At 68.9% G+C, this 448,922-nt stretch carries 432 protein-coding genes, 10 tRNA genes, 1 rRNA gene and 1 pseudogene (1 of these 444 running past the window's edge); 300 read left to right on the forward strand and 144 right to left on the reverse strand.

Annotation, left to right across the window (positions count from 1 at the left end; all coding sequences use genetic code 11):
* The 21 genes from rrf to ACFVDO_RS00105 form a co-directional block, all read left to right on the forward strand.
* Window positions 1–91 (forward strand): 5S ribosomal RNA (gene rrf, locus ACFVDO_RS00005); the annotation flags it as partial.
* A 72-nt stretch (window positions 92–163) separates the two neighbouring features.
* Window positions 164–2,281 (forward strand): primosomal protein, encoded by a 2,118-nt coding sequence (locus tag ACFVDO_RS00010; protein ID WP_378886818.1) that lies wholly within the window; start codon window positions 164–166, stop codon window positions 2,279–2,281.
* Window positions 2,281–3,321: an HAD-IIA family hydrolase gene (locus ACFVDO_RS00015; protein ID WP_378858101.1), complete on the forward strand. Its 1,041-nt coding sequence runs from the start codon at window positions 2,281–2,283 to the stop codon at window positions 3,319–3,321. The genes ACFVDO_RS00010 and ACFVDO_RS00015 overlap by 1 nt, the downstream gene beginning before the upstream one ends.
* A 59-nt stretch (window positions 3,322–3,380) precedes the next feature.
* Window positions 3,381–3,572, forward strand: a complete 192-nt coding sequence (locus tag ACFVDO_RS00020) for a hypothetical protein (protein ID WP_378858100.1) — start codon at window positions 3,381–3,383, stop codon at window positions 3,570–3,572.
* A complete protein-coding gene (locus tag ACFVDO_RS00025; protein WP_378858099.1) occupies window positions 3,569–4,363 on the forward strand; it encodes a TlyA family RNA methyltransferase in 795 nt (264 codons plus the stop codon). Before ACFVDO_RS00020 ends, ACFVDO_RS00025 begins: the two co-directional genes overlap by 4 nt.
* Window positions 4,360–5,268, forward strand: coding sequence for an NAD kinase (locus ACFVDO_RS00030; protein ID WP_378858098.1), 909 nt, complete (start codon window positions 4,360–4,362; stop codon window positions 5,266–5,268). The genes ACFVDO_RS00025 and ACFVDO_RS00030 overlap by 4 nt, the downstream gene beginning before the upstream one ends.
* The gene (gene recN / locus ACFVDO_RS00035; protein WP_378858097.1) at window positions 5,265–6,953 is read left to right on the forward strand and encodes a DNA repair protein RecN; all 1,689 of its coding nucleotides are present in this window, start codon (window positions 5,265–5,267) and stop codon (window positions 6,951–6,953) included. The genes ACFVDO_RS00030 and recN overlap by 4 nt, the downstream gene beginning before the upstream one ends.
* 17 nt (window positions 6,954–6,970) lie before the next feature.
* Complete coding sequence (locus ACFVDO_RS00040) at window positions 6,971–8,668, forward strand: CTP synthase (RefSeq protein ID WP_378858096.1); 1,698 nt, start codon at window positions 6,971–6,973, stop codon at window positions 8,666–8,668.
* The gene (locus tag ACFVDO_RS00045; RefSeq protein ID WP_378858095.1) at window positions 8,655–9,443 is read left to right on the forward strand and encodes an NUDIX domain-containing protein; all 789 of its coding nucleotides are present in this window, start codon (window positions 8,655–8,657) and stop codon (window positions 9,441–9,443) included. The genes ACFVDO_RS00040 and ACFVDO_RS00045 overlap by 14 nt, the downstream gene beginning before the upstream one ends.
* Window positions 9,444–9,445: 2 nt before the next feature.
* Window positions 9,446–10,348: a site-specific tyrosine recombinase XerD gene (gene xerD / locus ACFVDO_RS00050; RefSeq protein ID WP_378858094.1), complete on the forward strand. Its 903-nt coding sequence runs from the start codon at window positions 9,446–9,448 to the stop codon at window positions 10,346–10,348.
* A gap of 117 nt (window positions 10,349–10,465) precedes the next feature.
* Complete coding sequence (locus ACFVDO_RS00055) at window positions 10,466–11,299, forward strand: ParA family protein (protein ID WP_378858107.1); 834 nt, start codon at window positions 10,466–10,468, stop codon at window positions 11,297–11,299.
* Window positions 11,283–12,107 (forward strand): segregation and condensation protein A, encoded by an 825-nt coding sequence (locus tag ACFVDO_RS00060; protein WP_378858093.1) that lies wholly within the window; start codon window positions 11,283–11,285, stop codon window positions 12,105–12,107. Before ACFVDO_RS00055 ends, ACFVDO_RS00060 begins: the two co-directional genes overlap by 17 nt.
* The gene (gene scpB / locus ACFVDO_RS00065; RefSeq protein ID WP_378858092.1) at window positions 12,097–12,708 is read left to right on the forward strand and encodes an SMC-Scp complex subunit ScpB; all 612 of its coding nucleotides are present in this window, start codon (window positions 12,097–12,099) and stop codon (window positions 12,706–12,708) included. Before ACFVDO_RS00060 ends, scpB begins: the two co-directional genes overlap by 11 nt.
* Window positions 12,705–13,499: a pseudouridine synthase gene (locus ACFVDO_RS00070; protein WP_378858091.1), complete on the forward strand. Its 795-nt coding sequence runs from the start codon at window positions 12,705–12,707 to the stop codon at window positions 13,497–13,499. The genes scpB and ACFVDO_RS00070 overlap by 4 nt, the downstream gene beginning before the upstream one ends.
* Window positions 13,496–14,614, forward strand: coding sequence for a prephenate dehydrogenase (locus ACFVDO_RS00075; protein ID WP_378858090.1), 1,119 nt, complete (start codon window positions 13,496–13,498; stop codon window positions 14,612–14,614). The genes ACFVDO_RS00070 and ACFVDO_RS00075 overlap by 4 nt, the downstream gene beginning before the upstream one ends.
* A complete protein-coding gene (cmk, locus tag ACFVDO_RS00080) occupies window positions 14,607–15,308 on the forward strand; it encodes a (d)CMP kinase (protein ID WP_378858089.1) in 702 nt (233 codons plus the stop codon). The genes ACFVDO_RS00075 and cmk overlap by 8 nt, the downstream gene beginning before the upstream one ends.
* Before the next feature lie 61 nt (window positions 15,309–15,369).
* Complete coding sequence (gene der / locus ACFVDO_RS00085) at window positions 15,370–16,842, forward strand: ribosome biogenesis GTPase Der (protein ID WP_378858106.1); 1,473 nt, start codon at window positions 15,370–15,372, stop codon at window positions 16,840–16,842.
* A 2-nt stretch (window positions 16,843–16,844) separates the two neighbouring features.
* Window positions 16,845–17,282, forward strand: a complete 438-nt coding sequence (locus ACFVDO_RS00090) for an HIT family protein (protein WP_378858088.1) — start codon at window positions 16,845–16,847, stop codon at window positions 17,280–17,282.
* A gap of 85 nt (window positions 17,283–17,367) precedes the next feature.
* The gene (locus tag ACFVDO_RS00095; RefSeq protein WP_378858087.1) at window positions 17,368–18,429 is read left to right on the forward strand and encodes a Glu/Leu/Phe/Val dehydrogenase dimerization domain-containing protein; all 1,062 of its coding nucleotides are present in this window, start codon (window positions 17,368–17,370) and stop codon (window positions 18,427–18,429) included.
* A gap of 1 nt (window position 18,430) precedes the next feature.
* Window positions 18,431–18,901, forward strand: coding sequence for a GNAT family N-acetyltransferase (locus tag ACFVDO_RS00100; RefSeq protein WP_378858086.1), 471 nt, complete (start codon window positions 18,431–18,433; stop codon window positions 18,899–18,901).
* A 44-nt stretch (window positions 18,902–18,945) separates the two neighbouring features.
* A complete protein-coding gene (locus tag ACFVDO_RS00105) occupies window positions 18,946–19,854 on the forward strand; it encodes an NUDIX domain-containing protein (RefSeq protein WP_378858085.1) in 909 nt (302 codons plus the stop codon).
* Between the two features lie 223 nt (window positions 19,855–20,077).
* On the opposite strand, the gene ACFVDO_RS00110 is transcribed toward ACFVDO_RS00105, so the two are convergent.
* The 5 genes from ACFVDO_RS00110 to ACFVDO_RS00130 form a co-directional block, all read right to left on the reverse strand.
* Window positions 20,078–20,707 (reverse strand): hypothetical protein, encoded by a 630-nt coding sequence (locus ACFVDO_RS00110; RefSeq protein ID WP_378858084.1) that lies wholly within the window; start codon window positions 20,705–20,707, stop codon window positions 20,078–20,080.
* Window positions 20,708–20,904: 197 nt separating this feature from the next.
* Window positions 20,905–21,438, reverse strand: coding sequence for a hypothetical protein (locus tag ACFVDO_RS00115; RefSeq protein WP_378858083.1), 534 nt, complete (start codon window positions 21,436–21,438; stop codon window positions 20,905–20,907).
* Between the two features lie 56 nt (window positions 21,439–21,494).
* Window positions 21,495–21,857, reverse strand: coding sequence for an RNA-binding S4 domain-containing protein (locus ACFVDO_RS00120; protein ID WP_378858082.1), 363 nt, complete (start codon window positions 21,855–21,857; stop codon window positions 21,495–21,497).
* Window positions 21,854–22,519 carry a lysoplasmalogenase family protein gene (locus ACFVDO_RS00125; RefSeq protein ID WP_378858081.1) on the reverse strand — a complete coding sequence of 222 codons (666 nt, stop codon included), beginning with the start codon at window positions 22,517–22,519 and terminating at the stop codon, window positions 21,854–21,856. Before ACFVDO_RS00125 ends, ACFVDO_RS00120 begins: the two co-directional genes overlap by 4 nt.
* A 23-nt stretch (window positions 22,520–22,542) precedes the next feature.
* Window positions 22,543–23,127 (reverse strand): GNAT family N-acetyltransferase, encoded by a 585-nt coding sequence (locus ACFVDO_RS00130; RefSeq protein WP_378858080.1) that lies wholly within the window; start codon window positions 23,125–23,127, stop codon window positions 22,543–22,545.
* Window positions 23,128–23,245: 118 nt separating this feature from the next.
* On the opposite strand from ACFVDO_RS00130, the gene ACFVDO_RS00135 reads away from it, so the two are divergent.
* Window positions 23,246–23,319 (forward strand) — tRNA-Pro (locus ACFVDO_RS00135).
* A gap of 119 nt (window positions 23,320–23,438) precedes the next feature.
* Here the strand turns inward: ACFVDO_RS00135 and ACFVDO_RS00140 are convergent.
* From ACFVDO_RS00140 to ACFVDO_RS00155, 4 genes are all read right to left on the reverse strand, one after another.
* Window positions 23,439–24,431 carry an integrase core domain-containing protein gene (locus ACFVDO_RS00140; RefSeq protein ID WP_378858079.1) on the reverse strand — a complete coding sequence of 331 codons (993 nt, stop codon included), beginning with the start codon at window positions 24,429–24,431 and terminating at the stop codon, window positions 23,439–23,441.
* Between the two features lie 446 nt (window positions 24,432–24,877).
* The gene (locus ACFVDO_RS00145) at window positions 24,878–25,993 is read right to left on the reverse strand and encodes a hypothetical protein (protein ID WP_378858078.1); all 1,116 of its coding nucleotides are present in this window, start codon (window positions 25,991–25,993) and stop codon (window positions 24,878–24,880) included.
* Window positions 25,994–26,253: 260 nt separating this feature from the next.
* The gene (locus tag ACFVDO_RS00150; protein ID WP_378858077.1) at window positions 26,254–27,375 is read right to left on the reverse strand and encodes a DUF5677 domain-containing protein; all 1,122 of its coding nucleotides are present in this window, start codon (window positions 27,373–27,375) and stop codon (window positions 26,254–26,256) included.
* A gap of 167 nt (window positions 27,376–27,542) precedes the next feature.
* Window positions 27,543–27,797 carry a DUF3892 domain-containing protein gene (locus ACFVDO_RS00155; protein WP_378858076.1) on the reverse strand — a complete coding sequence of 85 codons (255 nt, stop codon included), beginning with the start codon at window positions 27,795–27,797 and terminating at the stop codon, window positions 27,543–27,545.
* Between the two features lie 779 nt (window positions 27,798–28,576).
* On the opposite strand from ACFVDO_RS00155, the gene ACFVDO_RS00160 reads away from it, so the two are divergent.
* The 4 genes from ACFVDO_RS00160 (at window position 28,577) to ACFVDO_RS00175 (ending at window position 31,744) form a co-directional block, all read left to right on the forward strand.
* A complete protein-coding gene (locus tag ACFVDO_RS00160; RefSeq protein WP_378858075.1) occupies window positions 28,577–29,173 on the forward strand; it encodes an RNA polymerase sigma factor in 597 nt (198 codons plus the stop codon).
* Window positions 29,161–30,246, forward strand: coding sequence for a hypothetical protein (locus ACFVDO_RS00165; protein ID WP_378858074.1), 1,086 nt, complete (start codon window positions 29,161–29,163; stop codon window positions 30,244–30,246). The genes ACFVDO_RS00160 and ACFVDO_RS00165 overlap by 13 nt, the downstream gene beginning before the upstream one ends.
* 149 nt (window positions 30,247–30,395) lie before the next feature.
* Window positions 30,396–31,304: a phosphotriesterase gene (locus ACFVDO_RS00170; protein WP_378858073.1), complete on the forward strand. Its 909-nt coding sequence runs from the start codon at window positions 30,396–30,398 to the stop codon at window positions 31,302–31,304.
* Window positions 31,305–31,330: 26 nt separating this feature from the next.
* Window positions 31,331–31,744: a GNAT family N-acetyltransferase gene (locus tag ACFVDO_RS00175; RefSeq protein WP_378858072.1), complete on the forward strand. Its 414-nt coding sequence runs from the start codon at window positions 31,331–31,333 to the stop codon at window positions 31,742–31,744.
* Here ACFVDO_RS00175 and ACFVDO_RS00180 read toward each other — a convergent pair.
* Genes ACFVDO_RS00180 through ACFVDO_RS00200 form a run of 5 tightly spaced genes read right to left on the reverse strand, consistent with a single transcriptional unit; the run spans window position 31,741 to window position 36,579 of the window.
* The gene (locus tag ACFVDO_RS00180) at window positions 31,741–32,598 is read right to left on the reverse strand and encodes a transposase (protein WP_378858071.1); all 858 of its coding nucleotides are present in this window, start codon (window positions 32,596–32,598) and stop codon (window positions 31,741–31,743) included. The genes ACFVDO_RS00175 and ACFVDO_RS00180 overlap by 4 nt on opposite strands.
* Window positions 32,599–32,640: 42 nt before the next feature.
* The gene (locus ACFVDO_RS00185) at window positions 32,641–33,447 is read right to left on the reverse strand and encodes an ABC transporter ATP-binding protein (protein ID WP_378858070.1); all 807 of its coding nucleotides are present in this window, start codon (window positions 33,445–33,447) and stop codon (window positions 32,641–32,643) included.
* Complete coding sequence (locus ACFVDO_RS00190; protein WP_378858069.1) at window positions 33,444–34,502, reverse strand: FecCD family ABC transporter permease; 1,059 nt, start codon at window positions 34,500–34,502, stop codon at window positions 33,444–33,446. Before ACFVDO_RS00190 ends, ACFVDO_RS00185 begins: the two co-directional genes overlap by 4 nt.
* Window positions 34,499–35,548 carry a FecCD family ABC transporter permease gene (locus ACFVDO_RS00195; RefSeq protein ID WP_378858068.1) on the reverse strand — a complete coding sequence of 350 codons (1,050 nt, stop codon included), beginning with the start codon at window positions 35,546–35,548 and terminating at the stop codon, window positions 34,499–34,501. Before ACFVDO_RS00195 ends, ACFVDO_RS00190 begins: the two co-directional genes overlap by 4 nt.
* Window positions 35,545–36,579, reverse strand: a complete 1,035-nt coding sequence (locus tag ACFVDO_RS00200) for an iron-siderophore ABC transporter substrate-binding protein (protein WP_378858067.1) — start codon at window positions 36,577–36,579, stop codon at window positions 35,545–35,547. The genes ACFVDO_RS00195 and ACFVDO_RS00200 overlap by 4 nt, the downstream gene beginning before the upstream one ends.
* A 247-nt stretch (window positions 36,580–36,826) precedes the next feature.
* Here ACFVDO_RS00200 and ACFVDO_RS00205 point away from each other — a divergent pair, with 247 nt between their 5' ends.
* Complete coding sequence (locus ACFVDO_RS00205; RefSeq protein ID WP_378858066.1) at window positions 36,827–37,516, forward strand: hypothetical protein; 690 nt, start codon at window positions 36,827–36,829, stop codon at window positions 37,514–37,516.
* A 66-nt stretch (window positions 37,517–37,582) separates the two neighbouring features.
* On the forward strand, window positions 37,583–38,167 hold the full coding sequence (locus tag ACFVDO_RS00210; RefSeq protein WP_378858065.1) for a hypothetical protein: 585 nt from the start codon (window positions 37,583–37,585) through the stop codon (window positions 38,165–38,167).
* 10 nt (window positions 38,168–38,177) lie between these two features.
* On the opposite strand, the gene kdpC is transcribed toward ACFVDO_RS00210, so the two are convergent.
* From kdpC to ACFVDO_RS00230, 4 genes are read right to left on the reverse strand one after another with little or no spacing between them, the layout of a single operon-like run.
* The gene (gene kdpC, locus ACFVDO_RS00215; RefSeq protein WP_378858064.1) at window positions 38,178–38,780 is read right to left on the reverse strand and encodes a potassium-transporting ATPase subunit KdpC; all 603 of its coding nucleotides are present in this window, start codon (window positions 38,778–38,780) and stop codon (window positions 38,178–38,180) included.
* 10 nt (window positions 38,781–38,790) lie between these two features.
* A complete protein-coding gene (gene kdpB / locus ACFVDO_RS00220) occupies window positions 38,791–40,926 on the reverse strand; it encodes a potassium-transporting ATPase subunit KdpB (protein WP_378858063.1) in 2,136 nt (711 codons plus the stop codon).
* Entirely contained in the window at window positions 40,923–42,596 is a 1,674-nt protein-coding gene (kdpA, locus tag ACFVDO_RS00225) for a potassium-transporting ATPase subunit KdpA (RefSeq protein WP_378858062.1), read from the reverse strand. Before kdpA ends, kdpB begins: the two co-directional genes overlap by 4 nt.
* Window positions 42,596–42,685, reverse strand: coding sequence for a potassium-transporting ATPase subunit F (locus ACFVDO_RS00230; RefSeq protein WP_378858061.1), 90 nt, complete (start codon window positions 42,683–42,685; stop codon window positions 42,596–42,598). Before ACFVDO_RS00230 ends, kdpA begins: the two co-directional genes overlap by 1 nt.
* A gap of 201 nt (window positions 42,686–42,886) precedes the next feature.
* Here ACFVDO_RS00230 and ACFVDO_RS00235 point away from each other — a divergent pair, with 201 nt between their 5' ends.
* The 3 genes from ACFVDO_RS00235 to ACFVDO_RS00245 are packed head-to-tail and all read left to right on the forward strand — an operon-like array spanning window position 42,887 to window position 46,247.
* Complete coding sequence (locus ACFVDO_RS00235; RefSeq protein ID WP_378858060.1) at window positions 42,887–43,768, forward strand: DUF998 domain-containing protein; 882 nt, start codon at window positions 42,887–42,889, stop codon at window positions 43,766–43,768.
* The gene (glsA, locus tag ACFVDO_RS00240) at window positions 43,654–44,607 is read left to right on the forward strand and encodes a glutaminase A (RefSeq protein ID WP_378858105.1); all 954 of its coding nucleotides are present in this window, start codon (window positions 43,654–43,656) and stop codon (window positions 44,605–44,607) included. Before ACFVDO_RS00235 ends, glsA begins: the two co-directional genes overlap by 115 nt.
* Window positions 44,604–46,247, forward strand: a complete 1,644-nt coding sequence (locus ACFVDO_RS00245) for an MFS transporter (protein WP_378858059.1) — start codon at window positions 44,604–44,606, stop codon at window positions 46,245–46,247. The genes glsA and ACFVDO_RS00245 overlap by 4 nt, the downstream gene beginning before the upstream one ends.
* 9 nt (window positions 46,248–46,256) lie before the next feature.
* Here the strand turns inward: ACFVDO_RS00245 and ACFVDO_RS00250 are convergent, their stop codons facing one another.
* From ACFVDO_RS00250 to ACFVDO_RS00265, 4 genes are all read right to left on the reverse strand, one after another.
* Window positions 46,257–47,084 (reverse strand): mechanosensitive ion channel domain-containing protein, encoded by an 828-nt coding sequence (locus ACFVDO_RS00250; protein WP_378858058.1) that lies wholly within the window; start codon window positions 47,082–47,084, stop codon window positions 46,257–46,259.
* Between the two features lie 126 nt (window positions 47,085–47,210).
* Entirely contained in the window at window positions 47,211–47,573 is a 363-nt protein-coding gene (locus ACFVDO_RS00255) for an SHOCT domain-containing protein (RefSeq protein WP_378858057.1), read from the reverse strand.
* Between the two features lies 1 nt (window position 47,574).
* Window positions 47,575–48,009, reverse strand: a complete 435-nt coding sequence (locus ACFVDO_RS00260; protein ID WP_378858056.1) for a DUF6325 family protein — start codon at window positions 48,007–48,009, stop codon at window positions 47,575–47,577.
* Between the two features lie 80 nt (window positions 48,010–48,089).
* Window positions 48,090–48,464 carry an SHOCT domain-containing protein gene (locus tag ACFVDO_RS00265; protein WP_378858055.1) on the reverse strand — a complete coding sequence of 125 codons (375 nt, stop codon included), beginning with the start codon at window positions 48,462–48,464 and terminating at the stop codon, window positions 48,090–48,092.
* 122 nt (window positions 48,465–48,586) lie between these two features.
* On the opposite strand from ACFVDO_RS00265, the gene ACFVDO_RS00270 reads away from it, so the two are divergent.
* The 3 genes from ACFVDO_RS00270 (at window position 48,587) to ACFVDO_RS00280 (ending at window position 51,027) form a co-directional block, all read left to right on the forward strand.
* Complete coding sequence (locus tag ACFVDO_RS00270; RefSeq protein ID WP_378858054.1) at window positions 48,587–48,745, forward strand: hypothetical protein; 159 nt, start codon at window positions 48,587–48,589, stop codon at window positions 48,743–48,745.
* A 126-nt stretch (window positions 48,746–48,871) separates the two neighbouring features.
* The gene (locus ACFVDO_RS00275) at window positions 48,872–50,101 is read left to right on the forward strand and encodes an ankyrin repeat domain-containing protein (protein ID WP_378858053.1); all 1,230 of its coding nucleotides are present in this window, start codon (window positions 48,872–48,874) and stop codon (window positions 50,099–50,101) included.
* Window positions 50,102–50,187: 86 nt separating this feature from the next.
* Entirely contained in the window at window positions 50,188–51,027 is an 840-nt protein-coding gene (locus ACFVDO_RS00280) for an SDR family NAD(P)-dependent oxidoreductase (protein ID WP_378858052.1), read from the forward strand.
* A gap of 44 nt (window positions 51,028–51,071) precedes the next feature.
* Here the strand turns inward: ACFVDO_RS00280 and ACFVDO_RS00285 are convergent, their stop codons facing one another.
* Entirely contained in the window at window positions 51,072–52,484 is a 1,413-nt protein-coding gene (locus tag ACFVDO_RS00285) for a 2-isopropylmalate synthase (protein ID WP_378886819.1), read from the reverse strand.
* Between the two features lie 158 nt (window positions 52,485–52,642).
* Between ACFVDO_RS00285 and ACFVDO_RS00290 the strand changes: the two genes are divergently transcribed.
* Window positions 52,643–53,338 (forward strand): FadR/GntR family transcriptional regulator, encoded by a 696-nt coding sequence (locus tag ACFVDO_RS00290; RefSeq protein ID WP_378858050.1) that lies wholly within the window; start codon window positions 52,643–52,645, stop codon window positions 53,336–53,338.
* On the forward strand, window positions 53,335–54,126 hold the full coding sequence (locus tag ACFVDO_RS00295; RefSeq protein ID WP_378858049.1) for an ABC transporter ATP-binding protein: 792 nt from the start codon (window positions 53,335–53,337) through the stop codon (window positions 54,124–54,126). Before ACFVDO_RS00290 ends, ACFVDO_RS00295 begins: the two co-directional genes overlap by 4 nt.
* A gap of 9 nt (window positions 54,127–54,135) precedes the next feature.
* Here the strand turns inward: ACFVDO_RS00295 and ACFVDO_RS00300 are convergent, their stop codons facing one another.
* Genes ACFVDO_RS00300 through ACFVDO_RS00310 form a run of 3 tightly spaced genes read right to left on the reverse strand, consistent with a single transcriptional unit; the run spans window position 54,136 to window position 59,880 of the window.
* On the reverse strand, window positions 54,136–57,579 hold the full coding sequence (locus ACFVDO_RS00300) for an error-prone DNA polymerase (RefSeq protein ID WP_378858104.1): 3,444 nt from the start codon (window positions 57,577–57,579) through the stop codon (window positions 54,136–54,138).
* A 34-nt stretch (window positions 57,580–57,613) separates the two neighbouring features.
* The gene (locus tag ACFVDO_RS00305; RefSeq protein WP_378858048.1) at window positions 57,614–59,164 is read right to left on the reverse strand and encodes a DNA polymerase Y family protein; all 1,551 of its coding nucleotides are present in this window, start codon (window positions 59,162–59,164) and stop codon (window positions 57,614–57,616) included.
* Window positions 59,161–59,880 (reverse strand): hypothetical protein, encoded by a 720-nt coding sequence (locus ACFVDO_RS00310; protein WP_378858047.1) that lies wholly within the window; start codon window positions 59,878–59,880, stop codon window positions 59,161–59,163. The genes ACFVDO_RS00305 and ACFVDO_RS00310 overlap by 4 nt, the downstream gene beginning before the upstream one ends.
* Window positions 59,881–59,982: 102 nt before the next feature.
* On the opposite strand from ACFVDO_RS00310, the gene ACFVDO_RS00315 reads away from it, so the two are divergent.
* The 4 genes from ACFVDO_RS00315 to ACFVDO_RS00330 are packed head-to-tail and all read left to right on the forward strand — an operon-like array spanning window position 59,983 to window position 61,654.
* Window positions 59,983–60,273 (forward strand): DUF1905 domain-containing protein, encoded by a 291-nt coding sequence (locus tag ACFVDO_RS00315; protein WP_378858046.1) that lies wholly within the window; start codon window positions 59,983–59,985, stop codon window positions 60,271–60,273.
* A gap of 53 nt (window positions 60,274–60,326) precedes the next feature.
* On the forward strand, window positions 60,327–60,800 hold the full coding sequence (locus tag ACFVDO_RS00320) for a prepilin peptidase (protein WP_378886820.1): 474 nt from the start codon (window positions 60,327–60,329) through the stop codon (window positions 60,798–60,800).
* A 25-nt stretch (window positions 60,801–60,825) separates the two neighbouring features.
* The gene (locus ACFVDO_RS00325) at window positions 60,826–61,041 is read left to right on the forward strand and encodes a response regulator (protein ID WP_378858044.1); all 216 of its coding nucleotides are present in this window, start codon (window positions 60,826–60,828) and stop codon (window positions 61,039–61,041) included.
* The gene (locus tag ACFVDO_RS00330; RefSeq protein ID WP_378858043.1) at window positions 61,034–61,654 is read left to right on the forward strand and encodes a CYTH domain-containing protein; all 621 of its coding nucleotides are present in this window, start codon (window positions 61,034–61,036) and stop codon (window positions 61,652–61,654) included. Before ACFVDO_RS00325 ends, ACFVDO_RS00330 begins: the two co-directional genes overlap by 8 nt.
* 14 nt (window positions 61,655–61,668) lie before the next feature.
* On the opposite strand, the gene ACFVDO_RS00335 is transcribed toward ACFVDO_RS00330, so the two are convergent.
* The 3 genes from ACFVDO_RS00335 to ACFVDO_RS00345 all read right to left on the reverse strand — a co-directional run bounded on the left by ACFVDO_RS00335 (window position 61,669) and on the right by ACFVDO_RS00345 (window position 65,231).
* Window positions 61,669–63,096, reverse strand: coding sequence for a serine hydrolase domain-containing protein (locus ACFVDO_RS00335; protein WP_378858042.1), 1,428 nt, complete (start codon window positions 63,094–63,096; stop codon window positions 61,669–61,671).
* 68 nt (window positions 63,097–63,164) lie between these two features.
* Entirely contained in the window at window positions 63,165–64,562 is a 1,398-nt protein-coding gene (lpdA, locus tag ACFVDO_RS00340; protein ID WP_378858041.1) for a dihydrolipoyl dehydrogenase, read from the reverse strand.
* A gap of 9 nt (window positions 64,563–64,571) precedes the next feature.
* A complete protein-coding gene (locus tag ACFVDO_RS00345; protein WP_378858040.1) occupies window positions 64,572–65,231 on the reverse strand; it encodes a copper resistance protein CopC in 660 nt (219 codons plus the stop codon).
* A gap of 88 nt (window positions 65,232–65,319) precedes the next feature.
* Here ACFVDO_RS00345 and ACFVDO_RS00350 point away from each other — a divergent pair, with 88 nt between their 5' ends.
* The 3 genes from ACFVDO_RS00350 to ACFVDO_RS00360 all read left to right on the forward strand — a co-directional run bounded on the left by ACFVDO_RS00350 (window position 65,320) and on the right by ACFVDO_RS00360 (window position 67,148).
* Window positions 65,320–65,802 carry an FHA domain-containing protein gene (locus ACFVDO_RS00350; RefSeq protein WP_378858039.1) on the forward strand — a complete coding sequence of 161 codons (483 nt, stop codon included), beginning with the start codon at window positions 65,320–65,322 and terminating at the stop codon, window positions 65,800–65,802.
* Window positions 65,802–66,482, forward strand: a complete 681-nt coding sequence (locus tag ACFVDO_RS00355; RefSeq protein ID WP_378858038.1) for a MerR family transcriptional regulator — start codon at window positions 65,802–65,804, stop codon at window positions 66,480–66,482. Before ACFVDO_RS00350 ends, ACFVDO_RS00355 begins: the two co-directional genes overlap by 1 nt.
* Window positions 66,483–66,602: 120 nt before the next feature.
* Complete coding sequence (locus ACFVDO_RS00360) at window positions 66,603–67,148, forward strand: MerR family transcriptional regulator (protein ID WP_378858037.1); 546 nt, start codon at window positions 66,603–66,605, stop codon at window positions 67,146–67,148.
* An 89-nt stretch (window positions 67,149–67,237) separates the two neighbouring features.
* Here ACFVDO_RS00360 and ACFVDO_RS00365 read toward each other — a convergent pair whose 3' ends face one another.
* A complete protein-coding gene (locus ACFVDO_RS00365; protein WP_378858036.1) occupies window positions 67,238–68,050 on the reverse strand; it encodes a ParA family protein in 813 nt (270 codons plus the stop codon).
* 85 nt (window positions 68,051–68,135) lie between these two features.
* Between ACFVDO_RS00365 and ACFVDO_RS00370 the strand changes: the two genes are divergently transcribed.
* The 3 genes from ACFVDO_RS00370 to ACFVDO_RS00380 are packed head-to-tail and all read left to right on the forward strand — an operon-like array spanning window position 68,136 to window position 74,428.
* Window positions 68,136–71,543 (forward strand): pyruvate carboxylase, encoded by a 3,408-nt coding sequence (locus ACFVDO_RS00370; RefSeq protein ID WP_378858035.1) that lies wholly within the window; start codon window positions 68,136–68,138, stop codon window positions 71,541–71,543.
* Window positions 71,544–71,585: 42 nt separating this feature from the next.
* Window positions 71,586–73,940: a MinD/ParA family protein gene (locus ACFVDO_RS00375; protein WP_378858034.1), complete on the forward strand. Its 2,355-nt coding sequence runs from the start codon at window positions 71,586–71,588 to the stop codon at window positions 73,938–73,940.
* Window positions 73,937–74,428 (forward strand): peptide deformylase, encoded by a 492-nt coding sequence (locus ACFVDO_RS00380; RefSeq protein ID WP_378858033.1) that lies wholly within the window; start codon window positions 73,937–73,939, stop codon window positions 74,426–74,428. The genes ACFVDO_RS00375 and ACFVDO_RS00380 overlap by 4 nt, the downstream gene beginning before the upstream one ends.
* Before the next feature lie 62 nt (window positions 74,429–74,490).
* Here ACFVDO_RS00380 and ACFVDO_RS00385 read toward each other — a convergent pair whose 3' ends face one another.
* A complete protein-coding gene (locus ACFVDO_RS00385) occupies window positions 74,491–76,320 on the reverse strand; it encodes an AMP-dependent synthetase/ligase (protein WP_378860134.1) in 1,830 nt (609 codons plus the stop codon).
* A gap of 138 nt (window positions 76,321–76,458) precedes the next feature.
* Between ACFVDO_RS00385 and ACFVDO_RS00390 the strand changes: the two genes are divergently transcribed.
* Together ACFVDO_RS00390 and ACFVDO_RS00395 are read left to right on the forward strand one after the other, a co-directional pair.
* Window positions 76,459–77,148, forward strand: coding sequence for a lysophospholipid acyltransferase family protein (locus tag ACFVDO_RS00390; RefSeq protein WP_378860133.1), 690 nt, complete (start codon window positions 76,459–76,461; stop codon window positions 77,146–77,148).
* Window positions 77,149–77,201: 53 nt separating this feature from the next.
* Complete coding sequence (locus ACFVDO_RS00395) at window positions 77,202–78,569, forward strand: class II 3-deoxy-7-phosphoheptulonate synthase (protein ID WP_378860132.1); 1,368 nt, start codon at window positions 77,202–77,204, stop codon at window positions 78,567–78,569.
* Between the two features lie 82 nt (window positions 78,570–78,651).
* Here the strand turns inward: ACFVDO_RS00395 and pknB are convergent, their stop codons facing one another.
* Both pknB and ACFVDO_RS00405 read right to left on the reverse strand, forming a co-directional pair.
* Entirely contained in the window at window positions 78,652–80,589 is a 1,938-nt protein-coding gene (gene pknB / locus ACFVDO_RS00400) for a Stk1 family PASTA domain-containing Ser/Thr kinase (protein ID WP_378859803.1), read from the reverse strand.
* A 63-nt stretch (window positions 80,590–80,652) separates the two neighbouring features.
* Complete coding sequence (locus ACFVDO_RS00405; protein ID WP_378859819.1) at window positions 80,653–82,026, reverse strand: LysM peptidoglycan-binding domain-containing protein; 1,374 nt, start codon at window positions 82,024–82,026, stop codon at window positions 80,653–80,655.
* Window positions 82,027–82,174: 148 nt separating this feature from the next.
* Here ACFVDO_RS00405 and ACFVDO_RS00410 point away from each other — a divergent pair, with 148 nt between their 5' ends.
* Window positions 82,175–82,519, forward strand: a complete 345-nt coding sequence (locus tag ACFVDO_RS00410) for an Rv2175c family DNA-binding protein (protein WP_378859804.1) — start codon at window positions 82,175–82,177, stop codon at window positions 82,517–82,519.
* Window positions 82,520–82,522: 3 nt separating this feature from the next.
* Here the strand turns inward: ACFVDO_RS00410 and ACFVDO_RS00415 are convergent, their stop codons facing one another.
* Window positions 82,523–83,611 (reverse strand): polyprenyl synthetase family protein, encoded by a 1,089-nt coding sequence (locus tag ACFVDO_RS00415; RefSeq protein ID WP_378859805.1) that lies wholly within the window; start codon window positions 83,609–83,611, stop codon window positions 82,523–82,525.
* 116 nt (window positions 83,612–83,727) lie between these two features.
* Between ACFVDO_RS00415 and ACFVDO_RS00420 the strand changes: the two genes are divergently transcribed.
* The 19 genes from ACFVDO_RS00420 (at window position 83,728) to ACFVDO_RS00510 (ending at window position 102,035) form a co-directional block, all read left to right on the forward strand.
* Complete coding sequence (locus ACFVDO_RS00420; protein ID WP_378859806.1) at window positions 83,728–84,111, forward strand: DUF3040 domain-containing protein; 384 nt, start codon at window positions 83,728–83,730, stop codon at window positions 84,109–84,111.
* Window positions 84,112–84,301: 190 nt separating this feature from the next.
* A complete protein-coding gene (gene mraZ / locus ACFVDO_RS00425; RefSeq protein ID WP_378859807.1) occupies window positions 84,302–84,733 on the forward strand; it encodes a division/cell wall cluster transcriptional repressor MraZ in 432 nt (143 codons plus the stop codon).
* Between the two features lie 110 nt (window positions 84,734–84,843).
* Window positions 84,844–85,782 carry a 16S rRNA (cytosine(1402)-N(4))-methyltransferase RsmH gene (gene rsmH / locus ACFVDO_RS00430; protein WP_378859808.1) on the forward strand — a complete coding sequence of 313 codons (939 nt, stop codon included), beginning with the start codon at window positions 84,844–84,846 and terminating at the stop codon, window positions 85,780–85,782.
* Complete coding sequence (locus ACFVDO_RS00435; RefSeq protein ID WP_378859809.1) at window positions 85,779–86,375, forward strand: hypothetical protein; 597 nt, start codon at window positions 85,779–85,781, stop codon at window positions 86,373–86,375. The genes rsmH and ACFVDO_RS00435 overlap by 4 nt, the downstream gene beginning before the upstream one ends.
* A gap of 25 nt (window positions 86,376–86,400) precedes the next feature.
* Window positions 86,401–88,179, forward strand: a complete 1,779-nt coding sequence (locus ACFVDO_RS00440) for a peptidoglycan D,D-transpeptidase FtsI family protein (RefSeq protein ID WP_378859810.1) — start codon at window positions 86,401–86,403, stop codon at window positions 88,177–88,179.
* Window positions 88,180–88,213: 34 nt separating this feature from the next.
* The gene (gene murF, locus ACFVDO_RS00445) at window positions 88,214–89,626 is read left to right on the forward strand and encodes a UDP-N-acetylmuramoyl-tripeptide--D-alanyl-D-alanine ligase (RefSeq protein WP_378859811.1); all 1,413 of its coding nucleotides are present in this window, start codon (window positions 88,214–88,216) and stop codon (window positions 89,624–89,626) included.
* On the forward strand, window positions 89,623–90,738 hold the full coding sequence (gene mraY, locus ACFVDO_RS00450) for a phospho-N-acetylmuramoyl-pentapeptide-transferase (RefSeq protein WP_378859812.1): 1,116 nt from the start codon (window positions 89,623–89,625) through the stop codon (window positions 90,736–90,738). Before murF ends, mraY begins: the two co-directional genes overlap by 4 nt.
* Window positions 90,735–92,267, forward strand: coding sequence for a UDP-N-acetylmuramoyl-L-alanine--D-glutamate ligase (murD, locus tag ACFVDO_RS00455; RefSeq protein WP_378859813.1), 1,533 nt, complete (start codon window positions 90,735–90,737; stop codon window positions 92,265–92,267). Before mraY ends, murD begins: the two co-directional genes overlap by 4 nt.
* Complete coding sequence (gene ftsW / locus ACFVDO_RS00460; protein WP_378859814.1) at window positions 92,236–93,501, forward strand: putative lipid II flippase FtsW; 1,266 nt, start codon at window positions 92,236–92,238, stop codon at window positions 93,499–93,501. Before murD ends, ftsW begins: the two co-directional genes overlap by 32 nt.
* Window positions 93,498–94,583, forward strand: a complete 1,086-nt coding sequence (locus ACFVDO_RS00465) for a glycosyltransferase (RefSeq protein WP_378859815.1) — start codon at window positions 93,498–93,500, stop codon at window positions 94,581–94,583. The genes ftsW and ACFVDO_RS00465 overlap by 4 nt, the downstream gene beginning before the upstream one ends.
* 38 nt (window positions 94,584–94,621) lie before the next feature.
* Complete coding sequence (murC, locus tag ACFVDO_RS00470; protein WP_378859816.1) at window positions 94,622–96,022, forward strand: UDP-N-acetylmuramate--L-alanine ligase; 1,401 nt, start codon at window positions 94,622–94,624, stop codon at window positions 96,020–96,022.
* Window position 96,023: 1 nt separating this feature from the next.
* Window positions 96,024–96,950, forward strand: coding sequence for an FtsQ-type POTRA domain-containing protein (locus tag ACFVDO_RS00475; RefSeq protein ID WP_378859817.1), 927 nt, complete (start codon window positions 96,024–96,026; stop codon window positions 96,948–96,950).
* Window positions 96,951–97,135: 185 nt separating this feature from the next.
* Entirely contained in the window at window positions 97,136–98,266 is a 1,131-nt protein-coding gene (ftsZ, locus tag ACFVDO_RS00480; protein WP_378859818.1) for a cell division protein FtsZ, read from the forward strand.
* Between the two features lie 137 nt (window positions 98,267–98,403).
* Window positions 98,404–98,877: a cell division protein SepF gene (locus tag ACFVDO_RS00485; protein WP_378858395.1), complete on the forward strand. Its 474-nt coding sequence runs from the start codon at window positions 98,404–98,406 to the stop codon at window positions 98,875–98,877.
* Window positions 98,878–98,889: 12 nt separating this feature from the next.
* The gene (locus ACFVDO_RS00490; protein WP_378858396.1) at window positions 98,890–99,189 is read left to right on the forward strand and encodes a YggT family protein; all 300 of its coding nucleotides are present in this window, start codon (window positions 98,890–98,892) and stop codon (window positions 99,187–99,189) included.
* Window positions 99,190–99,322: 133 nt separating this feature from the next.
* A complete protein-coding gene (locus ACFVDO_RS00495; RefSeq protein WP_378858397.1) occupies window positions 99,323–99,892 on the forward strand; it encodes a DivIVA domain-containing protein in 570 nt (189 codons plus the stop codon).
* Between the two features lie 4 nt (window positions 99,893–99,896).
* A complete protein-coding gene (lspA, locus tag ACFVDO_RS00500; protein ID WP_378858398.1) occupies window positions 99,897–100,511 on the forward strand; it encodes a signal peptidase II in 615 nt (204 codons plus the stop codon).
* A 2-nt stretch (window positions 100,512–100,513) separates the two neighbouring features.
* The gene (locus ACFVDO_RS00505; RefSeq protein WP_378858399.1) at window positions 100,514–101,434 is read left to right on the forward strand and encodes an RluA family pseudouridine synthase; all 921 of its coding nucleotides are present in this window, start codon (window positions 100,514–100,516) and stop codon (window positions 101,432–101,434) included.
* Window positions 101,435–101,462: 28 nt separating this feature from the next.
* Window positions 101,463–102,035, forward strand: a complete 573-nt coding sequence (locus tag ACFVDO_RS00510) for a GNAT family N-acetyltransferase (protein WP_378858400.1) — start codon at window positions 101,463–101,465, stop codon at window positions 102,033–102,035.
* Window positions 102,036–102,038: 3 nt separating this feature from the next.
* Here ACFVDO_RS00510 and ACFVDO_RS00515 read toward each other — a convergent pair whose 3' ends face one another.
* A complete protein-coding gene (locus ACFVDO_RS00515) occupies window positions 102,039–102,638 on the reverse strand; it encodes a TetR/AcrR family transcriptional regulator (RefSeq protein ID WP_378858401.1) in 600 nt (199 codons plus the stop codon).
* Window positions 102,639–102,746: 108 nt separating this feature from the next.
* Here ACFVDO_RS00515 and ACFVDO_RS00520 point away from each other — a divergent pair, with 108 nt between their 5' ends.
* The 8 genes from ACFVDO_RS00520 (at window position 102,747) to ACFVDO_RS00555 (ending at window position 112,114) form a co-directional block, all read left to right on the forward strand.
* On the forward strand, window positions 102,747–103,343 hold the full coding sequence (locus ACFVDO_RS00520; RefSeq protein WP_378858457.1) for a DUF6230 family protein: 597 nt from the start codon (window positions 102,747–102,749) through the stop codon (window positions 103,341–103,343).
* A gap of 14 nt (window positions 103,344–103,357) precedes the next feature.
* On the forward strand, window positions 103,358–103,903 hold the full coding sequence (locus ACFVDO_RS00525) for a DUF6114 domain-containing protein (RefSeq protein WP_378858402.1): 546 nt from the start codon (window positions 103,358–103,360) through the stop codon (window positions 103,901–103,903).
* Window positions 103,900–104,613: a hypothetical protein gene (locus ACFVDO_RS00530; protein WP_378858403.1), complete on the forward strand. Its 714-nt coding sequence runs from the start codon at window positions 103,900–103,902 to the stop codon at window positions 104,611–104,613. The genes ACFVDO_RS00525 and ACFVDO_RS00530 overlap by 4 nt, the downstream gene beginning before the upstream one ends.
* A gap of 57 nt (window positions 104,614–104,670) precedes the next feature.
* Window positions 104,671–108,186: a DNA polymerase III subunit alpha gene (dnaE, locus tag ACFVDO_RS00535; RefSeq protein ID WP_378858404.1), complete on the forward strand. Its 3,516-nt coding sequence runs from the start codon at window positions 104,671–104,673 to the stop codon at window positions 108,184–108,186.
* Between the two features lie 114 nt (window positions 108,187–108,300).
* Window positions 108,301–109,263, forward strand: coding sequence for a hypothetical protein (locus ACFVDO_RS00540; protein WP_378858405.1), 963 nt, complete (start codon window positions 108,301–108,303; stop codon window positions 109,261–109,263).
* Window positions 109,264–109,270: 7 nt separating this feature from the next.
* Window positions 109,271–110,581 carry a histidinol dehydrogenase gene (hisD, locus tag ACFVDO_RS00545; protein ID WP_378858406.1) on the forward strand — a complete coding sequence of 437 codons (1,311 nt, stop codon included), beginning with the start codon at window positions 109,271–109,273 and terminating at the stop codon, window positions 110,579–110,581.
* Window positions 110,582–110,604: 23 nt separating this feature from the next.
* The gene (gene nrdR / locus ACFVDO_RS00550) at window positions 110,605–111,075 is read left to right on the forward strand and encodes a transcriptional regulator NrdR (RefSeq protein ID WP_378858407.1); all 471 of its coding nucleotides are present in this window, start codon (window positions 110,605–110,607) and stop codon (window positions 111,073–111,075) included.
* 10 nt (window positions 111,076–111,085) lie between these two features.
* A complete protein-coding gene (locus tag ACFVDO_RS00555) occupies window positions 111,086–112,114 on the forward strand; it encodes a quinone-dependent dihydroorotate dehydrogenase (protein ID WP_378858408.1) in 1,029 nt (342 codons plus the stop codon).
* A 43-nt stretch (window positions 112,115–112,157) separates the two neighbouring features.
* On the opposite strand, the gene ACFVDO_RS00560 is transcribed toward ACFVDO_RS00555, so the two are convergent.
* Complete coding sequence (locus tag ACFVDO_RS00560; RefSeq protein ID WP_378858409.1) at window positions 112,158–112,733, reverse strand: DUF3043 domain-containing protein; 576 nt, start codon at window positions 112,731–112,733, stop codon at window positions 112,158–112,160.
* Between the two features lie 34 nt (window positions 112,734–112,767).
* On the opposite strand from ACFVDO_RS00560, the gene ACFVDO_RS00565 reads away from it, so the two are divergent.
* The 5 genes from ACFVDO_RS00565 to ACFVDO_RS00585 all read left to right on the forward strand — a co-directional run bounded on the left by ACFVDO_RS00565 (window position 112,768) and on the right by ACFVDO_RS00585 (window position 117,764).
* The gene (locus ACFVDO_RS00565) at window positions 112,768–114,180 is read left to right on the forward strand and encodes a dipeptidase (protein WP_378858410.1); all 1,413 of its coding nucleotides are present in this window, start codon (window positions 112,768–112,770) and stop codon (window positions 114,178–114,180) included.
* 80 nt (window positions 114,181–114,260) lie between these two features.
* Window positions 114,261–114,623 (forward strand): iron-sulfur cluster insertion protein ErpA, encoded by a 363-nt coding sequence (erpA, locus tag ACFVDO_RS00570; protein ID WP_378858411.1) that lies wholly within the window; start codon window positions 114,261–114,263, stop codon window positions 114,621–114,623.
* Between the two features lie 90 nt (window positions 114,624–114,713).
* Window positions 114,714–115,613: a cytochrome c oxidase subunit II gene (gene coxB / locus ACFVDO_RS00575; RefSeq protein WP_378858412.1), complete on the forward strand. Its 900-nt coding sequence runs from the start codon at window positions 114,714–114,716 to the stop codon at window positions 115,611–115,613.
* A 3-nt stretch (window positions 115,614–115,616) separates the two neighbouring features.
* A complete protein-coding gene (ctaD, locus tag ACFVDO_RS00580) occupies window positions 115,617–117,344 on the forward strand; it encodes a cytochrome c oxidase subunit I (RefSeq protein WP_378858413.1) in 1,728 nt (575 codons plus the stop codon).
* Window positions 117,345–117,347: 3 nt separating this feature from the next.
* Window positions 117,348–117,764 (forward strand): cytochrome c oxidase subunit 4, encoded by a 417-nt coding sequence (locus ACFVDO_RS00585; protein ID WP_378858414.1) that lies wholly within the window; start codon window positions 117,348–117,350, stop codon window positions 117,762–117,764.
* A gap of 96 nt (window positions 117,765–117,860) precedes the next feature.
* Here the strand turns inward: ACFVDO_RS00585 and ACFVDO_RS00590 are convergent, their stop codons facing one another.
* From ACFVDO_RS00590 to ACFVDO_RS00620, 7 genes are all read right to left on the reverse strand, one after another.
* Window positions 117,861–118,277: a rhodanese-like domain-containing protein gene (locus ACFVDO_RS00590; RefSeq protein WP_378858415.1), complete on the reverse strand. Its 417-nt coding sequence runs from the start codon at window positions 118,275–118,277 to the stop codon at window positions 117,861–117,863.
* A gap of 9 nt (window positions 118,278–118,286) precedes the next feature.
* Window positions 118,287–119,513, reverse strand: a complete 1,227-nt coding sequence (gene thrS, locus ACFVDO_RS00595) for a threonine--tRNA ligase (protein WP_378858416.1) — start codon at window positions 119,511–119,513, stop codon at window positions 118,287–118,289.
* A 178-nt stretch (window positions 119,514–119,691) separates the two neighbouring features.
* A complete protein-coding gene (locus ACFVDO_RS00600) occupies window positions 119,692–120,189 on the reverse strand; it encodes a GNAT family N-acetyltransferase (RefSeq protein WP_378858417.1) in 498 nt (165 codons plus the stop codon).
* A 92-nt stretch (window positions 120,190–120,281) separates the two neighbouring features.
* Window positions 120,282–122,105, reverse strand: coding sequence for a cytochrome bc complex cytochrome b subunit (locus tag ACFVDO_RS00605; protein WP_378858418.1), 1,824 nt, complete (start codon window positions 122,103–122,105; stop codon window positions 120,282–120,284).
* Window positions 122,102–123,178 (reverse strand): Rieske 2Fe-2S domain-containing protein, encoded by a 1,077-nt coding sequence (locus ACFVDO_RS00610; RefSeq protein ID WP_378858419.1) that lies wholly within the window; start codon window positions 123,176–123,178, stop codon window positions 122,102–122,104. Before ACFVDO_RS00610 ends, ACFVDO_RS00605 begins: the two co-directional genes overlap by 4 nt.
* 36 nt (window positions 123,179–123,214) lie before the next feature.
* Entirely contained in the window at window positions 123,215–124,018 is an 804-nt protein-coding gene (locus ACFVDO_RS00615) for a c-type cytochrome (protein WP_378858420.1), read from the reverse strand.
* Window positions 124,019–124,038: 20 nt separating this feature from the next.
* Entirely contained in the window at window positions 124,039–124,734 is a 696-nt protein-coding gene (locus ACFVDO_RS00620; protein WP_378858421.1) for a heme-copper oxidase subunit III, read from the reverse strand.
* Between the two features lie 162 nt (window positions 124,735–124,896).
* Here ACFVDO_RS00620 and trpD point away from each other — a divergent pair, with 162 nt between their 5' ends.
* A complete protein-coding gene (gene trpD / locus ACFVDO_RS00625; RefSeq protein WP_378858422.1) occupies window positions 124,897–125,958 on the forward strand; it encodes an anthranilate phosphoribosyltransferase in 1,062 nt (353 codons plus the stop codon).
* 12 nt (window positions 125,959–125,970) lie between these two features.
* Entirely contained in the window at window positions 125,971–126,957 is a 987-nt protein-coding gene (locus tag ACFVDO_RS00630) for a PHP domain-containing protein (RefSeq protein WP_378858423.1), read from the forward strand.
* Window position 126,958: 1 nt separating this feature from the next.
* Here ACFVDO_RS00630 and ACFVDO_RS00635 read toward each other — a convergent pair whose 3' ends face one another.
* Window positions 126,959–127,885 (reverse strand): 5'-3' exonuclease H3TH domain-containing protein, encoded by a 927-nt coding sequence (locus ACFVDO_RS00635; protein ID WP_378858424.1) that lies wholly within the window; start codon window positions 127,883–127,885, stop codon window positions 126,959–126,961.
* A 198-nt stretch (window positions 127,886–128,083) separates the two neighbouring features.
* Between ACFVDO_RS00635 and rpsA the strand changes: the two genes are divergently transcribed.
* The 6 genes from rpsA to ACFVDO_RS00665 all read left to right on the forward strand — a co-directional run bounded on the left by rpsA (window position 128,084) and on the right by ACFVDO_RS00665 (window position 137,656).
* Window positions 128,084–129,538 (forward strand): 30S ribosomal protein S1, encoded by a 1,455-nt coding sequence (gene rpsA, locus ACFVDO_RS00640; protein ID WP_378858425.1) that lies wholly within the window; start codon window positions 128,084–128,086, stop codon window positions 129,536–129,538.
* Between the two features lie 86 nt (window positions 129,539–129,624).
* Window positions 129,625–130,257: a dephospho-CoA kinase gene (gene coaE, locus ACFVDO_RS00645; RefSeq protein WP_378858426.1), complete on the forward strand. Its 633-nt coding sequence runs from the start codon at window positions 129,625–129,627 to the stop codon at window positions 130,255–130,257.
* A gap of 158 nt (window positions 130,258–130,415) precedes the next feature.
* Window positions 130,416–130,958 (forward strand): hypothetical protein, encoded by a 543-nt coding sequence (locus ACFVDO_RS00650; RefSeq protein WP_378858427.1) that lies wholly within the window; start codon window positions 130,416–130,418, stop codon window positions 130,956–130,958.
* 182 nt (window positions 130,959–131,140) lie between these two features.
* Window positions 131,141–133,219, forward strand: coding sequence for an excinuclease ABC subunit UvrB (gene uvrB / locus ACFVDO_RS00655; protein WP_378858428.1), 2,079 nt, complete (start codon window positions 131,141–131,143; stop codon window positions 133,217–133,219).
* Window positions 133,219–133,545 (forward strand): TfoX/Sxy family protein, encoded by a 327-nt coding sequence (locus ACFVDO_RS00660; RefSeq protein ID WP_378858429.1) that lies wholly within the window; start codon window positions 133,219–133,221, stop codon window positions 133,543–133,545. Before uvrB ends, ACFVDO_RS00660 begins: the two co-directional genes overlap by 1 nt.
* 160 nt (window positions 133,546–133,705) lie before the next feature.
* Window positions 133,706–137,656 (forward strand): hypothetical protein, encoded by a 3,951-nt coding sequence (locus ACFVDO_RS00665; protein ID WP_378858430.1) that lies wholly within the window; start codon window positions 133,706–133,708, stop codon window positions 137,654–137,656.
* Window positions 137,657–137,674: 18 nt separating this feature from the next.
* Here ACFVDO_RS00665 and ACFVDO_RS00670 read toward each other — a convergent pair whose 3' ends face one another.
* On the reverse strand, window positions 137,675–137,917 hold the full coding sequence (locus ACFVDO_RS00670) for a hypothetical protein (protein WP_378858431.1): 243 nt from the start codon (window positions 137,915–137,917) through the stop codon (window positions 137,675–137,677).
* Between the two features lie 45 nt (window positions 137,918–137,962).
* On the opposite strand from ACFVDO_RS00670, the gene ACFVDO_RS00675 reads away from it, so the two are divergent.
* The 16 genes from ACFVDO_RS00675 (at window position 137,963) to ACFVDO_RS00750 (ending at window position 154,042) form a co-directional block, all read left to right on the forward strand.
* Window positions 137,963–138,406: a MarR family winged helix-turn-helix transcriptional regulator gene (locus tag ACFVDO_RS00675; protein WP_378858432.1), complete on the forward strand. Its 444-nt coding sequence runs from the start codon at window positions 137,963–137,965 to the stop codon at window positions 138,404–138,406.
* Between the two features lie 82 nt (window positions 138,407–138,488).
* Entirely contained in the window at window positions 138,489–139,187 is a 699-nt protein-coding gene (locus ACFVDO_RS00680; RefSeq protein ID WP_378886821.1) for a DUF4129 domain-containing protein, read from the forward strand.
* Window positions 139,184–139,672, forward strand: coding sequence for a hypothetical protein (locus tag ACFVDO_RS00685; protein WP_378858434.1), 489 nt, complete (start codon window positions 139,184–139,186; stop codon window positions 139,670–139,672). The genes ACFVDO_RS00680 and ACFVDO_RS00685 overlap by 4 nt, the downstream gene beginning before the upstream one ends.
* Window positions 139,673–140,674 carry an AAA family ATPase gene (locus tag ACFVDO_RS00690; RefSeq protein WP_378858435.1) on the forward strand — a complete coding sequence of 334 codons (1,002 nt, stop codon included), beginning with the start codon at window positions 139,673–139,675 and terminating at the stop codon, window positions 140,672–140,674.
* 7 nt (window positions 140,675–140,681) lie between these two features.
* Window positions 140,682–142,019, forward strand: a complete 1,338-nt coding sequence (locus ACFVDO_RS00695) for a DUF58 domain-containing protein (protein WP_378858436.1) — start codon at window positions 140,682–140,684, stop codon at window positions 142,017–142,019.
* On the forward strand, window positions 142,016–142,567 hold the full coding sequence (locus ACFVDO_RS00700) for a hypothetical protein (RefSeq protein WP_378858437.1): 552 nt from the start codon (window positions 142,016–142,018) through the stop codon (window positions 142,565–142,567). Before ACFVDO_RS00695 ends, ACFVDO_RS00700 begins: the two co-directional genes overlap by 4 nt.
* A 46-nt stretch (window positions 142,568–142,613) precedes the next feature.
* Window positions 142,614–145,502 (forward strand): excinuclease ABC subunit UvrA, encoded by a 2,889-nt coding sequence (uvrA, locus tag ACFVDO_RS00705; protein WP_378858438.1) that lies wholly within the window; start codon window positions 142,614–142,616, stop codon window positions 145,500–145,502.
* Window positions 145,502–147,397, forward strand: a complete 1,896-nt coding sequence (gene uvrC, locus ACFVDO_RS00710; protein WP_378858439.1) for an excinuclease ABC subunit UvrC — start codon at window positions 145,502–145,504, stop codon at window positions 147,395–147,397. The genes uvrA and uvrC overlap by 1 nt, the downstream gene beginning before the upstream one ends.
* Window positions 147,398–147,422: 25 nt before the next feature.
* A complete protein-coding gene (gene rapZ, locus ACFVDO_RS00715; RefSeq protein ID WP_378858440.1) occupies window positions 147,423–148,325 on the forward strand; it encodes an RNase adapter RapZ in 903 nt (300 codons plus the stop codon).
* A gap of 84 nt (window positions 148,326–148,409) precedes the next feature.
* Window positions 148,410–149,402, forward strand: a complete 993-nt coding sequence (gene whiA, locus ACFVDO_RS00720; RefSeq protein ID WP_378858441.1) for a DNA-binding protein WhiA — start codon at window positions 148,410–148,412, stop codon at window positions 149,400–149,402.
* A 199-nt stretch (window positions 149,403–149,601) separates the two neighbouring features.
* Window positions 149,602–150,228: a superoxide dismutase gene (locus ACFVDO_RS00725; protein WP_378858442.1), complete on the forward strand. Its 627-nt coding sequence runs from the start codon at window positions 149,602–149,604 to the stop codon at window positions 150,226–150,228.
* A gap of 101 nt (window positions 150,229–150,329) precedes the next feature.
* Window positions 150,330–151,340: a type I glyceraldehyde-3-phosphate dehydrogenase gene (gene gap / locus ACFVDO_RS00730; protein ID WP_378858443.1), complete on the forward strand. Its 1,011-nt coding sequence runs from the start codon at window positions 150,330–150,332 to the stop codon at window positions 151,338–151,340.
* A 10-nt stretch (window positions 151,341–151,350) separates the two neighbouring features.
* Entirely contained in the window at window positions 151,351–152,577 is a 1,227-nt protein-coding gene (locus ACFVDO_RS00735; RefSeq protein ID WP_378858444.1) for a phosphoglycerate kinase, read from the forward strand.
* Window positions 152,568–153,356 carry a triose-phosphate isomerase gene (gene tpiA, locus ACFVDO_RS00740; RefSeq protein WP_378858445.1) on the forward strand — a complete coding sequence of 263 codons (789 nt, stop codon included), beginning with the start codon at window positions 152,568–152,570 and terminating at the stop codon, window positions 153,354–153,356. The genes ACFVDO_RS00735 and tpiA overlap by 10 nt, the downstream gene beginning before the upstream one ends.
* An 84-nt stretch (window positions 153,357–153,440) precedes the next feature.
* The gene (gene secG / locus ACFVDO_RS00745) at window positions 153,441–153,689 is read left to right on the forward strand and encodes a preprotein translocase subunit SecG (RefSeq protein WP_378858446.1); all 249 of its coding nucleotides are present in this window, start codon (window positions 153,441–153,443) and stop codon (window positions 153,687–153,689) included.
* Complete coding sequence (locus ACFVDO_RS00750; protein WP_116242969.1) at window positions 153,689–154,042, forward strand: RNA polymerase-binding protein RbpA; 354 nt, start codon at window positions 153,689–153,691, stop codon at window positions 154,040–154,042. Before secG ends, ACFVDO_RS00750 begins: the two co-directional genes overlap by 1 nt.
* 63 nt (window positions 154,043–154,105) lie before the next feature.
* On the opposite strand, the gene ACFVDO_RS00755 is transcribed toward ACFVDO_RS00750, so the two are convergent.
* On the reverse strand, window positions 154,106–155,299 hold the full coding sequence (locus ACFVDO_RS00755) for a hypothetical protein (protein WP_378858447.1): 1,194 nt from the start codon (window positions 155,297–155,299) through the stop codon (window positions 154,106–154,108).
* A gap of 71 nt (window positions 155,300–155,370) precedes the next feature.
* Window positions 155,371–156,609, reverse strand: a complete 1,239-nt coding sequence (locus ACFVDO_RS00760) for a tyrosine-type recombinase/integrase (protein ID WP_378858448.1) — start codon at window positions 156,607–156,609, stop codon at window positions 155,371–155,373.
* Between the two features lie 727 nt (window positions 156,610–157,336).
* On the opposite strand from ACFVDO_RS00760, the gene ACFVDO_RS00765 reads away from it, so the two are divergent.
* Window positions 157,337–157,912 (forward strand): hypothetical protein, encoded by a 576-nt coding sequence (locus tag ACFVDO_RS00765; RefSeq protein ID WP_378858449.1) that lies wholly within the window; start codon window positions 157,337–157,339, stop codon window positions 157,910–157,912.
* A gap of 62 nt (window positions 157,913–157,974) precedes the next feature.
* Here the strand turns inward: ACFVDO_RS00765 and ACFVDO_RS00770 are convergent.
* Window positions 157,975–158,048 (reverse strand) — tRNA-Gly (locus ACFVDO_RS00770).
* A gap of 166 nt (window positions 158,049–158,214) precedes the next feature.
* Between ACFVDO_RS00770 and ACFVDO_RS00775 the strand changes: the two genes are divergently transcribed.
* From ACFVDO_RS00775 to ACFVDO_RS00810, 8 genes are all read left to right on the forward strand, one after another.
* Window positions 158,215–158,291: transfer RNA gene (locus ACFVDO_RS00775), tRNA-Pro, on the forward strand.
* Between the two features lie 60 nt (window positions 158,292–158,351).
* Entirely contained in the window at window positions 158,352–159,881 is a 1,530-nt protein-coding gene (gene tig / locus ACFVDO_RS00780) for a trigger factor (protein WP_378858450.1), read from the forward strand.
* Window positions 159,882–160,027: 146 nt separating this feature from the next.
* Window positions 160,028–160,627 carry an ATP-dependent Clp protease proteolytic subunit gene (locus ACFVDO_RS00785; protein WP_378858451.1) on the forward strand — a complete coding sequence of 200 codons (600 nt, stop codon included), beginning with the start codon at window positions 160,028–160,030 and terminating at the stop codon, window positions 160,625–160,627.
* A gap of 15 nt (window positions 160,628–160,642) precedes the next feature.
* On the forward strand, window positions 160,643–161,284 hold the full coding sequence (locus tag ACFVDO_RS00790) for an ATP-dependent Clp protease proteolytic subunit (protein WP_378858452.1): 642 nt from the start codon (window positions 160,643–160,645) through the stop codon (window positions 161,282–161,284).
* A 269-nt stretch (window positions 161,285–161,553) separates the two neighbouring features.
* On the forward strand, window positions 161,554–162,534 hold the full coding sequence (locus ACFVDO_RS00795) for a sugar-binding transcriptional regulator (RefSeq protein ID WP_378858453.1): 981 nt from the start codon (window positions 161,554–161,556) through the stop codon (window positions 162,532–162,534).
* Window positions 162,531–163,532 carry a deoxyribose-phosphate aldolase gene (gene deoC / locus ACFVDO_RS00800; protein WP_378858454.1) on the forward strand — a complete coding sequence of 334 codons (1,002 nt, stop codon included), beginning with the start codon at window positions 162,531–162,533 and terminating at the stop codon, window positions 163,530–163,532. The genes ACFVDO_RS00795 and deoC overlap by 4 nt, the downstream gene beginning before the upstream one ends.
* A gap of 14 nt (window positions 163,533–163,546) precedes the next feature.
* Window positions 163,547–164,989, forward strand: coding sequence for an aldehyde dehydrogenase family protein (locus ACFVDO_RS00805; protein ID WP_378858455.1), 1,443 nt, complete (start codon window positions 163,547–163,549; stop codon window positions 164,987–164,989).
* Entirely contained in the window at window positions 164,986–165,849 is an 864-nt protein-coding gene (locus ACFVDO_RS00810) for an aldehyde dehydrogenase family protein (RefSeq protein ID WP_378858456.1), read from the forward strand. Before ACFVDO_RS00805 ends, ACFVDO_RS00810 begins: the two co-directional genes overlap by 4 nt.
* A gap of 48 nt (window positions 165,850–165,897) precedes the next feature.
* Here the strand turns inward: ACFVDO_RS00810 and ACFVDO_RS00815 are convergent, their stop codons facing one another.
* Window positions 165,898–167,070: a PucR family transcriptional regulator gene (locus ACFVDO_RS00815; protein ID WP_378859390.1), complete on the reverse strand. Its 1,173-nt coding sequence runs from the start codon at window positions 167,068–167,070 to the stop codon at window positions 165,898–165,900.
* 133 nt (window positions 167,071–167,203) lie between these two features.
* Between ACFVDO_RS00815 and ACFVDO_RS00820 the strand changes: the two genes are divergently transcribed.
* From ACFVDO_RS00820 to ACFVDO_RS00835, 4 genes are all read left to right on the forward strand, one after another.
* Window positions 167,204–168,958 (forward strand): aldehyde dehydrogenase family protein, encoded by a 1,755-nt coding sequence (locus tag ACFVDO_RS00820; protein ID WP_378859389.1) that lies wholly within the window; start codon window positions 167,204–167,206, stop codon window positions 168,956–168,958.
* A gap of 33 nt (window positions 168,959–168,991) precedes the next feature.
* A complete protein-coding gene (locus ACFVDO_RS00825; RefSeq protein WP_378859388.1) occupies window positions 168,992–170,641 on the forward strand; it encodes a GMC family oxidoreductase in 1,650 nt (549 codons plus the stop codon).
* A 178-nt stretch (window positions 170,642–170,819) separates the two neighbouring features.
* Complete coding sequence (gene clpX, locus ACFVDO_RS00830; RefSeq protein WP_378859387.1) at window positions 170,820–172,088, forward strand: ATP-dependent Clp protease ATP-binding subunit ClpX; 1,269 nt, start codon at window positions 170,820–170,822, stop codon at window positions 172,086–172,088.
* A gap of 38 nt (window positions 172,089–172,126) precedes the next feature.
* The gene (locus tag ACFVDO_RS00835; protein WP_378859386.1) at window positions 172,127–173,245 is read left to right on the forward strand and encodes an epoxide hydrolase family protein; all 1,119 of its coding nucleotides are present in this window, start codon (window positions 172,127–172,129) and stop codon (window positions 173,243–173,245) included.
* Between the two features lie 21 nt (window positions 173,246–173,266).
* Here the strand turns inward: ACFVDO_RS00835 and ACFVDO_RS00840 are convergent, their stop codons facing one another.
* Genes ACFVDO_RS00840 through ACFVDO_RS00850 form a run of 3 tightly spaced genes read right to left on the reverse strand, consistent with a single transcriptional unit; the run spans window position 173,267 to window position 176,412 of the window.
* Entirely contained in the window at window positions 173,267–173,596 is a 330-nt protein-coding gene (locus ACFVDO_RS00840) for an MFS transporter (protein WP_378886847.1), read from the reverse strand.
* 49 nt (window positions 173,597–173,645) lie between these two features.
* On the reverse strand, window positions 173,646–174,371 hold the full coding sequence (locus ACFVDO_RS00845) for a class I SAM-dependent methyltransferase (protein ID WP_378859385.1): 726 nt from the start codon (window positions 174,369–174,371) through the stop codon (window positions 173,646–173,648).
* Window positions 174,364–176,412 carry a M3 family metallopeptidase gene (locus ACFVDO_RS00850; protein WP_378859384.1) on the reverse strand — a complete coding sequence of 683 codons (2,049 nt, stop codon included), beginning with the start codon at window positions 176,410–176,412 and terminating at the stop codon, window positions 174,364–174,366. The genes ACFVDO_RS00845 and ACFVDO_RS00850 overlap by 8 nt, the downstream gene beginning before the upstream one ends.
* Before the next feature lie 129 nt (window positions 176,413–176,541).
* Between ACFVDO_RS00850 and ACFVDO_RS00855 the strand changes: the two genes are divergently transcribed.
* From ACFVDO_RS00855 to ACFVDO_RS00880, 6 genes are all read left to right on the forward strand, one after another.
* Window positions 176,542–178,884 (forward strand): ROK family protein, encoded by a 2,343-nt coding sequence (locus ACFVDO_RS00855; protein WP_378859383.1) that lies wholly within the window; start codon window positions 176,542–176,544, stop codon window positions 178,882–178,884.
* A complete protein-coding gene (locus ACFVDO_RS00860; RefSeq protein ID WP_378859382.1) occupies window positions 178,884–179,813 on the forward strand; it encodes an ABC transporter permease in 930 nt (309 codons plus the stop codon). The genes ACFVDO_RS00855 and ACFVDO_RS00860 overlap by 1 nt, the downstream gene beginning before the upstream one ends.
* Window positions 179,814–179,989: 176 nt before the next feature.
* On the forward strand, window positions 179,990–180,694 hold the full coding sequence (locus ACFVDO_RS00865) for an ABC transporter permease (RefSeq protein ID WP_378886822.1): 705 nt from the start codon (window positions 179,990–179,992) through the stop codon (window positions 180,692–180,694).
* Entirely contained in the window at window positions 180,691–181,689 is a 999-nt protein-coding gene (locus ACFVDO_RS00870) for an ABC transporter ATP-binding protein (protein WP_378859380.1), read from the forward strand. The genes ACFVDO_RS00865 and ACFVDO_RS00870 overlap by 4 nt, the downstream gene beginning before the upstream one ends.
* Window positions 181,670–182,722, forward strand: a complete 1,053-nt coding sequence (locus tag ACFVDO_RS00875; RefSeq protein WP_378859379.1) for an ABC transporter ATP-binding protein — start codon at window positions 181,670–181,672, stop codon at window positions 182,720–182,722. Before ACFVDO_RS00870 ends, ACFVDO_RS00875 begins: the two co-directional genes overlap by 20 nt.
* A complete protein-coding gene (locus ACFVDO_RS00880; RefSeq protein ID WP_378859378.1) occupies window positions 182,722–184,311 on the forward strand; it encodes an ABC transporter substrate-binding protein in 1,590 nt (529 codons plus the stop codon). Before ACFVDO_RS00875 ends, ACFVDO_RS00880 begins: the two co-directional genes overlap by 1 nt.
* Before the next feature lie 66 nt (window positions 184,312–184,377).
* Here ACFVDO_RS00880 and ACFVDO_RS00885 read toward each other — a convergent pair whose 3' ends face one another.
* Window positions 184,378–185,286 (reverse strand): LysR family transcriptional regulator, encoded by a 909-nt coding sequence (locus ACFVDO_RS00885; RefSeq protein ID WP_378859377.1) that lies wholly within the window; start codon window positions 185,284–185,286, stop codon window positions 184,378–184,380.
* A gap of 87 nt (window positions 185,287–185,373) precedes the next feature.
* Between ACFVDO_RS00885 and tdh the strand changes: the two genes are divergently transcribed.
* The 6 genes from tdh to ACFVDO_RS00915 all read left to right on the forward strand — a co-directional run bounded on the left by tdh (window position 185,374) and on the right by ACFVDO_RS00915 (window position 190,766).
* Window positions 185,374–186,417, forward strand: a complete 1,044-nt coding sequence (tdh, locus tag ACFVDO_RS00890; RefSeq protein ID WP_378859376.1) for an L-threonine 3-dehydrogenase — start codon at window positions 185,374–185,376, stop codon at window positions 186,415–186,417.
* A 20-nt stretch (window positions 186,418–186,437) separates the two neighbouring features.
* Window positions 186,438–187,622 carry a glycine C-acetyltransferase gene (locus ACFVDO_RS00895; protein WP_378859375.1) on the forward strand — a complete coding sequence of 395 codons (1,185 nt, stop codon included), beginning with the start codon at window positions 186,438–186,440 and terminating at the stop codon, window positions 187,620–187,622.
* Window positions 187,623–187,670: 48 nt separating this feature from the next.
* A complete protein-coding gene (locus tag ACFVDO_RS00900; protein ID WP_378859374.1) occupies window positions 187,671–188,852 on the forward strand; it encodes a methyltransferase domain-containing protein in 1,182 nt (393 codons plus the stop codon).
* A 76-nt stretch (window positions 188,853–188,928) separates the two neighbouring features.
* The gene (locus ACFVDO_RS00905) at window positions 188,929–189,840 is read left to right on the forward strand and encodes a DMT family transporter (RefSeq protein ID WP_378859373.1); all 912 of its coding nucleotides are present in this window, start codon (window positions 188,929–188,931) and stop codon (window positions 189,838–189,840) included.
* A gap of 66 nt (window positions 189,841–189,906) precedes the next feature.
* On the forward strand, window positions 189,907–190,545 hold the full coding sequence (locus tag ACFVDO_RS00910; RefSeq protein ID WP_378859372.1) for a helix-turn-helix domain-containing protein: 639 nt from the start codon (window positions 189,907–189,909) through the stop codon (window positions 190,543–190,545).
* Between the two features lie 2 nt (window positions 190,546–190,547).
* A complete protein-coding gene (locus ACFVDO_RS00915; protein WP_378859371.1) occupies window positions 190,548–190,766 on the forward strand; it encodes a hypothetical protein in 219 nt (72 codons plus the stop codon).
* 57 nt (window positions 190,767–190,823) lie between these two features.
* On the opposite strand, the gene ACFVDO_RS00920 is transcribed toward ACFVDO_RS00915, so the two are convergent.
* Both ACFVDO_RS00920 and valS read right to left on the reverse strand, forming a co-directional pair.
* Window positions 190,824–191,057: a hypothetical protein gene (locus ACFVDO_RS00920; protein ID WP_378859370.1), complete on the reverse strand. Its 234-nt coding sequence runs from the start codon at window positions 191,055–191,057 to the stop codon at window positions 190,824–190,826.
* Entirely contained in the window at window positions 191,057–193,648 is a 2,592-nt protein-coding gene (gene valS / locus ACFVDO_RS00925; RefSeq protein WP_378859369.1) for a valine--tRNA ligase, read from the reverse strand. The genes ACFVDO_RS00920 and valS overlap by 1 nt, the downstream gene beginning before the upstream one ends.
* Before the next feature lie 163 nt (window positions 193,649–193,811).
* Between valS and ACFVDO_RS00930 the strand changes: the two genes are divergently transcribed.
* Genes ACFVDO_RS00930 through ACFVDO_RS00945 form a run of 4 tightly spaced genes read left to right on the forward strand, consistent with a single transcriptional unit; the run spans window position 193,812 to window position 198,690 of the window.
* The gene (locus ACFVDO_RS00930; protein WP_378859368.1) at window positions 193,812–195,434 is read left to right on the forward strand and encodes an ABC transporter substrate-binding protein; all 1,623 of its coding nucleotides are present in this window, start codon (window positions 193,812–193,814) and stop codon (window positions 195,432–195,434) included.
* A 15-nt stretch (window positions 195,435–195,449) separates the two neighbouring features.
* Entirely contained in the window at window positions 195,450–196,418 is a 969-nt protein-coding gene (locus tag ACFVDO_RS00935; RefSeq protein WP_378859367.1) for an ABC transporter permease, read from the forward strand.
* An 8-nt stretch (window positions 196,419–196,426) separates the two neighbouring features.
* Window positions 196,427–197,224, forward strand: coding sequence for an ABC transporter permease (locus ACFVDO_RS00940; RefSeq protein ID WP_378859366.1), 798 nt, complete (start codon window positions 196,427–196,429; stop codon window positions 197,222–197,224).
* Entirely contained in the window at window positions 197,221–198,690 is a 1,470-nt protein-coding gene (locus ACFVDO_RS00945) for an ATP-binding cassette domain-containing protein (RefSeq protein ID WP_378859365.1), read from the forward strand. Before ACFVDO_RS00940 ends, ACFVDO_RS00945 begins: the two co-directional genes overlap by 4 nt.
* A 6-nt stretch (window positions 198,691–198,696) precedes the next feature.
* Here ACFVDO_RS00945 and ACFVDO_RS00950 read toward each other — a convergent pair whose 3' ends face one another.
* Complete coding sequence (locus ACFVDO_RS00950; protein ID WP_378859364.1) at window positions 198,697–199,341, reverse strand: pentapeptide repeat-containing protein; 645 nt, start codon at window positions 199,339–199,341, stop codon at window positions 198,697–198,699.
* Window positions 199,342–199,650: 309 nt separating this feature from the next.
* Between ACFVDO_RS00950 and ileS the strand changes: the two genes are divergently transcribed.
* The 4 genes from ileS to ndk are packed head-to-tail and all read left to right on the forward strand — an operon-like array spanning window position 199,651 to window position 205,181.
* The gene (gene ileS / locus ACFVDO_RS00955) at window positions 199,651–203,031 is read left to right on the forward strand and encodes an isoleucine--tRNA ligase (protein ID WP_378859363.1); all 3,381 of its coding nucleotides are present in this window, start codon (window positions 199,651–199,653) and stop codon (window positions 203,029–203,031) included.
* On the forward strand, window positions 203,028–204,380 hold the full coding sequence (locus tag ACFVDO_RS00960; protein WP_378859362.1) for a bifunctional folylpolyglutamate synthase/dihydrofolate synthase: 1,353 nt from the start codon (window positions 203,028–203,030) through the stop codon (window positions 204,378–204,380). Before ileS ends, ACFVDO_RS00960 begins: the two co-directional genes overlap by 4 nt.
* Window positions 204,380–204,763, forward strand: a complete 384-nt coding sequence (locus tag ACFVDO_RS00965; protein WP_378859361.1) for a DUF4233 domain-containing protein — start codon at window positions 204,380–204,382, stop codon at window positions 204,761–204,763. Before ACFVDO_RS00960 ends, ACFVDO_RS00965 begins: the two co-directional genes overlap by 1 nt.
* A 1-nt stretch (window position 204,764) precedes the next feature.
* Complete coding sequence (ndk, locus tag ACFVDO_RS00970) at window positions 204,765–205,181, forward strand: nucleoside-diphosphate kinase (protein WP_378859360.1); 417 nt, start codon at window positions 204,765–204,767, stop codon at window positions 205,179–205,181.
* 63 nt (window positions 205,182–205,244) lie between these two features.
* Here the strand turns inward: ndk and ACFVDO_RS00975 are convergent, their stop codons facing one another.
* A complete protein-coding gene (locus tag ACFVDO_RS00975; protein WP_378859154.1) occupies window positions 205,245–205,853 on the reverse strand; it encodes a vitamin K epoxide reductase family protein in 609 nt (202 codons plus the stop codon).
* Window positions 205,854–206,105: 252 nt separating this feature from the next.
* Here ACFVDO_RS00975 and ACFVDO_RS00980 point away from each other — a divergent pair, with 252 nt between their 5' ends.
* On the forward strand, window positions 206,106–208,445 hold the full coding sequence (locus tag ACFVDO_RS00980; RefSeq protein WP_378859153.1) for an Rne/Rng family ribonuclease: 2,340 nt from the start codon (window positions 206,106–206,108) through the stop codon (window positions 208,443–208,445).
* Here the strand turns inward: ACFVDO_RS00980 and ACFVDO_RS00985 are convergent.
* A complete protein-coding gene (locus ACFVDO_RS00985; RefSeq protein WP_378859152.1) occupies window positions 208,410–208,676 on the reverse strand; it encodes a DUF4031 domain-containing protein in 267 nt (88 codons plus the stop codon). The two genes, ACFVDO_RS00980 and ACFVDO_RS00985, sit on opposite strands and share 36 nt — an antisense overlap.
* Before the next feature lie 235 nt (window positions 208,677–208,911).
* On the opposite strand from ACFVDO_RS00985, the gene rplU reads away from it, so the two are divergent.
* From rplU to ACFVDO_RS01065, 16 genes are all read left to right on the forward strand, one after another.
* On the forward strand, window positions 208,912–209,220 hold the full coding sequence (gene rplU / locus ACFVDO_RS00990) for a 50S ribosomal protein L21 (protein ID WP_378859151.1): 309 nt from the start codon (window positions 208,912–208,914) through the stop codon (window positions 209,218–209,220).
* A 20-nt stretch (window positions 209,221–209,240) separates the two neighbouring features.
* Window positions 209,241–209,498, forward strand: coding sequence for a 50S ribosomal protein L27 (gene rpmA, locus ACFVDO_RS00995; protein ID WP_116242932.1), 258 nt, complete (start codon window positions 209,241–209,243; stop codon window positions 209,496–209,498).
* 89 nt (window positions 209,499–209,587) lie between these two features.
* Entirely contained in the window at window positions 209,588–211,105 is a 1,518-nt protein-coding gene (gene obgE / locus ACFVDO_RS01000; RefSeq protein WP_378859150.1) for a GTPase ObgE, read from the forward strand.
* Entirely contained in the window at window positions 211,102–211,893 is a 792-nt protein-coding gene (proB, locus tag ACFVDO_RS01005; protein ID WP_378859149.1) for a glutamate 5-kinase, read from the forward strand. The genes obgE and proB overlap by 4 nt, the downstream gene beginning before the upstream one ends.
* 96 nt (window positions 211,894–211,989) lie before the next feature.
* On the forward strand, window positions 211,990–213,255 hold the full coding sequence (locus ACFVDO_RS01010; RefSeq protein WP_378859148.1) for a glutamate-5-semialdehyde dehydrogenase: 1,266 nt from the start codon (window positions 211,990–211,992) through the stop codon (window positions 213,253–213,255).
* 61 nt (window positions 213,256–213,316) lie between these two features.
* Window positions 213,317–213,541, forward strand: a complete 225-nt coding sequence (locus tag ACFVDO_RS01015; RefSeq protein WP_378859147.1) for a hypothetical protein — start codon at window positions 213,317–213,319, stop codon at window positions 213,539–213,541.
* 13 nt (window positions 213,542–213,554) lie between these two features.
* A complete protein-coding gene (nadD, locus tag ACFVDO_RS01020) occupies window positions 213,555–214,157 on the forward strand; it encodes a nicotinate-nucleotide adenylyltransferase (RefSeq protein WP_378859146.1) in 603 nt (200 codons plus the stop codon).
* Window positions 214,154–215,368, forward strand: a complete 1,215-nt coding sequence (locus tag ACFVDO_RS01025; RefSeq protein WP_378859145.1) for a hypothetical protein — start codon at window positions 214,154–214,156, stop codon at window positions 215,366–215,368. The genes nadD and ACFVDO_RS01025 overlap by 4 nt, the downstream gene beginning before the upstream one ends.
* Entirely contained in the window at window positions 215,368–215,745 is a 378-nt protein-coding gene (gene rsfS, locus ACFVDO_RS01030; RefSeq protein ID WP_378859144.1) for a ribosome silencing factor, read from the forward strand. Before ACFVDO_RS01025 ends, rsfS begins: the two co-directional genes overlap by 1 nt.
* 2 nt (window positions 215,746–215,747) lie before the next feature.
* Complete coding sequence (locus tag ACFVDO_RS01035) at window positions 215,748–216,437, forward strand: SDR family oxidoreductase (RefSeq protein ID WP_378859143.1); 690 nt, start codon at window positions 215,748–215,750, stop codon at window positions 216,435–216,437.
* Between the two features lie 94 nt (window positions 216,438–216,531).
* Window positions 216,532–216,607, forward strand: a tRNA-Ala gene (locus tag ACFVDO_RS01040).
* Window positions 216,608–216,663: 56 nt separating this feature from the next.
* Complete coding sequence (locus ACFVDO_RS01045) at window positions 216,664–217,314, forward strand: hypothetical protein (RefSeq protein WP_378859142.1); 651 nt, start codon at window positions 216,664–216,666, stop codon at window positions 217,312–217,314.
* 96 nt (window positions 217,315–217,410) lie between these two features.
* Entirely contained in the window at window positions 217,411–218,874 is a 1,464-nt protein-coding gene (locus ACFVDO_RS01050) for a DUF3375 domain-containing protein (RefSeq protein WP_378859141.1), read from the forward strand.
* The gene (locus tag ACFVDO_RS01055) at window positions 218,871–219,566 is read left to right on the forward strand and encodes a DUF4194 domain-containing protein (protein WP_378859140.1); all 696 of its coding nucleotides are present in this window, start codon (window positions 218,871–218,873) and stop codon (window positions 219,564–219,566) included. Before ACFVDO_RS01050 ends, ACFVDO_RS01055 begins: the two co-directional genes overlap by 4 nt.
* Window positions 219,563–222,937 (forward strand): ATP-binding protein, encoded by a 3,375-nt coding sequence (locus ACFVDO_RS01060; protein WP_378859139.1) that lies wholly within the window; start codon window positions 219,563–219,565, stop codon window positions 222,935–222,937. The genes ACFVDO_RS01055 and ACFVDO_RS01060 overlap by 4 nt, the downstream gene beginning before the upstream one ends.
* Window positions 222,938–222,942: 5 nt before the next feature.
* Window positions 222,943–224,466, forward strand: coding sequence for a SulP family inorganic anion transporter (locus ACFVDO_RS01065; protein ID WP_378859138.1), 1,524 nt, complete (start codon window positions 222,943–222,945; stop codon window positions 224,464–224,466).
* A 55-nt stretch (window positions 224,467–224,521) separates the two neighbouring features.
* Here ACFVDO_RS01065 and ACFVDO_RS01070 read toward each other — a convergent pair whose 3' ends face one another.
* Window positions 224,522–225,883, reverse strand: a complete 1,362-nt coding sequence (locus ACFVDO_RS01070) for an amidohydrolase (RefSeq protein WP_378859137.1) — start codon at window positions 225,881–225,883, stop codon at window positions 224,522–224,524.
* Between the two features lie 189 nt (window positions 225,884–226,072).
* Here ACFVDO_RS01070 and ACFVDO_RS01075 point away from each other — a divergent pair, with 189 nt between their 5' ends.
* The 4 genes from ACFVDO_RS01075 to ACFVDO_RS01090 are packed head-to-tail and all read left to right on the forward strand — an operon-like array spanning window position 226,073 to window position 232,738.
* Window positions 226,073–228,433 carry a hypothetical protein gene (locus ACFVDO_RS01075; RefSeq protein ID WP_378859136.1) on the forward strand — a complete coding sequence of 787 codons (2,361 nt, stop codon included), beginning with the start codon at window positions 226,073–226,075 and terminating at the stop codon, window positions 228,431–228,433.
* Complete coding sequence (locus ACFVDO_RS01080) at window positions 228,430–231,117, forward strand: ABC transporter permease (protein WP_378859135.1); 2,688 nt, start codon at window positions 228,430–228,432, stop codon at window positions 231,115–231,117. The genes ACFVDO_RS01075 and ACFVDO_RS01080 overlap by 4 nt, the downstream gene beginning before the upstream one ends.
* Window positions 231,118–231,137: 20 nt before the next feature.
* Complete coding sequence (locus ACFVDO_RS01085) at window positions 231,138–232,058, forward strand: ABC transporter ATP-binding protein (RefSeq protein WP_378859134.1); 921 nt, start codon at window positions 231,138–231,140, stop codon at window positions 232,056–232,058.
* Complete coding sequence (locus tag ACFVDO_RS01090; RefSeq protein ID WP_378859133.1) at window positions 232,058–232,738, forward strand: ABC transporter ATP-binding protein; 681 nt, start codon at window positions 232,058–232,060, stop codon at window positions 232,736–232,738. The genes ACFVDO_RS01085 and ACFVDO_RS01090 overlap by 1 nt, the downstream gene beginning before the upstream one ends.
* Window positions 232,739–232,744: 6 nt before the next feature.
* Here the strand turns inward: ACFVDO_RS01090 and ACFVDO_RS01095 are convergent, their stop codons facing one another.
* The 4 genes from ACFVDO_RS01095 to ACFVDO_RS01110 are packed head-to-tail and all read right to left on the reverse strand — an operon-like array spanning window position 232,745 to window position 234,614.
* Window positions 232,745–233,176, reverse strand: coding sequence for a VOC family protein (locus ACFVDO_RS01095; protein ID WP_378859132.1), 432 nt, complete (start codon window positions 233,174–233,176; stop codon window positions 232,745–232,747).
* Window positions 233,177–233,203: 27 nt separating this feature from the next.
* On the reverse strand, window positions 233,204–233,500 hold the full coding sequence (locus tag ACFVDO_RS01100) for a hypothetical protein (RefSeq protein ID WP_378859131.1): 297 nt from the start codon (window positions 233,498–233,500) through the stop codon (window positions 233,204–233,206).
* Window positions 233,493–233,972, reverse strand: coding sequence for a GNAT family N-acetyltransferase (locus ACFVDO_RS01105; RefSeq protein ID WP_378859130.1), 480 nt, complete (start codon window positions 233,970–233,972; stop codon window positions 233,493–233,495). Before ACFVDO_RS01105 ends, ACFVDO_RS01100 begins: the two co-directional genes overlap by 8 nt.
* A gap of 54 nt (window positions 233,973–234,026) precedes the next feature.
* On the reverse strand, window positions 234,027–234,614 hold the full coding sequence (locus tag ACFVDO_RS01110) for an isochorismatase family protein (RefSeq protein WP_378859129.1): 588 nt from the start codon (window positions 234,612–234,614) through the stop codon (window positions 234,027–234,029).
* Window positions 234,615–234,732: 118 nt separating this feature from the next.
* Between ACFVDO_RS01110 and ACFVDO_RS01115 the strand changes: the two genes are divergently transcribed.
* Window positions 234,733–235,725: a GlxA family transcriptional regulator gene (locus ACFVDO_RS01115; RefSeq protein WP_378859128.1), complete on the forward strand. Its 993-nt coding sequence runs from the start codon at window positions 234,733–234,735 to the stop codon at window positions 235,723–235,725.
* On the opposite strand, the gene ACFVDO_RS01120 is transcribed toward ACFVDO_RS01115, so the two are convergent.
* On the reverse strand, window positions 235,670–236,359 hold the full coding sequence (locus ACFVDO_RS01120; RefSeq protein WP_378859127.1) for a GNAT family N-acetyltransferase: 690 nt from the start codon (window positions 236,357–236,359) through the stop codon (window positions 235,670–235,672). The genes ACFVDO_RS01115 and ACFVDO_RS01120 overlap by 56 nt on opposite strands.
* A gap of 74 nt (window positions 236,360–236,433) precedes the next feature.
* Between ACFVDO_RS01120 and cydC the strand changes: the two genes are divergently transcribed.
* Complete coding sequence (cydC, locus tag ACFVDO_RS01125; protein ID WP_378859126.1) at window positions 236,434–239,760, forward strand: thiol reductant ABC exporter subunit CydC; 3,327 nt, start codon at window positions 236,434–236,436, stop codon at window positions 239,758–239,760.
* Here the strand turns inward: cydC and ACFVDO_RS01130 are convergent.
* Together ACFVDO_RS01130 and ACFVDO_RS01135 are read right to left on the reverse strand one after the other, a co-directional pair.
* A complete protein-coding gene (locus ACFVDO_RS01130; RefSeq protein ID WP_378859125.1) occupies window positions 239,719–240,531 on the reverse strand; it encodes a M56 family metallopeptidase in 813 nt (270 codons plus the stop codon). The genes cydC and ACFVDO_RS01130 overlap by 42 nt on opposite strands.
* A 17-nt stretch (window positions 240,532–240,548) precedes the next feature.
* Window positions 240,549–240,908, reverse strand: a complete 360-nt coding sequence (locus ACFVDO_RS01135; protein ID WP_378859124.1) for a BlaI/MecI/CopY family transcriptional regulator — start codon at window positions 240,906–240,908, stop codon at window positions 240,549–240,551.
* A 99-nt stretch (window positions 240,909–241,007) separates the two neighbouring features.
* On the opposite strand from ACFVDO_RS01135, the gene ACFVDO_RS01140 reads away from it, so the two are divergent.
* The 3 genes from ACFVDO_RS01140 to ACFVDO_RS01150 all read left to right on the forward strand — a co-directional run bounded on the left by ACFVDO_RS01140 (window position 241,008) and on the right by ACFVDO_RS01150 (window position 244,785).
* Window positions 241,008–242,588 (forward strand): cytochrome ubiquinol oxidase subunit I, encoded by a 1,581-nt coding sequence (locus ACFVDO_RS01140; RefSeq protein WP_378859123.1) that lies wholly within the window; start codon window positions 241,008–241,010, stop codon window positions 242,586–242,588.
* Between the two features lie 17 nt (window positions 242,589–242,605).
* Window positions 242,606–243,676 carry a cytochrome d ubiquinol oxidase subunit II gene (gene cydB / locus ACFVDO_RS01145; protein WP_378859122.1) on the forward strand — a complete coding sequence of 357 codons (1,071 nt, stop codon included), beginning with the start codon at window positions 242,606–242,608 and terminating at the stop codon, window positions 243,674–243,676.
* A 68-nt stretch (window positions 243,677–243,744) separates the two neighbouring features.
* Window positions 243,745–244,785, forward strand: a complete 1,041-nt coding sequence (locus ACFVDO_RS01150; RefSeq protein ID WP_378859121.1) for an alcohol dehydrogenase catalytic domain-containing protein — start codon at window positions 243,745–243,747, stop codon at window positions 244,783–244,785.
* A gap of 19 nt (window positions 244,786–244,804) precedes the next feature.
* Here ACFVDO_RS01150 and ACFVDO_RS01155 read toward each other — a convergent pair whose 3' ends face one another.
* Complete coding sequence (locus tag ACFVDO_RS01155) at window positions 244,805–245,929, reverse strand: calcium:proton antiporter (RefSeq protein WP_378859120.1); 1,125 nt, start codon at window positions 245,927–245,929, stop codon at window positions 244,805–244,807.
* A gap of 162 nt (window positions 245,930–246,091) precedes the next feature.
* Window positions 246,092–246,328 (reverse strand): hypothetical protein, encoded by a 237-nt coding sequence (locus ACFVDO_RS01160; RefSeq protein ID WP_378859119.1) that lies wholly within the window; start codon window positions 246,326–246,328, stop codon window positions 246,092–246,094.
* A 72-nt stretch (window positions 246,329–246,400) separates the two neighbouring features.
* On the opposite strand from ACFVDO_RS01160, the gene ACFVDO_RS01165 reads away from it, so the two are divergent.
* Complete coding sequence (locus ACFVDO_RS01165) at window positions 246,401–247,555, forward strand: NAD(P)-binding domain-containing protein (RefSeq protein WP_378859118.1); 1,155 nt, start codon at window positions 246,401–246,403, stop codon at window positions 247,553–247,555.
* Between the two features lie 78 nt (window positions 247,556–247,633).
* A complete protein-coding gene (locus ACFVDO_RS01170; RefSeq protein ID WP_378859117.1) occupies window positions 247,634–248,791 on the forward strand; it encodes a glycoside hydrolase family 3 N-terminal domain-containing protein in 1,158 nt (385 codons plus the stop codon).
* On the opposite strand, the gene ACFVDO_RS01175 is transcribed toward ACFVDO_RS01170, so the two are convergent.
* The 3 genes from ACFVDO_RS01175 to ACFVDO_RS01185 are packed head-to-tail and all read right to left on the reverse strand — an operon-like array spanning window position 248,792 to window position 251,361.
* Window positions 248,792–249,643 carry a 3-methyladenine DNA glycosylase gene (locus ACFVDO_RS01175; RefSeq protein ID WP_378859116.1) on the reverse strand — a complete coding sequence of 284 codons (852 nt, stop codon included), beginning with the start codon at window positions 249,641–249,643 and terminating at the stop codon, window positions 248,792–248,794.
* Complete coding sequence (locus ACFVDO_RS01180) at window positions 249,640–250,671, reverse strand: App1 family protein (RefSeq protein ID WP_378859115.1); 1,032 nt, start codon at window positions 250,669–250,671, stop codon at window positions 249,640–249,642. The genes ACFVDO_RS01175 and ACFVDO_RS01180 overlap by 4 nt, the downstream gene beginning before the upstream one ends.
* A gap of 33 nt (window positions 250,672–250,704) precedes the next feature.
* Entirely contained in the window at window positions 250,705–251,361 is a 657-nt protein-coding gene (locus ACFVDO_RS01185; RefSeq protein WP_378859114.1) for a DedA family protein, read from the reverse strand.
* Window positions 251,362–251,435: 74 nt separating this feature from the next.
* Here ACFVDO_RS01185 and pabB point away from each other — a divergent pair, with 74 nt between their 5' ends.
* The 4 genes from pabB to ACFVDO_RS01205 all read left to right on the forward strand — a co-directional run bounded on the left by pabB (window position 251,436) and on the right by ACFVDO_RS01205 (window position 256,419).
* On the forward strand, window positions 251,436–252,755 hold the full coding sequence (pabB, locus tag ACFVDO_RS01190) for an aminodeoxychorismate synthase component I (protein ID WP_378859155.1): 1,320 nt from the start codon (window positions 251,436–251,438) through the stop codon (window positions 252,753–252,755).
* Between the two features lie 116 nt (window positions 252,756–252,871).
* Complete coding sequence (gene leuS, locus ACFVDO_RS01195; RefSeq protein WP_378859113.1) at window positions 252,872–255,406, forward strand: leucine--tRNA ligase; 2,535 nt, start codon at window positions 252,872–252,874, stop codon at window positions 255,404–255,406.
* Window positions 255,407–255,507: 101 nt separating this feature from the next.
* The gene (locus ACFVDO_RS01200; RefSeq protein ID WP_378859112.1) at window positions 255,508–255,918 is read left to right on the forward strand and encodes a DUF4383 domain-containing protein; all 411 of its coding nucleotides are present in this window, start codon (window positions 255,508–255,510) and stop codon (window positions 255,916–255,918) included.
* Between the two features lie 3 nt (window positions 255,919–255,921).
* Window positions 255,922–256,419, forward strand: a complete 498-nt coding sequence (locus tag ACFVDO_RS01205) for a hypothetical protein (protein ID WP_378886823.1) — start codon at window positions 255,922–255,924, stop codon at window positions 256,417–256,419.
* A 51-nt stretch (window positions 256,420–256,470) separates the two neighbouring features.
* On the opposite strand, the gene ACFVDO_RS01210 is transcribed toward ACFVDO_RS01205, so the two are convergent.
* From ACFVDO_RS01210 to ACFVDO_RS01220, 3 genes are read right to left on the reverse strand one after another with little or no spacing between them, the layout of a single operon-like run.
* Entirely contained in the window at window positions 256,471–257,226 is a 756-nt protein-coding gene (locus tag ACFVDO_RS01210) for an anti-sigma factor domain-containing protein (RefSeq protein WP_378860079.1), read from the reverse strand.
* A gap of 4 nt (window positions 257,227–257,230) precedes the next feature.
* Complete coding sequence (gene sigK, locus ACFVDO_RS01215) at window positions 257,231–257,824, reverse strand: ECF RNA polymerase sigma factor SigK (RefSeq protein WP_378860078.1); 594 nt, start codon at window positions 257,822–257,824, stop codon at window positions 257,231–257,233.
* A gap of 28 nt (window positions 257,825–257,852) precedes the next feature.
* Window positions 257,853–259,568 (reverse strand): cytochrome c biogenesis protein DipZ, encoded by a 1,716-nt coding sequence (locus tag ACFVDO_RS01220; protein ID WP_378860077.1) that lies wholly within the window; start codon window positions 259,566–259,568, stop codon window positions 257,853–257,855.
* Window positions 259,569–259,708: 140 nt separating this feature from the next.
* Between ACFVDO_RS01220 and ACFVDO_RS01225 the strand changes: the two genes are divergently transcribed.
* Window positions 259,709–260,362, forward strand: coding sequence for a fasciclin domain-containing protein (locus ACFVDO_RS01225; protein ID WP_378860076.1), 654 nt, complete (start codon window positions 259,709–259,711; stop codon window positions 260,360–260,362).
* Window positions 260,363–260,446: 84 nt separating this feature from the next.
* Here ACFVDO_RS01225 and ACFVDO_RS01230 read toward each other — a convergent pair whose 3' ends face one another.
* Window positions 260,447–262,744: a ComEC/Rec2 family competence protein gene (locus ACFVDO_RS01230; protein WP_378860075.1), complete on the reverse strand. Its 2,298-nt coding sequence runs from the start codon at window positions 262,742–262,744 to the stop codon at window positions 260,447–260,449.
* A 1-nt stretch (window position 262,745) separates the two neighbouring features.
* The gene (locus tag ACFVDO_RS01235) at window positions 262,746–263,345 is read right to left on the reverse strand and encodes a helix-hairpin-helix domain-containing protein (RefSeq protein WP_378860074.1); all 600 of its coding nucleotides are present in this window, start codon (window positions 263,343–263,345) and stop codon (window positions 262,746–262,748) included.
* 135 nt (window positions 263,346–263,480) lie between these two features.
* Between ACFVDO_RS01235 and holA the strand changes: the two genes are divergently transcribed.
* Window positions 263,481–264,539, forward strand: coding sequence for a DNA polymerase III subunit delta (gene holA / locus ACFVDO_RS01240; RefSeq protein ID WP_378860073.1), 1,059 nt, complete (start codon window positions 263,481–263,483; stop codon window positions 264,537–264,539).
* Window positions 264,540–264,678: 139 nt separating this feature from the next.
* Here holA and rpsT read toward each other — a convergent pair whose 3' ends face one another.
* Window positions 264,679–264,939: a 30S ribosomal protein S20 gene (gene rpsT, locus ACFVDO_RS01245; RefSeq protein WP_378858252.1), complete on the reverse strand. Its 261-nt coding sequence runs from the start codon at window positions 264,937–264,939 to the stop codon at window positions 264,679–264,681.
* 248 nt (window positions 264,940–265,187) lie between these two features.
* Between rpsT and ACFVDO_RS01250 the strand changes: the two genes are divergently transcribed.
* Window positions 265,188–266,546: a GH1 family beta-glucosidase gene (locus ACFVDO_RS01250; protein WP_378858253.1), complete on the forward strand. Its 1,359-nt coding sequence runs from the start codon at window positions 265,188–265,190 to the stop codon at window positions 266,544–266,546.
* Window positions 266,543–267,790, forward strand: a complete 1,248-nt coding sequence (locus ACFVDO_RS01255) for an MFS transporter (protein ID WP_378858254.1) — start codon at window positions 266,543–266,545, stop codon at window positions 267,788–267,790. Before ACFVDO_RS01250 ends, ACFVDO_RS01255 begins: the two co-directional genes overlap by 4 nt.
* Here the strand turns inward: ACFVDO_RS01255 and ACFVDO_RS01260 are convergent.
* Together ACFVDO_RS01260 and lepA are read right to left on the reverse strand one after the other, a co-directional pair.
* Window positions 267,729–268,463: an alpha/beta fold hydrolase gene (locus tag ACFVDO_RS01260; protein WP_378858255.1), complete on the reverse strand. Its 735-nt coding sequence runs from the start codon at window positions 268,461–268,463 to the stop codon at window positions 267,729–267,731. The genes ACFVDO_RS01255 and ACFVDO_RS01260 overlap by 62 nt on opposite strands.
* A gap of 5 nt (window positions 268,464–268,468) precedes the next feature.
* The gene (gene lepA / locus ACFVDO_RS01265; RefSeq protein WP_378858256.1) at window positions 268,469–270,322 is read right to left on the reverse strand and encodes a translation elongation factor 4; all 1,854 of its coding nucleotides are present in this window, start codon (window positions 270,320–270,322) and stop codon (window positions 268,469–268,471) included.
* A gap of 239 nt (window positions 270,323–270,561) precedes the next feature.
* On the opposite strand from lepA, the gene ACFVDO_RS01270 reads away from it, so the two are divergent.
* From ACFVDO_RS01270 to hemW, 6 genes are all read left to right on the forward strand, one after another.
* Window positions 270,562–271,545, forward strand: coding sequence for an ABC transporter permease (locus ACFVDO_RS01270; protein ID WP_378858257.1), 984 nt, complete (start codon window positions 270,562–270,564; stop codon window positions 271,543–271,545).
* Window positions 271,545–272,477: an ABC transporter permease gene (locus ACFVDO_RS01275; protein ID WP_378858258.1), complete on the forward strand. Its 933-nt coding sequence runs from the start codon at window positions 271,545–271,547 to the stop codon at window positions 272,475–272,477. Before ACFVDO_RS01270 ends, ACFVDO_RS01275 begins: the two co-directional genes overlap by 1 nt.
* Window positions 272,474–274,417, forward strand: coding sequence for a dipeptide ABC transporter ATP-binding protein (locus ACFVDO_RS01280; protein ID WP_378858259.1), 1,944 nt, complete (start codon window positions 272,474–272,476; stop codon window positions 274,415–274,417). Before ACFVDO_RS01275 ends, ACFVDO_RS01280 begins: the two co-directional genes overlap by 4 nt.
* A gap of 139 nt (window positions 274,418–274,556) precedes the next feature.
* Window positions 274,557–276,275: an ABC transporter family substrate-binding protein gene (locus tag ACFVDO_RS01285; RefSeq protein ID WP_378858260.1), complete on the forward strand. Its 1,719-nt coding sequence runs from the start codon at window positions 274,557–274,559 to the stop codon at window positions 276,273–276,275.
* 115 nt (window positions 276,276–276,390) lie between these two features.
* Complete coding sequence (locus ACFVDO_RS01290) at window positions 276,391–277,044, forward strand: DUF1990 family protein (protein WP_378858261.1); 654 nt, start codon at window positions 276,391–276,393, stop codon at window positions 277,042–277,044.
* A complete protein-coding gene (gene hemW / locus ACFVDO_RS01295; RefSeq protein WP_378858262.1) occupies window positions 277,044–278,264 on the forward strand; it encodes a radical SAM family heme chaperone HemW in 1,221 nt (406 codons plus the stop codon). Before ACFVDO_RS01290 ends, hemW begins: the two co-directional genes overlap by 1 nt.
* Window positions 278,265–278,276: 12 nt before the next feature.
* Here hemW and ACFVDO_RS01300 read toward each other — a convergent pair whose 3' ends face one another.
* Window positions 278,277–279,695, reverse strand: coding sequence for a carboxylesterase/lipase family protein (locus ACFVDO_RS01300; RefSeq protein ID WP_378858263.1), 1,419 nt, complete (start codon window positions 279,693–279,695; stop codon window positions 278,277–278,279).
* A 115-nt stretch (window positions 279,696–279,810) separates the two neighbouring features.
* On the opposite strand from ACFVDO_RS01300, the gene hrcA reads away from it, so the two are divergent.
* From hrcA to era, 8 genes are read left to right on the forward strand one after another with little or no spacing between them, the layout of a single operon-like run.
* Complete coding sequence (gene hrcA, locus ACFVDO_RS01305; RefSeq protein ID WP_378858264.1) at window positions 279,811–280,842, forward strand: heat-inducible transcriptional repressor HrcA; 1,032 nt, start codon at window positions 279,811–279,813, stop codon at window positions 280,840–280,842.
* A 42-nt stretch (window positions 280,843–280,884) separates the two neighbouring features.
* On the forward strand, window positions 280,885–281,997 hold the full coding sequence (gene dnaJ, locus ACFVDO_RS01310; protein WP_378858323.1) for a molecular chaperone DnaJ: 1,113 nt from the start codon (window positions 280,885–280,887) through the stop codon (window positions 281,995–281,997).
* A gap of 2 nt (window positions 281,998–281,999) precedes the next feature.
* Window positions 282,000–282,728: a 16S rRNA (uracil(1498)-N(3))-methyltransferase gene (locus ACFVDO_RS01315; protein WP_378858265.1), complete on the forward strand. Its 729-nt coding sequence runs from the start codon at window positions 282,000–282,002 to the stop codon at window positions 282,726–282,728.
* A gap of 25 nt (window positions 282,729–282,753) precedes the next feature.
* Entirely contained in the window at window positions 282,754–283,101 is a 348-nt protein-coding gene (locus ACFVDO_RS01320) for an HIT domain-containing protein (protein WP_378858266.1), read from the forward strand.
* Between the two features lie 43 nt (window positions 283,102–283,144).
* Window positions 283,145–284,170 carry a PhoH family protein gene (locus tag ACFVDO_RS01325; RefSeq protein ID WP_378858324.1) on the forward strand — a complete coding sequence of 342 codons (1,026 nt, stop codon included), beginning with the start codon at window positions 283,145–283,147 and terminating at the stop codon, window positions 284,168–284,170.
* A 16-nt stretch (window positions 284,171–284,186) separates the two neighbouring features.
* Window positions 284,187–284,645, forward strand: coding sequence for an rRNA maturation RNase YbeY (gene ybeY / locus ACFVDO_RS01330; protein WP_378858267.1), 459 nt, complete (start codon window positions 284,187–284,189; stop codon window positions 284,643–284,645).
* Entirely contained in the window at window positions 284,642–285,913 is a 1,272-nt protein-coding gene (locus ACFVDO_RS01335) for a hemolysin family protein (RefSeq protein WP_378858268.1), read from the forward strand. Before ybeY ends, ACFVDO_RS01335 begins: the two co-directional genes overlap by 4 nt.
* Complete coding sequence (gene era, locus ACFVDO_RS01340) at window positions 285,906–286,802, forward strand: GTPase Era (protein ID WP_378858269.1); 897 nt, start codon at window positions 285,906–285,908, stop codon at window positions 286,800–286,802. Before ACFVDO_RS01335 ends, era begins: the two co-directional genes overlap by 8 nt.
* 7 nt (window positions 286,803–286,809) lie before the next feature.
* On the opposite strand, the gene ACFVDO_RS01345 is transcribed toward era, so the two are convergent.
* Window positions 286,810–287,301, reverse strand: coding sequence for a hypothetical protein (locus ACFVDO_RS01345; RefSeq protein WP_378858270.1), 492 nt, complete (start codon window positions 287,299–287,301; stop codon window positions 286,810–286,812).
* A gap of 58 nt (window positions 287,302–287,359) precedes the next feature.
* Between ACFVDO_RS01345 and ACFVDO_RS01350 the strand changes: the two genes are divergently transcribed.
* Window positions 287,360–287,656, forward strand: a complete 297-nt coding sequence (locus tag ACFVDO_RS01350; protein WP_378858271.1) for a hypothetical protein — start codon at window positions 287,360–287,362, stop codon at window positions 287,654–287,656.
* Window position 287,657: 1 nt separating this feature from the next.
* On the opposite strand, the gene ACFVDO_RS01355 is transcribed toward ACFVDO_RS01350, so the two are convergent.
* Window positions 287,658–289,442 (reverse strand): DUF2207 domain-containing protein, encoded by a 1,785-nt coding sequence (locus tag ACFVDO_RS01355; RefSeq protein ID WP_378858272.1) that lies wholly within the window; start codon window positions 289,440–289,442, stop codon window positions 287,658–287,660.
* 37 nt (window positions 289,443–289,479) lie between these two features.
* On the opposite strand from ACFVDO_RS01355, the gene ACFVDO_RS01360 reads away from it, so the two are divergent.
* Window positions 289,480–290,427 (forward strand): NADP-dependent oxidoreductase, encoded by a 948-nt coding sequence (locus ACFVDO_RS01360; RefSeq protein ID WP_378858273.1) that lies wholly within the window; start codon window positions 289,480–289,482, stop codon window positions 290,425–290,427.
* Between the two features lie 154 nt (window positions 290,428–290,581).
* Window positions 290,582–292,336, forward strand: coding sequence for a 2-isopropylmalate synthase (gene leuA, locus ACFVDO_RS01365; protein WP_378858274.1), 1,755 nt, complete (start codon window positions 290,582–290,584; stop codon window positions 292,334–292,336).
* Between the two features lie 123 nt (window positions 292,337–292,459).
* Here the strand turns inward: leuA and ACFVDO_RS01370 are convergent, their stop codons facing one another.
* Window positions 292,460–293,146: a trimeric intracellular cation channel family protein gene (locus tag ACFVDO_RS01370; protein ID WP_378858275.1), complete on the reverse strand. Its 687-nt coding sequence runs from the start codon at window positions 293,144–293,146 to the stop codon at window positions 292,460–292,462.
* Window positions 293,147–293,182: 36 nt separating this feature from the next.
* Between ACFVDO_RS01370 and recO the strand changes: the two genes are divergently transcribed.
* From recO to ACFVDO_RS01385, 3 genes are read left to right on the forward strand one after another with little or no spacing between them, the layout of a single operon-like run.
* Window positions 293,183–293,923, forward strand: a complete 741-nt coding sequence (recO, locus tag ACFVDO_RS01375; protein WP_378858276.1) for a DNA repair protein RecO — start codon at window positions 293,183–293,185, stop codon at window positions 293,921–293,923.
* Window positions 293,920–294,717 carry an isoprenyl transferase gene (locus ACFVDO_RS01380; protein ID WP_378858277.1) on the forward strand — a complete coding sequence of 266 codons (798 nt, stop codon included), beginning with the start codon at window positions 293,920–293,922 and terminating at the stop codon, window positions 294,715–294,717. Before recO ends, ACFVDO_RS01380 begins: the two co-directional genes overlap by 4 nt.
* Window positions 294,718–294,746: 29 nt before the next feature.
* Window positions 294,747–295,433, forward strand: a complete 687-nt coding sequence (locus ACFVDO_RS01385) for a DsbA family protein (RefSeq protein ID WP_378858278.1) — start codon at window positions 294,747–294,749, stop codon at window positions 295,431–295,433.
* Window positions 295,434–295,482: 49 nt separating this feature from the next.
* Here ACFVDO_RS01385 and ACFVDO_RS01390 read toward each other — a convergent pair whose 3' ends face one another.
* Together ACFVDO_RS01390 and ACFVDO_RS01395 are read right to left on the reverse strand one after the other, a co-directional pair.
* Complete coding sequence (locus tag ACFVDO_RS01390) at window positions 295,483–296,664, reverse strand: metallophosphoesterase family protein (RefSeq protein ID WP_378858279.1); 1,182 nt, start codon at window positions 296,662–296,664, stop codon at window positions 295,483–295,485.
* A gap of 113 nt (window positions 296,665–296,777) precedes the next feature.
* Window positions 296,778–297,281, reverse strand: coding sequence for a glutathione peroxidase (locus ACFVDO_RS01395; RefSeq protein WP_378858280.1), 504 nt, complete (start codon window positions 297,279–297,281; stop codon window positions 296,778–296,780).
* A gap of 60 nt (window positions 297,282–297,341) precedes the next feature.
* Between ACFVDO_RS01395 and dusB the strand changes: the two genes are divergently transcribed.
* The 5 genes from dusB to ACFVDO_RS01420 all read left to right on the forward strand — a co-directional run bounded on the left by dusB (window position 297,342) and on the right by ACFVDO_RS01420 (window position 302,694).
* Complete coding sequence (gene dusB / locus ACFVDO_RS01400) at window positions 297,342–298,493, forward strand: tRNA dihydrouridine synthase DusB (RefSeq protein ID WP_378858281.1); 1,152 nt, start codon at window positions 297,342–297,344, stop codon at window positions 298,491–298,493.
* Window positions 298,483–299,862: a deoxyguanosinetriphosphate triphosphohydrolase gene (locus ACFVDO_RS01405; RefSeq protein WP_378858282.1), complete on the forward strand. Its 1,380-nt coding sequence runs from the start codon at window positions 298,483–298,485 to the stop codon at window positions 299,860–299,862. Before dusB ends, ACFVDO_RS01405 begins: the two co-directional genes overlap by 11 nt.
* Window positions 299,862–301,718 (forward strand): DNA primase, encoded by a 1,857-nt coding sequence (gene dnaG / locus ACFVDO_RS01410; protein ID WP_378858283.1) that lies wholly within the window; start codon window positions 299,862–299,864, stop codon window positions 301,716–301,718. Before ACFVDO_RS01405 ends, dnaG begins: the two co-directional genes overlap by 1 nt.
* A gap of 35 nt (window positions 301,719–301,753) precedes the next feature.
* Window positions 301,754–302,524, forward strand: coding sequence for an ATP-binding cassette domain-containing protein (locus tag ACFVDO_RS01415; RefSeq protein ID WP_378858284.1), 771 nt, complete (start codon window positions 301,754–301,756; stop codon window positions 302,522–302,524).
* Between the two features lie 97 nt (window positions 302,525–302,621).
* A tRNA-Asn gene (locus ACFVDO_RS01420) sits at window positions 302,622–302,694 on the forward strand.
* Here ACFVDO_RS01420 and ACFVDO_RS01425 read toward each other — a convergent pair.
* Window positions 302,656–302,964: a helix-turn-helix domain-containing protein gene (locus tag ACFVDO_RS01425; RefSeq protein WP_378858325.1), complete on the reverse strand. Its 309-nt coding sequence runs from the start codon at window positions 302,962–302,964 to the stop codon at window positions 302,656–302,658. The genes ACFVDO_RS01420 and ACFVDO_RS01425 overlap by 39 nt on opposite strands.
* 85 nt (window positions 302,965–303,049) lie before the next feature.
* On the opposite strand from ACFVDO_RS01425, the gene ACFVDO_RS01430 reads away from it, so the two are divergent.
* The 22 genes from ACFVDO_RS01430 (at window position 303,050) to ACFVDO_RS01535 (ending at window position 318,714) form a co-directional block, all read left to right on the forward strand.
* Window positions 303,050–303,253, forward strand: a complete 204-nt coding sequence (locus ACFVDO_RS01430) for a helix-turn-helix domain-containing protein (protein WP_378858285.1) — start codon at window positions 303,050–303,052, stop codon at window positions 303,251–303,253.
* Complete coding sequence (locus tag ACFVDO_RS01435) at window positions 303,250–303,375, forward strand: hypothetical protein (RefSeq protein WP_378858286.1); 126 nt, start codon at window positions 303,250–303,252, stop codon at window positions 303,373–303,375. Before ACFVDO_RS01430 ends, ACFVDO_RS01435 begins: the two co-directional genes overlap by 4 nt.
* A 4-nt stretch (window positions 303,376–303,379) precedes the next feature.
* Window positions 303,380–303,637 carry a hypothetical protein gene (locus ACFVDO_RS01440; RefSeq protein ID WP_378858287.1) on the forward strand — a complete coding sequence of 86 codons (258 nt, stop codon included), beginning with the start codon at window positions 303,380–303,382 and terminating at the stop codon, window positions 303,635–303,637.
* The gene (locus tag ACFVDO_RS01445; protein WP_378858288.1) at window positions 303,607–303,978 is read left to right on the forward strand and encodes a hypothetical protein; all 372 of its coding nucleotides are present in this window, start codon (window positions 303,607–303,609) and stop codon (window positions 303,976–303,978) included. Before ACFVDO_RS01440 ends, ACFVDO_RS01445 begins: the two co-directional genes overlap by 31 nt.
* 101 nt (window positions 303,979–304,079) lie before the next feature.
* Window positions 304,080–304,922, forward strand: a complete 843-nt coding sequence (locus ACFVDO_RS01450; protein WP_378858289.1) for a hypothetical protein — start codon at window positions 304,080–304,082, stop codon at window positions 304,920–304,922.
* A 109-nt stretch (window positions 304,923–305,031) separates the two neighbouring features.
* Complete coding sequence (locus ACFVDO_RS01455) at window positions 305,032–306,336, forward strand: phage/plasmid primase, P4 family (RefSeq protein ID WP_378858290.1); 1,305 nt, start codon at window positions 305,032–305,034, stop codon at window positions 306,334–306,336.
* 282 nt (window positions 306,337–306,618) lie between these two features.
* The gene (locus tag ACFVDO_RS01460; protein WP_378858291.1) at window positions 306,619–306,939 is read left to right on the forward strand and encodes a hypothetical protein; all 321 of its coding nucleotides are present in this window, start codon (window positions 306,619–306,621) and stop codon (window positions 306,937–306,939) included.
* 88 nt (window positions 306,940–307,027) lie between these two features.
* Entirely contained in the window at window positions 307,028–308,680 is a 1,653-nt protein-coding gene (locus ACFVDO_RS01465; RefSeq protein WP_378858292.1) for a hypothetical protein, read from the forward strand.
* Window positions 308,681–308,691: 11 nt separating this feature from the next.
* On the forward strand, window positions 308,692–308,925 hold the full coding sequence (locus ACFVDO_RS01470) for a hypothetical protein (RefSeq protein WP_378858293.1): 234 nt from the start codon (window positions 308,692–308,694) through the stop codon (window positions 308,923–308,925).
* A 22-nt stretch (window positions 308,926–308,947) separates the two neighbouring features.
* The gene (locus ACFVDO_RS01475) at window positions 308,948–310,024 is read left to right on the forward strand and encodes a hypothetical protein (protein WP_378858294.1); all 1,077 of its coding nucleotides are present in this window, start codon (window positions 308,948–308,950) and stop codon (window positions 310,022–310,024) included.
* Between the two features lie 2 nt (window positions 310,025–310,026).
* A complete protein-coding gene (locus tag ACFVDO_RS01480) occupies window positions 310,027–311,730 on the forward strand; it encodes a hypothetical protein (RefSeq protein ID WP_378858295.1) in 1,704 nt (567 codons plus the stop codon).
* A gap of 20 nt (window positions 311,731–311,750) precedes the next feature.
* Window positions 311,751–312,095 (forward strand): hypothetical protein, encoded by a 345-nt coding sequence (locus ACFVDO_RS01485; protein ID WP_378858296.1) that lies wholly within the window; start codon window positions 311,751–311,753, stop codon window positions 312,093–312,095.
* Window positions 312,085–312,510, forward strand: coding sequence for a hypothetical protein (locus tag ACFVDO_RS01490; protein WP_378858297.1), 426 nt, complete (start codon window positions 312,085–312,087; stop codon window positions 312,508–312,510). Before ACFVDO_RS01485 ends, ACFVDO_RS01490 begins: the two co-directional genes overlap by 11 nt.
* A gap of 5 nt (window positions 312,511–312,515) precedes the next feature.
* Window positions 312,516–312,926, forward strand: a complete 411-nt coding sequence (locus ACFVDO_RS01495) for a hypothetical protein (protein ID WP_378858298.1) — start codon at window positions 312,516–312,518, stop codon at window positions 312,924–312,926.
* 16 nt (window positions 312,927–312,942) lie between these two features.
* Complete coding sequence (locus ACFVDO_RS01500) at window positions 312,943–313,446, forward strand: hypothetical protein (RefSeq protein WP_378858299.1); 504 nt, start codon at window positions 312,943–312,945, stop codon at window positions 313,444–313,446.
* Window positions 313,447–313,448: 2 nt separating this feature from the next.
* Window positions 313,449–314,780 (forward strand): hypothetical protein, encoded by a 1,332-nt coding sequence (locus ACFVDO_RS01505; RefSeq protein WP_378858300.1) that lies wholly within the window; start codon window positions 313,449–313,451, stop codon window positions 314,778–314,780.
* Window positions 314,777–315,142 (forward strand): hypothetical protein, encoded by a 366-nt coding sequence (locus tag ACFVDO_RS01510; RefSeq protein WP_378858301.1) that lies wholly within the window; start codon window positions 314,777–314,779, stop codon window positions 315,140–315,142. The genes ACFVDO_RS01505 and ACFVDO_RS01510 overlap by 4 nt, the downstream gene beginning before the upstream one ends.
* Window positions 315,139–316,821, forward strand: a complete 1,683-nt coding sequence (locus ACFVDO_RS01515; protein WP_378858302.1) for a hypothetical protein — start codon at window positions 315,139–315,141, stop codon at window positions 316,819–316,821. The genes ACFVDO_RS01510 and ACFVDO_RS01515 overlap by 4 nt, the downstream gene beginning before the upstream one ends.
* A 32-nt stretch (window positions 316,822–316,853) precedes the next feature.
* Window positions 316,854–317,612: a hypothetical protein gene (locus ACFVDO_RS01520; RefSeq protein ID WP_378858303.1), complete on the forward strand. Its 759-nt coding sequence runs from the start codon at window positions 316,854–316,856 to the stop codon at window positions 317,610–317,612.
* Window positions 317,609–318,208 carry a hypothetical protein gene (locus ACFVDO_RS01525; RefSeq protein ID WP_378858304.1) on the forward strand — a complete coding sequence of 200 codons (600 nt, stop codon included), beginning with the start codon at window positions 317,609–317,611 and terminating at the stop codon, window positions 318,206–318,208. Before ACFVDO_RS01520 ends, ACFVDO_RS01525 begins: the two co-directional genes overlap by 4 nt.
* A gap of 6 nt (window positions 318,209–318,214) precedes the next feature.
* Complete coding sequence (locus ACFVDO_RS01530; RefSeq protein ID WP_378858305.1) at window positions 318,215–318,388, forward strand: hypothetical protein; 174 nt, start codon at window positions 318,215–318,217, stop codon at window positions 318,386–318,388.
* An 8-nt stretch (window positions 318,389–318,396) separates the two neighbouring features.
* A complete protein-coding gene (locus ACFVDO_RS01535; protein WP_378858306.1) occupies window positions 318,397–318,714 on the forward strand; it encodes a hypothetical protein in 318 nt (105 codons plus the stop codon).
* On the opposite strand, the gene ACFVDO_RS01540 is transcribed toward ACFVDO_RS01535, so the two are convergent.
* The 4 genes from ACFVDO_RS01540 to def all read right to left on the reverse strand — a co-directional run bounded on the left by ACFVDO_RS01540 (window position 318,711) and on the right by def (window position 320,567).
* A complete protein-coding gene (locus ACFVDO_RS01540; RefSeq protein ID WP_378858307.1) occupies window positions 318,711–318,872 on the reverse strand; it encodes a DUF6019 family protein in 162 nt (53 codons plus the stop codon). The genes ACFVDO_RS01535 and ACFVDO_RS01540 overlap by 4 nt on opposite strands.
* Window positions 318,869–319,699, reverse strand: a complete 831-nt coding sequence (locus ACFVDO_RS01545) for a tyrosine-type recombinase/integrase (protein WP_378858308.1) — start codon at window positions 319,697–319,699, stop codon at window positions 318,869–318,871. The genes ACFVDO_RS01540 and ACFVDO_RS01545 overlap by 4 nt, the downstream gene beginning before the upstream one ends.
* Window positions 319,677–319,844: a hypothetical protein gene (locus ACFVDO_RS01550; protein ID WP_378858309.1), complete on the reverse strand. Its 168-nt coding sequence runs from the start codon at window positions 319,842–319,844 to the stop codon at window positions 319,677–319,679. Before ACFVDO_RS01550 ends, ACFVDO_RS01545 begins: the two co-directional genes overlap by 23 nt.
* A 156-nt stretch (window positions 319,845–320,000) precedes the next feature.
* Window positions 320,001–320,567 (reverse strand): peptide deformylase, encoded by a 567-nt coding sequence (gene def / locus ACFVDO_RS01555; protein WP_378858310.1) that lies wholly within the window; start codon window positions 320,565–320,567, stop codon window positions 320,001–320,003.
* Window positions 320,568–320,637: 70 nt separating this feature from the next.
* Between def and ACFVDO_RS01560 the strand changes: the two genes are divergently transcribed.
* Window positions 320,638–321,678 carry a DMT family transporter gene (locus tag ACFVDO_RS01560; RefSeq protein WP_378858311.1) on the forward strand — a complete coding sequence of 347 codons (1,041 nt, stop codon included), beginning with the start codon at window positions 320,638–320,640 and terminating at the stop codon, window positions 321,676–321,678.
* On the opposite strand, the gene pgl is transcribed toward ACFVDO_RS01560, so the two are convergent.
* From pgl to tkt, 6 genes are read right to left on the reverse strand one after another with little or no spacing between them, the layout of a single operon-like run.
* Window positions 321,672–322,448: a 6-phosphogluconolactonase gene (pgl, locus tag ACFVDO_RS01565; RefSeq protein WP_378858326.1), complete on the reverse strand. Its 777-nt coding sequence runs from the start codon at window positions 322,446–322,448 to the stop codon at window positions 321,672–321,674. The two genes, ACFVDO_RS01560 and pgl, sit on opposite strands and share 7 nt — an antisense overlap.
* A gap of 2 nt (window positions 322,449–322,450) precedes the next feature.
* Window positions 322,451–323,386 carry a glucose-6-phosphate dehydrogenase assembly protein OpcA gene (locus ACFVDO_RS01570; protein WP_378858312.1) on the reverse strand — a complete coding sequence of 312 codons (936 nt, stop codon included), beginning with the start codon at window positions 323,384–323,386 and terminating at the stop codon, window positions 322,451–322,453.
* Window positions 323,383–324,927 (reverse strand): glucose-6-phosphate dehydrogenase, encoded by a 1,545-nt coding sequence (gene zwf / locus ACFVDO_RS01575; RefSeq protein WP_378858313.1) that lies wholly within the window; start codon window positions 324,925–324,927, stop codon window positions 323,383–323,385. The genes ACFVDO_RS01570 and zwf overlap by 4 nt, the downstream gene beginning before the upstream one ends.
* 38 nt (window positions 324,928–324,965) lie before the next feature.
* The gene (locus tag ACFVDO_RS01580) at window positions 324,966–326,570 is read right to left on the reverse strand and encodes a glucose-6-phosphate isomerase (RefSeq protein WP_378858314.1); all 1,605 of its coding nucleotides are present in this window, start codon (window positions 326,568–326,570) and stop codon (window positions 324,966–324,968) included.
* Entirely contained in the window at window positions 326,567–327,679 is a 1,113-nt protein-coding gene (gene tal / locus ACFVDO_RS01585; protein ID WP_378858315.1) for a transaldolase, read from the reverse strand. The genes ACFVDO_RS01580 and tal overlap by 4 nt, the downstream gene beginning before the upstream one ends.
* Window positions 327,676–329,778: a transketolase gene (tkt, locus tag ACFVDO_RS01590; RefSeq protein WP_378858316.1), complete on the reverse strand. Its 2,103-nt coding sequence runs from the start codon at window positions 329,776–329,778 to the stop codon at window positions 327,676–327,678. Before tkt ends, tal begins: the two co-directional genes overlap by 4 nt.
* 204 nt (window positions 329,779–329,982) lie before the next feature.
* Here tkt and ACFVDO_RS01595 point away from each other — a divergent pair, with 204 nt between their 5' ends.
* A complete protein-coding gene (locus ACFVDO_RS01595) occupies window positions 329,983–330,915 on the forward strand; it encodes a heme o synthase (protein ID WP_378858327.1) in 933 nt (310 codons plus the stop codon).
* Between the two features lie 57 nt (window positions 330,916–330,972).
* Here the strand turns inward: ACFVDO_RS01595 and ACFVDO_RS01600 are convergent, their stop codons facing one another.
* On the reverse strand, window positions 330,973–331,386 hold the full coding sequence (locus ACFVDO_RS01600; protein ID WP_378858317.1) for a hypothetical protein: 414 nt from the start codon (window positions 331,384–331,386) through the stop codon (window positions 330,973–330,975).
* A 45-nt stretch (window positions 331,387–331,431) separates the two neighbouring features.
* Window positions 331,432–332,553 (reverse strand): heme A synthase, encoded by a 1,122-nt coding sequence (locus ACFVDO_RS01605; protein WP_378858318.1) that lies wholly within the window; start codon window positions 332,551–332,553, stop codon window positions 331,432–331,434.
* Between the two features lie 234 nt (window positions 332,554–332,787).
* On the opposite strand from ACFVDO_RS01605, the gene sufB reads away from it, so the two are divergent.
* From sufB to ACFVDO_RS01640, 7 genes are all read left to right on the forward strand, one after another.
* Complete coding sequence (gene sufB / locus ACFVDO_RS01610; RefSeq protein ID WP_378858319.1) at window positions 332,788–334,206, forward strand: Fe-S cluster assembly protein SufB; 1,419 nt, start codon at window positions 332,788–332,790, stop codon at window positions 334,204–334,206.
* Window positions 334,207–334,209: 3 nt separating this feature from the next.
* Window positions 334,210–335,361: a Fe-S cluster assembly protein SufD gene (gene sufD, locus ACFVDO_RS01615; RefSeq protein WP_378858320.1), complete on the forward strand. Its 1,152-nt coding sequence runs from the start codon at window positions 334,210–334,212 to the stop codon at window positions 335,359–335,361.
* Entirely contained in the window at window positions 335,358–335,684 is a 327-nt protein-coding gene (locus tag ACFVDO_RS01620; protein ID WP_378858321.1) for a non-heme iron oxygenase ferredoxin subunit, read from the forward strand. The genes sufD and ACFVDO_RS01620 overlap by 4 nt, the downstream gene beginning before the upstream one ends.
* A gap of 34 nt (window positions 335,685–335,718) precedes the next feature.
* Complete coding sequence (sufC, locus tag ACFVDO_RS01625) at window positions 335,719–336,489, forward strand: Fe-S cluster assembly ATPase SufC (protein WP_378858322.1); 771 nt, start codon at window positions 335,719–335,721, stop codon at window positions 336,487–336,489.
* A 9-nt stretch (window positions 336,490–336,498) separates the two neighbouring features.
* The gene (locus ACFVDO_RS01630; protein ID WP_285630448.1) at window positions 336,499–336,828 is read left to right on the forward strand and encodes a metal-sulfur cluster assembly factor; all 330 of its coding nucleotides are present in this window, start codon (window positions 336,499–336,501) and stop codon (window positions 336,826–336,828) included.
* A gap of 140 nt (window positions 336,829–336,968) precedes the next feature.
* On the forward strand, window positions 336,969–338,129 hold the full coding sequence (locus tag ACFVDO_RS01635; protein ID WP_378858911.1) for a MalY/PatB family protein: 1,161 nt from the start codon (window positions 336,969–336,971) through the stop codon (window positions 338,127–338,129).
* Window positions 338,126–339,550 carry an MFS transporter gene (locus ACFVDO_RS01640; RefSeq protein WP_378858912.1) on the forward strand — a complete coding sequence of 475 codons (1,425 nt, stop codon included), beginning with the start codon at window positions 338,126–338,128 and terminating at the stop codon, window positions 339,548–339,550. The genes ACFVDO_RS01635 and ACFVDO_RS01640 overlap by 4 nt, the downstream gene beginning before the upstream one ends.
* On the opposite strand, the gene ACFVDO_RS01645 is transcribed toward ACFVDO_RS01640, so the two are convergent.
* The gene (locus ACFVDO_RS01645; protein WP_378858913.1) at window positions 339,522–340,067 is read right to left on the reverse strand and encodes a TetR family transcriptional regulator; all 546 of its coding nucleotides are present in this window, start codon (window positions 340,065–340,067) and stop codon (window positions 339,522–339,524) included. The genes ACFVDO_RS01640 and ACFVDO_RS01645 overlap by 29 nt on opposite strands.
* A gap of 51 nt (window positions 340,068–340,118) precedes the next feature.
* Here ACFVDO_RS01645 and ACFVDO_RS01650 point away from each other — a divergent pair, with 51 nt between their 5' ends.
* From ACFVDO_RS01650 to ACFVDO_RS01665, 4 genes and pseudogenes are all read left to right on the forward strand, one after another.
* Entirely contained in the window at window positions 340,119–340,697 is a 579-nt protein-coding gene (locus tag ACFVDO_RS01650; protein ID WP_378858914.1) for a biotin transporter BioY, read from the forward strand.
* A 16-nt stretch (window positions 340,698–340,713) separates the two neighbouring features.
* A complete protein-coding gene (locus tag ACFVDO_RS01655; protein ID WP_378886824.1) occupies window positions 340,714–341,382 on the forward strand; it encodes an energy-coupling factor ABC transporter ATP-binding protein in 669 nt (222 codons plus the stop codon).
* Complete coding sequence (locus tag ACFVDO_RS01660) at window positions 341,379–341,975, forward strand: energy-coupling factor transporter transmembrane component T family protein (protein WP_378858916.1); 597 nt, start codon at window positions 341,379–341,381, stop codon at window positions 341,973–341,975. The genes ACFVDO_RS01655 and ACFVDO_RS01660 overlap by 4 nt, the downstream gene beginning before the upstream one ends.
* 89 nt (window positions 341,976–342,064) lie before the next feature.
* Window positions 342,065–342,154, forward strand: a pseudogene (locus tag ACFVDO_RS01665) (CHY zinc finger protein); the annotation flags it as partial.
* A 21-nt stretch (window positions 342,155–342,175) separates the two neighbouring features.
* Here the strand turns inward: ACFVDO_RS01665 and ACFVDO_RS01670 are convergent.
* The 4 genes from ACFVDO_RS01670 to ACFVDO_RS01685 form a co-directional block, all read right to left on the reverse strand.
* Window positions 342,176–343,534: an acyltransferase gene (locus ACFVDO_RS01670; RefSeq protein ID WP_378858917.1), complete on the reverse strand. Its 1,359-nt coding sequence runs from the start codon at window positions 343,532–343,534 to the stop codon at window positions 342,176–342,178.
* Window positions 343,535–343,629: 95 nt separating this feature from the next.
* Window positions 343,630–344,298, reverse strand: coding sequence for a response regulator (locus ACFVDO_RS01675; protein WP_378858918.1), 669 nt, complete (start codon window positions 344,296–344,298; stop codon window positions 343,630–343,632).
* Window positions 344,295–345,680 (reverse strand): sensor histidine kinase, encoded by a 1,386-nt coding sequence (locus ACFVDO_RS01680; protein WP_378858919.1) that lies wholly within the window; start codon window positions 345,678–345,680, stop codon window positions 344,295–344,297. The genes ACFVDO_RS01675 and ACFVDO_RS01680 overlap by 4 nt, the downstream gene beginning before the upstream one ends.
* A gap of 5 nt (window positions 345,681–345,685) precedes the next feature.
* Complete coding sequence (locus tag ACFVDO_RS01685) at window positions 345,686–346,357, reverse strand: DedA family protein (RefSeq protein WP_378858920.1); 672 nt, start codon at window positions 346,355–346,357, stop codon at window positions 345,686–345,688.
* 154 nt (window positions 346,358–346,511) lie between these two features.
* Between ACFVDO_RS01685 and ACFVDO_RS01690 the strand changes: the two genes are divergently transcribed.
* From ACFVDO_RS01690 to ACFVDO_RS01700, 3 genes are all read left to right on the forward strand, one after another.
* Window positions 346,512–348,110, forward strand: a complete 1,599-nt coding sequence (locus ACFVDO_RS01690; RefSeq protein ID WP_378858921.1) for an ABC-F family ATP-binding cassette domain-containing protein — start codon at window positions 346,512–346,514, stop codon at window positions 348,108–348,110.
* A 324-nt stretch (window positions 348,111–348,434) separates the two neighbouring features.
* Window positions 348,435–349,280, forward strand: coding sequence for an endonuclease domain-containing protein (locus tag ACFVDO_RS01695; protein ID WP_378858922.1), 846 nt, complete (start codon window positions 348,435–348,437; stop codon window positions 349,278–349,280).
* 136 nt (window positions 349,281–349,416) lie between these two features.
* Complete coding sequence (locus ACFVDO_RS01700; protein WP_378858923.1) at window positions 349,417–350,037, forward strand: HAD family hydrolase; 621 nt, start codon at window positions 349,417–349,419, stop codon at window positions 350,035–350,037.
* A gap of 289 nt (window positions 350,038–350,326) precedes the next feature.
* Here the strand turns inward: ACFVDO_RS01700 and ACFVDO_RS01705 are convergent, their stop codons facing one another.
* The 3 genes from ACFVDO_RS01705 to ACFVDO_RS01715 are packed head-to-tail and all read right to left on the reverse strand — an operon-like array spanning window position 350,327 to window position 351,677.
* A complete protein-coding gene (locus ACFVDO_RS01705; RefSeq protein ID WP_378858924.1) occupies window positions 350,327–351,139 on the reverse strand; it encodes an SURF1 family protein in 813 nt (270 codons plus the stop codon).
* The gene (locus ACFVDO_RS01710; RefSeq protein WP_378858925.1) at window positions 351,136–351,333 is read right to left on the reverse strand and encodes a hypothetical protein; all 198 of its coding nucleotides are present in this window, start codon (window positions 351,331–351,333) and stop codon (window positions 351,136–351,138) included. The genes ACFVDO_RS01705 and ACFVDO_RS01710 overlap by 4 nt, the downstream gene beginning before the upstream one ends.
* Complete coding sequence (locus tag ACFVDO_RS01715; RefSeq protein ID WP_378858926.1) at window positions 351,330–351,677, reverse strand: DUF3099 domain-containing protein; 348 nt, start codon at window positions 351,675–351,677, stop codon at window positions 351,330–351,332. The genes ACFVDO_RS01710 and ACFVDO_RS01715 overlap by 4 nt, the downstream gene beginning before the upstream one ends.
* A gap of 87 nt (window positions 351,678–351,764) precedes the next feature.
* On the opposite strand from ACFVDO_RS01715, the gene fabG reads away from it, so the two are divergent.
* Window positions 351,765–352,475: a 3-oxoacyl-ACP reductase FabG gene (gene fabG, locus ACFVDO_RS01720; RefSeq protein ID WP_378858927.1), complete on the forward strand. Its 711-nt coding sequence runs from the start codon at window positions 351,765–351,767 to the stop codon at window positions 352,473–352,475.
* Window positions 352,476–352,492: 17 nt separating this feature from the next.
* On the opposite strand, the gene ACFVDO_RS01725 is transcribed toward fabG, so the two are convergent.
* Genes ACFVDO_RS01725 through glgC form a run of 3 tightly spaced genes read right to left on the reverse strand, consistent with a single transcriptional unit; the run spans window position 352,493 to window position 355,114 of the window.
* Window positions 352,493–353,188 carry an alpha/beta fold hydrolase gene (locus tag ACFVDO_RS01725; RefSeq protein WP_378858928.1) on the reverse strand — a complete coding sequence of 232 codons (696 nt, stop codon included), beginning with the start codon at window positions 353,186–353,188 and terminating at the stop codon, window positions 352,493–352,495.
* A 32-nt stretch (window positions 353,189–353,220) separates the two neighbouring features.
* Complete coding sequence (gene serB, locus ACFVDO_RS01730; protein WP_378858929.1) at window positions 353,221–353,856, reverse strand: phosphoserine phosphatase SerB; 636 nt, start codon at window positions 353,854–353,856, stop codon at window positions 353,221–353,223.
* A gap of 16 nt (window positions 353,857–353,872) precedes the next feature.
* Complete coding sequence (gene glgC / locus ACFVDO_RS01735; protein WP_378858930.1) at window positions 353,873–355,114, reverse strand: glucose-1-phosphate adenylyltransferase; 1,242 nt, start codon at window positions 355,112–355,114, stop codon at window positions 353,873–353,875.
* A 47-nt stretch (window positions 355,115–355,161) separates the two neighbouring features.
* On the opposite strand from glgC, the gene glgA reads away from it, so the two are divergent.
* From glgA to ACFVDO_RS01750, 3 genes are all read left to right on the forward strand, one after another.
* Window positions 355,162–356,346: a glycogen synthase gene (gene glgA / locus ACFVDO_RS01740; protein WP_378858931.1), complete on the forward strand. Its 1,185-nt coding sequence runs from the start codon at window positions 355,162–355,164 to the stop codon at window positions 356,344–356,346.
* Between the two features lie 17 nt (window positions 356,347–356,363).
* Window positions 356,364–357,149, forward strand: coding sequence for an ABC transporter ATP-binding protein (locus ACFVDO_RS01745; RefSeq protein ID WP_378858932.1), 786 nt, complete (start codon window positions 356,364–356,366; stop codon window positions 357,147–357,149).
* Window positions 357,150–357,239: 90 nt separating this feature from the next.
* Window positions 357,240–357,497 carry a type B 50S ribosomal protein L31 gene (locus ACFVDO_RS01750; protein ID WP_378858933.1) on the forward strand — a complete coding sequence of 86 codons (258 nt, stop codon included), beginning with the start codon at window positions 357,240–357,242 and terminating at the stop codon, window positions 357,495–357,497.
* 63 nt (window positions 357,498–357,560) lie between these two features.
* On the opposite strand, the gene ACFVDO_RS01755 is transcribed toward ACFVDO_RS01750, so the two are convergent.
* Both ACFVDO_RS01755 and ACFVDO_RS01760 read right to left on the reverse strand, forming a co-directional pair.
* On the reverse strand, window positions 357,561–357,833 hold the full coding sequence (locus ACFVDO_RS01755; RefSeq protein ID WP_378858934.1) for a hypothetical protein: 273 nt from the start codon (window positions 357,831–357,833) through the stop codon (window positions 357,561–357,563).
* 65 nt (window positions 357,834–357,898) lie between these two features.
* Entirely contained in the window at window positions 357,899–358,630 is a 732-nt protein-coding gene (locus ACFVDO_RS01760) for a 3'-5' exonuclease (RefSeq protein WP_378858935.1), read from the reverse strand.
* Window positions 358,631–358,716: 86 nt separating this feature from the next.
* Here ACFVDO_RS01760 and ACFVDO_RS01765 point away from each other — a divergent pair, with 86 nt between their 5' ends.
* Entirely contained in the window at window positions 358,717–359,613 is an 897-nt protein-coding gene (locus tag ACFVDO_RS01765; RefSeq protein ID WP_378858936.1) for an alpha/beta fold hydrolase, read from the forward strand.
* Here ACFVDO_RS01765 and ACFVDO_RS01770 read toward each other — a convergent pair whose 3' ends face one another.
* Window positions 359,614–360,087, reverse strand: coding sequence for an Lrp/AsnC family transcriptional regulator (locus tag ACFVDO_RS01770; protein ID WP_378858937.1), 474 nt, complete (start codon window positions 360,085–360,087; stop codon window positions 359,614–359,616). It lies immediately after the preceding gene.
* A 168-nt stretch (window positions 360,088–360,255) separates the two neighbouring features.
* Here ACFVDO_RS01770 and pdhA point away from each other — a divergent pair, with 168 nt between their 5' ends.
* Genes pdhA through ACFVDO_RS01785 form a run of 3 tightly spaced genes read left to right on the forward strand, consistent with a single transcriptional unit; the run spans window position 360,256 to window position 363,723 of the window.
* The gene (gene pdhA, locus ACFVDO_RS01775; RefSeq protein WP_378858938.1) at window positions 360,256–361,362 is read left to right on the forward strand and encodes a pyruvate dehydrogenase (acetyl-transferring) E1 component subunit alpha; all 1,107 of its coding nucleotides are present in this window, start codon (window positions 360,256–360,258) and stop codon (window positions 361,360–361,362) included.
* Between the two features lies 1 nt (window position 361,363).
* Window positions 361,364–362,383 carry an alpha-ketoacid dehydrogenase subunit beta gene (locus ACFVDO_RS01780; protein WP_378858939.1) on the forward strand — a complete coding sequence of 340 codons (1,020 nt, stop codon included), beginning with the start codon at window positions 361,364–361,366 and terminating at the stop codon, window positions 362,381–362,383.
* Window positions 362,380–363,723 carry a dihydrolipoamide acetyltransferase family protein gene (locus ACFVDO_RS01785; RefSeq protein ID WP_378858940.1) on the forward strand — a complete coding sequence of 448 codons (1,344 nt, stop codon included), beginning with the start codon at window positions 362,380–362,382 and terminating at the stop codon, window positions 363,721–363,723. Before ACFVDO_RS01780 ends, ACFVDO_RS01785 begins: the two co-directional genes overlap by 4 nt.
* Window positions 363,724–363,732: 9 nt before the next feature.
* Here the strand turns inward: ACFVDO_RS01785 and ACFVDO_RS01790 are convergent, their stop codons facing one another.
* The 3 genes from ACFVDO_RS01790 to ACFVDO_RS01800 form a co-directional block, all read right to left on the reverse strand.
* Complete coding sequence (locus ACFVDO_RS01790) at window positions 363,733–364,335, reverse strand: TetR/AcrR family transcriptional regulator (protein WP_378858941.1); 603 nt, start codon at window positions 364,333–364,335, stop codon at window positions 363,733–363,735.
* Window positions 364,336–364,419: 84 nt separating this feature from the next.
* A complete protein-coding gene (locus ACFVDO_RS01795; RefSeq protein ID WP_378858942.1) occupies window positions 364,420–365,004 on the reverse strand; it encodes a histidine phosphatase family protein in 585 nt (194 codons plus the stop codon).
* Entirely contained in the window at window positions 365,001–365,834 is an 834-nt protein-coding gene (locus tag ACFVDO_RS01800; RefSeq protein ID WP_378858943.1) for a Sir2 family NAD-dependent protein deacetylase, read from the reverse strand. Before ACFVDO_RS01800 ends, ACFVDO_RS01795 begins: the two co-directional genes overlap by 4 nt.
* A gap of 44 nt (window positions 365,835–365,878) precedes the next feature.
* On the opposite strand from ACFVDO_RS01800, the gene ACFVDO_RS01805 reads away from it, so the two are divergent.
* From ACFVDO_RS01805 to ACFVDO_RS01815, 3 genes are all read left to right on the forward strand, one after another.
* A complete protein-coding gene (locus ACFVDO_RS01805) occupies window positions 365,879–366,682 on the forward strand; it encodes a TrmH family RNA methyltransferase (protein WP_378858944.1) in 804 nt (267 codons plus the stop codon).
* Window positions 366,683–366,818: 136 nt separating this feature from the next.
* Entirely contained in the window at window positions 366,819–367,640 is an 822-nt protein-coding gene (locus ACFVDO_RS01810; protein WP_378858945.1) for a TrmH family RNA methyltransferase, read from the forward strand.
* 206 nt (window positions 367,641–367,846) lie between these two features.
* A complete protein-coding gene (locus tag ACFVDO_RS01815; RefSeq protein ID WP_378858946.1) occupies window positions 367,847–368,350 on the forward strand; it encodes a GNAT family N-acetyltransferase in 504 nt (167 codons plus the stop codon).
* Here ACFVDO_RS01815 and ACFVDO_RS01820 read toward each other — a convergent pair.
* Window positions 368,345–369,268, reverse strand: a complete 924-nt coding sequence (locus tag ACFVDO_RS01820; protein ID WP_378858947.1) for an EamA family transporter — start codon at window positions 369,266–369,268, stop codon at window positions 368,345–368,347. The two genes, ACFVDO_RS01815 and ACFVDO_RS01820, sit on opposite strands and share 6 nt — an antisense overlap.
* A gap of 78 nt (window positions 369,269–369,346) precedes the next feature.
* On the opposite strand from ACFVDO_RS01820, the gene ACFVDO_RS01825 reads away from it, so the two are divergent.
* The 3 genes from ACFVDO_RS01825 to ACFVDO_RS01835 are packed head-to-tail and all read left to right on the forward strand — an operon-like array spanning window position 369,347 to window position 371,194.
* Window positions 369,347–370,207 (forward strand): LysR family transcriptional regulator, encoded by an 861-nt coding sequence (locus ACFVDO_RS01825; RefSeq protein WP_378858948.1) that lies wholly within the window; start codon window positions 369,347–369,349, stop codon window positions 370,205–370,207.
* Window positions 370,208–370,255: 48 nt separating this feature from the next.
* Window positions 370,256–370,825 carry a hypothetical protein gene (locus tag ACFVDO_RS01830; protein ID WP_378858949.1) on the forward strand — a complete coding sequence of 190 codons (570 nt, stop codon included), beginning with the start codon at window positions 370,256–370,258 and terminating at the stop codon, window positions 370,823–370,825.
* A 54-nt stretch (window positions 370,826–370,879) separates the two neighbouring features.
* The gene (locus ACFVDO_RS01835) at window positions 370,880–371,194 is read left to right on the forward strand and encodes a hypothetical protein (protein ID WP_378858950.1); all 315 of its coding nucleotides are present in this window, start codon (window positions 370,880–370,882) and stop codon (window positions 371,192–371,194) included.
* A 2-nt stretch (window positions 371,195–371,196) separates the two neighbouring features.
* On the opposite strand, the gene ACFVDO_RS01840 is transcribed toward ACFVDO_RS01835, so the two are convergent.
* The 7 genes from ACFVDO_RS01840 to ACFVDO_RS01870 all read right to left on the reverse strand — a co-directional run bounded on the left by ACFVDO_RS01840 (window position 371,197) and on the right by ACFVDO_RS01870 (window position 376,250).
* Window positions 371,197–371,730: a hypothetical protein gene (locus ACFVDO_RS01840; protein WP_378858951.1), complete on the reverse strand. Its 534-nt coding sequence runs from the start codon at window positions 371,728–371,730 to the stop codon at window positions 371,197–371,199.
* On the reverse strand, window positions 371,727–372,209 hold the full coding sequence (locus ACFVDO_RS01845) for a hypothetical protein (RefSeq protein WP_378858952.1): 483 nt from the start codon (window positions 372,207–372,209) through the stop codon (window positions 371,727–371,729). Before ACFVDO_RS01845 ends, ACFVDO_RS01840 begins: the two co-directional genes overlap by 4 nt.
* A 38-nt stretch (window positions 372,210–372,247) precedes the next feature.
* Window positions 372,248–372,730 (reverse strand): hypothetical protein, encoded by a 483-nt coding sequence (locus ACFVDO_RS01850; protein WP_378858953.1) that lies wholly within the window; start codon window positions 372,728–372,730, stop codon window positions 372,248–372,250.
* On the reverse strand, window positions 372,727–373,398 hold the full coding sequence (locus ACFVDO_RS01855) for a TetR/AcrR family transcriptional regulator (protein WP_378858954.1): 672 nt from the start codon (window positions 373,396–373,398) through the stop codon (window positions 372,727–372,729). Before ACFVDO_RS01855 ends, ACFVDO_RS01850 begins: the two co-directional genes overlap by 4 nt.
* A gap of 43 nt (window positions 373,399–373,441) precedes the next feature.
* Entirely contained in the window at window positions 373,442–374,122 is a 681-nt protein-coding gene (locus ACFVDO_RS01860; protein WP_378858955.1) for an SPFH domain-containing protein, read from the reverse strand.
* A 62-nt stretch (window positions 374,123–374,184) separates the two neighbouring features.
* Complete coding sequence (locus tag ACFVDO_RS01865; protein ID WP_378858956.1) at window positions 374,185–375,645, reverse strand: glycerol-3-phosphate dehydrogenase/oxidase; 1,461 nt, start codon at window positions 375,643–375,645, stop codon at window positions 374,185–374,187.
* Complete coding sequence (locus tag ACFVDO_RS01870) at window positions 375,642–376,250, reverse strand: TetR/AcrR family transcriptional regulator (RefSeq protein ID WP_378858957.1); 609 nt, start codon at window positions 376,248–376,250, stop codon at window positions 375,642–375,644. The genes ACFVDO_RS01865 and ACFVDO_RS01870 overlap by 4 nt, the downstream gene beginning before the upstream one ends.
* A 20-nt stretch (window positions 376,251–376,270) precedes the next feature.
* On the opposite strand from ACFVDO_RS01870, the gene ACFVDO_RS01875 reads away from it, so the two are divergent.
* From ACFVDO_RS01875 to ACFVDO_RS01885, 3 genes are read left to right on the forward strand one after another with little or no spacing between them, the layout of a single operon-like run.
* Entirely contained in the window at window positions 376,271–377,890 is a 1,620-nt protein-coding gene (locus tag ACFVDO_RS01875) for an FAD-binding oxidoreductase (RefSeq protein WP_378858958.1), read from the forward strand.
* A gap of 1 nt (window position 377,891) precedes the next feature.
* A complete protein-coding gene (locus ACFVDO_RS01880; RefSeq protein WP_378858959.1) occupies window positions 377,892–378,800 on the forward strand; it encodes a diacylglycerol/lipid kinase family protein in 909 nt (302 codons plus the stop codon).
* Complete coding sequence (locus ACFVDO_RS01885) at window positions 378,793–380,415, forward strand: GMC oxidoreductase (protein WP_378858960.1); 1,623 nt, start codon at window positions 378,793–378,795, stop codon at window positions 380,413–380,415. Before ACFVDO_RS01880 ends, ACFVDO_RS01885 begins: the two co-directional genes overlap by 8 nt.
* Window positions 380,416–380,475: 60 nt before the next feature.
* On the opposite strand, the gene ACFVDO_RS01890 is transcribed toward ACFVDO_RS01885, so the two are convergent.
* From ACFVDO_RS01890 to ACFVDO_RS01905, 4 genes are all read right to left on the reverse strand, one after another.
* On the reverse strand, window positions 380,476–382,614 hold the full coding sequence (locus tag ACFVDO_RS01890; RefSeq protein ID WP_378858961.1) for a 3-hydroxyacyl-CoA dehydrogenase NAD-binding domain-containing protein: 2,139 nt from the start codon (window positions 382,612–382,614) through the stop codon (window positions 380,476–380,478).
* Window positions 382,615–382,625: 11 nt separating this feature from the next.
* Complete coding sequence (locus ACFVDO_RS01895; RefSeq protein WP_378858962.1) at window positions 382,626–383,834, reverse strand: thiolase family protein; 1,209 nt, start codon at window positions 383,832–383,834, stop codon at window positions 382,626–382,628.
* Between the two features lie 73 nt (window positions 383,835–383,907).
* Window positions 383,908–385,107: a ribonuclease D gene (locus ACFVDO_RS01900; protein ID WP_378858963.1), complete on the reverse strand. Its 1,200-nt coding sequence runs from the start codon at window positions 385,105–385,107 to the stop codon at window positions 383,908–383,910.
* A complete protein-coding gene (locus tag ACFVDO_RS01905) occupies window positions 385,100–385,681 on the reverse strand; it encodes a DUF3000 domain-containing protein (RefSeq protein WP_378858964.1) in 582 nt (193 codons plus the stop codon). Before ACFVDO_RS01905 ends, ACFVDO_RS01900 begins: the two co-directional genes overlap by 8 nt.
* A 25-nt stretch (window positions 385,682–385,706) precedes the next feature.
* Between ACFVDO_RS01905 and ACFVDO_RS01910 the strand changes: the two genes are divergently transcribed.
* A complete protein-coding gene (locus ACFVDO_RS01910; RefSeq protein WP_378858965.1) occupies window positions 385,707–386,888 on the forward strand; it encodes an alpha/beta hydrolase family protein in 1,182 nt (393 codons plus the stop codon).
* A gap of 12 nt (window positions 386,889–386,900) precedes the next feature.
* Here the strand turns inward: ACFVDO_RS01910 and ACFVDO_RS01915 are convergent, their stop codons facing one another.
* Complete coding sequence (locus tag ACFVDO_RS01915; protein ID WP_378858966.1) at window positions 386,901–387,329, reverse strand: SufE family protein; 429 nt, start codon at window positions 387,327–387,329, stop codon at window positions 386,901–386,903.
* 19 nt (window positions 387,330–387,348) lie between these two features.
* Window positions 387,349–388,245 carry a sulfurtransferase gene (locus ACFVDO_RS01920; RefSeq protein WP_378858967.1) on the reverse strand — a complete coding sequence of 299 codons (897 nt, stop codon included), beginning with the start codon at window positions 388,243–388,245 and terminating at the stop codon, window positions 387,349–387,351.
* 124 nt (window positions 388,246–388,369) lie between these two features.
* On the opposite strand from ACFVDO_RS01920, the gene zapE reads away from it, so the two are divergent.
* Together zapE and ACFVDO_RS01930 are read left to right on the forward strand one after the other, a co-directional pair.
* Window positions 388,370–389,410 carry a cell division protein ZapE gene (gene zapE, locus ACFVDO_RS01925; protein WP_378858968.1) on the forward strand — a complete coding sequence of 347 codons (1,041 nt, stop codon included), beginning with the start codon at window positions 388,370–388,372 and terminating at the stop codon, window positions 389,408–389,410.
* Between the two features lie 117 nt (window positions 389,411–389,527).
* The gene (locus ACFVDO_RS01930) at window positions 389,528–390,778 is read left to right on the forward strand and encodes an ammonium transporter (protein WP_378858969.1); all 1,251 of its coding nucleotides are present in this window, start codon (window positions 389,528–389,530) and stop codon (window positions 390,776–390,778) included.
* 63 nt (window positions 390,779–390,841) lie between these two features.
* On the opposite strand, the gene ACFVDO_RS01935 is transcribed toward ACFVDO_RS01930, so the two are convergent.
* Window positions 390,842–391,495: a YceI family protein gene (locus ACFVDO_RS01935; RefSeq protein ID WP_378858970.1), complete on the reverse strand. Its 654-nt coding sequence runs from the start codon at window positions 391,493–391,495 to the stop codon at window positions 390,842–390,844.
* A 101-nt stretch (window positions 391,496–391,596) separates the two neighbouring features.
* Here ACFVDO_RS01935 and ACFVDO_RS01940 point away from each other — a divergent pair, with 101 nt between their 5' ends.
* Window positions 391,597–392,154: a type II toxin-antitoxin system PemK/MazF family toxin gene (locus ACFVDO_RS01940; RefSeq protein ID WP_378858971.1), complete on the forward strand. Its 558-nt coding sequence runs from the start codon at window positions 391,597–391,599 to the stop codon at window positions 392,152–392,154.
* Between the two features lie 56 nt (window positions 392,155–392,210).
* On the opposite strand, the gene ACFVDO_RS01945 is transcribed toward ACFVDO_RS01940, so the two are convergent.
* From ACFVDO_RS01945 to ACFVDO_RS01955, 3 genes are all read right to left on the reverse strand, one after another.
* Complete coding sequence (locus tag ACFVDO_RS01945; protein WP_378858972.1) at window positions 392,211–394,886, reverse strand: LamG domain-containing protein; 2,676 nt, start codon at window positions 394,884–394,886, stop codon at window positions 392,211–392,213.
* A gap of 285 nt (window positions 394,887–395,171) precedes the next feature.
* Window positions 395,172–395,247, reverse strand: a tRNA-Gly gene (locus tag ACFVDO_RS01950).
* 1 nt (window position 395,248) lies between these two features.
* Window positions 395,249–395,321, reverse strand: a tRNA-Val gene (locus ACFVDO_RS01955).
* Window positions 395,322–395,532: 211 nt separating this feature from the next.
* Here ACFVDO_RS01955 and ACFVDO_RS01960 point away from each other — a divergent pair.
* The 6 genes from ACFVDO_RS01960 to ACFVDO_RS01985 all read left to right on the forward strand — a co-directional run bounded on the left by ACFVDO_RS01960 (window position 395,533) and on the right by ACFVDO_RS01985 (window position 398,960).
* Window positions 395,533–395,605 (forward strand) — tRNA-Gly (locus ACFVDO_RS01960).
* 55 nt (window positions 395,606–395,660) lie between these two features.
* Window positions 395,661–395,731: transfer RNA gene (locus ACFVDO_RS01965), tRNA-Cys, on the forward strand.
* Window positions 395,732–395,756: 25 nt separating this feature from the next.
* Window positions 395,757–395,828 (forward strand) — tRNA-Val (locus ACFVDO_RS01970).
* Window positions 395,829–395,917: 89 nt separating this feature from the next.
* Entirely contained in the window at window positions 395,918–396,265 is a 348-nt protein-coding gene (locus ACFVDO_RS01975; protein ID WP_378857326.1) for a YnfA family protein, read from the forward strand.
* Window positions 396,266–396,413: 148 nt separating this feature from the next.
* Complete coding sequence (gene thrS / locus ACFVDO_RS01980) at window positions 396,414–398,351, forward strand: threonine--tRNA ligase (protein WP_378857346.1); 1,938 nt, start codon at window positions 396,414–396,416, stop codon at window positions 398,349–398,351.
* A gap of 69 nt (window positions 398,352–398,420) precedes the next feature.
* The gene (locus ACFVDO_RS01985) at window positions 398,421–398,960 is read left to right on the forward strand and encodes an HIT family protein (RefSeq protein WP_378857324.1); all 540 of its coding nucleotides are present in this window, start codon (window positions 398,421–398,423) and stop codon (window positions 398,958–398,960) included.
* 161 nt (window positions 398,961–399,121) lie between these two features.
* On the opposite strand, the gene ACFVDO_RS01990 is transcribed toward ACFVDO_RS01985, so the two are convergent.
* The 3 genes from ACFVDO_RS01990 to ACFVDO_RS02000 all read right to left on the reverse strand — a co-directional run bounded on the left by ACFVDO_RS01990 (window position 399,122) and on the right by ACFVDO_RS02000 (window position 404,268).
* Window positions 399,122–401,941 carry a Tat pathway signal sequence domain protein gene (locus ACFVDO_RS01990; protein WP_378857322.1) on the reverse strand — a complete coding sequence of 940 codons (2,820 nt, stop codon included), beginning with the start codon at window positions 401,939–401,941 and terminating at the stop codon, window positions 399,122–399,124.
* Between the two features lie 139 nt (window positions 401,942–402,080).
* Window positions 402,081–402,932, reverse strand: coding sequence for a pyridoxal kinase PdxY (gene pdxY / locus ACFVDO_RS01995; RefSeq protein ID WP_378857320.1), 852 nt, complete (start codon window positions 402,930–402,932; stop codon window positions 402,081–402,083).
* Between the two features lie 28 nt (window positions 402,933–402,960).
* The gene (locus ACFVDO_RS02000) at window positions 402,961–404,268 is read right to left on the reverse strand and encodes an aminotransferase class I/II-fold pyridoxal phosphate-dependent enzyme (protein WP_378857318.1); all 1,308 of its coding nucleotides are present in this window, start codon (window positions 404,266–404,268) and stop codon (window positions 402,961–402,963) included.
* A gap of 67 nt (window positions 404,269–404,335) precedes the next feature.
* Between ACFVDO_RS02000 and pdxS the strand changes: the two genes are divergently transcribed.
* Both pdxS and pdxT read left to right on the forward strand, forming a co-directional pair.
* Window positions 404,336–405,226 carry a pyridoxal 5'-phosphate synthase lyase subunit PdxS gene (gene pdxS / locus ACFVDO_RS02005; protein WP_378857316.1) on the forward strand — a complete coding sequence of 297 codons (891 nt, stop codon included), beginning with the start codon at window positions 404,336–404,338 and terminating at the stop codon, window positions 405,224–405,226.
* Window positions 405,220–405,816, forward strand: coding sequence for a pyridoxal 5'-phosphate synthase glutaminase subunit PdxT (gene pdxT, locus ACFVDO_RS02010; protein ID WP_378857344.1), 597 nt, complete (start codon window positions 405,220–405,222; stop codon window positions 405,814–405,816). The genes pdxS and pdxT overlap by 7 nt, the downstream gene beginning before the upstream one ends.
* Before the next feature lies 1 nt (window position 405,817).
* Here pdxT and ACFVDO_RS02015 read toward each other — a convergent pair whose 3' ends face one another.
* Window positions 405,818–406,741, reverse strand: coding sequence for a phosphotransferase family protein (locus ACFVDO_RS02015; RefSeq protein ID WP_378857314.1), 924 nt, complete (start codon window positions 406,739–406,741; stop codon window positions 405,818–405,820).
* A 32-nt stretch (window positions 406,742–406,773) separates the two neighbouring features.
* On the opposite strand from ACFVDO_RS02015, the gene ACFVDO_RS02020 reads away from it, so the two are divergent.
* The 9 genes from ACFVDO_RS02020 to ACFVDO_RS02060 all read left to right on the forward strand — a co-directional run bounded on the left by ACFVDO_RS02020 (window position 406,774) and on the right by ACFVDO_RS02060 (window position 416,380).
* Window positions 406,774–407,652 (forward strand): DUF402 domain-containing protein, encoded by an 879-nt coding sequence (locus tag ACFVDO_RS02020; RefSeq protein ID WP_378857312.1) that lies wholly within the window; start codon window positions 406,774–406,776, stop codon window positions 407,650–407,652.
* Between the two features lie 76 nt (window positions 407,653–407,728).
* Entirely contained in the window at window positions 407,729–408,490 is a 762-nt protein-coding gene (locus ACFVDO_RS02025) for a YebC/PmpR family DNA-binding transcriptional regulator (RefSeq protein ID WP_378857310.1), read from the forward strand.
* Between the two features lie 76 nt (window positions 408,491–408,566).
* Entirely contained in the window at window positions 408,567–409,145 is a 579-nt protein-coding gene (gene ruvC / locus ACFVDO_RS02030; protein WP_378857308.1) for a crossover junction endodeoxyribonuclease RuvC, read from the forward strand.
* Between the two features lie 9 nt (window positions 409,146–409,154).
* Window positions 409,155–409,763 carry a Holliday junction branch migration protein RuvA gene (ruvA, locus tag ACFVDO_RS02035; protein ID WP_378857306.1) on the forward strand — a complete coding sequence of 203 codons (609 nt, stop codon included), beginning with the start codon at window positions 409,155–409,157 and terminating at the stop codon, window positions 409,761–409,763.
* Window positions 409,756–410,784, forward strand: coding sequence for a Holliday junction branch migration DNA helicase RuvB (gene ruvB / locus ACFVDO_RS02040; protein WP_378857304.1), 1,029 nt, complete (start codon window positions 409,756–409,758; stop codon window positions 410,782–410,784). Before ruvA ends, ruvB begins: the two co-directional genes overlap by 8 nt.
* A gap of 75 nt (window positions 410,785–410,859) precedes the next feature.
* A complete protein-coding gene (yajC, locus tag ACFVDO_RS02045) occupies window positions 410,860–411,282 on the forward strand; it encodes a preprotein translocase subunit YajC (protein WP_378857302.1) in 423 nt (140 codons plus the stop codon).
* Between the two features lie 36 nt (window positions 411,283–411,318).
* A complete protein-coding gene (gene secD, locus ACFVDO_RS02050; RefSeq protein WP_378857300.1) occupies window positions 411,319–413,058 on the forward strand; it encodes a protein translocase subunit SecD in 1,740 nt (579 codons plus the stop codon).
* Window positions 413,058–414,047, forward strand: a complete 990-nt coding sequence (secF, locus tag ACFVDO_RS02055; protein WP_378857298.1) for a protein translocase subunit SecF — start codon at window positions 413,058–413,060, stop codon at window positions 414,045–414,047. The genes secD and secF overlap by 1 nt, the downstream gene beginning before the upstream one ends.
* Before the next feature lie 83 nt (window positions 414,048–414,130).
* Window positions 414,131–416,380 carry a RelA/SpoT family protein gene (locus tag ACFVDO_RS02060; protein ID WP_378857296.1) on the forward strand — a complete coding sequence of 750 codons (2,250 nt, stop codon included), beginning with the start codon at window positions 414,131–414,133 and terminating at the stop codon, window positions 416,378–416,380.
* Here ACFVDO_RS02060 and ACFVDO_RS02065 read toward each other — a convergent pair.
* A complete protein-coding gene (locus ACFVDO_RS02065; RefSeq protein ID WP_378857293.1) occupies window positions 416,359–416,919 on the reverse strand; it encodes a hypothetical protein in 561 nt (186 codons plus the stop codon). The genes ACFVDO_RS02060 and ACFVDO_RS02065 overlap by 22 nt on opposite strands.
* 71 nt (window positions 416,920–416,990) lie before the next feature.
* The gene (locus ACFVDO_RS02070) at window positions 416,991–418,277 is read right to left on the reverse strand and encodes a DUF349 domain-containing protein (protein ID WP_378857342.1); all 1,287 of its coding nucleotides are present in this window, start codon (window positions 418,275–418,277) and stop codon (window positions 416,991–416,993) included.
* Window positions 418,278–418,542: 265 nt separating this feature from the next.
* On the opposite strand from ACFVDO_RS02070, the gene nirB reads away from it, so the two are divergent.
* The 5 genes from nirB to ACFVDO_RS02095 are packed head-to-tail and all read left to right on the forward strand — an operon-like array spanning window position 418,543 to window position 423,356.
* Window positions 418,543–421,122: a nitrite reductase large subunit NirB gene (gene nirB, locus ACFVDO_RS02075; protein ID WP_378857291.1), complete on the forward strand. Its 2,580-nt coding sequence runs from the start codon at window positions 418,543–418,545 to the stop codon at window positions 421,120–421,122.
* Entirely contained in the window at window positions 421,119–421,481 is a 363-nt protein-coding gene (gene nirD / locus ACFVDO_RS02080; protein ID WP_378857289.1) for a nitrite reductase small subunit NirD, read from the forward strand. The genes nirB and nirD overlap by 4 nt, the downstream gene beginning before the upstream one ends.
* Window positions 421,478–422,236, forward strand: a complete 759-nt coding sequence (gene cobA, locus ACFVDO_RS02085) for a uroporphyrinogen-III C-methyltransferase (RefSeq protein ID WP_378857287.1) — start codon at window positions 421,478–421,480, stop codon at window positions 422,234–422,236. Before nirD ends, cobA begins: the two co-directional genes overlap by 4 nt.
* Window positions 422,233–422,838, forward strand: coding sequence for a uroporphyrinogen-III synthase (locus tag ACFVDO_RS02090; RefSeq protein WP_378857285.1), 606 nt, complete (start codon window positions 422,233–422,235; stop codon window positions 422,836–422,838). Before cobA ends, ACFVDO_RS02090 begins: the two co-directional genes overlap by 4 nt.
* The gene (locus ACFVDO_RS02095) at window positions 422,748–423,356 is read left to right on the forward strand and encodes a uroporphyrinogen-III synthase (RefSeq protein WP_378886848.1); all 609 of its coding nucleotides are present in this window, start codon (window positions 422,748–422,750) and stop codon (window positions 423,354–423,356) included. Before ACFVDO_RS02090 ends, ACFVDO_RS02095 begins: the two co-directional genes overlap by 91 nt.
* Before the next feature lie 75 nt (window positions 423,357–423,431).
* Here the strand turns inward: ACFVDO_RS02095 and ACFVDO_RS02100 are convergent, their stop codons facing one another.
* Together ACFVDO_RS02100 and ACFVDO_RS02105 are read right to left on the reverse strand one after the other, a co-directional pair.
* Entirely contained in the window at window positions 423,432–424,340 is a 909-nt protein-coding gene (locus ACFVDO_RS02100; RefSeq protein WP_378857283.1) for a formate/nitrite transporter family protein, read from the reverse strand.
* Between the two features lie 131 nt (window positions 424,341–424,471).
* Window positions 424,472–424,777 carry a hypothetical protein gene (locus ACFVDO_RS02105; protein ID WP_378857281.1) on the reverse strand — a complete coding sequence of 102 codons (306 nt, stop codon included), beginning with the start codon at window positions 424,775–424,777 and terminating at the stop codon, window positions 424,472–424,474.
* A 92-nt stretch (window positions 424,778–424,869) separates the two neighbouring features.
* Here ACFVDO_RS02105 and ACFVDO_RS02110 point away from each other — a divergent pair, with 92 nt between their 5' ends.
* The 14 genes from ACFVDO_RS02110 (at window position 424,870) to aroQ (ending at window position 439,352) form a co-directional block, all read left to right on the forward strand.
* Entirely contained in the window at window positions 424,870–426,201 is a 1,332-nt protein-coding gene (locus tag ACFVDO_RS02110) for a replication-associated recombination protein A (protein ID WP_378857279.1), read from the forward strand.
* 15 nt (window positions 426,202–426,216) lie between these two features.
* Window positions 426,217–427,530, forward strand: coding sequence for an acyltransferase (locus ACFVDO_RS02115; protein WP_378857277.1), 1,314 nt, complete (start codon window positions 426,217–426,219; stop codon window positions 427,528–427,530).
* Between the two features lie 151 nt (window positions 427,531–427,681).
* Window positions 427,682–428,482 (forward strand): hypothetical protein, encoded by an 801-nt coding sequence (locus ACFVDO_RS02120; protein ID WP_378857275.1) that lies wholly within the window; start codon window positions 427,682–427,684, stop codon window positions 428,480–428,482.
* 177 nt (window positions 428,483–428,659) lie between these two features.
* A complete protein-coding gene (gene rpsD / locus ACFVDO_RS02125; RefSeq protein WP_236124724.1) occupies window positions 428,660–429,289 on the forward strand; it encodes a 30S ribosomal protein S4 in 630 nt (209 codons plus the stop codon).
* Window positions 429,290–429,353: 64 nt separating this feature from the next.
* On the forward strand, window positions 429,354–429,545 hold the full coding sequence (locus ACFVDO_RS02130; RefSeq protein WP_116242083.1) for a hypothetical protein: 192 nt from the start codon (window positions 429,354–429,356) through the stop codon (window positions 429,543–429,545).
* A gap of 64 nt (window positions 429,546–429,609) precedes the next feature.
* Entirely contained in the window at window positions 429,610–432,270 is a 2,661-nt protein-coding gene (gene alaS, locus ACFVDO_RS02135) for an alanine--tRNA ligase (RefSeq protein WP_378857272.1), read from the forward strand.
* Complete coding sequence (ruvX, locus tag ACFVDO_RS02140; RefSeq protein WP_378857270.1) at window positions 432,267–432,734, forward strand: Holliday junction resolvase RuvX; 468 nt, start codon at window positions 432,267–432,269, stop codon at window positions 432,732–432,734. The genes alaS and ruvX overlap by 4 nt, the downstream gene beginning before the upstream one ends.
* Window positions 432,735–432,742: 8 nt before the next feature.
* The gene (mltG, locus tag ACFVDO_RS02145) at window positions 432,743–434,719 is read left to right on the forward strand and encodes an endolytic transglycosylase MltG (RefSeq protein ID WP_378857268.1); all 1,977 of its coding nucleotides are present in this window, start codon (window positions 432,743–432,745) and stop codon (window positions 434,717–434,719) included.
* Window positions 434,719–435,537 (forward strand): shikimate dehydrogenase, encoded by an 819-nt coding sequence (locus ACFVDO_RS02150; RefSeq protein ID WP_378857266.1) that lies wholly within the window; start codon window positions 434,719–434,721, stop codon window positions 435,535–435,537. The genes mltG and ACFVDO_RS02150 overlap by 1 nt, the downstream gene beginning before the upstream one ends.
* A gap of 20 nt (window positions 435,538–435,557) precedes the next feature.
* Complete coding sequence (gene aroC / locus ACFVDO_RS02155; RefSeq protein WP_378857264.1) at window positions 435,558–436,784, forward strand: chorismate synthase; 1,227 nt, start codon at window positions 435,558–435,560, stop codon at window positions 436,782–436,784.
* Between the two features lie 6 nt (window positions 436,785–436,790).
* Window positions 436,791–437,312 (forward strand): shikimate kinase, encoded by a 522-nt coding sequence (locus ACFVDO_RS02160; protein WP_378857262.1) that lies wholly within the window; start codon window positions 436,791–436,793, stop codon window positions 437,310–437,312.
* Window positions 437,309–438,388, forward strand: coding sequence for a 3-dehydroquinate synthase (aroB, locus tag ACFVDO_RS02165; RefSeq protein WP_378857260.1), 1,080 nt, complete (start codon window positions 437,309–437,311; stop codon window positions 438,386–438,388). Before ACFVDO_RS02160 ends, aroB begins: the two co-directional genes overlap by 4 nt.
* Window positions 438,385–438,909, forward strand: a complete 525-nt coding sequence (locus ACFVDO_RS02170; protein ID WP_378857258.1) for a GNAT family N-acetyltransferase — start codon at window positions 438,385–438,387, stop codon at window positions 438,907–438,909. The genes aroB and ACFVDO_RS02170 overlap by 4 nt, the downstream gene beginning before the upstream one ends.
* Complete coding sequence (gene aroQ / locus ACFVDO_RS02175) at window positions 438,906–439,352, forward strand: type II 3-dehydroquinate dehydratase (RefSeq protein ID WP_378857256.1); 447 nt, start codon at window positions 438,906–438,908, stop codon at window positions 439,350–439,352. Before ACFVDO_RS02170 ends, aroQ begins: the two co-directional genes overlap by 4 nt.
* Here the strand turns inward: aroQ and ACFVDO_RS02180 are convergent.
* Window positions 439,349–439,954 carry a GrpB family protein gene (locus ACFVDO_RS02180; RefSeq protein ID WP_378857254.1) on the reverse strand — a complete coding sequence of 202 codons (606 nt, stop codon included), beginning with the start codon at window positions 439,952–439,954 and terminating at the stop codon, window positions 439,349–439,351. The genes aroQ and ACFVDO_RS02180 overlap by 4 nt on opposite strands.
* A gap of 117 nt (window positions 439,955–440,071) precedes the next feature.
* Between ACFVDO_RS02180 and efp the strand changes: the two genes are divergently transcribed.
* A complete protein-coding gene (gene efp / locus ACFVDO_RS02185) occupies window positions 440,072–440,635 on the forward strand; it encodes an elongation factor P (protein ID WP_378857252.1) in 564 nt (187 codons plus the stop codon).
* A gap of 2 nt (window positions 440,636–440,637) precedes the next feature.
* Window positions 440,638–441,048, forward strand: coding sequence for a transcription antitermination factor NusB (gene nusB, locus ACFVDO_RS02190; RefSeq protein ID WP_378857250.1), 411 nt, complete (start codon window positions 440,638–440,640; stop codon window positions 441,046–441,048).
* A 27-nt stretch (window positions 441,049–441,075) separates the two neighbouring features.
* Here the strand turns inward: nusB and ACFVDO_RS02195 are convergent, their stop codons facing one another.
* Window positions 441,076–442,017, reverse strand: coding sequence for a DUF4349 domain-containing protein (locus ACFVDO_RS02195; protein WP_378857248.1), 942 nt, complete (start codon window positions 442,015–442,017; stop codon window positions 441,076–441,078).
* Window positions 442,018–442,132: 115 nt separating this feature from the next.
* Between ACFVDO_RS02195 and ACFVDO_RS02200 the strand changes: the two genes are divergently transcribed.
* The 4 genes from ACFVDO_RS02200 to ACFVDO_RS02215 all read left to right on the forward strand — a co-directional run bounded on the left by ACFVDO_RS02200 (window position 442,133) and on the right by ACFVDO_RS02215 (window position 448,660).
* Window positions 442,133–445,375, forward strand: coding sequence for an SNF2-related protein (locus ACFVDO_RS02200; protein WP_378857246.1), 3,243 nt, complete (start codon window positions 442,133–442,135; stop codon window positions 445,373–445,375).
* Between the two features lie 15 nt (window positions 445,376–445,390).
* Window positions 445,391–446,479: a DNA glycosylase AlkZ-like family protein gene (locus ACFVDO_RS02205; RefSeq protein ID WP_378857244.1), complete on the forward strand. Its 1,089-nt coding sequence runs from the start codon at window positions 445,391–445,393 to the stop codon at window positions 446,477–446,479.
* Window positions 446,480–446,558: 79 nt separating this feature from the next.
* The gene (locus tag ACFVDO_RS02210) at window positions 446,559–448,127 is read left to right on the forward strand and encodes a Rieske 2Fe-2S domain-containing protein (RefSeq protein WP_378857242.1); all 1,569 of its coding nucleotides are present in this window, start codon (window positions 446,559–446,561) and stop codon (window positions 448,125–448,127) included.
* Window positions 448,124–448,660: a GNAT family N-acetyltransferase gene (locus tag ACFVDO_RS02215; RefSeq protein WP_378857240.1), complete on the forward strand. Its 537-nt coding sequence runs from the start codon at window positions 448,124–448,126 to the stop codon at window positions 448,658–448,660. Before ACFVDO_RS02210 ends, ACFVDO_RS02215 begins: the two co-directional genes overlap by 4 nt.
* On the opposite strand, the gene ACFVDO_RS02220 is transcribed toward ACFVDO_RS02215, so the two are convergent.
* Window positions 448,641–448,922 carry the 3' portion of a histidine phosphatase family protein gene (locus tag ACFVDO_RS02220; RefSeq protein ID WP_378857238.1) on the reverse strand. 213 nt of this gene lie beyond the right edge of the window, so only the last 282 of its 495 coding nucleotides appear in the window; the start codon falls outside the window, past its right edge; it ends in the stop codon at window positions 448,641–448,643. The two genes, ACFVDO_RS02215 and ACFVDO_RS02220, sit on opposite strands and share 20 nt — an antisense overlap.

Below are 448,922 nucleotides of genomic sequence, written 5' to 3' on the forward strand. Positions count from 1 at the left end.
GCCCGGTCACATTCCGAACCCGGAAGCTAAGCCTCACAGCGCCGATGGTACTGCAGGGGGGACCCTGTGGGAGAGTAGGACACCGCCGAACTCCTCTTAGGTAAGATGGCCACCCATTGTTGGGTGGCCATCTTGCGTTAACAAGCCTCTACAGGGAGTCAGAATGTCGGAAGAACAGCACCACCGTCGCGAGGACGGGGATTCGTCGCGCTCTGGCTCCTCGAACGGCAAGAACCGCTCGTACTCCGACGCGGCCGGCCGTGCGCCACGCTCGGGCAGCGGCTCGAGCAGAGATGACCGCAACGGTTCTGGTGATCGGGGCTCTCGCGGTAGCGAGCGTTCACAGGGCGACCGTCCGTACCGGAGCGACCGGAGTGATCGGCCTCAGGGTGATCGCTCCTACCGGCGCGATGACTCGCGTGGCGGTGACCGTCCGTATCGGAACGACCGCGGGCAGGGCGGCGATCGTCCGTACCGCAGCAATGACCGTCCGCAGGGTGACCGTGCGTACAAGCGCGACGACTCCCGCGGCGGTGACCGTCCGTACCGGAACGACCGCGGGCAGGGCGGCGACCGTCCGTACCGCAGCAATGACCGTCCGCAGGGCGACCGATCTTACCGCAGCAATGACCGTCCGCAGGGTGACCGTCCGTACCGGAACGACCGCGGGCAGGGCGGCGACCGTCCTTACCGCTCCAACGACCGTCCGCAGGGTGACCGCCCCTACAAGCGCGACGAGTCCCGCGGCGGCGACCGCCCGTACCGGAACGATCGCGGGCAGGGCGGCGATCGTCCGTACCGTAGCAATGACCGTCCGCAGGGCGATCGTCCGTACCGTAGCAATGACCGTCCGCAGGGCGATCGTCCGTACCGTAGCAATGACCGTCCGCAGGGCGATCGTCCGTACCGCAGCAATGACCGTCCGCACGGCGATCGTCCGTACCGCAGCAATGACCGCCCGCAGGGCGACCGCCCCTACCGGAACGACCGCGGGCAGGGCGGCGACCGTCCTTACCGCTCCAACGACCGTCCGCAGGGCGATCGCCCCTACCGCTCCAATGATCGTCCGCAGGGCGACCGTCCGTACAAGCGCGACGACTCCCGCGGCGGCGACCGCCCCTATCGGAACGACCGCCCGCAGCGTGATGACCGCGGCCGTGACGGCGACCGCCGGTCGCACACCCCCCAGCGAGGCGGCGCCGAGCGCGAGTACAACCCGTATGCCCCGGTGCGTGAGCGTGTTCCCGAGCCGCAGCTTCCCGACGAGATCACGCCGCGCGACCTGCATCCCGCCGCGCGCAACGAGCTGAAGACCCTCAGCATGGAGAATGCCGAGCGGGTGGCGCGCCACCTCGCGATGTCGGCCCGGCTGATCGACGAGGACCCGCAGCTCGCCCACGAGCACGCCCTCGCCGCCTCGCGCCGCGCCGGTCGCATCCCGGTGGTGCGCGAGTCGGTCGCGATCACGGCATACGCCATCGGCGACTTCGCTCTGGCGCTCCGCGAGCTGCGCACCTACCGCCGCATCTCCGGCCGTGAGGACCAGATCGCACTGATCGTCGACAGCGAGCGCGGTGTCGGCCGTCCCGACCGGGCTCTGGAAGAGGGCCGCGGCGTCGACCGCTCCGCCCTTCCGACCGAGGTGCGCGTCGCTCTCGCAATCGCCATGTCGGGCGCCCGCATGGATCGTGGTGAGCTCGAACTCGCTCTCGGTGAGCTGGAGATTCCCGAACTCGATCCCGACCGCGCCTTCGAGTGGAGTCCTGCGCTGTTCGCGGCGCGCGCTGCCGTGCTCGAGGATCTGGGCCGGACAGATGAAGCGGAGTTCTGGGCCGAGCGCGCCGAGACCGCGGCTGACGCCATCAACGCGGCATCCGCGGAACACGACGAGATCATCGTCGAGGACGGGCTGATCGAGGACTTCGACGACGAGTACGACGAGGATGCTGCGGGCGAGACCGATGACGCGATCTCGGACGTCGAGGACGCCTCAGCCGAGTTCGACGACGCTGCCGCGCAGGTCGACGAAGCCGCACTGGCGACCGACGACGCTGACGCTGACGCTGACGCTGACGCTGACGCTGACGCTGACGCTGACGCTGACGCTGACGCTGACGCTGACGCTGACGCTGACGCTGACGCCGACGCCGACGCTGACGCCGACGGCGAGCTCGCCGACGCCGACGCCCCGGCGCCCAAGGCCGACGATGTCGCCGCGGAGGTCGCTGAGATCCTCGTCGAGGCCGGTGTTGACGAGCCCGCCGACGAGGGCAAGGCCTGATGGGCCTGTTCCGCAGGTCCGCTCCCGCATCCACTACTCCGCTCGACGGCCGTGATGCCGTGCTGGCTGACCTGGACGGCGTCGTGTATGCCGGGCCGGGCCCGCTTCCCCACGCCGTGGAGAGCCTGAACCGCGCGTCAGTCAGCGCCCGCCTCGGATACATCACCAACAACGCGTCCCGGACGGATGCGAATGTCGCGGCGCATCTGCGCGACCTCGGTCTCGATGTGCGTCCGGAAGACGTGGTCACGAGTCCTCAGGCCGCGATGCGGCTGCTCACGACCATGGTGCCGGCGCCCGCGACGATCTTGATCGTCGGCGGAGAGGGACTCGTCGTCGAAGCGGAGAAGGCCGGCTACACGGTCACCCGCAGCGCCGAGGACGCGCCGAGCGCCGTCGTGCAGGGCTTCGCCCCCGAGGTCGCCTGGACCGATCTCGCGGAGGCGGCGTTCGCGCTGAAGGTCCCGGAGGACGAGGGCGGCATCCCATGGATCTCGACCAACACCGACTGGACGATCCCGCGCGAGCGCGGCGTCGCCCCGGGCAACGGCACACTCGTCTCCGCAGTGCACACCGCGATCGGCCGTCTGTCGACGGTCGCCGGCAAGCCCGAGACCCCGATCTTCGAGGAGGCGCTCGCCCGCTTCGGTGCGAGCAGCGCACTGTTCCTCGGTGACCGTCTCGACACCGACATCCTCGGCGCGAACCGTGCAGGCATCGACTCGGCACTTGTGCTCACCGGCATCGACCGGCCGAAGCACGTGCTCGCGGCACCCGAGGGATCGCGGCCGACGTACATCCTCAGCGACCTGCGCGAATTGCACGAGCCGTATCCCGAGACCGTGCAGAAGGACGGTGCGTTCCATGTGAACGGCGCCGCAGTGCGGGTGGCGGGCGCGAATGTCGAGATCCTCGCCGAGGGCGAGCGACAGATCGACCTGCTGCGCGCCGGGGCTGCGGCGATCTGGGGGAGCGGCGCGGCGATCTACGTCTTCGAGGTGCCAGAGCGCCTGTACGCCGACCCGTTCCACCGTCCCTGACTCTGCACACTTCCGAGCGGCGCCGGTTCGGCGTCCGTCGCCCGCGTTAGGGTGGGGACATGCACGATCCCGCCGAGCAGCACCGGTCTGACGAGCCTGCCGACGCGCTCTGGAGCAGACTCCGTCTGATCGAGAGTCAACCGCTGAGTGATCGTGCCGACGCGTACTCCGCACTGCACGGCGAACTCATGAAGCGACTCGACAGCGCTCCGAAGTCCGAGCAGCGGCCGAGCCCCGCCGGGGAACGGTGACGCGCCTCGACGCGGCGCTGGCCGCACGAGGACTGGCGCGTTCACGCTCGCATGCCGCCACCTTGATCAGCGAGGGGCGAGTGCGCATCGACGGGCGTCCCGTCGTGAAGCCGTCCACCCCCGTCTCAGATGACGCCGAGCTCTCCGTCGACGGCGGGGATGAGTACGTGAGCCGCGGGGCGCACAAGCTCATCGCCGCACTCGACGGCTTCGGCATCCCGGTGGACGGCCGGCTCGCTCTCGACATGGGTGCCTCCACCGGAGGGTTCACCCAGGTGCTCCGCGAGCGGGGTGCACGTCGGGTGCTCGCCGTCGACGTCGGGCACGATCAGCTCGCGGCGCCCGTCGCCGCCGACCCCGGCGTGACCTCCGTCGAGGGGTTCAACGTGCGGTACATGACGCCGGAGAACCTTGCCGAGGCGACGGGCGAGACAGCAGCCCCCGATCTCGTGACTGGCGACCTGTCGTTCATCTCCCTCGGGCATGTCCTCCCCGCGGTCGCGCAGGTCGCGGCGCCCGGCGCCGACATCGTGCTGCTCGTCAAACCGCAGTTCGAGGTGGGGCGCACCGCCGTGCGCGGCGGGCTGGTCACCGACCCGACGACACGCGTCGACGCGGTCGAGCGCACCGCCTGGGATGCCTGGGACGCCGGGCTCGGCATCCGCGGCATCCTGCCCTCGCCGATCCTCGGCACGCACGGCAACGCGGAGTATCTCGTGCACCTCGGCGCGGGCGGCGACGATCCGACACAATGGACGAAGCGCATCGCGGAACTGGCAGGAGGACGATGAACGAGCGGAACATCCTGGTCGTCGCTCACGCGCACCGGGAGGACACTGTCGCCGCTGCCATGCGCGTGATCGAGGCGCTGCGCGACGCCGGTGCGCGTCCCGTGCTCGCCGCGGAGGACCACGAGGAGCTCATCGCCGTCGATCCGCGGTTCGCGGAGGTCGCCGCGATCGGAGCCGACATCGGCGTGAACGACCTCGAGCTCGCGATCGTGCTCGGTGGTGACGGCACCATCCTGCGGGCCGCGGAGCTGGTGCGCGGCTCGGATGCCCCGGTGCTCGGCATCAACATGGGCCACGTCGGCTTCCTCGCCGAGATCGAGCGCGACGACATGGACGACGCCGTGCGCCGTGTGATCGATCGCGACTACGAGGTCGAGGAGCGTCTCGCGCTGTCGGTGCGCGTGAAGGATGCCGCCGGCCAGGTCGTCTACGACACCTGGGCGCTGAACGAGGCGACCGTCGAGAAAGCCAGCCGCGAGCGCATGATCGAGGTCGTCGTCGAGATCGACGGACGCCCCCTCACCAGCTACGGATGCGACGGCATGGTGGTCTCCACACCCACCGGCTCCACGGCCTACAACTTCTCCGCGGGCGGCCCTGTGATCTGGCCCGGCGTCGAGGCGATCGCCGTCGTGCCGCTCTCCGCGCATGCGCTGTTCGCGCGGGCGCTCGTGGTCAGCCCGCAGGCATCCGTCGCGATCGAGATGCTGGAGTCGACCTCGGGAACCGGCATCCTGTGGTGCGACGGACGCCGATCGCACGAGCTGCCGCCGGGGGCACGCGTCGTCGTGCGCCGATCGTCCAGGCCGGTGCGCCTGGCGCGGCTGCATCCGATCCCGTTCACCGACCGGCTGGTGCGCAAGTTCCGGCTGCCGGTCGCCGGATGGCGGGGAGGCAGCCGATGATCGAGGAGATGCGCATCCGCGGCCTCGGCGTCATCGACGACGCCGTGCTGCCGCTCGGCCCCGGGTTCACCGCGATCACGGGCGAGACCGGCGCGGGCAAGACCATGGTCGTCACCGGCCTGGGGCTGCTGCTCGGGGCCAGGGCAGACTCCGGCGCGGTGCGTGCCGGAGCGGCGCAGGCCTCCGTCGCCGGCGTGTGGATCGTGCCGCCGGACGGTGCGGTCGCCGACATCGTCGCGGATGCCGGGGGAGATCTCGAACCGGCCGGCGACGCAGCCGAGCTGTATGTGTCGCGCAGCCTGAGCGCCGAGGGGCGCAGCCGCGCGAGCGTCGGAGGGCGTGCTGCACCGGCGGGCGTGCTGTCATCGCTCGCCGAGCAGCTCGTCGTCGTGCACGGCCAGTCCGACCAGCTGCGGCTGCGCTCAGCCGCCGCGCAGCGCGACGCCCTTGACCGCTTCGGCGGCGACGCGATCGCCGACGCCCTGAACACCTACGGCGCGGTGTTCGCGCGCTGGCGCGCGCTGGACGCGGAGATCACCGACCTGACGGAGAACCGCGCCCGCCGTGCCGAGGAGGCCGCCCGGCTGCGCGAGGACCTCGCACAGATCGATGCCCTCGACCCGCAGCCCGGCGAGGATCGTGAGCTGAACGAGCGTGCGGAGCGACTCGCGAACGCCGAGGAGCTGCGGGTAGCGGCATCCGTCGCCCGCGGAGCGATCTCGAGCGAAGAGGGCGAAGCGGATGTCTCCGCGCTGCTCTCCGAGGCACGACGCGCGCTCGAGCGTGTGACCGACCCGCAGCTCAGCGAGATCGGGGCGGCGCTCGAGGACCTCGGCTACCGCGCCGCGGACCTCGCCCTGCAACTGTCCGCTTACCTGGCAGACCTCGACGAGACCGGACCGCACGAGCTCGCCGCAGTCGAAGAGCGTCGTGCCGCTCTGGGCGCGCTGATCCGGCAGCACGGCTCTCTCGACGAGGCTCTCGCGCTGTGGGAGAGCGGCTCTGCTCGCCTGTCCGAGCTCGACGACGACGGCGACCGGATCGAGCGTCTGCAGGCCGAGGCGACACAGGCGCGCGCCGACGTGGACGCCGCGGCCGACGCCCTGACCGGACTGCGCACCGCAGCCGCCGAACGCCTCTCCGCCGCGGTCAGCGAGGAGCTGCACGCCCTGGCCATGCCCGACGCACGTCTGGTCGTCGAGGTCGCGCCCGGCACCGAGAGCACGCACGGCCGTGACGACGTGGCGATCCTGCTCGCCCCGCACCCCGGCGCCGATCCGCGCCCGGTGTCGAAGGGCGCGTCGGGCGGCGAGCTCTCCCGTGTCATGCTCGCGATCGAGGTCGTGATCGCCGGGGTCGACCCTGTGCCGACCTTCGTCTTCGACGAGGTGGATGCCGGAATCGGCGGCGCTGCCGCCATCGAGGTCGGCCGCCGCCTGGCTCGGCTCGCCGAGCGCGCACAGGTCATCGCGGTCACGCATCTGGCCCAGGTGGCCGCCTTCGCGTCGAACCACCTCACCGTCGTGAAGGCCTCGGGCGGCGCGGTCACCGCCTCCAGCGTCCGCCGCCTCGACGGTGCGGAGCGCGAGGGGGAGATGGCGCGACTGCTGTCCGGCCTGCCCGACTCCGACGCCGCGCTCACCCACGCTCGGGAACTTCTCGGTCTGAGCACCGCACCGAACTGATAGGATAAAAGCCCGTGATGCAGAACTCAGCCGCGCGGTCCGACGACACCTCTTTCACCACGAAGCACATCTTCGTGACGGGCGGTGTCGTTTCCTCATTGGGCAAGGGGCTGACCGCCGCCAGCCTGGGCAATCTCCTCACTGCGCGCGGTCTGCGCGTCGTGATGCAGAAGCTCGATCCCTATCTCAACGTCGACCCCGGCACGATGAACCCGTTCCAGCACGGCGAGGTCTTCGTGACCGACGACGGCGCCGAGACCGACCTCGACATCGGCCACTACGAGCGCTTCCTCGACATCAACCTGTCACAGGCCGCGAACGTGACCACCGGCCAGATCTACTCGCAGGTGATCGCGCGCGAGCGCCGTGGCGAGTACCTCGGCGACACCGTGCAGGTCATCCCGCACATCACAGACGAGATCAAGCGCCGCATGCGCCTGCAGGCCACTGAGGAGCCGCAGCCCGACGTGATCATCACCGAGGTGGGCGGCACCGTCGGCGACATCGAGTCGCAGCCGTTCCTCGAGGCGGCACGTCAACTGCGCCACGAGCTCGGCCGCGACAGCGTGTTCTTCGTGCACGTGTCGCTGGTGCCGTTCATGGGCGCCTCGGGCGAGCAGAAGACCAAGCCCACCCAGCACTCGGTCGCGGCCCTCCGCCAGGTCGGTATCCAGCCTGACGCACTGGTGCTGCGCAGCGATCGGCCGGTGAGCGAGAGCAACCTCGCCAAGATCGCGCTCATGTGCGACGTCGACGCCGAGGGCGTCGTGAACACCGTCGACCTGCCGAGCATCTACGACATCCCTTCGACGCTGAACGACCAGGGCCTCGACTCCTACATCGTGCGTCGGCTCGGCCTCGCGCAGAAGGCCGCCGACGTGGACTGGTCGCGCTGGCAGAAGGTGCTGCAGGCGGTGCACAACCCCAAGCACGAGGTCACGATCGGTCTTGTCGGCAAGTACATCGACCTGCCCGACGCGTACCTCTCGGTGACCGAGGCGCTGCGCGCCGGCGGCTTCGCCCACGAGGCGCACGTGAACATCCGCTGGATTCCCTCGGACTCGTGCGAGACGCCCGAGGGCGCTGCGAAGGCGCTCTCCGACCTCGACGGCATCTGCGTGCCCGGCGGCTTCGGCATCCGCGGCATCGAGGGCAAGCTGGGCGCGCTGAAGTTCGCCCGCGAGCAGGGCATCCCCACGCTCGGCCTGTGCCTCGGCCTGCAGTGCATGGTCATCGAGTACGCCCGCGACGTGGCCGGCATCGCCGGCGCGTCGTCGAGCGAGTTCGACCCCGAGACCGCCGAGCCCGTCATCGCGACGATGGCCGAGCAGGTCGAGATCCTCGACGGCGGCGACCTGGGCGGCACGATGCGCCTCGGCCTGTACAAGGCAGCCCTCGCCGACGGGTCGCTCGCTGCGGAGCTCTACGGCTCCGATGAGGCGTCCGAGCGGCACCGTCACCGTTACGAGGTCAACAACGCATACCGCGGCCGCCTGGCCGACGCCGGCCTGGTGTTCTCGGGTCTGAACCCCGAGCTCGACCTCGTCGAGTACGTCGAGCTGCCGCGTGACGTGCACCCGTTCTACATCGCCACCCAGGCGCACCCCGAGTTGCGCTCGCGCCCGACCTCGCCGCACCCGCTGTTCCGCGGTCTGATCGGCGCGGCCATCGAGCGCCACCGCTCGAGCGAGCTGTTCGGCGATGACGAGGCCTGATCCGTCCTCCCGTCTTTCCGCGGGTCCTGAGCGTCCTTCGTCTCGCTTCGCCCGCTCAGGATCCGAGGAGCTGGCGGACGGTGCCCGCTCAGGATCCGAGGAGCTGGCGGACGGTGCCCGCTCAGGATCCGAGGAGCTGGCGGACGGTGCCCGCTCAGGATCCGCGGACCTGGCGGACGGTGCCCGCTCAGGATCCGAGGAGCTGAGGGACGAGCCCTTCGCGCCCGAGGTGCTGCAGAGCGACCTCGTGTACGAGGGGCGCGTCTGGGACGTGCACTCCGATCGGGTGCGCTACGGCGACGGTGAGATCGTGCGGCAGTACGTCGCGCACACCGGCGCAGTGGCCGTCGTCGCGCTCGACGATGAGGACCGCGTGCTGCTGATCCAGCAGTACCGGCATCCGATCCGGCACCGTGACTGGGAGCTGCCCGCGGGCCTGCTCGACGTCGCGGGCGAGGAGCCGCTCGCGGCCGCGAAGCGCGAGCTCGCCGAAGAGGCCGACCTCACGGCTGAGAACTGGCAGCACCTGGTGTCGTCCTGGACGACGCCGGGCGGAAACGACGAGATGATCCACATCTTCCTCGCCACCGGGGTCGCGCGCGCCGCGCAGGCGCACGACCGCGAGGACGAGGAGGCCGACATCCGCGTCGCCTGGGTCCCGCTGTCGGATGCTGCAGACGCGGTGCTCGCCGGACAGATGCACAACGGCATCCTGCAGATCGGCGTGCTCGCGGCCGAGCGGATGCTGCGCCGGCAGGAATCCGCCGGGCAGTAGCCGTGCAGCTAGACCGCGCGATCGACACGTACCTGCGGCACGTCACGATCGAGCGCGGCCTGTCGGAGCACACGGTCGCCGCGTACCGGCGCGACCTCACGGGCTACCGGGAGTGGCTGGGCGCGCAGGGCGTCGGCGACACGGCCGAGATCACCCCCGCCGTCGTACAGGCGTTCGTCGCCGACCGCGCCGGGGCGGAGCCGCCGCCGGCCGCGACCAGCCTGGCCCGGCTGCAGTCCTCAGTGCGCAGCTGGCATCGCTTCCTCGCCCGTGAGGAGATCGAGCAGGACGACCCCACCGGTCGGATCCGACCGCCGAAGATGCCGCGCCGGCTGCCCAAGGCGCTCACGATCGATCAGGTCGAGCGCCTGCTGGGGGCGCCGAGCTCGGAGGAACCGCTCGGCATCAGGGACCGTGCGCTGCTGGAGCTGCTCTACGCCACCGGTGCCCGCATCTCCGAGGCAGTCTCCCTCGATGTCGACGACCTCGCCCACGGCGACGTGCTGCGCCTTCGCGGCAAGGGCGACAAGGAGCGGATCGTTCCGCTCGGCTCGTACGCGCGCTCCGCCGTGGACGCCTACCTGACCAGGGTGCGTCCTGAGCTGGCGGCCAAGGGTCGGGCGTCCGCTCGGCTGTTCCTCGGCGCGCGCGGCGCGCCGCTCTCGCGGCAGAGCGCCTGGCTGATCATCCGCTCGGCCGCCGAGCGGGCGCAGATCGCGGCTGAGGTGTCTCCGCACACCCTGCGGCACTCCTTCGCCACCCACCTCCTGCAGGGCGGCGCCGACGTGCGCGTCGTGCAGGAGCTGCTCGGCCACGCGTCGGTGGCGACGACGCAGATCTACACGCATGTCTCGGTCGACACCCTGCGCGACGTCTACGCGACCTCGCATCCGAGGGCGCGCTGAGGCCGTGCGCGCCGATCTGGGCGCGCCGGGATGAGCGGGTCGAGCCGTATCGATACAATCGACCGAGCACGACGAGCAGGAGACCCGGTGGCGAAGCAGACCAAGGACGACATCCCTATGGGACCGACCGGTCGTCCCTACCACGGCTTCGACATCCCGGCACCACTCGCCTCGCACGGTCCGGCGCGCATCATCGCGCTGTGCAACCAGAAGGGCGGCGTGGGCAAGACCACGACGTCGATCAACCTCGCGGCGGCACTGGCCGAGTACGGCCGCAAGGTGCTCGCGGTCGACTTCGACCCGCAGGGCGCGCTGTCGGCGGGCCTTGGTATCCCGACGCACGACATCCCCACGATCTACGACCTGCTCCTCGACACCAAGCGCGATGCGCACGAGGTGATCGTGCACTCCGACGTCGACAACCTCGACGTCCTGCCGGCCAACATCGACCTGTCCGCCGCCGAGGTGCACCTGGTCAACGAGGTCGCCCGCGAGACGATCCTCTCGCGGGTGCTGCGCCAGGTCGCCGGCGAGTACGACGTCATCCTCATCGACTGCCAGCCCTCGCTCGGCCTGCTCACCGTCAACGCGCTGACCGCCGCTCACGGCGTGCTCATCCCGCTCGAGTGCGAGTTCTTCGCGCTGCGCGGCGTCGCCCTGCTGATCGAGACCATCGACAAGGTGCGCGACCGGCTGAACCCGGCCATCGAGCTCGACGGCGTGCTCGCGACCATGTACGACCCGCGCACGCTGCACTCCCGCGAGGTGCTGGAGCGCGTCGTTGAGGCGTTCGGCGACGACGTGCTCGAGACCGTGATCGGCCGCACCGTGAAGTTCCCCGACGCATCGGTGTCGGGCGTCCCCATCACCGAGTTCGCGCCCGAGCATCCCGCCGCACAGGCGTACCTGCGACTGGCGCGGGAGCTTGTGTCCCGTGGTGCCGTCGCCTGAGGATCTTCAGAATCAGGATGCCGAGGGATCCGGCTTCCGGGTCTCGCTATCGAACTTCGACGGACCCTTCGACCTGCTGCTGAACCTGATCTCGCAGCATCAGCTCGACATCACCGAGGTCTCGCTGAGCAAGGTCACCGACGAGTTCATCTCGTACCTGAAGGATCTCGACGGCGATGACGAGCTCGATCAGGCATCCGAGTTCCTCGTCGTCGCGGCGACCCTGCTCGACATGAAAGTGGCAGGTCTGCTGCCGCAGGGCGAGCTGGTCGACGCCGAGTCCGTCGCGCTGCTCGAGGCGCGCGACCTGCTCTTCGCGCGCCTGCTGCAGTACCGGGCCTTCAAGGAGGTCTCGGCGTGGTTCTCGCGGTGCCTGCAGCGCGAGGAGCGTCGGCACATGCGCGCGGTGCCCATCGAGGAGAAGCACCGCAAGAAGACGCCTGAACTGGTGTGGACGCTCAGCAAGGACGACTTCGCCGCGCTCGCGCTGCTGGCGTTCGCCCCGAAGGAGATCCCGTCGGTGGGGCTCGACCACCTGCACGCGCCGCTGGTCAGCATCCGCGAGCAGGCGGCGATCGTGGTGACGCTGCTGCGCAGCGCCGAGGCACTGACGTTCCGCGAGTTGGTCGCGGGCTCCACCGAGCCGGGGGTCGTCGTGGCGCGGTTCATCTCGGTGCTCGAGCTGTACCGGCACGCCGCGCTGTCCTTCGAGCAGCTGGAGCCTCTGGGCGAGCTGACGCTGCGGTGGTCCGCCGAGAGCTGGTCCGACGAGATGCTGGCGACGTTGGGAGCCGACTATGACCGATGAAGTGCGCGAGACAGATGACATCTCCATGATCGAAGAGGTTCTGGAGACGCCGCTGACCGAGCGTCTGGAGGCGATCCTGCTGATCGTCGACCAGCCGATCGGGCTGGTCGCACTGGCGGCCGCCGTCGGTTCGCCGGTGCCGGCCGTGCGGCAGGCTCTCGAGACGCTCGTGGACGACTACGACGGTCGCGGCGCCGGACCCCGGCGCGGGTTCGAACTGCGCGAGGTCGGCGGCGGGTGGCGGATGTACGCGCGCGACGACCATGACGACCTGATCGCGGAGTTCATCGGCGGTCAGGCTCCGGCACGGCTGTCACAGGCTGCGCTGGAGACGCTCGCCGTCATCGCGTACAAGCAGCCGGTCACCCGCGGGCAGGTGGCGTCCATCCGTGCGGTGAACGTCGACTCCGTGGTGCGAACGCTGCTCGCGCGCGGCCTCATCACCGAGATGTTCGCCGACTCCGAGACCGGCGCCATCAACTACGGCACCACCGACCAGCTGCTGCAGAACCTCGGCATCAACTCGCTCGACGAGCTGCCGCCGATCTCACCGCTGCTCGACGACGGTGCAGACGGATTCGACGAAGGAATTGGCTCATGACTGACGAAGCACCTGAGGGCATCCGCCTGCAGAAGGCCCTGGCGAACGCGGGCGTCGCCTCGCGGCGTGTGGTCGAGCAGTACATCGTGGAGGGGCGCATCCGCGTGAACGGGCGCACGGTCACCGAGCTCGGCACGCGCATCGACCCCGAGAACGACCTCATCGACGTGGACGGCACCGCCGTGCAGCTCGACGTCTCGAAGCGCTACGTGATGCTGAACAAGCCCACCGGCGTCGTCAGCTCGATGAAGGACGAGAAGGGTCGCCCCGATCTGCGCCGCTTCACCGGCGAGTACGAGGAGCGGCTGTACAACGTCGGACGGCTGGACGCCGAGACCAGCGGCCTGCTGATCCTCACCAACGACGGCGAACTCGCTCACGTGCTCGCGCACCCGTCGTTCGGGGTCACGAAGGTGTACATCGCCAAGGTGGAGGGACTGGTCACGGCGCAGACCATCGCGAGACTCACCAAGGGGTTCGAGCTCGAGGACGGCTTCATCAAGGCCGACAAGGCACGGCTTCTGGACACCTCGCGCGCAGGCGGCGGCTCCAGCATGGTCGAGCTCACGCTGCACTCCGGACGCAACCGCATCGTCCGCAGGATGATGGCCGAGGTGGGGCATCCCGTCATCGACCTGGTGCGCCGGCAGTTCGGCCCGCTGCACCTGGGAACGCTCCCTGCCGGGAAGAGCCGCGAACTGAGTAAAATCGAACTCGGCGCGCTGTTGACTCTGTCGCGCGAGGGAAGCCCTGCGGATGCCACGCCGGGAGACGTGCAGGAGAAGCAGTGACCGAACCAGGCCATGGTGCCGCGACGCAGTCGCGCGTTTCGGGCACCGTGCGCATCGTCGGCTCAGGCCTGCTCGGTGCCAGCATCGGGCACGCGCTGCGTGCGAAGGGCGTCGACGTCGTCCTCGCCGACGCGTCGCCGGCACAGCTGCGCCTCGCCATCGACTACGGCGCAGGCCGCGCCGCATCCGCCGACGATCGGCCCGCACTGATCGTCGTCGCCGTGCCGCCGGACGTCACGGCCGACGTGATCGAGGCCGAGCTGGCGAGCTTCCCGGATGCTGTGGTGACGGATGTCGCCAGCGTCAAGCTCGAGCCGTACCGCACGCTGCGCGAGCGCGGAGTCGACCTGACCCGTTACATCGGCTCGCATCCGCTCGCCGGGCGCGAGCGCGGCGGCGCGATCTCGGCCAGGGCCGACCTGTTCATCGGACGTCCCTGGGTGGTGTGCCGCGATGAGGAGACCCGCGCGGCCGACCTGTCGCTCGTCGAGGCACTCGCCCTCGACGTGGGGGCGATGCCGCTGGAGATGACCCCCGAGGAGCACGATCGCTCGGTCGCACTGACCTCGCACGTGCCGCAGGTCGTCGCCAGCCTGTTGGCCGCGCGCCTCGCGGACGCCGAGGAGGGCGCGCTGCGCCTGGCCGGGCCCGGCGTGCGCGACACGACCCGCATCGCCGCATCCGCACCTGAGCTGTGGGTGCAGATCCTCGGCGCGAACGCTGCGCCCGTGGTCGACATCCTCGACGCACTCGCTGACGACCTGCGTCACGTCTCCGCCGCACTGCGCGAACCGGATGCCCCGGGCTCGCGCCGCACGATGGCCGACGCGATCCGGCACGGCAACGAGGGCGTCGAAAGACTGCCGGGCAAGCACGGCCAGAACCGCCGATTCGAGCAGCTCGTCGTCATGGTCGACGACACCGCCGGCCAGCTGGGCCGCCTGTTCGGCGAGCTCGGCGAGCTGGAGGTCAACGTGGAGGATCTGCGCCTGGAGCATTCGCCCGGCGCGCAGTTCGGCCTGGCCGAGATCAGTGTCGCTCCCGCGGCGCTGCGCGGCGCGATCGAGGGACTGGAAGCACGCGGATGGCGGATCGCAGGGAGCACGAATGACTGACACCACCCCTACGACGGATGCCGCGAAGTTCATCGCCATCGACGGGCCTGCGGGCTCGGGCAAGTCGAGCGTCTCGAAGGAGATCGCCCGACGCCAGGGCTACGGCTACCTCGACACCGGCGCCGCATACCGGGCGCTGGCCTGGCACGTGCTCGAGCGCGGTGCGGACACCGCCGACGAGCAGGCCGTGCTGGACGCAGCATCCGACTTCCCGCTGGCGCAAGGGCTCGACGCCGACGACCGCCGCGTGGCGGTCGGAGACGTCGACGTGACCGACGCGATCCGCGACCCTCGTGTGTCGGCCGCCGTGAGCGGCGTCGCGCGGGTGCCTGCGGTGCGCCAGCAGGTGAACGAGGTCTTCCGGCGCCTAGTCGCCGAGGCGCCGTATCCGGCCGTCGTCGTCGAGGGCCGTGACATCACGACCGTGGTCGCCCCGGATGCGCCGGTGCGCATCCTGCTGACCGCGGCACCCGAAGTGCGCGCCGCCCGGCGCGCCGCAGAGCTCGGCGGCGAGAACGCCGCCGCTGTCGCGGAGGCGCTGCACAAGCGCGACCGCAGCGACAGCGCGGTGGTGGACTTCCTCACCGCCGCACCCGGGGTGGACGTCGTCGACTCCACCGACCTGGACTACCAGCAGACCGTCGACGCCGTACTCGCGGTGATCGTCGAACGCCGAGGAGAACGAAATGGCTGACCCTACGAACGACTCAGGGCAGACGGAGTACGAGGGCGCGCCCGACCAGCTCGCCGAGAAGATGGCCGCTCTGGACGAGGAGCTCGCCGACCAGCGGGCCGAGGTGCTGCGCGCCTCGCTGTCCGACTACGAGCTGGAGGACGAGGACGACGCGCTGCTCGCCGGCGTCACGCTCGGCGAGGACGGCATCGAGTTCCTGCCTGCGCTGCCGGTGGTCGCGATCGTCGGACGGCCGAACGTCGGCAAGTCCGCGCTCGTGAACCGCATCCTCGGCCGCCGTGAGGCCGTCGTCGAGGACACCCCCGGTGTCACCCGCGACCGCGTCACGTACAAGGCCGAGTGGCTCGACCGCCGCTTCACCCTCGTCGACACCGGCGGGTGGGAGCCGGATGCTCGCGGCATCGACCGCTCCGTCGCCGCGCAGGCCGAGGTCGCGATCGATCTCTCCGACGTGGTGCTGTTCGTCGTCGACGCGATGGTGGGCGCCACCTCCACCGACGAGCACGTCGTCCGCCTGCTGCGCAAGAGCGGCAAGCCGGTGTTCCTCGTCGCGAACAAGATCGATGACGCACGCCAGGAGCCCGAGGCCGCTGCGCTGTGGAACCTCGGCCTGGGCGAGCCGCACCCGGTCTCCGCGATCCACGGACGCGGCGTGGCCGACCTGCTCGACGCGATCATGGAGAAGCTGCCCGACGTGTCGGCGGTGGCGAAGGCCGAGATCGGCGGACCGCGCCGCGTGGCCATCCTCGGACGGCCGAACGTGGGCAAGTCCTCGCTGCTGAACAAGGCGGCGGGGGAGGAGCGCGTGGTCGTGAACGACCTCGCCGGCACCACCCGTGACCCCGTGGACGAGGTCGTCGAGCTGGGCGGCAAGCTGTGGCGGCTGGTCGACACCGCCGGCATCCGCCGTCGGGTGCACCTGCAGCAGGGCGCGGACTTCTACGCGTCGCTGCGCACCTCGGCCGCGCTGGAGAAGGCCGAGGTCGCGGTGGTCGTCCTCGACGTGAGCCAGCCGATCAGCGTGCAGGATCTGAACATCATCGACATGGTGCTCGAGTCCGGCCGTGCGCTGGTGCTCGCGTTCAACAAGTGGGACCGCCTCTTCGACGACGACATGGAGAACATCGACCGTCGTCGCTACCTGGAGCGCGAGATCGAGCAGGACCTCGCGCACGTGGCGTGGGCTCCGCGCGTGAACATCTCGGCGAAGACCGGCCGCCACTTCGACAAGCTCGTGCCCGCGCTCGAGCTGGCCCTGGAGAACTGGGATCGCCGCATCCCGACCGGCAAGTTCAACGCGTTCATCACCGAGCTCGTCGCAGCGCACCCGCACCCGCTGCGGGGCGGCAAGCAGCCGCGCATCCTGTTCGGCACCCAGGCGTCGACCCGCCCGCCGACATTCGTGCTGTTCACGACCGGCTTCCTCGACCAGGGCTACCGCCGGTTCATTCAGCGCCGCCTGCGTGAGCTCTACGAGTTCGAGGGCACGCCGATCGTCATAAACATGCGCGTCAGGGAGCGCCGCCAGAGGTAGTCATGGCTGAAGGGACCTGTGTCTTCTGCGCGATCGTACGCGGACAGGAGGCGGCGAGCATCGTCTACGAGGACGAGACCGTCGTGGCGTTCATGGACAGGTACCCCGTCACGCGCGGCCACCTGCTGGTCGTCCCGCGTGCGCACGTCGTCGGCCTCGAGGACATCGATGCCGATGCGGGCGCGCGCGTCTGGGAGGTCGGGCAGATGCTCGCCCGAGCGCTGCGCCGCTCGGGCATTCCCTGCGACGGGATCAACCTGCTTCTGTGCGATGGGGAGGCGGCCTACCAGACGGTGTTCCACTTCCACCTGCACGTGATCCCGCGGTCGGCGGGTGACGGCTGGACCGAGCTGGGGCACCGCGCGCCGGAGCGCGAGCGGGCGCTGCTCGATGCTGACGCCGACGTGATCAGGCGCGCGCTCGCGATGGACCGCGGCTGACACGGACGCCTACGATGGCAGGTGGATGCCACCACTCCCGGCATCCGCTTGACTGCGCCCACGAGGCCCGCCGAAAGAGGATGCGATGACGCACACCCTGCCCCTGCCCGACTTCACCCACGAGCGCGTGGAGGTGATCACCGGGCCGCGGAGCGGGCTGATGATCACCGTCGCACTGCACTCCTCGGTGCTCGGCTCCGCCCTCGGCGGAGCCAGGCTGTGGACGTATCCGCACTGGAGCGACGCCCTCGGCGACGCGCTGCGGCTGTCCGCCGCGATGACGCTGAAGAACGCGGCGGCAGGGCTGGATGCCGGTGGCGGCAAGTCCGTCATCAGGCTCGAGCCCGGCGAGACGCTGGACGCGGACCGGCGGCGCGCGGCGTTCCTCGACCTCGGCGACGCGGTCGAGCTGCTGGGCGGTGCCTATCGCACCGCTGAGGATGTGGGCTCGACGACCGACGACATGCTGACAGTCAGCGAGCGCACCGCGCACGTGGTGGGACTGCCGCAGGCGACGGGTGGCTCTGGCGAGCCCGCCGGTCCGACGAGCCTCGGTGTGTACGCATCGCTGCGGGCGGTGCTGTCGAAGCTCACCGGTTCCGCTTCGGCATCGGGCCGTCGGGTGACGATCTCTGGCCTCGGGCAGGTCGGTGGGCGGCTCGCTCAGCGGCTCGCGGACGAGGGCGCCGTGCTGACGGTCACCGACATCAACCCCGCGCGGCGCGATTTCGCCGCGTCGATCGGCGCGACCTGGGCGGAGCCAGGCACCGAGCACCTGCTGCCCGGTGATGTGTTCGTGCCCGCGGGCATCGGCGGCATCCTCACAGACGACGTGATCGACGCACTCGACGTGAAGGCGGTCTGCGGACCGGCGAACAACCCGCTGGCCGAGCGGTCCGGCGCGGATCGGCTGGCGAGCCGCGGTATCCTCTACGCACCGGACTTCGTCGTGAACGCGGGTGGTGTGATCTACCTCGACCTCGAGGCCAAGCAGCTCGGCACCAGCGAGGAGATCATGGCTCGGGTGGCCGGCATCGGCGACACCGTGAGCAGGATCCTGGACGACGCCGAGGTGCGCGGCATCACGCCTTTGGCGGCGGCCGAGGAACTCGCGGCATCGCGTCTGCGCGCAGGGGTGACGGTCTGAGATGAGCGGCGCGGGTGTCGAGGTCGAGATCCTCACGACGATCGGTGATTCTGACGCGGAGGACCTCGCCGTGCTGCTCGCGCAGCTCTCCCGCACGGCGGTCTTCGATCGCGCGCGGTTCGACGCGATCGTCTCGCACGATGCGACGGATCTGATCGTCGCGCGCGCAGACGGCAGGATCGTCGGGATGGCGACGTTCGTCTCGCTGCCCCTGCCCTCGGGTCTTCGGGGGCACGTTGAGGACGTCGCGGTCGACGAGGCGATGCGAGGACGCGGGATCGCTCGGATGCTGCTCACCCGCATGACCTCGCTCGCTGAGGAGCGCGGACTGCGGACTCTCGATCTGACGTCGCGTCCGTCGCGAGAAGCGGCGCTGAGACTGTACGAATCGGTCGGATTCGTACAGCGGGAGACGAATCTGCTCAGGTACACGCCTGCGGAACGCATCGTGACGGCAGAAGAACGGGGATGACGGAGGGCACGCAGCAGGTGCGCCCGCTGTGAAAGGGTGGAGGGATGACGATCGTTCCTCCCGAGCCTGGCGAACCGCGACGTCCGCTGGGTCCCCGCGATCCGGGCGACGCCTGGGTTGTGGCGGAATCGGGTGAGAAGTACTGGGGGCGTTTCGGCGCCGCGGGCGTGCTCGCCGTCGATGCGGAGCGCGGCGTTCTGCTGCAGCATCGAGTCGGCTGGAGCCATTTCGGCGGCACCTGGGGGATCCCCGGTGGAGCGCGGCATCAGGGTGAATCGGCTCTGGACGGAGCGCTGCGCGAAGCCCGCGAGGAGGCCGGGATCCCGGACGGGGCGCTGCGCCCGAGGTTCGCGAACGTGCTGGATCTGGGGATCTGGACGTACACGACGGTGGTCGCGGATGTGCAGGAGCCGTTCGAACCGGTGATCAGCGACCCCGAGAGCGTGGCGCTGGAGTGGGTTCCCGTCTCGGAGGTGACGCAGCGCGAGCTGCATCCGGGATTCGCAGATTCGTGGGCGAGGCTGTCGACGTTGCTCTCTGCGCGTCCGGCGGTCGTCGTGGATGCCGCAAACGTCGTGGGCTCGGTGCCGGACGGTTGGTGGAAGGATCGGGCAGGTGCGGCCGAGCGGCTGCATGCTCGGGTGTCGGCGTGGGCGGCGGAGGGTGTTGCCGCGTCGGCGCTGGGACTGTCGGCGGATCGCTGGTATCCGTCAGTGTCGTTTGTGGTGGAGGGCCACGCGAAGGCGATGGTCGAGGGCGACGGCGGGGTCGCCGTCGTGCGGGCGCCTGCGAGCGGCGACGACGAGATCGTGGCCGAGACGTTGCGTCTGCGGGGCGAAGGCCTGGCTGTGATCGTCGTGACGAGTGATCGCGGGCTGTCGGAGCGCGTCGAGGCCGCCGGCGGTCGCGTCGAGTCCGCGGGATGGCTGCTGCGCCAGCTTCCGGAGGCTTGAGCGCGTCTGCGCCTCGCCGGGTCCCCGGGTCCTGAGCGAGCGAAGCGAGACGAAGGACGTCCTGTCTCCGTTCCCGGCTCCTGAGCGAGCGAAGCGAGACGAAGGACGTCCTGCTTCCGCTCCCGGCTCCTGAGCGAGCGAAGCGAGACGAAGGACGTGCTGCCTCCGCTCCCGGCTCCTGAGCGAGCGGAGCGAGACGAAGGACGTCGCTCGTCGTCGGTGGTCAGCAGCCCGGCGCTGTCGGGTCTTCGTTACACGTGCGCGCGACGAGCGCGGTGTGGGCTTCGTAGATGCGGATCTGCTGGTCTGCGCCGGTGGTGTTGAGCGTGCCGGTGATGGGGAACCAGCCGGTGCCGAGGTCGATCTCGGCGGTGTAGGCGACGTCGACGCGTGCAGTGTAGGTGCCGCGCTCTTTGTAGGTGTGACTGGTGTCCGTCGGCGTGAACTGCGCCTGCCGCAGGGCGTCCCAGGTGGCGCCTCCGGTACTGGCTTTGGTAGTCGTGTCGTCGCCGTTGACGAAGGTGTAGCCGGCGGGAGTGAAGCGGACGGCGATGGGGAAGTTGAAGAGGGTGCCGTTCTGGGTGTGCACGTCGGCGTCGGCGACCATGTTGGTGGGCAGGCCCGCGACGCCCAGATTGTCTGGTTCTCCGGTGAGGACCGCGCCTTTGGGGGCGAAGCCAGCGAGGTCGGTGATCGTGATGGCGGGGAAGCCGGGCGCGGAGGGCGGGGCGGGTGCTTTGTCGGACTTGGGTTGTTCGACAGGCTTGTAACAGAGCTTCACCTTCTCCCATGAATCGAGGCAGATATCCAATGCGGAGCGAGGCGGCGCTTTAGGCGGCACGTTATAGGACATATCAATGCTGATACCCCGCCGCTTAGAAGGCTTTCCTTTACCAGGGGTGGTCTTGGTGGACGTGATCGTGGCCTGGTTATGCGAGATATTGCCGACAGCGTTTCTTAGTTCTTGAGGGAGATCGTCATCCCGCGGAGAGTCTGCATGTGCGATGGACGGAACAAGCAACGCCGCGAGAAGCGCGATGGAAGCGGCGCCTAGGACTCGCATGCGCCTTCATCCCCCTCGGCCTCGGCAGAGATGACGAAGGAGCTCTTCACCCAGCGCATTTCAAGATCGGTTGAGATTACGTTCGCTCGGTCGACCGGAGTGATGTCGCGTCCGTCGGCATCGAACAGACGGTTCTTGGAGATGTCGAGGCACACAGTCGCGGAGAGCACAGTCCGACTCGAGTTCAATGACTTCGGGTCTGGCGTGAATGACCTAACGCTGACGGTCCCGCGAGGTTGAACGTTATTTTCCAGGAAGAACTTAATCGCCTTGTTGTCGTCCGTAAGAGCGGACCCACTCAGGAAGTCCTGCGGATTCGGAGTTTCGTTACCAGCTCGTCGAGCGTTGCTCGCATCGTTGTACTCCTCATACGTCTTCTTCGCCGCCGCGAACGCCTCCTCATCCGACGCGAACGCCGCCGTCTTCGTCGGCTTCGGTTCCGGCGTTGGCGCGCACCCGGCAAGCAGTCCGAGGGCGAGGCAGCCGGCGGTGAGAGCAGCGAGGGCGCGAGATGACGTCACCCGGCTACGGTAACCGAGATCCCAGAAGCCCCGCGGGAGTTATCCACAGGCGGGAGTCACTCTCGCCCGCGCAGCCGATCGATGTCGCGACGTTCCCGCTTCGTCGGCCGTCCGGCGCCCCGATCCCGGACGGCGTTCATCGCCATGGGCTCGCGCGGGGGAGTGCGGTCGTCGTAGGCGGCCGCCGCGAGCGGCGCTCCGACGCGCTTGGTGAGTGTCTGCCGCACGACGAGGATGCGATCGAACCCGCTGATCCGCACGCGCAGCTCGTCGCCGGGCTTCACGGACTGCGCGGCCTTGGCCTTGTCGCCGTTCACGCGGACATGGCCTGCGCGGCACGCGGTGGTCGCTGCCGAGCGGGTCTTGTAGATCCGGACCGCCCACAGCCAGCTGTCCACGCGCGCTGCTCCCTCACTCATGATGCCTCCCGAGAACGCGCGGCGATGAGCGAGCCCGCCACGATCAGACCCTGACCCAGCGTGTAGGTGAGCATGACGGCGGGGCTTGTCCACTGAGGCATGGCGTCGGGAAGGAACAGCCGGAACGCGAGGATCGAATCGCTCATCAGGAAGAACACCCCGCCGGTCGTGATCACGGGGTGGCAGCGCGCGGCCATCGTCGCGGTCCCGGCAAGCACCAGCCCATAGGCGGCGACGGCGAAGATGAGTGCTCCGATCGACGGGCCGAGGACGACCAGCATCCCGACCCACCAGATCGCGTAGACGAGCGTCCACCACGGGATGCGCCGCACCCGGAGATACTTCGCGAAGAGCACGATGTAGGCGATGTGTGCGATACCGAAGAACAGCAGCATCAGCGGCAGTTCAGGTCCCCACGAGAAGAAGGTTCCGGCCTCATCTCCGAACCAGGAGAACAGCAGCGCCGCGATCAGAAGCGCGAGCACCGCCCGCGGGCGCAGTCTCGGCGCCTCGAGCAGCACCGGCAGGACAAGAAGCGGCATCAGCGCCATCTTTGTCGGCGCGGCGAGGTCGCTCTCCGTCGCCAGCGCGATGACGTGGATGACGGAGAGGACGATGTAGGGCACCCAGATCAGCAGGCGGGCGGCGGTGCGACGCGGCATCCCTCCATCGTATTGCCGCGCGATCAGCGCGAGAGTTCGAGCGTGACCAGCGGCCTGCCGGGCTTCAGGTCGCCAGAATGCAGGAATCCCGCGGCCAGGAACGTCGTCAGCACTCCGTGGAAGAGGTCGTTGCTGCGCCCCTTCGCTCCGCCGGTGTCGATCGGATAGGCCTCCAGGATGCGGGCACCGGACTCCTCGGCGTATTCGACGGCCGCGTCCAGGAGCGCGGTGTTGACGCCCTTGCCGCGATGCTCGCGCCGCACGACGAAGCAGCTCACCGCCCAGACGCTGTCGTCGTCGAGCGGCTCGGATGTCGCCCCGACGATTGTCCTCGTGTTGACCAGGCGCACCTGCGCGGGGCGGGGGCCGACGCGGATCCACCCGGCCGCCTCTCCGTCGACGTACGCGACGATGCCCGGCGGCGGGCCGTCAGCGACTTCGTCGTGGAGCATCTCGCGGCGCTGATCGAGATTCGTCGCCTCCCAATCTTTGTTGCGCAGCATGGGCCAGATGCACTGGCAGGATGCTCCATCGCCGCCACCCGTGAGGGAGTGCTGCACATCGTCCCACCGCTCGACCGTCGCGCGTTCCGTGGTGATCGTGACCATGTCAGCACGCTACGCCGGGCCGCGGACATAGGCCACCACGCCCGGGCAGAGCGTGGTTCGCGATGCCCGTTCGCGTCGGCTAGGATAGGGGAGTTGCCCGCGCGAAAGCGCGTGTCAACGGGATGTGGCGCAGCTTGGTAGCGCACCTGACTGGGGGTCAGGGGGTCGCAGGTTCAAATCCTGTCATCCCGACCGATGTCCTGAGTCGCGACATAGTTTACGAACTAGTCGCGGCTCAGGACTTTTTTGTGGGTTCGTGGGGTTGACGCTGACGCGTTGCTGGTGAGTCGGGTCATCGTTGACGCGGCTGGTCAAGGCTTCTTGTGCTGATAGTCCCGGGTGGGGTCGATGGTGAACTCGGCGATGATTTCGCTGGTGTTCATGCTGCTGATGGTGACGTTGCGGTCGTGGATGAGCATGAGCACGGGGGTTCCGGTGTGGGCTCTGCCGATGCCGAGGTGGCGGATCTGTCCGGCGTAGCGGAGGGTGACTTTGCCGTTCTTGTCGACGATGTCGGTGCGGGATCGCCATTCGGTGGTGTCTGTGGTGCCGGTCGGGGCGGCTTTCGGCAGGGCGGTGTAGGCCTGCTCGGGGGTGCGGTGTCCGAGGGAGCGATGCGGGCGGGCGGTGTTGTACCAGGTCTGGAATTCGGTGAGCAGGTCGGCGAGGGCCTTGATCGTGTTCGGCAGTGGTCGGGCTTTCAGCCATCGTTTGAGGGTCTGGTGGAAGCGTTCGATCTTTCCCTGGGTCTGTGGGTGCCCGGGGCGGCCGTTCTTCTGAAGGATGCGGTGCGCGGCGAGGAGCTTCTCGAATCCGCCGCGGGCGCCTTTGTAGCGGGCCAGGCGGGCGGTGAACACGAGCCCGTTGTCAGTCAGTGTGGATGCGGGAGGTCCGTATCTGTCGATGAGTTCGGTCATGACGGTGACAACCATGGGGCCGGTGAACGCGGCGGCGGGGCGGATGTCCAGCAGGTAGCGGGCGTGGTCGTCGAGGAAGTCGAGGATCTCGACGCGGGTGCCGTCGGCGAGGAACCAGGCGATGGTGATCGGGCCGGCGTCAGCACCCGAGGACGTCAGCTCGCGCCGCAGCTGGATGATCCGGTCTCGGATGACGGGGCCGGTGGTCCCTGGGCGGGTCTTCGGCGCGCGTGAGCGCGGCGCGACCCCGTCGGGTCCCTCGTTCTCGTAGCGGGTGACGAGGGTGTGCACCCATTGGCGTGTCACCCCGTACCGGGCTGCAGCTTCGGCGCGTGTGAGGCCCTGCTCGTGCACGGCCCGGACGATGACGAGATTCTTCGATTTCACCCGTCAACGATGTCCCGACTCAGCAGCCAACGATCACCCGTGCCGGAACGTCAACGATGTCGCAGCCCACCCGTCAACGATCATCACCGACATCCGCGCGATCAGCCGTCAACGATGTCCTGCAATCCGACACTGTCATCCCGACCGAGAGGTCCCGGAAACTCAAGGGTTTCCGGGACTTTCTAGTTGGCGAGATGTGATCTGGTCATCAAAAATCCATCACTTTGGCGCCCTCGCGGCCAGTTGCCGCCGCAGCAAATGCCCATTCGTATTCAGGCGGTGCCGTTAGGGGAGCGTCAGCGGTCGAAGTGGATCTCATATCGGGCGCTGAACGCTCAGGGAGCGCCTCCGTCCCGAGGCGGGCATTGGCGACAGCGTTTCGGGTTCGTGGCTAACTGCGGATTCCGCCGGTTCCAAGTTGCCCTTCGCCTCAATGGTCAACCATTTCAGACGCGCACCTTGCGTAGCCGATCAAACATCGATTCACCGCCGCTGGCGGAGGCGCCCATCCAGAGGCCGAGTCCACGAGCCAGCGTTGCCAGCCCGTCATTCACTAGTCGAACGAATGGCTCAGTAGCTTGTTGGGTGTAGGCCTCAATAACGTTGAGCACATCTGGCTTGGCCGGGAGTTGAGCTTCTATGTCGCCTATTCCGAGGTGGAACCAACCGTTTCTGAGACGCCTGTATGGCAAGGTCGTAACAAGTTTCACGTCCGGTTCCGCCCAAAGCGCGTCCAAGTATTCAGCGGATCGTCCACCAATCTGGTTAGTCCGGGATTGCAACTGTTCGACTGATCGTGCGGCATGGTGCAGGACGACGAACCTATGCTTGAGTGCTGCAGCGGCGCACCATGGACAGCAGTCGGTCGACGTCCACTTGTATGCCGCCTGCACGGTCGAGTGGATCGTAATCAGCGATAGCGCGAGCTCCGTGCTCAGCTCGCCGGCGAAGGTAGTCGGAATCACCTCCGATAGCTTTCCGTCCCACCAAGTCACTGAAGTCTCGCTGTGGTTGCCATGACCGGCGAACTCCTCCAGTCGACGATCCGGGAATGCCAGCCCCGTGGCCTGTCCAACTCCCCGCATCAGCGTCAAGGCGTGCGGCCCCCACGCTGAAAAGTCGACGAGTTGGCTCGGCGGAAAGCCCAGCATGAATTGTCCGCCGACGCTCGTGAGCAGCACCTCATCACCGTCGGTAATGACGGATAGGTCGTCCCGAAGTCGGTCAAGCACCTTGAACCTGCGCGTAGCGGGAAAGAAGGTTTCTCGGTTTGCGGCGATGAGTGCCTCGAAGCTGCTCATGACGGCCGTGAGGTTCCGATCGCCCTTACCGTCGAAAAACTTGCCACCGTGTCGCGCCGCTTCCGCGATGACCGGATCCCACGAAAGCTTAGGACTCGCATCTCGGAGCGACTGCTGCAGTTCGTACGTAACCATCACGGCCCATTGGGACATTGGCCAGAGCCGCGGATGGCCTTTGGCGGAAATAATGCTGCCCGCCACGTATTGCAGATCGCAGGCCGCGATTGTCATTGACAGGCTTTCGTGCAGCTTCTGGCCCATGGAGGGATGCTACTTGCACACTGACCATGTCGACGACGAGTCGGCCGATCCCTTCGCCGGCAACTCCCGCTCCCGACGTACCTAACCGCTCGGTCGAATCCCTAACCGGGCAGCGCGTTAAGCGGACTGCACCCTGCAAGCCTTGTGCGATGTCGCCCACTCGTGCAGCAGTCCCGTTCAGTGCCCGCAGGTGTACGCGCAGGCAACGGGCCGGTGCCGGCGTCGATGCGCAAGCCGATGCCGCCGTCGGCACTGCGGGCCTATTGGTCGTGGTCTGTGGGGAAGATGTCGTCGAGAATCTCTTGACCGTGACTTAGCGAATCGCGGATCACGAAGGAGAGCTGGTCGAGCGCTTCGAGCCAGTAGTAGATGTCTTGATCATCCGTGAATTTCCCGCATGATCGCAGCAGAGATTCCGTCACGTCTTGCACGTCCCACATTGCCTGGAGGGCGGCTCTATCGAGGTCGTACGGTCGAGGTCCGAGGAGGGCGACACCTGGGTCGCTACTTCGCAGCGCGCTGATGTTGCCCAATCTGGTTGCGTGCACGTGACGGCTGGCGTAACGGTATCGTGCCCTGTCGCTCGGCTGCTTCACCTCATTCTCGAGCCGAGAAAATGGGATCCGACGCGGGTGCCGGGTCTGCGCACTTGTCCTGATGAATCGCGGTAGCGCCCACCCGTTCTCGATCAGCATGGACTCACCGTGCGTCGCAATGACCGCATTGAAGCGATTCTCGAGCTCGCGCTCAACCGCAAGCCATTGGCTGCTCCGGCGCGCGGCCCCACTCGGTCTCAGATCGTCGACTGACTTCCACATGTCGACGATGTGGCTCTCAAGGTAGCGTTCAGACAACTTTGCCTCGAAGCGGCGGAGGAACTTCGCGATTACCCGGACCTCGTGCAACGTCCGCGCTAAAGCGAGCGCGCCCGACGGGTAGCCCATCGTCGTGAGCACGAAGACCTCCTCAACCAAGATCAGTGATCGAGCGTGAAGCTGCGCGAGGGCCTGAACCTTCGGCGCTGTTCGATGGCTTTGTGGCATCCATTTCGACAGCGCGAGGTCGTTCATCTTGCCGGCCAACTGGATATAGCCAGCGAGCAGGTATCGAGTCGTCTCGAAAGCGTCGCCGATCACCTCCCCGAACGGCGCGAGGCCTCTGGCGCGAGCGACACCAAGCCCCAAGGCGTCGTTGACGAGGTCCCGGAGGTGGCGGTCCCAGAAGTACTCCGCGTCACTCACCAAGAACGCGCTGTGGAGGCGCTTTGGCGATGGGTTCGATCGAGCTCCTCGAATGCGACGCGACAGGCGTCTCAGAATCACGTCCTCGTGTTCCGTATCGACCACGGGATCGGGTGCCGCTGCGTCCTCACCGTTGTCCATAAGCACACATTAGGTCCGCAATCGTGCGGAAGCCGGTCTTCAGCGCGTCCGTTGCGCGACCAGCGGTGGGTCTGCCCAGGCATGCGGAGTGTATGAGGGCCTGCCGCTAAGCACTGTTGAGGCTGCCAATGGATGTGCGCACGCCGGTCCGCGCGGCCCGGTCCCCGCTACAGCGGTGGCAGGTTGTCCAGGTTGTTCTTCGTCGTCGTGTCCGCCGTCGTCTTGAGAAACTTTCGTCCAGTGGAAGTCTGGGCGACATAGACGTCGGCACGCTGCGGGCAGTTGACGTAGAACGTGTTGCTGCGCGATTCGATCGACGCGACGACCTGTGCAACGGGCCAATCCCATCGCCCCGTGACGCCGACATGCGTGATGTCACCGCTCCGGTCTTTCCGCACATTCTTGATCTCGGCATCTGCCACTACGTTCTCCGATCGTTCCGTCCCCGCTCGCTGCGAGGGGGCTTCAGCATGGCAGAAGCCTCCGACATCGCGGCAACGCGGCGGAGCCACCGACTCGTGCGCAAGTCGGCGGCTGAGCGTGCGTGGAATCGCGTCGTGAGTCCTTGGCTGTCATTGCGCGGGCAGGACGAGTCGTGCGTGGCGTCTAGTGCGCATATGCACCGCTCGATGCTTTGCGCGGTAGCGGCTCCCTACGCGCACGACCGCCGACGCTTTGTCAGGTCGAGGCGTTCCAAACGCGCTGAGCCGTCCCTCAACCTCCTGAACCCGAACGACTCCACGCAACTTGACATCGTGCGCGCTGGCCACCGATCAGTAATCCGCCACTCCATCCGGATCCCGCTCGAGCCGGTCAATTTTCTTGGCGCGAGTCCGAAGCCAGACCCATCAGAACCCATCTAATTCACCCGCCAAGACCCGCCACCAACCGGCTACACTCGGACCAAGCGAACCGCTCGCTTCCCTGTAAACACAAGGGAATCCGCGAGTTCCTGAGATGATCGGCGGAGACCGGAAATCGACCGGATCCTTCAAGGGGTCGCAGGTTCAAATCCTGTCAGCCCGACAGAGAAGCCCTAGTGAGATATCAGATCTCACCAGGGCCTCGTCCGTTCTCTGGACGGTATCGCGTCCCTTCGAGAACTGCGCACCGCTCGCCTTTCCCCGTTCTTCGTGGTGGGCTTTTACCGGCGACGTGACCGATCTTGGAACCGTACGAGCCGGGGGAAGCAATATCCAGTGTGAGCGAAGACAGCGAGTGCATTCAGGCGTCCATAGAGTCGCCTGCCCGATTCTCTGAGATCTTCGAGCGCCACGCGAAAGACGTGGAGGCGTTCATCTTGTCTCGGATTGGAGAGACTGCGAAAGACGATGTACTGAGTGAGACCTTCCTGGTCGCATTCCGGCAGCGCGCGAAGTTCGACCTCACGGTCGATTCGGCGAAGCCGTGGCTGCTCGGGATAGCGACCCGGCTGATCCATCGACACCGCGCCCAGGAGTCGGCCCATTGGCGCCGGCTCGTGGCTTCGGCGAAGGTCACAGAGTTCATCGCGCCGAACGAAGAGGCGAGGGCCTCTGAGCGGGCCGATGCGGCCGCCGCGATTCGCGCGTTGGGCCCGCAGATCGCCGCGCTCTCCCGGCGCGACCGCGACACTCTGCTGCTGTATGCGTGGGGCGACCTGACCTATGAGCAGGTTGCCGCCGCCCTGAAGGTGCCCGTGGGGACGGTGCGATCGCGGCTCAGTCGGATCCGTGCCCGATTGTCTGCGCCGCCACTGGCGGCGTCGGCAGTGAGGTCTTCAACCGAGAACGGAGGAACAATCGTATGGACAGCATGAACAAGGTGCGCGAGATGCGCCAGTCCGGTGCCAGTGACCTGTCGGTGGCGCGGGCGTCGCTGGAGGCCGCGATCGCTTCAGGTGGGGGAGACCGCCGTCGTTCCTCGCGAGGAATGGTGATCGGTGGCGGCGTGTTGGCGGCTGGTCTGGTCGTGGCGGGAACTCTGGTCGGAGGGCTGCTCCCACAGGCGGCCAGCGCGCAGGAGGTCCTCGAGAACGCGGCCGCGCTGCAGGTCGACCTCTACGACACCTCCCTCGAAGAGGGGCAGTTCCTGCGCACGAAGATCGTGCGTGAGAGCATCAGTTACCTCAACGAGGGCTGGCAGACCGATGCGGAGCCGTTCTCAGCGGTACCGGTCCACCCGGTCGCTGCCGTGCTGACCGGCTCGACGGACATCTCCTACCGGTCGGCCGACCGATCGGATGATGTCACTCAGGACACGAGCGGTTACTACGGGATCCAGGCGTATGGTGACACCGCAGCGGCAGATGCCGCCTGGGCTGAGTACTACGTCCCGGGCGGTACAGCGAAGATCGGCGAGCAGGCTCCCGGCGAGGTCTGGCGGACGGAAGGTCGCGCTCCTGGTTCGCGGTTCCTCGAAGGGAAGCTGCAGGGAAGGATTCCCGAGGATCCGCAGGCATTCCTCGATGCGTGGATCGCGAGCGCCGAGGGTGGGACTGCCACCGGTGAACCTGCCCTCGACCAGCTCTGGCGTGTGGTGGGGGATGCGGACTTCGCAAATGCGTCCGGCCGGGATCGAGCAACAGTGCTGAGGGCCTTGGCATTGACTGACGGAGCGGAGGTTGTATCGACCGATGGTGATCTCTCCGTCGTGCAGTACAAGGGCGAATGGGGCACATACCGGCTGACCATCGACACGGCGAAGGGGCAGATCATCGCGGTGCAGAGCGAGATTCATCGCGGTGCTGTCTACGTCGGTGACGGCAACAAGGAGCGGCTCGCCGACTTCGAGACCCCGGCGTTCGTCCCCGACGGGACTTTCTCCAGCACGGAGACGATCAGCGTGGACGTCGTGGACTCCGTTCCGCAGACTGACGCCTACGACGACTGACAGGAACTCCGCGAAGCGCCGGGTCGCCTCCTTCGGGCGCGACCCGGCGCTTTCCGCATATCACGGCAGCGCCGAACACTGCGCTACTCGTCAAGTCATCCGCACTGCACGCCCACGACCGCACCTCCCCGCCTCGATACCTTCGGATCATGGCGAGTGTTCAGGTGATGACGGTGCGCGGTCCGCTCGCGGTCGACGAGCTCGGGCAAACGATGCCGCACGAGCACATCCTGTGCAAGGAGCTCGGCATGGGTGAGGGGCCGCTCGACGACCTCGACGGAGCGATCGCCGACCTTTCGACGCTCAAGGAGGTCGGTGGCGGCGCAGTCGTCGACCTCACCAGCGGCGACCTGGGCCGGCGGCCGGCGCTCCTACGCCGGGCATCCGAGGAGTCCGGCGTCCACATCGTGATGGGCACCGGGTGGTACCGGGAGTCCTTCTACCCCGAGGACTTCAATCAGCTCTCGGTCGCTCAGCTCACCGAGCTTCTGCTGGCCGACATCGCGGAGGGGGAGGACGGCATTCGCCCGGGTGTGATCGGCGAGATCGGCGCCGACCACGCCTACCTGTCTGGAGTGGAGGAGCGCGTGCTGCGCGCCTGCGCTCGCGCCCAGCGCGAGACCGGGCTCGGCATCGTGCTGCACGCCGTCATGAGCGAGGTCGGCGCCTGGCAGCTGGACGTGCTCGAGGAGGAAGGCGTCGACCTGCGCCGCGTCGGCGTCGGGCACTGCGACCTCTACCCGGATGTCGATTACCACACGCGGCTCGCCGAGCGCGGGGCCTTCGTGATGTACGACACGCAGAGCTTTCCAGGCGCCGAGATCGCGGCAGCGCGCATCGCGAACGCCGTCGAGATGGTGCGGCGGAGCTTCGGCTCTCAGCTGCTGATCTCTCATGACGTGTGCACGCCGAGCGGTCGGATCGCGGGCGGAGGACCGGGATACTCCCGGACGATCACCGACACGACGCCGCAACTGATCTCGGCAGGCGTCCCCGCCGAGGTCACCGAGCAGATCATGACCGCGAACGTGTGGCGGCTGCTCACCGGCACGGACTGAAGCACTCGGAGGAGGAGAATGGCTCGGTGACCGACTGGCAGATCCTGAGCCGCATCCCGACCGCCGCCGAGCACCGCACTATCGCCGAGCAGGTGGGCTGGGATCATGCCTTCGACTGGGCGACGCTTGGCGACTCGCTCGCCGGCTCCTGCGTGGGCGTCACCGCTCTGCTCGACGGTTCGCCGGTCGGCATGGGCCGCGTCGTCGGTGACGGCGTGAAGTACTTCTACGTGCAGGATCTCGCCGTCGTCCCTGCGCAGCAGCGCACCGGCCTGGGCACTGCACTCCTGCAGAACCTGCTCGACCAGATCGCCGCAGCGGCGCCGTCCACGGCGTTCGTCGGTCTGTTCGCGACGCCCGAAGGCGGCGCACTGTATCGCGCGCACGGCTTCTCGACGGGGGACATGACCGGGATGTTCCGACTCGTCGAACCCCGCTAGCTCTTCCTCGCCAGCTCCTGGCGGGCGCGCTCCAGTGTCTTCCCCGCTGCACCGAATCGCTCCGCCGCTGCACTTTCCTTCGCAACCGCCGCGGCTATGAGCGCTCGCGCCCCGTCCGCCTCGCCCCGCACCCGCTCCAACTCGGATGCCAGCTCCACGGCCCTCGCTTCGAGTCGCTCTGCACGCTCTTCGGCATCCGTCCGCGCGGCCGCGACCCGTGCGACCTCCTTCTCCGCGCGCTCGTGCTCCTTCTCGGCCTCGCGTACCGCCCGCTCGGCGTCCTTGCGATCACGCCGAGCGCGCAGCTCGTCCTCGGGCATGGCCTTGACAGCGGCAGGCGCCGGAACCTCGCCGCCTACCACCGCAGCCAGGTCGACCGGCTCGCCGGACAGTTCGCGCACCAGACGACCGGATGCCACCGCTGCCGCCGCATCCGGGTCGAAGAAGGCCGCCGTGATGGTTCGCTGCACGGCATCCGACGTCGACGCCGTGACCCGCTCGCCGCGGTCGGATGCGAGCGCCACGGCCTCTCGGCCGAGCTGCGCGGTCAGCGCGCGCCGGTCGCGACCCAGCTTCGCGAGCGCCGCCGCGTCGAGATCGTCCTGCGCCTCGCGCAGCTCCGCGGCGAGCAGCAGCACCTGGGCGAGCCGGTCCGCCCGCTCCTGCGCGAACACGTTCACGACCCACGCAGCGACAGACGGCTTCGGCAGCGCGCGGATCCGTTTCGCCAGCGCAGGATCGGATGCCTCGGACGCCCGCGCGTTGCGCTCCGCGATGAACGCGGAGGGCGCGAGCGCATACAACTCGACGGCCGCCGTCGCCAGCAGCTGCTCGTCTGACGGAGCGTCGGTCATCGAGCCTCCATGGTCGTGAGCCTACGCCCTGGCGACCGCCGCTCAGCCGCGGTGCACGTCCACCGGCACGATCATCGGCGTGCCGGCGACAGGATCGGGGACGACAACAGCCTCGAGATCGAACACCTCGCGCAGCAGCTCCACCGTCACCACGTCGCCCGGTGCGCCCTCGGCGACGATCCGCCCCTCGCGCATCGCGATGAGATGGTCGGCGTATCGCGTCGCGAGGTTCAGTTCGTGCATGACCACGACGACCTGCGTTCCTCGTTCACGCGACAGGCGCACGAGCAGCTGCAGCAGCTCGACCTGGTGGGCGAGGTCGAGATACGTGGTCGGTTCGTCGAGCAGCAGGATGTCGGGCTCCTGAGCCAGTGCCATCGCCACCCAGGCGCGCTGGCGCTGACCACCGGAGAGCTCGTCGATCGGGCGGTCGGCGAAGGCGGCCATCCCGGTCACCTGCAGGGCGTCGGCGACGACCTCGTCGTCACGGCGATCGCGGCCGCCGAGCCAGCCCCGGTGCGGTGTACGTCCTCGGTCGACGAGATCGGCCACGCTGATCCCGTCCGGTGCCACCGGCGCCTGGGGGAGCAGCCCGACGACACGAGCCACCTCCTTCGTGGGCAGCCGGGCGATCGAGGCGCCGTCCAGAAGCACCGACCCGCTGCGCGGACGCAGCAGCCGGGCGAGCGAGCGCAGCAGCGTCGACTTGCCGCAGCCGTTGCCGCCGACGATCATCGTGATCCCGGAGCCGGGCAGGGCGAGGGAGAGGCCGTCGATCACCGGCTCGCCGTCGTACCCGACGACGAGATCGCGGGCCTCCAGCGAGTGCGACATGGTCTGATCCGTCATGCGCGAGTGCGTCCTCTCATCAGCAGCCACAACAGGAAGGGCGCCCCGATCGCCCCCGTGACCACCCCGACCGGCAGGTCTGTGGGGAAGGCGTGCTGGGCCACCGCATCGGCGCCGAGCACGACGATCGCGCCGATCAGGGCGGACGCCACCGGCAGAGCCGAGTCCCGACGAACCACGCGGAGCGCGATCGGCCCGGCCAGGAAGGCGACGAACGCGATCGGCCCGGTGAGCGAGGTCGCGACCGCGACGAGGAGCACCGCGCACAGGATCAGCAGCGTCCTGGTGCGCTGCGGCCGGGCGCCGAGAGCCGTCACCGAGTCATCCCCGAGGCGCAGCACCGGCAACCGCGTGGCGGCCACCAGCGAGCCGGCGAGCAGGACGATGAGCACCGGGGCGGTGGGGCCGAGCTGGTCCCAGAGGCTGCGGCTGAGCGAACCGGCCATCCACACCGTCGCCTGCTCCGCCGCGTTGATGTCGGAGCGGGTGAGCACGTAGCTGATCACGGCCTGCAGCGCCGCGGCGACGGCGATGCCCACCAGCACGAAGCGCAGCCCCGACAGCCCGCGGCGGTACGCGAGCACCCAGATCAGCAGCGCTGTCAGCAACCCGCCGGCGATCGCCGCGCCGGAGACCACCAGCCCGGATGCGCCGAAGAACGAGATCACGGTGATCGCGGCGACGCTCGACCCGGCACTGATGCCGATGACATCGGGACTCGCGAGTACGTTGCGCAGCAGCGTCTGGAACAGCATCCCGCCCAGACCGAAGGCCGCACCGACCAGCAGCGCTCCGATCGCACGGGGGAGGCGCAGCTCGATGACCGCGAAGCTCGCCCCCGGCACCGTCTGTCCGCCCAGGGCGCGCAGCACGTCGGGCAGGGGGATGGTCTTCGGTCCGAAGACGAGCGCGACCAGGAGCAGCGCGATCACCACGATGCCGAAGACACCGATCAGGATGCCGTCGCGCGTGGCGCTCCGGCGTCGTGCGACGCGCAGCAGGGTGGGGGCATCCGGCACCGGCGGGCCGGTGCGTCCGAGGTCGAGTGCGCTCACAGGCCGATCGCCTTCCTTCTGCGCAGCAGCGCGATGAAGACGGGGGCGCCGATCAGACCGGTGACGATGCCGACCTCGAGCACACCGGGGCGTGCGAGGATGCGCCCGATCACGTCGCAGATCAGCAGGAAGGCGGCGCCGGCCGCGGCCGACAGCGGCACGATCCAGCGGTAGTCCGCGCCGACCAGGAACCGCACGGCATGCGGGACGGCCAGGCCGACGAAGCCGATCGGCCCGGCGAGGGCCGTCGCCGTGCCGCACAGCAGCACGACGGCGATCACGGCGGTGACACGTGCGGTCCCGACCCGCACGCCGAGTCCGCGGGCGACGTCGTCGCCGAGCGCCAGGGCGTTCATCCGCCCGGAGCACGCGACGGCGAGTACGGCGCCGAGCGCGAGGAATCCGCCCAGCTGGGCGAGCGTCGAGAACGACGCCGCCGTGAGAGATCCGAGCTGCCAGAACCGGTAGCTGTTCAGGGTGGACTGGTCGACGATGAGGATGCCGGTGATCACCGACCCCGCGATCGCCGTCACCGCGGCGCCGGCGAGCGCGAGGGTGACCGGCGTCGCTCCGCCGGGGCTGGCGGCGGCGGCCCCGTAGCCGAGGACGACCGCGACCGCGGCACCCGCGAGGGCGCACCACACGATCGCGAGCGGCGCCTGCCAGCCGAGCAGCGACATGCCCAGCACGACGAAGAGCGCGGCGCCGGCGTTGACGCCCAGCAGCCCGGGATCTGCGAGCGGATTGCGCGCCATTCCCTGCATGAGCGCTCCTCCCATGCCGAGCGCTCCGCCGACGAGCAGACCGGTGACCGTCGTAGGGACGCGGGACAGCACCGCGACCTGGTCGATCGAGCCGTCAGGGCGGAAGAACGCGTCCCACACCGCATCCAGCGGCACTACCCGGGCGCCGAGTGCCAGTGAAAGGGCGGCAGCCGCGATCAGCACCCCCAGGCACACGACGACGGCCCATGCCGGGCTCAGGTGCGCGCCGCGGCGCTGACCCGAGCCCTGCGCGGGCGTCGTCGGTGCGGGGGCGATCGTCATCCGGCGTGTGCGGCAGCCTCGCCGAGCATCTTGGCGTAGGTCGGGAGCGCCCACGGGATCGACAGCACGGTCGGTGCGGAGATGGCCATCAGCAGGGCCTCGTCGTCGATCTGTGCGACGGCTCCGGACTTGACCGCGGGGATGCGGCTCAGCAAGGGGTCGTTCTGCAGAGTCGACAGGTCTCCGCCCTGCACATAGATGACCGCGACGTCGGCGTCGAGCTTGTCCGCCTCCTCGGCGGAGATCGTGGCGACGAAGCCCTTCTCATCTGCGGCGAGATCCTTGATCGACTGCGGTGTCGCGAAGCCGAGGTCGTTCAGGTACTGCACTCGGGTGTCCTGCGGCGTGTAGTACTGCACCTTGCCGAGGTCCTTGGCATCCACCCACATCACCATGCCGGTCTTGCCCTCGGCAGCCGGGTACTTCGCCATCTCGGTGCTGATGCTCTTCTCGGTGTCGGCGATCAGCTTCTCGGCCTCCGCCGACTTGCCCAGGGCGGTGCCCACCATCGTGGTGGAGTCGCGCCAGGAGGTGCCCCAGGCCGCGCCGGGGTAGGCGACGGTCGGCGCGATCTTGCTGAGAGTGTCGTACTCCTGCTGCGTCAGGCCGGAGTTCGTGCCGAGGATCAGATCGGGTGCAGTCGCATCGATCTCCTCGTAGGGGATGCCGTCGGTCTCGTCGTGCAGCGGAGGCAGGTCGGCCTTCGCCGCGGTGATCGCGTCGTGGGTCCACTCCAGATAGCCGTCGCCGTCGGCGTCGCCGAACGCCGAAGTCGGGATCGCCACCGGGATCGTGCCGAGGGCGATGGCCGCATCGAAGCTGCCCCAGCCGACGGTCGCGACGCTCTTCGGCGCGGTCTCGACGACCGTCTTGCCGTAGACGTGCTCGATGGTCGCGGGGAACGCGGAGCCGGAGTCGGCCGAGGCGTCGGTGTTCTCCGTTGTTCCGGAGGAGCACGCAGAGAGCGCGAGCATCCCTGCGGTCAGGAGACTGAGGACGGCGACGCCGTGACGCAGGCGGGGAGAAGGCATGGAGATCCTCGGGTAAGAGAGCGGGAATAAAGGTAAGCCTAACCTATCCAATTTGCGCGCCGTGAACCGGTGGCGCAGGACCTGTCACTCGGCGACGGGTGCCGGAGACTGGTGTGCCGACCCATGGCACGACGCGGTTCGCGAGGCCGCGGCGATCACCTTCGGTGGCGCGCTCCCGGGCAGCGGCCGCGTGGTCCAGGCCTGAAGGCGCACTTCCGCCCGCCGTCTCGCGGTGGGACGATGGAGCATGGCGACTGGGGACGACGCCGAACTCGCCCGCAGGCTGCAGATCCTCGCGACCGAGCACTGGGGTCTCCTCGCCGCGCGCAGCACGGCGCAGAGCGAGGTGCTGACCCGGATCTCGATCTACCTCACCCTGGTCTCCGCCGGTCTCGTGACGGTCGGTCTGCTCGGTCAGGCGACGCACTTCACGACCTGGTTCCCGGTCGCGGCGCTCGGCATCCTCGCCTTCCTCAGCGTGGTCGGCATCCTCACTCTCATCCGCGTCCTTGCAGTGTCGGAGGAGGACTTCATGTACGTCACGGCGATGAATCGCATCCGCGGTGCGTATGCAGAGATCGATCCGGCGGCATCCGATGCCTTCCTCGCATCGATCCACGACGACGAGCTCGGGATGCGGGTGACGTACTCGTTCCTGCGCGAGCGCGGATCGTTCGAGCAGGTGCTCGGGTCGTCGCTCATGCTCAGCGTGCTGGTCACCGCCTCGATGGGCGGCATGTTCGCAGGTGGTCTCTGCACAGTGCTCGGGGTGCCCGCCGGTGGCGCCGTCGCGGTCGGCGTGATCATCGGGCTCGGCATCACGGGCATCGCCATCGGCTATGGCGGCCGCCGCTATCTCACAGCCTGGAAGACCTACCGTCCGCGGCATCCGAGCGACGGACCGCCGGAGTACTGGCGAATGCGACGGCGTCGCTGAAGCCTGTCGGGACGATTCGGGTCGCCGCAGAACGCGCCGCCAACCCGATCGGATACCATTCCGGTCATGGAGCCTCGTCGCGTGCAGGCCATGGGTCTCGTCGCAGGTCCTGTGCTCTTCGCTCTGTCGCCGCTGTTCTGGGTCGACGGGCACTATGGAAGCGTCGGCGGGATGCTCATCGCCGTCTCGACGGTGCCGTGGATGTTCGGGCTCATCGGGGAGTATCAGAGGCTGCGTCGCCCCCTGCCGACCGCGTCGTGGCTGTGGCTGCTGCTCGTACTGATCGGTATGTTCGGGACCATCGCCTTCGGACTGCAGGGGTTCTTCGAGGACGTGCTCGGATCCACCGACAGCTCCGCGTTGGGTACCTTCAAGGACTACCCCGTTGCGGGCGCTGCCGTGCTGCTGATCGCCGGACCGATGTTTCCCACCGCCCTGATCATCCTCGGGATCTTCTACTGGCGCACTCGATCGGCGCCGCGGTGGACCGCGGCGCTCCTCTGCATCGCGGCCGCAGCGTTTCCACTGGCGAGAGTCGTGCGGGTGGACGCGGTCGCAGTCGGAGCCGATCTCCTCATGCTGTCGGCATTCGTCGGTGTCGCCTGGCACGTCTGGCAGCGAACGCAGGAGACTCGATCTCCTGCTGCGTGACGGAGGCCGGCTATGCGGCATCCAGCGCCAGATTCAGCTCCACGACGTTCACCCGGGGGTCACCGAGGTAGCCCAGGTCGCGGCTCGCGGTGAACCTGTCGACGAGTGCCGTCACCGCTTCCGCCGACATCCCGCGCGCAGTGGCGACCCGTCCGATCTGTATCCGCGCGTACTCCGGGCTGATGTGCGGATCGAGTCCCGAGGCCGAGGCGGTGAGGGCATCGGTCGGCACGGCATCGGCCGCGACGCCGTTGAATTCCGCGATCTGCGTGCGACGCTCCTCGATCTGCGCAATGAGCTTCTCGCTCTCCGGACCGAGGTTCGATCCGCCCGAGGCCTTCGCGTCGTAGTCCGCCGCGGACGGCCGGGACTGGAAGTACTGCGGCAGGGGGGCGCCCGCGGCATCCGTGAAGCTCTGCCCGATCAGCGACGACCCCGCGACCGTGCCGTCGGGCCGGTGCACCAGCGACCCGTTCGCCTGGTCGCGCAGCGCGGCCTGGCCGATGCCGGTGATCAGCAGCGGGTACGCGATGCCGAGCAGCACGGTGAGGATCAGGGTGATGCGCAGGGCGGTCCACAGCATCTTGAGCGACCGTGACGTGCGAGTGGCCATGACGTTCTCCTCAGAATCCCGGCAACAGGCTGACCACGAGGTCGATGACCTTGATGGCGATGATCGGCACCAGCACGCCGCTGAGTCCGTTGATGATGAGATTTCGGGTGAGCGAGGTGCGCAGTTCGGTGGTGCGGTACGGCACTCCGATCAGCGCGAGCGGGATCAGCACGCCCATCACGACCGTGCTGAAGATGACGGTGGACAGGATGGCGGATGCCGGGGTGTGCAGCCGCAGGATGTTCAGCGCGTCCAGTCCGGGGAAGACTCCCACGAACAGCGCCGGGAACAGGGTGAAGTAGCGCACCGCGTCGTTGGCGAAGTTGAAGGTGATGAGCGCGCCGCGGGTCGCCATCTGCCGACGACCGACCTCGATGATGTCGACGAGATGGCTCGGGTCGTCGTCGAGGATGATCATGTTGGCCGATTGCTTCGCCGCCGCCGTCGCCGTGTTCATCGCGATGCCGATGTCGGCGCGGGCGAGCGCAGGGGCGTCGTTGATCCCGTCGCCGCTCATCGCGACCAGGTGTCCCTGCTTCTGCTCCTTCTGGATGATCTCGAGCTTGTCCTCAGGGGTCGTGTCACCCACGAACTCGTCGATGCCGACCTCTTCGCTGATCGCCTTCGCCGTCAGCCGGTGGTCTCCGGACACCATCACGGTGCGCACGCCGAGTTCGTGCAGCCCGCTGATGCGCTCGCGCACGCCCTCCTTCACCACGTCCTGCAGGTGGATCAGGCCCAGCGCCCGGCCGCGGTCGCCCGGGACCTTGATCGCCACGGCCAGCGGCGTGCCGCCGGTCTCGGCGATCTCCTGCGCGCGCTGCTTCAGCTCGGCGATGATCTCGCGAGGGGGCTGCGTGCCCTGCTGCTTCAGCCACGCGACGACAGCCGAGACGGCACCCTTGCGGATGCCGGTGCCGTCGGGCAGATCCACGCCGGAGATCCGGGTGGCGGCGCTGAACGGCACGAAGACGCCCTGCTCCACGACGGCATGGTGCAGCTCGATGCCGGAGCGGGCCGCCAGCTGCACGGTCGACGCGCCCTCGGGCGTCGGGTCGTCCGCTGAGGCCTCCGCGGCCATGCGCATCAGCCGCTCCTGGCTGTTCCCTCCCACCGGCAGGAATGCCACGGCGGTGCGGTTGCCCTGGGTGACCGTTCCGGTCTTGTCGAGCAGCACCGTGGTGATGTCGCCGGCGGTCTCGAGCGCCTTCGCAGAGGTGACCAGCACGCCGTGTCGCAGCAGCTGGTACATCCCCGCGATGCCCGTCACCGACATGAGCGCGGCGATCTCGGTCGGGATCAGGCAGACCACGAGCGCGACCAGCACCGGGATCGACACCGGAGGCGCGACGGGGGACACCGCCGCGTTCAGCGTCAGCACCAGAAGCACGAACGACAGCGAGAACGACGCCAGCAGCGCGCTGAACGCGACCTCGATCGGGGACTTCTGGCGGCGGGAGCGGCTGGCCAGCCGGATGGTGCGCTCCACAGCTCCGGCATCCGGCGCGGCGTCGACCCGCACCACCAGCCGGTCGGACAGGTCGCGGGTGCCGCCGGTGACCGCCGTGCGGTCGCCGGCGGACTGACGGATCACCGCCCCCGGATGCCCGGTGAACTCCGACTCGTCGACCTCCGCCGCACCCCAGATCACTTCACCGTCGGCGGGGATCAGCTCGCCCGCCTCGACGACGACCACGTCGCCGGGGCGCAGCCCCCGCGAATCGACGCGCTCGATCGCGGCCTCGCGCGCAGCAGGGTCTTTCGCGCGGTCGTACTCGAGGACCCTGCGCGCGCTGGTGCCGGACCGCGACCGTCGCAGGTACTCGGTCTGCGCACGGCCGCGCCCCTCCGCGATCGACTCGGCGAGGGTCGCCGTGTACAGGCAGGCCCAGAAGCCGATCGCCAGCAGCCAGGTGAAGCCCGCGGGCATCTCCGTGCCGCCGGAGGGCATGGCCCCGCCGGCGAACGGCTCGGCGATCGCGATGAACGTCGTCAGCGCCGCGCCGATCTCGGTGAGCAGCAGCACCGGGTTGTGCCACAGGTACCGCGGGTCGAACTTGCGCAGAGCGTCCAGCAGCACGGTGCCGATCGTGCTGACGGCGATCACGCCGGCGGGCTCGTGCACCTGGGGCAGCTGCGCGGTCATCCGGCCAGCCCCTCTGCGAACGGACCGGCCAGCAGCACGGGGACGAAGATCGGCACGGTGATGAACACGATCAGGCTGACCAGCAGCACCACGAACTGCGGCCGGTGCAGCGGAAGCTCGGCGGCCGTGGCGGCCTTCCCCTGCGTGGCGAGAGAACCGGCGAGCGCCAGCACGAGGGCGATGGGGATGAAGCGCCCGAGCAAGATGATCACGCCGATCAGCACGTTCATCAGCGGATTGTTCGCGTTCAGGCCCGCGAAGGCGGAGCCGTTGTTGATCGCCGCCGAGATGAACGCGTAGATCACCTCGGACAGACCGTGGGAGCCGTCGTTGGTCATGCTCCGCAGCAGGTCGTCCCGCATCGTCGGCACGGCGAAGCTGATGGCCATGCCGCCCAGCGCCAGCACGGGCAGCACCAGGATCGCGATGCTGACGAGCTTGAGCTCCCGCACCCCGAGGCGCTTGCCGAGATAGACCGGCGAGCGGCCCAGCAGCAGAGCAGCGAGGAACACGGCGATCACCATGAGGATCATCAGCGCGTAGGTTCCCGACCCTGCGCCGCCGGGCGCGACCTCGCCCAGTGTCATGTCGAACATCAGCATCAGGCCGCCGAAGGCCGTGTACGAGTCGTGCATCGAGTTGACGGCGCCGCCGGTGGTCCCGGTCGTGGCGGTGGCGAACAGGGTCGACGCGACGACGCCGAAGCGCTGCTCCTTGCCCTCCATCCCGCCGCCGGCGAGTTGTGGAGCGGTGCCGGCCCCCTGCAGCTCGAACACCGTGAGCGGCACATACACGAAGACGAACAGCACGGACATGGTCAGCAGCAGGGCGTAGCCTGCACGCTGGTCGCCGACCATCGTGCCGAACGTGCGCGGCATCGAGAACGGGATGAGCAGCAGCAGGATCGTCTGCAGCACGTTGGTCCACGCCGTGGGATTCTCGAACGGATGCGCGGAGTTCGCGTTGAAGAACCCGCCGCCGTTGGTGCCGATCATCTTGATCGCCTCCTGCGAGGCGACGGGGCCACCGGGCAGGGACTGCGATCCGTCCGCGATGGTGCGGATGTCGGTGAAGTCGGAGAAGTTCTGGACGACGCCGCCCGCGAGCAGGATCACCGCCGTGATCACCGAGAGCGGCAGCAGGATCCGCAGATTCGCGCGCACCAGGTCGACCCAGAAGTTGCCCAGACCGCTGCGGCCTCGGCGCGAGGCGAAGCCGCGGATGAGCGCGACGGCGACGGCCATGCTCACGGCGGCAGACACGAAGTTCTGAACGGCGAGTCCGCCCATCTGCACTCCGTAGCCCACGGTCTGCTCGGGCACGTACGACTGCCAGTTCGTGTTGCCGACGAACGAAGCGGCGGTGTTGAAGGCGAGGTCTGCGCTCATCCCCGGCAGGCCGAGCGAGAGCGGCAGCACCGGCTGCAGACGCAGCATCGCGTAGAGGAGCACGAAACCGGCCAGCGAGAACGCGAGCACGGATGCCAGGTAGCGACGCCAGGACTGCTGACGGTCCGCATCGACGCCGGAGAGGCGATAGATCAGCCTTTCCACGCGCAGGTCACGGTCGGTGGTGAACACACGGGCCATGTAGTCGCCGAGCGGGCGATACAGCAGGCCGATGACGAGTGCGGCAGTGAGCAGGGCCGACGCCGCGAAGAACCACTCCATCAGACCCGATCGGGGTGGAGCAGCGCGTATGCCAGGTAGACGAGGGATCCGAGGCCGACGAGCGCGGCCACGGTTTCGATGATGCCCAAGGACCTCTCCCTCGAAAGAACTGCCCGTAGAGCATAATCCCGGCCGACCGGCATCCGCCATTCCACGCGCGGCAGGCGCTGAGCGTCTTCCGCGTCGGGCGAATGTGTCGACCATCGTTGTTCGTTCAGCGATTTGCGGTAATCATGGGTCATGCGCAGTTCTGCGTCGTACTGCCCGGACGACGAACCCGAACGACTGCCGTGATCCTCGTGACTGCGTCGATCCGGCGGTCATTGCAGCGCGCCCCGCGGCTGACCTGGGTGCTCGGGGCCGCCACGCTGCTGTGCGCCGCGATCGCGGTGTCGGCCGCGACGACGTCGGATCACGGCTGGTGGCGCCTCTACTTCAGCAGGCTCGGCATGACCGATGACCTGTCCAGCGGGTTCTTCAACGGCGGTCTCGTCCTCAGCGGTCTGATCATCGCGGCCTCCGCCGTGCCGCTGCGCGCGGCGCTGGGCACAGTCACCGCGCTGCGCGGCAGAGCCCCCGTGCTGCGCGGCAGAATCCCCGCGCTACTGTCGCTCGCCGTCGCCGGACTCGGCGCGAGCCTCAGCAGCATCGGTCTGTTCCCGTTGTCGGTCGACCCGCTCGCGCACGAGCGCGCGACGAACGGGGTGGTGCTCTCGTTCGCGGTGCTGCTGATCGCGCATCGCGTCGGTCTCTGGCGCCGCTCGCGGATGCTGCGGATCGCGACCCTTGTCGCGGCACCGGCGATGCTCGTCGGCATGGGGCTGCTGGTCGCCGGATGGATCTCTCTCACCGTGTTCGAGATCCTCGCCTTCGGCATGATCCTCACGTGGGTGCACCTCTTCGAGCGCGTCATGTGTCGGCGCGGCCACCGGATGCGGAAGACTCGGACTGTCCGCGACGGTTCGGGAGAGCCCGCGGCGGAGGAGGAACCGTGTTCGAGGCCGACGTCCAGGACATCACGCAGCGCTCTTCGACAGGAGACCTGCCCGCTGCCGGTCTGGTCGACGAGCTCCTGCGCACCGCGCATGACCGGTACGCCGGGCATGACCAGGGCACCGTCGCCGATTACATCCCTGCGCTGGCCAGGGCGAATCCGGAGTGGTTCGGTCTGAGCCTGGTCAGCGTGGCCGGCACGGTGCACGAGGTGGGCGACGCCGACGTCGCGTTCACCATCCAATCGATCTCGAAGGCGTTCGTCTTCGCCCTCGCCTGCGCCGCCGTCGGACACGAGCGGGTTCACGACCGAGTGGGAGTGAACAACACGGGTCTTGCCTTCAACTCCGTCGTCGCCGTCGAGCTCAACGGCGGCAGCCCGATGAACCCGATGGTGAACGCCGGCGCGATCGCCACGACCGCGCTGCTGCCGGGCCGGGATGCCGCAGAGCGCTGGGCCCATCTGCGGGACGGGCTGTCCCGCTTCGCGGGCCGATCGCTCGAGATCGACGACGAGGTGTACCGCTCCGAGTCCGAGACGAACCACCGCAACCGCGCGATCGCGCAGCTGCTGCAGAGCTACGACCGACTGGACGGCGACCCTGCCGAGACCGTCGACGTCTACACCCGCCAGTGCTCGCTGGCGGTGACGGCGCACGACCTCGCGGTGATGGGTGCGACGCTCGCCGACGGCGGCGTGAACCCGCTCACCGGCGAGCAGGTGGTCTCGGCGGAGGTCTGCCGTGACACACTCTCGGTGCTCGCCTCCTGCGGGCTGTACGAGCGGTCGGGGGAGTGGCTGTTCGAGATCGGCCTGCCGGCGAAGTCCGGTGTATCCGGGGGTATGGTCGCGATCTCGCCCGGAAAGGGCGCCGTCGGCGCTTTCTCCCCTCTGCTCGACGGGGCAGGCAACAGCATCCGCGCGCAGCGTGCCTGCGCCTACCTGTCCCGCGCACTCGGACTCAACCTGTTCGCCTCCGCCCGGTGGAGCGCGGCCCAGAACGGAGCAGCATCATGACCACGTCCGCAGAGCAAGCCCCCGCGACTTCGGAGCGCCAGTCCTGGGTGCCGATGATCGGCCTGTTCCTCGCCCAGGTGCTGATGTCGTTCAACGTGGCAGCGCTGCCGATCTCGCTCGGCGGCATGGTGCAGGACTTCGGGGTCCCGCCGACCGTCGCGAGCTCGACCATCGTGGTCTACGGCCTCGCCGTCGCCGCGCTCGTCATGACCGGCGCGAAGCTGGGTCAGCGCATCGGCTGGGTGCTCATCTTCCGTTCGGTGCTCGTGGTGTTCGCGGCATCCTCGCTGATCATGATCCTCGCGCCCACCATGGGGTGGGCGATCGCCGGCCAGGTGCTTGCGGGTGCCGCGGCGGCGATCATCGTGCCGGCGCTGGTCGCCCTGATCGCGGAGAACTACAAGGGCGACCAGCAGGCCACGGCTGTCGGTTCGCTCGGTTCGGCGCGCGCGATCTCGGGCGTCACCGCATTCTTCATCGGCGGCACGCTGGGCACTTTCGTCGGCTGGCGCCCGATCTTCATGATCACCCTGGGCATCGCGGTGGCGGTCTTCCTGCTCAGCTTCAAGCTCCGCTCCGACAAGGGCAATTCAGAGGTCAAGATCGATGTGGTCGCCTCGCTGCTGATCGGCGCGGCGATCGTGCTGCTCACCGTCGGGTTCAACAACCTGAACGGCTGGGGCATCCTGTTCGCCCGCGAGGGTGCGCCGTTCAGCATCGGCGGGATGTCGCCGGCGCCGATCCTGGTCGTGCTGGGCATCGTGTTCGGGCAGTGCTTCTTCCTGTGGACCAGGCGGCGGATGCGCCGCGGTCAGGTGCCGCTGGTCGATCTCGGCGTGCTGGGCCACAAGCGCGAGCGCGCCGCCGTGTACGCGATGTTCATCATCGTCGCGATGGAGGCGGCGGTGAACTTCACCGTGCCGACCTACATCCAGGTCGTGCAGGGGCGAACTCCGTTCGACACCTCGCTGGCCATGATGCCGTTCAACCTCACCGTGTTCGTCACCGCGACGCTCATCGTGCGGTTCTACAAGAAGTACACTCCGCGCACGATCGCCCTGTTCTCGTTCGCGCTGACCACGATCGCACTGGTGTGGCTGTCGTTCGTCGTGACGAACAACTGGGAGACTCTGCCGACGATCCTGGGCCTGATCGTGTTCGGCATCGGCCAGGGCGCGCTGGTCACCCTGGTGTTCAACGTGCTGGTCACCGCTGCCCCGAAGGAGCTCGCGGGCGATGTCGGGTCGATCCGCGGCACGACCCAGAACCTGGCTTCGGCCGTCGGCACCGCCGTCATGGGCGCCGTGCTGGTGACCACGCTGAGCTTCGGCATCGGCAGCGCCGTCGCCGAGCATCCGGAACTGCCGCCCGAGCTCGTGGCGCAGGTGCCGCTGGACAACGTGAACTTCATCAGCAACGACGATCTGCGCTCGGCGCTGGAGCGCACCGATGCCGATGACGCCCAGGTCGAGGCGGCGGTCCTCCTGAACGAGGAGCAGCGCCTGCGCACCCTGCGGTTCGGATTCCTCATCCTCGCGGGTATCAGCCTGCTCGCCGCGATCCCGGCATCCCGACTGCCGCGTTACCGTCCGGGCGAGATCCCCGCGCCGGACGAGCGCGACGAGCCGAAGGACGCCTGAGGGCGGTCCTCAGACCGAGTCGGGCGGGGTGAGCGGGGCGGGAGCCCCGGCACTGCTCACGGTGGCCTCGCGCTTCTCGGCGTGGAACGCGTCGCTGAGAGCCCGGACCACCTCGGACGTCGCAGAGACGCCATCGGTCGGAGGATGCCAGAACCGTACGGTCGCGATGACCCGTTCGGGAGAGACCGCCTGAACGGTGGCAGCAGGATCCGAGATCGACGGGGATGCGGTGCCTGCGACTCCGGTGAGCCGCGACAGCAGCGCGTCGACAGTGTCGTCTTCGCGCCGTTCGAGTCGCACCTGAACCTGGCTGCGCAGTCTGCCCTGCGACGAGAGGTTGACGACCGAGTCGGACAGCAGCTTGGCGTTCGGCACGTGCACGGTCGCACCGTCCGAACTCACCAGGATCACCGCGCGGGCGTTCAGCTCGGTGACGGTGCCGGTCATCGGGCCGTTCGGGGTGTCGACCTGCACGATGTCACCGACCTCGACGGTGCGCCTGGACTGGATCATGACGCTCGAGGCGAAGTTGTCGGCGGTCCCGCGCAGCACCAGCACGATGACGACGCCGACGAGGATGACCACGGCGAGCACCGGCTGGATGTTGGCGCCGAGGATCGCGAGCGCGAGGCCGATGCCGAAGGCGATGGTGAGGTACTCGGCGCCGCGGGACACCGGCTGCACGTAGCCCTCCGGCATGTTCGGCACCCTGTTCAGCAGGGCCGCCATGCCCTTGTGCACGAAATGGGCGGCGATCCATCCGAGGATGACGATGATCACCGCGACGACCAGCTGCCACCACTGGACACCGGCGAACTGTGCGGAGAGATCAGGCATGGGTCTTCCTGTGTCGAGTTCTAAGCGGCGAGCGGGCTGAGGACGACCCCAGGACGGTCGGGGATGAGCTGGACGATCAACTGGCCCATGACTGCATCGCTCTCCCGTCCCGGGGGACGTCATCGATCAGGCGAGCAGCTTCGCCTTCGCTGCTTCGAACTCCGCGTCGCTGAGCAGTCCCTGCTGCTTGAGCGCGCCGAGCTGCTGCAGTTCGGCGACGACATCGGTCGCACCGGCGGGCGCAGCGGGTGCGGCAGGTGCTGCGGGAACCGGGGCGGCATACTGTGCCGCGGCTGCCTGCGCGGCCGCATCGATCTGCGCCTGCTGCTGAGCGGCCGCGTACTGCTCCTGCTCGTACTGCTCCTGCGCCTTGCGCTGCTGGTGATTGGACATCGCACCGGTCACGGCACCGGCGGTGCCGGCCACGACGGCCGTGCGGGCGGCGAGGCCGACCAGGCCCGGGCGTCCGATTCTGCGGAACATGGGCATTTCAGGCTCCTTCGTTCTCGAGGTGGTCGATGAGGGCGTTGACCACGGGGGCGGGGACACGCTCGTGCCGCAGCACGACACCACCCGATGATGCGAAACGGCTCGCAAGCTCACGGGCGTAGGTCAGTTCCACCGCGATCAGGGCCGCCGATCCTCCCGGCGGAACCAGTTCGGCGAACTCGGCGATGTCCTCCTCGCCGGTGAGGCCCGATGCCGCAAGGGCGATGTCGCCGAGATCCAGTCCTTCGGGGTCGTCCTCGACCTCGACGACGGTCACGTCGCCGGCATCCGACTTGGAGATCAGCAGGAAATCGACCAGTCGCAGGTATCCGGTGGCGAGGATCTCGGCGAGCGCATCGACGACCCCCGCATCCGGTCGGTCGCCTTCGAATCCGACGAGCGTGTACTCGACGGGTCCATAACGGAATTCAGTCACGCGTTCTTCCTTTCGACAGAAGGGGGTGCCGGACGCTGTCCGACACCCCCTTCGGATGCACTGCTATCGGAGGATGCCGATCAGGCGAGGGCCTTGGCCTTCAGCTTCTCGTACTCCTCGGTGGTGATGGTGCCCGCGGCGAGCAGCTTGGCAGCATCCGCGATCTCGTCCGACGCGCTCTTGCCCGCAGCCTGACGGATGTACGAGTCGGTGGCGTCCTTCGCCTGCTGCGCCTGCTCAGCGCTGCGCTCGGCCATGCCCTGGCCACGGGCGATCAGGTAGACCAGCGCGGTGAGGAACGGCACGAAGATCAGGAAGATGATCCAGACCGCCTTCAGCCAGCCGTTGAGCTTACGGTCGCGGAAGATGTCTCCGATGATCGAGAACAGCACCATGAGGTAGGCGATGAAGAAGAACGCCCAGATCATGTACCAGAAGAAGTCCCAGAAACCCATTGTTGTATCTCCCTGTTTGAGGTCTTGGTGATGACGCTATCGTGCTGCGGCCCCCCGACACGAGCCATTCATTCTATTCGGGTGACGAGCCCGGTCCCGGTTACGGCGCTTACTCTGGATTCATGGAGATGAAGGACGAGCGGAGCGACGCGGATCGCGCGGCGGATGCCGAGGAGGCACTCCGCGAGGCCGATGCCGCCGTCGCCGCCGCGAAGGCGGAGGCGGAGCGCTGGGGAGGCACGGACAAGCGTCCCGCGGAGCCCCGCGACCGGCACTGGTGAGTCTTCGCGGGTGATGTCGCGCCGCAGCGCATCATCCGATCGGTCATGACGGCCTGGCCGGCCGGACGATGCCGCAGCAGCGGCGCGGCGGAAGACTTGAGGTCCCGTCCCCGTCTGGAGTCCGACATGCACCGCATCCCTCGCAGAGCCCTCGCCGTCACCGGCCTCGCCGTCGCCGCGGCATCCGTGCTCGTCGCCTGCGCGCCGGCCGCAGTCCCCGTGCCGTCGCGCTCGGCGGCGGCGCCGACCCCGAGTCCGCAGGACCGGCTGGACGCCGATCTGCGCGACGCCGCCTGGCAGGATGACGTCGCCGCGGCGTCCGAGCTGATCGCGCGGGGCGCCGACGTGAACTCCAAGGACGACACTGTGCAGTCCGCGTATCTGGTCGCGACCAGCGAGGGGTACCTCGACCTGCTGCGCCTCACCCTCACGCACGGCGCAGAGGTCGACGACAAGGACAGCTGGAACGGAACCGGACTGATCCGCGCCGCGGAGCGGGGCCACGGCTACATCGTCGGACAGCTGCTGCAGGCGGGCATCGACCGCGACCACGCGAACCGGATCGGCTACCAGGCCATCCACGAGGCCGTCATCTTCGGTCAGGACAGCGAGACCTATCAGCTGACCGTTCGCGCCCTCATCGCAGGAGGCGCGGAGTTCGACCGGCGCTCCGGCAGCGAGGGGAGCACTCCGCTGCAGATGGCCGAGCAACGGGGCTTCGACGGCACACGGTCGATCCTCGAGGCCGCCCGTGACGGCAGGGCTCCTTCGAACCCGGATGCCGCGCTGCTGGCCGCCGCGGATGCCGGAGACGCGGACGCGGCGATGCTGGCCATCCGCGCCGGCGCCGACCTCGAGACACGCGATGCGCATCTGCAGCGCACACCGCTCATGCACGCCGTCATGGCGGATCGCGTCGAGGTGGCCCAGCTGCTCGTCGCGCTCGCCGCCGACCCCGACGCGCTCGACTATCGCAAGGACACGCCGTGGGTGATGACCGGCGTCACCGGAAGCGTGCGGATGCTCGATGCACTGCTGCCGGGGCAGCCCGACCTCGCGATCCTGAACCGTCGCGGCGGGACGCCCGCGAACCCGGCCGCTGAGCGCGGTCACGCGGACTACATCGACCGGGTCGTGCAGCTGGGCATCGATCTGAACCATGTGAACACCAACGGCTGGACGGCGATCCAGGAGGCCGTCGTGTTCGGCGGCGGCGACGGGAACGCGCAGCGGATCGTGAAGACCCTGCTCGCCGCGGGTGCCGATCCCGGCATCACGGATGCACACGGCCGGACCGCCCTCGACAACGCCCGTCGGCTGGGTTTCGATGAGATCGTGACGATTCTCGGCGGCTAGTCTGGGCAGGACTGGATCGACGCTTATGGCATCCAATCGCATGGAAGTGAGTGCGGACGGAGAGCGCCCGCGGATGAGGAGAAGTCATGTCCGACACGTCGCAGTTCGAGAAGTTCGCAGGGAGGACCGTCGTCATCACGGGCGCCTCCGCGGGGATCGGCTCGGGGTTCGCCAGGCAGGCCGCTGAGGTGGGTATGAAGCTCGTCCTCGCCGACATCGCCGCCGAACGACTCGAGGCCTTCGCCGAGGAACTCCGCGCCGGTGGCGCCGAGGTCGAGGCCGTCGTCACCGATGTCTCCGACGATGCCTCGGTCGAGAACCTCGCCGATCGCGCGATCGCGCGCTTCGGTTCCGTCGACATGCTCATCAACAACGCGGGGATCATGGCGATGGGCTGGTCGTGGGAGATCCCCGCGGCACGGTGGGACGCGATGCTGCGCATCAACATCGGCGGCTACGTCAATGTGCTCCGTGCGTTCGTGCCGCGGATGCTCGCGCAGGGTACTCCTGGGTGGATCGTGCAGGTCTCTTCGATCGGCGGGATCTTCCCCAGCCCGTTGATGGCTCCGTACAGCGTCACGAAGTTCGGCACTCTGGCCCTCACCGAGTCGCTGCACTACGAGCTGCAGATGATGAAGGCGCCGATCCAGGTGTCGGTGGTGCTGCCCGACTCCGTGAAGAGCGACATCTTCGTGACCGCGAAGGAGGGCACCCTGCCCGAGGCGCAGGCCTTCAACGATGCACTGCAGCAGCGGGCCGACACCATCGGCATCACCGCGGAGGAGCACGCCCGGCGCGTGTTCGCGCAGGTCGCCGAGGGCCAGTACTGGGTGACGCCGCAGCCCGAGGCCGTGGACGCGGGTGTCGTGCCTCGCGCGGAGATGATCCGCGGCCGCGTCGTGCCGGTGCTCAACCCCGACATGTGAGCGGATGCGGGGCGACGGAACGAAGCCGCGTCGCCCCGCTCGGTTCAGCCGGCCAGCAGCAGCCGCCGCACCTCCTCGGCGGTGACTTCGCGGCCGGTCGCGTCGGTGTGCTGCTGCACGCGCTGGGCCAGCGCGATCTGCTCCTCGCGCGTCAGGGTGATTCCGTAGGCGCTCTCCAGCAGGTGTGCGATGCCGCCCTTGCCGGACTGCGAGTTGACTCGGATCACCTCCTCGTAACCGCGTCCGATGTCGGCGGGATCGATGGGCAGGTAGGGCACCCGCCAGGCGATCTCGCTCTCCGGGCGCCCCTCCGCAGCGGCACGGTCGCGGTGCTCGGCGAGCCCCTTCCGGATCGCGTCCTGGTGTGTGCCGCTGAACGCCGTGTGCACCAGGGAACCGGCATAGGGATGCCGCGGCTGGATCTCGATGCGATTGCAGTGCTCAACCGTGCGGCGAATCTCGTCGATGTCCGTGAAGTCGATCATGGGGTCGACTCCCTGAGCGTGCAGGTTCAGCGCAAGCGTGGCCAGATCGACGTTGCCAGTGCGCTCCCCGTTGCCGAAGACGCACCCCTCCACACGCTGCGCGCCGGCAAGGAGGGCCAGCTCGGCGCAGGCGACGCCCGTGCCCCTGTCGTTGTGCGGATGCACCGAGAGGATGACGGCCTCGCGACGTGCAAGGTGGCGGTGCATGTACTCGATCTGGTCGGCATAGACGTTCGGTGTCGCGATCTCGACGGTGGCGGGCAGATTGAGGATGACCGGTCGGTCGGTGGAGGCATCCCACAGCTCGGTCATGGCGTCGCAGATCTCCAGCGCGAAGTCCGGCTCGGTCTGGTTGAACACCTCCGGGGAGAACTCGAACCGCACGTTGGGCAGGTCGCCGGCCAGGCGCAGCACCTCGCGGCCGCCGGCCAGGATCAGCTCACGCAGGTCGTCCCGGTCGCGTCCGAGCACGACCTCCCGCCAGATCGGTGCGGTCGCCGTGTAGAGGTGGATGACGACGGGGTTGCGGATGCCGCGGATCGACGCGACCGTGCGCTCGATGAGGTCGCGCCGCGCAGGGGTGAACACCACGATCGTGACGTCATCGGGGGCGATGTCCGAGTCGGCGACCAGGCGGACGAAGTCGTAGTCGGTCTGCGAGGCGGAGGGGCAGCCGACCTCGATCTCCTTGTAGCCCATCGCGACGAGGAGCTCGAAGAATCGACGCTTTCTGGCCGGATCCATCGGCTCGGCGAGCGCCTGGTTGCCGTCGCGCAGGTCGACAGGCACCCAGAGTGGTGCGGTGCTCAGGCGGCGTGACGGCCAGCTCCTCTCGTGCAGGGGCACGTCGACACGGGAGAAGACGTCCCGATATCGGTGCGACGGCATCTGTGATGCGCGCTGGGGATTCCACGTCGGGGCGTTCGCAGGAACGGGGCCGGACGGAGTGGACAGTGTGGGGAACGGGGCCATGATCTCTTCTTCGGTCGATGCTGTCGACCGGCGTCGACGACCCCCACGGCGAGGGAGCCGGTCGTGTCAGGCCCCGCCGTGGCGGCGAAGAAGAAGAGAGCTATGGGGAAGCATGGCTAGACTGTAACACAACTCCTCAGACAAGCAGAGAGGTTGAGATGGCACAGGCGATGCGGGAGACGCTGGCGGACCGTGCGGCTCAGGTGCTGCTCGACCGGATCGGAGCCGGCGAGTGGGCGCTCGGCGAGAGACTGCCCGGCGAGACCACTCTGGCCCCGCAGCTCGGTGTCGGCCGGTCGACGGTGCGTGAGGCGATCCGGCAGCTCGCAGGAAGAGGCGTGCTTGTGACGCGTCAGGGTGCGGGTGTGTTCGTCGCGGCGCTCGAGGCCCGCGACGACTGGGACGAGGTGCTGCGCCGTGCGGACATCCTCGCGGTGATCGAGACGCGCGCCGCCATCGAGGGCGAGTGCACCGCCCTCGCGGCGCGGCGGCGCACACCTGCGGATGTGCGCGCGATGCGGCAGGCGCTCTTCGCCAGGGATGAGTCCCGACTCGAGAGTGGGGCGCGAGGCTCGCGCGCGCTGATCGAGGGACACGTGGATGCGGATCTGGCACTGCATCGCACCGTCGTCGCGGCGGCGCACAACCCGGTGCTCGCCGAGCTCTTCGACGCGCTCACGCCGCGCCTTCGCCTGGCGATGATCGACATGCTGCGGATGCGCTCCTCCTTCGGTGACGCAGAGGATCACGACATGCATGAGCGGCTCGTCGAAGCGGTCGCGGGCAGGGACGCGGATTCCGCCGCCGCACTCAGCCGTGCGCATCTCGCGGGACTGGCCGAGGCGCTGGCATGACGGCGCCGATGCTGGAACTGCGCGATGTGCACTTCCGCCGAGGCGGTCGCCCGATCCTCCGCGGCATCACGATCAGTGTGCGGGCCGGCGAGAGGTGGGCACTGCTCGGGCCGAACGGCGCGGGGAAGAGCACGATCCTGGGCTTCTGCGGCGCACTGACGCATCCGAGCGAGGGCACCGTCGACGTGCTCGGGCACCGCATCGGGCGCGTCGACCTGCAGGCGCTGCGACGGCGGATCGGGCATGTGAATCCGCGGCATCCACTGGACTCGCCCCTCTCGGCGACCCAGGTGGTGCTGACCGGACTGACCGGGACCGTCGAGACGCCGATGCGGTGGTCGCCGCAGGCCGATGAGGTGGAGCGCGCACAGGCGATGCTCGACGTCGTGGGTCTCGGCGATCGTCGAGAGGCGAACTGGTTCACGATGTCACAGGGGGAACGCGGCCGGGTGCTGATCGCCCGCGCACTGGTGATCCGGCCAGACCTGCTGCTGCTGGACGAGCCGACGACGGGGTTGGACGTCGCGGCCAGGGAGCAGTTCCTCGAGACGGTCGACGGGCTCGTGCAGCATGATCCGGGGATGACCAGCATCCTGGTCACGCACCATCTCGAGGAGTTGCCCGAGACGACCACGCACGCCCTGGTGATCTCGGATGGCGAGGTCGTCTCGGCCGGGCCCGTCGACGAGGTGCTCACCACCACGACGATCACGCACGCGTTCCGGTATCCGATCGAGGTCATGAAGCATCGCGGTCGCTGGTCGGCGAGGGCGGGGCGACACGGATGAGCCGTGCTCTCAGCGGAAGTCCCTGGAGCGGTGCTCCAGCCCGGTGCGCAGGTCCTCGAAGCCGTCGGCCAACAGGTTGGCCACACCCTCGGCGGAGCGTTCCAGGATGCCGCGGACGATGAGCGCGGGGGAGTCGCGGGCGATCCGGCGGTAGCGCCCCCACACCCCGGGTGAGCAGATCACGTTGACCAGGCCGCGCTCGTCCTCGAGGTTCAGGAAGGTGATGCCGCTCGCGGTCGCCGGCCGCTGCCGGTGCGTGACGATGCCGGCCACCTCGATGCGGCGCCCCTCCTCGTGGGTGCGCAGACGATCGGAGGTGAGCACCCCGCGCTCGCTCAGCGCGGCGCGGAAGTGCGCCATCGGATGGTCGTCGGTCGAGATCCCGGTCGCCCAGAGATCCGCCGCCAGCCGTTCGTATCCGGTCTGATCGGGGAACAGCGGCGGCTGCACCGCGATCGCCGTACCAGGCAGATAGCGGGCGCGGTCCTCGGCGGCGGTCCCGGCCGTCCAGATCGCCTCGCGCCTGCTCAGCCCGAGGCTCTCGAACGCCCCGGCCGTGGCCAGCGCCTCCAGCTGGGCGGCCGTGGCATCGGTGCGGCGCACCAGGTCGTGCAGGTCACGGAACGGGCCGCCCTGCTCGCGGGACGCCACGATCCGCTCGGCCAGCGGCGTGCCGATGCCCCGGACGCCGGACAGCCCGAGCCGCACGGCGAACCGCCCGTCCCGCCGATGCGCGGCCGACACGTCGGGGGCGGAGCGATCGAAGGGGGTGATAGGGGGCTGAGGGGTGGCGAGACAGGCATCAAGGCCGGTGGGGGCGGCACCGTCCTTGATCCGCTCCAGAGTCTCGGTCGCGCCGGAGAGATGCAGATCCGGCCGCAGCACTTTCACGCCGTGCCTGCGGGCGTCGGAGGTCAGGGTCGAGGCCGAGTAGAACCCCATCGGCTGCGACCGCAGCAGCCCCGCGAGGAATGCCGCCGGATAGTGCAGCTTCAGCCACGAGCTGGCGTAGACGAGCAGGGCGAACGAGAGCGAGTGCGACTCGGCGAAGCCGAAGTTCGAGAACGCCTGGATCTGCGCGTAGATGCGATCGGAGGTCTCCTTGCTCAACCCCCGTCGTGCCATTCCCGCGTACAGGGACTTTCTGATCTTCTCGATCTTCTCCATCCCGCGCTTGGAACCCATCGCGCGGCGCAGCAGGTCGGCCTCGTCGGCGGTGCAGTCGCCGAGCGTCGTGGCCATCTGGATCAGCTGCTCCTGGAACACCGGGATGCCCAGGGTGCGCTTGAGTACCGGCTCGAGATCCGGATGCGCATAGGGGATGCGCTGCTGCTCCAGGGGCTCCCCGCGGGCGGCGTGTTCCCGGTTCGCCCTGGCGATCCGGTCCTTCTCGACCTTGCGCTTGACGAAGGGGTGCACGGCGCCGCCCTGGATGGGGCCGGGCCTGATCAGGGCGATCTGCACGGCCAGCTCGTAGAACTCCCGCGGCTGCAGCCGCGGGAGCAGGCCCATCTGCGCCCGGGACTCCACCTGGAACACTCCGATCGAGTCGGCCCGGCAGAGCATGTCGTACACCGCCGGCTCCTCCTTGGGGAGCGAGGCGAGCGTCCAGACCTCTCCAGTGGCCTCCTCGACGAGATCGAAGCAGTGCCGCAGCGCGGCCAGCATCCCCAGCCCCAGCAGGTCGAACTTCACCAACCCCATCGAGGCGGCGTCGTCCTTGTCCCACTGGATGACGGTGCGGTCCTCCATCCGCGCGTGCTCGACCGGTACGACCTCGCCGACAGGCTGGGCTGTCAGCACCATTCCGCCGGAGTGGATGCCGAGATGCCGCGGCGCCTTCAGCAGCTCGCCCGCGTAGGCGAGCACGTCACCGGGGATGTCGGTGCCCTCGGGCACCTCGATGCCGTTGCTCCAGCCGTCGACCTGCTTCGACCAGGCATCCTGCTGGCCCGGGGAGTGCCCGAGGGCGCGAGCCATGTCGCGTACCGCGTTCTTCGGGCGGTACTGGATGACGTTGGCCACCTGCGCGGCACGGTCACGGCCGTACTCCCGGAACACCCACTGGATGATCTCCTCGCGCCGGCCGGAGTCGAAGTCCACGTCGATGTCCGGCTCCTCGGTGCGCGTGGTGGCGAGGAAGCGCTCGAAGGGGAGCCGGTACAGGATCGGATCGACGGCGGTGATGCCCAGCAGGTAGCAGACCGCGCTCGCCGCGGCCGAGCCCCGCCCCTGGCAGAGGATGCCGCGATTCCGTGCCTCCGCGACGATGCCGTGCACGATGAGGAAGTACCCGGGGAAGTCCTTCTCCTCGATGACGTTCAGCTCGCGCTCGATGCGCGAGCGGCCGTCCGCATCGAGGCGCGGATACCGCTCCGGCACGGCCGCCCACACCAGCTCGCGCAGATGCTGCATCGGAGGGATGCCGCCGGGGATGTCCAGCCGGGGCAGGTCGGGCTTCGCCTTGCGCAGCGGGAAGGCGCAGTCCGCCGCGATCCGCAGGCTCTGTTCGATCGTCCCGGGGTATCGGCGGAACCGTTCGGTCATCTCGAGGCCACTGCGCAGATGCGCCGAGCCGTGCGCAGGCAGCCAGCCGTCCAGGTCATCCATGCTGCGGGTGGCGCGCACGGACGCCACGGCCTCGGCGAGTCCGGCCTGTGCGGGGGCGGCATAGTGCACGTTGTTGGTCGCCACGGTGGGCAGATGCAGCTCGCCGGCCAGGGCGGCCAGGGTGTCGTTGCGCCCGGTGTCGCGAGGATCACCGTGGTCGATGAGTTCGACGACCACCTGGTCGCGGCCGAACAGATCCACCAGGCGTCGCAGCGGTGTCTGGGCATCTCCGTGCGCGAGCCCACGCCGCACCCCGCCCTTGCGGCATCCGGTGAGGATCGTCCAATGGCCCTCCGCGCTCGCCGCGAGCTCGTCCAGGTCGTAGACCGGGCGCCCTTTCTCGCCGCCGCGCAGCTGTGCCTGCGTGATCGCCCAGGACAGCCGGCGGTAGCCCTCCCGCCCGCGCGCGAGCACCAGCAGATGGTCGCCGACCGGATCGGGGATGCCGTTCTGCGGTGTGGGCAGGTCGAGTGAGAGCTCGGCGCCGAACACCGTCTGCACACCGGTCAGCTCGGCGACCTCGGCGAACCGGGCGGCGCCGTAGAACCCGTCGTGGTCGGTGATCGCGAGCGCCGTGAGCCCTAGCCGCTCGGCTTCGGCGAGCAGATCATCGGGGGAAGAGGCGCCGTCGAGGAAGGAGAACGACGAGTGCGCGTGCAGCTCCGCGTAGGGGACGGCATCGTCGGGGCGGATCACCGGCGGAGGGACAATGGGAGCCCGGTGCCGACTGAGCGGCCCAGGGTCGACGCGGGTGCCGAGGGGCTCGGCGGACGGTGGTGTGGTGGGTTCGCTGAGCGTGCGCTCCAACTCGGCCCAGGTGAGATCGGGGTTGTGGAAGCCCATCAGCGGTACCGCCCTCTGCTCATTGAAACCGTGCTCATCGGTACCGTCCTTCAGCCAGCCATCCGCCTTCGGAGAGGACGACCAGCCAGGCCCGCTGGCGTTCATCGACCAGCTGGAAGCGCTGTCCGATGCGGGCCCGGCCGGCATCCCAACGATGCTCCTGCACCGGCCACGGGCCCGCCCAGGAGGCCACGGCGGCGCCCTCGACATAGGCGGGAGCAGCGGAGAGCGCGCCGCGCTCGTCGACCTCGATGGCGGCGTCGCCGGCGGCACGCACCCGGATCGGTCGCGGTGGATCGAACACCTCGGCAGGATGCGGCCCCGGCAGGCTTCCCGGCCAGGGACGGGCGGGATCACGCGGCGCCATGGGGCGCTCGCCCCAGGGCGTGAGCACCTGCCGATCGGACAGCCAGCGGCCACCGGCCACAGCGGCGGTGACGACGCCGTTGTGCCCCACGATCGTCTGCACTCGGGAGAGTGCGTGATGCAGCCGCTCATCGCTCGCCTGGCCGAACAGCGCGGGCTGATGGTGCGCGGCGTCGTCGACGGCCACCGGTTCGATGCGCACTCCGACGATCCCGCGGAACGCGTGCGCGGCGTCGTGGTCGTCGCCGCGGGAGTCTCCCGCAAGCGCCTCGAGCTGCCAGCGCACCCGGTCGACGAGATCGGCTGCCTCGAAGCAGGTCGGATGCAGCCAGGTGCGCGAGTTCACTCTGCCGTCATCGTCGGTGAGATCGATGCGCACCTCGGTGCACACCACAGAGGCGTCGGCGAGCCCCAGCATCACGACATCCGCCGTCTGCCGCACGGCGAACGCGATCTGATCGGCCTGCCCGAGCGGCGTGTCGAAGGAGATCTCCCCGGCGAGCTCGGGGTCGGGCGGCCTGGCATCGACAGGGCGCGAGTCCGCACCCTGCGCGAGGGCGTGCAGCCTGGCTCCGTGCTCGCCGAACCGGTCGCGCACAGCGCTCTCACCCAGCGCGGCGAACTCGCCAAGGGTGTGCACGCCGAGGCGCGCCAGCAGACTCGCCAGCTCCTCGTCACCGAGCGAGCGCACGGGGACGGGGGCGAGGAAGTCGCGCGATCCGCCCGCAGGCACGATCGCCCGGCGCGTGGACTCGCCCTCGGCGCGCAGCGCCGCCAGTTCGGCGGTGAAGGCGCCGTCGGCGACGCCGATCATCGACTCGGGGTAACCCTCCGCTGCGAGCATCGCGAGCAGGGCGTCCGCGGCCTCCGCCTCGCCGCCGTGGAAGCGGGACACACCCCGGGAGCGCAGCGCTGCCATCCCCGGCCGCAGCAGCAGCACGCCCGGCGCATGCTGCTCGATCAGGCGCAGCACCGGCACGAAGGCCCGCTCGTCCTGGGCGGGATCGTGCGGCAGCATCCGCAGTGACGGCGCGCGCCCCTGCGCGAGCCGCCGGCGCTGGCCGACGCGCACGCCGAGCGCGCGGGCCGAGGCCGTGCACGCGACGACGGTGTTCTGCCGCACCAGGGCGACCGGCGGATGCGGCGGCGGCTCTCCCAGAACCGCGCGCAGCGGCCAGTCCGGGAAGCGCAGCACGTGCATCCTGTTCGCGGGGATCATCCTGCCGCCGCCCATCTCGTGTCGATGGGGATCGGCGCCGGTGCGGTCTGCTCGACCTGCTCCACGACGCCGAGCCGACCCGGCAGCCGCACCCGTATGCCCTGAGGGCGCGGGCGGGTGCGGGTCTGCGCGGTCACCGTCACCGTGCGGTCCTCGAGCAGCCCCCATCCCTCGCCGAGGCCCTCCCACTGCGGGTCGTGGAGGCTGATCAGTCCCTCGCTCTGGGGCCAGGGCGAGGTCGCGAGCACCGTGCAGCCGCGGTCGCGCAGCCGCGCGGCGAGGCGCGCAGCCTCCGCATCCTGCGGCGGGGACATCGGATGCACTGCGATGAGCGGGATGATCTCGACCAGTGCCGAGAGCACGGCCAGCCAGCGCGGACCAGGATCGGGGACGAGCACCAGACGCTCGAGGTCGATCCCCGCCGCGGCCGCAGCCTCGACGCCGAGGTCGGGCAGGCCGACCGCCGCGCACCACGATCCGCGCTGCGAAGAGGCGCTGAGCAGCGCGAAGATCAGGCTCAGCGAAGGTGAGACCGAATAGACGGTGCCGGCGGCGAGGCCGCCCCCGGGCAGGATCTGCTCCAGCGCGGGCGGCACCGGCAGCACCTTCTCATCGCTGCGGACCCGCTGCATCCGCCCGATCTCGCGACGCAGGCGCAGGACCTCGCCCGCCCGCTCGTCGGCGGGGGAGAGCGCCCGCAGAGTACTGATCCCCATACATCCATCCTCGAAGAGATATTCGAAAAGAACAAGTTCATCTCGGATCGTAATCAGAACATCGGACATCAGGTTTCGAAGGGGCTGAACTACTCTGAGGGCATGCGGATCGAGTACGAGAGTGACGTCATCCGATGGGACGCCAGGACCGAGGCGTGGTTCTTCGCGATCATGCCCGAGGAACTCTCCAGGGAGATCCGAGAGCTGCCCTCGCCGCCGCGCGGCTTCGGATCGCTGCGGGTGCGAGCACGGATCGGCGGCACGGAGTGGACCACATCGATCTTCCCGGGGAAGGGCGGGTACGTGCTGCCGCTGAAGAAGCAGGTGCGCGCCGCGGAGGGGATCGAGGAGGGCGGCACGGTGATCGTCGACCTCGAGATCCTCGACCTCTGAACGTGGTTGTCCACAGGGTGTCCCCGCCCGTCGCGCATCTCGCCTAACCTGCGATGGTGACACTCCACGACCTCATCGCCGTCCTCGCGCACGTCGCGCTGGCCGGCGTCGGCGCGTGGCTGCTCGTCATCGATGCCCGCACGCACCGGCTGCCGAACCGCATCGTGCTGCCGACGCTCGGAGCCCTGCTGCTGCTCGTCGGCATGGAGGCGCTGATCACCGGTGACACCGCGCGCCTGGTGGGATCGCTGCTCGGGATGCTGCTGCTGGCAGGCTTCTACGCGGCCATGCGGATGGTCAGCAGGCAGGGGATCGGCGGTGGCGATGTGAAGCTCGCCGCCGTGATCGGGCTCGTGCTGGGCTGGCACGGCTGGCAGGCGCTCGCGATCGGCGCAGCATCCGCCTTCGTGCTCGGTGCGCTCTACGCGCTCGTCCTCATGGCGCTGCGCAGAGCCGACCGCAGCACCCGCATCGCGTTCGGTCCGTGGATGATCGTCGGCGCGGTGCTCGGCATCGCGATCGGATGAGGGCGCCAGGCGCTATGGTGTGCTCATGGCACTCGCGCGACTTCACGGTGGCCCGCTGGACGGGCAGATCATCCCCATCGGTGACGATGCTGACGACAAGCTGATCGTCCCCTACAGCGAGACGCAGATCGTCTACAACCGTCGTGGCGAGCCGCAGAACACCGGCACGACCGACGGACCCACCGAGATCGACTTCTGGTACGACGAGTCCCTCGAGGACATCAATCCCGCCGATGTCTGATCCCGCGCCATCCCGGTCGGTCGAGGTCGAGCGCAAGTACGACGTCGATGCGGACACACCGCTCCCGGACTGGACGTCGGTCGACGGCGTGTCCTCGGCGTCTCCGGGGGAGCTGCGCGAGCTCGACGCGCAGTACCTCGACACCGCGGAGTTCGCCCTCGCGGCCTCAGGCCACGCTCTGCGTCGCCGCACCGGCGGTCCGGATGCCGGGTGGCATCTGAAGGGACCGCGCACCGGCGACGGCCGGGTCGAGCTCGGCTGGCCGCTGGGCGAAGAGGGTGTGGTCCCGGATGCCGTCGCCGACGCGATCGCGCCGGTGCAGGCCTCCGCTCTTCGGCCCATCGCTCGGATCGAGAACACCCGCACCGCCATCCGCCTTTCCGGGCCTGCCGGCGTGCTCGCCGAGTTCGTGGACGACCACGTGCGCGCCACCGACCTTCGCGACGGCTCCCGTCGCGAGTGGCGCGAGTGGGAGCTCGAGCTGGGCCCCGCGGCACCCGTAGACGAGGCGGGGCGCCAGGCGTTCTTCGCAGCGGCCGAGAAGGCGATCTTCGCCGCCGGCGCCCGCGACCCCTCCTCCGGGTCGAAGCTCGCCCGCGCGCTCGGGCGCTGAGCCCAGCGCTGTCCTCAGGCGACCTCGGGCCGCGTCATCAGCGGCGCCGTGAGGTGCAGGATCAGATCCGAAGTCGTCAGGGGCACCGTGGTCCAGACGGCGGTGGCCGATTGAGGCCTCGCGGTGAGACGCACCCGGTGCGGCGAGGCCGTCAGCTGCAGATCGGCGATGAAGGTATCGCCCCGCCAGCCTCCCGACGCGGACACCGGACGGCCGAGTGGGGCACTGTCGCGCCAGCGTGCACGTCCCACGGGGACCTCGAACAGGGAGCCGACGCGAACGGTCCAACCGTCGTCCGCCGGCTCCACGCGGATCGTGGTCCCGTGCGGCAGCGCTGAGTCCGGAACGGCTGCGTCGATCGCAGTGGTGAGGGAGCGCTCGGATCCTGCCTCGGAGTTCCGCAGCACCGGCAGCCGCAGATCACGCATCCGCTCCTCCAGTCCGTGGTCCTCGGCGGGGGTGGGGCGGTCCATGCCGGGAAGCAGGCAGTCCCACACGGCGTCGAGCACATCCTGGGCATGCTCCACCGTCGTCTGCGCCGAGGTGACGGTCACGACGAGCTCGTGCTCGGGGACGACGATGCAGTGCTGTCCGAACGCGCCGTTGCCATGGAATCCGTGCTGCGACATCCAGATCTGATAGCCGTAGCCGGACCGGAAGTCCGGAGCATGCGCGATCTCCGGGTGGTAACGGCTCTCGACATGCGATCGCGTCGCGAGGCTCACCCACTCCCGAGGCGCCAGCCGCTGCCCACCCCAGAGGCCTCCGCGCCGCAGGAGCTCGCCGAAGGCGGCGACGGCCTCGGTGCGCAGATGCAGGCCGTGGAAGCCGAACACGGCGCCGCTGCCGACGCGATCCCAGTCCGCGTCGGTGATCCCCATGGGCGCGAAGAGGCGCTCGTCCAGGAACTCGTCCAGCGGCCGGCCGGTCACTCGCTCCACCATGCGCGCCAGGATGAAGGTCGTCGCATTGTCGTAGGTGTGCAGGGTGCCTTCGGTGGCGATGGGCGGGATGCTCAGGAATCCCTTCACAAGATCCTGGGGCTCTCGCTCCCAGGCCCCGACGAGAGTGTCGGTCTCGTGCCCGGCGGTCATCGTCAGCAGATGGTGGACGGTGAGACGGAGGGCCTGCTTCGACGCATCCGACGGCACGTGGTCCGGCAGGACGTCGGCGACCCGGTCGTCGAGAGCCAGCAGGCCGTCTTCGACGGCGAGTCCGACCGCGATCGACGTGAACGACTTGGTCAGCGAATAGAGCAGATGCGGGCGCTCCGCCGAGTACGGCGCCCACCAGCCCTCGGCGATCACATGCCCACGCCGCACGACCATCAGGGAGTGGCACTCGATGCCCCTGGCCGCGAGCCGGTCGAGCATCGCCGCGACGGCGCGCGATGACACTCCCTGGACGGCGGGCGTGGAGCGCGGCAGCAGTTCGGTTGACATCGGCGCCTTTGCAGAATGAACGAGGGCGGTGCGAAGAATCGCACCGCCCTCGTTCCGATCGGGATCGATCAGAGGTTGATCATGTGACCCGCGAGGCCGTGGAAGGCCTCCTGCAGCGCCTCCGACAGGGTCGGGTGGGTGTGCACGTTGCGGGCGGCCTCGAGTGCGGTGAGGTCCCACTTCTGGGCCAGCGTCAGCTCGGGGAGGAGCTCGGACACGTCGGGGCCGATCAGGTGGCCGCCGATGAGCTCGAGGTGCTCGGCGTCGGCGATCAGCTTGACGAAGCCGATCGGCTCGCCCAGACCGTTGGCCTTGCCGTTCGCGCTGAACGGGAACTTCGCGACCTTGATCTCGCGACCCTCGGCACGCGCCTGCTCCTCGGTGAGGCCGAAGCTGGCGACCTGCGGCTGGCAGAACGTCGCACGAGGCATCATCCGGTAGTCGCCCAGCGTCATGGTCTCGGCCTTGCCGATGGTCTCGGCGGCGACGACGGCCTGCGCCTCGGCGACGTGCGCGAGCTGCAGCTTGGCGGTGACGTCGCCGATCGCGTAGATGCCCTCGACGTTGGTGCGCATGTGGTCGTCGATGTCGATCGCACCGCGCTCGGTGAGGGCGACGCCGGTGTTCTCCAGGCCGAAGCCGTTCACGTTCGGCGCGAAGCCGACCGACATGAGCACCTTGCCGGCGGTGATCTCGCCGGGCTGGCCGTCTCGGGTCTCGTAGGTGACGTGCACCGACGAGCCGTTGTCGGTGACGGTCTTCACCGCGGTCGAGGTGAGGATGTCGACGCCGAGCTTCTTGTACTGCTTCTGGATCTCCTTCGAGACCTCGACGTCCTCGTTGGGGAGGGCGCGGTCGAGGAACTCGATGATGGTGACCTTCACGCCGTAGTTGGTCAGCACGTAGGCGAACTCCATGCCGATCGCGCCGGCGCCGACGATGACGATCGACTCGGGCAGGTCGCGGGAGAGGATCTGCTCCTCGAAGGTGACGATGTTGTCGCTGAGCTGCACGCCCGGCAGCAGGCGCACCGTCGAGCCGGTGGCGATGATCACGTTGTCGAAGGTGACCTCTTCGGTCGTGCCGTCCGACTTCGCGACCGAGATCGCCTTCGGGCCGGTGAAGGTGCCGCGGCCGTCGTACTCGGTGACCTTGTTCTTCTTCATCAGGAAGTGGATGCCCTTGACGTGGGTGTCCGCGACCTTGCGGCTGCGGTCGAACGCCGCGCCGAAGTCGAAGCTCACGTCGCCGGAGATGCCGAAGAAGTCGGCCTTGTGGGTGAACGTGTGCGCGATCTCCGCGTTCTTCAGGAGCGACTTCGAGGGGATGCAGCCCACGTTGAGGCAGATCCCTCCCCAGTACTTCTCCTCGATGATGGCGGTGGACAGTCCGAGCTGTGCGCTGCGGACGGCGGCGACGTATCCGCCAGGGCCCGCGCCGAGGATGACGACATCGTAGTGTGGCATGTTCTCAGCCTATCGGTCAGAGGGATCGGTGGAGGCGGGGGAGTCATCGGATGACGCGGCATCCTCGCCGCCGGCGGGCCTGCGCCGAAGGCCGAGCCAGATCGCGATGCCGGCGACGACCAGGACCGCGACGATCAGAAGCACCCACAGCCACACCGCAGAGGCGGAGCCGGGAGCGGGTGCAGGGGTGGTCGTGACGGTCACGGTGGGGGCGGGGGCGGTCTCGGTCACGGTCGGCACCGGGGTCGGGGTCGGTGTGCTGACCTCGGTCCCGGTGGTCACCGTGAAGGCGTACTCGCCGGCGATCGGATGCCCGTCCGCCGAGACGACCTTCCACGCGACGTGATAGGCCCCGGCGGGGCCGCCCTCCGCGAGGGGCTGCGTGACGGTCGTGCCGTCCACGGTCGGCGCACCGTCGGTGACGGGGGCGCCGGAGGGATCGGTCACCTGGATCATCGTCGCGCCATCGGCGTCCAGCACGTCCCCGCTGAAGGTGAGCACGAGCTGAGCGGGAAGGGTCTCCGCGGTGGCATCCGCAGCGGGGGTCGCGGAGACGAGCTCGTCGTGCGCCGAGGCGGACAGCGGGCCGGCCAGCAGCAGGGCGGCGGTCAGCAGCGCTGCGAGCAGCGCGACGATCGGAGTTCTTCGAGAGGACCAGGTTGTCTGCACGACTCCAGCCTAGGTCGGCATCCTGTGCCCCGAGACCCTCCCGATGCGCTGCTCCGATCCGTTAGTCTTGACGAAAGGAGGGCGACCCGTGACTGACAGCCAGAGCCGATACGGCGACGACGCGATCCACCGCAGCGGCGAGCAGCGCCACGATGTGACGCAGACATTCGGACACGACTCCGATCTGTCGTTCGTGCCGTTCGGAGTCGAATTGACCGAAGCCGAGCAGTCGGCGATCTCCGCCCTGCCCTCGGGGTCCGCACTGCTGCTGGTGCGCTCCGGCGCACTGGCCGGCGCGCGATACCTGCTCGACGCGGACGTGACGACGATCGGTCGCCATCCCGAGGCGGACATCTTCTTCGATGATGTGACCGTGTCGCGTCGTCATGCCGAGATCACCCGCACCGGCACCTCGTTCGAGATCATCGATCAGCGCTCGCTGAACGGCACCTACGTGAACGGCGAACGCGCTGACCGCAGCCTGCTGCAGAACGGCTACGAGGTGCGCGTCGGCAAGTTCCGGCTCAACTTCTTCGCCTCTCCGGTCGACGTCGCGGCTGCGAACGCCTGATGGCGGCCGCGTCCCCAGCCCGCGAGCGCGCAGCGCCCACGGGCCTGCTGAGCATCGGTCAGGTGCTGTCGAGACTGACGCCGGACTTCCCCGAGATCACGGCCAGCAAGCTGCGCTTCCTCGAGGCGCGGGGGATCGTCACACCGTCACGCACCGAGTCCGGCTACCGGAAGTTCTCCGCGGCCGACGTCGAGCGGCTGCGCACCGCGCTCACCCTGCAGCGCGACCACTACATGCCGCTGGACGTCATCCGCGAACAGCTCGATGACGCCGCCAGCGGGCAGCCGGTCTCGCCTCCGCCGTCGATAACGCCTCCGACGCGCCGGTACCGTCGCGACGAGCTGCTGCGGGCGGCCGGCGCCGCGCCGCAGCTGTTGAACGATGCGGTCAGCACCGGCCTGATCGCCGCCGCAGACACCTACACCGACCAGACCGTCGCGCTGCTGCGCAGTCTGGTCGCCCTCGACCGTCACGGCATCGAGCCGCGCCATCTGCGCACACTGCGCCAGGGCGCGGAGCGCGAGGTGGCGCTGATCGAGTCGGCGCTGCAGCCCATGCTGCGCCGCACCGATGCCGCATCCCGCGGACGCGCCGGCGAGCTGGCTCCTGAGCTCGCCGCCCGCATCGATGAGGCGCGCGGCATCCTGGTGTCCGCGGCGCTGTCGCGGATGCTCTCATAACGAACAGGTTGCGACACACCTCCGGCGCGCACCGGATGTCGTTGCCCGACCACCACCCCTGCTCTACCGTGGAGATAGCTGCTCCGGGGGGAGTGGCACCCGTCTGAGGAGGAGACAATTATGAATGCGGATGAGCTCTCCGGAGACCCGCGCTTCGTGACCGAACTCCTCTTCACGGACGGACTTCCCGCGATGGACGACGAGGTCGGCTACCGTGGTGCGATCGCGGCACGAGCGGCGGGCATCACGTACCGCCAGCTGGACTACTGGGCGCGCACGGAACTGGTCGTCCCCACCGTGCGCGGCGCGAGCGGTTCCGGTTCCCAGCGCCTCTACGGCTTCCGCGACATCCTCGTCCTCAAGCTGGTCAAGCGCCTGCTCGACACCGGCATCTCGCTGCAGCAGATCCGCATCGCTGTCGAGCAGCTCCGCGCCGCCGGCATCCGTGACCTCGCCGGCACGACGCTGATGAGCGACGGCGCCTCCGTCTACCTGTGCACCTCCAACGACGAGGTGATCGACCTGGTCAGCCGCGGGCAGGGCGTGTTCGGCATCGCCGTCGGCAAGGTGCTCCGCGAGGTCGAGTCGACCCTTGTCGAGTTCGACCCGACCGCGCCCGACCCGGTCGACGAGCTCGCGCAGCGGCGCGCCAAGCGCACCGCCTGATCAGCACCCCAGACATACGAGAACGCCCGGCTGAAGCCGGGCGTTCTCTGCTTTCCTGAGCGAGCGCGGCGAGACGAAGGGTGGCCGCGTCAGGCCTGTGCGCCGGTCTCCGGCACAGGGACCCTGCCGGCGCGCACGATGCGGTCCAGCAGCTGGTCGAAGTCGGCGGCGAGCTCCTGCGCGGAGTCACCGGGCCAGATGTGCAGCGGCTTCGCGGCGCCCTGTGCCTGCTGCAGCGAGGTGCGCTCGGGAAGCTGCGGGGAGAGCACCAGCGGGCCGAACATGTCGCGCAGCTCCTTGATGCGGAACTGGTGCTCGATGGACTGCGGACGCACGCGGTTCACGACGATGCCGAGGGGCTGCAGACGAGGGGAGAGACCACGGCGGATCTCCTCGATCGCGCGCAGCGCGCGGTCGGCCGCGGCGACGGAGAACAGACCGGGCTCGGTCACGACCAAGACGCGGTCGCTCGCCGCCCATGCGGTGCGGGTGAGCGCGTTCAGCGAGGGGGCGCAGTCGATGAGCACGAGGTCGTACTCGCTCTCGACGGTCGCCAGCGCCTCCTCGAGCTTCCACACATCGCGCACACTGGGGTGCGGGCCGTCGAAGTTGATCGCGGAGGGGCTGCCGATCAGCACGTCGATGGTGCCCGGGTGCACCTTCGTCCACCCGCTGGTGGTGATCGCCTGACGGACCACTTTCTCCTTGGGGCTGGCCAGCACGTCGGCGATGTTCAGCCTGCCGGCGATCTGGATGTCCATGCCGGTCGAGACATCGGACTGCGGGTCGAGGTCGACCACGAGGGTACGGATGCCACGGGCGAAGGCGGCGCTGGCGAGACCGAGGGTCACGGTCGTCTTGCCTACGCCTCCTTTGAGGGAGCTGACGCTGAGTACGTGCACATCCTCCAACCTACAGTGCCCTAGTCTGAGTGAACACTCAGCCCCGCTCCTGTGTGCGTCCGCGTGCACTGATCCAGAGGTGTGCATGTTCCAGAAGATCCTGGTGGCCAACCGCGGCGAGATCGCGATCCGTGCGTTCCGGGCGGCCTTCGAAGTGGGGGCGCGCACCGTCGCGGTGTTCCCGTACGAGGACCGCGGTTCGATTCATCGTCTGAAGGCCGACGAGGCGTACGAGATCGGTGAGCGCGGGCATCCGGTGCGCGCCTATCTCGATGTGGACGAGATCGTCCGGGTCGCGGCGGAGTCGGGCGCTGACGCGATCTATCCGGGCTACGGATTCCTCTCGGAGAACCCCGAGCTCGCCGAGAAGGCGGCCGCCGCCGGCATCGCGTTCATCGGTCCGCCCTCGCGGGTGCTGGAGATGGCGGGGAACAAGGTCGAGGCGAAGCGGCATGCGATCGGTGCCGGAGTTCCGGTGCTGCGCTCGACAGAGGCGTCCGACGACGTGGACGTGTTGGTGGGCCAGGCCGACGCGATCGGATTCCCGCTGTTCGCGAAGGCCGTCGCCGGCGGCGGCGGCCGAGGGATGCGGCGCGTCGAGACGAAGGACGAACTCGCGGCCGCTCTGGCCGAGGCGATGCGCGAGGCGCAGAGCGCCTTCGGCGACCCGCGGATGTTCCTGGAGCAGGCCGTCCTGCGCCCCCGGCACATCGAGGTGCAGGTGCTGGCGGATGCCACGGGCGAGACCGTGCACCTCTTCGAGCGCGACTGCTCTGTGCAGCGTCGCCATCAGAAGGTCGTCGAGATCGCGCCGGCGCCGAACCTGGACGACGACGTGCGGCAGGAGCTGCACCGGCACGCGGTCGCGTTCGCCCGCTCCATCGGCTACGTGAACGCCGGCACGGTCGAGTTCCTGCTGGAGACGGCAGGGGAGCGCACCGGCGAGGTGGTGTTCATCGAGATGAACCCGCGCATCCAGGTGGAGCACACCGTCACCGAGGAGATCACCGACGTCGATCTGGTGCAGGCGCAGATCCGCATCGCATCCGGCGCCACCCTCGCCGAGCTCGGCCTCCAGCAGGAGGGCATCCGGCTGCGTGGCGCGGCGCTGCAGTGCAGGATCACGACGGAGGACCCGGCACAGGGCTTCCGCCCCGACACCGGCAAGATCACCACCTATCGTTCGCCCGGCGGCGCCGGCATCCGCCTCGACGGCGGCACCGTGCATCAGGGCGCGCAGATCAGCCCGCACTTCGACTCGATGCTCTCGAAGCTGACGTGTCGCGGTCGCGACTTCCCCGCAGCGGTCTCCCGGGCACGTCGCGCACTGGCGGAGTTCCGTATCCGCGGGGTGTCGACCAACATCCCGTTCCTGCAGGCGCTGCTCGACGACCCGGCCTTCGTCGCGGGCGACATCAGCACCTCCTTCATCGACGAGCGACCGGAGCTGCTGCAGGGCCGGGTCTCGAAGGACCGCGGCTCGAAGATCCTGAACTGGTTGGTCGACGTCACGGTCAACAAGCCGAACGGGCCCCACCCCGGCACTGCCGATCCGAGCGCGAAGCTTCCTGCGATCGACCTCAGCGCCGAGCCACCGGCGGGCTCCCGCCAGCGGCTCCTCGAACTCGGCCCCGAGGGATTCGCCCGGTCGCTGCGCGCGCAGACGGCGCTCGCGATCACCGACACGACGTTCCGTGATGCGCATCAGTCCCTGCTGGCGACCCGGGTGCGCACCCGCGACCTGGTGGCGGCTGCACCGCACCTCGCGCGGCTCACATCGGGTCTGCTCTCGGTCGAGGCCTGGGGCGGCGCGACCTATGACGTCGCACTCCGCTTCCTCGGTGAGGACCCGTGGGAGCGGCTGGACAAGCTCCGCACCGCGCTGCCGAACATCGCGATCCAGATGCTGCTGCGCGGTCGCAACACCGTCGGGTACACCCCCTATCCGACAGCGGTCACCGACGCGTTCGTGCAGGAGGCCGCGGCATCCGGCATCGACATCTTCCGCATCTTCGACGCGCTGAACGACGTCGCCCAGATGCGCCCGGCGATCGATGCGGTCCGGGCCACGGGCTCCGCGGTGGCGGAGGTGGCGCTCTGCTACACGGGCGACCTGCTCGACCCCGCGGAAGACCTCTACACACTGGACTACTACCTGCGGCTGGCCGAGCAGATCGCCGATGCCGGTGCGCATGTGCTGGCGATCAAGGACATGGCGGGCCTGCTGCGCCCTGCCGCGGCGACGAAGCTCGTCACCGCACTGCGCGAGCGGTTCGATCTGCCGGTGCACCTGCACACGCACGACACCGCGGGTGGCCAGCTCGCCACGCTGCTGGCAGCATCCGCCGCCGGCGTGGACGCGGTGGATGCGGCGTCCGCACCACTGTCCGGCACCACCAGCCAGCCCTCTCTCTCGGCGCTGGTCGCCGCACTCGCGCACACGGAGCGGGACAGCGGGATCGACCTGGCCGGCGTCTCGGATCTGGAGCCGTACTGGGAAGCGGTGCGCCGCCAGTACGCTCCGTTCGAATCCGGTCTGCCCGGCCCCACCGGACGTGTCTACCACCACGAGATCCCCGGTGGGCAGCTGTCGAATCTGCGCCAGCAGGCGAAGGCGCTGGGGCTCGCGGACGACTTCGAACTCATCGAGGACATGTACGCCGCGGCGAACGCGATCCTCGGGCGGGTGCCGAAGGTCACGCCGTCGTCGAAGGTCGTCGGTGACCTCGCGCTGCACCTCGCCGCTGTCAGGGCTGACCCCGCCGATTTCGCGCAGAACCCGCAGAACTACGACGTGCCGGAGTCCGTGATCGGCTTCATGGCCGGCGAACTCGGCGACCTGCCGGGCGGATGGCCCGAACCGTTCCGCACCAAGGTGCTCGCCGGGCGTGCGGTCCGCCCCACCGTCACGGACATCTCCGCCGACGACGAGCGGGTGCTCGCGGGTGACAGCGCCGGGCGACGCGCCAGGCTGAACGAGCTGCTCTTCCCCGCGCCGACGCGCGAACTGGAGCAGACTCGGGAGCGGTACGGCGACCTGTCCGTGCTCGAGACCGGCGACTACCTCTACGGGCTGGTGCCGGGGCAAGAGCATCTCATCGAGATCGATCGCGGCGTGCAGCTCTACGTGGGGCTCGAGGCGGTGGGTGATGCCGACGAGCGCGGCATGCGCACCGTGATGACGACGCTGAACGGCCAGCTCCGCCCGGTGTCGGTGCGCGACCGCTCCGTGTCCGTCGACGCTCACGAGGCCGAGAAGGCCGACTCCGCCCAGCCCGGTCAGGTGGCGGCGCCGTTCTCCGGCGTGGTGACGCTGCAGGTCGCTGTGGGTGACGCGGTGCGGGTCGGCCAGCCTGTGGCGTCCATCGAGGCGATGAAGATGGAGGCGGCGATCACCGCGACCGTCTCGGGCGCTGTGGAGCGGGTCGCGATCGGCTCCACACAGCAGGTGGACGCGGGTGATCTTTTGGTCGTGATCAGTCCCGGCCAGTAATCTTGGCGGGCGACGTGTTCGCACAAGCTTCCAGGGAGAACCGTGACGCCGAACAAGAACGATGACCCGAACGAGGGCGACGACCTCGGTGTCCTCGACGACTCCGCGTCGCTGGACGACGCCGGGATCGGGTTCCTCGGCGCCACCGCACAGGTGAGCGTCGTCATGCCGACCGGTGGCGACGACGAGGATCTGGATGCCGACGACGATGTCCTCGGCGACGAGATCTCCACCGTGGAGATCGTGTCCGACCTCGTCATCGACCGCTCAGGGGTGGCTGACGAGGAGACCGTCGAGCGGCTGGATCGCGACACCACCGAGATCATCATCGAGCTGCCCGCGGAGACGGAGCCGCCGGCGGTTGCCGACCTCGTGGAATCGGATGCCGATGACGCGCCGGCGCTCGGTGCGGACGAACCGGATGCGGTGACCGCGGAAGTGGTCATCGACGATGTCGTGCCGTCGGATGCCGGCGAAGCGACCGACGACGACGTGGACGATCCTGACGCCTCGGATGCCGGGAACGTCGCTGACGATGAGGACGCGGACGAACGACCCGACGAGGCCGAGTACGCCTCGGAGCCGGAGGACCGACTCGACGAGGTCTCCGATGCGGAGGACGACGCTGTCGACGCCGAGAACCGCCACGACGACGCCCGCGACCACGAGCACGAAGATCTCGAGGACGTCGAAGATTTCGGCGATGACGACTCCGCCGACGCAGCGGGGGAGCACGACGCCGAGGACGTCGGGGCAGGCATCAAGCCGGAGCTGATGAACCATCCCGAATCGGCCGACGTCGTCGAGTCTGCGGAGGAACCCGCCGGCGAGGGCGAAGAAGCCGATGAGGCTGAGCCGGCCGAGACGTCGGCCGAAGACGTCGAGTCGGCCGAAGCGTCCGCACTGACCGACGAGATACCGGCAGGCGAGGACGAAGCGGTCGTCGAGGATTCGCCCGTGGACGCCGAGCCTGCCGTTGACGCTGAGCTTGCCGACGAGGCCGAGTCCGCCGAGGAGCAGCCCGTCGCGGGTCGGCACACCGAGCCCGAGTCGACGGAGCAGTCATCATCCGAGGACGGTGCCGAACTCTCGTCGGCAACCAGTCCCGACCCGGTCGAGGCGAGCCCCGCCGAGAAGCAGGACATCGCAGAGGATCAGGCCGCCGAGGAGCCCGCAGCTGCGGAGCCCGGTACCGACGAGCACCTGGACGCCGAAGCCGCCGACGAGCAGGATCGTAAAGACGTGGTGACAGCCGAGGCGTCCGCCGCGGCAGCCGTCGCCGGCACGCTCACCGCTCCCGAGGAGGAGACGACTGTGGACACTGACGACAAGAGCGATCTGGCACCCCGTTCCGCGGCCGGTTCGCCCCGCACTCGTGCAGAGGCGCACCGCACGGCGGAGATCGCCCTGGCCTCCAAGCGGCTCGGCGACGCCTCCCGCGACTCGTCCCGTGAGAGTGCCGACCTGCTGACAGCCGAGCGGCTGCTCGACCCGAGCCGTATGGTCAAGCCCGAGCCGGAGGGTACCTGGAGCCATCTCGTGTACACGGTCTCCGGTCGCCGCATCAACCTCGGCGACAGCAAGAAGGCCCGCGCCCGCAAGGAGTTGTCCGGGCGCATCGCCGGCGCTCTCCAGGGCAATGCGCGGTTCGTGCCCGTGCTCTCGCGCAAGGGCGGCGTCGGCAAGACGACGGTGACGGCTCTGCTGGGGATGGCGCTGGCGGATGCTCGCGACGATCGTGTGATTGCGGTCGATGCGAACCCCGACCGCGGCACACTCGCCGATCGCATCGTCGGCGACACCTCGCATTCGGTGCGGGATCTCGTGCGTGCGAAGGATGAGGTACGGGGCTTCCACGACGTCTCGGCGCTCGTCGGCAGGGACCACACCCGCCTGGACGTGCTCGCCTCGGACGGCGATCCGCGCGTGGCAGAGGCTTTCAGCGATGCTGACTACCGGGACGTCGCCGGTGTCGCCGCGCACTACTACTCGCTGGTGCTCACCGACACCGGAACGGGCATCGTGCATGACGTCATGGGCGCGACGCTCGATCTCGCCGACCAGATCGTGATCGTCTCGGGCCTCAGTGTCGACGAGGCGCGACTCGCCTCCGAGACCCTCACCTGGCTGGAGACCAACGGCTACGCCGACAAGGCGCGCGACGCCGTCGTCGTGCTGAACCAGTCGACTCCGGGCACGCCGCTGGTGCGGCTGAACGAGCTCCAGGCGCACTTCTCGACGCGCGTCGGTCACGTCGTCCGCATCCCGTACGATGCGCAGATCGCGGGCGGCGGTGCGATCGTCTGGACGAGCCTGGCGCCGGAGACGCGCCTGGCGGCGCGTGAACTCGCCGCCGAGCTCGTCGAGGGTCTGCGCTCGCGGGTCCCCGTCCGATGAGCGTCCGCGAGATCCGGCTTTACGGCGATCCGGTGCTGCGCACCGTCTGCGCGCCGATCGAGGAGATCGACGACGGCGTGCGCGCTCTGGTCGACGACCTCGTCGACACTGTCGAGCTGCCCGGGCGTGCCGGTGTCGCCGCGCCGCAGATCGGCGTCGCCGTGCGCGCCTTCAGTTACAACATCGACGGCGACATCGGCTACGTGCTCAACCCCGTGCTCACCGAGGTCCGCGGCGACCCGCAGCCGACCGGGGAGGGCTGCCTGTCCGTCCCAGGGCTCTGGCACGACGCGCCGCGGTACCCGTGGGCCCGCGTGGAGGGCATCGACCTCGACGGAGCACCCGTCGTGCTCGAGGGTGAAGGGCTGCTGGCGCAGGCGCTGCAGCACGAGACCGACCACCTCGACGGGATGGTGTATCTCGGTCGCCTGGACCCCGAGACCCGAAAGATCGCGATGCGTCAGGTGCGCGAGAGCACCTGGTTCTGACTCCCTGACATACGCAGGAGGGGCTCGCACATCGTGCGAGCCCCTCCTGCGTATGTGATGCCTCAGCCGAGGGAGACGTTCGTGGTCTGAACGGGCTGGGCGGTGTAGATCTCCTCGATGTCGCCGGCGAAATCCTTCAGGATCACGTTGCGCTTGATCGACATCTTCGGTGTGAGGTGACCGCTGTCCTCGGTCCACTCCGTGGGCAGGATCGTGAACTTGCGGATCGACTCGGCGCGCGAGACCAGGGTGTTCGCGTGGTCGATCGCCCGCTGCACCTCGGCGCGGACGGCGTCGTTCTGCGCAGCATTCGCCAGCGACAGGTCTGACGGCAGGCCGTTGTTGGCGAGCCAGGTCGGCAGCATCTCGGTGTCGAGGGTGACCAGTGCGGCGATGAAGGGTTTCTGGTCGCCGACGACGACCACCTGTCCGACGATCGGGTTCGCGCGGATCGGGTCCTCGAGGACGGCCGGAGCGACGTTCTTGCCGCCGGCGGTCACGATGATCTCCTTCTTGCGTCCGGTGATCGTCAGGAAGCCGTCCTTGTCGAACGAACCGAGGTCACCGGTGCGGAACCAGCCGTCGTCGAACGCGGCCGCGGTCGCCTCGGGGTTGTTCCAGTACTCCTTGAACACGCAGATGCCGCGCACCTCGATCTCGCCGTCCTCGGCGAGCCGGATGCCGACGCCGGGGAGAACCGGACCGACGGTGCCGATCTTGAACCGGTCCTCGCGGTTCACGGTCGCCGGCGCGGTCGTCTCGGTGAGGCCGTAGCCCTCGAGGATCACGACGCCGAGGCTGCGGAAGAAGTGCCCGAGCCGGTCGCCGAGCGGCGCGGAGCCCGAGACGGCGTAGACGACCTTGCCGCCCATGGCCTCCCGCAGTTTCGAGAAGACGAGCTTGTCGAACATGGCGAAGCGCATGCGCAGGCCGAACGGGATCTTCTCGCCGCGTTCGAGCAGCTTCGAGTGCTCCACAGCGGCGGCGGCCGCCGCGCGGAAGATCTTGCCCTTGCCGCCGGCCTCCGCCTTCTGCTCCGCAGAGTTGTAGACCTTCTCGAACACGCGGGGGACTGCGAGCAGCAGCGACGGCTGGAACGAGCCGAGCGAGTCGATGAGCTGCCGTGTGTCCGGCTGGTGTCCGACGCGCACGCCCGCGTGGATGTACAGCATCGACATGAACCGCGCGAACACGTGCGCGAGCGTGATGAAGAGCACGGTCGAGGCGCCGGGGGTGTTCACGACATCCTTGAGCGACTCGGAGGCGTTGCGCGACAGCTCGACGAAGTTGCTGTGCGTCAGCACGCAGCCCTTCGGACGGCCGGTCGAGCCGGAGGTGTAGATGAGCGTCGCGATGTCGCTGCCGTTCGCGATCGAGCGGCGGCGCTCGATCTCCGCATCGTCGACGTTCGAGCCCTGGGCGGTGAGCGTGTCGACCGCGCCGAGGTGCAGCTGCCAGACCTCGCGGACGAGCGGCAGGTCGCCGCGGACCTCATCGATGCGGGTGAAGTGGTCGGGCGACTCGGCGATCAGCGCGATCGCGCCGGAGTCCTCCATGATCCACTGGATCTGCGCCGGCGAGCTCGTCTCGTAAATCGGCACCATGACCGCACCGGCGTAGAAGAGCGCGAAGTCGACCAGCGTCCACTCGTAGGTGGTGCGGGCGATGAAGCCGACCTTCTCACCTGGCTGGATGCCTGCGGCGACGAAGCCCTTGGCCAGTGCGATGACGGCGGTGCGGAAGTCCGCGGCGGAGATGTCACGCCACCCCGCACCTTCGGGGACGGAGAACAGCGCACGGTCGGGAGTTGCCTCCACGCGCTTCTCGAGAAGATCCGTGACGTTCGCTTCGGGGTCGGCGGGGACGATCGCGGGTGCTTCGAACTGAACCACGGCAGCTCCTTCGGTACCAGGCGGGCGGGTTTCTCCGAGTCTACGTCATGAGATTCAGTCGCGAGCAAGTTGAAACTCAGTCGCGCTGCTTCTCTGGGTTCCCGTGCCCCGACCGGGCACGCAGTAGACTGCGAGACGATGTTCTACTGGCTGATGAAGTACGTCGTGATCGGGCCGCTGGTCAAAGCGATCTTCCGACCCTGGATCGTCGGGCGTGACAACATCCCCACCACCGGCGCCGCCATCCTGGCCAGCAACCATCTCTCCTTCGCGGACTCGATCTTCCTGCCTCTCATGTTGGATCGGCGGATGTCGTTCCTGGCCAAGAGCGACTACTTCACCGGACGCGGGATCAAGGGCTGGGCGACGAAGTTCTTCATGAGCGCGACCGGCCAGCTGCCGATCGACCGCTCGGGAGGAAAGGCCTCCGAGGCATCCCTGAACACCGGCCTGCAAGTGCTCGGCAGGGGAGACCTGCTCGGCATCTATCCGGAGGGCACGCGCAGCCCCGACGGCCGTCTCTACCGCGGACGCACCGGCATCGCGCGCATGGCGCTCGAGGCCAGGGTGCCTGTCATCCCGGTCGTGATGATCGACACCGACACGGCGATGCCGATCGGCCGTCGGATGCCACGGGTGGTGCGCGTCGGCATAGTGATCGGCGAGCCGCTGGACTTCTCCCGCTACGCGGGCATGGAGAACGACCGCTACATCCTGCGCTCGGTGACGGACGAGATCATGGTCGCGCTGCAGCGCCTCGGCGCCCAGCGATACGACGACGTGTATGCGTCGTCCGTCAAGGATCGGATGCCCGCGCCGGTGCGCTGACGCGCGTCGTCATCGTCGTCCGGAGCGTCCTTCACCGCGACTAGGCTGAGGGGATGCCCCAGTCGCTGCCTGACGCCCCGTTCGCCGCGTTCGACACCCGAGTCCTCGACGAGTGGCGCGAGCTGCCGATCAAGCAGCAGCCGCAGTGGCCCGATGCGGGTCGCGTCGCCGAGGTCTCCACCCAGATCGCCGGTCTGCCCCCGCTGGTGTTCGCCGGTGAGGTGGACAATCTGCGTGAGCGTCTTGCACGTGCGGCCTCCGGTCGCGCGTTCCTACTGCAGGGCGGTGACTGCGCCGAGACGTTCGCCGGCGCCACTGCCGACCAGATCCGCAATCGCATCAAGACCGTGCTTCAGATGGCCGTCGTGCTCACCTACGGCGCGTCGATGCCTGTCGTGAAGATGGGCCGCATGGCGGGGCAGTTCGCCAAACCGCGCTCGAGCGACACCGAGACTCGCGGCGACGTCACGCTGCCCGCATATCGCGGCGACATCGTGAACGGCTACGACTTCACCGAGGGATCACGCACCGCAGACCCGTCACGGCTGCTCCAGGGCTACCACATGGCGGCATCCACGCTGAACCTCATCCGCGCGTTCACGCAGGGTGGTTTCGCGGACCTGCGCGAGGTGCACTCGTGGAACACCGGCTTCGCGAAGAACCCCGCCAACCAGCGATACGAGCGCATGGCCTCCGAGATCGATCGCGCGATCAAGTTCATGGAGGCGGCCGGCGCGGACTTCGACGAGCTCAAGCGCGTCGAGTTCTTCACGGGCCACGAGGGCCTGCTGATGGACTACGAGCGCCCGATGACCCGCATCGACTCGCGCACAGACACGCCCTACAACACCTCGGCGCACTTCCTCTGGATCGGGGAGCGCACCCGCGACCTCGACGGCGCGCACGTGGACTACTTCTCCAAGATCCGCAACCCCATCGGTGTGAAGCTCGGGCCGACCACCTCACCCGAGACCGCGCTGGAGCTGATCGACAAGCTCGACCCGAACCGCGAACCCGGACGCCTCACCTTCATCACCAGGATGGGTGCAGGCAAGATCCGCGAAGCGCTGCCGCCGCTGCTCGAAGCGGTGAAGGACTCCGGTGCGACGCCGCTGTGGGTCACCGATCCGATGCACGGCAACGGCATCACCACTCCGACGGGATACAAGACCCGTCGCTTCGACGACGTGGTCGACGAGGTGCGCGGCTTCTTCGAGGCGCATCGGGCGGTGGGCACGTTCCCCGGCGGCATCCATGTCGAGCTCACCGGCGACGACGTCACCGAATGCCTCGGCGGCTCCGAGCAGATCGATGAGGCGGCGCTGGCGACGCGCTACGAGTCGCTGTGCGACCCACGACTGAACCACATGCAGTCGCTCGAGCTCGCATTCCTCGTCGCCGAGGAGCTCGAGAAGCGCTGAGACGACCCCAGAAGGGCTCGACGACGCAACGCGTCGTCGAGCCCTTCCGCCGTCTGGGGGCTTCCGCTGTTCGGGTCGGGCGTCAGCTGACCGAGGCGCCTACTCGCACCTCGCTGCCGCGATCCACGGTCTTCCCCGCCTTCGGCGTGGTCTCGGTCGCGGTGAACAGGCCCCACAGTCCCTTCGGAACGGCCGTGGTCGGTTTCAGGCCGGCCTTGGTCAGTGCGTCCATGGCGTCGGAGAGACTCATGCCGTCGACCTCGGGCACCTCGACGGGCTGCGGGCCCTTCGACACCGTCAGAGTGATCACGTCACCGGGACGCCACAGGCCCCCGCCTTCGCGCGCGGAGTGCCGGATCACCGAGCCCTTCCTGACGTCGTCGCTCCACTCGCTCGGGCGCTCGTCGGACACGGTGAGGCCCGCGTCCGAGAGCGTCTTGACCGCCTTCTGCTCCGGCTGGCCGACGACGTCGGGCAGCGCGCCAAGCGACACCTGCACGGTCGCCTGATCGGCCTCGTGCACGGTGCATCCGGCTGCGCAGCCGAACGGCTTCGCACCGTCGCGCGGAGTGATGCGCACGTTGATGACCTTGTCGCGGGCGGCTTCCGGTGTGAAGTACTCCTCGGCCTGACCGTCGACGGCGAGATTCGCGTCGGCCAGGACTGCGCGCACCTCGGACTCGCTCTTGCCGCCGAGGGTGGGCAGTTCGCGCGACGCGGGGCCGCTCGACACGATGACGCGCACCTTCGCGCCCTGGTCGAGCCTCTCGCCCTTGCCCGGCTTGGTCTCGATCACGGTGCCGGCGGCGACGTCGACAGAGTTCTCGTCACGCTGGATCGGGACGAATCCGTCCGCCTTCAGCGCCGCCGCGGCATCCGCGTACTTCATGCCGGCCACCTGCGGTACCGCGACCAGCGAACCCGGCCCGGATCCGAACCACCAGCCGACTCCGCCTGCCAGTACTGCCAGCAGCAGGACGAGCGCCATCAGGAAAGCACCGCGGGCCTTCCGCTGCGAGACACGGCGCCGCAGCACGGCGGCGTTGTCCAGTGGGGCCGGGGGAGCGGTGATCGGCTCTGCGGCCGCCGTCGGCCCGGTGAGGATGCGGGTGACCGAGCCGGTGTCCGCGGAGGGACCCCGCGGGGCGACCAGGGCGGCCGTGACCATCGGCTTCACATCCAGCTCGCGCTCGATGTCTCGCAGTCGGTCGAGCATCTCCTGCGCGTCGACGGGACGTTCCTCGGGCGACTTCTCGGTCGCCCACAGCACGAGCTCATCGAGCTGCTCCGGCACGGAGGAGTTGCGGGCGCTGGGCCGCGGCACCTGCTCGGTGGCGTGCTGGAACGCGATCTGCATCGGCTGCTCGCCCTTGTAGGGCTGCTCGCCGACCAGCATCTCGTAGAGCATGATGCCGAGGGCGTAGATGTCGCTGCGGGCGTCGGCGGTGCCGCGGGTGACGAGCTCGGGAGCGAGGTACGCGATGGTGCCCAGCAGCTGGGCGCCGGTCGCGGTGTTCGCGGTCGTGGCGCGCGCCAGGCCGAAGTCGCCGATCTTGATGCGGCCGTCCTCGGCGAGCAGCACGTTCTCGGGCTTGACGTCGCGATGCACGATTCCGGCGCGGTGTGCCGCGGCGAGTCCGGAGAGCACGGCGTCCATGATCGTGACGGTCTGCGGAATGCTGAGCCGCTTCTGCTCCTTGAGCAGCTCCCGCAGCGTGATGCCGGGCAGGTACTCCATCACCAGATAGGCGAGCTCGCCGTCCTGGCCCTGATCGAACACGTTGACCACGTGCGGGTCAGCGAGCCGGGCCGCGGCGCGCGCCTCCTGGATGAATCGGCTCTGGAACGCCGAGTCGTCGCTGAGGTGCGCGTGCATGACCTTCAGGGCGATGCGTCGCTCGAGACGCAGGTCGGTGGCGACGTACACGGTGGCCATGCCACCACGGGCGATGCGTGCGCGGACCCGGTATCTGCCGTCGACAAGCCGCCCGATGAGAGGGTCGGCCTGCTGAGTGGTCACAGGGAAAGTCTAGGGATGGCTGCCTGTGTGACCCGGCAACGGCTCACCCCTGAGGCCGTCCTGTTATCCGAGGGCGGATAGCCAGCGGCCGGCCTGCTGCTCCCACTGCCCGTAACGGTGCGCGTAGTCCGAGATCTGCACGGTCTGCGCGGCGCTGCCGAAGCTCTTGCCCTGCCATCCGCGGACGTCGAGCAGGCCACGCGAGTTCTTGCCGTTCGGGTCGGACGGGCCACCGTAGAAGACTCGGATGCTGCGCTCGGCGTTCATGATCTGCGCCTTCGTGCCCCAGCCCTGGCTGGGACGCTGCTGGAACAGGCCGAGCGAGTCGCGGTCGCCGCCGCCGAGGTTTCGCATCGAGGATTCGACCATCGATGTCGCCAGCGCGATCTGGATGCCGCGCTCCGGCACCCCGAGTTGGCGGCCGACACGGATGATGAGACGGGCGTTCGCGGCCTGTTCGGCGTCCAGTCGCGCTGAGCGCTGGGTGTTGGCAGGCAGAGTCAGCTTCAGCTTCTGTCCGGGATAGATGATCGACGAGGCTCCCAGATCGTTGGCTTCGAGGATCACGGCGACGGTGGTGCCGTACTTCTTCGCGATCGCGTACATGCTGTCTCCGGCGGCCACGGTGTGCGTCTTGGGAGCAGCAGCGGGCTTCGCTGCCGGCTTCACGACGGAGGCGGGCGCAGGCTTCGCGGCTTGCAGCGCGAGCTTCTGCCCGGGGTAGATGATCGCCGACGCGCCGAGGCGGTTCGCGGCGAGAATCGCGGAGACCGAGGTGCCGTACTTGCGGGCGATGCTGTAGACGGTGTCGCCCTTGGCGACCGTGTGCGTCCTGGCCGAGGCGGATGCCGGCTTCGCTGTCGGCTTGGCAGCAGGTCCGGCAGGGGCCGCGCCCGAGACGATGAGCCTCTGACCGGGGTGGATGACGGCGGAAGCGCCGAGGCGGTTCGCGGCGAGGATCGCGGAGACCGACGTGCCGTACTTGCGGGCGATCCCATAGACGGTGTCGCCCTTGGCCACTGTATGCGTCTTCGGCGTCACCGCTGCGGGCGCAGCAGCCGCGGGTCGCGCGGCTGCGGCCGGCTTCTGCAGTTTCAGCTTCTGCCCCGGGTAGATCACGGAGCGCATCGTCATGCCGTTCCACGCGAGGATGTCTGCAGTGCGCAGGCCGTGCTTCTTCGCGATGGTCCAGACGGTGTCGCCGGCGCGTACGGTGTACGACGCGGGTGCGACAGCGGTCGGCACGACGCGAGCGTGCGTGGGCGCGGCCGACAGCGGGTGCGTCCCCGAATGCTGCGGGACCAGGCCCTGCCGCGCTCCCGCGGGCACGGTCTCTGCGGATGCAGGAGCGACGGTCAGCGTCGCGGCGAGTGCCCCGACGACGGCGGCGGAGACACCGACGCTCAGGCTGTGTTCACGTGCAGTGAAGGTGCGCATTGTCAAGGACCCCCCTTGGTTTCGGCTTCTGACACGCTGACACGGTTGGTAACGGTTGTCAACAGAAGTGAAAGGTGTGAAGGATGTGAAAACTGTCGTCCGCGAGCCCGCTTCGGCGCCGTGGCCGCGGGCGTGAGATAGTGGGCAGGTGTCCGAGAATTCCGCTGAGAGCACTGTCTGGCTGACCATCCCCGACCTCGCCGAGGCTCTCGACGAGACGCCGGGGCGGGTGCGGCGACTGCTCGATGACCACTACCTGATCGGTTCGCGTCGGAACGGTCCGGTGCAGGTTCCGGCGATCTTCATCGTCGACGGGCACCCGCTGCCCTCGTTGCGCGGCACGGTCATCGCGCTGCAGGATGCCGGATTCGGCGACGACGAGGCGATCGACTGGCTCCTCGCCGAGGAGGAGACGCTCGGACGCAGCCCGATCGCGGCGCTGCTGGCCGGTCACAAGAGTGAGGTGCGGCGCATCGCGCGCACACTCGCCTGAGTCCTAGCGGGTGCGGGTCGTCGCAGCTCTGGCCAGATCGCGGAGCTCGCCGACCGCGGCGTTGTCCAACGGTGCTCCCGCCAGTGCGCGATCCGCGCGTGCTGCGTGATCGGCGATCATCGCCTCGACGGAGCCCAGCGCGCCCGTGTCGGTGATCGTCGCCTGCAGCGACCCGATCTGCTCGTCGCTCAGGTCGGGGTCACCGAGCATCTCGTCGAACACCGCCCTGGCCGAGGTGGGCAGTGCGGCGCGGGTTCGGGCGACCAGTACGGTGCGCTTGCCCTCGCGCAGGTCATCGCCGGCGGGCTTGCCGGTGACGGCCGCATCGCCGAACACGCCGAGAACGTCGTCGCGCAGCTGGAACGCGATCCCGACGGGATGCCCGAAGGCGCGCAGCGCCGCGAGCTGCTCATCATCCGCCCCGGCGAACGCCGCGCCCAGCACGAGCGGCTGCTCGACGCTGTAGCGGGCCGACTTCAGTGAGGCCACGCGAAGCGCGCGGTCGGCGTGCTCTTCGGCGGGATGCACGCTCCATGCCGACTCCTCGGCGATGTCCAGCAGCTGTCCGACAGTGACGTCACGGCGCATTCGGGCGTACTCGGCCCGGACGAGCCTTGCTGAGGGGAGGCGGTCGATGGCCTGCTCGGCGAGGTCGTCGCTCCATGCCACCAGCAGATCGCCCAGCAGGATCGCTGCGGATCGCCCGTACGCCTCCGCGTCACCGCTCCAGCCCGCATCGCGGTGCGCGTTCTCGAGTGCGCGGTGCGCGGCCGGCATCCCTCGGCGCACGTCCGAGTTGTCGATGAGGTCGTCGTGCACGAGTGCCGCGGACTGGAAGATCTCGAGCGCCGCGCACAGGTCCCACAGCGCGTCGCTCTCTGTCGCGCGGGCGTCGGCGCGCCGTGCGACGGCGGCCCAGCCGGTGCGGCAGAAACTCGCGCGCAGTCGCTTGCCGCCCGCCAGAGTGGTCGCTGCCGCGTCGAGGAAGGCGGCGCCGTCGGGCCCGTACTCGGCGGCATCCGCCCGGCGTTCCGCGAGGAAGAGATCCAGGCGGGCGGCGACGAGTTCGGGAACGGCGGGGGAGGCGGGCACGTTCACAGCCTAAGGTGCATACAGACACAGTCGATACGCAGGTGGTTGTGGGTGAACGCTGGCCCGAGCACGCTGCGCAAGAGTAAGATGAGAAGACGAACCCGAGGGGGATGGAAATGCCTCTTTCCGAACAGGAGCAGCGTCTGCTCGACGAGATGGAACGCCATCTCCTCCAGAACGACGCCGATGTCGTCACCGCGCCCTCGGGAGACCGATCGCTCAGCTATCGCAACCTGATCTACGGCGCTCTGCTGCTGTTGGCCGGCATCGGCGGACTCATCGCCGCGGTCGCGCTCGGCGCACAGCTCGGCAGCGTGTTCAGCATCGTCGTCGGAGTCGTCGCGTTCCTCGCGATGCTCGCCGGCGTCATGCTCGCCTTCACGCCGGTGCGGCGCACCGGAACCCCCGCGAAAGAAGACCGGCCGTCGCGCGGCTCCGACTCGTCGTCCTTCATGGATCGCATGAACGACCGATGGGATCGCCGCCAGGAAGAGCGCTGATCCTCCACATTCACTCCACTCCACTCCACCGCCCCGGAATCCTTGAGATTCCGGGGTTTTTTCATGCTCAAGAGCCGCTGCCCGGCCGGTGCGGGCAAGTTTCTGAGTCGAATGTCGTAGGAAAGTGGAGACAAGTGGAGTAAAGTGGGGCGCACCTCGAGTTGGCCGGATTCAGAGGGGGTGAAGGCCGATGCTTCTGGGTACCCACACGCCGAAACTGGACGACAAGGGAAGGGTCATCCTTCCTGCGAAGTTCCGCGAGGATCTCGCCGGCGGCATCGTGGTCACCCGCGGACAGGAGCGCTGTCTCTATGTCTTCAGCACCGCCGAGTTCGAGGAGTTGCACGAGAAGATCCGTCAGGCTCCGCTCAGCAACAAGCAGGCCCGTGACTTCCTGCGCATGTTCCTCTCCGGCGCCAGCGCCGAGATGCCGGACAGCCAGAACCGCATCACCCTTCCTGCACACCTGCGGCAGTACGCCGGGCTCGGCAAGGAGCTCGTCGTCACCGGTGTCGGCGCCCACGCCGAGATCTGGGACGCCGCCGCGTGGAACGACTACCTCGCCTCCAACGAGGAGAGCTACGCAGACCTCGAACAGGAGGTGATTCCCGGCCTGTTCTGACCACGGCTGTGATGCCCCGCCGCTCCGCCCCGACACACTTCCCCGGTGCCGGGTCGAGCGGAGGGGAATCAGAGCCGGAGGTCACCTCACACGACAGGACCCGAAAGATCATGAGCCTCCGCGACATCCACATCCCCGTCATGCTCGACCGCTGCGTCGAGCTCCTCGCCCCCGCGCTCGAGCGCGACGGCGCGGTCCTCGTCGACGCGACCCTCGGCATGGGCGGCCACTCCGAGGCCTTCCTCGAGCGGTTCCCGAACATCCGCCTGATCGGCCTCGACCGCGACACCGACGCGCTGCGCATCGCGGGAGAGCGGCTCGCCCCGTTCGGTGACCGGGTCACCCTGGTGCACACCGTGTACGACGAGATCGGCCTGCACGCACAGGGCGCATCGGCGATGCTGTTCGACCTCGGCGTCTCATCCCTGCAGCTGGACGAGGCGGAGCGCGGCTTCGCCTATTCCAAGGATGCTCCGCTGGACATGCGGATGGACCAGTCCAAGGGCATCACAGCGGCTGAGGTGCTGGCCACCTACAGCGAGGGCAACCTGCGGCGCATCTTCGAGCGCTACGGCGAGGAGAAGCTCGCCGCGCGCTACGCGCGGTTCATCGTCTCCTCCCGCGACCAGCATCCGCTGATCCGGTCCGGCGAACTCGTCGACCTGCTGATCGAGGCGACGCCGGCGGCGGCACAGCGGGCTGGACATCCTGCGAAGCGGGTGTTCCAGGCGCTGCGGATCGAGGTCAATTCCGAGCTGAACGTGCTCGCGGACGCAATTCCGGCCGCGATGGACGCTCTGGCCGTCGGCGGACGCATCGCCGTCATGTCTTACCAATCGCTGGAGGACCGCCTGGTGAAGCAGGCATTCGCCGCCGCTGCGGCCTCCACAGCCCCCGCCGGGCTGCCGGTGGAGCTGCCCGAACACGCGCCGCGCTTCCGCATCCTCACCAAGGGGGCGGAGCAGGCCACCGATGAAGAACGCGCGCGCAACCCGCGCGCGATCCCCGTGCGTCTGCGCGCGGCCGAGAAGATCAGGGAGGCGACATGAGCCTGAACGCGCTCCGCGCCGAACCCCGCGAGAAGCCGGAATCCGCCTCCGAACGCCGACTGCACGCTCTGAGCGCGCCCGGTCGCCGGCGTCGTCCACGACTCGCCTACGCGCTGCTCGCGGTCGGAGGCGTCGCCCTGATCGGCATCGCGCAGATGGCGCTCTCGCTGGCATCGACGCAGGACTCCTTCGTCCTCGCCGACCTGAACGCCAAGCAGCACGCGCTCAGCCTGGAGAAGCAGGCGATGCAGGACGAACTCGTCGGGCTCAGCTCGCCGCAGTCGCTCGCCAGCAAAGCGGCGTCCCTCGGTCTGGTCGTCGCCGGCAGCGCGTCCTACCTGCGTCTCAGTGACGGCGCCGTGCTCGGCGTCAAGGACGGCGCGGGCTGGATCTCGACGGTCGATCCGAACGGGCCGACCAAGGTCGGCAACGCCCTGATCGACGCCCCTAAGGCGGATCCCTCGGCCAAGAGCGGCGCAGCATCCGGCGCCGCCGGCGCGGATGCCGCGGAGTCGGACGCCGCGGAGAAGAAGCCCGAGTCGAACCTGCCGCCGTCCCTGGACGACGGCCTGCCCATCCCGCAGACGCACTGAAGAAACAAACCGGACGGAGCCGCAGATGACCACCCGCGCAACCCGCAGCCCGCGTCGCCGCACGGTGGTCGCACTCGCCGTGGTGCTCGCCGTGCTCGGCGCCTTCGTCGTGCGCCTCGTCGACATCCAGGTGGTGCAGGCAGACGAGCACGTCGCGGACTCCCGGAGAACCGGTCTCGGCAGCACGCAGCCGATTGCGGGGAACCGCGGCGACATCGTGGACGAGAACGGCACGGTGCTGGCATCGAGCAAGCTCGTCTACGATGCACAGCTCTCGCCGATGCTGATTGCTCAGCTCGAGGACAACAGCAAAGCGCCGATGTCGTGGGCGAAGGCCAGCGGCAAGATCGCGGCCGTCATCGGAACATCTGCCGATGAGCTGCGCACCGCGGTGGCGGACAAGCTCGCGGCAGACTCGAACGCGCAGTACCTGGAGCTCAAGAATGGGCTGTCCACAGAGCAGTACCTCGAGCTCAGCGATCTCAAGTTGCCGTATCTGGCCATGAAGTCGCGCGCTGTCCGGGTGTATCCCAACGGCGCAGTCGGCGGCAACCTGGTCGGGTTCGTGAACAGCAATGGCGAGGGCTACGGCGTCGAGAAGATGGAGGCGCAGTGCCTCGCGCCGCGCAACGGCGAGCGCACCTACCTGCGCGGCAAGAACGGGGTGATCGTCCCCGGCAGCGACCGCGAGACCCCGGCCGTCGACGGCGGCACGGTGAAGCTCACGATCGACAGCGATCTGGAGTGGTACCTCTCGCAGATGATCGCCGAGGAGGCGAAGCAGCAGGGCGCCAAGTCCGCGACGGCGACCGTGGTCGAGGTGAAGACGGGCAAGATCCGTGCGGCGGCTCAGTACCCGGCCCTCGACCCGAACAACGTCGACGGCACAGCGATGAACTACTGGCGCTCGCAGATCTTCTCGCACACCTACGAGCCGGGCTCCACGTTCAAGCCGGTCACTGCGGCGACGCTGATCGAGGAGGGCGCGGCCACTCCGGGCAGCGTGGTCTCGGCGAAGAGTCGTGAGCGATTCCCGAACGGCGCGAACATCGGCGACGCCTTCCCTCATCCGCAGTACCAGTACACGCTCGCGGGGGCGCTGATCGACTCCTCCAACGTCGCGCTGTCGAAGTTCGGCACGAAGGTCTCGCCGCAGGTCCGCTACGACTACCTGAAGAAGTTCGGCGTCGGCACGCCGACTGCGATCGACTTCCCAGGGCAGGAGACCGGCGGCGTGCGCAACCCGAGCGTCAAGCCGTGGGACGCGCAGTCGCTGTACGCGACCACGTTCGGCCAGGCTTTCGAGGTGACCCCCATCCAGGTGGCCAGCGCCTACCAGACACTCGCGAACGGCGGGGAGCACATCGACCTGAGCCTGGTCGAGTCGTGCACCGACCAGGACGGCGTCCTGCACACCACCGACGTGAAGAAGAACAGGGTGGTCTCTGCCGACACCGCCGCGCAGGTGCGGCGCATGCTCGAGAACGTCGCGGTGCAGGGCGGTCTCGCCGAGCGGGTGAAGGTCCCCGGGTACCGGATCGGCATCAAGACGGGTACTGCGGAGGTCGCGAACGGCAAGGGCGGCTACAAGTCCGGGGTGTACTACACCTCGATCCTGGGCGTCGCTCCGATCGAAGATCCGCAGTACGTGGTCATGGTCACGATGGAGGAGCCGACTAGGATTACCTCGTCGGCAGCAACCGCGCCCGCTCTGCAGAAGGCGCTCACCCAGGTGCTGAAGACCTACCGCGTCGCCCCGTCGTCCAAGCCGATGGAGGCGCCCCTCCCCAAGTTCGGCGAATGACCCGCCGGACGCGCAGCCGGTACTGGAGTTCGTCATGATCGCCCTGTCCCTCGCCGAGATCGCCTCCGTCATCGGGGGTGAGCTGCGGCTGTACGGCTCTGACACACCCGACACGGTCGTGTCGGGTGTCGTCGACACCGATTCCCGCAAGATGGCCCCTGGTGCCGTCTTCGTCGCGAAGCCGGGGGAGGTCACCGACGGGCATCGCTTCGTCGGCTCGGCCGTCGCGGCCGGCGCCGTCCTGGCGATCGTCGAACACGCCGTCGACGAGCAGGTGACCCAGATCGTCGTCTCCGACGTGATCGAGGCGATCGCCGCTCTCGCGAAGGAGGTCGTGGCGCGCGTGCGCGCGAGGGGCGACCTGCGGATCGTCGGCATCACCGGCTCCAACGGCAAGACGACCACGAAGAACTTCATCGCCCGCATCCTGCAGGACGAGGGCGAGACCGTCGCTCCCATCAACTCGTACAACAACGAGGTCGGAGCTCCGGTCACGATGCTGCGGGTCACCGACTCGACGAAGTTCCTGGTGAGCGAGTTCGGCGCATCCGGCCCCGGCAGCATCGCCAGGCTTGCCGGGCTCGTCGAACCGGACGTCGTGGTCGTGCTGATGGTGGGCCTCGCGCACGCCGGAGGCTTCGGCGGCATCGAGCGGACCGCGCAGGCGAAGGCCGAGCTCATCGAGGCGGCCCGTTCCGACGGCACCGCCGTGCTCAACGTCGACGACTCGCGCGTGGCCGCGATGCGGCCGCTCGCCGACTCGCGCGGCATGAGCGTGATCGGCTTCGGCCGGACGGATGCCGCGGACCTGCGAGCATCCGACGTCGAGGTGTCCGCCACCGGGACGACCTGTGTCGTGCACGCCGGAGACGAGGCGCTGCCGCTGCGGATGCAGGTGCTCGGCGAGCACCACGTGTCCAACGCCCTCGCCGCGATCGCGGCGACGGGCGCGCTCGGCGTGCCGGCATCCACCGCCATCGCCCGTCTCGAGACCGTCGAGATCGCCGAGCGCTGGCGGATGCAGCCGATGGGCGGCGACCGGGTGCGGATCATCAACGACGCGTACAACGCGAGCCCCGACGCGATGGCGGCCGCCCTGCGGACGCTGGCGCAGATCGCCGCCCCCGGGCAGCGCACCGTCGCCGTGCTCGGCGCGATGAGCGAGCTGGGCGAGGCTGACGGCGAGGAGCACGACCGTATCGGCCTACTCGCCGTGCGGCTGAACATCCAGCGCATCGTCGTCGTCGGCGCCGAGGCGCGGCGGCTGTTCCTGGCCGCCGTCGGCGAGGGCTCCTGGGACGGCGAGGCCGTGCACCTGCCCGATCAGGACGCCGCATTCGACTACCTGTCCGGTGAGCTCCGCGACGGCGATCTGGTGCTCGTGAAATCATCCAACTCCGCGGGACTGAGGTTTCTCGGCGATCGTCTGGGAGAATCGTTCTCGTGAGGTCCCTGCTTATGGCGGCGGCGATATCGCTCGCCTTCTCGCTCTTCCTGACCCCCGTCTTCCTCCGTCTGTTCCGGAAGCTCGGCTGGGGGCAGGTGATCCGCACCCCTGAGGACATCGCGAACCCGAGTCACGGGCACAAGCGCGGCACGCCCAGTATGGGTGGACTGATATTCATCCTGGGAACCATCGTCGGGTACTTCGCCGGGGTCTACCTCGGCGGGAGCGAGCCCGCGCTGTCCGCGATCCTCGTGCTCTGGCTCATGGTCGGCTTCGGCGTCGTCGGCTTCATCGACGACTACATGAAGGTGCGCAGCCAGCGCAGCCTGGGCCTCTCCGGCTGGCGCAAGATCGTCGGGCAGCTCATCGTGCTCATCCCATTCGGCATCATCGCGCTCGCGCGGCCCTTCCAGAACAGTTACGGCCAGACACCGGCCAGCAGCTACGTCTCCCTGTTCCGCGACATCCCGTGGCTGAACCTGATGGCGTTCGGCGCCGTGCTGGGCTGGATCCTCTACCTGGTCTGGATCTCCTTGATCGGCGTCGCGACGTCGAACAGCGTGAACCTCACCGATGGGCTGGACGGTCTCGCCGCGGGCTCCGGAATCTTCGTGGTCGGCTCCTACGGACTGATCGCGTTCTGGCAGTTCAAACAGTCCTGCATCAGCGCCGCCGTCGTCGGCGCTGCCATCCCCGGATGCTATGAGGTGCGCGAGCCGCTCAACCTCGCCACCGTCGCGGCGGCCTTCACTGGCGGCCTGATCGGCTTCCTGTGGTGGAATGCGCCCAAGGCGAAGGTCTTCATGGGCGATGTCGGATCCATGGCGATCGGCGGGGTGGTAGCCGCGATGGCGATCCTGACCCGCACCGAGCTCCTGCTGCTGATCATCGCCGGCGTCTTCGTGCTCTCCAGCGGCTCGGTCATCGTGCAGCGGCTGTACTTCAAAATCACCCGCGGGAAGCGACTGTTCCTGATGAGCCCGTTCCATCATCACCTCGAAATGCGGGGCTGGCAGGAGGTCACGATCGTCGTGCGCCTCTGGATCATCGCAGGTCTGCTGGCAGCATCCGCCGTCGGCCTGTTCTACGTCGACTGGCTGACGCACGTATGAGCGCGCGTCTGGAAGGGCTGACCAGCTGGAACGCGGACTGGGCCGGCCTGCGGGTCGCCGTCCTCGGGCTGTCGACGACCGGGTTCTCGGTCGCGGACACGCTGACCGAGCTCGGAGCCGAGGTCCTCGTGCTCTCCGAGTCGGCATCCGAGGAATACCAGCGCCTGCTGCCGGTGATCGGCGCCCGGCTGGAACTCGGCTCGCTCGCCGAGACGCCTGCCTCGCTGATCGAGTTCGCCCCCGATGTGGTGATCGCATCGCCCGGGTTCCCACCCTCGCATCCGGTGATCCGCTGGACGCTGGATGCCGGGATCGCGCTGTGGGGCGATGTCGAGCTGGCCTGGCGAGTGCGCGACAAGGTCGTGCGCGAGGACGGCACGCCGGCGGACTGGGTGCTGATCACCGGAACGAACGGCAAGACCACGACCACGCAGATCACCGCGACGCTGCTCGCCGAGGGCGGGCTGCGTGCCGCGCCGTGCGGCAACATCGGCGTGCCGGTGCTCGACGCGGTCCGCGATCCGGGCGGATTCGACGTGCTCGTCGTCGAGCTCTCCAGCCACCAGCTCTGGTATCTGGGCCTGACTGCGCCCGAGGCGCAGCTCTCTCCGCACGCCGCGGTCTGCCTGAACCTCGCCGATGACCACCTCGTCTGGCACGGCAGCGCCCGGGCATACCGCGACGCGAAGGCGCTGGTCTACCGCAACACCCGCGTCGCCTGTGTCTACAACAAGGCCGATGAGGCGACCAGGCTGATGGTCGAGGAGGCCGATGTCGTCGACGGAGCCCGCGCCATCGGGTTCGACCTCGGTACGCCAGGTCCCAGCGACCTCGGTGTCGTCGACGGCATCGTCGTCGACCGTGCCTTCCTGGACGACCGGCGCAACAGCGCTCTGGAGCTCACCACGCTCGACGACCTGCGCCGCGTCGGTCTCTCGGCGCCGCACATCGTGCAGAACATCCTCGCGGCCTCGGCGCTGGCGCGCTCGTTGGGCATCGAGCCCGAGACGATCCACCGCGCGCTGCAGGCCTTCCGCCTGGACGCGCACCGGATCCAGGTGGTCGCGGAGCACGCGGGCATCACGTGGGTGGATGACTCCAAGGCGACCAACCCGCACGCCGCGGCATCCTCGCTTCGCGCTTATCCAGGCGCTGTCTGGGTGGTCGGCGGCGACCTCAAGGGCGTCGACATCTCTGAGCTCGTCGCCGAGGTGGGCGGCACCGCCGGCGCGGCGATCGTGATCGGTGTCGACCGCGACCCGGTGTTGACGGCATTCCGGCGACACGCGCCGAGCGTGCCGGTCTACGAGGTCATCCCCGCGGACACTGGAGAGGTCATGACCCGCGTCGTCGAACTGGCGACGGGGATCGCGGACCACGGGGGCACGGTTCTGCTCGCTCCCGCGGCGGCATCCTTCGACCAGTTCAGCAGCTATGCGGATCGAGGCCATCGCTTCGCCGAGGCGGTGCGGGAATGGATCGACCGGGGGAGCGCTGATGACGCAGACGCCTCACCCACGGCGCACTGATTCCGACCCGACGGCTTCCGGACGCAGCGGTCTCGCCGCGCGCGTCTCGCTCGGCAGGCTGTTCCAGCCGGTGCCGATGGAGTTCCTGCTGATCTCGTTCTCGGCGCTGCTGCTGACGGTGTTCGGGCTGGTCATGGTGCTCTCTGCCACCAGCGCGACGACCAAGGGGCCGCTGGACGAGGTCATGAAGCAGGGGATGTTCGCGGTGGTCGGCATCCCGCTGATGTTCCTCGTGAGCCGGGTGCCCGTGAGCACGCTCAAGAAGCTCGCCTGGCCTGGCCTGGTTCTCGCGATCCTGCTGCAGCTGCTGGTGTTCGTCCCCGGGCTCGGGGTCGAATCCGGTGGAAACCGCAACTGGGTCGGAATCGCCGGCTTCACCGTGCAGCCCTCGGAGTTCCTCAAGCTCGCCCTGGCGGTCTGGGTCGCGTTCGTACTGCTGCGCAAGCAGACCCGCCTGAACACCTGGCACCAGGTGTTCATCCCCGTCGTCCCCGTCACAGTGCTCGCCGTCGGCACCGTGGTCGCCGGCAACGATCTCGGCACCGCGATGGTGATGGTGCTCATCGTGCTCGGCTGCCTGTTCTTCTCCGGGGTCAGGCTGCGGCTGTTCATCCTTCCGATGCTGCTCGGCATCGTCGCGGTCCTCGGCTACGCGTTCACCAGCAAGAACCGGATGCAGCGCATCCTCGCGGCGTTCAACCCCGAGGACTGCGACATCAACGGGGCGTGCTACCAGGCCACCCACGGCATGTGGGGCATGGCCTCGGGCGGCATCTTCGGCGTCGGACTCGGCAACTCGCAGGAGAAGTACGGCTGGCTCCCCGCAGCGGCGAACGACTACATCTTCGCGATCGTGGGTGAGGAGCTCGGCCTGATCGGCTGCGTGCTCGTGCTCGGCCTGTTCACCGCTTTCGCCGTCGGCGCGTTCCACATCATCCGCAAGACGAACGACCCTTTCATCCGCGTCGCCGCGGGCGGCATCACGCTGTGGATCGTCGGACAGGCGCTGTTCAACATCGGCGTCGTCATCCGCATCTTCCCGGTGATGGGCGTGCCGCTGCCGTTCATGTCGCAGGGCGGCACCGCGCTGCTCTCGGTGCTGCTCGCGTGCGGAGTGCTGCTGTCGTTCGCACGCACGCTCCCGGCATCAGGTGCTGCCCAGCAGTCGCCTCCGGAGCGCGCACAGGGTACTCCGCGGCGGGCTCGGGCGCGCACGGGTACCATCGCTGGGTGACCACGTACCTACTCGCCGGCGGGGGCACCGCCGGCCACGTCAACCCGCTGCTCGCCGTCGCCGACCTGCTCCGCGAGCGCGACGCGGCGACGGTCCTGGTGCTGGGCACCAAGGAGGGACTCGAGTCCCGGCTCGTGCCCGAACGCGGCTACGAGCTTCTCATCGTCGACAAGGTGCCGTTCCCGCGCCGTCCGAACAAGCAGGCCGCGGCCTTCCCCGGTCGGTTCCGCAGGGCGGTCGCGCAGGTGCGTGCGCACATCCGTGAGCGCGGCGTGGACGTCGTCGTCGGTTTCGGTGGGTACGCCTCGGCTCCCGCCTACGTCGCGGCGCGGCGCGAGGGCGTGCCGTTCGTCGTGCACGAGGCCAATGCGAAGCCCGGCCTCGCGAACGTGCTCGGCGCACGCCGGGCGGCGGGCGTGGGTGTCGTCTTCGAGGGAACGCCACTCAAGCGCGGAGAGGTCGTCGGCATGCCGCTGCGTCGCGAGGTCGTCGAGCTCGACCGTGCGGCGGCGCGTTACGAGGCGGCCGAGCTCTTCGGTCTCGACCCCGCGAAGCCGGTGCTGCTCGTGTTCGGAGGTTCGCTCGGCGCACAGAGACTGAACGAGGCTCTGGCCGGTTCCTGGGCCGACGTGCTCGCTGCGGACTGGCAGCTGCTGCACGCGACGGGGGAGCGCGGCGAATGGATCGACCCCGAGGTGCCCGGCTACGCCATGCGCCGCTACCTCGACCGGATGGACCTCGCCTTCGCCCTCGCCGACGTCATCGTCTCGCGAGCGGGCGCTGCGACCGTGAGCGAGGTCTCCGCACTCGGCATCCCCGCCGTCTATGTTCCCTACGCCGTCGGGAACGGTGAGCAGCGTCTGAACGCGGCATCGGCCGTGGATGCCGGTGCCGCCATCCTGCTCGACGACGCGACGTTCGGCGCCGACACGGTGCGCGACCGCGTCATCCCGCTGCTGCGCGACCCCGCACGCATCTCGGCGATGGCGGCGGCTGCCGAGAAGGTCGGCACGCGCAGCGGGGCCGAGAACGTCGTGGCGATGATCGACCGCGCGCTCGACGACGACGGCGCGGGTCGCTGAGCCCACCCCGCGGACCGCAAAAGTAGACTGAGCAGGACATGATCAGACCCGACCTCTCCCTCCCGATCCCCGAGACCATCGAATCCGCGCACTTCATCGGAATCGGCGGCTCAGGCATGAGCGGGCTGGCCCGCATGTTCCTCGACGCCGGCATCCGCGTGTCCGGGTCCGACCGCGCCGACAGCGCCAACCTCCGCGCTCTCGCCGCTGCCGGCGCGACGGTGCACGTCGGTCATGATGCCGCCCATCTCGGCGACGCCGACACCGTGGTGCACACCGGCGCGATCTGGCCGGAGAACCCGGAATTCCTTCTGGCCAAGGAGCGCGGGCTGCACGTCATCCACCGCTCTCAGGCGCTGCACTGGCTGATCGGCTCACGCCGTCTTGTCTCGGTCGCCGGCGCCCACGGGAAGACGAGCTCGACCGGCATGATCGTCACGGCGCTGCAGGCGCTCGGTGCCGACCCGAACTTCGTCAACGGCGGGGTCATCGAGCAGCTCGGCATCTCCAGCTCTTCCGGGGCGGACGAGCTGTTCGTCATCGAGGCCGACGAGTCCGACGGAACCTTCCTGCTCTACGACACGGCGATCGCGCTGATCACGAACGTCGACCCCGACCACCTGGACTTCTTCGGCTCCGAGGACGCCTTTTACGACGCCTTCACGCGGTTCGGCAACGAGGCATCCGAAGCCGTCGTGATCTCCAGCGACGACGCCGGCGCGCTGCGCGTGCACGCCGGTCTCACGCATCCGAACATCATCACGTTCGGCGAGGCGGCCGACGCGGACGTGCGCGTCGTCGACATCGTCACCGACGGGCCCGTGGCGGCCACGATCGTGCACGGCGCAGACAGCGCTCGCATGCAGCTCGCGGTGCCCGGGGCACACAACGCGATCAACGCCGCGGGCGCGGTCGCGGTGCTGTTGACGCTCGGATACGGGCTGCCGGACGCCGTCAAGGCCGTCGAGGGCTTCGCCGGCACGGTTCGGCGACTGGAGCTGCACGGCACCGAGCGCGGCGTGCGGGTCTACGACGACTACTCGCACCACCCCACCGAGGTGCGGGCAGCTCTGCAGGCGATGCGCACGCTCACCGGCGGTGGCCGGCTGATCGCGATCCAGCAGCCGCACACGTACTCGCGCACGCAGCACATGTACCGCGAGTTCGCCGAGGTGTTGGAGAACTACGCCGACCACACCGTCATGCTCGACGTCTACGGCGCACGCGAGGATCCGGTGCCCGGAGTGACCGGCGAGCTGGTCTCCGGCGCGTTCGCCGATCCTGCGCACGTGCACTACGTCGCCGATTGGCAGGACGCCGCCGACTACACCGCGGGCTTCGCGCGCGACGGCGATGTCGTGGTGACCCTGGGCTGCGGCAACGTCTACCAGATCATCCCGCAGGTGCTCGACTCCCTCCGGCGGACTCCGGAGGTCTGACATGCGACGCCCGGCACCGATTCCGGCCTCGGAGGAGCAGGCGCGCCAGCCGGTTCCATCCGAGCCGGCGCGGCAGCCGGTACCCCTGCGCGGTCAAGCGCCCGAGCCCCGCGGCGACGACGAGACGGCGCCGATCGATCCGATCGCCCCTTCCGAGCCCGCTCCGGCGGTCGAGGTCACCGGAGCGGATGTCTGGCGCGCGGCGCGGGCGCGGCGCAGGGCGCTTCGGGCCGAGATCCGACGCTTCACGTCGCGGTCCCGCCGCCGCCGCACGATCTGGATCGCGTCGATCAGCCTGGTCGCACTGGTGGTGGTCGGCACGTTCGTCGCCGCCTACAGTCCGCTGTTCGCGGTCGAGGACATCTCCGTCGAGGGGGCGAGGACGCTCGATCCGCAGGCGGTCGAGCAGGCGCTGTCGGGCGAGATCGGGAAGCCGCTCGCCCTCGTCGACGACAGCGCGGTGAAGTCCGCGCTGATGGCGTTCCCGCTGATCGAGACCTATGCGCTCGAGGTGCATCCTCCGCACGGACTCACGGTGCGAATCGTCGAGCGCACACCGATCGGCGTGCTCCGGTCGGGGGCCGGGTACACGCTGGTCGACGCGGCGGGCGTCGCCCTCGCCACGACGGATACGCGTCCTGAGGGGCAGCCCCTCCTGGCCATCACCGGGGGTGCGGGCACGCCGGCGTTCGAGAGCGCCGGACTCGTGGTGCGCTCGCTTCCCGCCGAGGTCCGCGCCGTGCTCACCGATGTGCGTGCCGCGACGCCGGACAGCGTCACGCTCATTCTCAAGGGCGGCAAGACGATCCTGTGGGGGAGCGCGGAGGATTCCTCCGCGAAATCCGTCATTCTGTCGAAGCTGATGGCGAAGAATCCGAAATCGCGGACATTCGACGTGTCTTCCCCGACCGTCCCGGTGGTCGGTTGAGGCCTGAGAACGCCGCGATCCGCGATCTGCGCGGCCGATAGCGGCGAAACGCCGTGTCGCTTGCGGGCGCATCGATGCTCGCCGCTTACGTTCATTCCTGAGAACGCAATACCGGGAAATACTTTATACCTCTAGTTGAGGTTTAAGGTTCACATTCTTCAGGCTCTACATAACGGAGGCCGGCCATGAGCCAGAACCAGAACTACCTCGCCGTGATCAAGGTCGTCGGCGTCGGCGGTGGCGGTGTCAACGCCGTCAACCGCATGATCGAGCTCGGCCTTCGCGGTGTCGAGTTCATCGCCGTGAACACCGACGCGCAGGCGCTGCTGATGAGCGATGCCGACGTCAAGCTCGACGTCGGGCGCGAGCTCACCCGCGGTCTCGGCGCCGGAGCCGACCCCGAGGTGGGGCGTCGTGCCGCCGAGGACCACGCAGAGGAGATCGAACAGGCGCTCACCGGAGCCGACATGGTCTTCGTGACCGCGGGCGAGGGCGGCGGCACCGGAACCGGCGGCGCGCCGGTCGTGGCCCGGATCGCGAAGTCGATCGGCGCCCTGACCATCGGCGTCGTGACCAAGCCGTTCTCGTTCGAGGGTCGTCGCCGTCAGAGTCAGGCCGAGGCCGGCGTCTCGAAGCTGAAGGAAGAGGTCGACACCCTCATCGTGGTGCCGAACGACCGCCTCCTCGAGATCAGCGACCGCGGCATCTCGATGATCGAGGCCTTCGCGACGGCCGACCAGGTCCTCCTCGCCGGTGTGCAGGGCATCACCGACCTGATCACGACGCCCGGTCTGATCAACCTCGATTTCGCCGACGTCAAGTCGGTGATGCAGGGTGCGGGCTCCGCGCTGATGGGCATCGGCTCCGCACGTGGTGCGGACCGCGCCATCAAGGCTGCCGAGCTGGCCGTCGAGTCGCCGCTGCTGGAGGCGTCCATCGAGGGTGCACACGGCGTGCTGCTGTCGATCCAGGGCGGATCGAACCTGGGTATCTTCGAGATCCACGATGCCGCCGACCTCGTCAAGGAGGCCGCGCACCCCGAGGCGAACATCATCTTCGGCACGGTCATCGACGACACCCTCGGCGACGAGGTGCGCGTGACGGTGATCGCCGCCGGCTTCGACGGCGGCGAGCCCACTCAGCGCCTCGAGCCGATGGTCATCGAGCGCCCGGCGGCCCCGCTGCCCGAGGTCCAGGTCGAGAAGTCCGAGACCGTCGCCCCGGCGGAGGAGAAGAAGGTCGTCGTCCCGGCGATGAGCTTCGAGCCTTCCGTCGACGACGACAGCGACCTCGACATCCCTGAATTCCTGAAGTGACGACTCGTCGCGCGGTCGGGATCGCCCCGGCGATGCGACCGCGCGACACGCCCGGATGATCGGCGGGCGAATCACCGATCTGCACCCCGACCGGGGTTAACCTCGAACCAGGCCCAGACGATCAACCGGAGGACACGATGGGAAACCCGCTGAAGAAGACCATGGTGTATCTCGGCCTCGCCGATGAGGAAGAGGTCTACGAGGACGAGGCGCCGCAGCACGCCGCTCCCGCAGCGCGACCGCCGCGTGAGCGCGAGCGCGAGGAGCAGGCTCCCGCCCCGGTCACCCCTCTGCGTCGGCCCACGGCCGTCCGTCAGCCGGCTGGAGGCGCCGTGAACGAGATCCTGACCGTGCATCCGAAGCAGTACCGCGATGCCCAGCTGATCGCCGAGAACTTCCGCGACGGCATCCCCGTGATCATCAACCTCTCGCAGATGAGCGATGCTGACGCCCGCCGTCTGATCGACTTCGCGAGTGGACTGTCGCTGGGCCTGTACGGACGCATCGAGCGGGTCACCAGCAAGGTGTTCCTGCTCTCGCCCGAGAACATCGCGGTCTCCGGACACGGCGGCATCGCCCAGGCGGACTCCGCCGGGTTCGATCAGTCCTGACCGCGACCGGCCTTGGAGATCTTGGGCATCGTCGGCGGCATCCTCGACCTGCTTCTGCTGCTGTACATGCTGGTGCTGTTCGCCCGGCTGATCCTCGACTACATTCCGTTGTTCAACCGTGAGTGGCGCCCGAAGGGCGCCGGTCTGGTGGTCGCGGAGTTCATCTACACCATCACGGATCCGCCGATCCGCATGTTCCGACGGCTGATCCCGCCACTGCGCATCGGCACGCTCGCACTCGACTTCGGATGGACTCTCACTCTGCTGTGCGTGCTCATCCTGATGTCGATCGTGCGTGCCGTCTTCCCCTGAGTGACCGCCGTCACAGGTCACAGGCGGGGGGACTATGCTGGCACCCAGGCGCGCGCCCCGGGTACGCGCCAACGATATTCATCGCCAGTGCTCGACATCTGGCGCATCGCACTCATCGAAAGAGGAGCCACCCATGGCACTGTCCCCGGATGACGTCGTCCACAAGGAGTTCCAGCACGTTCGCTTCAAGGACGGATTCGACCCGGACGAGGTCGATGACTTCCTCGACGAGATCGTCATCGAGTGGCGCAAGGCCCTCGAGGAGAACGTCGAGCTGAAGGCCAAGCTGGCGGCTTACGAATCCGGTGAGCGTGCTGCAGCCCCCGCAGCGTCGGCTCCTGCCGCGGCTCCCATTTCGCACGAGGTCGCCGGTTCGGCGACCGCGACCGCCGGCATCATCGAGCTGGCGCAGCGCCTGCACGATGAGCACGTCGCAGAGGGCGAGGCCAAGCGCCAGCAGCTCATCGCCGACGCGCAGACCGAGGTCGAGCGCATCCGCCGCGACGCCGAGGCGAAGCAGCGTGAGCAGTCCGCGCGTCTCGAGCGCGAGCGCAACACGCTCGAGGGTCGCATCACCGAGCTCCGCGAGTTCGAGCGCGACTACCGCTCCAAGCTGCGCGGCCTGATCGAGGGTCAGCTCCGCGACCTCGACCAGCGTGCGGCGTCGAACGACTCGACCCCGGTCTCGGCCATCGGACTGTAAGTCGTTGGCACGTCGTCCCCTTCGTCGGTCGGCGGCCGGTGCGATCGTCGCGATTCTCGCGGCGGTGGTGCTGGCCGCCGATCAGTTTGTGAAGTACCTCACCATCACGTACCTGCCGTACGGTGAGCCGGTGCCCGTGCTGGGCGAATTCCTGCAGCTGATCTACGTGCGCAACCCCGGGGCGGCGTTCTCGATCGGCAAGGGTGCCACCTGGATCTTCACGATCGCGCTCGCGATCGTGGCGGTGGTGATCATCTGGAAGGCGTTCGGTCTGCGCGCGCGGCTCTGGGCGGTCGTCCTCGGATGCCTGTTGGGCGGTGTCCTCGGAAACCTGACGGACCGTGTGTTCCGTGATCCAGGATTCCCCGTCGGACATGTCGTCGACATGATCTCGATGCCGTGGATGATGCCCGCGATCTTCAACGTCGCCGACATCTTCATCGTGACCGGCATGATCTCGGTCGCGCTGCTGGTGCTCTTCGGGCTGCGGTTCGACGGCACGCGCGAGCGCGACCACGAGGCCGCCGAGAAGGCCGCCGCCGAGAAGGCCGCCGCTGCTGAGGACATCGCCGCCGCCGAGGGCCCGACGCCCGAGGCATCCGCCCCATCGGAGGGCTGAGCGTGGAATCGCGCACGCTGCCCGTTCCGGACGGGCTGGACGGCGCCAGGGTCGACGCGGCCCTGGCGAAGATGCTGGGCTTCTCCCGCACATTCGCGGCCGAGGTCGCCGAGGCCGGCGGTGTCGCCCTCGACGGTGTGACGCTCGGCAAGTCCGACCGTCTGCGCGGCGGGGGCTGGCTCGAGGTCAGCTGGCAGGCGAAGGAGGAGCCGCGCATCGTGCCGATCGCGGTTCCCGAACTGGGCATTGTCTACGACGACGATGACATCGTCGTCGTGGACAAGCCCACCGGCGTCGCCGCGCACCCGTCACTGGGCTGGGACGGGCCGACCGTGGTCGGAGCTCTCGCCGCGGCCGGATTCCGGATCGCCACGACCGGCGCTGCCGAGCGGCAGGGCGTCGTGCACCGACTCGACGTGGGCACCAGCGGGCTCATGGTCGTCGCGAAGAGTGAGGCCGCTTACACGGCCCTGAAGCGCGCCTTCAAGGAGCGCACGGTCGAGAAGATCTACCACGCCGTCGTGCAGGGGCACCCGGATCCTCTCGTCGGCACGATCGATGCGCCGATCGGGCGGCATCCGCATCACCAGTGGAAGTTCGCCGTCGTGCCGGACGGCAAGCCGTCCGTGACGCACTACGAGACGCTGGAGGCGTTCCCCGGTGCCTCGCTGCTGGAGATCCACCTCGAGACCGGTCGTACGCACCAGATTCGCGTGCACATGGCCGCGCACCGGCATCCGTGCGTCGGCGACCCGCTGTACGGGGCCGACCCGAAGATGGCCGAGCGGCTCGGCCTGACCCGCCAGTGGCTGCACGCCCACCAGCTGGCTTTCACGCACCCGACGACGGGGGAGTGGGTCGAGTTCGAGTCGCCGTACCCCGCGGACTTCCAGCACGCCCTCGACGTACTGCGCGGCGAATGATGTCTGAGGCCGGTGCGAGACTGCCTGCATGGACATCGAGGTTCGTCCCGCGACAGTCTTCGACGACGTCGCGCTCCTCGTCGGACCGAAGAAGCCGACGTCGCAGTCCTGCTTCTGCCTGAGCTACCGGCTCGGCAGCAAGGAGAGCCGTGCGCTGCAGGGGCGGGAGCGCGCCGACCGCGTGCGCGAGCTCTGTCATCAGGATCCGCCACCCGGCGTCATCGCCTATCAGGATTCTGAGCCTGTCGGCTGGGCCGCACTGCATCCCCGGCGTGACACGAGCTTCGCCGGCAACCGCCTGATCCCGCATGTCGACGAACTCGACGTGTGGTCGCTGTGGTGCTTCCGGGTGAGACCGGGGTTCCGCAAGCAGGGCGTCATGCACGCGCTGATCGACGGCGCGGTCGCCTACGCGCGGGAGCGCGGCGCGCCTGCGATCGAGGGATACCCGGTCGACAACGGCGGCGAGAAGGTCGACCTCACGATGGCATACGTGGGTACGCGCTCGCTGTTCGAGGCGGCCGGGTTCACGAAAGCGGCTGACACGGGCTCGGTGCTCGACGGGTACCCCCGCGTGCTGATGCGGCTCGACCTGAGGTGAACGTCAGAGCTGGGCGCCGCGCGCCGCGGTGACCGCGGCCTCGAGCGATCGCTCCAGGAACGCGACCACGGCGTCGCGATCGGCATCCTCATCCACGGCGAGGGTGACGAAGATCTCCTCGGCGAAGGACACCCAGGCGCGCAGTGTGATCCGCAGCGCTCGGGAGTCCGGCTCGCCGACCTCGACGAGTGCCTCCAGCAGGTGTGCGGCGTTCCGCTCTCGCGATTCGTCGACGACCGCGCGGACGGCGGGATCGCCACTGGCGACGCCGCGGACCAGGGAGAAGAACGTGCCCCGGTGCTCGCGCACGAACATCGCGATGCGCTCCAGCGTGTCGCGCACGCGCTCGCGCGGCGGCAGCTCGGGCCGCGGCTCGGTGGCGGTGAGCAAGGCGTCTCGCGCGGTGGTGACGACCGCGCGATGCATGCCCTGACGGGTTTCGAAGTAGTGGAATATCAGTGCACGGGAGACGCCTGCTCGCTCGGCGAGCTCGTCGATGGTCAACTCGTCCAGCGGATGGTCGCTGAGAAAGTTCACTCCGGTGGCGACGAGCTGGGCGCGGCGCTCATCCGGGGTGAGGCGGACACGACGCTCGACGGGCATGCCGAAATCCTATCGGCGGATGTTATTGACTATGAGTCAATGGGGGTTATGCTCGTAATCGCGTCAACGAGGATGCTCACCCCAGGAGGATCGATGAAGAAGCCCACCATGAAGTTCTCGAAGCTGACCACCACGCACGGCGGGCGCATCGCGCTGGCCGCCGTTCCGGTCGGGATCGCCGCTGCGGTTCTGATGGGGGGAGTGGCGCAGGGACAGGTCCCGGTCTCGTTCGCCGTGTCCGGGAGCCAGTTCCAGATCAGCGCGAGCCAGTTGGAGGGCACCGGGTTCTCTCAGTACGCCGGAGTCGCCACCGACTCCGAGGGCGGCAAGCACACCGTCGCGATCGCGAACATCAAGAGCGCGACCTTGGCGAACTTGTGCCAGGCCGTCGTCACCGAGACCCCGATGGGCAAGGTCGGCGTGCTGATCAAGGCCGGTGGCGGCGACGCCCCGGCATCCGCCACCGATCTTCAGATCGGCATGACCGGCCTGAAGGGCGACGCTTCGTTCGGCAACATCCGCATCGGCGTGGATGCCTCGACTGTCAGCACGAAGGCGAAGGGCACCGCAGGCGACTTCGCCCAGGATGCCGACACCGTCTCGATCAAGGGCCTTCAGCAGACGGCATGGAGCACGCAGGCGTCGGTTTTCACACTGACCGGCATGTCCCTGGAGCTGACGGACGGATCAAAGGGATGCTTCTGAGCGGAGCCCACCCGATGACCGACAGCGAGGACTTGGACGGCACGATGTCGTCGCGGCGCGACCGCCGGGCGGCTGCGCGCGCCGACGCGGATGATGCGGAACTCGACTCCCTGCTCGCGGATGCGGAGGTGGGAGAGGCCGAGCCGGATGTCGTCGACGCGGACGCGTCAGCACAGCCCGGCGCCTGGCAGCGCTTCCGTGCCTGGGCGAAGCGCCGGCCGTTCATCGGCGGGCTGCTCGTCGTGATCGCGGGCTTCGAGATGTTCTTCTCCGGTCAGCTCGACATCGGCCACCTGCACGTGCAGCTGGGCATCGAGGGCCTGCAGGCCACGATCATCCCGATCGCTCTGGTTCTGCTCGGGATCCTCGCGATCTTCATGCCCGTGCACCACGTGTTCTACGGTGTGCTGGCGCTGGCAGTCGCTCTGTACTCGCTGATCGGCGTGAATCTCGGCGGTTTCCTCGTGGGCATGATCCTCGCCTCGGTCGGCGGCGTGCTGGTGGTCGCCTGGATGCCGCGGAAGCATGCTGCGGAGGCCGATGAAGGGGCCGTCTCATGACCGCTGGCCGCATGAGGCTGGCGGCCGCCGTGCTTGCGGTCGGAGCACTGGTCATGCCGCTCACCGTCGGAGCCGCGGCGGCACCGGCCGCGACAGTCAGGCACACGGGGTTCTGCGACGTGTTCCCCTGGCTCTGCCCGAAGCCGGCCGATCCAGCGCCGACGGCGACTCCCACGCCGGCACCGAGCGACCCGGGCGCGGCGACTCCCGCGCCGGGGAAGCCGGTGCTCCCCGGGACGAAACCCGCTGCTCCCACGTCCTCGCCGACGCCCGTCGTCGCCGCGCCGGACACCGGAGCCCCGGTGTTCACGAGCTCTCCGGCTCAGATGGGCTCGAAGGGACTGTCGTTCAGCGGTCTGAAGTCGATCGGCATCGTGACGGTGCCGACGAAGAGCGGCAAGGATGTCCGCGTGCTGAAGATCAGCGCGGACGCCATCACCATCACCGGCTTCTCGCTGACGGTGCGCCCGCCGGACGGCCCGGGTCTGGTGACCAAGGCCGACAAGATGTCGCTTCGGGGCAACGTCACCGTCTACATCGGTTCGATCACCGCCCAGGGGCATGACGGCAAGGCGCTGACTCTCGGGCTGGACACGCCCCCGGCGCTCGACGACATCAGGCCCGGCCTGCTGCGCGTGACGATGGGCCTCGTCGGCACCCTCGCCGACTCGATCTCGTACACGAACACCGACCAGTACATCGTGGAGTGACCGGATCGCCCGCGGCATCCGTCTTCGAGGTCGGATGCCGCGGGTAGGCTCGAATCCATGGCATCCGACTCCTTCGTCCACCTCCATGTGCACAGCGAGTACTCGATGCTGGACGGCGCCGCGCGCGTCGGCCCGCTCGTGCAGGAGGCGGTGAAGCAGGGCATGCCCGCGGTCGCCGTGACCGACCACGGGAACACCTTCGCGGCGTTCGAGTTCTATCGCACGGCGCAGGCCGCGGGCATCAAGCCGATCATCGGCATCGAGGCCTATGTCACGCCCGGCACCCACCGCGGAGACCGCACCCGCGTGCAGTGGGGCTCGCCCGAGCAGCGCAGCGACGACGTCTCCGGTTCCGGTGCGTACACGCACATGACCCTGCTCTCCGAGACCACGGAGGGCATGCACAACCTGTTCCGCCTCTCGTCGAAGGCGAGCATCGAGGGGTACTACTTCAAGCCGCGTATGGACCGCGAGCTGCTGCAGAAGTATTCCAAGGGCCTGATCGCGACGACGGGCTGCCCCTCCGGCGAGATCCAGACCAGGCTGCGCCTGGGCCAGTACGACGCGGCCCGTGCAGCGGCCGCCGAGTTCCAGGACCTGTTCGGCAAGGAGAACTACTTCGCCGAGATCATGGATCACGGCCTCTCCATCGAGCGCCGCATCATGGACGACCTGCTCAAGATCGCGAAGGACCTCGGCATCCCGCTGGTCGGCACCAACGACCTGCACTACACGCATCAGCACGATGCGAAGAGCCACGAGGCGCTGCTGTGCGTGCAGTCCGGTTCCACGATGGACGACCCGAACCGGTTCAAGTTCGACGGTGACGGGTACTACGTCAAGTCCGCGGCCGAGATGCGGCAGCTGTTCCGCGACCACCCCGAGGCGTGCGACAACACCCTCCTGATCGCAGAGCGCTGCGACGTGTCTTTCAACACCAGCGCGAACTACATGCCGCGCTTCCCGGTGCCGCCGGGCGAGACCGAGGAGAGTTGGTTCATCAAGGAGGTCGAGACCGGCCTGCACGCGCGCTATCCCGGTGGCATCCCGGATGACGTGCGCAAGCGCGCCGCGTACGAGACCGACGTCATCACGCAGATGGGCTTCCCCGGCTACTTCCTCGTCGTCGCCGACTTCATCAACTGGGCCAAGAACAACGGCGTGCGCGTCGGACCTGGTCGAGGCTCCGGTGCGGGTTCGATGGCCGCCTACGCGATGAAGATCACCGATCTCGACCCGATCGAGCACGGCCTCATCTTCGAGCGCTTCCTCAACCCCGACCGCGTCTCGATGCCCGACTTCGACGTCGACTTCGACGACCGTCGCCGCGGCGAGGTCATCCAGTACGTCACGGAGAAGTACGGCGACGCGCGCGTGGCGCAGATCGTCACCTACGGCACGATCAAGGCCAAGCAGGCTCTGAAGGATGCCGGCCGAGTGCTGGGCTTCCCGTTCAGCATGGGCGAGCGCCTCACCAAGGCGATGCCGCCGCCCGTGATGGGCAAGGACATGCCCCTGACGGGCATGTTCGACAAGGATCACCCGCGTTTCAAGGAGGCCAGCGAGTTCCGCACGGTCATCGAGACCGACCCAGAGGCGAAGACGGTCTTCGACACCGCCGTCGGCATCGAGAACCTGAAGCGCCAGTGGGGCGTGCACGCCGCCGGTGTGATCATGTCGTCGCATCCGCTGATCGACATCATCCCGATCATGAAGCGCGAGCAGGACGGCCAGATCGTCACGCAGTTCGACTACCCGTCCTGCGAGTCGCTCGGCCTGATCAAGATGGACTTCCTCGGTCTGCGCAACCTGACGATCATCTCGGACGCGCTCGCGAACATCCGGATGAACCGTGGCGAGGAGCTCGTGCTCGAGGATCTCGCACTCGACGACCGGCCCTCCTACGACCTGCTCGCGCGCGGTGACTCGCTGGGCGTGTTCCAGCTGGACGGCGGACCGATGCGCTCGCTGATGCGCCTGATGAAGCCCGACAACTTCGGCGACATCTCGGCACTCATCGCGCTGTACCGTCCAGGCCCGATGGGCGCGAACTCGCACACCAACTACGCGCTGCGCAAGAACGGGCTGCAGGAGATCACACCGATCCATCCGGAGTTCGCGGAGTCGCTCGCCGACATCCTGGAGGAGTCCTACGGACTCATCATCTACCAGGAGCAGGTGATGGCGATCGCGCAGCGGGTGGCAGGCTTCTCGCTCGGTCAGGCGGACATCCTGCGCCGCGCGATGGGCAAGAAGAAGAAGTCCGAGCTGGACAAGCAGTTCGAGGGCTTCCAGGCCGGGATGCACTCGAACGGCTACACGGATGCCGCGGTGCAGGCGCTCTGGGAGATCCTGCTGCCGTTCTCGGACTACGCCTTCAACAAAGCGCACTCCGCCGCCTACGGCGTGATCTCGTACTGGACCGCGTACCTCAAGGCGCACTATCCCGCCGAGTACATGGCCGCGCTGCTCACGAGCGTCGGTGACTCCAAGGACAAGATGGCGCTGTACCTGAACGAGTGCCGGCGCATGGGCATCAAGGTGCTGCCGCCCGACGTCGGTGCATCCATCAACTTCTTCGCGGCAGTCGGCGACGACATCCGCTTCGGTCTGGGCGCCGTGCGCAACGTCGGCAGCAACGTCGTCGACGGCATCGTCGAGGCGCGGCAGAAGGAGCCCTTCACGTCGTTCCACGACTTCCTCAGCAAGGTGCCGCTGCACGTGGCCAACAAGCGCACGGTGGAGTCGCTGATCAAGGCGGGCGCCTTCGACACCATGGGGAACACCCGTCGAGGGCTGCTGGAGATCCACGAGGACGCCGTCGAGGCGGCTGTGGGCATCAAGCGCAACGAGGCCACAGGTGCGATCGGCTTCGACTTCGACAGCCTGTACGAGGCCGACGAGGTGCAGCCGCCGCAGGTGCCGGAGCGCCCGGAGTGGACCAAGAAGGACAAGCTCGCCTTCGAGCGCGAGATGCTCGGCCTGTACGTCTCGGATCATCCGCTCGCCGGGCTCGAGGTGCCGCTGGCCAAGCACGCGTCGATCTCGATCCACGACCTGCTCGCATCCGAGGACCTGCAGGACGGCGACCAGGTCACCGTCGCAGGTCTGGTCACCAGCGTGCAGCACCGCGTGGCGAAGGCCAGCGGCAACCCGTACGGCATGATCACCGTCGAGGACTTCAACGGCGAGGTGACCGTCATGTTCATGGGCAAGACGTACACCGAGTTCCAGCACGTGCTGCAGCAGGACGCGATCCTCGCGGTGCGCGGGCGCGTGTCCCGTCGTGATGACGGGCTCAACCTGCATGCGCAGTCGGCGTTCGCTCCCGACATCGGCTCCTTCGACGCGGCCGGCCCGCTGTCGCTGGTGGTCGCCGAGCAGCGCGCCACGGAGCGCGTCATGACCGATCTCGCCGAAGTGCTGCGACGGCACTCCGGCGAGACCGAGGTCGTGCTGCGCGTGCACAGGGGCGGGATGGCCAAGGTGTTCGAGGTGCCGATGCCGGTGTCGGTCTCAGCCGATCTCTTCGGCGATCTGAAGTCGCTGCTCGGGCCGTCCTGTCTGGGCTGAAACGCGTAGCGCGGCGACTCGCGCGGCGGTCGGGCGCCGTTCGCCGGTAGGATCGGATGCCGTACCCGGCGTCGCGACCTCCCCATCCGTGCGCCGCGACGAAAGGACGTATCGATGAGCACTGCGGCCCAGGACGAAGGCGTGCTGTACGAGGAGCAGGTCGAGCCGGAGCACGGCATCCTCGGGATGACCCTGCGTGAACTGCTGATCGTGGCACTGTGGGTGATCGGCTTCATCGTGTCGTTCTTCCCGGTCGGCGGGCCGGCGTCGTCGACGCTGTGGCAGAGCGGCCTGCACTGGCTCCTGCCGATCGCGGTGCCCACAGTCGCAGTGTTCCTCATCGTGCTGCGGAGGTTCTCGCCGGAGGGCATCCGCAGGATCGGCTCGCTCGGTGTCGACCAGTTCGCGTCTGTCGCGTTCTCGGTCTCGGCGGTGCTCTGGGTTCAGCTGCTCTGGGACCTCGGTGCTGTTTCGGGATCGGTCGGATGGTCTCCGATCGTGGAGACCATCGTGGCGCTCGCGCTCGTCGTGCTCACCGTGCTCGCGCCGCTGATCCCCGGCCTCCGTGAGGACTTCCATGGCCGGCTCGAGACTCTCGCGCACCGCAACGCGAATCCGGTCAGGCCGGTGATCGCACGCCCGAGCGCCGCGCCGGAACTGCTCGCCATCGAAGCGCCGGTCCATGAGGACGAGGCGGCCGAGTCGGCGGCCGAGGAGGAGGTGGACCTGCTGTTCGCCTCGAACACCGATGCCGTGACGGAGATCCTCTCGCCCCTCGACGAAGACGACGCCGAGGTCGAGGCAGCGGAGCCGAGCTACGACACGGCCGGGTACGACGTGCCGGACGACACGACCCACCCCGTGTCCACCCCGAAGGCCACGGATGCAGCGCAGCCGTTCTGGATCCTGACCCCCGACGCGCGCGAGGTGCTCGACGAGCACGGGCAGGAGCTGTTCACCATCGGACCCCACGCGTGGGCGCTGGTGATCGAGGATCGCGGCGGCGCCTATGTCGTCCGGCATGACGACGGCCGCATCGGCTACCTGCACGACATCACGAACGTCACGAAGGGCTGAACAGGGTTTGCGCACCATCGATCTCCGCGGACGGGAACTCTCCGCCGCGGCCATGCTCGCCGCCGTCCCACGCGCCGTCCAGGCACGCGCCGAGGCGCTCGACACCGCTGCCCGCATCGTCGACGACGTGCATCTCCGCGGTGAGGAGTCGCTGCGCGAACAGGCCGAGCGCTTCGACAGGGTGACGGGCCACGACATCCGCGTTCCCGCTGAGCACCTCGCCGAGGCGCTCGCCTCCGTCGACCCCCGCGTCCGCGCTGCTCTCGAGGCGGCCATCGACCGGGTGCGCCGCGGATCCGCCGCGCAGGTCCCGGCCACGCGGACCACCGAGATCGGACCCGGCGCGCGGATCGTGCAGCGCTGGCAGCCGGTCGACCGCGTCGGCGTGTACATCCCGGGCGGCAAGGCGGCCCTGGCATCCAGTGTCGTGATGAACGTCGTCCCCGCTCAGGTCGCCGGTGTCGCGCGCATCGCGCTCGCATCACCTGCGCAGAACGCGCACGGTGGGCGGATCGATCCGACCATCCTCGCCGCCGCTGCGCTGCTCGGCGTCGACGAGGTGTACGCGATGGGAGGCGCCGGCGCGATCGGCGCACTCGCCTGGGGCGTGGAGAGTCTCGGCCTCGACCCTGTCGACGTCGTCGCCGGCCCAGGCAACAACTACGTCGCTTCGGCCAAGCGCGCTGTCGCGGGCATCGTCGGCACGGATTCCGAGGCCGGGGCGACCGAGATCCTCATCGTCGCCGATGCCGATGCCGACCCTCGGCTCGTCGCGGCGGACCTGATCAGCCAGGCCGAGCATGACGAGCAGGCCTCGGCGGTGCTGGTCACGGACTCGCCCGAACTCGCGGAGCGTGTGGCAGGCGAGGTCGTCACGCTCGCCGCGCGCACGCGGCACAGCGAACGCGTCGCCATCTCGCTCGGCGGGCCGCAGTCCGCGATCGTGCTCGTCGACGACCGCGCCATGGCGGTCGCGTTCAGCAACGCCTACGCGCCGGAGCACCTCGAGCTGCACCTGGAGGATGCCGAGACCGCGTCCGCCGCATTCACCAGCGCCGGTGCCGTGTTCGTCGGCGACCAGACGCCGGTGAGTCTCGGCGACTACATGGCGGGCAGCAACCACGTACTGCCGACCGGGGGACAGGCGCGCTACGCGCCGGGTCTCGGTGCCTACACGTTCCTCCGTCCGCAGCAGGTGATCTCCTACGACCGCACCGCGCTCGCCCAGGCCAGGGAGGGCGTCGTCGCGCTCGCGGACGTCGAGGGACTGCCCGCGCACGGCGAGGCCGTCGAGGCGCGATTCGCCGACCGGGACTGACCCGGCGAGTACTCTGGAGCATCATGCACTGCCCCTTCTGCCGGCACCCGGACTCCCGCGTGATCGATTCGCGCACCAGCGACGACGGTCTGTCGATCCGCCGCAGACGTCAGTGCCCCGAATGCGGTGGTCGATTCACGACGACCGAGACCGCGAGCCTCGCGGTGATCAAGAGGTCGGGCGTGAGCGAGCCGTTCAGCCGTGACAAGGTCATCACCGGCGTGCGCAAGGCGTGCCAGGGACGGCCCGTGACCGAGGCCGACCTCGCCGTCCTCGCCCAGCGCGTCGAGGAGGCGGTCCGCCAGACGGGCGTCTCGCAGTTGGACACGAACGAGATCGGTCTGGCCATCCTCGGACCGCTCCGTGAGCTCGACGAGGTGGCCTTCCTGCGGTTCGCCAGCGTCTACCAGGCGTTCGACTCGCTCGAGGACTTCGAGTCCGCGATCGGCGACCTGCGCGCTGACCGCGAGAAAGCCGCCGCCGAAGACCGGTAATCTGGCAGGGATGTATCCGCTGCTCTTCCGCCTCGTCCTGTCGCGCTTCGATCCGGAGTTCGCGCACCACGCCGGCATGGCCGTGATCCGGGTGGCCGGTGTGCCGCCGTTCTCCTGGGCTGCCCGCGCGCTGACCAGGCCGCATCCGGAGCAGCGCGTGCAGGCGCTCGGGCTGTCATTCCCCTCGCCGTTCGGCGTCGCCGCCGGTTTCGACAAGAACGCCGTCGGTGTGCGCGGCCTCGCCGCGCTCGGTTTCGGGCACGTCGAGATCGGCACCGTTACCGCGATCCCGCAGGACGGCAACCCGAAGCCGCGACTGTTCCGGCTCGTCGCCGATCGCGCGGTCATCAATCGCATGGGGTTCAACAACGCGGGGGCGGATGCCGCGGCGAAGCGCCTCGTGAAGCTGCGCCGCCGCAGGCCGCAGACCGTCATCGGCGTGAACATCGGCAAGAGCCGGGTGGTCGACGTCGAGAACGCGACCGCGGACTATGTGGCATCCGCAACGCGGCTCGCGCCGCTCGCCGACTACCTGGCCGTGAACGTCTCCTCGCCGAACACTCCCGGCCTGCGTGGCCTGCAGGCCGTCGAGACGCTCACCCCGCTGCTGCGCGCGGTGAAGGATGCCGCGGGGAAGACGCCGCTGCTGGTGAAGATCGCCCCGGATCTGCCCGACGAGGAGATCGCAGCGATCGCGGCGATGGCAGTGTCGGAGGGACTCGCGGGCATCATCGCGCACAACACCACGATCGGCCGCGAGGGTCTGGTCACCGATCCGTCCGTCGTCGAGGCGGCGGGAGCGGGCGGGCTGTCCGGCGCGCCGTTGAAGCAGCGTTCGCTCGAAGTGCTCGCCGTCGTGCGTGCCGCCGTCCCGGCCGACTTCTGCGTGATCGCGGTCGGCGGAGTCGAGACCGCGGAGGACGTGCAGAGGCGACTGGATGCCGGTGCGACGCTGGTGCAGGGCTACACGGCGTTCCTGTACCGCGGACCGTTCTGGGCACGCCAGATCAACCGCGGCCTGCGCAGCGCCGCTCGCTGAGCGTTCTCCGTCTCGCTGCGCGCGCCCCGGCCGAGTTGCCGTGTCAGGCGGGGTACTGCCCGCGCTTGACCTGCGGCTTCGGAAGGCGCATGAAGCGCATCTGCAGGGAGCGCATGGCCGCGTACCAGCCGAGGCCGCGCTCGAGGCGCTCCTTGCCGAACTTGGCAGCCGCCTTGCGCTTGACCCGCCACGCCAGCAGGACCATGTCGAGCACGGCGAGCAGCATGAACACCCACAGGGCGATCATCGCGCTGTAGGCGATCGTCGTGATCGGCATCAGCGCCGCGATGATGACGACGATCATCATCGCCATCACCCACTCGCTGAGATGCCAGCCGGCGTCGACGTAGTCGCGCACCCAGCGGCGCTGCGGACCCTGGTCGCGCGCAGGAAGGTACTTGTCCTCGCCCCGCTCCATGCCCAGACGTGCGCGGTCGCGGCGCGCCTGCAGGTCGGCCTTCGCCGCGGCTCGGGCCTCCTTGGTGTCCGCCACGAGGGGACGGCGGCGAGCGGCCTCCTGCTCGGCACGAGTCGGGGTGGCGCGCCCCTTGCCGACGGCGGGCGTCTCGGGTGCGTCGTCGCTGGCGGGGGGAGTGGAAGCGGGCACAGCAGTCCTCATGTCTTGGAACGGGATGTTCCTTAAGATTACTCGCATGACCACCATCTCCTCCCCGTCGTCCGCCGAGCAGGACGCATCCGTCCTGGAAGTCGTCGCCACCGGCATCCCGGCCGCCCTGTCCGATCTCGGATCCCTGGTGCGGATTCCGGGCATCGCGTGGCCCGCGTTCGATCAGACCCAGCTGGAGCGCAGCGCCGACGCCGTCGCCGATCTCGCACGCGGAACGGGCGTCTTCGACGAGGTGCGCGTGCTCCGCGCCGCCATCCCCGGCACGGATGAGACGGGCCAGCCGGCCGTGCTGGCGACGAAGAAGGCGCGCAACGGGCGTCCGACGATCCTGCTCTACGCGCACCACGACGTGCAGCCGCACGGCGACGAGGCGCTCTGGGAGACCCCGCCGTTCGAGCCGACAGTGCGCGACGGCAGGCTCTACGGGCGCGGCGCGGCGGACGACAAGGCCGGAATCATGTCGCACATCGCCTCATTGCGCGCGGTGTCCGAGGTGCTGGGCGATGAGTTCGACCTCGGAGTCTCGATGTTCATCGAGGGCGAGGAGGAGTACGGCTCGCGGTCGTTCGCGCAGTTCCTCTCCGACAACGCCGATGCGCTGCGCGCAGACGCGATCGTCGTCGCGGACTCGGGAAACTGGGATCAGCGCACGCCGGGGCTGACGGTAACGCTGCGCGGGAACGCCCGCTTCACGCTCAAGATCCGCACGCTCGAGCACGCGTCGCACTCCGGCATGTTCGGGGGAGCGGTTCCGGACGCGATGATGGCGGCCGTCACCCTGCTGGCCACCCTGTGGGACGCCGACGGCGCCGTCGCCGTCGAGGGACTGCAGGCGAGGGATGCGGCGACGCCGGCCTACGGCGAGGACACGCTTCGCGAAGAGACCGGGCTGCTTCCCGGCGTGTCGCCGATCGGGCGTGACGAGATCCTGAGCCGAATCTGGAACAAGCCCTCCGTCACGATCACCGGAATCGACGCGACCAGCGTGGCGGCGGCGTCCAACACGCTGCTGCCGGAGGTGAGCGTCGTGATCAGCTCCCGTGTCGCGCCAGGGCAGCGGGCGAAGGACGCGTACGACGCACTCGAGGCGCACCTGCGTGCGCACGCGCCGTACGGCGCGGAGCTGACGTTCTCGGACGTGGACCTCGGCGACGGGTTCCTCGTCGACACCGCCGGCTGGGCGGTCGAGCTCACCCGCGGCGCGATGGCGGACGGCTACGGCGTCGCACCGGTCGACCTCGGCGTCGGCGGCTCGATCCCGTTCATCGCGGACCTGGTGCGTGAGTTCCCCGGCGCCCAGATCCTGGTCACCGGCGTCGAGGACCCGCACTCGCGCGCGCACAGTCCCAACGAGTCGCTGCATCTGGACACCTTCCGCAATGCGGTGCGTGCCGAAGCGCTGCTGCTGGCTCGGATGAACGGCACCACGCAGGGTTGAACGACCGGCCGTCGCGAGCCTTGCGGCGGTAGACTTCGAACAGGGCGGCGTCCGCGCCGCACGAGTACTCAAGGAGTGACATGAGCGACACCACGCTGACCGAGACGAGCACCCGCGCGCACGGCGTCGGCCTGACCGACGCCGCCGCACTGAAGGTGAAGAGCCTGCTCGAGCAGGAGGGCCGCGACGACCTGCGTCTGCGCGTCGCCGTCCAGCCGGGCGGATGCTCGGGCCTGATCTACCAGCTCTACTTCGATGAGCGGTACCTCGACGGCGACGAGACCGTCGATTTCGACGGGGTCGAGGTCATCGTCGACAACATGAGCGTTCCGTACCTCGACGGCGCTTCGATCGACTTCAAGGACACCATCTCGGAGCAGGGGTTCACCATCGACAACCCCAACGCCCAGGGCTCCTGCGCCTGCGGCGACAGCTTCCACTGACCGGTCGCCAACCTGCGTGGTTGGCATGAATCAGGTGTGAGGTTGCCCTAGACTTGGGGTTGCCCCTGTCCGAGATCTGAAAGGTGCACCGTGCCTTCGAAACGCCGCCTTCGTTGGGTAGCGATCCCCCTGGGAATCGCTACAGCTGTGGCTCTGGCGGGATGTTCTCCGCTTGAGACCCACGGCTTCCTCCCGGGCTTCGTAGAGGGCGGCACCGCCGCCACGAACCAGACCACGCGAGTCGAATCGTTGTGGGTGAACTCCTGGATCGTGCTGCTCGCCGTCGGCATCATCACGTGGGGTCTGATGGGCTGGGCGCTCGCGGTCTACCGCCGGCGCAAGGGCCAGACCGGCCTGCCCGTGCAGCTCCGCTACAACATGCCCATCGAGATCCTCTACACGGTGATCCCGCTGATCTTCATCATGGGCATGTTCTTCTTCACCGCTCGTGATCAGACCGAGATCGAGACGCAGTGGAAGAACCCCGACGTCGAGGTCACCGCGATCGCCAAGCAGTGGGCGTGGGACTTCCAGTACGACGGTGAGCAGAAGGACAACTCCGACGCCGTCTGGACCATGGGCGTTCAGGCCCAGGCCGATGCGAAGGGCGACATCGACCGCGACAAGCTGCCCACGCTGGTGCTCCCGGTCGACCAGAAGGTCAAGATCGACCTGCAGTCGCGCGACGTCATCCACTCCTTCTGGATCATCGACTTCCTGTACAAGAAGGACATGTACATCGGCAAGGACAACTCGTGGTCCTTCATCCCGACGCGCATCGGTGAGTACGACGGAAAGTGCGCCGAGCTGTGTGGTGAATACCACTCGATGATGCTGTTCAACGTCAAGGTCGTGTCCCAGGCCGACTACCAGGACTACCTCGACGAACTGCGTGAGAAGGGCAACACCGGTGACATCACCGATGCCTACGATCGTCTGTCCAACCTTCCGGGCACCGGATCGAACTCGGGCGCGAAGGAAGAGGAGTAAGCGATGACGACTACTGCAGAACCACAGACCGAGACGCCGCGGGGTCGTCCCACGACGATCCCGGCGCGCCAGGCAGCGCTGCTGTCCTCCACTCGCGTGGAGCAGAAGGGCAACATCGTCGTCAAGTGGCTGACCTCCACCGACCACAAGACGATCGGGTACATGTATCTGATCGCCTCGGTGCTGTTCTTCCTCCTCGGCGGCGTGATGGCACTGGTCATCCGTGCCGAGCTGTTCGCGCCCGGCATGCAGATCGTGCCGACCAAGGAGCAGTACAACCAGCTCTTCACGATGCACGGCACGATCATGCTGCTGATGTTCGCGACGCCGCTGTTCGCCGGTTTCGCGAACGCGATCCTGCCGCTGCAGATCGGTGCACCCGACGTCGCGTTCCCGCGTCTGAACGCCTTCGCGTTCTGGCTGTTCCTGTTCGGCTCGATCATCGCGGTCGCCGGCTTCCTCACCCCGCAGGGCGCGGCCTCCTTCGGATGGTTCGCGTATCAGCCGCTTGCCAGCGTGTCGTTCTCACCGGGTGCCGGAGGAAACCTCTGGATGGTCGGCCTCGGCATGTCCGGTTTCGGCACGATCCTCGGTGCGGTGAACTTCATCACGACCGTCATCACGATGCGCGCCCCGGGTATGACCATGTGGCGCATGCCGATCTTCTCCTGGAACACGCTGATCACCAGCCTGCTGATCCTGATGGCGTTCCCCGTGCTCGCCGCTGCGATGTTCGCCGCGGCAGCCGACCGCATCCTCGGTGCTCACATCTACGACCCGGCCAACGGCGGCGTCCTGCTCTGGCAGCACCTGTTCTGGTTCTTCGGCCACCCCGAGGTCTACATCATCGCGCTGCCGTTCTTCGGCATCGTCTCCGAGATCTTCCCGGTGTTCAGCCGCAAGCCGATCTTCGGATACAAGACCCTCGTCTACGCGACCATCTCGATCGCCGCGCTGTCGGTTGCCGTGTGGGCGCACCACATGTACGTCACCGGTGGCGTCCTGCTGCCGTTCTTCGCCCTGATGACGATGCTCATCGCGGTGCCGACGGGTGTGAAGATCTTCAACTGGATCGGCACGATGTGGCGAGGGTCGATCACGTTCGAGACGCCGATGGTGTTCGCGCTGGGCTTCCTGGTGTCGTTCGTCTTCGGTGGTCTGACCGGTGTCATCCTGGCGGCGCCGCCGCTGGACTTCCACCTCAGCGACTCGTACTTCGTCGTCGCGCACTTCCACTACGTCGTGTTCGGCACCGTCGTGTTCGCGATGTTCGCCGGCTTCTACTTCTGGTGGCCCAAGTGGACCGGACGCATGCTCAACGAGCGCCTCGGGTACATCCACTTCTGGATGCTGTTCATCGGCTTCCACATGACCTTCCTCGTGCAGCACTGGCTGGGCGTCGACGGCATGCCGCGTCGCTACGCCGACTACTCGGCCTACGACAACTGGGAGTGGCAGAACCAGGTCTCGACCATCGGTGCCATCATCCTGGGCGCTTCGATGCTGCCGTTCTTCCTGAACGTCTGGATCACAGCCCGCAAGGCACCGAAGGTCACGGTCAACGACCCGTGGGGCTACGGCGCATCGCTCGAGTGGGCGACCAGCTGCCCGCCGCCGCGTCACAACTTCACGTCGATCCCGCGCATCCGCAGCGAGCGTCCGGCATTCGACCTGAACCACCCCGAGGCTGCGGAGCACCCTGTTGCCGCCGCGGCAGGAGAGGCGAAGTAATCCATGCGCTCCAATGTCGTTCTCTGGTGGGTCCTCACCGTCTTCTTCATGATCACTGCCGGCGTGTACGTGGTCTGGAACCTGATCGTCGAAGGTCATGTCGAATGGGTGGGAGCCGTCGCGCTGCTCTTCGTCGCCTTCATGGGCGCGATGATCGCGCTCTACCTGCACCGTACCTACAGGGCGCAGGGCGGCGAGCTGCCCGAGGACATCCTCACGGCGGACATCGACGACGGTGACCCCGAGCTCGGTGAGTTCAGCCCGTGGTCCTGGTGGCCGATGGTGCTGGCCGGCTCCGCGGCGATCTTCCTGATCGGCATGGCGGTCGGGCAGTTCCTGCTCCCGATCGGACTGGCGATCTTCGTGGTCGCGATCGTCGGTTGGGTGTACGAGTACTACCGCGGACACTTCGCCCGCTGAGGACTCGCTCGACTGCCATCTCCATGAGGAAAGCCCCCGGCTCGTGCCGGGGGCTTTCTCGTGTGCAGGGCACTCGGTCGCTGGGACCGGCCTGGCTCACGCGTGGGTGCGGATGCGGGGGACACCCACGTTCGGGTCGATCGGACGGCGGTGCAGGCCCTCCGCGTTCTCGACCGGATATCCCTCGCGTACCCAGTACTCGAAGCCGCCGATCATCTCGCGCACCTCATAGCCCAGCTTGGCGAACTCGAGGGCGCCCTTGGCACCGGCGTTGCATCCGGGGCTCCAGCAGTACACGACGACGGCGCTGCCGGCGGGGATCTCCTTCGGCGCGCGTTCCGAGATCTCGCTGTAGTGCATGTGCACCGACCCTGCGACCCGCCCCTGCGCCCAGGCCTCATCGGACCGAACGTCGACGATCACTGCGGCTTCTCCGGCCTTCTGCGCCGCATACACATCGCTGGCATCGGTCTCGAAGGTGAGTTTGGCGGTGAAGTACTCGGTGCGGTCCATGGGGCCAGCCTACGCCGCGCCCAGCACCCCATCGCCGAGGATGACGGGCCGCTGAGCCCTGCTTTCGATGTCCTCCCGGATCGCGGCGATGAGTTCTGCGACGGGCACCGCACGCGCATCGACGGACAGGGTTCCGTCCGCCGCCTCGCGATCGCCGAGTACTGCGATGTACGGTGCCGCGAGCGCGTGTGCCCGTGCGATGCGGGAGCCCAGGCTGCCCCGGTCGAGCACACGGACCCGGATGCCGGTGGCCGACATGCGTGCCCGCACCAGCTCCGCCGCATCCGCATGCCGACGCGGATCCATGGGGACCAGCGCGACCTGCACGGGGGAGAGCCAGGTCGGAAAATGTCCCTGATACTGCTCGATCAGCAGCGCCACCAGACGCTCCATTGAGCTGAGCAGGCCGCGGTGGACCATCACCGGGCGGTGCTTGGCCCCGTCGGCGCCGATGTACGCGAGCCCGAACCGTTCCGGGAGCACCCGGTCGACCTGCACGGTGGAGAGGGTCTCCTCTCGCCCCGCGGCGTCGCGCACCTGTATGTCGATCTTCGGCCCGTAGAACGCGCCCTCGCCCGGCACGGGTACATACGGGATGCCGCACTGTTCGAGCGCCGCTTGGAGATCCGCCTCTGAGGCAGCCCACTCCTCGTCGCTGCCGACGGAGGAGTCGCCCCGACCGGAGAGTCGGTAGTGGTCGATCTCGATGCCGAGAACCCCGTAGGCGGTGGTGATCGCCTCGAGCGCGAGCACCACCTCGTCGACGACCTGATCCGGCATGCAGAACACGTGTGCGTCGTCCAGACTGATCTGGCGGACGCGGCTGAGACCGCCGAGGACACCGGACAGTTCGCTGCGGAACATCGATGCCGATTCGATCAGTCGCACGGGCAGGTCGCGCCAGCTGTGCGCATGTGCGGCATAGACCTGCACGTGACTGGGACAGTTCGCGGGCCGCAGGACGAGCTCCTCGTCGCCGACTCTCATCGCCGGGAACATGTCCTCGGCGAACTTGTCCCAGTGACCGCTCTGCTCGAACAGCGCACGCTTGGCGAGCACGGGGGTATGAATGCGCATGCAGCCGGTGCGCTCGGCGATCTCGGCCGCCATCCGCTCCAGCTCACCGCGGATGACGGCGCCGTCGGGCAGCCAGATCGGCAGTCCCGCCCCGATCACAGGGACGGTGTCGAACAGGCGCAGGCGGCGGCCGAGCGATCGATGGTCTTCGTTCTCCATGGTGTTCTCCTTCGGTGGGAGCCGAGGAAACACCGGAAGACGACGAGAGCCCGGGGTGTTCCCCGAGCTCTGGTGTGTGCGTGATCCGCTACAGGCAGCGCCGGAGAGAATCCGGCGTCGTGGTGACCTGAAGCATTCGCATGGAGAAGACGATAGCACTGCCTGGGCAGGCGATGCTTCAGAGCGCAGCGGTCATCTGGACGCGAGGGCCGTAGCGGGTCAGGCCGAGTGCATCCTCGACGGCGACGAGCCCGCGCTGGAAGTCCGTCGAAGGCTCCGATCGGCGGAACCCGCAGGATGCATAGAAGGGGGCGTTCCAGGGCACGTCCACGTATGTGCGCAGCGTGATCTCCTGGTGCCCGTGACCGGCCGCGACTCTGAGCGCCTCCTCCACCAGCCGTCGGCCGAAGCCACGACGTCCGAAGCGGGGGAGGACCGCCACCTGTTCGAGGTGCACCTTGCCGTCGGGCTCCAGCACATGCGCGAACCCCACCACCCGCCCATCGACCTCTCCGACGAGCAGGAAGCCGGGCTCTGCGGCTCGCTCTGCGGCAGGGTCCGGCGGCGGCCAGCCGACGGCTCCGAATCGCTCGACGAGGAGCCGGTCGGCGTCCGCCTCGATCTCCTCGATGAGTGGGAGGTCCTCGGTTCGTGCGCGACGGATGGTCAGTGGCATCCGATCAGCCTACTGAGCACGCGAGCGGATGAACGAAGGAGGGCCACGTCCGAAGACGTGGCCCTCCTTGATCCGCGGGGGAGCGGGCGGCGTTACTCGCCGGACTCCTCATCCTTGCGGGGCTTCCTCACCGGGTCGGTCGCGATGACCGAGCTCGGCGTGTTCGGGGTCTCACCGATCGGTGCGGCGGGTGCGTCGGCGATCGTGGACTCGTCGGTCACACCGGCACGCTCGTGCGCACCCGCGATCTCGGCGGCCTCGGTCTCGTCCATCTCGGCCAGCGCGTGGTGCTGGTGAGCGTCCGCGGCCGCGATCTCGGTCTGGGTGAGCGGCTGAAGGCGGTCCTCGAAGAACCAGCGCGACATCGCAGAGCGCAGGTTCTGCGTCCACGGGATACGACCCTTGGCGTTCGGGCGAACGACCAGAGGCTCGTAGGTCTCGTAGTCGATGAGCTTCCAGCGGTCGTACACGTCCACCGGCTCGTGCACCTCGATGAACTCGCCACCGGGGAGGCGGACGATGCGGCCCGACTCGTAGCCGTGCAGCACGATCTCGCGGTCCTTCTTCTGCAGCGCGATGCAGATGCGCTTCGTGACGAAGTAGCCGATGATCGGTCCGAGGAACAGCAGCGCCTGCAGGGTGTGGATGACACCTTCCATCGTGAGCATGAAGTGCGTCGCGATCAGGTCCGACGAGGCAGCGGCCCACAGCACGGCGTAGAAGATCACGCCGGCGACGCCGATGGCGGTGCGGGTGGCCGCGTTGCGCGGGCGGTCAGCGATGTGGTGCTCGCGCTTGTCGCCCGTCAGCCACGCCTCGATGAAGGGGTAGATCGCGACGAGCACGATGAACAGACCGAGCACGGCGACCGGGAGCAGGATGCCGAACGACCAGGTGTGGTCGAGGAAGACCACGTCGAGGTTGGACGGCGCCAGACGCAGCGCACCGTCGGCGAAGCCGATATACCAGTCCGGCTGCGTACCCGCAGACACGGGGGATGGGTCGTATGGTCCGTAGTTCCAGATCGGGTTGATCTGGAACAGCGAGGCGATCAGCACGATCGTGCCGAACACGATGAACAGGAAGCCGCCCATCTTCGACATGTAGACCGGCATCATCGGGTAGCCGACGACGTTCTCGTTCGTGCGGGCGGGGCCGGCGAACTGCGTGTGCTTGTTGATGACCATCAGCATCAGGTGCAGGCCGACGAATGCGATCACCAGCAGCGGCAGCAGCAGGATGTGCAGCGTGTACAGGCGGCCGACGATCTGGTCGCCGGGGAACTCGCCGCCGAAGAGGAGGAACGAGGTCCAGGTGCCGATCAGGGGGAGACCCTTGACCATGCCGTCGATGATGCGGAGGCCGTTGCCCGAGAGCAGGTCATCGGGGAGCGAGTAGCCGGTGAAGCCCTCGGCCATCGCCAGGATGAACAGCACGAAGCCGATCACCCAGTTCAGCTCGCGGGGCTTGCGGAACGCGCCGGTGAAGAACACGCGCAGCATGTGCACGCCGATGCCGGCGACGAAGACCAGTGCGGCCCAGTGGTGGATCTGGCGCACCAGCAGGCCACCGCGCAGATCGAAGGAGATCCGCAGGGTCGACTCGAGCGCCGCGGACATCTCGATGCCGCGCATCGGGGCGTAGGCGCCGGTGTAGTGCGTCGGCACCATCGAGGCCTGGAAGAAGAACGTCAGGAACGTGCCCGAGAGGAACACGACGACGAAGCTCCACAGCGCGATCTCACCCAGCATGAACGACCAGTGGTCGGGGAAGATCTTGCGTCCCAGCTCCTTGACGAAGCCCGACAGGCTGGTGCGCTCATCGAGATAGTTCGCGGTGGCGCCGAGGAAGCGGCCGCCGAGAGGCTTCTCAGCCTTCTCGGACGAGGGCTTTTCGGTAACGGTTGCGGTGCTCAATGACGCTCCCAGAAGCTCGGTCCGACGGGTTCGTGGAAATCGCTCTGCGCGACGAGGTAGCCCTCGTCATCGACCATGATCGGCAGCTGCGGCAGCGGCCGGGCTGCGGGTCCGAAGATGACCTTGGCGTGCTCGGTCACGTCGAACTGCGACTGGTGGCAGGGGCAGAGCAGGTGGTGGGTCTGCTGCTCGTACAGCGCCACGGGGCAGCCGACGTGCGTGCAGACCTTGGAGTACGCGACGATGCCGTCGTACGACCAGTCCTTGCGGTCGTCGGCCTCGATGAGCTGCTCGGGGCGCAGGCGCATGAGCAGCACGATCGCCTTGGCCTTCTCCTCGAGCATGCCGCCGTCGTGGCCGAGTTCCTTGAGGCCCTCGGGGATGACGTGCACGGCGGAGCCGAGCGTCACATCCGCTGCGCGGATCGGGGTGCCATCGGGGTCGCGAACCAGCTTGACGCCCTTGTCCCACATGGTCTGCTTGAGCAGCGCCACCGGGTCGCCCGCCTCAGGGTTGTCCGGGGTGTTGAACGGGGCGAGGCCGCGGAACAGCGTGACACCGGGGATGATCGATGCCACGACGGCGGCGATCATCGAGTTGCGGATCATCACGCGGCGGCCGAAACCGGACTCCTCGTTCGCGTCGGCGAACGCCTTGATGGATGCCTCACGGGTCGAGTCGCGGCCACGGGTGGGGTGGCGGTACTCGACGAACTCCTTGTCGCTCATCAGCGCCTTGGACCAGTGGATGGCTCCGAGACCGATGGCGAGCAGGGCCAGCGCGATGCCGAGACCGATGAACAGGTTGTTGTACCTGATGTCGATCAGCGCGCCGCTCTCGATCGGGAACAGCATGTAGGCGGCGACCGCCCAGATGCTGCCCGCGAGCGAGAGGTAGAAGAGGGTGTAGACGGTGCGGACCGCGGCCTTCTCGGCCTTCGGGTCCTTGTCCGTCAAGCGCTGACGATGCTCCGGAAGACCGGGGTTCTGCGCGGGATCGCTGACTGCGACGCCCAGCCCCGGCGAGGGCTGGTAGGCCCTGTCGAGAGCCTGCGTGTCGTCGTCGTGTGCCATGGTGCTCCTCGTACGTTCCTCTTCAGAAGAAATGCGTCAGTTCGACTTCGCCGTGATCCACACGGTCAGCGCGACGAGGGCGCCGATGCCGAAGATCCAGATGAACAGGCCCTCGGACACGGGACCGAGCGAGCCGAGCGTGAAACCGCCGATCTGCACGGCGTTCTGCTGGAACAGCAGGGCCGAGATGATGTCGCGCTTGTCGTCGTCCGAGAGGTTCATGTCGCCGAAGACGGGCATGTTCTGCGGACCGGTGACCATGGCCGCGTACATGTGCAGCGCGCTGGTGGAGGTCAGCGCGGGGGCGTACTTGCCCTCGGTGAGCGCACCACCCGCGGCAGCGACGTTGTGGCACATCGCGCAGTTGATGCGGAACAACTCAGCGCCGTGCGCGACATCGCCCTTGCCGTCGAGGATCTCGTCCTTCGGGAAGGTCGGTCCGGGGGCGACCGACTGCACATAGGCGGCGACCGCGCGGATCTGCTCCTCGGTGAACTGCGGGTGCTTCTGCGGCGCCTGCGGTCCCTGCATCTGCAGCGGCATGCGGCCGGTGGACATCTGGAACTCGACGGCCAGCTCGCCGACGCCGATCAGCGTCGGGCCGTCGCCGGTGCCCTCGAGGTTCATGCCGTGGCAGGTTGCGCAGTTGGCCTGGAACAGCTTCTGGCCGTCGTCGACCGTGAGCTCCGCGGATGCCTGGGTCTTCGCGTCGGTCGCGGCCATGGCCGCGGTCGCACCGGCGTACACGCCACCGGTGATCAGCAGACCGGCACCGATCAGCGCAATGGCTGCGAACGGGCTGCGACGGCCGCGTGAGCGGCGCTTCTTCTCTCGTACCATGTCGGGGATTCGCTCCGCTCTCACTTCAGGAAGTAGATGACGATGAACAGCACGATCCAGACGACGTCGACGAAGTGCCAGTAGTACGACACGACGATCGAGGAGGTCGCCTCCTTGTGCCCGAAGTTCTTGACCGCGTACGCACGTCCGATGACGAGCAGGAACGCGATGAGACCGCCGGTCACGTGCAGGGCGTGGAAACCGGTGGTGAGGTAGAACGCGGAACCGTAGGAGTCGGCCGAGATCGGCATGCCCTCCATGGTCAGCTGCGCGTACTCCCAGACCTGGCCCGAGACGAAGATCGCGCCGAGGATGAAGGTGACCCAGAACCACTCGACCATGCCCCAGCCGAACAGGCGGCGGCGGCCGGCTGCGTTGAGCTGGCCCTTGGGCAGCTTGTAGGGCTGCAGGTCCTCAGCCGCGAAGACGCCCATCTGGCAGGTGAACGAGGAGAACACCAGGATGAGTGTGTTCACGAACGCGTAGGGCACGTTCAGCATCTCGGTGCGCTCGCCCCACAGTTCGGGCGAGGTGCTGCGGATCGTGAAGTAGATCGCGAAGAGTCCCGCGAAGAACATGACTTCACTGCCGAGCCACACGATGGTGCCGACAGCTACCGGATTTGGCCGCTTGATGGTTCTTGCCGCCGGGGCATACGTCGCTGAGGTGGTCACGATTCCATTATGGCCGATCCGCGCCGCCGATTCTTGCACCATCGTCGCCCGTTTCGCCCTAATCGCACTTAGGGGAACCTAAGAACCACCTGCGAATCCACCCGGAATCCGCGCAATCGCGCGGTGACGGCTGGGGATGCATCGATACGGCATCATCCGTCATCTCGTCTGCTCTGCGGCACGCCTCTCTATAAGATCCTTGCTATGGCTGACTCCCTGACCTGGTCCGACCTGCTCACCACTCTGCTGGAACGGCGCGATCTGAGCGTCTGGGAGTCCACGTGGGCGATGCGCCAGGTGATGCAGGGAAAGATCTCCGAGGCGCAGCTCGCCGGCTTCCTGATCGCGCTGCGCGCGAAGGGAGAGACCATCGACGAGGTGGTCGGCTTCCGCGACGCGATCCTCGAGGCCGCCGTTCCACTGCCGGTGTCCTCCGATGTGCTCGACATCGTCGGCACCGGTGGAGACCGCATCGGCACCGTGAACGTCTCCACCACGGCGGCGATCATCATCGGCGCGCTGGGCATCCCGGTCGTCAAGCACGGCAACAAGGCCGCGAGTTCCGCATCCGGCTCCTCCGACGTGCTCGCCGCGCTCGGGCTCGACCTGACGCTCGCCCCGGATGCCGTCGCCGCGGTGCTCGATCGCACCGGGATCACCTTCGCGTGGGCCGGCGCTTTCCACCCCGGCTTCAAGAACGCCGGGCCGACGCGCGCCCAACTGGGTGTGCCCACCGTCTTCAACATGCTCGGTCCCCTCTGCAACCCGGCGCGCGCTGAGGCGAATGCCGTCGGCGTCGCACAGCTCGACCGCGTTCCGCTGATCACCGGTGTGTTCCGCACCCGAGGCGCGACGGCGCTGGTGTTCCGCGGCGACGACGGGCTGGACGAGCTCACCACCACCGGACACAGCCGCATCTGGGAGGTCGCCCGCGGCGACATCCACGAGCACGACCTGGATCCGCGCGACCTCGGCATTCCGCTCGCCGACCTCTCCGATCTGATCGGCGGGTCTCCGGAGCACAACGCCGCCGTGCTGCGCCGCACGCTGGACGGCGAGGCCGGGGCTGTACGCGACATCGTGCTGCTGAACGCCGCGGCGGGCGTCGTCGCGTACGAACTCTCGCATGACGCGAGCCTCACCCAGGTGCCGATCGTGCAGCGGCTGCGCGACGCGTATGAGCGCGCAGCGGCTGCGGTCGACGACGGCCGGGCGTCCGCGAAGCTGGACGAGTGGGTGCGGTCGACGCGCGAGCTGGCAGCCTGACCGGACCGTCCCATGGACGCCGTCGCCGCACTGCTCGAGATCGCTGCTCTGCTGGAGCGCGAACGGGCTTCGCGGTACCGCGCGAAGGCGTTCCGTCAGGCCGCCGCGACGCTGGCGGACATCCCTGACGATGTGCGTGCCGATCCCGCTCGTCTGCGTGCGGTGAAGGGGATCGGCGAATCGACGTTCGCCGTCATCCGGCAGGCGGATGCCGGGGAGGTACCCGACTACCTGGTGGAGCTGCGCGGCGTGGTCGAGCCCGAGAGACGCTCCGAGCTGCGGGCACTGCTTCGCGGCGATCTGCACTCGCACACCGACTGGTCCGACGGAACCACGCCTATCGAGTCGATGGTCGAGGCCGCCAGAGCCCTCGGGCATGAGTACTACGCGATCGCCGATCATTCGCCGCGGCTGCGCGTGGCGCGTGGGCTCTCGCCCGAGAGGCTGCGGGAGCAGATCCCGCTGGTGCGCGCACAGTCGGGGGGAGGGCTGACGGTGCTGGCGGGCATCGAGGTCGACATTCTCGATGACGGGTCGCTCGATCAGCAGCCCGAGCTCCTGGACGAGCTCGACATCGTCGTGGCATCCGTTCATTCCGGTCTGCGCATGGATGCGGCACCGATGACCAGGCGGATGGTCGCCGCCGTCTCGAATCCGCATGTGAACGTGCTGGGCCACTGCACCGGCCGCCTGGTGCAGGGGGAGCGGGGCACGCGTCCGCCGTCGACGTTCGATGCGCGCGCCGTGTTCGCGGCGTGCGCCGAGCACGGGGTCGCCGTCGAGATCAACTCACGCCCGGAGCGTCAGGACCCGCCGGACGAGCTGATCGCGGTCGCGCTCGAAGAGGGATGCCTGTTCTCGATCGACTCCGACGCGCACGCCCCGGGGCAGCTCTCGCTGCTTGACCACGGCGCGGAGCGCGCCGAACGCGCCGGAGTCCCGGCATCCCGCGTCGTCACGACCTGGGGACTGGACCGGCTGCGCGCCTGGGCGGACTGACTCAGGCCGTCTCGGCCAGCGCCGCGAGCGCACGCGTCATCGAAGTGCCCAGATTCCACTGCTCGGCGAGGGCGTTCGCCGCATCCTGCTCAGCGGGATCGAGCGGATGGAGCCGAGAGGCAGGAACCTCGAGGTCGAGGGACTTCGCCACCTCGACGACCGTCGGCGCGACATCGAGGTAGTCCGCGGCATCCCTGATCTTGGACGCGACCGAAGCGCTCATGCCCTCACCGGCATCCGCCGCGGAACGGATGCCCGCGAGATCACCGTGGTTCTGCAGCAGGGTGGCGGCGGTCTTCTCGCCGACGCCCTTCACGCCGGGGAGGCCGTCGGACGCATCCCCGCGCATCGTCGCGAAGTCGGCGTACTGCGCGGGGAGCACGCCGTACTTGGCGACCACCGACTCGTCGGTGAGGACCTCGAGGTTGCTCATGCCGCGCGCGGTGTAGATGATGCGGACCCCGGACGCGTCGTCGATGAGCTGGAACAGGTCGCGGTCTCCGGTGACGATGTCGACCGGCACGTCCGCACGCGTGGCGAGAGTGCCGATCACATCGTCGGCCTCGTGCTCGGCGGCGCCCACGATCGGGATGCCGAGCGCGGCGAGCGTCTCGCGGATGACGGGGATCTGCTGCTCGAGCGGGTCGGGCACCTCTTCCACGTCGGGTCCGCCGGCGACGACCTCGACGACTCGGTGCGTCTTGTAGCTGGGGATCAGGTCGACGCGCCACTGCGGGCGCCAGTCGTCGTCCCAGCACGCGACGAGCTGCGTCGGCCGGTAGGTGGAGACGAGCTTGGCGATCATGTCGAGCAGTCCGCGCGCGGCGTTGACCGACCGGCCGTCCGGGGCCTTGACGGTGTCCGGCACGCCGTAGAACGCCCGGAAGTAGAGCGAAGCGGTGTCGAGCAGCATGAGGCGTTCGGTCATCGGATCAGCATCCCACAGGAGAAGCGGAATGCGGATGGAGACGCACCCGCTGATCTGGTAACCTGAAGCGTCACTCGTGGCACGCGTCTGTGTGCCCTCGTGGCAGAAATCACCACTCATTCGCCTCTCAGCGACGAACCGGCCGTGCACGGCCGTGCTCCGAGGCCCGATCATCCATCAACAAGGACAACCCACTACATGACTAGCGCAACGACCGCCCCGGCCACCAAGCAGGTCGCGATCAACGACATCGGATCTGCCGAGGACTTCCTGGCCGCGGTCGAGAAGACTCTGAAGTTCTTCAACGACGGCGACATCATCGAGGGCACGATCGTCAAGATCGACCGCGATGAGGTTCTGCTCGACGTCGGCTACAAGACCGAGGGCGTCATCCCCTCCCGCGAGCTCTCCATCAAGCACGACGTCGACCCCAACGAGGTCGTCTCCGTCGGCGACAAGGTCGAGGCCCTCGTTCTCCAGAAGGAGGACAAGGAAGGCCGTCTGATCCTCTCCAAGAAGCGTGCGCAGTACGAGCGCGCCTGGGGCGACGTCGAGAAGATCAAGGAGAACGACGGCGTCGTCACCGGCACCGTCATCGAGGTCGTCAAGGGCGGCCTCATCGTCGACATCGGCCTGCGTGGCTTCCTCCCGGCGTCGCTCATCGAGCTGCGTCGCGTCCGTGACCTGACCCCGTACCTGGGCCAGGAGCTCGAGGCCAAGATCCTCGAGCTGGACAAGAACCGCAACAACGTCGTGCTCTCGCGCCGCGCCCTGCTCGAGCAGACGCAGTCCGAGTCGCGCACCACGTTCCTCAACAACCTGCACAAGGGTCAGGTCCGCAAGGGCGTCGTGTCGTCGATCGTCAACTTCGGTGCGTTCGTCGACCTCGGCGGTGTGGACGGCCTCGTGCACGTCTCCGAGCTGTCGTGGAAGCACATCGAGCACGCCTCCGAGGTCGTCGAGGTCGGCCAGGAGGTCACCGTTGAGATCCTCGAGGTCGACCTGGACCGCGAGCGCGTCTCGCTGTCGCTGAAGGCGACCCAGGAGGACCCGTGGCAGGTCTTCGCCCGTACCCACGCCATCGGCCAGGTCACCCCGGGCAAGGTCACCAAGCTCGTTCCGTTCGGTGCGTTCGTGCGCGTCGCGGACGGCATCGAGGGCCTCGTGCACATCTCGGAGCTGTCCAGCAAGCACGTCGAGCTGGCGGAGCAGGTCGTCTCGGTCGGCGAAGAGGTCTTCGTCAAGGTCATCGACATCGACCTCGAGCGTCGCCGCATCTCGCTGTCGCTGAAGCAGGCCAACGAGTCGGTCGACCCCTACGGCACCGAGTTCGACCCGGCCCTGTACGGCATGCTCGCCGAGTACGACGAGAACGGCGAGTACAAGTACCCCGAGGGCTTCGACGCCGAGACCGGTGCCTGGAAGGACGGCTTCGACGCCCAGCGCGAGGCATGGGAGCAGGAGTACGCCGCTGCCCAGGCTCGCTGGGAGGCGCACAAGGCTCAGGTCATCAAGGCCGCAGAGGCCGAGGCTGCAGCCGGCGAGGACTTCGGCGGTTCGGCCTTCTCGAGCGAGTCGGCCGGCGCCGGCACGCTCGCCGACGACGAGGCTCTCGCGGCTCTGCGCGAGAAGCTCTCCGGCGGCAACAGCTGATCACTGATCACAACGGAACGGGTCGTCACCTTCGGGTGGCGGCCCGTTCCGCTTTTCGCCATCGAGGGGATGGGAGGATGGGTGCCATGCCGCTCATCGCTCTGACCGGAGGCATCGCCTCGGGCAAGTCGACCATCGCCTCCCGTCTCGCCGAGCTCGGTGCCGTCGTCGTCGATGCTGATCAGATCGTGCGCGATGTCCAGACCGCGGGTTCGCCGGTGCTGGACGCGATCGCCGACGAGTTCGGCGGCGGGATGCTGCTGGCGGACGGTTCCCTCGACCGAGCGGCCCTGGGCGCGCGCGTCTTCGGCGACGCCACCGCGCTCGCGCGGCTGAACGGCATCGTGCATCCCGCTGTCAAGCAGGAATCGGCGCGCCGGTTCGCCGCTGCGTTCTCGGCCGATCCGGATGCGGTTGTCGTCTACGATGTGCCGCTGCTGGTCGAGGCGCGCGTCGACGACCTGTGGGACCTGATCATCGTCGCGGATGCCCCGGCCGAACTGCGCATCCGACGGCTGGTCGAGTTGCGTGGGATGAGCGAGGATGCAGCGCGGGCGCGCGTTGCCTCGCAGGTGTCCGATGCCGCGCGCAGGGAGATCGCGGACATCGTGATCGACACCTCCGGGACGCTGGAGCAGACGCTGCAGCAGATCGATCTGGCGTGGGAACGGGCCGTTCGGGCCTCCATTGAACCACGGTGCGACGACGCTGGCGCGTGAACCGTCGACCCCGAGACTGCCGTCATCGTGCATGAGGGCGAGCAGGCCGTGAACGGCCGACACCGGGGTCACCAAGGAGTGCACTGCTAGTCTGTTGGTCTGCACATCAACCCGAGTGTGCATGCCCACTGCCTTCTGATCGCCGAGGGGAGCGACTGATGACTGAGCCCAAAAGCGGACCGTCTCGCCGAACCATCTTGAAGGGTGCTGCGTGGTCGGTGCCGGTTATCGCCGTCGCGGCCGCCGTGCCGATGGCCGCCGCCAGCGCCGTTCCGAACGACGGGGCCAACTATTTCTGGGATGCGGAGGCTACAGGCACGTTTGCGTCCTTGGACGCTGCGGGTTCTGGTCTGAACGTCCGATTCTCGACGAGGATCTCCTATGACGGTGGTGACCCCTATCAGCAGCCTCCGGCAGACGGAATCCTCCAGCTCACGTTGGTGTTCGACGAGCCCATGACACTCACGCAGCCCAATTCCCAAGGATGGACGCAGATCACGCCGCCGAACGACGGCCTCGGTCCGTCCACGACCTTCGTCTTCCAGAAGGCGCCATCAAGCCAGGGCGGGGATCTCACTTTGAACATGGTCGGCGACCATGCCGGTCCGGTGAATGTCGCCGGCACGATGACTCTGATCAACGGGGGCACGACGACTTGGTCCTCCGACGTGGCCGACGCGTCGGCAGTGCTGGTTGCATGATCTTTTTCGCCGGCTGATCTTTGACAGCGCGGGCCGCCGGCTTCGGTGACGGCCCGCGCTGTCGCATCCGAGGACCGGTTCCGGGAGGTTCCGGCATTTGTTCGTGGTGCCTGCCGACCACCCGCATCCAGTCTTCACAGCCCGCCGACGCCGATGTCGGCGGCCCCTCGTAGGCTTGAGTCATGCAACCCACGCGATCGGTCCGCCCGTTCGAGGTCATCAGCGAGTACGCGCCCGCGGGCGATCAGCCCCAGGCGATCGCCGAGCTCGCCGCGCGCATCAACGCCGGCGAGACCGACGTCGTGCTGCTCGGCGCGACCGGTACCGGAAAGTCGGCGACCACGGCCTGGCTCATCGAGCAGGTGCAGCGTCCGACGCTGGTGATGGCGCACAACAAGACGCTCGCCGCGCAGCTGGCCAACGAGTTCCGCGAACTCATGCCGAACAACGCGATCGAGTACTTCGTCAGTTATTACGACTATTACCAGCCTGAGGCGTACGTCCCGCAGACGGACACCTTCATCGAGAAGGACTCCTCGATCAACGCCGAGGTCGAGCGGCTGCGGCATTCCACGACCAACTCGCTGCTCAGCAGGCGCGACGTGGTCGTGGTCTCGACGGTCTCCTGCATCTACGGCCTGGGCGCGCCGGAGGAGTATCTGCGCGCCATGGTGGCGCTGCAGGTGGGGGAGCGGTACGACCGCGACGCCCTCATCCGGCAGTTCATCTCGATGCAGTACAACCGCAACGATGTCGACTTCTCGCGCGGCAACTTCCGCGTCCGCGGAGACACGATCGAGATCATCCCGGTCTATGAGGAGCACGCGATCCGCATCGAGCTGTTCGGCGACGAGATCGAGGCGCTCTACTCTCTGCATCCGCTCACGGGCGAGGTGGTCGCCAAGCTCGACGCCGTGCCGATCTTCCCGGCTTCGCACTACGTGGCCGGCACCGACGTCGTGCAGCGCGCGATCGGCACCATCGAGGCCGAGCTCACCGAACGCCTCGCCGAGCTGGAGCGCCAGGGCAAGCTGCTCGAGGCGCAGCGTCTGCGCATGCGCACCACCTTCGATCTCGAGATGCTGCAGCAGCTCGGCTTCTGCAGCGGCATCGAGAACTACTCGCGACACCTCGACGGTCGCGAGGCCGGCGAGCCGCCGCACACCCTGCTCGACTTCTTCCCCGACGACTTCCTGCTCGTGATCGACGAGTCGCACGTCACCGTTCCGCAGATCGGCGCGATGTACGAGGGGGATGCCTCACGCAAGCGCACGCTCGTCGAGCACGGCTTCCGGCTGCCCAGCGCCATGGACAACAGACCGCTGCGCTTCGACGAGTTCAAGAACCGCATCGGCCAGACCGTCTACCTCTCGGCGACCCCCGGCAAATACGAGATGGGCATCGCCGACGGCGTGGTCGAGCAGATCATCCGCCCGACCGGCCTCGTCGACCCCGAGATCGTCGTCAAGCCGTCCAAGGGCCAGATCGACGACCTGCTCGAAGAGATCCGTATCCGGGTCGATCGCGACGAGCGCGTGCTCGTCACCACGCTGACCAAGAAGATGGCCGAGGAGCTCACCGACTTCCTCGGCGAGCACGGTGTGAAGGTGCGGTACCTGCACTCCGACGTCGACACGCTGCGTCGTGTCGAGCTGCTCACCGAGCTGCGCGCCGGCGTGTACGACGTGCTGGTCGGCATCAACCTGCTGCGCGAGGGCCTCGACCTGCCCGAGGTGTCGCTCGTCGCCATCCTCGACGCCGACAAGGAGGGCTTCCTGCGCTCCGGCACCTCGCTCATCCAGACCATCGGCCGCGCTGCCCGAAACGTGTCGGGCGAGGTGCACATGTACGCCGACAACATGACCGATTCGATGCGCAACGCCATCGAGGAGACCGACCGGCGCCGCGCGAAGCAGGTCGCCTACAACAAGGCCAACGGCATCGACCCCCAGCCGTTGCGCAAGCGCATCGCCGACATCACCGAGGTGCTCGCCCGCGAGGCCGCGGACACCGCCAGCATGAAGGCCGGTCGTGGCAAGGGGACCAAGAGCGGCAAGGGCAAGTCCCCGACGCCGAATCTGCGTCGGGAGGGCATCGCCGCCGAAGGCGCCGAACAGCTCGAGGCCACGATCGAAGACCTGTCCGGGCAGATGCTCGCTGCCGCCGAAGAGCTCAAGTTCGAGCTCGCCGCCCGGTTGCGCGACGAGGTGCAGGACCTCAAGAAAGAGCTCCGGGCCATGGAGCGCGCCGGGCACGCCTGATGGATGCCGCAGGCACCGAACTCGCCGACCGAATCCGCGCGCTGCTCGGGGCCGACGGCATCGAAGAACGCCGGATGTTCGGTAGCAGAGCCTTTCTGCAGGGCGGCAAGATCCTCGTCGGCGCCCGTAAAGGTGGCGTCATGTTGCTGCGCGTCGATGCGGAGCACGGCGCTGAACTGGTCCTGCGTCCAGGTGTGTCGCGGGCGCGGATGGGCGGACGCAGCATGAGCACGAACTGGCTCGACGTGGCACCCGAAGCGCTGGCCGACGACGCCGCACTGGTCGTCTGGCTCGACATCGCGCGCGAGGACCTGGCCGCGGACTGACCCGGCCGATGCCTGAGAAGAGGGGTGTCGGGCGGCCGAAGACTCCGATACCGTGAGCCTCGTGCGCATCCTGGGCAAAGGGAGACGGCTCGTACACGGTGCGGCGAGATCGCCGCGCCGTCGAGGACTGCGCGCGAAAGGTGCCGTCACCGTCGCTGCGGTGATTGCCGCGCTCATCGTGCCCCTCGGCTTCGCCGCTCCCGCGAGCGCTGCCACCCTCCAACCCTCAGGTCTCAAGACCGGCATGATCATCGACGGCACCTTCACGCCGGGGAATCCGCCTGAGACGTTCAACTGGGCGAACTTCATCACGGACATCCAGCCGAACGGCGACTTCACCTTCGTGCCGACCGGCGGTTACACGACGACACAGGGCGGACAGTCCACGGGCGTCTTTCAGGGCGCATTCGCCTGGGACAATGGCCAGTCCGACAAAGCCTGCAACGTCGGCGCCGAGGCCACCGGGGCCCCGCCCAGCCAGAACCCGAGCACGAACCCGTGGCTGCCCGGCACGGCGAAGCCGAACGGACAGGGCGACCTCTGCACCTCGACCTATGGCCTCGAGCTCGTCACTCAGCCGGACGGCAGCCGGCACTTCGTGCTCTACGGCGCCTGGACCCGGTACGACGGGGCCGGCCAGGTGAGCATCTTCCAACACCTCGAGGGCCCAGGACGTGGGCGATGCGACGATGTGCTGCTGGAGTTCGACTACGAGTCCGGCTCGCCGACGACCGCGCGCGTGCTGCGATGGCGGCCTGCGGCGAACGACGACTGCGCAAACGAGGTCGGACCCGGCAGCTGGATCGCCGGAGGCCCCGTCGTCGACTTCGACTGGGCCGTCGGCGTCCGCCCGAACACCGGCGGCTGGCCCGCCTACACGAACCAGACGGCGGAGACCTTCGGCGAGTTCGCGATCGACCTCAACAGCGCCGGGGTGTTCACGCCGACGGAGTGCATCTCATTCTCGGTCTCGGAGATGTTCACCCGCACCGGCAACTCGCAGCAGGCGAACATCCAGGACTTCGCCGACCACGGGGACGACCGGATGACGTTGGCGAACTGCGGAACCCTCAAAGTCACCAAGGCGACGGTTCCCAGCCAGATCACCCCCGACGATCAGTTCGGTTTCACGGTGAGACGCGACGGCGGCGCGGTGCTCCCCGGTCCGCCCGCGGTCGATACGATCGTCGACACACTCGAGGCGGAGCAGACCAAGACCTATACCGGGGTGCTCGCCAGCTCGTCGTACCACGTCGACGAGACATTGATTCCACCGCCGTGGGCCCTGCAGTCCCTGGTCTGCACGGTGATCCCGCTCGAGGGCGGGCCGGCGCAGAGGTTCGTGATCAGAGGGCCCGACGACACCTTCCCCGTATCTGCGCAGAACACCACCGAGTGCGTGATCACGAACGAGGCCGCCACTGTCACGATCGAGAAGCGCACGCTGCCTGCGGACTCCACCCAGACCTTCGCCTTCGACGTCACCGGACAGCAAGCGGTCTCGCTCGGTGACGGCGGTCGCCAGTCGTTCGCGGTTCCGGCGGGGCAGGCGACTACTCTCACCGAGGAGGTACCCGACGGGTGGCAGGTGCCTGAGATCACCTGCGACGCGGATGCCACGATCGAAGGACGCTCGGCCGTGGTGACACCGACCGCCGGTCAGAACATCACCTGCGTCTTCACCAACACACAGCTCGGCACCGTGGTGATCTCCAAGGAGGCCCACGGGGTCGACGGGCGGACGTTCTCGTTCACGAGCGACCTGCCCGGCGGCGACGCCTTCGACATCGCCGTCCCGAATGGCGATGGAACGCTCTACGAGAAGACGTTCACGAACGTCCCGCCCGGAGACTATACGGTCAACGAGACCTCGGACACCGGAGACCCGGCGACCCTGCTCGCCGACCTGTCATGCACCTACGGAGGCTCGGACCACACCGGCGACGCCGCGACGCGCAGCATCGGACTGACCGTGCAGCCGGGCGAGACCGTGAACTGCTTCTTCACGAACAGCACACCCGGTTCGATCGCCGTCATCAAGCGCACCATCCCCGTCGAGTACGACCAGACCTTCGACTTCCTGTTCACCCCGCCGACCGGTGCCGCAACCCCGTTCCATTTGAACGGCAACTCGACTCCGCCGAACGTCGCCCTCCGGTCCTTCACCGACCTCCTGCCGGGGAGCTACACGATCACCGAGCCGGAGGATGCCGCAGGGTGGGCGCTGTCCGACCTCGATTGCCAGGGCGCCGACTGGACGAGGAGTGACGACAGCCGCGGCGTGGTCCTCGACCTCGAGCTGACCGAGGCCGCGGTCTGCTTCTTCACGAACAGAGCTGAGCCGGCGGGCCTCGCAGTGACGAAGACCGTCACCGGAGCCGATCCCGGTCTCGCGTGGGCGTTCGACTTCGAGCTCGTCGCGCCTGACGGCAGCGCGGTGGCCCGCACCGCCACCGCCGCGGCGCCGACGGTTCGGTGGGGCGAGTTGGTTCCCGGTGCCACCTACACCGTGCGCGAGGCGGGGGATGTCGCGGCCGGCTGGATCAGGAGAGGCGTGGTGTGCGAGGGCCTGGAGGACGCGGACCCGCAGACCGACGGATTCCAGTTCATCGCCGCGCCAGGCCAGGACATCGCCTGCTCCGCGGAGAACTCCGCGGCGACATCCTCGGTCAGCATCGCCAAGGTCGCAGCCGGCATCGGTGCCGACTACGACTGGTCGTTCGACCTCAGCATCAGCCCGGCTCCCGCCGATCAGCCCGGCACGAAGACGGTGTCCGGAACCGGGCAGTCCGGTGAGACCGTGACCTGGACGGGGCTCGTTCCCGGCCGCGCATACTCGATCACCGAGGCCGTGATCGGCGGATGGACGGTCGGCATCTCCTGCGTCGGCATCGAGGATCAGGAGCCGAGCACTCCCGGACTGCAGTTCACCGCCCCGGTCGATGCCACGCTCGACTGCTCCTTCACAAACCGGGCCGCCGCGGGCACCGGCACGCTGACCAAGACCTCGATCGGTGGTGACGGCGGCTTCGAGTTCGTGCTCACCGATCTCGACCATGCGATCGACCCGATCTCGACGACGGTCGCGACCGAGAGCGGCACGGGTGTTGTGACGCTGCCGCCGATCATCCCCGGCGTCCGCTACTCGCTGGTCGAGACGGACGATCCGGACTGGATCGAGGGGCCGCTGACCTGCACGATCACGCCGGGTGACGGCAGTGCGGCATACGACATCGAGGACCTCAGCGACTTCTCCGTGAAACCGGGCGATGTCGGTGCCTGCAGGGCTGAGAACTCCGCCTACGGCAGCATCGTCATCGCAAAGGCGGTCGATGGTCCTGACGGCAGTTTCTCGTTCACCGGCGATTGGCTGGACTCTCAGGAGTTCTCGATCCAGACGACGGACGGCACCGGGGCAGAGGCATTCGACCATATCGAGCCCGGCGACTACACCGTCGCCGAAGTCGAGAATGCCGGCTACGACACCACTGATCTCCGATGCGTCGACAGCCTCCCGGGCGGCACACCGTCGACGGCGACGGATCTTGTCGGCTCGATCGCGCTCGATCCGGGCGAGACCGTGACCTGCACCTTCACGAACGTCGCCTGGGGCATGATCATCGTCGACAAGGCGACGATCCCGGCCGGATCCGACGAGAGGTTCGACTTCGACTGGGGCTCCGACGGCGGCCCGACTGAGCGCTTTGCTCTGGCGGACACGACGACCCCGTTCTCCACGGATCCGCTCGCACCCGGTGACTACCGCGTCACCGAGGCGGGGCGAGAGGGTTGGCAGCTCGATGGGATCGTGTGCACGGGTGCGGAGACGCCCGTGCAGATCGACGGCAGCAGCGCCCTGATCGCACTGGGCCTGGGGGAGACCGTGTTCTGCACGTTCACCAACGAGCAGACCGACCAGCCACAGCCGACGCCGAGCCCGACCCCGCCGCCGACCTCGCCACCGGATGCGGGCGATGATGGCGGCAACCTGCCCACGACCGGATACGTGGCGGGGCCGTTGGGCCTGATCGCGCTCGTGCTCATCGGCGTCGGCGGCATCCTGGTGTTCGTCCGTCGCCGGTCGAACCGCGATGGGCGCCCGGAACGCTGATTCCGCGAGGAAGCGTGCTCAGGGGCAGTGCATGAGCGGCTTCGGGCCGCTGCGGTCGATCTCGTGCTGGTTCATCGGCGCGCCGCACAGCGGGCATCCGCGCTCCGCGCGTTCGGCGGCGCTCGGCGGGGGAGTCGGTTCATAGGGGCCGACGGATGCGGGACCTGCGAGCTTGATCAGCCTGCCGTTGAACCATGCGTACAGGCCGCCCGCCTCCTTGATCCGGGTGCGCAGCGGGACGTGGTCGGAATCCTTCGTCATGTTGATTAGTGTACTAACTATTAGCGTGAAGTGTAGAGTCGAGGCATGTCCGAAACCGACGACCTGCTGCGCCTCGAGAACCAGCTCTGCTTCGCGCTGGTGACCGCCGCGCGCAATGTGGTCTCGGTGTATCGGCCCATCCTCGAGCCCCTCGGTCTGACGCATCCTCAGTATCTGGCGATGCTGGCGCTCTGGGAGCGCTCGCCCCGCTCGCTGCACGACCTCGCCGCCGACCTGGCTCTCGACCCGGCGACCGCGTCGCCCCTGGTGAAGCGGCTGGAGAAGGACGGGTTGGTGCGCAGGGAACGCAGCGCCGAGGACGAGCGCCGGCTCGACATCGTGCTCACCGAGGAGGGGAGGGCGCTTCGGGAGCGGGCGCTCGACGTGCCCCGCCAGGTCATGGCCCGCGTGGGCATGGATGTCGGGCAGGTCGTGGCGCTCCGTGATGGACTGGCGCCTTTCGCCGGGCGTCGCCCCGACGAGTTCTGAGTTCTTCACGGTGGTCGGGGCTTGGCCGCGTGGCCTCTAGGGTGGAGACATGCGCCGTGGCTCCCGTCCTCCTGAAGGACGCATGGGAGTGACACGAATCGTGATCGCCGGTGCGCTGGTCTCTGGGCTTGTGCTGATCATCATGCTGGTCGCCGGGCTCCAGGGGCTGCCGCGGTTCCGCGCGGTCGACTTCGGGACCGGCGACGCGGTCGAGCAGACTCCGGAGCCGGAGCCCACCGTCACGGACGGGCCGATCAAGCTGCCCGAGCGCGACGACCTGCTCGCGACGATCATCGCGAGCGTCGGGGCGGTCATCGTCTGCCTCGCGGTGCTCGCGCTCGTCGTTCTGCTGATCGTGCTGGTCGTCCGCAGGCTCCGGGAGCTGTGGCGGGACCGGCCGCTGCGGCGCAGGGGCGGGGCCGAGATCGACGACGAACCGGCGTCCGGCGCCGAAGCGACCGTCGCCGCTGCGGCGATCCGCCGTGGCATCGCCGCTGCGATCGACGTCATCGGAGAGTCCCGAGACCCCGGCGACGCGATCATCGCCGCCTGGGTGGGGCTGGAACAGACCGCCGCGGATTCGGGCGTCGCCCGCGCCGCCAGCGAGACGCCCCGCGAGTACACCCTGCGCATCATCGCCCGGCGCGCGGCCACAGAGAGCGACGTCGGCGCACTCGTGGATCTCTACGAGCAGGTGCGATACGGGGGCCACATCGCCGACGACGCAGACCGCCGGGCGGCCCGCGACCTGCTCGAGCGTCTCGAGGAGGAGTGGCGATGAACGGACGGATCGTTCTCGGCACGATCGGCGTGCTCATCGCCGCCGGCATCGTGCTGACGATCATGACCTGGCTCGGCAGCCCTGTCGAGTTCACGCTCGCCTGGCTGCTCATCGTCGGAGTGATCGTGCTGGCCTTCCAGCAGCCGTTCATCGACGAGGGAGGGATGTGGCCACCGGAGCAGCAGACCGTCCTTCAGCGCGGTTCGGACGTCTCTCGGCTGGCATGGTCGGTCAACCCGCGCACCGGCATCGCCGGTCACGTCATCGTCGCCCGGGTGCAGCAGGTGCTGCGTCGGCGCCTCGCCCGACACGGTCTCGACCTCGATGACCCGGCCGATTTCGAGCGGATCGACGCCCTGGTCGGTCGCGATGTCCGTGAGGTGTTCGGTCGCCGCGAGGTGCGTCGCCGAGACCTCGAACTGGTCCTGGACGCCGTCGACCGCATTCCCACGTCCAGCGCCGTCACGGCGAGTCAGGAGAGATAGATGGACACCGACGAGATCACCCGGATCGAGGACATCGGCCGCCGCGTGCTGGACAGCGTCCGTGGCGCGGTGGTGGGCATGGACGGCCCCCTCACGGTCGCCCTCGCCGCGATCCTGGCCGGCGGGCACGTGCTCTTCGAAGACGTCCCCGGTCTCGGCAAGACGCTCGCCGCACGCAGCATCGCCACCGCCCTCGGTCTGGACTTCCGCCGCCTGCAGTGCACGCCTGACATGCTCCCCGGCGATGTCACGGGGTCCTATGTCTACGCCCCGGCGACAGGGGAGTTCCGATTCCGTCCCGGACCGATCTTCACCGGCCTGCTGCTCGCCGACGAGATCAACCGCACGACGCCGAAGACCCAGTCCGCGATGCTCGAGGCCATGGCCGAACGGCAGGTCACCGTCGAGGGCGACAGGTACCCGCTGCCCGCGCCGTTCCACGTGATCGCCACCTCGAACCCGATCGAGTACGAGGGCACCTACGCGCTGCCGGAGGCGCAGCTGGACCGCTTCATGGTCCGGCTGTCGGTGGGGTACCCGAGTGCGGAGGGCGAGACGCGGATCATCCTCGATCGCGTGCAGAGGCAGACCCCGGATGCGCCGGTCGAGACCGTGATCGACGCGGAGGGCCTGCTCGCCCTGCAGGCCGCCGTCGAGCGCATCCACGTCGATCCCGACGTCGCGCGCTACTGCGTCGACGTGGTGCGCGCCACTCGTGCGGCGACGAACGTGGCCGTCGGCGCCTCGCCTCGCGGCTCGCAGGCGCTGGTGCTCGTCGGCCGCGCGCTCGCGGCCCTGGACGGGCGCTCGTACGTGCGTCCCGATGACATCAAGCGCATCGCCGAGCCGGTGCTCGCTCATCGCCTGACCCTCACGCCGCAGGCATGGGCGCAGGGGATCGATCCGGCCTCGATCGTGGCCAGCGTGGTCGCGCAGACTCCAGTGCCGCCGACCATCGCCGGGGCTCCGAGCGGGGCGTCGGCCGGAACGCCGGCGCGATGAGGCGCGCATGAGCAAGGAAGGCGCCGGGGGAGCGGCGGCCACCGGAGATCGCACCGACATGCACGTCGCGCTGACGTGGCACCGAACTCCTGTGGTCGCGGTGGCGCTCGCGGGGGCGGTGCTGCTGGCCGGGACCGGGCTCGCCACGTCCCGTCCCGACCTGGTGGCCGTCGGACTGCCGCTCGCGCTGGCGTTCGTCTGGGCACTGCTGCGCCGGCCCTCAGGGGGCGAAGCGACGGTGGGGCTCGAAGCCGCGGCAGGTGAGCGCGCCGGCGAGGTCACCGCGCGGGTCGACATCGCCGCGGACGCGGACTGGGTGCAGGTCGCCGTGGATCAGGCGGGGCGCCGGACAGGGATGGCCGACGTCGTCCCGACGATCGGTGCGCTCCGGACCCGCAGCCGGCTGCGTCATTCCGGGCCGATCGAGCTGCTCGAAGTGACAGCACGGTGCGTCGCCCTGGACGGCGCGTGGGTCTCGGCAGCGTCACCCACGGCGCGCCTGCGCTGGAACGCGGCGCCCGCCCTGCGCAGACTCCGTGAGATCCCCGTCGCACCGCGACTGACCGGACTGCACGGCGGCCACGAGGGCGCCCGACCCGGTCAGGGTGGCGACTTCCGCGACATCCACCCCTTCGCCCCGGGTGACGAGCTGCGGCGCGTGGACTGGCGCGCGACCGCGCGACTGGCGCGCATCCCTGGCGAGCTCTACGTCCGTCGGGTCAACACGCTGAGCGACAGCTCGGTGGTGATCGCAGTCGACACCGCCGACGACCTCGGACAGGTCGTCGCGACCTGGGGCACCGCCGACATCGAGCGCAGCGGCACGACCTCATTGGATCTCGCGAGGGAAGCCGCCCTCTCGATCGCGACCGCGGCGATCGAGACCGGTGACCGGGTGGCGTTCCACGAACTCGCGCCCGGCGGCCGCACGCTGCGCAGCGGCGCGGGTGCCCGGTATCTGGCCCGCCTGCGTGATGTGATCGCGGCCACCGGCGTCAGCGGCGACGGCTCGCGATACCGACGCACTCCTCCGGTGCCGCAGGGGTCGATCGTGTTCGTGCTCTCCACCTTCTTCGACGGCGCTGCGGCCGAGCTCGCGACGCGGTGGCGGGCGACGGGTCATGCGGTCGTCGCTGTCGACGTGCTGCCGGAGCCTGATGACTCCCGGCTGAGCCGCGAGCAGCGCCTGGCGATCCGCACCCTGCTCGCCGAGCAGGGCGACATCCTGAGCGAGTTGCGCCGCACCGGTGTCGAGGTGCTGAGGTGGCGCGAGGGCGACGCGGATGCCGTGCTGAGGATGCTCCAGCGCGGAGGCCGGTCCGCACCTATGGTGGTGCGACGATGACCGGGCTCTCGCTGCGCGGTCGTCCGCGGCCGCACACCTTCCGGGTGCCGGCTTCCGTACCTGGTGCGGTCGTGCGCCTCGCCCTCGTGGCGATGGCCGTCGCGGCCGCGTTCACGGTGATCCCACTGCCGATGTGGCAGTGGATCGCCATCGTGGCGGCCCTCGCGAGTGTCATCGTGCCGCGCACGATGTTGGGCTGGGTCGCCGCCGTCGGCGTCCCGGTCGGTCTGTTCGTGTCCGAGCCTTCGCCGGCGCACACCGCACTGGCGGTGCTGTTCGTGCACGCGATCCACGTGCTGGCCGGCATCGGCTTGACCATCTCGCTGCGCACGCGGGTCGCACTGCGGGCGCTGCTGCCGAGTGCGCGCCGGTTCGTGGTGATCCAGCTGATCGCGCAGCCGATCGCATTCGGTGGATCGCTGCTGGTCGCCGGTGCGGCGGGCACGGCGATCGCGTGGCTGGCGCCCCTGGGTGCCGTGATGCTGCTTGCAGGTGTCATGTTCGCTCTGCGCGCGCTGCGCAGAGCGGATGCCGGCGGCGCCGCCTGAGAGGGCGTCCGGGCCCGATGTCGGTGGCCCCTCCTAGACTTGTCTGGTGCCCATTGTTCCCGTCGCCAGCTCAGGAAAACTCAGTGTCCGCGGTGCCCGCGTGCATAATCTCAAGAACGTCGACATCGAGATCCCTCGCGACTCGCTGGTCGTCTTCACCGGCCTGTCTGGTTCCGGCAAGTCCAGCCTCGCGTTCGACACGATCTTCGCGGAGGGTCAGCGCCGCTACGTCGAGTCGCTGAGCGCCTACGCGCGCCAGTTCCTCGGCCAGGTCGACCGACCGGACGTCGACTTCATCGAGGGCCTCAGCCCCGCGGTGTCGATCGACCAGAAGTCGACCAACCGCAACCCGCGTTCGACCGTCGGCACGATCACCGAGATCTACGACTACATGCGCCTGCTCTGGGCGCGCATCGGCGTGCCGCACTGCCCCGAGTGCGGGGAGCGCATCCAGCGCCAGACGGTGCAGCAGATCGCCGACCAGCTCATGGAGCTGCCCGAGCGCACCCGCTACCAGATCGTCGCCCCCGTGGTCTCGCAGAAGAAGGGCGAGTTCGTCGACCTGTTCCGCGAGCTGGGCGCGAAGGGCTATTCGCGTGCGATCGTCGATGGCGACCTCATCCAGCTGGCCGAGCCGCCGAAGCTGAAGAAGAGCTACAAGCACGACATCGCCGTGGTCGTCGACCGCCTCGTCGCGGCCGGCGACATCCTCGGCCGCGTGACCGACTCGGTCGAGACCGCGCTGGGCCTTGCCGGTGGCGTCATGCAGGTCAACTTCGTCGACGAGGAGGGGGATGCCGCCTGGCAGTCCTTCTCCGAGAAGCTGGCCTGCCCGAACGGGCATCCGATCACCCTCACCGAGATCGAGCCGCGCACGTTCTCGTTCAACGCGCCGTTCGGCGCGTGCCCGGCGTGCTCGGGCCTCGGCACCCGGATGTCGGTCGACGTCGACCTCATGCTCGGCGACCAGGAGCTGTCGATCCGCGAGGGCGTCATCATCCCGTGGACCACGCAGGGGAAGGGGCTGTTCCAGTACTACGAGCGACTGCTCGAGGGGCTCTCGAACGACCTGGACTTCTCGCTCGACACGCCCTGGCACAAGCTGCACTCCGATGTGCGCGAGGCGGTGCTGCGCGGCGACAACTACAAGGTCACCGTCAAGTGGAAGAACCGGTACGGGCGCGAGATGCGCTACACCTCCGGATTCGAGGGCGTGGTGCCCTACATCGAGCGGCAGTACATGCAGGCCGAGTCCGACAGCCAGCGCCAGCGCTGGGCCGAGTACCTTCGCGAGGTGCCGTGCCCCGTCTGCAAGGGCGACCGTCTGCGTCCCGAAGTGCTGTCGGTGCTGGTGCACGGGCACTCGATCTCGGAGGTCTCGCACCTCAGCCTGGCCGATGCCCGCGATTTCATGGAGACCCTGGTGCTGTCGGACCGCGAGGCCAAGATCGCCGCGCAGGTGCTGCGCGAGATCCGGCTGCGGCTCGACTTCCTGCTGCAGGTCGGCCTGGCCTACCTCAACCTCAGCCGCTCGGCGGGTTCGCTGTCCGGCGGTGAGGCTCAGCGCATCCGCCTCGCGACACAGATCGGCTCCGGCCTGACCGGAGTGCTGTACGTGCTGGACGAGCCGTCGATCGGCCTGCACCAGCGCGACAACCGTCGCCTGATCGAGACGCTGGAGACGCTGCGCGACCTGGGCAACACCCTGATCGTGGTCGAGCACGACGAGGAGACCATCCAGGCCGCCGACTGGGTCGTGGACATCGGCCCCGGCGCAGGCGTCGGCGGGGGAGAGGTCGTGCACTCCGGGCCCTACTCCGCGCTGCTGGCCGACACCGACTCGATCACCGGCGACTATCTCGCCGGCCGTCGCGAGATCACGACGCCGGCCAAGCGCCGCCGCATCGACCGCAAACGGATGCTCGGAGTCGTCGGCGCTCGGGAGAACAACCTGAAGAACGTGTCAGCGGACTTCCCGCTGGGCGTGCTCACCGCCGTCACCGGCGTGAGCGGATCGGGCAAGTCGTCGCTGGTCAACGACATCCTCTACCAGGTGCTCGCCTCGAAGCTCAACGGCGCACGAACCGTGCCGGGCAAGCACACCAGGGTCACCGGTCTCGACAACCTCGACAAGGTCGTGCACGTCGATCAGGCGCCGATCGGCCGCACCCCGCGATCGAACCCGGCGACCTACACCGGTGTGTTCGACCGCATCCGCACGCTGTTCAGCGAGACGCCCGAGGCGAAGGTGCGCGGCTACCTTCCCGGCAGGTTCAGCTTCAACGTCAAGGGCGGCCGCTGCGACGCATGCTCCGGTGACGGCACGATCAAGATCGAGATGAACTTCCTGCCCGACGTGTACGTCGACTGCGAGGTGTGCCACGGCAAGAGGTACAACCGCGACACGCTCTCAGTGCACTACAAGGGCAAGAACATCGCCGAGGTGCTGGAGATGCCCATCGAGGAGGCCGCGTCCTTCTTCGAGGCGATCCCGGCCATCCACCGCTACATGAAGACCCTGGTCGACGTCGGGCTCGGCTACGTGCGGCTCGGGCAGTCGGCGACCACGCTCTCCGGCGGCGAGGCGCAGCGCGTCAAGCTCGCAACCGAGCTGCAGCGCCGCTCGAACGGCCGATCGATCTACGTGCTCGACGAACCGACCACCGGCCTGCACTTCGAAGACGTGCGCAAACTGCTCGAAGTGCTGAACGGTCTGGTCGACAAGGGCAACACCGTCATCGTCATCGAGCACAACCTCGACGTGATCAAGTCCGCCGACTGGGTGATCGACCTCGGCCCCGAGGGCGGTTCGGGCGGCGGCGAGATCATCGCGACCGGTACGCCCGAGCAGATCGCGCGCGCCGAGGGCAGCCACACCGGCCAGTTCCTCGCCGAGGTTCTCGGTCTCGGGGGCGCCGCGCGCAAGGCCGGCTGATGGCGGACGTCCTTCCGTACAAGCCGCGGACAGGGGAGATACCGACCGATCCCGGGGTCTACCGGTTCCGCGACGCGGACGGCCGGGTGCTCTACGTCGGCAAGGCGAAGAACCTGCGCCAGCGGCTGTCGAACTACTTCGCACCGCTGCGCACGCTGCACGAACGCACCAGGCGGATGGTCACGACCGCGTCATCCGTGGAATGGACCGTCGTCGCGACCGACGTCGACTCGCTCCAGCTGGAGTACATGTGGATCAAGGAGTTCGATCCGCCGTTCAACGTGCGCTACAAGGACGACAAGTCCTACCCGTTCATGGCGATCACCCTCGCCGACGAGGCGCCACGCGTGATCGTGACCCGCAACCGTCGCATCCCGGGGGCGAAGTACTTCGGTCCGTTCCCGAAGGTGTGGGCGGTGCACGACACGATCGAGCTGATGATCAGGGCGTTCCCGATCCGCACCTGCAGCGACTCCAGCTACCGCAAGGCGATGGCCACGGGCCGGCCGTGCTTCCCCGGCCAGATCGGCCGGTGCGGCGGTCCGTGCTCGATGACCTGCACCATCGAGGAGCACCGCGCGATGGTCGACGACTTCATCGCGTTCATGGAGGGCGGTGACGAGCGCTTCACCCGCGAACTCACGAAGCGCATGCGGGAGGCCTCCGCCGCGATGGACTACGAGGCCGCGGCGAAGTACCGCGACAAGCTCGCCTCGATCGACGCCGTGCTCGGCAAGAGCGCACTGGTGCTCGCCGCCGACGAGGACGCCGACCTGTTCGGCATCGCCGAGGATGAGCTCTCCGCAGCGGTGCAGCACTTCGTGATCCGCGGCGGCCGTGTGCGCGGTGTGCGTGCCACGGCGATCGACAAGGAGATCGACATCGCCGGTCCCGAGCTCGTCGATCAGGTGCTGCAGCGCGCCTACGGCGAGTCCGCCGACATCCCGCGCCGCATCCTGGTGCCATGGCTGCCTGACGATGCCGCCGAGCTGGAGGAGTGGCTGCGCGAGAAGCGCGGCCGCAAGGTCGAGATCGCCGTCGCGCAGCGCGGACAGCGAGCCGAGCTGATGCGCACCGCGACGCTGAACGCGACGCAGGCGCTGATCCGGCACAAGACGAAGCGCACCAGCGACTACGTCGCGCGCACGCAGGCCCTCACCGACCTGCAGGAGGCGCTCGGCATGGACGAGGCGCCGCTGCGCATCGAGTGCTACGACATCTCGCACCTCAGCGGCACGAACGTCGTCGCGTCGATGGTGGTGTTCGAGGACGGCCTGCCTCGCAAAGACCAGTACCGCTCGTTCAACATCGCCGAGACGACGGATGACACGGACTCGATGTACCAGGTGCTGATGCGCCGGCTCGCGCACATCGATCGTTCCCCCGAGCCGACGCCCGACCCGACGACCGAGGCCGTCGCGGGGGAGAGGGCCCGCCCCCGCTTCGCCTACCGTCCTCAGCTGTTGATCGTCGACGGAGGGCAGCCGCAGGTCGCGGCGGCGGAGCGGGCGCTGCGCGACAGCGGCGCGACTGGGATAGCGCTGTGCGGGATCGCCAAGCGTCTCGAGGAGATCTGGCTGCCTGGCGATGACTTCCCTGTCATCCTGCCGCGGACCAGTGAGGCGCTGTATCTCGTGCAGCGGCTGCGCGATGAGGCACACCGGTTCGCGATCACGCATCAGCGCCGCAGGCGCCGGCGCGACATCACGACCGTGCTCTCCGAGGTGCCGGGACTGGGGGATGCCCGGATCAAGGCGCTGCTGAAGCATTTCGGCTCGGTCGCGAAGCTGCGAGCCGCCGACGCGGAGCAGATCCAGGAGGTCTCGGGCATCGGACCTGCGCTCGCGCGCAGCATCCAGGCGCGGCTCTCGAAGGGGGCCGTGGAAAACGCCTAAGCTGGATGCCGAGGGAAGGGGCGGCATGACTGCGGGGGAGACTGCGGAAGAGGCCACTGTCGAGGAGCACGGCGAGTTCCTGATCGTCACGGGCATGTCGGGGGCGGGCCGGACGACGGCCGCCAACGCGCTCGAGGACCTCGGCTGGTACGTGGTCGACAATCTGCCGCCGCAGATCCTGCGTCCGCTGCTCGACCTCACCGGCATGGGCGGTGCGAATCTGCCGAAGGTCGCCGCGGTCGTCGATGTGCGCGGCCGCAGCCTCTTCGATGACTTCCCCGGGGTCGCCAGGGCGCTGCGCTCCCGCGGCTCCGGAGTGAAGGTGCTCTTCCTCGACGCCTCCGACGACGTCCTGGTCCGCCGCTTCGAATCGGTGCGCCGTCCGCACCCGCTGCAGGGCGACGGGACGCTGCTGGACGGCATCCGGACGGAGCGGTCGCGTCTGGCGATGGTCCGTGAGGCCGCCGACCTGGTGATCGACACCTCGAGCCTGAACATCCATCAGCTCGCCACGCAGGTGACCGAGATGTTCTCCGAGGAAGGCGCCGCGAGACATCGCCTCACGCTGCTCAGCTTCGGCTTCAAGTACGGCCTGCCCACCGACGTCGACCTCGTGGCCGACATGCGCTTCCTGCCGAACCCGTTCTGGAACGACGACCTGCGCGGTCTCACGGGCCAGGATGAGCCGGTGCGCGAGTTCGTGCTCTCACGGGACGGCGCGCAGGAGTTCCTGAATGCCTACGCCGCCGCACTCGTGCCTGTGCTCGAGGGGTACCAGCGAGAGAACAAGAGCCACTCCACGGTCGCGATCGGATGCACCGGCGGCAAGCACCGCTCGGTCGCGATGGCGGAGGAACTGGGTCGCAGGCTGGGCAAGATCCCGGGCGTCGCGATCAACATCAGACACCGCGATCTCGGTCGGGAGTAAGGTGGGCGGATCGTCGGCAGGGTCCGGTTCCTAGTAAGCTGGTCCCTTGCGCCGCGATCCGGCGCGCGGAGCAAGAGGAGTCCCGTGGCACTAACCACCGACGTCAAGGCGGAACTGGTCAGCATTCGGAACGCACCCCCTTCGGTGCGCGTCGCGGAGGTGACCACCATCCTCCGGTTCGCCGGCGGACTGCACTCCATCGCGGGTCGCGTCGCCGTCGAGGCCGAGGTGGATGCCGAGACGCTGGCGCGTCGTGTCGCCCGCGACCTCGCCGAGATCTACGGAGTCCGTCCCGAGATCGCCCAGGTCAAGTCCAGCACCGCCCAGACCGGTGGTGCGGCCGAGAGCCCGCGCTGGGCTGTGCGCGTCATCGCCGCCGGCGAGACGCTGGCCAGGCAGACCGGTCTGCTCGATCCGCGTCGCCGTCCGGTCCGCGGTCTGCCGAACCGTCTGACCACAGGCTCCCGCGAGGAGCTCGCCGGCATCTGGCGCGGGGCGTTCCTCGCCGCCGGTTCGCTCAGCGAGCCCGGTCGCTCGGCCATGCTCGAGATCGCATGCCCGTCGTCCGAGGCCGCGATGGCCCTGGTCGGTGCCGCACACCGCCTCGGCATCGCCTCCAAGGCCCGCGAGGTGCGCGGCATGCCGCGCGTCGTCGTGCGCGAGGGTGAGTCGATCCGCGGCATCCTCGCGGTGATGGGTGCGCAGCGCACCGCCGCCGCCTGGGAGGAGATGCGTCAGCGCCGTGAGGTGCGCGCCGGCGTGAACCGCCTGGTGAACTTCGACGACGCCAACCTGCGCCGGTCCGCACAGGCCGCGGTCGCCGCCTGCGCCCGCGTCGAGCGCGCGCTGGAGATCCTCGGCGAGGAGGTTCCCGATCACCTGCGTCTGGCTGGACGTCTGCGTCTGGAGCACCGCGAGGCGAGCCTGGACGAGCTCGGCCACCACGCTGAGCCGCCGCTGACCAAGGACGCCGTCGCCGGCCGCATCCGCCGTCTGCTCGCGATGGCGGACAAGCGTGCACAGCAGGAGGGAATCCCCGGCACCGAGGCGGCCGTTCCAGCCGGTCTCGACGGCTGACACCGACAGATTTTTCCGCATCGTGGGCGCTTCCGTAACGGAGGCGCCCACGTGCGTTTTTCCGCGGGTCATCTGCGGAAGCATCCGGTCCATGACTGCGTTGTCGTCAGTAGGATGAGACTCGTCCGCTCTGCCCCGCACACGGCGGCGCAGGGGAACGACAAGCGCCGCGGCGCGGCGCGGATTGGATGAATTCGACATGGCGACTTACACGCTCCCCGACCTTCCGTACGACTACGCGGCACTCGAGCCGCACATCAGCGCCAAGATCATGGAGCTGCACCACGACAAGCACCACGCCGCGTACGTCGCCGGCGCGAACGCTGCGCTGGAGCAGCTGGCGGAGGCCCGGGAGACCGGCAACTTCGCGAACGTCAACCGTCTCGAGAAGGACCTCGCGTTCCATCTCGGCGGCCACGTCAACCACTCGATCTTCTGGACGAACCTGTCGCCGAACGGCGGAGGCCAGCCCGAAGGCGAGCTGAAGGCCGCCATCGAGGAGTTCTTCGGCTCCTTCGAGAAGTTCCAGGCGCACTTCACCGCTGCGGCCATGGGCATCCAGGGCTCCGGCTGGGCCGTGCTGAGCTGGGACCCGATCGGCGCTCGCCTGATCATCCAGCAGCTGTTCGACCAGCAGGGCAACACCGCCCAGGGCACCATCCCGCTGTTCCAGCTGGACATGTGGGAGCACGCGTTCTACCTCGACTACCTCAACGTCAAGGCCGACTACGTGAAGGCCGCGTGGAACATCGCGAACTGGGAGAACGTGTCCCAGCGGTTCGTAACGGCGCGCGAGAACACCTCGGGTCTGCTGGTACTGTCGTAAAAGATGGGCGTCCTGATGGGCGTTCAAGCCCATCAGGACGCCGTTGTCCGTGCAATCCGCAAGAATCACGCAATTCCTCGAGTAAGAACCAGGAGACTTTCGTGTCTGTCAAGATCGGTATCAACGGCTTCGGTCGTATCGGGCGTAACTTCCTCCGCGCGGCGCTCGCGCAGAACGCTGACCTGGAGATCGTCGCTGTCAACGACCTCACTGACAACAAGGCCCTCGCGCACCTGCTGAAGTACGACTCCGTCGGCGGACGCCTCGGTGTGGATGTCTCCTACGAGGGTGACGTGATCACCGTCGGCGGCAAGGACATCAAGGTCTTCGAGGAGCGCGACCCCGCGAACCTCCCCTGGGGCGAGCTGGGCGTCGACATCGTCATCGAGTCGACCGGTCGCTTCACCAAGGCCGAGGACGCCGCCAAGCACATCGCCGGCGGTGCCAAGAAGGTCATCATCTCCGCTCCCGCCACCGGCGCGGACGGCACGTTCGTCATCGGCGTGAACGAGGAGACCTACGACCCGGCGAACCACAACATCATCTCGAACGCGTCCTGCACCACGAACTGCCTCGCGCCGCTGGCCAAGGTGTTCAACGACAAGTTCGGCATTCAGCGCGGCTTCATGATGACCGCACACGCGTACACCGCCGACCAGAACCTGCAGGACGGCCCGCACGGCGACCTGCACCGCGCCCGCGCCGCGGCGATCAACATCGTCCCGGCGTCGACCGGCGCTGCCAAGGCCATCGGCCTCGTGCTGCCCGAGCTGAACGGCAAGCTCAGCGGCTCGTCGTACCGCGTCCCGGTGCCCACCGGCTCGATCGTCGACCTCACCCTGGTGACCGATCGCGACGACCTCACCATCGACGAGATCAACGCCGCGTACCGCGAGGCAGCGGCCGAGGGACGCCTGCAGGGCATCCTGAAGTACAACGAGGACCCGATCGTGTCGAGCGACATCCAGCTCGACCCGCACTCCTCGGTCTTCGACGCCGGCCTGACCAACGTCGACGGCAACCTCGTCAAGGTCTCGAGCTGGTACGACAACGAGTGGGGCTACTCCAACCGTCTCGTCGACCTGACCGAGTACGTGGCCGAGCGTCTCTAAACTCTCTTCCATGACACTGCGCACCCTCGACTCCCTCACGGAGACCGTCGGGTCGCTGGAAGGCAAGCGCGTCATCGTCCGTTGTGACCTCAATGTCCCCCTGCGGGACGGGGTCATCACGGACGATGGCCGCGTCAGGGCCTCCCTGCCGACTCTCAACGCCCTGATCAGCGCCGGCGCCCGCGTCGTCGTCTGCTCCCACCTCGGTCGCCCCGATGGCGCGCCCGACCCGCAGTACAGCCTCGCGCCGGTGGCGCAGCGCCTGTCCGAACTGCTCGGCAAGCCCGTCGCGTTCGCGTCGGACACGGTGGACGAGTCGGCCCAGCAGGCCGTCGCCTCGCTTCAGGGCGGCGATGTCGTCGTGCTGGAGAACCTGCGGTTCAACCCAGGGGAGACCTCGAAGGACGACGCCGAGCGCGCCGCGTTCGCCGGTCGTCTCGCCGCCCTCGGCGACGCGATGGTGTCCGACGGCTTCGGCGTCGTGCACCGCAAGCAGGCCAGCGTGTACGAGCTCGCCCAGCAGCTGCCCTCCGCGGCCGGACTGCTGATCGCGACCGAGCTCGACGTGCTCGACCGCCTCACCGAGAACCCCGAGCGCCCGTACACGGTCGTCCTCGGCGGGTCGAAGGTGAGCGACAAGCTGGGTGTCATCTCGCACCTGCTGCCGCGCGTCGACCGTCTGCTCGTGGGCGGCGGCATGCTGTTCACCTTCCTCGCGGCCGAGGGGCACGCCGTGGCCTCCAGCCTGCTCGAGAAGGACCAGCTGGACACCGTTCGCGGCTACATCGCCGATGCGAGGGAGCGCGGGGTCGAGCTCGTGCTGCCGACCGACGTCGTCGTGGCATCCGGCTTCGCGGCCGACGCCTCTCACGAGGTGGTCGCCGCCGACGCGATCGAGCAGAGCTCGTTCGGCGCCTCCGGTATCGGCCTCGACATCGGACCCGACACCGCTGACGCCTTCGCTGCGGCCATCCGCGACTCGAGGACGGTGTTCTGGAACGGCCCGATGGGCGTGTTCGAGTTCCCGGCCTTCGCAGCCGGGACCAAGGCCGTCGCGCAGGCTCTCACCGAGATCGACGGTCTCGGCGTGGTCGGTGGCGGCGACTCGGCAGCAGCTGTGCGTCAGCTCGGCTTCGCCGACGACCAGTTCGGACACATCTCGACGGGCGGAGGCGCAAGCCTCGAGTTCCTCGAGGGCAAGAAGCTCCCCGGCTTGGAGGTACTCGGATGGGTGTGAAGAGGGTTCCGCTGATCGCGGGCAACTGGAAGATGAACCTGGACCACCTGCAGGCGGTCGCCACCGTGCAGAAGCTGCACTGGACGCTGAAGGATGCCGGGCACGAGAACGGCTCGGTCGAGGTGGCGGTGTTCCCGCCCTTCACCGACATCCGCAGCGTGCAGACGCTGATCGACGCCGACAAGATCGCCTTCGGTCTCGGCGCTCAGGACGTCTCGGCGCACGACTCCGGGGCGTACACCGGTGAGGTGTCCGGTGCGTTCCTGTCGAAGCTCGGTGTGGGCTACGTGATCATCGGGCACTCCGAGCGTCGTGAGTATCACGCGGAGTCGGACGAGATCGTGAACGCGAAGGTGCTCGCCGCGCTGAAGCACGGTCTGGTGCCGGTGATCTGCGTGGGCGAGACGGCTGAGGACCTGGAGACCCACGGCGCGAGCGCCGTGCCCGCCGGGCAGCTCGAGGCGGCTCTGGCCGGCGTCCCGGCATCCGCCGACATCGTCGTGGCCTACGAGCCGGTCTGGGCGATCGGCTCCGGCCAGGCGGCGACGCCGGCGCAGGCGCAGGAGGTCTGCCAGGCGCTCCGCCAGGTGATCGCCCGTGTTCTCGATGAGGATGCCGCGGCACGCACGCGCGTGCTGTACGGCGGCAGCGTGAAGTCCGGCAACATCGCGAGTTTCATGCGCGAGCCCGACGTCGACGGCGCCCTGGTGGGCGGCGCGAGCCTCGTCGTGGACGAGTTCGCGGCGATCATCCGGTTCGAGAAGCACGTCGGCGTCTGAGCGGCGCAATGGGGCCCGGAACCGGCGACCCCGTATAATCGACAGTCATGCGGGCCGTTCGGCCCCGGTGAAAGGCTTCTACCCGTGCAGGTTCTCGAGTTCGTGCTGCAGGTGCTGCTGGGCATCAGCAGCGTTCTGCTGACTCTTCTCATCCTTCTCCACAAGGGCCGCGGTGGCGGTCTGTCCGACATGTTCGGCGGCGGTATGACCGCGGCCGTCGGCTCGTCGGGCCTTGCGGAGCGCAACCTCAACCGGTTCACGATCGTGCTGGCCCTGGTGTGGTTCATCTCGATCGTCGGGCTCGGCCTCATCACGAAGGTCGGGGTGGTCTGATGGCCACCGGTGGCAACGCGATCCGCGGTACCCGCGTCGGCTCAGGCCCGATGGGGGAGCAGGACCACGGCTATCACGCCGACCGCATCGCGGTCTCGTACTGGGACGGCCTCGGCAACGAGACCGTGCGGTACTTCGCGGCGGGCCTGCCCGAGGAGGAGATCCCGGACATCATCGACCACCCGCACACCGGTCTCCCGGCAGGGCGCGACAAGCAGAACCCGCCGGAGCTGGCCAAGGCCGAGCCGTACAAGACGCACCTCGCCTACGTGAAGGAGCGCCGTACCGACGAGGAGGCCGAGCAGCTTCTCGACGACGCGCTGACGCAGCTGCGCGAGCGCCGCGGTCAGTAGTCCGCTTGCTGCAGAACCCCGGGACCTGAGGTTCCGGGGTTCTGTGCGTTCAGGGCCGGGTGCTCAGCGGCAGGTCTTCGCTGCCTGCAGCATGCTCTTCGGCGGCATGCCGTAGTTGTCCGCGCCCGCAGGATACGCGTCGTAGCCCCAGCTCATCGCCCAGGCGGTGGCCCACTGCTCGTTCGCCTGCTCGTTCTCCCAGTCGAACTTCTCATAGCACTTCGCCGAGATCGAGTGCCCGACCTCGTGTGCGACGAGTGCGCGGGTCCACTCCGCAGGCCAGTAGCGCGCGATGGAGTTCGTGAGCGTGATGTGGGAGGTGCCGCCGTCGTTCGCGTCCCAGGTCGCCGTGCCGGCGCCCGACTGACCGGCACCCTGACCGAGCAGCCGATCGGTCCAGACGAACTCGAGCAGCACGCCACCCGAGATCGACCGCGCGTACGCCTCGATCTTGCGGCGCGTGTCGTACAGCGGGCCGGCCTTGGCAGCCAGCTCCGTTGTGGCAGATGCCCGCACTGCAGTGACCGCCTTGTCCAAGCGGAGCATGCTCGCGGAGGCGTTCTCGTCCAGGCGGTCGCCTGAGTTCTTCACCTCGTCGTCGGCCTTGCGCAGCTCGATGATCGGAGCGAAGCGCGAGTCGACCGACGCCTTCTCGATCGCCGGGACGGCGGCCTGCGCGGCGTCGAGGATGCGGCCGCCGAGCGCATCGACGTCGCCGACTTCGTCGTCGAGCGACCGTGCGGCGTCGTCCTGCGCGGCGGTGCGGTCCTCGAGCGCCGAGGCGCGCTCGCCCAGGTCGGATGCCTGACCGAACAGCTCCCAGGGCATCACCGGCTTCTTCGCGGGCTCACGCGGGATGGAGAGCCCGATCCGCTCGGCTTCCGCACGATGCTTCGAAAGTCCTTCGGCCGCTTCCGACAGCGCGGCCCTGTCGTCGGCTCCGAGGAGCTCGGGGGTGCTGACACCGTCCAGCGCTCGCGCGGCTGCGGTGCGCTCGTCTGCACTGTCCATGGTGGCGATCAGCGTCGCCGTCGCCGGAGCGGCGGCGACGCGCGCATGGAGGAATGTCTCCTCCGCGTCGTCGTAGGAGAGATTCGCCCACAGCTGCACTCCGGCGACGGTCAGGGCCGTGATGACCACGGCGCCGGAGATCCACAGCCAGGTGCGCCGTCGCGACCGAGCGGCGGGCTCCGCCACGGGAAGCGGCGGCGGCTCGGGGAGCCCCGGCTCCGCGGAATCCGGCACGAACTCGTCCATGGCGAGATCATCCCACGCCTATCAGACTGATGGTCGCTTCATTCGGCCGTGGCACGCTTGTCTCGTTGGGTCTAGCCCACGGGAATTCGCTGCGTGGACCTCAAAGCTGGAATGAGCTTCCGGACTTCCTGTAGTACCCAATCTGCGTCGCTACGCGCGATCGATTCAAACCATCCATGGGCCGCGTCGTTTCGGAAGCTAAGAATTCTTTCGACTGTACGAAGCTGCCCGATCGAAATGAGCTCTTCGCTCCGGAGCAGTGTCGCATAAGTGCTGATAGTCGGGTCCTTCTTCGTGATGACGAGACCGTGAGACATCGACACCTCACGCAGGACCCGTTCGAGCGTTGCGCCTGCCATCATGACAGCAGTCGCAGGCTGCTGATAGCGATCGAGCAGCAAGTTCTCCGATTGCAGCAGAAGTTGCGAGTCGGCGGATAGGCGCGCCTCGACCATGTTCCCCAACCGGACTGAAGAGTGTTCACGAAACGGAAGGTCGACGTTGCGGAGGAACTCGTTGAGTCGACGTGGATCGCCGTCCGCCGCAGAACGGACAACACTGACGTAAGAGAATCGGTTCTCCACAGCAAGGCGACGCAGAGCGTAGGTCAGCGTGAGAGTCGTAACAGCGAACGGCACTCCTGCACGTGTTCCGGCGCGCCTGACAACCTGATTCACGTAAGACGCGGCGACCTGTTGCTTGCCGTCGCGGCCGGGTATCAAGAGCCCCGATCGTCGATCGCCGAGCTCGGTTCGAAGCTCTCGCGTCAATAGTTCCGGGATGACAACGTACCCAAGATCGAATGAGTGCTGACGCCGCGGTATCTCGATAAACGTCATTTCGCTACGCTCGCGGAGATCTTCGATGGTTGCAACGCGAATTTCATCGCGTCGCATAGCACAGATTCCTAGCAGGCCAACGATGACTCGTTCGCGTCCCGATGTAACATCCCACATTCTGCACAGTTCATCAAAGGTCAACACATTCCTGAACGCCATTGGGTACTGGCCGAGGTCGACATTTAACGCAGAATTTGTCCCCACGACTTCAGACTGCACGAGGAAGTCGTAAAAGCGACGCACGGCCTTGAAGCGAGACCTTACCGTGTGATCTGCCAGACGCCGATCGATGAGGTGGCGTCGGAAATAGAGAAATTCCAGCTTGGTGGCAGACTCCGGGTCGACCGAGCCCGCTTGACACCAGTCAAGGTAGTTGCGTAGCGCAAGATCATAGGCCTCCCGCGTTCCTCTAGCGAAGGCACGATGATGGAGAAACTCCTGGACGAGCCCATCCCATCTGGTTCTATCCATGTTCGTGAGCATAACTGCCGCGTGCCGTGCGCCAAGCTTGACGCGAACGAGCGCTCCGAGGGTTTGAGCCGGTGTTCTTGACGATGGGCCAGCCGGCGCGCCGCTCGGTGAGCTAGTGGGCCACAAGAAGCACGGGCTGCTCATCCACTTCGTCGCGTTGACCGGCCTACGCGTGGCGCAGTTCGCAGGGCTACGGGTGTAGGACGTAATCCTTGGGGCAGGCCGCATCGAGGTGCGGCGGAGGTACATGCGGATCACTAAAGAATGGACATTAGGCAACGCCCAAGTCCTAGCGCTCGATCGACGACGAGCCGATTATCCATAGTGCTCTGGCGATGGAGTTGAGGAAGCACCTGCTGGCGCATCCGGATAGTGGGAATCCTGACGCGCTCTTCCGGCCGGGACGCCACTCCAAGTGCCACGTCCAGGACTACACATGTCCAGTCAGCATCGGCGCGCTGCTCTGCTTCGCGCCACGCCCTGCCGCCAAGCTCGTTAAGTTGCCCCGGGGGTCCACCTGAAGGGCCTCCGCTACATCCATGCATCTCTGATCCTCGCAGCGGGAGCCAAGCCCTCTCAGGGCAGTCGGCGGATCGGGTACGCGTCCGTAACCACGACGGACATGACTCATGGAGCTTTGCGCCCGTGGACTACACCGAGCGCGCAGATCAATTCGAGGCCTTTGCCGCGCAGGTGTGACCGCAGCCGTCACTGCCAAGATTGCGATATGGATGGATGGGATGACGTTCTTGGGGCGCTGATCGCGCCGGTGGCGGCTCTGGCTGGCGCGCTTGGCGGGGTCTGGCTCACTAATCGACATGCTGAGCGCACAGACAGGCGTAAGCAAGTCCGTGACGATCGTGCGGGCGCGAGAGATCTCGTGTTCACCTTCGTGCAGTCGGGGCAGGACTGGGCGCAGCAGGTCGTAGCGAGCACCGTGCTCTCCGTCGCCGCATCCAGAGACGGTGGCTCCTTGGCTGACGAAAGGGTCAGGGAGAACATGGAGACTTACGGACGGGTACGGCTTGCGCACATCCAAGCAAGTGCGAAGCTCCGCATGTTCGTCCGGGACGCCGCATTGCAGCCGAGCATCAAGGCGCTTCGCGAGCGTATGGAGGCTGCGACAAGCGTGATGTCACCGATTCATGCTCTGCTGCACTCGGGGCAGACTGCCCAAATGACGTCGGAGCAACTCAATGCCCTGTTTGATTATGCGGAGGAATACAAGCGCGAGCTTGCGGCTTTCGAAGAGGCCGTCGCCCCGTTGGTCGGAGTTAACATCTCGCGTTCGCGCAGGGAGTGAAATCCCATGGACGGCGGAACGCCCGTCCTGCCTCAGATCGAGGAGATGGGCGTTCTTGGATTTGGAGGGGCTGACGAGAATCGAACTCGCGTCATCTGTTTGGAAGACAGAGGCTTTACCATTAAGCTACAGCCCCGAAGTGGACGGTTTCCCGCCAACGTCGGTATTAAGTTCTTTTGCCACTCCTGGCGGCCGACCCGGTTGAGCTACATCCCCGGACCGGCTTCACAAGCATAGCGGACGGATCGAGTGCTCCCGTCCGTTAGACTCGTGGAGGCCGTTCCCGCGTGTGCGGGTGTTACCGGGGCGTAGCTCAGCTTGGTAGAGCGCCCGCTTTGGGAGCGGGAGGTCGCAGGTTCAAATCCTGTCGCCCCGACCACGGCCCCCGATACTCACGGCCGCGCCTTGGGCGCGGAAATCACAAGGAGAACGAACCAGCATGGCCAACAGCACCGTCGAGAAGCTGTCCCCGACCCGGGTCAAGCTCACGATCACGGTCACCCCCGAGGACCTCAAGCCCAGCATCGAGCACGCCTACGAGCACATCGCTCAGGACGTGCAGATCCCCGGCTTCCGCAAGGGCAAGGTCCCCGCGCCGATCATCGACCAGCGCATCGGCCGCGGCGCGGTCATCGAGCACGCCGTGAACGAGGCGCTCGACCGCTTCTTCCGCGAGGCCGCTGCAGAGCACGAGGTCCGCGTCGTGGGTCGCCCCTCGGCCGACATCACCCAGTGGCCGAACGAGAAGGACTTCTCCGGCGACCTGCTGGTCGACGTCGAGGTCGACGTGCGCCCCGAGATCGAGCTGCCCGACCTGTCCGGCATCACCGTGACCGTCGACGCCGTCGAGACCGATGACGCCGCCGTCGACGCCGAGCTCGACCGCCTGCGCAGCCGCTTCGGCACGCTGATCCCCGTGGACCGCCCGGCCGCCAACGGCGACTTCGTCGACCTCGACCTCGTCGCGACGATCGACGGCACCGAGATCGACCGCGCCGACGGCGTCTCCTACGAGATCGGCTCCGGCGAGCTGCTCGAGGGCATCGACGAGGCCATCGACTCCCTCACCGCTGGTGAGGACACCACCTTCCGCTCGAAGCTGGTCGGCGGCGACCGCGCCGGCGAGGAGGCCGAGGTCTCCGTCAGCGTCAAGGCCGTCAAGGAGCGCGAGCTGCCCGAGGCCGACGACGACTTCGCCCAGATGGCGAGCGAGTTCGACACCATCGCCGAGCTGCGTGACAGCCTCGTCGAGCGCGTCTCCGAGCAGGGCCTGTTCACGCAGGGCTCCGCCGCTCGCGACCAGCTCATCGAGACGCTGCTCGAGCAGATCGAGATCCCGGTCCCGGCACAGCTCATCGAGGATGAGGTGCACAACCACCTCGAGTCCGAGGGTCGCCTCGAGGACGACGAGCACCGCGCCGAGGTCGCCGAGGCCAGCGAGAAGCAGTTCCGGACGCAGGTGCTGCTCGACACCATCGCCGAGGGCTCCAACGTGCAGGTGTCGCAGGAGGAGCTCAGCCAGTACCTCGTCCAGTCCGCCGCGCAGTACGGCATGGCTCCGCAGGAGTTCGTCGAGGCGCTGCAGGCAGGCAACCAGCTTCCCGCCCTGGTCGGCGAGGTCGCCCGCAACAAGGCACTGGCCCTCGCCCTCGGCAAGGTCTCGGTCGTGGACAGCAACGGCAAGGCCGTCGACCTGACCCCGGTCATCGGCGACGACTCCGACGAGGACGCCGCCGACGAGGCTGCTGCCGAGGAGAAGCCGGCCAAGAAGGCTCCGGCCAAGAAGGCTCCCGCCAAGAAGGCTGCGGAGAAGTCGGACGACGCCGAGGCCCCCGCCAAGAAGGCGCCCGCGAAGAAGACTGCCGCGAAGAAGGCCGACGAGGCCGAGGCCGCTGAGAAGCCCGCCCCGAAGACCCGCGCCGCCAAGAAGGCCGCGGAGAAGAAGGACGAGGCCGAGAAGGCCGAGTGAGCTCACACGGATCGTGACGAGAGGCGGATGCTGCGGCATCCGCCTCTCGCGTATCCGGCGCGTTGATATGCCGACGGCGAACAGTGCCTTCGTGCCGCGTCGTCGCCGGTAGATTCGAATCACCGAACACGGAAACAGGAGCTGAAATGGCTGAACCCCTGGTCGCGACGAGTGTCTTCGACAGGCTGCTGAAGGACCGCATCATCTGGCTGGGCTCGGAGGTGCGCGACGAGAACGCGAACGAGATCTGCGCGAAGATCCTCCTTCTCGCCGCTGAGGACCCCGAGAAGGACATCTACCTCTACATCAACTCGCCCGGTGGCTCGATCACCGCGGGCATGGCGATCTACGACACCATGCAGTTCGTGCCGAACGACATCGTGACCGTCGGCATCGGCATGGCCGCATCGATGGGCCAGCTGCTGCTCACCAGCGGCACCAAGGGCAAGCGCTACATCACGCCGAACGCGCGCGTGCTGCTGCACCAGCCGCACGGCGGCTTCGGCGGCACGGCCAGCGACATCCAGACGCAGGCGCAGCTCATCCTGTCGATGAAACAGCGTCTCGCCGAGATCACCGCGGGCCAGACCGGCAAGTCGGTCGAGCAGATCAACGAGGACGGGGACCGAGACCGCTGGTTCACCGCCGACGAGGCGCTCGCGTACGGCTTCGTCGACCACATCCGCGAGCACGCCAGTGACGTGCACGGCGGTGGCGGCACCGGCGCAGACGGCTCGGACAAGTAAGGCAGGACGACACACATGTACACACCCACGTTCCGCTCCGCGGGCAACCTGCCGTCCAGCCGCTACGTGCTCCCGCAGTTCGAGGAGCGCACCGCCTACGGCTTCAAGCGCCAGGACCCCTACAACAAGCTGTTCGAAGACCGCGTGATCTTCCTCGGCGTGCAGGTCGACGACGCCTCGGCCGACGACGTCATGGCGCAGCTGCTCGTCCTGGAGAGCCAGGACTCCGAGCGCGACATCACCATGTACATCAACTCGCCCGGCGGCTCGTTCACCGCGATGACGGCGATCTACGACACCATGCAGTACGTGGCGCCGCAGATCCAGACCGTCGTGCTGGGCCAGGCGGCGTCCGCGGCATCCGTGCTGCTGGCCGCCGGCGCCCCCGGCAAGCGTCTCGCGCTGCCCAACGCCCGCGTGCTCATGCACCAGCCGGCGATGGGTGAGGCCGGTCAGGGACAGGCCTCCGACATCGAGATCCAGGCCGCCGAGATCCTGCGCATGCGCACCTGGCTCGAGGAGACCATGGCCAAGCACACCGGCCAGGAGGTCTCGAAGGTCAACCGCGACATCGACCGCGACAACATCCTCTCGGCCGCGCAGGCCAAGGAGTACGGCATCGTCGACCAGGTGCTCACCAGCCGCAAGCGCGCCTGAGTCATCCGTTCGCAGGGGCGGTCCGGGTTTCCCGGGCCGCCCTTTCGCGTCCCGCCCGCGGATGGAATTCGCAGCCCGCCGTTTGACGATTGCGATGCGTTCTCCATCCCTGCCCACCTGCCGCGGATGGAGAACGCGTCGCGGGGTGCCGGGGGAGCAGCCCATTCCATCCGCGGGCGGCCCGCGCGATCGCAGCGAGCGGGCGCTGGTCGTCTGCGCTCCCTCGGATGCGCATGTCCGCGGCGCCGGCTGCGCATATGAGCAAGCGCATGCGCATGACGAGCATCCTGCGTATTCTGGTGACAGGAAGGGAGGATGCCGTGGACGACGAGCTGCTCATGGTCCGTGTCGCCGAACTGACCTATGACGAGGGCAAGACGCAGGACGAGGTCGGTGCGCTGCTGGGCATCTCCCGATGGAAGGCCGGTCGCCTGCTCGTGCAGGCCCGCGAACGTGGCATCGTGCGCATCGAGATCGTGCACCCGCGCGCCAGGCGCCTCGGACTGGAGCGCGAGCTGCGCGAGCGGTTCGGCCTGACCGACGCGATCGTCGCTCCGGCATCCGACGGCCAGGAGCTCGAGCGGGTGGCGCAGGCCGCCGCCGACTACCTCGCCGCTCTCCGCCCGGTGCCGCGCACTCTCGCGGTGAGCTGGGGTCGCACCTTGACGGCGGTCGCCGAGGCCCTGCCCGAGGGCTGGACCCGAGGTGTCACCGTCCTGCAGGCCAACGGGGGAGTGACCGTCAACCGGCGCTCAGGCAACGCCGCATCCCTGGCGTCGACCATCGCCCAGCGGGGCGGCGGCCACGCCGTGCTGCTGCCGAGCCCCGCCATCCTCGAGCGCGTCGAGACCAAGCAGGCCATCGAGGCCGACCGCACCGTCGGCGGCATCCTCGAGCAGGCCGCGCACGCGCAGACCTACCTCTTCACCGCCGGCGCCTGCGACCCGGCGTCCGCCCACGTCGAGAACGGCTACCTGAGCGAAGACGACATCGCCGAGCTCTCCCGGCGCGGCGCCGTCGGCGACGTGCTGGGCCGCTACATCGACGCCGACGGCAACATCGTCGACCCGCAGCTGGACGAGCGGACTGTGGGTATCGGCCTCGATCGGCTGCGCGCGGCCGACCGCGCCATCTTCGTCTCAGCGGGAGCGACGAAGCACGACATCGCGCGTACAGTCGTCAGCACCGGGCTGTGCACCGTGCTGGTGACCGATGAGACCACTGCCCGAACCCTCTTGGAGGAGAAGTGACGACTACTGAAATCAGCCGCCGCACGGCCGTCGACGTGCTGGGCGCCGAGCCGGACGACGCGACCCTGCGGCGCTTCCTGCACGGCCTGCCGGGCGTCGACGCCGTCGGCCTGGAGCAGCGCGCGGCGGGCCTCGCGACCCGCTCGATCAAGACGACGTCGAAGGCCTGGGCGCTCGACAAGATCATCTCGCTGATCGACCTGACGACGCTCGAGGGTGCCGACACCGCGGGCAAGGTGCGCTCCCTCGTCGCCAAGGCGAAGACGCCGGATGCGGCAGACCCGAGCACTCCGCGCGTGGCCGCTGTCTGCGTGTACGGCGACATGGTGCCGCACGCGATCGAGGCCCTCGGGAGCGCGCACGGGGACCCCGACGACGGACTGGTCTCGGTCGCCGCCGTCGCGACCGCCTTCCCGTCCGGGCGCGCGTCGATGGACGTCAAGCTCGCCGATACCGCGGACGCGGTCGCGAACGGCGCCGACGAGATCGACATGGTGATCGACCGCGGTGCGTTCCTCTCCGGACACTACGGGCTGGTGTTCGACCAGATCGCCCGGGTCAAGGAGGCCTGCCGCCGCCCCGACGGAACATACGCCTCGCTGAAGGTCATCATGGAGACCGGAGAGCTGAACACCTACGACAACATCAAGCGCGCGTCGTGGCTGTCGATCCTCGCCGGCGGCGACTTCATCAAGACCTCCACAGGCAAGGTGCAGCCGGCCGCCACGCTGCCCACCACGCTGCTCATGCTCGAGACCGTGCGCGACTGGCACCGTGCGACCGGCGAGAAGATCGGTGTGAAGCCCGCCGGCGGCATCCGCTCGTCGAAGGACGCCGTGCGCTACCTCGTCACCGTCGCGGAGACCGCGGGTGAGGAGTGGCTGCAGCCGCACCTGTTCCGCTTCGGCGCATCCAGCCTGCTCAACGACGTGCTGCTGCAGCGTCAGAAGCTCACCACCGGCCACTACTCCGGCCCCGACTACGTCACCATCGACTGACCGAGGATCTGAATATGTCATTCCTGGAATACGCTCCGGCGCCCGAGTCGAAGGCGATCCTGAACCTGCGCGACAGCTACGGGCTGTTCATCGACGGTGAGTTCACCGACGGCGGCGGCAAGAGCTTCACCACGATCTCTCCGGCCGACGAGAGCCGAATCGCCGAGATCGCCTCCGCCGACGAGCACGACATCGATCGCGCCGTCGCGGCAGCCCGCCGCGCCTACGAGAAGACCTGGTCGAAGATGAGCGGACGAGACAGGGGCAAGTACCTGTTCCGCATCGCCCGCCTCGTGCAGGAGCGCGCCCGCGAGCTGGCCGTTGCCGAGAGCCTCGACAACGGCAAGCCGATCAAGGAGAGCCGCGACGTCGACGTGCCGCTCGTGGCCTCCTGGTTCTTCTACTACGCAGGCTGGGCGGACAAGCTGGACTACGCCGGCCTCGGGGCGAACCCGAAGGCGCTCGGCGTCGCGGGCCAGATCATCCCGTGGAACTTCCCGCTGCTCATGCTGGCCTGGAAGCTCGCGCCGGCACTGGCTGCGGGCAACACGGTCGTGCTGAAGCCGGCGGAGACCACTCCGCTGACCGCGCTGATCTTCGCCGAGATCCTGCAGCAGGCCGACCTGCCTGCCGGCGTGGTTAACATCGTCACCGGCGCCGGCGCCACCGGCGCAACACTGGTGCGGCATCCGGACGTCGACAAGGTCGCCTTCACCGGGTCGACCGGTGTCGGCCGCGACATCGCCAAGGCGGTCGCCGGCACGCACAAGAAGGTGACACTGGAGCTGGGCGGCAAGGCCGCCAACATCGTGTTCGACGACGCGCCGATCGATCAGGCCGTCGAGGGCATCGTGAACGGCATCTTCTTCAACCAGGGCCACGTGTGCTGCGCAGGCAGCCGACTGCTGGTGCAGGAGTCCATCCACGACGAGGTCATCGACCGGCTCAAGTACAGGCTGTCCACGCTGCGGCTGGGCGACCCGCTGGACAAGAACACCGACATCGGTGCGATCAACTCCGCCGCCCAGCTGGCCCGCATCCGCGAGCTGAGCGACATCGGCGAGGCGGAGGGCGCCGAGCGCTGGAGCGCGGACTGCGTCATCCCCGAGAAGGGCTTCTGGTTCGCACCGACGATCTTCACCGGCGTCGAGGCCTCGCACCGCATCGCCCGCGACGAGGTGTTCGGCCCGGTGCTGTCGGTGCTCACCTTCCGCACCCCGGCCGAGGCGATCGCCAAGGCCAACAACACGCCGTACGGACTCTCCGCCGGCATCTGGAGCGACAAGGGATCCCGCATCCTCGCCGTGGCCGACCGCCTGCGCGCCGGTGTGGTGTGGGCGAACACCTTCAACCGCTTCGACCCGGCCAGCCCGTTCGGCGGCTACAAGGAGTCGGGATACGGCCGCGAGGGCGGCAGGCACGGACTGACCGCGTACCTGAAGGGAGCAGCGGCATGAGCAAGCGGCTGACGATTCCGAAGACCTACAAGCTGGCCATCGGCGGTGCGTTCCCGCGCAGCGAGTCCGGGCGCACCTATGAGGTCGTGTCGGTGAAGGGCGACTTCCTCGCGAACGCCGCGAAGGCGTCTCGCAAGGACGCCAGGGATGCCGTTGTCGCCGCGCGTGCGGCGGTGAAGGGCTGGTCGGGAGCGACCGCGTACAACCGCGGTCAGGTGCTGTACCGGGTGGCCGAGATCCTCGAGGGGCGCCGCGCCCAGTTCGTGGACGAGATCGCCGCACAGGAGGGCGTCACGGCCGCCGCCGCGGGCGCTCAGGTCGATGCCGCGATCGACCTGTGGGTCTGGTACGCGGGCTGGTGCGACAAGTACGCGCAGGTCGCGGGCAACGCGAATCCCGTGGCAGGCCCGTACTTCAACATCTCCGTCCCCGAGCCGACCGGCGTGGTGGCGATCGTCGCGCCGCAGGACACCGCGCTGCTCGGGCTGGTCTCGGTGCTCGCGCCGGCGCTCGTCACCGGCAACAGCGTCGTGGTGATCGCGAGCGAGCGGCATCCGCTCTCGGCGATCAGCCTCGCCGAGGTGCTCGCGACGAGTGACGTGCCCGGCGGCGTGGTCAATGTGCTGACCGGTTCGCCGGCGGAGGTCGCCCCGTGGCTGGCCTCGCACGCCGACGTGAACGCGATCGATCTGGCGGGCGCCGGCGAGCTGAACTGGATCGACCTCGAGATCGATGCGGCCGAGACGCTCAAGCGCGTGCTCTCGCCGGTGCCGGGGACGGATGCCGTGGGCGCATCTCTCGAGCGGATCACGGCGTTCGTCGAGACGAAGACGGTCTGGCACACCAAGTCGATGGTGTGAGCCGACGAACGGCGGCCCGGGAGATGCCTCCCGGGCCGCCGTCGTGTGTCAGGCGAGTAGCCGCGTCGCACGCAGCGCGGCGTAGAGCTCGGCCGCGTCTGCGGGGACCGACACCGAGCGGCCGGTGAGCTCCGCGATGCGGCCCAGCCGGTAACCGACCGTGTTGCGGTGGCAGTGCAGCCGGGCGGCGGCTTCGGCGGTCGAGCCGTCCGCGGCGAACCAGGTCTCAAGAGTGCCGAGGAGCAGGTCGCCGTCTGCGTGTGCGCGCACCGCGCCGAGCACCTGGTCGGCGAGCTCTTCGGCGGCCGCGATTCCGGAGGTCAGCAGCACGTCCAAGGGAGCGCTGTCGTAGGTGTGCACCCCGGTCACCCTTCGGGGAAGGCAGGCCAGCGCGAGTCTGGCCTGATCCAGGGCCCGCGCGCCGGCGGCGATCTCGGTGAACGCGCGGCTGATCCCGGCCCGTGAAGCCGCGACGGCGGCAACGACGCGCTCGACATCCGCGGCATCCTGGTCCGCGGCGAGCGCGATCACGCCGACGTGCTCCGTGCTCCACACCGTCCAGGCGGAGGCGAGGCCCCGCTGACGTAGGCGCTGCTCGACGCCGGGCAGCGGATCCGCCCCGCTGTGCGTGCGCTCGGCCGCCACCACCGTGTACCTCGCCCCCTCCGGCAGGCCGAGAGCGCGCAGCGCCGCGCCGGCGTCCCGTGCCGGCGTGTGCTCGTCGAGGAGTGCGAGCATCAGCACCCCGCGACGGTTCTCATCGCGGCGGTCGCGGGCATCCACGACGTCGCGGTAGGCGTCGGCGGCGGCGTTCGAGAAACGGTCGATGATGCCCCAGACGTCCGAGGACGCGCGCAGCAGCAGTTCGGTGCGATCGGTCGACACAGACAGGTCGACCACCAGTTCCCAGAGCGTGATGCCCGCGATCCGGTACGCGTGCAGCAGGCCCTCGAGCGGCACTGAGTGCTCCGCCTTCTCGCGACCGGCCTCGCGGGCGGCATCCAGCGACTCCTCGCCCCCGGACATCGCCTGCAGCAGGGCATCCACATTGATCGCGACCAGGTGTCGCAGCAGTTCGGCAGAGATCTGTGCGCCGACGTACGCGTCCTCCTCGGCGAGGATCTGCTCGAGGATGCGGTCTGTGATCCCATCGGCCGAGCCCACAAGGCCGGCGAAGAGAGCGGATGCTCCGGGGAAGGCGAGAACAGCGGCGTTCGTCATAGGGGACAGGGTACCTCGCGATCCCACCCACGTATTGTGCTGGCGCACAATACGTGGGTGGCAGGTCGGGGCGCACGCACATTGCACTCGGTTCCATCACAGCTGAGACTGGATTCACGATCAAGGGAGATCCATGAGCACCGTCACACCCGAGTCCCCGTCGGCCGCCGCGAACCGGGCGCAGCTCGACAGCCAGGAGCGCTCCGTTCTCGACGACGCGCTCAGCGCCCTCCGCACCGGCGAGCAGACCTGGGCCGGGATGCCGGTCGCTGACCGTACCGCCCTGCTGATGCAGGTGCACGCCCGTGTCGCCGGGGCATCCGAGGAGTGGGCGATGACCGCCGCCCGGATCAAGGGGCTGCCCGCAGACTCTCCCCTGGTCGGCGAGGAGTGGATCTCCGGCCCATACCCTGTGCTCACCGGGCTCGGTGTACTGGCGTCGTCGCTCACCGCGGTCGCGGCGGGCAGGAGCCCCATCGCCGATGTGCACCTCGCCACTGCACCCGGCGGGCGTGTCGCCGTCCCCGTGCTGCCGCACAACTCGTACGAGGCGCTGCTGATGCACGGCTTCCACGCGGAAGTCTGGATGGAGCCGGGGCGCACCGCCGACCAGGTCACCTCCTCCGCAGGCCTCGCGGCGAAGCATCCTGAGCGCACGAACGGCATCGGGCTGGTGCTCGGTGCCGGCAACATCACCTCGATCGCGCCGCTCGACGCGCTCTACGAGCTGGTCGCGAACAACCGCGTCGTGCTGCTCAAGCTCAATCCCGTCATGCGTGAACTGGAGGACGTCTACCGCAGCGCCTTCGCGCCTCTCATCGAGCTCGGCGTGCTGCAGATCGTGCAGGGCGGTGCCGCGGCGGGCGCCTATCTCACCGGGCATCCCGACATCGCGCACATCCACATCACCGGCAGCGCCATCACGCATGACGTCATCGTCTACGGGCCAGGTGACGAGGGCCGCGCGCGCAAGGCCGCAGACGCACCGCTACTGGACAAGCCGATCACCAGCGAGCTCGGCGGAGTCGCACCGGTGATCGTCGTACCCGGCCAATGGTCGAAGAAGGACCTCGAATACCAGGCCGCGCACATCGCGACGATGCGCCTGCACAACGGCGGCTACAACTGCATCGCCGGTCAGATCGTCATCATCAGCGCGGACTGGGCGCAGAAGGACGCGTTCCTCGCCGCGCTTCGCGCCGCGTTCGACCGCGCACCCGCACGCCCGGCGTGGTACCCCGGCAGCGACGACCGGCTCGCCGGCGCGCTCGCCTCATACCCCTCGGCGAAGCGGATGGGCGAGGGCGGATGCCGCGTGCTGGTGGAGACGGATGCCGCGGATGCGACCGCGCTGGAGACCACCGAGTACTTCTCACCGGTGCTCGGAGTCGTGCAGCTGCACGGCGGCGGCGCACGGTTCCTCGAGGATGCCGTCGCGTACGCCAACGAGAGGCTCACCGGCACCCTTGGCGCCAACGTGCTCGTCGACCCGCGCTCGCGAAGGGCCATGGGCGACCGTTTCGAAGCCCTCATCGCCGACCTGCACTACGGCACCGTCGCGATCAACGCGTGGACCGGCGTGGGCTTCCTCACCGCCGCGGCCACCTGGGGTGCGTTCCCCGGGCACACGCTGGACGACATCCAATCCGGCCGTGGCGTCGTGCACAACGCGCTGCTGCTCGAGGGCACTGAGCGCACGGTCGTGACGGGGCCGTTCCGGCCCTTCCCGCGGTCGGTCATGCACGGCGAGTTCGCTCTGTTCCCGACCCCGCCGTGGTTCGTCACCGCACGCAGCGCGGCACTCACCGGCCGGCGGCTCGCCGGCTTCGCCGCGCACCCGAGTTGGGGCGCCATGCCCGCCGTGTTCGCCGCGGCGTTCCGCGCCTGACTCTCCCGACACCTGACACGAGGAATGACATTCATGAACGAGACCACCTACGACTACGTCGTCGTCGGCGCGGGTTCGGCCGGAGCCGCCGTGGCAGCCCGGCTCAGCGAGGACCCGAACACCCGCGTGCTGCTGCTGGAGGCAGGACCGGAGGACAGGAAGACCGAGGTGCACATCCCGGCCGCGTTCTCGAAGCTGTTCAAGTCGGACGTGGACTGGAACTACGAGACCGAGCCGCAGCCCACCCTCGGCGGACGCAGGATCTTCTGGCCCCGCGGCAAGGTGCTCGGCGGCTCGTCGTCGATGAACGCGATGATGTGGGTGCGAGGTTTTCCGGAGGACTACGACGAGTGGGCGGATGCTGCGGGCGACGCCTGGTCGTGGAAGGGGCTGCGGCGGTACTTCGATCGGGTCGAGGACGTCGACTCCGTGATCGCGCGTGACAACGAGACCGAGACCGGTCGCGGCGGCGCGATCCGCATCGAGGAGCAGCGCAGTCCCCGACCCCACACCGAGGCCTTCATCGACGCCGCAGGGCAGACGGGCATCCCGCGGGTGCCGGGCAACGGCCGCGACCAGCGCGGCATGAGCCGCACCCTGGTCAGCCAGCACAAGGGATCGCGGTTCAGCACCGTGAACGGCTACCTGAAGGATGCTCGAAAGCGACCGAACCTCGTTGTCGCGACCGGCGCGCACGCCACGAAGGTGGTGTTCGACGGCACACGGGCGGTCGGCGTCGACTACAAGCAGGATGAGCTCACGATCCGCGCGAAGGCTGCCAGGGAGGTCATCCTCTCCGGCGGCGCGATCAACACGCCGCAGCTGCTCATGCTCTCCGGCATCGGCGACCGCGAGCAGCTCGCGAAGCACGGCATCCCGGTCGTCGCGCACAGTCCGGAAGTCGGCAAGAACCTGCGCGACCACCTGCTCACCGGCCTGGCCGTCGGCGCGAAGGAGGACACGCTGTACACGGCCGAGAAGCCGGGGCAGCTCGTGAACTACCTGGTGCGGCACCGCGGCATGCTCACCTCGAACGTCGGTGAGGCCTACGGCTTCGTGTCCTCGCAGGCGGGGATGGACTCACCCGACCTCGAGTTGATCTTCGCTCCGGTCGCCTTCATCGGCGAGGGCCTGGTCGCGCACGACGGGCACGCCGTCACCGTCGGCGTCATCCTGGTGCGCCCGGAGAGCCACGGCGAGATCACCCTGGCCAGTGCGGATCCGTTCGCGAAGCCACTGATCGACCCGAAGTATCTGAGCGACCCCGAGGGGCGCGACCGGGCGGCGATCATGTCGGGGCTCGCGATGTGCGAGGACATCCTCGCTGCGCCCGCGCTGAAGAGCAGGACGACCGGAGTGTTCATCCAACCGGCGGGCGCCGAGCGGATGGAGCGCGCCGCGCGTGACGCGCTCGCTCTCGAGCAGCACTCCCAGACGCTGTATCACCCGGTCGGCACCGCACGGATGGGGACGGATGCCGCATCCGTCGTCGACGAGGAGCTGCGCGTGCGCGGCGTCACGGGTCTGCGCGTCGCGGACGCTTCGATCATGCCGTCGATCATCCGCGGGCACACGAACGCCCCGTCGATCGTGATCGGCGAGAAGGCGGCCGACCTCATCCGCGCGGCACGGACCGGCGCATCGCAGACGCGCGCGCAGCGTCGCGCGGAGCACGCCGGCTGAGTCCGAGCGCCCGACACGGGGCGGTCGCGCGCAGCCCAGCCGCGCGGCCGCCCCTTCTCGTCGTATCCGGTCCGCGACACCGGGTCGTTCCAATGCGGCCCGGTGTCGTCGGCGGCGGTTAGGCTCGTGCTGTGGCTTTCGGGAGCCCCCCGACTGAAACGCCTCGAGGAGGAAGCGCATGGCTCGTATCGGTGAGAGCGCCGACCTGTTCAAGTGCTCGTTCTGCGGAAAGAGCCAGAAGCAGGTCCAGCAGCTGATCGCCGGCCCCGGCGTGTACATCTGCGATGAATGCGTCGAGCTGTGCAACGAGATCATCGAGGAGCGGATGGCGGAATCCGCCGGGGGAGCGGTCGCCGAGTTCGACCTGCCCAAGCCGCGCGAGATCTTCTCCTTCCTCGAGGAGTACGTGGTCGGGCAGGATGCCGCGAAGCGGTCGCTCGCGGTCGCCGTCTACAACCACTACAAGCGCGTCCGAGCCCGGAGCACTCTGCAGCCGGCCGAGCAGAAGGCCGAAGAGGTCGAGGTCGCCAAGAGCAACATCCTGATGCTCGGCCCGACCGGCTGCGGCAAGACCTATCTCGCACAGACGCTGGCCAAGCGACTGAACGTCCCCTTCGCCGTCGCCGACGCCACGGCGCTCACCGAGGCGGGCTACGTCGGCGAGGACGTCGAGAACATCCTGCTGAAGCTGCTGCAGGCCGCCGACTACGACACCAAGCGCGCCGAGACCGGCATCATCTACATCGACGAGATCGACAAGATCGCTCGCAAGGCCGAGAACCCCTCCATCACCCGCGACGTCTCGGGTGAGGGCGTGCAGCAGGCGCTGCTGAAGATCCTCGAGGGAACGGTCGCGTCGGTTCCGCCGCAGGGCGGCCGCAAGCATCCGCACCAGGAGTTCCTGCAGATCGACACGACCAACGTGCTGTTCATCGTGGCCGGAGCCTTCGCCGGGCTCGAGGACATCATCTCGGCACGAGTCGGCAAGCACGGCGTCGGCTTCGGCGCTCCGCTGCACGACAAGGGCAAGGACCTCGACCTGTTCAGCGAGGTGCTGCCGGAGGACCTGCACAAGTTCGGTCTGATCCCCGAGTTCATCGGCCGGCTGCCGGTCGTCACGTCGGTGTCGCCGCTCGATCAGGAGGCCCTGATCGACATCCTCACCGGCCCGCGCAACGCACTGGTCAAGCAGTACCAGCGCATGTTCGAGCTCGACGGCGTGCAGCTCGAGTTCGAGGACGACGCACTGGCGTCGATCGCCGACCTCGCCGTGCTGCGCAAGACCGGCGCGCGCGGCCTGCGGGCGATCCTCGAGGACGTGCTCGGCCCGATCATGTTCGAGATCCCCTCGGCGCAGGACGTCACCAAGGTCGTGGTGACCAAGGCAGCCGTCGAAGAGGGCGCCGCACCCACGGTCGTGCTCTCGCGCAAGCGCAAGAGCGCCTGACCCGGCGGGATGTCGGTGCCCGCGCGTAGCGTCGGTGCATGTCCTCCCCGCGGCCCTTCTCGATCTCCGTCCCCGACCACGAGCTCACCGATCTGCGCGATCGGCTCGACCGGTTCCGGCCGCTGCCCGATTCGCCGCGGCGCCCGCCGGCGGGGATGACGGCCGAATACCTCGGCGAGCTCGTCGCGACCTGGCGCGAATGGGACTGGCGCGCCCGTGAGGAGTGGCTCAACCGGCATCCGCAGTACCTCGTCGACATCGATGACACGACGCTGCACTTCGTGCATCTGCGATCGGAGCGCCCAGATGCGCCGGCGCTGCTGGTCATGCACGGTTGGCCGCACACGTTCGCTCTGCAGCTGGACTTCGCCGATCTGCTGCCCGACTTCGACGTCGTCGTGCCGAGCCTCCCGGGGTTCGGGTTCTCCAGTCCTTACGCTCGCAACCCGATCTCCGAGAAGCGCCTCGCCGACACGATGCACGCGCTCATGACGGACGTACTCGGATATCGCCGGTACCTCACATACGGCGAGGATGTGTCGGCGAACGTCAACGACCTGATCGCCGCGAGCCACCCCGAAGAAGTGGCGGGCGTGCTCGTCACCCACGCGCACTTCCCACCGCACGCTGAGCGCGGCCTGTTCGCCGAGCCCGATGAGGTGGCGTTCTTCACACGCCTCGACGAGTGGAGCGGTCCCAACGGCGCGTACGGCCACGTGCAGGGCACACGCCCTGACACGCTGGCGGTCGGACTGAACGACTCGCCTGCCGGGCTCCTGGCGTGGCTCACGGAGAAGCTCGTCGAGTGGAGCGACACGCCCGCCGGAGCTCCATCCGCCCTCGAGCGGCGCATCTCGAGGGAGCGCATACTCACCGAGGCGATGATCTACTGGTCGACTCAGAGCATCGGCACATCGTTCCGCGCGTACTACGAGGAGCCGGAGCCGCTCGTCGAGATACCGCCGGTCGAGGTGCCGGCATCCGTCCACATCCAACGGCACGAGTGGGACTACCCCGAGACGCTCGCGCGACAGTTCTACCGTGATCTGCGCACCTTCGAGCGGCTGGACGAAGGTGGGCATTTCGCCATCGCGGAGGTTCCGCGGGCGATGGCCGACCGCGTGCGGGTGTTCGCCGGGGGTCTTGGCCTGCTCTGAGTCGGCGCTCGTCGGGCGCGGTCAGTCGCCGCCGGGGATGCCGCCGAGGGCGATCCCCTCCAGCACGCGTATCGCGAGCAGCGCCTCGAACCAGGGGCACCACGGCATCAGCAGGCCGAGCACGGTCGCCGAGACCAGAGCGATCCGCATCGCCCTGACGCGCCCTATCCGGTCGGCGACCAGTGACCAGGGGAGCACCGAGAGCGCCAGTCCGGTCGTGGCTGCCGAGATCGCCAGGCTCGCCTGCGAGGCATCCACTCGAAAGTCGGTCGCCAGCAGCGGCAGGATGCCCTGCGGCGAGTACAGCTGAGCGAAGGTCGCGATGCCCGCGCCGAGCAGCGCGACGGAGATCCGGCGGTAAGGCGTCGTTCCGCGCGGATGTCCGTCCCAGGTGCTGCCCTCAGTCGTGGTCGGTCACCTCGAGTTCGGCGATGAGCACGGCGTCGACGTCGTCGGCCCAGACGGCGTGACGGCGGACGCCGAAGCCGAACTCCCGGAACGTCGTGGTAGACGCCTCGACACTGTGGAAGGGACCGTGGTCGCGGACATAGGGCCGTGCCGCTGACGGTTCCTGGCGGAGTCGCTCGGCGGCGTGCGCGTCATCGGGCATGAGGAACGTCGCGGTGACGAGCCTTCCACCGGGCGCCAGCACGCGTCGCCATTCGTGCAGGGCTCCCCGGACATCTGGGATCAGATGCAGCGCGGTCACGCAGGAGATCAGGTCGACGGCGGCGTCGGGAAGCGGCAGCGCCGCGGCATCCGCCTCGAGCCATTCCGCATCGGGCAGCGCACCCCGAGCGACCGCGAGCATGCCGGGGGAGATGTCCGCGCCGATCAGGCGAGCGCTGGGCAGGAGCGCGCGCAGCGCGCGCAGCACCAGCCCCGTTCCCGTCGCGACGTCGAGCACGGTGCCGGCAGCCGACGGCGCAGTGAAGGATGCGACCGCATCTGCGAGAGCGCGATGCATCTCGCTCTCGTCGTACGTCGGCGCGCGATCATCGAACGCGTCGCGGATCGCCGCCAGGTGGTCGGAGATCTGCGGGATCTCGGAGGAATCCGCCGAAGCGCTCCGAGATCCCGCAGCTCTCCGAGGGGATGCCGCGCCGGCGCCGCCCTCGTCAGGCATCGAGTCCGCGGCGCTTCAGCAGCGGTGCGATCTCGGCGTCGCGGCCGCGGAAGTCGCGGTACGCCTCGAGAGGGTCCTTCGAGCCGCCCACGCCGAGCAGCCGGTCGCGGAAGCGGTCGCCGTTCTCCCTGGTCAGTCCGCCGTTCGTGCGGAACCACTCCACCGTGTCGGCGTCCAGCACCTCGCTCCAGATGTACGAGTAGTAGCCGGCGCTGTAGCCGCCCGAGAACACGTGCGCGAAGTAAGTCGACGAGTACCGGGTGGGCACGGCCGGATCGTTCAGGCCGATGTCGGCGAGCGCGGCGTCCTCGAAAGCCGCCACGTCGTCGACCGTCGTGCCGACCGGCAGCAGGTGCCAGGCCTGGTCGAGCCAGGCGGCGGCGAGGTACTCGCTGGTCGCGAAGCCCTGGTTGAATGTCTCGGATGCCTGCAAGCGCTCGACGATCGCCGCATCCAGCGGCTCGCCGGTCTCGTGGTGCCGCGCGTACGAGTCCAGCACCTCAGGCCAGAGGATCCACATCTCGTTGACCTGGCTGGGGAACTCCACGAAGTCGCGGAAGACGTTCGTGCCGGAGAAGTGCGGGTAGGTCACCGTGGCGAACAGACCGTGCAGCGCGTGCCCGAACTCGTGGAACAGCGTCGTGACCTCATCCAGAGTGAGCAGGGTCGGCTGCCCGTCGCCGGGCTTGGCCACATTGAGGTTGTTCACCACGACAGACTTCGTGCCGCGCAGCCGGGACTGGTCGACGATCGAGTTCATCCACGCGCCGCCGCGCTTGGAGTCGCGGGTGTACAGGTCGAGGATGTACAGCCCCTGCGCGGAGCCGTCCTCGTTGAACACCTCGAAGACACGGGCATCCGGGTGGTACGACGAAAGGTCGGTGCGTTCGGTGAAGGTGACGCCGTAGAGCTTCGTCGCAGCGGCGAAGACGCCGTCCTGCAGTACGCGCTCGGCCTCGAACCACGGCCGCATCGCCGCCGAGTCGATGTCGTACTCGGCCTGACGCACCTTCTCCGTGTAGTAGGCCCAGTCATGCGCCTCGACGGCGAACGGCGTGGCCTCGGTCTCGTCCACGATCGCCTGCAGACGCGCAAGCTCGGCTGCCGCGTTGCGTGCCGCGGGGGCGGCCAGCCGGCGCAGCATCCGCTCAACCGCCTCGGGATCGTGGGCCGTCTCGTCCGCGGTGATCGCCGCGGCGTGCGTCGGATAGCCGAGCAGCTCGGCGCGCTCGGCGCGCAGCGCCGTGATCTCGGTCAGCACGGCCCCGTTGTCGTTGGCGTCGCCGCGGGACGCCCGAGAGCGCGAGGCCGCCATGATGCGGCGGCGGCTCTCGCGCACGTGGAGCGAGGCGAGATAAGGATGCCCGGTGAACAGCGGCAGTGTGACCAGGTATCCCTCGAGGTCGCGATCGGCGGCTGCCCGCTGCGCGGCGGAGAGCTCGCCCTCGGTGAGGCCGTCCAGCTCGGCGACATCCGTGAAGTGCACGGCGAGCTCGTTCGTGTCGGCGAGCAGGTTCTTCTCGAACGTCGTGCTCAGCGTGGACAGGCGCTGGTTCAGGTCGGTGAGCCGTGCCTTCGCCTCGTCGTCGAGTCCGGCGCCGGCGAGTGTCATCTCGCGGTGGCGGCGCTCGACGAGGTACCGCTGCTCGGCATCCAGGTCGAGCGCGCCGAGCTGCTCGTGCAGCCGGGAGATGCGCCAGTACAGCGCGGAGTCGAGCGCGATCGCATCCTGATGCGCGGCCATCAGCGGGGCCAGCTGCTCCTCGATCTCCTGGATCTCGGTCGTGGCATCCGCCGAGCTCACGGTGTAGAACGCCTGCGCGACGCGGTGCAACAGGTCGCCTGAGCGCTCCAGCGCCTCGATCGTGTTCTCGAAGGTCGGCATCGAGCGCACCATCGTGATGCGCTGCACCTCGGCGAGGTGCTCGCGGAACGCGGCTTCGAACGCCGGCAGGTAGTGCTCGGGCCGGATGGCGCCGTAGTCGGGCAGGCCATAGGGCAGCGCGGACGGAACGAGAAGCGGGTTGGCGTCGTCGGTCATCCTCCGAGCCTAGGGCCACAGCCGCCCGGAGTTGACAGCGAACCCCTGGACACTCACAATGATGAAAGCACTTTCGGAATGGTTATGAAAGTTGCTTAAGAAGACCTTTCGAAGAGGAACGGGACACCGATGTCGACCATCGATGTGAAGCTGATCGCCGAGTGCCTGGCGAGCCTGCGCGATCTCGGACGCGCGACGATCTCCGATCTCGCCGAGAGCACAGGTCTGTCCCGCCCGACCGTCACCGCTGCGCTCGGCTCGCTGACGGAGTCCGGCCTCGCGATCGAGCACGAGGCGCGCGCGGCGACCGGCCGCCCTGCCCGCACGTTCTCCGCCGTCGCGGGGTCACCCGTCATCGTCGGCATCGACCTCACCCGCAGCACGATCCGCCTCGTCATCGCCGACCGCACCGGTCGGGTCCTCGCCCGGCAGGACTCCGACATCGCGCCCCCGACCACCGCGCAGCCGTCGCTCGCACCGATGCGATCCCTGCTGCAGCAGACCATGGAGCGCATCGGCCACCGGCAGTCCGACGTCGCGGCGATCGGCATCGCCGTGGCCGGCCTGATCGACGAGGGCGGCATCCTCATCTCCGCCCCGCAGGTGACCGGCTGGAACGGCCGAGACCTCGCCTCGATGTTCACCGACGCGCTCGGTGCGCCCGTCGTGGTCGACAACGACCTGTCGCTCGCAGCGGAGGCCGAGTCCCGCGGAGGGGCGCTGGCCGACGCCGAGACCGGTGTCTACGCGCTGACCTGGCACCATGTCTCGGCACGCGTCACCGCATCGGGGCACGTGCTGCGCGGCCGCCGAGGGCGTGCCGGCGAGGTCGGACTGCTCCGTGCGTTCAGCGACGTCGCCGTGCCCGAGGGATCCCTCCTCGAAGCGGCTCCGCGCGTGGCCGCGGAGCTGCGCCTGCTGCGCGACGACCCTGCCGACCTGCGCGGCCTCGCCGCGCTCGAGTCGCTCAGCGCGGCGATGACGCCCGCGATGGCGGCCCTGCTGCTGACCGCAGACCCCGATGTCATCGTGCTCGGTGGCGAGCTCGGCGAGTTCGCCGACCTCATCGCCGGCCCCCTTGCTGAGGGCATCCGCACCGCCGTGACCGGCATCGACACCGGCACGCGGATCATCCGCGGGGGAGAGCTGGGGGCGGATGCCGCGGCGCTCGGCGCGCTCGGACTCGCCTTCGAGAAGCACTCCTCCCGCATCTACGGCGTGCCGGACGTCCCGGCGCCCGTCATCACCATCGACCCGGAGAACGAACAGATGACCACCGACACCGCCTCTGAGCAGGCTCCCTTCCGCGCCGCAGCGATCGGAGTCGGCGCCCGCGTCGGCCTCGCGCTGCATGTGAAGGAGGTGGGCGGCACGGTCGTCGCGGCGGTGGATCCCGACCCCCGCACCCATGAGCGCGCGGCACGGCTGTTCGGAGACATCCCGGTGTTCGCCTCTGTCGCGGAGCTGCTCGCATCGGGCATCGAGATCGACGGCGCCTTCGTGACCACCCCCGACTTCACGCATGCCGAGGTCGCGATCGAGCTCCTCGAGGCGGGCATCCCGTCGTACATCGAGAAGCCCCTCGCGATCTCGATCGAGGACGCCGACCGCATCCTCGAGACCGCCTACCGCACCGGCACCAAGGTGTACGTCGGCCACAACATGCGCCACATGCAGGTGGTCCGCATGATGAAGGACATCGTCGACCGCGGCGAGATCGGCGAGGTCAAGGCCATCTGGTGCCGGCACTTCGTCGGTCACGGCGGCGACTACTACTTCAAGGACTGGCACGCCGAGCGCGACAAGGCGATGAGCCTGCTGCTGCAGAAGGGTGCGCACGACATCGACGTGATGCACTGGATCGCCGGAACCTCCACCCGCTCGGTGGTGGGCATGGGCGACCTGGCGATCTACGGCGACGTTCAGTCACGGCGCGACAACTCGGATCGTCGCATGGGCGACTGGTTCTCGATGTCGAACTGGCCGCCGGCCGCGCAGCAGGACCTCAACCCCGTCATCGACGTCGAGGACATCTCGATGATCATGATGCGCACCGACTCCGGCGTGCTGATGAGCTACCAGCAGTGCCATTTCACCCCGGACTACTGGCGTAACTACACCGTGATCGGCACCGAGGGGCGCATCGAGAACTTCGACGATGACGCCGGAGGTGAGATCCGGCTCTGGAACGCCCGCAGCGACTACCTCGAGAAGGGCCACGTGCGCTACCCGATCGAGGACGGCGGCGACGGCGGCCACGGCGGCGCCGACCCGCTCACCGTCGCCGAGTTCGTGGAGTTCGTCCGCAGTGGCGCCCCGACCGACACCAGCCCGGTCGCGGCGCGGGATGCGGTGGCCGCGGGCATCGCCGGTGCGCTCTCGATCCGTTCGAACTCCGAGCCCTACGAGATCCCGCGCCTGAGCGACCAGATGCTCGACTACTTCGCGGCGCACCAGCCGGCGCGAGACTGATGCTGCGCTACGCGCTGCGGCGCATCCTGATGATGGTGCCGACCCTGATCGGGTCGACGCTGCTCGTCTATCTGCTCGTCTTCCTCATCCCCGGCGATCCGGTGACCCGGCTCGCCGGGGGTGAGAAGCGGCTCTCGGACTCGACCATCGCGGCGATCCGAGCGCAGTACAACCTGGACGATCCGTTCTTCGTGCAATATGCGAAGTATCTCTGGGGCGTGCTGCACGGCGACTTCGGCTACGACTTCAACGGCAACTCGGTCTCGACGCTGATCGCGACCGCGCTGCCCTACACGGTGGTGTTCGCACTGTCGGCGTTCGTGCTGAAGCTCATCATCGGCGTGTGCCTCGGCGTGTGGGCCGGCCTGCGGCAGGGGAAGTTCCCGGACAAGTTCAACCTGTTCTTCACGATCTTCTTCCTGGCCGTGCCGGGGTTCATCATCGCCTACTTCTCGCAGTACCTGTTCGGCATCAAGCTGCACTGGCTGCCGATATCCGGTGTGAGGGAAGGCTTCCCGCTCGCGTTCATCATGCCGGCGATGGTGCTGGCGCTCGAGACGGCATCGCCGCTGGCCCGCCTCAGCCGCACCAGTCTGGTCGACGTGCTGCGCTCGGACTACATCGTCACCGCGACGGCGAAGGGCATCGGTCCGCAGCGGATCATGTGGGTGCATGCCCTGCGCAACGCGTTCATGCCGGTCGTCACCTATCTCGGCCTGAGCATGGCCGCGCTGCTCGGCGGATCCGTGCTCATCGAGACGATCTTCAACCTGCCCGGCCTGGGCGGAACTCTCGCCCGGGCGATCGACCTGCAGAACGGCCCCGTGGTCGTGGGCGTCTCGGTGTTCCTGCTGCTGTTCTACCTGGTCGCGGCGCTGATCGTCGACCTGCTCTACCCGATCATCGACCCGAGGGTGCGCCATGTCTGAGTCCACCACGTCGCTCATCATCGCCCGGCGACGGCGCGGCCGCCCCCGCAGCGGGCTGCGCAGCCTCTGGAAGAGCCCGTTCTTCGACATCGCCGCGCATCATCGTCGTCGTCACGCTGATGGCGCTGTTCCCGACGCTCTTCACGAACATCGATCCGCGCGACTGTGATCTGTCGATGTCTCGCGTGGGGCCCGAGCCCGGTCACCCGATGGGCTTCGACATCCAGGGCTGCGACTACTGGTCGAACATCGTCTACGGCGCTCGGACGTCTCTGGAGGTCGGCGTCTACACCGCCGCGATCTCGTTCGTGATCGCCCTCATCGCGGGCTCCCTCGCCGGCTACTTCGGCGGCGTGACCGACTCGATCATCTCCTGGACCTCGAATGTCATCCTCGGCATCCCGGTCGGCATCGCCAGCCTCGTCATCCTCTACCAGTTCCGCTCCCGCACGGTGTGGACCATCGTGTTCGTGCTGGTGCTGTTCAGCTGGGCGGCGACGATGCGGTACATGCGCAGCTCGGTGATGCAGGTGCGCAACCTGGAGTACATCCAGGCCGCCCGCGGACTGGGCGTCGGCCCGTGGCGCATCCTGCGCTCGCACGTGATCCCCAACGCCGTGACCCCGCTGATCGTGATGACGACCCTGTCCGTCGGTGCGGGCATGGCCGCGGAGGCGGGCTTCTCGATCCTCGGCGTCGGCCTCAAGCTGCCCGCCTTCTCGTGGGGCATCCAGATCGCCCTCGCGAGCCAGGACGGCAACTGGCAGATCGCTCCACTCCTGATGTTCTTCCCCACGCTGATGCTGGGCCTGACCACGCTCGCCTTCGTCGTGCTGGGTGAGAGCCTGCGCGACGCCCTCGATCCGAAGGCCCGCCGATGACCGCCCTGCTGGACGTCCAGAACCTGTCCCTCGAGTTCCGATCGCCCGGGAACCCGCCCATCGCCGCCCTTCAGGATGTCAGCTTCACCCTCGACCGCGGCGAGACCCTCGCCGTGCTCGGCGAGTCGGGCTCGGGCAAGAGCATCACCGCGAAGGCGATCATGGGCATCCTGCCCAAGCCCGCCTCGACCATCACCGACGGCCGCATCCTGTTCGACGGTGACGACCTGCTCACGCTGCCGGCGGCGAAGCTGCGCAAGGTGCAGGGCGCACGGATCGCCATGGTGTTCCAGGACGCGCTGAGCGCGCTCAATCCCGTGCAGACGGTGTCCACGCAGATCGCGGAGCTGTACCGCGTGCACCGGGGCATGCCGAAGAAGCAGGCGCGTGAAGCGGCAATCGAGATGATGCGCGCCGTGCGCATCCCGGATGCCGCGAACCGGGCGGACGACTACCCGTTCCAGTTCTCCGGCGGCATGCGCCAGCGCATCATGATCGCGATGGCTCTGGCGCTGGACCCCGACATCCTCATCGCGGACGAGCCGACCACGGCCCTCGACGCCACCGTGCAGGCGCAGATCCTGGAGCTGCTCGGCGAGATCACGCAGGAGCGGAAGATGGCGCTGCTGATGATCACGCACGACCTGGGCGTGGCCGGCCAGCTGGCGGACCGCGCACTCGTGATGTACGCCGGCCGGGTCGCAGAATCCGGGCCGATCGGGCCGATGTTCGACAGCCCCGCGCACCCCTACACGAAGGGCCTGCTCGGCTCGATCCCCAGCGCAGCGCACCGCGGCGGGGATCTGCCCACGATCCAGGGGCTGCCGCCGGACATCGCGCAGCGCCCGCCCGGATGCAGCTTCAACCCGCGCTGCGGGTATGCCACGTCCGAGTGCCGCACGGTGCTGCCGCCACTGGACCTCTTCACCCCCGAGCGGGCCGCGGCCTGCCACCACAAACAGGAGGTGATCGCCGATGTCGCTGTTGGAGCTTGACTCGGTGCGCCGCTTCTACAAGCAGAAGCACACGATGTTCTCGCGTGGCGAGCACGGTCAGGTGCGCGCCGTCGACGGCGTCGACTTCACAGTCGAAGAGGGCGAGACCGTCGGCCTGGTGGGGGAGTCGGGCTGCGGCAAGTCCACGCTCGCCCGCATCATCTGCGGCTTGGAGCCGCCGAGCGAGGGCACGGTGCGCTGGAACGGCGCGGATGTCGGAGCCATGTCGCATTCGGAGCGGAAGAGGCTCCTGCACCGCGAGGTGCAGATGGTGTTCCAAGACCCGCACGCCTCGCTCGACCCGCGTCGCTCGGTCGGGCAGTCCATCGCCGAGGGGATCACCACACACAGGCTGCTCCCCGCCTCGAAGGTCGAGGCGCGCGTGGGCGAGCTGCTCACCCAGGTCGGCCTGAATCCCGACCACGCGCATCGCTATCCGCACGAGTTCTCCGGCGGGCAGCTGCAGCGCATCGGCATAGCCAGGGCGCTGGCGGTGGAGCCGAAGCTCCTGGTGTGCGATGAGCCGGTCTCGGCGCTGGACATCTCGGTGCGTGCACAGGTGCTGAACCTGCTGAACCGGCTCAAGCGCGAGCTCGGGCTCTCGATCATCTTCATCGCGCACGACCTGGATGTTGTTCAGCACATGTCGGACCGCATCGTGACGATGTATCTCGGCAAGGTCGTCGAGCAGGGGGACTGCGACGACGTGTACGGGGCGACGGCCCACCCGTACACGCGCGCACTGCTCTCCGCCATTCCCCGCAAGCTGGCGCCGAACGAGCGCCTGGAGCGTGTCGTCCTCGAGGGTGACCCGCCCTCGCCGATCGATCCTCCGCCCGGATGCCCGTTCCACACCCGCTGCTATGCGGCGATCGAACGGTGCGCCACCGATGTCCCCGCGCTCGATGCCGTCCCCGGCGGACGGGCGGGGCACCGGGCCTCCTGCCATCTCGCCGCGCAGATCACCCTGTCCCGCGTCGGCATGGTGTCCACGATCTCCACCCCTTCCTCCCCATCCGAAAGGAACACCTGATGAAAAGCACCACAAGCCGCATCGCGGTCGGCATCGTCGCCGCCGCGGCGTGCGCGACGATGCTGACCGGATGTCTCGGTCAGTCCTCCGACGCAGGCGAGGGCAAGACGTCGTTCGTCGCCGTCAACAACGGCGAGATCGGACGCATCACCGGCGCCCAGAACCCTGGCAGCCAGATCGCCATGGCGCTCTGCGAGCCACTCACCGGCATCGAGGAGGACGGCAAGGTCTTCATGCGCGGCGCCGAGTCCCTCCAGAGCGACGACCAGGTGCACTGGACGGTGAAGGTCGCAGACGGCCACACCTTCTCGGACGGCACTCCGATCACCGCGAAGACCTACGTCGACACCTTCAACTTCGTCGGCGCCGGCAAGAACGCGATGCCCTCCAACTACGCCTACGGCCCTATCAAGGGGTACGACGAGCTGAACCCCGCCGAGGGCGAGGCCACGGCGACCGAGTTCTCCGGCATCAAGCTCGTCGATGACAGCACTTTCACCATCGAGACCAAGACGCCGAACAACGACATGCCGTTCATCCTGTCGCAGCTGGCCTTCTGTCCGATGCCGGAGAGCGCGTTCGCAGACCCGGTGGCCTACGACAAGAAGCCGATCGGCAACGGCGTCTACACCCTGGAGAAGCTCGATCCCCAGGTCGAGGCCGTGCTGAAGAAGGACCCGAAGTACAAGGGCTGGGTGCCGAAGGGCGCCGCGGATCAGATCACCTTCCGCGTCTACACCGACACGAACACGGCGTACCAGGATGTCGTGGCGGGCAACGCCGACGTACTGCGCAGCCTGCCGCCGGGGCTGATCGCCCAGGGGCGCAACTCGCTCGGTGACAAGGGCCTCACCGCGATCGACCGCAACACGCTGCAGACCTACTTCACGTGGCCGACATACCTCGACAAGACCTTCCCGATCGAGGTGCGTCAGGCGTTCTCGATGATCGTCAACCGCGAGAGCATCTCGAAGGATCTGTTCAAGGACGCCACGGTCCCGGCCACCTCGATGATGCCGAACTCGGTGTCGGCCTACCGCGAGGGCGCCTGCGGCCAGTACTGCACATTCGACCCGGATGCCGCGAAGGCGCTGATCGCGAAGTCCGGCTTCACAGGGTCGATCCCGCTGAACTACTCCTCGGACAACACGACCGACGCCGCGACCGCGCTGGCCGTCTCGAACTCCGCCAAGGAGATCGGACTGAACGTCGAGCCCAAGCCGGTGCCGGCCGCCGCGCTGGCGGAGACGATCAACACCTACAAGCTGGACGGTCCGGTCATCCAGCTCTGGGGCTCGTCGTTCCCCGCCGCATCCGAGTGGATCGCTTCGGTGTACGTCGACGCGAACTACCGACTGCAGTACACCGACGAGGTGGGGCAGGCAGCCGTCGATGCCGCGCTCGCCGCGCCGACTCAGGAGGAGGCCGACGCGCTCTGGCAGAAGGCCGAGGACCGCATCCTCGCCGACCAGGTGATCCAGCCGCTGTACCAGCAGGTGATGTACATCGCCCACACCGAGTGCATGACTCCGCACGCGGCGGGTGGTGACATGCAGATCTACCGCACGCAGGTGACCTGCACCAAGTGACCCGCTGACAGCGGTGACGGCGAGGGCCGGGACGGGGCGATCCTCCGTTCCGGCCCTCGGTCGCGCTCAGACGGTCAGGGTCGCCATGACGCGCTCGAGGGCCTCGGCGACCAGACGCACCGACCGGCGGCGCAGGTTCTCCGGTCGCGCCAGCACGTCGATCATGCGGTTGGTGCTGACGCCGCGCAGCGGCTTGCGCACTACCCCGGAGACACCCGCGGCGAGAGAGGTGTAGCGCGGCAGCATCCCGATCACGCCTCCGGAGGCGACGACCGCGGCGACGACGCCGTAGTCGTTGATGCGGTGCACGATCTCGACCGGTCTGTTGGTCACCGCCGAGATCGTGCGCAGCACGTCGTCGGGGGAGTATCCGGTGCGGCTGGTGACCCAGCGCTCGCCGACGACCTGCTCCGGCGTCAGGGTCGCCTGCGCCGCCAGCGGATGCGATGCGGCGAGCGCGACGTCGAGCGGTTCGGTCGCCAGGGGGACGGAGCGGATGCCGCTGCGCGGCCAGGTCGCGCTGTGCTCCATGCGGTGCGCGAGGACGAGGTCGTAGCGGGCGGTGAGCGCAGGGAACTCGCTCTGCGCGACGTCCTCATCGGTGAACCGGATGGTCGGCACGCCCTCTCCGGTGCCCAGCTCGCGCACCAGAGGGCCGAAGAGAGCCTGGGCGGCGCTGAGGAAGCCGCTCACCGTGACGACACCACCGGGGGCGGCCTCGAAGCGGTCCACGGCGGTGCGCGCCGCGGCCATCGCGTCGAGGGCGGACGCGCCCGCCTCTGCGAGAACCTCGCCGGCCGGGGTCAGCACGAGAGTCCGGCCCTGCTTGCGCGTGAGCGGGGTGGTGAAACCCTGCTGCAGCGCACTGAGCTGCTGCGAGATCGCGGACGGCGAGACGTGCAGCGCCTCGGCCGCGGCGGTGACGCTGCCGAGCGCGCTGAGCTCGCGCAGGATCTGCAGTTGCTGGAGGTTCATCCCCTCATCCAACCATGAAGCAAAGCTAAGTAATATATCCAGGAACTGCCCATTGATCTTCATGGTTGAGGGGAGTGGGATCGAAGTATGAAGGCTCTGTTCAAGGACGGCCCGCACGCCGGGCTCGCACTCGTCGATCGTCCCGACCCCGTCGCTGGACCAGACGAGGTCGTCATCCGGGTGCTGCGCACCGGCATCTGCGGCACCGACCTGCACATCGAGCGCTGGGACGACTGGGCGGACTCCGAGGTGCGCACCCCGCTGATCCCCGGGCACGAGTTCTACGGCGAGGTCGTCGAGGTCGGACCGCTGGCGCACGACATCAAGGTCGGCGACCGCGTCTCCGGCGAAGGGCACATCGTCTGCGGCATGTGCCGCAACTGCCGTGCAGGGCGTCGCCAGATGTGCATCCGCACCATCGGCCTCGGCCTGCACCGCGACGGCGCCTTCGCCGAGTACCTCTCGCTGCCCGCCACCAACGTCTGGGTGCACCACTCCGACATCGAGCCCGAGGTCGGCGCGATCTTCGACCCGCTCGGCAACGCCGTGCACACAGCCCTGGCGTTCCCGGTCATCGGCGAGGACGTGCTGGTCACCGGATGCGGCCCGATCGGCCTGATGGCGATCGCGGTGGCCCGGCACGCCGGCGCCCGGTTCATCACCGCCACCGACATCAGCGCCCCTCGGCTCGAGCTCGCCACTCTGATGGGCGCCGACCAGGTGGTCGACGTGTCGAGGCAGGACGTGCGCGATGCGCAGAAGGCGCTCGGCATGCGCGAGGGGTTCGACGTCGGCTTTGAGATGAGTGGCGCGCCCAGCGCTCTGCCGACCATGATCGAGAACATGAACCACGGCGGCCGGATCGCCATGCTCGGCCTGCCCAGCGCGCCGTTCGGTGTGGACTGGGGCAAGATCGTCACGCACATGCTGACGATCAAGGGCATCTACGGTCGAGAGATGTTCGAGACCTGGAACGCGATGGGCGCCATGCTGCAGACCAGCCCGGCGCTGCGCGAGGCCATCGGCAGGATCATCGCCGACGTCATCCCGGCATCCGACTGGGAGAAGGGCTTCGCGGCCGCGGCATCCGCCGGCACCGGCAAGATCATCCTGGACTGGACGCGGCTCTGAGCCGCAGGAACGAGACGCACATGTACGGGACATTCCAGCAGCACCTGACCACAGAGCTCGACGGCATCGAGCAGGCCGGACTCACCAAGCACGAGCGCGGCATCCGCGGACCGCAGAGCGCGCAGATCGTGGCCGACGGCGCAGAGGTGCTGAACTTCTGCGCGAACAACTACCTCGGCCTCGCCGACGACCCGCGCATTCTCGAGGCGGCCAAGGGCGCGCTCGACGAGTGGGGCTACGGCATGGCCAGCGTGCGGTTCATCTGCGGCACGCAGGAGCAGCACCTCGAGCTGGAACGGCGCCTCGCGGCCTTCCTCGGCACCGACGACGCGATCCTGTTCTCGTCCTGCTTCGACGCGAACGGCGGCGTCTTCGAGACGCTGTTCTCCGCGGAGGACGCGATCATCTCCGACGAGCTGAACCACGCGTCGATCATCGACGGGATCCGGCTGTCGAAGGCCCGCCGCCTGCGCTACCGCAACAGCGACATGGCCGATCTCGAGCAGCAGCTGAAGGATGCCGCTGACGCGCGCTTCCGCGTGATCGTGACCGACGGCGTGTTCTCGATGGACGGATACATCGCCAAGCTCCCCGAGATCTGCGATCTGGCCGAGAAGTACGACGCGCTGGTGTTCGTGGACGACTCGCACGCGGTCGGCTTCATCGGCGAGAACGGCCGGGGCACGCCCGAGCTGTGCGGCGTCTCGGATCGCGTGGACATCTACACCGGCACCTTCGGCAAGGCGCTCGGCGGAGCATCCGGCGGGTATGTCGCGGCACACCGGGACATCGTCGCCCTGCTGCGTCAGCGCTCGCGCCCCTACCTGTTCTCGAACACCCTCGCGCCGTCGATCGTGGCCGGCACGCTGACCGCACTCGACCTGGTCGAGGGATCGGCGGCGCTGCGCGCGCAGCTGCGCGAGAACGCCGAGCTGTTCCGTCGGCGGATGACGGAGGAGGGCTTCGACCTGCTGCCGGGCGAGCACCCGATCGTGCCCGTGATGTTCGGCGACGCCGCGCTGACCGCGCGGATCGCCGCCGAGATGCAGCGCCAGGGCGTGTACGTGACGGCGTTCAGCTTCCCTGTGGTGCCGCGCGAGAAGGCGCGCATCCGCGTGCAGCTCTCGGCCGCGCACACTCCCGAGCAGGTCGAGCGGTGCGTGGCGGCGTTCGTCGCGTCGCGGGATGCGGTCGCAGCTGCCTGAGCGGCGCGGCCGGCCGCGGATGTCCGAGGCCGGGGGCAGGATCATGGGATGGATGCTGAACTCACCGCGCGACGAGGACTGATCGACCAGCTGACCGAGCAGGGGAGCATCCGATCCGATCGGGTGCGCGGTGCGTTCGAGCGTGTGAGACGCTCGGCGTTCATCCCCGACACTCCGCTGGACCAGGTGTATGCGGACCGTACTCACACGGTCGCGGAGGATGACGGGGTCAAGGTCAGCACCGTGTCAGCGCCGTCGATGCAGGCGACGATGCTGGAGATCGTCGAACCCGCACCCGGTGAGGACGTGCTCGAGATCGGCTCAGGGGGCACGAATGCGGCGCTGCTGGCCGAGATGGTCGCGCCGGGTGGCTCGGTGTGGACGGTCGACATCGACGAGCGGGTGATCGACCGCGCACGCGCATCGCTCGCGCAGCATCCCACCCCGGTACCGGTGCGAGTGGATCAGGTCGACGCATGGGCGCCTGGTACGCCGATCACTGAGGCATCGTTCGATCTGGTGGAGTTCACCGTCGACACCTGGACCTTCCCGGAGTGGCTGCTCCGCGTGCTGCGCCCTGGAGCCAGGGTCGCCGCGCCGATGAGCGTGTGCAACGTCGGATGCGGGTGGGCCCTCGAACATGACGGCGTCCGCCTGATCAGCCGGACGCCGTTCCCCGGCGGCTTCGTCGGGGCGCGGGGTGCGGGGGCCGAGGGCGAGGAGCCGGAGGAGGTTCAGAGCGGCGACGTCGTGCTGGCTGCGGATCGCGTGGTCGACGCGGACTGGCTCGCGTCGGTGCTCTCGCGCGAGGGAGAACCGACAGGAATCGTCACCCATCGCGTCCTGGGGTCGATGTACCTGCCGCTCTTCCTGCGGATTCTGTGCGGCGCGGAACGCGCCGGTTCCATCCGCAGCGCGTCGCAGAGCAAGACGAACGGTTTCCCGGGAGCCTCCTGGATGAAGACTCCGGTCTGGCTCGCGGACGACGGGCTCGCGGTGATCGATCATGTCCTGGCGGGCGACGGCGTCGACGTCTTCGTGCGTTCCTTCGGCTCTGACGGACCTGAACTCGCGGAACGGATGGCGGAGCGGGTGCGCACGTGGCAGGAGGGGATCGGAGGGCCGTGCTTCGAGGCGATCCCGATCTCCGCGGTGCGCGAGCCGGCCCCGGACGGCATTCGTGTGCTCCGCCGCGGATCCTGGGAGTTCCGGCTGTCCTGGGAAGGGTGAGCCGTCACACTCCGTGCACCGGACCCCGCCGCCCCTATCATCGGAGTTCCGGGCGGCGGGGACGGGAACGGTGATCATGACGCGACCTGTGGTCCCCGTCCTGTGCGCGGCTGCGGCGATGCTCCTGGTGGGCACGTCGGCGGCTGTCGCGGCGCTGATCGCCGACTTCCCGGTCCTGTTCGGACAGGCGGTGCGCTTCGCGATCGCTGCGGCCATCCTGCTGGTCGTCGTCGCCGTCCAGCGCGTGCCCCGCGCCACCCTCACGCTGCGCGACCTGCTGCTGCTGATCGCCCTCGCGGCCACCGGGCTGGTCGGCTTCAACCTCTTCCTCATCGAGGCGACCCGACATGCCAGCCCGGCACTGATCGGCTCGGTCGTCGGGGCGGTGCCGATCGTGCTCGCCCTCGCCGGTCCGCTGATGCAGCGGCGTGCGCCGAGCCGCCGCGTCGTGATCGCCGCGATCATCGTCGCGGTGGGCACCGCGGTGGCCGCGGGGTGGGGGAGCGGGGACCTGCTCGGGCTCGTGCTCGCGTTCGGGGCGATGCTGTGCGAGGTGCTGTTCTCGCTGCTCGCCGTGCCGTTGTTGCCGCGGCTCGGAGCGACCCGGGTATCGGCCTACGCGGCCGTCACCGCAGTCCCGTTGCTCCTGATCGCAGGATGGCTGACTGGTGAGGTCTCCGCCCTGCGCTCACCGACGGGTGCGGAGCTCGCCGCATTCGTCTATCTCGGCGTCGTGGTCACCGCCGTCGCCTTCCTGCTCTGGTACAGCGCCCTGAACAGGCTCGGCCCCGACCGGGCAGGCCTGTTCGCAGGACTGGTGCCGGTAGGCGCACTCGTGACCACGGTTCTGCTCGCCATCGCGCCGGTGGGAGTGGCGGAGGTGCTGGGCGCGGCGCTGATCGCCGCCGGCATCGTGTACGGCATGCTGGTGCCGGCGTCCGATCCGCGTGATTCCGCGTCGGAGCGGGCGATCGCGGCCCCGGACTGAACATCCCCGAAAACTTTTGCAAAGAAACACTTGCAAAGAAGTCTTTGCATAGGTATCTTTGCATGCATGACGAACGAAACCGCTGACTTCGGGCCGGAGGCCGGTCGCACTCTGGACGCCGGGGCGCTCAAGGCGCTCGCGCATCCGCTGCGGGTGCGCATCTACAACCTGCTCGGTGAGCGCGGCCCGCAGACCGCCAGCACACTGGCGGCTCTGATCGGGGAGACGTCCGGGGCGACGAGTTATCACCTGCGCGCTCTCGCCGCACACGATCTGATTCGCGAGGTCGTTGGGCGGGGCACCGCGCGGGAGCGCTGGTGGGAGGTGCCCAGGGGCAGCGTCAACGTCCCCGGCCCACAGGAGACATCGTCGCCGGCTGCCCGCGCGGCATCCCAGGTCGTCATGTCGGAGTTCTTCCGCCTGCGCAACGACTCCCTGATGGAGTACCTGAATCGGTCGCAGACGGAGCAGCCGGAGGAGTGGCGGGACCTCGGCCTCGTCCTCACCTCCCGCCTCGACCTCACCCCGGAGCAGATGGTGGCGGTGCGGAACGAGCTGAAGGGCGTACTGGATAGGGCCGCCGAACGGTACCGCGACCAGGAGGGTGCACCGGGCACTCGACGGGTATCCATGCGAACCGAGATCTTCGATCTGGCAGACGGGCCGGATCGTCACGCGAGCAACGACAAGAGCATCGAGGAGTAATCATGACCGCCGCAACGCTGCACATCGCCACTCCCACCGCCACCGAGCGCACCCTGCTGCGCGTCGCCGACGGCCTGACCGCCTACGTCGCTCACCGCCGTGAGCGCCGCATCGAGCGCCGCGAACTCGCGCTCGACCTGCTGCGCGAGCAGCAGTCCCGCAAGCGCGACCCGCGCGCCGTGGACCACGCGCTGGCGATGCAGGGCGTGAACCGCCGCTGAGGCCCGCCCATGACGAGGCCCCTGTCGCGATCGCGACAGGGGCCTCGTCATGTCTGCTCAGTCCTGGAACGGACGGGCGATCACATCGCCGGATGCGGTGAGCAGGACCTCCCACCCGGCATCCAGCTCGGCGATCGGACGGCCCTCGAGCCAGGTCAGGGTCCAGTGTGCGCTCAGCGGTTCCTGAGCCTGACGAAGGGCCTCCTCGACCTCCGCGATGCCGGGTCGCAGCGCTGCCGGGACGGATGCCGGCGGCTCAGCGCCCGCGGCCCAGCGCGTGCCGAGCTGCATCACGCCTCCTCGACAGGGGCAAGTTCGATCGCGGTGACGGCGAACTCCTCGGCCTCGGTGAAGGACAGCTCGGCGATGCGACCAACGGCACGCAGGTCGTCTGCGGCGGCCTCGAGTGCCGCGATCTTCGCCGCAGGAGCCGCGATGGTCGCCGAGGCGACGGGCGTCTTCTGCGAGGCCTTCGCCTCGGTCTTGGCGCGGCGGATGCCGATCAGCGCCTCGCTCGCGGTCGCGAGCACGACGGCGTCGCCCTCGATTCCGAGCGGCTCCGGCCAGGATGCGGTGTGGATCGAGCCCTCCTCGAACCACGACCACGCCTCCTCCGTGGCGAACGACACGATCGGGGCGAGCAGACGCAGCAGGGTCGACAGCGCCAGGCGCAGCGCGAGCGCGGCGGATGCCTGACCGACGTTCGTCTGATCGTAGGCGCGCTCCTTCACCAGCTCGAGGTAGTCGTCGCAGAAGGTCCAGAAGAACGCCTCGGTGATCTCGAGCGCCTTCGCCTGGTCGTAGTTCTCGTAGGCGGCGGTGGCGCCCTGCACCACCTGGTCGAGCGCCGTCAGCATCGAGGCATCCAGCGCGTGCGTGATCTGCGCGCCCTCGGGAACGGGGAACGACAGCACGAACTTCGCCGCGTTGAGGATCTTGATCGCCAGGCGACGACCGATCTTCACCTGCGTGGGGTTCTGCGGGTCGAACGCCGCATCCATGCCCAGGCGGCTCGAGGCCGACCAGTAGCGCACCGCGTCGGAGCCGTGCTTGTCGAGGATGTCGGCCGGGGTGACCACATTGCCCTTCGACTTGGACATCTTCTTGCGGTCGGGGTCGACGATGAAGCCGGAGATCGCCGCGTTGGCCCACGGCGAGCGCTGGTCCTCAAGGGTCGAGCGCAGCATGGTGGAGAACAGCCAGGTGCGGATGATGTCCTGGCCCTGCGGGCGCAGGTCGAAGGGCGCCACGAGGTTCCAGAGCTCCTCGTCGCGCTGCCAGCCGCCGGCCAGTTGAGGGGTGAGCGAGGAGGTCGCCCAGGTGTCGAAGATGTCCTTCTCGGCGTCGAATCCGCCCGGCACGCCGCGCTGCTCCTCGGTGTAGCCGGCGGGCAGGTCGGTGGTCGGGTCGATCGGAAGGCTCTCCAGCGACGGGGTCAGCACGCGGTCGTAGTCACGCTCGCCGTTCGCGTCGAGGGCGTACCAGACCGGGATCGGCACGCCGAAGAAGCGCTGTCGTGAGATCAGCCAGTCGCCGGTCAGACCGCCGACCCAGTTCTCGTAGCGCACGCGCATGAAGTCCGGATGCCAGGCCAGCTCGCGTCCGTTGGTGATGAGCTGCTCGCGCAGCGCCTCGTCGCGGGCGCCGTTGCGCAGGTACCACTGCCGGGTCGAGACGATCTCGAGCGGGCGGTCGCCCTTCTCGAAGAACTTCACGGCGTGGTTGAAGGGCTTGCCCACCTCGAGGAGCTCTCCGCTGCCCTGGAGCAGCTCCACCATCTGCTTGCGCGCGCTGAACACCGTCTTGCCCGCCAGCTCGGCGTACGCCGCCCGGCCGGCATCCGAGACGATGGCCTCGGGGGCGTCGGGCAGCACACGGCCGTCCATGCCGAGGATCGTGCGCACCGGCAGGTCGAGCTCGCGCCACCACACGATGTCGGTCACGTCGCCGAAGGTGCAGATCATGGCGATTCCGGAGCCCTTGTCGGGCTGGGCGAGGTGGTGCGCGAGCACAGGCACCTCGACGTCGAACAGCGGCGTGCGCACGGTCTTGCCGAAGTACGGCTGGTAGCGCTCGTCGTCGGGGTGCGCCACGAGGCCCACGCAGGCCGCGAGCAGCTCGGGGCGGGTGGTCTGGATCTCGATGTCGCCGGAGCCGTCCGACTTGTGGAACGCGATGCGGTGGTACGAGGCCGGCTGCTCGCGGTCCTCGAGCTCGGCCTGCGCGATCGCGGAGCGGAAGTCGATGTCCCACAGCGTCGGCGCGAGCGACTGGTAGGCCTCGCCGCGCTCCAGTCCGCGCAGGAAGGCGAGCTGACTCTGCCGGATGGTCTCCGACGAGATGGTGCGGTAGGTCTGGGTCCAGTCCACGCTCAGGCCCAGCTGGCGGAACAGCGCCTCGAAGTGCTTCTCGTCCTCTTCGGTGAGGCGCTCGCACAGCTCGATGAAATTGCGGCGGCTGATCGGCTGCTGGTCCGCGGCGCGGGACGACTTGTTGTCGCCGCCCTCGAACGGGGGCGTGAAGTCGGGGTCGTAGGGCAGCGACGGGTCGCAGCGCACGCCGTAGTAGTTCTGCACGCGTCGCTCCGTGGGCAGGCCGTTGTCGTCCCAGCCCATCGGGTAGAAGACCCTCTTGCCGCGCATCCGTTCGAAACGGGCCTTGATGTCGGTGTGCGTGTACGAGAACACGTGGCCGATGTGCAGGCTGCCGGAGGCGGTGGGTGGGGGAGTGTCGATCGAGTAGACCCCGGCGCGGCCGGCCTCGGCGGCGCGGATGCGGTCGAACAGGTAGGTGCCGTTCGTGGCCCAGGTCTCACCCCATTTCGCTTCGAGACCTTCGAGGGCGGGCTTGTCGGGAATCGCGGACGCGGCGTGCTCGGACATAGGGGGTCTCCTTGAGCGATGTATGCGGCACTGTGTGAGCGTGCCTGAGTGTGGGTTGTCGGGCCAGTCTATCGGTGGGCGCCGGATACCCGGTTCTTCGACCGCGTCCATCAATCCCGGCTAAGCTGGAATGTCCCGTCCCCGCACCCTTCCGAGGTCACGCATGCCTTCTCGCTCCGCGCGCCGTCTTCTTCCACTCGCCGCCCTCGCTGCGGCATCCGCTCTGGTGCTGAGCGCGTGCGCCGCGCCGTCCGGCGACGACGCCGGGACGTCCGACGCCGAACTGGTCTGGGCGATCGAGGGCGCGAACCTGTCGGCCGGCAAGATGGATCCGCAGGTGAGCCAGCTCGACGTGACCGCCATGGTGCAGCGTCAGGTGCTCGACTCGCTGGTGTTCCAGGAGGCCGACGGGTCGTTCTCGCCGTGGCTGGCCAAGAAGTGGACCGTGTCTGACGACGGGAAGACCTACACGTTCGAGCTGCGCGACGACGTGACGTTCACCGACGGCACGCCGTTCGACGCGGATGCGGTGAAGGCGAACTTCGATCGCATCGTCGACCCGGCAACGAAGTCGGCGCAGGCCGCCAGCATGCTCGGCGGTGAGCTGTACGCCGGCACGAAGGTGATCGACGCGCACACCGTCGAGGTCGGCTTCACCCAGCCCTACGCGCCGTTCCTGCAGGCCGCGAGCACCGCGCAGCTGGGCTTCTGGTCGCCGAAGGTGCTGAAGAGCTCTGCCGACAAGCTCGCCGCGGGCGGTCCCGACGTGAACGTCGGCACCGGACCGTTCGTGCTCAGCGAGTACACGGCCGACCAGGAGATCGTCTACACCCGCAACGACGACTACGCGTGGGGACCGGACGGCGCGAAGAAGCCCGCGATCAAGACGCTGCGCGTCGACATCCTGCCCGAGGCATCCGTGCGCGCCGGTGTGGTGTCCTCCGGTGAGGCGGATGTCGCGAGCCAGCTGCCGCCCAACGTCGTCGGCGACCTCGGCGGCGACGTCACCGTCGACGCGAAGGAGTACCCGGGCCTGCCGTACTCGCTCCTTCTGAACGAGAAGTACGGCGTGTTCGCCGATCAGAAGGTGCGCCAGGCGTTCGAGCGCGCGATCGACGTGGATGCCGCGGTGAAGCAGATCTTCTTCGGCGAGTTCCCGCGGGCCTGGAGCATCCTCGGCCCCACCACCCCCGGCTACGACAAGAGCCTCGAGGGCAGCTGGCCCTTCGACGCCGAGAAGGCGAACGCCCTGCTGGACGAGGCCGGCTGGACGGGGCGCGACAAGGACGGGATCCGGATGAAGGACGGCAAGCGCCTCTCCGCCCGCTGGATCGCGTGGACGCCGATCTCGGACGACAAGGCTGCCCTGGCGAACGCCGTGCAGTCCGACCTGAAGAAGGTCGGCTTCGAGATCACGCGCGAAGCCCTCGAGCCCGCTGCGTACAACGAGCAGTACGGTCCGAAGACCTACGACATCACGGACTGGGACTTCTCCGGTGTCGACGCCGACCTGCTGCGCAGCCACCTCGGCACCGACGGCTTCCAGAACGCGTCGCAGGTGAGCGATCCCGCGGTCGACAAGCTGCTGGCCGACGGGCTGGCGTCGTCGGACCAGGCGGAGCGCAACGGCATCTACCAGGACGTGCAGGAGTGGAATGCCCAGCACGTCGCGATCGTGCCGCTGTACGTGAACTCCGCGATCACCGCGCAGAACAAGGACGTGAAGGGACTCGCCTACGACCTCTACGGACGTCCGCTGTTCTACGGCGTGAGCGTCGCGGGCTGACGTACGCTCACTGACGTGACCCGTCGCGCGTTGACCCGGATCGCCGGGCTCGCGGCATCCGTCCTCGTCGTCCTGTGGGGCGCCGCGACGCTGGCGTTCCTCGCCTTCCGGATCATCCCGGGCGATGCGGTGTCGGTGATGCTCGGACCGCAGGCCCAGGTGAGCGACGAGGTCAAGGCGGGCATCCGCACCGAGCTCGGCCTGGACCGCCCGCCGCTCGAGCAGTACTTCTCGTACCTGGGCGGGCTGCTGCGCGGCGACCTCGGCACCTCGTACCAGCTGCGGCTGCCGGTGGCCGAGGTGATCGGCCGGCAGCTCGGGCCGACTGTGCAGTTGACCGCGGTCGCGCTGCTGATCGCGCTGGTGCTGGCCTTCGTCGTCGCGCTGTTCGCACGCCGCGGCGTGGCCAGGGGGATCGTCGTGACGGCCGAACTGATCGTGCTGTCCTCGCCGGTGTTCTGGATCGGGCTGGTGCTGCTCGGGGTGTTCGCGTTCGGGCTGGGCTGGTTCCCGGTGGCGGGCACGCGCAGCCCGGCGACGATCGTGCTGCCCGCCGTGACCCTCGCGCTGCCGATCGCGGCGCTGATCGGTCAGGTGCTGCGCGACGGCATGGACCAGGCCGAGCGGCAGACGTTCGCCGAGACCGTTCGGGCGCGCGGCGCGGGACCCGCGCGACTCACGCTGCACCACTCGCTGCGGCACGCCGCCTCCAGCACCATGACCCTGGCGGCCTACCTGGTCGGATCTCTGCTGGGCGGCGCTGTGCTCGTCGAGACGGTGTTCGCCCGCCCCGGACTGGGCAGAGTGACACTCGCCGCGATCGTCGACCGCGACGTGCCCGTGGTCGCCGGCGTGATCATGCTCAGCGCCCTGGTGTTCGTGATCGTGAACGTGATCGTCGAGCTGCTGCATCCGCTGATCGATCCGCGGCTGCGGGAGAGGCCGGCCTCGATCGCCGCACCCGAGATCGGGGAACGGCGATGAGGGGCCGGATGCTGGGGATGTGGATCGCCGTCGCCTTCCTGGCGCTGGTCGCGCTCGCGGCGTTCCTGCCGGGGCTGCTCGCCACGCACGACCCGCTGCAGACCGACGTGCGCGCAGCGCTGCTGCCACCGGGCCCGGAGCACCTGTTCGGCACCGATCAGTCCGGCCGCGACGTGTACTCGAGGGTCGTGTACGGGGCCGCGCGCTCGGCCGGCATCGGCCTGCTCGCCACCACGCTCGCCCTCGTCGTCGGTCTCGCGGTCGGCGCGCTGTCGGGTGTGGCCCCGCGGACGGTCGACGCGGTCGCGATGCGGCTCACCGACATCCTGCTGGCGTTCCCCGAGTTCCTCATCGCGCTCATCGTGGTGGCGGTGCTGGGCCCCGGGCCGGTGAACGTCGCCATCGCGGTGACGATCGCCGCCGTGCCGGTCTACATCCGGCTGGCGCGCACGCAGACACGGACGCTGCGCGGTGCCGAGCACGTCGAGGCGGCACGCATCCTCGGAGTCGGGCCGGCGCGCGCGTTCCTGCGCCACGTGATGCCCGGCGTGCTCGGATCGCTGAGCGTACTCGCGACGATCGGCATCGGATCGAGCATCCTCGCCGCCGCCGGCCTCAGCTTCCTCGGCCTCGGGCCGATCGAACCGCAGCCGGAATGGGGACTCATGCTCTCGGGCGGACGGAACGTGCTCGGCCGGGCCTGGTGGATCTCGGTGTTCCCCGGACTCGCGATCACGCTCACGGTGATCAGCGCGACGGTGATCGGGCGCACGCTGCGCGCGCGGGCGGACGGGGTACGGTCATGAGCGCCGTCGAGGTGCGCGGGTTGCGGATCGCGTTCGGTGCGCGGATCGCCGTGGACGACGTGTCGTTCGCCGTCGAACCGGGGGAGTGCCTCGCGATCGTCGGCGAGTCCGGGGCTGGCAAGTCGCTGACCGCACGCGCCCTCCTGGGGCTGGCCCCGGGCGATGTCTCCGCGTCGGACCTGGTCATCGACGGCACGGATGCCACGGCGCTGGGCGAGCATGGATGGCGGTCGCTGCGGAGTCGGCGCATCGCCCTGGTCTCGCAGGACGCACTCGCCGCACTGGACCCGCTGCGACGGGTCGGAGCCGAGGTGGCCGAACCGCGGCAGATCCACGGGATGCCCGCCGGCGAGGAACAGGTGCTCGAGCTGCTTCGCGACGTCTCGGTGCCGGAGCCCGCGCGCCGAGCCCGGCAGTACCCGCACGAGCTCTCCGGCGGCCTGCGACAGCGGGCGCTGATCGCCTCGGCGCTCTCGACGGCCCCTGCGGTGCTCGTCGCCGACGAGGCGACGACCGCGCTGGATGCCACAGTGCAGGCGCGCGTCCTCGCACTGCTGCGTCGGATCGCCGATGCGGGCACGGCCGTCGTGTTCATCAGCCATGACTTCGCCGCCGTGCGTCGTGTCGCCGATCGCGTGATCGTGATGCGCGACGGGCGGATCGTCGAGCAGGGCACGACGGCGCAGGTCATGGAGCAGCCGCAGGAGCAGTACACCAAGGATCTCGTCGCGGCATCCCGGCATGCGGTGCGCGTGGATGCCGCCGAACACGGAGCGGTGCTGCTCCGTGCGTCAGGCGTCTCGAAGAGCTTCGACCGCCCCGCAGTGCGGGATGCGTCATTCACGCTGCGGACGGGGCAGACGCTCGGCATCGTCGGCGAGTCCGGCTCGGGCAAGACGACGCTCGCGCGCATGATCGTCGGCGTCACGAGGCCGGATGCCGGGACGCTGGACTGGACGACGCCGCAGCGGGTGCAGCTCGTGCATCAGGACACCCTCGGGGCCTTCGATCCGCGCTGGACCATCAGCCGCTCTCTCAGCGAGGCGCTGGAGGCCGCCGGGATGCCGCGCGCACGACGCCGGGCCCGGATCGCGGAACTGCTCGCCGAGGTGGGCCTCGCCGACGAACTGGGGGCGCGGCGGCCGCGGGAACTCTCCGGCGGCCAGCGGCAGCGTGCCGCCATCGCCAGGGCGCTCGCCGCAGACCCGCAGGTGCTGGTGCTCGACGAACCGGTTTCGGCGCTCGACCCGACCGTGCGGGAGCGGGTGCTCGACCTGCTCAGGCGGGTGCAGCAGGAGCACGGTCTGACGATGGTGTTCGTCTCGCACGACCTCGGCGTGGTCGGAGCGATCTGCGACGAGGTGCTGGTGATGCAGGACGGCGCGATCGTCGAGCAGGGAGCGGTGACCGAGGTGTTCTCCGCTCCGCAGCATCCGTTCACGCAGGAGCTGCTCGCGGCGCGCTGAGCCCGGTCAGTCCTGTACGTCGATGCCGGCGGCAGTCGCGAAAGCAGGGGCGAGCAGCTCCACCTGGCGGGAACCGAGGGTCGCGCCGCGCAGCGAGAGGACGTCGAGGTATGCCAGGGCATCCAGTCCGCGCAGGTCCAGGTCCTTCGCAGTGAGCCCGCGGGTGTCGACCTCGTCGGCGCGGGTGCCGTCGAAGCGCACTCTGGTGAGCGTCGCCTGCGGCACGTCGAGCGTGTGCAGTGTCGTGTCCGCGATCAGGACGTCCTCTGCGCGGGCGCCGCCCAGCGACAGGTAGTCGATACGGGCGTCACGGATCTCGAGCTCGCCGATGCGGGCCGTCGAGAGATCGAGAGTGCCGATGCGCCCGCGGTCGATCCGCAGGCGCCGGATCGACGCGTCGCGCAGCGAGACCACGGGTGCCCGCAGATCCTCGATGCGCACGTCGAGGAGTGTCGCCCCCGTGAGGTCCACGCGATCGGCGGCGCCGGTGAGCACGCACTGCTCGAGGCTGCCGTGGGCCAGGTCGGTCTCGCCCGCGCACTCGACGGATGCCGCGAGCAGATCGGCCCGGCGCTGCCCGTGTGCCGGAGTCAGATGGTCGGGCAGGTCGGGAGCGGAGACACGGGGCGGCACGGGGCGGATGGCGGGCATCCCGCGAGACTACGGGATGCCGCGGACATCCGTACTCTGCTACCGAGTCCTCGTACGCCGGTATCAGCAGAGACCGCGTAGAATGACCTGACCAGCTTTGATCCGGCCATCACCGGGGAGCTCTCGGAAGAACGCTTCGTCAAGCTCGGCGAGCGAAGCAAGTAGAACCGAGCGGGGCAGGCCCGTCATCGCCGCAGTGAGAGAGGCTCGTCGTGAGACGGGCAAGTGGGGTGGTACCGCGGCCCGTCAGGTCACAATCCGGACAGGTCGTCCTCGCAGCAGCATCCGACACGATCACTGCGAGACGACATGAGCTACCCGCGCACCTCCTCCTTCGGCCCCGCCGCCCTTCGTCAGGCCCAGGGCCCGGTGACTCCGAGCCCGCGATTCCCCGAGATCGAGCGCGAGGTGCTCGAATTCTGGAAGACCGACGACACCTTCCGCGCCTCCATCGCGCAGCGCGAGGGCGCCGATGAATGGGTCTTCTACGACGGCCCGCCGTTCGCCAACGGCCTGCCGCACTACGGTCACCTGCTGACCGGCTACGCCAAGGACGTGTTCCCGCGCTTCCAGACCATGCTCGGCAAGAAGGTCGACCGTGTGTTCGGCTGGGACACCCACGGTCTGCCCGCCGAACTCGAGGCGATGAAGCAGCTCGGTCTGACCGAGAAGAGCGAGATCGAGGACATGGGCATCGGCGTCTTCAACGGCAAGGCGAAGGACTCGGTGCTCAAGTACACCCGCGACTGGGAGGACTACGTCACCCGTCAGGCGCGCTGGGTGGACTTCGAGCGCGGCTACAAGACCCTCGACCTGAGCTATATGGAGAGCGTGCTGTGGGCGTTCGACCAGCTCTACGACAAGGGCCTCGCCTATGAGGGCTATCGCGTGCTGCCGTACTGCTGGCGCGACGAGACCCCGCTGTCCAACCACGAGCTGCGCATGGACGACGACGTCTACAAGGACCGTCAGGACCCGTCCGTCACCGTCACCTTCCCGCTGACCGGCGTCAAGGCCGAGTCGCTCGGACTCACCGCCGTGCGCGCCCTCGCCTGGACCACCACGCCGTGGACCCTTCCGACCAACCTCGCCCTCGTGGTGGGGCCGGAGATCGAGTACGTCGTGCTGCCCGCCGGCCCGGAGGGGGCCGCCGACGTGCACGACGGGGACGACCGCGTCGAGGCATCCGCGCATCGCTACCTGCTCGCGCGCGACCTGCTCGGCGGCTACGCCAAGGACCTCGGCTACGAGTCGGCTGACGACGCGCTCGCCGCCGTCGAGCAGACCGTCCGCGGTGCCGACCTCGAAGACGTGCACTACGACCGCCTGTTCGACTACTACGCCGACGCCGAGACCTGGGGCACGCAGAACGCCTGGCGCATCCTCGTCGACGACTACGTCACCACCACCGACGGCACCGGCATCGTGCACCAGGCGCCCGCCTACGGTGAGGACGACCAGCGCGTCACCAACGCCGCCGGCATCCCGACCATCCTGTCGCTCGACGACGGCGGCAGGTTCCTGCCGCAGGTCACCGATGTCGCGGGCGAGCTCTGGATGGACGCGAACACCCCGCTCATCCGCCTGCTCCGCGCTCAGGGTCGGATGCTGCGCGAGCAGAGCTACGTGCACTCCTACCCGCACTGCTGGCGCTGCCGGAACCCTCTGATCTACAAGGCGGTGTCGAGCTGGTTCATCCGCGTCACCGACCTCAAGGACAGGATGCTCGCGAACAACGAGCAGATCACCTGGGTGCCCGAGAACGTCAAGCACGGTCAGTTCGGCAAGTGGCTCGAGGGCGCGCGCGACTGGTCGATCAGCCGCAACCGGTACTGGGGCTCGCCGATCCCGATCTGGAAGAGCGATGACCCGGAGTACCCGCGCGTCGACTCCTACGGCTCGCTGGAGGCGCTGGAGCGCGACTTCGGCACGCTGCCGCGCAACGAGAGCGGCGAGATCGACCTGCACCGTCCGTACATCGACGACCTGACGCGTCCGAACCCGGACGACCCGACGGGCAAGAGCACCATGCGCCGCATCGAGGACGTCTTCGACGTGTGGTTCGACTCGGGCTCGATGCCGTACGCGCAGGTGCACTACCCGTTCGAGAACCAGGAGTGGTTCGACTCGCACGCACCGGCCGACTTCATCGTGGAGTACATCGGGCAGACGCGCGGATGGTTCTACGTGATGCACGTGCTGTCCACCGCGCTGTTCGACCGCCCGGCGTTCACCGGCGTGAGCTGCCACGGCATCGTGCTCGGCTCCGACGGTTACAAGATGTCGAAGTCGCTGCGGAACTACCCCGACGTCTCCGAGGTGTTCGACCGCGACGGCTCCGATGCGATGCGCTGGTTCCTGATGTCCAGCTCGGTGCTGCGCGGCGGCAACCTGTCGGTCACCGAGGAGGGCATCCGCGCCGGTGTGCGGGAGTTCATCCTGCCGCTGTGGAACTCATGGTACTTCTTCGCCACCTACGCGAACGCGGCGACCGATGCCGGTTACGAGGCCACCTGGCGCACCGACTCGCAGGACGTGCTGGACCGCTACATCCTGGCGCGCACCGGCGACCTGGTCCGCGGCGTCAAGCAGGACCTCGAGGGGCTGGACTCCACGACGGCAGCGTCGCGCCTGCGCGACTTCGCCGAGGTGCTCACGAACTGGTACATCCGCCGCTCGCGCGACCGGTTCTGGGAAGGCATCGATCCTTCGACAGGACAGGGGACCGATGCCTTCGACACCCTCTTCACGGTGCTCGAGACGCTCTGCCGGGTCGCGGCACCGCTCGTGCCGCTGATCAGCGAGCGCGTCTGGCAGGGTCTCACCAGTGACCGCAGCGTGCACCTGACCGACTGGCCGGACGCCGACGCGTTCCCACACGCCGACGACGTGCGCGACGCGATGGATGCCGTCCGCGAGCTCTCCAGCGTCGGCAACGCGCTGCGCAAGAAGGAGAAGCTGCGCGTGCGCCTGCCGCTGGCCCGCTTCACGGTCGTCACGCCGGATGCCGACGCGCTGGCGCCCTTCGAGGACATCCTGCGTGAGGAGCTCAACGTGAAGAGCGTCGAGCTGGTCGCCCAGGGTGAGGGTACGGCGGCCGACTACGGCATCAGCCACCGGCTGAGCGTGAACGCTCGTGCGGCCGGCCCGCGCCTGGGCAAGGAGGTGCAGCGCGTGATCCGCGCCGCGAAGGACGGCTTCTGGACCGAGGAGGACGGCGTGGTGACCGCCGACGGCATCGAGCTGCAGGCGCACGAGTACGACCTCGCGCTGGAGACCACGGGTCGTCCCGAGGGCGAGGCTCTCGCGGTCGTCCCCACCGGCGGCTTCGTGCTGCTGGACACCGCGACCACGCCCGAGCTCGAGGCTGAGGGCCTGGCGCGCGATGTGATCCGCGCCGTGCAGGACACCCGCAAGAAGGCCGACTTCGACGTCAGCGACCGGATCAGCCTGGTGCTGGACTTCGCCGCTGCCGAGGAGGCCGAGGCCGTGGCATCCGCCTTCGACGTCGCGGATGTCGCGGGGGAGACCCTCGCTCTGGCCTACGAGGTGCGGGCGGCGGGCGCGGTGTACACCGAAGCGGGGATCCTCCCGGGTGAGTCGGAGTTCGAGACCACCGTGCCGAAGGGCACCTACGCGAACACGGCCGATTTCACCGTCGCGGTGACCAGGATCGGAGGCACGAAGTGAGCGATCGCAGCAGGGCCGACAAGGTCTACGAGCAGCTGCTGGAGCGCGCCGGCGAGCGCTGGGTGCAGCCCCGCAGGGAGCGCGTCGCGCGCATCCTCGAGATGCTCGACGATCCGCAGCGCAACTACCGGGTCGTGCACATCACCGGCACGAACGGCAAGACGTCGACGGCGCGGATGATCGAGAGCCTGCTGCGCGCGCACGGGCTGCGCACCGGACTGTTCACCAGCCCGCACCTGGAGCGCTTCACCGAGCGCATCATGATCGACGGCGAGCCGATCGCGGATGCCGCGATCGCCGACGCGTGGGACGAGATCGAGCCATTCATCGGACTCGTCGACACCGAGCTGGAGGCCGCGGACGACGCGCCGCTGACGTTCTTCGAGCTGCTCACCGTGCTCGCCTTCGTCGCGGCATCGGATGCCCCGGTCGACGTCCTCGTGCTCGAGGTCGGCATGGGCGGGGCATGGGACTCCACGAACAACGCCGACGGCGACGTCGCGGTGTTCAGCCCGATCGACATCGACCACGCCGACCGGCTGGGCGACACCATCGCGGCCATCGCCGAGGTCAAGGCCGGGATCATCAAGGACGGCGCCTCCGTGGTGTCGGCCGAGCAGCCCGCCGAGGCCGAGGCCGTGCTGCGTCGCGTCGCCGCCGAGCGGGGCGCCCGCATCTCGTTCGCCGGAGCCGACTTCGGGCTCGCCGACCAGAAGCTCGCCGTGGGAGGTCAGCTGCTCACCGTGCGGGGTCTGGCCGGTCAGTACGCCGACGAGTACCTGCCGCTGTACGGAGCGCACCAGGGGCACAACGCCGCCCTCGCCATCGCCGCGGTGGAGGCGCTGATCGGCGATGCCGGCCAGCCGATCGCCGGCGACATCCTCGTGGAGGGGCTGCAGAACGCGACCTCGCCCGGCCGACTGCAGCTGCTCGGCATCGCACCGACCGTCGTGGTCGACGCCGCGCACAACCCGCACGGTGCCCGCGCACTCGCGCAGGCGCTGGCCGACAGCTTCGACTTCGACGAGTGGGGTCTCGTGCTCGGCGTGCTCGCCGACAAGGATGCCGCAGGCATCGTCGACGTGCTGCTGCCGTCCGTCGCCGAGGTGTTCGCGACCGCGCCGGACTCCGAGCGCGCCAACGACGCCGACGCGATCGCCGACCTCGTCGAGGAGCGCGGGCGCCGCGCGAGCGTGCATCCGACCCTGGCCGAGGCGGCGGATGCCGCGCGCGAGTGGGCCGCGTCGTCGGACCGCCGTGCAGTGATCATCGCCGGCTCCGTCGTGCTGGCAGGGGAAGCCATCGCGCTCTCCGAGGAGGAGGACTGGAAGTCGGGGTGGACCGCGTGATGGCCCGTGCCCCGCGCACACTGGTCCAGAAGCTCGCGCCGATCGTGCTCGGCTTCGAGGCGATCGTGGTGTTCCTCGCAGGGCTCACGATCTTCGGCCTGAACGTGCTGCCGGCCGGCATCCCGTCCTGGTGGGGGATCGTCTTCGGCGTGGTGATGGCCCTGCTGATGTGGGCCGTCGCAGGCATGATCACCAAGCCCTGGGCGATCCCCGCCGGCTGGGTGCTGCAGGCGATCGTCGCGCTGTCGGCGATCCTCGTGCCCGCCATCGCGTTCGTGGTGCTGATTTTCGGCGGCATGTGGGCGTATGCGACGATCATGGGGGCCCGCATCGACGCCCGTGCGCCGCGGGCCGAAGCTGAGACTCCGACAGAGAGCGAATGACATGGCTACCGAAGAAACCCTCGTCCTGGTCAAGCCCGACGGCGTCGCCCGCGGTCTGACCGGTGCGATCCTGGCCCGCATCGAGGCGAAGGGCTACGCGCTCGTCGACCTCCGTCTGGTCGAGCCCGACCGCGACGTGCTCGCCGCGCACTACGCCGAGCACGAGGGCAAGCCCTTCTACGAGCCGCTGATCGAGTTCATGATGTCCGGTCCGTCGGTGGCGATCCGCCTCGCGGGCAACCGCGTCATCGAGGGCTTCCGGTCGCTCGCCGGCACCACAGACCCGACCACGGCCGCCCCCGGCACCATCCGCGGCGACTTCGGCCGCGACTGGGGCCTGCCCGTGCAGCAGAACCTCGTGCACGGCTCGGACAGCCCCGAGTCGGCCGCCCGTGAACTGGGCATCTGGTTCAACTGAACCACGCGAACGCGAAGAAGGGGACGTCCTGAGGACGTCCCCTTCTTCGCGTTCGCGCTCGCGTCAGAACAGGCGAACGAACTCGCCGAGCAGATCGCCGCCGGCCATGTAGGACATCACGATGATGACGGCGAAGCACAGGATCGATGCGAGGGGCGTCCACACCATCAGACGGCCGAAGGTCTCCTGCACCGAAGTCTTCTTCGAGAGCGTGCCGTTGCGCCCGAGTTCGACCACTGTGGTGAGGAACGTCGGGATCATGACGAGGTAGGTCAGGCCGCACCAGAGGCAGAGCGTGTGCAGCGAGAAGAACGTCTGCCAGATCAACCAGGCGATGAACACGAACGCGGCGGTGACGCCGAGGCCGAACAGAGCCCAGAACCAGCGCGGGAATCGCACACCGGCCACGACGGCCACGCCCATCACGAGCACCGCCATCCAGCCGGTGAGGCCGATGATCGGGTTCGGGAAGCCGAACACCGAGCCCTGCCAGGAATCGAGGTTCTTGCCGCACTGCACGAAGAAGCTCACGTCGCAGTTCAGCTCCGCCTTCGGATTCTCCAGGCTGATGAACTTGTCCATCGTGAGCTGGAATGCGGCCCACCAGCCCAACACGCTCGCGAAGATGAGCCAGATGCCGTACCCGATGTGCCGTGTGCGCTGTGCGGTCATGTCGGGATTATCCCAGTGCCGGCTATGCCCGCGACGTGAATCGTCGATGACGCGCGAATCGGCTCGATGCCGCGGGCGGCGCGCCGAAGTGCGATAATGGCAAGCAGATGCGACACACTCGCATCGAAGAGACTTCGGGGTACAGCCCCAACGCGGTCCGAGCACACGCCGACCGTCTGTGAGTTCGCGGCAGTACGTGCCGCACGAGTTTTCGCGGAGCACTCAGTGCCCTGCGCAGGGAGTACGCCAGAGATGGCCGATCAGAACGATGACAACCAGACCCTTGACCTCGACGCGCTGCTGGAGCAGCCGGTAGCGGCTGAGCCCGCCGCCCCGGCGGATCCCACAGTGCCTGATGCGGATGCTGCGGAGCCCGAGACCGTCGCCGAGGCCGTGGCCGAGGAGACCCCGGCCGCCACCGCAGCAGCTGAGGACGCACCCTCCGCCGAGCCCGAGCCCGAGCCCGAGCCCGAGACTCCGGTCGAGGAGCCTGCAGCACCGGCATCCGAGCCGTTGCCCGTCACCGCTGTGACCCTCGGCCTGCTGCCCGAGGTCTTCGTGTCGAAGGTCTCGACCCAGCTGCACTTCTATGCGCCCGAGATCGTCCCGCTGCCCGCACGTCGCGACGACGAGCAGGATGCCGAGGGCGGCAGCCGTCGCGGTCGTCGTCGCCGCGGCGAGGGCGACGAGGAGCGTTCCGAGCCGCGTCAGCGCCAGCGCGTCGTCGAGTACATCACCGAGCCGAAGGCGATCAAGGGATCGACCCGTCTCGAGGCCAAGAAGCAGCGCCGCCGCGACGGCCGCGACGCCGGGCGTCGCCGCCCCGTCGTGACCGAGGCCGAGTTCCTCGCCCGCCGCGAGGCCGTCGACCGGATGATGGTCGTGCGCGCCAAGAACGGTCGCACTCAGATCGGCGTGCTCGAGGACAACGTGCTCGTCGAGCACTACGTGGCGCGCAACCAGGACGCGTCGCTGATCGGCAACGTGTACCTCGGTCGCGTGCAGAACGTGCTGCCGAGCATGGAGGCCGCGTTCGTCGACATCGGCCGCGGACGCAACGCCGTGCTCTACTCCGGCGAGGTGGACTGGGACGGCGTCGAGACCGGCAACCAGCCGCGTCGCATCGAGCTCGCGCTCAAGCCGGGCGACCGGGTGCTGGTCCAGGTCACCAAGGATCCGGTGGGGCACAAGGGCGCTCGCCTGACCAGCCAGATCTCGCTGCCCGGACGCTACCTGGTGTACGTGCCCGGCGGGTCGATGAACGGCATCTCGCGCAAGCTGCCCGACAACGAGCGCGCGCGCCTGAAGCGCATCCTCAAGGAGGTGCTGCCGGAGTCGTCCGGCGTGATCGTGCGCACCGCGGCCGAGGGCGCCACCGAGGAGCAGCTCACCCGCGACGTGCAGCGGCTCACCTCGCAGTGGGAGCACATCCAGAAGCTGGTCGAGTCGCAGTCGGCGCCGTCGCTGCTGCACGCGGAGCCCGACCTGCTGGTCAAGATCGTCCGTGATGTCTTCAACGAGGACTTCACGAAGATGCTCATCCAGGGCGAGGACGCGCAGCGCACCATCCGCGCCTATCTCGAGAGCGTCGCGCCCGATCTGCTCGAGCGCGTCGAGGCCTACGAGGACGAGGTCGACCCGTTCGATGCGTTCCGCGTGACCGAGCAGATCGAGAAGGCGCTGGACCGCAAGGTCTGGCTGCCCTCCGGCGGCTCGCTCGTGATCGACCGCACCGAGGCCATGACGGTCGTCGACGTGAACACCGGCAAGTTCGTCGGCTCCGGCGGCAACCTCGAGGAGACGGTCACCAAGAACAACCTCGAGGCCGCGGAGGAGATCGTCCGCCAGCTGCGCCTGCGCGACATCGGCGGCATCATCGTCGTCGACTTCATCGACATGGTGCTCGAGTCCAACCGCGACCTCGTGCTGCGCCGCCTGGTGGAGTGCCTGAGCCGTGACCGCACGAAGCACCAGGTCGCCGAGGTCACCTCGCTCGGCCTCGTGCAGATGACCCGTAAGAAGCTCGGCCTCGGCCTGCTCGAGACCTTCAGCGAGCCCTGCGAGGTCTGCGCCGGCCGCGGCGTGATCGTGCACCACGACCCGGTCGTGAAGCACCGCTCGGCCAGCAGCGCCTCGGGCAGCGGCCAGGGTCGGCGCTCGCGCGGCGGCAACAGTGGTGGCGGCAACAGCGGCGGCGGTGGCAACGGCGGTCAGTCCGCTCAGGCCCCTGCGGCCGCCAACGGCGGCACGCACAGCATCACCGAGGGAGCGAAGTCGGCACTCGCCGCGATCGCCGCCTCCACGATCGTCCCGAACGCCGAGGGCGTCCACGTCGAGCAGGAGCAGCCCGCGGAGCCGGCGCCCGAGCGTCCGAAGAAGCGCAAGAAGCGCTCCGAGCGCAAGGCCCCCCGCAGCGAGGCCGAGCAGCTGCTCGATTCGGTGCTCGACGCGCTGCCCGAGCCGAAGGCACCGGGTCAGGGCCGCAACCGTCGTCGGGTGACGACCGCAGCGCTCTCCGGCACGCCCGTGGTGCGCCCGGAGCCTGTCGCCGACGCGTCAACGCCGGTCTCGGGCGGGGACGCGCAGTCCTGACGCGATCAGTCTCCTGACGAGCTCCTTGCCGCCGACGTGCTCCGCACCGGCGGCGAGGAGTCTCGGAACGAGATCCTCGGGGACGTCGTAGTGATCGCGGTCGAACGCCCGCGCGGGCACGCCCTGCGCGAGCGCGAAGGCGTGCAGCTCCTCCAGGCTGCTGTCGCTGACCAGGTGTGCCCACAGCCGTCCGTGCGCGGGCCAGCGGGGGTCGTCGACGAGTACAGCCATGTCGCGATCCTAGGACCGGATGCCGGACGAGCGGCGCGTCACGGGACACACCTCCCGGCTCGCTTTGCGACAGGGTGCGGCATCCGGTAAAGTAGTCCCTTGGTGCGCGATCCCTGTCGGCACTGACAGGGGAAAGTCCTGCATCCGCATCCGTCGCAGTGCGACGTTCGCAGGCAACAGTCTTCCCGTGAGAGATTCCGGAGTCCGTAGGGCTCCCTGACGAAACAGGTACGAAGTGGTTTACGCAGTTGTGCGCGCCGGTGGGCGGCAGGAGAAGGTCGAGGTCGGCACGATCGTTCAGCTCGACCGTGTTCAGGCTGCCCAGGGCGAGAAGATCGAGCTGCCCGCAGTGCTGCTCGTCGACGGCGCAGCGGTGACCACCGACGCCGACAAGCTGGCGAAGGTCAAGGTGACCGCCGAGGTCATCGGCAACCTGCGCGGCCCGAAGATCGTCATCCAGAAGTACAAGAACAAGACCGGCTACAAGAAGCGCCAGGGCCACCGCCAGGAGCTCACGCGCGTCAAGATCACCGGCATCAAGTAAGCACCAAGAGGAGCTGAGAAATGGCACACAAAAAGGGTGCGAGCTCGACCCGCAACGGTCGTGACTCCAATGCACAGCGCCTCGGCGTGAAGCGCTTCGGCGGCCAGGCCGTCAACGCCGGCGAGATCATCGTCCGCCAGCGCGGCACGCACTTCCACCCCGGCGTCAACGTCGGCCGTGGCGGAGACGACACTCTGTTCGCTCTCGCCGCCGGTTCGGTGGAGTTCGGTGCGAAGGGCGGCCGCAAGGTCGTCAACATCGTCGCCGCTGCCGAGTAGGCTTCGACAAGCTCAGCCACCGGCCTGGTGGCATCGGACGGGGCGGGCTTCGGCTCGCCCCGTCCGCGTATTCACGCAGAGGAGTCCCCATGGTCACGTTCGTCGATACCGTGACGCTGCACGTGCGCGGCGGCAAGGGCGGCAACGGCTGCGTGTCGGTGCGCCGCGAGAAGTTCAAGCCGCTCGCCGGCCCCGACGGCGCGAACGGCGGTGACGGCGGCGACGTCGTGCTGGTCGCCGATCCGCAGACCACGACGCTGCTGTCGTACCACCACGCCCCGCACCGTCACGGCGGCAACGGCGGCTTCGGCATGGGAGACTTGCGCTCCGGCGCCGCGGGGGAGCACATGGAGCTCCCGGTGCCGGTCGGGACCGTCGTGAAGAACCCCGCCGGTGAGGTGCTGCACGACATGATCGTGCCCGGCGAGCGCTACGTCGTCGCCGAGGGCGGCCGTGGCGGTCTCGGCAACGCGGCCCTCGCCTCGCCCAAGCGAAAGGCTCCCGGCTTCGCGCTGCTCGGCACTCCCGGCTACGAGGGCGACGTCGTCCTCGAGCTGAAGACCGTCGCCGACGTCGCACTGGTCGGCTACCCCTCGGCGGGCAAGTCCAGCCTGATCGCCGCGATCTCCGCCGCACGGCCCAAGATCGCGGACTACCCGTTCACCACGCTGCACCCGAACCTCGGCGTCGTGCAGGCCGGCGAGAGCCGCTTCACCGTCGCCGACGTGCCAGGCCTGATCGAGGGCGCCAGCGAGGGCAAGGGTCTCGGACTGGAGTTCCTGCGCCACGTCGAGCGCTGCTCGGCTCTCCTGCACGTGCTCGACTGCGCCACTCTCGAGCCCGGTCGCGACCCGCTCAGCGACCTCGAGGTGATCCTGGCCGAACTCGCCGCCTACGAGGTGCCCGAGGGGCAGATCCCGCTGTTGGAGCGTCCGCAGCTGGTCGCCCTGAACAAGGTCGACGTGCCCGAGGCCCGTGACCTGGCAGAGATGGTGCGCCCCGACCTCGAGGAGCGCGGCTTCCGAGTGTTCGAGATCTCCACGGTCTCGCACGAAGGCCTGCGCCCGCTGACCTTCGCGCTCGCCGACATCGTCGACAAGCACCGCGCCGAGCTGGCCGTGGAGGTCCCCGCCGAGCGCATCGTCATCCGCCCGAAGGGCTCCGAGGCCGCGTTCCACGTGCGCGTCGAGGGCGGCACCTACGGCAACCTGTACCGCATCGTCGGCGAGAAGCCGTGGCGCTGGGTGCAGCAGACCGACTTCCAGAACGAGGAGGCCGTCGGCTACCTCGCGGACCGTCTCGAGCGCCTCGGCGTCGAAGACGCGCTGCTGAAGGCCGGCGCCAGCGCCGGCGCGACGGTGGTCATCGGCGAGGGCGACGGCGTCGTCTTCGACTGGGAGCCGTCGATCGCGTCGACGGCGGAGCTGCTCACGACACCGCGCGGCCTGGACGCCCGCCTCGACCCGAACACGCGCCGCACCACGAACGAGCGCCGCGAGCGCTATCACGAGCGGATGGACGCCAAGGCGGCCTACCGCGCCGAACTCGAGGCCGAGCGCATCGCCCTGAAGGAAAACGCCGTACAGCCCAGCAGCGACGACGAATGACCGTCCGAACTCGCGACGGACTGGCCACCGCCGAGCGCATCGTCGTCAAGGTCGGCTCCTCGTCGATCAGCGGCGAGGCGGCCTGGCGCATCCCGATGCTCGTCGACGCACTCTCTGCGGCGCACGCGCGGGGCGCGGAGATCGTGCTGGTGTCGTCGGGTGCGATCGCGAGTGGCATCCCGTTCCTCTCCCTCGACGCCCGCCCGACCGACCTCGCAACCCAGCAGGCGGCGGCGGCTGTGGGGCAGAACATCCTGGTGTACCGCTACCAGGAGGCGCTGCGTCCGTTCGGGATCGTCGCCGGCCAGGTGCTGCTCACCACCGGCGACCTCGACAACCCCACCTCGCGCAGCAACGCGCGTCGCGCGGTCGAGCGGATGCTGGGCCTGCGGGTGCTGCCGATCGTGAACGAGAACGACACGGTCGCGACCCAGGAGATCCGGTTCGGCGACAACGACCGCCTCGCTGCCCTCGTCGCTCAGCTGGTGCAGGCCGACGCACTCGTGCTGCTCAGCGACATCGAGTCGCTGTACACAAAACCGCCCACAGACCCGTCGGCCGAGCCGATCGACGTCATCGCCGCCGGGGCCGACCTCTCCGGGCTGCAGTTCGGCGCCACCGTGGTGAACAGCGTGGGAACCGGGGGAGCGGCGACCAAGGTGTCGGCGGCGCGGCTCGCCGCGGCATCCGGCATCGGCGTGCTCGTGACAAGCGCAGACCTGGTGGCTCAGGCTCTCGAGGGCGCCGCGATCGGCACCTGGTTCGAGCCGGCCGTGCTCGGCTCCTGAGCGTCCTTCGTCTCGCTTCGCTCGCTCAGGACCCGGGGGACGGGCAACGGCGTCACACCGGCATCCGGGGCATCCACCGAGTCCTAGACTGACCGGATGAGTGCCGACACCCTCACCGACACCGCGCAGGCCCGACTGGCGCGCGCGAAGGAGGCCTCCCGCGAGGTCGCCCGGCTCACCAGCGCGGACAAGGCGCGCGTGCTGCGCGCGATCGCCGACGCGATCGAGGCGCAAGCGGCGCGGATCATCGCCGCGAACGGCGACGACATCGTGCGCGGCACGGAGGCCGGCATCGGCGATGCGCTCATCGACCGGCTTCGTCTGGACCAGAGGCGCGTCGCGGCCCTGGCAACCGCCGTCCGTGACGTCGCCACCCTGCCGGACCCGATCGGGCAGGTCGTGGGCGGCCACCGGATGCCGAACGGCGTCGCCCTGGAACAGGTGCGCGTGCCGTTCGGCGTGATCGGTGCGATCTACGAGGCCAGGCCGAACGTCACTGTCGACATCGCCGCGCTCGCGCTGCGCGCCGGGAACGCCGTCGTGCTGCGCGGCGGCAGCGCAGCCCGCAGCTCGAACACCGTGCTCGTGCAGGTCATGCGCGACGCACTCGAGGCGGCGGGCGTGACACCCGAGGCGATCCAGACCGTCGACGACTTCGGACGCGACGGGGCGAAGGCGCTCATGCACGGCCGCGGCTTCATCGATGTGCTGGTGCCACGCGGCTCCGCGGCACTCATCCAGACCGTGGTCACCGAGTCGACCGTGCCGGTGATCGAGACCGGCGCCGGCGTCGTGCACATCGTGCTGGACAGCACCGCCCCGGAGGACTGGGCGCGCGACATCGTCGTCAACGCCAAGGTGCAGCGGCCCAGCGTGTGCAACGCCGTCGAGACGGTGCTCGTGCTGAGGGATGCCGCGGAGCGGCTGGTGCCCGCGGTCGTCGGTGCCCTGCAGCAGCAGGGCGTGACCGTGCACGGCGACGAAGCGGTGGCCGGCCTCGCCACGGACGTCGTGCCCGCCACCGATGAGGACTGGGCGACGGAGTACCTCAGCCTTGACGTGTCGATGCGGGTGGTCGACGATCTCGACGGCGCATTGGAGCACATCCGGCAGTACAGCACAGGGCACACCGAGTCGATCATCACCACCGACGCCCGCAACGCCGAGCGCTTCCTGGCCGAGGTCGACTCGGCCGTCGTGATGGCGAACGCGTCCACGCGGTTCACCGACGGCGCGGAGTTCGGCTTCGGTGCTGAGGTCGGCATCTCCACGCAGAAGCTGCACACCAGGGGCCCGATGGGGCTCGCCGAGCTCACCAGCACGAAATGGCTGGCACGCGGGGCAGGTCAGATCCGCGCCTGAGCACTAGACTGGGGTGGTCTTTCTCCCCGATATGGGGAACCCGGTCAGAAACGGAGTCACGATGAATCTCGTCGCACAGGTCGCGATGGCAGCAGCCGAGACGGAGCACCACGGCAACATCGCCGCAGAGACCGTCATCTTCGGCATCATCGCGGCGTGCGTGTTCGCCGCGCTCGCCCTCGTGACGCTCTCGTACAAGAACGTCGCGAACCGCCACTCGGCCAAGGCCGAGGCCTACGCGCAGCGCCACGGCAAGGATGGTCACAAGGCGGGGCACGGCCACTGAGGCCACCTTCCGCATGGAGACATCCACACGGCGCGCTCCGCGCATCGGAGTGATGGGCGGAACCTTCGATCCGATCCATCACGGCCACCTGGTCGCGGCCAGCGAGGTCGCGCACTCGTTCGATCTGGACGAGGTGGTCTTCGTGCCGACGGGGCAGCCGTGGCAGAAGAAGGATGTCTCGCACAGCGAGCACCGATACCTGATGACCGTCATCGCGACGGCCTCAAACCCTGATTTCACCGTCAGCCGGGTCGACATCGACCGGGTCGGACCGACGTACACGATCGACACCCTGAAGGATCTCCAGCGCGAAAGACCTGATGCAGAGCTTTTTTTCATCACGGGTGCAGATGCCGTAGCGCAAATTCTCAGTTGGAGAGACCATGATGAGTTGTGGGACTTGGCTCATTTCGTCGCCGTCTCGCGCCCAGGGCACATCCTGAGCACGGACGGACTCCCGAGTGACGATGTGAGCCAGCTCGAGGTTCCGGCGCTGTCGATCTCGTCGACGGACTGCCGGGAACGGGTGCGCTCCGGCGAGCCCGTCTGGTACCTCGTTCCCGACGGAGTCGTCCAATACATCGCGAAGCATCATCTGTATCGGAGCAGGGCATGAGTACATCGGATCAGAACGGAGGGGCACCGCTGACGCGCAAGCAGATGCGGGAGCTCCGGCTGACCGGCTCGACGCCGGTCATCGAAGAGGTGGCCGTCGCGCCCGCGGCACCCGCCACGACCGTGGCGCCCGTCGCGGCCGCGGCACCTGTCGCGACCATCGCGCCTGTCGCGCCCGCGCCCGTCGTGCCCGCACCCGTGATGCCGCGCGCGGCGGAGCCTGTGCCCCTGCCCCCTGCACCCGTTCCCGATGCCGCTGTCGACCTCGGCAGCACTCCGCTGACCCGTCGTCAGGTCCGCGAGCAGGAGCGCATCCGTACGGCATCCGTTCCGGTGATCTCGTCGGTGCAGATGGAGAGCGAACCGGTCGTCGCGCAGGTGCCCGCAACCGTCGCCGCCGGCGGTGCTCCCGCAGCGCCGGCGCCCATCGCTCCCACCCCGATCTCTCCGATTCCGGTGGTGCCGGCGCGCGAGCCGCTGCCGGAGATGGTCTCCGACGTGCCGCTGTTCCCGGTGGCCGAGACCTCGGTCGCCCCCACCCAGACCGCTCCCCGGTACTCGGGAGACCAGGACGCACTGGCCGCGATGTTCGAGACGCCGGCGGCGCCGGCTCCGATCTCGCCGGCCCCGGTCCAGGAGTACGTGGAACCCGCCGCCCCGGCGCAGACACCCGTCGTGGAGAGCGCTCCCTCGCCGCAGGCCGCGCCCGCCCAGAACGAGCGACCGCAGGTGAGCCCCGACTTCGGCCGGTCCGTCGCGGAGCAGGCATCCGAGATCCCGGCGTTCTCGGGCACGTTCGACGACATCGTCGGCGACTCGACGGGTTCTCAGCACTCCGCGCCCAGCGCGCTCATCTACACCCAGTCGACCGAGGCATCGCTGTCGGGCCCGGTGGCCTCGACGGGCGAGGTGCTCGTGACGGGCACCTACGATCTGCCTCGCGGCCTCGGCTCGCAGGGTCACGCCGGCACCGCTGACGGCAAGGAGGTCGACGTCGTCCTGATCGACGGCGAGCTGCCGCCGACCTCGTCTCCGACGCCGATCGCCGCGAGTGCCGCGGTGAGCACCTCCAAACCTGCCGGTGAGGTCATCCGACCCCCGGCGCCCGAAAAGGGCAACCGCCTGATGATGACTCTGGCGATCGTCGCCGGTGGCCTCGCGCTCCTGCTGGGAACCGCGCTGGTCATCGCCTTCAGCATGAATGCGTTTTGATGCAGGCTTTTGAGAATTCCGTAGAGATGCTGCAGGTCGCGGCACAGGCCGCCGTCGACAAGGGCGGGGAGGATCTGGTCGCGCTCGACGTGTCGCAGCCGCTGCCGCTGGTCGACATCTTCCTGCTCGTCACCGGCAACAGCGAGCGCAACGTCGCCGCGATCGCCGACGAGGTCGAGGATCGCCTCCTCGAGGCCGGTCACCGGCGCGTGCGCCGCGAGGGCCGTGCCGAGGCGCGCTGGGTGCTGCTGGACTTCGGCGACCTGATCGTGCACGTATTCCACTCCGAGGAGCGCGAGTACTACGGCCTCGAGCGGCTCTGGAAGGACTGCCCGACCGTGCCGGTCGGGGTCGCGGAGCCGGCCGAGCGCGCCTGACGATGGCGGTCCACCTCGTCACGGGCGCGGGATCCGGCATCGGCGCGACTCTCGCGCGCCGGCTGCTGCAGCGCGGCGACGAGCTCGTGCTGCTGGCGCGGGATGCCGGGCGAGCACGCCAGATCGCCGCGGAGTTCCCCGGCGCATCGACGCTCGTGGGCGATCTCGCACAGCCGGGCAGACTGTCATGGGCGCTGTCGAAGCAGCCGATCCCGGAGCGGATCGACTCCGTCGTGCATGCGGCGGGTGTCGTCGACCTGGGGTCAGTCGCCGATCTGCCGGTCGCGCTCTGGGAGCAGCAGCTCGCCGTGAACCTCACAGGTCCCGCCGAGCTCACTCGGCTGCTGCTGCCGGTGCTGCGCGTCTCGCGCGGGCAGATCGTGTTCGTGAACTCGGGTGCGGGACTGAACGCCCACGCGGGTTGGGCGGCCTATGCCGCCTCGAAGCACGGGCTGAAGGCCCTTGCTGACGCGCTCCGTGCCGAGGAGCGCGAGAACGGCGTCCGCGTGACCTCGGTGTATCCGGGTCGGACTGCGACACCGATGCAGGAGCGTGTGCACCAGCAGGAGGGGCAGGAGTATCGCCCGGAGCGGTTCATCGATCCGGAGTCCGTCGTCACCAGCATCCTCACCGCTCTCGACCTTCCGCGCGACGCGGAAATCACCGATCTGACCGTGCGTCCGGGAGCGTGAGCGCGAAACACCCGGGATGCGGGCACGATTCGCGAACGTCCGGAATCGTGTTGTAAGCTGAACGGGTTGTCGCGGAGGAATCCACGGCGAAAATGGGCCTGTGGCGCAGCTGGTAGCGCACCTGCATGGCATGCAGGGGGTCAGGGGTTCGAGTCCCCTCAGGTCCACCAACGAAAGCCCCCGGTTCGCCGGGGGCTTTCTTCAGTTGGTTGCAAGGGAGAAGCCGATGCAGAACGCGGAGTGGCCGGGCATCCTCGATGCGGATGCCCTGAACCCGGACTACGTCGACGAGGTCCATCGCCTTGTCGACGCCGCGAAAGCCGACGACTGGGCGGCGGTGTTCGCGCTTCTGGACGCGCCGATCCGGGCGAGCATCAACCAGTGGCGGATCGGCGGAAAGTCCTGGTTCACGCCGCTGCATCAGGCCGCGTTTCTCGGTGCGCCGGTCGATGTCGTCGAGGAGCTCGTGCGGCGCGGCGCGTGGCGCTCGCTCCGGACTGCTGACGGCGATCGCCCGATCGACCTTGCCGAGAAGAACGGCCATCGACACCTGCTCGAGACGCTCGCCGTGCACACGCCCGATGATCGCGAGCGGCGACGCTTCGCGGCGTGGGATCGGCACCTGGCCGCGCTGATCGCCGAGCGCACCGAGAGGCTCGACACGGTGAGATTCCGGCCGGTGCCGACGGAGGTCATCGCCCTCGAGGCGTTCGAGACCCTGTGGTTCCACTTTCCCGGCATGTACGGCGGCTTCGGCATGTCGATCCACCGGGACCGCCTCTTCGTGGAGAGCTGGTCGCGCGTGGTCGGCGGTTCCGGCCAGGCGCATGTCATCACCGAGGCCGGATGCGTGCTGGTCGAAGAGGGCTTCGTGTGACCGTCGCCGGCTGAGCCGCCGCACTAGGCTGGAGGATGCTGCTCTGCGCGGGACCATGCGGGATCGGCACGGTTTTCAGGGATCTTCGGGAGCAGCGTGACGGGTAGTCGAGCAGAGGCCGCCTATCTGCGTGCACTCGCGGCCTTCAAGACTCCGACCCTCGATCTGCTGCACGGCCGATATGCACCGTTCGTCGTCTCGGCGCTCAGCCTGATGTTCTCCGCCGACCGCCCGACCGTGGCGGTCGCGGATGCGCACGTCGAGGTCGGGGAGATGCTCGACCAGCTCCGCGCCGACGGCTACGAGGACGACCGCAGGCGTCTGCCCGCGGCATCCGGTCGCGAGGTGTGCCGGTACTGGGTGAAGGTCGGCTGGCTCGGCCAGCAGATCGACGGCGAGACCGAGGTGTACCGCCTCACCGCGCACGCGGTGCGCGCGCTGGAGATCGCCGACCTCACCGGCGGCGGTTCCCGCGTCTCCAACTCCCGGGTGCGCACGCTGCTCGAGGCCGTGGAGCGCCTCGCCGGCAACGCCGACGGCGATCCGGCACGGCGGCTGAAGCGGCTGAAGGCCGAGCGCGACGCGCTCGACGCCCAGATCGCGGCCCTCGAGAACGGACCGGCCGATCCCGTCCCCGATGACGAGCTGCTCGAAGAGGCCGAGAACGTCCTGCACCTCTCCCGGGGCCTGCCTGCCGACTTCACCCGCGTCGCCGAGTCGATCAAGGCGATGCAGCGCGATGTCATCCGTGACCTGCGCCGCGACGAGCGCCCGACCGGCGAAGTGCTGCGCGAGTACCTGCTGCGCGGCCAGCAGGTCATGCAGTCCACCCGCGAGGGGCAGGCCTTCGCCGGCGCCCTGCGTCTGATCGGCGACCCTGAACGCATCGACGACCTCACCGAACAGCTGCACGGCCTGCTCTCGCGCCCCTTCGCGGAGATGCTGGATGCCACCCAGCGCACCGAGCTCGACATGATCGGACGCCGCATGGAGCTCGGCGTGCAGGAGGTGCTCACCGCGCAGCGCCGCGCCTCGCACGTGATCGCCGGGCAGGTGCGCACCCATGATCCGGCCCGCGACCGTCAAGTCGATGAGCTGCTGCGCGACGTGATCTCGGGGCTGCAGGCCTGGACGCAGACGCGCACGCCGGAGACACCGGTCGAGCCGCTGCGCCGGCTGCCTGTTGCGAACATCGGGCACCTGCGGCAGTCGCTCGGCGACATCCGTCCGCCAGGCTCGCCCGCGGCGCTCGCGTCGCAGGGGCGGGACGTCGAGTTCCTCGACGCCGACACCCGCGCCTGGGGTGGCCCGCACTATGCCGAGCTCGAGGCCTACGTTGCCGGTCTCGGCGACACCTTCGACCTCGGCGAGGCCTTCGTGGGCGCCGCCGACATCACCCGCCGTCCGGTCGACCTGCTCGGCCTGCTCGAGATCGCACACCGCGGCTCGCTCGAGACCGGCGACGGAGTCTCGATCGTCGAGGCCGTGCGCCCCGACGGCACCGCGCGCCGGTTCGCCTTCGAGGCCGTGACCGCGCACGTGAGGAAGGAATCGGAATGACCGAGGATGCCACGACAGGCGGCTTCATCGCCCCCGTCGCCATGGAGGACGACCTCGCCGAGCTGTTCCCCGGCGACCGTGGGGTGCTCGATCCCGAGGTGCGCCGTACGCTCGCGCTGATCCTGCACCGGAGGTTCCTGCTCGCAGAGCGCAACCGCACCGAGTGGCGCACTCTGCTCGACCACCAGACCGTGATCGAGTCGCGCCTGAACGACCTGTACATCCGGCTCGTCGTCGACCACGAGCACGGCCTGGCGTACAAGCAGCAGATCCGCATCGAGGAGCTCGACATCCCGATCCTGCTGCGCGACACCCCGTACACGCGCTCCGAGACCCTGGTGCTGGTGCACCTGCGCACCGTGTACGAGCGCGAGAGCGTCGCGGGCGAGGCCGCGCCCCGGATCGACATCGAGGACGTCGAGCAGACCGTGCTGAGCTACTTCACCGACGCCGACGGCGACATCTCGCGGCGCCAGAAGGCGGTGCGCGACGCCATGCGCAAGCTGTCGAACGACGGCATCATCAGCGAGGAGACCACCGGCCGCTACCGGATAGGCCCGCTCGTCGAGGTCGTGCTGAGCGCCGAGAAGCTCACCGAGCTGCGCGACTGGCTGCGCGAGACCGCCGCCGAGCGCCTGGCGGGATCGGATGCCGCGCACGCCGAGGAAGCCCTGGAGGACGTCCTGTCATGACGATGATCGACACGCTCTTCGGCCTCATCCCGGAGGCCTCCCGCGGACAGCAGTGGGTCGCCGAGGACCTGCAGCTGGTGAACTGGGGCGGTTACGACGGCGGCCCGCACAGGGTGCGCTTCTCGCCCGCTGCGACGTTGCTGTGCGGTGGCTCCGGCTCGGGCAAGTCCACCCTGATGGACGCGTACATCGCGCTGATGATGCCGCACACCACACCGTTCAACGGCGCGTCCAACGGCGGTGTCACCGGACGACCGCGCGGCGACGAGCAGCGCAACGTGCTCTCCTACGGCCGCGGCAAGCTCGACGAGACCCGCACCGAGGAGGGCACGAAGGTGCAGGTGCTCCGCGGTGACGGGGAGGACACCTGGACTGCGATCGCGATGACCTGGCGCGACCACGACGACTCCCGGTTCACCGCGGTGCGCGCCTGGTACATCCCGGCCGGTGCCCGCGTGCTCGAGGACACCGTGCGCGTGCGCGCCACCGTGAACAGCGCCTTCGACCTCGCCGAGCTGGAGAAGGCCGCCGCGCAGCGGCTCACCGACGCATCCGTCCGCGCCGCCGGGCTCGAGCCGGTCGGCACCGACCGCGAGTTCTCCGCTCGTCTGCACTCGGTGCTGGGCATCGGCGCGGCCGGCGCCGGCGCGAACGCGATGAGCCTGCTCGCCCGCATCCAGGCCGGCCAGCAGATCACCACCGTCGACGACCTCTACAAGCGCCTGGTGCTCGAGGAGCCCGAGACCATGCGCACCGCGGATGCCGTGGTGCAGCACTTCGACGAGCTGGAGAGCACCAAGCAGCGCATGCTGGTGGCACGCCAGCAGGTCGCCGCTCTCGAGCCGATCCGCGACCTGCGCCGCCGCATCGACGGCGCCGCAGAGCGGATGCTGCTGATAGACGCGGTCGGCGTCTTCGACGACCCGTCCTCGATCGCCTCGCTCTGGAAGGCGGAGCGGCGGATGAACCTGCTCCGCGAGGTCGAGGACGAACTGCGCGACCGCCGGCGCGAACTCGACGCGCAGGTGCGCGAGAAGCGCGTGCAGGCGGATGCCGCCGAGACCGAGCACGACGGCCTGCGCGACCTGCTCCGCGAGCGCGGCGGTGACCGACTGGAGACCGCGCAACGCGAGCTGCGCGGCGTGCAGCACCGCCTCGACGAGGCGCGCGCCCAGCGGGAGCGCCTCGACGACGACCTTCGGGTGCTCGGAGCCGAGGCAGGCGCCCGGGCGGAGTTCGAGAAGATCGTCGTCCGCGGTCGCGCCGTGCTCGCCGACGCGGATGCGAAGGGCAGCGCCCGCGAGGCGTGGGCCGAGGCCCGGCGCACCCGCGACGCGCTGCGCAGCGAGCTCGCACAGCGTGAGCGCGCACTCGACGAGGCATCCGGCTTCGCCGGCAACATCCCCGCGGACCTGTACCGCTCGCGGGAGCTGCTCGCCGAGGCGGCGGGTCTCGAGCCGCACCAGCTGCCGTTCGTCGGCGAGCTGATCGAGGTGCGCACCGAGTTCGAGCCCTGGCGGGAGGCGTTCAACCTGGCCCTCGGCGGATTCGCCACCACTGTGCTGCTCGACACCGCCGACCTCGACCGGTTCCGCACCGCCATCGACGGCGTGCGCACTCCGCGCCGACTGACTTACCAGGGCGTGCACACCGGGCTGCGCGCCAGCGGCGGGGGAGCGGAGGACCGGATGCCGGGCCGCCTCGACTACGCCGACACCCCGTTCACCGGCTGGCTGCAGGTGCGTCTCGCCGAGCGGTTCGACTTCGTCTGCGTGAACTCCGCGGCCGACCTCGCCCGCCACGACCAGACACTCACCATCACCGGGCAGATGTCCCGCGGCGACCAGGGCGCGCACGGCGGCCACGGCCGCGCGAACGTGCTCGGCTTCTCGAACCGCACCCGCCTGCGCGAGCTCGAGGCGGCGGTCGGCGAGCTGCACCCTGCACTCGAGCGTGCCGATGCGGAGGTTGCCGCCGCCGAGTCCGCGCTGGACCGCTTCGACGCGGAGCGCGCTGCCTATGCGCGGATCGTCGACGTCGTCTGGGAGAACGTCGACGTCGACGCGCTGACCGCCGAGCAGGAGCGCTGGCAGCGCATCGAGGCCGAGGTCGGCGAGGAGAACCCCGACATCGCCAGCATCGCCGCGCAGATCGAGAAGTCCAAGCGACTGCTCGTGCGCCTGCGCGAGGAGATCGGCGCCGCGAGCTCGGAGCGCCAGCAGGTCGAGGACCGCTGGGCGCGGATCACGGACGACGTCGACGCCGGGCAGGCGCTGATCGATGAGGCCACTGAGGCCGACCGCGCCGTCGACTCCGAGCAGGCCCAGTACCTGGACGAGCGCTTCGCGACTCCGGCATCCGCCAAGGCCGCGCCCTCGGTGCTGCTGGAGCGCTTCGACGGCGCGCTGGGCACAGCGGGCACCAGGCTCACCGAGGACCGCTCGGCGGCCTTCGACGCGCATCATGAGCAGCGCGAGGCCATGCGCCGCCTGATGGCCGGGTTCCTGGAGCGCTGGGACAACCCGAACCTGCTTGCCGACCCCGACCTCTACGTCGACGACTTCGAGAACATCCTCGACGCTCTCGAGACCAGCGGGCTGCACCGGCTGGAGAGCGAGTGGCGGGACAGCCTGGTGCACCTCTCCGGCAACGACCTCACGAACCTCGACTCCACCCTGGGGCGCGCGCTGCGAGAGATCCGCGAGCGGATCGAGCCGATCAACGGCATCATGCAGGACCTGCCGTTCTACGACGACCACCATCGCCTGCAGATCACCACACGGGAGAACCAGTCCGAGGCGCGCAAGCGGTTCCGTCGCGATCTTCGCGAGGTCCGAGGGCTGATCGAGACCGCGTCCACAGACCAGGAGCGTGAGCACGCCTACCGGCGGATGTCGCGTCTGATCGGGCACCTGCGGCGCTCCGCGCCCGACTTCGCAGACCTCATCGACGTGCGCAACCACGTGCGGGTGAGCGCCGAGCGGGTCACGGTCGACACCAAGACCCACGTCGCCCTGTACGACCACATCGGCGAGAAGTCCGGCGGCGAGTCCCAGGAGCTGATCGCGTTCATCGTCGGCGCGGCTCTGCGCTACCAGCTCGGGGATGCCGGGGCCGAGCGCCCGCGCTACGCGCCGGTGTTCATGGACGAGGCGCTGATCAAGGCCGACGCGCACTTCACCAAGCGCGCGATCGGCGCCTGGCGCGGCCTCGGCTTCCAGCTGGTCATCGGCGCCCCGAACGACAAGTACAGCGCGATCGAGCCGCACGTCGACGTCGAGTACGACATCCTCAAGGACACCCAGGGCCGCTCCTGGGCACGGCTCAAGGTCGCGCTGCCCGAGCAGCCCCAGGCCATCGCGCAGGTCTGATCAGCATGCCCCTCGCACCCTCGGCCCCGGCCTCCGCCGCGTACCGCCTGCCCAACGGGCAGGTGCCGGCACTGGCGGCGCTGCGGCACCCGCGGCTGCTGAGCACCGAGGTGCTCGCGGGCATGGTGACCACGCTCGCGCTGATCCCCGAGGTCATCTCGTTCTCGCTCATCTCGGGCGTCGGGCCGGATGTGGCGCTGATCTCCTCGGTCACGCTGGCCATTGCGATGTCGTTCCTCGGCGGACGGCCGGCGATGGTCTCGGCCGCGGCAGGATCTGTCGCACTGGTCATCGCCCCGATGGTCGCCGCGCACGGGACCGAGTACGTGCTGCCGACGGTTCTGCTCACCGGCATCCTGCAGGTGCTGTTCGGTGTGTTCGGTCTCGCGCGACTGGTCCGCTACATCCCGCGCTCGGTCATGATCGGGTTCGTGAACGCGCTCGGCGTGCTCATCTTCCTGGCGCAGGTCACGCACGTGATCGACGTGCCGTGGATGGTGTATCCGCTGTTCGCCGTGACGATCCTCATCGTCGTCCTGCTGCCGAAGCTGACCACCGCGGTGCCCGCACCGCTGGTCGCGATCGTGGTCGTCACGGCCGCGGCGATGATCTTCGGGCTGGGCGTGCCGACGGTCGGCGACGAGGGCTCCGTGAGTGGCGGGCTGCCGGGCCTCACGCCGTGGACGGTGCCCTTCGACCTCGACACGCTGCAGGTCATCCTGCCCACCGCCGTCGGTGCGGCGCTGGTCGGACTGCTGGAGAGCCTGCTCACGGCGAAGCTCGTCGACGACCTCACCGACAGCCGCTCGTCGAAGTCGCGCGAGTCGTGGGCGCTCGGTGTCGCGAACATCCTCGCCGGGTTCTGGGGCGGCGTCGCCGGCTGCGCGATGATCGGCCAGACGGTCGTCAACGTGCAGCTCGGGCGGGCGCGCAGCCGCGTCTCGACGGTGATCGCCGGGCTGTTCCTGCTGCTGCTCGTGGCGGTGCTCTCGCCAGTGATGGCGGCGATCCCGATGGCCGCACTCGCCGCGGTGATGATGATCGTGGCGCTGCGCACGATCGACTGGCACAGCATCAGGCCTGCGACGCTGAAGCGGATGCCACTCTCGGAGACGATCGTGATGCTCGTCACGGTCGCCGTGGTCGTCGCGACCGGGAACCTCGCAATCGGGGTGGGTGTCGGCGTGCTGCTGGCGCTCGTGCTGTTCGCTCGTCGGATCGCGCACGTGATCTCCGTCGAGCGGGAGCTCAGCGATGACGGGTCCGTCGCCCACTACCGCGTGCTCGGGCCGCTGTTCTTCGCGTCGAGCAACGACCTCGTGGATCGGTTCTCGTACGTCGACGATCCGGACCGGATCGTGATCGATCTGAGCGGCTCGCACGTCTGGGACGCCTCCAGCGTCGCTGTGCTCGACGCGGTCGAGACGAAGTATGCCGCGCACGGTGCGAAGGTCGAGCTCATCGGGCTGAACGCGCACAGCCGCGCCTTCCACGGTCGGCTGACGGGCTCCCTCGACGGCTCCGCATGAGACGGGGCGCCGGGTGCCGCAGCATCCGACGCCCCGTTCGGGGCGGTCCTGGGACTCAGACCACCATCTCGCCGTTCTTGGCGACGACCCTGCCACCGCGCAGGATGTAGTCGCGCCTCGGCTGGTCGATGACGACCTGCGGGATGTTCTCGCCGTCGATGATCATCATGTCGGCGGGGGAGCCGACCTCGAGAGTCGCGTGCGCGAGCCCCATCACGTCGGCGCCGCCGGTGGCAGCGAGGTCGAAGCCGCGCTCCAGGTCCTCATCCACGCGGGCGCCGCTGACGAAGCCGAGTATCCAGGTGCGGTGCAGCATGTCGGCGTTGCCGTAGGGGCTCCAGTTGTCGCGGATGCCGTCCGAACCCAGGCCGACGGGGATGCCGCGCTCGCGCAGCTTCTTGAACGGCAGCAGACCGCTGCGCGGCGCGACCGTCGTCAGCGTGACGTTCAGCGCCGCGATCTCCGCGGCCAGCTCGTCCTGCACCGCCGGGGTCTGGCTGGGGATCGCGAATGCGTGGCTGATGTTGACCTGGCCGTCGGTGAGCCCCGCGGCCCGGGTGCGGGCGAGGATGTCCCGCAGCGAGTGCAGACCCATCTCGCCGCTCTCGTGCAGGTGGATGTCGATGCCAACGCCGTGCCTGGTGGCGATGCCGAACACGGCGTCCAGCTGCTGGGTCGCGAACTCGGCTCCGTCGAAGGCGGTCGGGTCGATGCCGCCGACGAAGTCGATCACGCCGTCGCGGGCGGCCTTGTCCAGCAGGTCGATGGTGCCGGGGGCGACCATGACGCCCTGCTGCGGGAACCCGACGATCTGCATGTCCAGGATGCCGCGCAGCTTCTCCTGCGCCGCGCGCATGCCCTCCACCTCGGACAGCCCGTACGCGGGTGCGACGTCGCCGTGCGCGCGGACACCGCGGGTTCCGGTGGCCACCGCGTGGCGCAGCAGGCCCAGCGCTCGCTCCGCGGTCGGCTTCGTGAGCCCCTTGGCGAACTCGATGTCGCCGGCGGCGACCTCCTTGGTACCCGACGCCGGCTTCCGGCTCTGCCACTTCTCGCCCCAGCCGGTCTTGGCCGGATGGATGTGCGCGTCGATGAGCGTGGGGAGGGCGAGACGGCCGCGGCCGTTGATCTCGAAGACGCGGGTGCCGCGGGGAACGCGGTCGACGAGCACGCCGTCGTGGCAGATCAGGTCGCGGGCGGCGCCGCCGAACGGCCGCACGTTGCGGAGGACGACGGCCTCCGCGTCCTTCGGCCCCTTGGTGTCGGAGCCGTGGCCGCTCGCCGCGGCCGGTGCGGCTCCGAGCAGGCCGGCGCCGGCGGTGGCCACGGCGATCGCTGCGCCGCCCTGCAGCAGCTGCCGGCGCGATGCCTTCATCTCGGCGGGGGTGTTCACGGTCTGGGGATCCGTGTTCTCCATCGTTCTCTCCTCATACTTCGTCGTGTGAAATGGTCGACCGGATTACGATTTGGTATACCGGACGCCGTGACGCACAACGATAGCCGCGATCCTCGAGGGGTGCACGCCCGACACCCCTCGGCGAGGACCCATTGCGCTCGCGCGCCGTCCGGGCAAGGATGTTCTGCGTTGCGTGCAGAATGAGGGACGATGGCGTTTGCAGTGAGGCGGGCCGGTCAGCATGCCGGTCGGCTGACGCTGGTCGGCCTCGTCGTGGCCCTGGTCGTCGTCGGCATCGGCGGTCTGGACGTGGTCGCCGAGCGGATGCTGCAGGACGGCGCGGCCCGCATGATGACCGATGCCGAGCCCGATGCGCGCACCGTTCGCGTGGTCGCCGACGAGGCGTCGGATGCTGCGAAGCAGGATGCCGCAGTGCGCGATGCGATCGCCGCCGCGTTCGACGGGTCGGACATCGTCGTGGCGCGCCAGGTCAGCGCGGACGTGCCGGCGGCGAGTGGCGGCGATCGGTTCGACATAGGGCTGCTCGATGACGAACGGGTGCCGAGGCTCGCGACCCTCGCCGAGGGGGGCTGGCCGAAGAGAGCCGACGAGGTCGCGCTCTCCGCAGCGGCGGCCGACAGAGCGCACCTCGGCGTCGGCGACACGATCGTCCTCTCCGACCCGACCGTGCTGAACGGCGCGGCAACGGAACTCACCGTTGTGGGCACCTGGACCCCTCACGACGCCACCGATCCGGCGTGGCACGGCGACCCATCCGTCGTCTCCGGAGAGACCGATGACGTGATCGGCCCGGCGCTCGTCGCTGCCGGCGCGCTGACCGAGCTTCCCGATCCGCCTCTCGTGACGTGGGAGGTCTCGCCCGACGGCACTGCCCTGGCCGCAATCCCCGGACTGCAGGCCGGGGTGCGCGCCATGCCGGACGTGCCTGCGTCCGTCGATCCCGACCACGAATACAACATGGACATCGCTGGATCGCTCGGCGCGACCCTGCAGCGCCAGGCCCTCGCGGTCGCCGGCACCAGAGGGCTGCTCGTGGCGCCGTTGCTGATCATCGCCCTGCTCGGCGCTCTGGTGCTGGGAGTCGTGCTGTTCACACTGTCAGCGGCTCGAACGGAGGAGCTCGCCCTGCTGCGTGCGCGTGGGGCATCCGGACGGCGTCTGGCGCTCGGCGCGGCATCCGAAGCGGCGCTCCTCGCTGCGGCGGGAGCCCTGCCGGCCATGGCGGTGCTCGCGATCTTCGGGGGCGTGACGATGACGATCGTGCTGGTCGCCATCGGCGCAGTCGTGTTCCCCGCCGTGGTCGCGATGCTGTTCGCCCTGCGTGTCGCCGGCACCGCAGACGGCGCGCATCCGGTGCGCAGCGATGCCGGGATGCGCACGCTTCCGGCGCTCATCCTGCCCGCGCTCGTCGCCGTCGCCTTCGCGGCGCTGGCCACCTGGCAGCTGTTCGCCGAGGGGGCGGTGCTGCGTCCGGACGGCAGCACGGACGCGCTGGCGGCGACCGCTCCTGCGCTCCTCATCATCGCCGCGTGCGCGCTCGTTCCTGTGCTCGCGGCCCCCATCGCAGCGCTCCTGGAGCGACTGCTGCGCGCAACCCGGGGAATCGCGCCGATCCTGCCGCTGCGACAGATCGCACGCCGCATCGGTGGCACCGCCGTCGCGATCCTGTGTCTCGCCCTCGCGGCGTCCTCGGCGGCGCTCGCGGTCGCCGCGCCGGTGGTGGCATCCGCCGCTGAGCAGCGCAGCCTCGACGCGGCGCTGGGCGGTGATGTCCGGATGATCGCGGATGGCGGGCTGGACGTCACAGCCGCCGAAGCCGGCGCCTGGAAGGACGTGACCTCCGCGTCCGACATCCTGCGCACCCCGCTCGCCGTCGGAGCGGACACGGTCGACCTTCTCGCGGGCCCCTCGGAGGCTCTCGGCCTCGATGGGCCGATCGACGCCGGCTCCGGCGGCATCGTCGGCGCGGAGATCACGCGGAGCCTCGCCGATCGCCTGGGTGCGCGTGTCGGAACGGTCTTCACCGCGCAGGTGCGCTTCGCCGCGCAGCCGGTCTCGATCAAGGTCGCAGGAATCGTCGACTCCTTGCCCGGCGTGGGGACGGACTGGGGAGTCGCCACGGATCCGGCGGAACTGGTGGCAGCGGGCGTCGAACTCGCTCCCGACGAGCTCTGGCTGCGCAGCGACGACCCCGCGGAGACCGCCGACCAACTGCGTGTGCAGGCGACGCATCCTGTGCGCATCCTCACCGCGGCGCAGGTGAGCGCGACGCCGGCGACGGCGGTGGCGCCCGCCGTGCTCGCGGCCGGCGCGCTGATCGCCGCCGTGCTGGGTGTCTTCGGATTCGTCGCGGCGTCCTCCGCGATGTCGGGCTCGCGTCGAGAGGAGCCGATGGTGCTGCGCGCTCTCGGACTTCCGCGATCGCGGCAGCGCGCGCTGCGCGCCGGCGAGACGATCGGCGTCGCCGTGTACGCGGTGCTCGCCGGGGCGGCGCTGGGCGCGGTCGTCGCGGTCACGGTGCTGCCGGTGATCCTGGGGGCGGGATCATGAGCGTCCGTACACCGGTGGCCGTGCGCGGCGCGTTCACGACGCCGACGCTGTCGATGTTCATCGTCGTGGTGATCGCCGTGCTGTCCTATCTCGGCGTCGCCGCCCCCGCGCTTCTCGCCGAGGGACGCACCGCCACCCTGCAGCGTGAGATCGCATCGCTTCCGGCACTCGCGCAGTGGCCGTCGGGGACGATGCCGGGGGTGCCGGTGTTCGGCAGCGGCTCCGATCCGGAGACCGGCGTCTGGGGCACCACCCTGAACCGCCTCGAACAGTACCGTGAGGGTCAGCCGCAGCCGCTGCGCGATCTGCTGGGCACTCCGCGGATGACGGTCGGGCATGACGCAGAGCCGACATTCGATCGCGATCCGCGTCGTGCGGCGCCCGCACCCATGAACAAGGTCTCGCTGGTCTCCGATCCCGGGTTCGTGGACCGCTCCGAGCTCGTCGAGGGGCGGATGCCGGAGCTCACCGATCCTGCGGACGGCATCGAGATCGCCCTCACCGACACGATCGCCGATCAGCTGGACTGGAAGGTCGGGACTCCGCGTGTCTGGGACGACGATTTCACGGTGATCCTGACCGGCATCGTCACGCCGTCGGCGCACGACAGGGGAGACTGGCCGTTCATCGGAGGCTCAGTGGACCCGCTGATCGAGACCAACGCCAACGGCGACCGCATCCTCGTCGTGGCCGGGTTCATGCACGTGGACGAGGTCACGAAGCTCACCGACCTCATCCGCGACATCAAGCTCAGCTCCTGGATGCCGTTCGACACGGACGCGATCGAGGCCGACACCGCCCCGAAGGTCTCGGCGCAGCTCCGGCTGATGGCCGCGGAGCCGGTCGCCATCCCGATGGACGTCGACGCGTTCTTCAATCGGGGTCTGCCGCTGCGCTCCGGACTGCCGCAGGCGATCGACGTCGGCATGGCGCGCGCGGATGCGATGACACCGGTCGTCACCGTCGCCGTGGTCGGACCGATCGTGGTCGCGCTGGTCGTGCTCGCCCTGGTCAGCCGCCTGATCGCGGTGCGCAGGGTCGCCTCGGCGCGGGTGCTGCAGGCGCGCGGCGCTTCCAGGGGGAGCCTGATCAGGATGCTCGGGGGAGAGGGGGCCGTGCTGGGCGTGCTCGGTGCGGCGATCGGTGCCGGTGCGGCCGCCGTCCGGCCGGGATGGGTCGGCGCCTGGGTGCTGTGCGTACCTGCGATCCTCGCCGTGGTACCCGCCGTGACCCTGCCGTGGAGCACGCTCGTCGACGTCGAGCGGCGCGGCCGCAGCGATCTCGGCCAGACCGGGCGCAGTGGCCTCGTCCGGCTCGGCGCGGAGGCGCTGATCCTGGTGCTGACCGCGGTGCTCGCGGCTCTCATCCTCGCGCGCGGTGGTGCGGAGGGCGCAGACCCCCTGCTGCTCGCACTGCTCGTACTGCTCGGAGCCTGCGGCAGCATCTTCGCCCTGCGTCTGCTGCCGCTGCTCCTGCAGGCGGCCGAGAACCGCGGTCGACGCGAGGCGGGACTCACGGGGCTGCTCGGTCCGGCGCGCGCCCGCCGCGACGCGGTGGTGCGGACCGCTCCTGTGTTCGCGGTCGTGGTCGGACTGGGCGTGGCGGTCTTCGCGGTCGCCTTCGCCGCGACCGTGTCGAGCGGGATCGTGCGTGCCGCGGAGGCGGGAGTCGGTGCCGACCTGCGGATCACGAGCGCGTACATCACTCCGGAGTCCGTGGACCGGGTGAAGGACATCGACGGGGTGGCCGCGGTGGCCGGTGTGAGCGGCGGATCGAGCGTGGAGGTCACCACAGGCAGTCACACGGCGCAGACGCGCGTGTACGCGCTGGACCGGGATGACTTCGCGGCGGTGCAGCGAGGATCGGAGGCCGCGATCCCTCTCCCTGCCACGCTCGACGGGTCTTCAGACGATGCGATCCCCGTCGTCGTGTCCCGAAAGCTCCTGGACATCCTCGGCGTGGACGACACGCGCGGGCTCGAGCTGGAGGTGTACGGCACGCCTGTGCGGGTGGTCGGCATCGCGCCGTCGCAGGTGCCCTTCGGCACCGCTGAGCAGTGGGTGATCGTCGACCGGGACCACGCCTTTGATCTCGGCCAGCGGGCGACCGGCGTGATGCAGCTGTACGTGGCGGTCGACCCCGGCGCAGACCCGGAGACGGTCGGCGAAGCGGCGGTCGAGGCGCTCGGCGGGGATGCCGCGTTCCAGACGCCCGAGCAGGTGGCTGCGACGCGGATGGCTGACCCCGGATACCGGGTCGTGCAGGGGGCGCTGCTCGCGGCGAGTGCCGTCGTGGCGGTGCTGCTGGCGGTGGCAGTGGTCGCGATGCTCCTGCTGGGCGCGCCGTCCCGCGCGCGGATGCTGGCGATCCTGCGCACGCTCGGCCATTCGAGACGCGGAGCTGGCCGGCTCGTGGCCTGGGAGGTCGCGCCGGCGCTGCTGCTGGCGGTGCCGTTCGGCGTGGGGGCCGGGATCGCGATGGCGGTGCTGGTGATCCCGCAGCTGGATCTGCGCGGCTTCGTGGGTGGCCCCACGCAGCCACCGGTCGAGTTCGGCGGGGCGTGGCTGCTGCTGGCGGTGCTCGGGTTCGCTCTGCTCGCGACCGTTGCGGTCGTGGCCGCGACGGCGCTGGCGTCGCGGCTCGGCACCGGGACGGTGGTCCGTGCGGACGATGAGCAGGACTGATGATGACAGGAGTGCCGGACATGACTGACGGAGCGATCGTGTGCGAGGGTCTCGTGCGGATCTTCACCGCGCAGGGGGTCGAGGTGCAGGCGCTGCAGGGCCTGGAGCTGCGGATGGCGACCGGCGAGATGGTCGCCCTGGTGGGGGCCTCCGGGTCGGGGAAGAGCACACTGCTCGGCATCCTCGCGGGCCTCGACCGGCCGACAGCCGGGTCGGCGCGCGTCGCCGGGCACGACCTGGTGACCATGAAGGGCGCGGAGCGGCTGGAGTACCGCCGCAGCAGCGTCGGGTTCGTCTGGCAGCAGTCCGCGCGCAACCTCCTGCCGTACCTGTCGGCGAGGGAGAACATCGCGATGGTGCATCAGGTGGCCGGAGTGGTGCCGCGCGCGGAGCGTGCGCGCTTCGGTGACGAGCTGCTGGAGCAGCTCGGCGCGGCCGAGGTGGCTGACAAGCGCCCGGGCGACATGTCCGGCGGCCAGCGGCAGCGTGTGGCGATAGCCGTCGCGCTGGCGAACCGGCCGCGCGTGCTGCTCGCGGATGAGCCCACCGGCGAGCTCGACGAGGTGACCAGCGCCGAAGTGCTCGGCGCGATGGAGACGGTGAACCGCGAGCGCGGGGTGACCACGCTCATCGTGACTCACGATGTCGGGGTGACCGAGCACGTGGAGCGCACGGTGCGGATCCGCGACGGCCGCACCTCGACCGAGACGCTGCGGCGCACCGGGACCGATGAGGAGGGGCGCTCTGTGCGCACCGCGCAGGAGTATGCGGTGCTGGACCGCGCCGGGCGGATGCAGCTTCCGGTGGACTTCGTCTCGGCGCTGGAACTGCGTGAGCGTGTGAAGCTCACCCTCGAGCCTGATCACGTGCGGGTGGCCCCCGTGCAGGACGACCCAGGGCAGGACGATCCGGTGCCCGACGTGCCGGGGGAGGAGGCGTGATGAGCACGGTGCTGCAGGCCGAGTCGCTGTCGCGGGTGTTCCCGAGCCCGGGCGGCGATGTGACAGCGGTCAGAGAGGCCGACCTGTCCATCGCGGCGGGGGAGCTGGTCGTCGTGGCAGGCCGCTCCGGCGCCGGCAAGACCACGCTCCTGACGATGCTCGGCGGACTGGACCACCCCACCTCGGGTCGGGTGCTCGTGGACGGTGCCGATCTCGCGGATCCCCGCACCGATGTCGCCGCGCTGCGCGGTGCGCGGATCGCGTCGATCTTCCAGACCTCGGGGCTGATCCCCGTGCTCTCCGCCGCGGAGAACGTCGAGGTGCCGCTGCGCATCCGTCGAACCGACCCCGCTGAGCGCGATCGTCGGGTGGCGGAGGCGCTGCGCGATGTCGGTCTCGAGGATCACGCGCGCCAGCGGCCGGGGGAGCTCTCCGGAGGGCAGCAGCAGCGCGTGGGCATCGCCAGGGCGCTGGTCATGGCGCCGGGCATTCTGCTCGCGGACGAGCCGACCGCGCAGCTCGACAGCGAGACCGGCGCGCAGATCATGGACCTCATCGCCAGCCTGGTGCACCACCGCGGCACGGCCGCGATCGTCGCGACCCATGATCCGGCGATGATCGCGCGCGCGGATCGCGTGCTCGACCTGCATGACGGAGTGCTGCGCCGACGCGAGCGCTGAGTCTGTTCAGGCGTCCTCGGCGAGGCCGATGACGATCCCTCCGGGCCCGCGGAAATAGCAGAGTCCCACGAGGCCGCGGTAGTCCACGACCTCGTCGAGCACCTCGCCTCCGAGCGGGCGCAGGCGGCTGATCGTCTCGTCGAGATCGTCGACGGCGAACATCACCCGGTGGAAACCGAGCGTGTTCGGGATCGCGGGCTCCCCGCCGAGCAGGGCGGGTGCGTGATAGGTGGCGAGCTCGATTTTGCCGGAGGTGCCGGGGATGCGCATCATCGCGATCTCCGATCTCATCCCGCGAAGGCCGACGACCCGCTCCGCCCACTCGCCCTCGATCAGCTGCCGCCCCTCCAGCTCCATGCCGAGCACGGTGAAGAACTCGACGGCGGCGTCGAGGTCGTCCACGACGATCCCGACGTTGTCCATGCGCATGATTGCCATATCGGCCACGCTACGCGGGGGAGAGGATCAGCGGAACCGCACAGGGAACAACTCGGTGCGTGCGATCGCGGCATCGCGGCGTGCAGTGAGCACGGTCCGGCGAGGATCGGCCAGGTAGGAGTCCAGGGCTGCCTGAGACGGGAACCGGTACAGCTGAACCTCGTCAGGATGCGGGGCGGTGCCGGCGCTCGCGGCCCGCTGCACGACCTCACCGCCGTGCTCCGGCACGAGGGAGAGCACGGCGTCCTCGTACGCGGTCAGCTCGGCCGACCGACCCTCCACCGCCCACAGCAGACAGCAGAGCAGGACCTCCTGCTCAGGCATGGGCTGCACCACCGGCTGCCTCCTTGCGCAGGTGGACGAGATCGACGCCGGCATGCAGCGGCTCTCGGCGTGTGACGACGTAGCCCTCTCGCTCGTACAGTCGGATGTTGGCCTCGCTGAGGTGCCCCGTGAACAGTTCGAAGACGCTCGCCCCGCTGGCCTCCTCGGCGGCCCGCAGCAGCTGCGTGCCCAGACCTCGTCCCTGCATGTCGGGTGCGATGGTCAGCCGGCCGATGTGCGCGACCCCGCCCTGCATCGTCCAGCGCACGGCACCGATCAGCCGGCCGTCCATGCGCGCGCCGATGCCGGCGCCGCGCAGCTCCTGCTGGACGTCCGCCAACGGCTGCGTCAGCGCCGGCAGGTAAGGGTCGCGGTAGATCTGCGCCTCGGTCGCATAGGCGGCGCGCTGCAGGGTCATCACCTCGCCCGCGGCATCCGGGGTGAGCGGAGCGAACGCGATCGTCGAGGCCATGGCAGGGAGCCTAGCGGCCCCCTGCTCGGCCGAGGCGGATCATGACGGCTGTGCTCAGCGCAGCCCCTCGGCGTTCGGCACGACCTGCGCGTAGACGTCTCCGATGGCCGCGAGTGCACCGCGGTGCAGGTCGGCCGCGGCGACCTCTCCCGCCGCCGACGGCAGCGCCCTCGTCGCGCAGGCGTCCGCCACGACCGTGACGCGGTTGCCGCGCAGGAAGGCGCCCTCCGACGTGAAGGTCACGCACATGTGCGTCATGAACCCGACGACGATGACGTCCGTGTTGCCCGTGGCGTCGACCCGGTCGCCGAGGTCGGTGCCGACGAAACCGTTCGGCGCGGACTTGACGACCACGGGCTCTCCCACGAGCGGGGCGACACGCTCATGGATCGCGCCGATGTCCGCACGGATGTCGTACGGGCTGCCCTCGCCTCCGTCGTGCTGGACGTGGATGACCTTCGCGCCCTCGCGTCGTGCGCGCTCGAGCAGCGCCGCAGCGGCATCCAGAGCCTCGGACCAGCCCTCCAGCTCCATGACGCCCTGCGTGTAGGTGTTCTGGTAGTCGACGAGGATCACCGTCGAATCGGCGAGGACCGCCGGGGCGTGGGCTTCGCCGTCGAGTTCGCGCAGGGGAGTGGCCATCGTGAGGTCCTTTCGAAGGGAAGAGCCCCATTTCGCGGGGCACGTTCTACGCTAGGAGTGGCGCGGCATGTCGGCAATGTCATGCAAGCCGCAGAAACCGACATTCTGAGGAGCATCCATGATCCGCCGCCTGATCGTCGTCACGGTGTTCGACGGCGTCGACCTGCTCGACGTCACAGGACCGGCCGAGGTCTTCTCGCTGCTGGAGCGGGAGATGAGCGAACCCACCGGCTACGAGGTCTTGCTCGTCGCCGAGACGTTGGAGCCGGTGGTCACCTCCGCCGGCGTGCGCGTGCTGCCGGATGCGACGTTCGACGACATCGCCGGCCGCCGGGTCGACACGCTCATCGTTCCCGGCGCGGTCGCGCGCGACGCCGTGGGGGTGCGCGCGGTCGTCGACCCCGCGATCGTGCGGCGGGTGCGGATGCTGGCGCCGGGCACCCGCCGGGTGGCATCCGTGTGCGTGGGTGCGCACGTCCTCGCCGCGGCCGGGCTGCTGGACGGCCTGCGCGCGACGACGCACTGGTCGACCGCCGCGCAGCTCGCCGCAGAGCATCCGGAGGTGACTGTGGATGCAGACCCGATCTTCATCCGGGAGGGCGGGATCTGGACCGGAGCCGGGCTGACCGCCTGCCTGGATCTCAGCCTGGCGCTCGTCGCGGAGGACTTCGGCCAGGACAGCGCACTTCGCGTGGCGCGGCAGCTCGTGATGTACATGAAGCGGCCCAGCGGCCAGAGTCAGTTCAGCGTCTCGCTGGGCACCGCGTCCAGCACACCGCGGATCGATGAGCTGCGCCACCACATCGCCACCCACCTGAGGCGGCCCCTGACCGTGCCCGAGCTCGCGGCCAGAGCGCACGTGAGCGATCGCCAGCTCACGCGCATCTTCAAGACCGAGCTGCGCATGACCCCGGCGGCCTATGTCGAGACCGCGCGGGTGGAGATGGCGCGCAACCTCCTCGAGACGGGTGACGACACGCTGCAGCGCGTCGCCGTCGACTGCGGCTTCGGCACCGTCGACACGCTGACAAGGGCGTTCCGCCGTCGGATCGGGGTCACGCCGTCCGACTACCGGGCGCGGTTCCAGGTCTCTCCGTCGTCGGCGCACTGACGGCCGAGGACCGCCCCACGGTCGTTCGCATCACCCAGCGCCACTTCGCGATCCGACGATCGCGCGTGAAGCCGAACTCCTCGAACAGGCTCTCCGGGCCGGTGTGGAAGTAGGCGCCGCGCTGCGGGTCGCGCTCCGTGTCCTGCTCCGGGTACGCCTCGACGGTTCCTCCGCCGGCATCCTCGATCGCGGCGATGACCCCGGCGACGGCCGTGCGGGCAACACCCGTGCGGCGGTGTCTGCTGCCGGTGAAGATGCACCCGATCCGCCAGTCCGGCAGGGCGACGAGCCCGCTCTCGTAGGTCTTCTGATTCTTGATGCGGGCGATCTCGGCCGGGCTGCCGAACTGGCACCAGCCCACGCACTCCTCGCCGTCGTAGACGAGCATCTGGTGCACGACTCCGTTTCGCACGAGCGCCTGCTTGTTCACCCGGTTGGCTCCTCGGGTCTTCTGATCGAGACCCTCCGGATGGAAGCCCATGCACCAGCAGCCGCCCCATACGCCATTGTTCGCCTCTACGAGCTCGGCGAAGTCGTCCCAGGACTCGGTGCTCAGCAGGCGCGTGCGGTACCTCTCGGAGGTGTGCTCATCGGCCAGGGTCCGATCCTCGCACCATGGCGATGCGTCGTCCACGCCCTGCACGAGAGAACTTCTACGGGGCGTAGAATTGCGGGGTGAGTCGACAGCCGGTCGTGAATGATCCCTGGGTGAGTGAAGCCCGACGCTCGGCCGCGGCGGCGCCCGCCCCCCGCCCCGACCTGGGACCCGCCCCTCGCGGCGCTCTGTACGGCCTCGGCCTGTTCGCCGCGCTGCGCGGGCTCGGCCTGGTGCTGATCGCCGAGGCCGTGGCGCGCGGCATCGCCGCCCTCGCGGGTGGCGGTCTCGACGAGCGCGCCACCCGAACCGTCGTCCTCCTGGGCGCGGTGGGCGTCGTGCTCCGCGTCGGCGGTGAGTGGGCCACCGCCGTGCTCGCCCGTCGCATCGCCACCGCGGTCAAACTCGACCTGCGCTCCCGTCTCTGGCGGCGCCTCGCCGAGGGCGGGGAATCGGGTGGGGGCACAGCTGTGCTGGCCGCCGACGGCCTTGATGCGATCGACGACTACTACGTGCAGTCGGTTCCGGCGATGATCTCCGCAGCCGTGGTGCCGATCATCGTCGGCCTTCGGATCCTCGGAGCCGACTGGGTGAGCGCACTGGTCGTCGTGCTGACCCTGCCGCTGGTCCCGCTGTTCATGGTGCTGATCGGCAAGCGCACCCAGCAGCGCACGGATGCCGCGCTGACCGCACTCACCCGACTCGCCGATCATCTCGCCGAGCTGGCCCGCGGCCTTCCGGTGATCGTCGGCCTCGGCCGCGTGCGAGAGCAGACCCGCGCCCTCGATGCTGTTCAGCGCAAGTACCGCGAGAAGACCGAGGAGACCCTGCGCTGGGCGTTCCTGTCCGCGCTCGCGCTGGAGCTGATCGCGACCCTGTCGGTGGCGGTGGTCGCCGTGCTTCTCGGCATCCGCCTGCTGAACGGCACGATGGAGCTCGAACCGGCCCTGATCGCGCTGATCCTTGCGCCGGAGTGCTTCCTCGCGCTGCGGGAGATGGGCGCCGCGTTCCACGCCTCGCAGGACGGACTTTCCGCGTTGGGACGTGCACGTGAGATCCTCGCGCGCCCGGCGCGGCACGATGCACGTCGCTCCGTCGGCGGGCCGGTGCGGCTGCGGGGAGTCTGCGTCCAGTACGCAGGACGCTCGGAGGCTCTGCTCGACGGCGTCTCCGCCACGCTCGCGGGCATCACGGCGGTCACGGGACCGAGCGGCGCAGGCAAGTCGACCCTGCTCGCCGCGCTGGCGGGCACGCTCCCGGCGGATGCCGCGACAACCGGCACGATCACCGGTGTGAGCGCCGACGAGGTCGCATGGGCGCCGCAGGCGCCGCAGTTCTTCGCCGCCACGCCGCGTGCGGAGCTCGCCCTGTTCGGAGCGGGGACCGAGGTGCTCGACGAGCTCGCGCTCGGATCGCTCGCCGATGCCGCCACCGCCGAGCTCAGTCCGGGTGAGCAGCGCCGTCTGACCGTGGCCCGTGCGCTCGCGAGAGTCGATCAGGGGGCGCGGCTGCTGCTGCTCGACGAGCCCACCGCGCATCTGGACCGCGACGCCGCCGATCTCGTCCGCGCCGCGGTGCTGCGCCGCGCGCGACGCTGTGTCGTCGTCCTGGCCACCCACGAGCCAGAGACCCTCGCTCTGGCGGAGTGGCGGATCGCGCTTCGCAGCGCGGCTCCCGCGCAGGCAGAGGTGCCGGATGGACATGACTCGCCCGCTGCCTCTGCGGCATCCGCGGTTCCCGATGCGGATTCCGTGCAGCTGGCCGAGCGGGCGCAGGTCGGTGCCGGGCTCACCCTGCGGTCGCTGCTGCGTCCGAACCGCTGGATCTGGACGGGCTCGATCCTGCTCGCCGCGTTGACCGCCGGGTTCGGGATAACGCTGACGGCGCTGTCCGGCTGGCTGATCGTGCGGGCCAGTGTCGAGGAGTACATCATGTACCTCCTGGTCGCCATCGTCGGCGTGCGGGCGTTCGGCATCGGCCGGGCGGTGAGTCGCTACGCGGAGCGCCTGGTCACGCATCGAGCGACCCTGCGTGTGGTCGACGCGCTGCGGCTGAGGCTGTGGGACTCGATCGCCGCACGAGGGGCCGGATCGCGCCGCCTGCTCTCCGGCGGCGCGCCGCTGGACTATCTCGTGACGCTGTCCGGCGACCTGCGTGATCAGCTGCCGCGGGTCCTGCCACCGCTCGGCGCCGGCGTGCTGGTGCTGCTGGCGGCGGTGGTGACCACGGGTCTCGTGGCGCCCGAGCTCACCGCTGCGGTGGCGGCGGTGCTCGTGCTCGCCGTCGTGCTGGCCGCACTCCTCGCGCTGTTCTCGGAGCGCCGCGCCGGCGTCGTGCGCGTGGGTGTGCGCTCCGAGATCGTGCGCGGTACCGCGGCCCTCACGAGCGCGGCCGACGACCTGCGCAGCAACGGTGTGGCGGCGGATGCGCTGCGAACGCTCGACGCGAGCGCGGCCGCGCTCGCGACCGCCGAGCGGCGCACGGCCTGGTCGGCAGGGCTCGGCGCAGCCGTCGTGACCGCCGGCGTCACGCTGCTCGGCGTGCTGGTGCCGCTGCTCGCGCCCCAGCTTCCCGCCGACCGCGCCTCGGTGCTCGCGCTGGTCGCGCTCGCGCTGGCCGAGCCGCTGGTCGCCCTCGTCGACGCGATCGGACGGATGCCGGCGCTGCGCGCTCTGATCGCTCGGCTTTCGCCGGTGCTCGAGCCCGCGCCCGCGGTGCCCTGGGGCGCCGCGCAGCTGGACGGCCCGACGCGGGAGCTGGAGCTCGCCGAGGTCGCCATCAGGTACCCCGGCGCGCCCGCGCCCGCTGTCGCCGGCGTCGACGGCCGGGCCGAGCGAGGTCGCTGGCTGGTTCTGGACGGGCCGTCCGGTTCGGGCAAGTCCACGCTGCTCTCCGCGATCATGGGCGCCCTGCCCGTGCAGCACGGCGCGATCCGCGCGAACGGCGCGTCGATCACGACCCTGTCGGAGCGCGCCTGGCGCGATCGGGTGGCGTGGTGCCCGCAGGACGCGTACGTGTTCGATTCGACGATCCGCGGAAATCTGCTCCTCGCGCGCCCGCGTGAGGACGCACCCGACGACGCTGCGCTGCATGCGGCCCTGAGCATGGCGGGGCTGGAGCCGCTCGTGGGGCGCATCGGTCTCGACGCCCGAGTCGGACCTGGCGGCTCCGCACTCTCCGGTGGCGAGCGTCAGCGTCTCGCAGTCGCCCGCGCGCTGCTGACCCGCGCCGATGTCATCCTGCTGGACGAGCCCACGGCACACCTGGATGCGCCGACCGCCGCCGCGATGATGGCCGACATCCGCGCCGCGACAGAGGACCGCATCGTGGTGCTGGTCTCGCACCGCGCGGATGATCGTCGGGCCGGCGACGGCCTCCTGCAGCTGGAACCGGCGGAGTCAGGCCGCCAGCCGGCGGAAGCGGTCACTCACGCGAGGTGAGCCGGAGACTGCGCGTTCGGCTCCGGGAACGCCGTCCGCGCCGACGGCGAGGATCGCTCGGGCGAGCACCTCGTCCCTGACCTCGCGGCGGGCGTGATCGTCGGCGAGCATCTCCACCAGCGCGGCGACATCCGCCTCGGCGCGCGCGGCGATCGGGAACCATGGCAGTGCGGCGCGCCAGGCGCGGAATGCGAGCAGCAGCAGGTCGTGCCGCTGCTCGACGTGCGCCCGCTCGTGTGCGATGACGGCGACGAGCTCGTCGGGATCGAGCCTGTCCAGAAGGCCCTGCGAGAGCACGGTCACCGAACCGGAGCCGCGCGGCAGGCAGTAGGCGACCGGAACGGCGTCGTCGATCACCTGGGTGCGCGCCCTCGTCGGATGCGGTGAGGCCAGCAGCTCGAGAAGTGCCAGGTGGCGACGACGCTGCCGAGTGACCTGAACGACCGTGACGGCCAGATGCGACAGGAGGTAGATCGTGAACGCGATGGCGGGCAGGAGGACGTACCAGGGATGCTGCGGTGCCACGGCGAATCCGCTGAGCGCGAGGGCGCCGATCATCGACAGGCCTCCGGCGAGACCGATCGCCTGCCAGAGGAGCAGGGCGATCACCGGCATCCGGGTCGGCCACGAGGCGCGCGAGAGCGCGACCGGCACCGGCCAGGCGAGGGTGAGCGCGACGAGGCCGAGCATGGCGGCCGCAGCGACGATCGCGGCGTGCGGGATCACGACCGCCCCCGCGAGCGAGGGATCAGCGATCAGCAGGCCGGTCATCAGGGGCATGGTGACCCTCAGGCGCCGCCGGTGAGCAGGCTGCGCAGCACCGCGGCATCCTCCGCCGAGACGCCTCCGACGAAGCGGGCCAGCACGGCACTGCGATCGCCGGATTCGCCGAGCACCTCGTGCATCAGCTCGGCCGTGTGATCCGCCCGGGATGCGACGGCGCGGTAGCGATGAGGGCGCGCCGAACGATCCGAATCGACGAAGCCCTTCTTCTCGAGACGGGACAGCACCGTCAGCAGCGTCGTGGCTGCGAGTGAGCGCCCCTGCCCCTGCAGGACGTCCTGCACGTCATACGCGGTGAGGGAGTCTGCCGAGGAGTCCCAGAGCGCGTCCATGACGGCGCGTTCGAGTTCTCCGAGCGTTCCCATCTCCGGCCTCCTTTTTTCGCGGTCGCTTCATTCTACCCCGAGTCGAAATTGTTCTATGCTGTGTAGAAAGCGTTCTACACAACGTAGAAGGAGATCCGCGTGGACGTGCTCGACATCGCTCGGTGGCAGTTCGGCATCGTGACCGTGTACCACTTCCTGATGGTGCCGCTGACCCTGGGGCTGGGGCTGATGGTCGCGATCATGCAGACCCGCTGGGTGCGCACAGGCGACGAGAAGTTCCTGCGCATGACCAAGTTCTGGGGCAAGGTCTATCTGATCAACTTCATCATCGGCGTGGCGACGGGCCTGGTGCAGGAGTTCCAGTTCGGCATGGCGTGGAGCGAGTACTCCCGATTCGTCGGTGACGTGTTCGGCGCCCCGCTGGCCATGGAGGGCCTGCTGGCGTTCTTCGTCGAGTCGACGTTCCTCGGCATCTGGATCTTCGGCTGGGGACGCCTGCGCAAGGGCCTGCATCTCGCCGCGCTGTGGTGCGCGGTGATCGGCTCGTGGATCTCGGCGTACTTCATCATCGTCGCGAACTCGTGGATGCAGCACCCCGTCGGCGTGGAGCTCGGCGAGGACGGGCGCCCGGTGATGACCGACATCTGGGCGGTGCTCACCAACAACACCGCGATCGCCGCGTACACGCACACGATCCTCGGCGCCCTCGTCGTCGCCGGCATGTTCCTGCTCGCGATCTCCTGGTACCACCTGTGGCGTCGTCGCCACGACGGCATCGACACCGTCGATGAGTCCGGCCGCGTCGTCGTCGGAGAGACGGATGCCGTGCCCGGGCGCGACAAGGTCGACCACGGCGTCTGGATCTGGTCGCTGCGCCTCGGCGCGGTGATAGCGATCGCCGGGTTCCTCGGCACGGTCGTCTCCGGAGACGTGCAGGGCAAGCTCATGTACGAGCAGCAGCCCATGAAGATGGCTGCCGCGGAGGCCGCCTGCCACACGGGCTCGTCCTTCTCGGTGCTCTCTCTGGGCGACCCCGGGTCGAGCGACTGCTCCGATGTCGTCACGCTCATCGAGGTGCCCGGTGCGCTCGGCTTCCTCGGCACAGGGGAGTGGGGCGCAGACATGCCGGGCATCCGTGACCTGGAGCCGAAGTACGTCGACCAGTACGGTGCGACCATCCCGGATGAGGCGATCTACGGCGACCGCGCCGGCAGCGAGGTGCAGTACGTGCCGGTGATGTGGGTGACCTACTGGGGCTTCCGGCTCATGATCGGCCTGGGCGGCATCGTCGCGGCCGGCGCCGTGGTCGCGCTGTGGCTCACCAGGAAGGGCACCGTGCTGCGGTCGAAGTGGATCATGCGCCTCGCGCTGCTCGGCATCGTCGCTCCGTTCGCGGCGAACATCGCCGGGTGGATCTTCACCGAGCTGGGCAGGCAGCCGTTCGTCGTCGCGCCGAACCCGGATGCGACAGGGGTGGACGGAGTGTTCATGTTCACCGCCGCAGCCGTGTCCCCTGGCGTGACCGTGGGAGAGCTGCTGTTCTCGGTGATCACGCTTGCCGCGGTGTACGGCGTGATGCTCGTGATCGAGATGTTCCTGATGGTGAAGTACATCCGCGGCGGTGTCGCGGCGTCTATGCCGGAGCTCGCCTCGCGAGGTCATGATGACGACGACTCCGGCGAACCCGCCTCCGACGACGTCCTGTCCTTCGCCTACTGAGATCTGGAGGAATGACCATGGAACCGCTGCCAGTCATCTGGTTCACCGCGATCGCGGTGCTCTGGATCGGATACCTGCTGCTCGAGGGCTTCGACCTCGGTGTGGGGATGCACATGATCTTCTCGACCCGCAGCGAGCGCGACCGCCGTGTGATGCTGAACACGATAGGTCCGGTGTGGGACGGCAACGAGGTGTGGCTGATCACCGCCGGGGCCGCGCTGTTCGCGGCGTTCCCGGCCTGGTACGCGTCCCTGTTCTCCACGCTCTACGTACCCCTCACGATCACCCTGGTCGGGTTGATCGTGCGCGCGGTCGGCATCGAATACCGCGGCAAGGTGGCGACGCAGCGCTGGCGGGACGTGTGGACGTGGATGATCGGGCTCGGCTCGCTGATCGTGGCGTTCTGCATCGGTGCGGCGCTGGCACTGACCTCGACCGGGCTGCCGATCGACGCCAACGGCGACCGTGTGGGCGGCCCGTTCGTCTGGCTCACGGTGCCGGCTGTGCTGGGCGGTCTCGCGGTGGTGGGCTTCGCACTCGCGCACTCGGCGACGTTCCTGGGGCTCAAAGCCGACGGACCCGTGCGGGAGCGCGCCGGCCGGTTCGCGGCTCGCTGGGCCCCGCTGTGCCTGGTGCCGGCTGCGGTCTGGGCGCTCTGGGTGCAGTTCGAGCACGGCGGCAGCGTGCTGTCGTGGGTGTTCATCGTGCTCGCGGTCGCAGGTGCCGTGTTCGGGTGGGTCTCGGCACGTCGTCGTCGCGAGGGTTTCGCGTTCACCGGCTACGCCGCGTTCGGCCTGTTCGGTGCTGGTGCGGTGTTCGCCGGGATGTTCCCGCTGGTGCTGCCGTCCACCATTGATGCCGCCTTCGACCTGACGGTCTGGAACGCGGCGAACAGCCCTTACACGCTGGGCGTGATGACCGTGGTCGCCGCGGTGGCGCTCCCGGTGATCCTGCTCTATCAGGGCTGGAGCTATTGGATCTTCCGGGCCCGGGTGCGACCTGGGTCGATTCCCGAGGCGCACATCGTGCTGCCGGCGGTGCTGAGGGCGGATGCCCGGTCGACCGGCGGGTCGGGACGAGTAGCCTGAGGGCGTGCGGCGCGTCCGCGCCCACTCGATCTGCGGCCGCTGGATCGCGGCCAGAGGAGGAGTCCGTGATGCGTGCGGTCACTTATGTGAGGAACGACACTGTCGAGATCCTGGACAAGCCGGTTCCGGAGATCCAGCCCGATGAGGTGCTTCTGAAGGTCGGCGGCGCAGGACTCTGCCACTCCGACATCGCGATCATCGGCATGGGTGACGACAACCCGCTGATCGGCGGCACCCTGGGGCACGAGGTCTCCGGGACGGTCGAGAGCCTCGGCGAGGACGTACGGGGATGGCAGATCGGTGACAGGGCACTGGTGGCCCTGATCCTGTCCTGCGGGCAGTGCCGGGAATGCCTGGCCGGTCGGGACAACCAGTGCGAGGTCGCGTATCCGCGCGACGCCCTGGCCCCGCTGTCGCCCGGTATCGGAACTCCGGGTGGCATGGCGGACTACATCGCGGTGAAGGCGCACCACCTCGATCCGATCGGCGATCTCGACCTTGTGGCCGCGGCCCCGCTCGCCGACGCGGCGCTCACCCCGATGCACGCCATCAACACCGTGCGAGATCGCATGGGCGGCGACGCCACCGTGGTGACGATCGGCCTGGGTGGGCTCGGGCACATGGCGCTGCAGATCCTCGCGGCGACCACCGGAGCTCGTATCATCGCCCTTGACACGGACCCCGCGAAGCTCGAGTTCGCTCGCGAGCACGGCGCCGACCTTGCGATCCCGAGCGACGGCGAAGCGGCCACGAGGATCCTCGCCGAGACCGGCGGCGTCGGGGCGGACGTCGTGTTCGACTTCGTCGGTGTGCAGCCGACTGTGGATCTTGCGCTCTCGGTCGTGCGCGGTGGCGGGGCCATCCGGTTCGTCGGACTGGGCAACGGTTCCTTCCCGTACGTCGCGGGCAGCGGGACCCCGCTGCCGTGGGGCGTGAACATCGAGCGCGCCTACGGCGGCACCCGATCCGACATGCGCCAGGCGGTCGCGCTGGCGCGGGCCGGAAAGATCGGCGTCGAGGTCGTGCGGTATTCGCTCGACGATGCCGTGCAGGCGTTCGACGATCTGCATCACGGCAGGATCCAGGGGCGCGCGGTGCTGGTGCCCTGAGGACGGCTCCGCGCCGGCGTCAGGCGAAGACGGTGAGGCCGTACACGACGAACAGCATCAGGTGGGCCGAGCCGCTTATCGCGGTGAGCCTCTTGCCGGCGAAGGTCGCGACCGTGAGCAGCAGCGTGGCGCCGAGCAGCACCAGGTTCGTGGGCGTCTCGGCCAACATCACGGTCTGACCGGTGAACAGCCCGATCATCAGCACCGCGGGGATGGTCAGACCGACCGTGGAGACCAGTGCACCGTGGCAGAGGTTGCTGACCCGCTGCATCTCTCCGCCGAGTGCGGCGCGGACGGTGGTGATCGTCTCGGGCAGGAACACGATCATGGCGATGAGGATGCCGGACAGCGCCACGGGCGCGCCGAGCCGGTCGAGGCCGTCGTCGAGCAGGGTCGCCATGTCGTGCGACAGCAGCACGATCGGCAGCACCGTGGCGACCAGCACGGCGGTGCGCAGGAGCACCTCGGTGCGGTGCTCCCGGAGCACATCGCCGATCGGGGTGCGCGGCGCCGGTGCATCCGCTTCGTGGCCCGGCTCGGTGAAGTCGGTCGCCTGCGCGCCGGTCTGACGCCACAGGAAGAAGCCGTACAGCAGCAGGGTGAGGACGATGACCGGGATCGCCTGCGCCGGCGTATACGCGCCGTCCACGCCGATCAGGCCAGGCAGGAAGAAGGCGGTGACGAGCAGCACGACCAGCAGCGACAGGTAGGCCGAGACGCCGGTGCTGTTCGCGCGCAGCGAGCGATGTCGGATGCCGCCGACGAGCAATGCCGCACCGACGACGAGATTCAGGATGATCATCGACACGGCCATCACCGAGTCACGGGCGATGGTGGCATGCTCGCCGGGGCCCAGCATGACTGCCGAGATGAGGATCACCTCGATCAGCACGATCGACAGCGTCAGGACGAGGGTGCCGTAGGGGTCGCCGAGCCGATGCGCGAGGTGCTCGGCCTCGGTCACCACGCCGAAGGCGCACACGATGATCACCGCGACGATGGCGGCGAGCACGGCGAGCAGCACGGGGCCTGGCAGCGGCTGGGACAGCAGCGGGCCGGTGAGGACCGTGGCGAGGAAGGCGCCCCAGCCGAGGATCAGGCGGACGATCACGGCTCTGGTGAGGATGCTCTTGAGAGTGGTCACGAGGAATCCTTGATTCTGCGGGGCCGTCCCAGCTCATGAGTGCGACCTGCGGGTCGTCCCGCAGGTGTTCCATCCGATTGCGAGTCTATCCGAGCGCGCCTCGGAGGCGTCGGAGAGCGCACGGCGGTGAACGGCGCTCCGGGGCGGCTGACGAACTGAGACTCACGTCGGTGGCCGCCCGCCGCCTGACTCCCGGTCGCCACCGCGGCGGCGCGCGCCGAAGATCGAGACGACGATCAGGATGACTCCGACCACCAGCACGATCGGTCCGATCGTGGCCCACAGCGGGGAGCCGCTCATCGCCGACCCTCCGAGCACGTTGAGTCCCTGCAGCGTCCAGACCACGCCGACCAGCAGCAGGATCACCCCCAGGACGAGGATCCACCACATTCGCTTCATGGTGAAAACCTACGCCCGCTGCGGGATGGTCTGAAGGGGCTGTCACGCTTCAGCGTTCGGCCAGGGAACATCATGCTCGTGAATGGGGTTGTTCCTGGCGTGAACCCCATCGACAGCATCGTGATCGGCGCCGGCCAGGCCGGACTGTCGACGTCGCACCATCTGCGCAGGCTGCGCATCGATCACCTCGTGCTCGATGCAGACGGTGCGCCGGGCGGCGCGTGGCAGCATCGCTGGGACGCGCTCACCATGCTCGACGTGCACGGCGTCGCCGAGCTGCCCGGCTCGCCGCCGCCGCCGCTGACCACGGCGCGGGCCAACGAGGCGGTTCCCGCCTACTTCGCCGAATACGAGCGCACGCACGACCTGCCGGTCGTGCGACCGGTGCACGTGAACCGCGTCACGGATGACGGCGGGGTGCTCGTTGTGCACGCCGGCGAGCGCAGCTGGCGCACTCGCACTCTGGTGAACGCGACGGGAACGTGGACCCATCCGTTCCTGCCGCACTACCCGGGCATGGAGACGTTCCTGGGCGAGCAGCTGCACACGGTGGACTACCCGGGCCCGTCGCACTTCGCCGGCAAACGAGTTCTGGTGGTCGGCGGCGGCGCGTCTGCCGTGCAGTTCCTTGGCGCTCTCGCGCCGATCGCCGACGTGCTGTGGGCGACCAGGCGCGAACCGGTCTGGCGCACGGGGGAGTTCAACCCGGATGCCGGCGCTGCCGCCGTGGCACTCGTGGAGCAGCGCGTCGCCCAGGGGCTCGCCCCGCAGAGTGTGGTGAGCGTGACCGGCCTGATGCTGCGCGAGCAGGAGCAGGAGGCCGCACGCATGGGGGTCTACGACCGGCGTCTGCCGATGTTCGAGCGCATCGAGCCGGACGGTGCGCGCTGGGCCGACGGACGTTTCGAGCCGTTGGACGCGATCATCTGGGCGACCGGCTTCCGTCCCGCGATCTCGCACCTCGCGCCGCTGCATCTGCGCAGTGCGGCCGGCGGCATCCAGCTCGACCGCGAAGGCCGGGGGACGACGGCCGTGGCGGACCCGCGTGTGCAGCTTGTCGGCTACGGGCCCTCCGCAAGCACGATCGGTGCGAACCGAGCCGGGCGGCGGGCGGCGCTCGGTGTCCAGGCCGCGCTCGCCGCAGACCCGGTGGCAGCAGGCGCCCAGTCGTTCACGGAAGCGCGCCGTCACGCGTTCATGCGGGCCGACGTCGCCCGGTTCCGGTGATCGACGTCCGCGAGGCTGATTGCGCGCCGTGCGCCCGCCTCGCGGTCGGATCCCAGCACCGCTGACTACGCTGGAATGATGCGTCGAACACTGCTCGGAACCATCGCCGTGCTGACGATGGTCGCACTCACCGGCTGCGCCCCCGGCGCAGCCGCGCCGAGTCCGTCTGCGACCCAGGCGCCCCAGACGCAGACCGCGACGCCGACTCCGACTCCGACTCCCGTGGACCCGGCCGTCGCGCTCGTCGAGAAGATGACCGTGCAGCAGCAGGCCGCCAGCGTCGTCATGGGTGCGCTGCCCGGCACCGATTCCGCCGCCCTCCGCGAGTACATGTCGTCCGGCCTCGGCGGCTTCATCCTGATGGGCGACAACATCCCCGTCGATTCCGCGCAGCTGAAGCAGATCACGACCGCTCTCACCGTCGATCCCGCGTTGCCGCCGCTGATCGCCACCGACGAGGAGGGCGGCGTCGTCAAACGCCTGCCCTGGGACCATGAAGCCGGTGCGAACACTCTGAAGTCCGCACCGGTCGCCGCGACGACCCAGGCGTTCGCGAACCGGGCGAAGCTCCTCGCCGAGGCGGGCGTCACCGTCAACTTCGGCATCGTGGCGGATGTGCCCCGCGACGGGTCGTCGTTCATCTACTCGCGCGCCTACGGCACGACCCCGGATGCCGCCTCGCAGCGCGTCACGGCCGCGGTCGACGCCGAGCACGGCACCGTGATGTCCACGCTCAAGCACTTCCCTGGCCACGGCGCAGGACCAGGAGACTCGCACCACGTCATCCCGAAGGCCACCGAGACGCTCGAGCAATGGCAGTCATTCGATGCGAAGCCGTTCGAAGCAGGCATCGACGCCGGCGCCGAGCTGCTGATGTTCGGACACCTCGCCTACACCGCGGTGGATGCCGCGCCGGCATCCCTCTCCGCGAAGTGGCACCAGATCGCGCGGGACGATCTCGGCTTCGACGGCGTGATGATCACCGATGACCTGGGGATGCTGCCTTCCTCCGGTGACCCGGCCTACCGGAACCTCGTGCAGGACAGCGTCCTCGCTCTCGCGGCCGGCAACGACATGGTGCTGCTGATCGCCGGCACGAACGCACAGACCGCCGGGCAGGCCGTCGCCGGCATCGTCACGGCAGTGCAGGACGGGCGGCTTCCCGCCTCCCGACTGAAGGATGCAGCGGAGCACGTGGCTGCCCTGCGGCTGCAGATCGCCGCGCGCGAGCACTGATCAGGCGCCCAGCCAGGCCTCCAGCATCCGCTGCCGAAGCACTGTGCCACGCTCGGCGAACCCGCGCTGCTGCCGGACGTACTCGGCCTTGCCCTCGGCGGTCTCGATCCGCACCGGCTCGACGTCCCAGTCCGACAGGTCGTACGGCGCGGCCTCCATGTCGAGCCGCCGGATGTCGCGGGCCAGTTCGAAGGTGTCGAGCATCAGTTCTCCGGGCAGCAGGGGGCCGAGTTTCATCGCCCACTTGTAGAGATCCATGCCGGCGTGGAGACAGCCGGGCTGTTCGAGGTCGGGCTGAAGCGAGCGGGTCAGCGGCAGGCTGTTCCGCGGCACGGCGTCCGGCGTGAAGAACCGGAAGGCATCGAAATGTGTGCAGCGCAGTTCATTCGCCTCGACGACGGCGTCGGTGCCGGCCTGGCCGAGGCGCAGCGGCGCCGGATGACGGTGCTCCTCCTCGTGGTACACCATCGCCCACTCGTGCAGCCCGAAGCAGCCGAACCGGCCCGGCCGCGCGGCGGTGCTGCGCAGCATCCGCTCGACCAGCGCCGCGAGCTCGGGCTTCTCGAGGGCGAAGGCAGAGGCGTCCGGAACGGCGGAATCCGCCTCAGGTCCGGGGGAGTACCACCGCCAGGACAATCGCTCCGCGGAATCCTCCAGCACGACTCCCGCGCCGGGATGCCAGCGGCGCAGCTGCGCCGGCTTGTACGAGTAGTAGGTGAACAGGAAGTCCTCGACAGGATGCTTCTCGCCCCGCGCCGCACGGGCCCGATGGGCGGCTGTCAGCGCGTCCGCGCGCTCCTCATGAGCATGGTTGCGTCCCGACCAATCGGGGCGCGTGAGCCTGGTGCTCATGACCGTGGATCGACGATTCCGACCTCGCCGAGCAGCTCGCGCAGCCCCGCGCCGTCCACGGCGCTGACCCACGGTACGTCTTCGCCGGAGTGGTCGCCGGCGACGGCGCGGCCGCCGGCCAGCACGGCCTCGGCGGGCAGCAGACGCCGGATCGCGACACCGGCGACCGATGAGGGGTGCTCGACCAGGAACTGTCCGTAGGTCGCCTCGTCGTGCTGCCCGTCGTCGCCGATGAGCAGCCAGCGGATGTCGGGGAACTCCTCGGCCAGACGGCGCAGGTTGGTGAGCTTGTGCTCACGGCCGCTGCGGAACCACCGGTCATGCGTCGGGCCCCAGTCGGTGAGGAGCATCGAACCCTGCGGGAACAGGTGCCGCGAGAAGAAACGGCGCAGCGTCGGCGCCACGTTCCAGGCGCCGGTGGACAGGTAGATCATCGGCGAGCCGGGGTGATCGCGCATGATCTGCTCGAGCAGCACGGACATGCCGGGCACCGGCGTGCGGGCGTGCTCGTCGACGACGAAGGAGTTCCAGGCCGCGACGAAGGGGCGCGGGAGTGCGGTGACCATCACGGTGTCGTCGACGTCGCAGACCACACCGAAGCGGATCCTCTCATCGACGACGAACACCGTCGCTTCGACCGGCTCCTGCCCGTCGGCGGCCATCGTGAACGTCTGCCAGCCCGGCTCGAGATCGGCCTCGATGACGGTGTCGACGACGCCGCCGCGGTCGGCGACCACGGTGTGGGTGCGTCCACCGATCTCGACGCGCACCGACGCGAAGGTCACCGGAATGCCGACGAACGAGCGCCAGCCGCGCACGCCGGCGCCGTCGCCGCTCGCCTTCCGCGGAGGCGGGGGCAGGATCAGGACGCGCCCCACGACGCGCACCCATCCCTTGCCGCCGTATCCGGGGAACGGCACGACGGTCGCCGAACGGCCTCGCCTTCGGGCGCGGCGTTCGCGCGAGACGTGGAGGCGGTGCTCGAGGCGGGCGAACCAATGGATCTTGGCCGCGGCGGCGGGTGACATCACTCCCAGTCTTTCACGGATGACGGACGCGCCTCACGCCTCGGGGCCATCCGCATCCGACATGTGATGTTCCTCGCGGCGCGAGATGACCTTCTTCACGACGAAGACGATCACGAGGAACAGCACGATCGCGCCGACGAACAGGTAGCCGGCGTAGTGGACGCGATCGGCGAGCTCCTTGTAGCTGCCGGCGACCAGTGCGCCGGCGCTCACGTACACGGTGGCCCACAGCACGCAGGCCGGCACGGTCCAGGCGATGAAGCGACGGTAGGCGAACTCGCCCATGCCCACCGTCAGCGGCACGAGCGAGTGCAGCACGGGCAGGAACCGGGACAGGAAGATCGCGATCCCGCCGCGTCGCTGCAGGTAGCGCTCGGACCTGACCCAGTGCTCCTCGCCGATCCAGCGGCCGACCCTGGAATGCCGGATGTGCGGCCCGATCCAGCGGCCGAGCCAGAACCCGATCGACTCGCCGACGAGCGAGCCGAGCACGACCGCGATCACCAGGAACACGCCCTGCCAGACATCCGTGACGCCGACGGAGGCGACCAGCACGATGGTGTCGCCCGGCACGATCAGACCGATCAGGATGCTCGTCTCGAGCATGATCGCGACGCCGGCGATGAGTGTCCGCAGCACGGGATCCATCGACTGCACGGCGTCGATGATCCACGTCAGGAACTGGTCCACGGAACGAGCGTACGGCCTGGACGACCTCGTTCGCTGAGAGCGCCCGCCGCGCGCCGTACGCTTGCATCGTGCCTCTGCCGACCGCCCTCATCGCCCGCGCCCTGGATGGCACGGGCGACCTCGAGTCGCTGTTCGCGCGGCTCGACGACGGCGCGGCGGCCGCGTTCTGGCTGGATGCCGGCCCGGATGCCGCAGAGGGATGGAGCATCCTCGGCACAGGCCGGCCTGAGACGGATCCCGCCCACGTCGCGCGCACGGTGCTCGGCGCGCACGATGCGCCGGCGAGCCCGGTTCCCTTCCGCGGTGGCTGGGTGGGCTGGATGTCCTACGAGGGCGGCGCCCGCCGGATGTCGGCTCCTGCTGCGGACGCCGCGGACGGCTCCGCGTGGATCGCGGTGGACCGCGCGATCGCCGTCGACCACGCCACTGGACGCTTCTGGGCGCTGGCTGCCGCGGAGGAGCTGGATGCCTGGCATCGCACGGCGGCAGCGATGCTGACATCCGTTCCCCTGGCCGTGTCGGCGCAGCCGCCGGCATCCGTCGCCGCAGCCCGGCACGGCGTGTCGGAGTACGTCGCGCTCGTGGAGCGCTGCCGCGACGCGATCCGCGCCGGCGACGCCTACCTGCTGTGCCTCACGACCCGCTTCACGACGGAAGCTCCGCCCGACCCCTTCGCCGTGTACCGGCGCCTGCGCGCGGCGACGCCCGCGCATCACGGCGGCTACCTGCGCACAGGGGGCACCCATCTGCTCAGTGCGAGCCCCGAGCAGTTCCTCGAGGTGCGGGGCGGAGTCGTGCGCACCAGCCCGATCAAGGGCACCCGGCCGCGCGGGGCGACCCCCGAGCAGGATGACGCCCTCGCCGCCGAACTGCGCGCGAGCGAGAAGGAGCGCGCCGAGAATGTGATGATCGTCGATCTCATGCGCAATGACCTCTCGCACGTGGGGGAGCCGGGCACGATCGTGGTGGAGCGGCTCTGGCAGGTGGAGTCGTATCCGGCCGTGCATCAGCTTGTCAGCACGGTCAGTGCGACACTTCGCCTTGGGACGACGGCGGACGATCTCAGCGAGGCGGCGTTTCCGGCCGGCAGCATGACCGGCGCCCCGAAGCTCTCCGCGATGACGATCCTGCACGAGCTGGAGGGTGCCCCTCGTGGCGTGTACTCCGGCTGCTTCGGCTACATCGGCCTCGACGGTTCCGCCGATCTGGGCATGGTGATCCGCAGCATCCTCATCGACGGGAGCACCGCGTACGTCGGTGCCGGCGGCGGGATCACCTGGCTGTCGGATGCCGCGGAGGAGGCCGCCGAGGTCGCGACCAAGGCCAGGGCGCCGCTCGCGGCGCTCGGCGCGGTGCTCCCGGAGGAGTGGGGCGCCACTCTGCCCGGCTCCTGAGCGCCCTTCGTCTCGCTTCGCTCGCTCAGGATCCGCGTCACACGAAACGCGCGATATCCTGGAAGTTCCCGTCTTTCATCAGGTAATCCGCATCTCGTCAGATTGGCACCTTCCCCTTGTCTGAGCACCCGACCGACACCACCGAAACCGCAGAGCCGCTGTCCGCGCACGCCATCCAGGACAAGTGGCAGCGGTACTGGGCCGAGAACGACACGTTCCGGGCCGGCGGAGATGAGGACGAGCGGCCGCGGAAGTACATCCTCGGGATGTTCCCTTACCCGTCGGGCGACCTGCACATGGGGCACGCCATCAACTACCTGTACCCCGACATCGTCGCGCGGTACTGGCGGCACCGTGGCGAGAACGTGCTGAACCCGATCGGCTGGGACTCGTTCGGCCTGCCGGCCGAGAACGCGGCGATCAAGCGCGGTGCGGACCCGCGCGAGTGGACCTACAAGAACATCGAGCAGCACAAGGCCGGTTTCCGCGGCTACGGCATGTCCTACGACTGGTCGCGCGTGCTGCACACCTCCGACCCCGAGTACTACCGCTGGAACCAGTGGCTGTTCCTGAAGCTGTACGAGCGGGGACTGGCGTACCGCAAGAAGAGCGCGGTGAACTGGTGCCCGAACGACCAGACCGTGCTCGCGAACGAGCAGGTCGTCGACGGCCGCTGCGAGCGATGCGGCGCCGAGGTCGTGAAGAAGAAGCTCACGCAGTGGTACTTCAAGATCACCGACTACGCCGACCGCCTGCTGGACGACCTGGACACCCTCGAGGGGCACTGGCCGCACAAGGTGCTGCAGATGCAGCGCAACTGGATCGGCCGCTCGCAGGGTGCCGACGTCGACTTCCGCATCGAGGGTCGTGACGAGCCCGTCACGGTGTTCTCGACCCGCCCCGACACCCTGCACGGCGCGACGTTCTTCGTCGTCGCCCCCGATGCCGACCTGGCTGCAGAGCTGGCAGCCGGCGCCTCGGACGAGGGACGGACGCTGTTCCAGGACTACCTGGAGAAGACGCAGAAGGAATCCGACATCGAGAGGCAGTCCACCGACCGCCCGAAGACCGGCGTGTTCCTGGAGCGCTACGCGATCAACCCGGTCAACGGTGAGCGGCTGCCGATCTGGGCCGCCGACTATGTGCTCGCGGACTACGGTCACGGCGCCGTCATGGCAGTGCCCGCCCACGACCAGCGCGACCTGGACTTCGCCCGCGCCTTCGACCTGCCGGTGAAGATCGTCGTCGACACCACCGTCGACGGCGGTGCGAACGAGGGCGGAGACCTGGCTGAGCTCGACCCCGCCACCACCGGAGCCGCGCTGGTCGGCAACGGCGTCATGACAGGCTCGGGTGAGCTGGATGGCCTCGACAAGGCCGAGGCCATCGCCCGCACCATCGAGCGCATGGAGCAGGCCGGCACCGGCCGCGCTGCCAAGAACTACCGCCTGCGCGACTGGCTGATCTCGCGTCAGCGCTTCTGGGGCACGCCGATCCCGATGCTGCACCTGCAGGACGAGACCGTCGTTCCGGTGCCCGAGGACCGCCTGCCGGTGAAGCTGCCGAGCGTGGAGGGCCTGGATCTGAAGCCCAAGGGCAGCTCGCCGCTGGGTGCGGCCGCGGAGTGGGTGCGCACGGTCGACCCCGCATCCGGCGAGCCGGCGCTGCGCGACCCCGACACCATGGACACCTTCGTGGACAGCTCGTGGTACTTCCTGCGGTTCCTGTCGCCGAACAGCGACAAGTTCGCGTTCGACCCCGAAGAGGCGAAGCGCTGGGCGCCGGTGGACGGCTACTTCGGCGGCGTCGAGCACGCCATCCTGCACCTGCTGTACGCGCGCTTCATCACCAAGGTGCTCTTCGACATGGGCCTGATCGAGTTCGAGGAGCCCTTCTCGAACCTGGTCAACCAGGGCATGGTGCTGATGGACGGCGCGAAGATGTCGAAGAGCAAGGGCAACCTGGTCGAGCTCTCCGACCTGCTGTCCCAGTACGGCGCCGACTCGCTGCGCCTGGCACTGGCCTTCGCCGGCCCGGTGGAGGACGACAAGGAGTGGAACGGCGTCTCGCTCTCGGGTGCGCACAAGTTCCTGGCCCGCGCGCTGCGGGTCGGCGACGAGACCTCCAGCCCGGTCGGAGCCGATGCCGCGACCGGTGACGTCGCGCTGCGCCGGATCACCCACCGCCTGCTGGCCGACGCGCCCGCACTGCTCGAGCAGACCAAGTTCAACGTGCTGGTCGCGCGCCTGATGGAGCTCGTGAACGGCATCCGAAAGACGATCGACAACGGCGCGGGCGCAGGTGACCCCGCCGTGCGCGAGGCCGCCGAGACCGTCGCGCTGCTGCTCGAGCCCATTGCGCCGCACACCGGCGAGGAGATGTGGGCCCGTCTCGGTCACGAGCCGTCGATCAGCGCGGTGCCGTGGCCTGCTGCCGAGCCCGAGCTGCTGGTGGAAGACACCATCACCACCGCCGTGCAGGTGAACGGCAAGGTGCGCGCCACGCTCGACGTGCCCGCCGACATCTCCGACGTCGACCTCGAGGCCGCGGCCCGCGCCGACGAGAAGGTGCAGCGGGCGCTGGAGGGCAAGGAGATCGTGCGTGTGATCGTGCGCGCTCCGAAGATCGTCAACTTCGCCGTCAAGGGCTGACCGGCTGCGACATTCTCCGCGCCGCGGATCGGCGCCATCCGATCCTGCGACGGTTCCGAACACTCTGTGAGCGGCAACCGTCGCAGGAGAAGGAGAATGTCATGCGCACGTCCCCGAATCGCCTCATCGCCGTCATCTTCGGCGCCGTCTACGTCCTGGTCGGACTTCTCGGCTTCGCCGTGACCGGCGGCGTGTCCTTCCTCGCCACGGAAGGAGGGCTGCTGCTGGGAATCTTCATGGTCAATCCGCTGCACAATGTGGCGCACCTGCTCATCGGCGCCGCCCTGCTGATCAGCGGCCTGATCTCGGTGAAGGCCGCCAAGACGACGAACGTCGTGGTCGGCGCCGCCTATCTGCTGCTCGGCATCGCCGGGTTCTTCCTGGTGGGCACCGCGGCGAACGTTCTCGCGCTGAACACCTTCGATCACTTCCTGCATCTCGCCAGCGCCCTGCTGCTGCTGGCTGTCGGTGTCGCGACCGATCGGACGGCTCCGCGCCTGGCTGTGAGCTGACTGATGGGCGCGCTGGTGCAGACGTGGCCCGCGATCCTCGCGTGGGGCAGCGGGCTTCTGCACCTCGCTCTCGGCGCGTTCATCGGCGCCGAGAGCGACGGAGTGGGCGGCGTCCTCGTGACGGCCGCGCTCCTCGCCCTGGGGGTGGGGGAACTCGCCTGGGGGATGGCGAGTCTCCGTGCGGGGCGCCCACGGGCGCCCCGCACGGCGGTGCTCGGAGCTCTGGCCGGCGTGGTCGTCACTCCGGCCGCCCTCGCTGCAGGATGCTCGGCCGTGGCCGTTGCGGCCTCTCTGCTGCTGGCGCTGTCCGCGGTGGGTCTCGCGACGCGGCGGAGGGCACGAACGGCCGTGTCGCCCCAGCACGCAGTGCGCCTCGGCGCACTGATCGCCGCGACGGTGATCGTGGCGGCTGTGCTGACGCCGGCGCTGGCCACGACCGATGCGCCGGGTCACATCGGCGATCTGCCGTCGGGCCGACAGAGCATCCACTCCGGGCACTGACGTGCCGACGGCGTCGGACCGTCGATCCGCGCCGACTGCTCCAGCTGCCGCTCAGGCCGTCGGGATCACCACGATCGGTTCGCTCGTGGGCTTCCCGCCCGGCGCTCCACCCTGGGGTTCGACGGTGACAGCGACGACATCACCCGGTTTCATACCCGGCTCCAGCAGGGCTGCCGTGGTCGATCCCGTCGCGTCGAAGACCCCTGCGGAGATCGGTGTCTCACCGCGCACGTACCAGAGCTCGTAGGTCTGATCATTGTCCAGAGACGGGAGGTCGTCCGCGACGAGCACGGCCTCGCCCTCGGACGCCGACCAGTGCAGCGTCGCTGTGCCGCCGCCGGCGACATCGGCGGTGGCCCGCTGCGCGTCCGGAGCGGACTCGATGCGGTCGAGAGCCGTCACGTACGCAGGCCTGGTCGCCTGTTGGATGATGACCGAGGCTCCGATGCCGATGCCTACCACCAGCACGACGGATGCGGCGAGAGCGAACCAGCGCCGCCGACGCGGCGAACGGCTCGGCATCGGCTCCGTTGCAGATTCCGGCCGGTGCGGCTGCGCGGGCGCATCCGGCCCCGTCGAGGCGGGTGTTGCATCGATGCGGGCCAGGATGCCCTCCAACACATGAGCCGGCGGCACGACCTCCCCGGGGAGGTCGGCGAGCGACGCGGCCGTCTCGGCATCCTCGCGCGCGTTGGCGGCCCAGTCCGGATGGTCCGCGAGCGCACGACGGTAGGCCAGCCGGTCATCGTCGCTCAGCGCGCCGAGGGCGTCACCGGCCGAGAGCATGTCGAACTCGTGCTTGTCCATCGCGTCACCTCATCTCCTTCCGCAACCGTGTCAAGCCGTCCCGCATCCTCGTCTTCACGGTTCCCAGCGGGCTTCCCGTGAGCACGGCGATCTCGCTCTGCGAGTATCCCCCGTAGTAGGCCAGGGTTATCACCTCGCGCTGCGCATCCGGGAGGCTCCCGAGCGCACCGGCGATGCGCTCGGACTCCACTTTGAGCTCGACCTGCTCGGCGACGGATGCCGGTGCGGAGGCGAGCTCCCTGAGGCCGGCCCTGCGGTCCCTGTCGGAGCTGGCCTGTGCCGCCCGCACCCTGTCGATCGCCCGACGATGCGCGATCGTCAGCAGCCAGGAGCGCCCCTGTCCTCTCTTCGGAGTGAAGCGCGAGGCGGATTGCCAGACCTCGAGGAACACCTCCTGCAGCACTTCCTCGCTCTGCGCGCGGTCCACCAGGATCCGCAGGATGAGGCCGAAGGCGCGCGGAGACAGCATCCCGTACAGCTCCGCGAACGCGTTCCGGTCGCCGCGCGCGATGCGTCGGATCAGATCACCGGCGGTGTCGACGGGAACCGGCTCGCCCTCGGGCATGTCGATTCCGTCGATCACCATGTCCACAAGCATGCACTACTCCCTTCGTCACGGTCGCCGATCAGCCGAATGTGAAGGAGTAGACCTCGACGCCGGCGGGGACGGTCACGTCGAGCACGGCGTCGGATCCGTTCCCGCCGGAGGCGACGGGGTAGGAGCGCGGGACACCGGAGACTTGAACCGGCCGCTGGGTCCCGTCGGCCTGACGCGTCATCACGACTCCTTCACCGCTCATGACCATCTGCACGACGTTCGCGTGGTACCGAAGCCGCAGCCGCGCCGTGCTCCAGGCAGGCGCGATGCGCTGGGACTCGATCGTCCAGTCCCCGCCCAGCGCGAACGTGTCCTCGCCCTGCCGCTTCGGCAGGACGAACGCAGAAGTGCCGTCAGGGTAGGACGAACCGGCGAAATTGCGCTGCTTGGCGAATCCGAGGAAGGTCTCCTGCGTCGTCGATCCGACGGAGGGTGTGAGATCCGGCAACTCCGTGGCCGGGGGAAGCTCGGTGCCCGGATCGGCGTCCAGGAGCAGCTGCCTGATCATCTCCTCCGTCCGCGCGTAGTCGCCTTCGCCGAAGCCGATGTGCCGCACGACGCCCTTCGCGTCGATCAGATAGTCGGCCGGCCAGTACCTGTTGCGGTAGTTGGTCCAGGTGGCGAGGTCGTCGTCGAGGGCCACGGGATAGGTGATCCCGAACGATCTCGCACCGGCAGCCACGTTGGCGGCGTCCTTCTCGAAGGCGTACTCGGGGGAGTGCACGCCGATGACCTTCAGGCCGTGATCGCGGTACGCCCTTTCCCACGCCACGACATGAGGAATGCTCCGCTGGCAATTGATGCAGGAGTACGCCCAGAAGTCCACCAGCACCACGCTGCCGCGCTGCTCTGCGAGGTCGACCGCCGCACCGTCCGGGGTGTTCAGCCAGCCCGTGATGCCCTTCAGGGACGGTGCCGGACCGCAGACCTCGAGACGCCCGGCGTTCGCCTCGCAGTTCGACAACTCCTTGTTCTCGTCGTTCACCAGACCGCCGATCTCGAGCGCCTTGCGCGCTGTGGGCGAGTCCGTCAGCGACTTCTGCAGCCCGGCGGTGTAATCGGGTACGAGCCTCTGGAGAGCCTGGGGCAGGTTGAATGCCAGACCCACGGCGAGAGCGATCATCGCGACGCCGGCCGCGATGCGCAGGCCTCGTTCCCGAGTGCGGAATGCACGGATCCGCTCGATCAGACCGCGGCCGGCGAGAGCGAAGAGCAGCAGCGGAATCGCCACTCCTACCGCGAACGACGCCGTCAGAACGACGGTGTCCACGCCGATCCGGCCGGTGGAGCCGGCCACGATGATGGCGGCGAGCACGGGACCGGCGCAGGGGACGAAGACCGTTCCGAGGGCGAGACCGGTCCCGTAGCCGTTCCCCTTGTTCGTCACCTCCTTGCGGCTCGCGAGACGCTGAAAAGGGCGCTCCAGCAACCGCTCGACCGGCGGGAAGATCAGACCTGCGCCGATGAGCGCGAGCACCACGATCCCGATCCAGCGGAGAGCGTCCTGCGGCAGGTTCAGCAGCTCGAGCAGCAGCGAGCCGGCGAGCGTGACGACGGTGAAGCTCGTCACCAGACCGAGGATGACGATGTACGGGCGGGAGCGTGGAGCCGGGACCGCATCATCGTCCCCGAAGCGCGCCGACTGAGCGCCGCCGGTGAGGAAGATCACCGGCAGGACCGGAAGTATGCACGGCGAGATCCCTGTGATCAGGCCGCCGAGCATTCCGATGATGATCAGTTCCATGCGCTCTCCTTCGTCACCGTCTCTTCGGCGCGGCGCGCCGAGCGGTTTGATCCGGTTCCGCTCCAATCCGATCCGCCGGACGCATCGAAGAGGTATCGGAAGCCGGGCGCGGGTGCTCGGTCCGAAACGAGGAGGAAGTGATGTTCCGCACGAAGATGTACTCGGTGGTCCCGCTCATGCTGGGCGCCGCACTCGTTCTCTCCGGATGCTCGATGAGCACCGGCACGGCACCAGACACGAAGGAGCCGACGGCGCAGCCCTCAGAGTCCGCGCCGTCGGAGATGACGCCGGATCCGGCTGCGGACCTGGTCGGCCCTGGTTGCGCGGCCTATGCCTCTCAGGTGCCTGACGGCGCCGGATCGGTCCAGGGGATGTCGCAGGACCCGGTCGCGGTCGCTGCCTCGAACAATCCGCTGCTGACGACACTGGTCGCCGCGGTCAGCGGAAAGCTCAACCCCAAGGTCGAGCTCGTGGACACGCTGAACGGATCCGAGTTCACCGTCTTCGCACCGGTGGACGACGCCTTCGCCAAGATCCCGGCGGCGACGATCGACAAGCTGAAGACCGACGACGCGACGCTCACCAAGATCCTCACCTACCACGTGGTGGCGGGTCAGATCCCGCCGTCGAGCATCGACGGCACCCACAAGACCGTCGAGGGTCAGGAGCTCACGGTCACCGGTGAGGGCGACGACCTGATGGTCAACGACGCCAAGGTCATCTGCGGCGGTGTGCACACCGCGAATGCGACGGTCTACCTCATCGACTCCGTGCTGATGCCGCCGGCGCAGTAGGCGCCGCAGCAACCCGATCGGCCCTCGAGGGCGTTCCGGAGCGGTCACGCCGTGACGGAACGCCCTCGGTCGACGTACCGCGGCTCACGGCCCGCCGCCTTCTGCGGCCTCCGGGTCGGGACTGCGCTCGGTCCACACAGCGACACCCTTTTCGCGAGTCCCGAGCAGGATGCGCCCGCTCTGATCAGTGCGCAGGATGCGGGCGTTCAGCGCATCGAGGAACGCGAGCGTCTCGTCGCGCGGATGCCCGTAGTCGTTCCCCTCGCCGACACTGATCAGCGCGACGCGCGGCTGCAGCTGCGCATACAGCCCGGGGTCCTGATCCTTGCTGCCGTGGTGGGCGACCTTCACGACGGCGTAGGGCCCGCGCGCTCGGCCGCTTGAAGCCAGCATCCGCTGCGGGGTCGCCGAGAGGTCGGCGAGGAATATCGATCGCGGGACTCCTCCGCCGGAGAACTCGACGACGATCCCCGCATCGTTTCCCGAGGTGAAGGCCGCCGATCCGGGCGGCGGCCAGAGCACCTGCCAGTTCGCCCGGCCGAGTTCGCCGTGGCGACCTGCAGCCGCGGGCAGCAGTCTCGCTCCAGCGGATGCCGCGTCGTGCAGCATCCGCTCGTCCTTCGTTTCGGAGGTCGGGCCGTGCAGCATCGTGCCGGTGCGCCCGCGAACCGCCTCGAGCCCGCCGGCGTGGTCCTGGTCGTAGTGGGTGAGCACGAGCAGGTCGATGCGCACGATGCCGAGCTGGGTGAGACAGTCCGACAGGGCGGCGGGGTCCGGGCCGGTGTCGATCAGCGCGACCCGTCCCTCTGATCTGACGAGCATCGCATCGCCCTGTCCGACGTCGCAGGCCGCGATCGACCAGTCATCCGGAGCCGTCAGTGTGGCCAGCGGCCCCGTGAGCAGGATGCGGGCACCGCCGAGAGCGAGGGCGACGGCGAGCACCAGGCCCGCACCCGCCCGCAGCCTCGACGAGCCCGACCGGGCGAGCAGTACGGCGATCGCCGCGCTGATCAGGGCGATCACCACAGCGGTCAGCGGGCCGGCGACGACGGGAAGCACAGCACCGGGAAGCCCCGCGCTCACGGTCGCCGTCGTCGCGATCCAGCTCGAAGGCAGCCAGGCCGTCGCTGCGAGAAGATCGGCCAGCGCGGGCAGTGGCGCGGACAGACAGGCGAGCAACCCGATCACCGTGGCTATCGGAGCGGCCGGCTCGGCGATGAGGTTGGCCACGACACCGACGATCGACTGCTGCTCCGAGAAGAGCGCCACGATCGGTCCGCAGACCAGCTGAGCGGCCAGGGGAACGGCGAGCGCGAGTGCGACGGGCTCCGGCATCCAGCGCGACATCCCACGGCTGAGCGGACGCGCCAGCAGTAGGAGAGCGGCAGTCGCCGCTGCCGACAGGGCGAACCCCGGTGAGGTGGCCAGCCAGGGGTCGATGAGCAGGATGCCGGTGACCGCGACCGACAGCATCGCCATGCCCGCGCTGGGTCTGCCCAGCAGCACGGTGAGCATCGCCAGAGCGGCCATCACAGCGGCGCGGATCACGCTGGGCTCCGGCGTGACGAGCACGACGAACGCGCCGAGCGCGGCGAGAGAGACGACCACGCGGGTGCGGCGCCCTCCGCCGCACAGCGCGACGAGCCAGAACACGGCGGCGACGACGATCGCGCAGTTCGCGCCGCTCACGGCCGTGAGGTGCGAGAGTCCCGAGGACAGCATCGCGGCATTCAGCTCCTCGCTCACCGCACGGGTGTCGCCGACGGCGAGCCCCGGCAACAGCCCAGCTCCGGGTTCCGGCAGTGTCCTGGCCCGCTCGATGAAGTCGGCGCGGGTCTGCGCCGCGACCGCGAAGACGCCGGATGCCGGGCGGCTGACCTCCCCGGTCGTGGTGAAGACCACCAGTGCTGCGCGCTCACCGGCATCCGTCGCCTTGGCCTGCCCTGTGACGGTCAGGTCGGCGCCGAGATCCACGCCGTCCTGCGGGTCGATGCCGATCCGCACCGGCACGGAGAGCGCCTCGGTGTGCCCTGGCGGACCGAGGCGGATCGTGCGGGCATCGAGCCAGAGGCGGCCGTCCGAGCCGACGGATGCCGAGGACGAGACCTCGGCCGTCACCTCGACGGCCCGCCCGCCGAGGTCTGCGGCGCGGTCCCGTGCTGGCTGCGCGGCGGCGGCCGAGAGCGCCACGGCGGCGCCGCAGAGCAGGCTGAGCACCACCAGACCTGACCCGCGCCGACGTCGACCAGGACTGAGCACCCAGCCGCCAGCGGCGAGCACCGCAGCCGCGCCGAGGGGGACGGCTCCTCCCGGCAGCAGCACGGCCAGTAGAGCGATCACCCAGACGGAAGCCGCGAGAACGGCGCTGCGGAGGTCCTTCACCTCACACCCTGACCAGATCGCGAAGGCCGGCCAGGAGCTTCTCGCCTATGCCGGGGACGGCGAGAAGGTCGTCGACGGAGCGGAACCGGCCGTTGTCGTCGCGCCAGGCGATGATTCGCTGCGCGAGTGCCGGCCCGATGCGGGGGAGCCCCTCCAGGGCCGTCTGGTCGGCGCTGTTCAGGTCGACCAGGCCATCGCCGGCCTGCTGTGTCGCGCCTCCGGCGGACGCCGTGCCCTTCGGCGGCACGACCACCTGTTCTCCGTCGCTGAGTGGGCGGGCCAGGTTGACCGCGGCGAGGTCGGCTGCATCCGTCGTGCCGCCGGCGGCGGCGAGGGCGTCGACGAGCCGGGCATCCGACTCCAGAACGTACAGACCGGGGTTCGCGACCTCACCGAGCACATGCACGTACAGGCCGGCGGTTGCGCCGACCGTGGCGTCCTCCTCGACCGGGATCACGTCGGCGGGGGAGGCCTGACCTCGCAGGATGCCCCATCCCACCGCCGCGGACAGCACGATCAGCCCGAGTGCGATCGCCGCCCCGACGCTGAGCCGCAGTCGTCTGCGCGCCGGGGCGAGGTCGGGAGCATCCGGGGTGGGCACTCCGCAACGCTAGGCGGGCGTCGCATGCCGGTACCCGCCTGATACCCCCAAGCCGGGACAGGTTCCCGGGCGACGCCGTCTGTGGAGTGCGAGTGGACGGGGGGCGTGTCGCCGGCCGCCGGTAGGCTGGACGGCATGGCAGCAGCTCCTCGATCATCCGCGCGTGGGGGAGCGGCGAAGGCCTCGAAGATCCCCCAGGTCTCCTGGCGCGAGCCCCGTCCCGCTCCGGTGGTGCTGGTATCCGGCCCCGAGGAGATCTGCGCCGAGCGCGCGATCGCCGGTATCCGCGACTACCTGCGTGCGGAGGACCCGGCGCTCGAGGTCAGCGACGTGCGGGCCGACGACTACGCGCCGGGCACGCTGCTCTCGCTCACCTCGCCGTCGCTCTTCGGCGAGCCCCGTCTGGTGCGAGTCGCCGGCGTCGAGAAGGCGTCCGACGCGTTCATCCAAGAGGCGGTCTCGTACCTGCAGAACCCGCAGGAGGGCGCGACGGTGCTGCTGCGGCACACCGGGGCGACCGTGCGCGGCAAGAAGCTCCTCGACGCCGTGCGCTCCGGGGCCGGCGAGGGCGTCGAGATCTCCTGCCCGGCCGTCAAGCGCGACAGCGACCGCGTCGACTTCGCTGCGGGCGAGTTCAAGGCGGCAAGGAAGCGCATCGCGCCGACGGCGCTGCGCGCGCTGGTGTCCGCCTTCGCCGACGACCTCACTGAACTGGCTGCAGCCTGTCAGCAGTTGATCGGCGATGTCGAAGGCGACGTCACCGACGACGTGGTCACGCGCTACTACGGCGGGCGCGTCGAGGTCTCGGCGTTCGTCGTCGCCGACACCGCGATCGCCGGTCGCTACGGCGAGGCGCTGATCGCGCTGCGGCACGCACTCGCCTCGGGGGCCGATCCGGTACCGATGGTGGCGGCCTTCGCGATGAAGCTCCGCACCATGGCGAAGGTGGCGGGGCTCCGCGGCTCGAGCCGTGAGCTCGCCTCGCGCCTGGGTATGAAGGACTGGCAGATCGATCGTGCCCGCCGCGATCTCACCGGCTGGAACGAGCGCTCCCTCGGCATGGCCATCCAGGCCACGGCGCGCGCCGACGCCGAGGTCAAGGGTGCTTCGCGCGACCCGGTGTTCGCACTCGAGCGCATGGTCGCGGTCGTCGCGACCCGCGAGCCCTTCGGCGAACCCGCCAGCGGTCGCTGATCCCGGTTCCCGAGCGAGCGAATCGCGGCGAAGCGCGCCTTCGTCTCGCTCCGCGCGCTCAAGAACCGGATCAGCGACGGCCGGAGACGAAGAAGGCCCGCCATCCCCGAGGGGAGGCGGGCCTTCTTCAGAAGTCTGCTCAGAGAGCGGCGACCTGCTTGGCGATGGCCGACTTGCGGTTCTTCGCCTGGTTCTTGTGCACGACGCCCTTGCTGACGGCCTTGTCGAGCTTGACGGATGCGGTGGCGAGGGCGGCCTCAGCGGCGTCCTTGTCGCCGGCGACGACGGCCTCGCGGGTCTTGCGGACCCAGGTCTTCAGCTCGCTCTTGACGGCCTTGTTGCGCTCCTGCGCCTTCAGGTTGGTCTTGTTGCGCTTGATCTGCGACTTGATGTTTGCCACGTGCGGGTGCTTTCTTTCGAAGGAGTGTTGGAAGTGCTGCCGGAAGGAGAGGGGTTCCGAACAGCGGTCGTGAGGGAAGAACCCACACGCAAGCCAAGAACCAAGCTTACCAGCACTGCGCCGTTCCGCGCGAAACGACCGGATGCGGCGAGGCGGTTCCGACACGCGCAGTCGGTACTCGGTCGCACGAAGGGCGGTACTGGGTGCAGAATACCGGGATACCGCCGACATCGACGTCGAGGAGACGCATGCGACCCGATCCCACCCCACCGGTGCTCCCCGCGGGCTTCCGCTGGTCCGCCGCGACCGCCGCATTCCAGATCGAAGGGGCTCGAGGCGCCGACGGGCAGGGCCGCTCGATCTGGGACGACTTCGTCGACGCCCCGGGACGGGTGCGAGACGGGTCGACCGCCGAGCCGGGTCCGGACAGCTATCACCGTTTCGCCGAGGATGTCGCGCTGCTGGCCGGTCTCGGCGTGGACAGGTACCGCTTCTCGATCTCGTGGACGCGAGTGCGACCTGAGGCGGGACCCGTGAACCATGCAGGTCTGGCGTACTACGACCGCCTCGTCGATTCGCTGCTGGAGGCCGGGATCACTCCGTTCCCCACGCTCTACCACTGGGATCTGCCCGCCGAGCTCGAAGCCGAGGGAGGGTGGATGAACCGCGACACGGTCGCGCGCTTCGCCGACTACGCCCGCACGGTCGCCGGGTCTCTCGGCGACCGGGTGAAGAACTGGTACACGATCAACGAGCCCGTCTCAACGGCACTGCAGGGCTACGCGATCGGCGAGCTCGCGCCCGGGCGGCAACTGCTGTTCGAGTCGCTGCCCACGGTGCATCACCAGCTTCTGGCGCACGGCACCGCCGCCCGGATCCTGCACGAGCACGGCGCCGAGCAGGTCGGCATCGTCAACAACCACACGCTGGTCATGCCTGAGTCAGAGCCGGACGCCACGGCGGCCTACCTCTACGACACGCTGCACAACCGCATCTTCGCCGAGCCGGTGCTGCTCGGCAGCTATCCCGATCTTGCGGCGCTGGGGGTCGAGCTGCCGATCCGCGACGGCGACCTCGAGATGATCCAGGTGCCCTGCGAGTTCTACGGCGTGAACTACTACAACCCGACGACCATCCGCCAGGCGCCCCCGGAGTCGCCGATTCCGTTCCAGCAGGTGCCGACGCCCGGTGCAGCCACGACCGGTTTCGGCGAGCTCTGGCCGATCGCCCCGCAGGCGCTCACGGGGTTCCTCGTCGACGCGAAGGCCCGTTACGGGGATGCGCTCCCGCCTGTGATCATCGGCGAGAACGGGGCCTCGTTCCCCGAGCCAGACCAGGCCGACGGCGAGCTCGGTGACACCGATCGCATCGCCTACCTCGACGGGCACGTCCGTGCCGTCGCCGAGGCGATCGCGCAGGGCGTTCCGGTCGAGGAGTACACGGTCTGGAGCCTGCTCGACAACTTCGAGTGGGCGGACGGCTTCACGCAGCGCTTCGGGCTGGTGCACGTCGACCAAGAGAGCTCGGCGCGAACGCCGAAGGCCTCTTACAGCTGGTATCGAGACCTCATCGAGCGGGTCCGAGAAGAATCAGGAGCACAGCAGTGAGCACACCCGTGACGCGCAGGGTCGGAGCCGGATGGCTCTCGTTGTTCACCCTCGCCTGGCTGGCGATCTGGACCGTGCAGCTGACCCCGCTGCAGCTGCTGCTGCCGGATCAGCTCGACGCGAGCAACGCCGAGGGCCATTGGGTGACCGGAGTGATCTGGTCCGGCATCGTCCTGTCGATCGGCGGCCTCGCCGGCGTGATCGCCGCGCCCCTCGCCGGCCGGCTCTCGGACCGCACCCGATCCCGCTGGGGCCGGCGTCGTCCGTGGGCGATCGGCGGCTCGCTGCTCGCCGCGGTGGGACTGATCGCCACCGGCTACTCGCACGGGCCCTGGTTGATCGGCGCCAGCTGGGTCGTCGTGTCGGTCGGCCTCGCTGCCGCTTCCGCCGCCCTCACCGCGATGATCGCCGATCAGCTCACGGAGCAGAGGGGCTCGGCGTCCGCCGCGGCCAGTTCCGCGCAGGCCGCCGGCATCGTCGTGGGCGTCGGCGCGGTGGTGCTGCTGGGACTCGGCATCACGGCGTCCTACCTGATGCTCGCCGCCTTCATCGCGGTGATCGGCGTGGGCACGGCCCTGCTGCTGCCCGACCCCGGCCCCGCGCACGTGCTGCCGGTCAGCACGCAGGCGCGGCCCTCGTCGCTGCGCGATCCCGACTTCCGTTGGCTGCTCGTCAGCAGACTCGTCGTGAACATCGGCAACGCTCTGGGCACCTCGCTGCTGCTGTTCTTCCTGCTGTACGGCATCGGATTCTCGAAGGTCGACGCCGAGGACAATCTGCTGGTGCTCATCGTGATCTACACGGTGTTCGTCGTGATCGCCTCGATCGTGGCCGGCATGATCTCGGACCGCACCGGCAACCGCCGCACGCTGAGCGTCGTCGCCGCGATCGTGCAGGCGGTGTCGGGGCTGGTGATCCTGTTCAGCCCCACCTTCGCGATGACAGCCGTCGCCGCGGCGATCATGGGCGCCGGCTACGGAGCGTACATGGCCGTCAGCCTGGCGTTCAGCACCGACCTGCTGGGCGACCCCGAGGATCACGCCCGCGACCTCGGCATCGTGAACGTCTCGGCGAACCTCGGTCAGCTGCTCGGACCGCTGATCGGCGCGGGGCTGGTCGCCCTGGTCGGCGGGTTCTGGCTGCTGTTCGCGGCGGCGGCGGTGCTGTCGCTCGCTGGAGCGGTCATGACCCTGATGGTGCGTCGCGTTCGATCGTCGCCAGAGCCACTCCCAGCACCGCGTTGAACACGCGGGGCCGCATCGCGGTGACCAGATGGGTGGTGAGGGGGACGACGATCAGCTCGGACTGAGGCGCGAGACGTCGGAACAGCGCCTCGTGCATACGCAGCTGGTCGAACTGGCCGTTCACCAGCCACATCGGGATCCTGATCCGCGCGACAGCCGCCTCCAGATCGAGGCCGGCGAGACTCTTCAGCGCGACGTCCTGCGCGTCGAGCGCGAAGCCGCCTGCCCCGAAGTCGGCGCGGGTCTCGGGCGGCATGGTCGCGTCGAGCACGCGCTCCGAGATCCAGCTCCCGCGGTCGGGCAGAACATCCATCGCTCCCGCGAGGAAGCGGTAAGCGCGCAGGGCGGCGCCGCGCGGGATCGCCGAGCAGGATGCCGCGATCAGGGCCGTCACCGGCGGCTTCTCCTCGCCACCGGTGTAGGCCAGCGAGAGCAGGCCGCCCATGGAGTGGCCCACCAGCAGCACGGGACCGCGGGATGCGGCATCCCGCACCGCACGATCGATCGTGGACAGCGCCTCGTGCAGGGTGAAGTCCTCATCCATGCGAGTGCCGTGACCGGGCAGGTCGACGGCGACCGCGGGTATGCCGCGCTCCTCCAGGTACTCCAGCTGCGCGCGCCACATGGTCGCCGACGTGCGTATGCCGTGCACGAGAACGACCTGCGGAGTCATGACCGTTACTTCTTGTCCTTGCCCTCGACGTCACCCGACAGCGCGGCGATGAACGCCTCCTGAGGGACCTCGACGCGGCCGACCATCTTCATGCGCTTCTTGCCCTCCTTCTGCTTCTCGAGCAGCTTGCGCTTACGGGTGATGTCGCCGCCGTAGCACTTGGCGAGCACGTCCTTGCGGATCGCGCGGATCGTCTCGCGCGCGATGATGCGGGCGCCGATGGCGGCCTGGATGGGCACCTCGAACTGCTGGCGGGGGATGAGCTTGCGCAGCCGCTCGGCCATCATCGTGCCGTAGGCGTAGGCCTTGTCACGGTGCACGATCGAGCTGAACGCATCGACCTTCTCGCCCTGCAGAAGGATGTCGACCTTCACCAGGTCGGCCTCCTGCTGTCCTGCGGGCTCGTAGTCGAGCGAGGCGTAGCCCTGGGTCTTCGACTTCAGCTGGTCGAAGAAGTCGAAGACGATCTCGCCGAGCGGCATGTTGTAGCGCAGCTCGACGCGCTCCTCGGAGAAGTACTCCATACCCAGCAGCGTGCCGCGCCGCGACTGGCACAGCTCCATCACGGTGCCGACGTAGTCCTTCGGCAGCAGGATCGCGGTCTTCACCACCGGCTCGGACACCGAGCCGATGCGACCGTCGGGGTACTCGCTCGGGTTCGTCACGGTGACCGTCTCGCCGGTGTCACTGGTGAGCACCTGGTAGATCACGCTGGGGGCCGTGGTGATCAGGTCCAGGCCGAACTCGCGGGAGAGCCGTTCGGTGATGATCTCGAGATGCAGCAGGCCCAGGAATCCGCAGCGGAAACCGAAGCCCAGTGCCACCGAGGTCTCCGGCTCGTACTGCAGCGACGCGTCGGACAGCTTCAGCTTGTCGAGCGCCTCGCGCAGCTCGGCGTAGTCACTGCCGTCGATCGGATAGATGCCCGAGAACACCATCGGCTTCGGGTCGGTGTATCCGGGCAGCGCGTCAGATGCCGGCTTGCGCGCGTTCGTGACGGTGTCGCCGACCTTCGACAGACGCACGTCCTTCACGCCGGTGATCAGGTAGCCCACCTCACCGACGCCGAGGCCCTTGGAGGGGATCGGCTCCGGGCTGGAGACTCCGATCTCGAGGAGCTCGTGATTTGCGCCGGTCGACATCATCTGGATTCGCTCGCGCGGTGACAGGCTGCCGTCCACCATGCGGACGTAGGTGACCACGCCGCGGTAGGAGTCGTACACCGAGTCGAAGATCATCGCGCGGGCCGGAGCGTCCGCATCGCCCTTCGGGGCGGGGATCTCCTGGACGAGGCGGTCGAGGAGATCCTCGACGCCGGCGCCGGTCTTGCCGGAGACGCGCAGGACGTCCTCCGGCTTCCCGCCGATCAGGGAGGCCAGCTCCTTGGCGTACTTCTCCGGGTCGGCCGCCGGCAGGTCGATCTTGTTCAGCACCGGGATGATGTGGAGGTCGTTCTCCAGCGCAAGGTACAGGTTCGCGAGAGTCTGAGCCTCGATGCCCTGTGCCGCGTCGACGAGCAGGATCGCGCCCTCGCAGGCCGCCAGCGAACGTGAGACCTCGTAGGTGAAGTCGACGTGGCCGGGGGTGTCGATCATGTTCAGGGCGTAGGTCTCCGACCCCTGAGCCCACGGCATCCGCACGGCCTGGCTCTTGATCGTGATGCCGCGCTCGCGCTCGATGTCCATGCGGTCGAGGTACTGAGCGCGCATGTCGCGCTCGGCGACGACGCCGGTGATCTGCAGCATCCGGTCGGCGAGAGTCGACTTGCCGTGGTCGATGTGGGCGATGATGCAGAAGTTGCGGATCTGCGCAGGCGGCGTCGAGGCCGGCTGGTGCGGGGTGAGGGCGCGTGGTGACATGTCCGCTCGATTCTACGTGGCGGCGGGGGGATGCTCGATTCCGGCGAGTCGGTGATAGTCTCGCGAAGTTGCCCACCCCGATCCGGTGACACCGGGTCTCATTCGGGGCACGACTCCGTAACAGTCACGTACGCCGCGTTTGCGCGGTGGGCGTTCGTCGGGTGATGCTTGTCATGCATCCGACTCAGCGCAGCGTCGGCGATCCCGTGCGCGCCTGTAAAGAGAAAGAATCTCCAACCTTGATCAAGTATCTCGTGCGCCGGGCCCTCGGCTGGCTGCTCATGATCGCGGTCGCGGCCAATGTCACGTATTTCCTGGCCTGGGGGTTCCTCGACCCCCGCAGCAACTACGTCGGCCGTCGTCCTCCGCTGACTCCCGAGCAGATCGACAACCAGCTCGTCCCGCGCAACCTCAGCGACACCGTCCCCCTCGTGCAGCGCTGGTGGACCTGGTTCTCCGACATCCTGTTCCACTGGAACTGGGGCGTCAGCCCCACCGGGCAGTCGGTCAACGAACAGGTCGCCTACCGGATGTGGGTCAGCGCGGAGCTCGTTCTCGGCGCCACCATCATCATGGCGGCGCTGGGCATCTGGCTCGGTGTGTACACGGCTTCCCGTCAGTACAAGCTGGGCGACCGGATCGGGCAGGCCACGTCGATCCTCACGATGAACATCAACATCATCGTCGCCGGTCTGGGCGTCGTGCTGCTCGCGATCAACTTCAACGACTGGGTCGGCACCACGGTGTTCTACGTCACCGGATCCTCGAGTCCGGGTGTGACAGGGTTCTTCCCGACGATCGTCGACGCACTGCAGCACGTGACGCTGCCGACCATCGCCCTCGTCGTCATCGGCTACGCGCAGTATCACTTCCTGCAGCGCTCACTGCTGCTGGACAACATCAAGGCCGATTACGTCCGCACGGCCAGGGCAAAGGGTCTCACCAAGGAGCAGGCGATCCGCAAGCACGCGCTGCGGACCTCGCTGATCCCGGTCGCGACGCAGGTCGCGTTCACCATCCCGACGATCTTCACCGGAGCGGTCCTGACCGAGTCGATCTTCGCCTGGCAGGGGATGGGTCGCTACTTCCTCGACACGATCAACAACAACGACATCAACGGCGTCGTCGCCGTGGCGGCATTCGGTGCCGTCCTGACTGCGATCGGCGCCATGCTCGCCGACATCGCTGTCGTCGTTCTCGACCCGCGAGTGAGGGTGAGCTGATGAGCACTGAAATGATCGACCCGGCTGTCCAGCCGCCGGTCGGACCGGACACCACCGCTGAGCGCACACCGGGCAAGTCCCTCTCGAAGTGGACGCTGTACACCCGTCGCTTCATGCGCAACAAGCCCGCCGTCGGCGGCATCGTCGTCTTCATCCTGCTCGTGCTGTTCGCGATCCTCGGGCCGCTGTTCTCGCCCTGGTCCGCGACGGACATGGACTTCTTGAACCTCAGCACCGGACCGTCTGCAGAGCACTGGTTCGGCACCAACGCCTCCGGCAACGACACCTACACGCAGACCGCAGTCGGTCTGCAGCGCTCGCTGATGATCGCGCTCACGGTTTCGATCGGAACCACCGTGCTCTCCGCCCTGGCGGGAACGGCTGCCGCCTACTTCGGTGGCAAGACCGAGCGCATCCTGCTGCTGATCATCCACTTCATGATGGTCGTCCCGACCTTCCTCATGCTGGCGATCATCTCGAACGATGCCGGTGGCGACTGGCGCGTGATCTCGCTCGTGATGATCTTCGTCGGCTGGTTCTTCCCCGCGCGCATCATCTGGACGATGGCGCTCTCGCTCCGAGAGCGCGAGTATGTGCAGGCGGCGCGCTACATGGGGGTGCGCGGCATGCGCACCGTCGTGCGGCACCTCATCCCGAACATCGGCTCGCTGCTGGTGATCAACTTCACCCTCGGTATCGTCACCGCGGTGACGACCGAGACCGGCCTGTCGTTCATCGGCTTCGGCGTGAAGATCCCCGACGTCTCGCTCGGCTCGCTGATCGGTGAGGGCAGCGGCACGATCACGAGCGCGCCCTGGCTGTTCTACTTCCCGGCGCTCGCGCTGACCCTGCTGACGGTGTCGATGGCACTGATCGCCGACGGCCTGCGCGATGCCCTCGATCCCACCTCGGCGGCGGGAGGCCGCGCATGAGCACTTCAGCATCCAGCACCGTCCTTTCCGTCCGCGACCTCAAGGTCAGCTTCGCCTCGGAGGCCGGCCGCGTCGACGCCGTGCGCGGCGTCTCGTTCGACCTCGAGGCGGGTAAGACGCTCGGCATCGTGGGCGAGTCCGGATCCGGCAAGTCGGTCACCTCGCTCGCGATCATGGGCCTGCTCGACGACAACGCCAAGGTCACCGGGTCGATCGTCTTCGACGGCCAGGAACTGCTCGGCAAGTCCGACAAGCAGATGTCGGTCATCCGCGGCAACGGCATGGCGATGGTCTTCCAGGACCCGCTGACATCGCTGACCCCCGTGTACACGATCGGCGACCAGCTGATCGAGGCGCTCACCGTGCACCGCAGCCTGTCCCGGTCCGACGCCGAGAAGCGTGCGATCGAGCTGATGGAGCTCGTCGGCATCACGTACCCCGAGAAGCGCATGAAGGCGTTCCCGCACGAGTTCTCGGGCGGCATGCGCCAGCGCATCGTGATCGCGATCGCCATGGCGAACAACCCGAAGCTGATCATCTGCGACGAGCCCACCACGGCGCTCGACGTGACGATCCAGGCGCAGATCCTCGACCTGATCGAGAAGGCGCAGGACGAGACCGGCGCCGCCGTGATCATGATCACCCACGACATGGGCGTGGTCGCACGCACCGCCGACGACGTCATCGTGATGTACGCGGGCAAGCCCGTCGAGCACGCCGAGGCGCGCGAGCTGTTCCACCGCACCCGGATGCCCTACTCGATCGGTCTGCTGGGCGCCATCCCGCGCGTCGACAAGGTCGAGAAGGAGCCGCTGGTCCCGATCAAGGGCAACCCACCGCTGCTGATCGACCTGCCGGACGCCTGCCCGTTCGCGAACCGCTGCCCGATCGCCGTGGCGGCCTGCCGTACCCGCGAGCCCGACCTCGTTCCGGTCGACACCGGATCGGGCGAGTTCCACGACGTGGCCTGCATTCGCGCGGATGAGATCGACGAGGACGGCCTCATCGGGGGCCTGCCGGTCTACCCCGTCCCCGAGGTGCCGGAGAGCGACCTGACCCGCACGCCGCGTGAGGAGCGTCCGGTGACGCTCGAGGTGCGGAACCTGACCAAGACGTTCCCGCTGCTGAAGGGCGCGCTCTTCAAGCGCAAGGTCGGCGAGGTACACGCGGTCAAGGGCCTCAGCTTCGACGTGCGCGAGGGCGAGACCATGGCGATCGTGGGCGAGTCCGGCAGCGGCAAGACCACCACTCTGCTGCAGATCATGGACTTCGCCAAGCAGGAGGACGGCGACCTGATCATCGCCGGCGTGAACGTCAACGACATCAAGCACGGCGCGCAGGAGCGCGCCCTGCGCCGTGACATCCAGATCGTGTTCCAGGACCCGATGGGTGCGCTGGATCCCCGCATGACGGTGACGGACATCATCGCAGAGCCGCTCTACGCGATCGGCACCTCGAAGAAGGACGCGATGCACCGTGTCGAGGAGCTGATGGACCTGGTGGGACTGAACCCGGCCCACCGGGATCGGTTCCCGGGAGCGTTCTCGGGCGGTCAGCGGCAGCGCATCGGCATCGCCCGCGCGCTGTCGACCAATCCGAAGATCGTGGTGCTCGACGAGCCGGTCTCGGCGCTGGACGTCTCGATTCAGGCGGGTGTCATCAACCTGCTCGACGAGCTGAAGGTCAAGCTCGGACTGTCGTACCTGTTCGTCGCGCATGACCTCTCCGTGGTCAGGCACATCGCCGACCGCGTGGCGGTGATGTACCTCGGCGAGTTCGTGGAGCACGGCGACGTCGACGACGTGTTCGACAACCCGCAGCACCCGTACACCCAGGCGCTGCTGTCGGCGATCCCGGTTCCGGACCCCGACATCGAGCGCACGCGTCAGCGTGTGGTCTTCGATCCGGCGACGATGACGACCCGTCCCGCCACGGTCTGAGCCCCTTCAGATAACCAAAAGATCACAGTCGATCACCGTCCGATAACAGTTAGCCGGGATTCACTCTCCGGCGCCTGTTTTGGCAGACGATGCTGACTATCGTTCCCCTTATGACACGCCGAAAGGCGAAAGGAGCACCATGAAGCAGTACAAGCTGATGGGAGCGCTGGCAATCACCGGCGCTTTCGCACTCGCTCTCAGCGGGTGCGCTGCCGGCAACAGCGGCAGTGGCGACAACAAGGACAACGGCGAAGCTGCCGGCGTCGACGCCGCTGACTACAACCCGCAGCCCCGTGAGAACCTCAAGGAGGGCGGCACGGTCAACTTCCCCATCAACGAGATCCCCGCCCAGCTGAACTCGTTCAACAGCGACGGCAGCGCGGACACCGCTCGCATCGCCGCGTGGTACACGCCGCAGATCCTGCTGATGAAGCCGGATGGCACGCCGTACAAGAACGACAACTACCTTGATGTCTGGAAGAACGAGGTCAAGGACGGCAAGACCGTGCTGACCTTCACCTTCACCAAGGAAGCGCACTGGAACGACGGCACCGAGATGGACTGGACCGCCATCGACGCGACCTGGAAGGCCAACCGCTCGACCGAAGAGGGCTTCAACCCGAACGCGACCGACGGCTACAAGGAGATCGAGTCGGTCACCAAGGGTGACACCGACAAGACCGCGATCGTCACCTTCAAGAGCGAGTTCGCCTGGCCGCAGATGCCGTTCCTCACCGGTGTGATCAACCCGCACGCTGCTGACCCCAAGGTGTTCAACGAGGGCTACATCGACAACCTTCACCCTGAGTGGGGTGCAGGTCCTTACACGGTCGACGAGTTCGACCCCAACAAGGACTACGTGTCCTTCAAGCCGAACAAGGAGTGGTGGGGCGACAAGCCGCTGCTCGACAAGGTCACCTTCACCGGTATGGACGCTCAGGCGTCGATCAACGCCTTCAAGAACGGCCAGATCGACACCGTCGGCACCGGCACCAAGGACCGCCTCGAGCAGGTCAAGGACATGAAGGGCGTCGTCACCTACAAGGCCCAGCAGACGGCCAACACGGTGATCATCCTCGACTCGACCAAGCCGCAGTTCAAGGACGTCGAGGTCCGCCACGCATTCTTCAACGCGATCGACATCGACCAGCAGAAGAAGATCGCCTGGAACGGTCTGAACTACACGGAGGACCCGGCCGGCTCGCTGACCCTGTACTCGTTCCAGCCCGGCTACAAGGACTCGCAGAAGGCTGCCGGCCTGAAGTTCGATGTCGAGGGCGCCAAGAAGATGCTCGACGACGCCGGCTGGAAGGAAGGCTCCGACGGCATCCGCGAGAAGGACGGCCAGAAGCTCGAGGTCACCTACCCGATCTTCAGCGACGACCCGACGCAGAAGGCTCTCGCTCAGTCGCTGCAGGCGCAGGAGAAGGCGGTCGGCATCAAGCTGAACGTCGACACCCGCCCCTCCAGCAAGTTCTCCGATGACTTCACTTCGAAGAACTGGGACGTCATGAGCCTGCGCTTCACCGCCTCCGACCCGTTCGGTGCAGCCTGGTACTGCCAGCTGTACTGCTCGGACTCCGGCCTGAACCTCTCGGGCGTCGGTGACAAGGAGCTCGACCAGAAGATCAAGGACCAGGTGGAGTCGATCAGCGACCCGGTCAAGCAGACCGCCGCTGCGATGGACCTCGAGCCCGAGATCGTCGAGCGCTGGGGCATCATCGGCATCTACAACGGTCCGTCCATCGTGACCGCGAAGAAGGGTCTGGCCAACCTGACCCCGGAGCCCTACGTGGGCCTCGACCTCTTCGGCGTGCAGCCCGTTGAGAACGTGGGTTGGGAGAAGGACGCCAAGTAAGGCATCCTGATCGCATTCCTGGCGGGGTCGGTGGTTCATCCACCGGCCCCGCTTTCGTGCGCCGGGGGCGGGCATGGAGCAGTCGCTCAGGTCGGCGTCCCGTAGGCTGGAAAGCATGCGTCGCGGGACATTCCGAGAAGGCACGGTGGATTACGCCGCGGTCGGGGCGTCGCACGCCCCCGACCTCATGCAGTATCCGCCGGAGCACAGTCTGCCGGCTGAGGAGTCGTGGCGGATCGGCAGTGGTGAGGACCGCTTCCGCACCGCCGGCGACGCCCTGCTGTCCTGGACCGCGCAGCGCGCGGCGGGCCTCGAACTCGAGGATGTCCGCCCTTCCGCCGGTCCGACCTACGCCGGTGTGAGCTTCGACAACGAGGGCAACGCCATCGCTCCGAGCCGTCGCGAGCAGGAGCAGCGCTATGACGCCGAAGGCACGCCGTACGTCGGCCCTGGCATGACCCTCAAGGTGCGCGGCCGCGTCAAGGGCCTGAGGGCCGACGGGGAGCTGCGTGTGATCTCGGTCACCGAGGAGTCCCGTCGGATCGGGTTCGTGCTCGGCACGATGGGCGGCTCCGTCGTGAGCGGCGAAGAGGCCTTCGACGTGGACTGGCGCGAGGACAACGACGAGGTCTGGTTCACGGTGCGGGCGTTCGATGCCCCGAACCGGATGCTGTACCGCACGCTCCCGGTCCTTGTGAAGCGTCGCCGCCGCGAGCTGTTCGCCCGCTACCTGCGCGCGATCTCGCCGCTGTACGCGACCCCGCTCTGATGGCGGGCCCGCTTCCGCTCGGAGACCCCGCGCCCGCCGACGGACGCCTGCCCGACGACATCCGCGTCGACCGGGCGATGCCGTTCTCCGCGTACCTGCATGTGCCGTTCTGCAGGGTGCGGTGCGGCTACTGCGACTTCAACACCTACACGGCCACCGAGCTGCGCGGTGCACGTCAGGACGAGTACGCCGACACGCTGAACGCCGAGGTGGCGCTGGCGAGGCAGGTGCTCGGCGAAGCCGGCGGCATCCGCCCGCTGCACAGCGTGTTCTTCGGCGGCGGCACGCCGACGCTGCTGCCGCCCGGCGATCTGGCCAGGATGCTGGACACCACGATCTCCGCCTTCGGCATCGAGGAGGGCGCCGAGGTCACCGTCGAGGCGAATCCCGACACGGTCACGTCCGAGGTCGCCGCTCGGCTGGCGGATGCGGGCGTCACGCGCCTGTCCATCGGGATGCAGTCCGCCGTGCCGCAGGTGCTCGCCGCGCTGGATCGCACGCACCGTCCGGAGAACGTGCGGACCGCGGTGGAGGCGGCCCGAGCGGCAGGACTCGCCGTGAGCGTCGACCTGATCTACGGCGCACCGGGGGAGTCCCTCGGAGACTGGGAGGCTTCCCTCGATGCGGCGCTCGCACTCGACCCCGATCACATCTCCGCGTACGCGCTGATCATCGAGGACGGCACGAAGCTCGCCAGGCAGATACGCCGCGGCGAGGTGCCCGCGCCCGACGACGACCTGCAGGCCGACATGTACGAGCTCGCCGACTCGCGTCTGGGTGCGGCCGGCTTCGGCTGGTACGAGGTGAGCAACTGGGCCCGGAAGGCCGAGCAGCGCTCCCGGCACAACCTCGCGTACTGGCTCGGCTCGGACTGGTGGGGCTTCGGGCCCGGCGCGCACAGTCACGTCGCTGGCCTCCGCTGGTGGAACGTGAAGCACCCCGCCGCCTACGCGCAGCGCCTCGCGGCCGGCGAGTCGCCGGCAGCGGGCAGAGAGCGGCCTGACGAGGACGCCCGGATGCTCGAGCGCGTGCTGCTGCGCAGCAGGCTGGCCGAGGGCATCCCGCTCGACGACCTGCCGATCGACAACAGGGACGTGGTCGCGGGGCTCATCGCGGACGGGCTCGTCGACGGGGCATCCGCTCTGCGTGAGAAGCGCCTGCGGCTCACGCTGCAGGGCCGCCTGCTCGCCGACGCCGTCGTGCGCGCGCTCACCGACTGAGCGCGCCTCGCGTCAGGGCAGCAGATCCATTCCGCGAGTGCGCCGCTGCGGGACGGTCCGCGATTCCGCATCGAACAGGCGCGTCAGCCGTTCGGAGCCGTACGCCGCCCAGCCGGGATCGCCGTCCCGGATGAAGGCGGCCCATGCTTCGTGCATCTCGCCGGCGAGTGACGCGGGCGGAGCGCCACCGATCAGCGACGTCCAGCTCGGGTCCTCGGCGGTGCCGAACATGAACGGCAGCTCGACTGCGTGCGCAGCGCGCAGGTCGCGCACGGGACTGTGCCAGCCGAACTCGTACACATGGGTCGGAGCAGTCCGCGCGGCGGCCGCCCGGGATGCGGGCCCACGCAGCAGCAGGTCGGTCGCGATCCGCCCGAAGATCTCGCCGGTGGTGGCGTCCGGCTCCTCTGCGCGGAATGCGCGCACGGCGCGCCCGGGGATGCGCAGTGCGAGACGTGCGATGAGGAGCTTCAGAGCGCTGATGCGGTCCAGGGCCTCCGGCGTGAACCACAGCCGGTACTCGTCGGTGTTCGTGCCGATGATGAGCGGCGTGGTCACAGCGCCGAGCGCCTCGCGCGGGGAACGGGGGAGCGACTCCTCGTCGAGCACCAGTTGATACCCGGGTGCGCCGCCGAGCGGTGACGATCCCGCGGACTGGCGGGTGCGGGCGTCGAGCAGCGCTCCTGGTGCCAGCGCGGCGAAGGAATCCCTGTCCGTGGTCGTGCCGAGCAGCTTGGCGATCTGCGCGGTCACCCGGCCGCCCTTCTCCGGCGTCTGCGCGTCGAGCGGACCGGACTGGATGATCGCCCGGGAGATCAGAGCGCGGGTGTCTTCCCTGCTCAGGAGCGCGGCGACGAGGGCGCCGCCGGCGGACTCGCCCATCACGGTGATGCGCTCCGGATCGCCGCCGAACGCCGCGATCTCGCGGTGCGTCCACTGCAGCGCGGCGGCGGCATCGCGCAGGCCGAGGTTGCGGGGAGCTCCGTCGAGGACCGAGAAGCCCTCCGCACCGAGCCGGTAGTTCACCGACACGAACACGATGCCGTCACGGGCGAACGCCGTGCCGTCGTAGCCGGGCAGCGCGGCGGCACCGCGCTCCAGCGCGCCGCCGTGGATCCACAGCACCACAGGCGCCCCCGAGGCGTGCTCAGGCGTCCAGACGTTCGCTGTGAGGATGTCCTCTCCTTCGAGGATCACGTGTCCGAGGAGCTCGCCGATCGCCCCGGCGTAAGGGAGCTGCGGCGCGGTCGGGCCGAAGGCGGTCGCGGCCCGGACGTCGTCCCAGGGCGTGACGGGCTGCGGTTCCCGGAACCTGTTCGGTCCGAACGGCGCTGCGGCGTAGGGGATGCCGAGGAAGCGGCGGATCCCGTGCAGGCTCTCGCCCCGCAGCCTGCCCGTGGAGATCGTCGCGAGTGCGGGGGTCGTGTCCATACCGGTCATCGTATGGCGCGGACGAGGCCCACCCCGCCCGCCTGAGGACGTTCGGCACGAGGCACGGGTAGAATTGGCACTCAGTACGTGTGAGTGCCAGAGCGGAAGGAGCATCATGGTCTCGGAACGAGGGCTTCAGGTGCTCCGCGCGATCGTGCAGGACTACGTCGAGACGCAGGAGCCGGTCGGCAGCAAGTCGATCGTCGAGCGGCACGCCTTCGGCGTCTCCGCCGCGACGATCCGCAACGACATGGCGCTGCTCGAGGATGAGGAGCTCATCGCCGCTCCGCACACCTCGTCCGGCCGTGTGCCCACCGACAAGGGGTACCGCGTCTTCGTGAACCACCTCGCCCAGGTTCGTCCGCTGAGCACGGCTCAGCGCTCCGCGATCGAGACGTTCCTGGCCGATCCCGCCGATCTCGACGACCTGATGGTCCGCACCGTCCGCGTTCTCACGCAGCTCACCGGACAGGTCGCGCTCGCGCAGTATCCGTCCTTCGCCCGTGCCAGCATCACGCACCTCGAGCTGGTCGGCCTCGGGCCCAATCGTCTGCTCGTCGTGCTGGTGACCGACGCGGGCGGCGTCTCGCAGCGGATCGCCGTGCTGCCGGTCGATGTCGATGAGGCCGACGTGGCAGTGCTCCGCGCCCGGCTCTCCGCGCTCATCACCGGGCGTGCGGTCGCGGATGCCGCCGAGCGGGTCGCGCTGCTGCGTGAGCCGTCGGAGGTGCGACCCGATCCGGCGCTCACAGCCCTGGCAGTGGTGATCGGCGAGGAGCTCGCCGAGTTCCGTCAGGAGAAGCTCGTGATGGCGGGCGCTGCGACGCTGGCCCGTCGCGAGCAGGACTTCCGCGGCAGCATCCATCCGCTTCTCGAGGCGATCGAGGAGCAGGTGACGCTGCTGCGGCTGATGAGCGAGATGGTGCCGGACGAGCACGGCCTGGCCGCCAGCATCGGCACCGAGAACGCGCCCTTCGGGCTGGGCGAGGCCTCGATCGTCGCCAGCGACTACATCGCCCAGGGGGGCACCGCACGCCTGGGCGTGATGGGGCCCACCCGCATGGACTATCCGAGCAACCTCGCTGCGGCGCGGGCCGTGGCCCGCTACCTGTCGCGGATGCTCGAAGAGGACGAGACGCGCCGCTGACGCGGTGCGCCCACGAACGCACACACACTCAGGAAGGTGACTGTGGCCGACCATTACGAGGTTCTCGGGGTGTCCCGGGACGCCACGCAGGACGAGATCAAGAAGGCATACCGCAAGCTGGCGCGCCAGCTGCACCCGGACGTGAACCCGGGTGAGGACGCCGCGGAGCGGTTCAAGCTGGTCACGCACGCCTATGACGTGCTGAGCGACGAGGACTCCCGTCGCCGCTACGACATGGGCGGCGACGACAACGGCGGGTTCGGCGGTGCCGGCTTCGGCGGATTCGGCGACATCTTCGAGACGTTCTTCGGGGGCGCGGGCGGGGCACGCTCTGCGCGGCCGCGATCGCGCCGGGAGCGCGGGCAGGACGCCCTGGTGCGCGTGAACCTCGACCTCGGCGACGTCGTCTTCGGCGCGCACCGGGACATCGAGGTCGACACCGCCGTGCTCTGCGAGACCTGCAACGGCTCGTGCTGCCAGGAGGGCACCTCTCCGGTGACCTGCGACGTCTGCGGCGGCAGCGGGCACGTGCAGCGCCAGGTGCGCAGCCTGCTCGGCAACGTCGTGACCACCCAGCCCTGCGGCACCTGCGAGGGCTACGGCACGACCATTCCGTACCCCTGCGGCGCGTGCGCCGGTCAGGGACGGGTGCGCTCCCGACGGACGGTGTCGCTCGACATCCCGGCCGGCGTCGAGACCGGGCTGCGACTGCAGCTTCCCGGCTCCGGCGAGGTCGGACGCGCAGGCGGCCCGAACGGCGACCTCTACGTCGAGGTCACCGTGGCCCCGCATCCGACGTTCAGCCGTGACGGTGACGACCTGCTCGCCACCCTCGAGGTGTCCATGAGCGATGCGATCCTCGGCACCACGACCACGATCGACGGACTGGATGGCACCGTCGACCTCGAGATCCGCGCAGGTCTCCAGTCCGGCGACGTGCTCACGATCGGCGGGCGCGGCATCACGCCCCTGCGCGGCAGCCAGCGTGGTGACCTGCGCGTCGGCGTGCAGGTCGTGACGCCGACCAAGCTCGACTCCGCGCAGCGCAAGCTCATCCAGGACTTCGCGAAGAAGCACAAGGCGCCCGCTCCGAAGCTCGCGCAGTTCCAGCAGGGTCTGTTCTCGAAGCTCCGCGACCGGTTCCGCTCGCACTGATCATGGCGCTGCACTTCGTCACTCTGACCGGCACCACCGCACAGGTGGGTGAAACGGTGCTGCTCACCGGGGCCGAGGCCAAGCACGCGGCGGTGGTGCGCCGCGTGCGCGTCGGCGAATCCGTGACGATCGGTGACGGTGCGGGAGTCTGGCTGGAGGGCGAGGTGGAGGACGTCTCGGCCGCTGAGGTCTCGGTGCGCATCACCGCGCGCCGCGAGCACGAGGCGCCCTCGATGCGCATCGTGCTCGCCCAGGCGCTCGCGAAGGGCGACCGCGACGAGTTGGCCGTGCAGGCAGCCTGCGAACTCGGCGTCGACGAGATCGTGCCATGGCAGGCGTCGCGCAGCATCTCGCGCTGGGAGGGGCCGAAGGCCGCGAAGGGCAGGGATCGGTGGGCGAGCATCGTCCGCGAGGCCGCCAAGCAGGCGCACCGCGCCTGGATTCCCGAGGTGGCCGGCGTCGAGACGACCGGGCAGCTCGCGAAGCGGTCGGCGGATGCCAGGCTGCTGGTGCTCGATCCGACCGCGGACACCCGCCTGAGCGGCATCCGCGCCGACGACCGCGACCTCGTGCTGATCGTCGGGCCGGAGGGCGGGATCTCGCCCGAGGAGCTGGATCGGCTCACCGAGGCCGGCGCCGAGCGCGTCCGCCTCGGCGACAGCGTGCTGCGCACGTCCACCGCCGGACCCGCGGCGATCGCGATGCTCTCCGGCATCCTCGGGCGCTGGTAGACGCTCGCTCAGTAGACTTGATCGCATGAGCGAACCCTCCATCTTCACCCGCATCCTGAACGGGGAGATCCCCGGCGAGATCCTGCTGGAGACCGATGACGTGTTCGCGATCCGCGACATCAACCCGCAGGCGCCGCTGCACGCCCTCGTGATCCCCAAGTCGGAGCAGTACCGCGACGTCACCGAGCTCGCTGCCGGCGACCCCGCTCTGATGGCGAAGTTGGTCGCCGCGGCCAAGCAGATCGCCGACGACCACGCGAACGGCGAGTACCGACTGATCTTCAACAACGGCGCGAGCGCCGCCCAGTCCGTGTTCCACGTGCACGCGCACGTGCTCGGCAACCTTCCGGAGGACCGGCTCATTGGCTTCTGACACACCCGAACGCACCGAGCGCCTGCTCGTCGACGGCGTCGCCATGGTGCAGCTGCTCGGCCCGCAGGACCGCCTGCTGCGGATGCTCGAGAAGGAGCATCCCGCCGTGCAGGTGCTCGTTCGCGGCAACGAGATCACCCTGAGCGGCTCCGACGCCGAGGTCGCCGCGGCGAAGACCCTCGTCGACGAGCTGATCACGCTGACCCGCGCCGGGCACGACCTCGCGCCGAGCGACGTGTCCAGTTCCGCCCGCATCCTGCGGCAGGACGAAGGTCTCCGCCCCAGCGAGGTGCTGGGCGAGGCGATCCTGGCCACCCGCGGACGCGTCATCCGCCCGAAGACCCTCGGGCAGAAGGAGTACGTCGACGCGATCGCGGAGAACACGATCGTCTTCGGCATCGGCCCCGCCGGCACCGGCAAGACCTACCTGGCGATGGCGAAGGCCGTACAGGCACTGCAGCGCAAAGAGGTCGAACGCATCATCCTGACTCGCCCGGCCGTCGAGGCCGGGGAGCGGCTGGGCTTTCTGCCAGGCACCCTCACCGACAAGATCGATCCGTATCTGCGGCCGCTCTACGACGCGCTGAACGAGATGATGGACCCAGAGATCGTGCCCAGGCTGATGGCCAGCGGCACCATCGAGGTCGCCCCGCTCGCCTACATGCGCGGACGCACGCTGAACGACTCCTTCGTCGTGCTCGACGAGGCGCAGAACACCACGCCGGAGCAGATGAAGATGTTCCTGACCCGGCTGGGCTTCGGCACCAAGATGGTCGTCACGGGCGACATCACGCAGGTCGACCTGCCGCAGGGCGCGTCCGGCCTGCGGTTGGTGACACGCGTGCTGAAGGACATCGACGACATCCATTTCTCACGACTGACCAGCGACGACGTCGTGCGGCACACACTGGTGGGGCGGATCGTCGACGCATACAGCGAGTATGACGAGCAGCGCACCGCCGCCAGGGCGGAGCGCGAGCAGGCGCACGAGTTCGCGAACCGCGCCGACCGGCGCTCGGGCATGCGGCCGGGGCCGAGAGACCGGATGCCGAAGCGCGGCGTTTCCTGAGGAGACAGGACCTTTCATGATCGAGATCAACAACGAGTCCGCCGTCTCCATCGACGAGACGGTGCTGCAGCGGCTCACCGAATACAACCTGGCCCAACTGCACGTCAGCCCGGACGCCGAGGTCGCGATCGTCCTGGTGGACGAGGGCGCGATGGAGTCGCTGCACGTGCAGTGGATGGACGAGCCCGGACCGACCGATGTGCTCAGCTTCCCGATGGACGAGCTGCGACCGGGCAGTGAGGACCACCCGACTCCGCCAGGGCTGCTCGGCGACATCGTGCTCTGCCCGCAGGTGGCCGAGTCGCAGGCGCAGACCGCCGGCCACGCGCTGATGGACGAGCTGATCCTGCTCACCACGCACGGCCTGCTGCACCTGCTCGGGTTCGATCACGCAGAGCCGGATGAGGAGCGTGAGATGTTCGGGCTTCAGAAGGAGCTGATCCGCGGGTTCGCGGCATCCGAACGACGACGATGATCGCGGGTATCCTGCTTGCCGGGGCCGTGCTGCTGGTCGCCTTCGGCGGCCTCATGGCGGCAGTCGACGCGGCGTTCTCCGTCAGTTCGCGCAGCGACCTCGAGGAGATGGCCGAAGAGGGACGCAATGCGTCCGCGCTGACGAAGATCGCCGAGGACCCGGATGCGCACGTGAACGCCGTGGCGTTCATGCGCGTGCTCGCCGAGACCACGGCCGCCGTGCTGGTGACCGTCGCCCTCGTGCAGCTGCTGCCGAGTGACTGGTGGGCCATGCTCGCCGCTGCGGTGCTGATGACCGGGATCACCTTCGTGCTGGTCGGGGCGAGCCCTCGTTCGTTCGGGCGGCATCACGCCGACGGACTGCTGCGTCTGTGGGCGCCCGTCGTGCACGGTGTGCGCGTGGTGCTCGGACCGCTCGCGCAGGGGCTCGTGGCGCTCGGTCGCCGGGTCACGCCCGGCGGCGGGCGCAGCACCTTCGCCTCCGAGGAGCAGCTGCTCAGCATGGTCGACGAGGCCGCGTCGAACGACCTCATCGAGGAGGACGACCGCGACCTGATCCACTCCGTGTTCGACTTCACGGACCAGTTCGTCCGCGCTGTGATGGTGCCGCGCACCGAGATGGTCGCGGTGGACGCCACGGCCACGACGACCGAGGCGATGGACCTGTTCCTGTCGAAGGGCGTCTCGCGGATGCCGGTGGTCGACGATGACGCCGACGACGTGGTGGGCGTGCTCTACCTGAAGGACCTCGTGCAGTTCGCCTATCGCGACGAGAGCGCCTGGCGCGGGGCTCCGGTGCGTCCGATCGCGCGTCCGGCGACCTTCGTGCCGGAGTCGATGCGTGCGGAGACGCTGCTGCAGCAGATGAAGCGCGACGCCGTGCACGTGTGCCTGGTGATCGACGAGCACGGCGGCATATCGGGGCTGGTCACGTTGGAGGATCTGATCGAGGAGCTGGTCGGTGAGATCGCCGACGAGTACGACCGGGCACCGGCCGAAGTCGTCGAGCTCGGCGGCGGCCGGTACCGGGTGAACTCCCGCCTGTCGCTGGAGGATGTCGGCGACCTGTTCGATCTGGAGCTCGAGGACGAGGACGTCGATTCGATCGGCGGTCTGCTCGGCAAGGCGCTCGGCCAGGTGCCGCAGCCCGGTGCCATGGCCGTCGTCGACGGACTGGTGCTCACCGGCGGCGCGTCGCGCGGCCGCGGCAGAGGTATCGCTACGGTGTTCGTGGAACGGGCGCCGGAGGAGGAGTCGGAAGATGAGTGAAGAGAAGCACAGCGGATTCGTCACGTTCGTGGGGCGTCCGAACGTGGGGAAGTCCACGCTGACCAACGCACTGGTGGGCGAGAAGATCGCGATCACCAGCGAGAAGCCGCAGACCACGCGGCGCGCGATCCGCGGCATCGTGAACCGGCCGGGCGGCCAGCTCGTGATCGTCGACACCCCCGGCATCCACAAGCCGCGCACGCTGCTGGGTGAGCGGCTGAACGATCTGGTCGAGCAGGTGCTCGGCGACGTCGACGTGATCGGCTTCTGCGTGCCCGCGACCGAGAAGGTCGGACCAGGCGACCGCCGCATCGCGGCATCGCTGGACGGCTACCCCCGCGCGAAGAAGATCGCGATCGTCACGAAGACGGATGCCGCGGATCGTGACGAGATCACGGAGCGGCTGATCGAGGTCGACTCGCTGCGCGAGGACTGGGCGGCCGTCATCCCGCTCTCCTCGGTCGCGAACGATCAGCTGGACGTGCTCGCCGACGAGGTGCTCGCGCTCATGCCCACCGGTCCTGCGCTCTACGAGGACGGCGTCATCACCGACGAGTCCATCGAGGACCGGGTCGCGGAGATCATCCGCGAGGCGGCGCTGGAAGGCGTACGTGACGAACTGCCGCACTCGATCGCCGTCGTGATCGACGACATCGCGCCGCGCGAAGACAGCGACCTCACCGACGTGCACGCCTCGATCGTGGTCGAGCGCGACAGCCAGAAGGCGATCATCATCGGTCACAAGGGCTCCCGCCTGCGCGACGTCGGCGCCCGTGCCCGGGCTCAGATCGAGCCGCTGCTCGGCACGCGCGTGTTCCTTGGGCTGCACGTGAAGGTCGCCAAGGAGTGGCAGCGCGATCCCAAGCAACTCGGCAAGCTCGGGTTCTGAGCCGGGGTCAGACGCGGAGAGGCTGGACGATCGCCATCACCAGGCAGAAGACGGCGATGAGCAGGAACCAGCCGAACTGCACCCGGACCATGCCGCGCGCGTAGCGGTCGACGTCGTCGCTGAGGTAGAGGTCGACACCGGTCTTCCGGAGCCGGCGTGCGACGAACCGTGCGAGCGGACGACTCAGCAGTGCGGTCAGCACCGCGAGCGAGCCCGCCACGATGGCGATCACCGTGAACACCTTCGTCAGCGTGGCGTCCTGCATCGTCGAAGCAGGCGGCTGGCCGCTCACGAACTGGACGACGAGCATCGCGCCGCCGAAGACCACGAAAACGACGCCCACCAGCGCCGTGACGACCGGGCGACGGAGATCCTGAGCGGTTCCGACTCCCATGACATGGCGCTCGGCTGCGAAGAAGTGGTGCAGCGCACGGTGGAACACGATGACAAGCACGCCGATGACGAGAATGATGCTTCCGATCAGCAACTCCGCGCGCATCCCGCCCTCCCTCATCGCTCACCCTAGCGGGGGCTCCTACTCAGTGCGACGATGAGGCATGGATGCTGCGGTGGGGCGTGAATCGGCGCGGTGGTGGCGACGCGCCGCGTGGGTCATCGCGGGAGTGCTCGGTCTTGCTGCAGGACTGTTCGGATCGGTCTTCGGGCCGTACTACATCGGAGCAGTCGGGTTGGCCTTGGCGGTGGTTGGCGGCGTGAATGGGCAGAAGCCAGGTGCCCGCATGGCGCTGGCAGTAGGGCTGGGGATCATCGTCGGCGCGCTGCTCTACGTGACGCTCGGGTTCCTGATGCCTGGCGCGCCGCGCAGTGGATCCGGGAGCGGAGTCGAGGGCTGACTCAGCGGCCGCCGGAGAAGCCGCCTCCGCCGCCTCCGCCGGAGAAGCCGCCGCCGAACGAGCCGCTCGACGAGGAGGACGACGTTGCGATCGGTGTGGCGGTGAGAGACGTGCCCATGCTCGTCAGTGACGAGCCGAGCGATCCGATCGCATAGCCGGTGTACCAGTACGGTGTCGTGCCGCGCTGCTCGTACTGCACCTCGAGCACCTTGGCCCATTCCTTCTCCAGGCCGAACAGCATCGCGTAGGGGAGCAGCCGCTCGTAGAGCACGACGATGTCGGCGGTGCCGTCGCGCCGACGCTCCGCGCCGCTGTACGACTGCAGCATCCGGATGCGATCGGCCTCGGCGAGCCGGATGTACTCGCGCACGCCGAGCAGGTGCTCGCGCGCCTCGGCGCCCCTCGGGGTGACGACGACCGTCTTCAGCATCAGCCGGATGCCGATGCCGATCGCGGCGACGGCGATCAGGATGCTGACCACGAACGCTCCGATCGCGGCAGGACGCTGCACGGCGAGACCGGGGATCGCCATGGCGATGGCGACGAGCGCTGCGAGGATGCCGAGGATACCGCACACCAGCCCGAGCAGAGACCGCCTCCGCTCGATGAGTCCGCGCTCGGCAGCCGCATCGCCTGCGGCCTTTGAGAGCGTGGAGAGCCGAGCGGGGAGCGCGTCAGTGGGTTTGGCGAGATCGACCACCGTCTCCTGCTCCAGCTTCGGGAACAGTGCCTCGAGGGTGGCTGCGTCGAGGGGATCGCCGGCGCCCTCGACCGAGATGAGGCGGAGCGTCGGCTTCGTCTTCCTCTTCTGCGCGTCCTCGATGCGCAGGGCGCCGTGCACGCCCAGGTGCACGATCTCGGCGGGCACGGCCTTCGCCTTGCTGCCGTGGATCTGCGCGGCCAGCAGCGGGGGCAGATCACCGGGAACCTCGTACTGAGCGATGACCGTGCCTCGCCCCCGTGCGCGGTGTCGCCGCTTGAGTGCGGCGATGGAGAGAAGTCCGGCACCGCCGAGCAGCAGCCCGCCACCGGCGACGCCGTAGGGCACGACGTCGGTCATCGGGTCGGGCTGCAGCGCCGGTGACGGGGTCACGGTTCCCGGCTGGAACGGGAAGGCGACGGTGATGCCCTCGCCCGCGCGCAGATCGCGCGCGGAGACGACGTACGCGCCGTCCTGCTCTGACAGGGTGCAGGAGTCGGTCGCGCCGTAGGCGCCTTGGTAGCAGCTCGGGTCACCCGCACTCGCTGCGGTCAGAGCATCATCGAACCGGATGCTGCCGGTGAACCGCGCGATGTCCTGCGTGGAGTCCAGGGGAAGCAGGTCCCAGTAGAACTCGTCGAGGTCCGCATCGTCCGGCGTGTGGAAGACATCGCGCATGGTGTAGGCGATGACGTACGTCGTCGCGCCGTGCTTGTACGTGTCGTCGTCGATGGACACGAACAGCACATCGTCGTCCGAGTCGGTCTCGAAGGGCACCTCGCCCCCCTTGCCGTCGGTCACCGAGATCACGGTCGGGAAGACAGGCGTCCCCTGGTACATCTCCGGCAGCCCACGCACGATGCCCTTGTTCTGATCGGTCTGCGGGAACTGCGCGACCACGGTCTCGGTGACGTGCATCTCGGCGCGGCCATCCGCATCCAGCCCGATGTCGTACGTCGAGTCCCACGACGAGTAGGAGAAGTCGTCGACGTCGGCGCGTGCGACGGATGCCGGGAGCACCGCCATCGCGAGGGCGGCGAACAGGCCGGCGAGCACGGCGGAGCGGAGAGCGGAGCGCAGACGCATTCCTCCACGCTATCCGGAGCGGGCGTAGCGTGGAGGAATGGCACTGCATTGGATCGCGACGGAGTGGGGAAGCCCCGACAACTGGCTGCTCGAGGAGTACACGCCGCCGGTGCCCGGTCCGGGCGAGGTCACGATCCGTGTGCACGCGGCGGGCGTGAACCCCGCCGATGCCAAGCACGTCGCGGTCGCCCGCGCCGGTGCGGAGCTGCCCGCGGCGATCGGCTACGAGGTGTCAGGCGTCATCGCCGCCGTCGGAACGGACACCGAGATCGTCACCGGCTCGGCCGTCGTCGGAGACGAGGTCATCGCGTTCCGGATCAACGGCGGCTATGCCGGCGAGGTCACCGTTCCTGCGCAGAAGGTGCTGCGCAAGCCGGCACCTCTCACCCACTCGCAGGCCGCGAACCTGCTGCTCGCAGGCACTACCGCCTCTGCGATGCTGCACGCCGTGGACGCGCGTCCGGGGGAGACGCTGCTGCTGCACGCGGCATCCGGCGCGGTGGGCGTCAGCGTCCTGCAGCAGGCGTCTCAGCGCGGCATCCGGGTCATCGGCACCGCGAGCGCGCTCCGCGCCGAAGAGGTGCGCCGGTTCGGCGGCATCCCGGTGGAGTACGGCGACGGAATGCTCCGTCGCATCCGTGCCGCGATGGCGGACGCCGGGGTCGAATCGATCGACGCGGCCCTCGATGCCGCGGGGACCGAGGAGGCGACCGAGGCGTCGCTCGCCCTCGTGAGCGACCGCCGGCGCATCGTCACGATCGTCGCGCCGCAGCTCGCGGCCGAGCACGGCTTCCAGGCGAGCTCGGGCTCGGATCCCGAGACGGCCCGCTACCGCGACGCCGTGCGCATCGAGCTCGTCGAGGCCGCAGAGCGCGGCGAACTCACTGTGCCCGTCGCGAAGGAGTATCCGCTGAGCGAGGCGCCGGAGGCGCTGCGATTCCTCGCCGAGGGGCACCCGGGCGGCAAGCTCGCGCTCATCCCGTGAGCATTCTGCCAAGTCGGGTGTTAGCATTGACGCATGCCTCTGGGCGGTCTGCTTCTTCTTAGCTGCCGTGACGAGTCCTGACAATCGGGCCTTTCTCGTCGCGGCGCTCGTGTTGGCCTGAGCACATTTCTGACGAAGAGAAACAGCACCGATCATGAAGAACAATCAGAAGCCCTCCGCGATGCCGATCCACAAGTATCGGCCCTTCCACGAGCAGATCCGTGTCGACCTCGATGACCGCACCTGGCCGGGCAAGCGCATCACCGCGGCGCCCCGCTGGTGCGCCGTCGACCTGCGTGACGGTAACCAGGCGCTCATCGACCCGATGTCGCCCGAGCGCAAGCGAGTCATGTTCGAGCTGCTCGTCAGCATGGGCTACAAGGAGATCGAGGTCGGCTTCCCGTCGGCCAGCCAGACGGACTTCGACTTCGTCCGCCAGCTGATCGAAGAGGACCTGATCCCCGACGATGTCACTATCCAGGTGCTGACCCAGTGCCGCGAGCACCTGATCGAGCGCACGTACGAGGCGATCGCCGGAGCCAAGCAGGCCATCGTGCACTTCTACAACTCGACCAGCGTGCTGCAGCGCGAGGTCGTGTTCCGCTCCGACCGCGAGGGCGTCAAGCAGATCGCCCTGGAGGGCGCGCGCCTGTGCCGGGAGTTCGAGAAGCGCATCCCCGACACCGAGGTCTACTACGAGTACTCGCCGGAGAGCTACACCGGCACCGAGCTGGAGTACGCCGTCGAGGTCTGCAACGCCGTCATCGAGGTGCTCGAGCCCACGCCCGACCGCAAGGTGATCATCAACCTGCCTGCGACTGTCGAGATGGCCACGCCCAACGTCTACGCCGACTCGATCGAATGGATGAACCGCCACCTCGCGCAGCGCGAGAACGTCATCCTGTCGCTGCACCCGCACAATGACCGCGGCACCGCGATCGCCGCAGCCGAGCTGGGCTACATGGCCGGCGCGGACCGCATCGAGGGATGCCTGTTCGGCAACGGCGAGCGCACCGGCAACGTCGACCTGGTGGCGCTGGGCATCAACCTGTTCACGCAGGGCATCGACCCGCAGATCGACTTCAGCGACATCGACCAGGTCAAGCGCACAGTCGAGTACTGCAACCAGCTGCCCGTGCCTGAGCGCAGCCCCTGGGCCGGGGACCTGGTCTTCACCGCGTTCAGCGGATCGCACCAGGACGCGATCAAGAAGGGCTTCGAGGCGATGGCTGCGAAGGCCGAGGAGCGGGGTGTCTCCGTCGACGAGATCGAATGGGGCGTGCCGTACTTGCCCGTCGACCCCAAGGACCTGGGCCGCTCCTACGAGGCCGTCATCCGGGTCAACTCGCAGTCCGGCAAGGGCGGCGTCGCCTACCTGCTGAAGACCGACCACGCCATCGACCTGCCGCGCAAGCTGCAGATCGAGTTCTCCGGCGTCGTGCAGGCCAAGACCGACGCCGAGGGCGGCGAGGTCACCAGCGAACAGATCTGGAAGATCTTCAACGACGAGTACCTGCCGGCCGACGACGCCGCGCAGAAGTGGGGGCGCTTCGAGCTGCTCGGCACTCAGACGCGGAGCGACATGTCCGGCGAGGTCGTCCTCGACGTGGTGCTGCGCGACGGTGAGGAGCGCGTCGAGGCGACAGGTCAGGGCAACGGGCCGATCGCAGCCTTCATCGAGGTGCTGCGTGAGCGCGGCACGGAGATCACCCTCTACGACTACGTCGAGCACACTCTCTCCACCGGCGGCGACGCACAGGCCGCGGCCTACGTCGAGCTGCAGGTGGACGACCAGCGGCTGTGGGGCGTCGGCATCGACGGCGACATCTCCACGGCGTCGCTCAAGGCGATCGTGTCGTGCGTGAACCGCTCGGTGCGCACACGCCAGAGCGAGCTCGTCGGGGTCTGACCCCGGAAGAGATCTCCTCCGCGCCGCCACCCGTGCGCGGAGGTCCGTCCGCGGCGCATCCGCCGTGCGACTCGTCTGCGCCCCCGCTCCGGCCGATCTTGCCGGCGGGGGCGCAGTCATGCGTCAGGGCTTGACGATCGGGATCATCCCGGTCTCGGTCGCGACCTTGCGACGATGCAGACGGCGCTGCTCCGGCAGCGACAGGTCGAAGATCACGGCGAGCACACGGATGATCGCGGTCAGCACGATGCACAGCACTGCGGCGAGCGTGATGTTCATGCCGAGACCGTGCGCGACGACGATGAACGTGCAGCCCACACCGGCCGCGACGGCGTAGAGCGAGCCGACGTGCATGATCGCGACGGGCAGGCCCATCAGCACGTCGCGCAGGACACCGCCGCCGACGGCGGCGCACACCCCGATGAACACGGCCGGCACGGGCGGGACGCCGAGGCCGATCGCCTTGCTGGTGCCGAAGGCGCCGAACATGCCGATGACGAGGGCGTCGAGTCCGACGATGAATCCGTTCAGGCGGTTGAACACACCTGCAAGGAGCATCCCGAGCAGAGCCGCGCCGGCCGCGGTGATGAGGTACCAGTTGCTCTGCAGCGTCGCCGGCGGCAGGCCCAGCATCAGGTCGCGGATGAGACCGCCGCCCATGCCGATCATGACGCCGATGATCGCGACGCCGAGCCAGTCGAGGCGGCGCTGCCCCTGGAACCCCGAGGCGAACATCGCACCCTGGATGCCACCGAGGCCGACGCCGAGCAGGTCGGCCCAGAGGGGGATGGTGAAGAGCGGTTCGGTCACACGTCCATTGTCCCCGGGTCGGGGGATAATCGAGGAATGCCGACCTACCGAGACGAAGCGGTGGTGCTGCGCACCCACAAGCTCGGTGAGGCGGACCGCATCCTCACCATGCTGTCGCGTCGGCACGGCAAGATCCGTGCGGTGGCGAAGGGGGTGCGGCGCACCTCGTCGAAGTTCGGTGCGCGGCTGGAGCCGTTCATGGTCGCCGACGTGCAGCTGTACCAGGGGCGCACCCTCGACATCGTGCAGCAGGCCGAGTCGCTGGGCTCGTACGGCTCCGACATCGCCGCGCACTACGACCGGTTCACGGCCGCGAGTGCGATGGTAGAGACCGCCGACCGGCTGAATGAGGCCGAGTCGACGCCCGAGCAGTATCTTCTCCTGGTCGGAGGGCTCAGGGCGCTGTCCCGCGGCGAGCATGCGGCGCGCAGCATCCTGGACTCCTACCTGCTGCGGGTGATGGCGCTGTCGGGCTGGGCGCCCTCTCTCGACGACTGCGCGCGCTGCGGCGCGCCCGGCCCGCACACGGCGTTCGTCGCCCCTCTCGGCGGTCTGGTCTGCGGCGACTGCGCGCCGGCCGGAAGCCCGCGCATCCCGGCATCCGCCCTCGCCCTGCTGCGTGCGCTGCTGGCCGGCGAGTGGGAGGCGGTGGACGCGGCATCCCCGGCCGACACCGCGGCCGCATCCGGCACGGTCGCTGCCTATGCCCAGTACCACCTCGAGCGCGGCATCCGCTCGCTCGAGCACGTCACCTCCCAACCGGAAGGACTGCGGTGAGCCCGAAGCCGTACACCCACAAGGACGCCGTGCCCTACCGGCCGTTGGACTGGACCGGAGTGCAGCCGCCTGCGTTCCCGGCGGTGCCGAACCACGTCGCGATCGTCATGGACGGCAACGGACGGTGGGCGAACCGCCGGGGTCTGAACCGCATCGAGGGGCACAAGGCCGGTGAGGAGGTGCTGCTCGACGTGGTCGCAGGAGCGATCCAGGCCGGTGTCAAGCACCTGTCGGTGTATGCCTTCTCCACCGAGAACTGGGCGCGCTCTCCGGAGGAGGTGCGGTTCCTGATGGGCTACAACCGCGATGTCTTGCACCGCCGCCGCGACCAGCTCAACGAGTGGGGCGTGCGGGTGCGCTGGGCCGGCCGCAAGCCGCGGCTGTGGGGGTCGGTCATCAAGGAGCTGCAGTACGCCGAGCAGCTCACCCGGGGCAACGACGTGCTCACGCTGACCATGTGCGTGAACTACGGCGGGCGTATCGAACTGGTGGATGCCATGCGCGCGATCGCCGAGGACGTCAAGGCAGGGCGGATGAGACCCAGCGCGATCACCGAGAAGTCGATCGGGCGCCACCTGTACGTACCGGACATGCCCGACGTCGATCTGTTCCTGCGCAGTTCGGGCGAGCAGCGCACCTCCAACTTCCTGCTCTGGCAGTCCGCCTACGCTGAGATGGTCTTCCTCGACACGCTGTGGCCCGACTTCTCGCGCGAGGAGCTGTGGCGGGCGATCGGGGTGTATCTGTCGCGAGACCGCCGCTTCGGCGGCGCAGTGGACGCACCGCAGGAATAGCCGGGCCTTCCATCCGGTTGAATGATGTTGTGAGTGAACCCATCTCGATCGACATCTGGTCCGACATCGCCTGCCCGTGGTGCTACATCGGCAAGCGCAACCTTGAAGCGGGCCTGGCGGCCACAGCCGGCGACGAGGACGCCCCGCAGGTGAACATCACGTTCCACTCCTTCGAGCTCTCTCCCGACACCCCGGTGGACTTCGACGGCGATGAGATCGACTTCCTCGCCGGGCACAAGGGAATGCCCCGCGAGCAGGTCGAGCAGATGCTCTCGCACGTGACGAACGTCGCCGCGCAGGCGGGCCTGGAGTACAACTTCGACAAGCTGCAGCACACCAACACGGTGAAGGCCCACGAACTGCTGCACCACGCCAAGGCGAAGGGCCTGCAGCACGAGATGGAGGAGCGGCTGATGTCCGCCTACTTCACCGAGGGCAAGCACGTCGGTCGCATCGACGACCTGGTCGTCCTGGCCGCCGAGGTCGGGCTGGATGCCGCCGAGGCGACCGAGGTCCTCGAGTCGTCGACATACCTCGACGACGTGCGTGCCGACCAGGCGCAGGCCCGCGCCTACGGCATCAACGGGGTTCCGTTCTTCGTGATCGACGGCAAGTACGGTGTCAGCGGGGCTCAGCCCGCCGAGGCGTTCGAGAACGTCCTTCGCGACGTCTGGGCGCAGCGCGGTGCCGAGGTCGTCGAGGACGCCGCGAGCTGATCACCGACGTGGAAAGGCCCGGTCCGAGGACCGGGCCTTTCGCGTTCCGTCAGATCTTCTGCTGCTTCGGGCCCAGAGGCAGCGGCTGCATCGGCTGGTCGTTCGCGGTGAGGTCGATGCCCAGGTCACGGGCGTACACGACGCGGGTCGCGACCTGCACGTCGTCGCCGTTCTCGGTGAGCTCGAACACCCGTCCGCCGCGCAGGCGGTTGCGCTCCGCGCCGTCGAGCCCGTAGGCGCCGAAGCCGGTGCCGGGGGCGTAGCCGAGCAGCACGCCGTAGTAGTCGCCGTAGTAGTCGTTGACGTGATCGTGCCCGACGAAGACGCCCTTCACGTCGCCGCGCTCGAGGATCGCGTTGAACATGCCCGAGTTGATCGGTCCGGGGCACTCGTCCTCGTTGCGCTCACCGACGATGCGGTGGCGGGCCTTGCCGCGCGCGGCGTCCGCCGGGGTACGGGTGTCGACGCCGCCCCACCACATGAAGCGGTGCTCCCAGAGCGCGATGTGGATGAACATCAGGCCGGGCACCTTGTGCCCCTGGCTCCGCTCGAGACGCTGGGACTGCTCGCGGTACCAGTTGACCTGGTCCATGCGCAGCCAGTCCCAGGTCGGGTAGCCGGCGAAGTCCTGGCCGTTGATCGCGCCGGGCGCGTAGCGCCCGGAGTCGATCAGCCAGAGCGCGAACGCCTGGCGGTTCTGCTTCGATGCCGACGCGATGGGCACGATGGTGTTGCTCGTGCCGGTGAGCCCGCGCTCGTTCTCGGCGTTCATGTTGAAGTCGTACGAGCGGTAGATCTTCAGCATCCCGGCCTCGTCGACGCCGGACTGCGGCAGCGAGTCCTCGTCGTGATTGCCGTAGGTGACCGCCCACGGGATGCGGCGCGACTCCATCGGCTGCACCACGTTGTTGATGGCCTGCTTGACCGCGAGCCGGTTCTCGCAGCCGCCGGTGATGACATCACCGTTGATGACGACGAAGTCGGGCTTCTCCTGGTCGAGCACCTTCCCCATGAGCTCGACGGTCCGCCGGTCGGTGAGCTCGTCGTCCTGGGTGTCGTTGAACTGGACGACCTTGAACGTCCGGTTCTCGTGGAAACGCAGCCGCGGGGCCTTGGCTCCCGGCTTTCCTGAGGGCGACGCTCCGGTCGTCTGGGCATTCGCTGCGCCGAGTGGCAGCGCCGCGCTGACCGCGCCGATCGCGCCTGCGGCGATCACGGTTCGTCGGCTCATGGGCAGTCGTTCTGGCATTCCAGGTCTCCTCTTCGTCGCGGCCGGATTGCCGCCGCGGAGACGCTAGGAGACCAACATGTCGGGGGAGGGACGCGCAGGTGAACGCTTTCCGGTCAGCGCCCGCCGACGGTGAGGGCGCTCTCGATGGCCGACACGATCTCGGGGGAGTCCGGCTTCTGCTTCGGCCGGAACCGCTGCACAGAGCCGTCCGGCGAGACCAGGAACTTCTCGAAGTTCCACTCCACGCGGCCGGCCTTGCCGCCGGCATCCGGAGTCTGCTTGAGAGCCTTGTAGAGGTCTGCGGCGTTCCTGCCGTTGACCTTCAGCTTGTCGTTGACCGGGAACGAGACGCCGTAGGTCGTCGAGCAGAACTCCAGGATCTGATCCATCGAGCCGGGCTCCTGGCCGAAGAACTGGTTGCAGGGGAACCCGAGCACGGTGAAGCCGCGCGACTCGTAGGTGCGCTGCAACTCTTCGAGCTGCTCGTACTGCGGGGTCAGGCCGCACTTCGAGGCGACGTTGACCACCAGCACGACGTCGGCGCCGTAGTCGTCCAGCGTCTTCTCGGTGCCGGAGGCGTCGGTGAACGGGATCTGGCGGAGCGGCTGATCGGTCATATTCACAGCCTAGGTTCGCTGCCGCCCGCGGGCGTCGGATTCTGGGAGAATGGAGGGGATATGTCTGTTGCCACCGCACCCGCCAGCGCTCTGCGCATCGGCCCGATCGCTCTCGACGTGCCCGTGGTCCTCGCCCCCATGGCCGGGATCACCAACACAGCCTTCCGTCGGCTCTGCCGCGAGTACGGCGCCGGTCTCTACGTCAGCGAGATGATCACCTCGCGCGCGCTCGTGGAGCGCAACGCCATCACGATGCGACTCATCCAGCACCATGAATCAGAGACGCCGCGCTCGATCCAGCTGTACGGCGTCGATCCGGTGACCATCGCCGAGGCCGTCCGCATCATCGTCGCGGAGGACCGCGCCGATCACATCGATCTGAACTTCGGGTGCCCTGTGCCCAAGGTCACCCGCAAGGGCGGTGGGGCGGCGCTGCCGTGGAAGACCACGCTCTTCGCTGACATCGTCGATCGCGCCGTCAAGGCCGCGGGTGACGTGCCGCTGACAGTGAAGATGCGAAAGGGCATCGACAAGAACCACCTCACGTTCATCGAGGCCGGTCGCGCTGCGGAGGATGCCGGGGCCGCGGCCGTCGCGCTGCACGCCCGCACCGCTGGTGAGTACTACTCCGGCCACGCGGACTGGGCGGCGATCGGCGAGCTCAAGCAGGCCGTCACCAGCATCCCGGTGCTGGGCAACGGCGACATCTGGTCCGCCGACGACGCGGTGCGGATGATGGCCGAGACCGGGGCCGACGGCGTGGTCGTCGGTCGCGGGTGCCTCGGTCGGCCGTGGCTGTTCGGTGAGCTCGCCGGCGCGTTCGGCGCGCCGAGCACGCCCGTCGACGCCACGCTGCAGTTCGTGGCCGCGGCGTTCCGTCGCCACGCGGAGCTGCTGGTCGAGTTCTTCGAGGACGAGGATCGCGGCTGCAAGGACATCCGCAAGCACGTCGCCTGGTACTTCAAGGGCTACCCGGTCGGCGGCGAGCTGCGCGCGGCGCTGGCACGAGCATCCACACTGCAGGAGATCGACGACCTGCTCGGCACCCTCGGCGACGCGCCGTACCCGGGCGTCGGAGCCGAGGGCCAGCGCGGGCGGGCCGGTTCCCCGAAGCGCACGGCGCTGCCGGAGGGCTGGCTGGAGTCGCGGGAGATCGGCGCGGACACGGGCGAGATGATGCGAGGAGCGGAGACCGAGAACAGTGGCGGCTGACCCTACGGCAGGCTCGGGGACCGAGCCTTATTCGGCTCGCGACTCCGAACGCTTCTTCGCCGAGACGCACCGCTCCGAGCGGGACGACTTCGCCCGCGACCGCGCTCGCGTGCTGCACTCCGCTGCGCTGCGCCGCCTCGCCGCGAAGACGCAGGTGCTCAGCCCGGCCAGCACGGCGGACTTCGCCCGTAACCGCCTGACGCACTCGCTGGAGGTCGCCCAGGTCGGGCGCGAACTGGCGATCGCCCTCGGCGTCTCCGCGGACGTGGTCGACACCGCCTGCCTCAGCCATGATCTCGGGCATCCGCCCTTCGGCCACAACGGCGAACGGGCGCTGAACGAGTGGGCCGAGAACATCGGCGGCTTCGAGGGCAACGCGCAGTCGCTGCGCATCCTCACCCGGCTCGAGGCGAAGGTGCTCGACGACGGCGATCACTCGGTGGGACTCAACCTCACCCGTGCGAGTCTGGACGCCACGTGCAAGTACCCCTGGACCGTCGACAACCCCGTGCCCGACCCCGGCGGCCGTCTGAAGTTCGGTGTGTATCCCGATGACGAGGCCGTGTTCCGCTGGATGCGCGAGGGCGCGCCGGGACGGCTGCGCTGCATCGAGGCCGAGATCATGGATCTCTCCGACGACATCGCGTACTCGGTGCACGACTTCGAGGACGCGATCGTGAACGGCTACCTCGACGTCGCCCAGCTCGCCGACCCGGTCGAGCACCATGCCCTGGTCAGCCGCATCCAGCAGTGGGTCGGGTACGACTTCACCCGCGACGAACTCGCAGACGCGCTGTACCGGCTGAACACGCAGCCGATGTGGTTGAAGTCCTTCGACCGCTCCCGCCGCGACCTCGCGCGGCTGAAGAACCTCACCAGTGACATGATCGGCCGTTTCGCCCGGGCATCCGTGTCGGCGACCCGTGAGGCCTACGCGGGGCCCTCGCTCGCGCGGTACAACGCCCACGTCGTCGTCCCGCGCGTGGTCGAGGCCGAGATCGCGGTACTGAAGGGCATCATGGGGCAGGCGATCGTCACGATCGACGCGCGCCGCGGTGTCTACAAGGAGCAGCGCCGAGTGCTGAAGCGTCTCGCCGACGCGCTGTGGTCGACCGATGCGCTCTGGACCGCCGGCGCCGACGTGCTCGAGCCCGCCTTCGCCGCCGACTTCCACGACGCGCAGACCGATGAGCAGCGCGCGAGGGTCGTGGTCGATCAGATCGCGAGCCTCACCGACCAGACCGCGGTGGACTGGCACAATCGCCTCGTCGGCGACATCGATCCGGCCGAGGTCGGCATCTGGTCGCCGCGGCACGCCCGGCCGGGGGCGCGGGCTCGGGTCGCGGTTTCCGCCGAGGGGGCGCACTGATGCCCCGCATCCTGCAGGCCGACATCGACGAGGTGAAGTCGCGCACGAACATCGCCGACATCGTGGGGGAGCGCGTCGCGCTGAAGTCGGCGGGCGTGGGGTCGCTGAAGGGGCTCTGCCCTTTCCACGACGAGAAGAGCCCGAGTTTCCACGTACGTCCGCAGGTGGGCTTCTACCACTGCTTCGGATGCGGGGCATCCGGCGACGTCTACTCGTTCCTGCGCGAGATGGATCACGTCAGCTTCACCGAGGCCGTCGAACGCCTCGCGGGCCGCATCGGCTACTCCCTGCACTACGAGGACGGCGGTGCCGCACCCGAGACGAGCGGGCGCAGCCGGCTCTACGCGGCGAACACCGCGGCTGCGGAATTCTTCCGCTCCCAGCTGCTCAGCCCCGAGGCCGAGACGGCCAGGGCTTTCCTCGGCCAGCGCGGGTTCGACTCCGGCGCCGCGGCGCACTTCGGCGTGGGCTTCGCCCCTCGGGGCTGGGACGGAATGCTCAAGGCCCTCACCGCGCAGGGCTTCACGCGGGAGGAGCTCAGCAACGCCGGCCTCGTCTCGACCGGCCAGCGGGGTGTCTACGACCGGTTCCGCGGCCGCCTGGTGTGGCCGATCCGCGACGTCACCGGTCAGACGATCGGCTTCGGCGCGCGCAAGCTCTTCGACGACGACCAGGGTCCGAAGTACCTGAACACCCCCGAGACGCCGATCTACAAGAAGGCGCAGGTGCTGTACGGCCTCGATCTCGCCAAGCGCGACATCGCCCGTGGTGACCCGCGCCGGGTCGTCGTGGTCGAGGGGTACACCGACGTGATGGCGTGCCACCTCGCCGGCGTCACCACCGCCATCGCCACGTGCGGCACCGCCTTCGGCACAGAGCACATCAAGGTGCTGCGCCGCGTGATGGGCGATGTCTCTGCGTCCGGTGAGGTGGTGTTCACCTTCGACGGCGATGAGGCGGGCCAGAAGGCCGCGCTGCGCGCGTTCTCGGAGGACTCCCGATTCACCGCGCAGACCTTCGTCGCCGTCGCCCCCGACGGTCTCGACCCCTGCGACCTGCGCCTGCAGCGCGGAGATGCCGCGGTGCGCGGCCTCATCGAGACCAAGGTGCCGATGTTCGAGTTCGCGATCGACCGCAAGCTCGGCGGTTTCGATCTCGCCACCGTCGAAGGGCAGGTGGGCGCGCTGCGTGCCGCCGCCCCGATCGTCGCCGAGATCCGCGACGAGCTTCTCCGGCCGGGCTATGAGCGCGTCCTCGCGCGCCGGCTGGGCATGGATCCCACCGCCGTGCACGCCGAGGTGCGGCGCGCGGCGCATGGTGGCGCCCAGCAGCAGCGGCGTGAGGCCCCGGCGCCCCAGGGTCAGGGCTCGGACGAGCCGATGGTCACTCGCGTTCGCCTCGCCGACCTGCCGCGTACCGGCGACGTCGCACTGGAGCGCGACGCCCTCATGGGGGTGCTGCAGTACGGGCATCGGGTGGATGCGGCGCTGCTGGACCGGGCGCTGACCGAGTCGTTCCGGCATCCGGGGCTGGAGGCCGTCCGCGAAGCGGTCGTCGCGACGGCGGACCGCAGCCGTGTCGGCTGGGCGACGGATGCCGCGGACGCCGTGCGCGAGCCGTATCGCGGCCTCGCCGGGGAGCTGCTGATGACGCCGTTCCCGGCGCGCGACGAGGAAGGCGCCGTGGCTTCCGCCACGGATCTGAGCCGTCGGCTGATCCTGCGCAGCATCGAGCGCGAGAAGAACGAGCTGCTCGGAGCCGTGCAGCGTGTGCCCGCCGAGTCCGACGGTGGCCGCGCTCTGCGCGTCCGCCTGCGCGATCTGGATGCCGAGAGGCAGCGCTTCTCCGAGTCGTAAGCGCAACGTGCGCGTCCGTCGGGCAGGATGGGAACATGCCTCGACCCGTCAGCGACGCCGCGATCGACTGCTCCGACCTGGTCATCGACCGGATCGGACATGGCGGCGTGACCCGAGCCGTCGACGGGGTGACCTTCACCCTCCCGCCGGGCGAGCTGCTGTGCGTCGGCGGCCCCACCGGTTCCGGGAAATCGACCCTGGTGGTCGCCCTGTCAGGGGCGACGGATCCCTCTCTGCGGATCGTCGGCGGTCGCGCGCAGGTCTGCGGTATCGACGCCCGCCGTGGCGGGCGCAGAAAGCGGATGCTGGGCGCACTGACCGGCTTCGTAGGTCAGGGTGCCGGTGGCGATCTGCCCCCGCGGCTGACCGCAGGGGAGATCATCGGCGAGCCGATCACGCTCCGTGAGCGCCGGGTCAACAGCAAGGCGCTCGCGATCAGGGTGGCGACGCTGCTCGATGAGCTGCACCTGCCGCTGGGCGCGGCGAACAAGTTCCCCTACGAGCTCAGTGCCGGCATGCGCCAGCGCGTCGCGATCGCGCGTGCGCTGGTGATGGAGCCTCGCGTGCTGATCGCAGACGAGCCGCTCGCGAACCTCGACCTGGAGGTGCGTCACGTGGTGTTCGACGCCATCACCCGCCGCCGCGAGGAGCGCGGCATGGCCGCTCTGATGGTCACGAACGACGCCGACTTCATCCGCGAGCTGAACGCCGCCTCGCTGATGCTCCGCGGCGGGCACGTGGTGGCGCGCGGCGTGGGCAAGGACCTGATCTGGGCTCCCAACGCGGAGGCCGATTCGCAGCGCTGAGCGCGGCACGCCCGGGGTGCCCGCCGTGTTCTTGAGGGCCGCCGGAGTTTGCTAAGCTTGTCGAGTTGCCCGCTCGCGGGTGGCAAGCCGAGAATGATCCCCTGTAGCTCAATTGGCAGAGCAGCCGACTGTTAATCGGCAGGTTGTTGGTTCGAGTCCAACCGGGGGAGCTGACCCGAAACCCCGTCCCCAGTGGGCGGGGTTTCGTCGTTCCCAGTGAGCAGCCAGTCGGCATCCACGGCGGTCGCCATTGCCCACGCGAGCAACACCGCGCGGCGCGGTGCGGTGAAGCCTCGCTCGTAGTTGCTCACGGTCTGGCGCGAGACTCCGAGCGCCTCGGCCAGGGCGGACTGATCCAGCTCGGCGACCTCTCGCGCCAGCACCAGACGGTGCCGAAGGCCGAAGGTCGGTCGCCGCCGATCATCAATCGCAATGCTCATGTGTCAAACGATAGGACACATTCCCGACTCGCCGCAAGAGTCCCTTGCTTTGACATTTGCCTAAGCGAGTGTCATCGTTTGTCACATGACCAAGCCCACGACATTCGCAATGACGAGCGCTGAGGCCGCCGCTGCCCTCGGCGTCTCGGTGAAGACGATCACCCGATGGGCGGCATCCGGCAAGCTCCCGCCGGTGAAGCGACTGCCCGGCCGGCGCGGCGCACTGCTGTTCGCGTCCGAGGCCGTCGAGGCGCTCATCGCGGGCGAGCCCTGGGAGCCGGCGTCATGACCCGCCGTGCGACGTGGCGGCCGGTGCGGACGTATCGGGAGCACGCCGTGGCGGCGCTCGGCGCCGTGTGTGGCGCGCTGGGCATCTCGATCGCGGTTGTCGCCGTGCTGGTGCTCCGGTGATGCCGTGGTTGACCGGTACCTGCCGAGCACCGTCGAGCACGGCTCCACGTTCGAGCACGACCAAGCGCGGTTCGCGTTCGCGCTCCGCGAGATCGAGCGTCTGCGCGACGAGCTGTACCGGGTCACCGTCGATCGCGACCACTGGTACGCGGCGGCGAACTACACCCCTGAAGAACTCCACGAAATGCACATGCGTGCCTCGCAGGGCCGCGACGAGAACGGAGCATGGCTATGGCCGGACGGTCTGAGAACACTTCCCTGACGGTGGTGCGGTGCGAGTGCGGCACGACGGTCGCCGCGATCATCGCCCCGTCTAAGCGGCTGTTGCACCAGCCGGACGGGTCGCACAAGTGGACGGATGTCGAGGGCGAGCCGCTCGCGTACACCGCGGCCGCGACCCGGCCCGATCACCGCACCGTGTCGATGTGGAAGGACGTGCGCGCCGCGCTGAACCACATCCACCAGGTTGAGTTCCACCTCGGGTTCCTGCCCGAGAAGCCGCGCGGCATCGACTGGGAGATCGTCCGGCTGCAACTCGACGACGCGCGCGCCGTGCTCGGCCAGCTCGCGAACGCCCTCGCCGACGGAGATCCCAATGCCTGACTTCATCGACCCGGCGGCGGGCATCCCGCTCGCTGCCGCCCTCTGGCTCGCGTGGTGGCTCGTCGAGCGACACGCGGCCACGACCTCAAAGGAGAACCGCAATGAACACTGACACCATCACCCTCGACGCTGGCGGCCACCGCACACCCGAGGCCGGCATGTGCCTGCTCGAGGCGGCATCGTTCGTCGCCGGCGAACCGTTCAGCGACCACCCGGAGTGCGTGTCTCCCGTGCTCGGCTCATTCGGCCGTTCCCTGAATGACGTGCTGCCGTACGACAAGCGGCAGCAGCTCGCCCCTCTCATCCCGCGCATCATCGGTACCGCCGGCGACGGCAAGGACGAGCAGCGCTCGTACATCGCGCTCGACTGGCTCATCCGCACCTACCTGCCGACGTTCCTCCGTCTGTCCATCCCTGAGCACGCGGATGCCGTCGAAGCGCTCGCGCCCATCGTGGACATCGCCACCGCCCGAGCGGCCGGCACCGTGGTGCGCGCCGCTGGGGCCGCCGCTGGGGACGCCGCTTGGGTCGCCGCTGGGGTCGCCGCTGGGGACGGCGCTGGGGCCGCCGCTTGGGCCGCCGCTTGGGACGCCGCTTGGGACGCCGCTGGGGCCGCCGCTCGGGACGCCGCTCGGGACGCCGCTTGGGACGCCGCTGGGGCCGCCGCTTGGGACGCCGCTGGGGCCGCCGCTGGGGACGCCGCTCGGGACGCCGCTTGGGCCGCCGCTGGGGACGCCGCTCGGGCCGCCGCTCGGGCCGCCGCTTGGGATGCCGCTCGGGCCGCCGCTCGGGCCGCCGCTCGGGACGCCGCTCGGGACGCCGCTCGGGACGCCGCTCGGGACGCCGCTCGGGACGCCGCTCGGGACTTCCTCGCTCCTACCGTCGCGAGGCTCCAGGACAGCGCTATCGCGCTGTTCTCGGATCGTCTGATCGATGTGCCCTGACCTGCTCGATCTGCTCGACGAGGACGAACTGGACGCGAGCGACTGGTACCCCCGGTCCCGCGTCCGGTTCGTCCCCTCAGACCAACTACCCGACAGGAGCGCGTGACGGATGCCGAGCTTCATCAACCCGACCACGGAGCGATTCGACGCGACCCTGCTGGCGGATCACATCGCGCGCGAACCCACGAAGCTCGGGCGCGATTTCGCGGGCAATCTCTACGAATACCGCGACGGCGTGTACGTGCGCGACGAGCGCGTCGTCACGCGCCGGTGCGCCGCCGCTCTCGGCGCCACGTACACGCGCAACGTCGAGACTCAGGCGACCGCGCACCTGCTGAACATCGACCTCCCCGAGGTCGGCCTGCCGGAGCTGCCGCGCGGCTACCTCGATCACATCGTGCTCGAGAACGGCGTGTACTGGTGGCGCGAGGACCGCCTCACCCCGCACAACGAGATGCTTGGCGCGCTCACGATGCTGCCGATCGAGCATGACCCGATCGCGAAGCCGCACGAGTTCCGCACCTGGCTCGAGCAGGTGTTCGGCGACGACGCCGAGATGCACCGGCACCTGTGGGAGGTGCTCGGCTACCTGCTCATGACGGGCAACCCGCTGCAGAAGATCATCCTGTTCTTCGGCGGCGGTGGTGACGGCAAGGGCACGCTCATGCGCATCATCCGGGCCATGCTCGGCAAGGCGAACTACTCGAGCGTGTCGATGCATCAGCTCGTCGAGGACAGGTTCGCCTCGGCGAACCTGTACGGCAAGACGGCGAACATCAGTGGTGACCTGTCGTCGTCGTTCCTGCGCGACCCTCAGATCCTCAAGGAGATCACCGGCGGCGACTCGATCAGCGCCGCGTACAAGCACGGGCAGGCGTTCGAGTTCGTGCCCTACGCGGTCCCGCTGTTCGCCACGAACGAGTTCTTCCGTACTTCCGACACGTCGCGCGGGTGGCGCCGGCGGTGGATGGTGATCGAGTTCCCGAACGTCGTCGAGTCCGAGGACAACACCGGCCCGCTGTACGACGAGTCGCTGATCACCGACGAGATCCCGGCGATCTTCAACTACGCGATGGAAGGTCTGCGCCGGCTGATGACGCGTGGACGGTTCCTGCCGCCGGATGCCGCCCAGGCCGCTACGACGCGCATGCACGACGAGGCGGACCCGTTCCTGACCTGGCTGGACGAGGACGACGCTGTGGTGCTCGGTGACGATCAGACGAGCCCGAAGGACGACGTCTACCGCGTGTATGACACCTGGTGCCGCCGCAATGGCTACCAGACGATGAACTCCGGCTCCCTCGCACAGCGGCTCAAACAGCGCGGCATCCTCGGCACCCGGCCTCGCATCAACGGCGGCCGCATCCACCACTACCAGGGCATCAGCGTGGTGCTCACGGCGGACCGCGCATGACCGCCTCGTGGTCCGCATCGGGCTGGTCAGGGCTGACCGTGGTCAGGGCAGGGGCTGACCAGCCCGCTCCCCGCGCCCCACATATTCAGAGCGAGCTCTCAGGAATGAGGGGTGGTCAGGGCAGTGGTCAGGGCATGGTCAGCCCTGTGGTCAGCCCTCGATCCCATGCGGGGGGAGGGGTGGTCAGGGCGGTCAGCCCTATCTCTACTTACTCTCGCGCAAGAGAAAGAACAGAGAGAAGTAGGGGAACTGCCCTGACCGCCCTGACCAGTGAGGACCACCATGACCGACAAGCATCGCGACCCGGTGTTCATCGCGAACGCTCGCATCGTGCGTGCACAGGTGCGCCGCGCGTGGAAGCTCGGCACCGAGGTGCGCTGCTGGCGCTGTGGCCGACCGATCGAACCAGGCATGCGCTTCGACGTCGGGCACCTCGACCCGGATGCCGGACCCGGGCGCGACAACCTCGCGCCCGAGTGCGTGACCTGCAACCGCTCGGCGGGCGGCAAGCTCGGCGCCGCGATCACGAACGCACGACGCGGCGCACGACCCACGCCTCGACCTGCCGCACGCCGGGGCGGTGCCGGACTCGCACCGTGGTAACACCTGATCAGCCGGTCTTTTTTGAGAGCCGGTGCAACCCCCGCCTTCGGCTCCAAGACGCTCTTTTCCCCCTGAACTCGGAGACATCATGACGACGATCAACCTCGCCGCCGGCCGCGAGCTCACCGCGACGCCGACGCTGACCGATCTGTGGGACGAGGGCACGTGGCTCGAGTGGCGCTCCCGCATCGAGCACCTGAGCCCGATCCGCCTCGACCGGATGCACACCGACGAGCGGTCGCGGGGCGAGTTCATCCAGGGGGCGCGGCTGCTCCGCCTCGACGAGCGGCAGCGCGCCGGCGACCTCGGGTACGGGCCGTCGCCGATGCAGCTCATGGTGGCCGACCTGCTCGCCGCCGGCACGTTCCTGAACGTGATCTTCGAGCCGCGACGCTCGACCAAGACCACGGCGGTGCAGTGCGTGATGATGGGCCGCTGCTGGTCGCGGGAGGACTACACCGTGGGGTGGACGATGTTCACGACGGGGATGAAGGCGGGGCAGCGGTTCCGCGAGGACATCGTGAAGCACCTCGACAAGCTGTGGCCCGACCGTCGCAAGAGCCCGATCGCGGTCGGGCTGTCCAAGGGTGGTGAGCAGCTCGAGTTCCGCGACACCGGCGCGCTGCTCCGCGTCGGCACGCCGAACGGTGACATGTTCCGATCCGGCGGGTTCGATTTCGCGTTCGGTGACGAGGGCGGTGAGGCGGATGTCGAGCAGGGCGAGGACGTGAACCGTGCTGTCATCCCGACGATGGACACCAAGCCGGACGCGCAATTCGTCATCGCCGGCACCGGCGCGAAGTTCCGCACCGGCCAGCTGCTGTGGGACAACCTGCACGACGACGACGCCGCGGTGCTCTGGCACGGCATCCCCGAGACCGTCGATCGCGCCGAGCTGGTGTCGTGGGAGCCGGACATGCCGCACCCGCGCACCGGCGCGACGGGCGGGCGGATGCGGGAGTGGATCGAGAATACGCACCCGGGCATGGGGTTCACGACGCTCGCCGACGCGCCGAAGCGGTCGTTCGACAAGTTCCCGCTCGACGACTTCCTGATCGAGTACGGCGGGCAGTTCGGCCTCGAGGGCGCGGCGGATGTCGTGATCCCGCCGACGCAGCTCGCCCGCGCGCTCACCAAGGAGTCGTTCCCTGCCGAGATGCCCGAGCGGTTCGCCGCAGCGCTGAAGGTGCACCACCTCGGCACAAGCGCGTCCCTCGCGATCGCGTTCGACTACACCCCGCCGGCCGACCTGGTGACGACCGCCGAGCAGCTCGCCGGCACGACGGCCGCGCCGAAGAAGCGGGCCGTCGCGCTGTGGTGGTGGCAGCAGGGACTCGTCGGCCTCGACAATGAGATCCTGCTCCGACTGCGCCGCACCGGCGCGCCGCTCTGGTACGACAAGCGCGGCCACACCGAAGACATCGCCGAGCGGAAGCTCGGCATCGCCACACCGCGGCCGGTACTGAAGCCGACGCGGCCGGCGGACATCCCCGGCAGCGCATCGGAGTTCATGCGGTCGCTCGCGCTCGACGAGCTGGTGATCTACGCCAACCCCGAACTCGAGCGCGCGATGCGCATCGCGACCCGGCAGGCGTTCGGGAACTACGGCACCTGGCGGTTCGGCGCGCCGAAGGACGATCCCGAGGCGGACGTGACGCCGCTCGAGGCGGCGGCGCTCGCGCTGCACTTCCTCGCCGACGCGCCCAAGCGCGTAGACCCGACCAACGTGTTCACCTTCTGAGAGGCCTCGTCATGACTCGACCCAGCATCCTCCTCGAGCGCTCCGCCGGCGGCGTCCACATCACCTGCACCGCATGCCCGCACTGGCATGCGTTCGCCGCGTCGATGGGCGCGGCGCACCAGTCCGCATCCGGTCACGAGGCGCGCACGCACCGCGGGGAATACAGGGCCAGGAACGCGGCGAAGATGTACGCGCGGCGGCATCCAGACGAGAGCGACACGCCGACGCGGCCCGTGAATGTGTAAGGTCGGGCCGAGCCTGTGAGGCATGGGTTTCTGGTCGTTCCTCGCACCGGCGCGTAGCGTCCCCCTCGCCGGCTCGGCGACGGGTGGCCTGCTGTCCTGGTACTCCCCGCAGGACTCGATCGAGACTCTGTTCATCGCGGATGCTCTCCCCGTCGCCCCGGATGCCGTGACCCGTGACACGGCACTCCGGGTGCCGGCGGTGAAGCGCGCACACGACATCATCTGCACCGTCATCGCCGACATGCCCTGGTTCGCCTACGACGGCGACACCCGCCTGACCGATCAGCCTGAGTGGCTGGTGAACACGGCGACGGGCATCCCGCCGCGCGACCTGCGCTGGGCCGTCACGAGTGACCTGTTCCTGTCCGGGTGGGCCGCGATCGGCTTCAAGCTCGGCCCGGACAATCTGCCGGTCGATGCGCTGCACATCCCGCGAGCGCTGTGGACGCTCGAGAACGACGGCACGATCACCGTCAACGCCGCTGTGAACCGCGACTACCTTCAGCGGGTCGTGCCGATCCGCCTCGGCTACGGGTCGAACGGCCTGCTGTTCGACGGCGTGCAGGACATCAAAGACGCCCGAGCGATCCGCGACGCCTACCGCGACCGCATCAACAACCCCATCGCGCTCACCGTGCTGACCCTCGCCGCCGAGAAGTGGGACAGCTGGGACGACACCGAGCGGGTCGCGTTCCGCAAGGCGTTCATGGACGGTCGCACCGCCGAGGGCGGCTCGACCGTTCTCAAGCCGGACTGGGTGACCATCGACACCCCCGGCACCATCGCCACCGACCTATTCGAGTCGGGCCGCAACGCGAACCGCCTCGACATCGCCAACCAGTCCGGCCTGCCCGCGAGCATGCTCGAGGCCGTCCGTCAGGGCGGCGGCGGTGGCGGCACCGAGATGCGATACACCGGCGTGCAGAACGGCGGGCAGCGCTCCGAGGTCTGGGACTTCGGCGTGTCCAAGTACGCATCCGCGATCCAGGCGCGCTTGTCGCTCGACGACGTGTGCGCACCGGGGCAGTCGATCCGGGTGGACTCCACCGGGTTCCTGTCTGTCCCTCAGCCGACCGAGCAGCAGACAAGCGAGGACTGACCATGCAGTACGACATCACCATCCAGGGCGGCGAGGTGCTCGCCAGCCTCGAGGAGCGCAGCATCACGACGCTTCTCGTCCCGTTCAACGAGCCGTCGCGCACGCCGAAGGAAGGGCCTGGCGGGTTCACCGTGCAGGCCGGGTCGATCGCGCTGCCGGCCGATCCGTCCGTCGTCGGGCTGAACACCGACCACGACCGGTATGCGCCGGTTGGTCGGGCGTCGAGGCTGTGGGAGACGGCGCAGGGCATCATGGCCGCGTTCACCATCGCGCGCACTCCCGAGGGTGATGCTGCCCTCGCCGATGCGCTCAACCCGCAGGGCCGCCGTCGTGCCGTGTCCGCCGAGTTCAAGACCGACATCGACGACAACCGGGTGGCGCGCAACGGCATCCTCGCCGGCGCGGCGCTCGTCGTCGCCGGCGCGTTCAAGTCGGCACGCGTGCTCGCCGAGCTCGGCGAGAACGAGATCAGCACCTACAGCTCGTCCGACGAGTCCATCTACACCGACTGGGACGGGCGCAAGTACCGCCGCGTGTACGAGTCGGAGTCCTCCACCGAAGAGGTCGAGGGCGGTACCAAGACCACCACCGTCACCACCAGCACCGAGACCGAGGTCTCGGACGACACCGAAGGAGAGCCCGCCGTGGCCGATCAGCAGGAAACCGTTCAGGCCGGGGCTGTCCCCGGCACCCTCGCACCCGCCGCCGGCGGCACCGCGGTGCTCGCCTCGCGCGCCCCGAGCATGCAGGAGATCGCGGGTGCGATCGCCGCGGTGCGCGCGAACCGCAAGGATCAGGAAGCCGTCGAGGTTCTCGCCGCGCTCTCCGACACCGTGACCTCTGATGCGGGCGCCGCTATCCAGCCCAACTGGATGGGCGACATCGCCGCCGGCGTCACCTACGTGCAGGAGTACATCACCCTGTTCAACCCCGGCGCCGAGATCTACGCCGGCGGCAAGAAGGGGTACAAGGTGCACCGCGGCACCTCCGGCGCACCGCTCGACGCGCCGATGGACGGCACCTGGGCGGGCAACAAGACCGCGATCAAGTCGAACAAGGGGTTCGTCACCGAGCACAACTCGGTGCTCGACCGGTGGGCGATGGGTGAGGACATCGCCCGCGAGTTCTGGGATCTGCCCGGCGGCATGGACTTCGTGCTCGCGTTCCTGCGCATGCAGCAGGAGGACTACTTCATCTGGCAGGACGACCTCGCCCTGTCGTACGTCGTCGCGACGGCCGGCGCGCCTATCGCCCCGGCGACAACGAACTACCCGGCGAACTACCCGGACGCGCTCGGTCACCTGATCCAGGGCATCCTGGCGGTCAAGAAGCGCAAGAAGGACGGGCGCCGCGACACCCCGACGTTCGCGATCGCCAACGATCGCGACTACGAAGAGCTGATCTACGCCGCCGGCGGCGAGCAGAACTTGCCCGCGTTCGTCAACATCGCCCTGTCCACCTCCGGCAACGGCACCGTGGACGGCAACGTGCAGGTCGTCAACGGCGACATCGGCATCGGCGACACCGGCGCGAGCCTCGTCGGCGCCGGGTACGCGATCGACTTCGACCGCCCCGCCGGCGGATTGCTCGAGGTGGACGCCCTCGACCTCGCCCGCGGTGGCGTGGACAAGGCCGTGCACGGCTACCTCCAGACGTTCGTGAAGCGCCCCGAGGCCCTCGTCCTCGTCGGCGTCGCCGACGCCTGACCCGGATCGGGAGCGTACTCATGGCCACCTGGTACAGCGCGTCCACGCCGCAAGAGCAGCAGCGGCTGCTTGCTGCGTGGGCGGATGCGCCGATCAGCAACGCCGAGGTCTGCGAGTTCATCGTGGACACGGCGCGGCTTCAGGTGCTCGAGTACGCTCCCGATCCCGTCGAGGGCGGGCCGACCGACCCGCCGTTCAACTACGTGCTCGCGCAGCTCCAGCAGGCCCGCAACCTGTGGAACGCGGGCCGCGTGACCGGCGAGGGGGAGGTCGGCGCGGACGGGTTCGTGTTCCGCCCGTACCCGCTGGACAAGACCATCAAGCAGATCATCCGCCCGGTATCGGGGTTCAGCCTTGTTCTCTAGCATCCCTGCCCTGCGTGACGAGCTGAAGGCTCGGCTGGCACCGCTCGTGCCGGCCGACTGGAAGATCGTGAGCGACCTCGACGACAAGCCCACGGGGAACGTCGCGAACCTGCTCATCGAGTTTGTCGGGCTAGATACCTCGTTCAACGGCTCGCCCCTTCCGGCGGGCATCCTCGCCGCGAAGGTGAACCTGATCATCACCGATCCGCGCACCAACAAGGACGGCGAGGCCGGCGCCGAGAAGCTGCTCGTCGACCTCATCATCGCAATCGACCCGTCCACCGACATCGCGTGGACGACCGCCGACAAGCAGAAGCTCGAGCCCGCGGGCACGTGGTCGTGGGCGATGCAGCCGATCACCGCGTTCGTCGCAATAACCACCCCGGCCGTCGAGCCGGCTACTCAGGAGGACTGACCATCATGGCCGATATCGCTGTTCAGCCGTTCGTGCTGAAGGACTGCATGCTCACCGTCGAGGCGGACAACTACGAGGCGCACGTCTCGCAGGTGCAGTTCGACCCGTCGTCGCAGTCGCAGTCGTGGCAGGGGCTCACCCCGGCCGCCTCGTTCACCGATGCGGGACTGGCGACGTGGGCGGTCACCCTCGCGTACGCGCAGGACTGGGTGACGCCGGCGGCGCTGTCCCGCTACCTGTTCGAGCACGAGGGCGAGTCGAAGTCGATGACGTTCGCGCCGAAGGCGGGCGGGCCGTCGTTCACTGCCGAGGTGACGATCGCGGCCGGCTCGATCGGCGGCACCGTCAACCAGTACGCCGTGGCGACCGTCACGCTGCCGGTGTCCGGCAAGCCGACCCTCGACCCGCTGGCCTGACCCAGGGCCCCCAGAAATGGCCGGCATCTGGCGCATCAGCCTCAGCATCGATTCCCCCGTTAGATCGATGCTGATCGCCATGCGCCGGGTGCCGGCCGATGTGCGGCGGCAGATCGGGCAGCAGACCAAGCGCGCCGGACAGCCGATCTGGTTCGAGGAACTCCGCGACGGCGCCGCCACCCGGCAGCAGCAGCGGGTGCTCGTCGATCCCGGACGTGTGTCGGTGACGCAGCGCAACATCAGCCTCCGCACCGGGCAGACCGGGAGCATGCGCAACGGCACGCCGGTGTCCCGGCTCGCGGTCGGCGCCGAATTCGGCATGGCCCCGGCTAAGCCGATCGTGTCCAAGACCAAGGGCGGCAAGGCGTACAAGCGCACCGCCGGGCAGCAGTTCCCCGCGCGCCGCCCGTCCGGGTACGTGTTCCATCCGGCGGCGAAGCGGGCGATCCCGCGCGTCGCGTCGCTGTGGGTGCAGACCGCGGTGCGCACCATCATGGACGCCTTCGACGGGAGAAGCTGAGCATGGCCAGGGGTAACGGATTCGAAGTCAGGATCCTTTCGGACACGGAGCCGTTCGAGCGCGGCATCCGCGACGGGATCATCGACCCGCTCGACGACGCTGACAAGGCGCTCGAGCAGCTCGGCGACGCTGCCGAGGATGCCGGACGCAGCGGCGGCCGCGGGCTCGAGCGCATCGGCGACGAAGCGAAGGATGCCGAGCGCGGCATCGACCGGCTCGCCGACTCCACCGAGGATGCCGGCCGCGACGGCGCCCGCGCAATCGACCGACTCGAGGACGCGCTGAAGGACGCGCAGCGGCAGGCCGGCAAGACTGAGGATGCCGTGGACGACATCGGCGAGCACGGCTCACGCGGACTATCCCGCGCGCGTGATGCGGCTGGTGAAGTCACGCAGGAGATCGGGCAGAACCTCGGTGAAGCGGTCTCGTCCGTGCGCGAGAACCTGTCCGACCTCGGGCAGGTCGGACAGGACACCCTCGGTGGACTTGCCGCCACGCTCGCCGGCACGGGCAGCGCCGGCGGCATCGCCGGCGCCGCCGCCGTCGCGGCTGGTGCAGTCGGTCTGGGGCTCGTCACGGCTGAGTTGCAGAAGCAGCAAGAGCAGGTGCAGCACCTGAAGAAGTACTTCGCCGATGCGTGGCAGGAAGCCGTCGAGGGCGGGCAGAAGTACATCTCGGCGGCGACGATCATCGGCGAGATGAACGACATCCAGTTCAACCCTGATCGCGTCGATGAGTATCGCGAGCTCATGAAGGACGTGAACACTCTCGGCCTCGATCGCACCACGATCCTCCGCGCCGCCGCCGGCGACGAGGACGCGCTGAACCAGGTGATGCAGCAGTCCAACGCGCTGCTGAAGGACAACCGCGACCAGATCAAGAAGGGCAACGAAGAGGGATACGGTTCCGGCGAACGGCTCATGGAGCTGTCCGATGAGCAGGTCGCGCTGAAGAACGCGAACGACAAGTGGCGCGACCGCAGCAACATCTTCAGCGAGCTGAAGGCTCGAGCAGCAGAAGCCGGCAAGACCATGTACGAGTACGTGACCGGCGTCGGCGTGGCCACGGGCGCAACCGACGACCTCGGCAACGCGATCTACCGACTGCCCGACAACACCGAGGTCGTCGTAGACGCGAAGACCCAGCAGGCGAACACCGATGTCGATGCGTTCGAGAAGAACGTGCAGGGCGTGAAGGACAAGAACGTGACCGTCACCGCGCGCACCTACGTGGACGACAGCGCGTACAAGGCGTTCGTGCAGCGGATGCGAGACACGACGATCAAGATCAAGGGGCGCGTTGTGACGACGGCGGATGGCGGGTGGAACGGATGACCAGCATCGCGCACAGCACGGGCGTCATCGTCCCGTTGCAGGTGAACGGGTACGAGGCGACCCGCGACGTTCGCACGATCGTGCACCCGATCCTGAACCGCTCAAGCCCGGATGTCACCTTCCGCGCGCCCGGCCTGCGCTCAGGCACCCTGTCGTGCCTGTTCGCCGACGAGGCGGCCGCGGTCACCGCGTACGGTGCGCTCTCGGTACCGCAGGTGCTGGTGCTGTCCGACGCGGACGTGGCGTCTATCGGGATGTCGTTCGTTGTCGGGCCGGAAGGCGAGCAGCTCACCATCGGCCTCGACCCGACGACCCGCCGCCGGTGGCTCGTCACGGTGCCGTTCGTGGAGGTGACCCCGTGACCGTCACCGCGCCCGATTACACCGCCCGCATTCTCGGCGTGGGCGGTGGGCCGGACGTGCCCGTGTCGATGCGCACGGATGCCGGCAGCATCACTCTGGATGTCGCGAGCGCCCCGCATGTCAGCGGCGCCGGGATCACACTCGCTCTGCCTGACGCGGCCCTGCTGGATGCTCTCGACCCGCGCGACAGCCGTCGTCTGGTGATCGACGCGGGCGGGCGCACGTTCGACCTCGGCATCCGTGAGGCGACCCCGAACCACGGTGACGCGACAGTGGTCGTGGAACTCGCGTCGGATGAGGCGTTGCTGGACGACTTCGCGCAGGACTTCGACGACGCCGGCCCGCGCGCGCACGAGGCATCCCTGCGCGCGGTCACCGGGTACGTGCTGGGCAGTATCGGCGCGGCATTGCAGCCGGGCGGGCCGGATGCCGACGTGACCTGCTATTGGGAGGTCGCGCTGCTGAACTCCAATCCGGCCGGGATTCTGAATGCGGCAGGGTACTGGCATGGCACCGGGGCGTCCGGGCTCACCTCGGTTGCTGTCGTGTCCCCGGCGCCGGCGCTCGGTGGGCGCACGGTGCGGTGGACGGCCGCTGCCGGTGTGTCGTCGGTCGGTGTCGCCGGGTGGGACGGTGTCTCGACGACGAAGGAAGGGCGCGTCACCCCGGGCAAGCCGTATTCCGCCGTCGTGCGTGTGCTGTCCAATCCGGGCCGTTCCACGACGGTCACGATCGGTTTCCGTGACGAGAACGGCAAGCACTTTTCCAACGCTGTCAGCCCCGCACAAGTCACCAGCATCACCGCGTGGACTGAGTTCCACCTGTCGGCGGTCGCGCCGGCTGGTGCCGCGTACGCGTACGCCGTTGTCACCACGAACGGGAACACGGCCGGGCAGAACCACTGGGTGCAGGCGATGCTCTACGAGGGCGCAGATCGCATCCCGATGTTCTACGGCGACAGCACAGGCGGCGGGTACACGTACGCGTGGTCTGGGGATGCGAACGCATCCCCGTGCACCCGCACGCCCGTGATCGAACGGCCGTTGGAGTCGCTGACCTGGCAGGCCGGCGTGTCCGGGCTCGCGTTCCTGCGACCGCTGCTGATCGCCGCCGGCATCCGGCTGGTGTGCGACGAGGCCCGCCTGTGGACGCTCCGCGACGACACCTACCGGGCGGACGGGGCCCAGACCTACCGCGTCGGCGTGAACATCACGCAGGTGGACGAGAAGCTCTCCCGCGCCGCTGAAGAGTGGTTCGACGGCATGGTCGTGCAATACACGTGGACGGACGCTGACGGCATCGAGCAGACCCGCTACGACAGCTACGCGCTCACCGCCAACCCGACCAAGACGATCCGCCGCGAGGTCGCCGCACCCTACCCCGGCCCGGGCCGTGCACAGTACGCCGTCACGCGCGCGCAGGGCCGTGGACGCACGGTCACCGTCACCCGGCAGGCGCACTGGGACGAGCACGCCGAGCAGCCCCTATCCGTGCTGCTGGACGGCACCCCGATCCAGACCGGCCTAGCCGAGAAAGTCACCTTCGACCTCGCCGGCAACACGGTCACCACCAGCAGCCGCACCACCGACACCCCCGCCGAAGCCTGGCAGCTCATCCCTGCCGGTGAGGCATGGCTCGACTCCCCGATTGGGGCGTCCTGGACTGAGGAGGTCCCCTGATGGCAAACGGAGACGCCGCCCTCGCAGCGGGCATGGACATCCTGACCGGCGACGACGACCGCCGCAACGGGTGGGACGAGATCAACAAGACCCGCGACTACATCACCGAATACGGGCTCCCCGACCTGGTGCCGGTCGCCAACGGCGGCACCGGCGCGACCACCGCCGAGGGCGCACGCGCAAACCTCGAACTCGTCAAATGGGCCAGCAGCGCCGACGCTGACGGGAAGATCCCCGTCTACCACTCCGGTGGTCACCTGGCCGTCGCGCGACCGACATCCAACGGGCACGCCGCCGACAAAGCCTACGTGGACGACAGTTTCAACTTCGTCGACGACAAGGTGGACGCCAAGCTCAACACCGCGGGCGGCACCGTCACAGGCAGCCTCACCGTCAACGGCAGCATCTACGTCCCGAACTCGGCGCCCGCAACGGCCGGGTACACAGCCGCGTACATCAACAGTGACGGCCGGCTCTCGCGCGGCGCATCGTCCGAGCGGTTCAAGGAAGACATCGAGCAGATCGACCCCGCCAGCCTGGGCGACATCTGGCCGGCCCTGTCGCGGTTCAAGATGATCGGCGGCGACGGCTCATGGAAATACGGGTACATCGCCGAACGACTCGCCGAAGTCGAGGATCAGGCCCCGTTCGTCGTCTACGGCGACGAGATGGGCGAACCCATCATCGCGTCCATCGACTTCATCGCGCTACTCATGGCACAGAACGCGCAACTGCATCAGCAGCTCGACCTGCTCGAACAGCGCCTCGACACGATCGAGGCCGCATCATGAGCACCGCAGACCTCGGCCACGGGCGCGGCTGGCTCCGCGCGGATGCCGCCGCGAGCCTCCGCCGCATCGACCGGCAGATCGGGCACCCGCTGCAGATCACCTGGGCCGGCCGATCCCCGGCCGAGCAGCAGAAACTCATTGACAAGTGGCAGGCCGGTGAGGGCGCATACGCCGCTCCGATCGACGAATCCCCGCACCCGATGGGCATCGCGATCGACACCGACGAGGGCAAGCACATCGCGGACATCATGACCGCGAACGGCTGGCGCAGGCCCCTCAAGAAAGAGCCCTGGCACTGGACATACGCACTCGCCCGCGACACCCACCGCAACGACCCCGCGCCCGCCGCCCAGGCGGACGCACCCGAGCCGAAGGAGATCGAGATGTACGGCATCTACAACACCGACGACAAGAACGAGAAGACCCGCCGAGCCCTCGTCGGCGAGTTCACATTCCAAACCATCAGCGCATGGTTCTCCACCACCCAGAGCAAGACGTTCTACGCCAACCCGAGGAACGTCACCCAGGAGGAATGGGACGCCACCAAGGAACTCGTCAACCAGCGCCGCGCCAGCGCCGGCATGACCCGACTCTGACCGGGCATGAACGAAGACGAAGCCCTAGCCGTCGCCGTCGCGCGCGTCGATGAACGGCTCATCGCGGTCGAGCGTGACGTGAAGGAGATCAAGGCGAGCATCCGCCCGTCCTGGCCGTCCGTCGTCGCCGCATTCGTCGCCGCCGCCGCCCTCATCATCACACTCATCAGCAACATCTAGGAGACACCATGAGCACCCCCGACATTCGTGCCGCGCGCGCCGCGCAGCGGCAAGCACTCATCGACGCCGGCGCGATCGCCAGCGACCGCACCGGCCTCGAGCACGAGCTCGACGACGAGTACCGGCCCGAGGTCGCCCCGTCCGTGCGCGCCGGCGTCTACTGGACAACCCTCGGCGTCGCCGCCGTGTCCGCGCTCGCATCCGGCATCGCTGGCATCTGGGCGCCGGACATCGCCCCGCAAGTACTCGCCACCGCCGGCGTTGCCTCGAGCGTGATGGGCATCATCGGCGGCGGTGTCGGCGTCATCTACCGCCCGTCGAACTAGTGGCGCTGGTCGGCTCTCGCCTGCTGCACCTTCGCCTGAAGCATCCGATCCTCGTGGAGCGCGTTCTTTACGGCGGACTTGATGACGAAGTACAGCACGGCGAGGCCGACCACAGCTGTGACGATGATCGTGATGATGAGCGGCAGAAGGTCGGTCATGCGGCGAGCTTAGCGCGCACGGGCATCTCGATCACCGTCGCGGCTGCCACCCGTCGTCGCGAGTCGTCGTCGAGGTGCAGGTACCGCTGGGTCGTCGCAAGGGACGAATGACCGAGCATGTCCTGCACGGCGCGCAGGTCGCCGGTCTTTCGATACGCGGCGGTGGCGCCGGCGTGGCGCAGCGCGTGAGGGTTCCACCCGGTGAGCCGGTGGATGATCTTGTTCACCGACTGAGGATGCAGGTGACCGTTCGTCGCGCCGGGGAAGTAGGGCCCGCGTGGGAGCTGCTGCTCGAGTTCGTCGAGCGCGACCCGCAGCGGGTCGTTGATGTACACGATGCGCTCGCGGTCGCCCTTGCCGCGGATGATGAGCATGTCGCCGCGGCGATCCTGCATCCGCAGTGTGGCGATCTCGGAGAGTCGCAGGCAGGCGTACCGGCCGAGCATCACGAGGGCGCGATCTCGCGGTGTCGCGTTCAGCAGGGCGCGCTGCACGTCGGCGTCCGGCGCGACGCGCGGCATGCGCACGCGCTCGGGCACCGGGTCGAGCAGCAACGTCGGGTCGCGGTCAATCAGTCGCTTCGCGGTCATCCAGCGGTAGAGCAGTCGCCAGCTGGTGAGGATGGATCGTCGGGTCGCTGCTTCGAGGTCGCGGGTCGCGATCATCGCTTGCTCGAGGTGTTCCTCGGTCGCCGTGGTGAGCTGCACTCGTCGGGCGAGCCTGCGCGCGTGGAGCATCCGCAGGCGCACGGTGCCGTCAGCGCGGTAGCTCGCGCTCAGCCATGTCTCGTATCTGGTGAGGACTTCATCGTTCTGTATGGGGGACATGCTCGTCAGCCTGCTCCGAGAGCGCGGCGAGTTGTTGCTTCGCCTGTTCCGAGGCAAAGACGAGGGCAGCCATCTCGTGCGCGTCGTCGCGGTTGCGATAGACCGCACGGTACTGCGCGCGCAGCTCCTTCAGTCGCGCGTTCACGCGGCGCTCCGCTTCGCGGCGCGGCGCTCGTCGAGCGACACCGGCTTGAAATCGGCAGGTTGTTGGTTCGAGTCCAACCGGGGGAGCAGAGAGAAAGCCCCCGCCCTTCCGGGCGGGGGCTTTCCGTGTCGGCGCGCTTGGCCCGCTGGCGTCCGCTCAGCCCTCGAGGTCGTCGACGCCCGGCATCCAGCTCTTGCCGGGGCGGCCCCAGCCGCGCTTGCGCGCGATCTTCTGCGCGGTCTTCCAGTCGCTGTCCGAGAGGCGATCCACATAGAGGATGCCGTCGAGGTGATCGAACTCGTGCTGCATGATGCGGGCGCGCCAGCCGTCCACCTCGATGCGCACCGGCTCGCCGTCGAGATCCGTTCCGGTCACCATGACGCGCTCGGAGCGGCGCAGCGGGAACCGCTCGCCGGGGAACGACAGGCACCCCTCCGACTCGAGGTCGGGGTCGGGGGAGCCGGGCTCGGGCGGTGTCATCCAGAGAACAGGGTTGAGGATCGCACCGCGCCACGGCTGCTCGTCGTCATCGACGTAGGAGTACGTGTAGATGCGCAGCGGAACGCCCACCTGCGGGGCGGCCAGGCCGACACCGGGCGCGATGTCCATGGTCTCGAACATGTCAGCGACGAGCGTGCGCACCTCGTCGGTGACCTCGCCGACCTCGTCCGCGGGTGCGTGCAGAACCGGGTCGCCCATGATGCGGATGGCAAGAACAGTCACGCCACAACCCTACTGTGCGCCTGGTTCGGGAACCGCGCCCGGTACAGTCGTACGTGTGAATGGAGCGGGGATGGCGGGGGAAGTCACGGACCAGCTGGTCGGGGTGTTCCAGAACCCCGGGCTGCTGATGGGGATTCCGCTCGCTCTGGCGGGTGCCGTGTTCATGTCGCTCGGCGCCCAGTACCAGCACCGCGGCGTCGAGAAGGTCGAGCGGATCACGGGCACCGAGGGCGCCACAGGGCTCTCGATGACGCAGCTCAAGGGACTGCTCACGCGTCCCTCCTGGCTGATCGGAACCCTCATGCTGGGGTTGGCCGTGGTCTGCCAGTTGGCGGCCCTCGCGGTGGCGCCGCTGATCGTCGTCCAACCCCTCGGTGCGATTGCGCTGGTCATCACGACGCTGCTGAACGCGCGGATCTCGGGCCAGTCGCCGACACGGCAGTCGCTCACCGCGATCATCGCCTGCGTCGGCGGCATCTTCCTGTTCGTCACCCTCGCGGCGATCTACGCCACCGAGCGCGAGATCACCGAGCGCGACCTCTTCGTGATCCTGGCGATCCTCCTGGTCGTGATCATCCTGCTGTTCGTCTGCTGGCTGGTGCTGCGGCACCGGATGCGGGCCTTGTTCTACGTCACAGGCGCGGGCATCCTCTACGGCTTCGTCGCCACGCTGGCGAAGGCGGTGATCAGCCGCATCCAGGCGGGTGAGTTCGACTGGGTGACCCTGATCTGCGTCATCGCCCTGGTGTCCGCGGCAGTGGCCGGCGGCTACTTCGTCCAGACCGCGTACGCGTCGGGTCCGCCCGACCTCGTCATCGCGGGCCTCACTGTGATCGACCCGATCGTGGCCGTGCTGATCGGCATCCTCGTGCTCGGCGAGGCCGACGCCGCGCCGCTGTGGGTGCAGATCGGCTTCGCGATCGCCGGCGGCATCGCGGTATGGGGCGTGTTCGGCCTCGCTCGATACCACCCGCAGATGATCAGCGAGAGCCAGGAGCACGCGATCACGCGCGGCAGCACCCCTGCGAGCACGGGCTCAGAGCCCCAGTCGACGGAACCGGGAACCACGCCCACGGACACGGCGGCTCGGCCGGACGAGCCTTCTCAGTAGTCGCGGTCGATGAGGTCGGGCGAGACCTCGGAGGCGGCGGCCTCGTCCACGAAGAAGACCGTGCGACGGCGGCCCTTCGCGCCCGCGGCCGGCACGCTCGCGTAGCTCGCGCCCGCCAGAGCGAGGCCGAGAGCGGACGCCTTGTCGGCGCCGGTGAGCACCAGCCACACCCGCTTCGATGCGTTGATGACCGGCCGGGTCAGCGTGATGCGCTCGGGCGGGGGCTTGGGCGAGTCGCGGACAGGCAGCACAGCCGCATCGGTCACGGTCACCTCGGGGCGATCCGGGAACAGCGATGCGATGTGGCCGTCAGGCCCGACACCGAGGAAGCAGACCGCGAACGACGGCCAGGGCCGCTCGTCGGTGCCGTACCGGGCCAGCTCGGCGGCGTAAGCCTCTGCGGCCTCGTCGAGGCTCATCTCACCGGGGACGGCCGCCTCGTGCACGTTCTCGGCCGGAACCGGGATGTGGTCGAGCAGGGCGCGGCGGGACTGCAGCGAGTTGCGGTCGGCGTCGTCGCGGGCGACGAAGCGCTCGTCGCCCCACCAGAAGTGCACCAGCGACCAGTCGATCTTCGACGCGCGCGGATGCGCCGCCGCGGCGGCAAGGACGGCGCCGCCCATCGACCCGCCGGTGAGGCAGATGTGGGCGGTGCGTCCGTCCCTGGTGCGGGCGCGCACCCTGGTCAGGAACCGATCGGCGACCCGGGCGGCGAGTTCAGCCGGGGTGGGTTCGACGACGACCGTCTTGATCGCGCGCGCCTGCTCCATCGTCATGCTCCCGTTTCCGGCGGTCCCAGCCGCTCCCAGCCATCGGTGATGACTCGACCGTACAGGACGTCCGCGTCGAGGGTGCGCAGCTCTTCGGCCAGGCATTCCCTCAGAGTGCGGCGCGGCAGATGCAGCTCTTGGGCGGGCTGCCCAGGCTGCGTGAGACGCGCGAATCCGGGCGAGGGACGCTCCAGGAGGATGTCGCCGGAAGCACGGTGCAGTCGTACCGACTTGATGCCCTCCTGCCAGTGCTCCGGATCCTCGTAGGACCAGCGTGCGGGCACGTCCAGTGCCATCTGCAGCCAGGCCGCGAGGAGCGCCGTGGACGGCGACGCGGCAGCTCCACGCACCTCGACGCCGGTGACGGTCTCGAACGGCGGCTGATCCAGCACGGCGGCCAGCTGCTCCCGCCAGTGCGTCAGTCGCGTCCAGGCGAGATCGGTGTCACCGGGCGTGTACGTGCGCCCGAGCAGAGCGAGTCGATCCCGCACATCGGGCGACGTCGCGGCATCCGTGATGCGGCGCTGGGCGATGCGGCCGAGCGGGGAAGACGCTGCATCCGTCGGCGCCTCGTCCGGCCACCAGGCCACGACCGGCGCATCGGGCAGCAGCAGGCCGGTCACCAGGCTCTCCGCGTTGCTCGCGGCCTCGCCGTAGGCGCGCAGCACGATGACATCGCTGGCGCCGGCGTCGCCGCCGACGCGGATCTGCGCGTCGAGGCGGGAGGGGCCGTCGCCCGCGGTGAGCACGATCACCCGCATCGGATGCTCGCGGGAGGCGTCGTTCGCGGCGTCGATCGCGTCTTCGGCCACCCCGTTGCGGGCGGCGATGACGAGCGTCAGCACGCGGCCGAGGGCGACCGCGCCGCCCTCCTCGCGCGTGCGGACGAGCTGCTTGGCGATCTGGCTGACGGTGGTGTCGGGCAGGTCGATGATCACGGGCGTCTCCAGACTCGTCCGTCGCGGGCCAGCAGGGCGTCGGCGGATGCCGGACCCCAGGAACCGGGGGCGTACTGCTCCAGCGGACCGCCCTGCGCGGCCCAGTACTGCTCGACGGGGTCGAGGATCTTCCAGGACAGCTCGACCTCTTCGTGCCGCGGGAACAACGGCGGGTCACCGAGAAGCACGTCCAGGATGAGCCGCTCGTACGCCTCGGGGCTCGCTTCGGTGAAGGCGTGGCCGTAGCCGAAGTCCATGGTCACGTCGCGCACCTGGGTGCCGGCACCGGGGACCTTCGAGCCGAACCTGATCGTGACGCCCTCGTCGGGCTGCACCCGGATCACCAGGGCGTTCTGTCCGAGTTCCGAGGTGCGGGCCAGCAGGTGCTGCGGCGCGCGCTTGAAGACGACGGCGATCTCGGTGACGCGGCGCCCGAGTCGCTTGCCTGTGCGCAGGTAGAACGGCACTCCGGCCCAGCGGCGGTTCGCGATCTCGAGCTTGACGGCGGCGTAGGTCTCAGTGGTGGAGGCGGGATTCATCCCGTCCTCCTCGAGGAAGCCGTTCACCTTCTCGCCGCCCTGCCAGCCCCCGGCGTACTGACCGCGCGCAGTGGCGAGCGACAGATCCGCCGGCAGTTGCACGGCCTCGAGCACCTTCTCCTTCTCGGCGCGGAGGTGCTCGGCGGAGAGGCTGATCGGCTCCTCCATCGCGGTCAGGGCGAGCAACTGCAGCAGGTGGTTCTGGATGACGTCGCGTGCGGCGCCGATCCCGTCGTAGTACCCCGCACGGCCGCCCACGCCGATGTCCTCGGCCATCGTGATCTGCACGTGGTCGATGTGGCTGCGATTCCAGATCGGCTCGTACAGCTCGTTGGCGAAGCGCAGCGCCAGGATGTTCTGGACGGTCTCCTTGCCGAGGTAGTGGTCGATGCGGAAGATCGAGTCAGCGGGGAACGCCACCTCGAGAGCACGGTTCAGCGCTCGTGCGGACTCCAGGTCGTTGCCGAACGGCTTCTCGATGACCACTCGGCGCCAGCACTGCTCGTCGTCGCTCGCGTCGCCGACCAGACCGGAGTCCTTGAGCTGGCGGGCGACGATCGGGAAGTCCTTCGGCGGGATGGACAGGTAGTAGGCGTGGTTGCCCATGGTGCCGCGCTCGACGTCGAGCTTCTCGACGGTCTCGCGCAGCCGGCGGAACGACTCCGGATCGTCGAACGTGCCCTGCACGAACCGGATGCCCTGCAGCAGCTGCTGCCAGGTCTCCTCGCGGAACGGCGTGCGCGCGTGCTGCTTGACGGCCTCGTACACGACCTGCGCGAAGTCCTGGTCCTCCCAATCGCGGCGGGCGAAGCCGACCAGGGCGAAGCCGGGCGGCAGCAGACCGCGATTGGCGAGGTCGTAGACCGCAGGCATGAGCTTCTTGCGGGACAGATCGCCGGTGACGCCGAAGATCACCAGGGCGCTGGGCCCGGCGATCCTGTTCAGGCGGCGATCGTCGGGGTCGCGCAGCGGATTGTGCCCGCGCGAGATGGATGCTGTCATCGGTAAAGTGCCTCGATCGGTGTCACGGTGTCAGCGGATCACTGGGCGGCTTCGAAGAGCGCCATCACGTCGGCGGACGAGTCGGCGATCGTCAACGATACGACCGGGCGACCGTGCTGCGCGAGCACGGCGGCGTCACCGGCGGCCTGAGCCTCGATGAGCTGCCCGAACGTGAATGGTCGATCGGGGATCTCCAGGTCCACCTCGGTGCGCTCCAGGATCTGCAGGAAGACGCCCTGCGCCGGACCGCCCTTGTGGTACTGCCCCGTGGAGTGCAGGAAGCGCGGCCCCCATCCGAAGGTCGCGGGCCGGCCGGAGTCGGCGGCGACCATCTCGCGCAGCCCCTGCAGCTGGGGCAGGTCGAGGCGGTCGACGTAGGCCTGCACGGCGACATATCCATCGGCGGGCAGCTGAGCCCAGAGCGCGTCCAGGACTCCCTCGATCGTGCCGGAGGATGCGAGGGCGGGATTGGACACCCGCACCTCGATGCCGTCCTCGACGAAAGCCGGGGGAGCGGTCTCCGGGCGCGCGTCGAGCAGGCCGCGCGCGGCGACCTTCGCCGACTCCACATCGGGCTGGTCGAAGGGGTTGATGCCGAGCAGGTAGCCGGCGATCGCGGTCGCGTACTCCCACACCAGGAACTGCGCGCCGAGGGTGCCGCTGACGAGGATCTCGCCCTTGTGGCGCTCGGGCAGGTGGAACTCGTCGGCGTCGTCGACCAGGCGCACCAGCTGCAGGTCGGCCGGCTTGTTCTCCACCTCGGGCGAGACGGGCAGCAGGACCACGGGCAGGATGCCGGTGCCACCCTTCCCGGTGGACTCCGCGATGAGCTGCTCGATCCAGTCCGGCAAGCCGACGATGTGGGTGCCGTCGGTGATCAGGCCGAGCTTGTCCGGCCGCGGGTCGGAGCCGACGATGGCCGCGGCCAGGCGCAGGGCGGGGTTGGATGCGCTGTCGAGCGCGAGCTCGAGGATCAGCGCCTCCGCCTCGTCGAGGAGCTCGGAGATGTCGGCTCCGGCGAGACCGGAGGGCACCAGGCCGAACGCGGTGAGCGCCGAATAGCGGCCGCCGACGTTCGGGTCGGCGTTGAACACGCGGTAGCCGGCCTCACGGGCCGAGGCGTCCAGCGGCGAATCGGGGTCGGTCACCACGACGATGCGCTCGGCCGGGTCGATGCCGAGGTCGCGGAACGCGGCCTCGAAGGCGCGTCGCTGCGAATCGGTCTCGACGGTGGAACCGGACTTCGACGAGACCACGAGCGCGGTGCGCGCGAGGTCGGCGTCCAGTGCCGCCAGGACCTGCCCCGGTGCGGTGGAGTCCAGGATCGTCAGCGGGACACCGGCGGTCTGCGTGATGACCTCTGGCGCGAGCGAGGATCCGCCCATGCCGGCGAGCACGAACCGGTCGACGCCCTTGGCCGAGAGCTCCTCGCGCAGCGCGGTGATCTCGTCGACCAGCGGCCGCGAGTTGGCCACCGCCTCGAGCCAGCCGAGACGGATGGAGGCCTCCGCCTCGGCATCCGGTCCCCACAGGGTCGGGTCGCCGCTGGTGAGCCGGGTCGCGATGAGCTCTGCGACCAGTCGGGGGACCGTCTCCTCGACGGCCGCGGCCGCCGCGCCCGAGACGTGGACCGCGACGCTCATCGGGCGGCCTCGAGCCCTGCAGCGACCTGGGTGAGCAGGTCGTGCCACGAGTCGATGAACTTCGCCACGCCCTCGTCCTCGAGCACCTGCGTGACGTCGTCGAAGTCGACGCCGACGGCCTTCAGGCCGGCGAAGACCTCGCGGGAGGCGTCGTAGGTCGAGGTCACGGTGTCACCGGTGACGACGCCGTGGTCGAAGGTCGCCTCGAGGGTCTTCTCCGGCATGGTGTTCACCACGCCAGGGGCGACCAGCTCGGTCACGTACAGGGTGTCGGGCAGCGCGGGGTCCTTCACGCCGGTCGAGGCCCACAGCGGTCGCTGCAGGGTGGCACCGGCATCCAGCAGCGCCTTGGCACGGTCGCCGGCGAAGCTCTGCTCGTAGAGCTCGTAGGCGAGACGTGCGTTCGCCAGGCCGGCCCTGCTCTTCAGCGCGGCCGCCTCGTCGGTGCCGATCGCCGTGAGGCGCTTGTCGGTCTCGGTGTCGACGCGCGACACGAAGAACGAGGCGACGGAGTGGATCGTCGAGAGGTCGATGCCTGCCGCCTTCGCGGTCTCCAGCCCGGTCAGGTACGCGTCGATGACCTCGGCGTAGCGCTCCAGGCTGAAGATCAGCGTCACGTTGACACTGATGCCGGCGCCGATCGCCGCGGCGATGGCGGGAAGGCCCGCCTTGGTCGCGGGGATCTTCACCAGCAGGTTCGGGCGGTCGACGCGCTCCCACAGCTCCTTGGCCTGAGCGATGGTGCCCTCGGTGTCGTGGGCGAGGTCGGGGGAGACCTCGATCGACACCCGGCCGTCGACGTGCGAGGAGGCGTCATAGACCGGGCGGAACACGTCCAGCGCGTCGCGCACGTCCTGCGTGGTCGCCGCGAACACGGCGTCGACGGCGGATGCGCCGGATGCGGCCAGCTCGTGCACCTGGGCGTCGTACGAGGTGTCGTCCGGGTTGGTCATCGAGTTCGCGAAGATCGTCGGGTTGGTGGTGACACCGACGACGTTGCGGCTCTCGATGAGCTGCTGCAGGTTGCCCGTGTGGATGCGGGTGCGGGACAGGTCGTCGAGCCAGATGCTGACGCCGGCGGCCGAGAGGTCTGCGGTGGGGGTGCTCATGCGTTCTCCTTGATGCTCTCGCGCGCCGCCTCGACGACGGCCTCGGCGGTGATGCCGAACTTCTGGAACAGGGTCTTGTAGTCGGCGGAGGCGCCGAAGTGGTCGATGCCGACCGAGCGGCCTCGGTCGCCGACGATTCCGCGCCAGCTGAGCACCGATCCGGCCTCGACCGACACGCGGGCTGTGACGGCCTTCGGCAGCACGCTCTCGCGGTACGCCTCGTCCTGCTCGGCGAACCACTCCAGCGACGGCGCGGACACCACGCGGGCGTTCACGCCCTCGTTCGCGAGGGTCTCGCGGGCGGCGACGGCGAGCTGCACCTCGGAGCCGGTGCCGATCAGGATGACATCCGGAGTGCCGTTCGGCGCCTCGGCGAGCACGTAGGCGCCCTTCGCGGTGTTCGCCGCGGAGGCGAACACGTCGCCGGATGCGGCGCCCTCGCCGCGTGCGAACACGGGGATGTTCTGGCGGGTCAGTGCGATGCCGGTGGGGCCGCCGTGCCGGCTGAGGATCTCGAGCCATGCGGCTGCGGTCTCGTTGCCGTCGGCGGGGCGCACGACGGTCATGTTCGGGATCGCGCGCAGCGAGGCGAGCTGCTCGATCGGCTGGTGGGTCGGGCCGTCCTCGCCGAGGGCGACCGAGTCGTGCGTCCAGACGAAGACGCTCGGCACGTTCATCAGCGCGGCCAGACGCACAGCGGGGCGCATGTAGTCGCTGAAGATCAGGAAGGTGCCGCCGAACGGACGCGTCGGGCCGTGCAGCACGATGCCGTTCAGGATCGAGCCCATCGCGTGCTCGCGGATGCCGAAGTGCAGCACGCGTCCGTAAGGGCTGCCGTTCCAGTCGTGCGTGGACCACTCGGCGGGGATGAACGATGCAGCCCCCGCGATCGTGGTGTTGTTCGAGCCTGCCAGGTCGGCCGAGCCGCCCCACAGTTCGGGCAGCTGCGGCGCGAGCGCGTTGATGACCTTGCCGGATGCCGCACGGGTGGACACGTCGGTGCCGGCCTCGAAGACGGGCAGCGCACCCTCGATGCCCTCGGGGAGCGCCTGCGCCTCGAGGCGGTCCAGCAGGGCCTTGCGCTCGGGGTTCGCCGCAGCCCACGCGTCGAAGGAGGACTGCCATGCGGCGCGCTCCTCGACGGCGCGGCTGCCGAGTTCACGGGTGTGCTCGATGACGGCGTCCTCGACGACGAAGGACTTCTCGGGGTCGAAGCCGAGCACGACCTTCGTCGCGGCGACCTCGTCCGCGCCCAGCGCGTTGCCGTGCACCGACTCGGTGCCGGACTTGTTCGGCGCCGGCCAGCCGATGATGGTCTTCAGGATGATCAGCGTGGGCTTGCCGGTCTCGGCCTTGCCCTGCTCGATGGCGTCGTCCAGCTCCTGCACGTCCTCGACGTACTGTCCGGTGCGACGCCAGTCGACCTCGAGCACCTGCCAGCCGTAGGCCTCGTAGCGCTGACGCACGCCCTCGGTGAACGCGACGTTCGTGTCGCCCTCGATCGAGATCTGGTTCGAGTCGTAGATCGCGATCAGGTTGCCGAGCTGCTGGTGTCCGGCGAGCGACGACGCCTCGCTGGTGACGCCCTCCTGCAGGTCGCCGTCGCCGGCGATCACGTAGACGTGGTGGTCGAACGGGCTGGCGCCTGCCGCGGCATCCGGGTCGAACAGACCGCGCTCGTAGCGGGAGGCGTAGGCGAAGCCCACGGCCGATGCGAGGCCCTGGCCGAGCGGGCCGGTGGTGATCTCCACGCCCTTGGTGTGCCCGTACTCGGGGTGTCCGGGGGTCAGCGACCCCCAGGTGCGCAGCGCCTCGAGGTCGGACAGCTCGAGGCCGAAGCCGCCCAGGTACAGCTGCACGTACTGCGTGAGGGAGGAGTGCCCGACCGAGAGGATGAAGCGGTCGCGGCCGATCCAGTGCGTGTCGGCCGGGTCGTGGCGCATGACCCGCTGATACAGCAGGTATGCCACGGGCGCGAGGCTCATCGCCGTACCCGGATGGCCGTTCCCGACCTTCTGCACGGCGTCGGCCGCCAGCACGCGGGCGGTGTCCACCGCTCGCCGGTCGAGATCGTTCCAGATGAGTTCCGCCACGGTCATGCCCCTTCTGACAAGGAAAAAGGCGCCCGTATCCCTGCGCGATCCGCGTCGTCACGGAGGTGAGTGCGCAGCGTCTGGGGCGCGCGAGTGATCCCCAGCATAGTGCGGCCCCGCAGGTGTGAGACGGTTCATTTCGGCGCCGGTCGACCGCGCGCGGTGCCGTAGACTGAGAGGAAACTGTCAGCTTTTCGCATGGAGGAGGCGATCGCGATCTCGACCATGTCGCAGACCGATGCCCGCACGCACACGTTCGGTCAGAAGATCCGTGGTTATGTGGCGCTGACGAAGCCCCGGGTGATGGAGCTGCTGCTCGTCTCCACCGTGCCGGTCATGATCCTCGCCAAGGGCGGGACGCCGTTCACCTGGTCCGACGTCGGGCTCATCCTCGCGACCATCTTCGGCGGTGCCATGAGCGCCGGCTCCGCGGCATCCTTCAACATGTACCTCGATCGTGACATCGACGTGCACATGAAGCGCACCAAGAATCGTCCGCTGGTGACCGGCGAGGTGTCACCGCGAGGGGCGCTCGTGTTCTCGTGGACGCTCGCCGTCGTCTCGACGGTGTGGCTGTGGCTGACCACGAACTGGCTGGCGGCTACGCTGTCGGCCGTCGCGATCTTCTTCTACGTCGTGATCTACACGATGATCCTCAAGCGCCGCACGGAGCAGAACATCATCTGGGGTGGCATCGCCGGGTGCTTCCCTGTGCTCATCGGCTGGACCGCGGTCACGGGCTCCCTCGCCTGGCCGCCGATGGTGCTGTTCGCGCTCGTGTTCCTGTGGACCCCGGCGCACTACTGGCCGCTGTCGATGAAGTACAAGGACGACTACGACGACGTCGACGTGCCGATGCTCGGCGTCACCCGCAATGCGTCCCAGGTGGGCCTGCAGGTCATCCTGTACGCGTGGGCGACGGTCGCCTGCTCGCTGCTGCTCATCCCGGTCGCCGGCATGGGGCTGGTCTACACGGTCTCGGCGCTGGTCTTCGGCGGATGGTTCATCTACGAGTCGCACCGTCTGTACAACCGCGCCGTGCACGGCAACGAGCCGCGCCCGATGCGCGTGTTCCACGCGTCCATCACCTACCTGACGCTGATCTTCCTGGCCGTCGCGGTCGACCCGTTGATGCCGTTCTGATCCGATCGACGAAGAAGGCCGGTCCCGCCTCGCGGGCCGGCCTTCTTCTGTTCCGGCTCAGCGGACGGATGCCGCGCCCACGGGCTCGACGGGCGAGTCGTCCTCCACTGGCGCAGTGATCTCCGCAGCATCCTCGACATCCGTCGCCTCGGCGACGGGCGCCTCTTGCTGCGCGGTCCAGTCGATCGGCTCGACGGTCTCGGGCGTCGGCCGCGGGATGAGCGCCCTCGCGGCGGCGAGGGCCAGCGCCATCAGCAGGCCGATCACGCCTGCGCCGAGCACGACCGCGCCCAGCATGACCCAGCTCTGCCCGGCGTAGACCTCGACACCGGTGGCCGTGCCGTCCAGCAGCGCTGACGTCATCGCGCCGATCTGGCGGGTCGACAGCCATCCGCCTACGCCGATCGCGGCGAGCGAGAGCAGCACCAGCAGGAGATACGGGACGGAACGGAACAGGGTTGTCTTCTTCATGTTCGGAACTCTTCCGCACCGCCTGATGCGCGGGTTATGCGCGGACTATGCGTGGCCTGCGTGCTCCCCGAGGGCGGGCGCCTCGTAGGCGGAGACCGGACGCTTCAGCTTCAGCACGACCACCGTGTAGGCGGCGGCCGAGAGCGAGGCAAGCATCATGTGGATGCCGACCAGCACCGGAGGGAGCCCGTGCCTGGCCTGCAGCACGCCCACGAGGACCTGCACGAGCACGGCGCCGGCGAGCACGATCAGCCAGTTGCGCGACGGCAGGCGCAGCGCGAAGGCGCTGATCAGGAGCACGACGATCAGTGCGGCGAGCAGGTATCCCGGCCAGGAGTGCACATGTGCCAGCCAGGTGGCGTCGAATCCGTTGCGCTGGATGTTCGCGTCGCCGGAGTGCGGACCGGAGCCCGTGGTGAGCACGCCGAACAGGATGGTGATCGCCAGAGCGAGTCCTGTGACGTGGGTGAGGACGGCGAACCAGCGCGGCACGGCCGCCTTCCGCGGCCCCGGGGTCGCGTTCATGCGCACGAGGAAGGCGGCGGTGACGCACACGAGCAGCAGCGAGGAGGCGTAGTGGAAGCCGACGATGAACGCGTTCAGCTCGGTCAGCACGGCGAATCCGCCGACGACGGCCTGGGCCATCACCCCAGCGAGCGTGATCCACGCCAGCAGCGCCAGATCGCGGCGCTGCGTGGTGCGTCGCACCGAGTCGACAGCTCCCGCGAGCACCGACAGCAGCAGTGCCGCGGACATCAGCGCCGCCGAGTAGGCGAGTCCCGCTCCGTCGGCGATCGCGTACACGGCGACGGCCAGCGCCACACCGCCGAGCGCGAACCAGAGCGCGCGGAACACGAGGGTGCGCCCGCCGACGGCGTGCACGGTGAGCAGGACGACCGCCAGCGCGACCAGCCCGACGACGCCCGTCATCGTCCGGTTGCCGAACTCGATGATGCCGTGGATGCCCTGCTCGGGAAGCGGGATCAGGGATTCCGGAGTGCAGAGCGGCCAGTCCGAGCATCCGAGTCCCGAACCGGTCAGGCGCACCGCGCCCCCGGTGCCGATGATGATCACTTCGGCGAGGAACGAGAGCCAGGCGAACACCCGGAGCGGCTTGGACAACGTGACGGCCGTCTCGGATCGCGACGTGACGGAACTGGCGTGCATGGCACCTCCGGCCCGCAGGCATCCGGCAAGATCGGCTCGGATGTCGGCGAAACCTGTAGAATCGGATTGTTGCGATGCGCGCGCGGAGCGCGAGACGCATCAGCAACAGTTTAGGCGCGATGAATGCGTCGCTGATGAGGGCCCCACAGCGGTATCCCAGTCCCCGTTCACTCGACGGGGGTCGGGCATGCCGGGGCGGATGACACCGTTTGCGGCCTGTAGAGGAGAGTGTGTATGTCGGATGTGCTGATCGACCGCCCCGAGCTCGAAGGTCTGGGGGTGTACGAGTTCGGCTGGCACGATGAAGACGTCGCCGGTGCCAGCGCGAAGCGCGGCCTGAGCGAAGCCGTCGTGCGCGACATCTCCGGCCTCAAGAACGAGCCGGAGTGGATGCTGAAGACCCGTCTGAAGGGTCTCGCCCTGTTCGGTCGCAAGCCGATGCCCACCTGGGGCGCCGACCTCAGCGAGATCGACTTCGACAACATCAAGTACTTCGTCCGCTCCACCGAGAAGCAGGCGCAGTCGTGGGAAGAGCTTCCCGACGACATCAAGAACACGTACGAGCGTCTCGGCATCCCCGAGGCCGAGCGTCAGCGCCTGGTCGCCGGCGTCGCCGCGCAGTACGAGTCCGAGGTGGTGTACCACCAGATCCGCGAGGACCTGGAGGAGCAGGGCGTCATCTTCATGGACACCGACACGGCGCTTCGCGAGCACCCGGAGTTCTTCGAGGAGTACTTCGGCACCGTCATCCCTCCGGGCGACAACAAGTTCGCCGCGCTGAACACCGCAGTGTGGTCCGGCGGCTCGTTCGTCTACGTCCCCAAGGGCGTGCACGTCGAGATCCCGCTGCAGGCCTACTTCCGGATCAACACCGAGAACATGGGCCAGTTCGAGCGCACGCTGATCATCGCCGATGAGGACAGCTACGTGCACTACATCGAGGGCTGCACCGCCCCGATCTACAAGTCCGACTCGCTGCACTCGGCCGTGGTCGAGATCATCGTGAAGAAGAACGCCCGCGTGCGCTACACGACGATCCAGAACTGGTCGAACAACGTCTACAACCTGGTCACCAAGCGCGCCGTGGCGCACGAGGGCGCGACCATGGAGTGGGTCGACGGCAACATCGGCTCCAAGGTGACGATGAAGTACCCGTCGATCTACCTGATGGGCGAGCACGCCAAGGGCGAGACCCTGTCCGTGGCCTTCGCCGGCCCCGGCCAGCACCAGGACGCCGGCGCGAAGATGATCCACATGGCGCCGTACACGCAGTCGTCGATCGTCTCGAAGTCGATCGCACGCGGCGGCGGTCGCGCCGGATACCGCGGTGAGGTGCGAGTGGATCCCGCCGCGCACCACTCGGCGAACACCGTGCGCTGCGACGCGCTGCTGGTCGACACGCAGTCCCGCTCCGACACCTATCCGGCGATCGACATCCGTGTCGACGACGTGCAGCTCGGTCACGAGGCGACCGTCTCGAAGGTCAGCGAGGAGCAGCTGTTCTACCTGCAGTCCCGCGGCATGCCGGAGGACGAGGCGATGGCGATGATCGTGCGCGGCTTCATCGAGCCGATCGCGCGCGAGCTGCCGATGGAGTACGCGATGGAGTTGAACAAGCTCATCGAGATGGGCATGGAAGGTTCGGTGGGCTGACCCGTGACAACCGCATACATCGAGGTCGAGCCTGCCTTCGTGCCGGTGCAGACCCGTTCAGAGCGGCCGCACTCGTTCGAGCCGGACGACTTCGGCGCGCCGAACGGCCGTGAGGTCAACTGGAAGCACACGCCGGTCGAGAAGCTGCGCGCCCTGTTCGAAGTCGCCGCCCAGAACGACGGCGTGACCTACGAGGTCAGCTCCGACCGGTACGTCGGTGCTCCGCTCGCGGCCGGCACTGCGCCGCGCGGCGAGTTCTTCCGCCCGGAGGACGTTGTCTCGGCTGTGGCCTGGAAGGGCTCCACCGAGGCGCTGCACATCGACATCCCGCAGGATGCCGAGGTCGGCGAGCCGATCGTGGTGACCGTCACCGGTCAGGGCGCCGAGCGCCGCGCCGACGGTCACATCGTGATCGAGGCGGGCGTCAACAGCTCGGCCACCGTGCTGCTGCGTCACGTGGGCTCGGCCCAGTACGCGCAGAACGTCGAGATCCTGGTCCGCGACGGCGCGAAGCTCACGGTCGTCAGCGTGCAGCAGTGGCAGGACGACGCGGTGCACGCGGCGTCCCACCAGGTGCAGGTCGGCCGCGACGCCGCCCTCACGCACTCGATCGTCAGCTTCGGCGGCGGTCTGGTGCGCGTGAACCCGAACGTCGAGCTCGCCGGCAACGGTGCGCAGGGACGTCTGTACGGCCTGTCCTACGCCGACGCCGGGCAGCATCTGGAGTCGCAGGTGTACCTGTACCACAAGGGTGCGCACACCGTCGGCGACGTGCTCTACAAAGGCGCGCTGCAGGGCGAGAGCGCGCACAGCGTGTGGATCGGCGATGTGCTCATCGGTGCCGACGCCGTCGGCACCGACTCGTACGAGGCCAACCGCAACCTGGTGCTCACCGAGGGCGCACGCGCAGACTCGATCCCGAACCTCGAGATCGAGACCGGCGACATCGTCGGCGCCGGACACGCCAGCGCCACCGGGCGTTTCGACGACGAGCAGCTGTTCTACCTACAGGCGCGCGGCATCGACGAGGAGCAGGCACGACGCCTCGTCGTGCTCGGCTTCCTCAGCGACATCGTCCAGCGCCTTGGCATCCCGTCGTTGGAAGCGGAGCTCATGGTCGCCATCGAGGCCGAGCTCGCCGAGGTGAACGCGTGACCGCGGTGCGTGCCTGCGCACTGAGCGAGCTCGAGCAGGACACCCCGCTCCGCGTCGTGCTCGACGGCAAGCCGATCGCCGTCGTGCGCGACTCGAACGACGCCGTGCACGCGATCGGCGACACCTGCACCCACGGCGACATCTCGCTGGCCGAGGGCTTCGTCGAGGGCGAGACGCTGGAGTGCTGGGCCCACGGCTCGCAGTTCTCGCTCGTCACCGGCAAGCCTCTCAACCTCCCCGCTTTCGAGCCCGTCCCCGTCTACACCGTCACGATCGACGGAGACGACGTGCTCATCGACCCGAACGGGACGGTCGCGGCCTGAGCCGCCGACGTCCTACGAAATGAAGGAAATCTGAATGTCTGTTCTTGAGATCCGCGACCTGCACGTGACGGTCGAGACGGATGCCGGAACCACCCCGATCCTCAACGGCATCGACCTGACCATCAAGACCGGTGAGACGCACGCCATCATGGGCCCCAACGGCTCCGGCAAGTCGACCCTGGCCTACACGATCGCCGGTCACCCGAAGTACACCGTCACCCAGGGCTCCATCACCTTCGACGGCGAGGACGTCCTCGCGATGACCGTCGACGAGCGCGCCCGCGCCGGCCTGTTCCTGGCCATGCAGTACCCGGTCGAGATCCCCGGCGTCACCGTGACCAACTTCCTGCGCACCGCGAAGACCGCGCTCGACGGCGAGGCCCCCTCGATCCGTCAGTGGACCAAGGACGTCAAGGCGTCGATGGCGAACCTGCGCATGGACCCGAAGTTCGCGCAGCGCAATGTCAACGAGGGCTTCTCCGGCGGCGAGAAGAAGCGCCACGAGATCCTGCAGCTCGAGGTGCTCAAGCCGAAGTTCGCCGTGCTCGACGAGACCGACTCCGGCCTCGACGTCGACGCGCTGAAGATCGTCTCGGAGGGCGTGAACCGCGCCAAGGAGCAGACCAACCTCGGTGTGCTGCTGATCACGCACTACACCCGCATCCTGCGCTACATCCGTCCGCAGTTCGTGCACGTGGTGGTGGCCGGCAAGATCGTCGAGGAGGGCGGCCCGGAGCTGGCCGACCGTCTCGAGGACGAGGGCTACGACCGGTTCCTCGACCCCTCCGCTCCCATCGAAGCGTAGGCTGAGGCCATGACCGCAACGCTGACCGACGAGAAGTACGACGAGGTCACCGAGGCTCTGAAGGACGTCATGGATCCCGAGCTCGGGATCAACGTCGTCGACCTGGGACTGATCTACGATCTCGCCTGGGACGACGAGAACGACGCGCTCGTCATCCACATGACCCTGACCAGCGCCGGATGCCCGCTCACCGACGTGCTCGAGGAGCAGACCGCGCAGGCATTGGACAGCGTCGTCGACCGGTTCCGCATCAACTGGGTCTGGATGCCGCCGTGGGGTCCCGAGCGGATCACCGACGACGGGCGCGACATGATGCGCGCACTCGGCTTCGCGATCTGACACACCTGCGAAAGGGCACGGCCGGTCGGCCGTGCCCTTTCGCGTCGGTTCCTGAGCGCCCTTCGTCTCGCTCCGGCTTCGCCGGTGATCGCTCAGGACCCGCGCGCGAGATGAAGGGCACCCGTCGCTAGGCTCTTCTCATGACCGTCACTCCCATCCGCGCCCTTCCTCTCGACGTCCTGCGCCGGCGGACGAGCGAGAAGTGGCGGGAGTACCCCGAGGACGTCCTGCCGCTCTTCGTCGCAGAGACGGACTTCCCCCTCGCGCCCGCGATCAGCGCCGCGCTCGAGCGCGCGGTGCGCATCGGCGACACCGGCTACATCGCCTCGCAGACGCCGCTGCCCGAGGCCTATGCGGCCTTCGCCGAGCGCCGGTTCGGCTGGCGACCCGACTCCTCCCGCATCCGCACGACGGCGGACGTGAGCATGGGAGTCGTGGAGATCCTGCGTCGCGTGATCGCGCCAGGCGACCGGGTGATCGTCACGCCGCCCGTGTACCCGCCGTTCTTCGATCTGGTCGATGAAGCGGGTGGTGTCGTCGAGCGGGTCGCGCTGCATGACACCGCATCCGGCCTCGCACTCGACCTCGACGGCATCGACGCCGCCCTCGCTGCCGGTGCCCGAGCCGTGCTGCTGTGCAACCCGCACAACCCGACCGGCACCGTGCACACCCGTGAGTCGCTTGCCGGTCTCGCCGAGATCGCCGAGCGGCACGGCGCCGTCGTCGTCTCCGACGAGATCCACGCGCCGCTCGTGCAGCCGGATGCCGGGTTCACACCCTTCCTCTCCGCGTCGGACGCGGCCGCGCGCGTCGGCTTCGCCGTCACCAGCGCCAGCAAGGCGTTCAACCTCGCCGGCCTGAAGTGCGCGCTGATGATCGCGGCCTCCGACGAGCACGATGCGGTTCTGCGCGGCCTGCCGGTCGAGGTGGAATGGCGCACCGGCCAGTTCGGGGTGCTGGCAGCTGTCGCCGCCTTCTCTCCCGAGAGCGACGCGTGGCTGGACGGCCTGCTCGCCGCGCTGGATGAGAACCGCCGTCTGCTGGGCGACCTGCTCGCCGAGCACCTGCCCGGTTCCCGCTACCGGATGCCGGATGCCGGCTACCTCGCGTGGATCGATCTGACCGACCTGGGCTGGGGGGACAACCCGGCGAAGCGCATCCTCCGCGAGGCGAAGGTGGCGCTGCACTTCGGGCCTGCGTTCGGCGCCGAGGGTCGAGGACATGTGCGGCTGAACTTCGGAACCAGTCCCGAGATCATCCGCGAGGCTGTGCAGCGGATCGTGCCGCTGGTCGGCGCGTGAGCGCCCCGGCATCCGCGCCGACGATCTGGGACGGGAAGCGACTGGGCATCACGGTCGGCTCCGTCGTCCTGATCTTCCTCGCGGCTATCGAAGCACTGGCCGTCACCACCGTGATGCCCCTGGTCGCCTCGGATCTGCACGGCGAGGCGCTGTACGCCGTCGCGTTCGCGGGCACTCTCGCAACCGGTGTGATCGGCATGGTCGCAGCCGGCGCTTGGAGCGATCGGTCGGGCCCGCGTGCACCGCTGTACACCGCGATCGCCCTCTTCACCGTCGGGCTGGTGATCGCGGGGCTGGCGACCGACATGTACACCCTCGTGCTGGGCCGCCTCATCCAGGGGCTCGGCGGTGGCGGGCAGACGGTCGCGCTGTACGTGGTCGTGGCACGGGTGTATCCGCCGCAGCTGCACGGCCGGATCTTCGCCGCGTATGCAGCGGCCTGGGTGGTGCCGTCGATGATCGGCCCGTTCCTGGCCGGGGCGGTGGCGCAGTACCTGCACTGGAGGTGGGCGTTCCTCGGGGTCGCTGTGCTCACCGCGCTGGCCTTCGTACTGGTGGCCGTGCGCCTGCGCGGCGTCGATCTGAACGCGCATCCGGGCGAGGCCGAGCCGCCTCGTGCCGAGAGCGCACCCGCCGGCGGACGGATCGGCATGCGGATCCTGCTCGCGGTGGTCGTCGCCGTCGCGGCGGTCGCGGTCGGGTTCACCGCGGATCTCGCACCCGCGGCGGGGTGGCCGCTGGCCGCGGCATCCGTCGTCGTCATCGCGTTCGCGATCCGTCCGCTGCTTCCGGTCGGCACCCTGCGGGCCGCTCCGCGGCTGCCGAGCGTCGTGCTGATGCGCGGCATGGCCGCCGGAGCCTTCTTCGCGGCCGAGGCCTACGTGCCCAAGATGCTCATGGAGAGGTTCGACTTCAGCCCGACGATCGCCGGCCTCGCGCTCACCGTCTCGGCGCTGGCATGGTCTGGCGGCTCCGCGGTGCAGGGCAGATACGGCGAGCTGCTCGGCAGCCGACGGATGGTGGCGATCAGCACGGTGCTGATGCTCATCGGCTTCGGCGGCGTGCTGACGATCTCGATCCTGCACGCGGCGCCATGGGTGATCGTCGCGCTGTGGGGCTTCGCGGGCGGCGGCATGGGTCTGCTCTATCCGCGACTCACGGTGCTCACGCTCGCGTACTCGACGCCGGCCGATGAGGGGTTCAACTCCTCGGCGCTGTCGATCTCGGACTCCACCGGTTCGGCGGTGACGATCGCGATCGCCGGACTGCTGTTCGTCAGCCTGCCGCTCGCCGGCTCCGGATTCCCGGTGGTCTTCGCGCTGGCTGTCGTCGTACTGCTGATCGCCGCGGTCCCAGGTTTCCGTCTGGGCGACGGACCGGGGGTCACAGCCCTCAACTCCGCTGGTCAGTCGCAGCGCTGAGTGTGGCGAACGCGCGGATGCCGGCGCGGAACACCGCGTCGAGCTCTGCGGTGGGGTCGTAAGCAGCATCCGTCGTCGCGCCGATGCTCTGCGCGTGCATGCGCTGCTGCACGAGCGTGGCATGCCCCAGGATGAACTCGAACAGCGCATCGGCCGAGGCACTGTCGCCGATCACCGTCTGCAGCGCGTCCTGCGCTCGGCGTGCGCCGAGGCGCAGCGCGTAGGTCGACATGACGACCTCGGCGCCGTCGCGGTAGGCGAGCAGGGCATCCCGGATGCCGACGGCGATCGCGGCCACGTCGGTGCCGGGCTCCGGCCGGGGGATGCGGGAGAGGATGCGGTCGGCCACGGCTGCCAGCAGCTCCTGCTTGCTGGCGAAGTGCCAGTAGAGGGCGCTCGGCTGCACCTCGAGCTCGGACGCGAGTCGCCGCATGGACAGGTCGGGCAGGCCGACGCGATCGAGCAGATCGAGGGCGAGCGTGGTCACGGAGTCGCGGTCGTGTCGTCCGGGTGCCATGGCGTCAGTATACTGAACGACGTTCAGGTGAACACTGTTCAGGAGGCCTTGATGTCCACATCCACCCGTCCACTCGGTGCCGATATCGCGCGCATCGCCGTGTTCGCGGCGCTCATCGTCGTACTCGGCATGGTCGTCGTCCCGCTGCCCGGCGGCGTGCCGATCACGGCTCAGACGCTGGGCGTGATGCTGGCAGGGCTCGTGCTCGGTGCCCGCAGAGGGGCGCTGTCGGTGCTGCTCGTGCTCGCTCTCGCGGCGATCGGGCTCCCTGTGCTGGCGGGCGGACGCGGGGGACTGGGCGTCTTCGTCGGGCCTTCCGCGGGATACATGCTGGGCTGGGTGGTCGGTGCCGTGGTGATCGGGATCATAGCGCACCACGGTCGCTTCACCTGGTGGCGGGCCGGACTCGCCGCAGTGGTCGGCGGCATCCTCGTCATCTATCTGTTCGGCATCCCGGTGCAGGCACTGGTCACCGGTGTCCCGCTGGGTCCGACCGCGCTGTCGAGTCTCGCGTTCCTGCCCGGGGACCTGCTGAAGGCCGTCGCCGCGACGGTGCTCGCCGTCGCCCTGCACCGTGCGTACCCGCGGGCCTTCGAGAACCGGGTCCCGGCCGCGGCGCATGCGGCCTGAGGACGCCGCGGCGGACGTGATCGAATTCGAGGGCGTCGGCGTCGAGGCGGAGGGCCGCCCGATCCTGTCGGACGTGAGTGTGCGTCTCGCCGCACGCCGCACCGCGGTGATCGGCGGCAACGGATCGGGCAAGTCCACCTTCGCCCGACTGTTGAATGGGTTGCGACTGCGGAACTCGGGGCGCATCAGCGTGCTCGGTCTCGATCCCGCGCATGAGGCCGACGAGCTGCGCCGGAAGGTCGGGTTCGTCTTCACGAACCCGGAGGCGCAGATCCTGATGCCCACTGCTGCCGAAGACCTCGCGCTGTCGCTGCGCGGGATGCCGCGGCACCAGATCCCTGCCCGCATCGAGGAGGTGCTCGCCGAATACGCACTGGCGGGTCTCGGCGATGTCCCCGCATCGGGACTGTCCGGCGGTCAGCGCCAGCTGCTCGCCCTGGCATCCGTCCTTGTGACCGGGCCGGAGCTCGTCGTCGCCGACGAGCCGACCACGCTGCTCGACCTGCGCAACGCGCGGCGCATCGGCGACCTGCTGCTGGCACTCGAGTCGCGCCTGGTGCTGGTGACGCACGACCTCGAACTCGCCGCGCGCTGCGACGAAGCGCTGCTGTTCGAGGACGGACGGGTGCGTGCGCAGGGCGACCCCGCCGAGGTGATCGGCGAGTACCGGGTGAGCTGCGCGTGATCTCGCTGTACAGCCCGGGAGCGGGCCTCCTGCACAGGCTCCCGGCCGGGGCGAAGCTCGCAGGTCTCGCGCTATGCGCGCTGGTGCTGTCGCTGTCACGGCCGGGTGCTCTGGAGATGCTCGTCGTGCTGTCCGCCGCGTCGGCGCTGTATCCGCTCGCGGGTCTTCCGCTCTCGATGCTCGGCGAGGCGTGGTGGCGGATGCGCTGGGTGGTGCTGGTGCTCGGCGGCCTGCTCTGGTTCTTCGTCGGGTGGGAGCCCGCCATCGTGAACACCGGTCGGGTCGTCGCCCTGGTGCTGCTCGCAGACCTCGTGACCAGGACGACTCGGATGGGCGACCTGCTGGCGGTGCTCGAGCGTGTGCTCCGGCCGTTCCGCCGGTTCGGTATCGAACCCGAGACGGTCGCCCTCACGATCTCACTGGCCATCGCGATGGTCCCGGTGATCGCCGGTCTCGCCGAGCAGGTGCGCGACGCGCAGCGGGCTCGGGGGGTGCGTCTCGGCATCCGCGCGGCGCTGCCGCTGCTGGTGCTGACGATGAAGCACGCAGACGACGTCGGCGACGCACTGGTCGCCCGTGGGATAGTCCGATGATCCGTGTCGGCGAGTTTCTGGTGCGCGGATCCGTCATCGACGCGCAGACGCGGTGCGAGCACTATCGCACCGACCTCGATGTGGTCGCGATGCGGTTCCACTGCTGCGGCGAGTGGTACCCCTGCGTGCACTGTCACGACGATGCCGCCGACCACCCGCGTACGGTGTGGCCGGCGGCGCAGGCCGAGACCGAGGCGGCGCTATGCGGCGTGTGCGGTCGCTCCCTGAGGATCCGGGAGTACCGCGTGGCCGCGGAATGCCCCGGTTGCCGTGCGGTGTTCAATCCGCGATGCTCCCTGCACCATCCGCTGTACTTCGAGTGACGGCACCGGCGTCACGATCGCCAGCGCGGCGACCAGCACGGTGAGGGCGGCGATGACCGTCGTCGTGGACGTCCCGCGCACCAGCAGGAGCACGATCGACGAGGTTCCCAGTGCTGCCGCGAAGCCGACCGCTGCTGCGCCGACATTCCGCCGCGGCAGACGGAGCATCTCGATGCGTGACAGCGGGAGGCTGATCAGTGCGGTGATGCCGAGCGCGAGTGCCAGCCATACCGGGCGTCCCAGCCACCACTCGGCTGACGCCGGTGACGGCAGCTCGAGCATCCCGGCGCTCGCGAGCAGCGCCGAACCGCCGGCGAGGATCAGCAGCACCGACATGTGCCAGAGGTAGATCGTCATCGCCCGCTGCGAGACGAACCCGGCGAAGGCGCGGGCTCGCCGCCGCTCGGCGAATGCGGTGATCGGCGCGCGCAGCAGTGAGAATGCCGCGGTGTGCACGATGCCCACGAGGATCAGCGCCGCAGTGGGCGGGTTGATGTTGGCGATGAGGTCGGGCGAGTAGGCGCCGGTGATGAAGGTCGTGGCGAGAGCGGCCAGGGCCGCGGCACCGATCGCGACCCGCGCGCGGCGTGACAGCGCGTCGATGCGTCCGTCGGCGAGCACGAAGCCGAGCTGCTGCATCGTCAGCCAGACGAAGCCGAGATTGAGGAACCCGATCGCGTCGACGCCGGTCGCGGCGCGCACGATGTCGACGGCCACGGCGCCTCCGGCGAGTGCTGCGAGGGACATCAACGGCGCCGCTCGGTGAGCGCGCACCAGCAGCGGCAGCAGCGCCTGCGCGAGCAGGAACACGGCGAGGAACCACAGCGGCTGTCCGAAACGGAATCCGGCGACCTCGACCAGTTCGGCCGGCACGCCGGTCAGCGTGAGTGCGGCAAGGCCGACGCCGGCAGTCCCGATCACGGCGACAGCCGGCAGCAGCAACCGGTGCAGGCGCGCCGCGACGAACGCGGTCGCGGAGCCCTTCGGCATCCGCTCGTACGCGCGCAGCCCGGCGAACCCTCCGATGACGAAGAACAGCGGCATCACCTGCAGCACCCAGCTGACCGGCACGAGCCACCACCCGGCGTCGCCGGCGTTCGCGAAGACGGGACCGTTGGGTGTGACGGTGACGCCGACCATCAGGCTGTGCAGCACGACGACGGCGGTCACGCACAGGGCGCGGACCAGGTCGATCGAGTGGTCGCGCCCTGGTCGGGCGGCGGGGGAAAGGGACATCTGGACCTCCGAGGATCGCGGTGTCCTCGGAGGTTAAGAACGCGGTGTCCGCCTCGGCATCCCGCCAGGGTGCCGTCCTGTGCCCTACCGGAGTATCAGGTCGGTTCGACCAACCCGTTGTCGTACGCGTAGATCACGGCGTGCACGCGGTCGCGCAGCCCGAGCTTCGCGAACACCTTGCCGACATGCGTCTTCACGGTCTGCTCGGCGATGAACAGCTCGCCGGCGATCTCTGAGTTCGAACGGCCCTGGGCGATCAGCACGAGCACCTCGCGCTCACGATCGGTGAGCTCCGCGAAGGCCGGATCGGCACGTCGCGCATGCGGCCTGCGTGAGGAGAAGTGCTCGATCATGCGCCTGGTCACGCGGGGAGACAGGAGTGCATCGCCCGCGGCGATCACCCGCACCGCGTGCACGAGGTCGTCCGGAAGCGCATCCTTGAGCAGGAAGCCGCTCGCACCCGCCTCCAGCGCATCGTAGACATAGTCGTCGATGTCGAAGGTCGTCAGCATCAGAATGCGTGGCACATGGGCCGATGGATAGGACGGGCCGAGGATGCGCCGCGTCGCGGCGATGCCGTCGAGTTCCGGCATCCGCACGTCCATCAGGATGATGTCGGGATCGAGGCGGGTGGAGAGCCGCACCGCCTCCTCGCCGTCAGCGGCTTGCCCTGCCACCGAGATGCCGTCCTGGGCATCGAGCAGCGCGGCGAAACCGGCGCGCACCATGCCCTGATCATCGGCGACGAGCACGCGGATCGTCATGCGGTTCCCTTCTGAGCGGCGCCGGATGCCGGATGCCGCGGCAGCCGTGCGGACACCACCCATCCTCCCGCAGCATCGGGTCCTGCCTGCACAGAACCGCCGAGGAGCTCTGCCCGCTCCGTCATACCGCGGAGTCCGTGACCGCCCCCCGGGGTCTGCGCGACCGGCTCGGTGGACGTGCTGTTGGCGATCCACGCGGACACGTGCTCCTCGGTACTCGAGAGAGCAACTGCGATGGCCGCGCCCGGGGCATGCCGGACCGCGTTGCTCAGCGCCTCTTGTGTGATGCGATAGAGCGCGATCTGCGCGGAGGCGTCGACGTCGCCGGTGACGCGACCCGAGAGCGTCACGTCGGCTCCGGCTCGGCGGGTGGTCTCGACCAGTGCGGGGATCTGGTCGATGCCCCGCTGCGGAGCGAGTTCGGCGGTATGGTCCTCGGTGCGGAGCACTCCGAGGATGCGGCGCATCTCGCCGAGTGATATGCGGGCTGTGGCGGCGATGTCGTCGAACTCGGATGCCGCGTCATCGGCGAGGTCGGGGAGCCGGTAGCGGGCGGTCGACGCCTGCACCTGGATCAGCGACATGCTGTGCGCGACGACGTCGTGCAGCTCACGGGCGATGCGGGTGCGCTCCTCGATCAGTTCGCGGCGAGCCAGTTCCTGCGCGGACTGCGCGCGTTCCCTGACGAGTTCATCGGTGATCCGCAGCTGCCCGGCCACGAGAACCGCGATCAGGAACGCGGCTGAGGCGACCGATGCGGTGACGATGAGGTCGGCGATCACGCCGCCGGACGCCGAGATGTCAGGAATCACTCCGGCCGGCAGCATCACCAGCGTGATACCGGCGACCAGCATGAACAGGCCGTACCGCCAGCCGTGCTGCAGCGTGATCGCCATGACGAACATGACGAAAGCGATGATCATCGGCACGGACCAGGGCCATGGCCAGACCGCCGCCGCCTCGGGCAGGACAGCCATCCATGGGAGCAGCACCGCGGCGACGAGGAAGAGCGCGACGGCTGCGCGCGGGCGGTGCCTGCTGATCAGCGGTGCACTGACCGCTGCGGCGCCGAGGAACATCGCCACGGGCAGATAAGTCCCGTAGAGCTGCGCGTGCACCGGCACGAGGATCGGATACAGCGCGATGGCGATGACCGAGAGAACGACGACCTGAGCGGTCTGACGGTCGCGCAGGCGCCGGAACATCGCCATGATGCGGGACGGGTTCTCCCGCCGCGCGGCTCTCTTCTCGGCCTTCGCCGTCTTCCGGCGGGACGCCTCCTCGGCCTTCGCGACCTTGGCGGCCTTGGCGGCCGTCTGTGCGGCATCGCGCTCGGCCTTCTCCGCTCTGCGCGCGGATCTGCGCTCCGCCGTCCTCCGCATAGGTGTCATCCTGCCATCCGGGCGGGCTCCTGATGTGTGTCGCATCCGTTCGTGGCGTTGTCGCTGGCGTCCTCCGCGGTGCGGCGCCGGCGACGTGCCGCTCCGATGCGGTCGACGACGATGCCGACAGAGACGGCGATCACGACCCCCAGCACGGCCGCCAGGAACGGCTGGTTCGCCAGCCAGCTGCCGGCGAGGATGCCGATCGCTGCTCCGTAAAGCCCCCAGGTGGCGCCGGCGATGAGGCTGATCGGCAGGAAGCGGCGCCACGGATATCCGAGCGCGCCGGCGGAGATGTTGACCGCGACGCGGCCGACCGGGATGTATCGGGCTCCGATGATGAGCGTCGCCCCCCGGCGCGCGAGAGCGTGCTGCGCGTACTCGAACGCCGCCTCGATGCGCGGACGGCGCATCCAGCCGAATCTGTTCGTTCCGATCGCACGGCCGAGCGCATAGGCCAGGTTGTCGCCGAGCATCGCGCCGAGTGCGGCGGCGGCGATGAGGGCGAGGATGGTGGGCCAACCACCGGATGCTGCCGCGGCCGCGGCCCCCGCGACCAGCACCGTCTCGCTCGGCACCGGCGGGAACACGGCGTCGACCGCGGCCACGGCGAACATGACGAGCAGCAGCCACGGCGAGGCCGCGGCGGCGATGATGAAGTCGTTGATGGCGTTCACGATCACAACGTTATGAACGGTGGGTAGGGCGGCACATCAACCCAGGGGTGTAGTCGCCTCATACCTCGGTACCCTTTTCGCTCAGGCGGGCCACGTATACTGATCAGCTGGCCATTCGGCCATCTCCCTCACCCTTCGAAGATCGGATGCTGCTGTGCTCGCCGTGCACGACCTCGAGATCCGCGTCGGCGCCCGTGTGCTGATGTCGGGCGTGTCCTTCCGCGTCGCCGATGGCGACAAGATCGGACTGGTCGGCCGCAACGGCGCGGGCAAGACCACCCTGACCAAGGTGCTCGCCGGAGACCTGCTGCCCTCCGACGGCAAGGTCACGAAGTCGGGCGAGCTCGGCTACCTGCCGCAGGACCCGCGCGCCGGTGACCCCGAGATGCTCGCACGCACCCGCATCCTCGACGCGCGGGGACTCGGCACCCTGCAGCTCGGCATCGCGACCGCCTCTCACGAGATGGCCTCAGACGACCCGAAGGTCGCCGACAAGGCGATGCGCCGGTTCGCGAACCTCACCGAGCGGTTCGAGGCGATGGGCGGCTACGCCGCCGAGGCCGAGGCGGCATCGATCGCGCACAACCTGTCGCTGCCGGACCGCATCCTGGACCAGCCGCTGAAGACGCTCTCCGGCGGTCAGCGCCGTCGCATCGAACTGGCTCGCATCCTGTTCTCGGACGCCGGCACCATGATCCTCGACGAGCCCACCAACCACCTCGATGCGGACAGCGTCGTGTGGCTGCGCGAGTTCCTGAAGGGGTACAAGGGCGGGCTGATCGTGATCAGCCACGACGCTGAGCTGGTCGGCGAGACGGTGAACCGGGTGTTCTACTTGGATGCGAACCGTCAGGTCATCGACATCTACAACATGAACTGGAAGAACTACCAGCGTCAGCGGGCGGCCGACGAGGAGCGTCGCAAGAAGGAGCGCGCCAACGCCGAGAAGAAGGCGACCCAGCTGCAGCTGCAGGCGGCCCGATTCGGCGCGAAGGCGTCGAAGGCCGCGGCAGCGCACCAGATGGTCGCGCGTGCCGAGAAGCTGCTCTCGGGGCTGGAGGAGGTGCGCCAGGTCGACCGGATCGCGAAGCTGCGCTTCCCGAAGCCTGCGCCCTGCGGCAAGACGCCGCTCATGGCCTCCGGCCTCTCGAAGTCCTACGGCTCGCTGGAGATCTTCACCGACGTCGACCTCGCGATCGATCGCGGCTCGAAGGTCGTCGTGCTCGGACTCAACGGTGCCGGCAAGACGACGCTGCTGCGCATTCTCGCCGGCGTCGACAAGTCCGACACCGGGCAGCTCGAGCCCGGCCACGGCCTGAAGATCGGGTACTACGCGCAGGAGCACGAGAACCTCGACGTGGGGCGTTCGGTGCTGGAGAACATGATGTCGGCCGCGCCCGACATCAACGAGACCGAGGCGCGCAAGGTGCTCGGTTCGTTCCTGTTCACGGGCGATGACGTGCTCAAGCCCGCCGGTGTGCTCTCCGGCGGCGAGAAGACCCGCCTGTCGCTGGCGACCCTCGTGGTCTCCTCGGCGAACATGCTGCTGCTCGATGAGCCGACCAACAACCTCGATCCCGCCTCTCGCGAGGAGATCCTCGGTGCCCTGGCGCACTACGAGGGTGCCGTGGTGCTGGTCTCGCACGACCCCGGCGCCGTCGAGTCGCTGAACCCCGAGCGTGTTCTGATCCTGCCCGACGGTGTCGAGGACATCTGGAGCAAGGAGTACCAGGACCTCATCGAGCTCGCGTAGCTCGCGCTCGTTGTCCGGGTTTCGGCAGCATCTCGGAGATCTGCAGAATCTCGGATGCTGCGCGGCTGGGCTCTCCGGAATGTTGCAGTTCTCCGAGATCCCGGGCGGGGTGCGTTCACGGGTCATCCACTCGGGTCCTGTCGCCTTTTCGGAGTTCTGCAGCATCTCGGATGCCGGCGGCGGAACGGTCCGGAATGCTGCTGATCTCCGAAGTCTTGTGCGCGAGCGCACTCACACTCCACAGGCGTGGTTCGCGCGCCGGCTCTGCGCAGGCAGGGAAGATCCGCGGGGCTCGGGATACCGATGTCGGGCATGCTCGCGGGCATGGTCAACATCGAACGTGCGCAGCGTGCAGCTCTGACGACACGGGCGCTCGGTGGCGTCGCGCGAACGCGAACCCTGCTCGGCAGCCACGTCAGCAGGCATGACATCGGCCTCGCTCTCGGCGCCGGTCTTCTCCAGCGCGTTCGGCAGGGCTGGGTGGCCGAGCCGGGCGCCGATCGGATGCTTTTGGACGCTGCGCGTCATGGTGCCGTGCTCTCGTGCGTAACCCAGGCGAAGAGGCTTGAACTCTGGGTGCACGACGAGCAGCCCGACCTGCACTGGGCGGCCGACCCGCGGAGTGCAGGAGGCAAGCCCGAACACGTGCACATGCACTGGGCGAAGCCGCTGATTCCGCGACATCCAGATGTTCTGGAGGATCCGATCGAGAATGTGCTCGCCCTCGTGGCCGACTGCGAGCCACACGAGCGGGCCCTGGCGACGTGGGAGTCAGCGATGAACAAAGGATTGGTGTCGCGAGAGGTGCTCGCCCGGCTGCCACTCAAACGCGTCGCGCGCGACCTACTGGCAGAAGCCGTCCCGTTCGCGGATTCCGGGCTCGAGACGTATCTGCGCACCCGTTTGGGCTGGCTTGGCGTGAGGCTCACATTCCAGACCTGGATCGCCGGGCATCGGGTTGACCTGCTGATCGGAGACAGGCTGGTCCTGCAGATCGACGGCGCCACACACACCGGCGCACAGCGCAGCGAGGACATCCGGCACGACGCAGAGCTCCGCCTGATGGGGTACCACGTGATCCGCGTCAGTTACCGCCAGGTGATGGAGGAGTGGCACGTCGTGCAGGACTTGATCATGCGCGCGGTCGCGCAGGGCCTGCACCTGGCGTGACGCGAGGGGCCGTCGCCTCATTGCGGAGATCTGCGAGCTCTCGGAGCCGATCGACGCGATGGCTCCGGTATCCCGCATATCTCCGAGATACCGGCGCTCTCGGGTTCCGGGGCACATCGCGCCGTAGTATGCCGGGGTGGGCATACGCGCGGTCTGCTGGGACTGGAACGGAACTCTGCTCGACGATGTCGAGATCTGCCGGCAGGTGATGAACCAGGTGCTCGAGGCTTACGGTCGCGCACCATTCTCTGACCTGGCCGCCTACCGCTCGACCTTCCGGTTTCCGATCCGGGAGTTCTACGCGGATGCCGGACTCGGCGACGACGTGTTCCTCGCCGCGGCGGAGCAGTATCTCGGCTTGCTGGGAAGTCGTACCGGCGAGGCCGCGCTGCACGCCGATGCAGAGCGCACCATCGCGTCGCTGGCGGATCACGGCGTGACCCAAGTACTCGCATCTGCAACCCTCACTGACCTGCTCACCAGGCAGCTTGAGCCGCACGGCATAGCCAACCGCTTCGACAGGGTCATTTCAATCGCCGATCCGTACCACCCATCGAAGCATCGCGTGATCGCCGACTGGCTGCAGGCATCCTGTTTCTCGCCGGGCGAGGTGCTCATGGTCGGTGACACGAACCACGATCGTGAGATCGCCGCCGATCTCGGCACGCGTTTCATCCATTTCGATCGCGGCCACCAGGCTGCGCAGGCCGGTGCACGCAGCATCCACTCGCTCGAAGAGGTCCTCGCGCTGGTGTGACCCGCGCGGGGCGCTGCATGATCTCGGAGTTCAGCAGCATTCCGGAGGCGAGCGCGGTGCAGCATCCGCGATTCTGCAGATCTCCGAGATGGTGCCGAGACTCGGAGGGATCCAACACGGCGCAACCCGGCGCGAGCCGCGCCAGGGGCGCTGCATGATCTCGGAGTTCAGCAGCATTCCGGAGGCGAGCGCGTGCAGCATCCGCGATTCTGCAGATCTCCGAAATGCTGCCGAGAACCGGGGCCCCGTGAACCTTGGGCCCAGATACCCGGGGATACCGCCTCCCGGCTCAGCGTACCGAGTCCAGCAGCGCGTCCTCGGTCTCAGCGTCCTTGTCACGGCGGCGCCGGGGTGCGCGCGGCGGACGACCCTCGGCCTCCTCCTTCGCCTTGGTGATCTCGGTGCGGATGATGTAGCCGATGAAGATGAAACCCATCAGAGCGAACAGGATCCACTGGATCGCGTACGACAGGTGCGGGCCCGGGTCCTCGGTCGGCTTCTCGAAACCGCCGAGTGCTTCGGCGGACGGGTCCTCGGACACCAGCTGTCCGTAGGCCGACGTGATCACGTCGTCGAGGCCGGTCTGCTCCGCGATCAGCGGCAGGTTGATGGTGGGAACCTGCCCATCCGGCGCGCCGCGCCCCGACGGCGGAAGCTGCTCTCCCGGGCGCAGTCGCGCGATCACGGTCACCTCGCCGGACGGGGGAGCAGGCACAGCCGAGGGGTCGGAGTCCTCGGCCGGTGGCACCCAGCCGCGGTCGACGATGAAGATGCGGCCGTCCTCATTGCGGAACGGTACCAGCACCTCGAACGCGCTCGTCCCGCCGTGCGGCCGGTTGCGGGCTAGCAGCTGCTGATCGGCGAGATAGGTGCCGCGCAGCTCGACGGGCAGCCATTCATCGGAGGGGACGAGCTTGCCGTCCGTGCCGATCGCGTCCGCGAGCGACACCGCGTCGGCGTCGTAGTTCTTCTCGACGAGGGCGATCTGCCGCGCCTTCTCCTCGTTCCTGTCGAACTGCCAGTGCGACAGGAAGACGCAGACCACGGCGAAGAGTGCCGCGACCAGCACGTACACGCCCCAGCGCACCAGACGATTGTTCACTCCGGAAGGCCCTCTCGTACTTCGACGGGGAACTCCCGCGACCGCAGATACTCGCTCAGGAAGCCGACGTGCTCATCGCACGCCAGCCAGACCTTCTTGCGATCCTCGGCATGGATGCGCGGATTGCGCCAGAGAATGTGGTGAGTGGCCGGCAGCCGGCATCCGGCCCGGGAGCACTCCAGCTCTTCGGTCACCGCGCATCGTCCCGTTTCTCATCGATCGTGACGACGGTCGGATGCTGTGCGGCTTCGCCCACAGGCTCCGTGGGTGCCTCGAGCTGCAGCTCGGGCGACTCCGCCAGCACCTCGTCGCTGTCGCTGCCCGCGTTCGCGAACACGACGGCGATGTACGGCAGGATCGCGGCGCCCACGCCGAACGCCCAGGTCCACCAGCCATAGGGCTGCACGAGGACCATCAGGATGAAGCACACCGTGCGGATGCCCATGGTCAGCGCGTAACGGCGCACGCGGTGGCTCGCCTCATCATGCGGCGCCTGCGGCAGAGAGGTGACGGAGGGGGCGGTTCGGGTGTGCTTCACGGTGCCTCAAGCCTACGCCGCGCGCACGCCTGCGGAGCGCGCCGCGGTCGATAGGATGTCCAGCGACCTCGAAGAACTGGAGCACCCATGAGCGCTGACCGCGTCGTCCTCGTCACCGGCGGAAACCGCGGCATCGGCCGCGCGATCGCCGAACGCTTCGTCCGCGACGGATACCGCGTCGCGGTCACCGCCCGCAGCGGCGAGGGCCCGGAGGGCACGCTCACGGTCCGCGCCGATGTGACGGATGCCGCGGCGGTCGACGCCGCGTTCACCGAGGTCGAGCAGAAGCTCGGCCCGATCGAGATCCTGGTGGCCAACGCCGGCATCACGAAGGACACCCTGCTCATGCGCATGAGCGAGGACGACTTCGACAGCGTCGTCTCCACCAACCTCGGTGGAACGTTCCGCGTCGTCAAGCGTGCGTCGAAGGGGATGCTGCGCGCCCGCTTCGGTCGTGTGGTCCTGATCTCCAGCGTCGTCGGCCTGCTCGGCTCCGCAGGGCAGGTCAACTACGCCGCGTCGAAGAGCGCCCTGGTCGGCTTCGCCCGCTCGCTCACCCGCGAACTCGGTGCCCGCGGCATCACGACCAACGTGGTGGCCCCCGGATTCATCGAGACCGACATGACCGCGGAGCTCCCCGAGGAGACGCAGAAGCAGTACAAGGCCAGCATCCCGGCCGGTCGCTTCGCCACCGCCGACGAAGTCGCCGGCGTCGTCACCTGGCTGGCGTCGGACGACGCCGCGTACATCTCGGGCGCCGTCATCCCCGTCGACGGCGGACTCGGCATGGGGCACTGACCCGCAGGTGCATCGCGTCAGCGGTCCACGGCGCTGACCAGCAGCTCCGACAGCCGCTGCGGCGCGGAGAACTGGGGCCAATGGCCTGAGCCGATCTTCACGACCTCGGCGTCGGCGATCGCGTTGTACTCCTCGCCGTAAGGGCCCCACTCGCCGATCTGGCTCTCGAACTCGGCCTGATCGAGGCTGCCCATCAGCAGGGTGACCGGCACGCCGTGCCTGCTCTCCCTGGTGAGGTCGATCGCGTCGGTCGGCACGCGAGCAGGCACGCTCTGGGCGAGTGGTGCGGTGCGCGCCCTCGTCTCGGCATCGAGGTCGTACACGTCCTCGTCCGGGAAGAAGTCCCAGCCAGGGAACGGCACGACGCCGTCGACGAGCGGGAACTCGCTGATCGAGCCGCCCGGATACGGCGGCACAGTGTCGACGAGCACGACGCGACGCACCTGCTCGGGGCGCGCGTCGGCAGCGCCCCAGACGACATTGCCACCGCCGGAGTGCCCCACGAGCACCACCGGCTCGTCCGCCTCATCGATGCGGGCGACGACGGCAGCGACCCAGTCGGCCATGCCGATCTCCGACGACTCCGATGCCGGGGCCCCGACACCGGGCATCGTCATGGCGAATGGCCGATGCCCCGCCGTCTTCAGTGCGTGCAGCACCGGGTCCCATGAGGAGGCGTCGAGCCAGAGGCCGGGTACGAGGATGATGTCCATGACCCGACGGTAACGCCGCCCACCGACATCGGCTAGGGCAGCAGCGGAATGACCTGCGACAGGTCCTGCCGGCCGACCACCAGCGAGGCCGCGGCGCGCACCGCCGGCTTCGCATTGAACGCCAGGCCGAGGCCCGCGACCGCCATCATCCGCAGATCATTCGCCCCGTCGCCGATCGCGACGGTGCGGGATGCCGGGACGCCGAGCTCGGCGGCCCAGGCGAGCAGTGACGAGGCCTTGGCCTCAGCATCCACGATCCCTCCGTCGACCTCGCCGGTGAGCACGCCGTCTGCGACGATCAGGCGGTTCGCCCGCCAGCGGTCCACGCCCAGCCCGGGCGCGACGCCGTCGAGGATCTCGTGGAACCCTCCGGAGACGACACCCACGACCCCGCCGCGCTCGTGCACGGCCGCAGTCAAGTCGCGCACGCCCGGCGTCGGCCGCACCCGTGCACGCACCCGCTCGAAGGCGGATGCCGGAACACCGGTCAATGCGGCCACACGCGAACGCAGGCTGGTCGCGAAGTCGACCTCACCGCGCATCGCCGCCTCGGTCGCAGCCTGCACCTCATCGCGGCGGCCTGCCTCGTCGGCGAGCAGCTCGATCACCTCATCCTGGATGAGAGTGGAATCGGCATCGAGGACGACGAGGAAGCGCGCAGCGGTCACCGTCCGAGCGTAGCGGTCAGCGCAGGACGCGCAGTCCCTTGCCGACGACCGTCAGACCCGATTCGGTCACGGTGAAGCCGCGCTCGATGTCACGTTCGCGATCGACCCCGACGGTGGCGCCGTCCTCGAGGATGACGTTCTTGTCCAGCACAGCACGGTGCACCCTGGCACCCTGCCCGACGTGCACGTTGTCGAAGAGCACCGAGTCGGTGATGGTCGAACCGCCGGACGCGAGAGTCCCGGGCCCGACGACGCTGCGCTCCAGGTGCGTGCCGGAGAGCACGGACCCCTGCGACACGATCGAGTCGATCGCATTGCCGATCCGTCCCACCGCATCGCGGACGAACTTCGCGGGCGGGGCGTTCACGGACTGGGTTCGGATCGGCCACGCCGTGTTGTACAGGTTGAACACGGGCAGGGTCGAGATGAGGTCCATGTGCGCGTCGAAGAACGAGTCGATCGTCCCCACATCCCGCCAGTAGGCGCGGTCCCGCGGCGACGAGCCCGGCACGTCGTTCTGCTTCATGTCGTAGTAACCGGCCTCGCCGCGCGAGACGAAGTACGGCACGATGTCGCCGCCCATGTCATGACCCGACGTGGCCAGCTCGCCGTCGGCCTCGACCGCGGCCACCAGCGCATCGGCGTCGAACACGTAGTTGCCCATCGATGCGAGCACCTCGTTGGGGGAGTCGGCCAGCCCCGTGGCATCCGTCGGCTTCTCGAGGAACTGCCGGATCCGCCCTGTTTCGGCGTCGGCGTCGATGACGCCGAACTGCGATGCCAGCGCGAGCGGCTGCCGGATGCCGGCGACCGTGGCTGCGGCGCCCGACGCGATGTGCGCCTGCACCATCTGCTGGAAGTCCATGCGGTAGACGTGGTCGGCGCCGATGACGACGACGATGTCCGGACGCTCGTCGTTGATGAGGTTCAGGCTCTGCAGGATCGCGTCCGCCGACCCCGAGAACCACCGCTTCCCGAGTCGCTGCTGCGCGGGCACCGAGGTCACGTAGGAGTCCAGCAGCGCCGACATCCGCCATGTCTGGGAGATGTGCCGGTCGAGGCTGTGCGACTTGTACTGCGTCAGCACGACGACCTGTCTGAGACCCGAGTTGATGAGGTTCGAGACGGCGAAGTCGATCAGTCGGTACTGCCCGCCGAACGGCACCGCCGGTTTGGCGCGATCGGCCGTCAGAGGCATCAGCCGCTTGCCCTCGCCGCCGGCGAGGATGATCCCGAAAACCTTCTTGGGTGCCGACATGGCTCCACCATAGAGGGCGGAAGAGGAGATGTACTAGCGTTCCGACTATGCGAGTCGATGTCATTACGAAGGAGTACCCGCCGGAGATCTACGGGGGTGCCGGCGTGCACGTCGCGGAGCTCGTCGCGGCCCTCAGACGGAGCATCGAGGTAGAGGTGCGGGCCTTCGGCGCGGACCGCGACGAGCCGGGCACGACGGCGTACCGGACGCCGGTCGAGCTCGCCGGAGCGAACCCGGCTCTGCAGACTCTCGGCACGGATCTGGCCATGGTCGGCGACATCGCGGGCGCGGACGTCGTGCACAGTCACACCTGGTACGCGAACTTCGCAGGGCACCTCGCGTCGCAGCTGCTCGGCATCCCTCACGTGCTCACCGCTCACAGTCTCGAGCCGCTCCGGCCGTGGAAGGCCGAGCAGCTCGGCGGCGGGTACGCCGTCTCGAGCGGCGTCGAGAAACTGGCCTACGAGAACGCGGCCGCGATCATCGCCGTCAGCGCCGGCATGCGCGGCGACATCCTGCGCAGCTACCCGCAGGTCGATCCCGCGCGCGTGCGCGTGATCCACAACGGCATCGACGTGGAGCGCTGGCGACCCGTCGAGGATGCCGCGTTCCTGCAGAGCGTCGGCATGGACCCCGCCCGCCCGTCGGTCGTGTTCGTCGGGCGGATCACCCGGCAGAAGGGCCTGCCTTATCTGCTGCGCGCCGCCGCAGAACTGCCGCCCGAGGTGCAGCTGGTGCTGTGCGCGGGCGCGCCGGACACCCCTGAGATCATGGCCGAGGTGCAGGAACTCGTCCGCCTGCTGCAGCAGACCCGAGACGGCGTGATCTGGATCGATCGGATGCTGCCGCGAGACGAGCTCTCCGCGATCCTCACAGCCGCGACCACCTTCGTGTGCCCGTCGATCTATGAGCCGCTCGGCATCGTGAACCTCGAGGCGATGGCCTGCGGAGCTGCGGTCGTCGGCACCGCGACAGGCGGCATCCCGGAGGTCGTCGACGACGGCGTCACCGGACGGCTGGTGCCGATCGATCAGGTACAGGACGGCACAGGTACGCCGGTGGATCCGGAGCGGTACGTCGCCGACCTCGCCGCCGTGCTCACGGAGGTCGTCTCCGATCCCGCACGCGCGCGCGAGTACGGCGAAGCAGGTCGCGAGCGCGCCCGTGCGCAGTTCAGTTGGGGCGCGATCGCCGACACGACCGAGGCTCTGTACGCGGAGCTGGTCGGCTGAGCCGATAGGCTGGCAGCATGCCGAGTGCTCTGGAATTCACCGATGTCGTCGTGCGCCGAGAAGGGCGCAATATCGTCGATCACGTGACCTGGGAGGTCTCGGACGATCAGCGCTGGGTCGTGCTCGGCCCGAACGGTGCAGGAAAGACCACCCTGCTGCAGTTGGCCGACACGCTGCTGCACCCGACCTCGGGCTCCGTCACCATCCTGAGTGAGACGCTCGGCCGCACCGACGTGTTCGAACTGCGCCCTCGGATCGGTTTCGCGTCCAGCGCGATGGCGCGCCGGGTGCCCCGCGACGAGACCGTGCTGAACGCCGTGCTCACCGCCGCCTACTCGGTGCTCGGACGCTGGAACGAGGAGTACGAGGACATCGACGAGCGCCAGGCGATGCGCGTGCTCGCCGAGTGGCACCTCGACCACCTCGCAGACCGCCTGTTCGGCACCCTCAGCGACGGCGAGCAGAAGCGCGTGCAGATCGCTCGGGCGATCATGACAGACCCTGAGCTGCTGCTGCTCGACGAGCCGACCTCGAGCCTCGACCTCGGCTCGCGCGAGGAGCTGCTGGGGCTGCTCAGCGGCTACGCGTCCTCGCCGACGACGCCGGCGATGATCATGGTCACGCACCACGTCGAGGAGATCCCGGTCGGGTTCACCCACGTGCTGCTGCTGCGTGACGGCGGGGTCGTCGCCGCCGGCCCGCTCGGGGAGACACTGACCGCGGAGAACCTCAGCACCGCCTTCGGTATGCCGATCGTGCTGACGGCTGACGGTGGACGGTACGCCGCCCGCGCAGCATCCTGACGTCGGTCTGCTAGAATCGATCCTCGGTGCGTTCGCACCGCAGACTTCCCTCGCCCCTGGCAGAATCCAGGGCACCACGTAAGGAATCCCATGAAGACTGACATCCACCCCGAGTACCAGGCCGTCGTGTTCCGCGACCTCGGCTCGGGCGAGACCTTCCTCACCCGCTCCACCGTCACCAGCGACAAGACCATCGAGCTTGACGGTGTGGAGTACCCGGTGATCGACGTCGAGATCTCCTCGGCCTCGCACCCGTTCTACACGGGCAAGCAGCGCATCATGGACTCGGCCGGTCGCGTCGAGAAGTTCAACCAGCGCTTCAAGAACTTCGGTGGTTCCGCCAAGTAAGGCGAATCTCCATGGAGGGCCCCGCTTCGGCGGGGCCCTTTTCCTTTGCTCGGATGCCGTGGATCAGACGTCGATGCGAATGTGATCGCCGTCGATTCCCCAGGGCGGATCGCCAGGGGAGGGTGCCGGCGCGGTCCGAGCGGTCTGGCGATCGCGTTCGATCCCCGCCTCATGGGCTGTCGGGAAGAAGGCAGCGTCGAGACCGCCGAAGGCGCCGCCTGCCAGCCCGCCAGTCGATCCGTATCGTTCTTCGACCGGTCGCCGGGAGTAGAGCGCCCGGAGGCCGATGATGCCCAGCACGATCGGCATCGTGGCCATCGCGACGATGAACAGCACGACGAACCATCCTCTGGCGTCCATATGCCCAGGGTAGGTCTGCCACGAAGCCCCGGCATCCCCCTTCAGGCGGACTTCTCGGCCTCGGGAGTTTCTCTCACAGGCCAGGTGCCGTCGAGCGTCTCCTCCGGCTCGATGCGGCCGATCTTCACGAAGTACTCCGTGAGACTTGCCGCTTGTGCGCGTGCCCAGCCGATCTGCTGGGTGTGCAGTTCACCGGCCGTCTCGGGCAGGGCGAACTCCCGTGCCAGCGCCTGTGCGACGCGGCCGGCGGCGATGGCGTCGGCCGAGGCCTCGTGCGCGCCGTCGAGGGGCACGGCGTAATGCGCGGCGACGACCTCCAGCGTGCGCTTGCCGGGCCGGTATCTGTCGTACGCCTTGTCGATCACGAGCGGATCGATCACCGGTCCTGGCCGCTCGAGCGGCTCTATGCCGTGCCGCCGAGCCTCGTGCGCGAGCAGCGAGAAGTCGTAGGAGGCGTTGTACGCGACGACGGGCACCCCCTGCGCGAACAGCGATCGCAGCGCGCGGGTGATCTGCTCCACCACCTCGACGACGGGGCGGCCATGAGCGCGGGCGTGCGCGGTGGTGATGCCGTGCACGGCGGTCGCACCCTCGGGGATGGGGATGCCGGGATCAGCAAGCCAGGTGCGCGCCGCGATCTCGCGGCCGCGGGCGTCGAGGACGCCGACATGAGCGGTGACGATCCGATCGGACTCGACGTCGACACCGGTGGTCTCGAGGTCGAACACACCGACTCGGGTCAGCCACTGGGGGAGAAGCTGTTCGGGTGCCATGGCTCCACGGTAGGGAAGGGATCGGACATTCCAGGGACGGCATGCCCAGGAGCGTCGATGTCGGGCGGTCGCCATAGACTCGAAGCATGCCCGCATCCCCATACGCCGCACGCCTGAGCAGCATCCCGGTCGAGCGTCGTGAGGCGCCTGTCGCCGGCGGCACGACCGCGTACTGGGTGTACGGCCCGGAGGATGCGGCGACCACGATCATCGCCGTGCACGGCTTCCGCGGAGAGCACCATGGCCTCGAACCGGTGGTCGCCTACCTGCCGGACGTACGGGTGATCTCGCCCGATCTCCCCGGCTTCGGCGAGACCGCGCCGCTGCCGGAGAAGGAGCACGACCTCGGGGCGTACGCCGGCTGGTTGACCGAGTTCGCGGGCGCGGTCGCTCCCGGAGCGGTGATCCTGGGGCACTCGTTCGGTTCGATCGTGGCGTCCGCGGCTGTCGCCGGCGGCCTCGAGACGCCGCGACTGATCCTGGTCAATCCGATCGGCGCACCAGCCCTGGCCGGCCCCAAGGGTGTCATGACGCGCCTGGCTGTCATGTACTACGCGCTCGGCGCGAAGCTTCCCGAGCGGATCGGCACCGCGCTGCTGCGCAACGGCCTGATCGTGCGGGTGATGAGTGTGACCATGGCGAAGACCTCCGACCCGGAGCTGCGCCGGTTCATCCACGATCAGCACGACACCTACTTCTCGCGCTTCGCCGATCGTGACGTGCTGCACGACGCGTTCGTCACGAGCGTTTCGCACGACGTGCGCGCATTCGCGCCCGTCATCGAGGTGCCGACTCTGCTGGTCGCCGCGCAGCGTGACGACATCACTCCCATCGAGGACGAGCGCCGGCTGGCGACGATGTTTCCTGACGCCGAACTCGTCGAGATCGCCGGGGTCGGCCACCTGATCCATTACGAGGCCCCCGCAGAGGCCGCCGGCGCGATCCGCAGGTTCCTGAAGATCCCCGCCAGGTCGCGGGCCTGATCAGGCCTCGCGCCGTGCGAGGCCGATGAGCCCTGCCGCGCGGAACGGGATCACCTCGCCCATGGCGAGGGATGTCTCGGTGCGCTCGACTCCCTCGATCGACAGGATGCGGGCGTCGGTGTCGAAGAGATGACGGGCGTCGCGGCACGCGACTCGGGCGAGCAGGTCGATCGACCCGCTGAGGCCGTGCGCCTGGACGACCTCGGGGATCCGGGCCAGCTCGGCGGTGATCCGGGGCAACTCGGTCTGGCGCACGCCGATGCTGATGAACGCCTGCAGCGGGAAGCCGAGCACCTCGGTCGAGAAGGACCGCTCGTAGGACTGGAACACCCCCGACTCGTCCAGCCGGGCCATGCGCGCCTGGATGGTGTTGCGGGACAGGCCGAGCTTCTCGGCGAGTGCCACGATGGTCACGCGGGGGTCCTCCGCGAGGGCGGAGAGCAGATCGAGGTCGATTCGGTCGAGTCCGGGCATAGTGTCACACGATAGCAGGAACCTACCGGTGCCCACTGGGCAACATGCTCAGGACCATCCCGAATGCTTGAGCGTCGTGTGAAACGGACGTACTCTTCAGGAAGAGGCCGACACCGCCGTCGCGCCCCGTGAAAGCCCCACAAGGGCACCCACGTCAGGAGGACACCGATGTCATCGCACACCACGCCACTCGTCGAATCAGATCTCGATCTCGCCGAGCGCATCCTCGCTCCGGACGGCACTCGCGTGTCGAATCCGCAGCTCGATCCCTACGTCGCCGATGTGGATGCCGCGCAGCTGCGCGCGCTGTACCGCGACATGATCGTCCTCCGTCGCGTGGATTCCGAGGGAGTGGCTCTGCAGCGCCAGGGGCAGCTGGGTCTCTGGGCGCCGTGCCAGGGGCAGGAGGCCGCGCAGATCGGCACCGCCCGCGCGCTGGCGCCGCAGGACTTCGTGTTCCCCAGCTATCGTGAGCACGGCGTGCTGCTGGCCCGCGGTGCTCAGCCCGGCGACTACGTGCGCATGTGGCGCGGCGAGGAGGGCTCCGCCTTCGATCCCGCCGACCTGAACGTCGCTCCGCTGCAGATCATCATCGGCGCGCAGACCCTGCACGCTGTCGGCTATGCGCTCGGCATCCAGCACGACGGCACCGACGAGGTCGCGATCACCTACTTCGGCGACGGCGCGACCAGCCAGGGCGACATGAACGAGGCGATGGTCTTCGCGGCGTCGTACCACGTGCCCGTCGTCTTCGTCTGCCAGAACAACCATTGGGCGATCTCCGAGCCGGTCGGGCTGCAGTCTCAGTTCCCGCTCGCCGGGCGCGCTCCCAGCTTCGGCATCCCCAGCATGCGGGTCGACGGCAACGACGTGCTCGCGTGCATGGCAGCGATGCGCTGGGCGCTCGATCACGCCCGCTCCGGCAAGGGACCGGCGTACATCGAGACGGTGACCTACCGGATGGGTCCGCACACCACTGCTGACGACCCGAAGCGCTACCGTGACGACGCAGAACTGGAGACCTGGCGCCGGCGCGACCCGATCGCCCGCGTCGAGGCCCGTCTGCGTGCGGCCGGCGAACTGAGTGACGAGCAGGCCGCCGAGGCGCAGGCCGACGCGGATGTGCTCGCGCGGGACATGCGTGCCGCCTGTCTCGGCATGGTCACCCGCCCGGCGCTGGCCGTGTTCGACGGCGTATACGCCGAGCCGCACACCGGCCTGGAGCGTGAGCGCGCCGAGTACGCCGCTTACCTCGCGAGCTTCGAGGGGGCCTGAGATGTCGGAGCTCGCACTCGGCAAGGCGCTGAACGCCGGCCTGCGCCAGGCCATGAAGAACGATGAGAAGGTCGTCCTGCTCGGCGAGGACATCGGAACGCTCGGCGGCGTGTTCCGCATCACGGACGGGCTGAAGGACGAGTTCGGCGCGAAGCGCGTGATCGACACCCCGCTCGCTGAATCCGGCATCATCGGCACGGCGATCGGACTGGCGTTCCGGGGGTACCGACCTGTGGTCGAGATCCAGTTCGACGGCTTCGTGTATCCCGGGTTCGACCAGATCGTCTCGCAGGTGGCGAAGCTGCACTACCGCACGCAGGGTCGTGTGAAGATGCCGATCACGATCCGCATCCCGTGGGCCGGAGGGATCGGTGCGGCCGAGCACCACTCCGAGTCGCCCGAGGCCTACTTCGTGCACACCGCGGGATTGCGCGTGATCGCGGTGTCCAACCCGCAGGACGCCTACCGCTGCCTGCAGCAGGCGATCGCCAGCGACGACCCCGTGATCTTCTTCGAGCCCAAACGGCTGTACCACCACAAGGGCGAGGTCGACCTGGAGGCGCCGATCGCGGACGCCCCGCCGATGGGCCTGGCGAAGGTGGTCCGCCCTGGCACGGATGCCACGATCATCACCTACGGTGCGATGGTGCAGACCGCGCTGGACGCCGCCGAGGCTGCGGCCGACGAGGGCATCTCGCTCGAGGTCATCGACCTGCGCTCGCTCTCGCCGATCGACTACGACACGGTGGATGCCGCCGTGCGGCGCACCGGCCTCGTGGTCGTCGCCCACGAGGCGTCCCGCGAGGCTGGTCTGGCTGCCGAGGTGATCGCGAGCATCACGGAGCACTGCTTCGAGTACCTGGAGTCCGCCCCGCTGCGTGTCACAGGGCACGACATCCCGTATCCGCCCGCCAAGCTCGAGAAGTTCCATCTGCCCGATCTGGATCGCATCCTGGACGCGGTAGACCGCGTGCTGGATCGCCCGAACAGCCTCACCGAAGCGATGGGGGAGCAGGCATGATCGCGGAGTTCCGTCTTCCCGACCTCGGTGAAGGACTCACCGAGGCCGAGGTGGTGCAGTGGCTGGTGCAGCCCGGCGACACCGTCACGCTCAACCAGACGCTCGCCGAGGTAGAGACGGCGAAGGCTGTCGTCGAGCTGCCGTCGCCCTACGAGGGCACGGTCTCGTCGCTGCACGCCGACGCAGGCCAGACGATCGCGGTCGGCGCGCCGCTGATCGCCTTCGAGGTCGAAGGGGCGGAGGATGCTGCGCCCGAGGCTCCCGCGGAGGAGAAGGCGCAGCCGAACCTCGTCGGCTACGGCGCCGCACCCGCGGCATCCGGTCGTCCGGCACGTCGGACGCGGCGCTCCGGCGGTGCGCCGGCCGCGGTCGCTGATGCCGCAGTGATCGAGGCCGCACCGCACGACGTGCTGCCGGAGGCGCCCGCGGAGCCGGTGGTGGGCGAGCGTCCGCGCTCCACCCCGCCGGTCCGCGCGCACGCCAAGCGGCTCGGCGTCGACCTGACGCTCATCGCGGCGGAGGTCGGCGACCGGGTGATCACGCGCGCCGATGTCGACGCCTACGCCGAGCGCGTCGGCGCTGCGCCGGTCGCACCCGCTGCGCAGGTCCCGGCCGCAGTGCCCGCAGTGCCGACGGATGGCGCTCGCGAGACCCGCATCCCGATCCGCGGCGTGCGCAAGCACACGGCGGCGGCGATGGTGCAGAGCGCGTTCACCGCACCGCACGTGACCTGCTTCCACACCGTCGACGTCACGGCGATGATGGACCTGATCGCCGAGCTGAAGTCCGACCGCAGCCTCTCGGACCACAGGATCGGTCCGCTGGCGCTGATCTCGAAGGCCGTCTGCCTCGCCCTGCAGCGCAACCCGTCGCTCAATGCGCACTGGGATGAGGCCTCAGGCGAGATCGTGCAGTACCACTACGTGGATCTCGGCATCGCGGCAGCCACAGAGCGCGGGCTGATCGTACCGAACATCCGCGATGCGGATCGGCTCGGCCTCACCGGCATCGCCGATGCGCTGCAGGCGCTGACCGCGACGGCGCGCTCGGGGAAGACCAGCCCGGCGGAACTCGCAGGCGGCACGTTCTCGATCACCAACATCGGGGTGTTCGGCATCGATGCGGGCACGCCGATCCTGCCTCCCGGCCAGTCCGGCATCCTCGCCGTCGGCGCCGTGCGCCGCCAGCCGTGGGAGTATCGGGGCGAGATCGCGCTGCGTCAGATGATGACGCTGAGCGTGTCCTTCGACCACCGTCTGGTCGACGGGGCCGAAGGGGCGAAGTTCCTCAAGGACGTCGCAGACATCCTCGAGCAGCCCGGCCGCGCGATGCTCTACTGACCGATCAGGTCAGCCGTCGGTGCTGTCGGCGAGAAGCGCGGAGAGCGCCATCGCCGACAGCACCCGCGCCGTCTCGGCGTGCGCACGCGCGGACGACCGGGTCGAGTGCGGCGTGGAGTTGATCAGGCCGAAGCACGCCTGCACACGCAGGCGCTGATCCTCCGGGCCGCCGGTGCGCAGGTGCGTGAGTGCGGCGATCCAGAGGTCGATGTAGGTGCGCTGCAGCCGGCGCACCTCAGCGCGGTCGGCGTCAGCCAGATGGGCGACATCGCGGTCCTGCACGCGGATGACGTCGGCGTTGCCGAGGGCGAACTCGACGTGGAAGCCGATCAGGGCGCGCATCCGGCTCGGGGCATCCGTCGCCGCGTCGGAGACGCGGGTGCCCCCGCTGACGAGATCGGCGCTCACCCGGGTGAGCACCGCGCCCAGCAGCGCCTGCTTGCCGGGGAAGTGCCGATAGACCGCGGGTCCCGAGATCCCGACGGCGGCACCGATCTCCTCAAGGCTCACGCCGGAGTATCCTCGCGCGGCGAACAGCCTCGCGGCGGCCTCCAGGAGCGCATCCGTGCGCTCGGCCTTGGCGCGGTCACGCGCCGTGCTCGTGCTCGTCATCGCAGCAGGTCCTCGCAGTTCGGGTTAGTGAACACTAACCGAAATCGGGATGCCGCCACGAGAATGTGACGGAGCCGTGATCCGTCAGGCCGGGACTGCGGCGAGGAGACGCAGGCCGCCGCCGTCCATCGCGAAGGCGTAGGCAGCGCCGTTGCCGATGCGTTCTCCTGCTGCGGGCAGTGATCCGCCGGAGACGTGCTCGAGCAGCGCTCGGATCACACCGCCGTGGGTGCAGATCAGCACGGACTCGCTGCGCGGCGCCGAGCGCCGTCGGGCGGCGCGGTCGATGCGTGCCAGCGAGTCCAGGGCGCGCGTCGTGAGCTGCTGCACGGTCTCTGCCCCGGGGATCTCGTCGCGACGCGCTCCGAAGCGCTCCGTGTACTCATCCCAGAGCAGTCCCTCGGCCTCACCGAACTCGTGCTCTCGCATGCCCCTCGTGAGCACCGGTGCGGGGAGGCTCAGTTCTTCGGCGATGATCAGGGCCGTCTCCTGCGCACGGGAGAGCGGGCTGGCGTAGACGTGATCGAAACGCTGCCCCGACAGCTGCGCAGCAGCCGCCCGCGCCTGCCCACGCCCGGTGTCGTTGAGCGGGATGTCGGTCGACCCCTGAATGCGGCCCTCCTGGTTCCAGTCGGTCTGGCCATGGCGGACGAGAGTGAGAAGAGTCACCCACCGACCCTATCGGCGAGAGCTGAGAGGACCTCGCTGGTGCCGCCGCGGACGACGGCATCGGCCCAGGCGTCCGCCCTCGTCGGCTCGTGGTTCACCAGCACGATCGGGATGCCGCGTCGGCGGGCGCGCTCGATCACGCGGAGTCCCGAATTCACCGTGAGCGAGGTCCCCGCCACCAGCAGGGCCTCGGATGCGTGCACCAGCGACTCCGAGATGCGGAACCGGTCGGCCGGCACATACTCGCCGAAGAAGACGACGTCGGGCTTGAGCATGCCGCCGCAGACCGTGCACGGCGGGATGATGAAGCCGTCCGTGCTCTCGGGCGCGACGTCGCCGTCGGGGTTCATCACGATGTTCTCGGGAACGGTGATCCAGGGGTTGAGCTGCTCGATGCGGGCGCCCACGTCGCGGCGGTCGAAGACCTGTCGGCAGTCCAGGCACTGCACCCGGCGCATCGTGCCGTGGATCTCGACGACGCGCGTGCTGCCCGCGCTCAGGTGAAGGCCGTCGACGTTCTGTGTGACGACGCCCGTCACTGCACCGGCGCGCTCCATCGTCGCGAGCGCACGGTGTCCGGAGTTCGGCTGCACGGAGGCGAACGTGCGCCAGCCGAGGTGGCCTCCCACCCAGTAGCGGCGGCGGGCCGCCTCGTCGCCGAGATAGGTCTGAATCGTCATCGGGTTCGCGCGCGTGCGCGCCCCGGCGCCGCGATAGGCCGGGATGCCCGAGTCGGTGGAGATTCCGGCGCCGGTGAGCACCGCCGCGCGACGCCCCTCCAGCACTGCCGCGGCCTCGTCGATCTGCTTCTCGCTCGCCCCCGTGTCCACCACGCGAGTCTAGGGTCACCACCGTGTGGCGGGAAGATGGTCGTATGCATCTCATCGCCCTCGACGACCCGGACGACCCGCGTCTGGACGACTACCGTTCACTCACGGATGTCGCGCTGCGGCGCGCACAGGAGACCGAGCGCGGGCTGTACATGGCCGAGTCGCCGAAGGTGATCGAGCGGGCGCTGGCGGCAGGACACCGCCCGCGATCGGTGCTGGTGCAGCAGAAGTGGGTCGAGCAGGTGCGCGGGATGGTTCCCGAGGGGACCACGGTCTTCGTCGTGCCGGATGCCGTGTCCGAGGCGCTGACCGGATTCGCGGTGCATCGCGGTGCGCTGGCGGCGATGCACCGACCTGAGCTGCCGAGCGTCGGCGAACTGGTCCGAGGACTCCCGGAACGCTCTCGCGTGGCAGTCCTGGAGGGGCTGACCGACCATGCGAACGTCGGCGCCCTGTTCCGAGCCGCGGCGGCGCTCGGCATCGACGCGGTGCTGGTCTCTCCGGCCTGCGCGGATCCGCTGTACCGACGGTCGGTGCGGGTGTCGATGGGGACGGTGTTCCAGGTGCCGTGGACGAGGATCCCGGAGTGGCCGGCAGGCGTCCGTGTGCTGCAGGAGAACGACTACGTCGTGGCCGGCATGACGCTGGGGGAGGAGGCGATCGCCCTCGACGAACTCGTCGCCGAGCGCTGCAAGAGGCTGGCGCTCGTGTTCGGCACCGAGGGCGACGGGATCTCTCCCGAGACCGACGCGCTTCTCGATCGCCGTGCGACGATTCCCATGATGGGCGGCGTCGACTCGCTGAACGTGGCCGCTGCGTCGGCCGTGGCGTTCTACGCGACGAGGTGACAGACTCCTCCTGCTTCCGTGGACGCCCGCGGCTCGCTCGATCGAGCCCCTGCGGACACGATCGGTGGTGGTGAGGAGCGTTTGAGCGGCGGGTCGTGCTTGACCCTGACGTCGCGTCAGCCTCGATGCTCGGGGGATGTCCATGATCGAGCTCACTCCACGCCGTGGCAGCGACCCCGGGCCTGCCACACGCATCGACGACCAGGGCCACCCCGCGCTCAGGCGGGTCGCCGACGTCCTCCGCTCCCGCGCGGCCACCCCGCGGACGCTGCTTCTCGACGACGCTGACAGCATCGATCAGGCGGCTCTCTCCGGCGTTCGGGTGGAGTCGATCTATTCGACCCCGAAGCATGCGGAGGAGGCGACGGGTCTGCGCGACCGCATGAGTGGCGCGGACCAGTTCATCGTCGCGGAGGACACGATGCGCTCGCTGCTGCCGCGGGACAACGCGTCGCGGGTACTGGCCCTGGCCCGTGCACCGAGACCCGCCCGGTGGGCGGATCTGGCCGCTGCATCCGGCGACGTGCTGGTGCTTGATGGAGTCCGGATCACCGGGAACGTGGGCGCGATCATCCGCAGCGCCAGCGCGCTCGGCGCATCCGGAGTCGTCCTGGTCGACAGCGGACTGGGCACGGCCTTCGATCGTCGCCTGGTCCGGGCCAGCCGTGGCCTGGTGTTCGCGCTGCCGACGCTGCTTGCCGATCGAGACGATGTCGTGTCCTTCCTGTCCACGACGCGGATGCCACTTCTGGGTCTTGCTGCCGACGCACAGGCCCCGCTCGAGCACATCAGCCGGCGCTATGGCCGAGCGGCGATCCTCTTGGGATCGGAGCGATTCGGGCCGTCCGAGCAGCTCGAGGCGGCGGTCGCCGCACGCTACTCGATCCCCATGGAACCGGGCGTCGAGTCGTTGAACGTCTCGGTGGCCGCCGCCCTGGCGCTGTACGAGCGCCGGTGAAGCGGATGCCGAAAGGCGAGGACGACTGCGTCCGAAACGACGACTCGCCACGGTATCTAGGACCCGAGTCTCGCCATCGAGCCGAAAGCCGGAGGTCGTGGGTGGCGGGTTCGTTCTGATGGCGGCGATGCGCGCGAAGCGGAGGTGCCCGGCGCCGGCGGAAACCGTCCGAACGGCCCCAGCTGAGGTCTGCCTACGATGGATCGGTGATTCCCCCGAGCACCGAACGTCTCCGCTTCCGGCGCATGCAGCCCGCTGATCTCGATCTCATGGCCGGCATGCTCGGCGATCCGGAGGTCATGCGCTTCTATCCCGCTCCGAAGACACGCGAGCAGGCGGCCGCCTGGATCGCCTGGAACGAGCAGAACTATGCGGAGCACGGGTTCGGGCTGTGGATCGTGGAGACCCACGATGGCGAGTTCGTCGGCGACTGCGGGCTGACCTGGCAGGACGTCAACGGCATTCGCAGGCTGGAGGTCGGCTACCACGTCGTGACGGCGCGGCAGGGCCGCGGATACGCCACGGAAGCCGCGACCGCCTGCCGCGACTACGCGCGGGACGTGCTGGGGTCGCACGAGCTGATCGCCATCATCCACCCGGACAACAGCGCGTCGGAGGGCGTCGCCCGCAAGCTGGGCATGTCCCGCCTCGAAGACGATCACGGCGGGAGCCGGCCGGTCAGGACTGTGCTCGGCGTGCGATTCTCATGAGTCGTGCGCCCTCTGCTTCGGCGCCGGGAGCTGGCCCGCCAGCATCGCGGTGAGCGCGATCGCGAAGCCGAGCAGCTGGATCAGGGTGAGAGCCTCGCCGGCGATCACGGCGCCGAGCGTCGCGGCCACGAGCGGGGAGAGCAGCCCGAGCAGCGCGGTCGCGGTGACCGGGAGACGGCGGATGCCGTTGAACCAGATCGTGTACGTCAGCAGCGCCCCGACCAGGCCGAGCCAGGCGTAGCCGAGCCAGGCCGCGCCATCGATGTCGGCCGGCACGCCGTCGATGAGCAGCGCGGGCAGCAGGAGCACCAGACCCCCTGCGGTGAGCTGCCAACCCGCCAGGCCGACGGGGGAGACTCCCTCGGGGCGGCCCCACTTCTTCGTGAGCACGACGCCGGTACCCATCGAGACGGCCCCGGTGAGACCCGCGAGGATGCCGAGGGGCGACATCGCCGCGTCCGGGCCGAGCACGACGAGCGCGACGCCGATCATGCCGAGCACGCCCCATCCGACCCGCCAGCGTGAGAGCTTCTCGTGCAGGATCGCCACGGCCAGGAAGGCGATCACGATCGGCTGCGCTGCGCCGAGGGTGGCGGCCACGCCTCCGGGCAGCTGCTGGGCGGCGAGGAAGAGCAGCGGGAAGAAGGCGCCCATGTTCAGCGTGCCCAGTACCAGGCTCTTCCACCACCACGATCCGCGCGGCAACTGCCGGGCGATCAGCAGAGCGATGAGCCCGGCAGGGAGCGCACGCATCATGGCCGCGAACAGGGGGTGGCCCTCCGGCAGCAGGTGCGTGGTCACGATGTAGGTCGTGCCCCACACAGCGGGGGCCAGCGCGGTCAGCGCCGTCCAGCCCGCTCGGTTTCCGCTGCCCGGTGCGGTGCTCGAGGGTGCGAGTGGGCTTGTCGTCGTGGTCATGCTTCCATGGTCGACGCGACAAGAGTATGAGTCCAACGCATTGTTGTCATTGCAACTATGAACTGAGATCATCAAATGATGGAGCTTCAGCAGATGCGTTACGTGGTCGCGGTGGCGCAGGAGCGCAGCTTCACGCGGGCGGCCGAGCGATGCCACGTCGTGCAGTCCGCGCTCAGTCATCAGATCAAGGCCCTGGAGCGCGAACTGGGCGTCACACTGTTCGCCCGCAGCAGCCGCCGCGTCGAGCCCACGGCTGCGGGCGAAGCGTTCCTGACGTCGGCCCGCGCCAGTCTCGATGCCGCCGACCGCGCTATCGCCGATGCCGCGGCGGCCTCCGGGCAGATCCGGGGAACGCTGAACGTGGGTGCGATCCCGACGGTCACCGCCATCGACCTGCCCCAGGCGCTGGCAGCATTTCGAGGACTCCACCCCGCCGTGCGCGTCGGCGTGAGGACCGGTGGCAGCGACGAGTTCCTCACCGCGATCGCGGAAGGATCCATGGACGTGGCACTGCTCGGGCTGCCGGAGGAGCGAGCGCACCGCGGAGTCGCCATGCGGACCCTGGCTCACGAACGCCTCGTCGCCGTCGTAGGCGGCGACCACCCGCTGGCCGGACGATCCCGGTGCCGCCTGCGGGACCTCGGCGACAGTACGTTCGTGGACTTCCCGCCCGGGACGCCTGGGCGGGCCCAATCGGATCTCGCCTTCGAGCGCGCGGCGCTGCGCCGTGAGGTCGCGTTCGAAGCGATGAGCATCGACCTGATTCTGGGTCTGGTCCGGAATGGGCTCGCTGTCGCTCTGCTCGCGCCCGGTCTGATCCCCGAAGCAGGCGACTTGCACTCGATCGCGCTCGCTGACGGACCCACCCGCGTCCAATGTCTGGCGTGGAGCGACTTCAACGCATCACCGGCCGCGCGAGCCTTCGTCGAAAGTCTCTGAGCGGAGGGGCTGCCCGCACCGGTCGAGCGATGACGCTATGGTGACCTGATGACGGGCAACGACGACCGACCGGCCAGCCTCGATCGTGCCATCACCTGGACGGGTGTGGGCGCGGTCACGGCTCTCGCCGCACTTCTCGCGATGTTCAGCGCCTGGGGCTTCGTGAGCTCGAGCCCGCGCGCTGACAACGTCGGCGAAGAAGGGTTCTCCGTCGTCATCGGAGTCTTCTGCCTGCTGCTCGCCGCGGCGATCGCCCTTCCTGCCGGATGGGCGCTCGGACGCGGGGCTGATGCGGCGAGGCGACCTGTGCTCCGGGCGCTGCCGGCGATCGTCAGCGTCGCGTGGGTGGTCCTGGCCATTGTCCTGCTGAACGCGGGGATCGCGAACGTCCTCACCTCGATAGTGATGCTGCACCTCCCGCTGCCGTTGCCGTTGCTCGTCACGATCTCGGTCGTCACCGCGGGCACCGTTCCCGTCGGGATCGGGCTTCTCGCGGCGTTCATCATCCTGGTCTCTGTCCGAGGCAGCCGCCGTCGCACGCAGTTCTTCATCGGTGCCGAGGGATCCGTCGACAGCTCCGAATCACACGCTCGAAAGTCACTTCAAGCTGAGGTTTAGGGTTAGAGGCGAAAGTGTGTTCGAATGTCGGCTGCCTTCGCTTGAATAGAGGGTATGAACGGCGTCGTCGACAATCTCGAGCAGCTCGCGGAAGAGCTTGCTTCGATGGTCGATGACGCGTTTGCGGGGGAGCAGATCGCCGGACTGCCGGACGACGACTTGATGCGGCTGTTGGACGTCAGCGGACGGGTGCGGCGGCGGCTCGACGCGGTCCAGATCGAGGCAGCGGTGCAGGTGCAGGTGCAGGAGCGGTCGGACCGGTTCCGCGACGAGCGACTGACGGCAAGGCATGGCTGCGATCGACCGGCGGATCTGCTCTGCATGGTGATGCGTATCGATCGAGCCGGCGCGAGCCGGCTGTGCGGATGAGATCAGTGATCGAGGGCGCGATCTTCGAATGCGGCGTCGATGTCGACGTTCGGCAACGGGGGAATCCGGTCGTCGCGGAGCGCGCGGCGTGCGGTGATCACCCAGCCGAGCGGGATCGCGGCGCCGGTTGCCACCCCGACGGTCACGCCACCGAACACGGTGAACCAGCTGCCCGCCACGAACCCGGTGCCGACCCCCGCAGCCGCGCCCACCGCACAGTAGACGAGAAGATGGACGGCGAAGCTGCGGACACGCTGCAGTACGCGCCCGATCAGGCGGAGGGGCCATATGCCGAGCACCATCATCACGAGACCGATCGGCGCGGCGAGGAACAGGGCGAGGACTCCGATGAGGAGGCCGACGAAGAACCCGCCGACAGCGCGCGCCGGATCGATGTAGAGCGGCAGCAGGCTCGTCGCGAGCGTCAGCGGAAGCAGGATCAGGAACGCGAGCCATGCCCACAGCGCGCCGCGCATGAACTCCCGCTCGGTGAACGCCATCGGCATCTCCGCGCTGCGCGGTGACTCAGTGTTCACGCCGGGACCCTGTGCACGCGCGGCTCGCCGATGGCGGAGACCGCGGACCCGTCGAGGTGGTCGTCCCCGTCGAGAGCCCGCTTAGACGCATGCCGCCATCCGAACGTCACCGAGATGGCGGCGGCGACCGCGAACGCCAGCGAGAGCACAGCGGCGCCCGGAGCGGGACCGCCGGCGAAGATCGCGCTGACGACCAGACCGATGACGGCGCCGAGCCCGGCGAAACACGCGAGGTGCACCCCGCGAGGCCGCACGCGCCGCAGGCACCAGCCGAGCACCCAGGCGACCGGGCTGAACACGGCCATCGCAGCCAGTGAGATTCCGCCGCCGAACAGCAAGCCGTAGCCGACGATCACGAGGGCGCCTCCTCCCGCCCCGAAGAGGACGGGCAGAACGATCAGACAGGCGACAAGGATCGCCAGGAAGAGTCCCCATGCCGCCCACATTCCGCGTAGGAACTCGGCGAACGTGAACCCCATCGGACGCTCCGGCGACCTGGTGCGGGGGAGATCGGCACTCACCGCACCCGCCCTTCCCGGTGCGTCGTTATGCCCTGTGCGACGGCCCACCCGGCAGGTACTGCGATGGCCGCGACGACCGCGAGACCGGAGCCGCCGGGCGTGAACCACGCGCCGAAGAGCACCCACCACACGCCGCCGATGGCGAAGCCCAGAACGGCGAACGCGGCGAGGTGGAGCAGGACGCTGCGACAGCGGTCGAGGGCGAATCCGAGCAGGCAGCCGAGCGGACTGAACAGGATCACGGCGATACCGAGAGGCACGGCCAGGACGAGTGGGAAGGTGGCCAGCTGTGAGGCGAAGAGATCCCCGCCGCAGAGCATCGGCCCGTCGCCGGTTCCCCCGCAGGAGTAGATTGACACCTCCTGTCGGCGCTCGGCTGCATACGCCGCCCACACACCGACCAGTGTGATCACCCACACGGCGCCCAAGGCGATCACGAACGCGGGAACGTGCTCCTTCGGCCGCACCGGCATGTTCACGCCCTGACCTCGGCGATCTGGTCGAGAAGATCACGGGTGACGCCGCGGATACCCGGCATCCGCAGGAACGGCAGCGCGACGGAGAAGAGCCGCAGCGCCGTGTCGAGCAGCCGCTGCGTACTGCGGTGGTCCGCGCTGTCGTCGTACGTCCAGCGCAGCACGAGGCCGAGATAGAGCACGAACAGGGTGTCCGGCATCCGGCTCGCGATGTCATCGGGGACTCGATGATCGGCGCCGTCGATCGCTCGCCGGATCAGGCCGACCGTCAGGTCGCGGGACGGCGACGACTCCCGCGACAGCGGGTTGATGGGGGAGTCCGGCGCGATCATCGCACTGAGGAAACCTGGAGCCACCTTCTTGTACGGCTCCAGGTTCGCCAGCCCGGTCTCGAACACGACGCGCAGCCGATCGACCAGTCCGGTGACGCCGTCCAGCTGCGGCACGGCGATGCGCGCGTGGTCGCTCTGCACCTGCTCGTACAGCTCCTGCACCAGGTGCGTCTTCGACGGGAAGTAGTAGTAGGCGTTGCCGACCGACACCCCCGCCTCCGCGGCGATCAGGCGGATCGTCGTGTCGGGATAGCCGCGCTCGATGAACGACGTGATCGCTGCATCCTTGATCCTGCTGCGGGTCTGCTCCGCCTTGGGAGTGAGCTCAGAACTGAACATGTTCAAATACTAGCCCGCAACAGCCACCATCGATACCCCCGACTCAGTTCAGCGCGTGCAGCGCGGCCGCGGCCTCCGGCGCGCGATCCGTGGAACGGAGGGCTTCGGCCATGAGGTACCCATCGGTGAGCGCGTCGCCGGTGATCATGACCCGCACGAGTTCGACGCCGCAGGCCCCCCTGATCTCGTCCGCGCACGCGGCCAGCACGCGCGTGCTGACCTCGTCGTTGTGCGGCAGATTCTCACCGTCGATCCGCCGGACGGCATCGCGCAGCGCGGCACTCACCAGGTTCGACGCCCGCTCCTTGACGTTCACCACATCGAGTTCGAACACCCGTAGATCGTGCCCGGAGGGGATCGGTCGCCACTCGAACGACGCGTGCACCCGGTGCTGATGCCCGCTCGCGCCTGTGAGCTCCCGCACCGGAAGGTCGGTCGCGCGGCAGCGCACGTCCACGAGCTTGTACCAGTAGAACAGCGGGAACGCGCCGTGCGATCCGGGCCGCAGCACCACGACCTCACCCGCGCCGTCCGGGGCGCCCTTCGGCTTGCGGATGATCGGCTTCCCGTTGCGCGTGCGGATCGCCGTCCATCCCTCCTCGACCGTCACGATGAAGAGCTTCAGCAGGGCCGGGACGACGAGCAGGACCGTCAGGAACATGGTGCCCGTCTTCAGCAGGCTCATCGTCCCCTTGGCGCTCATCATGGTCAGGAGCATGTCCATGCCCCCACTGTGCCCGCCGGCGCGGGCGCTGGGATGCAAAAGGCGCCCGGATCAGGAGCTGTTCAGTCGGCGTTCTCCGAGAGTTCCGCCAGAGTCCGGGTGACGAGCTCGGCGACGGGCCCGAAGACTCGCGATCGCTCCTCAGGCACCAGCCCGATGCGCGAGCGACGGTCCAGCACGTCATCCGCAGTGAGCGCCAGCTCCGAGCGCACGGCAGTGACCACGTCGCCCCTGGTCACAGGCAGGCCCTCCACCAGCGGCTCCGCCGGCGTGACCGCGGCATCCACCAGCCGAAGAGAAGCCGTCCGACTCGGACGCTGCGGCAGGCCGCGCAGCCGCGCGACGAGATCCACCGCATCCTCCGCCATCCGTCGGTAGGTCGTCAGTTTGCCGCCCAGCACCGACACGAACCCCTGTTCGGATGCTGCCACGAGATGTTTCCGCGAGACGTCGGCCGAGGAACCCTCACCGCTGTCCACGAGCGGGCGCAGCCCGGCGAATGCACCGCGCACCCGGTCACGCCCGATCGGCTGCGCGAGCACCCGGTTCACGCTCTCGAGCAGGAACTCGATTTCGGCCTCGGTGGGCTCCGCCACCCGCGGCACCGACCCCGGGGCATCCTCGTCGGTCAATCCGACGTAGACGCGCCCGTCCAGCTGCGGCAGAGCGAAGACGTAGCGGCTGATCGAACCCGGATGAGGGATGGTCAGCGCGGCTGCAGGATGCCCGAGATCGGCGGCATCCAGCACGATGTGCGTTCCGCGACTCGGTCGCACCGCGATAGCCGGATCGAGGGTGCCGGCCCACACTCCTGTGGCGTTGACCACGGCCCGGGCGCGGATCTCGAGCCGCTCGCCGGTGAGCACGTCTTCGAGAGTCGCTCCGTCGCCGCGCACCGTGACCGCACGCACGCGGGTGAGGATGCGTGCGCCGAGACTCGCAGCGGTGCGCGCCACGGTCACCACGAGGCGTGCGTCGTCGACGAGTTGACCGTCGTAGGACAGCATGCCGCCGCGCAGACCCTGTGCGGCGAGTGCCGGCACCAGCCGCTGCGCAGTGCGCGCCGACACCACCCTCGGGCCGGGCAGGGTCTTCCGAGGCGTGTGCGCCCGCATCCGCAGCAGATCGCCCATCAGCATCCCCACTGCGCCTGCGGAGCGCTGCGAGAACGTGACGCCGTGCGCGAACGGCAGCAGCTGGGGGAGCGGACGGATCAGATGGGGCGCGATCACGGTCATCAGCAGGTGCCGCTCGATCGCGCTCTCCTTGGCCGTGGCCACGTCTCCGGTGGCGAGGTAGCGCAGGCCGCCGTGCACGAGCTTCGAACTGAAACGGCTGGTGCCGAAGGCGAGGTCCTCGCCCTCGACGAGCACGACGCTCAGACCGCGCGATGCGGCATCCAGCGCGGTGCCGACGCCGGTGATGCCACCACCGACCACGAGGACGTCGACCGTCTCCTCGGCCGCGCGTTCAAGATCGCTCCGGCGCCGCTCGGCGTTGAGATCGGCGGATGCGGTGGTCACGGTCGCAGCAGCCCGTCCAGTGCGGCGCGCAGCTCGCGCTCCCAGGCGTCCTCGTCGATGAGCTCGGCGACCGTGCCGTGCGAGAGCACAGCCGACTGGGCGACGAGCAGAAGCATCACCGCGATCTCCTGCGCGGGTGCCTTGCGCACGGTGCCGCCCTGCTGCGCGGCGTCGATCGCCTGCGCCAGCCAGCCGATGATCATTCGCTGGCTCGAACCGACCCGCTGCAGCGTGTAGCGCGTGAACGCCTCAGGCTCCTCGGCGAGGAGCCGTCCGTACACCTCGTCGCCGCGGAAGAGGCGAATGAAGCGCAGCACGTCCTCGACGACGTCATCACGGTCGCGGTCGCGTGCGGGGAAGCGGGCCAGGATGCCGGCGGCGCGACGCAGCAGCGCCGTACGGACGACATCGTCGGCATCGCTCCAGCTGCGATAGATCGTGGGGCGGCTGACCTCGGCGCGGCGGGCGAGCTCTGCGATGGTCACGTCGTGCACACCGCGGCGCACCATGACCTCGTCGGCCGCGTCCAGGACCCTGCTCTGCGTGGCATCCCAGGTCGGCAACACCACGGCCGGAGTGATCTCTTCGAGTTGACGTTCTTCCACAATGTGTCACACTGTAACGCATGATCGACGAAAACGGCAGAGTCGCCGAAGACGCGCCGATGCGCTGGAACGGCTGGGGCGACGCGGCCAAGGAGAAGGATCTCCCGCGCGCCGTGCGCACACTGCTGCCTCTGCTGCTGGGGCGGATCCGCCGTCCGGAGCCCGCTGTCCTGCTGCCGGATGTGGTGCTCCCGGCATCCGCTCTTACGGCGGAGGACCTCGCCGTCTTCGGCGCCGTCGTCGGTGCCGAGCACATCGACGTCTCGCTCGAAACGCGCGTGCGGCACGCGGGGGGCAGGTCGACTCCCGACCTGCTGCGCCGGAGGATGCTGCGCCAGAATGCCCCGGACGCGATCGTGCGCGCCGGCAGCCATGCCGACGTGGTCGCGTGTCTCGCGATCGCCGCCGAGCGCGACCTCGCCGTGATCCCGTTCGGCGGAGGCACCAGCGTGGTCGGCGCGCTCGACCCTGAGCGCGGCCGGCACCGTGCGGTGATCAGCCTCGACCTGCGCCGGATGTCGGGGCTGATCGCGCTCGACGAGGTCAGCGGCGAGGCGATCCTCGCGGCCGGCACCACCGGGCCTGACGCGGAAGCGCTCCTCGCCGCCCACGGGTACGAGCTCGGCCACTACCCGCAGAGCTTCCGCTATGCGACGATCGGCGGTTTCGCGGCCGCGCGATCGTCAGGGCAGAACTCGGCAGGCTACGGCCGGTTCGAGACCATGGTCACCGGCATCCGCGTCGCGACGCCAACGGGCGAGCTCGAATTGGGGCGGTCGCCCGGGTCAGCGGCGGGCCCCGACCTGGTGCGCGTGTTCCTCGGGTCCGAGGGCATCTTCGGCGTCATCACGGAGGTCCGCGTGCGTGTGCATCGGGTGCCGCGTGAGCGGGTCTTCGAGGCGTGGACGTTCCGCGACTTCGCCTCGGGAGCCGACGGCCTGCGCCGAGTCGCGCAGCAGGGCGGCGGTCCGACCGTGATCCGGCTGTCCGATGAGGCCGAGACCGCGGTCAGCCTCGCGCAGGTGGGCAGGATCGGCAAGCTTCTGGCCAAGGGCGCGAGCGTCATCACCGTGTACGAGGGCGACGACATCGCCGGCCGCCGTGCACGCACCGCGGAACTGCTCACCCAGTCGGGTGGTACGTCGACCGGGCAGGGCGCCGCCGAGGACTGGCTCGTGGGCCGCTTCGACGGACCCTACCTGCGCGACTCCCTGCTCGATGCCGGCGTGTTCTGCGAGACGCTCGAGACCGCGACCACCTGGTCGAACCTGCAGAGCCTCCGCGATGCCGTCGAGAGCGCGCTGCGCGAGGGGTTCGCCGCCGAGGGCGCGAAGAGCTACATCATGTGCCATGTCTCGCACATCTACCCGACCGGGGGCTCGCTGTACTTCACGGTGCTCGCCGGCCTGCGCACCGAGCCGTTGGAAGCCTGGCAGCGGGTGAAAGCTGCCGTGAACGACGCGATCATCGCCAGCGGCGGCACGATCAGCCATCACCACGCCGTCGGGCGCGATCACGCCCCCTGGCTCGAGCAGGAGATCGGCGAGACCGGGGTGCGCATCCTGCGCGCCATCAAGCGTGAGCTCGACCCCACCGGCATCCTCAACCCGGGCGCCGTGGTCTCCGAGCGGGACGCCTGAGGTGGGCGAACACATCGCCCTGCTGGCCAATCCGTACGCCGGCAAAGGACGGGGGCGTGACGCCGCGGATGCCGCGCTCGCGCACCTGCGTGCGCGCGGCGCCGAGGTTCGGACCTATGCCGGTCGCTCCGCGACGGAGACTGCGGCACTGGCAGCACGGGCGATCGCTGAGCGTCCCCGCGTACTGGTCCTGGTCGGCGGCGATGGCACGCTCTCCGGCATCCTCGGGGCGGTCCGCGACACGGATTTGCCAATCGCGCTCGTCGCGGCCGGGACGGGCAACGACCTCGCGCGTGCGCTCGGGCTTCCCAGACACGATGCGGCTGCCGCGGCGGAACTCGCCCTCACCGGCGTCGCGCGCAGGATCGACGTCGGCGAGATCCGAACGCCCGCCGGAAGCACCCCGTTCCTCACCGTCGCCGCGCTCGGCTTCGACGCCAAGGTCAGCGACCGCACCAATCAGCTGCGCTGGCCGCGCGGCAAACTGCGCTATTACCTCGCGATCATCGTCGAACTGGTGCGGCTGCGGCCGATGGACTTCACGATGACGGCGGACGGCGAGGAGCCCGCACGGCGACCCGGCACCCTGATCGCGGTCGCCAACACGGCGAGCTACGGCGGCGGGATGCCGGTGGCTGCCGGCGCGGCGCCGGATGATGCACTGCTGGACGTCGTCCACGTCGCGCCGCTCGGGCGGTTCCGGCTGGCGATGCTGTTCCCGCTGCTGCTCCGAGGGCGGCATCTGGAGCGGCCGGAGGTGACGCACCGGCATGCCCGCTCGGTGGCTGTGCGCGCGCCGGGGCTCGTCGTCTACGCGGACGGCGAAAGGATCGGCGAGGGCGAGTGCACGATCACCGTGCACCCGGCTGCGCTGACGGTGATGGTTCCTGGAGAGGAGAGTCATGAGTGACTTCGACGAGGACGTCGTCGTCATCGGATCGGGATTCGGCGGTTCCGTTGCCGCACTCCGGCTGGCCGAGAAGGGCTACCGCGTGCGGGTCTATGAGGCCGGCCGCCGCTTCGAGGACGACGACTTCGCCAAGACGTCCTGGGATGTGCGCAGGTATCTGTGGGCACCCGCGATCGGATGCCGCGGCGTGCAGCGCATCCACCGACTGCCCGACGTGATGATCCTGGCCGGTGCGGGCGTCGGCGGCGGTTCGCTGAACTACGCGAACACCCTGTACCAGCCCGGTGCCGCGTTCTTCGCCGATCGGCAGTGGACCGGCATCGCCGACTGGCAGACCGAGCTCGAGCCGCACTACGCGACGGCGAAGCGGATGCTGGGCGTCGTCGAGCACTACCCGCACACCGGACCGGTCGAGCGGATCATGGCGGGAGCCGCGGAGGACCTCGGCGTGGGCGACACGTTCCGCCGCGCGCCGGTCGGCGTCTTCCTCGGCACACCAGGCGTGCGCGTGCCGGACCCGTTCTTCGATGGCGAAGGACCGGACCGCACCGGATGCACGCTGTGCGGCAACTGCATGGTCGGCTGCCGCGTGGGCGCGAAGAACACCCTCATGAAGAACTACCTCGCTCTGGCAGAGCGCCGCGGCGTGGTCATCGAGGCGCTCCGGACGGTCACCGAGGTGCGGGCGCTGCGCGGTGGCGGGTTCTCCGTCACGACGCAGAACAGCGGCGCCTGGCTGCGGCACGGCCGCCGCTCGGTCACGGCGAAGCAGGTGGTTCTCGCAGCCGGCACCTGGGGCACGCAGCAGCTGCTGCACCGGATGAAGGCATCCGGTGCGCTGCCCCGACTGTCGGATGCGCTCGGACGTCTCACCCGCACCAATTCCGAGGCGCTCGACGGCGCGATCGCGACGCGGGTTCCGGAGTCGCTGGAGTTCACCCGCGGCGTCGCGATCACCACGTCCTTCCACGTCGACGAGCGCACCCACGTCGAGAACGTGCGTTATGGTCCAGGCTCGAACCTCATGGGCGCGCTGGCGACGATCCTCGTCCCCGGCGATGTGCCGCTGCACCGGCGTCTCGGCCACCTGATCGGCCGGGCCCTGCGGCATCCGGTACGGCAGCTGCGCCTGGGCTCGCTGCATCGTTGGAGCGATCGCGGCATCATCGCGCTGGTGATGCAGACCGCCGACAACTCGCTGACCCTCTCGCTGCGCCGTCGCTTCGGTCGCCTGGTGATGACGAGCAGACAGGGGCACGGCGAGCCCAACCCCAGCCATCTGCCGCAGGCGCACCGTGCGGCGGAGGCGATCGCCGCGCGGATCGAACAGGACGGTGGAGTGCCGGCAGAGGCGAGGGGATCCTGGCCCGAGGTCTTCGGCATTCCGCTGACCGCCCACTTCCTGGGCGGCGCGGTCGTCTCGAGGAGCCCGGAGGAGGGTGTCATCGACGGGTACCACCGCGTGTGGGGGCATCCGGATCTGCACGTCGTGGACGGCGCAGCCGTGCCCGCGAACCCCGGCGTGAACCCTTCTCTCACGATCACCGCGCTCGCGGAGCGCGCGCTGTCGTTCTGGCCGGCAGCAGGGGAGCCGGACTCGCGGCCGGCGCAGTAGCCGCTCATACGGAAGGGGCGGGAGAGGATGTTCCCTCTCCCGCCCCTCCTGTCGTCGTGATCAGGCGATGCCGCGGATCACCGGCGTGTGGAAGGTGCCGCCGAAGACGCGCTCCGAAGCTCCTTCACGGTCCAGGTACGGCGACGCGCCGCCGTCGATGAACGGCCAGCCCGCCCCGAGGATCAGGCACAGGTCGATGTCCTCGACCTCGGGCACGACGCCCTCGTCCAGCATGAGACGGATCTCCTGCGCAAGGCCGTCCTGCACACGACGCAGGATCTCGTCGGCGGATGCCGGGGCGCTGCCCGCGGCCTGCTTGACGAGCTTGTCCGCCGCCTTCGTGAACCCGGTCACGCGGCCGCCCTTGTCCTTCTCGACCACCTGGTCGAGGTCGGCCAGGGCGTGGAAGTTCTCGTTCGCGTAGAACCGCTCCGGGAAGTGCGCCACCATCGTGTCCTGCACGTGCGCGGCGACCTTCCAGCCGACCAGGTCGATCAGCTGGAACGGGCCCATCGGCAGTCCGAGCGGACCGAACGCCTTCTCCACGTCGGCCACCGGGGTGCCCTCGTAGACGGCGCGCGCGGCCTCGCCCATGACCTTGGCCAGCAGGCGGTTCACCACGAACCCGGGGGCGTCGGCGGTGAGCACGGCGTTCTTGCCGAGGCCCTTCGCCACGACGAACGCGGTCGACAGTGCGGCCTCCGTGGTCGAGGACGTCTTCACGATCTCGATCAGCGGCATGACCGCGACCGGGTTGAAGAAGTGGAAGCCGACCAGACGCTCGGGGTGCTCGAGCTTCGAGCCGATCTCCTCCACCGACAGCGAGGAGGTGTTGGTCGCGAGGATCGCGTCCTCGGCGATGATCTTCTCGATCTCGCCGAACACGGCCTGCTTGACGCCGACCTCCTCGAACACGGCCTCGATCACGAAGTCGCAGTCCGCGTACAGGGACTTGTCGGTCGTGCCGGTGACCAGGCCGCGCAGCTTGTTCGCGGTGTCGCCGTCCAGACGGCCCTTAGCCTCGAGCTTGCCGATCTCCTCGTGGATGTACGCCACGCCCTTGTCGACGCGTGCCTGGTCGAGGTCGGTGATCAGCACCGGCACCTGCAGCTTGCGCACGAACAGCAGCGCGAACTGGCTGGCCATCAGACCGGCGCCGATGATGCCGACCTTGGTGACCTTCTTCGCCAGGGCCTTGTCGGGAGCACCGACCGGACGCTTGGCGCGCTTCTGCACCAGGTCGAAGGCGTACATCGACGCGGCGAACTGGTCGCCGGTGACGAGTTCGGCGAGCGCCTCGTCCTCACGGGCGAAACCCTCCGCCTTGGTGCCGCTGCGTGCCTTGTCGAGCAGCTCGAGCGCCGCGTAGGGCGACTTCGGCACGGTGCCGATCTTCGACTCGAGCATGCCGCGCGCCATCTTGATGGCGACCGGCCATTTGACCGTGCGCTCGATCTTGCCGGGGGCGTTCTTGCGCTCGACCTTCTTTCCACCGAGGACCGTGTCGGCCCAGCGCAGCGAGTTCTCGAGGAAGTTCGAGGCGGGGTAGATCGCGTCGAAGATGCCGAGCTCGTACGCCTGCTGAGGCTTGAGCATGCGGTTCTGCTTCAGCGGATTCGAGATCACCACCTCGAGGGCGTTCTCGATGCCGATCAGGTTCGGCAGCAGGTACGCGCCGCCCCAGCCGGGGATGATGCCCAGGAACACCTCGGGCAGCGCGAGCGCCGCGGCCGAGGCATCCACCGTGCGGTAGGTGGAGTTCAGCGCGATCTCCATGCCGCCGCCCAGCGCGAGGCCGTTCACGAAGGCGAAGCTGGGCACGCCCAGGTCGCTCAGCGAGCCGATCACCTTGTGGCCGAGCTGTGCGATGAGGCGCGCGTTGTCCTTCGAGCCCACCCTGCTGATGTCGGACAGGTCGGCGCCGGCGGCCAGGATGTACTGCTTGCCGGTGATGCCGACCGCCTGGATCTCGCCCGCGGCGGCGCGCGCCTTGAGACCGGCGAGCGTCTCGCCGAGCTCGGTCAGGGTGGCGGGACCGAGGGTGTTCGGACGGGTGTGGTCACGGCCGTTGTCGAGCGTGATCAGCGCGAGCACCTTGCCCGAGGCGAGTCGCACGTCGCGCACGGGGGAGTGCGTGATGACCTCGCCCTCGGTGAGGGCCATGATCGGCGAGAAGTCGATGTCGTCGTAGTTCGTCATGGTGCGTGCCCTTACTTGCGCTTCTTCTTGCCGTCGAAGAACGGGTTCTCCCAGATGACCGAGCCGCCCTGGCCCAGACCGACGCACATGGCGGTGAGGCCGTACTGCACGTCGGGACGCTCGGCGAACTGCGCCGCGAGCTGGATCATCAGACGAACGCCGGTCGCCGCGAGCGGGTGTCCGACAGCGATCGCGCCGCCCCACTGGTTCACGCGCGGGTCGTCGTCGGCGATGCCGAAGTGGTCGAGCAGCGAGATGACCTGGATGGCGAACGCCTCGTTCAGCTCGAACAGGCCGATGTCGTCGATCGTGAGGCCGGCCTTCTTCAGTGCCTTCTCGGTCGAGGGGATCGGGCCGATGCCCATGATCTCGGGCTGCACACCGGCGAACGCGAACGAGACCATCCGCATCTTCGGGGTGAGGCCGAACTCCTTGACGGCCCCTCCGCCGGCGAGCAGCGACATGGTCGCGCCGTCGGTGAGCGGCGAAGAGGTGCCGGCGGTGACACGACCGTGCGGACGGAACGGCGTCTTCAGGCTCGCGAGGTCCTCCATCGTGGTCTGCGGGCGACGGCCCTCGTCCTCGGTGGCCAGGCCCCACGCGCCGTCGGCGCCCTTGGTGGCGACCGAGACCAGGTCGGGCTGGATCTTGCCCGCATCGTAGGCGGCCTGCACCTTGTGCTGGCTGAGCATGCCGAAGCGGTCCGACCGCTCTTTGGTCAGGTGCGGGAACCGGTCGAAGATGCGCTCCGCGGTCACACCCATGTTCAGCGCGCCCGGGTCGACCATCCGCTCCGCGACGAAGCGCGGGTTGGGGTCGGCGTTGCTGCCGATCGGGTGATGACCCATGTGCTCGACTCCGCCGGCGAGGGCGAAGTCGTACATGCCGATGCCGATGGATGCGCCCATGGTGGTGACGCTGGTCATGGCGCCGGCGCACATGCGCTCGATCGCGAGACCGGGAACGGTCTGCCGGAGACCTGCCAGGATCGCGACGGACCGTCCGAGGGTCAGGCCCTGGTCTCCGGTCTGGCTGGTCGCGGCGATGGCGACATCGTCGATGCGGTCCGCGGGGACGCCGGGATTGCGTTCCATCAGTCCGATGGTCGCCTTGACGGCGAGGTCATCCGCGCGGGTGTTCCAGTACATGCCCTTCTCGCCGGCGCGCCCGAAAGGTGTGCGCACTCCGTCGACGAAGAAGACGTCCGAGATCTCGGCCACTCTGCCTCCAGTGTTGTGGGATGCTCCCAGCCTAGGAAGGCGAGGCGGGCCGACGGAATCGGTTGGATCGAATCTACGATTCCTCGGCCGGGGCCGCTTCCGACGATTGCCCTGCTTCTACAAAGGCATCCGCGATCTTCTGTGCGGTCCGCTCAATCTGCCAGTGCCGGGCTCCGAGGGCGCCGAGCGCCTCACCCACCTCTTCGGCGGTAGGCGCCGGTGTCGGCGGATTCCACGCCACGCGGCGCAGATAGTCAGGCGTCAGCAGGTTCTCGGTGGGCATGTGCAGCTCTTCGGCGGTCGCCTCCACCACAGGGCGGGCGGCCTTGAGTCGCGCATCCGCCTCGGGATTGCGATCCGCCCACGCTCGCGGCGGGGGCAGCGCGTCGCTGGGCACACGCTCACGCGGCAGATCGGTCGTGGTGCGACCGCGCTCGATCGCACTCCACCAGCGGTCGAGCTGCGTCCTGCTCGCGCGGCCGTTGAACTCCTTGATGCCGGCGAGCGCCTGCTTGCTGGACGGATTGCCGAGCAGAGCGGCGAGCAGTGCCCGATCCGGCACCAGCCGGCCGGGCGAGACGTCCATCTCCTGTGCGTACTCCTCGCGAGCCGTCCACAGCTCGCGGGCGACGGCGAGGTTTCGCGCACCGCGCACCTTGTGCAGGCCGCTGAGCCGGCGCCAGGGATCCTCGCGCGGAGGCTTCGGCGCCCGCGAGAGGGTTGCCGCGAACTCCTCACCGGCGATCTCGGTCTTGCCGGCCTCGGCGAGTTCGAGCCGGAGTGCGTCCTCCACGTCGATCAGGTGCAGCACATCCAGCGCGGCGTACTCCAACCACGGGTCGGGGAGGGGCCTGGTGGACCAGTCGGCCGCGGAGTGCTCCTTCTTCAGCGTGATCCCGAGCGTGTCCTCGACGACTGCGGCAAGCCCGACGCGGTCGTGGCCGAGCAGGCGGGAGGCCAGCTCTGTGTCGAACACGGATGCCGGTTCGAGCTGCAGCTCGCGCAGCGACGGGAGATCCTGGCTCGCGGCGTGGAACACCCACTCCGTGTCGCCGATGGCGTCCTGAAGCGGGGCGAAGTCGCCGATCGCCGGCGGGTCGAAGAGGAACACTCCCGCATCCCGTCGGAAGACCTGCACCAGGTATGCGCGCTGGGAGTATCGGAACCCGGACGCCCGCTCGACGTCGACAGCGACCGGTCCGTCCGCTTCGGCGAGCTGTGCCGCCGCCTTCTCGAAGGCCTTGCGATCGGAGATCACTTCATAGTCAGCCACGGCCGCCCTTTCTCGCGCCGAACACGGCGACGTTCTCAGAGCCGGGCGGCAACCCTGCAAGCATACCGACCAGCTCCGCCCATGCCTCGGCGTGCGGGCGGACCGGTCCCTCCGGAGTCCAGGAGGCGCGCAGTTCGATCTGGGCGCCGTCGCCCTGCTCGGAGAGGCCGCCGAAGCCCTTCGAGAGGGTCTTCGTCGAAGTGCCCGATGCGGAGTGATAGACGGCGTTGCGGGACTCCAGCGCGTCGACCAGCCACGACCAGGTGACGTCGGCGAGCAGAGGGTCTGTGCCGATCTCGGGCTCCAGCGGCGCCTGCGCGAAGGCGACGATGCGCCAGGGACCGCCCCAGGCCGCCGGTTCCTCGGGGTCGTACAGCAGCACGAAGCGCCCCGTGCCGTAGATCGAGTCTCCGTGATCATCTGGCCGCACATCTGCGGCGAGGGCCAGCGAGAAGGGCGCGAGGCCGGTCGGTGAGGGGATCTCCCGGACGACGATGTCCGAGCGGAATGCGATCTCGCGCAGCTGCGTCGCAGCGGCGTCGAAGAGCGCAGCGGATTCCGAGGGGGCGGTCACGGCAACAGGCTAGAGTCAGGAGGCGATGAAGAGTCTCAGGCACGCCGTAGCGATCGCCGTACCCGCGCTGGTCGCGGTCGCCGCGGCAGGAGCTGCGGTCGCCGCAGTGTTCGCCACCGCACGACGGGTAGTCACGCCCAGCGCCCGCAGCATGGACACCGAGATCCTCGCGGTCGACACCGGTGCACAGACGATCGAGTTGCGCCGCACCCCCGACACCGAGCTGCCGGGGCGCTACGGGCTGTTCACGACCGGCACCTACGGGTACGTCAAGCTCGGCGCCGTGCTCAGCGCCGACCAGCGCAAGGTGCGGCGCAAGCTGCTCACCCAGATCGACATCGGAGCGAAGGTCGACCGCGGTGCCGCCTTCAGCGGCTGGTACTACTCGACCCCTGCCGAGCTGCACATGCCCTACGAGACCGTGCTGATCGGCTCGCCCGCCGGCCCGTGCCCGGCATGGCTGTTCCCCGCAGCTCCGGATGCCGCGGCATCCGGCTCCCCGGCATCCAGTACCTGGGTCATCCAGGTGCACGGCCGCGGGACGACACGCGCGGAGTGCCTGCGCGCCGTGCCGGTCTTCCACTCGCTCGGCATGCCCACCCTCGTCGTCTCGTACCGCAACGACGGCGAGGCGCCCCGCAGCCGTGGTGGCTCGTACGCGCTCGGAGCCTCCGAGTGGCTCGACGTCGACGCCGCCATCGGGCACGCGCTGCGGCACGGCGCGGAGCGCATCGTGCTGATGGGCTGGTCGATGGGCGGGGCGATCGTGCTGCAGGCATCGGTCAACTCGGCGCACCGTGAGGCCATCGTCGGGATGGTGCTCGACTCGCCGGTCGTTGACTGGCGCACCGTGCTGCGCTTCCAGGCGCGCGAGGCGGGTCTCCGCGAGCCGCTGCCCGCACTCGCGATGGAGGCGCTGTCCACCCCGTGGTCCGCGCGTCTCGGCGGTGCCGAGCAGGCGATCCCGTTCGACAGCCTGGACATGGTCGCAAGGGCCTCGGAGCTGTCGGTGCCGATCCTGATCCTGCACAGCGACGATGACGGGTTCGTGCCCTCGGACGCGTCGCACGCCCTGGCCGCAGAACGGCCGGACCTGGTGACCATGCCGACGTTCACCGTCGCCCGGCACACGAAGCTGTGGAACTACGACCAGACCTCGTGGACGACCGCGATCGCCGGCTGGACCTCAGCGCTCATCGGTTCCTGACTCGGCGAACAGTCAGCGCTTCTGCACGACCTGGTTCTTGGCGCGCATCAGCATGCCCGTCATCCCGCCGATCCGCAGCGGCGAGACCAGCTTGGTCAGGCCGAGGCTCTGCGGGTAGTCGTTCGGGATCGCGAGCACCTCGTCGGCCGTCAGCCCATCGAGGCCCTGCACCAGGATGCTGGCGAATCCGCGCGTCGTCGGAGCCTCCATCGGTGCGGTGGCGTGCATGTGCACGATGTCGTCCTGCACGTCGAGGTGGATGAACACGGGGGACTGGCATTCCGCGACGCGCTCGTACATCTCGGGGTGATCGGCCAGCTCGGCGGGGACCGCCGGCAGCTCGTTGGCGAACTCGAGCAGCAGCGAGAGCCGGTCACTCTCGGGCAGGTCGAGGAAGTCGTCGCGGAACTCTGCGAGGGTGTCAGGGACGTGCTCAGTCATCCCTGACATCCTCCCACGCTCAGAGGGAGCCGGGCTCCGCTCCGGTGGCGATCGGCACGCGGACAGCGCTGCCCCACTCGGTCCAGGATCCGTCGTAGTTGCGCACGTTCTCGAACCCGAGCAGGTGCTGCAGCACGAACCAGGTGTGGCTGGATCGCTCGCCGATGCGGCAGTACGCGACGATCGCGTCGCCGTCCTTCAGCCCTGCGCCGTCGCGGTAGATCGCCTCGAGCTCGGCGCGGGTCTTGAAGCCGCCGTCCTCGGCGACCGCCTTGCCCCACGGCACGCTCTGCGCGGTGGGAATGTGGCCGGCGCGCAGTGCTCCCTCCTCGGGGTACGCGGGAGCCGAGGTGCGCTCACCGCTGTACTCCTCGGGGGAGCGCACATCGATCAGCGGGCCCTGGCCGATGAAGGCGACGACGTCGTCCTTGTAGGCGCGCAGCACGGAGTCGTCGCGCTCCACCACCGGGTACTCGGTGCGGGCGCGGCCGGCAGGCGCTGTGGTGATCTCGCGGCCCTCGGAGATCCAGCGGTCGCGGCCGCCGTCCAGCAGGCGGACGTCCTCGTGGCCGAACAGCGAGAACACCCAGAGGGCGTAGGCGGCCCACCAGTTGTTCTTGTCGCCGTAGATCACGACGGTGTCGGAGCGGTCGATGCCCTTGCGGCTGAGCAGTTCGGCGAAGCCGGCGCCGTCGACGTAGTCGCGCACCACAGGGTCGTTCAGCTCGGTGTGCCAGTCGACCTTCACGGCGCCGGGGATGTGCCCTGTCTCGTACAGCAGCACGTCCTCGTCGGATTCGACGACCACGAGCCCTGGCTCGCCGAGGTGCGCCGCGAGCCATTCCGTGGTGACGAGGCGGCCGGGCTCCGCGTACTCGGCGAACTTGGCGGAACTGGTGTCGAACTCGATGGGCACGAGGGTCTCCTGTGGTCGGGCGAACGGGTGGTTCGGGCAGACGGCGTAATGTGGAGCCGTCCCTTTGACGATAAGCCTCCCCGCGGCAGTGCGCATGCGGATTACGAAAGACGTCTACACGCGAATGACCCAGGCGACCAGCACCGGAATCGTCCACATCACCGATCGGATGCCGGTGGTCACCGGCAGCGAGATGCTGGCCAGCCTCGTGCCCCCGCCGCAGTTCGACGGGGCGACCTTCGAGAGCTATCGGGCCGATGCCGCCTATCCCTCGCAGGAGGAGTCCAAGGAGAAGCTGATGGGCTTCGCCGGAGGCGCCGCGCAGCCGGTGAAGCGCGGCGGACTCTTCCGGCGGGCGCCGAAGGTGCCGGAGACCAAACCCGGCGTCTACCTCGACGGCGGCTTCGGTGTCGGCAAGACCCACCTCCTCGCGGCGATCTACCATGCGATGCCCGCACGTCGGAAGTACTTCGGATCGTTCATCGAGTACACCGCTCTCGTGGGAGCCCTCGGCTACAAGAACACCGTGGAGCTGCTGCGCGGCTCCGATCTGCTCTGCATCGACGAGTTCGAGCTCGACGATCCGGGCGACACCATGGTCATGACCAGACTCCTCGGCGAACTCGTGGCATCAGGCACCAGACTGGCCGCCACCTCGAACACACCGCCGAACGCGCTCGGCGAGGGACGCTTCGCCGCACAGGACTTCCTCCGCGAGATCCAGGCGATGTCCGACAGCTTCGAGACCCTGCGCATCGACGGCGTCGACTACCGTCAGCGCGCCATCGACGGGCATTCCGTCACGCTCGACGATGCGGCGTTCGCGGTTGCGATCGAACACGGCGCAGTCGGTGCAGCGGCATCCGACGACGAGTTCGGCGAGGTCATCAAACACCTCGCCCAGGTGCATCCGTCTCGCTACCTCCGTCTGATCGATGGGCTGAGCCTGATCGGCCTGCGTGACGTGCACGTGCTGACGGATCAGTCCGAGGCGCTGCGCTTCGTCGCGTTCGTCGACCGCGTCTACGACGCGCAGATCCCGATCGTCGCGACCGGCACGCCGCTCGACGAGGTGTTCGCCGACGAGATGCTCGGCGGCGGCTACCGCAAGAAGTACTTGCGTGCGATCTCGCGTCTGAACGCGCTGACCCACTCCGCCGCGTAACACGACGTTCACACGGGGGCGTGGCTCGTAACACGCCTGCAACGCGGCGAGCGATCGGCGGAAACGCGACAGTTCCACACTGAACCTCAACTTCTTCTCCCGAAAGTGAGGTTCGACATGGATGCACCGGGGAACATCTCCTGGGCCGTGACGGCGACAGCGTTGGTGCTGCTGATGACGCCGGGCGTCGCATTCTTCTACGGCGGTCTGGTCAAGGCGAAGAGCGTCATCAGCATGATGATGATGAGCTTCGGCGCGATCGGGCTCATCGCCGTGCTCTGGATGCTCTACGGCTACTCGATGAGCACCGTCGAGAACCCCATGCAGTTCGCAGGCAACCCCTTCGCCGACTTCGGGCTCGCTGAGTCGGCGTCGGAGCCGGGGGCGAACGTGGGGCTGCTGAGTGTCGCCTATGGAGCCACGTTCGCGATCATCACCGTCGCCCTGATCTCGGGCGCGATCGCCGACCGAGCGAAGTTCGGACCGTGGCTGATCTTCGTGGGCGTGTTCGGCACGATCGGCTACTTCCCGATCGCGGCCTGGGTGTGGGGCGGCGGCTGGATCATGAACCTCGGCATGTGGCTCTTCGGCGCGGACAGCGGGATCGCCGTGATCGACTATGCCGGCGGCACGGCGGTGCACATCAACGCCGGTGCGGCGGCGCTCGCGCTGTCGCTCGTGCTGGGCAAGCGCATCGGGTTCCACAAGGGCATGCAGAAGCCGCACAACGTGCCGCTCACTCTCCTCGGCGCCGCGCTGCTCTGGTTCGGTTGGTTCGGATTCAACGCCGGCGCGGAATGGCTCGCCGAGGACATGGGCAAGGTCGGACTGATCGCCATCAACACCATGGGCGCCGCTGCGGCGGGCATCCTGGGCTGGATCCTGATCGAGAAGATCAAGGACGGCAAGCCGACCTCGGTCGGCGCAGTCTCGGGTGCGGTGGCCGGGCTCGTCGCGATCACCCCCGCATGCGCGAACCTGGCGCCGGGCTGGGCGCTGCTGCTCGGGGCGCTGTCCGGTGTCGCCTGCGCGATGGCGGTGGAGCTGAAGTACCGGCTGGGCTTCGACGACTCGCTCGACGTCGTCGGGCTGCACCTGGTCGGGGGACTGCTGGGCACTGTCTACCTGGGCTTCTTCGCGACGGGGCAGGGCCTGTTCACCGGCGGAGACCTGCGGCTCCTGGCGGTGCAGGTGATCGCGTCCGGCGGCGTGATGATCTACTCCTTCGTGGTCGCGCTGGTGATCGGCCTCACGATCGAGAAGACGATCGGATTCCGGGTGACCAGTGACGAGGAGATCGCGGGCGTGGACCTGGCCGTGCACGGCGAAGCAGGATACGCGCTGGACGAGCCGGTCCCCGCGCACTGAGCGGAGATGCGGAAGAGGCGGGGATCCCGATGGATCCCCGCCTCTTCGCTGTGTCTGCGACGCTCAGGACTCGTCGGAGCCCTCAGCGGTCTCTTCGCCCTCCGCGGCCTCCGCGGCGGGAGACTCGTCCTCGTCGGACGCGGTCTCGTCGGCGGCATCCTCTTCCGAAGCCTCGACCTTCACCGCGGAGATCTCGAACTCGAGCGAGATCTTCTCCGAGACGAGCATGCCGCCCGAGTCGAGCGGGGTGTTCCAGACCAGGCCGAAGTCGCGGCGGTTCAGTCGGCGGGTGCCCTCGAAGCCGGCGCGGAGCTCGCCGTAGGCACCGGTCTCGATGCCGGTCAGTGCGAGCGGGATCATGACCTGCTTGGTGACGTCGCGGATCGTCAGGTCGCCGGTCACGGAGAACGCGCGGTCGTCGACCTCTTCGATGTGGGTGCTCACGAAAGTGATCTCGGGCCACTTCTCGGCGTCGAAGAAGTCGCCGCTGCGCAGGTGGTCATCGCGCTGCTGCACGCGGGTGTCGACGCTGCCGACCTGCATGACGACCTTCGCCCAGGACTGGTCCGGGTTCTCGGTGTCGACGTGCAGGTGGCCGGTGATCTCGTTGAAGGCGCCGCGAACCGTGGTCACCATGGCGTGCTTGGCAGAGAACCCGATGCGGGTGTGCGTCGGGTCGAATTCCCAGTCGCCGTTGACTTTCTCGAGGTCGATCACGCGTGTCTCCTATTCGTTCTCGCTCGGGATGACGAGAGATCCGTCTGAGCATAGCAACCAGTCCTGTGTGCGATTCGCTGTGGCTCATCTATGTTGGGCGAGTGAGTTCGACCAACGGCATCCTGTCCACGCTGCTCGAGATCCTGCAGAAGATCCTGCGCAAAGAGGCGACCGTCGCTCCGGTCGCACCGCGACTTCCCGATCGATCGGAGCACGGCACGGGGGAGGAGTCCGGGCGGATGCCGGGCAGCGAGACGATCCGCGTCGACCCCGACCGCATCCGAGATCTGCGCGTCTCCTACGCCCCGCAGCGCGACGGTGCACCGGATGCCGGCGAGGTGATCTGGACGTGGGTCCCCTATGAGGAGAACGACGGGCGAGGCAAGGACCGGCCGGTGCTGGTGATCGGCCGGCACGCTGCGGATCGCGTGTACGCGGTGCGGATGACCAGTAAGCCGCACGACGGCGACCGCGACTACCTGTCCATCGGCTCCGGCGGATGGGACGGTCAGGGGCGCGAGTCGTGGGTCGACATCGAGCAGCTCTACAGCGTCCATGACCGAAGGATGCGTCGTGAGGCGGCGGTGCTCGACAAGCAGCGGTACAAGCGCGTGGTGGCGGCGCTGATGCGCCGGTACGGCTGGGCTCGGGAGAGCTGAGCAAGCGGACAGGCGGGCGGATCCTCTGCAGGATCGCGCCCGCCTGTCGCCACGCGCTATCGGCCCCCGCCGCCCTTGGGGGCGAAATCGACGGACACGAGCAGGCGCTGCTCGACACCGTGGATCTCGAGCCAGTTGCCCTTGAGAGCGAACGACCCTGCTCCAGAGAGCGTCACCTTCGCGTTCTGGCTCTTGTACCCCTTGGACGGCTTCAGGCGCAGGCGCAGGTCTCCCTGCGCGTCCACGACGCCTTCGGCAGGGGTGACCGTGCCGTTCTCGGCCGTGACCGTGTACGTGTAGCGCCTGGGCTGCGACTCGAACGCGGCGACGGCAGACTTCAGCCCGTCGTATGCGGTGCGGATCTCGGCGCGAGTCGCATCTGCGGTGCCGAGGGTGCCGTCACCCGCGGTGATGGCGGCCTCGAGCGCGTTCGACAGGCCGCTGTCGAAGACCCTCCCGTTCTCCGCCTCCACCGCGGCCGAAGCCAGCAGCTCGTTCGCGTACTCGACGGCAGCGCTCAGCGCCTCACGGGGCCGCGACGTGTCGGATGCCGCGAACAGGCTCGCGATCTCGTCGGCTGAGAGCGCGGACGCCCACATCTTCAGGTCGTCCATATCGAGGCCGGTCGGGTAGGAACGGCTGCCGTCGACGCCGATGAGCATGTCCAGGCCGCTGGTGAGGCTGCCCACCGATGCGATGCTGCCCTCTTTCGCGAGTGCGCCGTCGAAGTACGTGCGCGCCGTGTCGGTGGTGCGGTCGACAGTGATGCTCATCATGTGCCAGGAACCGCGGTAGTTCGGCACGTCGCCGGTCACGTAGACACCCTTGGAATCGTCGCCCAGGGTGAGTTCGAGCTTCCCCGTGTTGGATCCCTCGGGCGCGAGGTTGATGCCCGAGCGGTAGAAGTTCGACCAGTTCTTGTTGCTGATGATCGAGCCGTACCCGCCGAGCGCGGTGACCTTCGTCCAGAAGCTGATCGTCAGGTCCTTCTCGGTGCCGAGGTCGAACTCGGGACGCTTGCCGAGCGAGACGTAGCTGCCGGTGTCGGCAGCGATGCGCAGGGCCCTGCCCGAGACGCCGGGGCGGTCGTCGTCGACGAACGAGACGGATCCGGTCGCGGTCGCGGGGGTCGAGCCGCCGGCCTCGTCGGCGAGATCGCCCTCGAACCGCATGTCGAGGAACGCACCGCCGGGGACCGGGGTGGCCTGGTCGGGGAAGCTCGGGAAGCTGAGCGTTCCAGCGGTGCGGAAGCTGCCCTCGAGTGCCTCCGACCTGTTCTGGAAGTCATCGAAGGCGTAGACGCGGACGTTGTACGTCTTCGCCGGCTTGAGTCCGGCGATGTCGAAGGTCATCGTGTTCGGCGTCATGAAGAAGCGCGAGTACGCCTTGAACGAACCGGTGAACGACTTCGGCTTGTTCTCACCGAAGTCCGGAACCTGATTCGCAGTGAACGCGACAGGGGCTCCCGCCTTGTCGGTGATCTCCACCTGGTAGTGGTTCACCAGGTCGTCGTCGACCGCCTGGTCGAATCCGAGCGTGAGAGATGTCTCGGTGATCCTGTCGGTCGAGACGGCGGCAGCATCCCACCAGGGGGCGGTCCTGCTGCGGTCGGCATCCTCGTAGGCGAAGCCGGCCTTGCCCTTCGTGGTGTCGACCACCCATGGCATGCCCATCCACCGCTGGTGCGTCACGTCGAAGCGGCGGATGACCGTGCTGCCGTCGTCGAGCGCGCTGATGAAGTTCGCGGCCTTCTGGTTCCAGCCGTTCGCCGGGTCGCCCTGGTTGCCCTCGAAGTACCCGCCGCCGAGGAAGTCGCCCGGCACATCCTGATAGATGTAGTTCATCGAGGCGTTCTCGTAGACCGTGAAGTCCTTCTGGAAGATGCTCGTCGCGGGGTTCGACGAGAAGTGCGTGTGCGCCGAACCGAGCATCGCCTGCGGGTATGCGGCCAGGATGGCCTGCAGATCGGGGCCGGCGAGATCGTAATCGCCGTGGAACGGGCCGCCGAGCGAGGTCCCGGCGTAGCCGCTGTGGATGTTGACGAAGATCGGCTTGCCGGGGTCGTAGTCGGGAGCGGAACTGATCTCGGCGAGCGTGCTGCGCAGGTAGTCCTGGTACCCGGTGCGCTGCCCGCCGTAACCGAACGTGCTCTTGCCGTTGTAGTCCAGACCGATGAAGTCGTAGCCGTTGACCTTCCTGTGGAAGTTGCCGACGTATTGGTCGGCGGCCTTCGGGTAGGACCAGGTCGGGTCATCGGCGTGCTTCTCGTCGAAGGTCTTCCCCATCAGATCGGCGATGTCATGGTTGCCCTGCGTGAACATCTTCTGGGCGTCGGGGAAGTTCTCGGTCATGACGCGCTCGACGGCGCGGTACCAGCCGGCGGTCTTCTCGCTCTTGCCGGCGAGGTGGTCGTAGTACTCGGGCTCGTTCGCGCCGACGACGTCGCCGTTGTCGACGAGGGCTTCGACGGAGAAGCCCTTCTTGTCCGCCCAGGCGCGGATGCGCTCGAAACCTGCGCGGGAGTTCTCATAGGCGACCTGCTCCGACGTCTTGTCCGCGGTCGCGGCGCCCCCGAGCTCGGTGTCGGACATCGTGATGAACTCGAGTCCGGCCCCGACATCGTTGTACGCGTCGTTCGCGGCGTCGATCCGCGCCTGGGTCATTGCTTCAGGCGCACGCGCTTCCGAGGCCGTGGCGACGGCGGGGAGGCCCGACAGTGCGATCGCGGACACGACGGCCGCCGCGGTGATCGCGCTGCCGCGGGCGAATCCTGTTGCTCGAAGGCGTCGGCACGGGGATGACGACGGTCTGGGGGTGTTCTGCATCTCTGATCTCCAAGATCGCTGAGGGGGAGGGGTGCGATCGGAGACGGTAGGGCGGTCAGATGACCGAGGCGTGGCGCGGCGATGAACGCGGCGACGGGATGCCGGCGAAAACGGGTGAACAACCGGTGTCGCCCGTTGCATCCCGCAGACGCGAAGAAGCCCGGGATCGGAATGATCCCGGGCTTCTTCTTGTGGAGCGGATGACGAGACTCGAACTCGCGACCCTAACCTTGGCAAGGTTATGCGCTACCAACTGCGCTACATCCGCGTGGGCGATGCCGGACTCGAACCGACGACCTCTTCCGTGTGAAGGAAGCGCGCTACCAACTGCGCCAATCGCCCATGTGTAGTTGTCGTGTGCACTGCGGCACGAATGAAAAGCATACCTGATGCTGAGGGCGCTCCAGGCATCGAGCCCCAGGTCGGGCGTGGCGTGCGTTCGGCCGCCGCCCGGACACGCCCGGTGACGTCATCCGGTTTGGTGAACGTCTGATCCTGAGCTAATGTATTTCGAGTGCCCGGTACGCCGGACAACATGAAAACTGAACAGTTTGCGGATGTAGCGCAGTTGGTAGCGCATCACCTTGCCAAGGTGAGGGTCGCGAGTTCGAGTCTCGTCATCCGCTCGAGTGCAGGTGCCCCAGCCAGGGGCGCTGGCATGTGGGTTCGAATCCACCTCATGGTGGCGTGGCCGAGTGGCTAGGCACCGGCCTGCAAAGCCGTTTACACGGGTTCGAATCCCGTCGCCACCTCTCGAAAAACTGAATAGCCCATTGGGCGCGATTGGCGCAGCGGTAGCGCGCTTCCCTGACACGGAAGAGGTCACTGGTTCGATCCCAGTATCGCGCACAACAGAAAACCCCGGTTCAGCCGGGGTTTTCGCGTATCCGGGGGCCCCCTTTGAGGCGCCCGTGCCAACGGCGGGCCACACTGGACCCATGACCGCGCTGCGCATCCTCATCCTGTTCGTGCTCGCCGCGACCGCGGAGATCGGGGGAGCGTGGCTGATCTGGCAGGCGATCAAGGAGAACCGCGGTTGGATCTTCGCCGTACTCGGAGTCATGGCGCTGGGGGCATACGGCTTCATCGCGGCGCTGCAGCCCGATGCGAACTTCGGCCGGGTGCTCGCCGCGTACGGCGGTGTCTTCATCGCGGGGTCGCTCGCCTGGGGCATCGTCGTGGACGGGTTCAAGCCCACGATGTGGGACTACGTCGGATCGGGCGTCGCACTCCTCGGCGCGGCCATCATCATCCTCGCGCCCACTGCCGCGGCATCCGCCGACTGAGCGGCATCCCTGCGGTCCGGCGCGCGCACGCGGGGCGAGTAATCTTGACGTGACCCCTGGATGGAGATTGTCTGTGTCTGAGAACGCCCAGCCGAACGCCGAGAAGCGCGATGGCTTCGCCCTGTTCACCGACCGTTCTGTCGTCGCTATGCGCGTCAACGGTGTCCTGAAGGACCTCGCCGCGACGGTGACGGAGACCGACGTCGTCGAGCCTGTCACGATCGACAGCCCGGCGGGACTCGACATCCTGCGTCACTCGACGGCGCATGTCCTCGCCCAGGCCGTGCAGCGCATCCGCCCCGAGGCGAACCTCGGCATCGGCCCTTTCATCACCGATGGCTTCTACTACGACTTCGGCGTCGAGACCCCGTTCACCCCTGAGGACGTCAAGGCGATCTCCAAGGAGATGCAGCGCATCGTCCGCGAGGGCCAGCGCTTCACCCGCCGCGTGGTGACCGAGGACGAGGCGCGCGCCGAGCTCGCGAACGAGCCGTTCAAGCTCGAGCTCATCGATCTGGCCGGCGGCCCCGGCTCGGGAGCGGATGCCGCAGAAGGAGCATCCGTCGAGGTCGGAGCCGGCGAAATCACCATCTACGACAACGTCGCGAAGGACGGCGAGGTCATCTGGAAGGACCTCTGCCGCGGTCCGCACCTGCCCAGCACCCGCATGATCGGCAACGGCTGGGATCTCACTCGCATCGCCGCTGCGTACTGGCGCGGCAGCGAGAAGAACCCGCAGCTGCAGCGCATCTACGGCACCGCCTGGCCGACAAAGGACGAGCTGCGCGCGTACCAGGAGCGCCTCGCCGAGGCCGAGCGTCGCGACCACCGCAAGCTCGGCGTCGAGATGGACCTGTTCTCGTTCCCTGACGAGATCGGCTCGGGTCTCGCGGTCTTCCACCCCAAGGGCGGCATCATCCGCTACGAGATCGAGGAGAACCTGCGCAAGCACCTGCTGCGCAACGGCTACGACCTCGTCAACAGCCCGCACATCACCAAGAAGGACCTGTTCCAGACCTCCGGGCATCTGCAGACCTACGCAGACGGCATGTTCCCCCCGATGCACCTCGACGAGATCGTGGACGACGAGGGCAACGTCACCCGTCAGGGCCAGGACTACTACCTGAAGCCCATGAACTGCCCGTTCCACAACCTGATCTTCCGCTCGCGCGGCCGCTCGTACCGCGAGCTCCCGCTGCGGCTGGCGGAGTTCGGCACCGTGTACCGGTATGAGAAGAGCGGCACGCTGTCGGGCCTCACCCGCGTGCGCGGACTCACCCAGGACGACGCGCACATCTACGTCACCCAGGATCAGGTGCGCGAGGAGCTCACCACCAACCTGAATCTCGTGCTCGAGCTGCTGCGCGACTACGGCCTGAACGACTTCTACCTCGAGCTCTCCACCAACGAGGAGGGCAACCCGAAGTTCCTCGGCGAGCCCGAGCAGTGGAGCACTGCGATCGACACGCTCCGCGAGGTCGCGCTCGAGTCCGGCCTCGAGCTGGTGGCGGACCCGGGCGGTGCAGCCTTCTACGGCCCCAAGATCTCGGTGCAGGCCCGCGACGCCATCGGTCGCACCTGGCAGATGTCGACCATCCAGCTGGACTTCAACCAGCCCGAGCGCTTCGAACTGGAGTACACCGGCCCCGACGGGCAGAAGCACCGTCCGGTCATGGTGCACCGCGCGCTGCTCGGCTCGATCGAGCGCTTCTTCGCGATCCTGCTCGAGCACTACGCCGGTGACTTCCCGCTGTGGCTCGCGCCGGTGCAGGCGGTCGGCGTGCCCGTCGCCGAGGAGTACGCCGAGTACCTCGACGGCGTCATCGGCCAGCTGAAGGCCGAGGGGCTGCGCGCCGAAGTCGACCACTCCGATGACCGGATGCAGAAGAAGATCCGCAACCACACCACGGCGAAGGTGCCGCTCATCCTCATCGCGGGCGAGCAGGACCGCTCCGCAGGCACCGTCTCGTTCCGGTTCCGGGACGGCACGCAGGAGAACGGCGTGCCGGTGGCAGATGCCGTGAACCGCATCCGCGCGGCCGTCGCCGCGCACACCAGGGTGATGGCGGCCGAGGACCTGGCGTGATCCTTCGCCATTTCGTCTCGCTGCGCTCGCTCAGTACGGCGCTCGCTTCGCTCGCTCAGGAGCCGGGCAATGACTGACGTGGAGGACGCCGCGCATCTCGCCGGTGTCCCCGACGAGTTCCAGCGGCTGTGGACCCCGCACCGGATGGCATACATCCAGGCGGGCCCCGAGCCGCTGCGCGAAGAGTGCCCGTTCTGCGAGGCGCCGAAGCATCCGGATGCCGAGCGGCTGATCGTGGCCCGCGGTGAGACGGCCTACGTGCTGCTGAACCTGTTCCCGTACAACTCCGGCCACCTGCTGGTGTGCCCCTACCGGCACATCGCCACCTACGATCAGGCGACGCCGGACGAGGTCGCCGAGATCGGCGCCCTCACGCAGACCTCGATGCGAGTGCTTCGCGAGGTCTCGAACTGCGACGGCTTCAACCTCGGGATGAACCAGGGCGCGGTCGCCGGCGCCGGTGTCGATGCGCACCTGCACCAGCACATCGTGCCGCGGTGGCGCTCCGACGCGAACTTCTTCCCGATCATCGCGAAGACCAAAGCGCTGCCGCAGCTGCTCGGCGAGGTCCGCGAGGCCGTCGCGAACGCGTGGCCTGCGGACGACTGATGCCCGGGGCCGTGCGCTGAGGCACCCGCGGAGCCCTTCTGTTGAGAATCAGGATCGTTCCACGCCGTACCTGCGTGCGATGAGCGCCGCCGCAGGATGAGCCGGCTGCAGAGGCACACCGCGACGGAGCCGGCCCTATTACCCGAGGACGCGTCGGCGGATCAACGGAGCGGATGCTCGAGCGAGATCGCGAATATGTGCCCGTTCGAACTGGAACCCAGCCGGAGGGCGACGAGTCGGCGCGCCGGGTCCACCGCCACCGTCTGGTGGTAGATCCGCACGACCAGGCCATGGTCTCCGGACGTGTGGTGGCGGTGCGTGGTGATGACGAGGGGGACGTCGTCGTTCTCCGACTCCCGGCCCCAGTCGGTCAGCCGTACGGTCTGGGAACCGGTACTGCCATCGGCGTACTCGAGTGTCACGGCCGTCGAGGACGTGCCGTTCACCCCGCTGCCGAGCACGTTGAGTCGGGCGTAGGAGCCCTCCGGCACAGCGACCCTCTGTCCGGAGGGGACGATGTTGTTCTTCTGCCCGTCCGCATATCCCGGGAAGAGCCAATCCACGTCACCGGCCGACCAGGCGCCCGAGGCGGGCATCTCCTCGGCCGGATAGGAGTATCCCGAACCCATGTTCCCGTCGGTCAGGCTCGTCTGAAATGTGATCGCGTCGTGGTTCAGCACATCGTCCAGCGGGACAGGAACCGTTGCGCCATGCACGATGTCCGGTTTGCCGTAGGCGTACGGTGTGAGCGGTGCCGCGCCGATCGCAGTGTCGGGTCGGGTGCCCTCGGTGTAGATCATGACCTCATCGTCCGCGGCGAGGGTGAGACGCAGGCCGTCGCCCTCGACCGAGAACGCAACAGGGCTCTTCGGACCCTTGAGGCGCTGAACCGCCCACGGCTGCGGCAGCCCGGTCGGCACGAGGTGCAAAGGCTCGCCGGCAAGGCTCTTCACTCTCACGAAACGCGTCACGCCGGCGGTACGCGCTGCGCTGACGAGGAACGCCCCCTCCGTACGCAGGTCGTGGACCGCCAGTTCGGGCCACGACGACGGGACAGCCGGGAACACCCGTACCCTGTCGCCTCTCGAGGCGATGAGCATGTCGAGGATGCTCTGCGCGCCTGCCAACGGCGTCTCGATGACCGGTCCGGTCTCGGCGTACATCGTGTTGGGTCTGACGTACTTGTCCAGGAGCGTGGAGAGATAGTCCAGAGCGCGGTCCCCATCGCCGAGCAGCGACGACATGGAGGAGGCGCCGGTGAAGGTGTACCCCTGCAGAGCGCCCGAGAAACCGACCCAGCGCTTCACCGAGCGCTCGAGCAGGTCGCGGTTGCCGGCGTCATCGAGGTCGAGGATCTGCAGTGGGTAGAACCAGAGCAGATGGGAGAAGTGACGGTGCGAACTCGTCAGCGCGCGGTTCGCGCCGATCCGCAGACCGCCGGCATCCTGCGGCGGAGCGACCAGACGATCCAGCACGTCACGCCAACGCGGCGCGAGCTCGTCCGGGATGCCCAGGCGCTTCGCGGAATCCAGCAGCGTACGACATCCCCACGTGAGCAGGGCGAGGTCGTAGTTGGTGTCCGTCGCGAAGTCGTACTCGGGAGAGTAGGTGCGCGGAAGGTGCAGCCGGCCGTCCGCACCCTCCTGCAGGAAGTGCAGGTAGTAGTTGATGGCGCGTCGGAGTACGGGGAAGATCAGGTTCCGCAGCACCTCATCGTCCATCGAATGACGGTATGAAAGCCACGCGTTGTGGAGCGCCCAGGTGAGGTTCCCGAGCTCGAGCTGGGAGGCGGCTGCCGCGGTGTCACCGGCTTCGGCCAGCTGATCCGTGCGCAGGTCCTCTTGGCTTGTGCGGGCGAGACCAGCGGAGTCATGCCGGTACTTCTCCGGCACGTTGAGGATCAGATTGCTCTGATGCTCGCGCAGCGACGAGCTGAGGGAGTCGAGCTCCGGATGCCCCGACGCGTTGATCAGCCAGTACTCGAGCTGCACGTTCAGGTTCCACCAGGTGCCGGGCCACGGCGTGGGCTCGAGCCATTGAGCGCAGGTGCCGACGGGTGGGCGCCCGGCTCTCGTGGCGCTGGCCAGCTTGTAGAGCTGGATCCAATAGAAGCTGTGCAGGCGACCGTCAGGCACCGACACGAAGCTCTTCCGGTAGAACGAGTTCCACCATTCGCGGTGCTCGGACGTGAGCACGTCGAGCGCGGGGGCCTCATTGAGCGTGGCCTCGGCCGTCTGCGAAGCATCTGCCGCAGGGAAGGAATGCGCGACCGTGAGCAGCGTCGTGCTGCCGGCGGTGCGCCACATCGTTGTCGTGCGACCGCCGGCGACGAGGTCCTGCTCGCAACGGTCATCGCCCAGTACGGGTGCAGGGTTGTCGCGCAGTCCATCGGGTCGTGGGTTGAATCCCAGACGCGGGCTCTCCGCCTTGTACGGCGTGAACGACAGCGACGCCGTCTCGCCGTCGGACGGATCGGTGACGATGACGAGGAGATCGCGGGTCGCATGTGTGAACGCGCGCAGCGCGATCGTCCCCCGCGTCGTCTTGATAGTGCCCGACAACTCGGCGTCGTACACCGAAATGCGGAGGTCGACATCGATGAGCTCACCCGCTGTGACGATGTCGAGGCGGCCGATGCGCAGGCGCGCGTTGCCGAAGAGGCTGCCGCCGGTCTCCTGGTGGTCTCTCACGCGGCTGTCGCCGATGGTGAAGGAGAGCCGCTTGCCGACGCCGTAGACCGCTGCGCCGAGGCCGCCATTGCCCAGGTAAGGGCCCTCATAGAACGAACGGGGGATCCGGCCCCAGAGCAAGTCCGCCGTGCCCAGGAACCTTGCCCAGTCGGCAGAGGTCTCCAGCCGGAACTTCACCGGGAATCTCGGAGTCTCCCCGGCGAAGGCCGGCACGCCGGCGAGCATGGTGAGAGCGACGCCGGTGGCAGCACCGCCGAGGAACGTTCTGCGGTTGATCTCAAGAGCGGACATTGAGTTCCTCCAGGACACATCATCGTGTTCGACCTCCCCGGAAACATCGGAGGTATGGAGGCAGTGTGGCGCTGGCGAGGGTATTAAGTCAAGGATTCCGCGCGAAATGATCGGATGACAGTGCAGGCGCTGGGTCGGTTTACCGTACCTGGTGCGCGGTGAACTGCAGGCGAGGATTCGCGTAGTACTCCTGCGACTCCACCAGCTGCAGCTCGCGCTCGCCCGACTCGAGCGTCGCCTTGAGCAGGTCGAACACGCTGGACACGGTGCGCTCCAGCGCGACCTTCGCGTCGCCGGTCTCGACGTATTGCGCGGTGAACAGCGCCGCCGTCACGTCGCCCGATCCGTTCGCCTTCATCGGCAGATGCGGGGTGGCCACGAGCCAGGCGCCCTTGTCGTCGACGGCGAGCATCTCGATGGTGCCCTCCTCGCGATCCGGGCGCTCCACGCTGGTCACCAGCACGACCGAGGGCCCCATCGCACGGGCGAGGTCGACCGATGCCAGCGTCTCATCCAGCGTGGACGGCTCGGTGCGCGTCAGGTACCCGAGCTCGAACTGGTTCGGCGTGATGAGGTCGGCGACCGGCACGACCCGGTCGCGGAGCAACTCGGGGATGGCCGGTGCCACGAAGCATCCGGATTTGGCGTTGCCCATCACCGGGTCGCACGCGTACACCGCGCCCGGGTTGGCGGCCTTGACGCGTGCGACGGCGTCGATGATGACGTCGCCGATGCCCTCGCCGCCCTGGTAGCCGCTGAGCACGGCATCGATCTGCGGCAGCACGCCGCGCTCCTCGATGCCGGTGATGACCTCGCGCACGTCGGCGGGGTCGATCAGCGGCCCGCGCCAGGCGCCGTAGCCGGTGTGATTCGAGAAGTTGACGGTGTAGACCGGCAGCACCTCGACGCCGATCCGCTGCAACGGGAAGACGGCGGCGGAATTGCCGACATGACCGTAGGCGACAGCGGACTGGATCGAGAGGATCTTCATCCCGCCATCCTCTCACCCCGCTGAGACGTCATCCGCGCACGGCGGTCTCGAGGTCGTTCAGCAGCGCCGTCGTCTCGTCCTCGTCGAGGTCGTGCACGGTCAGGCGCAGGTGGTGGGAGGGGGCGGTCGCCTCGTCGGGGCGGAACTCGTCACCGGTGCGAGCGAGCCAGCCGCGGCGCATCAGGTGCTCGGCGGCGCTGCGCGCGGGAACCGGCAGCTCCACCCAGAGGTTCAGGCCGTCGCCGGGCTCGCACGGGATGCCGCGGGCGGTGAGCCCCTCGGCAAAGGCGCGGTTCTTGGTCGCATAGTGCTCGGCAGCCTCACCGAACAGCGCCCGCACCGAGGCATCCTGCACCTGCGCCAGCGCGAGACGCTGCAGCAGGTGGCTGACCCAAGTGGTGCCAGGACTGAGCCGCATCGCGAGCCGACCGGCCGTGGTGGGGTCGGTGGCCGCCACAGCCAGACACATGTCCGGCCCCAGGAACTTTGACACCGACCGCACCAGCGCGAACCGCCTGTGCTCGGGACCGATCAGCGACTCGTACGGACGGTGCGAGAGGACGGAGAAGTGGTCGTCCTCGATGACCAGCACATACGGATGCTCGACGAGCAGCTCACGCAGTGCCGCAGCGCGGGACGGGGAGAGCGAGGCTCCGGTGGGGTTCTGCGCCCTCGGCGTGCACACGATCGCCCGCACTCCCGCGTCGAGAGCGGCGCGCAGTCCGTCCACCGTCATCCCCTCGGCATCCACCGGCACGGGGATCGTGCGGTAGCCGCCCAGGCGGGCGGTGTGGATGCTGGCGAGGAAGCACGGATCCTCGAGGGCCACGGCATCGTCGCGCATCAGCGCCTGCGCGAGCAGGCGCTCCACAGCATCCACCGCGCCGCTCGTGATCGTGATGCGCAGGTCGTCGCGCCGCAGGTCGGCGGCGACCCATTCGCGTGCCCATGCGTCGAGCGCGGGGTCGATAACGGGCTCGCCGTAGAGCACGGGGCGCCCGACGATCCGCTGCAGCGCGGGTGTCGGATCCGGGATGAACGCCGGGTCGGGATTGCCGGAGCCGATGTCACGCAGCACGGTGTTCGCCGCCAGTCCCTCCTGTGCGACGGTCTCCGCGCCGGCGACGACGGTGCCTGCGCGGCCGCGGGAGAGCACGAGTCCGGCCTGTGCGAGCTGCCGGTAGGCGGCGACCGCGGTGTTGCGGTTGACGCTGAGGGATGCCGCCAGTTCGCGCACCGGCGGAAGTGCGTCGCCGGGGGACAGGAGCCCGCGCTCGCGGAGCGCGCGGATGCTGTCGGCGATCTCGGCCGCGGTGGAACCCGTTATCTGGTGCATCGGCTCGAGTCTACGGTGCTATCGTTTGGCATAGGCCAATAGTTGTCTTTGTCCCGAGAGGATCCCCATGTCTGAGCAGACCACCGGATCGGCCCGCGTCAAGCGCGGCCTCGCCGAGATGCTGAAGGGCGGCGTCATCATGGACGTCGTCACCGCCGAGCAGGCGAAGATCGCAGAGGATGCCGGCGCCGTCGCCGTCATGGCACTCGAGCGCGTCCCCGCCGACATCCGCGCCCAGGGCGGCGTCTCCCGCATGAGCGACCCCGACATGATCGACAGCATCATCGACGCCGTCTCGATCCCGGTGATGGCGAAGGCCCGCATCGGTCACTTCGTCGAGGCGCAGGTGCTGCAGGAGCTCGGGGTCGACTACATCGACGAGTCCGAGGTGCTCTCGCCCGCCGACTACGTCAACCACATCGACAAGTACGACTTCACCGTGCCGTTCGTCTGCGGCGCCACGAACCTCGGCGAGGCGCTGCGTCGCATCAACGAGGGGGCGGCGATGATCCGTTCCAAGGGCGAGGCCGGCACCGGCGACGTGTCCGAGGCGATGAAGCACATCCGCAAGATCCGCGGTGAGATCGCGGCCCTCGGCGCGCTGTCGAAGGATGAGCTGTACGTCGCCGCCAAGGAGCTGCAGGCGCCGTACGAGCTGGTCGCCGAGATCGCCGAGACCGGCACGCTCCCCGTCGTGCTCTTCGTCGCCGGTGGCGTCGCCACCCCGGCGGATGCCGCGATGATGATGCAGCTCGGCGCAGACGGCGTGTTCGTCGGCTCCGGCATCTTCAAGTCGGGCAACCCGGCCGAGCGTGCCAAGGCGATCGTCAAGGCGACGACTTTCTTCGACGACCCGAAGGTGATCGCCGAGGTGTCCCGCGGGCTCGGTGAGGCGATGGTCGGCATCAACGTGTCCGATCTGCCTGCTCCGCACCGCCTCGCAGAGCGCGGCTGGTGACCACGCCCCGCGTCGGTGTTCTCGCGCTGCAGGGTGACGTGCGCGAGCACGCCGCCCTGCTCGCGGAGCTGGGCGCCGAGGTCGTGCTGGTACGGCGGCCCGAGGAGCTCGCGACGGTCGCCGGCCTCGTGATCCCGGGTGGCGAGTCGACCGTGATCGACAAGCTCTCGCGCACCTTCGGGCTGCAGGAGCCGATCCGCGCGGCCATCGCCGACGGGATGCCTGTCCTCGGCACCTGCGCCGGGCTGATCATGCTCTCGAACGAGCTGGTCGACGGCATCGAGGGCCAGCAGACCTTCGGCGGGATGGACGTGGTCGTTCGCCGCAACGCCTTCGGACGTCAGACCGAGTCCTTCGAGGCGGAGCTGGAGGTGCCGGAGCTCGGCGACGCCCCGGTGCACGCCGCGTTCATCCGCGGACCCGTGGTCGAGTCGGTGGGGCGCTCGGCCGCGGCTCTCGCCGCGCTGCCGGACGGGCGCGTGGTGGCGGTCGAGCAGGGGAATCTGCTCGGCATCAGCTTCCACCCCGAGATCTCGGGTGAGCCGCGCTTCCACCAGCGCTTCCTCGACCGGGTCGCAGCGCGCGGCTGAGTCACAGCAGCTCGTCGAGCCAGCGCAGGATCGGGTCAGCCTGGGCGCGCTGGAACGCCCGCAGCCCGGGCAGCTCGGGGATATCGGGGTGCCCCTGGTTCCACCACAGGAACGACGCGAACGCGGAGATGACGGGCAGCAGCCGGGTCGCGTCCGGCGCGCCGTGATCGCGAAGCACCTGCCAGGTCTCGGCGCATGTCGGGCCGCCGGACATCTCGATCGATGGCACCAGCAGCGGTCCGTCCAGCCAGGGCACGCCCCGTCGGGCATGCGGCCAGTCGATGAAGCGCGCGCGATCGCCGTGGATGAGGATGTTGTCGGCGCGCAGGTCGCCGTGCGCGAGCGCGGTACCCGCGAGTGCAGCAGGCAGCGAAGCCTCCAGAGTCAGCAGCTGCGGCATCCGCCTCAGCAGGCTGTGGGGCAGGGACGCTGTGAGCGCCGCGTCGGCCGCGATCTGCTCCCAGCGTGCGAAGTGGGGGAGCATCGAGCGCTTCGCAGGTGGGATCGCATCAGCGGCGGTGACGGCGGCGAGCCGCGCGATCTCCGCGGCGATCGCGTGCAGCTGTCCGGCGGTCCACGGGTCGCCCGGATGCGTGCCTGGCACGACCTCGAGGATCAGCGCGGTACCGGCTTCGTCATCGATGTCGTGCAGCAGCCGCGGGGCGAGCCCGGAGGGCACGGCCCGAAGCATCCGGATCTCGCGACGCAGGAAAGCACGCGAGTCCGCATGCCCGTCGGCGGCGATCGCCTTGACGAAGACCGCACGCTCGACGGAACGGACGATCCCGGCGTAGCCGGCGCTGAACCCTCCGTGCGCGGGGGAGTCGGACGCGTAGCCGCCGCCGAGAACCGACTCGACCTGCGTGCGCAGTGCGGCCGGCAGCGACGACCAGTCCGGTCGCAGTCGGTCGGCACCCGCTTTCATGTCCACGAAGCTAGCAGCGGTAGCGTGAGCCCATGCGACTTCCCCTCGGATCGACCGATGTCAGCGCGAGCGGCGGAAGCGCCGTCCTCACCGGGCGCAGGGGAGAGCCCTGGAGCGGTGTCGCCTCGGCTCCCATGCCGCTCACGAGCGCGATCGATCTGCTTGCGGCGTACGGCGACGCAGCGTCGCACGGCGACCCTGCGTTCGACACGTCCGTGTCCTCCGCCGACACGGACGCTCCGCGCTTCGCGCCCGGCGCGCCGATCCTCTGGCGGTACGGGCGCTACATCGAGACAGCACGCGTCGTCCGTGACGACGAGCGAGGACTGGTCGCCTGGATCCCGTCGGGCTCCGCGCGACTGGTGTCGATTCCTGCGGACGGTCGTCCACCGCGGGAGGTTCCCCTTGAAGAGCGCTTCAGCGTGCCGTGGCGCATCGAGGAGTCGCACTGGCGCGGCCCCGGCGTCGTGCGCGTGGCACCGGCCGGCCGGCCGTGGTCGGTCTGGTTCTTCCGTTCCGAGGACGGTGCGCCCGACGGCGCCTACGTGAACCTCGAGCTCCCGCATCGACGGATCAGCGGAGAGAACGCCGGCATCTTCTCCCGCGATCTCATCCTCGACCTGTGGATCGACGCGGGGCACCCCGGCAGTGAGGACATCTGGGTGAAGGATGCCGATGAGCTGGCGGCTGCTGTGCAGCAGGGGCGCTTCACCGCGGAACAGGCCGAGGCCGTGCGTGCGCTCGCCGACCATGCGGTGGACGAGTTCGTCGCATCCGGTGCGTGGCCGCTCGACGAGGACTGGGATCTCTGGACGCCGACTGCAGAGCTGGATCTTCCCGTGCGGCTGCCGCACACCGATGCGATGGACGCCGCTCGCGGGCGGTCGGGCCGCACCAGCCTCGAAGGCTGACAGCGGAACGTTCGCGATTCGTTAGAATGGACGATGCCCTGGAGGCGACTCCGGGAGACGAGACGAGCGGAGACTTATGTCCGGGCATTCCAAGTGGGCCACGACCAAGCACAAGAAGGCGGTCATCGACTCGCGCCGTGCCAAGTCGTGGGCCAAGCTCATCAAGAACATCGAGGTCGCTGCGAAGCTGGGCGGCCCCGACCTCGCAGGCAACCCGACGCTGTTCGACGCGGTGCAGAAGGCGAAGAAGACCTCTGTTCCCAAGGACAACATCGATCGCGCCGTCAAGCGCGGTGCCGGCATCGGCGGCGAGTCCGTCGAGTACTCCTCGATCACGTACGAGGGCTACGGCCCGAACGGCGTCGCGCTGATGATCGAGTGTCTGACCGACAACAAGAACCGTGCGGCGGCCGAGGTGCGCACCGCGCTGTCCCGCAACGGCGGCACTCTCGCCGACCCCGGTAGCGTGGCCTACAACTTCACCCGCAAGGGCGTCATCGTGGTCAGCTCCGAGGGGACCACCGAGGACGACGTCATGATGGCGGCTCTCGAGGCGGGCGCCGAGGAGATCGAGCCGCACGCTCAGGGCTTCGAGGTCATCACAGAGGCCACCGACCTGGTCGCCGTGCGCTCTGCACTGCAGGAGGCCGGCATCGACTACGAGTCGGCCGACGTCGAGTTCGTGCCGAACCTCAAGGTCGAGATCGACGCCGACGCGGCGCGCAAGATCTTCCGCCTCATCGACGCCCTCGAGGACAGCGACGACGTGCAGAACGTCTTCAGCAACTTCGACCTCCCCGCCGAGGTGCAGGCGGAGCTCGAGAACGACGACGAGTGACCTGACCGACGCTGGTCGACAGAACCCCCGGGCGCGCCTGCGTCCGGGGGTTCTTCGTCATAACTAGCCTGGGGGAGTGACCTCTCTGCGCGTGCTCGGCATCGACCCCGGCCTCACCCGGTGCGGCGTCGGCGTCGTGGACGTCGACCGCGCGCGCCGAGGCACGCTCGTGCACGTCGGGGTCATCCGCACGCCGATCGATGCTCCGATCGGCGAGCGCCTCGCCGCGGTGGCCGCGGGCATCCGCGAGGTGCTCGAGACGCATCGGCCAGACGCCGTGGCCGTGGAGCGCGTGTTCGCGCAGCAGAACAGCCACACCGTGATGGGCACGGCGCAGGCGAGTGGCGTCGCCCTGCTGCTCGCGGCGGAGGCCGGCCTGCCGGCCGCCACGCACACGCCGAGCGAGGTGAAGGCCGCCGTGACCGGCTACGGCTCTGCGGACAAGAAGCAGGTGCAGTCGATGATCGCCCGCATCCTGCGTCTCGACACCCCTCCGCAGCCCGCGGATGCCGCGGACGCGCTCGCGATCGCGCTCTGCCACGCCTGGCGGCGGGATGCCTCGGCACCGGCCTCAGGAGGCGGGCTCACGCGCGCCCAGCAGGCCTGGGCCGACGCGGAGCGTGTCGCTCGAACATACGTACGATCCGCCCGATAGGGTGGACGCATGATCTCCTCCCTGCACGGCGTCGTCCTGCACGCCGACTCGGGCCACGTCGTCATCGAGACTGGGGGAGTCGGCTTCGCCGTCTTCGTCCCCGCCGACGTCGCGCACACCGCGGTCGCGGGGGAACGGATGCTGCTGCACACCAGCCTCATCGTGCGCGAGGACGCCCTCACGCTGTACGGTTTCGCCGATCGTGACGAGCTGGAGATCTTCGGCCAGCTGATCAGCGTGACCGGCGTCGGTCCGAAGTCTGCGCTCGGAGTGCTCTCGCACCTCACCGTCGACCAGATCGCAGCAGCGGTCGGGGACGAGGACGACGCTCCGTTCCGCCGGGTGTCGGGCATCGGCCCGAAGACAGCCAAACTCATCGTCGTGCAGCTCGCAGGCAAGGTGAAGCCGCGGGTCGCGGCCGCGCCCGCAGCCGCCGCGGCACCGGGCGTCACCGATCAGGTCGCCGCCGCGCTGGTCGGACTCGGCTGGTCCGAGAAGGTCGCGGCCGAGGCAGCGGAGCAGACCGCGGCCGACGCGACCGATGCCGAGCGGGAGTCCGTGTCCGCGCTGCTGCGCCGCACCCTCGCCGCCCTCGGCCCCGGAGCTGGCCGTGGCTGAGCCCAGAGACGCCGCAGAGGCGCTCGACGAGACCGAACTGGCGATCGAGGGGGCGCTGCGCCCCTCGAGTCTTTCCGAGTTCGTCGGACAGCCCAAGGTGCGTGGGCAGCTGCAGCTGCTGCTGCAGGCGGCACGCATCCAGGAGCGCCCCGCCGACCACATCCTGCTGGCCGGCCCTCCCGGCCTCGGCAAGACGACGCTCGCGATGATCGTCGCTCACGAGAGCGAGCGGCCGCTTCGCCTGTCCAGCGGTCCGGCCATCCAGCATGCCGGTGATCTCGCGGCGCTGCTGAGCAGCCTCATGCCCGGCGAGGTGCTGTTCATCGACGAGATCCACCGCATGGCGCGCTCCGCCGAGGAGATGCTCTACCTCGCGATGGAGGACTTCCGGATCGACATCATGGTCGGCAAGGGCGCCGGCGCGACCAGCATCCCGCTGGAACTGGCGCCGTTCACCCTGGTCGGCGCGACCACCCGCTCGGGCCTGCTGCCCAACCCGCTCCGTGACCGGTTCGGGTTCACCGGGCACCTGGAGTTCTACGGCGAGGACGAGCTGGAGCAGGTCATCGCGCGCTCGGCCGCGGTGCTGGGCGTGCGCCTGCCCTCCGACGCCCTCTCCGAGATCGCCCGTCGCTCGCGCGGCACGCCCCGCATCGCCAACCGCCTGCTGCGCAGAGTGCGCGACTACGCGCTCGTGCACGGCGAGGCGCACACCGCATCGATCGAAGACGTGCGTGCGGCGCTCGAGCTGTACGACGTCGACGCGATCGGCCTGGACCGGCTCGACAGGGCCGTGCTCGACGCTCTCGTGCGCCGCTTCGGCGGCGGACCGGTGGGGCTCAGCACGCTCGCCGTCGCAGTCGGAGAAGAGGCCGAGACCGTCGAGAGCGTCGTCGAGCCGTACCTCGTGCGCATCGGCTTCCTTGGGCGAACGCCCCGCGGCAGGATCGCCATGCCAGAGGCCTATGCGCATCTCGGCATGGCCCGCCCCGGCGGGGGCGCATTGTTCGATGACCTATAATCGCTGAAGACTTAGCATCCCCCTAACAGCGCGCCCCACTGTCGGCGTGCGCGCGTCGGAAAGGCCCACCCCGCCATGGAAATCATCCTCTTCGGACTGCTCGCGCTTCTGCTCGTCTTCATGTTCTTCAACACCCGCAAGCGGCAGAAGGCGATGAAGGCGGAGCAGGAGGAGAAGGCCACCAAGACCGTCCCCGGCGCCAAGGTGCTCCTGCAGGGCGGTCTCTACGGCACGATCGTGTCCTTCGACCCGGAGAACCTCGACAAGCCTGCGCAGGTCGAGATCGCTCCCGGGACCGTGATCGAGGTGCACAGCCAGGCGATCCTCCGCATCGTCGACCCGACCGAGGGTGCACCGGCGGACGACGCCGAGGTCGAGGACGCTCCCGCCGTGGACACCGTCGCCGACTCCGAGCTCCCCGACCCGAACCACGTCGAGACCCCGGAGGAGACCCGCGCGCGCCTCGAGCGCAACGAGCGCGGCGACTCCGACAACTGACCCGCGGCTTCACAGCGCACGAGAAAGCGGCAATTCGTGGCATCCACCTCTCCGACCCGCCACGCGTGGCGGGTCCTCCTCGGTCTGCTCATCGTCACGGCGGTGCTGTTCAGCATCAACGCCGTCGGCGTGTTCCTCGGCAAGAGCTCGTGGGCTCCTGAGCTGGCGCTCGACCTGCAGGGCGGCACCCAGATCATCCTGAGTGCGCAGACCGCCGACGGTTCCGACCCGACGCAGGAGCAGCTCGACCAGGCGGCGGCGATCATCCGGCAGCGTGTGGACGCGTCAGGTGTCGGTGAGACCGACATCACGACCGAGGGTGGCCGCAACATCGTGGTCCAGATCCCGGGTGTCGCCGATGACGCGACGCGCGAGCGCATCGCCGCGAGCGCCCAGCTCGAGCTGCGCCCGGTGCTCGCGACGACCGAGCCCACCAACACCTTCGTCGGTGAGGACGGCAAGACCACGCCGTATCCGACGCCGGATGCCACGATGAACGCGACGCCGACGGCCAAGCCGACCGACGCGAGCGACCTGTCCTGGATCACCGACAAGCTGAAGGCGGCGTTCCTCAGCTACGACTGCGCCAACCCGGCGAAGGATCCGGCGACTGCGCCGAAGGACGAGCCGCTGATCGCGTGCAGCGTCGACGGACAGGCCAAGTACCTCCTCGGACCCACAGAGCTGACGGGCACGGCGATCACCGATGCCCAGGCCGGCCGCGACCCGCAGTCCGGCGTGTGGATGGTGCAGCTGGAGATGGACGCCAAGGGCACCAAGGCCTTCGCCGACGTCAGCCAGCGCCTCTACAACTTCAAGCTGCAGCAGCAGAGCCCGCGTGACCAGTTCGCGTTCGTGCTCGACGGCAAGGTCATCTCGGCCCCGGCCATGCAGGCGGTCATCGCCAACGGCAAGCCGTCGATCTCGGGCAGCTTCACTCAGGAGACCGCGAAGACCCTCGCCGACCAGCTGCGCTACGGCGCACTCCCGCTGAGCTTCAAGGTGGAGAGCAACCAGTCCATCTCGGCGACGCTCGGCTCGCAGCAGCTGCAGATCGGTCTGATCACCGGTCTGATCGGCCTGGGTCTGGTGGCGATCTACTCGCTGCTTAGCTACCGCGCGCTCGGCTGGGTGATCATGGCGTCCATCGGCGTGATGGGCGTTCTGACCTACATCATCATCTGCATCCTGGGCTGGCGCATGGGCTTCCGCCTGTCGCTGGCCGGTGTCGCGGGTCTGATCGTGTCGATCGGATTCACCGCGGACTCGTTCATCGTCTACTTCGAGCGAATACGAGACGAGTTGCGAGACGGCAAGTCCATCACCGGCGCGGTGGAGGACGGCTGGGCTCGTGCGAAGCGCACGATCTACATCTCGAAGTCGATCAACATCCTCGCCGCCGTCGTGCTGTACATCCTCGCGGATGCCACGGTGAAGGGCTTCGCGTTCACGCTGGGTCTGACCACTCTGATCGACGTCTTCATCTTCGTGATCTTCACGCACCCGGTGATGCAGCTGCTCGCCCGCACGAGGTTCTTCGGCGGCGGACATCCGCTGTCGGGCCTCAACCCGGAGGAGCTCGGCGCGGTCTATCGCGACCGGACGGAGTTCCGTCAGGTGCAGACCGCGTCCAGCGGCAAGGCGGCCCGCACCAAGGCGTCGCGCGGCGAGGCCGAGCGTCGTCAGACCATCGCCGAACGCAAGCGCGCTGAGGCCGTCGCCGGAGCGCCCGATGGCGGTGCCTCCGCCGAGTCCGGAAAGGACGGGGACGCCTGATGTTCTCCTTCAATGAGTTCGGCAACAAGCTCTACTCCGGGAAGCTGTCCTTCCCGTTCGTCCAGAAGCGCAAGCTGTGGTTCATCATCGCCATCGTGCTGGTGGTGGGATCCATCCTGGTGCCGCTGTTCCGCCCGATCCAGTTCTCGATCGAGTTCACCGGCGGCTCGCAGTTCGTCGTGACCGCGCCGGCCAGCACGAATCAGGATCTGGCGACCGAGGCAGTGCAGTCCGTCGTGCCGGATGCCACGGCCAAGGTCGTGGTGGTCGACGGCAAGAACGTCCGCGTGCAGACCTCGCAGATGTCCGCGAAGGAGACCAACCACGTCGCGGACGCGCTGGCCGAGGCGTACGACGTGCCGGTCGACCAGGTGAGCAAGTCGTTCATCGGCCCCGCCTGGGGTGAGGGAGTGACGCGCCAGTCCCTGTGGGGGCTCGCGATCTTCCTCGCGCTGACGTTCCTGATCCTCGGCATCTACTTCCGCACCTGGAAGATGTCGGCCGCGTCGATCGTCGGCCTGCTGGACGTGCTCATCATCACGGTGGGCGTCTACGCCCTGGCCGGGTTCCAGATCTCGCCCGCGGCGGTGATCGGATTCCTGACGATCCTCGCGTACTCGCTGTACGACACCACGGTCGTGTTCGACAAGGTGCGTGAGAACACGACAGAGGACGGCGAGACGCTGGCGCGCACCTTCGGCGAGTCCGTGAACCTCGCCGTGAACCAGACGCTCGTGCGCTCGATCAACACCGCGATCATCGCCGCACTGCCCGTCGGCGCGATCCTGTTCATCGGTGCATTCTGGCTGGGCGCCGAGACGCTGACCGACATCTCGCTGTCGATCTTCGTCGGCATCATCGTTGCCACGTACTCGACGCTGTTCGTCGCCGCGCCGCTGTACGCGTTCTTCCGCCAGAACGAGTCGGGCATCCTGGCCCACGACAAGAAGGTGCTGAAGGCGCGCGAGCGCGCCGTGCAGGCGGCCTGAGCATCTCTCTCGAGTGACGGGGCCGCGGAATCTCTCCGCGGTCCCGTCACGCGTAGGATGAACTGACCCGGAGGTGTGAGCGTATGGCCGATCCGCAGACGACGACGCAGACTTCGAGCCTGCGCAGGCTCGTGCCGCGGATCTTCTCGCGCGCTCCGCGGAACAACGACCTCGACAACCTCATCCGCACGGTGCGGGTCAATCACCCCCGCGGCGACCTGCCCATCATCGAGCGGGCGTACAACGTCGCGAAGGAGAAGCACGAGGGACAGCTGCGTCAGAGCGGCGAGCCCTACATCACGCATCCGCTGGCCGTGGCGCAGATCCTCGCAGAACTCGGCCTCGGCCCCCGCGCCGTCGCGGCGGCCCTGCTGCATGACACCGTCGAGGACACCGGCTACCCTCTGAACGAGCTGCAGGAGACTTTCGGCGACGAGGTCGCCATGCTGGTCGACGGCGTCACGAAGCTCGACAAAGTCAAGTACGGCGAGAGCGCCCAGGCCGAGACGGTCCGCAAGATGATCGTCGCGATGTCGAAGGACATCCGCGTGCTGCTCATCAAGCTCGCCGACCGGCTGCACAACGCGCGCACCTGGGGCTTCGTCCCGCCTGAGAAGGCGGCGAGGAAGGCCAAGGAGACCCTCGAGATCTACGCGCCGCTCGCGCATCGCCTCGGTATCCAGACGATCAAGAGCGAGCTGGAGGACCTCTCCTTCGCCGTGCTGCATCCGAAGATCTACGCCGAGATCTCCAGCCTGATCGCGCAGCGCACCCCGCAGCGCGAGAAGTACCTGCAGCAGGTGATCGAGGCGATCGACGAGGACCTGCGCGACCTGCGCATCCGCGGCAAGGTCGTCGGGCGGCCGAAGCAGTTGTACTCCGTCTACCAGAAGATGGTCGTGCGAGGTCGCGAGTTCGACGACATCTACGACCTCATCGGCATCCGCGTGCTGGTCGGCTCCGTGCGCGACTGCTATGCCGTGCTCGGTGCGATCCACGCCCGCTGGACGCCGCTGCCCGGTCGATTCAAGGACTACATCGCCACCCCGAAGTTCAACCTGTACCAGTCGCTGCACACCACGGTGATCGGCCCCAGCGGCCGCACCGTCGAGATCCAGATCCGTACCCACGAGATGCACCAGCAGGCGGAGTTCGGCGTCGCCGCGCACTGGATGTACAAGGAGCGGATGAACGGGGGCAGAGCCGACGGCAAGCCGATGGACACCGAGATGGCCTGGCTCGCGCACATCTCCGACTGGCAGGCCGAGACCGCCGACCCGAGTGAGTTCCTCGACTCGCTGCGCTTCGAGATCGGCGCCAAGGAGGTGTACGTCTTCACCCCGAAGGGACGGGTGATCGGCCTCCCCGCCGGCGGAACGCCCGTGGACTTCGCCTATGCCGTGCACACCGAGATCGGTCACCGCACCATGGGAGCGAAGGTGAACGGTCGCCTCGTTCCGCTCGAGACCGAGCTGCACAGCGGCGACGTGGTAGAGGTGTTCACCTCGAAGAATCCGGATGCCGGGCCCAGCCAGGACTGGCTGACATTCGTCAAGAGCACTCGTGCGCGTAACAAGATCCGCGGGTGGTTCACGAAGGAGCGCCGCGAGGAGGCGATCGAACAGGGCAAGGAGGCCATCGCGCGTGCGATGCGGAAGCAGAACCTTCCGCTGCAGCGACTGATGAGCCAGGACTCCTTCGCCCAGGTCGCCCAGCAGCTCCGCTACGAGGATGTCTCCGCCCTGTACGCGGCCGTCGGCGAGGGGCACATCTCCACCCAGCACGTGCTGGAGAAGGTCACCGCCCTGGTCGGCCCCGAGGACACATCCACGGGCGCCATCGATCTGCCGGGCCAGGTGACGACGAAGGAGCCGCGCGGGGGCGACTCGGGCGTTCTGGTGCGAGGCGCCAATGACATCCTGGTCAAGCTCGCCCGGTGCTGCACCCCGGTGCCCGGCGACCCGATCGTCGGCTTCGTCACCCGAGGCAGCGGTGTGTCCGTGCACCGCGCGGACTGCGTGAACGTGAAGGCGCTCAGCGCCGACCCTGCGCGCTTCGTCGACGTCGAATGGGCGCCCACCACCAAGAGCGTGTTCCGAGTGCAGATCCAGGTCGAGGCGCTCGACCGGTCCGGGCTGCTGTCGGATGTCACACGGGTGCTCAGCGAGCATCACGTGAACATCCTGTCGGCCACCGTCACGACCACCGATGAGCGTCTCGCGCTGAGTCGCTTCGTGTTCGAGATGGGTGATGCGGTGCATCTGGACCGGGTGCTGAACGCGGTCCGCCGCATCGACGCGGTCTACGACGTCTACCGCGTCACCACCTCCTGATCGATCAGCTTCTCCAGAAGCTCGACGGCGGCGCGCTTGCCCGGCGCGCGCGTTCGCGCGCGGATCGAGTCCCGGGCGCGGAGCGCCGGCGCGGGATGGACGTCGACGAGTGCGCGAAGCCAGCGCGCGCTCTCGCCGTCCCGTCGCGCGGCGAAAGCCAGCGACATCGCGACGACCTCGATCCTGGCGACAGGGATGCCGGCGAAGCGGACGAGCTGTTCCGGTTCCAGCGCCGCCTCGTGCGTCACGGTCCGTGGTCCCGGTCGCAGGCGTGCGGCCGCGGGATCCGCGCGGCAGACATGATGGCGGGCGGGCGGCTGGTCACCGGCACCGTGCACCCACGCCGCAGTCGGGCCGCACAGCGCACCGCCCGGCGGGATCACCGTCGCGAGCGAGAGCGCACGTGCCTCCGGGCTCTCGACGGTGTCGGCAGGGATGTACGCCTCGCCGACCTCGACCACGTGCCCGTCCAGTCGTGCTGCCCCCAGCTCGGTCAGGCTGAGCCTGTCACCGGGGGAGTAGATGAGGATCGGATGCACCCTGACAGTTTGATGCCGGTGCCCCCGTAGCGGGGACACCGGCATCAGACTGTGGATAAGCTCCTGCGGGATCAGCCGCCGAGCGCGTTCAGCCAGGCCCGGCGGGCCTCGAGAGCGTCCTTCGCATCCTTCGCTGCCTTCGCGTTGCCGGCCGCCTCAGCAGCGGCGAGCTCGGCCTCGAGCTTCTCGATGGCCTCGACGAGCTGCGAGCTCATGTCGTTCGCGCGCGCCTTGGTCTCGGGGTTGTTGCGCTTCCAGTCGACGTCCTCGCGACCCTTGAGCGCCTGCTCGACACCGCGCATCCTGTCGTCCAGCGCGCGCTCCCGCTCGCGCGGGAAGATGCGGCCGACCTCGTCCCACTGCCGCTGGATGCGGGTGAGCAGCGCACGCGCCTTCTTGATGTCGGACTCGTCGGCCACGGCCTTGGCCTCGACCAGCAGGGCCTCGCGCGCATCGATCTTCGGAGCGGAGTCGGCCTCCTCGGCCGCCGCCTGCTCGGCGCGTGCCTGGTACAGCGCGTCACCGGCGGCCTTGAACTTCGCCCAGAGGGCGTCGTCGGCCTTGCGGCCTGCGCGGCCGGCGGCCTTCCACTCGTCGAGCAGCGCGCGGTACGCCGGGATGCCGTCGACGCCACGCGGGGCGAGCGCCTCGGCACGCTCGACCAGTCGGGTCTTGGCATCGCGAGCAGTGCGGTGCGTGTCGTCCAGGTCGGAGAAGTAGGCACGACGCGCCTTGTCGACAGTGGAGCGGGCGTCGCGGAATCGCTTCCAGAGCTGCTGGGCGGTGCCCTTGGGCAGCCGGGGGCCGGTCTGCTGATGCGCCTGCCACTGGTCGAACAGGGCCGTCATGTCTGCCGTGACCTGCTTCCACTGCACCTTCGAGAGGTCGAGGGCGGCGATCCGCTCCGCCTCCTCGACGATGGTTGTGCGCTGGGCGATCGCGGCGTCCACGGCCTCCTTGGCGGCCTGCGCCTCCTGCGCAGATGCCTCGGAGAGCGACTCGAGCAGCGTGTCGACGCGGGCGCGGAGTCCGGCGAGGTCTCCCACCGCCGCCGCATCGGTCAGCTCGCCGACGATGTGCTTCGCCTGCTTGGAGAGATCGGCGGCGGATGCCTCACCGGTCTGCACGCGCTTCTCGAGCGTGGTCACCTTGACGGCGATGTCGTCGTACTTGCGCACGAAGTAGGCGAGCGCCTCGTCGGCGGTGCCGTCGGGGTACTGGCCGACGGCGCGCCAGTCGTCGCCCTCACGCACCTCGACGGTGCCGTCCTCGACGACACGGCCCCACTCGGCGGCATCTGACGCGACCGCCGCGGCGGGGGCGATGGGCTTCGCCACCAGCTTCGGCGGCGTCGGCATCGGGACGCGAGGGGGTGCGGGGACAGGGGGAGTCGGCTTCGACGGCTCGGACACGGTGATCTCCTTGCGCGGCTTCCCGCGGGAGTGGAAAGGGACGATGACCAGCCTAGTATGCGCGGTCGGGCCTCTCGCAGTCCTCCCTCCGGGGCGCTCACATCGCCGTTACCGATTTGTGAGCGGAACGTTCGACGGGCGTAACGTGCGACCGCCTCTGCAGGAAACACCGCCGACCTACCGTCAGGACCATCGGGACAGAGGAGGCGTCATGACGGATCGATCGGACATGCCCGCGGATGTGGTCGTGGTCGGAGCGGGAATGGTCGCCCACCGGTTCGCGGAGAGTCTGCTCACGCGCACCGACGACCGACTGCATCTGGTGATGATCGGCGACGAGGGGACGGAGCCGTACGACCGCGTCGGGCTGACCTCGTTCTTCTCGGGCGCGACGGCCCGCGACCTGGCGCTTGATCCGCGGGTGCTCGACGATCCCCGCATGACGTTCCTCGCCGACGACCCCGCCGTCGGCATCGACCGAAGCCGGCGCGTCGTGCACACACGCAGCGGGCGGACGCACCGGTATCGGACCCTGGTGCTCGCCACCGGCTCCTCTGCGGCACGCGTCTCCGTGGCAGGTGCCGATCTCGCGGGCTGCTTCGTCTACCGGACCCTGGACGACGTCAGTGGCATCCGATCCTTCGTGGAGCGACGTCGAGGCGAGCTCGGTCGCCCGCTGCGCGGTGCGGTGATCGGCGGCGGGCTCCTCGGGCTCGAGGCTGCCGGCGCACTGCAGAGCCTCGACATCGACTGCATCGTGGCGCAGTCGTCCGATCGCCTGATGTCCGCGCAGTTGGACCTCGCCGGAGCCACGATGCTGCGCCGGCTCGTCGAGGCCCGTGGGATCTCCGTGCGCACGGACAGCCGGACCACGCGCCTGGACGGCGACGTCGACGGCAACGTGAGCGGGCTGCGATTCCGCGACGGTGGCGCCCTGGCCGCCGACGTCGTGATCTTCACGGTCGGGGTGCGCCCCCGCGACGAACTCGCCCGCGAAGCGGACCTGGCAGTGCACACGGATGGCGGGGTGCTGATCGACGCACGCTGCCGCACCTCCGACGCGCAGATCCTCGCCATCGGCGAGGTGGCCAGCTACGAGGGGCGCGCGGTCGGGCTCGTCGCGCCCGGCTACGCGATGGCCGAGGTCGCCGCGACCCGACTGCTCGGCGGCGACGCCACGTTCCCGGGCTTCGACGACTCGGCCAAGCTGAAGCTCTCCGGCACCGACGTGGCGAGCTTCGGCGACGCGCACGCCGTCAGCCCGGACGCTCTCGACGTCGTGTATGCGGATCCGGTGGCCGGGGTGTACAAGAAGCTCGTGCTGTCGGATGACGCGAAGACGCTGCGGGGAGGCATCCTCGTCGGCGACGCCGCCGCCTATGGCACGCTGCGGGCCCTGGTCGGCGGTCCGCTCGGCGCGGACCCTGCCGCCTACCTGATCCCGGCGGCCGACGCCGATGCTCCGTCTGCGCAGCTGCCGGACGCGGCGATCGTGTGCTCCTGCTCGAACGTGTCCGCCGGTCGCATCCGGCAAGCCGTGCACGAGGAGGGTTGCGCCGACGCCGGTGCCGTCCGGGCATGCACGAAGGCGGGGGCCGCCTGCGGATCGTGCTTCCTCACGGTGAAGAAGCTGGTGGCGACCGAGCTCGAGGGAAGCGGCGCGGCGCCGGTCACCGCACTGTGCGAGCACTTCGGGATGTCGCGGCGGCAGCTCTTCGACGCGGTGCGGGTCGCCGAGCTGACGACGTTCAGTGCGATCATCGCGCGCTTCGGCAGCGGGCGGGGATGCGACATCTGCAAGCCCGCGATCGCCAGCATCCTGGCGGTGCTCGTCGGAGCGCATGTGCTGTCCGGCGAGAACGCGACGCTGCAGGACACCAATGATCACGTGATGGCCAACATGCAGAAGGACGGCACCTACTCGGTCGTGCCGAGGATGCCTGGCGGCGAGGTGACGCCGCAGGGGCTGATCGCGATCGGCAGGGTCGCCGACGACTTCGGGCTGTACACGAAGGTCACCGGCGGCCAGCGCATCGACATGTACGGTGCACGGCTCGAGCAGCTGCCCGACATCTGGGGCCGCCTGGTGGATGCGGGGTTCGAGTCGGGGCAGGCCTACGGCAAGGCGCTGCGCACCGTGAAGTCCTGCGTCGGTTCGACATGGTGCCGCTACGGTGTGCTGGACTCCGTCGGGATGGCCGTGCGTCTCGAACTGCGCTATCGCGGCCTGCGGGCGCCGCACAAGATCAAGATGGGCGTCTCCGGGTGCGCGCGGGAGTGCGCGGAGGCGCGGAGCAAGGACGTCGGGGTCATCGCCACGGAGAGCGGCTGGAACCTCTACGTCGGCGGCAACGGAGGGTTCACCCCGCGTCATGCCGAGCTGCTCGCGTCGGGGCTCGACGATGAGGCACTCATCCGCGCCATCGACCGGTTCTGCATGTACTACATCCGCACGGCCGATCGTCTGCAGCGAACCGCCACGTGGTGTGCGGAGCTGGACGGAGGTCTGGAAGGGCTCAGGGGCGTGATCTTCGAGGACAGCCTCGGCGTCGGTGCGGATCTCGACGCGGCCATGGCTGCGCACGTCGACCGCTACGAGGACGAATGGGCAGCGGCGCTGCGGGATCCGGAGATCCTGCGGAGGTTCGAGTCGTTCGTGAACGCCGCGGACACCCCCGATCCCTCTCTCGCCTATGTGCCGGAGCGCGGGCAGGTCCGCCCGGCAACAGCCACGGAGCGCGCCGACCGCGCGGTCCTGATCGCAGGAACGACACTGGAGGTACGGCGATGACCATGCTCGCGGAACGACCGACTCTCATCCGCATCTGCCGCGTCGGCGATCTCGAAGTGGAGCGTGGCCGCGCCGCGCTGCTCGGCGGGAACCAGGTCGCGCTCTTCCTGCTCGAGGACGGCACGGTGCACGCGGTCTCGAACCTCGATCCCTACAGCGGTGCGAACGTCATCTCTCGCGGCATCGTCGGCACGCGCGGGCAGGAGCCGACCGTCGCATCTCCGATGCACAAGCAGGTGTTCAGTCTCCGCACCGGCGCCTGTCTGGACGCGCAGGGGAAGGACCTGATGGCCCTGCGCACCTGGGCGGTGAGCGTCCACGATGACATGGTCCTGATCGACGCAGAGGATCTGAGATGACCGGGGGGCGCGTCCATCTCGTCGGCGGTGGCCCTGGGCCGGCGGACCTGATGACGGTGCGCGCAAGCCGACTGATCGCAGAGGCCGACGTCATCGTCGTCGATCGGCTGGGTCCGACCGCTGAGGTGCTCAGGGGACTCGGTCCCGCGGTGCGCGTGATCGATGTCGGCAAGCATCCCGGCCATCACCCGGTTCCGCAGGAGGAGATCAACCGGATCCTCGTCGAGCAGGCCGCAGCCGGAGCTCGCGTCGTGCGGCTCAAGGGCGGTGATCCGTTCGTGTTCGGCCGCGGGGGAGAGGAGGTGCGCGCATGCCTCGCCGCGGGGATCCCGGTGGAGGTGGTTCCCGGACCGTCGAGCGCGATCGCGGTGCCGCAGGCCGCCGGCATCCCGGTCACCCATCGCGGCACGGCGTCCGCGTTCCACGTGCTGAACGGTCAGGGCGAGATCACCGCAGGGTCGCTGGCAGCGCTCGCGGACGACAGCGTGACGACCGTGATCCTCATGGGCGTGGCGGCCCTCCGGACGATCGTGTACGCAGCGCTCGGGCACGGCGTGTCGCCGCATCGTCCCGTCGCCTTCGTCGAGAGCGGCCATTCCGCGCGGCAGCGGACGACGCGGACCACGCTCGAGCACGCACTGCGGGACGCGCAGGATATCGGGTTGAGCAATCCGGCCGTCATCGTGGTCGGCGACGTCGCGAGGGCGGATCTGCTGCTGCCGGCGTCGCAGCCGGTCGCGGAGGCCTCGGTATGACGGTGCAGCACGGTGGAGACGCCGTGCTGCTGGGCTGCACGATGGTGGTCGCCGCGGAGCGGCGGTCGGGTGATCTCGCCAGCGCACTCGCGCGCCACGGCGCGAGAGTCCTGCGTGCGCCTCCGCTGTCCATCCGGCCGAATGCCGACGACGAGCAGCTGCTCGAGATGACCCGTATGATCATCGAGAGGCCGCCGGATGTCGTCGTCGCGACGACCGGTGTCGGATTTCGCGGCTGGATGGATGCCGCGCATGAGAACGGGCTGGCGGACGATCTCTTCGGAGCTCTGCGCTGCGCGCGGTTCGTCGCGCGCGGGCCCAAGGCGCATGGTGCGATCCAGCAGGCGGGTTTCACCGCGGACTGGGTCGCCCGGTCGGAGACCGCGGCCGAGGTCGGCGACCACCTCGTGAAGTTCGGCATCGCGGGAGCCCGGGTCGTGGTGCAGCATCACGGCGGCGGAGACACGGCTTGGACCGGCTGGTCACCGCCCACGGTGGCGAGGCACTGGGCATCACCGTGTACCGCTGCGGGCCGCCGCAGGACCCGGAGCTGGTGGCACGCACCGTCGAGCAGGCCGCCACGGGCGGCGCCGACGCCGTGATGTTCACCTCGGCGACCGGTGCGACGGAATGGCTCCGGATAGCGGAGCGGGCCGGAGCACTGCCGAGGATCGGAGCGCGCGCCGCGCGCGGGCGGCTACTGGTCGCCGCGGTCGGCCCGGTCACGGCGAAGCCTCTGACCGACGCGGGGCTGCGTACGACGACCGCGGCCAGAGGCCGGCTCGGTTCACTCGTGCGCTGTGTCGTCGACCACTACGCGTCCGGCCGGGCGGCCAGGGTGCGCACAGACGCGGGTACCCTCGAGGTGCGCAGCGGCGGGGCCGTGCTGAACGGTGACTTCGTGCCGTTGTCCCGTGCCTCCGCGGACGTGCTCGACGCGTTGTCCGGTGCGGGTGGTCGGGTGCTCACCCGGGAGGAACTCGGCCGCGTGCTCCCTCGCGCCGGCCAGAACAGCCATGCCGTCGAGATGGCGGTCGCGCGCCTCCGGGAGGCCCTGGGACGCGCGGACGTGGTGAACACCGTGATCAAGCGCGGGTACCGTCTCGCGGTCGCGGAGTGAGTCGGCGCGAGTTCTCGGGGCGCGGATGTGGGCGGGGCGCCTGTGTGCCCCGCCCACATCCGCGTGCTCCCCGGGTCAGGAGACGACGACCTTCTCCCGCTCCGAGGACTGATCTGCGAGGACGGGAGCGGCGGCGACGACGTGCAGGGGTGCGGCCGGCCGCGCAAGGGACCGATCCGTCCGGCGACGTGCTGCCGGACGGCCGTGGGTGAGGTACAGCGGCAGCCCGACGAACAGCAGCCCGCCGACGAGGTTGCCGAGGATCGTGGGCAGCTCGTTCCACAGCAGGTAGTCCCCGAGAGTGAAGTCTGCGCCGAGCATCAGCCCTGAGGGGAACAGGAACATGTTGACCACCGAGTGCTCGAAACCCATGTAGAAGAAGAGCGTGATCGGCAGCCACATGGCCACGATCTTGCCGATCACGCTGTCCGACGCCATCGAGAGCACCACGCCGGTCGACACCAGCCAGTTGCACAGCATCCCCCTGACGAACAGGGTGAGCATGCCGGCCATCCCATGCTCGGCGTAACCGACGGTTCGAGAGTGACCGATCTCGCCGATGGCGTGCCCGACGGCGCTGGGCTCGGTCGAGAATCCGTATGTGAAGCAGATCGCCATCAGCAGGGCGACGACGAGTGCGCCGGCCAGGTTGCCCAGGAAGACGAGTCCCCAGTTGCGAAGCATCGCGGCCACGGTCGCGCCGGGCCGCCTGTCGATCACCGCGAGCGGTCCGAGCGTGAACACTCCGGTGAGCAGGTCGTACCCGAACAGGTAGAGGATGACGAATCCGATCGGGAACAGCAGTGCACCGATCAGTGGCTGGGCGGTGCTGGTGGACACGGTCACGGCGAACGCCGCACCCATGGTCAGGAACGCCGCGCCCATGAACGCGCGAATGAGCGTGTCCCTGGTCGACAGCCGCATCTTGTACGCGCCGGCATCGACCATGCGCGTGACCAGCTCGGCGGGTTTGATGTATGACATGGAACCTCCGGGGGACGGGAGCGCTGAGGCTCCGGTCAGTCCAGAGTCGACCAGCCGCATGTCAGACGGAGGCCGCGGAGGTTACGTCCGTGGAGCGATTCGCTCACATCGGGCGTTCGCGTCGGTGAGGGTCACGTGGCGGGTGTCGGGGAATCGCTCGGTGTCGGGGCCGTGGTCGGCGTCGGGGAGGCGCCGTCGGTCGGAGCGACCGAGCTGGTCGCCTTCGGCTTCGGCGCGGGAGCATCGGCCTGGGCGAGCATCACCTGGCTGAAGACCGCGCCGACGACCAGCAGTCCGCCGACCACCGACGCCACGATGTTGTCCCGGGAACGGCGCCGGGCTCGGCCCTCGTGCCAGGCCGTCCTCGCGGCATAGCGGCGAGCGCGCTCCGCCTGCTGTCGTGCGTGCTGCGCGTCGTTCTTGCCGCGTCCGGCCATGCGGGTCCTCCCGGGGATGAGAACAGGTCTGCAGCGAGCCTACCGGTGACCGCGCGGACGGCCGTGTCCGCCGCCCGCATTAGCCTGGAGGCATGAGCTCACCCGCATCCCTGATGTCCGGCCGGACGCCGCTGGCCGTGCGGATGCGGCCGGTGTCGCTCGACGAGGTCGCCGGACAGCAGCATCTGCTGCGCCCCGGCTCGCCGATCGTCGCGCTGGCGGATCCGGATGCTGCGGCGCCCGGCGCCGTCTCGATCATCCTCTGGGGCCCGCCCGGCACCGGCAAGACGACGCTCGCGCAGGCGATCGCCCGCTCGTCAGGGCGCCGCTTCGTGGAGCTCTCCGCGATCACCGCCGGCGTCAAGGACGTGCGCGAGGTCATGCAGGAGGCGGTGACGCAGCGCGACCTCTACGGGCAGACGACGATTCTGTTCCTGGACGAGATCCACCGCTTCACCAAGGCCCAGCAGGACGCACTGCTCCCCGGGGTCGAGAACGGGTGGGTCATCCTCATCGCTGCGACCACAGAGAACCCGTCGTTCTCCGTCATCTCGCCGCTGATCTCGCGGTCGCTGCTGCTCACTCTGCAGCCGCTCACCGATGACGACATCGGCGTTCTCATCGACAGAGCCGTGACGGATGCCCGAGGTCTGAACGGAGCGGTGGCGATGCAGGCCGCCGCCCGTGCCGCGCTGATCCGACTGGCGTCCGGCGATGGCCGCCGCGCGCTCACCGGGCTCGAGGCGGCATCCGCGGTCGCGCTGTCGAACGCCGACGAGGGCGCGGTTCCGGAGGTCACCGACGACGACGTCGCGCAGGCGGTCGACAAGGCGCTGCTGCGGTACGACCGGCAGGGCGACGAGCACTACGACGTGATCAGCGCGTTCATCAAGTCGATCCGCGGCTCGGATCCGGATGCCGCGCTGCACTACCTCGCCCGCATGATCGAGGCGGGGGAGGACCCCCGCTTCATCGCCCGCCGTCTGGTCATCTCGGCCGCCGAGGATGTCGGCCTCGCCGATCCGCAGGGGCTGGTCATCGCGACTGCCGCCGCTGATGCCGTCGCCTTCATCGGGATGCCGGAGGGCCGTATCCCCCTCGCCGAGGCGACGGTCTACCTGGCGACGACGGCGAAATCGAACGCCGCCTACGTCGGAATCGACCAGGCCATCGCCGATGTCCGTGCCGGCGGGTTCGGTCGCGTGCCCCTGCACCTGCGCGACGCGCACTACCCGGGCGCCAAGCGGCTCGGGCACGGCAAGGGTTACCGGTATCCGCACGACGCCGAGGTCGGTGTGCTGCCGCAGCAGTATCTGCCGGACGAGCTCGACGGGCGCCGCTACTACGAGCCCAAGCCTCTCGGCGCGGAGCGCGACATCGCCGCCAGACTCGAGCGAATCCGCCGCATCCTCGGCGACCGCTGACCTTACAGTGGTTCCGTGACCCGACAGCTGCCACGGCTCCCCGCAGGCCGCGACCTGTCGATCGACTTCGTCAGAGCGATCTGCCTGCCACTGGTCGTGCTGCTGCACGCGTTGCAGATGGGCATCGCCGGCGACCCGCCCCGCGCGTTCAATGCGCTGCTGGCCTGGACGCCGCTGGTCTGGATCACGTGGATCGGGATGATCATGCCGACGTTCTTCATCGCCGGCGGGTTCGCGGGCATCACCACCTGGCGCCGTCTGCACAACCAGGGGGAGACCGCAGCGCAGTACATCCGGATCCGGGCGCTGCGACTGGCGCGTCCGGTGCTCTTCGCGATGCTGGGGGTGCTGGCCGTCCTCGGTGTGATGGCGCTCGTCGGTGCCGACCCGGAATTCCTGCGCACGTTCGCCTTCCGGCTGGCCGAGCCGCTCTGGTTCATCGCTGTGTACGCGATCTGCACGTCGTTCGTCCCGCTCATGGCATGGCTGCATCGCCGCGCGGCGTGGGCGACCTACTTCGGACTCGCGGGCGCCGCCGTGGCGGTGGACCTGCTGGACCGCTTCGCGCACGTGCCGGTGGGAGCCCTGAACTGGCTGTTCGTCTGGTTGTTCGTGCAGCAGCTCGGCTTCGGCGTGCGGGACCAGTGGTACTCCCGCCGCCCGCGCTGGCTGCTCGCTCTGCTGGCGATCGTCGCGTATGGGCTGATGTTCGTCGCCGTCTTCGCACTCGGCTACGACCCCGACATGCTGGTCAACCTCAACCCTCCGACCGTGCTCCTGCTGCTGCTCGGCCTGGCGCAGGTCTACCTGTTCACGCTTCTGCAGCCGCTGATCCGAGCGCTGATGCGCCACAGGCCGGTGCTGCTGGTGATCGGCGTGCTCGGGATGTTCGGCATGGTGATCTACCTCTGGCACACGGTCGCCATGGCTGTGGTCGTCAGCGTGCAGCTCGCCCTCGGACTGCCCTTCCCGCCCGTGCTCTCCCCGCAGTGGTGGTGGACGCGGATCCCGTGGCTGCTGGCGATCGCCGCTGTCGTCGCGCTCTTCTGCGCGGTCGTGCCGCGTGTGGCGCGCACCTGGCCGCCGGAGCGGAAGCGCGCGATGCCGCTCTGGGCCGCGATCGTCGCCACACTGCTCGTCGTCCTGAGCGTGGGATGGGTCCTCACCCAGGGGTACCTCTCACCAGGGACCGCAGCGGCCGTGCTGCTGCTCGCTGCCGCGATCGCGTGGCTCACATCCGGCGGCCCCGCGGGTGGGGATGCCGCGGCGGAACCGTCGCCTGATCGTTCCCGTCCCGGCGTTGACGGTGTTCCGCGCGTCAGAGGATGATCGGTTCATGGCGAATCTCCGTCCGCACCGACGGCACGCGACCGCGACCTTGACCGCCGTTGCGCTCGTCGTGCTCACTGGTTGTGCGTCCGCGCCTGAACCGCCTGCCGCCGTTCCTGCACCGTCGAGTTCTCCGGCTTCACTGCAGGACGTGCTGACCACGGGCGCGGCGGTGACCGTGCTCGACGACGGAGACGGCGCGGAACTGTGCCTCGGTGCGCTGCTCGAGTCGTACCCGCCGCAGTGCGGCGGTCCGAAGCTCGTCGGGTGGGACTGGTCCGAGTGGCCCGGTACCTACGAGCAGGCCTCCGACGTGCGCTGGGGCTTGTATCGGGTCGACGGCACGTACGATCCGGAGGCGTTCGCGTTCACCCCGACCGGTGTGCGGCCTGGCGCGACCGCGTCGGAGCGGGGCGGACAGTCCAGACTCCAGATGTTCGCGACACCGTGCGCAGAGCCGAAGGGCGGCTGGCGCGTCATCGACCCCGCCCGTACGACGCCGGAGACGATGGATCGTGTCTTCGCCCGAGCGGCGCGGCTGCCCGGGTATGCGGTCTCCTGGGTGGATCGGTCGCGGGTGCCGAGCGCCGGTCCGGATGCCACGCCCGAGGAGCAGGTCGCCGAGACGGCGCCGAGCCCCGAGCTCACGGTGGTGAATGTGCGGGTCACCGGCGACCCGGTGGCCGCGGAGAAAGAGCTGCGCGAGGTCTGGGGCGGGATGCTGTGCGTCACCACGGCCGAGCACACGGCAGCGGAGCTGAACGGCATCGCGGAGAAGATCCGGAACGCAGCATCCGATCCCCGTGTGTGGCTCGGTGTGAACGCCGATGACCTCGGCGGCTACGTGAGTGTGCAGGTCGTCTACGACGACGGCGCGCTGCAGCGCCGGATGGATGCCGAGTACGGGGCGGGTCTGGTTCTGGTGACCTCCTCGTTGCGGCCGGTGCCCTAAGAGGACGCAGAGCCGGCGTCTGATACGATGGATCGGCTCGAAACCGAGTTTTCGGGCATCCCTCCGCTCCTGCAACACTCTCCGCTGCGCCCCGGCGTGCGCTTCGGTGAGGGGGAATCGAGGCGATACGTCCGCGGGCCGTGAAAGACACGGCCGCGTCATCGGAAGGAATGCTTCGTGGTCACGAAGTCCCAGGACCGCCGCAAGGTCCGTCTCAGCCGTGCGCTGGGAATCCCGCTCACCCCGAAGGCCGCCCGCTACCTCGAGAAGCGTCCCTACGCTCCGGGTGAGCACGGTCGCACCAAGCGCAAGGCCGACAGCGACTACGCCGTCCGTCTGCGTGAGAAGCAGCGTCTGCGCGAGCAGTACGGCATCCGCGAGAAGCAGCTGCGCATCGCGTTCAACGAGGCTCGCCGCAAGGACGGCCTGACCGGTGAGAACCTGGTCGAGCTGCTCGAGATGCGTCTCGACGCCCTCGTGCTGCGTGCCGGCTTCGCCCGCACGACCGCGCAGGCCCGTCAGCTGGTCGTGCACCGTCACATCCTGGTCGACGGCCAGATCGTGGACCGCCCGTCGTTCCGCGTGAAGCCGGGTCAGCTCATCCACGTCAAGGCCAAGTCCGAGGCTCTCGAGCCGTTCCAGGTCGCAGCCGCCGGCGGTCACGCCGAGGTCCTGCCCCCGGTTCCGGGCTACATCGAGGTCGAGCTCGACAAGCTGCAGGCGCGTCTCGTGCGTCGCCCGAAGCGCGCCGAGGTTCCCGTGACCTGTGAGGTCCAGCTGGTCGTCGAGTACTACGCGGCTCGCTGATACACAGCACACGTGCGAGAGGCGTCGGGGGAATCCCCGGCGCCTCTCGTCATAGGATGGCGGAATGAAGAATCTGCTGTGGCTCCTGATCGGCGTGATCGGCGGGTTCGTCGCTGCGCACTTCATGAACAAGGACCCGCGCGGCCACGACGTCCTCGCCGACCTCGACTCGCGCATCACCGAGTTCACCAACATCGTCGGCGACGCGTACCGCGCTGAGGCGGCCCGGCTCACCGAGCCCGGCGCAGACGCCTGACCCGACCCCTCCTGCGCGCCTGACGGGCGCGCGTCGTTCCCACGCAAGGACACCGAGCACCCCCATGAAAACTGCGGAGATCGCGCAGCGCTACCTGAACTACTTCGAGAAGAACGACCACCTGATCGTTCCCTCGGCATCGCTGGTCAGCGAGGACCCCTCGCTGCTGTTCACGGTCGCCGGCATGGTGCCGATGATCCCGTACCTCACGGGAGTCGTCCCCGCGCCGCATCCCCGCATCGCCGATCTGCAGAAGTGCATCCGCACCAACGACATCGAAGAGGTCGGCCGCACCGCACGGCACGGCACCTTCTTCCAGATGCTCGGGAACTGGTCGTTCGGCGATTATTTCAAGGAAGGCGCCATCCGGTACGCCTGGGATCTGCTGACCTCGTCCGAGGCCGACGGCGGGCTCGGATTCGACGAGAAGGACCTCTGGGTCACGGTGTATGAGACCGATGACGAGGCCGAGGCCATCTGGCGCGACATCATCGGCCTGAAGCCGGAGCGCATCCAGCGACTCGGTCGCGCGGACAACTACTGGAACACCGGCCAGCCCGGCCCAGGCGGCCCCGACTCGGAGATCTTCTTCGACCGCGGCCCTGCCTACGGCAAGGACGGCGGCCCGGCCGTCGATGATTCGCGCTTCCTGGAGATCTGGAACCTCGTGTTCATGCAGGACCTCCTCGAGAACATCCGCAGCAAGACCGAGTTCGACATCGTCGGCGAGCTGCCGCAGAAGAACATCGACACCGGCATGGGTCTGGAGCGCGTCGCGTTCCTCAAGCAGGGCGTCGAGAACATGTACGAGACCGATCAGGTCCGCCCTGTACTCGACCGCGCGGTGGAGCTCTCCGGTCGCACCTACGGCGCAGTGCACGAGGACGACGTGCGCTTCCGCGTGATCGCCGACCACGTGCGCTCCTCGCTGATGCTGCTCTCCGACGGCGTGCGTCCGTCGAACGAGGGTCGCGGCTACATCCTGCGTCGCCTGATGCGCCGCACCGTTCGCGCCATGCGCCTTCTGGGCGTCGACGCACCGAGCTTCCCCGAGCTGTTCGAGGTGTCGAAGGACGCCATGAAGTCGGCCTACCCCGTGCTCGAGACCGACTGGTCGGTGCTGTCCTCGGCTGCCTTCGCCGAGGAGGAGACCTTCCGGCGTACGCTGGCCTCCGGCTCCACCATCCTCGACCTCGCCCTGAGCGACACGAAGAAGGCCGGCGGCTCGACCCTGAGCGGCTCCGAGGCGTTCCTGCTGCACGACACCTACGGATTCCCGATCGACCTCACCCTCGAGGTCGCTGAAGAGGCCGGGCTCGATGTCGACCGCCCCGCATTCGACGAGCTCATGCAGGGGCAGCGCGACCGCGCCAAGGCGGATGCCCGCAACCGCAAGCGCCAGCTCGCCGACGTCTCGGTGTACCGCGAGTTCCGCGCCGCGGGTGAGACGGTGTTCGCCGGCTACACGGACCTCGAGACCGAGTCGCGCGTGCTGGGCATCATCGTCGACGGCGTTCCCGTGCCCTCGGCATCCGAGGGCCAGGTCGCCGAGGTGATCCTCGCCGAGACCGCGCTGTACGCGGAATCGGGCGGCCAGGTCGCCGACAAGGGCCTGATCGTCGGCCCCGGCTTCGAGCTGGACATCCTCGACGTGCAGAAGCCGGTGCCCGGTCTGATCAGCCATACGGTGCAGGTCGACTCAGGCGTCGTCGCCGTCGACGACCGCGCGCGCTCCGTGGTGGATGCCGCGAACCGTCGTGCCGCCCGCCAGGCGCACTCCGCGACGCACCTCGTGCACGCCGCACTGCGCGACACACTCGGCAAGACCGCCACGCAGGCCGGTTCGCTGAACCGGGCCGGCTACATGCGCTTCGACTTCGCCTGGTCGCAGCCGCTGTCGCTCGAGACCCGCTCCGAGATCGAGGAGATCACCAACCGCGCCGTCAACGACGCACTCGAGGTGACCACCCGCATCGTCTCGCTCGACGAGGCCAAGGAGGCCGGCGCCATGGCGCTGTTCGGCGAGAAGTATGGCTCGGTCGTGCGGATGGTCGACATCGGCGGCCCCTGGTCGCGCGAGCTCTGCGCCGGCACGCATGTGTCGTCCAGCGCTGAGATCGGCCTGGTCAGCGTGGTCGGCGAGTCGTCGGTCGGCGCGTCCAACCGTCGCATCGAGGCCCTGGTCGGCCAGGACGCCTTCCGCGAGCTCGCTGCCGAGCGCACCGTGGTCTCGCAGCTGTCCGCCGCTCTGAAGGCTCCGCGCGACCAGCTGTCCACGCGCATCGAGGAGCTCCAGGCAGGCCTGAAGGCCGCCGAGAAGCGCATCGCGCAGTTCGAGGCCAAGGAGCGCGAGGGCCGCGTGCCCGCGCTGGCCGAGTCCGCCGCCCCCGCCGGCGCCTACCACGTCGTGGCCGCGTCGCTGGGTGCGGTCGGCTCCGCCGACGATGTGCGCACGCTCGCCCTGAGCGTGCGCGAGCGCCTCGGATCGGATGCCGCTGTCGTCGCCCTCGGCGGCGTCGCGAACGACCGCCCGATCGTCGTGATCGCCACCAACGACGCCGCACGCGCCGCGGGTGCCAAGGCCGGTGCGCTGGTGCGCGTCGCGGCGGGTGTTCTCGGCGGTGGCGGCGGGGGCAAGGACGACGTCGCACAGGGCGGCGGTACCGATGTCTCGGCCCTGGACGCCGCGCTGGACGCGGTGGTGACGGAGCTGAAGCGCGCGTGAGCGGGTTCCGGCGCGGCATCCGGCTCGGCATCGACGTCGGGAAGGCGCGGGTCGGCGTGGCCCGCTGCGATCCCGACGGGATGCTGGCGGTGCCGGTCGAGACCGTCCCGCGCTCCGAGACGTCGGTCGAGCGGATCGCCGAGCTGTGCGCGGAATGGGAGCCGATGGAGCTGGTCGTCGGGCTGCCGGTGAACATGCGCGGCGAGGAGACCCTCTCCACGACGGATGCCAGGGAGTTCGCGGCCGCGCTGGGGGAGCGAACCGGGCTGCCCGTGCGCATGGTCGACGAGCGCCTGAGCACGGTCTCCGCACACTCCGCGCTGCGTTCTTCTGGAAGATCCCAGAAGAAGTCTCGTAGCATTGTGGATCAGGTCGCCGCAGTAGTGCTGCTGCAGCATGCGATCGACACCGAGAAGAGCACCGGTACCCCCGCCGGCGCGATCATCGACCCACCCGAGGAGTAATCCTGACCATGCCCGACCCTGGCAGGCAGAACGAGAGCCACCCCCCGAGGCTCAGTGATCTCTTCGACAATCTGCCGACCGCCGGTTCGCAGTTGCCGCAACCCGATCACACGCCACCCCCCGCAGGCTCGCGCCGCGCCGCGCGTCAGGCGCGTCAGGCGTCGGGAGCGATTCCCGTCGTCTCGGCGCAGGCGGCGCAGGAGGCCGCGGCCCAACAGGCTGCGCAGCAGCAGTTCCTGGCGCAGCAGCAGGCCGCGGCAGCGCAGTTCGCCGCGCAGCAGCAGGCAGCGGCGGAGCAGTTCGCCGCCCAGCAGCGCGCGGCACAGCAGGCAGCAGCAGCGCAGCTCGCCGCCGAGGAGCAGTTGGCGGCGCAGCAGCAGATGCAGCAGCGGGCCTCGGCCCGGCCGCAGTTCCCGGCACAGCAGCCGGTGGCGCCTGTACAGCCCGAGGGCGCCGGGCAGCCTCGCCCGGCCGCAGTCGAGCAGCCACAGCCCGTCGTGCCGCTCTCGGCCGCAGAGCCCGCTCAGCGCGTTCCGGAGGCGCCGTCGATCACGGGGCCCTTCTCGATCACGGTGACGGGTTCGCAGGCCATCGCGGAGCAGCAGACGGCGTCGTTCCCGATCACGACAGTCCCCGCCTTCCAGGCCCGAGACGAAGCATCGCGCGCTGCAGCATCCGCGCCGGAACCGGCGCAGCAGCCGATCCCGCAGGCCGCCGCGTTCCAGCCCGAGCCCGCGCGGCGGCCTGCGTCGCAGGAGCCGTCCGAGCAGGCGCCGACCCCCGCACCCGCAGTGCCCGACACGCAGACCGGTGTCTTCGGAGGTGGCGGCTCCGACGGCCCGCACGAGTTCGACTCGCTCTTCGCGCCGGAGTCCCACCACGAGCCCACGAAGAAGAAGCGCGGCAAGGGCTGCCTGATCTCGCTGATCGTGCTGCTCGCCATCCTCGGCGGCATCGCCGGTGCCGGCGCCTGGGTCTACAACACGTACAGCGACAAGATCAACGAGGTCATGGGCTGGGGGCCGTCGAAGGACTACGAACCGGGACAGGCGTCCGGAGAGGCGTTCGTGACGATCAAGGACGGCGACACCGGGCAGCCGATTTCCACCGCGCTGAACGCGGCGGGAGTGACCAAGACGCCTTCGGTGTTCTACGACATGCTCGTCCAGAAGGGCGTCTCGCCCACGTTCTACCCGGGCGTCTACAAGCTGCAGAAGAAGATGACGGCGGATGCCGCGCTCAAGGCGCTTCAGGACGACGCAAACCGGATGGAGAACACCGCATCGGTTCCGGAGGGCGGTCAGATCAAGAACTTCCTGCCCACCGTCGCCGAGTCGCTGGGCATGCCACTTGCCGACCTCCAGGCTGCGGTCAAGAACCCGGCGGACTACGGCGTGAAGGCGACGAGTCTCGAGGGCTGGCTGTTCCCGGCCGTGTACACGTTCGACCCGGGGTCGACCGCGAAGGAGGTCGTCCAGAAGATGGTCGATCGCACCCGGAAGTCGCTGGCGGATGCCGGTGTCGCGGCCGGTGACGAGGCGCGCGTGCTCACGATCGCGTCGATCGTGCAGCGTGAGGGGCACACGGCCGACTTCGGCAAGGTGTCCCGCGTGATCGACAACCGGCTGAAGCCCGGCAACACCGAGACGCACGGCAAGCTTGAGATGGATTCGACGGCGCAGTACGGCTACGGCCTGACGCATGACGGAGCCGTGTCCTCGTGGCCGTGGAAGGCCGTCAAGGCCGACCAGAACCCGTGGAACACCTATGCGCACCAGGGCCTTCCCGCCACTCCCATCTCCAGCCCCAACGATGCGGCGATCAAGGCCGCGCAGAACCCTGAGCCCGGCTCCTGGTACTACTTCGTGACCGTGAACCTGGACACGGGCGAGACCGTGTTCTCGTCCACGTACAAGGAGCAGCAGGCAGCGGAGGAGAAGTACAAGGCGTGGTGCAAGGCCAACCCTGACGGCGGCTGCTACTGATGTCGGAAGGCACCAGACTCGCAGTCTGGGGCGACCCGATCGGGCACAGCCGTTCGCCGCAGCTGCACGCTGCGGCGTACCGGCTCCTCGGCCTCGACTGGAGTTACGACCGCCGCCAGGTGGATGCCGCGGGCTTCGCCGATGCTCTGGGCGGCCTGGACGACACCTGGCGCGGCCTGTCGCTCACGATGCCGCTCAAGGAGCAGGCGTTCCGTGCCGCGGCGGTGCGTGACCGACATGCCGAGCTCACCGGCGCGGTGAACACACTGCTGCTCGGTGACAGCGTGCACGGCTTCAACACGGATGTCGGCGGGCTCGTCGACGCCTTCACCGAGGCAGGCGTCACCGGCATCCGCAGTGCACGCGTCCTCGGCGCAGGTGCGACCGCGGCATCCGCGCTGGTCGCGGCGGCGGAACTCGGCGCCGAGCGCGTCGAGATCCGCGCGCGCCGTCCGGAGGCCGCGATGCATCTGGTCGCGCTGGGGGAGCGGGTCGGCGTGGCGACTACGGCCTCGGCCCTCGGCGAGCCGGCATCCCCGGTGGAGCTCACGATCGCGACGCTGCCCAGCGGCACGGTGCTGGACGAGGCCGTCGCCGATGCCCTGGCGGCCTCGGGTGGTGCGCTGCTCGATGCGGCCTACGCGCCATGGCCCTCGGCGCTGGCCTCGCGCTGGACGAGTCCCACCGTGCTCTCGGGACTTGAGATGTTGCTGCACCAGGCCGTGCGGCAGATCCGGATCTTCCGATACGGCGCGCAGGACGCCGTGCTTCCGGACGAGACGGCGATCATCCGGGTAATGCGCGAAGCGCTGACCTGAAGGCATGGGAGACTGGAGCAATGCTCCGCGTGCTCACGGCCGGCGAATCGCACGGCCCCGAACTCATCGCCGTCATGGAGGGCCTGCCCTCCGGCGTCCCCATCTCGGCCGAGGGAATCCAGGCCGACCTGCAGCGACGCAAGCTCGGCTATGGCCGAGGCTCGCGGATGAAGTTCGAGCAGGACGAGCTGACGATCTCAGGCGGCGTACGGCACGGCCTCTCGCTGGGCAGTCCCGTGGCCCTGCGCATCGGCAACACCGAGTGGCCGAAGTGGACCGAGGTCATGAACCCGGCTCCCGTCGACCTCACCGACATGTCGCGCGGCCGCGGCGCCGCGTTGACGCGTCCGCGCCCAGGGCACGCCGATCTGGTGGGCATGCAGAAGTACGACTTCGATGAGGCCCGACCGATCCTCGAGCGCGCCAGCGCCCGTGAGACCGCGGCGCGCGTGGCCCTGGGCGCGATCGCCCGTGCCTTCCTCGCAGAGCTCGGCATTCGCCTTGTCAGCCACACGCTCTCGATCGGCCCCGTCCAGGTGCCGGAGGGCTCGGCGCTGCCGACACCCGATGACGTGGACGCGCTCGATGCCGATCCGCTGCGCTGCTTCGACGACGCGACCTCCGCGCTGATGGTGGCCGAGGTCGACGCGGCACGCAAGGACGGCGACACTCTGGGCGGCATCGTCGAGGTACTCGCCTACGGTCTGCCGCCGGGGCTCGGCTCGCACGTGCACTGGGACCGCCGCCTGGACGGACGTCTCGCGCAGGCGCTGATGAGCATCCAGGCCATCAAGGGAGTCGAGGTCGGCGACGGCTTCGAGACCACCCGTCGCCGCGGCTCGGCCGCGCATGACGAGCTCTTCGAGGCGGAGGGCGGCATCACTCGCGGCTCCGACCGCGCCGGCGGAACCGAGGGCGGCATGTCCACGGGCACCGTGCTGCGTGTGCGCGCCGGCATGAAGCCGATCGCCACCGTGCCGCACGCGCTGCGGACGATCGACGTCGCCACCGGCGAGCAGGCCACCGCGCATCACCAGCGCTCCGACGTGTGCGCCGTGCCCGCGGCGGGCGTCGTCGCCGAGGCCATGGTCGCCATCGAGCTCGCCAACTCGGTGCTGGAGAAGTTCGGCGGCGACAGTGTCGGCGAGACGCGCCGCAACCTGAGCTCGTACCTCGAGGCGATCCCGGAGGCGCTGCGCACGGCGCCGGCATCCGAGGCCGCGCTGATCGCGCAGGAAGAGGCCTGATCGGCGATGGCGGGCTCGGCGGAGCATCCGCTCACGCTGGTGCTGGTCGGCCCTATGGCAGCGGGCAAGACCAGCGTCGGGCGCCGTGTGGCGCGCGCACTCGACGTGCCGTTCATCGACACCGACAAGCGCATCGCCGCTGAACACGGCCCGATCCCGGAGCTCTTCGAGACTCACGGTGAGGCGCACTTCCGTCGGCTGGAGCGCGAGGCGGTCGCCGGCGCGCTGGCCGAGGGGGGCGTCGTGTCGCTCGGCGGCGGCGCGGTGACGGACGCCGGCACCAGAACACTGCTGTCCGGGCATCCGGTCGTCTATCTCACCGTGACCGCGGCGGCTGTGGCCGCGCGGATCACCGGCGGCGGGCGACCACTACTGGCAGGAGAGGACCCGGTCGCGCGCTGGGAGGAGATCTTCCAGGCGCGGCGTGGTCTGTACGAGGAGGTGGCCGATCTGACGGTCGACACCTCGAAGCGTCCGATGCGCAAGATCGCGGACGAGATCGCCCAATGGCGGAAGGAACAGGAATGAGCACGACCACGATCGGTGTCGCTGGACACGAGAACTACGAGATCACGGTGGGTCGCGACATCCTCGACCGGGTCGCCGCGGCGCTCGACCCCGCCGTCCGTAAGGTGCTCGTCGTGCACCCGCCGACGCTGTCGTCTCGCGCCGCGCAACTGCGCGAGCGCCTGATGTCGAGTGGATCGCTCGAGGTCCTGCTCGCCGAGATCCCGGATGCCGAGCAGGGCAAGCGCGTCGAGGTCGCGGCATTCTGCTGGCAGATCATGGGCCAGGCCGACTTCACCCGCACCGACGCGGTGATCGGCTACGGCGGGGGTTCGGTGACCGACGTCGCCGGTTTCGTCGCCGCCACCTGGCTGCGCGGCGTGCAGGTCGTGCAGGTGCCTACCACTGTGCTCGGGCTGGTCGATGCCGCAGTCGGCGGCAAGACCGGCATCAACACCAACGAGGGAAAGAACCTGGTCGGCGCGTTCTGGGCACCGCGCGCCGTGATCGGCGACCTCGACGAGCTGACCAGCCTCAGCGCGAACGAGGCGACCGCCGGCTACGCAGAGGTCGTGAAGGCCGGGTTCATCTGGGCGCCGGAGATCCTCGACATCGTCGAGACCGCGCCCGAGCGCGCGATCGATCCGGCGACGGACGAGTTCCGCCGCACGATCGAGCTCGCGATCGACATGAAGGCCAAGGTCGTCTCCGATGATTTCCGCGAGGCGGGACTGCGCGAGATCCTCAACTACGGCCACACGCTCGGGCACGCGATCGAGCACGCCGAGCGCTACCAGTGGCGGCACGGCGCGGCGATCTCGGTCGGCATGATGTACGCCGCCGAGCTGTCGCGTCTGGCCGGGCGGCTGTCCGACGAGGCCGTCGACCGGCACAGGTCGATCCTGGAGACACTGGGTCTGCCGACGACCTATCGCGCGGGCGCCTGGCCTCAGCTGCTCGCGACGATGCAGCGTGACAAGAAGGCGCGCGGCGGGATGCTGCGATTCATCGTGCTCGACGACATCGCCAAGCCGACGGTGCTGCAGGCGCCGGACGAGTCGCTGATGTTCGCGGCATATCAGGAGGTGGGCGCGTGAGCGTCGAGATCCGGCGGATCGCACCGGGAGAGTGGCAAGAGGTCAAGGCGCTGCGCCTGCGCGCCCTCGGCGACGCGGTCGCCCACCTCGCCTTCCTGGACACCGTCGAGCACGCCTCGACGCAGCCGGACGAGTTCTGGCGGGACCGGACCGTGAACGCCGCGGTCGGCGATGCGGCCGCCCAGTTCGTCGCGATCACCGCCGACGGCGAATGGGTCGGATCGGCGACCGTGATCGAGAACCGCGACCGTCCGGGCTCCGGGCTGGTCGTGGGCGTGTACGTCGCCGACGGGCACCGCGGCGCAGGCACGATGGAGGGGCTCTTCGACGCGGCGGCATCCTGGGCACGGCAGACCGGCCGCTCCGCGCTCTACCTCGAGGTGCACGTCGACAACCTGCGCGCGCAGCGAGCCTACGAGCGCTGGGGCTTCGTGCGCACGGGTGAGGTCACGCAGCAGCACAACGGCGAGGAGTACGTGATGGTCCACGCGCTCAGCGCCGCTGATAGCGTGGGCGCGTGACCCAGCCTCGCCGTCTGCTGCTCGTGAACGGGCCGAATCTCAACCTGCTCGGCACCCGCGAGCCCGGGATCTACGGCACTGAGACGCTTGCCGACGTGGAGCGCATCACCGCCGATGCGGCATCCGCGCTCGGCTGGCAGGTGCGCGCCGTACAGAGCAATCACGAGGGCGTGCTCATCGACGCGATCCACGCGGCGCGCGAGGACTGCGCGGGCGTCGTCATCAACCCCGGTGGTCTGACGCACACCTCGGTCTCGCTGCGCGACGCGCTGACGGGCGTGGAGCTCCCGTTCGCAGAGGTGCACATCTCGGATGTGTACCGCCGTGAGGAGTTCCGGCACTTCTCGTACCTGTCTGACGTCGCCGCGGTGCGCGTCGTCGGGCGCGGGGTGCAGGGATACGCGGAGGCCGTGCGCGAACTTGTCGCGCAGCTGCCCGCCTAAGCAGGGACCCCCGCGGCGTCCAGAGCTCGTCCGATGATCTCGCGCAGGACGCGCTCCTTGCGGACGTTGTACTCATCGACGGTCTCCTGGGCGGCGCTCGAGACCCGGGCCGATTCGAGTTTGATCTCGGCGTAACGCCGCCGATCGGCTGCGTCGCGCCGCAGATGATCTCGCAGGATCAGGTGCCGCCAGGCCTCGGGCGAGTCCGGCCCGAAGACGTGCAGGTTCGTGCGGGGATTCGGGAGCCTGAGCATGCGGTGCTCGTGCCACCAGGGCTCGCGCACGGTGTGCACCCAGCCCGCCGCAGTCAGAGCCTGCACGTAGCCGGCCTCATCGGCAGGATCGGCGACGGTCAGATCGATGTCGATGATCGGCTTCGCGGCGAGCCCCGGGACCGATGTGGAGCCGACATGCTCGATCCGCAGGGCGCGGGGGCCGAGCAGATGGACGATGCCGGCAGCGACCCGTGCGAACCGGTCGGGCCAATCGTCGTCGTAGGGCACGACGGCGATCGGAGCGCGATTCGGCGGCACGAGATAGGGCGACTGCCCGTCGGGCGGCAGATCGTCGGAGAAGCGGCGGAGATCGGCGGCAGCAGGCACGTACAGAGCCTATCGAGGGCCGATTTGCCGCCATCCCGTAGAATGGGTGGTCGGCCGCGTTCTGCGCGCATCCGCGCCCGGCCGCTCACGTCAACATACGAACGGACTTCCACCAGCATGGCATCCACCGCAGACATCAAGAACGGCGTCGTCCTGTCGATCGACGGGCAGCTCTGGAGCGTCATCGAGTTCCAGCACGTCAAGCCGGGCAAGGGCGGTGCGTTCGTGCGCACCAAGCTGAAGAACGTCGTCAGCGGCAAGACCGTCGACCGCACGTACAACGCCGGCGCGAAGATCGAGATCGAGAACGTCGACCGTCGTGACTTCACCTACCTGTACACCGACGGTGACAGCTTCGTCTTCATGGACGTCGAGGACTACGACCAGCTCAACGTCGGCGCGGCGACCGTCGGCGACGCGAAGAACTTCCTGCTCGAGAACCAGCAGGTGCAGATCGCGCTGAACAACGGCAACCCGCTGTACATCGAGCTCCCGGCCTCCGTCGTGCTCGAGATCACATACACCGAGCCTGGCCTGCAGGGCGACCGCTCCTCGGCCGGCACGAAGCCCGCCACCGTCGAGACCGGCTACGAGATCCAGGTTCCGCTGTTCCTCGAGACCGGCACCAAGGTCAAGGTCGACACCCGCACGGGTGACTACCTCGGCCGCGTCAACGACTGATCTTGAGCGCACGCACCAAGGCGCGCAAGCGCGCCCTCGACATCCTCTTCGCCGCCGACGTGCGCGGTGAGGACATCGCGACCACGCTTGCAGCCGAGGCGAAGCGCGCGGCCAGCGAGCCGGCCCGCGAGGCCTCCTGGCTGTACGCGCGCGAGATCGTCGACGGAGTCGTGGACCACCGCGACGACATCGACGAGCAGATCACCACGCACAGCCGCGACTGGAAGCTCGAGCGCATGCCGGCCGTCGATCGTGCCGTGCTGCGCATCGCCGCCTGGGAGATCCTGTTCAACGACGAGGTGCCCACTGCCGTCGCCATCGACGAAGCCGTGGAGCTCGCCAAGGAGCTCTCCACAGACGAGTCCGGCGCCTTCGTGCACGGCGTGCTCGCACGCCTCGCCCGCGCCGCCTGACGTACTCCGCCGACGCGCCGCGCTGATTCAGCGCGGCGCGTCGTGCTGTACCGCCGCCTCCTCGGGTGCGGCCTCCGGCGCCTCCGGCGTCGCCTCCGTCACGGGCGCAGGTGCTGATGCCGGAACGGATGCCGCCCCGCGGCGCCTCCGCACGAGCCACAGCACGACCAGTCCGATCAGCGCGACCGCGACCAGCCAGGGCAGCAGGAACGCCAGCGCGATCCCCAGGGCCGACCAGAACGCGACGAACGCCGTCCATCCGGCCGCCATCGCCTCGGCCGGATTCCGCGGCGCCTGCTGCGGCGGCACGTACACCGACGCGAAGGTCACGGTCACCGTGGCCATCGCGACCCGGTCGTCGAGATCGCGCTTCTGCGCGGTGAGCGACTCCAGCTCGCCCTGCCGTTCCGAGATCGCCTGCTCGAGCTCGATGAGATCCGAGGTCTTCTGCGCGCTGCCGAGCCACTCGGTGTACCGCGCGATCGATGTGCGCAGCGTCGTGATACGGGCGTCCAGGTCGCGCTGCGTCGCGCCGACCTCTTCGGCCGAGAACGACGTCTCCTCCAGTTCTCCGAGCTTCTTCAGCGCGGCGCGGGCATCCTCCAGATCGTCGGCGGGTATGCGCAGCACGACCTCGGCCCGAGCCGCGGCGCCACTGCCGCCGGCATCGTCGTTGCGCGCGTCGACTCGCCCGCCGGCGTCAAAGGCGATCTTCGTCGCCTGGTCGGCTGCGTCCAGCGGATCGTCAGCGGTGAACAGCATTCGTCCGGTCGTAACAACCGCGGAGTCCTTCGCCTCGTCGGGGCCGGATGCCTGCTCGGAGACCGAGCCCCCGGCATCCTGCGCGGACTGCGCGTCGCTGTTCGCCGTGCCGCCAGACGAACCACCCATCGCGGTGCACCCCGAGGCGCCCAGCATCAGCGCCGAGAGGAAGACGACCGCCACCAGACCCCGCCGCATCCTGTTCATAGCCACAGGCTAGGTGCGGCCGCGCGGGCGTGGGATCACGATCCGGCAAGGTTTGGGTAACGGCGCGGCAACGGGCGGAGCGATCGGTGTCTGCGGGGACTGGCAGGATTGCTCCATGCCCTTTCCGCACATAGACGACGTGACTCTCAACCGCCACGTCGGCACCATGACGCTGCAGAGGGCGAGGGACTATCTCAGGACCGGAATGGTGCTCTCCACGCGCTGGGACGAGGAGAGCTCGGTGCTCACGGCGACCGTCAGGGGCAGCAGCATCGGAGACTACGCCTGCGTCATTCGGGTGGATGCCACGGCGGAGGTGCCGCGCATCATGTCGTCCCGCTGCACCTGTCCCATGGCGTCCGCTTGTAAGCACGTCGCCGCCGCCGTGTTGAAGGCCGATCGTGATACCGTGGTCCGCGCAGCGGTCGCGGCTCCCGAGCAGCCGAAGACGGAGCCCTGGCGGCGCCTCATCCCCGAGATGCGCGCGCCGGCGAAGCGGACGCCGCTGGCCCTCGGCTTCGAACTCCGCGTGCACGAGCCGAACGCGAACCCCTGGTCGACCAAGCGCACCGCGCCTGCGGACCCGCGCGCCCTGGCGAAGGGCGAGGTGGACGTGCGTCTCGCGATGCGCCCGTACACGGCGAGCCCGCGCACCGGCGCCTGGATCAAGGGCGAGGTCGGCTGGGAGTCGTTCCGGCGTGCATCGCCCTCCTATCCGGTCGCCCAGCACCGGTGGTTCGGCGACCTGCTCGCGCTGGCGCGCGACTCGCTGCTGTCCGGTACCGCGGGCGAGTGGATCCTGATCGACCACGTCGAGTCCGACGTCTTCCTCGATCACCTGAACCGGGCGGATGCAGCCGGCGTGCCGCTCATCGCCGTGCACAAGCACACGGATCTCCGCCTCGCCCGTACCGCCTCCTCGCAGGTGCGCGTGGAGCGCACCGAGCGCGGTCTCGACCTGCGGCTGACCGCGAAGGTCGACGGGACGGATGCCGAGCACGTTCGCGCCATCGGGCGCTCGGGTTTCTACACCTGGCGTGTCGTGAACCGGCGCCTCGAGGTCGTCATCGCCGACAGCACCCTGGACGAGGCATCACGGATGCTGCTCGCCGAGGGCGGCGCATTGTCCGTGCCGGCCTCGGACGAGGAGGCGTTCTTCGTCGAGGCGTATCCGTCGCTGCGCAGGACGACGACGCTGGAGGCCGGCGCCGGGGTCAGCCTGCCCGAGGTGCTGCCGCCGACGCCGGTGCTGTCGATCACCTTCCGCGGCGGGCACACCGCCGATCATCGGCTCACCTGGCGCTACGGCGGTCGCGGCGGCTTCCCCGTGACGCCGACAGGCGACGCGGTCCGAGATGCGGAGGCCGAGATCACGGAGTTGCGGGCCTTCGAGAGTCTCTGGTCCTCGGCATCCGACCTGCCGTTCGCCGCGAGCGGCGTGGTCCGCGACCTGGACACCGCGCGTCTCATGGGCGAGGTCGTCCCCGCGCTGGAGGACGCCGGGATCGAGGTCATCATCTCCGGCGATCGCCCGGTCTACCGCGAGCTCGCCGGCGAGCCCGAGATCACGATCACGACAGTGGAGAGCACCGATCCGGACTGGTTCGACCTCGGCTTCCTGGTGAAGATCGACGGCCGGAGCATCCCGTTCGAACCGCTGTTCACCGCCCTCGCCCTTCGGCGGAAGAACCTGCTTCTCGTCGACGGCAGTTACTTCTCGCTCGCGCACCCCGCACTCGACCGATTGCGTGAGCTGATCGATGAGGCCGCGACGCTGAACGAATGGGAGACCGGCCCGCGGATCAGCCGCTATCAGACCGCGCTCTGGGACGACTTCGAGGACCTCGCCGACCAGTCCGAGTCGGCCGTCTCCTGGCGGGCGACCGTCGAGGCTCTTCGCACGGAGAGCGGGGTGCCTGCGGTGCCGATGCCTGCGGGACTGCGCGCGGATCTGCGTCCCTATCAGCAGGCCGGTTTCGAGTGGCTGGCGTTCCTGCGGCAGCATCGGCTCGGCGGCATCCTCGCCGACGACATGGGCCTCGGCAAGACGCTGCAGCTGCTGGCGCTCGTGCAGCACGCGCGCGAGGCGGGGGAGGAGCGCCCGTTCCTCGTGGTTGCGCCGACCAGCGTGCTCTCCGCCTGGCGCGACGAGGCGGCGAGGTTCACACCCGACCTGAGAGTGCGCGTCGTGGAGACGTCGAAGGCGTCCGACATCCGCGACGCCGCGGCATCGGCCGACCTCGTCGTCGCGTCCTACGCGGTCGTACGGCTGGCCGAGCACACTTTCCGCGATCAGGAATGGGCGGGTCTGATCCTGGACGAGGCGCAGTTCGTGAAGAACCCGGCCTCGCAGCAGCACCAGGCCGTCGCGGCCATCACAGCCGACGTGACCTACGCCGTCACCGGCACGCCTCTGGAGAACAGCCTGATGGATCTCTGGGCGCTGTTCCACCTGACAGCGCCGGGCCTGTTCCCTTCGAAGCGGCGGTTCCGCGAGGACTACGTGCAGCCGATCGAGAAGGGCAAGGTGCCCGAGAACGCCGAGGGAGCGGACTTCCGGGCCGGACGCATCGCGCGCCTGCGGCGCCGCATCCGGCCGCTCATGCTGCGCCGCACCAAGGATCTGGTGGCGTCGGAGCTGCCGCCGAAGCAGGAGCAGATCCTGCACGTCGAGCCGAGCCCGGCGCATCGCGCCGTCTACGACACGGTGCTGCAGCGCGAGCGCCAGAAGATCCTCGGGCTGCTGAAGGATCTCGACAAGAACCGGTTCATCGTGTTCCGCTCGCTGACCATGCTGCGCATGCTCGCTCTGGCGCCGGGACTCGTCGACCCCGACGACATCGGCCTGGGATCGCGGAAGCTCGACGCCCTTGTCGAGCGAGCCGAGGAGCTGCGCGCAGAGGGGCACCGGACGCTCGTGTTCAGCCAGTTCACCTCATACCTCGATCTCGCCGAGCAGCGGCTGAAGGACGCCGGCATTCCGTACAGCCGTCTGGACGGCACCACTCGCAAGCGGGGCGAGGTCGTGGGCGACTTCCGCGAGGGCGATCAGACGGTGTTCCTGATCAGCCTCAAAGCGGGCGGCTTCGGCCTGACCCTGACGGAGGCCGACTACGTGTTCCTGCTGGATCCCTGGTGGAATCCGGCCGCCGAGGCGCAGGCGATCGACCGCACGCACCGGATCGGCCAGCGTGAGCAGGTCTTCGTGTACCGGATGATCTCGACCGGCACGATCGAGGAGAAGGTGCTCGCGCTCCAGCAGCGCAAGGCCCGACTGTTCACCGCGGTCATGGACGACGACGAGCTGTTCGCGAAATCGCTCACCGCGGACGACATCCGTGCACTCTTCGAGGATTGAGCGGAGAATCCCGGTATGACCGCCCATGCGCTGACCAAGGACGAGGCGCGGCGGGTCATCGTGCGCGCCGCGCTGCTCGACGCCGAGCGCCCCGGCGACGTCGTCGAGGTGGCCGAGCAGCTCGGATACATCAAGATCGACCCGACCGCGACGATCGCACCCTGCGAGCACACGGTGGCCTGGTCACGGATCGGCTGGGCCTACGAGCCGGGGCAGCTGAAGAAGGCGGTGGAGGACGACAGGCAGCTGTTCGAGCACAGCGGCACGTTCCGTCCGACGTCGCTGCTGCCCGCCATGCTCCCGACCATGACTGAGGCATCGCTGCGGAGGAGCGCACAGACCTGGCTGGCAGCGAACGACGGGTTCCGCCGTGAAGTGCTCGCGCGGTTGCGTGCCGAGGGGCCGCTGCTGGCGAGCGAGATCCCCGACACCGCCCAGGTCGAGCGGGCGCCGGACGGATGGACCGGTTCGAACCAGGTGCCGGTGATGCTGGACCTGCTGTCACGCATCGCCGAGGTCGCGGTGGTCGGTCGCGATGGCAGACATCGGCGCTGGGACCTCGCTGAGCGGGCCTTCCCTCAGAACGTCCCGGCGCTCGGCGAGGATGAGGCGGCCGAGCGGCTGTCGATTCGAGCTCTGCAGGCCGCGGGACTCGCCCGGCCGCACTACTGGTGGAGTGGTGTCGCGAAAGGCACCGGCGAAGCGGCATCCGTGGAGGGGAGCAGCATGCGTTTCCGCATCGATCCCGACGCCCTCGCGACTCTCGACGAGCCGGATCGCGGCGGGCGGGTCGCCTTCCTCAACCCGTACGACAGTGTGCTGTTCGACCGGCGCCGGCTCGAGGAGGTGTTCGACTTCACCTACGTGCTCGAGCAGTTCAAGCCGAAGGCGCAGCGTGTCTACGGGTACTTCGCGCATCCGATCCTGTTCGGCGACCGGTTCATCGGGATGCTCGATGCCGAGCACGACCGCGCCCGCGAGGTGCTCCGAGTGAACGCCGTGCACGAGTTCTTCGCCTGGGATGCTGACGAGCACGAGCTGGTCCGCGCGGAGATCCAGGAGCTCGCGGACTGGCTCGGCGTTCCGGTCACCGGGCTGTCCTGACCCCGTTACCCACGGCCCGTCGGATCACGCGCCCAGGACCCCGCCGGTAGAATCGACGGGTCCAAGCAGGAGGAGAGACATGCGGATCACGGGACTCGGCCACGCCGGAATGCTCATCGAGACGGCGGGCGGGAACATCATCTGCGACCCGGTGCTCGGGCCCTCGTTCTTCGGCTCGTGGTTCCCGTTCCCCGACAACAGGGGACTGGACTGGGAGGAGATCGGCAGGAAGGCCGACTTCCTGTACATCTCGCACCGGCACCGCGACCACTTCGACGGGCGCCTGCTGCAGAAGTACATCCGCAAGGACATCGAGGTGCTGCTTCCCGAGTACGTCACCGACGACCTCGAGGCCGACATCCGCGCCCTCGGCTACGACAACATCACCTACGCACCGGCGGGAGGGGTGATCGAGCGCGGTGACCTGAAGATCATGATCACGCCCCTGCGCGCGCCCAGCGACGGCCCCATCGGGGACTCCTCGCTGAGCGTGGACGACGGCACCGCGTCCATCCTGAACCAGAACGACTCGCACCCGCTCGATCTCGAGAAGCTTCTGAGCTTCGGCAAGCCCGAGGCGTACTTCACGCAGGTGTCCGGCGCCATCTGGTGGCCGATGGTCTATGACCTGCCGCAGGACGCCAAGCAGAACTTCGCGAAGCTGAAGCGCGACGCGCAGAACAAGCGCGCGATGTACTACATCGAGAAGGTGGATGCCCCGCACGTCTTCCCGATGGCCGGCCCGCCGATGTTCCTACGGGACGAGCTGTTCAAGTACAACGGCACGGGGCAGAACGACGACTCGATCTTCACCGATCAGAAGGAGTTCCTCGCACACCTGAAGGAGCTCGCGCCGCAGTACGACGGGCAGCTCTTCATCCCCGGCACGGTCGTCGAGATGAACCACGGCGAGATGTCTGTGACGCAGAGCCTGTACTCCGAGGCGGAGATCGCGCACATCTTCGACGAGAAGTGGGACTACCTCGAGGAGCAGCGCGCCTCGCGTCAGCAGGAGGTCCGTGACGAGGAGGCCCGCCGCGCGCCTGTGCTGCCGGCGGACGAGATCCTCGCCGAGCTCAAGGCCTGGTGGGAGCCGCTTCTGAAGAAGTCCCGCACCATCCGCAACGGCGTCGGCGGCAACGTCCGCTTCAAGATCGGCGACCTCGACATGGTCGTCGACTTCCCGCGCGCCAAGGTGCGCGAGTACGCCGGCGAGGAGTGCATCTACTGGTACACGATCCCCGCCGATCTCGTCTCGACGAACATCCGCGACCATGAGATCGACTGGTCGAACTCGATCTTCCTGTCCATGCAGTTCTCGGTGGGCCGCAGCGGCAAGTTCAACGAGTTCCTCACCACCTTCCTGAAGTGCCTCTCCGTCGACCGGATCGAGTACGTCGAGAACTGGTACTCCGAGCAGACCGACCAGACCGAGGACGCTCAGATCGGCGACTGGGTCGTGCAGCGACGCTGCCCGCACCTGCGCGCCGATCTGACCCGCACCGGCAAGATCGAGGACGGCGTTCTCACCTGCTCGATGCACGACTGGAAGTGGGACCTCAAGACCGGCAAGTGCCTGACCACGGCCGGGCACGAGATCCGCTCCGAGCGGTGCCCGGTGACCGACGAGGCGCTCCGCGCCGGATGAGCCGCGCCGACACCGGCATCCGACTGCTGACCCTCGACGACGTCGAGCGGCTGACCGCGCTCGAGATCGCGAACCGGGAGCACCTGCGGCCGTGGGATCCGGCGCGGGCACCGGAGTTCTACACCGTCGAGGATCAGCGGCGAAGGCTCGCGCATGCGCTGCGCGAGCACGAGGCCGGTCGTGCGGTGCCGTTCGGCATCACGACGGATGCCGATGAGCTGATCGGCCGTGTCACACTGAGCGGCGTCGTGCGCGGCGCCCTGCAGTCCTGCGCGATGGGCTACTGGATCGCGGCCGATCATCTGCGACGTGGTCACGCCACCCGCGCGGCAGCTCTGGCAGTGGAACACGCGTTCACCGTGCTGGAGCTGCATCGGGTGCAGGCCGAGACCCTGCCCGAGAACATCGCATCGCAGGCGGTGCTGGAGCGGCTCGGCTTCACGCAGTACGGGCTTGCGCCGCAGTATCTGCGCATCGACGGCGTGTGGCGCGACTTCCTGATGTTCCAGCGGATCAGCCCCGCGGCGGACTGAGCGGGAAATCGAGCTCGACGACGTCGGGGAACCGCAGCGTCTCCCAGAACTCGATGGCCGCGGCGCCCGATCCGATCAGACCCTGCGCGGACATCCATGCCGTCAGCGCCATGCCGTGGGTTCCGACGACGAGGTGCTCGGCCGGGTGCGCGACCAGTCCCTCGTGAAAGCGCTGCGCGACAGCATCCGACGTCTCCCAGCGCGCGTGCCGCTCGTCCAACCGTCCGGCGATCCAGGCGCGACGCGCCGAGCGGAAGTCGTC

Source organism: Microbacterium sp. NPDC057741, from assembly GCF_042798735.1.
Lineage (GTDB): Bacteria > Actinomycetota > Actinomycetes > Actinomycetales > Microbacteriaceae > Microbacterium.

What these genes read in the sequence shown, in the direction of transcription:
- ACFVDO_RS00010 (WP_378886818.1), top strand. Translation starts at nt 164, where the DNA reads ATGTCGGAAGAACAGCACCACCGTCGCGAGGACGGGGATTCGTCGCGC.
- ACFVDO_RS00015 (WP_378858101.1), top strand. Translation starts at nt 2,281, where the DNA reads ATGGGCCTGTTCCGCAGGTCCGCTCCCGCATCCACTACTCCGCTCGAC.
- ACFVDO_RS00020 (WP_378858100.1), top strand. Translation starts at nt 3,381, where the DNA reads ATGCACGATCCCGCCGAGCAGCACCGGTCTGACGAGCCTGCCGACGCG.
- ACFVDO_RS00030 (WP_378858098.1), top strand. Translation starts at nt 4,360, where the DNA reads ATGAACGAGCGGAACATCCTGGTCGTCGCTCACGCGCACCGGGAGGAC.
- recN (WP_378858097.1), top strand. Translation starts at nt 5,265, where the DNA reads ATGATCGAGGAGATGCGCATCCGCGGCCTCGGCGTCATCGACGACGCC.
- ACFVDO_RS00040 (WP_378858096.1), top strand. Translation starts at nt 6,971, where the DNA reads ATGCAGAACTCAGCCGCGCGGTCCGACGACACCTCTTTCACCACGAAG.
- ACFVDO_RS00045 (WP_378858095.1), top strand. Translation starts at nt 8,655, where the DNA reads ATGACGAGGCCTGATCCGTCCTCCCGTCTTTCCGCGGGTCCTGAGCGT.
- ACFVDO_RS00055 (WP_378858107.1), top strand. Translation starts at nt 10,466, where the DNA reads ATGGGACCGACCGGTCGTCCCTACCACGGCTTCGACATCCCGGCACCA.
- scpB (WP_378858092.1), top strand. Translation starts at nt 12,097, where the DNA reads ATGACCGATGAAGTGCGCGAGACAGATGACATCTCCATGATCGAAGAG.
- ACFVDO_RS00070 (WP_378858091.1), top strand. Translation starts at nt 12,705, where the DNA reads ATGACTGACGAAGCACCTGAGGGCATCCGCCTGCAGAAGGCCCTGGCG.
- cmk (WP_378858089.1), top strand. Translation starts at nt 14,607, where the DNA reads ATGACTGACACCACCCCTACGACGGATGCCGCGAAGTTCATCGCCATC.
- der (WP_378858106.1), top strand. Translation starts at nt 15,370, where the DNA reads ATGGCCGCTCTGGACGAGGAGCTCGCCGACCAGCGGGCCGAGGTGCTG.
- ACFVDO_RS00090 (WP_378858088.1), top strand. Translation starts at nt 16,845, where the DNA reads ATGGCTGAAGGGACCTGTGTCTTCTGCGCGATCGTACGCGGACAGGAG.
- ACFVDO_RS00095 (WP_378858087.1), top strand. Translation starts at nt 17,368, where the DNA reads ATGACGCACACCCTGCCCCTGCCCGACTTCACCCACGAGCGCGTGGAG.
- ACFVDO_RS00100 (WP_378858086.1), top strand. Translation starts at nt 18,431, where the DNA reads ATGAGCGGCGCGGGTGTCGAGGTCGAGATCCTCACGACGATCGGTGAT.
- ACFVDO_RS00105 (WP_378858085.1), top strand. Translation starts at nt 18,946, where the DNA reads ATGACGATCGTTCCTCCCGAGCCTGGCGAACCGCGACGTCCGCTGGGT.
- ACFVDO_RS00110 (WP_378858084.1), bottom strand. Translation starts at nt 20,707, where the DNA reads ATGTCCTATAACGTGCCGCCTAAAGCGCCGCCTCGCTCCGCATTGGAT.
- ACFVDO_RS00120 (WP_378858082.1), bottom strand. Translation starts at nt 21,857, where the DNA reads ATGAGTGAGGGAGCAGCGCGCGTGGACAGCTGGCTGTGGGCGGTCCGG.
- ACFVDO_RS00125 (WP_378858081.1), bottom strand. Translation starts at nt 22,519, where the DNA reads ATGCCGCGTCGCACCGCCGCCCGCCTGCTGATCTGGGTGCCCTACATC.
- ACFVDO_RS00130 (WP_378858080.1), bottom strand. Translation starts at nt 23,127, where the DNA reads ATGGTCACGATCACCACGGAACGCGCGACGGTCGAGCGGTGGGACGAT.
- ACFVDO_RS00145 (WP_378858078.1), bottom strand. Translation starts at nt 25,993, where the DNA reads ATGGGCCAGAAGCTGCACGAAAGCCTGTCAATGACAATCGCGGCCTGC.
- ACFVDO_RS00150 (WP_378858077.1), bottom strand. Translation starts at nt 27,375, where the DNA reads ATGGACAACGGTGAGGACGCAGCGGCACCCGATCCCGTGGTCGATACG.
- ACFVDO_RS00165 (WP_378858074.1), top strand. Translation starts at nt 29,161, where the DNA reads ATGGACAGCATGAACAAGGTGCGCGAGATGCGCCAGTCCGGTGCCAGT.
- ACFVDO_RS00170 (WP_378858073.1), top strand. Translation starts at nt 30,396, where the DNA reads ATGGCGAGTGTTCAGGTGATGACGGTGCGCGGTCCGCTCGCGGTCGAC.
- ACFVDO_RS00180 (WP_378858071.1), bottom strand. Translation starts at nt 32,598, where the DNA reads ATGACCGACGCTCCGTCAGACGAGCAGCTGCTGGCGACGGCGGCCGTC.
- ACFVDO_RS00185 (WP_378858070.1), bottom strand. Translation starts at nt 33,447, where the DNA reads ATGACGGATCAGACCATGTCGCACTCGCTGGAGGCCCGCGATCTCGTC.
- ACFVDO_RS00195 (WP_378858068.1), bottom strand. Translation starts at nt 35,548, where the DNA reads ATGACGATCGCCCCCGCACCGACGACGCCCGCGCAGGGCTCGGGTCAG.
- ACFVDO_RS00200 (WP_378858067.1), bottom strand. Translation starts at nt 36,579, where the DNA reads ATGCCTTCTCCCCGCCTGCGTCACGGCGTCGCCGTCCTCAGTCTCCTG.
- ACFVDO_RS00205 (WP_378858066.1), top strand. Translation starts at nt 36,827, where the DNA reads ATGGCGACTGGGGACGACGCCGAACTCGCCCGCAGGCTGCAGATCCTC.
- ACFVDO_RS00210 (WP_378858065.1), top strand. Translation starts at nt 37,583, where the DNA reads ATGGAGCCTCGTCGCGTGCAGGCCATGGGTCTCGTCGCAGGTCCTGTG.
- kdpC (WP_378858064.1), bottom strand. Translation starts at nt 38,780, where the DNA reads ATGGCCACTCGCACGTCACGGTCGCTCAAGATGCTGTGGACCGCCCTG.
- kdpB (WP_378858063.1), bottom strand. Translation starts at nt 40,926, where the DNA reads ATGACCGCGCAGCTGCCCCAGGTGCACGAGCCCGCCGGCGTGATCGCC.
- kdpA (WP_378858062.1), bottom strand. Translation starts at nt 42,596, where the DNA reads ATGGAGTGGTTCTTCGCGGCGTCGGCCCTGCTCACTGCCGCACTCGTC.
- ACFVDO_RS00245 (WP_378858059.1), top strand. Translation starts at nt 44,604, where the DNA reads ATGACCACGTCCGCAGAGCAAGCCCCCGCGACTTCGGAGCGCCAGTCC.
- ACFVDO_RS00250 (WP_378858058.1), bottom strand. Translation starts at nt 47,084, where the DNA reads ATGCCTGATCTCTCCGCACAGTTCGCCGGTGTCCAGTGGTGGCAGCTG.
- ACFVDO_RS00255 (WP_378858057.1), bottom strand. Translation starts at nt 47,573, where the DNA reads ATGCCCATGTTCCGCAGAATCGGACGCCCGGGCCTGGTCGGCCTCGCC.
- ACFVDO_RS00265 (WP_378858055.1), bottom strand. Translation starts at nt 48,464, where the DNA reads ATGGGTTTCTGGGACTTCTTCTGGTACATGATCTGGGCGTTCTTCTTC.
- ACFVDO_RS00270 (WP_378858054.1), top strand. Translation starts at nt 48,587, where the DNA reads ATGGAGATGAAGGACGAGCGGAGCGACGCGGATCGCGCGGCGGATGCC.
- ACFVDO_RS00275 (WP_378858053.1), top strand. Translation starts at nt 48,872, where the DNA reads ATGCACCGCATCCCTCGCAGAGCCCTCGCCGTCACCGGCCTCGCCGTC.
- ACFVDO_RS00280 (WP_378858052.1), top strand. Translation starts at nt 50,188, where the DNA reads ATGTCCGACACGTCGCAGTTCGAGAAGTTCGCAGGGAGGACCGTCGTC.
- ACFVDO_RS00285 (WP_378886819.1), bottom strand. Translation starts at nt 52,484, where the DNA reads ATGGCCCCGTTCCCCACACTGTCCACTCCGTCCGGCCCCGTTCCTGCG.
- ACFVDO_RS00290 (WP_378858050.1), top strand. Translation starts at nt 52,643, where the DNA reads ATGGCACAGGCGATGCGGGAGACGCTGGCGGACCGTGCGGCTCAGGTG.
- ACFVDO_RS00295 (WP_378858049.1), top strand. Translation starts at nt 53,335, where the DNA reads ATGACGGCGCCGATGCTGGAACTGCGCGATGTGCACTTCCGCCGAGGC.
- ACFVDO_RS00300 (WP_378858104.1), bottom strand. Translation starts at nt 57,579, where the DNA reads ATGGGCTTCCACAACCCCGATCTCACCTGGGCCGAGTTGGAGCGCACG.
- ACFVDO_RS00305 (WP_378858048.1), bottom strand. Translation starts at nt 59,164, where the DNA reads ATGATCCCCGCGAACAGGATGCACGTGCTGCGCTTCCCGGACTGGCCG.
- ACFVDO_RS00310 (WP_378858047.1), bottom strand. Translation starts at nt 59,880, where the DNA reads ATGGGGATCAGTACTCTGCGGGCGCTCTCCCCCGCCGACGAGCGGGCG.
- ACFVDO_RS00315 (WP_378858046.1), top strand. Translation starts at nt 59,983, where the DNA reads ATGCGGATCGAGTACGAGAGTGACGTCATCCGATGGGACGCCAGGACC.
- ACFVDO_RS00320 (WP_378886820.1), top strand. Translation starts at nt 60,327, where the DNA reads ATGGTGACACTCCACGACCTCATCGCCGTCCTCGCGCACGTCGCGCTG.
- ACFVDO_RS00325 (WP_378858044.1), top strand. Translation starts at nt 60,826, where the DNA reads ATGGCACTCGCGCGACTTCACGGTGGCCCGCTGGACGGGCAGATCATC.
- ACFVDO_RS00330 (WP_378858043.1), top strand. Translation starts at nt 61,034, where the DNA reads ATGTCTGATCCCGCGCCATCCCGGTCGGTCGAGGTCGAGCGCAAGTAC.
- ACFVDO_RS00335 (WP_378858042.1), bottom strand. Translation starts at nt 63,096, where the DNA reads ATGTCAACCGAACTGCTGCCGCGCTCCACGCCCGCCGTCCAGGGAGTG.
- lpdA (WP_378858041.1), bottom strand. Translation starts at nt 64,562, where the DNA reads ATGCCACACTACGATGTCGTCATCCTCGGCGCGGGCCCTGGCGGATAC.
- ACFVDO_RS00355 (WP_378858038.1), top strand. Translation starts at nt 65,802, where the DNA reads ATGGCGGCCGCGTCCCCAGCCCGCGAGCGCGCAGCGCCCACGGGCCTG.
- ACFVDO_RS00360 (WP_378858037.1), top strand. Translation starts at nt 66,603, where the DNA reads ATGAATGCGGATGAGCTCTCCGGAGACCCGCGCTTCGTGACCGAACTC.
- ACFVDO_RS00370 (WP_378858035.1), top strand. Translation starts at nt 68,136, where the DNA reads ATGTTCCAGAAGATCCTGGTGGCCAACCGCGGCGAGATCGCGATCCGT.
- ACFVDO_RS00380 (WP_378858033.1), top strand. Translation starts at nt 73,937, where the DNA reads ATGAGCGTCCGCGAGATCCGGCTTTACGGCGATCCGGTGCTGCGCACC.
- ACFVDO_RS00390 (WP_378860133.1), top strand. Translation starts at nt 76,459, where the DNA reads ATGTTCTACTGGCTGATGAAGTACGTCGTGATCGGGCCGCTGGTCAAA.
- ACFVDO_RS00395 (WP_378860132.1), top strand. Translation starts at nt 77,202, where the DNA reads ATGCCCCAGTCGCTGCCTGACGCCCCGTTCGCCGCGTTCGACACCCGA.
- ACFVDO_RS00405 (WP_378859819.1), bottom strand. Translation starts at nt 82,026, where the DNA reads ATGCGCACCTTCACTGCACGTGAACACAGCCTGAGCGTCGGTGTCTCC.
- ACFVDO_RS00420 (WP_378859806.1), top strand. Translation starts at nt 83,728, where the DNA reads ATGCCTCTTTCCGAACAGGAGCAGCGTCTGCTCGACGAGATGGAACGC.
- mraZ (WP_378859807.1), top strand. Translation starts at nt 84,302, where the DNA reads ATGCTTCTGGGTACCCACACGCCGAAACTGGACGACAAGGGAAGGGTC.
- rsmH (WP_378859808.1), top strand. Translation starts at nt 84,844, where the DNA reads ATGAGCCTCCGCGACATCCACATCCCCGTCATGCTCGACCGCTGCGTC.
- ACFVDO_RS00435 (WP_378859809.1), top strand. Translation starts at nt 85,779, where the DNA reads ATGAGCCTGAACGCGCTCCGCGCCGAACCCCGCGAGAAGCCGGAATCC.
- ACFVDO_RS00440 (WP_378859810.1), top strand. Translation starts at nt 86,401, where the DNA reads ATGACCACCCGCGCAACCCGCAGCCCGCGTCGCCGCACGGTGGTCGCA.
- murF (WP_378859811.1), top strand. Translation starts at nt 88,214, where the DNA reads ATGATCGCCCTGTCCCTCGCCGAGATCGCCTCCGTCATCGGGGGTGAG.
- murD (WP_378859813.1), top strand. Translation starts at nt 90,735, where the DNA reads ATGAGCGCGCGTCTGGAAGGGCTGACCAGCTGGAACGCGGACTGGGCC.
- ftsW (WP_378859814.1), top strand. Translation starts at nt 92,236, where the DNA reads ATGACGCAGACGCCTCACCCACGGCGCACTGATTCCGACCCGACGGCT.
- murC (WP_378859816.1), top strand. Translation starts at nt 94,622, where the DNA reads ATGATCAGACCCGACCTCTCCCTCCCGATCCCCGAGACCATCGAATCC.
- ACFVDO_RS00475 (WP_378859817.1), top strand. Translation starts at nt 96,024, where the DNA reads ATGCGACGCCCGGCACCGATTCCGGCCTCGGAGGAGCAGGCGCGCCAG.
- ftsZ (WP_378859818.1), top strand. Translation starts at nt 97,136, where the DNA reads ATGAGCCAGAACCAGAACTACCTCGCCGTGATCAAGGTCGTCGGCGTC.
- ACFVDO_RS00485 (WP_378858395.1), top strand. Translation starts at nt 98,404, where the DNA reads ATGGGAAACCCGCTGAAGAAGACCATGGTGTATCTCGGCCTCGCCGAT.
- ACFVDO_RS00495 (WP_378858397.1), top strand. Translation starts at nt 99,323, where the DNA reads ATGGCACTGTCCCCGGATGACGTCGTCCACAAGGAGTTCCAGCACGTT.
- ACFVDO_RS00510 (WP_378858400.1), top strand. Translation starts at nt 101,463, where the DNA reads ATGGACATCGAGGTTCGTCCCGCGACAGTCTTCGACGACGTCGCGCTC.
- ACFVDO_RS00515 (WP_378858401.1), bottom strand. Translation starts at nt 102,638, where the DNA reads ATGCCCGTCGAGCGTCGTGTCCGCCTCACCCCGGATGAGCGCCGCGCC.
- ACFVDO_RS00520 (WP_378858457.1), top strand. Translation starts at nt 102,747, where the DNA reads ATGAAGTTCTCGAAGCTGACCACCACGCACGGCGGGCGCATCGCGCTG.
- ACFVDO_RS00525 (WP_378858402.1), top strand. Translation starts at nt 103,358, where the DNA reads ATGACCGACAGCGAGGACTTGGACGGCACGATGTCGTCGCGGCGCGAC.
- ACFVDO_RS00530 (WP_378858403.1), top strand. Translation starts at nt 103,900, where the DNA reads ATGACCGCTGGCCGCATGAGGCTGGCGGCCGCCGTGCTTGCGGTCGGA.
- dnaE (WP_378858404.1), top strand. Translation starts at nt 104,671, where the DNA reads ATGGCATCCGACTCCTTCGTCCACCTCCATGTGCACAGCGAGTACTCG.
- ACFVDO_RS00540 (WP_378858405.1), top strand. Translation starts at nt 108,301, where the DNA reads ATGAGCACTGCGGCCCAGGACGAAGGCGTGCTGTACGAGGAGCAGGTC.
- nrdR (WP_378858407.1), top strand. Translation starts at nt 110,605, where the DNA reads ATGCACTGCCCCTTCTGCCGGCACCCGGACTCCCGCGTGATCGATTCG.
- ACFVDO_RS00555 (WP_378858408.1), top strand. Translation starts at nt 111,086, where the DNA reads ATGTATCCGCTGCTCTTCCGCCTCGTCCTGTCGCGCTTCGATCCGGAG.
- ACFVDO_RS00560 (WP_378858409.1), bottom strand. Translation starts at nt 112,733, where the DNA reads ATGAGGACTGCTGTGCCCGCTTCCACTCCCCCCGCCAGCGACGACGCA.
- ACFVDO_RS00565 (WP_378858410.1), top strand. Translation starts at nt 112,768, where the DNA reads ATGACCACCATCTCCTCCCCGTCGTCCGCCGAGCAGGACGCATCCGTC.
- erpA (WP_378858411.1), top strand. Translation starts at nt 114,261, where the DNA reads ATGAGCGACACCACGCTGACCGAGACGAGCACCCGCGCGCACGGCGTC.
- ctaD (WP_378858413.1), top strand. Translation starts at nt 115,617, where the DNA reads ATGACGACTACTGCAGAACCACAGACCGAGACGCCGCGGGGTCGTCCC.
- ACFVDO_RS00585 (WP_378858414.1), top strand. Translation starts at nt 117,348, where the DNA reads ATGCGCTCCAATGTCGTTCTCTGGTGGGTCCTCACCGTCTTCTTCATG.
- ACFVDO_RS00590 (WP_378858415.1), bottom strand. Translation starts at nt 118,277, where the DNA reads ATGGACCGCACCGAGTACTTCACCGCCAAACTCACCTTCGAGACCGAT.
- thrS (WP_378858416.1), bottom strand. Translation starts at nt 119,513, where the DNA reads ATGGAGAACGAAGACCATCGATCGCTCGGCCGCCGCCTGCGCCTGTTC.
- ACFVDO_RS00600 (WP_378858417.1), bottom strand. Translation starts at nt 120,189, where the DNA reads ATGCCACTGACCATCCGTCGCGCACGAACCGAGGACCTCCCACTCATC.
- ACFVDO_RS00610 (WP_378858419.1), bottom strand. Translation starts at nt 123,178, where the DNA reads ATGGCACACGACGACGACACGCAGGCTCTCGACAGGGCCTACCAGCCC.
- ACFVDO_RS00615 (WP_378858420.1), bottom strand. Translation starts at nt 124,018, where the DNA reads ATGGTACGAGAGAAGAAGCGCCGCTCACGCGGCCGTCGCAGCCCGTTC.
- ACFVDO_RS00620 (WP_378858421.1), bottom strand. Translation starts at nt 124,734, where the DNA reads ATGGTGCAAGAATCGGCGGCGCGGATCGGCCATAATGGAATCGTGACC.
- trpD (WP_378858422.1), top strand. Translation starts at nt 124,897, where the DNA reads ATGGCTGACTCCCTGACCTGGTCCGACCTGCTCACCACTCTGCTGGAA.
- ACFVDO_RS00630 (WP_378858423.1), top strand. Translation starts at nt 125,971, where the DNA reads ATGGACGCCGTCGCCGCACTGCTCGAGATCGCTGCTCTGCTGGAGCGC.
- ACFVDO_RS00635 (WP_378858424.1), bottom strand. Translation starts at nt 127,885, where the DNA reads ATGACCGAACGCCTCATGCTGCTCGACACCGCTTCGCTCTACTTCCGG.
- rpsA (WP_378858425.1), top strand. Translation starts at nt 128,084, where the DNA reads ATGACTAGCGCAACGACCGCCCCGGCCACCAAGCAGGTCGCGATCAAC.
- coaE (WP_378858426.1), top strand. Translation starts at nt 129,625, where the DNA reads ATGCCGCTCATCGCTCTGACCGGAGGCATCGCCTCGGGCAAGTCGACC.
- ACFVDO_RS00650 (WP_378858427.1), top strand. Translation starts at nt 130,416, where the DNA reads ATGACTGAGCCCAAAAGCGGACCGTCTCGCCGAACCATCTTGAAGGGT.
- uvrB (WP_378858428.1), top strand. Translation starts at nt 131,141, where the DNA reads ATGCAACCCACGCGATCGGTCCGCCCGTTCGAGGTCATCAGCGAGTAC.
- ACFVDO_RS00660 (WP_378858429.1), top strand. Translation starts at nt 133,219, where the DNA reads ATGGATGCCGCAGGCACCGAACTCGCCGACCGAATCCGCGCGCTGCTC.
- ACFVDO_RS00670 (WP_378858431.1), bottom strand. Translation starts at nt 137,917, where the DNA reads ATGACGAAGGATTCCGACCACGTCCCGCTGCGCACCCGGATCAAGGAG.
- ACFVDO_RS00675 (WP_378858432.1), top strand. Translation starts at nt 137,963, where the DNA reads ATGTCCGAAACCGACGACCTGCTGCGCCTCGAGAACCAGCTCTGCTTC.
- ACFVDO_RS00680 (WP_378886821.1), top strand. Translation starts at nt 138,489, where the DNA reads ATGGGAGTGACACGAATCGTGATCGCCGGTGCGCTGGTCTCTGGGCTT.
- ACFVDO_RS00685 (WP_378858434.1), top strand. Translation starts at nt 139,184, where the DNA reads ATGAACGGACGGATCGTTCTCGGCACGATCGGCGTGCTCATCGCCGCC.
- ACFVDO_RS00690 (WP_378858435.1), top strand. Translation starts at nt 139,673, where the DNA reads ATGGACACCGACGAGATCACCCGGATCGAGGACATCGGCCGCCGCGTG.
- ACFVDO_RS00695 (WP_378858436.1), top strand. Translation starts at nt 140,682, where the DNA reads ATGAGCAAGGAAGGCGCCGGGGGAGCGGCGGCCACCGGAGATCGCACC.
- ACFVDO_RS00700 (WP_378858437.1), top strand. Translation starts at nt 142,016, where the DNA reads ATGACCGGGCTCTCGCTGCGCGGTCGTCCGCGGCCGCACACCTTCCGG.
- uvrC (WP_378858439.1), top strand. Translation starts at nt 145,502, where the DNA reads ATGGCGGACGTCCTTCCGTACAAGCCGCGGACAGGGGAGATACCGACC.
- rapZ (WP_378858440.1), top strand. Translation starts at nt 147,423, where the DNA reads ATGACTGCGGGGGAGACTGCGGAAGAGGCCACTGTCGAGGAGCACGGC.
- ACFVDO_RS00725 (WP_378858442.1), top strand. Translation starts at nt 149,602, where the DNA reads ATGGCGACTTACACGCTCCCCGACCTTCCGTACGACTACGCGGCACTC.
- ACFVDO_RS00735 (WP_378858444.1), top strand. Translation starts at nt 151,351, where the DNA reads ATGACACTGCGCACCCTCGACTCCCTCACGGAGACCGTCGGGTCGCTG.
- tpiA (WP_378858445.1), top strand. Translation starts at nt 152,568, where the DNA reads ATGGGTGTGAAGAGGGTTCCGCTGATCGCGGGCAACTGGAAGATGAAC.
- ACFVDO_RS00750 (WP_116242969.1), top strand. Translation starts at nt 153,689, where the DNA reads ATGGCCACCGGTGGCAACGCGATCCGCGGTACCCGCGTCGGCTCAGGC.
- ACFVDO_RS00755 (WP_378858447.1), bottom strand. Translation starts at nt 155,299, where the DNA reads ATGGACGAGTTCGTGCCGGATTCCGCGGAGCCGGGGCTCCCCGAGCCG.
- ACFVDO_RS00760 (WP_378858448.1), bottom strand. Translation starts at nt 156,609, where the DNA reads ATGGATAGAACCAGATGGGATGGGCTCGTCCAGGAGTTTCTCCATCAT.
- ACFVDO_RS00765 (WP_378858449.1), top strand. Translation starts at nt 157,337, where the DNA reads ATGGATGGATGGGATGACGTTCTTGGGGCGCTGATCGCGCCGGTGGCG.
- tig (WP_378858450.1), top strand. Translation starts at nt 158,352, where the DNA reads ATGGCCAACAGCACCGTCGAGAAGCTGTCCCCGACCCGGGTCAAGCTC.
- ACFVDO_RS00785 (WP_378858451.1), top strand. Translation starts at nt 160,028, where the DNA reads ATGGCTGAACCCCTGGTCGCGACGAGTGTCTTCGACAGGCTGCTGAAG.
- ACFVDO_RS00790 (WP_378858452.1), top strand. Translation starts at nt 160,643, where the DNA reads ATGTACACACCCACGTTCCGCTCCGCGGGCAACCTGCCGTCCAGCCGC.
- ACFVDO_RS00795 (WP_378858453.1), top strand. Translation starts at nt 161,554, where the DNA reads ATGCGCATGACGAGCATCCTGCGTATTCTGGTGACAGGAAGGGAGGAT.
- ACFVDO_RS00805 (WP_378858455.1), top strand. Translation starts at nt 163,547, where the DNA reads ATGTCATTCCTGGAATACGCTCCGGCGCCCGAGTCGAAGGCGATCCTG.
- ACFVDO_RS00810 (WP_378858456.1), top strand. Translation starts at nt 164,986, where the DNA reads ATGAGCAAGCGGCTGACGATTCCGAAGACCTACAAGCTGGCCATCGGC.
- ACFVDO_RS00815 (WP_378859390.1), bottom strand. Translation starts at nt 167,070, where the DNA reads ATGACGAACGCCGCTGTTCTCGCCTTCCCCGGAGCATCCGCTCTCTTC.
- ACFVDO_RS00820 (WP_378859389.1), top strand. Translation starts at nt 167,204, where the DNA reads ATGAGCACCGTCACACCCGAGTCCCCGTCGGCCGCCGCGAACCGGGCG.
- ACFVDO_RS00825 (WP_378859388.1), top strand. Translation starts at nt 168,992, where the DNA reads ATGAACGAGACCACCTACGACTACGTCGTCGTCGGCGCGGGTTCGGCC.
- clpX (WP_378859387.1), top strand. Translation starts at nt 170,820, where the DNA reads ATGGCTCGTATCGGTGAGAGCGCCGACCTGTTCAAGTGCTCGTTCTGC.
- ACFVDO_RS00835 (WP_378859386.1), top strand. Translation starts at nt 172,127, where the DNA reads ATGTCCTCCCCGCGGCCCTTCTCGATCTCCGTCCCCGACCACGAGCTC.
- ACFVDO_RS00845 (WP_378859385.1), bottom strand. Translation starts at nt 174,371, where the DNA reads ATGCCTGACGAGGGCGGCGCCGGCGCGGCATCCCCTCGGAGAGCTGCG.
- ACFVDO_RS00850 (WP_378859384.1), bottom strand. Translation starts at nt 176,412, where the DNA reads ATGACCGACGACGCCAACCCGCTTCTCGTTCCGTCCGCGCTGCCCTAT.
- ACFVDO_RS00855 (WP_378859383.1), top strand. Translation starts at nt 176,542, where the DNA reads ATGTCGACCATCGATGTGAAGCTGATCGCCGAGTGCCTGGCGAGCCTG.
- ACFVDO_RS00860 (WP_378859382.1), top strand. Translation starts at nt 178,884, where the DNA reads ATGCTGCGCTACGCGCTGCGGCGCATCCTGATGATGGTGCCGACCCTG.
- ACFVDO_RS00865 (WP_378886822.1), top strand. Translation starts at nt 179,990, where the DNA reads ATGTCTCGCGTGGGGCCCGAGCCCGGTCACCCGATGGGCTTCGACATC.
- ACFVDO_RS00870 (WP_378859380.1), top strand. Translation starts at nt 180,691, where the DNA reads ATGACCGCCCTGCTGGACGTCCAGAACCTGTCCCTCGAGTTCCGATCG.
- ACFVDO_RS00875 (WP_378859379.1), top strand. Translation starts at nt 181,670, where the DNA reads ATGTCGCTGTTGGAGCTTGACTCGGTGCGCCGCTTCTACAAGCAGAAG.
- ACFVDO_RS00880 (WP_378859378.1), top strand. Translation starts at nt 182,722, where the DNA reads ATGAAAAGCACCACAAGCCGCATCGCGGTCGGCATCGTCGCCGCCGCG.
- ACFVDO_RS00885 (WP_378859377.1), bottom strand. Translation starts at nt 185,286, where the DNA reads ATGAACCTCCAGCAACTGCAGATCCTGCGCGAGCTCAGCGCGCTCGGC.
- tdh (WP_378859376.1), top strand. Translation starts at nt 185,374, where the DNA reads ATGAAGGCTCTGTTCAAGGACGGCCCGCACGCCGGGCTCGCACTCGTC.
- ACFVDO_RS00895 (WP_378859375.1), top strand. Translation starts at nt 186,438, where the DNA reads ATGTACGGGACATTCCAGCAGCACCTGACCACAGAGCTCGACGGCATC.
- ACFVDO_RS00900 (WP_378859374.1), top strand. Translation starts at nt 187,671, where the DNA reads ATGGATGCTGAACTCACCGCGCGACGAGGACTGATCGACCAGCTGACC.
- ACFVDO_RS00905 (WP_378859373.1), top strand. Translation starts at nt 188,929, where the DNA reads ATGACGCGACCTGTGGTCCCCGTCCTGTGCGCGGCTGCGGCGATGCTC.
- ACFVDO_RS00910 (WP_378859372.1), top strand. Translation starts at nt 189,907, where the DNA reads ATGACGAACGAAACCGCTGACTTCGGGCCGGAGGCCGGTCGCACTCTG.
- ACFVDO_RS00915 (WP_378859371.1), top strand. Translation starts at nt 190,548, where the DNA reads ATGACCGCCGCAACGCTGCACATCGCCACTCCCACCGCCACCGAGCGC.
- ACFVDO_RS00920 (WP_378859370.1), bottom strand. Translation starts at nt 191,057, where the DNA reads ATGCAGCTCGGCACGCGCTGGGCCGCGGGCGCTGAGCCGCCGGCATCC.
- valS (WP_378859369.1), bottom strand. Translation starts at nt 193,648, where the DNA reads ATGTCCGAGCACGCCGCGTCCGCGATTCCCGACAAGCCCGCCCTCGAA.
- ACFVDO_RS00930 (WP_378859368.1), top strand. Translation starts at nt 193,812, where the DNA reads ATGCCTTCTCGCTCCGCGCGCCGTCTTCTTCCACTCGCCGCCCTCGCT.
- ACFVDO_RS00940 (WP_378859366.1), top strand. Translation starts at nt 196,427, where the DNA reads ATGCTGGGGATGTGGATCGCCGTCGCCTTCCTGGCGCTGGTCGCGCTC.
- ACFVDO_RS00945 (WP_378859365.1), top strand. Translation starts at nt 197,221, where the DNA reads ATGAGCGCCGTCGAGGTGCGCGGGTTGCGGATCGCGTTCGGTGCGCGG.
- ACFVDO_RS00950 (WP_378859364.1), bottom strand. Translation starts at nt 199,341, where the DNA reads ATGCCCGCCATCCGCCCCGTGCCGCCCCGTGTCTCCGCTCCCGACCTG.
- ileS (WP_378859363.1), top strand. Translation starts at nt 199,651, where the DNA reads ATGAGCTACCCGCGCACCTCCTCCTTCGGCCCCGCCGCCCTTCGTCAG.
- ACFVDO_RS00965 (WP_378859361.1), top strand. Translation starts at nt 204,380, where the DNA reads ATGGCCCGTGCCCCGCGCACACTGGTCCAGAAGCTCGCGCCGATCGTG.
- ndk (WP_378859360.1), top strand. Translation starts at nt 204,765, where the DNA reads ATGGCTACCGAAGAAACCCTCGTCCTGGTCAAGCCCGACGGCGTCGCC.
- ACFVDO_RS00975 (WP_378859154.1), bottom strand. Translation starts at nt 205,853, where the DNA reads ATGACCGCACAGCGCACACGGCACATCGGGTACGGCATCTGGCTCATC.
- ACFVDO_RS00980 (WP_378859153.1), top strand. Translation starts at nt 206,106, where the DNA reads ATGGCCGATCAGAACGATGACAACCAGACCCTTGACCTCGACGCGCTG.
- ACFVDO_RS00985 (WP_378859152.1), bottom strand. Translation starts at nt 208,676, where the DNA reads ATGGCTGTACTCGTCGACGACCCCCGCTGGCCCGCGCACGGACGGCTG.
- rpmA (WP_116242932.1), top strand. Translation starts at nt 209,241, where the DNA reads ATGGCACACAAAAAGGGTGCGAGCTCGACCCGCAACGGTCGTGACTCC.
- obgE (WP_378859150.1), top strand. Translation starts at nt 209,588, where the DNA reads ATGGTCACGTTCGTCGATACCGTGACGCTGCACGTGCGCGGCGGCAAG.
- proB (WP_378859149.1), top strand. Translation starts at nt 211,102, where the DNA reads ATGACCGTCCGAACTCGCGACGGACTGGCCACCGCCGAGCGCATCGTC.
- ACFVDO_RS01010 (WP_378859148.1), top strand. Translation starts at nt 211,990, where the DNA reads ATGAGTGCCGACACCCTCACCGACACCGCGCAGGCCCGACTGGCGCGC.
- ACFVDO_RS01015 (WP_378859147.1), top strand. Translation starts at nt 213,317, where the DNA reads ATGAATCTCGTCGCACAGGTCGCGATGGCAGCAGCCGAGACGGAGCAC.
- nadD (WP_378859146.1), top strand. Translation starts at nt 213,555, where the DNA reads ATGGAGACATCCACACGGCGCGCTCCGCGCATCGGAGTGATGGGCGGA.
- ACFVDO_RS01025 (WP_378859145.1), top strand. Translation starts at nt 214,154, where the DNA reads ATGAGTACATCGGATCAGAACGGAGGGGCACCGCTGACGCGCAAGCAG.
- rsfS (WP_378859144.1), top strand. Translation starts at nt 215,368, where the DNA reads ATGCAGGCTTTTGAGAATTCCGTAGAGATGCTGCAGGTCGCGGCACAG.
- ACFVDO_RS01035 (WP_378859143.1), top strand. Translation starts at nt 215,748, where the DNA reads ATGGCGGTCCACCTCGTCACGGGCGCGGGATCCGGCATCGGCGCGACT.
- ACFVDO_RS01045 (WP_378859142.1), top strand. Translation starts at nt 216,664, where the DNA reads ATGCAGAACGCGGAGTGGCCGGGCATCCTCGATGCGGATGCCCTGAAC.
- ACFVDO_RS01055 (WP_378859140.1), top strand. Translation starts at nt 218,871, where the DNA reads ATGACCGAGGATGCCACGACAGGCGGCTTCATCGCCCCCGTCGCCATG.
- ACFVDO_RS01060 (WP_378859139.1), top strand. Translation starts at nt 219,563, where the DNA reads ATGACGATGATCGACACGCTCTTCGGCCTCATCCCGGAGGCCTCCCGC.
- ACFVDO_RS01065 (WP_378859138.1), top strand. Translation starts at nt 222,943, where the DNA reads ATGCCCCTCGCACCCTCGGCCCCGGCCTCCGCCGCGTACCGCCTGCCC.
- ACFVDO_RS01070 (WP_378859137.1), bottom strand. Translation starts at nt 225,883, where the DNA reads ATGGAGAACACGGATCCCCAGACCGTGAACACCCCCGCCGAGATGAAG.
- ACFVDO_RS01075 (WP_378859136.1), top strand. Translation starts at nt 226,073, where the DNA reads ATGGCGTTTGCAGTGAGGCGGGCCGGTCAGCATGCCGGTCGGCTGACG.
- ACFVDO_RS01080 (WP_378859135.1), top strand. Translation starts at nt 228,430, where the DNA reads ATGAGCGTCCGTACACCGGTGGCCGTGCGCGGCGCGTTCACGACGCCG.
- ACFVDO_RS01085 (WP_378859134.1), top strand. Translation starts at nt 231,138, where the DNA reads ATGACTGACGGAGCGATCGTGTGCGAGGGTCTCGTGCGGATCTTCACC.
- ACFVDO_RS01090 (WP_378859133.1), top strand. Translation starts at nt 232,058, where the DNA reads ATGAGCACGGTGCTGCAGGCCGAGTCGCTGTCGCGGGTGTTCCCGAGC.
- ACFVDO_RS01095 (WP_378859132.1), bottom strand. Translation starts at nt 233,176, where the DNA reads ATGGCAATCATGCGCATGGACAACGTCGGGATCGTCGTGGACGACCTC.
- ACFVDO_RS01100 (WP_378859131.1), bottom strand. Translation starts at nt 233,500, where the DNA reads ATGCCTGAGCAGGAGGTCCTGCTCTGCTGTCTGCTGTGGGCGGTGGAG.
- ACFVDO_RS01105 (WP_378859130.1), bottom strand. Translation starts at nt 233,972, where the DNA reads ATGGCCTCGACGATCGCGTTCGCTCCGCTCACCCCGGATGCCGCGGGC.
- ACFVDO_RS01110 (WP_378859129.1), bottom strand. Translation starts at nt 234,614, where the DNA reads ATGGCCACTCCCCTGCGCGAACTCGACGGCGAAGCCCACGCCCCGGCG.
- ACFVDO_RS01115 (WP_378859128.1), top strand. Translation starts at nt 234,733, where the DNA reads ATGATCCGCCGCCTGATCGTCGTCACGGTGTTCGACGGCGTCGACCTG.
- ACFVDO_RS01130 (WP_378859125.1), bottom strand. Translation starts at nt 240,531, where the DNA reads ATGACCGGCCTGCTGATCGCTGATCCCTCGCTCGCGGGGGCGGTCGTG.
- ACFVDO_RS01135 (WP_378859124.1), bottom strand. Translation starts at nt 240,908, where the DNA reads ATGGGAACGCTCGGAGAACTCGAACGCGCCGTCATGGACGCGCTCTGG.
- cydB (WP_378859122.1), top strand. Translation starts at nt 242,606, where the DNA reads ATGGAACCGCTGCCAGTCATCTGGTTCACCGCGATCGCGGTGCTCTGG.
- ACFVDO_RS01150 (WP_378859121.1), top strand. Translation starts at nt 243,745, where the DNA reads ATGCGTGCGGTCACTTATGTGAGGAACGACACTGTCGAGATCCTGGAC.
- ACFVDO_RS01160 (WP_378859119.1), bottom strand. Translation starts at nt 246,328, where the DNA reads ATGAAGCGAATGTGGTGGATCCTCGTCCTGGGGGTGATCCTGCTGCTG.
- ACFVDO_RS01165 (WP_378859118.1), top strand. Translation starts at nt 246,401, where the DNA reads ATGCTCGTGAATGGGGTTGTTCCTGGCGTGAACCCCATCGACAGCATC.
- ACFVDO_RS01170 (WP_378859117.1), top strand. Translation starts at nt 247,634, where the DNA reads ATGCGTCGAACACTGCTCGGAACCATCGCCGTGCTGACGATGGTCGCA.
- ACFVDO_RS01175 (WP_378859116.1), bottom strand. Translation starts at nt 249,643, where the DNA reads ATGAGCACCAGGCTCACGCGCCCCGATTGGTCGGGACGCAACCATGCT.
- ACFVDO_RS01180 (WP_378859115.1), bottom strand. Translation starts at nt 250,671, where the DNA reads ATGTCACCCGCCGCCGCGGCCAAGATCCATTGGTTCGCCCGCCTCGAG.
- ACFVDO_RS01200 (WP_378859112.1), top strand. Translation starts at nt 255,508, where the DNA reads ATGCGCACGTCCCCGAATCGCCTCATCGCCGTCATCTTCGGCGCCGTC.
- ACFVDO_RS01205 (WP_378886823.1), top strand. Translation starts at nt 255,922, where the DNA reads ATGGGCGCGCTGGTGCAGACGTGGCCCGCGATCCTCGCGTGGGGCAGC.
- ACFVDO_RS01210 (WP_378860079.1), bottom strand. Translation starts at nt 257,226, where the DNA reads ATGGACAAGCACGAGTTCGACATGCTCTCGGCCGGTGACGCCCTCGGC.
- sigK (WP_378860078.1), bottom strand. Translation starts at nt 257,824, where the DNA reads ATGCTTGTGGACATGGTGATCGACGGAATCGACATGCCCGAGGGCGAG.
- ACFVDO_RS01220 (WP_378860077.1), bottom strand. Translation starts at nt 259,568, where the DNA reads ATGGAACTGATCATCATCGGAATGCTCGGCGGCCTGATCACAGGGATC.
- ACFVDO_RS01225 (WP_378860076.1), top strand. Translation starts at nt 259,709, where the DNA reads ATGTTCCGCACGAAGATGTACTCGGTGGTCCCGCTCATGCTGGGCGCC.
- holA (WP_378860073.1), top strand. Translation starts at nt 263,481, where the DNA reads ATGGCAGCAGCTCCTCGATCATCCGCGCGTGGGGGAGCGGCGAAGGCC.
- ACFVDO_RS01250 (WP_378858253.1), top strand. Translation starts at nt 265,188, where the DNA reads ATGCGACCCGATCCCACCCCACCGGTGCTCCCCGCGGGCTTCCGCTGG.
- ACFVDO_RS01260 (WP_378858255.1), bottom strand. Translation starts at nt 268,463, where the DNA reads ATGACTCCGCAGGTCGTTCTCGTGCACGGCATACGCACGTCGGCGACC.
- lepA (WP_378858256.1), bottom strand. Translation starts at nt 270,322, where the DNA reads ATGTCACCACGCGCCCTCACCCCGCACCAGCCGGCCTCGACGCCGCCT.
- ACFVDO_RS01275 (WP_378858258.1), top strand. Translation starts at nt 271,545, where the DNA reads ATGAGCACTGAAATGATCGACCCGGCTGTCCAGCCGCCGGTCGGACCG.
- ACFVDO_RS01280 (WP_378858259.1), top strand. Translation starts at nt 272,474, where the DNA reads ATGAGCACTTCAGCATCCAGCACCGTCCTTTCCGTCCGCGACCTCAAG.
- ACFVDO_RS01285 (WP_378858260.1), top strand. Translation starts at nt 274,557, where the DNA reads ATGAAGCAGTACAAGCTGATGGGAGCGCTGGCAATCACCGGCGCTTTC.
- ACFVDO_RS01290 (WP_378858261.1), top strand. Translation starts at nt 276,391, where the DNA reads ATGCGTCGCGGGACATTCCGAGAAGGCACGGTGGATTACGCCGCGGTC.
- hemW (WP_378858262.1), top strand. Translation starts at nt 277,044, where the DNA reads ATGGCGGGCCCGCTTCCGCTCGGAGACCCCGCGCCCGCCGACGGACGC.
- ACFVDO_RS01300 (WP_378858263.1), bottom strand. Translation starts at nt 279,695, where the DNA reads ATGGACACGACCCCCGCACTCGCGACGATCTCCACGGGCAGGCTGCGG.
- hrcA (WP_378858264.1), top strand. Translation starts at nt 279,811, where the DNA reads ATGGTCTCGGAACGAGGGCTTCAGGTGCTCCGCGCGATCGTGCAGGAC.
- ACFVDO_RS01315 (WP_378858265.1), top strand. Translation starts at nt 282,000, where the DNA reads ATGGCGCTGCACTTCGTCACTCTGACCGGCACCACCGCACAGGTGGGT.
- ACFVDO_RS01320 (WP_378858266.1), top strand. Translation starts at nt 282,754, where the DNA reads ATGAGCGAACCCTCCATCTTCACCCGCATCCTGAACGGGGAGATCCCC.
- ACFVDO_RS01325 (WP_378858324.1), top strand. Translation starts at nt 283,145, where the DNA reads ATGGTGCAGCTGCTCGGCCCGCAGGACCGCCTGCTGCGGATGCTCGAG.
- ybeY (WP_378858267.1), top strand. Translation starts at nt 284,187, where the DNA reads ATGATCGAGATCAACAACGAGTCCGCCGTCTCCATCGACGAGACGGTG.
- ACFVDO_RS01335 (WP_378858268.1), top strand. Translation starts at nt 284,642, where the DNA reads ATGATCGCGGGTATCCTGCTTGCCGGGGCCGTGCTGCTGGTCGCCTTC.
- era (WP_378858269.1), top strand. Translation starts at nt 285,906, where the DNA reads ATGAGTGAAGAGAAGCACAGCGGATTCGTCACGTTCGTGGGGCGTCCG.
- ACFVDO_RS01345 (WP_378858270.1), bottom strand. Translation starts at nt 287,301, where the DNA reads ATGCGCGCGGAGTTGCTGATCGGAAGCATCATTCTCGTCATCGGCGTG.
- ACFVDO_RS01350 (WP_378858271.1), top strand. Translation starts at nt 287,360, where the DNA reads ATGGATGCTGCGGTGGGGCGTGAATCGGCGCGGTGGTGGCGACGCGCC.
- ACFVDO_RS01355 (WP_378858272.1), bottom strand. Translation starts at nt 289,442, where the DNA reads ATGCGTCTGCGCTCCGCTCTCCGCTCCGCCGTGCTCGCCGGCCTGTTC.
- ACFVDO_RS01360 (WP_378858273.1), top strand. Translation starts at nt 289,480, where the DNA reads ATGGCACTGCATTGGATCGCGACGGAGTGGGGAAGCCCCGACAACTGG.
- leuA (WP_378858274.1), top strand. Translation starts at nt 290,582, where the DNA reads ATGAAGAACAATCAGAAGCCCTCCGCGATGCCGATCCACAAGTATCGG.
- recO (WP_378858276.1), top strand. Translation starts at nt 293,183, where the DNA reads ATGCCGACCTACCGAGACGAAGCGGTGGTGCTGCGCACCCACAAGCTC.
- ACFVDO_RS01390 (WP_378858279.1), bottom strand. Translation starts at nt 296,664, where the DNA reads ATGAGCCGACGAACCGTGATCGCCGCAGGCGCGATCGGCGCGGTCAGC.
- ACFVDO_RS01395 (WP_378858280.1), bottom strand. Translation starts at nt 297,281, where the DNA reads ATGACCGATCAGCCGCTCCGCCAGATCCCGTTCACCGACGCCTCCGGC.
- dusB (WP_378858281.1), top strand. Translation starts at nt 297,342, where the DNA reads ATGTCTGTTGCCACCGCACCCGCCAGCGCTCTGCGCATCGGCCCGATC.
- dnaG (WP_378858283.1), top strand. Translation starts at nt 299,862, where the DNA reads ATGCCCCGCATCCTGCAGGCCGACATCGACGAGGTGAAGTCGCGCACG.
- ACFVDO_RS01415 (WP_378858284.1), top strand. Translation starts at nt 301,754, where the DNA reads ATGCCTCGACCCGTCAGCGACGCCGCGATCGACTGCTCCGACCTGGTC.
- ACFVDO_RS01425 (WP_378858325.1), bottom strand. Translation starts at nt 302,964, where the DNA reads ATGAGCATTGCGATTGATGATCGGCGGCGACCGACCTTCGGCCTTCGG.
- ACFVDO_RS01430 (WP_378858285.1), top strand. Translation starts at nt 303,050, where the DNA reads ATGACCAAGCCCACGACATTCGCAATGACGAGCGCTGAGGCCGCCGCT.
- ACFVDO_RS01435 (WP_378858286.1), top strand. Translation starts at nt 303,250, where the DNA reads ATGACCCGCCGTGCGACGTGGCGGCCGGTGCGGACGTATCGGGAGCAC.
- ACFVDO_RS01445 (WP_378858288.1), top strand. Translation starts at nt 303,607, where the DNA reads ATGGCCGGACGGTCTGAGAACACTTCCCTGACGGTGGTGCGGTGCGAG.
- ACFVDO_RS01450 (WP_378858289.1), top strand. Translation starts at nt 304,080, where the DNA reads ATGAACACTGACACCATCACCCTCGACGCTGGCGGCCACCGCACACCC.
- ACFVDO_RS01455 (WP_378858290.1), top strand. Translation starts at nt 305,032, where the DNA reads ATGCCGAGCTTCATCAACCCGACCACGGAGCGATTCGACGCGACCCTG.
- ACFVDO_RS01460 (WP_378858291.1), top strand. Translation starts at nt 306,619, where the DNA reads ATGACCGACAAGCATCGCGACCCGGTGTTCATCGCGAACGCTCGCATC.
- ACFVDO_RS01465 (WP_378858292.1), top strand. Translation starts at nt 307,028, where the DNA reads ATGACGACGATCAACCTCGCCGCCGGCCGCGAGCTCACCGCGACGCCG.
- ACFVDO_RS01470 (WP_378858293.1), top strand. Translation starts at nt 308,692, where the DNA reads ATGACTCGACCCAGCATCCTCCTCGAGCGCTCCGCCGGCGGCGTCCAC.
- ACFVDO_RS01475 (WP_378858294.1), top strand. Translation starts at nt 308,948, where the DNA reads ATGGGTTTCTGGTCGTTCCTCGCACCGGCGCGTAGCGTCCCCCTCGCC.
- ACFVDO_RS01480 (WP_378858295.1), top strand. Translation starts at nt 310,027, where the DNA reads ATGCAGTACGACATCACCATCCAGGGCGGCGAGGTGCTCGCCAGCCTC.
- ACFVDO_RS01485 (WP_378858296.1), top strand. Translation starts at nt 311,751, where the DNA reads ATGGCCACCTGGTACAGCGCGTCCACGCCGCAAGAGCAGCAGCGGCTG.
- ACFVDO_RS01495 (WP_378858298.1), top strand. Translation starts at nt 312,516, where the DNA reads ATGGCCGATATCGCTGTTCAGCCGTTCGTGCTGAAGGACTGCATGCTC.
- ACFVDO_RS01500 (WP_378858299.1), top strand. Translation starts at nt 312,943, where the DNA reads ATGGCCGGCATCTGGCGCATCAGCCTCAGCATCGATTCCCCCGTTAGA.
- ACFVDO_RS01505 (WP_378858300.1), top strand. Translation starts at nt 313,449, where the DNA reads ATGGCCAGGGGTAACGGATTCGAAGTCAGGATCCTTTCGGACACGGAG.
- ACFVDO_RS01510 (WP_378858301.1), top strand. Translation starts at nt 314,777, where the DNA reads ATGACCAGCATCGCGCACAGCACGGGCGTCATCGTCCCGTTGCAGGTG.
- ACFVDO_RS01520 (WP_378858303.1), top strand. Translation starts at nt 316,854, where the DNA reads ATGGACATCCTGACCGGCGACGACGACCGCCGCAACGGGTGGGACGAG.
- ACFVDO_RS01525 (WP_378858304.1), top strand. Translation starts at nt 317,609, where the DNA reads ATGAGCACCGCAGACCTCGGCCACGGGCGCGGCTGGCTCCGCGCGGAT.
- ACFVDO_RS01530 (WP_378858305.1), top strand. Translation starts at nt 318,215, where the DNA reads ATGAACGAAGACGAAGCCCTAGCCGTCGCCGTCGCGCGCGTCGATGAA.
- ACFVDO_RS01535 (WP_378858306.1), top strand. Translation starts at nt 318,397, where the DNA reads ATGAGCACCCCCGACATTCGTGCCGCGCGCGCCGCGCAGCGGCAAGCA.
- ACFVDO_RS01540 (WP_378858307.1), bottom strand. Translation starts at nt 318,872, where the DNA reads ATGACCGACCTTCTGCCGCTCATCATCACGATCATCGTCACAGCTGTG.
- ACFVDO_RS01545 (WP_378858308.1), bottom strand. Translation starts at nt 319,699, where the DNA reads ATGTCCCCCATACAGAACGATGAAGTCCTCACCAGATACGAGACATGG.
- ACFVDO_RS01560 (WP_378858311.1), top strand. Translation starts at nt 320,638, where the DNA reads ATGGCGGGGGAAGTCACGGACCAGCTGGTCGGGGTGTTCCAGAACCCC.
- pgl (WP_378858326.1), bottom strand. Translation starts at nt 322,448, where the DNA reads ATGGAGCAGGCGCGCGCGATCAAGACGGTCGTCGTCGAACCCACCCCG.
- zwf (WP_378858313.1), bottom strand. Translation starts at nt 324,927, where the DNA reads ATGACAGCATCCATCTCGCGCGGGCACAATCCGCTGCGCGACCCCGAC.
- ACFVDO_RS01580 (WP_378858314.1), bottom strand. Translation starts at nt 326,570, where the DNA reads ATGAGCGTCGCGGTCCACGTCTCGGGCGCGGCGGCCGCGGCCGTCGAG.
- tal (WP_378858315.1), bottom strand. Translation starts at nt 327,679, where the DNA reads ATGAGCACCCCCACCGCAGACCTCTCGGCCGCCGGCGTCAGCATCTGG.
- tkt (WP_378858316.1), bottom strand. Translation starts at nt 329,778, where the DNA reads ATGACCGTGGCGGAACTCATCTGGAACGATCTCGACCGGCGAGCGGTG.
- ACFVDO_RS01600 (WP_378858317.1), bottom strand. Translation starts at nt 331,386, where the DNA reads ATGAAGAAGACAACCCTGTTCCGTTCCGTCCCGTATCTCCTGCTGGTG.
- ACFVDO_RS01605 (WP_378858318.1), bottom strand. Translation starts at nt 332,553, where the DNA reads ATGCACGCCAGTTCCGTCACGTCGCGATCCGAGACGGCCGTCACGTTG.
- sufB (WP_378858319.1), top strand. Translation starts at nt 332,788, where the DNA reads ATGTCGGATGTGCTGATCGACCGCCCCGAGCTCGAAGGTCTGGGGGTG.
- sufC (WP_378858322.1), top strand. Translation starts at nt 335,719, where the DNA reads ATGTCTGTTCTTGAGATCCGCGACCTGCACGTGACGGTCGAGACGGAT.
- ACFVDO_RS01630 (WP_285630448.1), top strand. Translation starts at nt 336,499, where the DNA reads ATGACCGCAACGCTGACCGACGAGAAGTACGACGAGGTCACCGAGGCT.
- ACFVDO_RS01635 (WP_378858911.1), top strand. Translation starts at nt 336,969, where the DNA reads ATGACCGTCACTCCCATCCGCGCCCTTCCTCTCGACGTCCTGCGCCGG.
- ACFVDO_RS01645 (WP_378858913.1), bottom strand. Translation starts at nt 340,067, where the DNA reads ATGGCACCCGGACGACACGACCGCGACTCCGTGACCACGCTCGCCCTC.
- ACFVDO_RS01650 (WP_378858914.1), top strand. Translation starts at nt 340,119, where the DNA reads ATGTCCACATCCACCCGTCCACTCGGTGCCGATATCGCGCGCATCGCC.
- ACFVDO_RS01670 (WP_378858917.1), bottom strand. Translation starts at nt 343,534, where the DNA reads ATGTCCCTTTCCCCCGCCGCCCGACCAGGGCGCGACCACTCGATCGAC.
- ACFVDO_RS01675 (WP_378858918.1), bottom strand. Translation starts at nt 344,298, where the DNA reads ATGACGATCCGCGTGCTCGTCGCCGATGATCAGGGCATGGTGCGCGCC.
- ACFVDO_RS01680 (WP_378858919.1), bottom strand. Translation starts at nt 345,680, where the DNA reads ATGCGGAGGACGGCGGAGCGCAGATCCGCGCGCAGAGCGGAGAAGGCC.
- ACFVDO_RS01695 (WP_378858922.1), top strand. Translation starts at nt 348,435, where the DNA reads ATGGTCAACATCGAACGTGCGCAGCGTGCAGCTCTGACGACACGGGCG.
- fabG (WP_378858927.1), top strand. Translation starts at nt 351,765, where the DNA reads ATGAGCGCTGACCGCGTCGTCCTCGTCACCGGCGGAAACCGCGGCATC.
- ACFVDO_RS01725 (WP_378858928.1), bottom strand. Translation starts at nt 353,188, where the DNA reads ATGGACATCATCCTCGTACCCGGCCTCTGGCTCGACGCCTCCTCATGG.
- glgC (WP_378858930.1), bottom strand. Translation starts at nt 355,114, where the DNA reads ATGTCGGCACCCAAGAAGGTTTTCGGGATCATCCTCGCCGGCGGCGAG.
- glgA (WP_378858931.1), top strand. Translation starts at nt 355,162, where the DNA reads ATGCGAGTCGATGTCATTACGAAGGAGTACCCGCCGGAGATCTACGGG.
- ACFVDO_RS01745 (WP_378858932.1), top strand. Translation starts at nt 356,364, where the DNA reads ATGCCGAGTGCTCTGGAATTCACCGATGTCGTCGTGCGCCGAGAAGGG.
- ACFVDO_RS01750 (WP_378858933.1), top strand. Translation starts at nt 357,240, where the DNA reads ATGAAGACTGACATCCACCCCGAGTACCAGGCCGTCGTGTTCCGCGAC.
- ACFVDO_RS01760 (WP_378858935.1), bottom strand. Translation starts at nt 358,630, where the DNA reads ATGGCACCCGAACAGCTTCTCCCCCAGTGGCTGACCCGAGTCGGTGTG.
- ACFVDO_RS01765 (WP_378858936.1), top strand. Translation starts at nt 358,717, where the DNA reads ATGCCCGCATCCCCATACGCCGCACGCCTGAGCAGCATCCCGGTCGAG.
- ACFVDO_RS01770 (WP_378858937.1), bottom strand. Translation starts at nt 360,087, where the DNA reads ATGCCCGGACTCGACCGAATCGACCTCGATCTGCTCTCCGCCCTCGCG.
- pdhA (WP_378858938.1), top strand. Translation starts at nt 360,256, where the DNA reads ATGTCATCGCACACCACGCCACTCGTCGAATCAGATCTCGATCTCGCC.
- ACFVDO_RS01780 (WP_378858939.1), top strand. Translation starts at nt 361,364, where the DNA reads ATGTCGGAGCTCGCACTCGGCAAGGCGCTGAACGCCGGCCTGCGCCAG.
- ACFVDO_RS01785 (WP_378858940.1), top strand. Translation starts at nt 362,380, where the DNA reads ATGATCGCGGAGTTCCGTCTTCCCGACCTCGGTGAAGGACTCACCGAG.
- ACFVDO_RS01790 (WP_378858941.1), bottom strand. Translation starts at nt 364,335, where the DNA reads ATGACGAGCACGAGCACGGCGCGTGACCGCGCCAAGGCCGAGCGCACG.
- ACFVDO_RS01805 (WP_378858944.1), top strand. Translation starts at nt 365,879, where the DNA reads ATGCATCTCATCGCCCTCGACGACCCGGACGACCCGCGTCTGGACGAC.
- ACFVDO_RS01810 (WP_378858945.1), top strand. Translation starts at nt 366,819, where the DNA reads ATGTCCATGATCGAGCTCACTCCACGCCGTGGCAGCGACCCCGGGCCT.
- ACFVDO_RS01820 (WP_378858947.1), bottom strand. Translation starts at nt 369,268, where the DNA reads ATGACCACGACGACAAGCCCACTCGCACCCTCGAGCACCGCACCGGGC.
- ACFVDO_RS01825 (WP_378858948.1), top strand. Translation starts at nt 369,347, where the DNA reads ATGGAGCTTCAGCAGATGCGTTACGTGGTCGCGGTGGCGCAGGAGCGC.
- ACFVDO_RS01830 (WP_378858949.1), top strand. Translation starts at nt 370,256, where the DNA reads ATGACGGGCAACGACGACCGACCGGCCAGCCTCGATCGTGCCATCACC.
- ACFVDO_RS01835 (WP_378858950.1), top strand. Translation starts at nt 370,880, where the DNA reads ATGAACGGCGTCGTCGACAATCTCGAGCAGCTCGCGGAAGAGCTTGCT.
- ACFVDO_RS01845 (WP_378858952.1), bottom strand. Translation starts at nt 372,209, where the DNA reads ATGGGGTTCACGTTCGCCGAGTTCCTACGCGGAATGTGGGCGGCATGG.
- ACFVDO_RS01855 (WP_378858954.1), bottom strand. Translation starts at nt 373,398, where the DNA reads ATGTTCAGTTCTGAGCTCACTCCCAAGGCGGAGCAGACCCGCAGCAGG.
- ACFVDO_RS01860 (WP_378858955.1), bottom strand. Translation starts at nt 374,122, where the DNA reads ATGGACATGCTCCTGACCATGATGAGCGCCAAGGGGACGATGAGCCTG.
- ACFVDO_RS01875 (WP_378858958.1), top strand. Translation starts at nt 376,271, where the DNA reads ATGATCGACGAAAACGGCAGAGTCGCCGAAGACGCGCCGATGCGCTGG.
- ACFVDO_RS01885 (WP_378858960.1), top strand. Translation starts at nt 378,793, where the DNA reads ATGAGTGACTTCGACGAGGACGTCGTCGTCATCGGATCGGGATTCGGC.
- ACFVDO_RS01890 (WP_378858961.1), bottom strand. Translation starts at nt 382,614, where the DNA reads ATGACGAACTACGACGACATCGACTTCTCGCCGATCATGGCCCTCACC.
- ACFVDO_RS01910 (WP_378858965.1), top strand. Translation starts at nt 385,707, where the DNA reads ATGAAGAGTCTCAGGCACGCCGTAGCGATCGCCGTACCCGCGCTGGTC.
- ACFVDO_RS01915 (WP_378858966.1), bottom strand. Translation starts at nt 387,329, where the DNA reads ATGACTGAGCACGTCCCTGACACCCTCGCAGAGTTCCGCGACGACTTC.
- zapE (WP_378858968.1), top strand. Translation starts at nt 388,370, where the DNA reads ATGACCCAGGCGACCAGCACCGGAATCGTCCACATCACCGATCGGATG.
- ACFVDO_RS01930 (WP_378858969.1), top strand. Translation starts at nt 389,528, where the DNA reads ATGGATGCACCGGGGAACATCTCCTGGGCCGTGACGGCGACAGCGTTG.
- ACFVDO_RS01975 (WP_378857326.1), top strand. Translation starts at nt 395,918, where the DNA reads ATGACCGCGCTGCGCATCCTCATCCTGTTCGTGCTCGCCGCGACCGCG.
- thrS (WP_378857346.1), top strand. Translation starts at nt 396,414, where the DNA reads ATGCGCGTCAACGGTGTCCTGAAGGACCTCGCCGCGACGGTGACGGAG.
- ACFVDO_RS01985 (WP_378857324.1), top strand. Translation starts at nt 398,421, where the DNA reads ATGACTGACGTGGAGGACGCCGCGCATCTCGCCGGTGTCCCCGACGAG.
- ACFVDO_RS01990 (WP_378857322.1), bottom strand. Translation starts at nt 401,941, where the DNA reads ATGTCCGCTCTTGAGATCAACCGCAGAACGTTCCTCGGCGGTGCTGCC.
- pdxY (WP_378857320.1), bottom strand. Translation starts at nt 402,932, where the DNA reads ATGAAGATCCTCTCGATCCAGTCCGCTGTCGCCTACGGTCATGTCGGC.
- ACFVDO_RS02000 (WP_378857318.1), bottom strand. Translation starts at nt 404,268, where the DNA reads ATGCACCAGATAACGGGTTCCACCGCGGCCGAGATCGCCGACAGCATC.
- pdxS (WP_378857316.1), top strand. Translation starts at nt 404,336, where the DNA reads ATGTCTGAGCAGACCACCGGATCGGCCCGCGTCAAGCGCGGCCTCGCC.
- ACFVDO_RS02015 (WP_378857314.1), bottom strand. Translation starts at nt 406,741, where the DNA reads ATGAAAGCGGGTGCCGACCGACTGCGACCGGACTGGTCGTCGCTGCCG.
- ACFVDO_RS02020 (WP_378857312.1), top strand. Translation starts at nt 406,774, where the DNA reads ATGCGACTTCCCCTCGGATCGACCGATGTCAGCGCGAGCGGCGGAAGC.
- ACFVDO_RS02025 (WP_378857310.1), top strand. Translation starts at nt 407,729, where the DNA reads ATGTCCGGGCATTCCAAGTGGGCCACGACCAAGCACAAGAAGGCGGTC.
- ruvA (WP_378857306.1), top strand. Translation starts at nt 409,155, where the DNA reads ATGATCTCCTCCCTGCACGGCGTCGTCCTGCACGCCGACTCGGGCCAC.
- yajC (WP_378857302.1), top strand. Translation starts at nt 410,860, where the DNA reads ATGGAAATCATCCTCTTCGGACTGCTCGCGCTTCTGCTCGTCTTCATG.
- secF (WP_378857298.1), top strand. Translation starts at nt 413,058, where the DNA reads ATGTTCTCCTTCAATGAGTTCGGCAACAAGCTCTACTCCGGGAAGCTG.
- ACFVDO_RS02060 (WP_378857296.1), top strand. Translation starts at nt 414,131, where the DNA reads ATGGCCGATCCGCAGACGACGACGCAGACTTCGAGCCTGCGCAGGCTC.
- ACFVDO_RS02070 (WP_378857342.1), bottom strand. Translation starts at nt 418,277, where the DNA reads ATGCCGACGCCGCCGAAGCTGGTGGCGAAGCCCATCGCCCCCGCCGCG.
- nirB (WP_378857291.1), top strand. Translation starts at nt 418,543, where the DNA reads ATGACGGATCGATCGGACATGCCCGCGGATGTGGTCGTGGTCGGAGCG.
- nirD (WP_378857289.1), top strand. Translation starts at nt 421,119, where the DNA reads ATGACCATGCTCGCGGAACGACCGACTCTCATCCGCATCTGCCGCGTC.
- cobA (WP_378857287.1), top strand. Translation starts at nt 421,478, where the DNA reads ATGACCGGGGGGCGCGTCCATCTCGTCGGCGGTGGCCCTGGGCCGGCG.
- ACFVDO_RS02090 (WP_378857285.1), top strand. Translation starts at nt 422,233, where the DNA reads ATGACGGTGCAGCACGGTGGAGACGCCGTGCTGCTGGGCTGCACGATG.
- ACFVDO_RS02100 (WP_378857283.1), bottom strand. Translation starts at nt 424,340, where the DNA reads ATGTCATACATCAAACCCGCCGAGCTGGTCACGCGCATGGTCGATGCC.
- ACFVDO_RS02105 (WP_378857281.1), bottom strand. Translation starts at nt 424,777, where the DNA reads ATGGCCGGACGCGGCAAGAACGACGCGCAGCACGCACGACAGCAGGCG.
- ACFVDO_RS02110 (WP_378857279.1), top strand. Translation starts at nt 424,870, where the DNA reads ATGAGCTCACCCGCATCCCTGATGTCCGGCCGGACGCCGCTGGCCGTG.
- ACFVDO_RS02130 (WP_116242083.1), top strand. Translation starts at nt 429,354, where the DNA reads ATGAAGAATCTGCTGTGGCTCCTGATCGGCGTGATCGGCGGGTTCGTC.
- alaS (WP_378857272.1), top strand. Translation starts at nt 429,610, where the DNA reads ATGAAAACTGCGGAGATCGCGCAGCGCTACCTGAACTACTTCGAGAAG.
- mltG (WP_378857268.1), top strand. Translation starts at nt 432,743, where the DNA reads ATGCCCGACCCTGGCAGGCAGAACGAGAGCCACCCCCCGAGGCTCAGT.
- ACFVDO_RS02150 (WP_378857266.1), top strand. Translation starts at nt 434,719, where the DNA reads ATGTCGGAAGGCACCAGACTCGCAGTCTGGGGCGACCCGATCGGGCAC.
- aroC (WP_378857264.1), top strand. Translation starts at nt 435,558, where the DNA reads ATGCTCCGCGTGCTCACGGCCGGCGAATCGCACGGCCCCGAACTCATC.
- ACFVDO_RS02160 (WP_378857262.1), top strand. Translation starts at nt 436,791, where the DNA reads ATGGCGGGCTCGGCGGAGCATCCGCTCACGCTGGTGCTGGTCGGCCCT.
- aroB (WP_378857260.1), top strand. Translation starts at nt 437,309, where the DNA reads ATGAGCACGACCACGATCGGTGTCGCTGGACACGAGAACTACGAGATC.
- efp (WP_378857252.1), top strand. Translation starts at nt 440,072, where the DNA reads ATGGCATCCACCGCAGACATCAAGAACGGCGTCGTCCTGTCGATCGAC.
- ACFVDO_RS02195 (WP_378857248.1), bottom strand. Translation starts at nt 442,017, where the DNA reads ATGAACAGGATGCGGCGGGGTCTGGTGGCGGTCGTCTTCCTCTCGGCG.
- ACFVDO_RS02200 (WP_378857246.1), top strand. Translation starts at nt 442,133, where the DNA reads ATGCCCTTTCCGCACATAGACGACGTGACTCTCAACCGCCACGTCGGC.
- ACFVDO_RS02205 (WP_378857244.1), top strand. Translation starts at nt 445,391, where the DNA reads ATGACCGCCCATGCGCTGACCAAGGACGAGGCGCGGCGGGTCATCGTG.
- ACFVDO_RS02210 (WP_378857242.1), top strand. Translation starts at nt 446,559, where the DNA reads ATGCGGATCACGGGACTCGGCCACGCCGGAATGCTCATCGAGACGGCG.
- ACFVDO_RS02215 (WP_378857240.1), top strand. Translation starts at nt 448,124, where the DNA reads ATGAGCCGCGCCGACACCGGCATCCGACTGCTGACCCTCGACGACGTC.